The 461373-nt window shown below is 65.9% G+C and carries 414 protein-coding genes, 10 tRNA genes, 8 pseudogenes and 3 riboswitches (2 of these 435 only partly in view); of the genes and pseudogenes, 254 read left to right on the forward strand and 178 right to left on the reverse strand.

What is annotated here, in order from left to right; genetic code table 11:
• From NF551_RS06475 to NF551_RS06515, 9 genes are all read left to right on the forward strand, one after another.
• Window positions 1-843 carry the 3' portion of a ParA family protein gene (locus NF551_RS06475; protein ID WP_227897200.1) on the forward strand. 57 nt of this gene lie to the left of the window's left edge, so the window shows 843 of its 900 coding nt (coding positions 58-900); its start codon lies off the left edge, out of view; its stop codon occupies window positions 841-843.
• Window positions 821-1726, forward strand: coding sequence for a segregation and condensation protein A (locus NF551_RS06480; protein ID WP_423722320.1), 906 nt, complete (start codon window positions 821-823; stop codon window positions 1724-1726). Before NF551_RS06475 ends, NF551_RS06480 begins: the two co-directional genes overlap by 23 nt.
• Window positions 1707-2348 carry an SMC-Scp complex subunit ScpB gene (gene scpB / locus NF551_RS06485; protein ID WP_227897199.1) on the forward strand — a complete coding sequence of 214 codons (642 nt, stop codon included), beginning with the start codon at window positions 1707-1709 and terminating at the stop codon, window positions 2346-2348. Before NF551_RS06480 ends, scpB begins: the two co-directional genes overlap by 20 nt.
• A gap of 24 nt (window positions 2349-2372) precedes the next feature.
• Window positions 2373-3458, forward strand: coding sequence for a pseudouridine synthase (locus NF551_RS06490; protein WP_227897198.1), 1086 nt, complete (start codon window positions 2373-2375; stop codon window positions 3456-3458).
• A 3-nt stretch (window positions 3459-3461) separates the two neighbouring features.
• Complete coding sequence (locus NF551_RS06495) at window positions 3462-4571, forward strand: prephenate dehydrogenase (protein ID WP_227897197.1); 1110 nt, start codon at window positions 3462-3464, stop codon at window positions 4569-4571.
• Window positions 4568-5269 (forward strand): (d)CMP kinase, encoded by a 702-nt coding sequence (gene cmk / locus NF551_RS06500; RefSeq protein ID WP_227897196.1) that lies wholly within the window; start codon window positions 4568-4570, stop codon window positions 5267-5269. The genes NF551_RS06495 and cmk overlap by 4 nt, the downstream gene beginning before the upstream one ends.
• Before the next feature lie 185 nt (window positions 5270-5454).
• Window positions 5455-6993 carry a ribosome biogenesis GTPase Der gene (gene der / locus NF551_RS06505; protein ID WP_227897195.1) on the forward strand — a complete coding sequence of 513 codons (1539 nt, stop codon included), beginning with the start codon at window positions 5455-5457 and terminating at the stop codon, window positions 6991-6993.
• Window positions 6994-7130: 137 nt separating this feature from the next.
• Window positions 7131-7204: transfer RNA gene (locus tag NF551_RS06510), tRNA-Pro, on the forward strand.
• A 148-nt stretch (window positions 7205-7352) separates the two neighbouring features.
• Window positions 7353-8108 (forward strand): SDR family oxidoreductase, encoded by a 756-nt coding sequence (locus NF551_RS06515; RefSeq protein ID WP_227897181.1) that lies wholly within the window; start codon window positions 7353-7355, stop codon window positions 8106-8108.
• 232 nt (window positions 8109-8340) lie between these two features.
• On the opposite strand, the gene NF551_RS06520 is transcribed toward NF551_RS06515, so the two are convergent.
• Both NF551_RS06520 and NF551_RS06525 read right to left on the reverse strand, forming a co-directional pair.
• On the reverse strand, window positions 8341-9471 hold the full coding sequence (locus tag NF551_RS06520; RefSeq protein ID WP_227897180.1) for an NAD(P)-binding domain-containing protein: 1131 nt from the start codon (window positions 9469-9471) through the stop codon (window positions 8341-8343).
• A 91-nt stretch (window positions 9472-9562) separates the two neighbouring features.
• Entirely contained in the window at window positions 9563-10036 is a 474-nt protein-coding gene (locus tag NF551_RS06525) for a MarR family winged helix-turn-helix transcriptional regulator (protein ID WP_227897179.1), read from the reverse strand.
• Between the two features lie 145 nt (window positions 10037-10181).
• Between NF551_RS06525 and NF551_RS06530 the strand changes: the two genes are divergently transcribed.
• The 3 genes from NF551_RS06530 to NF551_RS06540 all read left to right on the forward strand — a co-directional run bounded on the left by NF551_RS06530 (window position 10182) and on the right by NF551_RS06540 (window position 11785).
• The gene (locus tag NF551_RS06530) at window positions 10182-10562 is read left to right on the forward strand and encodes a GNAT family N-acetyltransferase (protein ID WP_227897178.1); all 381 of its coding nucleotides are present in this window, start codon (window positions 10182-10184) and stop codon (window positions 10560-10562) included.
• A gap of 80 nt (window positions 10563-10642) precedes the next feature.
• Window positions 10643-10939 (forward strand): STAS domain-containing protein, encoded by a 297-nt coding sequence (locus NF551_RS06535; protein WP_227897177.1) that lies wholly within the window; start codon window positions 10643-10645, stop codon window positions 10937-10939.
• Between the two features lie 42 nt (window positions 10940-10981).
• On the forward strand, window positions 10982-11785 hold the full coding sequence (locus NF551_RS06540; protein ID WP_227897176.1) for a MerR family transcriptional regulator: 804 nt from the start codon (window positions 10982-10984) through the stop codon (window positions 11783-11785).
• Here NF551_RS06540 and NF551_RS06545 read toward each other — a convergent pair.
• Window positions 11782-12402 (reverse strand): hypothetical protein, encoded by a 621-nt coding sequence (locus NF551_RS06545; protein WP_227897175.1) that lies wholly within the window; start codon window positions 12400-12402, stop codon window positions 11782-11784. The two genes, NF551_RS06540 and NF551_RS06545, sit on opposite strands and share 4 nt — an antisense overlap.
• Before the next feature lie 182 nt (window positions 12403-12584).
• On the opposite strand from NF551_RS06545, the gene NF551_RS06550 reads away from it, so the two are divergent.
• On the forward strand, window positions 12585-13145 hold the full coding sequence (locus tag NF551_RS06550) for a small multidrug efflux protein (protein ID WP_227897174.1): 561 nt from the start codon (window positions 12585-12587) through the stop codon (window positions 13143-13145).
• Here the strand turns inward: NF551_RS06550 and NF551_RS06555 are convergent.
• Window positions 13142-13534 (reverse strand): alpha/beta fold hydrolase, encoded by a 393-nt coding sequence (locus NF551_RS06555; RefSeq protein ID WP_227897173.1) that lies wholly within the window; start codon window positions 13532-13534, stop codon window positions 13142-13144. The genes NF551_RS06550 and NF551_RS06555 overlap by 4 nt on opposite strands.
• A gap of 251 nt (window positions 13535-13785) precedes the next feature.
• On the opposite strand from NF551_RS06555, the gene NF551_RS06560 reads away from it, so the two are divergent.
• The 4 genes from NF551_RS06560 to NF551_RS06575 all read left to right on the forward strand — a co-directional run bounded on the left by NF551_RS06560 (window position 13786) and on the right by NF551_RS06575 (window position 17735).
• Window positions 13786-14553 (forward strand): SDR family NAD(P)-dependent oxidoreductase, encoded by a 768-nt coding sequence (locus tag NF551_RS06560; protein ID WP_227897172.1) that lies wholly within the window; start codon window positions 13786-13788, stop codon window positions 14551-14553.
• A gap of 105 nt (window positions 14554-14658) precedes the next feature.
• Window positions 14659-15735 (forward strand): PQQ-dependent sugar dehydrogenase, encoded by a 1077-nt coding sequence (locus NF551_RS06565; protein WP_227897171.1) that lies wholly within the window; start codon window positions 14659-14661, stop codon window positions 15733-15735.
• Window positions 15736-15816: 81 nt separating this feature from the next.
• Complete coding sequence (locus tag NF551_RS06570; protein ID WP_227897170.1) at window positions 15817-17301, forward strand: FAD-dependent monooxygenase; 1485 nt, start codon at window positions 15817-15819, stop codon at window positions 17299-17301.
• A gap of 50 nt (window positions 17302-17351) precedes the next feature.
• The gene (locus NF551_RS06575) at window positions 17352-17735 is read left to right on the forward strand and encodes a VOC family protein (RefSeq protein ID WP_227897169.1); all 384 of its coding nucleotides are present in this window, start codon (window positions 17352-17354) and stop codon (window positions 17733-17735) included.
• 13 nt (window positions 17736-17748) lie between these two features.
• On the opposite strand, the gene NF551_RS06580 is transcribed toward NF551_RS06575, so the two are convergent.
• Together NF551_RS06580 and NF551_RS06585 are read right to left on the reverse strand one after the other, a co-directional pair.
• Window positions 17749-18291, reverse strand: coding sequence for a hypothetical protein (locus tag NF551_RS06580; RefSeq protein ID WP_227897168.1), 543 nt, complete (start codon window positions 18289-18291; stop codon window positions 17749-17751).
• 138 nt (window positions 18292-18429) lie between these two features.
• Window positions 18430-19521: a hypothetical protein gene (locus NF551_RS06585; RefSeq protein ID WP_227897167.1), complete on the reverse strand. Its 1092-nt coding sequence runs from the start codon at window positions 19519-19521 to the stop codon at window positions 18430-18432.
• Window positions 19522-19598: 77 nt separating this feature from the next.
• Between NF551_RS06585 and NF551_RS06590 the strand changes: the two genes are divergently transcribed.
• On the forward strand, window positions 19599-20189 hold the full coding sequence (locus NF551_RS06590) for a TetR/AcrR family transcriptional regulator (RefSeq protein ID WP_227897166.1): 591 nt from the start codon (window positions 19599-19601) through the stop codon (window positions 20187-20189).
• Between the two features lie 31 nt (window positions 20190-20220).
• Here the strand turns inward: NF551_RS06590 and NF551_RS06595 are convergent, their stop codons facing one another.
• The 4 genes from NF551_RS06595 to NF551_RS06610 form a co-directional block, all read right to left on the reverse strand.
• Window positions 20221-21816 carry a multicopper oxidase family protein gene (locus tag NF551_RS06595; protein WP_227897165.1) on the reverse strand — a complete coding sequence of 532 codons (1596 nt, stop codon included), beginning with the start codon at window positions 21814-21816 and terminating at the stop codon, window positions 20221-20223.
• Window positions 21817-21898: 82 nt separating this feature from the next.
• Window positions 21899-22759: an SDR family NAD(P)-dependent oxidoreductase gene (locus tag NF551_RS06600; protein WP_227897164.1), complete on the reverse strand. Its 861-nt coding sequence runs from the start codon at window positions 22757-22759 to the stop codon at window positions 21899-21901.
• Window positions 22760-22878: 119 nt separating this feature from the next.
• Complete coding sequence (locus tag NF551_RS06605; protein ID WP_227897163.1) at window positions 22879-23523, reverse strand: response regulator; 645 nt, start codon at window positions 23521-23523, stop codon at window positions 22879-22881.
• On the reverse strand, window positions 23520-24620 hold the full coding sequence (locus NF551_RS06610; protein ID WP_227897162.1) for a sensor histidine kinase: 1101 nt from the start codon (window positions 24618-24620) through the stop codon (window positions 23520-23522). The genes NF551_RS06605 and NF551_RS06610 overlap by 4 nt, the downstream gene beginning before the upstream one ends.
• Window positions 24621-24732: 112 nt before the next feature.
• Here NF551_RS06610 and NF551_RS06615 point away from each other — a divergent pair, with 112 nt between their 5' ends.
• From NF551_RS06615 to NF551_RS06640, 6 genes are all read left to right on the forward strand, one after another.
• Complete coding sequence (locus NF551_RS06615) at window positions 24733-25473, forward strand: ABC transporter ATP-binding protein (protein ID WP_227897161.1); 741 nt, start codon at window positions 24733-24735, stop codon at window positions 25471-25473.
• Between the two features lie 2 nt (window positions 25474-25475).
• Entirely contained in the window at window positions 25476-26252 is a 777-nt protein-coding gene (locus NF551_RS06620) for an ABC transporter permease (protein ID WP_227897160.1), read from the forward strand.
• A gap of 216 nt (window positions 26253-26468) precedes the next feature.
• Window positions 26469-26936, forward strand: coding sequence for an FHA domain-containing protein (locus tag NF551_RS06625; protein ID WP_227897159.1), 468 nt, complete (start codon window positions 26469-26471; stop codon window positions 26934-26936).
• Window positions 26937-26948: 12 nt separating this feature from the next.
• Window positions 26949-27704 carry a transcriptional regulator FtsR gene (gene ftsR / locus NF551_RS06630; RefSeq protein ID WP_227897158.1) on the forward strand — a complete coding sequence of 252 codons (756 nt, stop codon included), beginning with the start codon at window positions 26949-26951 and terminating at the stop codon, window positions 27702-27704.
• A 5-nt stretch (window positions 27705-27709) separates the two neighbouring features.
• The gene (locus NF551_RS06635; RefSeq protein ID WP_227897157.1) at window positions 27710-28207 is read left to right on the forward strand and encodes a bifunctional nuclease family protein; all 498 of its coding nucleotides are present in this window, start codon (window positions 27710-27712) and stop codon (window positions 28205-28207) included.
• Between the two features lie 216 nt (window positions 28208-28423).
• On the forward strand, window positions 28424-29014 hold the full coding sequence (locus NF551_RS06640) for a MerR family transcriptional regulator (RefSeq protein ID WP_279324720.1): 591 nt from the start codon (window positions 28424-28426) through the stop codon (window positions 29012-29014).
• 76 nt (window positions 29015-29090) lie between these two features.
• On the opposite strand, the gene NF551_RS06645 is transcribed toward NF551_RS06640, so the two are convergent.
• Window positions 29091-29930 (reverse strand): ParA family protein, encoded by an 840-nt coding sequence (locus NF551_RS06645; RefSeq protein WP_227897156.1) that lies wholly within the window; start codon window positions 29928-29930, stop codon window positions 29091-29093.
• Window positions 29931-30174: 244 nt separating this feature from the next.
• Between NF551_RS06645 and NF551_RS06650 the strand changes: the two genes are divergently transcribed.
• Window positions 30175-33573, forward strand: a complete 3399-nt coding sequence (locus tag NF551_RS06650; protein WP_227897155.1) for a pyruvate carboxylase — start codon at window positions 30175-30177, stop codon at window positions 33571-33573.
• 47 nt (window positions 33574-33620) lie between these two features.
• Window positions 33621-35048: a mycothione reductase gene (locus NF551_RS06655; RefSeq protein ID WP_227897154.1), complete on the forward strand. Its 1428-nt coding sequence runs from the start codon at window positions 33621-33623 to the stop codon at window positions 35046-35048.
• 76 nt (window positions 35049-35124) lie between these two features.
• Here NF551_RS06655 and NF551_RS06660 read toward each other — a convergent pair whose 3' ends face one another.
• On the reverse strand, window positions 35125-36933 hold the full coding sequence (locus NF551_RS06660; protein ID WP_227897153.1) for an AMP-dependent synthetase/ligase: 1809 nt from the start codon (window positions 36931-36933) through the stop codon (window positions 35125-35127).
• A 143-nt stretch (window positions 36934-37076) separates the two neighbouring features.
• On the opposite strand from NF551_RS06660, the gene NF551_RS06665 reads away from it, so the two are divergent.
• Window positions 37077-38147 (forward strand): ROK family glucokinase, encoded by a 1071-nt coding sequence (locus NF551_RS06665; RefSeq protein WP_423723957.1) that lies wholly within the window; start codon window positions 37077-37079, stop codon window positions 38145-38147.
• Between the two features lie 15 nt (window positions 38148-38162).
• Here NF551_RS06665 and NF551_RS06670 read toward each other — a convergent pair whose 3' ends face one another.
• The gene (locus tag NF551_RS06670) at window positions 38163-38702 is read right to left on the reverse strand and encodes a hypothetical protein (RefSeq protein ID WP_227897151.1); all 540 of its coding nucleotides are present in this window, start codon (window positions 38700-38702) and stop codon (window positions 38163-38165) included.
• The gene (locus NF551_RS06675) at window positions 38699-39457 is read right to left on the reverse strand and encodes an alpha/beta hydrolase (protein ID WP_227897150.1); all 759 of its coding nucleotides are present in this window, start codon (window positions 39455-39457) and stop codon (window positions 38699-38701) included. The genes NF551_RS06670 and NF551_RS06675 overlap by 4 nt, the downstream gene beginning before the upstream one ends.
• Before the next feature lie 164 nt (window positions 39458-39621).
• Here NF551_RS06675 and NF551_RS06680 point away from each other — a divergent pair, with 164 nt between their 5' ends.
• The gene (locus tag NF551_RS06680) at window positions 39622-40542 is read left to right on the forward strand and encodes a lysophospholipid acyltransferase family protein (RefSeq protein ID WP_227897149.1); all 921 of its coding nucleotides are present in this window, start codon (window positions 39622-39624) and stop codon (window positions 40540-40542) included.
• Window positions 40543-40628: 86 nt separating this feature from the next.
• A complete protein-coding gene (locus NF551_RS06685; RefSeq protein ID WP_423722286.1) occupies window positions 40629-42017 on the forward strand; it encodes a class II 3-deoxy-7-phosphoheptulonate synthase in 1389 nt (462 codons plus the stop codon).
• Here NF551_RS06685 and pknB read toward each other — a convergent pair.
• Together pknB and NF551_RS06695 are read right to left on the reverse strand one after the other, a co-directional pair.
• A complete protein-coding gene (pknB, locus tag NF551_RS06690) occupies window positions 42014-44092 on the reverse strand; it encodes a Stk1 family PASTA domain-containing Ser/Thr kinase (RefSeq protein ID WP_227897148.1) in 2079 nt (692 codons plus the stop codon). The genes NF551_RS06685 and pknB overlap by 4 nt on opposite strands.
• Window positions 44093-44182: 90 nt before the next feature.
• Entirely contained in the window at window positions 44183-45586 is a 1404-nt protein-coding gene (locus NF551_RS06695) for a lytic transglycosylase domain-containing protein (RefSeq protein ID WP_227897147.1), read from the reverse strand.
• Window positions 45587-45809: 223 nt separating this feature from the next.
• On the opposite strand from NF551_RS06695, the gene NF551_RS06700 reads away from it, so the two are divergent.
• On the forward strand, window positions 45810-46163 hold the full coding sequence (locus NF551_RS06700) for an Rv2175c family DNA-binding protein (RefSeq protein WP_227897146.1): 354 nt from the start codon (window positions 45810-45812) through the stop codon (window positions 46161-46163).
• A 10-nt stretch (window positions 46164-46173) separates the two neighbouring features.
• Here the strand turns inward: NF551_RS06700 and NF551_RS06705 are convergent, their stop codons facing one another.
• Window positions 46174-47292, reverse strand: coding sequence for a polyprenyl synthetase family protein (locus tag NF551_RS06705; protein WP_227897145.1), 1119 nt, complete (start codon window positions 47290-47292; stop codon window positions 46174-46176).
• A gap of 9 nt (window positions 47293-47301) precedes the next feature.
• The gene (locus NF551_RS06710) at window positions 47302-47820 is read right to left on the reverse strand and encodes a hypothetical protein (RefSeq protein WP_227897144.1); all 519 of its coding nucleotides are present in this window, start codon (window positions 47818-47820) and stop codon (window positions 47302-47304) included.
• On the opposite strand from NF551_RS06710, the gene dinB reads away from it, so the two are divergent.
• The 25 genes from dinB to nrdR all read left to right on the forward strand — a co-directional run bounded on the left by dinB (window position 47819) and on the right by nrdR (window position 76716).
• The gene (gene dinB / locus NF551_RS06715) at window positions 47819-49138 is read left to right on the forward strand and encodes a DNA polymerase IV (protein ID WP_227897143.1); all 1320 of its coding nucleotides are present in this window, start codon (window positions 47819-47821) and stop codon (window positions 49136-49138) included. The two genes, NF551_RS06710 and dinB, sit on opposite strands and share 2 nt — an antisense overlap.
• A gap of 138 nt (window positions 49139-49276) precedes the next feature.
• Window positions 49277-49660 (forward strand): SCO2097 family morphological protein, encoded by a 384-nt coding sequence (locus NF551_RS06720; RefSeq protein WP_227897142.1) that lies wholly within the window; start codon window positions 49277-49279, stop codon window positions 49658-49660.
• A 275-nt stretch (window positions 49661-49935) separates the two neighbouring features.
• Window positions 49936-50367 carry a division/cell wall cluster transcriptional repressor MraZ gene (mraZ, locus tag NF551_RS06725; protein ID WP_227897141.1) on the forward strand — a complete coding sequence of 144 codons (432 nt, stop codon included), beginning with the start codon at window positions 49936-49938 and terminating at the stop codon, window positions 50365-50367.
• A 204-nt stretch (window positions 50368-50571) separates the two neighbouring features.
• Window positions 50572-51570 carry a 16S rRNA (cytosine(1402)-N(4))-methyltransferase RsmH gene (rsmH, locus tag NF551_RS06730; RefSeq protein WP_227897140.1) on the forward strand — a complete coding sequence of 333 codons (999 nt, stop codon included), beginning with the start codon at window positions 50572-50574 and terminating at the stop codon, window positions 51568-51570.
• Window positions 51567-52250 (forward strand): cell division protein FtsL, encoded by a 684-nt coding sequence (gene ftsL / locus NF551_RS06735; protein WP_227897139.1) that lies wholly within the window; start codon window positions 51567-51569, stop codon window positions 52248-52250. Before rsmH ends, ftsL begins: the two co-directional genes overlap by 4 nt.
• A 27-nt stretch (window positions 52251-52277) precedes the next feature.
• Entirely contained in the window at window positions 52278-54068 is a 1791-nt protein-coding gene (locus tag NF551_RS06740) for a peptidoglycan D,D-transpeptidase FtsI family protein (protein WP_331460407.1), read from the forward strand.
• Window positions 54069-54120: 52 nt separating this feature from the next.
• On the forward strand, window positions 54121-55710 hold the full coding sequence (locus tag NF551_RS06745) for a UDP-N-acetylmuramoyl-L-alanyl-D-glutamate--2,6-diaminopimelate ligase (protein ID WP_227897191.1): 1590 nt from the start codon (window positions 54121-54123) through the stop codon (window positions 55708-55710).
• Window positions 55711-55716: 6 nt separating this feature from the next.
• Entirely contained in the window at window positions 55717-57213 is a 1497-nt protein-coding gene (locus NF551_RS06750) for a UDP-N-acetylmuramoyl-tripeptide--D-alanyl-D-alanine ligase (protein ID WP_227897138.1), read from the forward strand.
• Window positions 57210-58316, forward strand: a complete 1107-nt coding sequence (gene mraY / locus NF551_RS06755; protein ID WP_227897137.1) for a phospho-N-acetylmuramoyl-pentapeptide-transferase — start codon at window positions 57210-57212, stop codon at window positions 58314-58316. Before NF551_RS06750 ends, mraY begins: the two co-directional genes overlap by 4 nt.
• The gene (murD, locus tag NF551_RS06760; RefSeq protein WP_227897136.1) at window positions 58313-59854 is read left to right on the forward strand and encodes a UDP-N-acetylmuramoyl-L-alanine--D-glutamate ligase; all 1542 of its coding nucleotides are present in this window, start codon (window positions 58313-58315) and stop codon (window positions 59852-59854) included. The genes mraY and murD overlap by 4 nt, the downstream gene beginning before the upstream one ends.
• Window positions 59855-61207, forward strand: a complete 1353-nt coding sequence (locus NF551_RS06765) for an FtsW/RodA/SpoVE family cell cycle protein (protein ID WP_227897135.1) — start codon at window positions 59855-59857, stop codon at window positions 61205-61207. It begins immediately after the preceding gene.
• Window positions 61204-62313, forward strand: a complete 1110-nt coding sequence (gene murG / locus NF551_RS06770) for an undecaprenyldiphospho-muramoylpentapeptide beta-N-acetylglucosaminyltransferase (protein ID WP_227897134.1) — start codon at window positions 61204-61206, stop codon at window positions 62311-62313. Before NF551_RS06765 ends, murG begins: the two co-directional genes overlap by 4 nt.
• Window positions 62310-63743 (forward strand): UDP-N-acetylmuramate--L-alanine ligase, encoded by a 1434-nt coding sequence (gene murC, locus NF551_RS06775; protein WP_227897133.1) that lies wholly within the window; start codon window positions 62310-62312, stop codon window positions 63741-63743. The genes murG and murC overlap by 4 nt, the downstream gene beginning before the upstream one ends.
• A gap of 46 nt (window positions 63744-63789) precedes the next feature.
• Window positions 63790-64860 (forward strand): cell division protein FtsQ/DivIB, encoded by a 1071-nt coding sequence (locus tag NF551_RS06780; RefSeq protein ID WP_227897132.1) that lies wholly within the window; start codon window positions 63790-63792, stop codon window positions 64858-64860.
• A 214-nt stretch (window positions 64861-65074) separates the two neighbouring features.
• The gene (gene ftsZ, locus NF551_RS06785) at window positions 65075-66241 is read left to right on the forward strand and encodes a cell division protein FtsZ (protein ID WP_227897131.1); all 1167 of its coding nucleotides are present in this window, start codon (window positions 65075-65077) and stop codon (window positions 66239-66241) included.
• A 35-nt stretch (window positions 66242-66276) separates the two neighbouring features.
• Window positions 66277-66972: a purine nucleoside phosphorylase YfiH/LACC1 family protein gene (locus tag NF551_RS06790; protein WP_227897130.1), complete on the forward strand. Its 696-nt coding sequence runs from the start codon at window positions 66277-66279 to the stop codon at window positions 66970-66972.
• Between the two features lie 27 nt (window positions 66973-66999).
• Window positions 67000-67746: a YggS family pyridoxal phosphate-dependent enzyme gene (locus tag NF551_RS06795; protein WP_227897129.1), complete on the forward strand. Its 747-nt coding sequence runs from the start codon at window positions 67000-67002 to the stop codon at window positions 67744-67746.
• A gap of 105 nt (window positions 67747-67851) precedes the next feature.
• Window positions 67852-68385: a cell division protein SepF gene (locus NF551_RS06800; protein WP_227897128.1), complete on the forward strand. Its 534-nt coding sequence runs from the start codon at window positions 67852-67854 to the stop codon at window positions 68383-68385.
• 64 nt (window positions 68386-68449) lie between these two features.
• On the forward strand, window positions 68450-68740 hold the full coding sequence (locus NF551_RS06805) for a YggT family protein (RefSeq protein WP_227897127.1): 291 nt from the start codon (window positions 68450-68452) through the stop codon (window positions 68738-68740).
• 155 nt (window positions 68741-68895) lie between these two features.
• Window positions 68896-69558, forward strand: coding sequence for a DivIVA domain-containing protein (locus NF551_RS06810; protein WP_227897126.1), 663 nt, complete (start codon window positions 68896-68898; stop codon window positions 69556-69558).
• A gap of 146 nt (window positions 69559-69704) precedes the next feature.
• Window positions 69705-70274 carry a signal peptidase II gene (gene lspA / locus NF551_RS06815; RefSeq protein ID WP_227897125.1) on the forward strand — a complete coding sequence of 190 codons (570 nt, stop codon included), beginning with the start codon at window positions 69705-69707 and terminating at the stop codon, window positions 70272-70274.
• Complete coding sequence (locus NF551_RS06820; protein ID WP_227897124.1) at window positions 70267-71202, forward strand: RluA family pseudouridine synthase; 936 nt, start codon at window positions 70267-70269, stop codon at window positions 71200-71202. Before lspA ends, NF551_RS06820 begins: the two co-directional genes overlap by 8 nt.
• 30 nt (window positions 71203-71232) lie before the next feature.
• Window positions 71233-74772: a DNA polymerase III subunit alpha gene (gene dnaE / locus NF551_RS06825; RefSeq protein WP_227897123.1), complete on the forward strand. Its 3540-nt coding sequence runs from the start codon at window positions 71233-71235 to the stop codon at window positions 74770-74772.
• Window positions 74773-74785: 13 nt separating this feature from the next.
• Window positions 74786-76150: a histidinol dehydrogenase gene (gene hisD / locus NF551_RS06830; protein ID WP_227897122.1), complete on the forward strand. Its 1365-nt coding sequence runs from the start codon at window positions 74786-74788 to the stop codon at window positions 76148-76150.
• Window positions 76151-76218: 68 nt separating this feature from the next.
• Window positions 76219-76716 carry a transcriptional regulator NrdR gene (gene nrdR / locus NF551_RS06835; protein WP_227897121.1) on the forward strand — a complete coding sequence of 166 codons (498 nt, stop codon included), beginning with the start codon at window positions 76219-76221 and terminating at the stop codon, window positions 76714-76716.
• A gap of 75 nt (window positions 76717-76791) precedes the next feature.
• Here nrdR and ppgK read toward each other — a convergent pair whose 3' ends face one another.
• Both ppgK and map read right to left on the reverse strand, forming a co-directional pair.
• Complete coding sequence (ppgK, locus tag NF551_RS06840; RefSeq protein WP_227897120.1) at window positions 76792-77589, reverse strand: polyphosphate--glucose phosphotransferase; 798 nt, start codon at window positions 77587-77589, stop codon at window positions 76792-76794.
• A 24-nt stretch (window positions 77590-77613) separates the two neighbouring features.
• Window positions 77614-78492, reverse strand: a complete 879-nt coding sequence (gene map, locus NF551_RS06845) for a type I methionyl aminopeptidase (protein WP_227897119.1) — start codon at window positions 78490-78492, stop codon at window positions 77614-77616.
• A gap of 103 nt (window positions 78493-78595) precedes the next feature.
• On the opposite strand from map, the gene NF551_RS06850 reads away from it, so the two are divergent.
• Complete coding sequence (locus tag NF551_RS06850) at window positions 78596-78760, forward strand: SPOR domain-containing protein (protein ID WP_227897118.1); 165 nt, start codon at window positions 78596-78598, stop codon at window positions 78758-78760.
• A gap of 33 nt (window positions 78761-78793) precedes the next feature.
• On the opposite strand, the gene panB is transcribed toward NF551_RS06850, so the two are convergent.
• Window positions 78794-79648, reverse strand: a complete 855-nt coding sequence (gene panB, locus NF551_RS06855) for a 3-methyl-2-oxobutanoate hydroxymethyltransferase (protein ID WP_227897117.1) — start codon at window positions 79646-79648, stop codon at window positions 78794-78796.
• 238 nt (window positions 79649-79886) lie between these two features.
• Here panB and NF551_RS06860 point away from each other — a divergent pair, with 238 nt between their 5' ends.
• The 4 genes from NF551_RS06860 (at window position 79887) to NF551_RS06875 (ending at window position 86571) form a co-directional block, all read left to right on the forward strand.
• Window positions 79887-81227, forward strand: coding sequence for a glutamine synthetase family protein (locus tag NF551_RS06860; protein ID WP_227897116.1), 1341 nt, complete (start codon window positions 79887-79889; stop codon window positions 81225-81227).
• Between the two features lie 19 nt (window positions 81228-81246).
• Window positions 81247-84270, forward strand: a complete 3024-nt coding sequence (locus NF551_RS06865) for a bifunctional [glutamine synthetase] adenylyltransferase/[glutamine synthetase]-adenylyl-L-tyrosine phosphorylase (RefSeq protein WP_227897115.1) — start codon at window positions 81247-81249, stop codon at window positions 84268-84270.
• A gap of 100 nt (window positions 84271-84370) precedes the next feature.
• Window positions 84371-85846 (forward strand): amino acid ABC transporter substrate-binding protein/permease, encoded by a 1476-nt coding sequence (locus tag NF551_RS06870; RefSeq protein WP_227897114.1) that lies wholly within the window; start codon window positions 84371-84373, stop codon window positions 85844-85846.
• Entirely contained in the window at window positions 85843-86571 is a 729-nt protein-coding gene (locus tag NF551_RS06875; RefSeq protein WP_227897113.1) for an amino acid ABC transporter ATP-binding protein, read from the forward strand. Before NF551_RS06870 ends, NF551_RS06875 begins: the two co-directional genes overlap by 4 nt.
• 70 nt (window positions 86572-86641) lie before the next feature.
• Here NF551_RS06875 and NF551_RS06880 read toward each other — a convergent pair whose 3' ends face one another.
• Window positions 86642-87775 carry a serine hydrolase domain-containing protein gene (locus tag NF551_RS06880; RefSeq protein WP_227897112.1) on the reverse strand — a complete coding sequence of 378 codons (1134 nt, stop codon included), beginning with the start codon at window positions 87773-87775 and terminating at the stop codon, window positions 86642-86644.
• Between the two features lie 153 nt (window positions 87776-87928).
• Window positions 87929-89353: a type I glutamate--ammonia ligase gene (glnA, locus tag NF551_RS06885; protein WP_227897111.1), complete on the reverse strand. Its 1425-nt coding sequence runs from the start codon at window positions 89351-89353 to the stop codon at window positions 87929-87931.
• 262 nt (window positions 89354-89615) lie between these two features.
• Here glnA and NF551_RS06890 point away from each other — a divergent pair.
• Window positions 89616-90061: pseudogene (locus tag NF551_RS06890) on the forward strand (RDD family protein).
• A 78-nt stretch (window positions 90062-90139) separates the two neighbouring features.
• Here the strand turns inward: NF551_RS06890 and NF551_RS06895 are convergent.
• The 3 genes from NF551_RS06895 to lipB all read right to left on the reverse strand — a co-directional run bounded on the left by NF551_RS06895 (window position 90140) and on the right by lipB (window position 92730).
• Window positions 90140-90892, reverse strand: coding sequence for a DUF4191 domain-containing protein (locus tag NF551_RS06895; RefSeq protein ID WP_227897109.1), 753 nt, complete (start codon window positions 90890-90892; stop codon window positions 90140-90142).
• A 114-nt stretch (window positions 90893-91006) separates the two neighbouring features.
• The gene (gene lipA, locus NF551_RS06900) at window positions 91007-92011 is read right to left on the reverse strand and encodes a lipoyl synthase (RefSeq protein WP_227897108.1); all 1005 of its coding nucleotides are present in this window, start codon (window positions 92009-92011) and stop codon (window positions 91007-91009) included.
• A complete protein-coding gene (gene lipB / locus NF551_RS06905) occupies window positions 92008-92730 on the reverse strand; it encodes a lipoyl(octanoyl) transferase LipB (RefSeq protein ID WP_227897190.1) in 723 nt (240 codons plus the stop codon). Before lipB ends, lipA begins: the two co-directional genes overlap by 4 nt.
• Window positions 92731-92834: 104 nt before the next feature.
• On the opposite strand from lipB, the gene NF551_RS06910 reads away from it, so the two are divergent.
• The 5 genes from NF551_RS06910 to crcB all read left to right on the forward strand — a co-directional run bounded on the left by NF551_RS06910 (window position 92835) and on the right by crcB (window position 99620).
• Window positions 92835-94586 (forward strand): serine/threonine-protein kinase, encoded by a 1752-nt coding sequence (locus NF551_RS06910; RefSeq protein WP_227897107.1) that lies wholly within the window; start codon window positions 92835-92837, stop codon window positions 94584-94586.
• 9 nt (window positions 94587-94595) lie between these two features.
• Window positions 94596-98126, forward strand: a complete 3531-nt coding sequence (locus tag NF551_RS06915) for a S41 family peptidase (protein ID WP_227897106.1) — start codon at window positions 94596-94598, stop codon at window positions 98124-98126.
• Window positions 98127-98266: 140 nt separating this feature from the next.
• A complete protein-coding gene (locus tag NF551_RS06920) occupies window positions 98267-98788 on the forward strand; it encodes a universal stress protein (RefSeq protein WP_227897105.1) in 522 nt (173 codons plus the stop codon).
• Window positions 98785-99246, forward strand: coding sequence for a fluoride efflux transporter FluC (locus NF551_RS06925; protein ID WP_227897104.1), 462 nt, complete (start codon window positions 98785-98787; stop codon window positions 99244-99246). The genes NF551_RS06920 and NF551_RS06925 overlap by 4 nt, the downstream gene beginning before the upstream one ends.
• On the forward strand, window positions 99243-99620 hold the full coding sequence (crcB, locus tag NF551_RS06930) for a fluoride efflux transporter CrcB (RefSeq protein ID WP_227897103.1): 378 nt from the start codon (window positions 99243-99245) through the stop codon (window positions 99618-99620). Before NF551_RS06925 ends, crcB begins: the two co-directional genes overlap by 4 nt.
• 1 nt (window position 99621) lies before the next feature.
• Here crcB and NF551_RS06935 read toward each other — a convergent pair whose 3' ends face one another.
• The 14 genes from NF551_RS06935 to NF551_RS07000 all read right to left on the reverse strand — a co-directional run bounded on the left by NF551_RS06935 (window position 99622) and on the right by NF551_RS07000 (window position 113867).
• Entirely contained in the window at window positions 99622-100551 is a 930-nt protein-coding gene (locus NF551_RS06935) for an urea transporter (RefSeq protein WP_227897102.1), read from the reverse strand.
• On the reverse strand, window positions 100548-101702 hold the full coding sequence (locus tag NF551_RS06940; protein WP_227897101.1) for a HoxN/HupN/NixA family nickel/cobalt transporter: 1155 nt from the start codon (window positions 101700-101702) through the stop codon (window positions 100548-100550). Before NF551_RS06940 ends, NF551_RS06935 begins: the two co-directional genes overlap by 4 nt.
• A gap of 13 nt (window positions 101703-101715) precedes the next feature.
• On the reverse strand, window positions 101716-102774 hold the full coding sequence (locus tag NF551_RS06945) for an urease accessory protein UreD (RefSeq protein WP_227897100.1): 1059 nt from the start codon (window positions 102772-102774) through the stop codon (window positions 101716-101718).
• A complete protein-coding gene (ureG, locus tag NF551_RS06950) occupies window positions 102771-103406 on the reverse strand; it encodes an urease accessory protein UreG (protein WP_227897099.1) in 636 nt (211 codons plus the stop codon). The genes NF551_RS06945 and ureG overlap by 4 nt, the downstream gene beginning before the upstream one ends.
• A 76-nt stretch (window positions 103407-103482) precedes the next feature.
• Window positions 103483-104172: an urease accessory protein UreF gene (locus tag NF551_RS06955; protein WP_227897098.1), complete on the reverse strand. Its 690-nt coding sequence runs from the start codon at window positions 104170-104172 to the stop codon at window positions 103483-103485.
• Between the two features lie 9 nt (window positions 104173-104181).
• Entirely contained in the window at window positions 104182-105906 is a 1725-nt protein-coding gene (gene ureC, locus NF551_RS06960; RefSeq protein ID WP_423722253.1) for an urease subunit alpha, read from the reverse strand.
• Window positions 105906-106352, reverse strand: coding sequence for an urease subunit beta (locus NF551_RS06965; RefSeq protein WP_227897097.1), 447 nt, complete (start codon window positions 106350-106352; stop codon window positions 105906-105908). Before NF551_RS06965 ends, ureC begins: the two co-directional genes overlap by 1 nt.
• Before the next feature lie 13 nt (window positions 106353-106365).
• Window positions 106366-107316 (reverse strand): sirohydrochlorin chelatase family protein, encoded by a 951-nt coding sequence (locus NF551_RS06970; RefSeq protein ID WP_227897096.1) that lies wholly within the window; start codon window positions 107314-107316, stop codon window positions 106366-106368.
• 1 nt (window position 107317) lies between these two features.
• A complete protein-coding gene (locus NF551_RS06975; protein WP_227897094.1) occupies window positions 107318-107623 on the reverse strand; it encodes an urease subunit gamma in 306 nt (101 codons plus the stop codon).
• 183 nt (window positions 107624-107806) lie between these two features.
• On the reverse strand, window positions 107807-108235 hold the full coding sequence (locus NF551_RS06980; RefSeq protein WP_227897092.1) for an OsmC family protein: 429 nt from the start codon (window positions 108233-108235) through the stop codon (window positions 107807-107809).
• A gap of 189 nt (window positions 108236-108424) precedes the next feature.
• Complete coding sequence (locus NF551_RS06985) at window positions 108425-108772, reverse strand: hypothetical protein (RefSeq protein WP_227897091.1); 348 nt, start codon at window positions 108770-108772, stop codon at window positions 108425-108427.
• 138 nt (window positions 108773-108910) lie between these two features.
• Window positions 108911-110638 (reverse strand): 2-oxoglutarate dehydrogenase, E2 component, dihydrolipoamide succinyltransferase, encoded by a 1728-nt coding sequence (gene sucB / locus NF551_RS06990; RefSeq protein ID WP_227897089.1) that lies wholly within the window; start codon window positions 110636-110638, stop codon window positions 108911-108913.
• Window positions 110639-110762: 124 nt separating this feature from the next.
• Complete coding sequence (gene lpdA, locus NF551_RS06995) at window positions 110763-112145, reverse strand: dihydrolipoyl dehydrogenase (RefSeq protein WP_227897087.1); 1383 nt, start codon at window positions 112143-112145, stop codon at window positions 110763-110765.
• Between the two features lie 195 nt (window positions 112146-112340).
• The gene (locus NF551_RS07000) at window positions 112341-113867 is read right to left on the reverse strand and encodes a leucyl aminopeptidase (RefSeq protein ID WP_227897085.1); all 1527 of its coding nucleotides are present in this window, start codon (window positions 113865-113867) and stop codon (window positions 112341-112343) included.
• Window positions 113868-114077: 210 nt separating this feature from the next.
• On the opposite strand from NF551_RS07000, the pseudogene NF551_RS07005 reads away from it, so the two are divergent.
• From NF551_RS07005 to NF551_RS07020, 4 genes and pseudogenes are all read left to right on the forward strand, one after another.
• A pseudogene (locus NF551_RS07005) lies at window positions 114078-114971 on the forward strand (proteasome assembly chaperone family protein); the annotation flags it as partial.
• A gap of 216 nt (window positions 114972-115187) precedes the next feature.
• Window positions 115188-116546, forward strand: a complete 1359-nt coding sequence (locus NF551_RS07010; RefSeq protein WP_227897084.1) for an MFS transporter — start codon at window positions 115188-115190, stop codon at window positions 116544-116546.
• A 106-nt stretch (window positions 116547-116652) separates the two neighbouring features.
• Window positions 116653-117930 (forward strand): DUF4192 domain-containing protein, encoded by a 1278-nt coding sequence (locus NF551_RS07015; protein ID WP_227897083.1) that lies wholly within the window; start codon window positions 116653-116655, stop codon window positions 117928-117930.
• Window positions 117931-118264: 334 nt separating this feature from the next.
• Complete coding sequence (locus NF551_RS07020; RefSeq protein WP_227897082.1) at window positions 118265-119509, forward strand: RNA polymerase sigma factor; 1245 nt, start codon at window positions 118265-118267, stop codon at window positions 119507-119509.
• A 240-nt stretch (window positions 119510-119749) separates the two neighbouring features.
• Here the strand turns inward: NF551_RS07020 and NF551_RS07025 are convergent, their stop codons facing one another.
• On the reverse strand, window positions 119750-119971 hold the full coding sequence (locus tag NF551_RS07025; protein ID WP_227897081.1) for a DUF7455 domain-containing protein: 222 nt from the start codon (window positions 119969-119971) through the stop codon (window positions 119750-119752).
• A 276-nt stretch (window positions 119972-120247) separates the two neighbouring features.
• Between NF551_RS07025 and NF551_RS07030 the strand changes: the two genes are divergently transcribed.
• A complete protein-coding gene (locus NF551_RS07030) occupies window positions 120248-122383 on the forward strand; it encodes a DNA gyrase/topoisomerase IV subunit B (protein ID WP_227897078.1) in 2136 nt (711 codons plus the stop codon).
• A gap of 27 nt (window positions 122384-122410) precedes the next feature.
• Here NF551_RS07030 and NF551_RS07035 read toward each other — a convergent pair whose 3' ends face one another.
• Both NF551_RS07035 and NF551_RS07040 read right to left on the reverse strand, forming a co-directional pair.
• Entirely contained in the window at window positions 122411-123379 is a 969-nt protein-coding gene (locus NF551_RS07035; protein ID WP_227897076.1) for a M56 family metallopeptidase, read from the reverse strand.
• Between the two features lie 20 nt (window positions 123380-123399).
• Window positions 123400-123771 carry a BlaI/MecI/CopY family transcriptional regulator gene (locus NF551_RS07040; RefSeq protein ID WP_227897188.1) on the reverse strand — a complete coding sequence of 124 codons (372 nt, stop codon included), beginning with the start codon at window positions 123769-123771 and terminating at the stop codon, window positions 123400-123402.
• 245 nt (window positions 123772-124016) lie between these two features.
• Here NF551_RS07040 and NF551_RS07045 point away from each other — a divergent pair, with 245 nt between their 5' ends.
• Genes NF551_RS07045 through NF551_RS07060 form a run of 4 tightly spaced genes read left to right on the forward strand, consistent with a single transcriptional unit; the run spans window position 124017 to window position 131055 of the window.
• Window positions 124017-125624: a cytochrome ubiquinol oxidase subunit I gene (locus NF551_RS07045; RefSeq protein WP_227897075.1), complete on the forward strand. Its 1608-nt coding sequence runs from the start codon at window positions 124017-124019 to the stop codon at window positions 125622-125624.
• A gap of 15 nt (window positions 125625-125639) precedes the next feature.
• On the forward strand, window positions 125640-126656 hold the full coding sequence (gene cydB, locus NF551_RS07050) for a cytochrome d ubiquinol oxidase subunit II (protein WP_227897073.1): 1017 nt from the start codon (window positions 125640-125642) through the stop codon (window positions 126654-126656).
• A complete protein-coding gene (gene cydD / locus NF551_RS07055; RefSeq protein WP_227897072.1) occupies window positions 126653-130042 on the forward strand; it encodes a thiol reductant ABC exporter subunit CydD in 3390 nt (1129 codons plus the stop codon). Before cydB ends, cydD begins: the two co-directional genes overlap by 4 nt.
• Before the next feature lie 5 nt (window positions 130043-130047).
• Window positions 130048-131055, forward strand: coding sequence for a GNAT family N-acetyltransferase (locus NF551_RS07060; RefSeq protein ID WP_227897070.1), 1008 nt, complete (start codon window positions 130048-130050; stop codon window positions 131053-131055).
• Here NF551_RS07060 and NF551_RS07065 read toward each other — a convergent pair.
• Window positions 131052-131720 (reverse strand): metal-dependent transcriptional regulator, encoded by a 669-nt coding sequence (locus NF551_RS07065; protein WP_227897069.1) that lies wholly within the window; start codon window positions 131718-131720, stop codon window positions 131052-131054. The genes NF551_RS07060 and NF551_RS07065 overlap by 4 nt on opposite strands.
• Window positions 131721-131872: 152 nt before the next feature.
• On the opposite strand from NF551_RS07065, the gene NF551_RS07070 reads away from it, so the two are divergent.
• The 3 genes from NF551_RS07070 to NF551_RS07080 are packed head-to-tail and all read left to right on the forward strand — an operon-like array spanning window position 131873 to window position 134718.
• A complete protein-coding gene (locus NF551_RS07070) occupies window positions 131873-132196 on the forward strand; it encodes a metal-sensitive transcriptional regulator (protein ID WP_227897067.1) in 324 nt (107 codons plus the stop codon).
• A 56-nt stretch (window positions 132197-132252) separates the two neighbouring features.
• Window positions 132253-132465, forward strand: coding sequence for a heavy-metal-associated domain-containing protein (locus NF551_RS07075; protein ID WP_227897066.1), 213 nt, complete (start codon window positions 132253-132255; stop codon window positions 132463-132465).
• Between the two features lie 15 nt (window positions 132466-132480).
• Complete coding sequence (locus NF551_RS07080) at window positions 132481-134718, forward strand: heavy metal translocating P-type ATPase (RefSeq protein WP_227897065.1); 2238 nt, start codon at window positions 132481-132483, stop codon at window positions 134716-134718.
• A 64-nt stretch (window positions 134719-134782) separates the two neighbouring features.
• Here the strand turns inward: NF551_RS07080 and NF551_RS07085 are convergent, their stop codons facing one another.
• Window positions 134783-137269, reverse strand: coding sequence for a DNA gyrase/topoisomerase IV subunit A (locus NF551_RS07085; protein ID WP_227897063.1), 2487 nt, complete (start codon window positions 137267-137269; stop codon window positions 134783-134785).
• 136 nt (window positions 137270-137405) lie between these two features.
• Between NF551_RS07085 and NF551_RS07090 the strand changes: the two genes are divergently transcribed.
• The 4 genes from NF551_RS07090 (at window position 137406) to NF551_RS07105 (ending at window position 142802) form a co-directional block, all read left to right on the forward strand.
• Complete coding sequence (locus NF551_RS07090; RefSeq protein WP_227897061.1) at window positions 137406-140147, forward strand: bifunctional acetate--CoA ligase family protein/GNAT family N-acetyltransferase; 2742 nt, start codon at window positions 137406-137408, stop codon at window positions 140145-140147.
• 76 nt (window positions 140148-140223) lie between these two features.
• Window positions 140224-140895, forward strand: a complete 672-nt coding sequence (locus NF551_RS07095) for a DUF5998 family protein (RefSeq protein WP_227897059.1) — start codon at window positions 140224-140226, stop codon at window positions 140893-140895.
• Between the two features lie 5 nt (window positions 140896-140900).
• Entirely contained in the window at window positions 140901-142082 is a 1182-nt protein-coding gene (locus NF551_RS07100) for an alkaline phosphatase family protein (protein ID WP_227897058.1), read from the forward strand.
• A gap of 3 nt (window positions 142083-142085) precedes the next feature.
• Entirely contained in the window at window positions 142086-142802 is a 717-nt protein-coding gene (locus tag NF551_RS07105; RefSeq protein ID WP_227897055.1) for a thymidine kinase, read from the forward strand.
• A gap of 12 nt (window positions 142803-142814) precedes the next feature.
• On the opposite strand, the gene sepH is transcribed toward NF551_RS07105, so the two are convergent.
• Complete coding sequence (sepH, locus tag NF551_RS07110; RefSeq protein WP_227897052.1) at window positions 142815-144050, reverse strand: septation protein SepH; 1236 nt, start codon at window positions 144048-144050, stop codon at window positions 142815-142817.
• A 324-nt stretch (window positions 144051-144374) separates the two neighbouring features.
• On the opposite strand from sepH, the gene NF551_RS07115 reads away from it, so the two are divergent.
• Complete coding sequence (locus NF551_RS07115) at window positions 144375-144674, forward strand: DUF4193 domain-containing protein (RefSeq protein WP_227897050.1); 300 nt, start codon at window positions 144375-144377, stop codon at window positions 144672-144674.
• A gap of 8 nt (window positions 144675-144682) precedes the next feature.
• Here NF551_RS07115 and NF551_RS07120 read toward each other — a convergent pair whose 3' ends face one another.
• Complete coding sequence (locus NF551_RS07120) at window positions 144683-145156, reverse strand: DUF3093 domain-containing protein (RefSeq protein WP_227897049.1); 474 nt, start codon at window positions 145154-145156, stop codon at window positions 144683-144685.
• A gap of 169 nt (window positions 145157-145325) precedes the next feature.
• Between NF551_RS07120 and dut the strand changes: the two genes are divergently transcribed.
• From dut to NF551_RS07140, 4 genes are read left to right on the forward strand one after another with little or no spacing between them, the layout of a single operon-like run.
• Window positions 145326-145796, forward strand: coding sequence for a dUTP diphosphatase (gene dut / locus NF551_RS07125; protein WP_423722235.1), 471 nt, complete (start codon window positions 145326-145328; stop codon window positions 145794-145796).
• Window positions 145797-145851: 55 nt separating this feature from the next.
• The gene (locus NF551_RS07130; RefSeq protein WP_227897048.1) at window positions 145852-146559 is read left to right on the forward strand and encodes a DUF3710 domain-containing protein; all 708 of its coding nucleotides are present in this window, start codon (window positions 145852-145854) and stop codon (window positions 146557-146559) included.
• A 4-nt stretch (window positions 146560-146563) separates the two neighbouring features.
• Window positions 146564-146905, forward strand: coding sequence for a hypothetical protein (locus NF551_RS07135; protein WP_227897046.1), 342 nt, complete (start codon window positions 146564-146566; stop codon window positions 146903-146905).
• Complete coding sequence (locus NF551_RS07140) at window positions 146905-147621, forward strand: DUF3159 domain-containing protein (RefSeq protein WP_227897045.1); 717 nt, start codon at window positions 146905-146907, stop codon at window positions 147619-147621. Before NF551_RS07135 ends, NF551_RS07140 begins: the two co-directional genes overlap by 1 nt.
• Here NF551_RS07140 and NF551_RS07145 read toward each other — a convergent pair.
• Both NF551_RS07145 and NF551_RS07150 read right to left on the reverse strand, forming a co-directional pair.
• Window positions 147618-148280: a potassium channel family protein gene (locus NF551_RS07145; RefSeq protein ID WP_227897043.1), complete on the reverse strand. Its 663-nt coding sequence runs from the start codon at window positions 148278-148280 to the stop codon at window positions 147618-147620. The genes NF551_RS07140 and NF551_RS07145 overlap by 4 nt on opposite strands.
• Window positions 148277-148951 carry a potassium channel family protein gene (locus NF551_RS07150; protein ID WP_227897042.1) on the reverse strand — a complete coding sequence of 225 codons (675 nt, stop codon included), beginning with the start codon at window positions 148949-148951 and terminating at the stop codon, window positions 148277-148279. Before NF551_RS07150 ends, NF551_RS07145 begins: the two co-directional genes overlap by 4 nt.
• 139 nt (window positions 148952-149090) lie before the next feature.
• Here NF551_RS07150 and NF551_RS07155 point away from each other — a divergent pair, with 139 nt between their 5' ends.
• From NF551_RS07155 to NF551_RS07180, 6 genes are all read left to right on the forward strand, one after another.
• Window positions 149091-150446 carry a class I SAM-dependent RNA methyltransferase gene (locus NF551_RS07155; protein WP_227897040.1) on the forward strand — a complete coding sequence of 452 codons (1356 nt, stop codon included), beginning with the start codon at window positions 149091-149093 and terminating at the stop codon, window positions 150444-150446.
• A gap of 275 nt (window positions 150447-150721) precedes the next feature.
• Entirely contained in the window at window positions 150722-153547 is a 2826-nt protein-coding gene (locus NF551_RS07160; RefSeq protein WP_227897037.1) for an aconitate hydratase, read from the forward strand.
• A gap of 173 nt (window positions 153548-153720) precedes the next feature.
• The gene (gene dxs, locus NF551_RS07165; protein WP_227897036.1) at window positions 153721-155694 is read left to right on the forward strand and encodes a 1-deoxy-D-xylulose-5-phosphate synthase; all 1974 of its coding nucleotides are present in this window, start codon (window positions 153721-153723) and stop codon (window positions 155692-155694) included.
• A gap of 40 nt (window positions 155695-155734) precedes the next feature.
• The gene (locus tag NF551_RS07170) at window positions 155735-156586 is read left to right on the forward strand and encodes an SDR family oxidoreductase (RefSeq protein ID WP_227897034.1); all 852 of its coding nucleotides are present in this window, start codon (window positions 155735-155737) and stop codon (window positions 156584-156586) included.
• 53 nt (window positions 156587-156639) lie between these two features.
• Window positions 156640-156954 (forward strand): hypothetical protein, encoded by a 315-nt coding sequence (locus NF551_RS07175; protein ID WP_227897033.1) that lies wholly within the window; start codon window positions 156640-156642, stop codon window positions 156952-156954.
• 46 nt (window positions 156955-157000) lie between these two features.
• The gene (locus NF551_RS07180) at window positions 157001-157978 is read left to right on the forward strand and encodes an aldo/keto reductase (RefSeq protein WP_227897032.1); all 978 of its coding nucleotides are present in this window, start codon (window positions 157001-157003) and stop codon (window positions 157976-157978) included.
• Between the two features lie 125 nt (window positions 157979-158103).
• Here NF551_RS07180 and NF551_RS07185 read toward each other — a convergent pair.
• Window positions 158104-158601 (reverse strand): annotated as a pseudogene (locus NF551_RS07185) (hemerythrin domain-containing protein); the annotation flags it as partial.
• Between the two features lie 428 nt (window positions 158602-159029).
• Between NF551_RS07185 and NF551_RS07190 the strand changes: the two are divergent.
• From NF551_RS07190 to NF551_RS07215, 6 genes are read left to right on the forward strand one after another with little or no spacing between them, the layout of a single operon-like run.
• Window positions 159030-159809, forward strand: a complete 780-nt coding sequence (locus NF551_RS07190) for a tyrosine-protein phosphatase (protein WP_227897031.1) — start codon at window positions 159030-159032, stop codon at window positions 159807-159809.
• Complete coding sequence (locus NF551_RS07195; protein ID WP_227897029.1) at window positions 159806-160762, forward strand: metallophosphoesterase; 957 nt, start codon at window positions 159806-159808, stop codon at window positions 160760-160762. Before NF551_RS07190 ends, NF551_RS07195 begins: the two co-directional genes overlap by 4 nt.
• Complete coding sequence (locus NF551_RS07200) at window positions 160749-161804, forward strand: ABC transporter substrate-binding protein (protein ID WP_227897185.1); 1056 nt, start codon at window positions 160749-160751, stop codon at window positions 161802-161804. Before NF551_RS07195 ends, NF551_RS07200 begins: the two co-directional genes overlap by 14 nt.
• Window positions 161788-163497 (forward strand): ABC transporter permease, encoded by a 1710-nt coding sequence (locus NF551_RS07205; protein ID WP_227897028.1) that lies wholly within the window; start codon window positions 161788-161790, stop codon window positions 163495-163497. Before NF551_RS07200 ends, NF551_RS07205 begins: the two co-directional genes overlap by 17 nt.
• Window positions 163498-164631, forward strand: a complete 1134-nt coding sequence (locus NF551_RS07210; protein ID WP_227897026.1) for an ABC transporter ATP-binding protein — start codon at window positions 163498-163500, stop codon at window positions 164629-164631.
• Window positions 164628-165176, forward strand: coding sequence for a histidine phosphatase family protein (locus NF551_RS07215; RefSeq protein ID WP_227897022.1), 549 nt, complete (start codon window positions 164628-164630; stop codon window positions 165174-165176). Before NF551_RS07210 ends, NF551_RS07215 begins: the two co-directional genes overlap by 4 nt.
• Window positions 165177-165275: 99 nt before the next feature.
• Here NF551_RS07215 and NF551_RS07220 read toward each other — a convergent pair whose 3' ends face one another.
• The 3 genes from NF551_RS07220 to NF551_RS07230 form a co-directional block, all read right to left on the reverse strand.
• The gene (locus NF551_RS07220; protein ID WP_227897020.1) at window positions 165276-165566 is read right to left on the reverse strand and encodes a DUF4287 domain-containing protein; all 291 of its coding nucleotides are present in this window, start codon (window positions 165564-165566) and stop codon (window positions 165276-165278) included.
• Between the two features lie 156 nt (window positions 165567-165722).
• Entirely contained in the window at window positions 165723-166370 is a 648-nt protein-coding gene (locus tag NF551_RS07225) for a maleylpyruvate isomerase family mycothiol-dependent enzyme (protein ID WP_227897017.1), read from the reverse strand.
• A gap of 178 nt (window positions 166371-166548) precedes the next feature.
• Window positions 166549-167664, reverse strand: a complete 1116-nt coding sequence (locus NF551_RS07230) for a type I phosphomannose isomerase catalytic subunit (protein ID WP_349293302.1) — start codon at window positions 167662-167664, stop codon at window positions 166549-166551.
• Window positions 167665-168044: 380 nt separating this feature from the next.
• On the opposite strand from NF551_RS07230, the gene uvrA (NF551_RS07235) reads away from it, so the two are divergent.
• From uvrA (NF551_RS07235) to NF551_RS07265, 7 genes are all read left to right on the forward strand, one after another.
• Window positions 168045-170525: an excinuclease ABC subunit UvrA gene (gene uvrA / locus NF551_RS07235; protein WP_227897184.1), complete on the forward strand. Its 2481-nt coding sequence runs from the start codon at window positions 168045-168047 to the stop codon at window positions 170523-170525.
• 195 nt (window positions 170526-170720) lie between these two features.
• Complete coding sequence (locus tag NF551_RS07240) at window positions 170721-171107, forward strand: hypothetical protein (protein ID WP_227897014.1); 387 nt, start codon at window positions 170721-170723, stop codon at window positions 171105-171107.
• Window positions 171107-172714 carry a sensor histidine kinase gene (locus NF551_RS07245; protein WP_227897013.1) on the forward strand — a complete coding sequence of 536 codons (1608 nt, stop codon included), beginning with the start codon at window positions 171107-171109 and terminating at the stop codon, window positions 172712-172714. The genes NF551_RS07240 and NF551_RS07245 overlap by 1 nt, the downstream gene beginning before the upstream one ends.
• A complete protein-coding gene (locus NF551_RS07250) occupies window positions 172711-173370 on the forward strand; it encodes a response regulator transcription factor (protein ID WP_227897012.1) in 660 nt (219 codons plus the stop codon). Before NF551_RS07245 ends, NF551_RS07250 begins: the two co-directional genes overlap by 4 nt.
• Window positions 173367-174887 (forward strand): SLC13 family permease, encoded by a 1521-nt coding sequence (locus tag NF551_RS07255; protein ID WP_227897010.1) that lies wholly within the window; start codon window positions 173367-173369, stop codon window positions 174885-174887. The genes NF551_RS07250 and NF551_RS07255 overlap by 4 nt, the downstream gene beginning before the upstream one ends.
• Window positions 174888-174928: 41 nt before the next feature.
• Complete coding sequence (locus NF551_RS07260) at window positions 174929-176137, forward strand: glycerate kinase family protein (protein WP_227897007.1); 1209 nt, start codon at window positions 174929-174931, stop codon at window positions 176135-176137.
• A gap of 118 nt (window positions 176138-176255) precedes the next feature.
• A complete protein-coding gene (locus NF551_RS07265; RefSeq protein ID WP_227897006.1) occupies window positions 176256-176867 on the forward strand; it encodes a dihydrofolate reductase family protein in 612 nt (203 codons plus the stop codon).
• 3 nt (window positions 176868-176870) lie between these two features.
• On the opposite strand, the gene NF551_RS07270 is transcribed toward NF551_RS07265, so the two are convergent.
• Window positions 176871-177221 (reverse strand): ArsR/SmtB family transcription factor, encoded by a 351-nt coding sequence (locus NF551_RS07270; protein WP_227897005.1) that lies wholly within the window; start codon window positions 177219-177221, stop codon window positions 176871-176873.
• A gap of 115 nt (window positions 177222-177336) precedes the next feature.
• Here NF551_RS07270 and arsB point away from each other — a divergent pair, with 115 nt between their 5' ends.
• From arsB to NF551_RS07285, 3 genes are read left to right on the forward strand one after another with little or no spacing between them, the layout of a single operon-like run.
• On the forward strand, window positions 177337-178452 hold the full coding sequence (gene arsB, locus NF551_RS07275; protein WP_227897004.1) for an ACR3 family arsenite efflux transporter: 1116 nt from the start codon (window positions 177337-177339) through the stop codon (window positions 178450-178452).
• Window positions 178449-178865, forward strand: a complete 417-nt coding sequence (locus NF551_RS07280) for an arsenate reductase ArsC (protein WP_227897003.1) — start codon at window positions 178449-178451, stop codon at window positions 178863-178865. The genes arsB and NF551_RS07280 overlap by 4 nt, the downstream gene beginning before the upstream one ends.
• Before the next feature lie 32 nt (window positions 178866-178897).
• Window positions 178898-180409, forward strand: coding sequence for an FAD-dependent oxidoreductase (locus tag NF551_RS07285; RefSeq protein ID WP_227897001.1), 1512 nt, complete (start codon window positions 178898-178900; stop codon window positions 180407-180409).
• Here NF551_RS07285 and NF551_RS07290 read toward each other — a convergent pair.
• The 6 genes from NF551_RS07290 to NF551_RS07315 form a co-directional block, all read right to left on the reverse strand.
• Entirely contained in the window at window positions 180406-180873 is a 468-nt protein-coding gene (locus NF551_RS07290; protein WP_227897000.1) for an SRPBCC domain-containing protein, read from the reverse strand. The genes NF551_RS07285 and NF551_RS07290 overlap by 4 nt on opposite strands.
• A 39-nt stretch (window positions 180874-180912) precedes the next feature.
• On the reverse strand, window positions 180913-181980 hold the full coding sequence (locus NF551_RS07295) for a hypothetical protein (protein ID WP_227896998.1): 1068 nt from the start codon (window positions 181978-181980) through the stop codon (window positions 180913-180915).
• A 586-nt stretch (window positions 181981-182566) separates the two neighbouring features.
• Window positions 182567-184702, reverse strand: a complete 2136-nt coding sequence (locus NF551_RS07300; protein ID WP_227896997.1) for a 3-hydroxyacyl-CoA dehydrogenase NAD-binding domain-containing protein — start codon at window positions 184700-184702, stop codon at window positions 182567-182569.
• Window positions 184702-185943 carry a thiolase family protein gene (locus NF551_RS07305; protein WP_227896996.1) on the reverse strand — a complete coding sequence of 414 codons (1242 nt, stop codon included), beginning with the start codon at window positions 185941-185943 and terminating at the stop codon, window positions 184702-184704. Before NF551_RS07305 ends, NF551_RS07300 begins: the two co-directional genes overlap by 1 nt.
• 181 nt (window positions 185944-186124) lie before the next feature.
• Entirely contained in the window at window positions 186125-187165 is a 1041-nt protein-coding gene (locus NF551_RS07310) for a hemolysin family protein (RefSeq protein ID WP_227896994.1), read from the reverse strand.
• Entirely contained in the window at window positions 187162-188520 is a 1359-nt protein-coding gene (locus tag NF551_RS07315) for a hemolysin family protein (protein ID WP_227897183.1), read from the reverse strand. Before NF551_RS07315 ends, NF551_RS07310 begins: the two co-directional genes overlap by 4 nt.
• A 241-nt stretch (window positions 188521-188761) precedes the next feature.
• On the opposite strand from NF551_RS07315, the gene NF551_RS07320 reads away from it, so the two are divergent.
• Both NF551_RS07320 and sigJ read left to right on the forward strand, forming a co-directional pair.
• Window positions 188762-189904, forward strand: a complete 1143-nt coding sequence (locus NF551_RS07320) for an NAD(P)/FAD-dependent oxidoreductase (protein ID WP_227896987.1) — start codon at window positions 188762-188764, stop codon at window positions 189902-189904.
• On the forward strand, window positions 189847-190767 hold the full coding sequence (sigJ, locus tag NF551_RS07325; protein ID WP_227896985.1) for an RNA polymerase sigma factor SigJ: 921 nt from the start codon (window positions 189847-189849) through the stop codon (window positions 190765-190767). The genes NF551_RS07320 and sigJ overlap by 58 nt, the downstream gene beginning before the upstream one ends.
• Before the next feature lie 2 nt (window positions 190768-190769).
• Here the strand turns inward: sigJ and NF551_RS07330 are convergent, their stop codons facing one another.
• The 7 genes from NF551_RS07330 to NF551_RS07360 form a co-directional block, all read right to left on the reverse strand.
• Entirely contained in the window at window positions 190770-192044 is a 1275-nt protein-coding gene (locus NF551_RS07330; RefSeq protein WP_227896983.1) for an HRDC domain-containing protein, read from the reverse strand.
• Between the two features lie 76 nt (window positions 192045-192120).
• Window positions 192121-192747, reverse strand: a complete 627-nt coding sequence (locus NF551_RS07335; protein ID WP_227897182.1) for a DUF3000 domain-containing protein — start codon at window positions 192745-192747, stop codon at window positions 192121-192123.
• Between the two features lie 121 nt (window positions 192748-192868).
• Window positions 192869-193945, reverse strand: a complete 1077-nt coding sequence (locus NF551_RS07340) for a threonine aldolase family protein (protein ID WP_227896982.1) — start codon at window positions 193943-193945, stop codon at window positions 192869-192871.
• 44 nt (window positions 193946-193989) lie between these two features.
• On the reverse strand, window positions 193990-194715 hold the full coding sequence (locus tag NF551_RS07345; protein ID WP_227896981.1) for an SDR family oxidoreductase: 726 nt from the start codon (window positions 194713-194715) through the stop codon (window positions 193990-193992).
• The gene (locus NF551_RS07350; RefSeq protein WP_227896980.1) at window positions 194712-196085 is read right to left on the reverse strand and encodes a DUF6421 family protein; all 1374 of its coding nucleotides are present in this window, start codon (window positions 196083-196085) and stop codon (window positions 194712-194714) included. The genes NF551_RS07345 and NF551_RS07350 overlap by 4 nt, the downstream gene beginning before the upstream one ends.
• A gap of 116 nt (window positions 196086-196201) precedes the next feature.
• Window positions 196202-196888 (reverse strand): VC0807 family protein, encoded by a 687-nt coding sequence (locus NF551_RS07355; protein ID WP_227896975.1) that lies wholly within the window; start codon window positions 196886-196888, stop codon window positions 196202-196204.
• 121 nt (window positions 196889-197009) lie between these two features.
• A complete protein-coding gene (locus tag NF551_RS07360; RefSeq protein WP_227896974.1) occupies window positions 197010-198638 on the reverse strand; it encodes a peptide chain release factor 3 in 1629 nt (542 codons plus the stop codon).
• 171 nt (window positions 198639-198809) lie between these two features.
• Here NF551_RS07360 and NF551_RS07365 point away from each other — a divergent pair, with 171 nt between their 5' ends.
• Both NF551_RS07365 and NF551_RS07370 read left to right on the forward strand, forming a co-directional pair.
• Window positions 198810-199961: an acetyl-CoA C-acetyltransferase gene (locus NF551_RS07365; protein ID WP_227896970.1), complete on the forward strand. Its 1152-nt coding sequence runs from the start codon at window positions 198810-198812 to the stop codon at window positions 199959-199961.
• Between the two features lie 28 nt (window positions 199962-199989).
• Window positions 199990-200535, forward strand: coding sequence for a GNAT family N-acetyltransferase (locus NF551_RS07370; protein ID WP_227896969.1), 546 nt, complete (start codon window positions 199990-199992; stop codon window positions 200533-200535).
• Here NF551_RS07370 and NF551_RS07375 read toward each other — a convergent pair.
• The 11 genes from NF551_RS07375 to NF551_RS07425 all read right to left on the reverse strand — a co-directional run bounded on the left by NF551_RS07375 (window position 200532) and on the right by NF551_RS07425 (window position 209489).
• Window positions 200532-201119 (reverse strand): V-type ATP synthase subunit D, encoded by a 588-nt coding sequence (locus tag NF551_RS07375; RefSeq protein WP_227896967.1) that lies wholly within the window; start codon window positions 201117-201119, stop codon window positions 200532-200534. The two genes, NF551_RS07370 and NF551_RS07375, sit on opposite strands and share 4 nt — an antisense overlap.
• Complete coding sequence (locus NF551_RS07380; protein WP_227896964.1) at window positions 201116-202519, reverse strand: V-type ATP synthase subunit B; 1404 nt, start codon at window positions 202517-202519, stop codon at window positions 201116-201118. The genes NF551_RS07375 and NF551_RS07380 overlap by 4 nt, the downstream gene beginning before the upstream one ends.
• Window positions 202516-204285, reverse strand: a complete 1770-nt coding sequence (locus NF551_RS07385; RefSeq protein ID WP_227896962.1) for a V-type ATP synthase subunit A — start codon at window positions 204283-204285, stop codon at window positions 202516-202518. The genes NF551_RS07380 and NF551_RS07385 overlap by 4 nt, the downstream gene beginning before the upstream one ends.
• Window positions 204273-204797, reverse strand: a complete 525-nt coding sequence (locus NF551_RS07390; protein ID WP_227896961.1) for a V-type ATP synthase subunit E family protein — start codon at window positions 204795-204797, stop codon at window positions 204273-204275. The genes NF551_RS07385 and NF551_RS07390 overlap by 13 nt, the downstream gene beginning before the upstream one ends.
• Window positions 204794-205030, reverse strand: coding sequence for a hypothetical protein (locus NF551_RS07395; RefSeq protein WP_227896958.1), 237 nt, complete (start codon window positions 205028-205030; stop codon window positions 204794-204796). Before NF551_RS07395 ends, NF551_RS07390 begins: the two co-directional genes overlap by 4 nt.
• Window positions 205027-205479, reverse strand: a complete 453-nt coding sequence (locus NF551_RS07400) for an ATP synthase subunit C (protein WP_227896954.1) — start codon at window positions 205477-205479, stop codon at window positions 205027-205029. The genes NF551_RS07395 and NF551_RS07400 overlap by 4 nt, the downstream gene beginning before the upstream one ends.
• Window positions 205476-206768: a V-type ATPase 116kDa subunit family protein gene (locus NF551_RS07405; RefSeq protein WP_227896952.1), complete on the reverse strand. Its 1293-nt coding sequence runs from the start codon at window positions 206766-206768 to the stop codon at window positions 205476-205478. Before NF551_RS07405 ends, NF551_RS07400 begins: the two co-directional genes overlap by 4 nt.
• 34 nt (window positions 206769-206802) lie before the next feature.
• Entirely contained in the window at window positions 206803-207801 is a 999-nt protein-coding gene (locus tag NF551_RS07410; protein ID WP_227896950.1) for a V-type ATPase subunit, read from the reverse strand.
• Entirely contained in the window at window positions 207798-208250 is a 453-nt protein-coding gene (locus NF551_RS07415) for a hypothetical protein (RefSeq protein ID WP_227896948.1), read from the reverse strand. The genes NF551_RS07410 and NF551_RS07415 overlap by 4 nt, the downstream gene beginning before the upstream one ends.
• A 234-nt stretch (window positions 208251-208484) precedes the next feature.
• Window positions 208485-208949 carry a peptide-methionine (R)-S-oxide reductase MsrB gene (gene msrB / locus NF551_RS07420; protein WP_227896947.1) on the reverse strand — a complete coding sequence of 155 codons (465 nt, stop codon included), beginning with the start codon at window positions 208947-208949 and terminating at the stop codon, window positions 208485-208487.
• A gap of 48 nt (window positions 208950-208997) precedes the next feature.
• The gene (locus NF551_RS07425; protein ID WP_227896946.1) at window positions 208998-209489 is read right to left on the reverse strand and encodes a hypothetical protein; all 492 of its coding nucleotides are present in this window, start codon (window positions 209487-209489) and stop codon (window positions 208998-209000) included.
• Between the two features lie 93 nt (window positions 209490-209582).
• Between NF551_RS07425 and NF551_RS07430 the strand changes: the two genes are divergently transcribed.
• The 4 genes from NF551_RS07430 (at window position 209583) to NF551_RS07445 (ending at window position 214239) form a co-directional block, all read left to right on the forward strand.
• Window positions 209583-210833 carry an alpha/beta hydrolase family protein gene (locus tag NF551_RS07430; RefSeq protein ID WP_227896944.1) on the forward strand — a complete coding sequence of 417 codons (1251 nt, stop codon included), beginning with the start codon at window positions 209583-209585 and terminating at the stop codon, window positions 210831-210833.
• A 190-nt stretch (window positions 210834-211023) separates the two neighbouring features.
• Window positions 211024-211407 (forward strand): DUF1304 domain-containing protein, encoded by a 384-nt coding sequence (locus tag NF551_RS07435; RefSeq protein WP_227896942.1) that lies wholly within the window; start codon window positions 211024-211026, stop codon window positions 211405-211407.
• Window positions 211408-211813: 406 nt separating this feature from the next.
• Entirely contained in the window at window positions 211814-213547 is a 1734-nt protein-coding gene (locus NF551_RS07440) for a DUF222 domain-containing protein (protein ID WP_252604989.1), read from the forward strand.
• Between the two features lie 203 nt (window positions 213548-213750).
• Window positions 213751-214239 (forward strand): FBP domain-containing protein, encoded by a 489-nt coding sequence (locus NF551_RS07445; protein ID WP_227896914.1) that lies wholly within the window; start codon window positions 213751-213753, stop codon window positions 214237-214239.
• Here the strand turns inward: NF551_RS07445 and ybaK are convergent.
• Genes ybaK through NF551_RS07460 form a run of 3 tightly spaced genes read right to left on the reverse strand, consistent with a single transcriptional unit; the run spans window position 214236 to window position 216195 of the window.
• Window positions 214236-214742 carry a Cys-tRNA(Pro) deacylase gene (gene ybaK / locus NF551_RS07450; RefSeq protein WP_227896912.1) on the reverse strand — a complete coding sequence of 169 codons (507 nt, stop codon included), beginning with the start codon at window positions 214740-214742 and terminating at the stop codon, window positions 214236-214238. The two genes, NF551_RS07445 and ybaK, sit on opposite strands and share 4 nt — an antisense overlap.
• A 4-nt stretch (window positions 214743-214746) precedes the next feature.
• On the reverse strand, window positions 214747-215250 hold the full coding sequence (locus NF551_RS07455) for a SufE family protein (RefSeq protein WP_227896911.1): 504 nt from the start codon (window positions 215248-215250) through the stop codon (window positions 214747-214749).
• A 39-nt stretch (window positions 215251-215289) separates the two neighbouring features.
• Window positions 215290-216195, reverse strand: coding sequence for a sulfurtransferase (locus NF551_RS07460; RefSeq protein ID WP_227896910.1), 906 nt, complete (start codon window positions 216193-216195; stop codon window positions 215290-215292).
• A 144-nt stretch (window positions 216196-216339) separates the two neighbouring features.
• On the opposite strand from NF551_RS07460, the gene zapE reads away from it, so the two are divergent.
• A complete protein-coding gene (zapE, locus tag NF551_RS07465) occupies window positions 216340-217395 on the forward strand; it encodes a cell division protein ZapE (RefSeq protein WP_227896909.1) in 1056 nt (351 codons plus the stop codon).
• A 113-nt stretch (window positions 217396-217508) separates the two neighbouring features.
• Here zapE and NF551_RS07470 read toward each other — a convergent pair whose 3' ends face one another.
• The 8 genes from NF551_RS07470 to NF551_RS07505 form a co-directional block, all read right to left on the reverse strand.
• Window positions 217509-217766 (reverse strand): antitoxin, encoded by a 258-nt coding sequence (locus NF551_RS07470; protein ID WP_227896908.1) that lies wholly within the window; start codon window positions 217764-217766, stop codon window positions 217509-217511.
• Between the two features lie 54 nt (window positions 217767-217820).
• Complete coding sequence (locus NF551_RS07475) at window positions 217821-218264, reverse strand: hypothetical protein (RefSeq protein WP_227896907.1); 444 nt, start codon at window positions 218262-218264, stop codon at window positions 217821-217823.
• A gap of 99 nt (window positions 218265-218363) precedes the next feature.
• Window positions 218364-218440 (reverse strand) — tRNA-Gly (locus NF551_RS07480).
• 4 nt (window positions 218441-218444) lie between these two features.
• A tRNA-Val gene (locus NF551_RS07485) sits at window positions 218445-218516 on the reverse strand.
• Window positions 218517-218564: 48 nt separating this feature from the next.
• A tRNA-Gly gene (locus NF551_RS07490) sits at window positions 218565-218638 on the reverse strand.
• Between the two features lie 35 nt (window positions 218639-218673).
• Window positions 218674-218745, reverse strand: a tRNA-Val gene (locus NF551_RS07495).
• 26 nt (window positions 218746-218771) lie between these two features.
• A tRNA-Cys gene (locus NF551_RS07500) sits at window positions 218772-218845 on the reverse strand.
• 40 nt (window positions 218846-218885) lie between these two features.
• A tRNA-Gly gene (locus tag NF551_RS07505) sits at window positions 218886-218959 on the reverse strand.
• Window positions 218960-219135: 176 nt separating this feature from the next.
• On the opposite strand from NF551_RS07505, the gene NF551_RS07510 reads away from it, so the two are divergent.
• From NF551_RS07510 to rpe, 6 genes are all read left to right on the forward strand, one after another.
• Window positions 219136-219207: transfer RNA gene (locus tag NF551_RS07510), tRNA-Val, on the forward strand.
• An 81-nt stretch (window positions 219208-219288) separates the two neighbouring features.
• Complete coding sequence (locus NF551_RS07515) at window positions 219289-220179, forward strand: PD-(D/E)XK nuclease family protein (protein WP_227896906.1); 891 nt, start codon at window positions 219289-219291, stop codon at window positions 220177-220179.
• A gap of 61 nt (window positions 220180-220240) precedes the next feature.
• The gene (gene def, locus NF551_RS07520; RefSeq protein ID WP_227896905.1) at window positions 220241-220813 is read left to right on the forward strand and encodes a peptide deformylase; all 573 of its coding nucleotides are present in this window, start codon (window positions 220241-220243) and stop codon (window positions 220811-220813) included.
• A 12-nt stretch (window positions 220814-220825) separates the two neighbouring features.
• Entirely contained in the window at window positions 220826-221755 is a 930-nt protein-coding gene (fmt, locus tag NF551_RS07525; protein WP_227896904.1) for a methionyl-tRNA formyltransferase, read from the forward strand.
• Window positions 221752-223236 carry an RsmB/NOP family class I SAM-dependent RNA methyltransferase gene (locus NF551_RS07530; RefSeq protein ID WP_227896903.1) on the forward strand — a complete coding sequence of 495 codons (1485 nt, stop codon included), beginning with the start codon at window positions 221752-221754 and terminating at the stop codon, window positions 223234-223236. Before fmt ends, NF551_RS07530 begins: the two co-directional genes overlap by 4 nt.
• 8 nt (window positions 223237-223244) lie before the next feature.
• Window positions 223245-223916 (forward strand): ribulose-phosphate 3-epimerase, encoded by a 672-nt coding sequence (rpe, locus tag NF551_RS07535; protein ID WP_227896902.1) that lies wholly within the window; start codon window positions 223245-223247, stop codon window positions 223914-223916.
• On the opposite strand, the gene NF551_RS07540 is transcribed toward rpe, so the two are convergent.
• Complete coding sequence (locus tag NF551_RS07540; protein WP_227896901.1) at window positions 223913-224749, reverse strand: SMP-30/gluconolactonase/LRE family protein; 837 nt, start codon at window positions 224747-224749, stop codon at window positions 223913-223915. The two genes, rpe and NF551_RS07540, sit on opposite strands and share 4 nt — an antisense overlap.
• A gap of 136 nt (window positions 224750-224885) precedes the next feature.
• On the opposite strand from NF551_RS07540, the gene NF551_RS07545 reads away from it, so the two are divergent.
• The 8 genes from NF551_RS07545 (at window position 224886) to NF551_RS07580 (ending at window position 231460) form a co-directional block, all read left to right on the forward strand.
• The gene (locus NF551_RS07545) at window positions 224886-226478 is read left to right on the forward strand and encodes an ABC-F family ATP-binding cassette domain-containing protein (RefSeq protein WP_227896900.1); all 1593 of its coding nucleotides are present in this window, start codon (window positions 224886-224888) and stop codon (window positions 226476-226478) included.
• A gap of 58 nt (window positions 226479-226536) precedes the next feature.
• Window positions 226537-226683: riboswitch (FMN riboswitch) on the forward strand.
• A 105-nt stretch (window positions 226684-226788) separates the two neighbouring features.
• Window positions 226789-227472: a nicotinamide riboside transporter PnuC gene (gene pnuC / locus NF551_RS07550; RefSeq protein WP_227896899.1), complete on the forward strand. Its 684-nt coding sequence runs from the start codon at window positions 226789-226791 to the stop codon at window positions 227470-227472.
• 2 nt (window positions 227473-227474) lie between these two features.
• The gene (gene ribD / locus NF551_RS07555) at window positions 227475-228527 is read left to right on the forward strand and encodes a bifunctional diaminohydroxyphosphoribosylaminopyrimidine deaminase/5-amino-6-(5-phosphoribosylamino)uracil reductase RibD (RefSeq protein ID WP_227896898.1); all 1053 of its coding nucleotides are present in this window, start codon (window positions 227475-227477) and stop codon (window positions 228525-228527) included.
• A gap of 11 nt (window positions 228528-228538) precedes the next feature.
• Window positions 228539-229180, forward strand: a complete 642-nt coding sequence (locus NF551_RS07560) for a riboflavin synthase (RefSeq protein WP_227896897.1) — start codon at window positions 228539-228541, stop codon at window positions 229178-229180.
• Entirely contained in the window at window positions 229177-229815 is a 639-nt protein-coding gene (gene ribB, locus NF551_RS07565) for a 3,4-dihydroxy-2-butanone-4-phosphate synthase (RefSeq protein ID WP_227896896.1), read from the forward strand. Before NF551_RS07560 ends, ribB begins: the two co-directional genes overlap by 4 nt.
• Window positions 229812-230444 carry a GTP cyclohydrolase II gene (ribA, locus tag NF551_RS07570; protein WP_227896895.1) on the forward strand — a complete coding sequence of 211 codons (633 nt, stop codon included), beginning with the start codon at window positions 229812-229814 and terminating at the stop codon, window positions 230442-230444. The genes ribB and ribA overlap by 4 nt, the downstream gene beginning before the upstream one ends.
• 30 nt (window positions 230445-230474) lie before the next feature.
• Window positions 230475-230957, forward strand: a complete 483-nt coding sequence (gene ribH / locus NF551_RS07575; RefSeq protein WP_227896894.1) for a 6,7-dimethyl-8-ribityllumazine synthase — start codon at window positions 230475-230477, stop codon at window positions 230955-230957.
• An 8-nt stretch (window positions 230958-230965) separates the two neighbouring features.
• Entirely contained in the window at window positions 230966-231460 is a 495-nt protein-coding gene (locus NF551_RS07580) for a hypothetical protein (RefSeq protein ID WP_227896893.1), read from the forward strand.
• Window positions 231461-231480: 20 nt separating this feature from the next.
• Here the strand turns inward: NF551_RS07580 and NF551_RS07585 are convergent, their stop codons facing one another.
• A complete protein-coding gene (locus NF551_RS07585) occupies window positions 231481-232845 on the reverse strand; it encodes an MFS transporter (protein WP_227896892.1) in 1365 nt (454 codons plus the stop codon).
• A gap of 98 nt (window positions 232846-232943) precedes the next feature.
• On the opposite strand from NF551_RS07585, the gene NF551_RS07590 reads away from it, so the two are divergent.
• Window positions 232944-233249, forward strand: coding sequence for an EthD domain-containing protein (locus NF551_RS07590; RefSeq protein ID WP_227896891.1), 306 nt, complete (start codon window positions 232944-232946; stop codon window positions 233247-233249).
• Between the two features lie 16 nt (window positions 233250-233265).
• On the opposite strand, the gene NF551_RS07595 is transcribed toward NF551_RS07590, so the two are convergent.
• Together NF551_RS07595 and NF551_RS07600 are read right to left on the reverse strand one after the other, a co-directional pair.
• Window positions 233266-234420, reverse strand: coding sequence for an RNA polymerase sigma factor (locus NF551_RS07595; protein WP_227896890.1), 1155 nt, complete (start codon window positions 234418-234420; stop codon window positions 233266-233268).
• 3 nt (window positions 234421-234423) lie between these two features.
• On the reverse strand, window positions 234424-234831 hold the full coding sequence (locus NF551_RS07600; protein WP_227896889.1) for a YciI family protein: 408 nt from the start codon (window positions 234829-234831) through the stop codon (window positions 234424-234426).
• A gap of 243 nt (window positions 234832-235074) precedes the next feature.
• On the opposite strand from NF551_RS07600, the gene NF551_RS07605 reads away from it, so the two are divergent.
• Entirely contained in the window at window positions 235075-236109 is a 1035-nt protein-coding gene (locus NF551_RS07605; RefSeq protein ID WP_227896888.1) for a hypothetical protein, read from the forward strand.
• On the opposite strand, the gene NF551_RS07610 is transcribed toward NF551_RS07605, so the two are convergent.
• Together NF551_RS07610 and NF551_RS07615 are read right to left on the reverse strand one after the other, a co-directional pair.
• Window positions 236106-236900 carry an alpha/beta fold hydrolase gene (locus NF551_RS07610; protein ID WP_227896887.1) on the reverse strand — a complete coding sequence of 265 codons (795 nt, stop codon included), beginning with the start codon at window positions 236898-236900 and terminating at the stop codon, window positions 236106-236108. The two genes, NF551_RS07605 and NF551_RS07610, sit on opposite strands and share 4 nt — an antisense overlap.
• Window positions 236901-237026: 126 nt before the next feature.
• Window positions 237027-237851 (reverse strand): NAD(P)H-binding protein, encoded by an 825-nt coding sequence (locus NF551_RS07615; RefSeq protein WP_227896886.1) that lies wholly within the window; start codon window positions 237849-237851, stop codon window positions 237027-237029.
• 210 nt (window positions 237852-238061) lie between these two features.
• Here NF551_RS07615 and NF551_RS07620 point away from each other — a divergent pair, with 210 nt between their 5' ends.
• Window positions 238062-238568 carry a hypothetical protein gene (locus tag NF551_RS07620; RefSeq protein ID WP_227896885.1) on the forward strand — a complete coding sequence of 169 codons (507 nt, stop codon included), beginning with the start codon at window positions 238062-238064 and terminating at the stop codon, window positions 238566-238568.
• A 27-nt stretch (window positions 238569-238595) separates the two neighbouring features.
• Here the strand turns inward: NF551_RS07620 and NF551_RS07625 are convergent, their stop codons facing one another.
• The 3 genes from NF551_RS07625 to NF551_RS07635 form a co-directional block, all read right to left on the reverse strand.
• Window positions 238596-239192, reverse strand: coding sequence for a hypothetical protein (locus NF551_RS07625; RefSeq protein ID WP_227896884.1), 597 nt, complete (start codon window positions 239190-239192; stop codon window positions 238596-238598).
• The gene (locus NF551_RS07630) at window positions 239173-239769 is read right to left on the reverse strand and encodes a chloramphenicol phosphotransferase CPT family protein (protein ID WP_227896883.1); all 597 of its coding nucleotides are present in this window, start codon (window positions 239767-239769) and stop codon (window positions 239173-239175) included. The genes NF551_RS07625 and NF551_RS07630 overlap by 20 nt, the downstream gene beginning before the upstream one ends.
• Before the next feature lie 63 nt (window positions 239770-239832).
• A complete protein-coding gene (locus NF551_RS07635) occupies window positions 239833-240327 on the reverse strand; it encodes a GNAT family N-acetyltransferase (RefSeq protein ID WP_227896882.1) in 495 nt (164 codons plus the stop codon).
• A gap of 574 nt (window positions 240328-240901) precedes the next feature.
• Between NF551_RS07635 and NF551_RS07640 the strand changes: the two genes are divergently transcribed.
• Together NF551_RS07640 and NF551_RS07645 are read left to right on the forward strand one after the other, a co-directional pair.
• Window positions 240902-241414 carry a hypothetical protein gene (locus tag NF551_RS07640; RefSeq protein WP_227896881.1) on the forward strand — a complete coding sequence of 171 codons (513 nt, stop codon included), beginning with the start codon at window positions 240902-240904 and terminating at the stop codon, window positions 241412-241414.
• Between the two features lie 236 nt (window positions 241415-241650).
• Window positions 241651-242229: a DUF3060 domain-containing protein gene (locus NF551_RS07645; protein WP_227896880.1), complete on the forward strand. Its 579-nt coding sequence runs from the start codon at window positions 241651-241653 to the stop codon at window positions 242227-242229.
• Between the two features lie 112 nt (window positions 242230-242341).
• Here NF551_RS07645 and NF551_RS07650 read toward each other — a convergent pair whose 3' ends face one another.
• Window positions 242342-243184 carry a MerR family transcriptional regulator gene (locus tag NF551_RS07650; RefSeq protein WP_227896879.1) on the reverse strand — a complete coding sequence of 281 codons (843 nt, stop codon included), beginning with the start codon at window positions 243182-243184 and terminating at the stop codon, window positions 242342-242344.
• Window positions 243185-243489: 305 nt separating this feature from the next.
• Here NF551_RS07650 and NF551_RS07655 point away from each other — a divergent pair, with 305 nt between their 5' ends.
• The 4 genes from NF551_RS07655 (at window position 243490) to hisF (ending at window position 246018) form a co-directional block, all read left to right on the forward strand.
• Window positions 243490-243936 (forward strand): GNAT family acetyltransferase, encoded by a 447-nt coding sequence (locus NF551_RS07655; RefSeq protein ID WP_227896878.1) that lies wholly within the window; start codon window positions 243490-243492, stop codon window positions 243934-243936.
• A 103-nt stretch (window positions 243937-244039) separates the two neighbouring features.
• Window positions 244040-244303 (forward strand): phosphoribosyl-ATP diphosphatase, encoded by a 264-nt coding sequence (locus NF551_RS07660; protein WP_066298286.1) that lies wholly within the window; start codon window positions 244040-244042, stop codon window positions 244301-244303.
• An 89-nt stretch (window positions 244304-244392) separates the two neighbouring features.
• Complete coding sequence (hisG, locus tag NF551_RS07665; protein WP_227896877.1) at window positions 244393-245235, forward strand: ATP phosphoribosyltransferase; 843 nt, start codon at window positions 244393-244395, stop codon at window positions 245233-245235.
• A 12-nt stretch (window positions 245236-245247) separates the two neighbouring features.
• Window positions 245248-246018: an imidazole glycerol phosphate synthase subunit HisF gene (gene hisF, locus NF551_RS07670; protein ID WP_227896876.1), complete on the forward strand. Its 771-nt coding sequence runs from the start codon at window positions 245248-245250 to the stop codon at window positions 246016-246018.
• Here the strand turns inward: hisF and NF551_RS07675 are convergent.
• Both NF551_RS07675 and NF551_RS07680 read right to left on the reverse strand, forming a co-directional pair.
• The gene (locus tag NF551_RS07675; RefSeq protein WP_227896875.1) at window positions 246003-247190 is read right to left on the reverse strand and encodes a serine hydrolase domain-containing protein; all 1188 of its coding nucleotides are present in this window, start codon (window positions 247188-247190) and stop codon (window positions 246003-246005) included. The two genes, hisF and NF551_RS07675, sit on opposite strands and share 16 nt — an antisense overlap.
• Before the next feature lie 114 nt (window positions 247191-247304).
• Entirely contained in the window at window positions 247305-247949 is a 645-nt protein-coding gene (locus tag NF551_RS07680) for a TIGR03085 family metal-binding protein (protein ID WP_227896874.1), read from the reverse strand.
• 91 nt (window positions 247950-248040) lie between these two features.
• Between NF551_RS07680 and hisI the strand changes: the two genes are divergently transcribed.
• The 11 genes from hisI to pyk all read left to right on the forward strand — a co-directional run bounded on the left by hisI (window position 248041) and on the right by pyk (window position 263071).
• The gene (gene hisI / locus NF551_RS07685; RefSeq protein ID WP_227896873.1) at window positions 248041-248421 is read left to right on the forward strand and encodes a phosphoribosyl-AMP cyclohydrolase; all 381 of its coding nucleotides are present in this window, start codon (window positions 248041-248043) and stop codon (window positions 248419-248421) included.
• A gap of 32 nt (window positions 248422-248453) precedes the next feature.
• Window positions 248454-250040 (forward strand): anthranilate synthase component I, encoded by a 1587-nt coding sequence (locus NF551_RS07690; RefSeq protein WP_227896872.1) that lies wholly within the window; start codon window positions 248454-248456, stop codon window positions 250038-250040.
• Entirely contained in the window at window positions 250037-250651 is a 615-nt protein-coding gene (locus NF551_RS07695; RefSeq protein ID WP_227896871.1) for a Trp biosynthesis-associated membrane protein, read from the forward strand. Before NF551_RS07690 ends, NF551_RS07695 begins: the two co-directional genes overlap by 4 nt.
• A 99-nt stretch (window positions 250652-250750) precedes the next feature.
• A complete protein-coding gene (locus NF551_RS07700; RefSeq protein ID WP_227896870.1) occupies window positions 250751-251041 on the forward strand; it encodes an HGxxPAAW family protein in 291 nt (96 codons plus the stop codon).
• Complete coding sequence (trpC, locus tag NF551_RS07705; RefSeq protein WP_227896869.1) at window positions 251042-251875, forward strand: indole-3-glycerol phosphate synthase TrpC; 834 nt, start codon at window positions 251042-251044, stop codon at window positions 251873-251875. It abuts the gene before it with no gap.
• A gap of 73 nt (window positions 251876-251948) precedes the next feature.
• Window positions 251949-253310 carry a tryptophan synthase subunit beta gene (gene trpB / locus NF551_RS07710; RefSeq protein WP_227896868.1) on the forward strand — a complete coding sequence of 454 codons (1362 nt, stop codon included), beginning with the start codon at window positions 251949-251951 and terminating at the stop codon, window positions 253308-253310.
• Window positions 253307-254107, forward strand: coding sequence for a tryptophan synthase subunit alpha (gene trpA, locus NF551_RS07715; RefSeq protein WP_227896867.1), 801 nt, complete (start codon window positions 253307-253309; stop codon window positions 254105-254107). Before trpB ends, trpA begins: the two co-directional genes overlap by 4 nt.
• A 3-nt stretch (window positions 254108-254110) precedes the next feature.
• Window positions 254111-255166, forward strand: a complete 1056-nt coding sequence (gene lgt / locus NF551_RS07720; RefSeq protein WP_227896866.1) for a prolipoprotein diacylglyceryl transferase — start codon at window positions 254111-254113, stop codon at window positions 255164-255166.
• Window positions 255167-255417: 251 nt separating this feature from the next.
• On the forward strand, window positions 255418-260004 hold the full coding sequence (gltB, locus tag NF551_RS07725; RefSeq protein ID WP_227896865.1) for a glutamate synthase large subunit: 4587 nt from the start codon (window positions 255418-255420) through the stop codon (window positions 260002-260004).
• Window positions 259997-261454: a glutamate synthase subunit beta gene (locus NF551_RS07730; RefSeq protein WP_227896864.1), complete on the forward strand. Its 1458-nt coding sequence runs from the start codon at window positions 259997-259999 to the stop codon at window positions 261452-261454. The genes gltB and NF551_RS07730 overlap by 8 nt, the downstream gene beginning before the upstream one ends.
• A 114-nt stretch (window positions 261455-261568) precedes the next feature.
• Window positions 261569-263071 (forward strand): pyruvate kinase, encoded by a 1503-nt coding sequence (gene pyk, locus NF551_RS07735; protein ID WP_227896863.1) that lies wholly within the window; start codon window positions 261569-261571, stop codon window positions 263069-263071.
• Between the two features lie 70 nt (window positions 263072-263141).
• On the opposite strand, the gene NF551_RS07740 is transcribed toward pyk, so the two are convergent.
• Window positions 263142-263747 carry an ANTAR domain-containing response regulator gene (locus NF551_RS07740; protein ID WP_227896862.1) on the reverse strand — a complete coding sequence of 202 codons (606 nt, stop codon included), beginning with the start codon at window positions 263745-263747 and terminating at the stop codon, window positions 263142-263144.
• Window positions 263748-263875: 128 nt separating this feature from the next.
• Between NF551_RS07740 and NF551_RS07745 the strand changes: the two genes are divergently transcribed.
• Window positions 263876-263960 (forward strand) — tRNA-Leu (locus NF551_RS07745).
• Between the two features lie 68 nt (window positions 263961-264028).
• Here the strand turns inward: NF551_RS07745 and NF551_RS07750 are convergent.
• Both NF551_RS07750 and NF551_RS07755 read right to left on the reverse strand, forming a co-directional pair.
• A pseudogene (locus tag NF551_RS07750) lies at window positions 264029-265243 on the reverse strand (MFS transporter); the annotation flags it as partial.
• A 51-nt stretch (window positions 265244-265294) separates the two neighbouring features.
• Window positions 265295-266233, reverse strand: coding sequence for a 5'-3' exonuclease (locus tag NF551_RS07755; protein WP_227896861.1), 939 nt, complete (start codon window positions 266231-266233; stop codon window positions 265295-265297).
• A 130-nt stretch (window positions 266234-266363) separates the two neighbouring features.
• Between NF551_RS07755 and NF551_RS07760 the strand changes: the two genes are divergently transcribed.
• Genes NF551_RS07760 through NF551_RS07770 form a run of 3 tightly spaced genes read left to right on the forward strand, consistent with a single transcriptional unit; the run spans window position 266364 to window position 268799 of the window.
• Entirely contained in the window at window positions 266364-267188 is an 825-nt protein-coding gene (locus NF551_RS07760) for an SDR family NAD(P)-dependent oxidoreductase (RefSeq protein ID WP_227896860.1), read from the forward strand.
• 47 nt (window positions 267189-267235) lie between these two features.
• Window positions 267236-268285: an NAD(P)/FAD-dependent oxidoreductase gene (locus NF551_RS07765; protein ID WP_227896859.1), complete on the forward strand. Its 1050-nt coding sequence runs from the start codon at window positions 267236-267238 to the stop codon at window positions 268283-268285.
• A 13-nt stretch (window positions 268286-268298) separates the two neighbouring features.
• Window positions 268299-268799: an NUDIX hydrolase gene (locus NF551_RS07770; RefSeq protein ID WP_423722134.1), complete on the forward strand. Its 501-nt coding sequence runs from the start codon at window positions 268299-268301 to the stop codon at window positions 268797-268799.
• Here the strand turns inward: NF551_RS07770 and NF551_RS07775 are convergent.
• Window positions 268735-269901, reverse strand: coding sequence for a winged helix DNA-binding domain-containing protein (locus NF551_RS07775; RefSeq protein ID WP_227896858.1), 1167 nt, complete (start codon window positions 269899-269901; stop codon window positions 268735-268737). The genes NF551_RS07770 and NF551_RS07775 overlap by 65 nt on opposite strands.
• Before the next feature lie 50 nt (window positions 269902-269951).
• The gene (locus NF551_RS07780; RefSeq protein ID WP_227896857.1) at window positions 269952-271184 is read right to left on the reverse strand and encodes an ROK family protein; all 1233 of its coding nucleotides are present in this window, start codon (window positions 271182-271184) and stop codon (window positions 269952-269954) included.
• Between the two features lie 102 nt (window positions 271185-271286).
• Here NF551_RS07780 and gap (NF551_RS07785) point away from each other — a divergent pair, with 102 nt between their 5' ends.
• Window positions 271287-272297, forward strand: coding sequence for a type I glyceraldehyde-3-phosphate dehydrogenase (gap, locus tag NF551_RS07785; RefSeq protein ID WP_227896856.1), 1011 nt, complete (start codon window positions 271287-271289; stop codon window positions 272295-272297).
• A gap of 82 nt (window positions 272298-272379) precedes the next feature.
• Here the strand turns inward: gap (NF551_RS07785) and NF551_RS07790 are convergent, their stop codons facing one another.
• On the reverse strand, window positions 272380-274008 hold the full coding sequence (locus tag NF551_RS07790) for an SLC13 family permease (RefSeq protein WP_227896855.1): 1629 nt from the start codon (window positions 274006-274008) through the stop codon (window positions 272380-272382).
• A 191-nt stretch (window positions 274009-274199) separates the two neighbouring features.
• Here NF551_RS07790 and NF551_RS07795 point away from each other — a divergent pair, with 191 nt between their 5' ends.
• A complete protein-coding gene (locus NF551_RS07795) occupies window positions 274200-275270 on the forward strand; it encodes a tartrate dehydrogenase (RefSeq protein WP_227896854.1) in 1071 nt (356 codons plus the stop codon).
• Between the two features lies 1 nt (window position 275271).
• Here the strand turns inward: NF551_RS07795 and NF551_RS07800 are convergent, their stop codons facing one another.
• The 4 genes from NF551_RS07800 to NF551_RS07815 form a co-directional block, all read right to left on the reverse strand.
• Window positions 275272-276693, reverse strand: a complete 1422-nt coding sequence (locus NF551_RS07800) for a cryptochrome/photolyase family protein (protein WP_227896853.1) — start codon at window positions 276691-276693, stop codon at window positions 275272-275274.
• A gap of 82 nt (window positions 276694-276775) precedes the next feature.
• Window positions 276776-278698, reverse strand: coding sequence for an FAD-binding monooxygenase (locus tag NF551_RS07805; protein ID WP_227896852.1), 1923 nt, complete (start codon window positions 278696-278698; stop codon window positions 276776-276778).
• Window positions 278699-278878: 180 nt separating this feature from the next.
• Window positions 278879-279640, reverse strand: coding sequence for an IclR family transcriptional regulator (locus tag NF551_RS07810; RefSeq protein WP_227896936.1), 762 nt, complete (start codon window positions 279638-279640; stop codon window positions 278879-278881).
• An 18-nt stretch (window positions 279641-279658) separates the two neighbouring features.
• Window positions 279659-281560, reverse strand: a complete 1902-nt coding sequence (locus NF551_RS07815) for an ABC transporter ATP-binding protein (RefSeq protein WP_227896934.1) — start codon at window positions 281558-281560, stop codon at window positions 279659-279661.
• Between the two features lie 189 nt (window positions 281561-281749).
• Between NF551_RS07815 and NF551_RS07820 the strand changes: the two genes are divergently transcribed.
• The 4 genes from NF551_RS07820 (at window position 281750) to NF551_RS07835 (ending at window position 285719) form a co-directional block, all read left to right on the forward strand.
• Window positions 281750-282244 (forward strand): GNAT family N-acetyltransferase, encoded by a 495-nt coding sequence (locus tag NF551_RS07820; RefSeq protein ID WP_227896851.1) that lies wholly within the window; start codon window positions 281750-281752, stop codon window positions 282242-282244.
• A 93-nt stretch (window positions 282245-282337) separates the two neighbouring features.
• On the forward strand, window positions 282338-282796 hold the full coding sequence (locus tag NF551_RS07825) for a MarR family winged helix-turn-helix transcriptional regulator (protein WP_227896850.1): 459 nt from the start codon (window positions 282338-282340) through the stop codon (window positions 282794-282796).
• 168 nt (window positions 282797-282964) lie between these two features.
• Entirely contained in the window at window positions 282965-284392 is a 1428-nt protein-coding gene (locus NF551_RS07830; RefSeq protein WP_227896849.1) for an ABC transporter permease, read from the forward strand.
• A gap of 88 nt (window positions 284393-284480) precedes the next feature.
• On the forward strand, window positions 284481-285719 hold the full coding sequence (locus NF551_RS07835; RefSeq protein WP_227896848.1) for a pyridoxal phosphate-dependent aminotransferase: 1239 nt from the start codon (window positions 284481-284483) through the stop codon (window positions 285717-285719).
• Here the strand turns inward: NF551_RS07835 and NF551_RS07840 are convergent.
• Window positions 285716-286507, reverse strand: a complete 792-nt coding sequence (locus NF551_RS07840; RefSeq protein WP_227896847.1) for a putative protein N(5)-glutamine methyltransferase — start codon at window positions 286505-286507, stop codon at window positions 285716-285718. The genes NF551_RS07835 and NF551_RS07840 overlap by 4 nt on opposite strands.
• A gap of 96 nt (window positions 286508-286603) precedes the next feature.
• Here NF551_RS07840 and NF551_RS07845 point away from each other — a divergent pair, with 96 nt between their 5' ends.
• The 7 genes from NF551_RS07845 to NF551_RS07875 all read left to right on the forward strand — a co-directional run bounded on the left by NF551_RS07845 (window position 286604) and on the right by NF551_RS07875 (window position 292273).
• Window positions 286604-287014, forward strand: a complete 411-nt coding sequence (locus NF551_RS07845; protein WP_227896846.1) for a TOBE domain-containing protein — start codon at window positions 286604-286606, stop codon at window positions 287012-287014.
• Window positions 287014-287799, forward strand: coding sequence for a molybdate ABC transporter substrate-binding protein (gene modA / locus NF551_RS07850; protein ID WP_227896845.1), 786 nt, complete (start codon window positions 287014-287016; stop codon window positions 287797-287799). Before NF551_RS07845 ends, modA begins: the two co-directional genes overlap by 1 nt.
• A gap of 4 nt (window positions 287800-287803) precedes the next feature.
• Entirely contained in the window at window positions 287804-288631 is an 828-nt protein-coding gene (locus tag NF551_RS07855; RefSeq protein WP_227896933.1) for an ABC transporter permease, read from the forward strand.
• A complete protein-coding gene (locus NF551_RS07860) occupies window positions 288628-289713 on the forward strand; it encodes a sulfate/molybdate ABC transporter ATP-binding protein (RefSeq protein ID WP_227896844.1) in 1086 nt (361 codons plus the stop codon). Before NF551_RS07855 ends, NF551_RS07860 begins: the two co-directional genes overlap by 4 nt.
• 84 nt (window positions 289714-289797) lie before the next feature.
• Complete coding sequence (locus NF551_RS07865) at window positions 289798-290466, forward strand: response regulator transcription factor (protein WP_227896843.1); 669 nt, start codon at window positions 289798-289800, stop codon at window positions 290464-290466.
• Between the two features lie 7 nt (window positions 290467-290473).
• Window positions 290474-291715, forward strand: a complete 1242-nt coding sequence (locus NF551_RS07870; protein ID WP_227896842.1) for a sensor histidine kinase — start codon at window positions 290474-290476, stop codon at window positions 291713-291715.
• A 72-nt stretch (window positions 291716-291787) separates the two neighbouring features.
• A complete protein-coding gene (locus tag NF551_RS07875; RefSeq protein ID WP_227896841.1) occupies window positions 291788-292273 on the forward strand; it encodes a hypothetical protein in 486 nt (161 codons plus the stop codon).
• Between the two features lies 1 nt (window position 292274).
• Here NF551_RS07875 and NF551_RS07880 read toward each other — a convergent pair whose 3' ends face one another.
• Window positions 292275-293174, reverse strand: coding sequence for a macrolide 2'-phosphotransferase (locus NF551_RS07880; RefSeq protein ID WP_227896840.1), 900 nt, complete (start codon window positions 293172-293174; stop codon window positions 292275-292277).
• 148 nt (window positions 293175-293322) lie between these two features.
• Window positions 293323-293440: riboswitch (SAM riboswitch) on the forward strand.
• A gap of 78 nt (window positions 293441-293518) precedes the next feature.
• On the opposite strand from NF551_RS07880, the gene NF551_RS07885 reads away from it, so the two are divergent.
• From NF551_RS07885 to hrpB, 4 genes are all read left to right on the forward strand, one after another.
• Window positions 293519-294394, forward strand: coding sequence for a MetQ/NlpA family ABC transporter substrate-binding protein (locus NF551_RS07885; RefSeq protein WP_423722119.1), 876 nt, complete (start codon window positions 293519-293521; stop codon window positions 294392-294394).
• Window positions 294395-294466: 72 nt separating this feature from the next.
• The gene (locus tag NF551_RS07890; protein ID WP_227896839.1) at window positions 294467-295495 is read left to right on the forward strand and encodes a methionine ABC transporter ATP-binding protein; all 1029 of its coding nucleotides are present in this window, start codon (window positions 294467-294469) and stop codon (window positions 295493-295495) included.
• Window position 295496: 1 nt separating this feature from the next.
• Window positions 295497-296156, forward strand: a complete 660-nt coding sequence (locus NF551_RS07895; RefSeq protein WP_227896838.1) for a methionine ABC transporter permease — start codon at window positions 295497-295499, stop codon at window positions 296154-296156.
• A 75-nt stretch (window positions 296157-296231) separates the two neighbouring features.
• Window positions 296232-298871, forward strand: a complete 2640-nt coding sequence (gene hrpB / locus NF551_RS07900; protein WP_227896837.1) for an ATP-dependent helicase HrpB — start codon at window positions 296232-296234, stop codon at window positions 298869-298871.
• A gap of 15 nt (window positions 298872-298886) precedes the next feature.
• Here the strand turns inward: hrpB and NF551_RS07905 are convergent, their stop codons facing one another.
• Window positions 298887-299399 (reverse strand): CarD family transcriptional regulator, encoded by a 513-nt coding sequence (locus NF551_RS07905; RefSeq protein WP_227896836.1) that lies wholly within the window; start codon window positions 299397-299399, stop codon window positions 298887-298889.
• A gap of 258 nt (window positions 299400-299657) precedes the next feature.
• Window positions 299658-300560, reverse strand: coding sequence for a LysM peptidoglycan-binding domain-containing protein (locus NF551_RS07910; RefSeq protein WP_227896835.1), 903 nt, complete (start codon window positions 300558-300560; stop codon window positions 299658-299660).
• A gap of 3 nt (window positions 300561-300563) precedes the next feature.
• Window positions 300564-300738, reverse strand: a riboswitch (cyclic di-AMP (ydaO/yuaA leader).
• Window positions 300739-301045: 307 nt separating this feature from the next.
• On the opposite strand from NF551_RS07910, the gene NF551_RS07915 reads away from it, so the two are divergent.
• Window positions 301046-301717 carry an MBL fold metallo-hydrolase gene (locus NF551_RS07915; RefSeq protein ID WP_227896834.1) on the forward strand — a complete coding sequence of 224 codons (672 nt, stop codon included), beginning with the start codon at window positions 301046-301048 and terminating at the stop codon, window positions 301715-301717.
• Here NF551_RS07915 and NF551_RS07920 read toward each other — a convergent pair.
• From NF551_RS07920 to NF551_RS07945, 6 genes are all read right to left on the reverse strand, one after another.
• Entirely contained in the window at window positions 301714-302193 is a 480-nt protein-coding gene (locus NF551_RS07920; RefSeq protein ID WP_227896833.1) for a hypothetical protein, read from the reverse strand. The two genes, NF551_RS07915 and NF551_RS07920, sit on opposite strands and share 4 nt — an antisense overlap.
• Window positions 302194-302311: 118 nt before the next feature.
• Complete coding sequence (locus NF551_RS07925; RefSeq protein WP_227896832.1) at window positions 302312-302953, reverse strand: hypothetical protein; 642 nt, start codon at window positions 302951-302953, stop codon at window positions 302312-302314.
• On the reverse strand, window positions 302950-303636 hold the full coding sequence (locus NF551_RS07930) for a hypothetical protein (RefSeq protein ID WP_227896831.1): 687 nt from the start codon (window positions 303634-303636) through the stop codon (window positions 302950-302952). The genes NF551_RS07925 and NF551_RS07930 overlap by 4 nt, the downstream gene beginning before the upstream one ends.
• Window positions 303633-304481 carry an ABC transporter ATP-binding protein gene (locus NF551_RS07935; RefSeq protein ID WP_227896830.1) on the reverse strand — a complete coding sequence of 283 codons (849 nt, stop codon included), beginning with the start codon at window positions 304479-304481 and terminating at the stop codon, window positions 303633-303635. Before NF551_RS07935 ends, NF551_RS07930 begins: the two co-directional genes overlap by 4 nt.
• Window positions 304471-305586, reverse strand: a complete 1116-nt coding sequence (locus NF551_RS07940; protein ID WP_227896829.1) for a FecCD family ABC transporter permease — start codon at window positions 305584-305586, stop codon at window positions 304471-304473. Before NF551_RS07940 ends, NF551_RS07935 begins: the two co-directional genes overlap by 11 nt.
• Window positions 305587-305588: 2 nt before the next feature.
• The gene (locus NF551_RS07945) at window positions 305589-306743 is read right to left on the reverse strand and encodes an ABC transporter substrate-binding protein (protein WP_227896828.1); all 1155 of its coding nucleotides are present in this window, start codon (window positions 306741-306743) and stop codon (window positions 305589-305591) included.
• 358 nt (window positions 306744-307101) lie between these two features.
• On the opposite strand from NF551_RS07945, the gene NF551_RS07950 reads away from it, so the two are divergent.
• The 3 genes from NF551_RS07950 (at window position 307102) to NF551_RS07960 (ending at window position 309687) form a co-directional block, all read left to right on the forward strand.
• Window positions 307102-307350, forward strand: a complete 249-nt coding sequence (locus NF551_RS07950; RefSeq protein ID WP_227896827.1) for a hypothetical protein — start codon at window positions 307102-307104, stop codon at window positions 307348-307350.
• A gap of 293 nt (window positions 307351-307643) precedes the next feature.
• Window positions 307644-308999 carry a TrkH family potassium uptake protein gene (locus NF551_RS07955; protein ID WP_227896826.1) on the forward strand — a complete coding sequence of 452 codons (1356 nt, stop codon included), beginning with the start codon at window positions 307644-307646 and terminating at the stop codon, window positions 308997-308999.
• A 13-nt stretch (window positions 309000-309012) separates the two neighbouring features.
• Window positions 309013-309687 (forward strand): potassium channel family protein, encoded by a 675-nt coding sequence (locus NF551_RS07960; RefSeq protein WP_423722196.1) that lies wholly within the window; start codon window positions 309013-309015, stop codon window positions 309685-309687.
• 38 nt (window positions 309688-309725) lie between these two features.
• On the opposite strand, the gene NF551_RS07965 is transcribed toward NF551_RS07960, so the two are convergent.
• Complete coding sequence (locus NF551_RS07965) at window positions 309726-309983, reverse strand: metal-sensitive transcriptional regulator (RefSeq protein WP_227896824.1); 258 nt, start codon at window positions 309981-309983, stop codon at window positions 309726-309728.
• A 131-nt stretch (window positions 309984-310114) separates the two neighbouring features.
• On the opposite strand from NF551_RS07965, the gene NF551_RS19075 reads away from it, so the two are divergent.
• Window positions 310115-310291 (forward strand): DUF8730 family Cys-rich protein, encoded by a 177-nt coding sequence (locus NF551_RS19075; protein WP_489886056.1) that lies wholly within the window; start codon window positions 310115-310117, stop codon window positions 310289-310291.
• Here NF551_RS19075 and NF551_RS07970 read toward each other — a convergent pair.
• The 3 genes from NF551_RS07970 to NF551_RS07980 form a co-directional block, all read right to left on the reverse strand.
• Window positions 310288-310944: a hypothetical protein gene (locus NF551_RS07970; RefSeq protein WP_227896823.1), complete on the reverse strand. Its 657-nt coding sequence runs from the start codon at window positions 310942-310944 to the stop codon at window positions 310288-310290. The genes NF551_RS19075 and NF551_RS07970 overlap by 4 nt on opposite strands.
• Before the next feature lie 127 nt (window positions 310945-311071).
• On the reverse strand, window positions 311072-313393 hold the full coding sequence (locus NF551_RS07975) for an alkaline phosphatase (RefSeq protein WP_227896822.1): 2322 nt from the start codon (window positions 313391-313393) through the stop codon (window positions 311072-311074).
• Window positions 313394-313542: 149 nt separating this feature from the next.
• Entirely contained in the window at window positions 313543-314163 is a 621-nt protein-coding gene (locus NF551_RS07980; protein WP_227896821.1) for an L-threonylcarbamoyladenylate synthase, read from the reverse strand.
• Between the two features lie 99 nt (window positions 314164-314262).
• Here NF551_RS07980 and NF551_RS07985 point away from each other — a divergent pair, with 99 nt between their 5' ends.
• A complete protein-coding gene (locus NF551_RS07985; protein ID WP_227896820.1) occupies window positions 314263-314658 on the forward strand; it encodes a hypothetical protein in 396 nt (131 codons plus the stop codon).
• Here the strand turns inward: NF551_RS07985 and NF551_RS07990 are convergent.
• Window positions 314655-315074, reverse strand: coding sequence for a VOC family protein (locus NF551_RS07990; RefSeq protein WP_227896819.1), 420 nt, complete (start codon window positions 315072-315074; stop codon window positions 314655-314657). The genes NF551_RS07985 and NF551_RS07990 overlap by 4 nt on opposite strands.
• Window positions 315075-315306: 232 nt before the next feature.
• On the opposite strand from NF551_RS07990, the gene NF551_RS07995 reads away from it, so the two are divergent.
• The 4 genes from NF551_RS07995 to NF551_RS08010 all read left to right on the forward strand — a co-directional run bounded on the left by NF551_RS07995 (window position 315307) and on the right by NF551_RS08010 (window position 319224).
• On the forward strand, window positions 315307-316524 hold the full coding sequence (locus tag NF551_RS07995; protein ID WP_227896818.1) for an MFS transporter: 1218 nt from the start codon (window positions 315307-315309) through the stop codon (window positions 316522-316524).
• A 53-nt stretch (window positions 316525-316577) separates the two neighbouring features.
• The gene (ligD, locus tag NF551_RS08000) at window positions 316578-317597 is read left to right on the forward strand and encodes a non-homologous end-joining DNA ligase (RefSeq protein WP_227896817.1); all 1020 of its coding nucleotides are present in this window, start codon (window positions 316578-316580) and stop codon (window positions 317595-317597) included.
• A gap of 95 nt (window positions 317598-317692) precedes the next feature.
• Window positions 317693-318313 (forward strand): malonic semialdehyde reductase, encoded by a 621-nt coding sequence (locus NF551_RS08005; RefSeq protein ID WP_227896816.1) that lies wholly within the window; start codon window positions 317693-317695, stop codon window positions 318311-318313.
• Between the two features lie 146 nt (window positions 318314-318459).
• Window positions 318460-319224 (forward strand): glycosyltransferase family A protein, encoded by a 765-nt coding sequence (locus NF551_RS08010; RefSeq protein ID WP_227896815.1) that lies wholly within the window; start codon window positions 318460-318462, stop codon window positions 319222-319224.
• 29 nt (window positions 319225-319253) lie between these two features.
• Here the strand turns inward: NF551_RS08010 and NF551_RS08015 are convergent, their stop codons facing one another.
• Window positions 319254-320198 (reverse strand): alpha/beta fold hydrolase, encoded by a 945-nt coding sequence (locus NF551_RS08015; protein WP_227896814.1) that lies wholly within the window; start codon window positions 320196-320198, stop codon window positions 319254-319256.
• A gap of 131 nt (window positions 320199-320329) precedes the next feature.
• Here NF551_RS08015 and NF551_RS08020 point away from each other — a divergent pair, with 131 nt between their 5' ends.
• The 4 genes from NF551_RS08020 to galK all read left to right on the forward strand — a co-directional run bounded on the left by NF551_RS08020 (window position 320330) and on the right by galK (window position 324376).
• Window positions 320330-321175 (forward strand): class I SAM-dependent methyltransferase, encoded by an 846-nt coding sequence (locus NF551_RS08020; RefSeq protein WP_227896813.1) that lies wholly within the window; start codon window positions 320330-320332, stop codon window positions 321173-321175.
• 77 nt (window positions 321176-321252) lie between these two features.
• Entirely contained in the window at window positions 321253-322065 is an 813-nt protein-coding gene (locus NF551_RS08025) for a lysophospholipid acyltransferase family protein (RefSeq protein WP_227896812.1), read from the forward strand.
• Window positions 322066-322076: 11 nt separating this feature from the next.
• Complete coding sequence (gene galT / locus NF551_RS08030) at window positions 322077-323225, forward strand: galactose-1-phosphate uridylyltransferase (RefSeq protein WP_227896811.1); 1149 nt, start codon at window positions 322077-322079, stop codon at window positions 323223-323225.
• The gene (galK, locus tag NF551_RS08035; protein ID WP_227896810.1) at window positions 323222-324376 is read left to right on the forward strand and encodes a galactokinase; all 1155 of its coding nucleotides are present in this window, start codon (window positions 323222-323224) and stop codon (window positions 324374-324376) included. Before galT ends, galK begins: the two co-directional genes overlap by 4 nt.
• Before the next feature lie 29 nt (window positions 324377-324405).
• Here galK and NF551_RS08040 read toward each other — a convergent pair whose 3' ends face one another.
• Window positions 324406-325047 carry an SDR family oxidoreductase gene (locus NF551_RS08040; RefSeq protein ID WP_227896809.1) on the reverse strand — a complete coding sequence of 214 codons (642 nt, stop codon included), beginning with the start codon at window positions 325045-325047 and terminating at the stop codon, window positions 324406-324408.
• A gap of 231 nt (window positions 325048-325278) precedes the next feature.
• Between NF551_RS08040 and NF551_RS08045 the strand changes: the two genes are divergently transcribed.
• The 5 genes from NF551_RS08045 (at window position 325279) to lpdA (NF551_RS08065) (ending at window position 332865) form a co-directional block, all read left to right on the forward strand.
• The gene (locus NF551_RS08045) at window positions 325279-326802 is read left to right on the forward strand and encodes a carboxylesterase/lipase family protein (protein WP_227896808.1); all 1524 of its coding nucleotides are present in this window, start codon (window positions 325279-325281) and stop codon (window positions 326800-326802) included.
• Between the two features lie 46 nt (window positions 326803-326848).
• Window positions 326849-328486: an ABC-F family ATP-binding cassette domain-containing protein gene (locus NF551_RS08050; protein WP_227896807.1), complete on the forward strand. Its 1638-nt coding sequence runs from the start codon at window positions 326849-326851 to the stop codon at window positions 328484-328486.
• Window positions 328487-329363: 877 nt separating this feature from the next.
• Window positions 329364-329636: a hypothetical protein gene (locus tag NF551_RS08055; protein WP_227896806.1), complete on the forward strand. Its 273-nt coding sequence runs from the start codon at window positions 329364-329366 to the stop codon at window positions 329634-329636.
• Window positions 329637-329857: 221 nt separating this feature from the next.
• Window positions 329858-331375: a carboxylesterase/lipase family protein gene (locus NF551_RS08060; protein WP_227896805.1), complete on the forward strand. Its 1518-nt coding sequence runs from the start codon at window positions 329858-329860 to the stop codon at window positions 331373-331375.
• 89 nt (window positions 331376-331464) lie between these two features.
• The gene (gene lpdA / locus NF551_RS08065; protein WP_227896804.1) at window positions 331465-332865 is read left to right on the forward strand and encodes a dihydrolipoyl dehydrogenase; all 1401 of its coding nucleotides are present in this window, start codon (window positions 331465-331467) and stop codon (window positions 332863-332865) included.
• Window positions 332866-332877: 12 nt separating this feature from the next.
• On the opposite strand, the gene NF551_RS08070 is transcribed toward lpdA (NF551_RS08065), so the two are convergent.
• Together NF551_RS08070 and folP are read right to left on the reverse strand one after the other, a co-directional pair.
• On the reverse strand, window positions 332878-333639 hold the full coding sequence (locus NF551_RS08070; RefSeq protein WP_227896803.1) for a pyrimidine reductase family protein: 762 nt from the start codon (window positions 333637-333639) through the stop codon (window positions 332878-332880).
• On the reverse strand, window positions 333636-334577 hold the full coding sequence (gene folP / locus NF551_RS08075) for a dihydropteroate synthase (RefSeq protein ID WP_227896930.1): 942 nt from the start codon (window positions 334575-334577) through the stop codon (window positions 333636-333638). Before folP ends, NF551_RS08070 begins: the two co-directional genes overlap by 4 nt.
• Before the next feature lie 97 nt (window positions 334578-334674).
• Between folP and NF551_RS08080 the strand changes: the two genes are divergently transcribed.
• The 3 genes from NF551_RS08080 (at window position 334675) to NF551_RS08090 (ending at window position 337780) form a co-directional block, all read left to right on the forward strand.
• On the forward strand, window positions 334675-335751 hold the full coding sequence (locus NF551_RS08080; protein ID WP_227896802.1) for an ATP-dependent DNA ligase: 1077 nt from the start codon (window positions 334675-334677) through the stop codon (window positions 335749-335751).
• 169 nt (window positions 335752-335920) lie between these two features.
• Entirely contained in the window at window positions 335921-336355 is a 435-nt protein-coding gene (locus NF551_RS08085) for an acyl-CoA thioesterase (protein ID WP_227896801.1), read from the forward strand.
• A 129-nt stretch (window positions 336356-336484) separates the two neighbouring features.
• The gene (locus NF551_RS08090) at window positions 336485-337780 is read left to right on the forward strand and encodes an MFS transporter (RefSeq protein ID WP_252604990.1); all 1296 of its coding nucleotides are present in this window, start codon (window positions 336485-336487) and stop codon (window positions 337778-337780) included.
• 38 nt (window positions 337781-337818) lie between these two features.
• Here NF551_RS08090 and NF551_RS08095 read toward each other — a convergent pair whose 3' ends face one another.
• Window positions 337819-339657, reverse strand: a complete 1839-nt coding sequence (locus NF551_RS08095; protein WP_349293304.1) for a glycoside hydrolase family 3 C-terminal domain-containing protein — start codon at window positions 339655-339657, stop codon at window positions 337819-337821.
• Between NF551_RS08095 and NF551_RS08100 the strand changes: the two genes are divergently transcribed.
• Complete coding sequence (locus NF551_RS08100; RefSeq protein ID WP_252604991.1) at window positions 339600-341255, forward strand: ABC1 kinase family protein; 1656 nt, start codon at window positions 339600-339602, stop codon at window positions 341253-341255. The genes NF551_RS08095 and NF551_RS08100 overlap by 58 nt on opposite strands.
• A 62-nt stretch (window positions 341256-341317) precedes the next feature.
• Here the strand turns inward: NF551_RS08100 and NF551_RS08105 are convergent, their stop codons facing one another.
• Window positions 341318-342628: an MFS transporter gene (locus NF551_RS08105; RefSeq protein ID WP_227896799.1), complete on the reverse strand. Its 1311-nt coding sequence runs from the start codon at window positions 342626-342628 to the stop codon at window positions 341318-341320.
• 181 nt (window positions 342629-342809) lie between these two features.
• On the opposite strand from NF551_RS08105, the gene NF551_RS08110 reads away from it, so the two are divergent.
• The 3 genes from NF551_RS08110 (at window position 342810) to NF551_RS08120 (ending at window position 346398) form a co-directional block, all read left to right on the forward strand.
• Entirely contained in the window at window positions 342810-343682 is an 873-nt protein-coding gene (locus tag NF551_RS08110) for a shikimate dehydrogenase (RefSeq protein ID WP_227896798.1), read from the forward strand.
• Window positions 343683-343702: 20 nt separating this feature from the next.
• Window positions 343703-345538, forward strand: a complete 1836-nt coding sequence (locus NF551_RS08115; protein WP_227896797.1) for a bifunctional sugar phosphate isomerase/epimerase/4-hydroxyphenylpyruvate dioxygenase family protein — start codon at window positions 343703-343705, stop codon at window positions 345536-345538.
• Between the two features lie 83 nt (window positions 345539-345621).
• Window positions 345622-346398, forward strand: coding sequence for an IclR family transcriptional regulator domain-containing protein (locus NF551_RS08120; RefSeq protein WP_227896796.1), 777 nt, complete (start codon window positions 345622-345624; stop codon window positions 346396-346398).
• A gap of 127 nt (window positions 346399-346525) precedes the next feature.
• Here NF551_RS08120 and glsA read toward each other — a convergent pair whose 3' ends face one another.
• Genes glsA through gad form a run of 3 tightly spaced genes read right to left on the reverse strand, consistent with a single transcriptional unit; the run spans window position 346526 to window position 350631 of the window.
• Window positions 346526-347482, reverse strand: a complete 957-nt coding sequence (gene glsA / locus NF551_RS08125) for a glutaminase A (protein ID WP_227896795.1) — start codon at window positions 347480-347482, stop codon at window positions 346526-346528.
• On the reverse strand, window positions 347479-349230 hold the full coding sequence (gene gadC / locus NF551_RS08130) for a glutamine/gamma-aminobutyrate antiporter GadC (protein ID WP_227896794.1): 1752 nt from the start codon (window positions 349228-349230) through the stop codon (window positions 347479-347481). The genes glsA and gadC overlap by 4 nt, the downstream gene beginning before the upstream one ends.
• 18 nt (window positions 349231-349248) lie before the next feature.
• Window positions 349249-350631, reverse strand: coding sequence for a glutamate decarboxylase (gene gad / locus NF551_RS08135; RefSeq protein ID WP_227896793.1), 1383 nt, complete (start codon window positions 350629-350631; stop codon window positions 349249-349251).
• Between the two features lie 333 nt (window positions 350632-350964).
• Here gad and NF551_RS08140 point away from each other — a divergent pair, with 333 nt between their 5' ends.
• Window positions 350965-351375: an Hsp20/alpha crystallin family protein gene (locus tag NF551_RS08140; protein WP_227896792.1), complete on the forward strand. Its 411-nt coding sequence runs from the start codon at window positions 350965-350967 to the stop codon at window positions 351373-351375.
• A gap of 222 nt (window positions 351376-351597) precedes the next feature.
• Here the strand turns inward: NF551_RS08140 and NF551_RS08145 are convergent.
• Both NF551_RS08145 and NF551_RS08150 read right to left on the reverse strand, forming a co-directional pair.
• Window positions 351598-352622, reverse strand: a pseudogene (locus NF551_RS08145) (alkene reductase).
• Between the two features lie 156 nt (window positions 352623-352778).
• Window positions 352779-353267 (reverse strand): hotdog fold thioesterase, encoded by a 489-nt coding sequence (locus tag NF551_RS08150; protein WP_227896791.1) that lies wholly within the window; start codon window positions 353265-353267, stop codon window positions 352779-352781.
• A gap of 253 nt (window positions 353268-353520) precedes the next feature.
• Between NF551_RS08150 and polA the strand changes: the two genes are divergently transcribed.
• The 4 genes from polA to NF551_RS08170 all read left to right on the forward strand — a co-directional run bounded on the left by polA (window position 353521) and on the right by NF551_RS08170 (window position 360108).
• A complete protein-coding gene (polA, locus tag NF551_RS08155) occupies window positions 353521-356154 on the forward strand; it encodes a DNA polymerase I (RefSeq protein WP_229971435.1) in 2634 nt (877 codons plus the stop codon).
• A gap of 24 nt (window positions 356155-356178) precedes the next feature.
• The gene (locus NF551_RS08160) at window positions 356179-357495 is read left to right on the forward strand and encodes a GNAT family N-acetyltransferase (protein ID WP_227896789.1); all 1317 of its coding nucleotides are present in this window, start codon (window positions 356179-356181) and stop codon (window positions 357493-357495) included.
• 286 nt (window positions 357496-357781) lie between these two features.
• Window positions 357782-359254, forward strand: a complete 1473-nt coding sequence (gene rpsA, locus NF551_RS08165) for a 30S ribosomal protein S1 (protein WP_055241244.1) — start codon at window positions 357782-357784, stop codon at window positions 359252-359254.
• A 155-nt stretch (window positions 359255-359409) separates the two neighbouring features.
• Entirely contained in the window at window positions 359410-360108 is a 699-nt protein-coding gene (locus tag NF551_RS08170) for a hypothetical protein (protein WP_227896788.1), read from the forward strand.
• 17 nt (window positions 360109-360125) lie between these two features.
• Here the strand turns inward: NF551_RS08170 and NF551_RS08175 are convergent, their stop codons facing one another.
• From NF551_RS08175 to NF551_RS08205, 7 genes are all read right to left on the reverse strand, one after another.
• A complete protein-coding gene (locus NF551_RS08175) occupies window positions 360126-361145 on the reverse strand; it encodes a LacI family DNA-binding transcriptional regulator (RefSeq protein ID WP_423722191.1) in 1020 nt (339 codons plus the stop codon).
• Window positions 361146-361214: 69 nt separating this feature from the next.
• Window positions 361215-362681 carry a GH1 family beta-glucosidase gene (locus NF551_RS08180; RefSeq protein WP_227896787.1) on the reverse strand — a complete coding sequence of 489 codons (1467 nt, stop codon included), beginning with the start codon at window positions 362679-362681 and terminating at the stop codon, window positions 361215-361217.
• A complete protein-coding gene (locus NF551_RS08185) occupies window positions 362681-363586 on the reverse strand; it encodes a carbohydrate ABC transporter permease (RefSeq protein WP_227896786.1) in 906 nt (301 codons plus the stop codon). Before NF551_RS08185 ends, NF551_RS08180 begins: the two co-directional genes overlap by 1 nt.
• Window positions 363583-364587, reverse strand: a complete 1005-nt coding sequence (locus NF551_RS08190) for a carbohydrate ABC transporter permease (protein WP_227896784.1) — start codon at window positions 364585-364587, stop codon at window positions 363583-363585. The genes NF551_RS08185 and NF551_RS08190 overlap by 4 nt, the downstream gene beginning before the upstream one ends.
• 60 nt (window positions 364588-364647) lie before the next feature.
• Entirely contained in the window at window positions 364648-365967 is a 1320-nt protein-coding gene (locus NF551_RS08195; protein ID WP_423722087.1) for an ABC transporter substrate-binding protein, read from the reverse strand.
• 240 nt (window positions 365968-366207) lie between these two features.
• Complete coding sequence (locus NF551_RS08200) at window positions 366208-367356, reverse strand: class I SAM-dependent methyltransferase (protein ID WP_227896780.1); 1149 nt, start codon at window positions 367354-367356, stop codon at window positions 366208-366210.
• A complete protein-coding gene (locus tag NF551_RS08205; RefSeq protein ID WP_227896778.1) occupies window positions 367353-368027 on the reverse strand; it encodes an IMPACT family protein in 675 nt (224 codons plus the stop codon). The genes NF551_RS08200 and NF551_RS08205 overlap by 4 nt, the downstream gene beginning before the upstream one ends.
• Before the next feature lie 75 nt (window positions 368028-368102).
• On the opposite strand from NF551_RS08205, the gene coaE reads away from it, so the two are divergent.
• The 5 genes and pseudogenes from coaE (at window position 368103) to NF551_RS08225 (ending at window position 372580) form a co-directional block, all read left to right on the forward strand.
• Window positions 368103-368729, forward strand: a complete 627-nt coding sequence (gene coaE, locus NF551_RS08210) for a dephospho-CoA kinase (protein WP_227896777.1) — start codon at window positions 368103-368105, stop codon at window positions 368727-368729.
• A gap of 76 nt (window positions 368730-368805) precedes the next feature.
• Entirely contained in the window at window positions 368806-370896 is a 2091-nt protein-coding gene (gene uvrB / locus NF551_RS08215) for an excinuclease ABC subunit UvrB (RefSeq protein ID WP_227896776.1), read from the forward strand.
• 92 nt (window positions 370897-370988) lie between these two features.
• Window positions 370989-371984: pseudogene (locus NF551_RS08220) on the forward strand (TerC family protein); the annotation flags it as partial.
• A gap of 341 nt (window positions 371985-372325) precedes the next feature.
• Window positions 372326-372382: pseudogene (locus tag NF551_RS19080) on the forward strand (hypothetical protein); the annotation flags it as partial.
• An 18-nt stretch (window positions 372383-372400) separates the two neighbouring features.
• Window positions 372401-372580 (forward strand): hypothetical protein, encoded by a 180-nt coding sequence (locus tag NF551_RS08225; RefSeq protein WP_227896775.1) that lies wholly within the window; start codon window positions 372401-372403, stop codon window positions 372578-372580.
• A gap of 74 nt (window positions 372581-372654) precedes the next feature.
• Here the strand turns inward: NF551_RS08225 and NF551_RS08230 are convergent, their stop codons facing one another.
• The 4 genes from NF551_RS08230 to NF551_RS08245 form a co-directional block, all read right to left on the reverse strand.
• Window positions 372655-373872 carry a hypothetical protein gene (locus NF551_RS08230; protein ID WP_227896774.1) on the reverse strand — a complete coding sequence of 406 codons (1218 nt, stop codon included), beginning with the start codon at window positions 373870-373872 and terminating at the stop codon, window positions 372655-372657.
• Between the two features lie 106 nt (window positions 373873-373978).
• A complete protein-coding gene (locus NF551_RS08235; RefSeq protein ID WP_227896773.1) occupies window positions 373979-375283 on the reverse strand; it encodes an alpha/beta fold hydrolase in 1305 nt (434 codons plus the stop codon).
• The gene (locus NF551_RS08240; protein ID WP_227896770.1) at window positions 375280-375762 is read right to left on the reverse strand and encodes a GNAT family N-acetyltransferase; all 483 of its coding nucleotides are present in this window, start codon (window positions 375760-375762) and stop codon (window positions 375280-375282) included. Before NF551_RS08240 ends, NF551_RS08235 begins: the two co-directional genes overlap by 4 nt.
• 10 nt (window positions 375763-375772) lie before the next feature.
• A complete protein-coding gene (locus tag NF551_RS08245; RefSeq protein ID WP_227896769.1) occupies window positions 375773-378313 on the reverse strand; it encodes a DEAD/DEAH box helicase in 2541 nt (846 codons plus the stop codon).
• 69 nt (window positions 378314-378382) lie between these two features.
• Here NF551_RS08245 and NF551_RS08250 point away from each other — a divergent pair, with 69 nt between their 5' ends.
• Window positions 378383-379168: a trans-aconitate 2-methyltransferase gene (locus tag NF551_RS08250; RefSeq protein WP_227896762.1), complete on the forward strand. Its 786-nt coding sequence runs from the start codon at window positions 378383-378385 to the stop codon at window positions 379166-379168.
• 16 nt (window positions 379169-379184) lie between these two features.
• Here NF551_RS08250 and NF551_RS08255 read toward each other — a convergent pair whose 3' ends face one another.
• The gene (locus NF551_RS08255) at window positions 379185-379832 is read right to left on the reverse strand and encodes an MBL fold metallo-hydrolase (RefSeq protein WP_227896757.1); all 648 of its coding nucleotides are present in this window, start codon (window positions 379830-379832) and stop codon (window positions 379185-379187) included.
• Window positions 379833-379957: 125 nt separating this feature from the next.
• On the opposite strand from NF551_RS08255, the gene NF551_RS08260 reads away from it, so the two are divergent.
• The 15 genes from NF551_RS08260 (at window position 379958) to secG (ending at window position 398050) form a co-directional block, all read left to right on the forward strand.
• Window positions 379958-381691 carry an ABC transporter ATP-binding protein gene (locus NF551_RS08260; protein WP_227896756.1) on the forward strand — a complete coding sequence of 578 codons (1734 nt, stop codon included), beginning with the start codon at window positions 379958-379960 and terminating at the stop codon, window positions 381689-381691.
• Window positions 381692-381693: 2 nt separating this feature from the next.
• The gene (locus NF551_RS08265) at window positions 381694-383604 is read left to right on the forward strand and encodes an ABC transporter ATP-binding protein (RefSeq protein WP_227896926.1); all 1911 of its coding nucleotides are present in this window, start codon (window positions 381694-381696) and stop codon (window positions 383602-383604) included.
• A gap of 103 nt (window positions 383605-383707) precedes the next feature.
• The gene (locus NF551_RS08270; RefSeq protein WP_227896754.1) at window positions 383708-384085 is read left to right on the forward strand and encodes a GntR family transcriptional regulator; all 378 of its coding nucleotides are present in this window, start codon (window positions 383708-383710) and stop codon (window positions 384083-384085) included.
• Between the two features lie 54 nt (window positions 384086-384139).
• Window positions 384140-387034 carry an excinuclease ABC subunit UvrA gene (gene uvrA / locus NF551_RS08275; protein WP_227896753.1) on the forward strand — a complete coding sequence of 965 codons (2895 nt, stop codon included), beginning with the start codon at window positions 384140-384142 and terminating at the stop codon, window positions 387032-387034.
• A 93-nt stretch (window positions 387035-387127) separates the two neighbouring features.
• Window positions 387128-387823 carry an HAD hydrolase-like protein gene (locus NF551_RS08280; RefSeq protein ID WP_227896752.1) on the forward strand — a complete coding sequence of 232 codons (696 nt, stop codon included), beginning with the start codon at window positions 387128-387130 and terminating at the stop codon, window positions 387821-387823.
• The gene (locus tag NF551_RS08285) at window positions 387810-388478 is read left to right on the forward strand and encodes a lysophospholipid acyltransferase family protein (protein ID WP_227896751.1); all 669 of its coding nucleotides are present in this window, start codon (window positions 387810-387812) and stop codon (window positions 388476-388478) included. The genes NF551_RS08280 and NF551_RS08285 overlap by 14 nt, the downstream gene beginning before the upstream one ends.
• Window positions 388479-388556: 78 nt before the next feature.
• Window positions 388557-390599, forward strand: coding sequence for an excinuclease ABC subunit UvrC (uvrC, locus tag NF551_RS08290; RefSeq protein WP_227896749.1), 2043 nt, complete (start codon window positions 388557-388559; stop codon window positions 390597-390599).
• 106 nt (window positions 390600-390705) lie between these two features.
• Window positions 390706-391605, forward strand: coding sequence for an RNase adapter RapZ (gene rapZ, locus NF551_RS08295; RefSeq protein ID WP_227896748.1), 900 nt, complete (start codon window positions 390706-390708; stop codon window positions 391603-391605).
• On the forward strand, window positions 391606-392631 hold the full coding sequence (locus tag NF551_RS08300; protein WP_227896746.1) for a gluconeogenesis factor YvcK family protein: 1026 nt from the start codon (window positions 391606-391608) through the stop codon (window positions 392629-392631). It begins immediately after the preceding gene.
• A gap of 10 nt (window positions 392632-392641) precedes the next feature.
• Window positions 392642-393622 carry a DNA-binding protein WhiA gene (gene whiA / locus NF551_RS08305; protein WP_227896744.1) on the forward strand — a complete coding sequence of 327 codons (981 nt, stop codon included), beginning with the start codon at window positions 392642-392644 and terminating at the stop codon, window positions 393620-393622.
• Between the two features lie 106 nt (window positions 393623-393728).
• Window positions 393729-394355: a superoxide dismutase gene (locus NF551_RS08310; RefSeq protein WP_227896743.1), complete on the forward strand. Its 627-nt coding sequence runs from the start codon at window positions 393729-393731 to the stop codon at window positions 394353-394355.
• Between the two features lie 212 nt (window positions 394356-394567).
• On the forward strand, window positions 394568-395572 hold the full coding sequence (gap, locus tag NF551_RS08315) for a type I glyceraldehyde-3-phosphate dehydrogenase (protein WP_227896742.1): 1005 nt from the start codon (window positions 394568-394570) through the stop codon (window positions 395570-395572).
• Window positions 395573-395615: 43 nt separating this feature from the next.
• On the forward strand, window positions 395616-396842 hold the full coding sequence (locus NF551_RS08320; protein WP_227896740.1) for a phosphoglycerate kinase: 1227 nt from the start codon (window positions 395616-395618) through the stop codon (window positions 396840-396842).
• A gap of 87 nt (window positions 396843-396929) precedes the next feature.
• Window positions 396930-397745, forward strand: coding sequence for a triose-phosphate isomerase (gene tpiA, locus NF551_RS08325; protein WP_227896739.1), 816 nt, complete (start codon window positions 396930-396932; stop codon window positions 397743-397745).
• 53 nt (window positions 397746-397798) lie between these two features.
• Entirely contained in the window at window positions 397799-398050 is a 252-nt protein-coding gene (secG, locus tag NF551_RS08330; RefSeq protein WP_227896738.1) for a preprotein translocase subunit SecG, read from the forward strand.
• Window positions 398051-398154: 104 nt separating this feature from the next.
• On the opposite strand, the gene pgl is transcribed toward secG, so the two are convergent.
• From pgl to tkt, 6 genes are read right to left on the reverse strand one after another with little or no spacing between them, the layout of a single operon-like run.
• Window positions 398155-398964 carry a 6-phosphogluconolactonase gene (gene pgl / locus NF551_RS08335; RefSeq protein ID WP_227896737.1) on the reverse strand — a complete coding sequence of 270 codons (810 nt, stop codon included), beginning with the start codon at window positions 398962-398964 and terminating at the stop codon, window positions 398155-398157.
• Window positions 398961-399899 (reverse strand): glucose-6-phosphate dehydrogenase assembly protein OpcA, encoded by a 939-nt coding sequence (locus NF551_RS08340; RefSeq protein ID WP_227896736.1) that lies wholly within the window; start codon window positions 399897-399899, stop codon window positions 398961-398963. Before NF551_RS08340 ends, pgl begins: the two co-directional genes overlap by 4 nt.
• Window positions 399896-401440, reverse strand: a complete 1545-nt coding sequence (gene zwf / locus NF551_RS08345) for a glucose-6-phosphate dehydrogenase (RefSeq protein ID WP_227896735.1) — start codon at window positions 401438-401440, stop codon at window positions 399896-399898. The genes NF551_RS08340 and zwf overlap by 4 nt, the downstream gene beginning before the upstream one ends.
• A 3-nt stretch (window positions 401441-401443) precedes the next feature.
• On the reverse strand, window positions 401444-403060 hold the full coding sequence (locus tag NF551_RS08350; RefSeq protein WP_227896734.1) for a glucose-6-phosphate isomerase: 1617 nt from the start codon (window positions 403058-403060) through the stop codon (window positions 401444-401446).
• 4 nt (window positions 403061-403064) lie between these two features.
• A complete protein-coding gene (tal, locus tag NF551_RS08355) occupies window positions 403065-404180 on the reverse strand; it encodes a transaldolase (protein WP_227896733.1) in 1116 nt (371 codons plus the stop codon).
• 20 nt (window positions 404181-404200) lie between these two features.
• Window positions 404201-406390: a transketolase gene (gene tkt, locus NF551_RS08360; protein ID WP_227896924.1), complete on the reverse strand. Its 2190-nt coding sequence runs from the start codon at window positions 406388-406390 to the stop codon at window positions 404201-404203.
• A gap of 446 nt (window positions 406391-406836) precedes the next feature.
• On the opposite strand from tkt, the gene NF551_RS08365 reads away from it, so the two are divergent.
• Window positions 406837-407733: a heme o synthase gene (locus NF551_RS08365; protein WP_227896922.1), complete on the forward strand. Its 897-nt coding sequence runs from the start codon at window positions 406837-406839 to the stop codon at window positions 407731-407733.
• 462 nt (window positions 407734-408195) lie between these two features.
• On the opposite strand, the gene NF551_RS08370 is transcribed toward NF551_RS08365, so the two are convergent.
• Genes NF551_RS08370 through NF551_RS08380 form a run of 3 tightly spaced genes read right to left on the reverse strand, consistent with a single transcriptional unit; the run spans window position 408196 to window position 410857 of the window.
• Window positions 408196-409158, reverse strand: a complete 963-nt coding sequence (locus tag NF551_RS08370; protein ID WP_227896732.1) for a COX15/CtaA family protein — start codon at window positions 409156-409158, stop codon at window positions 408196-408198.
• 5 nt (window positions 409159-409163) lie between these two features.
• Window positions 409164-409907 carry an ABC transporter permease gene (locus tag NF551_RS08375; RefSeq protein ID WP_227896729.1) on the reverse strand — a complete coding sequence of 248 codons (744 nt, stop codon included), beginning with the start codon at window positions 409905-409907 and terminating at the stop codon, window positions 409164-409166.
• Complete coding sequence (locus tag NF551_RS08380) at window positions 409904-410857, reverse strand: ABC transporter ATP-binding protein (RefSeq protein ID WP_432418569.1); 954 nt, start codon at window positions 410855-410857, stop codon at window positions 409904-409906. The genes NF551_RS08375 and NF551_RS08380 overlap by 4 nt, the downstream gene beginning before the upstream one ends.
• A gap of 154 nt (window positions 410858-411011) precedes the next feature.
• Here NF551_RS08380 and NF551_RS08385 point away from each other — a divergent pair, with 154 nt between their 5' ends.
• The 5 genes from NF551_RS08385 to NF551_RS08405 all read left to right on the forward strand — a co-directional run bounded on the left by NF551_RS08385 (window position 411012) and on the right by NF551_RS08405 (window position 415774).
• Window positions 411012-411758 (forward strand): helix-turn-helix transcriptional regulator, encoded by a 747-nt coding sequence (locus NF551_RS08385; protein ID WP_423722066.1) that lies wholly within the window; start codon window positions 411012-411014, stop codon window positions 411756-411758.
• Window positions 411758-413230 (forward strand): Fe-S cluster assembly protein SufB, encoded by a 1473-nt coding sequence (sufB, locus tag NF551_RS08390; protein ID WP_227896725.1) that lies wholly within the window; start codon window positions 411758-411760, stop codon window positions 413228-413230. The genes NF551_RS08385 and sufB overlap by 1 nt, the downstream gene beginning before the upstream one ends.
• Window positions 413230-414573, forward strand: a complete 1344-nt coding sequence (gene sufD, locus NF551_RS08395; protein WP_227896724.1) for a Fe-S cluster assembly protein SufD — start codon at window positions 413230-413232, stop codon at window positions 414571-414573. The genes sufB and sufD overlap by 1 nt, the downstream gene beginning before the upstream one ends.
• A 67-nt stretch (window positions 414574-414640) precedes the next feature.
• Window positions 414641-415408 (forward strand): Fe-S cluster assembly ATPase SufC, encoded by a 768-nt coding sequence (gene sufC, locus NF551_RS08400; RefSeq protein WP_227896723.1) that lies wholly within the window; start codon window positions 414641-414643, stop codon window positions 415406-415408.
• A 36-nt stretch (window positions 415409-415444) separates the two neighbouring features.
• Window positions 415445-415774, forward strand: a complete 330-nt coding sequence (locus tag NF551_RS08405) for a metal-sulfur cluster assembly factor (RefSeq protein WP_227896721.1) — start codon at window positions 415445-415447, stop codon at window positions 415772-415774.
• A gap of 46 nt (window positions 415775-415820) precedes the next feature.
• On the opposite strand, the gene NF551_RS08410 is transcribed toward NF551_RS08405, so the two are convergent.
• From NF551_RS08410 to NF551_RS08420, 3 genes are read right to left on the reverse strand one after another with little or no spacing between them, the layout of a single operon-like run.
• Entirely contained in the window at window positions 415821-416450 is a 630-nt protein-coding gene (locus NF551_RS08410; RefSeq protein ID WP_227896720.1) for an energy-coupling factor transporter transmembrane component T family protein, read from the reverse strand.
• The gene (locus NF551_RS08415) at window positions 416447-417202 is read right to left on the reverse strand and encodes an energy-coupling factor ABC transporter ATP-binding protein (RefSeq protein ID WP_423722186.1); all 756 of its coding nucleotides are present in this window, start codon (window positions 417200-417202) and stop codon (window positions 416447-416449) included. Before NF551_RS08415 ends, NF551_RS08410 begins: the two co-directional genes overlap by 4 nt.
• A complete protein-coding gene (locus NF551_RS08420; protein WP_227896718.1) occupies window positions 417199-417759 on the reverse strand; it encodes a biotin transporter BioY in 561 nt (186 codons plus the stop codon). The genes NF551_RS08415 and NF551_RS08420 overlap by 4 nt, the downstream gene beginning before the upstream one ends.
• A gap of 355 nt (window positions 417760-418114) precedes the next feature.
• Here NF551_RS08420 and NF551_RS08425 point away from each other — a divergent pair, with 355 nt between their 5' ends.
• Complete coding sequence (locus tag NF551_RS08425; RefSeq protein WP_227896716.1) at window positions 418115-419713, forward strand: ABC-F family ATP-binding cassette domain-containing protein; 1599 nt, start codon at window positions 418115-418117, stop codon at window positions 419711-419713.
• 105 nt (window positions 419714-419818) lie between these two features.
• Here the strand turns inward: NF551_RS08425 and NF551_RS08430 are convergent, their stop codons facing one another.
• From NF551_RS08430 to NF551_RS08440, 3 genes are read right to left on the reverse strand one after another with little or no spacing between them, the layout of a single operon-like run.
• Window positions 419819-420697 carry an SURF1 family cytochrome oxidase biogenesis protein gene (locus NF551_RS08430; protein WP_227896714.1) on the reverse strand — a complete coding sequence of 293 codons (879 nt, stop codon included), beginning with the start codon at window positions 420695-420697 and terminating at the stop codon, window positions 419819-419821.
• Window positions 420698-420955, reverse strand: a complete 258-nt coding sequence (locus NF551_RS08435) for a hypothetical protein (RefSeq protein WP_227896713.1) — start codon at window positions 420953-420955, stop codon at window positions 420698-420700. It abuts the gene before it with no gap.
• Entirely contained in the window at window positions 420952-421359 is a 408-nt protein-coding gene (locus NF551_RS08440; protein ID WP_227896712.1) for a DUF3099 domain-containing protein, read from the reverse strand. Before NF551_RS08440 ends, NF551_RS08435 begins: the two co-directional genes overlap by 4 nt.
• Before the next feature lie 115 nt (window positions 421360-421474).
• On the opposite strand from NF551_RS08440, the gene NF551_RS08445 reads away from it, so the two are divergent.
• On the forward strand, window positions 421475-422203 hold the full coding sequence (locus NF551_RS08445) for a beta-ketoacyl-ACP reductase (protein WP_227896710.1): 729 nt from the start codon (window positions 421475-421477) through the stop codon (window positions 422201-422203).
• Window positions 422204-422321: 118 nt separating this feature from the next.
• The gene (locus tag NF551_RS08450) at window positions 422322-423065 is read left to right on the forward strand and encodes an SDR family oxidoreductase (RefSeq protein ID WP_227896709.1); all 744 of its coding nucleotides are present in this window, start codon (window positions 422322-422324) and stop codon (window positions 423063-423065) included.
• A gap of 2 nt (window positions 423066-423067) precedes the next feature.
• Here the strand turns inward: NF551_RS08450 and serB are convergent, their stop codons facing one another.
• A complete protein-coding gene (serB, locus tag NF551_RS08455; RefSeq protein ID WP_227896708.1) occupies window positions 423068-423982 on the reverse strand; it encodes a phosphoserine phosphatase SerB in 915 nt (304 codons plus the stop codon).
• A gap of 115 nt (window positions 423983-424097) precedes the next feature.
• Here serB and NF551_RS08460 point away from each other — a divergent pair, with 115 nt between their 5' ends.
• From NF551_RS08460 to NF551_RS08490, 7 genes are all read left to right on the forward strand, one after another.
• A complete protein-coding gene (locus tag NF551_RS08460) occupies window positions 424098-424886 on the forward strand; it encodes an ABC transporter ATP-binding protein (RefSeq protein ID WP_227896707.1) in 789 nt (262 codons plus the stop codon).
• A 14-nt stretch (window positions 424887-424900) separates the two neighbouring features.
• Window positions 424901-425701, forward strand: a complete 801-nt coding sequence (locus NF551_RS08465; RefSeq protein ID WP_227896705.1) for a sulfite exporter TauE/SafE family protein — start codon at window positions 424901-424903, stop codon at window positions 425699-425701.
• The gene (locus NF551_RS08470) at window positions 425702-426508 is read left to right on the forward strand and encodes a TrmH family RNA methyltransferase (protein ID WP_227896704.1); all 807 of its coding nucleotides are present in this window, start codon (window positions 425702-425704) and stop codon (window positions 426506-426508) included. It begins immediately after the preceding gene.
• Window positions 426509-426595: 87 nt separating this feature from the next.
• On the forward strand, window positions 426596-427462 hold the full coding sequence (locus NF551_RS08475) for a hypothetical protein (protein ID WP_227896701.1): 867 nt from the start codon (window positions 426596-426598) through the stop codon (window positions 427460-427462).
• Window positions 427463-427602: 140 nt separating this feature from the next.
• Window positions 427603-427860 carry a type B 50S ribosomal protein L31 gene (locus NF551_RS08480; protein ID WP_227896700.1) on the forward strand — a complete coding sequence of 86 codons (258 nt, stop codon included), beginning with the start codon at window positions 427603-427605 and terminating at the stop codon, window positions 427858-427860.
• Between the two features lie 101 nt (window positions 427861-427961).
• Window positions 427962-429032 (forward strand): lipoate-protein ligase LplAB, encoded by a 1071-nt coding sequence (gene lplAB, locus NF551_RS08485; protein ID WP_227896699.1) that lies wholly within the window; start codon window positions 427962-427964, stop codon window positions 429030-429032.
• 45 nt (window positions 429033-429077) lie between these two features.
• Window positions 429078-429410, forward strand: coding sequence for a cupin domain-containing protein (locus tag NF551_RS08490; RefSeq protein WP_227896698.1), 333 nt, complete (start codon window positions 429078-429080; stop codon window positions 429408-429410).
• Between the two features lie 41 nt (window positions 429411-429451).
• Here the strand turns inward: NF551_RS08490 and pepN are convergent, their stop codons facing one another.
• From pepN to NF551_RS08505, 3 genes are all read right to left on the reverse strand, one after another.
• The gene (gene pepN / locus NF551_RS08495) at window positions 429452-432064 is read right to left on the reverse strand and encodes an aminopeptidase N (RefSeq protein ID WP_227896696.1); all 2613 of its coding nucleotides are present in this window, start codon (window positions 432062-432064) and stop codon (window positions 429452-429454) included.
• A gap of 4 nt (window positions 432065-432068) precedes the next feature.
• A complete protein-coding gene (locus NF551_RS08500; RefSeq protein ID WP_227896694.1) occupies window positions 432069-433721 on the reverse strand; it encodes a hypothetical protein in 1653 nt (550 codons plus the stop codon).
• Between the two features lie 71 nt (window positions 433722-433792).
• On the reverse strand, window positions 433793-434800 hold the full coding sequence (locus NF551_RS08505) for a YeiH family protein (protein ID WP_227896693.1): 1008 nt from the start codon (window positions 434798-434800) through the stop codon (window positions 433793-433795).
• A 118-nt stretch (window positions 434801-434918) separates the two neighbouring features.
• Here NF551_RS08505 and NF551_RS08510 point away from each other — a divergent pair, with 118 nt between their 5' ends.
• On the forward strand, window positions 434919-437708 hold the full coding sequence (locus NF551_RS08510) for a cation-translocating P-type ATPase (protein ID WP_227896692.1): 2790 nt from the start codon (window positions 434919-434921) through the stop codon (window positions 437706-437708).
• Here NF551_RS08510 and NF551_RS08515 read toward each other — a convergent pair.
• Together NF551_RS08515 and glgC are read right to left on the reverse strand one after the other, a co-directional pair.
• Window positions 437680-439143: an SDR family oxidoreductase gene (locus tag NF551_RS08515; RefSeq protein ID WP_227896691.1), complete on the reverse strand. Its 1464-nt coding sequence runs from the start codon at window positions 439141-439143 to the stop codon at window positions 437680-437682. The two genes, NF551_RS08510 and NF551_RS08515, sit on opposite strands and share 29 nt — an antisense overlap.
• 178 nt (window positions 439144-439321) lie before the next feature.
• Window positions 439322-440572, reverse strand: coding sequence for a glucose-1-phosphate adenylyltransferase (gene glgC / locus NF551_RS08520; RefSeq protein ID WP_331460417.1), 1251 nt, complete (start codon window positions 440570-440572; stop codon window positions 439322-439324).
• Window positions 440573-440679: 107 nt separating this feature from the next.
• Between glgC and glgA the strand changes: the two genes are divergently transcribed.
• Window positions 440680-441876 (forward strand): glycogen synthase, encoded by a 1197-nt coding sequence (glgA, locus tag NF551_RS08525; protein WP_227896690.1) that lies wholly within the window; start codon window positions 440680-440682, stop codon window positions 441874-441876.
• 71 nt (window positions 441877-441947) lie between these two features.
• On the opposite strand, the gene NF551_RS08530 is transcribed toward glgA, so the two are convergent.
• Together NF551_RS08530 and NF551_RS08535 are read right to left on the reverse strand one after the other, a co-directional pair.
• Window positions 441948-444044 (reverse strand): acyl-CoA dehydrogenase family protein, encoded by a 2097-nt coding sequence (locus tag NF551_RS08530; protein WP_227896688.1) that lies wholly within the window; start codon window positions 444042-444044, stop codon window positions 441948-441950.
• Window positions 444041-444805 (reverse strand): TetR/AcrR family transcriptional regulator, encoded by a 765-nt coding sequence (locus tag NF551_RS08535; protein ID WP_227896686.1) that lies wholly within the window; start codon window positions 444803-444805, stop codon window positions 444041-444043. Before NF551_RS08535 ends, NF551_RS08530 begins: the two co-directional genes overlap by 4 nt.
• 72 nt (window positions 444806-444877) lie before the next feature.
• Here NF551_RS08535 and NF551_RS08540 point away from each other — a divergent pair, with 72 nt between their 5' ends.
• Genes NF551_RS08540 through NF551_RS08555 form a run of 4 tightly spaced genes read left to right on the forward strand, consistent with a single transcriptional unit; the run spans window position 444878 to window position 449730 of the window.
• Entirely contained in the window at window positions 444878-446209 is a 1332-nt protein-coding gene (locus tag NF551_RS08540; protein ID WP_227896685.1) for an acetyl-CoA C-acetyltransferase, read from the forward strand.
• A gap of 1 nt (window position 446210) precedes the next feature.
• On the forward strand, window positions 446211-447551 hold the full coding sequence (locus tag NF551_RS08545) for a 3-oxoacyl-ACP reductase (RefSeq protein WP_227896684.1): 1341 nt from the start codon (window positions 446211-446213) through the stop codon (window positions 447549-447551).
• Complete coding sequence (locus NF551_RS08550) at window positions 447548-448456, forward strand: MaoC family dehydratase (RefSeq protein WP_227896683.1); 909 nt, start codon at window positions 447548-447550, stop codon at window positions 448454-448456. The genes NF551_RS08545 and NF551_RS08550 overlap by 4 nt, the downstream gene beginning before the upstream one ends.
• A gap of 41 nt (window positions 448457-448497) precedes the next feature.
• A complete protein-coding gene (locus tag NF551_RS08555; RefSeq protein WP_227896682.1) occupies window positions 448498-449730 on the forward strand; it encodes a kynureninase in 1233 nt (410 codons plus the stop codon).
• On the opposite strand, the gene NF551_RS08560 is transcribed toward NF551_RS08555, so the two are convergent.
• The 4 genes from NF551_RS08560 to NF551_RS08575 form a co-directional block, all read right to left on the reverse strand.
• Window positions 449727-450149, reverse strand: coding sequence for a universal stress protein (locus NF551_RS08560; protein WP_227896680.1), 423 nt, complete (start codon window positions 450147-450149; stop codon window positions 449727-449729). The two genes, NF551_RS08555 and NF551_RS08560, sit on opposite strands and share 4 nt — an antisense overlap.
• On the reverse strand, window positions 450142-451614 hold the full coding sequence (locus tag NF551_RS08565) for an APC family permease (RefSeq protein WP_227896679.1): 1473 nt from the start codon (window positions 451612-451614) through the stop codon (window positions 450142-450144). Before NF551_RS08565 ends, NF551_RS08560 begins: the two co-directional genes overlap by 8 nt.
• Before the next feature lie 105 nt (window positions 451615-451719).
• Entirely contained in the window at window positions 451720-453021 is a 1302-nt protein-coding gene (locus tag NF551_RS08570; protein WP_227896678.1) for a hemolysin family protein, read from the reverse strand.
• A gap of 158 nt (window positions 453022-453179) precedes the next feature.
• Window positions 453180-453263: transfer RNA gene (locus NF551_RS08575), tRNA-Leu, on the reverse strand.
• Between the two features lie 193 nt (window positions 453264-453456).
• On the opposite strand from NF551_RS08575, the gene NF551_RS08580 reads away from it, so the two are divergent.
• Window positions 453457-454758, forward strand: coding sequence for a M20/M25/M40 family metallo-hydrolase (locus NF551_RS08580; protein ID WP_227896677.1), 1302 nt, complete (start codon window positions 453457-453459; stop codon window positions 454756-454758).
• 51 nt (window positions 454759-454809) lie between these two features.
• A complete protein-coding gene (locus NF551_RS08585; RefSeq protein ID WP_227896676.1) occupies window positions 454810-455961 on the forward strand; it encodes an acyl-CoA dehydrogenase family protein in 1152 nt (383 codons plus the stop codon).
• Window positions 455962-455976: 15 nt separating this feature from the next.
• Here the strand turns inward: NF551_RS08585 and NF551_RS08590 are convergent, their stop codons facing one another.
• Window positions 455977-456210, reverse strand: a complete 234-nt coding sequence (locus NF551_RS08590) for a DUF5703 family protein (RefSeq protein WP_227896674.1) — start codon at window positions 456208-456210, stop codon at window positions 455977-455979.
• A gap of 41 nt (window positions 456211-456251) precedes the next feature.
• Between NF551_RS08590 and NF551_RS08595 the strand changes: the two are divergent.
• From NF551_RS08595 to mshC, 3 genes and pseudogenes are all read left to right on the forward strand, one after another.
• A pseudogene (locus tag NF551_RS08595) lies at window positions 456252-456497 on the forward strand (hypothetical protein); the annotation flags it as partial.
• A gap of 157 nt (window positions 456498-456654) precedes the next feature.
• Window positions 456655-457479, forward strand: coding sequence for an undecaprenyl-diphosphate phosphatase (locus tag NF551_RS08600; protein WP_227896670.1), 825 nt, complete (start codon window positions 456655-456657; stop codon window positions 457477-457479).
• A gap of 61 nt (window positions 457480-457540) precedes the next feature.
• Window positions 457541-458833 (forward strand): cysteine--1-D-myo-inosityl 2-amino-2-deoxy-alpha-D-glucopyranoside ligase, encoded by a 1293-nt coding sequence (mshC, locus tag NF551_RS08605; protein WP_227896669.1) that lies wholly within the window; start codon window positions 457541-457543, stop codon window positions 458831-458833.
• A 45-nt stretch (window positions 458834-458878) separates the two neighbouring features.
• Here mshC and NF551_RS08610 read toward each other — a convergent pair whose 3' ends face one another.
• Window positions 458879-459757, reverse strand: coding sequence for a PAC2 family protein (locus NF551_RS08610; RefSeq protein ID WP_227896668.1), 879 nt, complete (start codon window positions 459755-459757; stop codon window positions 458879-458881).
• 100 nt (window positions 459758-459857) lie between these two features.
• On the opposite strand from NF551_RS08610, the gene NF551_RS08615 reads away from it, so the two are divergent.
• Together NF551_RS08615 and NF551_RS08620 are read left to right on the forward strand one after the other, a co-directional pair.
• Window positions 459858-460580 carry an HAD family hydrolase gene (locus NF551_RS08615; protein WP_227896666.1) on the forward strand — a complete coding sequence of 241 codons (723 nt, stop codon included), beginning with the start codon at window positions 459858-459860 and terminating at the stop codon, window positions 460578-460580.
• Window positions 460577-461373 carry the 5' portion of a site-2 protease family protein gene (locus tag NF551_RS08620; RefSeq protein WP_227896663.1) on the forward strand. Its footprint extends 370 nt past the window's final position, so 797 of the gene's 1167 nt are visible here — the first part of the coding sequence; the start codon lies at window positions 460577-460579; the stop codon falls past the right edge of the window. Before NF551_RS08615 ends, NF551_RS08620 begins: the two co-directional genes overlap by 4 nt.

Genomic DNA, 461373 nt, shown 5'->3' on the forward strand with positions numbered 1-461373 from the left:
GAAGCCATGGGCCCCACGGGCCGTCCGCTGACGGAATTCCCCGAACCTCCGGTCCTGACATCCCACGGGCCCGCCCGCATCATCGCGATGGTCAACCAGAAGGGCGGCGTCGGCAAAACGACCTCGACCATCAATCTGGGTGCCGCACTCGCCGAAGCCGGCCGCAAGGTCCTGCTGGTCGACTTCGACCCGCAGGGCGCATTGTCCGCAGGCCTGGGAACCAACCCGCACGAGCTGGACGTCACCGTTTACAACGTCCTGATGGACCGCAAGGTCGACATCCGCGACGCGATCCAGGAAACGCACGTCGAGAACATCGACCTGCTGCCCGCCAACATCGACCTCTCCGCTGCCGAGGTCCAACTGGTAAACGAGGTAGCCCGCGAACAGGTGCTCGAACGCGCCCTGCGCCGGGTCTCGGATGACTACGACGTCATTCTCATCGACTGCCAGCCCTCCCTGGGCCTGCTGACCGTCAACGCGCTTACCGCAGCCCACGGCGTCATCATTCCGCTGATCTGCGAGTTCTTCGCCCTTCGCGCCGTCGCACTCCTGGTGGAAACCATCGAGAAGGTCCAGGACCGCCTCAACCCGGGCCTGCAGGTCGACGGCGTCCTGGCTACGATGTACGACGCGCGGACCCTCCACAGCCGGGAGGTCATCGGCCGCCTGGTCGAGGCCTTCGGCGACAAGGTTTTCGAGACCGTCATCAAGCGCACGATTAAGTTCGCCGACGCCACCGTCGCCGCCGAGCCGATCACCTCCTACGCCGGCAACCACGCCGGTGCCGAATCCTACCGCCGTCTCGCCAAGGAACTGATTGCCCGCGGCGGCGCTCCCTAGCCTGGCGGCGGACGCAGGTCCGGGCGACGCGGGGGAGCCGGAGGCAGCGGCCGGTGGATTCCAGGTCCGGCTGGAGAACTTCCGCGGACCCTTCGACGTCCTGCTGGGCCTGATCTCCAAGCACGAACTGGACATCACCGAGATTGCCCTGGCCACGGTCACGGATGAATTCATTGCCTACATCCGCGCCCTCACGGAGTCCGGACAGGGATGGGCACTGGATGAAGCCAGCGAGTTCCTGGTCATTGCCGCCACCCTGCTGGACCTGAAGGCCGCAAAGCTGCTCCCGGCCGGAGACGTGGAGGACGACGAGGACATCGCCCTGCTCGAAGCACGGGACTTGCTCTTCGCCCGCCTGCTGCAGTACCGCGCCTTCAAGCAGATGGCTTCCCTGATGGGCACCCGCCTGGCCGAGGAAGGCCTGCGTTTTCCCCGTGACACAGCGCTTGAACCGCATCTGGCAGCCATGCTGCCGGAGCTGGCCTGGCGCAGCAGTCCGGAGGAATTCGCCGCCCTGGCGGTCAAGGCGCTGGAACCCAAGCCGGGTCCTCCGACGGAAGTGGGGCTTGCCCACCTCCACGCGCCTCGGGTGAGCGTCCGGGAACAGGCCCGGATCATCAGCGGCCGGCTGCAGGAGCGCAGTCCGCTCACGTTCAGTGAGCTCACCGCCGATGCCACTGCGCTGGAAACAGTTGCCCGGTTCCTGGCACTGCTTGAAATGTTCCGAGACGGCGTGCTGGCCTTCGACCAGCCCGAACCGCTGGGAGAGCTGCGGGTCGCCTGGACCGGCGCCGGCGACGGCGACGGCACAGCAGCCGGCTGGTCGGCAGAGGATCTGACCGAAGAATACGACGAGGAGACCCATGCAGCGGCTCACCCCTGAGGACGCAGTCCCGGCAAGCGGCACCCTGGCGTCCCGTCCCGGCGGGGTCAAGGCCGCGGCCGAGGCGGTGCTGATGGTGATCAACGAACCCATCACGGCCGCGGAGCTGGCCGAAGCGCTCGGAGTGGAGCCGGCCGAAGCCGAACAAACGCTTGCCGATCTGCGCCAGGAGTATGACGGCTATACTGGGGACGGACCCGTTGGCCCGTCTGCACCGCAACCGCGTGGATTCGAGCTCCGGGAAGTTGCAGGCGGCTGGCGCATCTACTCCCGTCCCGCCTTCGCCGACGTCGTTGGGCAGTTTGTACTCGAGGGACAAAGTGCCCGGCTTTCTCAGGCGGCGCTGGAGACTCTGGCGGTAATTGCCTACCGCCAGCCGGTGTCGCGGAGCAGGGTCTCTGCCATCCGTGGAGTCAATGTCGATTCCGTGGTCCGCACGCTGCTGCAGCGCGGGCTTGTCGCGGAATCCGGAACGGAACCCGAAACCGGTTCGCTGCTCTACAGCACGACTCCGTACTTCCTGGAAAAGCTGGGGCTCGGCAGCTTGGAGGAGCTGCCGCAGATTGCTCCCCACCTGCCCGGGCTGGAAAACCTCGCAGAATTTGAAGAAACTACTTATTAACCGCTACACCCGAAGGACTTCTCAATGACACAGGCACCCCGTTCCGGATCAGGCCGCAACACCCCGCGCGGAGGCGGCGCCGAAGGCGGCCGCGGCTTCGGCAAGGGCTCCAAGCCGGCCGGCGGACGCACGGGGGGTCCCAAGTCCTCTTCCTCCGGCGCACCCAAATCCGGCGCCCCGAAGGCGGGCGGCTACAAGTCCGGCGCCCCGAAGTCGGGCGGTTTCAAGCCCGGCGGCCCCAAGACCGGCGCCCCGAAGGGCAAGGGCGGTTCCGAGCGTGCTTTCCGCAACGAGCGTTTCGGCAACAACCTGGGCCCGGTCACCAAGCGGACGCACACCCGCCGTCCGGGCAAGCCCGTAGTCTCCGACCACCACGATCCCGAGGGAATCCGCCTGCAGAAGGTCATGGCCAGCGCCGGCGTGGCGTCCCGCCGGGTGTGCGAGGAAATGATCCAGGAAGGCCGCGTAGAGGTCGACGGCGAGGTCGTCACGGAGCTCGGTGTCCGCGTCGATCCCAAGACGGTGTCCATCCATGTGGACGGCATGAGCCTGCAGCTGGATGACACCCAGAAGTACTACGTCTTCAATAAGCCCCGCGGCGTGATCTCCACCATGGAGGACCCCGAAGGCCGTCCCTGCATCAGCGATTACCTCAAGAGCACGAACAAGCACGAGCGGCTGTTCCATGTTGGGCGCCTGGACAACAACACCGAGGGCCTGCTGCTGCTGACCAACGACGGTGAGCTGGCCAACCGCCTCACGCACCCCTCCTACGAGGTTCCCAAGACCTACCTGGTCCAGGTGCGCGGTCCCATGGCCCACGGCGTCGGCGCCCAGATGCGCGAAGGCCTCGAACTCGAGGACGGCTTCGCCAAGGTCGATTCCTTCCGCCTGGTGGACTCCACGCCCGGACACATCCTGGTCGAGGTTGTCCTGCACTCCGGCCGCAACCGCATTGTCCGCCGGATGTTCGACGCCGTCGGCCACCCGGTGGAGCGCCTGGTGCGCACCCAGATGGGACCGATCCGCCTCAACGACCAGCGCCAGGGCAGCATCCGCGTCCTCGGCCGCCACGAAGTGGGCCACCTGCTGGCTTCCGTAGGGCTGTAGCCCGTGACGGTACTGGCCAACGGGGGTACACACCTGTCCGGACCGGTCCTGGTGATCGGCACCGGGCTGCTTGGTGCCAGCATCGGGCTGGGCCTGCGGGCCCGGGGCATCGACGTCGCACTTTCGGACATCTCTCCCTCCACCGAAGCAGTGGCACGGGACATCGGTGCCGGCCGCCGGCTTGCCGAAGCCGAGGCCGGATTCGCTCCCCAGCTCGTGGTCGTTGCCGCGCCGCCGGACGTTACCGCCTCCCTGGTGGCGCAGGCCCTGGAAGACTGGCCCTCCGCCGTCGTCGTGGACATTGCCAGCGTCAAGGCCGCCGTGCTTGCCGACCTGCAGGAATCCGGCGCCGACCTGTCCCGCTACGTGGGTACGCACCCGATGGCCGGGCGGGAGAAGTCCGGTCCGGTGGCAGCGCTGGGTGATCTTTTTATGTCGATGCCGTGGGTCATCTGCGCGGGGGAGCACAGCTCCCCGGACGCAGTGAAGGTGGCCGAAGCCCTCGCTATCGACCTCGGTGCCGTGGTGTCCCGGATGAGCGCGGAGGACCACGACCAGTCCGTAGCGTTGATTTCCCATCTGCCGCAGGTGATGTCCTCACTGGTGGCCAGCCGTCTGCAGGAGACTCCGCCGGCAGCCCTCGCGCTGGCGGGCAACGGGCTGCGTGACGTAACCCGGATCGCCGCGAGCGACCCCAAGCTCTGGGTGCAGATCCTCAGCGGCAACGCGCCGCGTCTGGTGAACATCCTGCACGGCGTCCGCGAGGACCTGAACCGGCTCATCAACACGCTGGAAAACCCGACGGCCGACGGCGCGCGCCTGGACATGGCGCAGCTGATCTCCGAAGGCAATACCGGTCAGGCGCGGATTCCGGGCAAGCACGGCACCCCGCCGCAGTCCTTCGTCAGCTTCACCGTGCTGGTGGATGACACACCCGGCCAGATCGCGCGCCTGCTCACCGAAATCGGGGAGATCGGCGTCAACCTGGAAGACCTGCGCCTGGAGCATGCCTCCGGCCGCGAGGTGGGACGGGCCGAAATCTCGGTTCTTCCGAGCAAGATGCACGGGCTGGTCAGCGCACTGACCGCCCGCGGCTGGAAGGTAGTGGAGTGAACGCACAGCAGAACCCGGCACAGTTCCGGCTGGGCAAGCCGCTGGTGGTGGCGATCGACGGACCTTCGGGCTCGGGCAAGTCCAGCATCAGCCGGGAAGTTGCGCGCCGGCTGCGTGCCAACTACCTGGACACCGGCGCCATGTACCGGGCAGTCACCATCGCCTGCATGCGGGCCGGCATCGACCTGACCGACGCCGTGGCCGTGGAAGCCGCCACCCGCAATGCGGACATTGAGCTGAGCACGTCACCGGACGCAGAATGGGTGCTCGTTGGGGGAGAGGACGTCACCCAGGCGATCCGTGAACCGGAGGTTTCCTCCAACGTCTCCGCCGTGGCCACCACCCTTGGTGCCCGGGCCGAGCTGGTGCGCCGCCAGCAGCAGCTGATTAAGGACTCCGGACTGCGGATCGTAGCCGAAGGACGGGACATCACCACGGTGGTGGCTCCCACTGCCGAAGTCCGGATCCTGCTTACCGCGTCCGAGGAGGCACGCCTGCGCCGGCGCGGTGTGCAGCTGGGCGGCTCGCAGAGCGCCGCGGCGCTGCGCGAACAGGTCCTGACGCGCGACGTGAAGGATTCCACCGTGGTCAATTTCCAGCAGGCGGCCGACGGCGTGGTGACGGTCGATTCCTCCGACCTGGACTTCGAAGAAACGGTCCAGGCGGTCCTGGACGTGGTTTTCGCCAGTACGCACTAACCACGGGCTGCACGTGCTGCGCCGGGGTCCCAATGGGGTCCCGGCGCCTTGCCGTGTTTCAATGGACTGGTGGCGGCACGGAATAATTCCGTGTCCGGCCCCCAAAAAACTTACCCGGGCTGAACGTCCGGAGACGGCCGGGCGCACCTGCGCTGACGGGCTCAACGGAAAGAAAGCAATAGTTTATGAACGCCAACCCGACCTTTGACGGCGAAGAGTACATCCCGGCAGGCGAGGACCAGATCGACGAGCGCCTTGCCGCCCTTGACGACGACGAAGCCAACCTGCGCGCCGAAACCCTGCGCGCCGGGCTGTCCGACTATGAGCTCGACGAGGAAGACGCCGCACTGCTCTCAGGCGGCTTCGATGAGTTCGACGAAGATGCTCCGGTCCTGCTTGACCCGGTCGTTGCGATCGTCGGCCGTCCCAACGTCGGCAAGTCCACCCTGGTGAACCGTATCCTTGGCCGCCGCGAAGCCGTGGTGGAAGACACCCCCGGCGTCACCCGTGACCGCGTGTCCTACCCGGCGACCTGGAACGGCGTGAACTTCACACTCGTGGACACCGGCGGCTGGGAGCACGATGCCCGCGGTATCCACGCCCGCGTCGCTGATCAGGCAGAAATCGCCGTCGACGTCGCTGACGCCGTGATGCTGGTGGTCGACGCGACCGTGGGCATCACCGCCACGGACGAAGCCGTGGTGCGCATGCTGCGCAGCAAGGGCAAGCCGGTCATCGTCGTTGCCAACAAGGTCGATGACATCCAGAACGAAGCCGACGCTTCGGTGCTGTGGGGCCTGGGCTTCGGTGAGCCGTACCCCGTCTCGGCGCTGCACGGCCGCGGCACCGGTGACATGCTCGACGCCGTCCTTGAGGTGCTGCCCGAGTACTCCGCCTACGGTGGACTGGAGTCCAGCGGCGGACCGCGCCGCATCGCGCTGATCGGCCGTCCGAACGTGGGCAAGTCCTCGCTGCTGAACAAGCTGGTTGGCAGCGAGCGTGTGGTCGTTGACGACACCGCCGGCACCACCCGTGACCCCGTTGACGAACTGATCGAACTCGGCGGGCGCACTTGGCGATTCGTTGACACCGCAGGCATCCGCCGCCGCCAGCACATGGCCCAGGGCGCCGACTTTTACGCGTCCCTGCGCACGCAGGCCGCGCTCGAGAAGGCCGAGGTCGCCGTCGTGCTTCTGGCCGTCGACGAGGTCCTCTCCGAGCAGGATGTGCGCATCCTGCAGCTGGCGATCGACTCGGGCCGTGCACTGGTCCTGGCGTTCAACAAGTGGGACCTGCTCGACGACGAACGCCGCCGCTACCTGCAGATCGAAATCGAGCGGGACCTGGCCCACGTTGAGTGGGCGCCGAGCGTCAACATCTCCGCCAAGACCGGCTGGCACAAGGACAAGCTGGTTCCGGCCCTTGACCTGGCCCTGGAGAACTGGGACAAGCGCATTCCCACCGGCAAGCTCAATGCGTTCCTGGGCGAGCTCGTGGCCGCGCACCCGCACCCGGTGCGCGGCGGCAAGCAGCCCCGCATCCTCTTCGGCACGCAGGCCTCCTCGCGTCCGCCGAAGTTCGTCCTCTTCACCACCGGGTTCCTGGATCCGGGCTACCGCCGCTTCATCACCCGGCGCCTGCGTGAGACCTTCGGTTTCGAAGGCACGCCGATCGAGGTCTCCATGCGCGTCCGCGAGAAGCGCGGCAAGACCAGCAAACGCTAGCTCTTCCAGCACGGCGGGCGGCCCCGGGGCCACTGTGAACCCCGGGGCCGCCGCCGATGCGGGAAAAACGCTGGAGATGCTGTAGAGTATTTGAGTTGGTTCGGCCGGAAACAAACCGGCTCAACGGATCAGCGGAACGGGTTGTGGCGCAGCTTGGTAGCGCACTTGACTGGGGGTCAAGGGGTCGCAGGTTCAAATCCTGTCAACCCGACAGACAAAGCTCCGGCGGACAGTATGTCCGCCGGAGCTTTTTTGCGTCTGATGGATGCGCAGGGGCTGTTGGCGGGGAGATTAGTGGATACACCGTCCATTTAGTGAATGATGTACCTATCGTTCACGGGCCCCGACAGGAGTACGGCATGGCTGAAGGCAGCACCACTTCGGATTCCCAACCACGGACAGCACTTGTAACCGGCGGATCGGGGGGTATAGGCCGAGCCATCGCCCGGCGTCTGTCCGCGGACGGATTCTCCGTGGCCGTTCACTATATGGGAAACGCCGACAAAGCCGCTGAAGTCGTCCGCGAAATCACCGGCACCGGTGGGCAGGCGATTGCCGTCAGCGGCGACGTCGCCGACGAAGCGGCCATGGTCCGGCTCTTTGACGAGGTGGAGGCTGCCTTCGGGGGCATCGACGTCGTTATTAACACCGCCGGCGTTATGGTCCTTTCGACGGTCGTGGACCTGGATTTGGATGAGCTGGACCGGATGCACCGCACCAACATCCGCGGAAGCTTCGTGGTGTCCCAGCTCGCTGCGCAGCGGCTGCGCAGCGGCGGGGCGCTGGTGAACGTCTCAACCAGCCAGACCCGGATGCAACACCCAACCTACGCGCCCTACGCCGCCAGCAAAGCCGCCGTTGAGGCGCTCACCCCCGTCCTGGCACGGGAACTCCGCGGCCGTGACATCACCGTGAATGCGATAGCGCCCGGCCCAACAGCTACTCCGCTGTTTCTGAACGGAAAGGACCAGGAGGCCATCGACCGCCTGGCCCAGCTCGCTCCGCTTGAACGGCTCGGCACTCCGGAGGACATCGCGGAAGTTGCGGCCTTCCTTGCCGGGCCCTCCCGCTGGATCAACGGGCAGGTCATCTATCCCAACGGCGGACTCGCCTGAGCTGTGCCGGGTTGACCCTGTTCGGGGAACAGGGTGTTGGCTTAGCCCGCCGGGCAGAAACTCCTCTCGCTGCCGGTTGTCCGCACAAACGGCAGCCGGGCCAGCTTCGATGTGGACGTCCGGCATCCGCCACCACACCGCTGCGCTGCCGATAGGACACCCACTCATAAACCCCAGCCAGCCACTGCCCGTGAAGCAGTGCACTAACACTAGCTTCCTCTAAGCGCCGGGGTCAGGCGGGCAGCAGGCTTGAGGTCAGGGTCCGGACAGCCTCCCTCCCGGCACGGTTCGCGCCAACTGTCGACTGCGAGGGCCCGAATCCGATCAGGTGAACCCGCGGATCAGCAGCGGCCACCGTGCCATGGACCTCGATCCCGTCGCGTTCGTTGCGCAGCCGGAGCGGGTCAAGATGGCTCAGCGAAGCCTTGAACCCGGTGGCCCACAGGATCGCATCGACGCGGGTCAGCGATCCGTCGGCCTCCCGGATACCGTCCGGCTCGATGGCCGTGAACATCGGCCTCCGCTGCAGCGCTCCGCGCTCCTTCGCCGCCAGGGCATAGGGTGTCCACAGCAGTCCCGTGTAGGAGACCACGCTGCCGGTGGGGTTGCCGGCCTCCACATCGGCAGCCACCCGGGCTACCACGTCCTTCCCGACGTCCGGAGTGAACGGCTCGTCGCGGAAAACCGGTTCCCGCCGGGTGTACCAGAAGACCTCGGCCACCCGGGAAATCTCCTCCAGCTGCTGAATGGCGGAAATCCCGCCTCCGACGACGGCGACGCGTTTTCCGGCAAACTCCTTCAACGAGGCGTAGTCCCGGGTGTGGAGCTGGCGTCCGGCAAAGCTCTCCCGTCCCGGGTAGTCGGGCAGGGTGGGGTTGTCCCAGGTTCCGGTGGCGTTGATGACCGCCCGCGCGGTCCACGTCCCGGCGTCGGACTCTATGAGCAGTTCACCGTCGGGATCATCATCCGCGGGGGATACGGAAAGCACTTGCACGGGGCGCAGGATCGGAAGCTGCATGTGTTCCTCGAACGCTGTGAAGTAGGCAGGCACGGCGATGCGGGCCGGTGTGCCGGGGTCAGGAGGGCTCTGCCGGAACCCCGGGAGGTCGAAGATGCCGTTGACGGTGGCCATGGTGAGGGATTCCCAGCGGTGCAGCCAGGCTCCGCCGGGAGCCGTTCCGGCGTCGAGCATCACGAAGCTTCTCTCGGCATCGCCGGCGGCCAGGGCGCTTGTGAAACCGCGCCGGCTCAGGTGGTAGCCGGCTGAAAGTCCTGCCTGGCCGGCACCGATGACAACGACGCCGGCCCGGCGGACCGGGTGGTCCCGCGTATCGGTGCCGTGCTGCTGCGGAGCGGTATGCATCCCGGGGCCTCCTGGGCTATGAGTATCACTGCGTAAATGCCTGGATGCATGGGTTCATTCCCTTCGTAGGGCTGCCGGGCTTCGGCAGCCGTCAGCGTGCCGGCATTCCTAAATGGGTGCGCAGTGCCGCAGCAGCGTCCTCCAAATTGGCGAGCTGCTCCGGCGTAAACGCGTCGATAAAGATCTCTTTGATGGCACCGAGGTGGGGGAGGGTGCTGCCCCGAAAGGCGCGGGCACCCTCGTCGGTAAGAACGACGAGTGAGCCGCGCGCATCCTCCGGGCTCGGTTCACGGCGCAGCAGGCCTCGTTTCTCCATTCGGCCCAGCTGGCCGGAGAGCCGGCTGCGCTCCCACTCCAGATGGGCGGCGAGCCGCGACGAACGCATAGCCTTCCCCTCTGCCTCGCTGAGGGCGAGCAAGACCCGGTAATCGCCGTCGGAAAGCTGGGAGTCCCGGCGCAGTCTGGACTCGATACGGGAGCGGGCGGTCTCGAAGGATTCGATATGCGCCCTCCAGACAGCGAATTCCACGCTTGTGGGCAGGTGCCGAGGCTTGGCCGCCTTCATCAGAACCTCCTAAGTAGTTGACATGTGAATCATATCCGCGATGATTCATATGTCAACTACATTCCGAAGAGCTACCGCGTGCTGTGTTCTGGAACCGGTTTTCCCGGCCCGCAAACAGCAGCAGCCCGCAGCAAAGGACAGTCCCATGACGCAGGAACTCACTGACAGCACCGGAGTATCAGTAACCGTCACCGTCGCACCAGCGGGGCTTTTGGGGGCCTACATTGTGTCCGTGGACGGAGTACATGCGGGAAGAGCCGACTTCATTGATCCTCCCGGGCCGGAGGATGAACGCATCGTTTTCCATACCGAGGTGGATGAACAGTTCGCAGGACGCGGCCTGGCCGGGCTGCTCCTTGGCGAGGTGCTCATGGATATCACCCGCCGGAATCTCACCCTTGTGCCCGTGTGCCCGTTGTTCGGGCGCCATTTGAAGAAACACGGCGACGAGTTCCGGGCCGGCGGCGGGATGTTCCGCCTGCCGAGACCCGCAGACTTCGCCGCAGTCACCAGGGCCGGTTCGTGACCTGCGGTTCACGAACGTTCTTGAAGGAGGGCGAGCGGTAAAGCGTTCAGTCGTGCACGACTACCTGACGGAAGTGTGGGGTGCCCTGGCCGGGGACGACTCATATCCGCGAGTTCGTGGAAGGTGACATCGGCGAGAGCAGGGTGGTACTGGACTTTGCCCTGGTTTCCTCGCTCGACGACGTGGCACGGCGTATGCTCTTGGAACTCGCCAGAAGGCTCACGCTGGAGGGCCGCGGCGTCTATTTTGTGGATCCGGAATTGACCATTCCGGATCCTGACCGCGGCGACGGCATCCTGGTCCCCGTCATCGCGGATGCTGAACACGTCCTCCGAGGCGGTCCGGGAGGACAACCGGGTACCGCAGCGGCTCCGTAGACTCTCCTTTGGGGGAATCCCTGGGGCGGAAAGGAGCTTGAGATGCCGTGGAGCACGCGTGAACTGGCTGACCTGGCGGGTACGACGGTGAACACCGTCCGCCACTACCACCGGCTGGGCCTCCTCGCGGAACCTGACCGCCGCTACAACGGCTACAAGCAGTACGAGGTGCGGCATCTGGTGAGCCTGCTGCGTATCCGGCGGCTCGCCGTCCTGGGCATTCCGCTCTCACAAATGCGCGAAGTCAGCTCGGGAGGGGGAGGCACCCCCGATGTGCTGCGGGACGTAGACGCCGAGCTCCAGCTGCGCATCGAGTCCCTGCAGGAAGCGCGCGCGCACATTGCCGCGATCCTCCAGCACCAGGCGCCGGCGGACGTGCCTGCAGGCTTCGAAGCCGTCGCCTCCCGCCTGTCGGAGAATGACCGCTCAATCGTCCACATCATGAGCCAGCTCTACGATGAAGACGCGCTGGCGGACATTCGGGAAATGACTGCAGACGAGACCGATGACACCGGTCCGGACATCGACAACCTGCCCCCGGACGCCGATGAGCAGACCCGCGAGGAACTGGCCCGGAGGGTGGCGGCGATCATTGTGAAGCACCTCGCCGCGTATCCATGGCTGAGTGATCCTGCCGCCCACCTGCCCAGGGGAACCCAAATCAGCACCCAGGCGTTCGGGGATGCCCTGACCGAGCTCTACAACGAAGCACAGCTGGACGTACTCTTCCGCGCGAACGTGATGGCCGGCGAACTGCTCGCCAGCGTGCAGGATCACAGCGCTGCGCAGGAGCACATCGAGGTGCAGGATCAGCGCGCCGAAGGGCCTGGTGCCCGTACCAGCTAACCGCCGTCGCTAAGGAGGCCTCCGTCCAGCAGCCAGTTATAGCGCAGCCTCAGTGCCCGCTCGGTGCTGGCGGCCACGCCCGCCAGGAAGAGCGATGTGTTAGCCCACGCTGGCAGTAAGAACGGGCTGGCAAACGTGCCGATGCTTTCCGCGACCGGCGGGATCGATGTGACCGACTCCAGAAGCTGCGGCACCCCGAGGACAAGGCTTACGAGGAGCACTGTCGCGGACGCCAGCCCAAGGAGCCGGCTCAGAGCAGGCCGCGTTTGGTCCAGATGCGCACGCCGCCCCTCCGCCGAGGACATATCAGGGGTGAGCTGCTGCACGGTGCCGTCATGGGCTAGGTAGTCGGCCTGCCTCACGCCGTACATGCTCACAGCCACGCGGATGGTCCCTCCCGGGAGGGGAAAGCTGGCCGGAGGCTTGACGCGGGCCATCTGCAGGCCGTCGCGGTAGAGGTTCACGTACACCTCGTCATCTTCATCGCCTCCGTGCCGCACATCGACGGACCACGTCTCCGCCTGGTCCATGAGCCGAAGGTGGAACAGCGAACGGGAGAACGCCTGCCACCACCGGAAAGGCTGCAGCGCGGGGGCGCTGCCTGGTTTCACTTGCATGTCCGGCCTTTCGAACCGTGTCCGCCCCGGATAGGCGGCCCTGGTTCGAACCATCGGACACTATGTTCCCGGAACAGGGTCAACCCCCGGAATATGGGGGTTGACCCTGTTCCGGGAACAGGGTTTCTACTGTCTCCAACCCGAGGGACAGGCCCTCGGCGGGAAGACTAGGAACAGGACAGATGAACCCCATCCAGGAACTCGTCCACAACTTTCAGGAGCTTCTAGGCCAGGTGCCTGAGTTCCTTCAACCCATTATTCTGATGCTCGCAGCGACCATCCCCTTCCTCGAAAATGAAGCCGGCGTGGTGATCGGCATCGTCGGCGGACTGAATCCCGTCCTTGCGGCCGTCGCGGCTGCTATCGGCAACTTTGCCAGCGTCCTGCTCGTGGTGATGCTTACCTCCGGGGCGCGGACCGCCGTTACCAACCGCGTCGACGCCCGGGAGGCGGAAGCGGTCGCGGCAGGCGGCAGTGCAGCGACACTCGTCGCGGCCCGTCCTGCCCGACCGGAGTCAAAGGGACGCATCCGCTTCAAGCGGTGGCTTGTCCGCTTCGGTGTTCCCGGAGCAAGCATCCTGGGTCCGCTGGCCATCCCCACCCAGTTCACCGCGTCGATCCTTGTGGCCGGCGGTACCTCCCGCCGGTGGGTTCTGCTGTGGCAAGGCGTGGCGATTCTTCTCTGGACCACCATCTCAACCATTCTCGTCTGGAGTGCGCTTAGGTTCGTCGTCGGGGTCTAGGAGCCCAGGGCCGCCATATCCCCGGCTACCGCGTCCATCCGTTCCTCGAACTGGTGTCCGCCGGTCTCGTGGCGGCGGATCACTGCATCGGGCAGCAGCCTTTCGTAACTGTCCAGGTGCTCGAAGGGAACCGTGCCGTCGTCGCGGCAGTGGTGCAGGAATACCGGCAGGCCAGGGGGCAGCGTGAAGTCCGCGGGCAGCGCATACTTGGCCTGCCAGTCCTCCTGCCCCCAGAACGGCGTGGCCAGCAGCACCATCCCCCGGGGCAGCGGTTCCGGGGCAGAAGCGGCAAGTCGCAGCAGCGCCATGGAAGAACGAAAGGAGTGGCCCACTATGACTGTTTCCTCTCCCATCGGCTCCAGGGAGTTCCCCGGCGATCGGCTGATCATCTCTCCACCCGCCTGCTCCGTGCAGGAAGAGAACCTCCACGGGTACCACCTGCTTCCTGTGAGTCCGGGATGTTCTTCCACTGTGCCGCAGCTGCCGGACCGGAAACAGATGGGACAAAATGGCCTGGTTCGGTTCCAGGCAGGGCTGCACGCGCCGATCCAGCTGACGGCGGGGATGCCGCACTGCTAGCGTTTCCCCACCGGCAGGAGTTCTCCGGCCGGTTTCCTCCCTGCACCAACAGGAGCCCAGGATGCCCGCAGAAACGCTGAACGTGATCATCCACGGTGCCGGGGGAGCGATTGGCGGGGCCGTGGCACAGGAATTCGCCCGGCAGGGTGCGAAACTCTACCTCGCCGGCCACCGTGAACCATCAGTGCATGCCACGGCCGAAAAGGTTCGGGCACTGGGAGCCGAAGTGCACGTCAGCGGCGGTGTGGATGCCTACAGTCCCGTGGAGGTGGATGCCCACACCAACGCGGTGGCGGACCTCGCCGGGCGGATCGATGTTCTGCTGAATGCCGTTGAGATTCCGCGGGTCCAGGGTATCCCGCTGCTGGAGATGGACGCTGACGACGTCGTGGCTCCCGCCGCCGGATGGCTGCGCACCCAGTTCCTCACCGCACGGTCCGCGGCCCGGTACATGGTGCCCCAGGGCAGCGGAACCATCCTGATGCTTTCGGCGTCACCGGCGCGGCTTGCCCTTGCCGGAGTTGGCGGGTTCTCCGCCGCCTGCGCCGCGGTAGAGGGGCTGACGCGAACGCTCGCGGCGGAAACCGGTGCAGCCGGTGTCCGGACCGTGTGCCTGCGTCCGCACCGGATTCGCGAGACCATCGGGGCCACTCCAGACCTGCCCATGGAGCTGGAGGAGTTCACCCGCTTCCTTGAATCCCTCACCACCAGCGGCACCCTTCCCACACTCTGCGACGTGGCACGGGCCGCCGTCTTCCTTGCCGCCGGAGGAGCGGCCAGTATGAACGGCACGGTGCTGAACCTGACCGGCGGCATGAGCCCGGATTAGGGTGAGTCCCCGGCACGGCCGCACATGGCGGGTGTCCTTGGTGCCTAAGGCGGCTTCCGGGCAGAACTGGTACCTTCGCAGGCAGATACCAACCTAGGAGCTGTCATGGGTTCCCCGCTGTCCCGGACACGGAAGACCGCGCTGGCTGCCGCCGTCGTACTGGTGCTTTCCGGCTGCAGCGGCATTGGCGCTGACCAGCCCAGCCAGGCCGCGCCCACGGTCCCCATGGCCGGTCTTTCCGAACCGGAGACGCTGACCACCGGTCTCCAGGCGCCGTGGTCCGTGGCGTTCCACGGAGACACCGCACTGGTCAACGAGCGGGACACCGGCCGGATCCTGGAACTGGATGCCGCAGGAAACCAGCGCGAAGCCGGCCTGATCGAGGCCGGCGGCGGTGGAGAGGGCGGCCTGCTGGGCCTGGCCGTGCAGGACGGCAACCTTTACAGCTACCTCACCACGGAAGACGGGAACCGGATTGAACGCCGCGAAATCACCGGCTCACCGGGTTCCCTGTCCCTCGCGGAACCCGAGACCATCCTGGAAGGCATTCCCTCCGGGCCCGTCCACAACGGAGGCAGGATCGCCTTCGGCCCGGACGGCATGCTCTACGCCACAGCGGGCGACGCCGGCAGCCGGGACAGCGCCCAGGACACCGGTTCGCTGGGCGGAAAGATCCTGCGGCTGATGCCCGACGGCAGCGCTCCCGCAGACAATCCGTTCCCGGGATCTCCGGTGTACAGCTACGGGCACCGAAACCCGCAGGGCATTGCCTGGGACGGTGATGGAACGCTCTATGCCAGCGAATTCGGACAGAACACCTGGGACGAACTGAATGTCATTGAACGAGGAGGAAACTATGGCTGGCCGGTCACCGAGGGGGTCGCGGACCGGGAGGGGTTCATCGACCCTGTGCAGCAGTGGGAGCCCGGTGCCGCCAGTCCCAGCGGCGTTGCGGTACTGGAGAACTCCCTGTTCATCGCCAACCTCCGGGGCGAACGCCTCCGGGAGGTGCCGCTGGACGATCTGGGCAGCGCCGTCGAACACGTCTCCGGCGAGGGCAGGCTTCGCGATGCAGTATCTGCGCCGGACGGCAGTCTCTGGGTCCTGACGGGCAACACGGACGGGCGGGGAAATCCGGGAGCGGAGGATGACCGGATTTTGCGCCTGGAACTTCAACGCTGAACCGCTGCCCTCAACATTTCGCCGACGCGGACGTACGCTTCATCGAGAACACAGCTGCCAGCAATTTGCGAGGGGAGATCCGTGCCCGAAGTCATCGTTGCCGGAGCCGGGCCAACCGGGATTTTCCTGGCCAGCGAACTGCGCCTGCACGGCGTGGATGTGCTGGTCCTGGACAGGGCCCCGGAGCCGACCAGCATTGTCCGCGCCCTGGGCCTGCACTCACGCAGCATCGAGATCATGGACCAGCGCGGACTGGGCGAGCACTTCGCTGCTGCCGGCACGCGGCATCCGCTCGACGGGTTCTTTGCAGGCATTCTCCGCACGGCGCCGGACCTGGACACGACACATCCGTACGTGCTGGGGATCCCGCAGACCGAGACCGAGGCCGTGCTGACCCGCCGAGCCCTCGAACTTGGCGTTGACATCCGCCGGGGACATGAACTTACCGGCCTCATGCAGGACGACGCCGGCATCCTGGTCACTCTGGCAGACGGGAGTGAGGTCCGCGGGCGCTATCTGGTGGGATGTGACGGGGGCCGCAGCACCGTTCGGTCCCTGGCGGGGATCGGGTTCCCGGGGGAACCAAGCAGGAGGGAATTCCTGCTGGCCGAGGTGGACCTCACGGCGGCACCGGAAGAGGTGGCCGCCGTGTCAGCGCGGGTTCGTGAGACCCACCGTGACTTCGGTGCAGGACCCGTGGAAGGCGGTGTCTTCCGAGTGGTGGTTCCCGCGGACGGCGTGGCTGAAGACCGCACCGTTCCGCCTGACCTTCGGGAACTGAAACGGCAGCTGAATACCTACGCCGGCACGGATTTTGGTGCACATTCACCCCGCTGGATCTCCCGGTTCGGTGATGCAACGCGGCTGGCTGACGCCTACCGGGCCGGCAGGGTGTTCCTGGCCGGCGACGCCGCGCACGTCCACCCGCCCTTCGGCGGCCAGGGACTGAACCTTGGCCTTCAGGACGCCCTGAACCTGGGCTGGAAACTTGCCGCAGCCGTGAACGGATGGGCGCCGGAAAAACTCCTGGACACGTACTTCACCGAAAGGCATCCGGTGGCAGCCGACGTCCTGAACACCGCCCGTGCCCAGTCCGAACTGGCTTCGACGGAACCGGGACCGCAGGCCGTGCGGAAGCTGCTCACGGAGCTGATGGAGTTAGATGCCGTGAACCGGCGCCTGATCGGCAAGATCACGTCCTTGGACATCCGGTACGACTTCGGACCCGGCCCCGACCTGCTTGGGCGCCGGCAGCGGGATGTCCGGCTGGGGCAGGGGACACTCTATGCGCGGATGCATACCGGGCGCGGAGTCCTCCTGGACCGGACCGGAGAGCTGCTGCTTGAAGGCTGGGAAGACCGGGTGGACCAGTTCATTGAACCCGGCTCCGATCCGCAGACACCCTCGCTGCTGCTGCGTCCGGACGGGCACATCGCCTGGCTGGAGGGCGAACCCGACGACGGCGGGACCTCCGCCGGGAGTCAGGCAGACCTGGTCGAAGCTCTGGAAACCTGGTTCGGTCCGCCGAGCCTGCCGAGCCTGGTGAAGCTGGCCGACGTGAACTGAATGGCCGGACAGCTGCCAGCGGCTGCCGGGAGGCGAAAGGAGAGCTAACAGTGGATGACGGCATACTCGCGTTTGGGATCTCCCTCAACGTTCCCGACCCGGGAGCCTCAGCTGGCTTCCTTACGGAGCACTTCGGTTTCCGTCCCGAAATGCAGGACGAGGGGTTCATTTCCCTGAAACATCCCGACGGCGGGCCGAACATCGTCTTCCTGCGCACCGGTCTCCCGACCTTCAAACCTGCAGAGATCGCAGGACGTGCCGGGGACGGCCTCCTGCTGGTGCTGGTAGTCGGGGACCTGGATGAGCGCCACGCGCATCTGGCTGCTGCCGGCGCCGACGTCGTTACCCCGCCGGAGACCGAGCCGTGGGGCGAACGCTATGCCCAGTACCGGGATCCGAACGGCCTGATCATCCAGCTCGTGCAGTGGGTCTGACCGGACCGGGAGACTAAGCCCCTGCCTTGATCTCGGCGCGCACACCACGCAGCCAGGACCGGCGGATGATCCCGCTGCCGGCCCGGATCACCAGCCAGTACAGCTGGAACTGCAGGCGTGCCCGGCGGCCCAGGGGCAGCACCCGGGTCTCGGTGCTAAGGGTCTGCCCGTCCACCGAGAAGTTGATGGCAGCCTTGACCAGACCGGGTCCGCGAAGCGAGCGGAAACCTGAAACGGCGTCGTCCCCCAGTGCCGGAATCTCCCGCTGGCGCAGGCTCACAACGCCGCCAATAACCAGCTCGGCCGGGGAACGGTACAGGACCGTGTACGGTCCGGAGAGCAGCGCGGTGAGCACGCGCCCGTCTGCGGGGTAGCGCCGGGTGCCCAGCCCGACCATTCGCAGGATGCCGCGGAACACAGGCACCCTGTTCCAGGTCAGCTGTTCCACCACGTCCATCACATTGGCATCCGTGGCGGGAATCCGGAGCTGGTGCACCTCGCGGTGTTTCCAGTCCGGCATCGCCTGCTCCAGCACCGTCGGGGTGTTTTCAGCCACCGCAGGCCCCTTTGTTCACCGGGATCAGGGTCAAAGCCCCTCTGTCCTTAACTTTTCCCCGTTCGCGGCCGTGCCACCAGTGCCGCCCGGGGAATCAGTTCCGGTGCCAGGTATCCGGGGCTCCCGACACTTGCCGGCTTACTTCAGCCGGAACACCTCGACGATGTGCGGCGTATCGATCAGGGTGTGAGGGGCAAAGGCGTGGTACGCCCAGACATGGACCCAGGCATTGCCCGTCCTCAGTGTCAGGAAACTCTTGAGCATTCCCGGACCCAGGTATGTGAAGATGAGGAAAATGACCGACAGGACGGTGGATTCAGGGGACGTGAAGACTGCCCATGCGTCCCAGAAGTGTAGTCCGGCGTAGGTCAGCCCACCCAGCAGTACTGTGGCAACGGCCGAACCGGTGAGGCGCAGGATCCGGGGCAGCAGGATCGCGTAGATGAAAACCATCGCAGGGAGCACGGCGCCGGCCATATAGAGGAAGAAGGTCAGGGCAGCGCCGGGCAGGAGCTGATTCAGCGGCAAACCGAGGCTGGCTGGTTGCAGGTAAACGATCTGGAAACAGGTCTCCAGCCCCAGCACCACGAGGATCACCAGCAGATCGTTCCGCGGCGCTGTCGACTTCAATCCCAAGGCGGTGGCAGAGTAGCGGCGCCTGAAATACAGCAGGGGAATGACGGCGTAAACCACCAGGTTGTAGCCAGCCCAGGTCAGCACCTCGCCGGGAGCCAGCTGGTCATGTGTTCCGAATATGGTTCCGGCGAGGTGGAGGCCGAAAGGATGCCAGCCGAAGGCCTGGGCCAGGACGTAGCCGCCCACCATGCCAAGGAGCCCATAGCTGAACAGGCCAAGGGTCTCCCGCAGGGCCTGCCTGCGTTCAGGTGCCCGGGCCGCCAGGTTGGGGTCGGGCCGGTGGCGCGTCAGCAGGTACACCACTCCCATAAGCAGCAGGATCTGTGCCAGTGCAATGTTGACCTCGGCCAGGATCTCGAGGCTTGACTGGCCGGCACGCGCTGGCCAGTCGAACGGCAGCCGGGAGGGGGAGGCAAGGACAACCCACAGGTTGGATGCGGCCCAGCCTGCGGCCGCTGCCCACAACCACCGGGACCGCAGCAGGCGGTGGGGTTGCCTTCTCCTGGGAGGTGCCGTTCCGGGCGTCTCGACGCGCAGGGGCTCAGCAGCTTCGGCGTTCGTGCGCGGGGAATTCTCTTCAGTGCCGTGATTCATCGCTCCTCCAACAGGTGAGGATTTAGCACGCTCGTGATATATACCATAGGCTAACACGGCTGTGCTATAAAAGATCCATGCCCAAGGTGGTCGATCGGGATCAACGTCGTCTGGAGCTGGCCCGAGCGGCTTGGCGGGTCATCCGGCGCGACGGCATCGAGCGCGCCTCAGTCCGGGAAGTGGCGCGGGAGGCAGGCCTCTCCACCGGATCTCTTCGGCACTACTTCGGCACTCAGTCGGAGCTGCTGATCTTTGCCATGCGCAATGTGATGGAGCAGGTTGAACGCAGGGCTGCAGCTGTCCAGCGCCCGAACGATCCGCTGGCGGCGGCAAAGCTGGTGCTCGCGGAGCTCTTGCCCCTCGATGACGAACGACGGGCAGAAAATGAGGTCTGGGTGGCCTTTATGGCCCGCGCGATGGTGGACCCTCCGCTTGGGTCACTGCGCGACGAGGCCTACGACCGTCTCCGAGAAGCGTGTGCCCGGTGGGTCTCAGCACTTCTTCCCGGCGGCAGCGAGGCTCAGCTGCAGCTCGAATCAGAACGTTTGTTTGCCCTCATCGATGGGCTGGCACTCCATGCGGCCATGCGTCCGGCCAGTGCCACTGCCGCCCGCCTGTCCGCAGTGATGTTCCATCACCTGGAGCAGATCGCAGGCCGCCGGCACTGAACCGCTTGGTGGTTCCCGGGCTGCCCGGGAGTCAGTGCTGGTGCCCTGTGTCCGGGACCTCGGATTCCGGGTGCCCGCCGCCGTCGTCGTCCGGAGCCGCTCCCTGCCCGTGCCCGTCTCCGCCCTGTCCGCTACCGCCCTGTCCCGGGCCGGTGACCACAAACTGTCCCATCAGGCCCTGGTCCTCGTGGAGCAGCAGATGGCAGTGGAACATGTAGGGGGAGTCCGGATCGGCATAGTCCTCGAACCGCATGATCAGCCGGTAGGTGCGGTTCGGTTCCAGATACACGGTGTCCTTGCGTCCACGGAGCTCCGGTGGAGGGGCAGCGCCGTCAATGTCCAGTACCTGGAACTGGACGTCGTGCACGTGCCAGTTGTGCGGTACGCCATGGGTGTTGGTCACCTCCCAGATCTCCGTGCTGCCGAGTTCGGGGGCGGCGTCGATCCGGTTCATGTCCATGCTGCGTCCGTTGATCTGCCGGTCCTGGACCTCAAAGCTGCGGGTGACGGAGGCCTCGGATGCAACCGGCCCCGCGGCGCCGTCGCTCAGGCGCACGGGCAGCGGAGGGGAGGTCTGCAGCTGGTCGGCAGCGCGCAGAAGCAGGACATCGAACCGGTCACGGGCACCGAAAGCGGAGGGCACCAGGACATCGCCGAGGTCGGGCGGGAAGGACGTCAGCATGGTCTGCTCACCCGGGACCATCGGAACGACGATCTCGGCGCGCTCGCCGGGGGAGAGACGCACACGGGTGGTTTGGAGCGGCTCAGCCAGCAATCCGCCGTCGGTGGCGATCTGGTCGAAGCGCCGGTCATCGTCGAAACCGAAGTCATAGGTGCGGGCGGTCGAACCGTTCAGCAGCCGCAGGCGCACGAGTTCAGTGCCCACCTCCTGTACCGCTCCGGCGACGCCGTTGGCCAGGACCGTATCTCCAAGCAGTCCCAGCTCGTTGCCCTGGGAATCCTGAACCAGTCCGCCCCCGCTGTCGAACCGCTTGTCCTGGACAATGACGGGAATATCGTCCTCTCCGTAGTCCTTAGGCAGGTCCAGCTGACGGGACCGTGCATCGTCGAGGATGAACATTCCGGCCAGCCCCCGGTAGACATGCTTCTCCGTCTGGCCGTGCGGATGCGGGTGGTACCAGAGTGTTGCAGCCTGCTGGTCGATTTGCCATTCCGGACGCCACGAGCCGCCGGGAGCAACGGGTTGATGCGGACCGCCGTCCATGGCTGCGGGAAGATGCATGCCATGCCAGTGCACGGTGGTTGGTTCGGAGAGGGAGTTCCGGACCTCGACGGCGACCTGCTCGCCTTCCTCGGCGCGCAGCGTCGGTCCCAGCACATCACCGTTGAACCCCCACGTGGGGGTCTGGAGGCCGGGGACGAGTTCACTGGACCCTTCCTGAGCATCTAGCTGGAACACCCGCGTGCCGTCGACCACCTGGGAATCCGCGAGGGGCGGAATGGGCAGCCGGCGGTCGAAGGGGAACGTGGTCTGTTCCATGGGCTCAGTGGCAGGGACACACCCGGAGACGGCAAAGAGGGCCAGTATCGCGGCGATCAGGACCCGCCGCAGCGCGGTCCGGCGGGTCCGGCGGGATTCGGGCTGGGAGCTGGGTGAAGGGTCCATGCCCGAAACCGTAGGCTGCTGCCTCCCGGCGGGGAGTGGTGCGTGTGTCGACATCCGTGTCGCCTCAGAGCGACTGAGGGGGTCACGCCTTGCGTTCGCGCATAAGGCGGCGGACCAGGCGCGCCCGCCACCTGGCGGGGAGGTCGGCGACTGCGGCGAGCAGCAGGGCGTCCCTGCCAACGAGCCGGCGCGGCGGCGGATGCGGAGAATCGAGGGTTCGAGTGATGAGGCGGGCAACATCTTCCACCGGAAGTGCTTGCCGGAATGCCTGACCGGAGCGCCGGAGAACGGCAAGCAGTGCGCTCCGGTACAGGTCCGCCATTGCTTCCGGCATGCCCTCGAGCTGGGCCAGGGCACGCGCGCTGCTGTCCGTGAGGATGCCGGTGCGGACGGCGCCGGGCTCAAACAGGGTCACCGTTATGCCGCTGCCCGCCGTCTCAGCGCGCAGGGCATCGGTCAACGCAGCGAGCGCGGCCTTGCTGGCCGCGTAAGGGCCGCCAAAAGGCAGCGCGACCCGTCCCTGGCCGGCGCCGACGAAGACCAGGCTGCCCCTGGACTTACGCAGCAGGGGCAGTATCGCCCTGGCCAGCAGCACCGGCGCGAATGTGTTCACCTCGAACTGTTCCCGCAGCGCTTCTGCAGGGATTGCCTCCAGCGGGCCGGGAATGGCGATTCCGGCGCTGCTGATGAACGCATCAAGGACAGGTTCCCTCCGAACCCGGTCCACGAGCGCCTGCAGGGACGAATTCCACCTGAGGTCTGCCTCGACGACTTCAACGCCCTGCAGGTCGTGGAGGGCTGAGCTGTCCTGTCCTGGCAGGGCGGTTGCCAGCACATGCCACTCCTGCCGGGAGAGCGCCTGGCAGACGGCCAGTCCAATGCCCGTGGCAGCACCGGTAACGAGGGCACGGCGGTGCGGGCGGGCGGGAGTGCTGCTGCGCATGATGTTCCTTAGCCAGGCGGTGTACGCCGGGATGCTACGGCACAGGAGGGGAACACAGCTACAGAAACGGCACTGCCCCGGGCGCTCGCCGTCTGTTCCATCCCGGGCGGACCCGCAGCCTAATCGAGGATGCCGCCGTGCAGGGCCCGCAGCACAGCGTTTGTCCGGTCACGGGCGCCGAGCTTCAGCAGCAGTGCGGAGATGTGGTTCTTCACCGTTCCCTCTGCCAGGAAGAGAGCGGCAGCGATTTCCCGGTTGCTGAATCCTCCGGCGACAAGACGCAGCACATCCAGCTCCCGCGGGCTCAGTTCTTCAACCGGACCGGTTCCCGGTTCCACCGGCAGCCGGCCGGAACGTACCGCGCGCAGCAGCCGGTCAGTGATCGACGGCGCGATCAGCGTTCCGCCGCAGGCCAGGGTGGACACGGCCCGGGTCAGCTGCTCCAGTGTGACGTCCTTGAGCAGGTATCCGCGGGCGCCGGCTGCCAGCGCTTCAAGCAGCAGGTTGTCATCGTCGAACGTGGTCAGGACCAGCACAGGGACGCGGATGTCCGCAGCGGCCAATTCCCGCAGCGCCCACAGTCCGTCATAGCCCGGCATCCGCAGGTCAAGCAGTGCAACGTCCGGGATGGCGGCGGCAATCACCTCGACTGCCGCGCGTCCGTCACCCGCCTCGCCAACGACGGCGACGCCCGCCAGCTCCAGCAGGCTCCGGATGCCATGGCGGACCAGCACCTGGTCATCCACCAGCACCACGCGGGTCATGAGGCCGGAACCCTGGCTGTGAGCCGGAACCCGCAGCTGCCGTCCAGCCCAACACTGCCGCCGAGGGCCTCAAAGCGTTCGCGCAGGCCACGCAGGCCGTTTCCGGGCTGCGGCATTCCTCCGCGCCCGTTGTCCACGGCTTCCAGGACTATGTCTGCGCCGTCGCGGGAAACCTTCACCCCGAGGGTGCTGGCACCGGAGTGCCGCAGGGTGTTGGTGGCGATTTCCTGCACCGCCCGGAGAAGGGCAGCAGCCTGCTCCTCATCCGGGTGGAGTCCCGGTTCTACCTCCACCTGCACTGTGAGGCCGGGAAGGTCCTGCACAACTTCAGCGAGCATGGCGTGCAGATCTGCTGTTTCCGTACGCAGCTCTCCCACAGTGGTTCGTACATCGGAAAGGAGCTCGCGGGCCACCCGGTTCGCCCGTTTCACATGCGGACGCGCCCCGGCGCCCTCGGTGTGCTGCGCGGTTTCCAGCTCCAAGGTCAGGACGGTGAGCTGATGGCCGATCAGGTCGTGCAGCTCGCGGGAAATCCGGAGCCGCTCGGCGGTCCTGACTGACTGCGCCAGCAGAAGCTGCGAGGCACGCAGGGCGACGTTGGTCTCGGCCAGTTCCCGGCGCATCCGTTCCCCGGCGATGATCGATGCGGAACTGAGGTGTGAGGCCAGCTGTATCAGCAGATAAAACGCAAGAATGGCCGGCAGTCCCGGGGGCTGGCTGCCGGAAGCGCCCAGACTGACGGCCAGCACGGCGGTGTTGAGCCCGGTAAGCACCAGCCCGGCCCATATCGGAGCGGCGTAAGCGCTGACCGCGACCGTAACAACCAGGATCACGGGCAGCAGTCCCACTCCGGGAGCCGTCAGCACCGCCACCCAGCTCGCAGCGACCGCACCCGCGAGGGCGGCGTGCCCCGGCCTTGAACCGACGTACACAACGCCGGCTGCAAGCAGGCAGCACAGGAAAAGGATAAACACGGCGATCCACCAGATACGGGGGATCAGGGTCTCGGCGGCACCTACCGCCACGGGAAGGCCAACAGCAGCCGCCACCGCAAAGGTGACGATTCCCGAGTAATCCTGGGGCCCAAGCCGACGCATGTTCCTCACCCTAGGGTTGGCGGACCTAAGCGGCAAGGTGCCAAAAGTCATGCCCGCTGGACCCGACGTTTAGCACCTGCGCGGCCGGGGCAGCGCTGCCTAGCCTCTAGGCATGGATACTTCGCAACCGGCGGTCAGCGCCGTGAACCTCGCCAAGAGCTACCGCGGCAGGACGGTCGTGGACGGAGTGAGCCTGCAGATCGGCCAGGGCGAGGTACTGGGCCTGCTGGGGGCCAACGGTGCCGGAAAAACCACCACGGTTGAAATGATCTCCGGCGTGCGCAGGCCCGACCGCGGCAGCGTCCGTGTCCTTGGGCTGGAACCGCGCGCCGACCGGGCGATGGTTCGCAGGATACTCGGTGTCCAGCTGCAGGAAAGCTGTCTGCACCACGCCCTGACCGTAGGTGAGCTCATCAACCTTTACCGCAGCTTCTATCCCCAGCCGCGGCCGGTCCCGGAACTGCTGGCCCTGGTGGGGCTGGACGGGCACGAAAAAGCCAGGTTCGAGTCCCTCTCGGGCGGGCAGCAGCAACGGCTCTCCATTGCCCTGGCACTGGTTGGCCGGCCCAGGGCAGTGATCCTCGACGAACTCACCACCGGCCTTGATCCCATGGCGCGGCGGCGCATGTGGTCCACGGTGGAGCAACTGCGCGGCGAAGGCGCCGCCGTCCTGCTGGTGACCCACGCAATGCAGGAGGCAGAGGCACTGTGCGACCGCGTGGCAATGCTCGACGCCGGACGGATCGTCGCGGAGGGCACACCAGCCGGAGTCGCTGCAGCGGCGGGAGCAGGGAATCTCGAAGAGGCTTTCCTGGCCCTGACAGGCAAAACCGTTGGGGAAGAAGAGGAGTGATGATGAGTGCGCTGAGTTCACTGACTGGCGTCCGCGGCCCGGGGATGCGGTCCTGGCTGACCCTGATCGGCTGTGAAGCAAAGATGGTGGGACGAGACACCAGCGGATTGATCGTTCCAATCCTGCTGCCGCTGCTGATCCTGGTGGCGAGTGCGGGAGCCGCCGCCGGCGTGGTTGTGGAGAACGGGCGGACCGCCCTGGAGGTCTTCGTGCTGCCCCTGGTGATCACGATCGTCACCGCGACAATCGGGATGATCAACATGCCCGGTTTCCTCGCTTATTACCGCCGCTCCGGCATCCTTCGCCGGCTCTCAGTTACGCCGGCATCCCCGGCCATGGTGCTGGCGGCCCAGGGAATCGTCGGTGTGCTCCAGGCGCTGCTTGGGATCGTCCTGGCCCTAATCGTGGCCATGACTTTTTTCGGTGCAGCGCTGCCGGCGAATCCGGGAACGGCCCTCGCCGTCTTCGCCTTATCTGTTGCCGCCTTGTACTCAGTGGGCCTGATGATCGCGTCCGTGGCGCCCACACCGAACTCCGCCACGGCGATCGGTTTAGTGGTGTTCTTCATTCTCGGTGCCCTCGGCGGAATGTTCGGCGGGTTCAGCGCCCTGACCGGACCGCTGGAAGCCATTGGCAGCGTGCTGCCGTTCGGTGCGTCAGTTCAAGCGCTGTCTGCGGCCTGGGCAGGCACCGCCGTGGCTCCGGCCGCAGTCGGAAGCCTGGCGCTGACCGCACTCCTTGGCAGCAGCGTCTCAGCCCTGCTCTTCCGGTGGCAATGACAAGGTGCGGTAATAAAGGCGCACGTCAGCACGCGAACGCACGTCCCAGACCAGGTGGGAAACCATGCACGGAAGAGAGTCCTGAATTCCCTGTGCCGCAGACGCCCCGCAGCAGGTAGGCTAAGACAGCCGGTAAGGCACGAACGGTAAGCGAGTGTACACATGGCCAGCCGCCGCAATGGCAGCATGGCCGGTTCTTTTTGGGGAGGAAACAGTATGGCGGGCGAGGACTACAACGCCGAAAAATCGGATCAGCGTGGCTTCACTGCGGAGGACACGACTTCGATCAGTCTTCCGCCGGCCTCGGACGCCACCTCGGTAGAGCCGAAGCTCAGCGCCGATGAGAGGGCAGCCGTGGCAGCCCTTCCTTCCGGATCCGCCCTGTTGATCGCCCACTCCGGCCCCAACGCCGGCGCGCGCTTCCTGCTGGACCAGGACGTCACCACGGCCGGGAGGCACCCCAATGCGGACGTTTTCCTGGACGACGTGACTGTCTCCCGGAAGCACGTTGAGTTCCGCCGGACTGCCGACGGCTTCCGGGTCGTTGACTCGATGAGCCTCAACGGCACGTACGTCAACAACGACCGGGTGGACCAGCTGCTGCTGCGCACGGGGAACGAAGTCCAGATCGGCAAGTTCCGCCTCACCTTCTACGCTGCACGCCCGGCTGCCGGCACGGCCTAAAGGCAGAATCGGATGCCAGGACCAGAGTCCGCCCGGCGCGCCCTCGGCTCAGCCGCGGAGCGCGTGCGTCCGCGCGTTCTCAACATCGGCCAGGTCCTCGCTGACCTCAGCAGCGAGTTCCCCGGGATCAGCGCTTCCAAGATCCGTTTCCTCGAGGAAAAGGGGCTGGTGGCACCCCAGCGCACGTCCGCCGGGTACCGCAAGTACTCCGCCCAGGATGTTGAGCGCCTGCGGTTCGTGCTGGCCCTGCAGCGCGACCAGTACCTTCCCCTCAAAGTCATCAAGGACTACCTTGACGCGATCGACAGGGGAGAGCGTCCTGAGTCGCTCCCCGGCGGACTCAGTGTGGCACCCCGTGCAGTGTCCGAGCAGCTGGCGGAAGAACTGGCAGCCAGGACCCGGCCCCGGGTGCTGTCCTTCGATGAACTGGTGGCCGAGTCCGGCGCCTCTGCGGAGCTGGTCCGCAGCCTCATGAGTTTTGGTCTTATCAGTGCTTCGGACCAGCAGTATGATGAACACGCCCTGAAGGTCGCCAAGGCCTGCAGCCAGCTGGAAGCCCACGGGATCGAACCCAGGCACCTGAGGCCGTTCCGTGCTGCTGCAGACCGTGAACTGGGACTGGTGGAGCGGGTCATCGCGCCGGTAGCCTCACGCCGGGACGTCGCCTCGAAGGCGCGGGCCGCCGAGACGGCACGGGAGATCAGCGACCTCTGCCTGAATCTGCACAGTGCCCTGGTCAACGGGCAGATAGCCCGGATGGAGAGCTAAAGCCCATGCAGGAAGTCGAAGTAGTCGGCGTACGGATCGAACTGCCGTCCAACCAGCCCCTGGTACTCCTCAAGGAGCTCGAGGGGGACCGGCACCTGCCTATCTGGATTGGAGCTCCCGAAGCCAGCGCCATCGCCTTCGTGCAGCAGGGAATTGTTCCGCCCCGGCCCATGACGCATGACCTGATGGTCAGCGTGATCAAGGCCTTGAACCACCGGGTCACGGAAGTCCGGCTCGTGACCGTGGAGGACACCGTTTTCCATGCGGAACTGGTATTTGAAGACGGAACCCGGGTCAGTTCCCGTGCCTCGGATGCGATTGCCGTGGCGCTGCGGGTTCCCTGCCCGATCTTCTGCGCAGACACCGTGCTCGACGAAGCCGGCGTGCGGATCACGGAGTCCGACGCCGACGCCGACGAAGAAGACCAGGAGACCGCAGAGCAGGAGCTGCGGCAGTTCCGGGAGTTCCTTGCCGACGTCGAACCCGAGGATTTCGAGCGCTGAGGCGCCGACACGCACTCAAAAAAACAGGCGGCATCTTTGACCTTGGACGTGCTCGGATCTAACGTCAAAGGCATAGAGTTCCCATTGCGCCAGTGGGGTACCACAGACACACTAGTGAGAACAGGCTAGTGCGGCCAGGTCCGGTAACAGGGCCGGTCTTCGTCCGGTGGCCTGCGGCGGCTGCCGATATTGCGGGAACCATTACGAGGAGGAACAGTGAGTCTGAAAGGCGATGCCGGCGAACACCGCGCCGTTGCACCCGGAAAGACGCTGCCGGCCAGTGCCCAGGGACTGCTGTTTACCGAGGACCTCCCGGTGCTGGACGAAGACGCAGGCTACCGTGGTCCCACGGCCTGCAAGGCCGCCGGAATCACCTACCGCCAGCTGGACTACTGGGCTCGGACGGGCCTGGTTGAACCCGCCGTCCGCGGTGCTTCAGGTTCCGGCACGCAGAGGCTCTACAGCTTCCGCGACATCCTGGTCCTGAAGGTGGTCAAGCGCCTGCTGGACACGGGAGTATCACTGCAGCAGATCCGCACCGCTGTTGAACACCTGCGGGAGCGGGGCGTTGAAGACCTCGCCCAGATCACCCTGATGAGCGACGGCGCCAGCGTCTACGAGTGCACGTCGGCTGATGAAGTAATCGACCTGGTCCAGGGCGGGCAGGGCGTGTTTGGCATCGCCGTCGGCCGCGTGTGGCGTGAAGTCGAAGGAAGCCTGGCCCAGCTGCCCAGCGAGCATGCCGATGAGCATTCCTTCCCGGAAGACGAACTCAGCCGCAGGCGCGCAACGCGCAAAATCAGCTAGTCCCCAAGAACACCAAAGAGGCCGCCTCCGTCAGGAAGCGGCCTCTTTTGCGTGTTGGTGCCCGGCTGGGGAAGTGTCAGCTGGCCGGCCGGCGCATCACGCGGTTGCGGACGCTGCCGGTTTGGACAAGGTTCTTGAGCAAGGCGTCAAAAGTCGAGGCTGCCTGCTTGGCCGATTCGCCGGGCCAGTGGTGGACAGAGTGTGCCGCGCCCTGGATCTGCTGCCAGTTGGCGTGTTCGGCAATGTTCGGTTCCAGCAGCAGGCCGCCGAACATTTGCTTCATTTCCGCCAGCCGGAAAGTGTGCTCGTTCGAGGTGGGGCGCACCCGGTTCGCCACGATTCCGGCAGGAGCCAGGTTGGGGGCGAACTCGCGGCGGAAAAGGTCCAGGGCCCGCATGGTGCGTTCGGTGCCGGCCACGGAGAAGAGTCCGGGTTCGGCAACGAGCAGGACGCGGTTTGACGCCGTCCACGCGATGCGGGTCAGCCCGTTGAGTGACGGAGGGCAGTCGATGAGGACCAGCCCGTAGCCGTTGACCTTGCCGAGAAGGGTGGAGAGCCTCTTGAGGTCCCGCTTGCCGAGATCGGGCCGGTCGTAGATACCGGAATAGGCCGAACCCATTGCCACATCCAGGACGGGGGCCCGTTTCGAACCCTGATTGCGCTTCTTGGCTGTTTCCACCCATCCGCTGGGAACCACGTTCGCTGCGAGGTCCGCCCGGCGCGCATTGCGCAGCATGTCGCCGATGCCAAGGTTGTCTCCGGCCGATACCGCGAGGCCGGTCGTGGCATCCGCGTGCGGATCAAGGTCAACCACCAGGGTAGGGATGCCGGCGGCCAGTGCGGCTGAAGCCAGTCCCAAGGTCACGGAGGTCTTGCCGACGCCGCCTTTCAGGCTGCTGATGCTCACTACTTGCACTTGTTGAACCAATACCTAACGTGTCGAGGGATCACGGGCGCCGGGTCCGTGCCAGGGAACCGTACTCATTCTATGTGACGTGTGCGGGCAAGCCGGGCAGGCACGGTTTGCACATCTGCGTCCGGCACTGAATTATGCTCGATGTGACGTCCATTACGTCAGCTTGCTGTTTTTGGTGCCCGCTCAGACACTGAAGGTTGATGCGGTCACTGGTTCCGTCCACTCGCAACGATGCAGGAGTGCAATGTTCTCGAAGATTCTGGTTGCCAACCGCGGCGAAATCGCCATTCGCGCCTTCCGGGCGGCCTATGAGCTCGGCGCGAAGACGGTGGCGGTATTTCCGCATGAGGACCGTAACTCAATCCACCGCCAAAAGGCGGACGAGGCGTACCTGATCGGCAGCGAAGGACATCCCGTCCGTGCCTACCTCGACGTAGACGAAATCATCCGGGTTGCCCGGGAAGCCGGCTGCGACGCCATCTATCCCGGATACGGCTTCCTGTCGGAGAACCCCCAGCTGGCACGTGCAGCCAAGGCTGCGGGCATCACCTTCATCGGTCCGGATGCGGACATCCTGGAGCTCGCCGGCCACAAGGTGCACGCCCTGAACGCCGCGCGGGAGGCGGGGATTCCGGTCCTGCGCTCCACTGCCCCCAGCTCAGACCCGGAGGAACTCCTCGCCGAGGCCGAGGAGATCGGCTTCCCCATCTTCGTCAAAGCCGTGGCCGGCGGCGGCGGACGCGGCATGCGCCGGGTGGACACCGCCAGCGACCTGCCTGAAGCGCTGAACGCCGCCATGCGGGAGGCTGACACGGCCTTCGGCGACCCCACGGTCTTCCTGGAGCAGGCGGTGCTGCGCCCGCGTCACATCGAGGTGCAGATCCTTGCCGACGGCGAAGGCAACATTATCCATCTCTTCGAACGGGACTGCTCCCTCCAGCGCCGTCACCAGAAAGTCATTGAGATCGCTCCTGCTCCGAACCTCGACGAAGAGATCCGGCAGGCACTCTACCGGGACGCCGTGAAGTTCGCGAAGGCGCTGAAGTACGTCAACGCCGGCACCGTCGAGTTCCTGGTGGACACTGTCGGGGAACGCGCCGGACAGCACGTGTTCATCGAAATGAACCCCCGCATCCAGGTGGAGCACACCGTCACCGAGGAAATCACCGACGTCGACCTGGTGCAGTCCCAGATGCGCATTGCGGCGGGGGAGACCCTGGCGGATCTTGGCCTGGCCCAGGACGAACTGCGGATCCGCGGCGCGGCCCTGCAGTGCCGTATTACCACCGAGGATCCGGCTAACGGCTTCCGGCCCGACGTCGGCAAGATCAGCGCCTACCGTTCCGCCGGCGGCGCCGGTGTCCGGCTGGACGGCGGCACCGTGTACGCGGGCGCGGACATCAGCCCGCACTTTGATTCGATGCTGGTTAAGCTCACCTGCCGGGGGAGGACCTACCCCGCAGCGGTGAACCGTGCCCGCCGGGCGCTGGCTGAGTTCCGGATCCGAGGGGTTTCGAGCAACATTTCCTTCCTGCAGGCTGTCCTGGAAGATCCGGACTTTGTGGCCGGGGATGTCGCGACATCCTTCATCGAGGAACGGCCCGAACTGCTGAACGCCCGCGGACCCGCTGACCGCGGCACCAAGCTGCTGAACTGGCTCGCCGACGTCACCGTGCACAAGCCGCATGGAGAGCCCGACGCGCAGATCGATCCCCGGGAGAAGCTGCCGCAGGACCTGCCCGAGCTTAAGCCGGGCTCACGGCAGCGGCTGCAGGAGCTGGGCCCCGAGCGGTTCGCCGCGGAACTGCGTGCCCAGCAGGCCCTCGCGGTGACGGACACAACTTTCCGCGACGCGCACCAGTCCCTCCTCGCCACGCGGGTACGCACCCGTGACCTGGTGGGTGCGGCACCCGCCGTGGCTGCCCTGACGCCGGAACTGCTGTCCGTGGAAGCCTGGGGCGGAGCTACCTACGACGTTGCGCTCCGCTTCCTGGGCGAAGACCCCTGGGAGCGGCTGGACGCGCTGCGCCAGGCCCTCCCGAACATCTGCATCCAGATGCTGCTCCGCGGCCGGAACACGGTGGGCTATACGCCTTATCCCACGGAAGTCACCGATGCCTTCGTCGAGGAAGCCGCTGCCGCCGGGGTCGACATTTTCCGTATCTTCGACGCACTGAATGACGTGGAGCAGATGGCGCCCGCCATTGCGGCCGTGCGCCGGACCGGAACCGCCGTCGCCGAGGTCGCCCTCTGCTACACCGCGGACATGATGGATCCGGAGGAAAAGCTCTACACCCTGGACTATTACCTGGGTCTGGCCCAGAAGATGGTCGACGCCGGTGCCCACATCCTGGCAATCAAGGACATGGCCGGCCTGCTGCGTCCGGCGGCCGCCGCCAAGCTGGTTGCCGCACTGCGCGAACGCTTCGACCTGCCCGTCCACCTGCACACCCATGACACCGCAGGCGGCCAGCTGGCCACGCTCCTGGCCGCCGCCGAAGCCGGAGTCGATGCCGTGGACGTCGCCAGTGCCACGCTTGCCGGCACCACCAGCCAGCCCTCGGCGTCGTCGCTTGTCGCAGCCCTGGCCCACACCGAGCGGGACACCGGCCTCAGCCTGAAGGCGGTCAGCTCCCTGGAGCCGTACTGGGAAGCGGTCCGGCGGGTTTACGCACCGTTCGAATCCGGACTTGCCGGTCCTACGGGGCGTGTCTACAGCCACGAAATCCCCGGCGGCCAGCTGTCGAACCTCCGCCAGCAGGCAATTGCGCTCGGCCTGGGCCAGCGGTTTGAAGCGATCGAGGACATGTACACGGCCGCGGACCGGATCCTGGGACGCCTGGTCAAGGTGACTCCCTCGTCCAAGGTGGTCGGGGACCTGGCCCTGCAGCTGGTGGGCGGGAACGTCTCTCCCGAAGACTTCGAGGAGAATCCGCAGAACTACGACATCCCGGATTCGGTGATCGGCTTCCTGAGCGGGGAACTGGGCGATCCGCCCGGAGGCTGGCCGGAACCCTTCCGCACCAAGGCGCTGCAGGGCCGCAAGCCCAAGCCCCGCCACGTGGAGCTCACCGAGGTAGATGAGCAGGGACTGGCCGGTGACTCCGCGACGCGCCGGGCCACCCTCAACCGTCTGCTCTTTGCGGGTCCCGCCCGCGAATTCGCCACTACGCGGGAGACCTTCGGGGACCTCTCGGTGCTGGATACCCGGGACTACCTGTACGGCCTTCGCCCCGGAGTGGAACACGTCGTCGAGCTGGAGAAGGGCGTACGGCTGATCGCAACGCTCGAAGCCGTGTCGGAACCGGATGACAAGGGCATGCGCACGGTCATGGCGACCTTGAACGGTCAGATGCGTCCGGTCATGGTGCGTGACCGGAACGTCACCACGGACACGAAGGTGGCAGAGCGGGCCGATCCCTCGAAGCCGGGAGAGGTGGCGGCACCCTTCGCCGGCGCAGTGACGGTGACCGTTGAAGAAGGCGCTGACGTAGCGGCCGGGGAAACCGTTGCCACGATTGAAGCGATGAAGATGGAAGCCTCCATCACCGCCCCGGTCACCGGGAAGGTGAAGCGGCTGGCGGTCAGCGCCGTCCAGCAGGTTGACGGCGGGGACCTGCTGGTGGTGATCGAACCCAGCTAGCGTCCGGCCGCGGAGGAGGCCGGGGTCGGCGCCGATAGACTGGAGAGGTGACTCATTACGACCTCGCCATCATCGGCTCCGGCTCCGGCAACTCTGTCATCACTCCCGAATGGGACGACCGGAAGGTAGCCGTCATTGACGGCGGGACCTTTGGAGGCACGTGCCTCAATGTGGGTTGCATTCCCACGAAAATGTTCGTGTATCCGGCGCAGCTGGCAGCCCAGGCCTCAGAAGCGGCCCGGCTCGGCGTCGATTCGCGGCTCGAAGGCGTCCGCTGGCGCGAGATCCGGGACCGGATTTTCGGCCGGATCGACTCGATCTCCGAGGGCGGGAAACGCTACCGGGACGAGGAGCTGGAGAACGTCACCCTGTACAGCGAGTTCGTCCGGTTTACGGGACCGCACCGCCTGGAGACAGCGTCCGGAGCCGAAATCACAGCCGACCAGATCGTCATCGCCGCCGGATCGCGCCCCGTCCTTCCGGATATCCCCGGGATTGACCTGCCACAGGTACATACCTCCGACACCGTGATGCGCGTCGAAGAACTGCCCGAACGGGTCCTCATCCTGGGCGGCGGCTACATCGCGGCCGAGTTTGGCTTCGTCTTTTCTGCGTTCGGCTCCCGCGTGACCATGGCCGTCCGCTCCGGGGCCCTGCTGCGGGCCCAGGACGAAACCGTTTCGGAGCGTTTCACCGAGGCTGCCGCCGGCCAGTGGGATCTCCGGCTGAACACCACAGTCCAGTCCCTGGTGGAAAACCCCGACGGTTCCGTGCGGGCCATGCTGTCCGGACCCGCGGGCGCTTCAGCGCTCGACGTCGACCTGATCCTGGTGGCCACCGGACGCGTCCCCAATACCGACCGCCTGGACACGGCAGCTGCAGGCTTTGACTTGGAGCCGGACCGCCGCCTCGCCGTGGATGAGTACCAGCGGGTCCTGAGCCAGGGCGAGCCGGTGCCCGGCATCTGGGCGCTCGGTGATGTCAGCAGTGAGCACCAGCTCAAACACGTCGCCAACCTTGAGGCCCGCACGGTGACGCACAACCTGCTGCACCCGGATGACCTGCAGGCAGCCTCGCACCGCTTTGTTCCCGCAGCAGTCTTCAGCCATCCCCAGATCGCCTCGGTGGGCCTCACTGAAGTGCAGGCCAGGGCGTACGCCCTGGAGCACGGGATGGACCTGGTGATGGCAGTCCAGGAATACGGTTCGACGGCGTACGGCTGGGCCATGGAAGACGTCACGGGATTCGTGAAGCTGCTGGCGGACCGCACGTCCGGCCGGTTGCTGGGGGCCCACATCATGGGACATGAAGCCTCCATGCTGCTCCAGCCCCTGGTCCAGGCCATGGCCTTCGACCTGGACGCGTACACCATGGCCCGCGGACAGTACTGGATCCATCCGGCCCTGACTGAGGTAGTCGAGAATGCCCTGCTGTCACTGGGCACCGACCCGCAGGACACGGCTCTCCGGGCGTAGCGCGCAGAGTCCAGGAGCATACAAACGGGAGCCCGGCACCTGGCCGGGCTCCCGTTTGTGGTTTAACCGTGTGCTGCTAGACGCGCTGGCCTGAATAGATGTCCTCGACGACGTCCGAGTAGTCCTTGAGGACCTGGGCCCGCTTGATCTTCAAGGAGGGAGTGAGGTGTCCGCTGGCTTCGGTGAAGTCGGTGGTCACCACGCGGAACACCTTGATTGCCTCGGCCTGTGAAACGGCCTTGTTGGCCCGGTCCACCAGGGCCTGCAGCTCGTCCTGCAGTTTCTGGGACTGGGCTGCTTCAGCCACGCTCGTGCCGGTCGGCATGCCGTGCCGTTCCAGCCAGCCCGGAAGGGCTTCCTCATCGATGGTGATCAGGGCGGAGATGAACGGACGCTGGTCACCGACAACAACGCACTGGGAAACGATGGCGTCCGCGCGGATCGAGTCTTCGAGCATGGCGGGTACAACGTTCTTGCCGCCGGCGGTCACGATGATTTCCTTCTTGCGGCCCGTGATCCTCAGGTACCCGTTGGAATCGAGCTGGCCGATGTCACCGGTGCGGAACCAGCCGTCTATGAAGTTGTCCTCCGTGAGGTCCGGCCGCTTGAAGTAGCCCTTCATGACGGAGACGCCCTTGGTGAGGATTTCGCCGTCGTCCGCAATCTTGACCGAGTTGCCCGGAAGCGGTGCGCCAACGGTGCCGATCTTGATCAGTTTCGGGGTGTTGACGCTGATGGGGGCCGTGGTCTCGGTCAGGCCGTAGCCTTCCAGCACCACTACGCCGATGCCGTGGAAGAAGTGGCCAAGCCGGTCTCCCAGGGGTGCTCCGCCGGAAATGGCGTACTTCACCCGTCCGCCCATGGCGGTGCGGATCTTGGTGTAGAGCAGCTTGTCGAAGAGGGCATGCCGCAGCTTCAGTCCGAGCGGGATCTTGCCCGTTTCCGCAGCCTTCGACCACTCAATGGCGGTCTTGGCTCCGGCATGGAAGATCTTGCCCTTGCCGCCGTCTTCGGCCTTCAGCATGGAGGAGTTGTAGACCTTTTCGAAGACGCGCGGAACTACCAGCAGGAAGGTCGGCTTGTAGCTCTGCAGATCCGGGAGCAGGTTCTTGACGTCCGCCGTGTGTGCGACGGTGGAGCCGGCGGCCACTGCCAGCACCGAGATGAACCGGGCGAAGACGTGGGCCAGCGGCAGGAACATGATGGTCTGGGCGCCTTCTTTGGCGACCTCGGGAAGGGCCATGGTGGAGTTCCGGGAGAGCTCAACGAAGTTGCTGTGCGTGAGTTCGCAGCCCTTGGGCTTGCCCGTGGTTCCGGAGGTGTAGATGATCGTGGCGGTGTCTTCGAGGTTGGCCGCGGAACGCCGGGCTTCAAGTTCCTCGTCGGAGACGTCCTTACCGGCTTCCCGGAGCGTGTCGAGGCCGCCGCCGTCCATCTGCCACACATGCTTGACGCCGGAGAGATCTTCGTCGGCAGCAGCCTGGCGCACGATGTTCTCATGGCGGGCAGCTTCCACGACCACGCCGGCTGCCTCCGAGTCGCCGAGGATCCAGGCGACCTGCGCGGGGGACGACGTTTCGTAGACCGGGACGGAAACGGCTCCGGCAAACCAGATGGCGAAGTCGACCAGGGTCCACTCGTAGCGGGTGCGGGCCATGATGCCCACGCGGTCGCCGGCGCCGATGCCGGAAGCAATCAGCCCTTTGGCAATCTTGGAGACATCGGCAAGGAACTCCGTCGCGGTGATGTTCTGCCAGGTGTCACCGGTTGAGCGCACGGCGAAAAGAGCGGGATTGGACGGCTTGGCTGCCTGTTCCAGCAGCAGATCCGTAGTGTTCGTCTCCGGCGGTGATTCCACCAGGACGGGAACGCTGTATTCGCGCACGATAGCTCCTTCGATATCTGTTCGGACGGCGGGATGTGATCCCTACCCTATAACCTGGATCACATTTTCGTACTGGAGGGTAACTTGCGAAAGGATAACGGTTGGCCCGCAGAGGGTTGCGCTTTGCCTAGAATAGGTTTTTGATGTCTCCCCTTAATCCAGCCCCCGTCCCCCCTTCCCCCGCAGCACGGTGGCCCCGGCGCCCTGCGGACCCGTTCCGGCCACGGCGGACGGTCCGGCTTTCCAGTCCCATGCGGCGGCGCGGACTGGCGATCGGGATCGACATCGGGGGAACAAAAGTCGCTGCCGGACTGGTTGACTCAAGCGGCCGGGTGCTGGCTGAGGTCCGCCGTTCCACTCCGGGGCAGGACCCGCGTGAGGTCGAACAGGTCATTGTCGAACTCGTCCATGAACTCTCCCGCGACAAGCACGTGTGGTCGGTGGGCATCGGCGCGGCCGGCTGGATGGACCTGGCCGGCAGCACTGTCCTCTTCAGTCCGCATCTGGCCTGGCGCAACGAACCGCTGCAGCAGAACCTGGAGCGGCTGCTGAAGCGGCGGGTGTATCTGGCCAATGACGCCGACGGCGCGGCCTGGGCCGAGTGGCGCTTTGGTGCCGGGGTGGGCGAGAGCCGGCTGGTCTGCATCACGCTCGGTACCGGAATCGGCGGCGCCATGATCATGGACGGGCGGCTGGAACGCGGCCGCTTTGGGGTGGCGGGGGAGTTCGGCCACCAGATCATCATGCCGCAGGGCCAGCGGTGCGAATGCGGCAACCGGGGCTGCTGGGAGCAGTACGCTTCCGGGAACGCGCTGGGCCGGGAGGCCCGGGAACTCGCTGCCGCAAATTCTCCGGTAGCCCAGGAACTGCTGCGGAGCGTCGAAGGCCGGATTCCCGATATCACCGGTGCAGTCGTGACACACCTGGCGCTGGAGGGTGACCGGACCGCCATCGAGCTTGTCGGTGAGGTGGGCGAGTGGCTCGGACTCGGCCTGGCCAACCTGGCGGCAGCCCTGGACCCCGGAATGTTTGTTATCGGCGGCGGTCTCAGTTCCGCCGGTGAACTGCTGCTGGAACCCGCCCGCCGAGCGTATTCACGCAACCTGACGGGCAGGGGGTTCCGTCCCGAAGCGAGAATCGAGCAGGCGGCCCTGGGCCCTGCCGCCGGCATGATCGGCGCCGCTGACCTGTCCCGGGTTGCTGCCCGGCACTGAGGTTCCCTGCCGCGGTTATACGGCAGCGCCGTCGTCGTCCTCATCCCGGTTCTGCGGCAGGCGGAACAGGAGATAGCCGGAGGAGGCGATGAAGATGGTGACGATTCCCAGGACTACCGGCAGCGGGGCGCTCCGCCAGAACATGGCGAAGAGCAGAAGCATCAGCGGCCCGCCTGCGGCGCCAAGCCAGGCCAGGATGACCAGCGGTTCACCGCTGCCCAGGGGAGGCGGCTCCTCGGGGATGAAGCGGCCGTCGGACTCGTCGTCGGCCGGCGAGTAGTCGCGCGGGCCTGGTTCCGGGGGCTGGGTCCTGTGCAGAGGCTGGTTCTCGAATATTGCCCGGGTGCGTTCGGCAGGCGTCCGGGGGTCCGCAGCGCCGCTGTCCTCCGGAGACGCCGGAGCCGGTCCCGCAGCAGGCTTTCCAGTTTCCCGGCCGGGTGCCCCGTCGCCGTCACCCCGCGGGTCGGCGTCGGGAGTCTCCTGGAGACGTGCCACCAGATCCAGCCACGTGGCCTCGTCGGTGGAATCATTGCGGTCCGGTTCGCGGTCGCTCATGCCGGCGTACCTGCACTCAACCGTTGGATGAATTCGTGGGAACGGGCAAAGATCAGCGGCGCGTCGTGGTCCATGGTCGCCACATGGTAGCTGTTGGGGAGGGGGACAACTTCCAGCTCGCGACACAACCGCCGGAGCACATCCATGCTCGACTCGGGGACCACCGGGTCAACGGCAGAGCGGAAAGCGATGACCGGGGCGCTGAGAAGGGGCAGGAGGTCCGTGGTGTCCTTGAAGAGCTTCAGCACTTCGGCGACGGCGCCTACAGGCGTGCGTGAGTACGCGCCTTCGTCCTGTCCCTGGAGCTTGATGTTGTTCCCAATCGCGGGAACTGAGGGCAAAACGTACTTGAGCAGGTGCGCATAGCGGGCCCGCGGGTCCGCCACGGTGAGTCCGGGGTTTACGACGGCGACACCGGCAACCGGCTGCTTCGCTGCCAACCGCAGAGCCAGGGTTCCGCCCATTGAGAGGCCGGCCGCAAAAACCCTCTCGGTACGGCCGGCGAGTTCGGTGTACGCATCTTCATAACCCCGGTACCAGTGCTCCCAGGGCGTGCGTGCCAGATCCTGCCAGGTCGTCCCGTGGCCGGGAAGCAAAGGGAGGCTGACCGCATAGCCGGCGTCCGCGAGGTACCGGGCCCAGCCCAGAAGGCTCATGGTCGACCCGGTGAAGCCATGGCTGAGCAGTACGCCGGTGGAGGCGTTCGGGCCACTGCCGGGGCTCGAAAAGGGAGCCGGAGGCGCGGAGAAAGTCATGAGTCAATAGTTGCATTTAGCCGCCGATTTTCCACCCCGAGGGAAACAAAGTCTCCGTCCGTGCCGCGGCAGAAACTTTGCCCTGCCGCCGGGGCGCATAGAGTAGTACCTAGGGGAGCCAAACAGGTTCCCCGCATTGTTTGTCCGACGGGAGAGCTGGCCGCGTGTTCTATTGGGTGATGAAGACGATTTTCATCGGACCGGTGGTGAATCTTCTGTTCCGGCCGTGGGTCAAAGGCATGGATAACGTGCCGACCACAGGGCCGGCGATCCTCGTGAGCAACCACCTCTCGTTTTCCGATTCGATCTTCCTCCCGCTGGCGGTTCCCCGGCCCGTCAGCTTCCTGGCCAAGTCGGAGTACTTCACCGGACGCGGCCTCAAAGGCAAGCTCACGGCCGCTTTCTTCCGTTTGACCAACCAGCTGCCGATCGACCGTTCCGGCGGGGCGGCTTCTGAAGCAGCGCTGCGGGCGGGCGTCAAGGTCCTGGAATCAGGGAACCTGCTGGGCATCTATCCCGAGGGGACACGCAGCCCTGACGGACGGCTGTACCGCGGCAAGACCGGCGTGGCCAAGATGGCGCTCCAGACCGGTGTTCCGGTGATTCCGGTAGCCATGATCGGGACGGACAAGGTCCAGCCCATCGGACGGCGCATCCCCAACATCCGGCGTATCGGAATCATCGTCGGTGAGCCGCTGGACTTTTCGCGTTACGCCGGACTGGAAAACGACCGCTTCGTACAGCGCTCGGTTACTGACGAGATCATGTACGAACTGATGCGTCTTTCGGGACAGGAATACGTAGACGTATATGCCAGCACCGTAAAGGACAAGATGTCCGCGGCGCGCAAGATGTCCAAGGCAGCGGAGAACCGCAGTGCTGCGGTCCGGCTCCCTCAATCCGAGTCGCCCGAGCCCGGCGTCGGACCTTCCGCCGGCCGACGCGGCGGCCATAAGGAACCGGGCGAAATCACGGTGATCGGCGCCCCGGGAACGGCCGCGCCCAAGGAACCGGCCGCAGGCCAGGACCGGGCCGGTTCAGCGACTGACGCTGAAGGACAGCAGGAGACTCCGCACAGCGCCTAGTGCCGGGCGGGCCGGCGGCCGGTGTGAAGTACGTAACAGGACGCATTGGATCGCCGGGTTGGTCCGGCTGGACGTAGGCTTTAATCGTGAGCCAAAAACGTGCTGAACTCGATCCCAGTTTCCCGCCATCTTCCGGTGCAGCCGTCTACCCTGGACTCGATGACTGGCGGGACCTTCCTGTCTCCCAGCAACCGGTCTGGCATGACGATCCCGGTTATGAGGCCGCCGTCGCGGAACTGTCGATGGTTCCGCCGCTCGTTTTTGCCGGCGAAGTGGACATTCTCCGTGACCGGCTGGCACAGGCCGCCCAGGGCAAAGCCTTCCTGCTCCAGGGCGGGGACTGCGCCGAGACGTTCGAAGCCGCCACTGCCGACAAGATCAGCGCCCGCGTGCGCACCATCCTGCAGATGTCCGTGGTGCTCACCTACGGTGCCTCGCTGCCCGTGATCAAAATGGGCCGCATGGCCGGACAGTTTGCGAAGCCCCGCTCCTCGAACGAGGAAACCCGCAACGGCGTGACTCTTCCGGCCTACCGCGGGGACATGGTCAACGGCTTCGAATTCACTCCCGAGTCGCGGCGGCACGACCCGGCACGCATGGTCCGGGCCTACCACACCTCCGCTTCCACGCTAAACCTGATCCGCGCCTTCACGCAGGGTGGTTTTGCAGACCTGCGCCTGGTGCATCACTGGAACCGCGGCTTCACTGCCAACCCCGCCCATTCACGCTACGAATCCCTGGCCCGGGACATTGACCGGGCAGTGCGTTTCATGGACGTCTGCGGCGCGGACTTCGAGGCGCTGAAACGGGTGGAATTCTTCGCGAGCCACGAAGCCCTTCTCCTGGACTACGAGCGCGCGCTGACCCGGATCGACTCCCGCACCGGGTATCCCTACGACACCTCCGCGCATTTCCTCTGGATCGGTGAGCGGACGCGGAACCTCGATTCCGCCCACGTTGATTTCCTGTCCCGCGTCCGCAACCCCATCGGCGTAAAGCTCGGCCCGAACACCACCCCGGAAGATGCCCTGGCGCTGATCGAGAAGCTGGACCCCAACCGGGAACCCGGACGCCTGACTTTCATCACCCGGATGGGTGCGCAGAACATCCGCACGAAGCTGCCGAACCTGGTGGAAAAAGTCACGGCCTCCGGTGCCCAGGTCCTGTGGGTCACGGATCCTATGCACGGAAACACGGTGACGTCTCCCAACGGGTACAAGACGCGCAATTTCGACGATGTCATGGACGAGGTTCGCGGATTCTTTGAGGTGCACAACTCCCTGGGCACCTTCCCCGGCGGCCTGCACGTGGAAATGACCGGCGACGACGTCGCCGAGTGCCTGGGCGGTGCCGACCCCGTGGACCAGGAGGCCTTCGTGGAAGGCTACGAGTCGGTCTGCGACCCGCGGCTGAACCACATGCAGTCCCTGGAGATGGCTTTCCTGGTCGCGGGTGCGCTGGCTGAAAAGAGCTAGACGACCGTCAAGGTGATGACCGCGCCTTCGGGCGCGGTCCCGCCGGACGGATCCTGCGCGCGGACGGTTCCAAAGAAGCCGCCCAGGATTTCGTTGACCTGCACTTCGAAGCCGAGGTCTTCCAGCTCCTTGCGTGCGGTGTCTGCCTGTTTCCCCACGTAGCTGGGGACCTGGACCATCCGCGGACCGTCCGAGATGGTCAGCGTGACCGTCCCGCCGCGCTCCAGCAGTCCGCCCTCAGGGGACTGGACGGCCACGGAGCCTTTGGCGATGTCACGGCTGTTGACCCGCTCCGGCTCGACGGCGGCTTCCAGGCCGGCGGCTTCGATGCGCTTGACTGCCTCGTCCTGGGAAAGTCCTGCCACCGCTGGAACCTCGACGGGCGCCGGACCCTTCGAGACCGTGAGGTCCACAGGGGTTCCGCGGCGAAGCTCCGCATCGGCGGCCGGAACCTGGGCAAGAACTTGCCCAGCCGGGATGTCCTCGCTGAATTCCTCGGTGACTGTTCCGACGCCGAGCCCGGCATCCGTGAGCTGCTCCCCGGCGTCTTCCTGGGTCCGCTGGATGACGTTCGGTACGGCAAAGAGCTCCGGGCCGCGGGAAACGAGCAGTGTCACCGGCTGAAACCGGCGGATCTCCTCAGCGGCACCGGGTTCGGTGCCGATTGCCAGTCCGGCGGCCACCACCTCGTCATACACCTCGTCCGTGGTGTACCTCAGTCCTTCTTCCCCGAGGCGTGCGCCGGCGGCCTCCACCGACGTGTTGGAAACATCGGGGACGGCTACCAGGGCTCCGGGCCCCGCCCCGAAGAACCAGCCGGCGAAGGCAGCGGCGGCAACCAGCAGCGTCAGCAGCAGTGCCAGCAGTACTCCGCGCCTGCGCGGACGTCCTGAGCGAAGCGAAACCTCGGGGCGCTGGGCATCCCTGCTGGACTGTTTCTGGCGCGCCTTGAAGTCCCTGCGCGCCTGCCGCCGCCCCGCCCGGGGCGAAACATAGTCCTCGTCTCCCTCGTCGTCATAGCCGGCGTCCTGGTCCTGTTCCTGGTGCCCCGCTGTGGAAAGGACCGTCGTGGCGTTGTCGGCGCGCTGGAGTATTTCAGTGGCGTTGGGTTCGGTCCGTCCCACGGCTTCGGTGCGGCGGAGAACCTCCGTGGCGCCGGACGGCGGACGGACCACGGTGGTGGCATCGGTCTGTCCGGGCAGCTGCGGCGCCGTGGTCCCGGGTGCGTGGAAGTCGAGTTGTTCGTCGGTGAGGGAGGTGCGGATATGCCGCAGTTCCCCCAGCAGGGCACTGCCGTCCACCGGACGTTCTTCCGGATCCTGGGCCGTGCACCACTGGACCAGTTCGTCGAGGTCCTGGGCAAGGCCGGGGCAGAGGGCAGACGGAGCCGGCACGGTCGAGTGGACATGGGCAAAGGCCACTTGGATGGGGACCTCACCGGTGAAGGGCTGCACGCCGGTAAGCATTTCGTACAGCATGATGCCGGCCGAGTAGATGTCGCTGCGGGCGTCCGCCCCGGCCCCGGTGACGAGCTCCGGCGCCAGGTAGGCCACAGTGCCGACCAGGGTTCCGGTATTCGTGCTGGTGGTGACGGCCCGGGCCAGGCCGAAGTCGGCGATCTTGATCGCTCCGCTGCCCGCCAGCAGCACGTTTTCGGGCTTGACGTCGCGGTGCACCAAACCAGCTTCGTGCGCTGCAGCCAATCCGTCGACCACCGCGTCCATCATGGCCAGCGCCAGCCGCGGCGTGAGGACAGTGCGCTCGTTCAGCACATCACGCAGTGTCCGGCCCGGGACATATTCCATGACCAGATAGGCAAGCGAACCCTCAATGCCCTGGTCCAGTACGCCAACGACATGGGGGTGGGAGAGCCTGGCCGCAGACTTCGCTTCCCGCTCGAACCTGTCCAGGAATCCGCGGTCGGCCGCGAGGTGGGGATAGAGGACCTTCAGCGCCACGTCCCGGTCCAGGCGTGTGTCAGTGGCGAGGTAGACCGTGGACATGCCGCCGCGGGCAATGCGGGAGCGCACCTGGTAGCGGCCATCTACCAAGGTCTCCAGAAGTGGGTCATTCACGGGCTCATGCACCCTTTGATCCTATAAGCGGAAGCGGGCAGGAGACGGATCGACACCCGATCCGCCTCCTGCCCGCTGGTGTGGTGGAGCCTAGAAAGTGGCCCGGTGCGCCAGCACGGAGGCTACGTAACGCTCCGTATCGGGGTACATGCCCTGGGTCGTTACCGAGTACTGGCCCTGGTAGTAGGAGGCAATCGCTACCTCAAGGCTCGGGCTGGTGCGGACCAGTGCACGGATGATGGCGACGCCGGCCGTGACGTTGTCCTGCGGGTCCAGCAGGTTCAGCTGGCGGCCCACAAGGTCCGAAGCCCACTCGCCGGAGGAGGGAATGACCTGCATGGTTCCGATGGCGTTGGCGGGGGAGACGGCACGCTGGTCGAACCCGGACTCCTGCAGGGCGAATGCCTGGGCCAGTGCCGGATCCACGCCCATGGAAGCGGCGGTCTCGGCAACCAGCTGCTGCATCTGGGCACGGGAAGGAACATTCATCCCGTTCAGTGCCTGCTTGTTGAGGTTGGCGTTGGCCACAACGTGCTGCGGGTAGGTGTAGTGCAGGAACGTGCTTGGCACCAGGTCGGTCGGAGCCTCGGCCGGCGCGGCGGGTGCTGCGGGTGCGGCGGGGGTGGCCAGGGTGGTGACGCCGGATCCGGAACCCAGGGCAATGCTCTGGCCGGGCCGGATAACGGAGGTCATGCTCAGGTTGTTTGCCTCAAGTACTGACTTCAGCGACACGCCATGCTTGGCTGCAATGGCCCCGAGGGTGTCGCCGGGGACGACGGTGTAGCTTCCGGCCGCCTCAGGGGCAGCGGCCGGCGCTGCGGGTGCCGGTGCAGCGGGCGCGGGAGCGCTCGACGCCGTGGTGACCGGGGCATCCGATCCCGAACCGACGGAGATCTTCTGTCCCGGGTGAATGATCGAGGACATGCCCAGGTTGTTCTGCTCCAGCACCGATGCCAGGGAGACGCCGTGCTTTGCGGCAATGGCGCTGAGTGTGTCGCCCGGAACCACGGTATAGGTGCCGGTGGCCGGAGCAGGTGCTGCGGAAGATGCCGCAGGGGCTTCCGGAGCCTTCGCGGATCCGGTGAGGACCAGTTCCTTGCCGGCGTAGATGATCGAGCTCAGCTGAAGGTTGTTGATGCGCAGGAGTTCATTCATATCCAGCCCGTAGCGGGCGGCAATCGAGCTGACCGTGTCGCCGGGCGCGATCCGGTGCTTCTCCGGAACCGCAGACTCGGCTGCAACGGTGGCGGGGACCTGAGCGGCCAGCTGGGCTGCGGGAATGGACCCTCCCGCAGGGAAGTTCTTCTTGGCCTGCAGCGGCATCTGGGGGAACAGCGCCTTAGCCGGAGCCTGGGGCGCTGCTTCTGCCGGCTCGGCAAGGGCGAGGGAAGACATCATGACGGCAGGAATCGCTGCCGTAGTGACAGCGACGCTCAGTTTGCGGGGCATGCCCGCGGAGGCGGAACGCACCCGCGGTTTGGGCTGCACGGTCATAACGTGTTGTTTCCTCATCTGTAAGCGTTGCGGCCTCTACCGCAATCCGTGTGACAAAAAACAAGTAGAGATACGAGTGTTACACATGTGAATAGTGTGACTAATGAGAATTTACACGAGAATGTGCATTCTGCAATACCAAGTAGCGACTTAGGGGCTGCCGGTGCCCCTGCTGGCAGTGCCGACTGGCTTGGTCCGTGTAATACGTGGCAACCTTGGGAACGTGAATGAACTCGAGGAACTGGTTTCCGACTGGCTGACCCTGCCCGATGTGGCTGAACAATTGGATCTATCAATCAGCAAGGTGCACAGCCTGCTGGAAGAACGTGCGCTCCTGGCCGTGAGGCTCGGGGAGCGGAAGATACGCAGCGTGCCTGCCGCGTTTATTAACGACGGCGCGATCCTCGACAGCCTCAAGGGGACAATCTCGGTGCTGACTGACGCCGGGTTTACCGATGAGGAAATGATCCGCTGGCTCTTTACAGCGGATGAGACCCTGCCGGGCCGGCCCGTGGATGCGTTGAAGGAAGGGCGCAAGACCGAGATTCGGCGCCGCGCCCAGGCACTGGCCTGGTAGGAAGCTTTTCCTAGGCCGTCCTGGTGACGGCTGCATGCGCCAGGGAGCCCAGCGCCGAGCGGGTCGTTTCATCCACTGCCAGTTTGGCCAGTGTATTGAAGGCCTGCTCGGTATGCTCGGCGATCAGCGCCTCCGTCGTGGCCAGCGCACCGCTGTCCGCAATAACCCCGCGGAGTGAGGCCACTGCGTCGTCGTCCAGGTCGGGCCGTCCCAGCGCGGCCGTGATCTCCTGCCGGGCAGCCGCAGAACCCGAGCTGAGCGCATAGGCGATCAGCACGGTGCGCTTGCCTTCGCGCAGGTCATCGCCTGCAGGCTTCCCGGTAAGTGCCGGGTCCCCGAACACCCCCAGCACGTCGTCGCGCAGCTGGAAGGCTTCCCCCAGGGGAAGCGAGAACTCCGAATAGGAGGCCAGGAGCTCCTCGGATGCTCCTGCCAGTGCTCCTCCGATGGCCAGCGGGTGTTCGATGCTGTATTTTGCCGACTTGTAGCGCAGGATATTCCGGGCCCGCACCACGGCACGCTCGGGCTCATGCCCGGGACCCACCACTTCTTCCAGGATGTCCAGGTACTGTCCCGCCATGACCTCGGTACGCATGCGGTTGAATACCGCCCGGGCCCGCGTATCGTAACCGGCACGCGCGCCCACCGAGGTGAAAGCCTCCTCGCTCAGGGACAGGCAAAGGTCCCCGGCGAGGATTGCTGCCGAGGAACCGAAGTGCGTCCCGTCCAGGAACCAGGCGGCCTCCGCATGCCGGTTGCTGAAGTGGCGGTGGACGCTCGGTGCCCCGCGGCGGGTATCCGAGCGGTCAATGATGTCGTCATGGATCAGCGCGGCGCTCTGGAAAAGCTCCAGGGCGACCCCGGCGCGAACCGGGGCAAGCCCGTGCGCTTCGCCTCCGGCGCCCCGCCAGCCCCAGTAGTTCAGGAGTGCCCGGAGCCGCTTGCCGCCCTGGGCCAGGGCATGGACCGCACTGAGCAGGGGAACGGATTCTTCCGAGACCTCCAGCAGGACCTCCCGCTGCCGGCCCAGGAAATCCTCCAGGTCGGAAGAGAGGCGTGCCCGGTAGCTTGCCTGTTCCCGGGCCGCCGGGTCCGCATCCGATGCTGCGTTCACGGGTGCCTGGCTCATGATGCTGTCCTACTCTGCGGTCGCGGGAAGCACATTGGCCCCGACGGTGTAGACGGATTCACCGTCGCGCGTCACGACCGACACGTTGACGGTTTCGGTTTCTTCTCCAGTGGTGCGGGCCAGGTCCTTGGTGGGGGTTGAGTCCACGGACTCGCCTTCGAGTGCGGTGAATCCCTTCGCCTCGAAGTGGGCAACATAGAAGGAGATAATTTCCTCCGGGGCAGCCGTCGACGTCGCTGTGAGCGAGGCAGTCAGCAGCTCGCTGTCTTCGGCAAAGCTCGACGCCGTGGCTTCGGAGCCTGCATAGAGCGGAAGAAGGGCTTCGGGGAAGCCTTCCGCGATGGCCGGAGTCTCGGATGGTGCGGCGGCGGGTGACGCCGTGGTGGCCGGCGCAGCGGAGGAGGAGGCAGAGCTGGAGCTCTGTGTAGCCGACGGAGTGGATCCCGGCGATGTTCCGTCTCCGGAACCGCATCCGGCGACAGCCGCCAAAACGGCAGCACTGCAGGCGAGGGCAAGGAGTTTCTTCATGAGAATCCGCATCGACGAAGGGTCAGGGCCTGTTTCCAGTCTAGGTGACCGGCAAGGAGGCCCCGGTGGTGTCTACGATGAAGACGTGGGAACAGAGCCGGAAGCAGTTCAGGCACACCGCGACTGCACCATCATGCACGTGGATATGGATGCCTTCTACGTCTCCGTCGAGCTGCTCCGGCGCCCGGACCTTGTTGGTGTTCCGGTCATCGTCGGCGGTCTCGGCGGACGGTCGGTCGTGCTCTCAGCTTCCTATGAGGCCCGGCGGTACGGGGTGCGCTCTGCCATGCCCATGGCCACGGCCCGCCGCCTGTGTCCCCAGGCGCAGGTCCTCGAGCCGCACCAGGACGTCTACCGCCGCGTCTCCGCGCGGCTGATGGAGATCTTCGAATCCATCACACCGCTGGTCGAACCCCTCAGTGTGGACGAGGCGTTCCTGGACATAGCCGGTTCCATGCGGCGTCTCGGACCGCCGCGTACGATCGGCGAACTCATCAGGACGCGGGTCCGCACGGAACTTGGCATCACGGCAAGCGTAGGGATCGCCTCGACAAAGTTCGTTGCCAAGATAGCCTCCACGCGTTCCAAGCCGGACGGGCTGCTGCTGGTTCCCAAGGACGGGACCATTTCCTTCCTGCATGCCCTCGACGTGTCAGCGCTGTGGGGCGTCGGCGCCAAGACCCGGGAAGCACTGGCCCGGGTGGGCATTTCGACCGTGGCCGACGTCGCGAACACGCCCCCGGCAGTCCTCCAGCGTCTCCTGGGTGCAACGGGCCTGCACGTCCATGAGCTGTCCTGGGGGCGCGACCCGCGCGCCGTGACACCCGTCCGCGTAGAGAAGAGCATTGGCGCTGAGGAGACATTCGCGACCGACGTCGATGACGACGAGGCCCTGGAAACCGAACTCCTCAGGCTGGCGCACCGCACCGCCGCCCGGATGCGCAGCGCAGGCCTGCAGTGCCGTTCCGTGTCGCTGAAGCTGCGCTACGCGGATTTCTCCACGCTCACCCGCACCCGCACGCTTGCCGAACCTGTCGACAGTGCACAGCTGCTCTACGAGGCGGTCCGGGGCCTGCTTGCCGGACTGGGCCGGCGTCCCATGAGCGTCCGCCTGGTGGGGCTGAGGGCTGAGCACCTGGAGTCTGCAGAAGGCGCGGCGCAGCAACTGACCCTGGATGGCAGGGACGACAACTGGCGCTCCGCGGAAGACGCACTGGACCGGATCAACCGTCGCTTTGGAAACGGCGGGATCATGCCTGCGCGGCTGCTGCGCCCGGAGAACCAGGAGACCAGGCGTACCGGGGACAAGCATGCGTAGGCGCGGCTTTCCCCCGGCCCGAATGCAATCTATCCTTGTCCTAAGTGCAGATCAGCGTCGAAACCTCCGCGGGAACCACCACCACGCCGGGTTCGTTGCTAGGTTTACAGGGCACATTTGGATCCCAAGGAGACAGTAATGGCACTCTCAGAACACGAGCAGCGCTTGCTTGACCAGCTGGAGCAGCAATTACACGCCGAAGACCCGAAATTCGCCAACTCCATGGCGTCATCGGGCGGCCGTGGAGTGTCGACCCGGCGCATCGTGCTGGGCGCGCTCGTGGCAGTCGCGGGAATAGCAGTACTGATCCTGGGGATATCACTGCAGAGTCCGTTCAACATCCTGGTCGGCATCCTCGGATTCGTCGTCATGGGTGCCGGCATGTACTACGCGACCACCAAGGGCAAAAAGGCCGAGTCGACGCCGGTTCCTACAGGAAGAAAAGAACGTGAAGCTGCTCCGCGCGGGTTCATGAGCAATCTCGAGAACAAATGGGACGAGCGCAAGCGGGACCAGCCCTAGGGGCCCCACTTTCCTCCCCAAGGTTCCACAAGGACCGGAAAAGACCCGCTGAGGCGGGTCTTTTTTTGTGTCCAGGGTCCGGCGGCCGCCGTTTCCCTCCACCGGGTCTCCCCGCCCGGCATCCCTCGGCAGTGCTGGGAACCCGGGGTGCGACGCGCCCAAAAACGTTATCGAATTGCGTTGACTGTGGAGGGAAGTGGAGTAAAGTGGGGGGCGTAAGAGGGTAGGGGCAGTGCAGGAGGGGACAATCTCCCGAATCGGACAGGTGGTGGCTGGTGTTCCTCGGAACTCATTCACCGCGCCTGGACGAGAAGGGCAGGCTCATCCTTCCCGCCAAGTTCCGTGACGAGCTGGCCGACGGGCTGGTTCTGACGCGGGGCCAGGAACGCTGTATCTACGTCTTCAGCCAGAAAGAGTTCGAAAAGGTCCACGAGCAGATGAGGCAGGCACCCCTGTCTTCACGCCAGGCCCGTGACTACATTCGCGTTTTCCTGTCTGGAGCCTCAGACGAAGTTCCGGACAAGCAGGGACGGGTCACCATTCCGCCGGCCCTGCGCTCGTATGCCGGGCTCGGTCGTGAACTCGCCGTCATTGGCGCTGGCACCCGGGCCGAGATCTGGGACGCCGCAGCATGGCAGGAGTACCTGGAGGAGAAGGAAAACGCATTCTCGGAGACGGATGAAGACGCGTTTCCCGGATTCCTCTGACCGTTGCACAGCAGGAAAATAAGTACAGCACCACCAAGGAAGACCCAGACCGGGAAGCCGGCGGGATCTTGAACGAGATCTCCAGCCGCCCCGCGGAGTCCTCCTGGCTCACCTTCCCCGGAGCCAGGCTGACAACGTGAGGCGCGGATGGGGATCTGGTCCAAGAACCCGCCGCATCCTGCCAGCAGCGGAAGGAGAGACCACATGACTGAAGAACGACCCACGGAAGACCGGCATATCCCGGTCCTGCGTGACCGCTGCATCAACCTCCTGGCTCCCGCTATCGAAGCGGCGGAAGCCGCGGGCCGCACCGCCGTCGTCGTTGATGCCACCTTGGGCATGGGTGGACACACCGAGTCCATGCTGGAGCGCTTCCCCAAGCTCCATGTCATCGGCATTGACCGCGACCAGCAGGCCCTTGCGCTGGCAGGGGAGCGCCTTGCCGCCTACCAGGACCGCACTGACCTGGTCCACGCGGTCTATGACGAAATCGCCGACGTTGTCGAGGACCTTGGCTTCGCTTCAATCGACGGGGCACTGTTCGACCTCGGCGTGTCTTCCATGCAGCTTGACGAGCGTGACCGCGGATTTGCCTATTCATATGACGCGCCTCTGGACATGCGGATGGACACCAGCCGCGGCCGCACCGCTGCGGAAATCGTCAATACCTATGGCGAAGCGGAACTGGTCTCGATCATCCGCCGCTGGGGCGAGGAAAAGTTCGCGGGCCGCATCGCGTCCGCCATCGTTGCAGCACGGGCAAAGCAGCCTTTCACCACGACCGGCGAACTGGTCGAGGCGATCCGCTCCGTCGTCCCCGCTGCGGCAGCGCGCACCGGCGGGCATCCTGCCAAGCGCACCTTCCAGGCGCTGCGCATCGAGGTCAACGAGGAACTGGACGTCCTTGAACGCGCCATTCCTTCTGCGTTGTCCGTCCTGGGTGTTGGCGGGCGCATCGTCGTGATGTCCTACCACTCGCTGGAGGACCGCATTGTCAAAGACATTTTCGCAGCCGGCTCACGGTCCTCAGCTCCCAAGGGATTCCCCGTGGAGCTTGAGGAGCACAAAGCCCAGCTGAAGCGGCTGACCAAGGGGACAGAGGTTCCCACGGAGCAGGAAATTGCAGAGAACCCGCGGGCGGCTTCGGCCAAGCTGCGGGCTGTTGAACGGATTCGCGCAACCATGGATGGGGCACGGTCATGACCGAACGCACAGGCCGGCGGCGTCCGGCCATGCCGCTGCAGGCGGTCCAGGGCAACCTGGCACGGAAGGTCCAGTGGGAAGCTCCGCAGCCGGAAGCCCCCGCTCCGCGCCGCCGTACTCCGCTGGCACTGGTGCCGGCCGCAGCCCGCCGACGCCGGGTTCCGGTAGCAGCCCTGTGCTTTGCCGCGCTGGCCGTGGGTCTGGCAGCCGTGCTGGTGCTGAACATCTCCGTCTCCAGCGGCCAGTACCAGCTGGTGCAGCTGCAGAACCAGCGCACCGAGCTGGCGCAGAAGAACGAGGCACTGACCCAGCAGGTCGAGAACCACATGGCACCCCAGGTGCTGGCGGCTGCCGCGTCCGACCTCGGCATGGTTGTTTCACCCTCGTTCGGTACTATCGACCTGCAGACGCTGGCAGTGGACGGAAGCCCTGAACCGGCCAAGGACGGCGCCAGGCCCGAGTCGCTTCTGGGTCTGCCGCAGGTGCTGACCCAGCCGGTGACACCGGCCCAGCCTGCTGCGGCTGAACCGGAGAAGAATGTCCGGGCGGCCGAGGAGAAGGCAGATAACATCCCTGCTGCAGCTGAGTCCGCCGAGGAAGCGGTCCCGGCTCCGGCGCCTGCGGAAGAAGACCTAAACGGCGGCACCATACCGGCGCCAAGCCAGAGAAGCGGCCAGTAGCCCACTTACCACCTACGAGGAAACGTTGTGGCAAAAGCACAGACTCCGGCCCCGGAGGACCACAGGGTGTCCCTCGTCAGCCGGCGGCTCCGCGCCGGCATGATCATTGCGCTGGCTCTGCTCATGGTCCTCGGCGTCCGCCTCTTCCAGGTCCAGGGCCTGGATCCCGGGGGTATGGCCGACGCCGCTGTCGCCAACCGGCTGGTAACAGTCGGGGTTCCGGCCCTTCGCGGCGGAATCCTTGACGCGAACGGCAATTACCTGGCACGCAGCGTCGAACGTTTCGACATAGTGGTGGACCAGCGGCTTTCCCTTGCCTACGACGAGGAGGAGTACCAGCGCCGGACTCCTGAAGGGGATTGGGAGGACGTCACCTTCGACGAAGCTTTCCGTGAACTCTCCGCCATCCTGGGCCAGGACGCCGCCACCCTGCGGGGTTCGATCCTGGGTGAGAAGGGATTCAACTTCGTTGCCAAGACCGTAACCCCCGAAGTGCGGGACAAAGTCCTTGCCGTCAAGTTCCCCGGTGTCTACGCGGACCGGACCACCCTGAGGACCTACCCCTCCGGTGCCGTCGCAGGTTCAATCGTCGGCTTCCTCGGCACGGAAGGTCCCCAGGAGGGCCTGGAACTCACCCAGGACGGGATCCTGGCAGGCAAAGCCGGAAGCAAGACCTACGAAATCGGCGGCGACGGCATCCGGATTCCGTATGCGACCCATGAGGACGAACCCGTTCAGGACGGTGAGTCGATCAAGCTCACCATTGACCAGGACCTGCAGTGGTTCTCCCAGCAGGCCATTGCTGCCCAGGTCCGGGACTACAACGCGGACTGGGGCAACGTCGTCGTGGTGGAAGTAGAGACCGGCAACGTGATCGCCATGGCCGAATCCACCACCGTCGATCCGAACAACCCGGGCGCCACGGAGGCCGAGTCCCGCAAGGCCCGTTCCGTCACGGACTTCTTCGAACCGGGTTCCACGACCAAGGTCATCACCATGGCAGCAGCCATCGAAGAGGGCCTCATCACCCCCACCTCGCAGTTCAAGATTGACTCCACGTACACGATCGACGGACAGACCTTCAAAGATGCCTTCGACCACGGAACGGTGCAGATGACTGCGTCCGGCATTCTGGCGAAGTCCATGAACACCGGAACCGTCATGGTCGGGCAGCAGCTCACACCGCAGCAGCGCTACGACTGGCTCCGCAAGTTCGGGATCGGCACCGCACTGAATACCGGGCTCAACGGTGAGACACCGGGCCTGCTGCCCAAGCCGGAGAACTGGGACACCCGCCAGCAGTACACCGTCCTGTTTGGGCAGGGCCTGACCCAGACAGCACTGCACACGGCAATGGTGTACCAGACCATCGCCAACGACGGCGTCCGGCTGCCGCCGCGGCTGGTGGATTCGCGGATAGACGCCGAAGGCGTGGAGCATCCCGTGGAACGCGGCTCCGGAACCCGGGTGGTCTCCGAGAAGACTGCCGCCGAGGTCCAGCGCATGCTGGAAACCGTCACGGTGGAAGGCTCCGGTGCCTCCGGTGCGCTGGAGAAGTACCGGGTGGGTGCCAAGACCGGAACGGCAGAGGCCCCCGGGCCCAACGGAGGTTACGACGGCTACACGGTCTCCTATGCTGGAATTGCACCAATGGATGACCCGAAGTACGTCGCGGTGGTAACCCTGCAGCGGCCCAAGGGCGACCTTTTCTACATTGAACCCGGCAAGACTTTCCAGAAGGTCATGGAACAGGTCCTGACAACCAACAACGTCGCTCCCTCCACCGGGGAGCCGGATATCTACCCCATCGAGTACTAAAAGCTGGAGCAGTGCAGTGCCACAAAGCAAAATTCAGCGCGCCGGAAACGGCATGCGCCCTGAGCGGGTCAGTCCGGTCACCCTGGGCGATGCCGCGGCAGCGCTTCCCCCGGGTGCGCCGGCCATCACGGCTGCGCCCGGAACGGGCACTGAGGCCTGGGGCACCAGGGTCACCGGGATCAGCATCAATTCCCGCGAGATTGCCCCGGGGGACCTCTACCTCGCCTTGCCCGGTGCCCGCCACCACGGTGCGGCTTTCGCCTCGAAGGCGGCCGTTGCCGGCGCCGCTGCCGTCCTGACGGACCCCGCCGGGCTCTCCCAGCTGGGCAAGTCCGGGTTGCCGGTCTTTGTGGCTGAGGATATCCGGCGGCTGGTCGGCCCGTTGTCCGCGGCGGTGTTCAACAGCCAGCCCCGGGACGGATCCGCGCCGGTGCTCTTCGGCGTCACGGGAACCAACGGCAAGACCACCACTACGTACTTCATCAACTCACTGCTCCAGGCACTCGGCCAGAGAACCGGCCTGATCGGAACCATCGAGATCCTGGCCGGAGGCGAAGCCATCCCCAGCGTCCTGACCACGCCGGAGTCCCCGCAGGTCCATGGCCTGCTGGCCCTGATGCGTGAGCGGAAGCTGGATGCCGCCGCCATGGAGGTCTCCTCCCATGCCATTTCCTACCGCAGGGTGGACGGCGTGGTCTTCGACGTCGCCGGCTTTACCAACCTCACCCAGGACCACCTGGACCTTCACGGGTCCATGGAGGACTACTTCGACGCCAAAGCCGCCCTCTTCCATGCTGACCGGTGCAGGCGCGCCGTGGTCACTGTCGACGACGGCTGGGGCCGCCAAATGGCGGCCGCTGCGGGGGAGCGCGGGGTGACCCTGCTGACCACCGGAGAGGCAGGCAGCGCCGACTGGCAGGTCCGCGGGATAACGCGCGAGGGGCTGGGACATGCCTTCGAGCTCGTGCCGGCGGAGGGCAAGCCGCTGCGGGTCCGCACCGGATTGCCCGGTGCCTTCAACGTCTCCAACGCCGCGCTGGCGCTGACCATGGTCCTCCAAACGGGAATCCCGGCCGAAACGATGCAGCGCGTGCTGGACGAGCATGATCCGTTCACCGTTGAGGTTCCCGGGCGCATGCAGCTCATCAGCGAGGCACCGGCGTCCATTGTGGACTTTGCCCACAACCCTGACGCGCTCACCCGCACGCTGGAATCCGTGCGGCGCCCCCAGGGCCGCGTGATCGTGGTCTTTGGTGCCACCGGTGAACGCGACCAGACCAAGCGCCCCCTGATGGGAGCCATAGCCGCCCGCCTGGCCGACGTGGTGATTGTCACGGACGACGACCCCCACGACGAGGATGAAGCCGCGATTCGGGCCGATGTCCTGCGGGGTGCGCGCGGTGCAGCGGAGACTGGCCAGGGACGGTGCGAAGTCCTTGAGGTTGCGCCGCGTGCCGCCGCCATTGCCCGCGCCGTAGAGCTTGCCCGCCCGGAAGACACCGTGCTGGTGGCCGGCCGCGGCCACGAGGTCTGGCAGGAAGTCAAGGGAGTGAACCTGGCCCTGGATGACAGGGTGGAACTGCGCACTGCACTGGAAACTGCCGGATTCACGGTGCTTTCCGGGGACGGGGTAGAGTCCTAATTCGTCATGATTGAACTTAATGCAGCCGAAATAGCGGCAATCACGGGCGGTGAGCTGGTGGGGGCCGCAGCGGCCGACCCTTCCATTCCAGTGACATCAGCCACGACCGACTCCCGCGAGGTGACAGCCGGATCGCTGTTCATTGCCAAACCCGGAGAATTCTCCGACGGACACCGTTTTGTGGGCCGGGCGTTCGAATCCGGTGCCACGCTGGCGCTGACGGAACGTCCGGTAACTGACGGCGACGGCACAGTCCATCCCGCCGTCGTGGTACCCGACGCAGTGCTCGCCATGGGCGCCCTTGCCGCGGAAATCGTCCGCCGGCTGCGTGCCGACGGACCGCTCACGGTCATTGGCATTACCGGCTCGGCCGGCAAGACCACCACGAAGGACCTGCTCGCCGGCCTGCTGCGCGCACACGGCGAGACCGTGGCTCCGGTGGGCTCCTACAACGGTGAAGTCGGCGTGCCGCTGACGATTTTTTCGGCCGGGTACGGCACCCGCTACCTCGTAGTGGAGATGGGTGCCACCGGCGTCGGGCACATCACCTACCTGGCGGATATGGTCCGCCCGGACATTGGCGTCGTGCTCTGCGTGGGCAGCGCCCACGCCGGCGAGTTCGGCGGGGTGGAGAACATCGCCCGTGCCAAGGGCGAACTGGCTGAGGCCGTTCCTCCCGGCGGGACAGTCGTGCTCAACGGCGACGACATCCGCGTTGCCGCCATGGACAAGCGCACCACAGCCGACGTCCTGCTCTTCACCTCTTCCACCGACCAGCTCCCCGGGAACCACAGGGAGCTGCGTGCGGTTGACGCAGAAACCGATTCCCAGGGCCGCCCGGTCTTCACCCTGCGGTTCCCGAACGGGGAGGAACACAGGGTGGAATCAGGCCTGATCGGTGCCCACCACACGGCCAACCTGCTTGCCGCTGCCGGCGCTGCTTTTGCCGCCGGGATCGCGCCGGCGGACATCGCCGCCGGCCTCTCCGGGCAAAAGGCTGCCAGCCGCTGGCGGATGGAACGCACCGACCGGCCCGACGGCGTCACAGTGATCAACGACGCCTACAACGCCAACCCTGAGTCCATGCGTGCCGCACTGCGCACGCTGGCCGAACTGGGCCAGGGGCACCGCACCTGGGCTGTCCTCGGCGAAATGCTCGAACTCGGGGCCGACTCGGTGACCGAACACGACGCGATCGGCCGCTACGCCGTCCGCCTGAACATCTCCAAACTGATCGTCGTCGGAACCGGCGCCCGTGCCCTGCACACCGGCGCCGTCATGGAGGGGTCGTGGGGCGACGAATCACAGTTCGTCCAGACTCCCGAAGAAGCGCAGGCCATTCTTGAAGCGTCGCTCCAACCCGGCGACGTCGTCCTCTTTAAGTCTTCCAACGGAGCCGGACTGCGGTTCCTCGGAGATCGGATTGCCTTGAAAACCCCACTCGAAACTGCTGCCGCCACGGAGCTGTCCGCCGAGAACGCCACGCGGGGTGAGAACAAGTGATTTCCCTCCTGATCGGGTCTTCCCTGGGGCTGGTCCTGGCTTTTGCCGGAACCCCGCTGTTCATCCGTTTCCTGGTCCGCAAGGGCTACGGACAGTTCGTCCGTGATGATGGCCCGACGTCGCACCACACCAAGCGCGGTACGCCCACCATGGGCGGGGCGGTAATCGTCGCTTCCGTTGTGGCCTCCTACTTCATCACCCATCTCATCAGCAATGCCATCAACCCCACCGGCTTCGGCCCGTCGGCGTCCGGCCTGCTGGTGCTGTTCCTGATGGTGGGAATGGGCCTGGTCGGCTTCATTGACGACTACACCAAGATTTCCCGGCAGCGCTCCCTGGGCCTGAACGCAAAAGCCAAGATCACGCTGCAGGGACTGGTGGGCGTGGTTTTCGCAGTCCTGGCACTGCAGTTCCCCGATGAGCGCGGCCTCACCCCGGCGTCGACGAACATTTCCTTTGTCCGCGACACTGCGATCGACCTGGCATTCGCCGGAACCATCATTGGCGCGATTCTCTTCATCCTCTGGTCCAGCGTGATCATCACCGGTGCCACGAACGGCGTGAACCTGGCCGATGGCCTGGACGGGCTCGCCGCCGGTGCCTCGGTGCTGGTATTCGGTGCCTATTTCCTGATCGGCATCTGGCAGTCCAACCAGAGCTGCTTTGGCGCCGCGGCCGACAGCGGTGTCTGTTATGAGGTCCGTGACCCGCTGGACCTGGCGCTCCTGGCCGGCGCCCTGGCGGGAGCCCTCATCGGGTTCCTCTGGTGGAACACCTCTCCGGCGAAGATCTTCATGGGCGACACCGGATCCCTGGCCCTGGGCGGCGCCATCGCAGCGTTCGCCATCCTCTCCCGGACCGAACTGCTTCTGGTGATCCTCGCCGGCCTGTTCGTGATCATCTCCGCCTCAGTCATCATCCAGGTGGGATACTTCAAGCTGAGCGGCGGCAAACGGGTGTTCAAGATGGCACCGCTCCAGCACCACTTCGAACTCAAGGGCTGGGCAGAGGTGACCGTGGTGGTCCGCTTCTGGATCATCGGCGGGCTGTGCGTCGCCCTTGCCCTCGGACTCTTCTACGCCGATTGGGTGGCCGGACAATGAGCGATGCCTACACCGACACCCCGCGGCTGGCGTCCCTGACCACGTGGGACTCGGACTGGCGCGGCCTGCGGGTCGTCGTCACCGGAATCGGACTGTCCGGGTTTTCCGCTGCCGATACCCTCATCGAACTCGGTGCCCGGGTAGTAGTGGTGGACGGCCAGGATTCGGAAGAGACCCGCGCCAAGGCCGACACCCTGAGAATCGTCGGGGCCGCCTCCGTCCTCCTGGGAGCCGATGCTGCTGCCGCGCTGCCCCTGGTTGACGGCGAGCAGCCCGAACTCGTGGTGACTTCACCGGGCTTCAGCCCGGAGCATCCGGTCCTGGCGCAGGCCGCGGCTGCGGGCATCCCCGTCTGGGGTGACGTCGAACTGGCCTGGCGGGTCCGGATCCGCGAAGGCAGGCCCACCGCACCCTGGCTGGCGATCACCGGGACCAACGGGAAAACGACCACGGTGTCGATGACCGAAAGCATGCTCCTGGCTGCCGGTCTCCGCGCAGTTGCCGCCGGCAACGTCGGGACCCCGATCCTGGATGCGATCCGTGATCCGCAGGGCTGGGACGTCATCGCCGTCGAACTCTCCAGCTTCCAGCTGCACTGGACCCACACAATGTCACCCCTTGCCAGCGTGTGCCTGAACATCGCCGAGGACCATGTGGACTGGCACGGCGGCTACGACGGGTATCGGGCTGCCAAGGCCAAAGTCTACGAAAACACGCAGGTAGCCTGCATCTACAACGCCGAACAGGCCGAGACCGAACACATGGTCGAGGAAGCGGACGTGGTGGAAGGCTGCCGGGCCATTGGCTTCACCACCGGCATGCCGGCCATCAGCATGCTCGGCATCGTGGAAGGCCTGCTCGTGGACCGCGCCTTCATTGAACAGCGCCGCGACTCCGCTGCAGAGCTGGCCTCCCTTGATGACCTGGGTGACCGCGCACCGCGGCATCTGGCCGCCAACGCCCTCGCGGCAGCGGCACTGGTGCGCGCATTCGGCGTGGAGCCCGTCGCAGTGCGGGACGGTCTGCGCAACTATGCTCCGGGCGGCCACCGGATCGAACCCGTAGCCAAGCTGAACGACATCCTCTGGGTCAACGATTCCAAGGCGACCAATCCGCACGCGGCAGCGGCTTCGCTGGCTGCCTTTCCGTCCGTGGTCTGGATCGCAGGCGGGCTGTCCAAGGGCGTCACTTATGACGATCTGGTGCAGGCCCACGCCCCGCGCCTGCGCGCCGTCGTGCTGATCGGAACCGATTCCAGCGAGCTGCGCGGCGCATTGACCCGACACGCCCCGGATGTCCCGGTAATCGAGGCAGCGGCGGCGGACACTGGAGGGGAAATCCCGTCCACGGGCGAAGCGGTCATGGTGCAAGCCGTCACGGCTGCTGCTGCTGCGGCGGAGCCCGGGGACACGGTCCTGATGGCGCCGGCGTCGGCGTCAATGGACCAGTTCCGCTCCTACGCCCACCGGGGCGAGGCATTTATTGAAGCTGTCCGCGGATACGTGGAAGGGCAGGCGCAGACCACCGAGGAGCCGTAGATGGTGACCACGCCCACGGGCAAGGCGCGAAAGCCGGCAGCGCGGAAGCGTCCGGCAGGAGCAGGCGCCCAGAGAACCCCGGCCAGGACACCTGGAGCGCGCACCGGGGGGCAGGCGGCACCGAACGCGGTGCCTGCGCGGCAGAAGCCAGGGAAGTCCTCCCCGGGCGGCCTGAAGCTGCGGGAGCGCTGGGAAGCCTTCATGGTCCTGCTGGAGGGCAGCGGTTCCCAGGCGACCGGATCCAGCTACTACATGATCCTCGGTTCGACCCTGGGACTCACCGTCATTGGACTCATGATGGTCCTCTCCGCCTCTTCCGTCGAAGCCATAGCGAATGCGGCAGGGTCCGGAGCGAACGTCGCAAACACCTTCGACCTGTTCGTCAAGCAGCTGGGCTTCGCAGCCCTCGGTGTCTTCGCCATGGTCCTGTTCTCAAAGTTCGGACCGCGTTTTTACCGCGTCATGGCATGGCCGGCGCTCATCCTGGCAGTTTTCCTGCTGGTGCTGGTGCTGGTCATCGGCGAGGAAGTGAACGGCAACAAGAACTGGCTGACGTTCGGTCCGGTGACCGGACAGCCCTCGGAAGCCGCCAAGCTGGCCATGGCCATGTGGCTGGCGATGGTTCTTGCCCGCAAGAAGGGCCTGATTGCCAAGCCCATCCATGCGCTGGTCCCGGCAGTGCCCGGAGCCGGAATCCTGATCGGACTGGTCTTGCTGGGGCATGACCTCGGTACCGTGATCATCATGGGCCTGATCATGCTGGCGGCCCTTTTCTTTGCGGGCGTCCGCCTGAAGATCCTGTTCCTGCTCGGAGCCGCCGCCGGCGTGCTGGCAGCCGTAATGTCCGCGTTCAGCGGCAACCGCACCAGCCGCATCAGCGCCTGGCTGCAGCTGGACTGCTCCGGCGGGCTCTGCGACCAGGCCAACGCCGGAATGTATGCACTGGCTTCCGGCGGGTGGCTGGGGCTGGGGATCGGCCAGAGCCGGCAGAAATGGAACTGGATTCCCGAGGCGCACAACGACTTCATTTTCGCCATCATCGGCGAGGAGTTCGGGCTGCTCGGCACGCTGGTGGTGCTCGTTCTTTTCGGTATCCTTGCAGTGGCCACGGTGCGCGTCACCATGCGCCATACCCAGCCGTTCATCCGAATAGTCTGCGGCTGCATCCTGGTGTGGATCATTGGCCAGGCTGCCGTAAACATCGCCATGGTCACCGGCCTGCTTCCGGTGATCGGTGTGCCGCTGCCCTTCATTTCCTACGGCGGATCCTCGCTGACGTTCACCCTGGCCGCCGTCGGCGTCCTCTTGTCCTTTGCCCGCACCATCCCTGAAAGGGAACCCGCAGCTACATGACGCAGTCCCCACTTTCCGCAGTCCTCGCCGGAGGCGGCACGGCCGGGCACATCAGCCCGCTGCTGGCGATCGCCGACGCCGTTCGACGCGAGCGTCCCGATGCCCGCATCAAAGTCGTGGGAACCTCCGCCGGCATGGAAACACGCCTGGTTCCGGCTGCCGGCTATGATCTCGCGGTGATCGACCGGGTACCCATGCCGCGCAGGCCCAGCGGTGACCTTGCGAGGCTTCCGGCACGGCTGGCACGCGCCGTACGGCAGGCGGGCGACATCCTGGACGAGGCGGGGGCCGACGTCGTTGTGGGCGTTGGCGGATACGTCTCCACGCCGGTGTACCTCGCCGCCCGGAAACGCAAGGTGCCGATCGTTGTGCATGAAGCGAACGCACGGCCCGGCCTGGCGAACCGTGTCGGCGCCCGGAATGCCGCAGTAGTGGGCGTTGCCTTCGAAGAGACCAAGCTCCCCGGAGCCCGCTGGGTCGGCATGCCGATGCGCCGGGAAATCTCCCAGCTGGACCGCGCGGCATCCCGGTCCTCCGCCCGTGCGGCCCTGGGCCTGGAACAGGACCTGCCAACCCTCGTCGTTACGGGAGGCTCTTCCGGTGCCGCCAGCATCAATGCCGCTGTGACAGCGGCGCTGCCCGTCCTCGCCGCTGCCGGTATCCAGACCCTGCACGTGACCGGCAGGGGCAAAGCCGCAGCAGACGCCGAAGGCAAGGCGCTGACCGCACCGCTCTACCGCCAGGTGGAGTACGTGGACGGGATGGAACAGGCGTATGCGGCGGCGGACCTGCTGCTGGCGCGTTCCGGTGCCGGGACGGTCAGCGAGATTGCGGCCGTGGGACTTCCCGCCGTGCTGGTGCCGCTGCCGCACGGCAACGGCGAACAGGCACTCAACGCTGCGGGCCTGGTCCAGGCCGGGGGAGCGCTGCTGGTGCGGGATTCCCTCTTCACCCCCGAATGGATTACCGAAAACGTTGTTCCGCTGCTGCAGGACGCCACAGCCCTGCAGCGGATGGCTGAGGCCTCGGCGGCCCGGGGAATCCGGGACGCAGACGCACAAATGGCAGCCATGATCCTTGAGGCAGCGGAACGGAAAGAAGCATGAGCACGGAACTCACGGCCCTTGGAAGGGTCCACTTCATTGGACTCGGCGGCGCCGGCATGTCGGCGGTTGCGCGGGTGATGATTGGACGGGGTGTCCGGGTCTCCGGCTCCGATGCCCGCGACTCCGCCGGGCTCCGCGCACTCGAAGCCCTGGGTGCCAGGGTCTCCGTGGGCCACGACGCCGCCAACGTGCAGGACGTGGACACGGTGGTCATCTCCACGGCGATCCGCCCCGACAACCCCGAACTCGCGGCCGCGGAATCCGCCGGCCTGAGGATCATCCACCGTTCCGTGGCCCTGGCCGCGGCGATGGGCGGGCAGGACCTCGTGGCGGTGGCGGGAACGCACGGCAAGACCACGACGACGGCGATGATTACCGTGGCCCTGCGCGAGGCGGGCCTGGATCCGTCCTTCGCGATCGGCGGGGACGTCGCTGCGCTGGGCGTCAACGCCGAGGCCGGCTCCGGGCGCGTCTTCGTTGCGGAGGCTGACGAGTCGGACGGGTCCTTCCTGAACTACTCGCCGCGGATCAGTGTGGTGACCAACGTCGAAGCCGACCACCTGGACCACTACGGCACGGCCGAGGCTGTCTTTGCCAGCTTCGACAGCTTTGTGGACCTGCTCCCGGACGACGGGCTGCTGGTGGCCTGCGCCGACGACCAGGGCGCGAGGGACCTGCTGCAGCGCAGCTCACCGGCGCGGGCACGCACCTACGGTTACGCAGCGGATGCCGATGTCCGAATTTCAGACACGCACGCGGACGGCCGGAGCACCACCAGCGTGCTGCATTTCCGCCATGACTACCACGACCAGGAACAGGTCCTCCGGCTGCAGGTGCCCGGACGGCACAACATTCTGAACGCCGCGGCGGCCTTCGCTGTTGCGGTGGAACTGGGTGTCCCGCCGGAGAGTGCCGTGCAGGGCCTGGCAACGTTCTCCGGTGCTGCCCGCCGCTTTGAAGCCAAGGGTTCCGCGCGCGGCGTCCGGGTCTTTGACGATTACGCCCACCATCCGACCGAGGTGGCCGCCGCCCTGCAGGCAGCACGTGCCGTGGCAGGGGGCCATGCGGTCCACGTGCTCTTCCAGCCGCATCTGTTCAGCCGCACCAGGAACTTCGCGGCCGAGTTTGCCTCCGCCCTGGACCAGGCGGATTCCGTCACCGTCCTGGACATCTATCCGGCACGGGAAGACCCCATTCCCGGTGTGACCAGCGAACTGATCACCGAGAGGCTCCGCGTTCCCGGAACGGCGGCCCCGGACGCCCTGGCCGCTGTCCGGAGCATCGCCGCCCGCGCCGCGGAAGGCGACATCATCCTCACCATTGGGGCCGGTGACGTCACCCAGTACGGTCCCGTCATCGTCGAGGCCCTGGCTTCGGCAGGATCGGGCGCTGCCGCCGGCGGCCCGGAGAGCGGTCCGGATGCCAGGTAGGAAGCCGCGGCAACCGGCCCCCGCGGCCGGCCGGACACGCCGCTCCGTGGCCGGGTCAGCCGGCGGCGTCGGGGCTGCTGAGGCTTCTTCCGGGTCATCCGGTGCCGCGAATCCTGCAGCCGAAGACTCCTTCCCAACGAAGGCGGCCAAGCCGGCAGGGACATCCGCGGCGAATTCCGCCAAGGTGCAGGTGCTTCCCGCCGAAGGGGCGCAGGTCCACGAACTGCGTCCGGAGACGTGGCCCGCCGGGGTCCGTACCGGCGATCCCGTGATCACCGCGACCCGGGAGGCCCCTGGAACGCCGGACAGAACGCAGGACCGCGCGGCGGGCAGCGCGACCCCTGCCGGTTCTTCTGCCGCCGGCAGCATCTCCGCCGAAAAGACCCCGGACTCGGATGCAAGCATTCTCGCGTTTCCTGAGCCCCCTGCCCGGCGCAGGCGGCGCTATGTGCTCGCTGGAGCCGGAACCGCCGTCGTCCTGCTGGCAGCACTGTTTGCCGTGCTGTTCTTCTCACCGGCCCTGGCGCTGAAGAACCTCCAGGTGCAGGGAAACTCGCTGCTCAGTTCCGAAGAAGCCCAAAGTGCGCTTTCACCCCTCATGGGCCAGCCGCTGACCCTGATTTCCGACGCCGATGCGGCAGAGCTCCTTGCAGACCGTCCCGAGGTGGAAAGCGTGGAGGTCGCGGCGGTGCCGCCGTCGGACCTGGTGGTGACCATCAGGGAGCGGACACCTGTTGCCGTCCTGCAGAATGGGCGCGAGTTCCTGCTCATTGACGAATCCGGCCGGCAGCTGGCTGCCGTAGGGGAGCGCGGAGCCGTGGCCCTGCCCCTGATCGACGGCGGCACCGAGGCCGTGAACAGCGAAGTCTTTCCCACTGTGGCCGCAGTGCTTGCGGCCCTTCCCGCCAACGTACTGGCACTGCTTGACCACGCGTCGGCGGAAACCGTGGATTCGGTTGAGCTGAAGCTGGCCAACGGCCAGACCGTGTTCTGGGGGAGCGCCGAGGCCAGTGTGGCCAAGGCCAGGGCGCTGGAAGCCCTGCTGCTGATGCCTCCCGCGGATCCGCCGGTAACGGTGTTCGACGTCAGTACGCCCAACCGTCCGGTCACACGATGAAGCTCACGGACAATTCACAGCAAGATTCTCACCGACACGCGCGGGGCGGTAATTGCGGAAGCTACCGCCGCCCCATAGCGTCGGGAGTAGAGCATTACTTGACATAACTATAACCCTCAACTCGAGGGTTAAGGTTGTTCGGTTGAAGGTTTGGCCGGGGGAAGTCCCGGCCGCATAAATCAGTTGCACAGATTTCGAACAAGGGACACAGGACGTGGCAGCACCGCAGAATTACTTGGCCGTCATCAAGGTCGTCGGCATCGGCGGCGGCGGCGTGAATGCCGTCAACCGAATGATCGACGTTGGACTCCGCGGAGTCGAGTTCATCGCCATCAATACGGACGCCCAGGCGCTCCTGATGAGCGACGCCGACGTGAAGCTTGACGTCGGACGGGAACTGACCCGCGGCCTCGGTGCCGGTGCTGATCCCGAGGTTGGCCGCAAGGCTGCAGAGGACCACGCCGAGGAAATCGAAGAGGTGCTCCGCGGGGCGGACATGGTCTTCGTAACCGCAGGCGAGGGCGGCGGTACAGGCACCGGCGGCGCGCCCGTGGTAGCCCGCATTGCACGCTCCCTCGGCGCCTTGACCATCGGCGTCGTCACCCGTCCGTTCACCTTCGAAGGCCGCCGGCGGTCGAACCAGGCCGAATCGGGCATCGACACCCTCCGGGACGAAGTCGACACCCTGATCGTCATCCCGAACGACCGGCTGCTCTCCATCAGCGACCGCAACGTCTCCATGCTGGACGCCTTCCGTTCCGCTGACCAGGTGCTGCTCTCAGGCGTACAGGGCATCACCGACCTGATCACCACCCCGGGCCTGATCAACCTCGACTTCGCTGACGTGAAGTCCGTCATGCAGGGTGCCGGCTCGGCCCTCATGGGCATCGGCTCCGCCCGCGGCGAGGACCGTGCCGTCAAGGCAGCGGAACTGGCTATCGCCTCTCCGCTGCTTGAGGCCTCGATCGACGGCGCCCACGGCGTCCTGCTGTCCATTCAGGGCGGTTCGGACCTGGGACTGTTCGAGATCAACGAGGCTGCCCGCCTTGTACAGGAAGTGGCACACCCCGAAGCCAACATCATCTTCGGTGCCGTCATTGATGACGCCCTGGGTGACGAGGCACGCGTCACGGTGATTGCAGCAGGGTTCGACCAGGTGGACGTCACGTCACAGCCGGTCTCGGCAAAGCCGGCCGAACAGCCTTCCGCCCCCGCCGCTGCAGTTGCTGCCGGTGTCGGAAACTCGGCCTGGGCCCAGCGCCCGCAGGCCTCCGACGTTCCTGCGGACGCAGGGTTCGACATCGACCTTCCTGCCGTCGTGGAGCCCGACCTCAGTGCCGGACGCCAGGATGACCTGGATGTTCCGGATTTCCTGAAGTAAGACCCAAGCAGTACCGGCGCGGGGTTGGCTGAACGGTGTTTTGGTGGGAAGGGCGCGGCCCAGGCGGGCTGCGGGTAGCTTTCACTGACACAGCGGCAGGCAACCTCGCGCTTCACGTTGGCGACGATCCGGGGGTGGTCCTGGGCCGGCGGCGGGCCCTGGAGGAACACATGGGTGTCCGGCCGGGCGGGCTGCGGTTCATGGAGCAGGTGCATTCCGCGATCGTGGCCAGCGTTCCGGATCCTGCGGCGCCGGCTGGCGTCCCCACCGCCGATGCGCTGCTGAGCACGGACGGGTCCACGCCCCTGGCCGTAATGGTTGCCGACTGCCTGCCCGTGCTTTTTGCCGGCACTGCCCCCGGCGGGAAGCTGGTCACGGCCGCTGCACACGCAGGGCGCCGCGGCCTGCTGGACGGGATCCTCCTCAACACGGTCCACGCCCTGCGGGATGCCGGAGCTGCTGATATCTCGGCCTGGATTGGCCCCGGCGTGTGCGGCAGGTGCTACGAAGTTCCCGCCTCCATGCTGGACGAGGCAGTCCACCTCCCCGGCGCGATCTCCCGTACCAGCTGGGGAACCCCGGCCCTGGACCTTCCGGCGGCCGCCGCAGCGCAGCTGGCAACCCTGTCGGTGGACACCGAACGGGTGCCCGGATGCACCATGGAGGAGAAGGATCTCTTCTCCCACCGCAGGGATGCTCCCACCGGCCGCTTTGCCGGCGTCATCTGGTAAATCCCTTTTACGCAACACAAGGAAGTCATGAGCAGTACATCTCCCGACCGGGCGCTCGAGCTGGCGCAGCGGCTCGCCGCCGTGAAAACCCGGATTTCCGACGCCGCCGCATCGGCCGGCCGGCCGGCTCCGCAGTTGATTGTGGTCACCAAGTACTTCCCCGCCTCTGACGTTGAGGCCCTCTGGAACCTTGGGGTCCGGGACGTCGGGGAGAACAAGGCGCAGGAAGCGGAGGCCAAGGCAGCCGATTGTGCGTGTGCCGGGCTGAACTGGCATTTCATCGGGCAGCTGCAGACAAACAAGGCCAAGTCCGTGGCCAAGTATGCCCACGCGGTGCATTCCGTGGACCGTCCCGGACTTGTTTCGGCGCTGGCCAAGGCAATGGCCGGGGAAAACCTGCGCCGGGCGGAAGCCGGGGTGCCGGGGCGCGGCCCGCTGGAGTGTTTCGTGCAGCTCGATCTCCGCCCTGCAGCAGACGCGGCACCGGGCAGGGGAGGGGCAAAGCCGGCGGACCTGACTGCCCTGGCAGATGCAGTCTCGCAGCACCCTGAACTGCGCCTGGCCGGGGTCATGGCAGTCGCACCGCTGGGAGAAGACCCCGGGGCTGCCTTTGGCCGCCTGCAGGAGCTGTCCCGTGTGCTGGTCTCACGCTATCCCGGCGCCAACGCAATCTCTGCGGGCATGAGCCAGGACCTTGAAGCCGCTGTGCAGCACGGCGCGACACACCTGCGGATTGGTTCAGATGTTCTCGGTCCCCGCCCCGCCGTGGGGTAGCGTCAAACATGGCAGGTTCCAGCATGCGGAACCGGCGACACTGGCAGGGGCAACTCAATGCCAACACTGGATAACGCGGGACGCTGAAGGACTGAAGGAGCAACCATGGCTGGCGCAATGCGCAGGACGATGATCTACCTTGGGCTCGCCGATGGCGATGAGCTGTACGAGGACGAGCAGAAGCCCGTGCGCGAGAGCTCTGCCAGGGACGAAGAGTACGCGCCGGAGAACGATCGGAGCGACCGTGAGCCGGCCGCCCAGTCGCAGCCGGCCCGTTCCACCGCGGTAGAGGAATACCGCGCTCCGGTAACACCCATCAAGCGCGCCCCCTCATCGGCAAAGGAAGACGTGGCAGGCTTGCGGCAGATCACTACCGTCCATCCCCGTTCCTACAATGACGCCAAGATCATCGGCGAGAGCTTCCGTGATGGAATCCCGGTGATCATGAACGTCACTGACATGGGAGAGTCCGATGCGAAGCGCCTCGTGGACTTCTCGGCGGGACTCGTCTTCGGTTTGCGCGGTACGATCGAAAGGGTGACCAACAAGGTCTTCCTGCTCTCGCCGTCCTACGTCGAGGTGCTGGGAGACGACAAGAAGGCCAGCGAGTCCCAGTCCACCTTCTTCAACCAGAGCTAACCGCCGTCCCTGTCCCGGGGACCGTGCGGGCAGTCCTGAACCTACGGCGGAAACGAAAACACGCGTGAGTATTATTTTTGCCCTGTTGTATCTGGTGCTGATGCTTTTCCAGCTGGCACTGATACTGCGCATCGTGTACGACGCGGTCCAGATGTTCGCCCGTCAGTGGCGTCCCAAGGGGCCTGCCCTTGTTCTGGCCACGGCCGTCTACGGTGCCACTGACCCACCCGTTCGGGCCCTGCGGCGGATTATCCCTCCGCTGCGTCTGGGCGGGGTTTCCCTGGACCTTGCGTTCCTGGTGCTTTTCATCGTCGTAGGCATTGCCATGCAGATCGTGGCTGCCGCCGGCACGTAGTACCTGCGGCCCGGAGTTCCGGTTCGTAACGGGAACGCAAAAGATATAATGTGAAAATTATATTGATTTGATCCCTGATTTTATGTTCGAGTTCTGTAACTAGGCTCACCTGCCAGACAGCAGGTGGAGTCTGATAACCAGTATGAGGTGACCAGATGGCTCTGACGCCAGAAGATGTTGTCAACAAGCGGTTCCAGCCGACTAAGTTCCGTGAAGGCTACGACCAGGATGAGGTGGATGACTTCCTCGACGAAATCGTCGTGGAACTCCGCCGCCTGAATGCCGAGAACGAAGACCTGCGCCGGCAGCTCGCCGAAGCAGTGGCAGGTGCCCCCGCAGGCAACCAGGTCCCTGCACCGGTGTCCGCAGCTTCGAAGACCGAACAGGTTTCCCAGCCGGTCAAGGAAGAGAAGAAGCCCGAGCCCAAGCCGGAGCCGAAGGTCGAGGCCCCGAAGGTTGAGGCTCCGCGTGCCCAGGAGGCACCCTCTTCCGCAGCCAATCCGGCTGAGTCCGCCGCAGGCATTCTGGCAATGGCCCAGAAGATGCACGACGACTATGTCAGCGCAGGCGTTGAGCAGCGCGACAAGATCATCGCCGAGGCTCAGATCGAAGCCAGCGGACTCGTCACTGAGGCACAGGAGAAGAGCCGCAAGATCCTCAGCTCCCTGGAACAGCAGAAGGCACTCCTGGAGCGCAAGGTGGAGCAGCTGCGCGGCTTCGAGCGTGACTACCGCACCCGTCTGAAGGCCTACATCGAAGGCCAGCTGCGCGACCTCGATTCCCGCGGTTCCGTAGCTTCGGAGACGGCTGACGCGTAAGCGAACGCCCCTGTCCGTCTGGACGGATATAAATCAGGATTAGACTGGTTACAGAACCACGGGCCGGTGGCCGGGACCTCCCGGCCGCCGGCCCGTGGCGTTTTGGCCCTGTACCGGGCCGCCCAGGTCCCGAAAACGAAAGCATCATGACTGACTCTCCGAACGCACCTGCCGAGCAGCCCCAGCCCCCCGTGCGGCCCAAAGCTGCCCTGACCCGCTACGCCCTGATCATGGCCTGCTGCGCCTTGGCCGCGTGGGTGCTGGACCAGCTCACGAAGATCTGGGTCGTCTCCACCATGACCGAGGGCCAGGTCACTGACGTTTTGGGCTCCGTGCTGCGCTGGCACTTCATCCGGAATCCCGGAGCGGCGTTTTCCATCGGGACGGATTACACCTGGGTCTTCACCATCATCATGGTGGTGGTCTCCGGCTTCCTCATCTACCTCATGTTCCGGCTGCGTTCCCTGGGCTGGTCCATCGCCCTCGGGCTCGTGCTGGGCGGGGCGCTGGGCAACCTGACCGACCGCCTTTTCCGCGAGCCTTCGTTCGGCCAGGGACACGTCGTCGACTTTATTGCCCTCCCCAACTTCGCCATCTTCAACATTGCAGACTCCTGTGTGGTCTCGGGCGTGATCCTGGTGTGCCTGCTGACGCTGCGCGGAATCAATATGGACGGCACCCGGGCCACCAGCAGCAAGGACGCTGCAGATGCCTGAGATCCACGCCAAGTTCACTATCGGCGAGGAGCACGACGGCGGCAGGGCCGACGCCGTGCTGGGCACCCTGCTGGACATTTCCCGTTCCACCGCTGCCAGCTGGTGTGCCGAGGGATGGCTGACCCGTGCAGGCAAACCCGTGGCCAAGTCTGACCGCCTGCGGACCGGCGACATCGTAGCCGCCGACGTGCCGGAACTGCCGGATCCGCTGGCCGTCGTCGTCGAACCCATCGATGACCTGAAAATCCTTGGTGACGATGAGCACTTCGTCGTCATCGACAAGCCGGTGGGCGTTGCGGCGCACCCCTCGCCGGGCTGGGTTGGCCCCACCGTCGTGGGCGGCCTCGCCGCCGCCGGCTACCGCATCTCCACCTCCGGTGCGGGGGAGCGGCAGGGAATTGTGCACCGCCTCGACGTCGGGACCTCCGGCGTGATGGTGGTGGCCAAGACCGAACACGCCTACAACGTGCTGAAGCAGGCGTTCCGGGACCGCACGGTGGAGAAGGAATACCATGCCCTGGTGCAGGGGCTGCCGGATCCGCTTGAAGGAACCATCGACGCGCCCATCGGCCGCCACCCCGGACACGACTGGCGCTTTGCCGTCATCGATGACGGACGGGACTCGGTCACGCACTACAAGGTCCTTGAGGCCTTCGGCCGCGCATCGCTGGTGGAAGTGCACCTCGAAACCGGCCGGACACACCAGATCCGCGTGCACTTTTCCGCCCTGCGCCACCCCTGCGCGGGTGACCTCACGTATGGTGCCGATCCCCGTCTTGCCGCGGAACTGGGCCTGACCAGGCAGTGGCTGCATGCCCGGAAGCTGGGCTTCACGCATCCCGGAACCGGGAACTGGGTCGAGTATGAATCGGCCTACCCCCAGGACCTGCAGTATGCGCTCGACGCGCTGGAACGCGGGGACGTCTAGGCGGACGCCGCGCGCCCCTAGAATGGTTAGGTGGCTTCAGCAACTAGTTCGTCCAAATCGTTTGTCCATCTTCACAACCACACCGAGTATTCGATGCTGGACGGTGCCGCCAGGCTGACCGACCTCTTCAGCCATGCCGACGAACTGGGCATGAATGCCCTGGCAACGACGGACCACGGGTTCGTCTTCGGGGCCTTCGACTTCTGGAACAAGGCACGCAACTCCGGGATCAAGCCGATCATCGGCGTCGAGGCCTACCTGACTCCGGGGACGGCGCGCCAGGACAAGACCCGTGTGAAGTGGGGCGACGGCGGCCGGAACGACGTCTCCGGCGCCGGTGCCTACACGCACATGACGATGTGGGCCGAGACTACCGAGGGCATGCACAACCTCTTCCGGATGTCCTCCCTGGCCTCCCTGGAGGGCTACCTCTACAAACCGCGGATGGACCGGGACCTGCTGCAGACCTACGGCAAGGGCCTGATCGCCACGACGGGCTGCCCGTCCGGGGAAGTACAGACGAAGCTCAGGCTGGGCCTCTACAAGGAAGCCGTCCAGGCGGCGTCCGATTTCCGGGACATCTTCGGCAAGGACAACTTCTTCTGCGAGCTGATGGACCACGGCTTGGATATTGAGCGCAATATCCAGGCTGACCTGATCAAGCTCGCCAAGGAGCTGGGCCTGCCGCTGGTAGCCACGAATGACCTGCACTACACCCACGCCGAAGACGCTTCCGCGCACGCGGCGCTGCTCTGCGTGCAGTCCGGTTCCTCCCTGGCGGATCCGAAGCGGTTCAAGTTCGACGCCGACGAGTTCTACCTCAAGTCTCCTGACGAGATGCGCTCGATCTTCCGCGACCACCCGGACGCCTGCGACAACACGCTGCTCATTGCCGAGCGCTGTGACGTCGAGTTCAACACCAAGGCCAACTACATGCCGCGGTTCCCCACCCCGGAGGGGGAAAACGAGGAATCCTGGTTCGTCAAGGAAGTCGAGAAGGGGCTGCAGAAGCGCTACCCGGGCGGCATCTCGGACGCCGTGCGCAAGCGTGCCGACTATGAGGTCGGCATCATCGCCCAGATGGGCTTCCCGGGATACTTCCTGGTGGTGGCCGACTTCATCAACTGGGCGAAGAAGAACGGCATCCGGGTTGGCCCCGGACGAGGCTCCGGCGCCGGCTCCATGGCCGCCTACGCCATGGGGATCACCGACCTGGACCCGCTGCAGCACGGCCTGATTTTCGAGCGGTTCCTCAACCCGGACCGTGTGTCCATGCCCGACTTCGACGTCGACTTCGATGATCGGCGCCGCTCCGAGGTGATCCATTACGTCACGGAGAAGTACGGTGATGAGCGTGTTGCCATGATCGTTACGTACGGCACCATCAAGGCCAAGCAGGCTTTGAAGGATTCCTCCCGCGTGATGGGCTACCCCTTCTCTGTCGGAGAACGCCTGACCAAGGCGATGCCGCCGGACGTGATGGGCAAGGGCCTGTCTCTGGCCGACGTGCACAACAAGGAAGCCAAACGCTACGGCGAGGCAGAGGAACTGCGCGAACTGCTGCGCACTGATCCCGATTCCCAGCGCGTGTTCGACACCGCCCTGGGGCTTGAAGGCCTGAAGCGCCAGTGGGGGGTCCACGCCGCCGGCGTGATCATGTCCTCCGACCCCCTGATCGACATCATCCCGATCATGCGGCGCGAGCAGGACGGGCAGGTTATTACGCAGTTCGATTACCCCACCTGCGAAGGCCTGGGGCTGATCAAGATGGACTTCCTCGGCCTGCGGAACCTGACGATCGTCTCCGACGCAGTGGAGAACATCAAGAACAACCGCGGCGAGGGCCTGGTCCTGGAAGACCTTCCGCTGGATCTGAAGGAAGCCTACGACCTCCTGGCCAGCGGTGACACACTGGGTGTGTTCCAGCTCGACGGCGGTCCCATGCGGTCACTGCTCAAGAGCATGCGGCCGGACAACTTCGAAGACATCTCCGCTGTCATCGCCCTGTACCGCCCCGGGCCCATGGGTGCGAACTCGCACACGAACTACGCCCTGCGCAAGACCGGCCAGCAGGAAATCACCCCGATCCACCCGGAGCTCGAGGAACCGCTCGCGGAAATCCTGAACACCACCTACGGCCTGATTGTCTATCAGGAGCAGGTTATGGCCATCGCCCAGAAGGTGGCAGGATTCAGCCTCGGCCAGGCAGATATCCTCCGCCGCGCCATGGGCAAAAAGAAGAAATCCGAGCTGGACAAGCAGTACGCCGGCTTCCACCAGGGCATGGTGGACCGCGGCTACTCGGAAGCAGCCATCAAGGCGCTTTGGGACATCCTGCTCCCGTTCTCCGACTACGCCTTCAACAAGGCGCACTCCGCTGCCTACGGCGTGGTGTCGTACTGGACCGCGTACCTCAAGGCCAAGTACCCGGCCGAATACATGGCTGCCCTCCTGACCTCGGTCGGAGATGACAAGGACAAGCTGGCCATGTACCTGAACGAGTGCCGGAAGATGGGCATCACGGTGCTGCCGCCGGACGTCAACGAATCCTCCGTGAACTTCACCCCTGTGGGCAAGGACATCCGCTTCGGCATGGGAGCGATCCGCAACGTGGGCACCAACGTTGTCCAGGCCATGGTGGGCGCCCGCGAAGAAAAGGGAGCGTTCACCAACTTCAAGGACTTCCTCATGAAGGTCCCTGCGGTGGTCTGCAACAAGCGGACTATCGAGTCCCTCATCAAGGCCGGCGCGTTCGACTCAATGGGCCATGCCCGCCGTCCGCTGGCCATGATCCATGAAGAGGCCATCGATTCCGTGGTGGTCCTCAAGCGCAACGAAGCCGTAGGCCAGTTCGACCTGTTCGCCGGCATCGGGGACGCGGAACCGGAAGCCTCCATTTCCATCGACATCCCGGACCTGCCCGAGTGGGAGAAGAAGGACAAGCTGTCCTTTGAACGGGACATGCTGGGCCTGTACGTCTCCGACCACCCGCTTCAGGGCCTGGAAGGCATCCTCAGCCAGCACGCCGACTCCTCGATCACCTCGATCGTCAGCGAGGAAGGTCCGGCGGACGGTTCCATCGTCACCATCGCAGGAATGATCACATCCCTGCAGCGCCGCATCGCCAAGAACAGCGGCAACGCGTACGCGCGCTGTGAGATCGAGGACCTGGCCGGGTCCATGGAAGTCATGTTCTTTGGCCAGGTCTACGGGCCGATCGCCGCTGTCCTCGCTGAGGACCTGATCGTCGTCGTCCGCGGCCGGTTGCAGCGGCGCGACGACGGTGCCGTCACCTTGAACGCGCAGGAGCTGACCGTCCCGGACCTCAGCGAGGGACATTCGGGTCCAGTCGTTATTTCGATGGCGACCTATAAGGCCACCGAAACCGTGGTGACGCAGCTCCGCGATGTGCTCCGCACCCACCCCGGAACCTCGGAGGTCCAGATCCGGCTCAACGGCAGCCGCACCGTGGAGGTCATGAAACTGGGCGTGGACATGCGGGTCAACCCGACGCCGTCGCTCTTTGGTGACTTGAAGGTGCTTCTGGGCCCCGCATGCCTCGATGCCTAGGTAGAATAGATTCGTGACTTCTTCCACTCCTGATGTTCGTCCTGACCTGCTGTTTCCTGCCCTCCGCACGCTGGACCTGCGCGGCCGGAAGCTCTCTGCCGCAGAACTGAAAGCGGTCATGCCGCGTGCCGAGACCACAACCGACGTCGCGTCGGATGCTGTCGCCGCGATCATCGGCGATGTGCGCGCCCGCGGGTTTGCCGCGCTCTCGGAACTTGCGGCAAAGTTTGACGGCGTTGAGCTCGCCCATCCGCTGGTTCCCCGCGAGGCCCTTCGCACGGCACTGAAGGAACTCGATCCGGCCGTACGGGCCGGCCTCGAAGAGTCGATCCGCCGTGCCCGCATCTTTGCCGAAGCGCACCGCCCGGCCGACGTGGAAGTCGATATTGCCGACGGCGCGAAGGTCACCCACCGCTGGGTTCCGGTCAACCGGGTGGGACTCTACGTTCCGGGCGGACTGGCCGTCTACCCGTCCTCCGTGGTCATGAATGTGGTGCCGGCACAGGCCGCCGGGGTTGCTTCCCTGGCCCTGACGTCGCCGCCGCAGAAGGAATTCGGCGGCCTGCCGCACCCCACCATCCTTGCGGCTGCCGAACTGCTGGGGATCGAAGAGGTGTACGCCGTTGGCGGTGCCCAGGCGATCGCCGCGTTTGCCTACGGTATTCCCGCCGGAGACGCCGGTCCCGCACTGGAACCGGTGGATGTCGTCACCGGCCCGGGCAACGTCTTCGTGGCCACGGCCAAGCGGCTGGTCAAGGGCGTCGTCGGGATTGACGCCGAAGCCGGCCCCACCGAGATTGCCGTGCTTGCGGACGGGTCTGCCGATCCCAGGCTGGTAGCCGCGGACCTGATCAGCCAGGCCGAGCACGATCCCAACGCTGCATCCGTCCTCGTGACGGATTCCGAAGAGCTTGCCGGGTCCGTCCGTGCCGCCCTGGAGGACCAGGTGGCCTCCACCAAGCACTCAGAGCGGGTCCGCACCGCACTCTCCGGCGCCCAGTCCGCCGTCGTCCTGGTTGATGGACTGGAGCAGGGTATTGCGGTCTGCAACGCCTACGGCGCAGAGCACCTGGAAATCCAGACCGCCGATGCACAGGCGGTGGCCGGCCGGATCACGAGCGCCGGAGCCATTTTCGTGGGCAACTACAGCCCGGTCAGCCTGGGTGACTACTGCTCCGGTTCAAACCACGTGCTGCCGACCGCGGGCACCGCTGCGTTCTCGTCCGGCCTGAACGTCACGACGTTCATGCGGGCGATCCAGGTCATCGACTACAGCCGGGATGCCCTGGCCGAGGTCAGCGCACACGTCGTGGCACTCTCACGCGCCGAGGACCTGCCCGCACACGGTGATGCCGTCAGTATCCGGTTCGCCGGGTAAGCTCCCGCGGGAGACCTCCTACAACGGGGTGCCAAGCCCTCACCGCTTGTGCGTGAAAGGACCGAGGAATGTACTGTCCGTACTGCCGGAACGCCGACTCGCGGGTCGTCGACAGCCGCCTCGCTGACGACGGTTCCGCCATCCGGCGCAGACGCCAGTGTCCCGAATGCGGGCGCCGTTTCAGCACGGTGGAAACCACCAGCCTCAGCGTGATCAAGCGTTCCGGAGTGGCCGAGCCCTTTAGCCGCAGCAAGGTCATCAACGGTGCCCGCAAGGCGTGCCAGGGACGGCCGGTAAGCGAGGACGACCTGGCGCTGCTGGCGCAGGAGGTTGAGGAGACTATCCGTGCCTCCGGCGTCGCTGAAATCCAGGCTCATGAAGTGGGGCTGGCCATCCTGCAGCCGCTGCAGAAACTGGACCAGGTGGCCTACCTCCGCTTCGCCAGCGTCTACCAGTCCTTCGAGTCGCTTGAAGACTTCGAGACGGCTATTGCCGCGCTGCGGGCCGATTCCGCCCGCGCCGGCAGCGTGCCCGCCGGAGCGCAGCGTCCTCTGACAGCCCAGTAGCCGCCTCGCAAAACGAGATGGCAGAAACTGCTGGTTTGGAAGCCCTAACCAGCAGTTTCTGCCATCAAGACGGGGTTACTTGACGTAGTTGAAGTGCAGTGCAGCCTGGAGCGCCCCACCCACGATTCCCGCATTGTTCTTCAGGTTGGCGGTGACCACGGGGGTTCGCAGGTCGAGCATCGGCAGGAAGTCCTCGCTGCGCTTGGAGATGCCGCCGCCGATCACGAACAGGTCGGGGGAGAAGAGGAACTCCACGTGGGAGAAGTACCGCTGGAGGCGGTGGGCGTACTCTTCCCAGCTGATGTTGTCCCGCTCCCGGGCGGAGGCGGAGGCGCGGGACTCGGCGTCCACGCCGTCGATCTCGAGGTGGCCAAGCTCGGCGTTGGGAACCAGCGCACCGTTGGAGATCAGCGCGGATCCGATGCCGGTGCCGAGGGTGATGACCAGGACCGTTCCGCCCACCCCCTTGCCGGCGCCGTAGCGGGCTTCAGCCAGGCCGGCTGCATCGGCGTCGTTCATCACCTGGACTTCCCGGTTGAGCGCCTTGGTGAGCAGGGCATCGACGTCGGTGTCCACCCAGCTCTTGTCCACGTTTGCTGCGGAACGGGCTACACCGTGCTGGATGATGGCCGGGAAGGTCACGCCAACAGGGACCTCGGTTCCCGGGCCCTCGGGGCGTGAAGAGAGCTCGGCAACGATCTGCCCGACGACGCCGGCCACAGCCTCAGGCGTCGCAGGCTGCGGGGTGGGGATCCGGAAGCGGTCGCCGATGAGCTTGCCCTTGTTCAGGTCGACGATGCCGCCCTTGATGCCCGTGCCGCCGATGTCGATGCCAATGACGGCATCGTGCTTGTTCTTCTGCTTCTTGGCCATGGTTCTCCAGTGCTAGGCGTTGCGCTACGGCAGGGTCAGGATTTCGGCGCCGTTGTCCGTGACAAGCAGCGTGTGTTCGAACTGGGCGGTTCGCTTGCGGTCTTTGGTCAGGACGGTCCAGTTGTCCTCCCACATGTCCCACTCGATGGTCCCGAGTGTGAGCATAGGCTCAATGGTAAACACCATTCCGGTTTCGATGAGCCGGCTGTACGCCGGTGCGGCGTCGTAGTGCGGGATGATCAGGCCCGTATGGAAGGCCTCGCCGACGCCGTGGCCCGTGAAGTCGCGGACCACGCCGTAGCCGAACCGCTTGGCGTAGGACTCGATGGCCCGGCCGATCACGTTGATTTCGCGGCCCGGCATGACGGCCTTGATGGCGCGCCGCAGCGACTCCGCCGTGCGCTCCACGAGCAGGCGGGACTCTTCGTCGACGTCGCCGGCCAGGAAGGTGTAGTTGGTGTCGCCGTGGACCCCGTTGATGTAGGCGGTGATGTCGACGTTGACGATGTCGCCGTCCTGGATGACCGTGGAATCGGGGATGCCGTGGCAGATTACTTCATTGACCGAGGTGCAGACGGACTTCGGGAAGCCCCGGTAGCCAAGCGTCGACGGGTAGGCCTTGTGGTCCAGCAGGAATTCATGCGCGACGACGTCCAGCTCATCAGTGGTGACGCCGGGCTGGATGTGGTTGCCGACCTCGACGATGGCCTGGGCCGCGATGCGGCTGGCAATGCGGATCTTCTCGATCGTCTCCGCCGACTTCACCTCTGAGCCCGTGAACTTTGCCGGCGCCTCCCTGTCTACATACTCGGGACGGGGAATCGACGCCGGCACGGGGCGGCGGGGAGAGACCCGTCCCGGCTGCAGGCGTCCAAGGGGTGCAGTGGCAATATTCTGGGGCATAGTATCGATCTTATCGCCAGCGCTCCGTGCCAACGCATGGGGCCGGCAATGTCCACTGTCCAGCCGCTTAAACGGCGCGGACGCACAACCCTGAGGAGGGCCCATGGCCGAGTTCTGGTTCAACGTGCAGACCCACGAAGTCGAAGTTGGCCCGCAGTCCGACTGGACCAAGCTGATCGGACCCTACCCCAGCCGTGAGGAAGCGGAACGCGCGCTGCAGAAGGTCCAGGCCCGCAACGAGGCCTGGGACCGGCAGGACGAGGACTGAGCTTCGTGCCGGAGCTCGAAGCTGGGCTCCGGGCTAGAAGCTGTGCTCCGGACCTGGGAACGTTCCGCTGCGGACTTCCTCGGCATACTCGCGGGCCGCGGTTGAAAGGACAGTCCGGACGTCGGCGAAAGCCTTGACGAAGCGCGGTGCCTTGCCGCCGCGCATACCCGCCATGTCCTGCCAGACCAGCACCTGTCCGGTCGTCGCGTTTCCGGCGCCAATGCCGATCGTGGGTACCGGCACGGCCGCGTCAACGGCGGCGGCGACGTCGGCGGGAACCATTTCCATCAGCACGCAGAACGCGCCGGCTTCGGCCAGGGCGACGGCGTCGTCGATAACTGCCTGCGCGGCATCTCCGCGGCCCTGCACCTTGTAACCTCCCAGCGCATGCTCGCTCTGGGGAGTGAAGCCAACATGGGCCATGACGGGGATTCCGGCAGCCGTCATCGCCCGGACGTGACCGGCGTAGTGCGCGCCGCCCTCCATCTTGACTGCCTGGACCCCTGCCTCCTTCATGAGCCGGACCGAGGACTCAATGGCCTGGGCGGGGGAGACCTCGTAGGAACCAAAGGGCAGGTCGCACACGATCAGGGCGCGCTTGGCTCCGGCAGCCACTGACTTGGCGAAGACGATCATTTCGTCCAGCGTGATGGGCAGCGTCGTGTCATGGCCCATGACGTTGTTGGCTGCGGAATCACCGATCAGCAGGGCCTCGATGCCGGCTTCGTCAAAGATCGCCGCGGTGTACTGGTCGTAGGCGGTCAGCATGGCGAACTTGCCGCCGGAATCCTTGAGCTGCTGGAGGTAGGACGTACGCACGCGCTTCGGCAGGGCAGGGGCCTGTGCCGGGTCGGTACCGTACGGTTTGGGCTGTTCAGCGCTGGTCATGATGTGAGCCTACTAAATATTGGCGCATACGGCCGGGCCCCGCGGAGCCCGGCCGGCACGTAATCTCCGGCCACACGCGGGCCGCGGACCGAAAAACCGGTTCCGGCTGGGTAGAGTATTTGCAGGCCGCGCACACCACCGGCCCCATCCCGGTCCGGGCGCTTCCTTGCCGCAGGGGACGGGCAGAAGGGTTTCAGATCAGGACCCGCCACAGCGAACCACAGCGAAAGAGGTAAGCATGAACCGCCAGCAGGAATTCGTTCTGCGCACGATCGAAGAACGCGATGTGCGGTTTGTCCGGCTCTGGTTTACCGACGTTGTGGGGTCCATGAAGTCCGTGGCCCTGGCCCCTGCCGAAGTTGAAGGGGCTTTCGAGGAAGGCCTCGGGTTCGACGGTTCCTCGATCGAGGGCCTGGCCCGCATCTTTGAATCCGACATGCTGGCCCAGCCGGACCCGTCCACCTTCCAGATCCTTCCCTGGCGCGGCGACGCGGAGCAGACCTCCCGGATGTTCTGCGACATCCTGACCCCTGACGGCCAGCCGTCTGCAGCGGACCCCCGCAACGTGCTCAAGCGCCAGCTGGCCAAGGCGGCCGACATGGGCTTCACCTGCTACACCCACCCGGAGATCGAGTTCTACCTCCTGAAGTCGGACCAGCCTGGTCCTGACGGCGAACCCGTTCCCGTTGACCGCGCCGGGTACTTCGACCACGTTCCCGGCGGCGTGGCCCAGGACTTCCGGCGTACTGCCGTGTCCATGCTTGAAGCAGTGGGCATCTCCGTGGAGTTCAGCCATCACGAAGCCGGTCCCGGCCAGAACGAAATTGACCTGCGCTACGCGGATGCCCTGCAGACCGCGGACAACATCATGACCTTCCGGACGGTCGTGAAAGAGGTCGCACTGATGACGGACTGCTACGCAACCTTCATGCCGAAGCCGTTCTCCGACCACCCCGGTTCCGGCATGCACACCCACTTCTCGCTCTTTGAAGGCGACTCCAACGCGTTCTTCGAGGCCGGCGCCGAGTTCCAGCTTTCGACGACGGCCCGCCAGTTCATGGCCGGCATCCTGCGCCATGCCCCGGAATTCACCGCCGTGACCAACCAGTTCGTGAACTCCTACAAGCGGCTGTGGGGCGGCGGCGAGGCTCCGAGCTATCTCTCCTGGGGCCACAACAACCGTTCTGCGCTGCTGCGCGTACCGCTGTACAAGCCGGGCAAGGGACAGTCCGCCCGGATCGAGTACCGCGGCATCGACTCCGCAGCCAACCCGTACCTGTCCTACGCCGTGCTGCTCGGTGCCGGCCTGAAGGGCATCGAAGAAGGCTACGATCTGCCCCCGGGTGCTGAGGACGACATCGAGTCGCTGAGCGCCGCCGAGCGCCGCGCCATGGGCCACTCTCCGCTGCCTTCGAGCCTCCACGACGCCATCCGTGTGATGGAGGAATCCGAACTGGTGGCCGGCATCCTGGGCGAGCAGGTCTTCGAGAATTTCCTGAGGAACAAGCAGGCCGACTGGAACGAGTACCGCCAGCAGGTCACGGCCTTCGAGCTGAAGAAGAACCTGAGCATCCTCTAGCGAAAGCGCCGGTGAGCTGATGAGCCTGACCAGACGCATGATTGCCACCGGGTTCACGGACCTGGAGAAGAGTGAACGCTTCCTCGCTGCCCCCGAGCTGTCGGGGATAGACGAGGAGAGGCTCTTCGCCGGATTTGCCCGGGCGGCAAACCCGGACATGGCACTGCAGTCACTGGTCAGGCTCCTGAGCCGCATCCCGTCGCTCGCTGAGCTGGTCAATGCGGAACCGGACGACGCCGAGGCGCTGTTCCGGGTGCTGGGCGCCTCGGAGGCGCTGGCGGAGTTTGTCATGCGCCACCCGGAGAACGCGGACCTGCTGGCTTCGGAGCTGCGCGCGGAACCTGGTGCGGTACCGGGCCGGATACTGCGCGCATCGCTGCTGGAATCCGTGGGAGCTGCCTCAGGCCCGAATTCGGTGGCAGCGGTGACGGGCACACAGGCCTATGTCAGCCTGCGCGCCCGGTACAGGCGCCACCTGCTGGACCTGGCCATCCGGGACCTCGGCGCGGCGTCGCCGGAAGATACGATGCCCGCGGTGGGCCGGGAACTGGCAGACCTTGCGGCGGCGGCACTGGAAGCGGCCCTGGCAGTGTCCCGGGCGGAACTTGCCGCGGCCTTTGACCCGGCAGACGTCGCAGCCGTCCGTCTGGCCATCATCGGCATGGGCAAGTGCGGTGCCAGCGAGCTCAACTACATTTCCGACGTCGACGTCATCTATGTCATCGAAGCGCCGGGTCTGGATGAACCGCTGGCGAACCGCATTGGCACTGCCATGGCCGCCGGAGTTTCCCGTGCCATCAACGCCTCAGCCATGGAGCCGGGCCTGTGGGACGTTGACGCAAACCTGCGCCCGGAGGGCAAGGACGGACCCCTGGTCCGGACGCTGGAGTCGCACCTGAACTACTACCAGCGCTGGGCACACACCTGGGAATTCCAGGCGCTGCTCAAGGCACGCGCCATCGCCGGTGACCCGGATCTGGGCCGGCGGTACGAGGACGCGGTCGCGCCGCTGATCTGGTCCAGTTCCGAGCGGGAGGGGTTTGTGGAGTCCGTCCAGGCCATGCGCCGGCGGGTCACCGACCATATCCCCGCCCATGAGGAAGCCCGGCAGATCAAACTTGGCAAGGGCGGGCTGCGGGACGTGGAGTTCACCGTCCAGCTGCTTCAGCTGGTCCACGGCCGGATCGATGAAACCCTGCGGGTCCGCACCACGACGTCGGCAATCGCGGCACTCAGCGAAGGCGGCTACATCGGCCGCGGAGATGCGGCGGACCTGGATGCGGCGTACCGGTACCTGCGTGTCCTGGAACACCGCATCCAGATGGTCCACATGCGCCGCACGCACCTGATGCCGGAGTCGGATCCGGCGCTGCGTGCCCTGTCAAAGTCCTCCGCCGGTTCCCTGGCCCTCATCCGGCCGAGCGCCGAGCGTCTGCTGGAGACCTGGCAGCGGACCAAGCGGCTGGTCCGCCGGCTGCACGAATCGATCTTCTACCGTCCGCTGCTGAACACTGCCTCCAACCTGTCCGAGGACGAGGTCCGGCTGACGCCGGAAGCCGCGCAGGCCAGGCTGGCTGCCCTGGGCTATGCGGACCCCAAGGGCGCCATGCGGCACATTGAGGCGCTGACCAACGGCATCAGCCGCCGGGCGGCCCTGCAGCGGCAGCTGCTTCCCGTGCTGCTGGCCTGGCTGGCAGACGGTGTGGACCCCGACGCCGGCCTGCTTGGCTTCCGCCGGCTCAGCGAGTCCCTCGGAGACAGCCACTGGTACCTGGGCATGCTGCGCGATTCCTCCGCGGCGGGGGAGCGCCTGTGCCACATCCTCTCCTCCTCCCGTTTCATCAGCGACCTGCTGGAAGTTTCCCCCGAATCCACCGCGTGGCTGGGCACGGACAAGGATCTGTCCCCGCTGGGCTTCGACGCCCTCTGGCAGGAAATACGGGCCAAAATGTCCCGCCACCCCCGGTCCGGAGAGGCTGCACGCCTGATCCGCCTGATCCGGCGCCGCGAAATGCTCCGGATCGCGGTGGCGGACAGTGCCGGCCTGCTCTCGCAGGAAGAAGTCGGCCGGGCGCTCTCGGACAACGACCGCGCCGCCGTGCTGGGCATGCTGCATACCGCGGAAAACGAGGTCTACAGCTCGGAAGAGCAGCTGACGGACATGCTGGTGGTTGCCATGGGACGGCAGGGCGGCCGAGAGATCGGCTACGGCTCAGACGCCGACGTCCTGTACGTGCACCGCCCGCTTCCCGGCGCAGATCCGCAGGCGGCGCAGAAGCAGGCCGAGCGGATTGTCGGGCTCATCTCATCCCTCCTGCAGCAGCCCTGCCAGCCCGCCATCCTGGCTGAACGGGTCCTGGAGCTGGACGCCGGGCTGCGCCCCGAGGGCAGACAGGGGCCGCTGGTGCGGACCCTCGATTCCTACCGGGGCTACTATGAACGCTGGTCCCTGGCCTGGGAGGCACAGGCGCTGCTCCGTGCGCGGCCCATGGCAGGCGATGACAGGCTGGGAGAGGATTTCCTGGCCCTGGTTGACCCCATCCGGTATCCGGAATCCCTCGACAAGGCAGATATCCGGGAGATCCGGCGCATCAAGGCACGCGTCGAAGCTGAACGCCTGCCACGGGGCGCCGATCCCTCCCGCCACGTCAAGCTGGGCCGCGGCGGCCTCAGCGACGTCGAGTGGCTGGTGCAGCTGCTGCAGTTGCAGCACGCCCATTCCTACCCGGCCCTGCGCACCACGGCGACGCTGGCAGCGCTGGACGCGATCAGCGACGCCGGGTTCCTGCCGGACGCCGACGTACAGATCCTCCGGGAGAGCTGGCTGCTGGCCAGCCGGATCCGTTGTGCAAACGTGATCCGCGGCGGAAGGAACGCCGACGTGCTTCCTTCCTCGCGGCGTGAACTCGAAGCAGTGGCCCGCTGGTGCGGTTACCCTGCAGGTCAGGGCGGCGTGTTGGAAGAACACTACCTCCGGATCACGCGCCGGGCGCGGGGTGTTTTCGAACGCTGGTTCTACGGCTACGGGCTCGAAGAGACCTGAGCCCGGACCCCGCGGTAAATTGGGTGCCCGCATTCCTAGTAGTCTTTTTGGTGGCGTTTGCTGCGCATCGCCGCGAACCATTAGCTAGGAGACGTTTACTTTGCACAGTGGCAAACGGGCGCTGAAAAGCCCCGCCTCACTCGCGGTTCCCCTCACCTCCCTGCTTGCAGCGCTGGCGCTGCTGCTGGGCATCCCCGCAACCGGGGCCTTCGCGGCCACCTCACCGGCACCGGACAGCGTGGCGGGCAAAACCTACACCATCGGTACTGATACCACCTTCGCTCCCTTCGAGTTCCGTGAAAACGGCGAGCTCGTCGGTATCGACATCGACCTGATGAACGCGATTGCGCAGGACCAGGGCTTTGCGGTGGAAATCCGTTCCCTCGGGTTCGACGCCGCCCTTCAGGCGCTGCAGTCCAACCAGGTCGACGGCGTCATCGCCGGCATGTCCATCACCGAGGAACGGCAAAAGGTCTTCGACTTCTCTGACCCGTACTTCGAATCCGGCATCCAGATGGCCGTGGCGGAAAACAACAACGACGTGGCCGGGTACGAAGACCTGGAAGGCAAGCGCGTTGCCGTCAAGACCGGCACGGAAGGCCAGGCCTTCGCCGAGTCCATCAAGGACGAGTATGGCTTCGACGTCATCGCTTTCGCCCAGTCGGCCCAGATGTACGACGACGTCAAGGCCGGTTCCTCGGTCGCCGTGTTCGACGACTACCCGGTCCTTGCCTACGGCATCAAGTCAGGCAACGGGCTGAAGACCGTCACGGACAAGGAAGTTGGCTCCTCCTACGGCTTTGCCGTGAATGCGGAGACCAACCCGGAACTCCTGGAAGCGTTCAACGCGGGCCTTGCGAACCTGCAGGAGTCCGGCGAATACGACGAGATCCTGGACCGCTACCTGGATGCCGGCGCCGCCGACTCCAGCTTCTGGTCCCTGGTCACCGACAACGCACCCGCCTTCGCCAAGGGCCTGGGCCTGACGCTGCTGGCGACCGCGCTGTCACTGTTCTTCGCGCTGATCCTCGGTGTGATTTTCGGTTTCTTCAAGGTCAGCTCCAAGATCGTGCTGCGCGGCATCGCCACCACCTACGTGAGCATCTTCCGCGGCACCCCTGTCCTGGTGCAGGCCTTCTTCTTCTACTTCGGCCTGCCCCAGCTCATCGGCCAGCCGGTCGACGTCCTCACTGCCGGCGTGCTGACACTGAGCCTGAACGCCGGTGCCTACATGACCGAGATCGTGCGCGGCGGCATCCAGTCCGTGGATCCGGGCCAGATGGAAGCGGCGCGCAGCCTGGGCCTTGGCTACGGCAAGACGATGCAGAAGATCATCATTCCGCAGGCCGTGAAGATCATGACGCCGTCCTTCATTAACCAGTTCGTGATCACCCTGAAGGACACGTCTCTGCTTGCCGTCATCGGCTTCGCCGAGCTGACCTACCAGGCACAGCAGGTCTACGCGGTGAACTTCCGCACCGCAGAGGTGCTGATCATCGTCGCAGCCCTGTACTTCATCGTGATCACGCTGCTGACCAAGCTGGCGGACGTCCTGGATAAGAGGTTCAACAAGTGAGCAAGATCCAAACCATCGGCCTGCGCAAGTCCTACGGTCCGGTCGAGGTCCTGAAGGGACTGGACGTCGCCGTCGCCGAGGGCGAAGTGGTCTGCGTGATCGGCCCGTCCGGCTCCGGCAAGTCGACTTTCCTGCGCTGCCTGAACAAGCTTGAAGACATCACGGCCGGCAAGGTCGTGATCGACGGCTTCGACCTCACCGACCCGAAGGTGGACCTGAACAAGGTCCGCCAGCACATCGGCATGGTCTTCCAGCACTTCAACCTGTTCCCGCACATGACCGTGCTGCAGAACATCATGCTGGCACCGGTGGAACTGAAGAAGGGTTCCAAGGCCGAGGTCCGTGCCAACGCCCTGGCGCTGCTGGACCGCGTTGGGCTGGCCGACAAGGCCGATGCCCGCCCGGCGCAGCTCTCCGGCGGCCAGAAGCAGCGTGTGGCCATTGCCCGTGCGCTGGCCATGAAGCCGGACGTGATGCTCTTCGACGAGGCCACTTCGGCCCTCGACCCCGAAATGGTCGGCGAAGTGCTCCAGGTCATCCGCGACCTGGCCAAGGAAGGCATGACCATGGTCGTGGTCACGCACGAAATGGGCTTTGCCCGTGAAGTGGCCGACCGGGTTGTCTTTATGGCTGACGGGCTCATTGTGGAGGAAAACTCCCCGGAGGAACTCTTCGGCAACCCGCAGTCGTCCCGGCTGCAGGACTTCCTGGCCAAGGTCCTCTAAGGCCAAAGCTGACGACGACGGCGGTGCGGTGCCCGGCTGGGTGCAGCACCGCCGTCGTGCGTTGAGCCTTTCAGCCCGAGGCTGCTTGGCTGCGCGCCTGGCCGAACGGCGCCCAGAACCAGTCGAAGTTCTCATCCGGACCGGCCATGAAGCGCTGGGTGAAGACCACCCCGATGTCCCCGTTCGGATAGACGGCGGCGCTGGTGCCGGAACCTCCTGCCCAGCCCCACATGCCGGGTTCGGACCAGCTCGCGCCCGGACCGGTCTGTACCGCACTCATAAAGCCCCAGGATTCCTCCGGCCCGGCCAGTTCGGCAAATCCGGGCCGCTGGGCGTCCGTGAGCTGGTCGGAGGTCATCTGGGCACCCAGCCCGGCCGGAAGCAGGACATCATCGGCCAGCGCCGCCAAGAACGACACGAAGTCCGGAACAGTGGAGACAAGGCCGCCGGCCAGGGACTCGAAGACCGGCGGTGACGCGAACGCGTCCTGGTAGGCTGCCGCCTCGAGAAGACCGCCGGCGGTGGCTTCATAGGCCGCCGGAAACTCCTCCTGCCCTGTCGGGAAATCCGTTCCGGCAAGTCCCAGGGGGCCGGTGATGCGTTCCGCCAGCAGATCCCTCAGCGGTATGCCGGCCACTTTCGGCAGGAGCGCGGAGAGCACGTCGGCACCTGCGTGGTACATCCACCGGTCACCGGGCTGCGCAGCGAGCGGAAGGCTTCCCAGCCGGGCCATGTACTCGTCGGGGGCCAGGGCCGGGGGAGTGGGGCCCCACAGCAGGTCGCGTGTAGCTGCGGCGTAGGGCGTCGGTCCGAAATCGATTCCAAAGCCTGCGGTCATGGTCAGGAGGTGGCGGAGCGTCATCGGTCCCCGCGCCGGGCCCGTCACGGCCAGCGGCGCGTCAGGCGTGGCCAGCACCCGGAGTTCGGCCAGGTCGGGAAGCCAGCGGGAGACGTCGTCGTCCAGGTCCAGCGTCCCGTCCGCAACCAGCGACAGGGCCAGTGCGCCTCCCACCAGTTTGCTGAGGGAGGAGATCCGGAACGGCGTTGCGGGGTTCATGGGACGGACGTCATCGAGTGCATAGGTACCCGCGGCGTGTACCTCCACCTCACCGCCGATCCGCACGCCCGCGACGAGCCCCGGGCACCATCCCGAAGAAACCCTGGCTTCCAGGCTGTCCCACAGAACATCGGTTAATCCAGGCATGGATCCACACTGTCCCAGCCTCCGGGACGGGTCAAGGCTGACCCGAAACCATGTTTCCCCCGCCAGCCGGGCAATACAAAAGGGTCCGCACTCTGCCTCCCGGCAGTGCGCGGACCCTTCAGCGGACCATCGCCGCTTTAGCGGCGGGACGTCCTAGACGCCGTAGTAGAGCTCGAACTCGTAGGGGTTCGGGCGCAGGGACAGCGGGAAGATTTCCTTCTCGCGCTTGTACTCGATCCAGGCATCGATCATGTCCTGGGTGAACACGCCGCCGGCCTGCAGGAACTCGTTGTCGGCTTCCAGCGCTTCCAGGGCTTCCTCAAGGGAGCCCGGAGCCTTCTGGATGTGCTTGGCCTCTTCGGCGGGGAGCTCGTAGAGGTCCTTGTCGATCGGGTCAGCCGGCTCAATCCGGTTCTTGATTCCGTCCAGGCCTGCCATCAGCTGCGCAGCAAACGCCAGGTACGGGTTGGACGAGGGATCCGGAGCGCGGAACTCGATGCGCTTGGCCTTCGGGTTGGAGCCCGTGATCGGAATACGGATACCGGCCGAGCGGTTGCCCTGCGAGTAGACCATGTTGACCGGGGCTTCGAAGCCCTTGACCAGGCGGCGGTAGGAGTTGACCGTCGGGTTGGTGAAAGCGAGGACGGCGGAAGCGTGCTTCAGCAGGCCGCCAATGTACCAGCGTGCGACGTCGGACAGGCCGGCGTAGCCCTTCTCGTCATAGAAGAGCGGCTCGCCGCCGTTCCACAGCGACTGGTGGCAGTGCATGCCCGAGCCGTTGTCGTTGAAGATCGGCTTCGGCATGAACGTCGCGGACTTGCCCCAGGCATCGGCAACGTTCTTGACGATGTACTTGAATTTCATCAAGTCATCGGCAGCGTGCGTGAGCGTGGTGAACTTGTAGTTGATTTCGGCCTGGCCGGCGCCGCCGACTTCGTGGTGGGAGCGCTCGACCTCGAGGCCGACGTTGTCCAGTTCGACGCAGATGGCGTCGCGCAGGTCAGCCTGCTTGTCCACGGGAGCGACCGGGAAGTAACCGCCCTTGTAGGGAGTCTTGTTGCCCAGGTTGCCGCCTTCTTCTTCACGGCCGCTGTTCCAGGGAGCTTCAATCGAGTCGACCTTGTAGAAGCTGCCCTGCGGAGCGGATTCGTACTGGACGTTGTCGAAGATGAAGAACTCGGCTTCGGGGGCGAAGAACGCCGTGTCGGCGATGCCGGTGGAAGCCAGGTAGGCTTCGGCGCGCTCGGCTACGCCGCGGGGATCGCGGTGGTACGGCTCACCGGTACGCGGGTTGACGATGGAGAAGTTCAGGGCGAGGGTCTTCTCGATGCGGAACGGATCCAGGAACGCGGTGGTCACGTCCGGGATCAGCTGCATGTCGGACTCGGCAATGCCCTGGAAACCGCGGATGGAGGATCCGTCGAAGAGCTGGCCGTTGACGAAGAAATCGGCATCGACGGACTTTGCCGGCACGTTGAAGTGCTGCTGCACGCCGGGCAGGTCGGTGAATCGAATGTCGACGAATTTAACTTCTTCGTCAGCGATGAACTTGAGGACCTCGTCCGCATTCTTGAACATCGTTTTTATGCTCCTTTTACAAGTTTGAGTGGAAGGGCCTCGGGCGGTGGACCTGTCCATGCACCGGCGCCGGTTCCGCGACGGCCGGTAACAGCAGTAAGTCTAGGAGCACCCCGTTACCCGCCCATGTCACCAATGTTTCGGAAACGTTTCGTGCACCGGGGCCCCTGGCTCCACCCTAGCCTGTGACCACTCCCCGGGGCATAATTGGGCGTCGTCACAGTGGGGCGGAGCGCGCAGCCCCACCCGGTAGTCTTAAACGGTGGTTGACAGACGAAGCATTGGTTCATGGCTCGAAGGGCCGCCGTCCGACGAAGAGAACTGGCCGGGACGGAGGCTTGGACGCCCGCGTTCGGGTCCCGGCTCGATTGCGCGGGTGGGCCCGCGCCTGGGTGCAATCATCATTGACTGGGCGCTGGCCTCGGTCATTGCCTACGCGTTCTTCGGAGGGACGGAAATTTCCATCCTCCTGGTGTTCGCCGCGGACAGATCGTCCTGGTGGGGCTGCTGGGGTACAGCATCGGCCACCGGGTCTTCAGCCTTCAGGTTCAGAAACTCGATGGGAGCGCCGCCGGACCACTGGCCGGCGTCGTCCGTGCCCTGCTGCTCTGCCTGGTGATTCCAGCCCTGATCTTTGATGCGGATCAGCGCGGCCTGCACGACCGGGTGATGAGCACCGTTCTGGTGAAGGTCAAACACGGCCGGTAGAACCCCCCCAAGAGCACAAAAGGGCCCCGGATCACTCCGGGGCCCTTTTCGTACGCGGTAACGGCGTGGCTGCGGCGGTTAGCGCCCGCGTGCGGCCTTGCGGTCCGGGCGCGCACGGTAAGGATCGATGCCCTTGGGGATTGGCAGGCGCTGGCCGAGTGCGGAGAGCCGCTTGTTGACTGCCTGGACTTCCTGCTTCGTCAGTGACTTCTTGAGCTTCCGGACCTTCTTGGCCACCTGCTGCAGGGGCACCTGGCCCTCGCCGCGGCCGGTCTGGATAACGTGGACCGGCACGTTGGGCACAATGCGGTTCATCTTCTTGCGCTCACCGTCCACGAGGACACGGACGCGGTTGGCAGGTCCTTCAGTCACCAGGACGATGCCCGGGCGGCCGATGGCGCGGAAGACTGCGTCCTGGGTGCGCGGGCTGACGGCTACGGGCTGCTCTTCGAGGATCCAGCCCCGGCGGAGGACGCTCAGTGCCGCGCCGGAGGCGCCGGGCTGCCCTTCAATCTGCGAGAACGCGGCCCGTTCGGCACGGCGCGAAAGGATGAAGACGGCGGCGAGCAGGCCCAGCGGGATCGCGATGATGAGCATCGTGACCCAGTTGTTGATCAGGAAACCGATGATCAGGCCGACGGCGATGATGCCCAGGAAGGCCCCCACCATCCACCAAACCACCATGGGATCGTTGCGCCGCGTCATCTTGAAGACGTCGGCGATCTGTTTCATGCGGCCTGGCTGCTTGTTCTTCTTTTCAGCCTTCGGCTTACGTGAGAAGAGGCCGCGGCGGGCGCCCTTGGATGCGTCGGAATCAGTGCTGTTGGCCATAATGCGTCAATTCTACGTGATGAAGTCCCCGCATCTTCTCCGCGTGACACGGCTGGCCGGAGCACCCGCCGGGATCATTCGCGCAGCGGGTCCCGCACCGTGGAAAACGCTTAGCTAACGGCGCGCCAGGACCGCCGATGCTTCCTGTGCGGCTGTCCCGGAATCCCCGATGTGTGCAAGGTTTGCCGGGACTTCGCGTCCCTTCTTCCGCATCGCTCCCGCCCACAGCCTGCCGGCCCGGTAGGAGGACCGCACCAGGGGTCCGCTCATGACGCCCAGGAACCCCAGTTCCTCCGCCTCGGTGCTGAGGTCGACGAACTCTTCCGGCTTGACCCAGCGGTCCACCGGGAGATGGCGATCGCTGGGACGCAGGTACTGCGTAATGGTGAGCAGGTCGCACCCGGCATCGCGCAGGTCCCGCATGGCATCCGTTACCTCCGCCCGCGTTTCGCCCATGCCCAGGATCAGGTTGGACTTGGTGACCATGCCCAGAGCCTGCCCCTGGGAAACTACGTCGAGGGAACGCTCATACCGGAAGGCGGGCCGGATCCGTTTGAACAGCCGGGGCACCGTCTCGACGTTGTGTGCGAACACTTCCGGCGCCGCGTCGCAGATCGCCTGGATGTACTCGGGTTTGCCGGAGAAATCAGGGATCAGGATTTCGACGCCGGTGCCGGGGTTAACCGCATGGATTTGGCGGATTGTCTCTGCGTACAGCCAGGTTCCTTCATCCTCCAGGTCATCCCGGGCCACACCGGTAACCGTGGCGTAGCGCAGTGCCATGGACTGCACTGAGCGTGCCACCTTCAGCGGTTCCATCCTGTCCAGCGCGGAGGGCTTGCCCGTATCGATCTGGCAGAAGTCGCAGCGCCGGGTGCATTCGGAACCGCCAATGAGGAACGTCGCTTCCTTGTCTTCCCAGCACTCGAAGATGTTGGGGCACCCGGCTTCCTCGCAGACGGTGTGCAGACCCTCCTTCTTCACCTGCCCCTTCAGCTGCACGTACTCGGGTCCGATGTTGACCTTGGCTTTGATCCAGTCCGGCTTGCGTTCCACCGGAACGGCCACATTGCGCTGCTCGATCCGCAGGAGGCGGCGGCCTTCGGGGGCAAGTGTCACTTCAGGACTCCTTCGTTGTAAGTGCCGGACTCTGCCCGGCGTTCCGGATCCGAGTGGGCAGCTGAGGCATGCAATGTGCCAAGGCTCTGCCGCAGCCGCGCTTCCACCGGCCCGACGACGTCGGCAGGTGTCACGGTCCTGCCGGTCTCAGCGCTGATCGAGGTGGTCCCGGCGTCGGTGATGCCGCACGCAATGATCTGGCTGTAGGGCGCCAGGTCGTTGCTGCAGTTCAGGGAGAATCCGTGCATGGTGACACCGTGGTCTACCCGGATTCCGATCGCGGCGATTTTCCGGTCCCGGCTCCCGCCGGTACCGCGGATCCAGACGCCGGAGCGTCCCTCGATCCGTGCTCCGGCCAGTCCATGGTCGGAGAGTACGCCGATGATCGCTTCTTCGAGGGCGGAGACATAGTCGACGATGAGGACCGGATCGGGAAGGCGGAGTACCGGGTAGCCGACCAGCTGCCCGGGGCCGTGCCAGGTGAGTTTGCCGCCCCGGTCCACGTTGATCACCGGAGTACCGTCAAAAGGCCGCTCATGCGGTTCGGTGCGGCGGCCGGCTGTATAGACGGGAAGATGCTCCAGCAGGAAGACGGTGTTTGCCCTGCTGCCTGCCCGAACCTCGCTGTGGGCAGTGCGCTGGAGTGCCCATCCGTCGTCGTAGTCAAGGAAGTCCGGAGCGAGCCCTGCGCGCACAAAGTGCAGATCCATAGGGGACAGCCTAGTGGCTGTTCTCCAGACCCGCCGGTGTGAATCACATCACGTTGCCCCCTGTCTGTGGATAACTCCTGCAGCAGCGTCGCGGACCCGCTAGAACTGTCCCCATGAACGCTACGGAGGACCCGCACAGCCCGGGGCTGGCCGGGTCGGCGCCGGACGGCGGCGGACAGGGGGAGCAGACCGTGCGCCGTCCGGTCGTGCCCGGTTCCGGATGGCGCATCGGGCGGCTGCTCGGGGAAGGCTGCCACAGCACCGTCTGGCTTGCGCAGCGGTTGGCCGACGGCGCCTGCTTCGCCCTCAAGGTTCCGCACCGGCGGCAGGACCCTGCGGAAGAGTTTGAACGCAGGCGCGAGGTCACCATCCTCACCCGGCTGCAGCACGAGAACCTCCTTGGCATCCATGGGCTGCTGAACACGGAGGAAGGGCCGGGCCTCTTGCTGGAATACGCTGCCGGGGGCAGCCTGGCCGGGCTGCTGGCGCTCCGGGGAACACTTTCAGAGGGTGAAGTGGTCACCGTGCTGACGGCAGCGGCACGTGCCCTGGCCTGCCTGCACGCCGATGGTGCCGTTCATGGTGCTGTCACGCCGGGGAACATACTGTTCACGGCCAACGGCAAGCCGCTGGTGGCGGACTTTGGCACCGGCCGGATGTTTCCCGGGCAGCAGGATGTCCCGGTGGGAAGCACGGGTTCTGCGCCGGAGTTGCGCACAGGTGCCGGCTCCTCCGCACCAGGGCCGGAGGTCGACGTTTACTCGCTAGGAGCGCTGGGCTGGTTGATGCTGACCGGGCGGCCGCTCAAGCCGGGTCTGCGTCCGCCGCTGATTGTCGCGCTGGGCGGAGGAAACCCGCGTCTCTGCAGCCTCTTGGAAGCAGCCCTGGACGAGGATGCCGGAAGGCGGCCCACTGCGGAGGAATTCTCGGTCGGAGTCTTCCGGGCTGTTGACGCTGAACCGCTGCAGTTGCCGGCAACTGTCCCTCCCGGCATCCAGCCGGACACGCAGACCCGGCGTGCTGCCCGGGACGCCGCCCACCCCGGGCGCCGGCGAAGGCGCCGCCCGCGGTTCGGCTTGCAGAAAGCCTGGCCACAGGAAACCGGGCACCCCGGGTCCGTAAGGGTGCGCCGGGCAGCCGGGCAGCGATTCAGGAAGCTGTGGCTCGGCGCAGCAACAGGAATCGTGGCGGTGACGGCTGTCTGCGGAGCCGTGGCGGTGCTGGCGCCGGAATTGCTCGGTCCCTCGAAGGAACTCCTGCTGCCGGCGGCAACGGATGTTCCGGCTGCCGGGGCGGCCGGAGAGGCACCCTCCGGCACCAACGTGCCCGAAGAGGCGGCGGTGCCCGAAGAGGAGGCTGATCACATCCCCTCTGCGGGTGCCTCCGGCGACCCGGGACAGGCAGATCAGGACGTTCCTTCTGACTATGAGCTTTCCGTGCTGCAGGGCCAGGACCCCCTGGCGGCAGTGCATGTCCTGTCCACGCTGCGTGCCCGGTCCTTTGAACGCGGCGATCCGGCGCTGCTCGGCTGGGTAAACCTGGCTGGTTCCCCGGCGGAGGAGGCGGATTCGGTCGAGGTAGGGCGGCTGAAGGAGAAGGGTGAACGTCTTTCCGGGCTCCGCCTGGACGTCCTGCGGGCCGTCTCCGCGGGGGAAGGGGGCTCCGGGACCGACCGGGAGCTGGTCGCTGTTTCCATGGAGAGCTCGGGTTTCCAGCGCGTCCGGGCCGACGGGTCCCCGGCTGGCCCGCCTGGTGCCGCCTCCGGCCGGGATGTGGTGCTGGACCTGGTACGGACGGACAGCGGATGGCGGATCGCTGCCGTTCTGCCTGGCGGGGAAACCGGGGGCGGGGGAGCGCAAAGATAGGATCGTTCTATGAGCTCAACTCCCTACCTCCGCTATCCCGACCTTCACGGCGACCGGGTCACGTTCGTGGCCGAGGATGATGTCTGGGTTGCCCCACTGGACGGTGGCCGGGCCTGGCGTGTTTCCTCGCTGCAGATGCCCGCCCGCAACCCCAGGTTCTCACCTGACGGGTCCCGGATCGCCTGGACCGTTGTCCAGGGAGGGGCCCCGGAAGTAGTCACTGCCGACACGGAGGGTGGCGACTTCCGCCAGCTCACTTTTTGGGGCAATCCCCACACGCGGGTCCGCGGCTTCAGCTCGGCCGGGAGAATCATTGCGACGACCCCCCACGAGTTTGAAGATTTCCGTCTCCGCTGGGCCTATGAGGTGCCGCTGGACGGTTCAGCTCCGGTGCGCCTGCCCTACGGGCCGCTGGACACTCTCGCTGAGGGCCCGGCACTGGGGGACGAGCGTCCCATGGTCCTCGGCTCCGTCCTCAGCCGTGAACCGGCCCGCTGGAAGCGCTACCGGGGCGGCACGGCGGGCAAACTCTGGATCGATGCGGACGGCAACGGGGAGTTTACCCGCCTGGTGCCCGAGCTTGACGGAAACCTTGCCTACCCGATGTGGATACAGGGCAGGATCGCGTTCTTCTCGGACCACGAGGGCCACGGAAATATCTATTCCGTCACGCCCTCGGGCACGGACCTGCGCCGGCACACCGATTTCGAGGACTTCTACGTCAGGCATCCTTCCAGTGACGGCGCCCGGATCGTCTTCGAATCGGCAGGGGCACTGTGGCTCCTGGCAGACCTCGAGGCTGAGCCTGTCCGCCTCGACATCACCCTGGGATCCGCGGGCACCGGACGGCGTCCCCGTCCGCTGAACGTGGCACGCCACCTCAGCGCTGCCGCCCCGGACGCCACCGGGAAGTCCAGTGTGGTGGAAAGCCACGGCACGCTGCACTGGCTCACGCACAAGGACGGCCCGTCACGGGTGATCGAAGCTACCGCCGGCGTCCGTGCACGCCTGGGCCGGCCGCTGAGCGGCGGGCGGGCCGTCTTCGTTGCGGACCCGGGAAACGAGGAAGCACTGTTCATCAAGGACGTCTTCGGCTCCCTCCCTGCGGGAACCGAAAAGCGGGAGGTTTCTTCGTCAGCTCCGGCAGCACCGGCCGCGGTGCAGGAGCAGCCTGAGCTGCCCAAACCGGTTTCGGCGTCGGGCGCGGCTCTGCCGGCTCATGCTCCAGCGGGCAGCGACGCGGGGACGCAGCCGCAGGATCCTTCAGCGGCTTCGGGTACCGGCGCCTCGGAAGCAGTGCTGGCCTCCCAGGACACCGCTGCGGAATCCGGGCTCACCAGAATTGCCTTTCCCGCTCCCACGCGGACCTCTGAGCTGCTTCCCAGTCCGGACGGGCGGCTTGTGGCAGTGGCAACGGAATTCGGGCAGGTTTACCTCCTTGATGTTGAGGCGGCCGAGCTTTCCCTGGTGGCGGACAACGGCCACGGGGCGGTGGACGACCTCGCTTTCAGCCCTGATTCCCGCTGGCTGGCATGGGCGGAGCCCGTAGCCGGCGAAGGTGCACGCACCAGGATCCGGCTCCGCAAGACAGCTGGAACCACAGAGCAGATCCAGGACGTGACGGACGGCAGGTTCCACGACCACAGCCCCTCCTTCACCAGGGACGGCCGGTTCCTCGCCTTCCTCTCGGAGCGCAGCTTCGACCCGGTCTACGACACCCACGGTTTCGACCTGGGATTCCCGACGTCCACCAAGCCCTTCATGGTGGCGCTTGCCGCGGCCACGCCGTCTCCGTTCGGTCCGGCCGCCCACGTGGTGGAGCCGGCCGAACCCGCGGCACCGGTGGAATCGGATGATCCCCACCACGGCCCGGGCCAGGCAGCTGATACGGCGGTTGACCTCGACCGGCTCGCCGAGCGCATCATCGCGGTACCCGTCCCGCAGGGGCGCTACTCCAAACTCCGTGCTGCCGACGGTGCCCTGCTCTGGCTCGCCGAGGACGTCTACGGCGTCACCGGCGACGGGCGGGCTACCTCCGCGGACCGTAACCCGGGCAAGCGGCTTGAACGCTTCGACCTGGGCAAAAAGGACGTGTCAGTCCTGGTCCCTGCGCTCGAGGATTATGAGCTCAGCGGCGACGGCAGCACTGTGGTGCTGCGTCATGAGCACCGGCTGCGGGCCGTGCCCGCTGCGTCCCGGACGGAAGAGGACTCTGCCGAGAACACCACTGTGGACCTTTCCCGGATCCGCGTGCTGCTGGAACCGGTCAAAGTGTGGGGCCAGGCCTTTGACGAAGCATGGCGGCTGCAGCGGGACTTCTTCTGGGCTCCGGACATGGGCGGGCTGGACTGGGAAGCCGTGCACGGGCGCTACCGTCCGCTGGTGGCAAACCTGGGCTCGCATGACGACCTCGTGGACCTGCTGTGGGAACTGCACGGTGAACTGGGCACGTCGCATGCCTACGTGACGCCTCCGGCCGTGGCCGAAGCCGGTGCCGGAGCGCAGGGCTTCCTGGGCGCGGACCTGCGGCCGGGAGCTGGAGGATGGGAAGTCACCCGGATCCTGGACGCGGAGTCCTCTGACCCGCAGGCCATCTCCCCGCTGAGCGCTCCGGGAGCTGACGTTCGGCCCGGAGACGTGATCGCTGCCGTGGACGGACTTCCGGTACCGGCGGACAAGGGCCCCGCGGCGCTGCTTGTGGGCGCGGGCGGCCGTGCCGTTGAACTGACCATCGTCCGCGGCGGCGAGGACCCGGCACCGCAGCACCGCCGAATCGCCGTCGTCCCGCTGCGCAGCGAAGAGAGGCTGCGCTACCAGAACTGGGTGAACGGCAACCGGCGGGCTGTCCGCAGCGCCTCCGAAGGAAGCTTCGGCTACCTGCACATACCGGACATGGTCGCGAGCGGCTGGGCCCAGCTGCACCGGGACCTGGACAGCGAAGCGGCTAAAGATGCCCTGATCATCGACGTCCGGCATAACCGCGGCGGGCACACTTCGCAGCTGGTAGCGGAACTGATCGGCCGTAAGGTCACCGCCTGGAGCCTGCCGCGCGGGGAACAGGCCGGGACCTACCCGGCGCAGTCCCCGCGGGGCCCGGTGGTCATCCTCTCGGATGAGTTCGCCGGATCCGACGGCGACATCGTCACCCAGGTAGCCAAGCTGCGTGGGATTGGGCCCGTTATCGGTACCCGGACGTGGGGCGGCGTTGTGGGCATCGACGGCCGGTTCCAGCTGGCGGACGGTACATCGGTCACCCAGCCGCGCTATGCCTTCTGGTTCACCGGGGGAGTCGGCTTCGGGGTAGAGAACCGCGGCGTCGAACCCGACATTGGGGTCCCGTACCCGCCGCATGCGTATGCGGCAGGCGAGGACCCGCAGCTGGAGCACGGGGTGGCGATCCTGAAGGAGATGCTCTCCGAACTGCCCACAGACCAGCCGCCGGCCCGGGAAGGCTATCCCACGCTCCGGCCTGCACCGCTGCCGCCGAGGCCCCAGGCCGGTGCGCACGCTCCCGGGTCAGCGGACCAGTCGGCAAAGTAGGAAACCGGACGCAGTGAAGGAATTCTCCTGCCGGGAGGGTTCCTTCACTGCGGCCCGTGGGCGGCAGGAATCCTGCTCACCGAACTCTAGGCCGGTGGGGCAGCGTAGATAGAGGAGTGACGCAGGAGTAATCTCAGACGATGGGCACTTCCCCGGATTCCCCCCAGAAGCACCCGGTCGTCGTCGGCGTTTCTCCAGGCCAGCCGCCGCATGTGGTTTTGCAGGCTGCCCGCTTCGCCGAACGGTTTGGAACCGAGCTGATTTGCGCGCACGTGAACCCTGGCCGCTTCGGCACCGGCGAATCTCCAGACGGCTCCATGGACAGCTCCCCGATAGATCCCGATTTCGCCGACGAGCGCGAGGTCGGCTTCGACTCCCGGCTGGCCTCCGACCTTGCCGGGATTCTCGCTGATTCGGACGTTTCCTGGCGCACGCTGGCCATCCCCGGAGACATCGCTGCGGCCCTCGGCCACCTCGCCGACACCGTCGACGCCGCCATGATCGTTGTGGGCACCCACGAACGCTCCCTGGGCGGCAGCATCCAGGAGTTGTTCAACCGGTCCGTTGCCGTGAACCTTGCCCGCCGCCAGCTGCGCCCGGTCCTCGTGATCCCCGCCCGTGCCCTCGGTGCCGACACCGCGCAGGATCGGACGGGGGAATGAGCCCCGGCCTCCGCCCGCCGCACCTGCGCTGGGCGCCCATCGCGCTTGTTGCCCTCGGCGGTGCGGCCGGTGCGGCCAGCCGCGAGGGCCTCTCCCTGGTCATCCCGAATCTCGGCGAGGTGCCGGTCGCAATCCCGATTATCAACGTGATCGGCGCCTTCCTGCTCGGCTATCTCTACGAGGCAGTCACCCGTCTGGACAGCTCACGGCCTACCGGCAAAAACCTCAAGCTGCTGCTTGGCACCGGATTCTGCGGCGGTTTCACCACGTACAGTTCGCTGGCTACCGACACGGCCGTGCTGTTCCGCGACGCCCTGCCCTGGGCAGCAGTGATCTACGCGCTCGGCACGGTGATCGTGGGCGCCGTCGCCACCTGGGCCGGTATCGCCGCTGCCAGCGCGGTTAACGCCCGGTCGTCCGGACGGCAACGCCAGACCGGACGGAGGGCCGGCTCATGACTTTCTGGGTATTCCTTCTGCTCGCATTGGCCGGCGGGGTGGGCGCGGCGGTCCGGTTCCTGGTGGACGGACTCATCCGCTCCCGCCTTAAGACGACGTTCCAGTGGGCGACGACGATCATCAACGTCTCCGGCTCCCTTGTCCTGGGCCTGCTCACCGGACTCACCATGGAGCGTGTTGTACCGACGGACCTCAGCATTGTGATCGGCACCGGATTCCTGGGCGGCTACACCACCTTCAGCACGGCCAGCTATGAGACCGTGCAGCTGATCAAACAGGGGCGCTACGGTGCATCGTTCATCAGCGGTGTCGTGATGCTGGTGTTCTCCGTAGCCGCTGCGGTGCTCGGCCTCTGGATCGGCGCTTCCCTGTAGCCTAGGGCCGTTTGGCAGCGGGAATGTAGTGGGCTATCACCAGGAACACCCACGTGGTGAGGATATACGGCCAGGTGTAGGTGGGTCCGGAGAGCTCGTGCATCAGCAGGGTCACCACGGCTGTGACGGCCGTTCCCACGACGGCGAGTATCCAGGACAGTGTGCTGCTGCGCAGGAAGACCACGGCCAGTGCAATGGCGGTGAGCACGCCCGAGTAGCCTGCCAGGCCGTTCGCGGTTTCCGTGAGGGACTCACCGAGCGCCAGTGCGCACAGGCTGCCCACCACGCTGCCGAGCAGCCCGGCCAGGCCCACTTTCCAGCTGGCAACGAACAGTCCGAGCAGGATCAGGGCCCCGGACCAGACGTTGTTGACCAGCACAACCTCGGACACATTCGTCAGCAGTGAGCGCGCAAAGGCCAGGGGCTCCGAATCAATGGTGGACGACGGTGCCGCGCTCACGTGCAGGGCCTGGGTGCTGAGCAGTATCCCGGTTGCCACGATGCAGAACGGTGCCGTCGTGGAAGGCAGCGCATAGATTTTCAGCGGTGTCTTCGTGAACAGGGCGACCACCAGCCACGTCACGGGAGCGCAGAGCAAACCGCCGACAAGCGCGATCGGATATGCCTGCCACTGACCTCCGACAGCAGAGAAGGTTGCAGCACCGGCGAGTGCGCCGCAGAAGCCCTGCAGGCCCGACGTCACCGAGGAGGCCTCTGCCCCGAGCAGACGCCCTCCCACCGTGTTTCCCGCACAGCCGGTCAGTACCAGCAGGGCCATGCGCCAGTCGGCTACGGCGAAGGCGGCCAGGATCAGGAGCGCCGTGTAGATGTTGCTCTGGAAGAAGATCTGCGACAGTCCCTGGCCCCAGCCGGTCACCCAGCCGGAGCCTGAGATGGCGGGACGTGACGCTGCTGCACCGGCGCTGCTCATGGTCTCTCCTCCCCGTGCTCGTTCTCCCGGGGCCTGTCCGCCGCTGCTGCACCGGCGCTGCCCCGTCCGTTGGGCACGGCCCAGCGCTCCTCCACCCTGCCGAACTTCCAGTAGGCGGTGGAGATGATCCAGACCAGAATGAGCGTGCCCACGATGATGTAGCCCAGGTTCTCCAGGTCAAGGCCGGCTACCCATCCGGTGAGCGGGTCGCGCAGCCCGAGTTTCTCATTCAGCAGCCCGACCAGCTCGATCCCGCCGATCATGACAGCAATCATCACCGAGAGTCCGGTGATGGTGAGGTTGTAATAGACCTTGCGTACCGCGTTGACGCTCGCCCAGCCGTAGGCACGCACCATGACCGCGGAGTCCAGCGTGTCGAACAGGCTCATGCCGGCGGCGAAAATGAGCGGCAGGCAGAGAATGGCATACCACGGCAGCCCCGTTGCCGCTCCCGTTCCGGCCAGCACCAGCAGCGCAATCTCGCTGGCGGTGTCGAAGCCCAGCCCGAACAGGAACCCGACAAAGTACATCTTTCCCGGCCGGTCGATGGTGCGCATGAGCGGCCGCAGGACACGGCTGATGATGCCGCGTCCCTGCAGATGGCGCTCCAGTTCGAGCTCGTCGAGGTCCCCGTTGCGCGATGCCCGCCAGACCTTGAGGATCCCCATGAACGCGACGGCGTTGATGAGCCCGATCACCAGCAGGAAGACGCCGGAGACAACAGTGCCAAACACCCCGAGGCCGCTGCGTACGCCGTTGCCGTCATCGCTCAGTCCCACTGCCCAGCTCACGCCGAGCGCCAGCAGCGCAGCCATCAGGAAGACGATGGTGGAGTGCCCCAGGGAGAAGAACAGGCCGACGCCGGCGGCCGGGCGGCGCAGGTCCACCAGCTTGCGGGTGGTGTTGTCGATGGCCGCGATGTGGTCGGCGTCGAACGCATGCCGTACGCCCAGCACGTAGGCCACCACGGCGATGCCCACCCCGAAGACGGAGGAACCCAGCTGCAGGTGCAGCGGCTCCACCAGGAAGAAGAAGAGTCCGAAGCCCGCGATGTGCAGTGCGATGACCGGAATGAACGCGAGCGTCACCTGCGCCCGGTAGGAGCGCTGCGGCGGCGCTGCTTCCGCCAGCGCGTTCGAGTGTTTGCGCAAGGTCAGAACCTTCCTAGGTTTTCCGGATCACGGGTGCCCGTTTCCCGGTCAGCAGCTCATGTACGGCAGCGGCCGCGGCCGTGTTCGCTGCCGCCACAGCCACGGTGTCGTTGCCCACCAGCCGCATCCAGACGCCGGCGTCACCGGGCAGCGTACTGACCCCGAAAATCAGGTCGCCGCCGCTTTCGCTGACCGCCAGGTTCACGGTCTCGGCCAGCTGGGCAGCCGGAACCAGGGGAGTGAAGACGTAGAGCATCGCCAGCACATCGTGGCCGGCGAGTACGCCAAGCCCGTTTACGCCTCCCGCTTCCCCAACCCCGGTATCGTCCTTGGGGCAGAGCCGTACCCGGTCCAGGGCCACCAGCCTGCCGTCCGGCCGCCGCACCTCGAGATCGGAGGCGTACACGTCGTAGGCATGACGCTCACCGCGGGCGAGCCGGCCGGCGTACACGGTCTCACCCAGCACCAGCGTCGCGGACTCGTCGAGCACTACCGACGTCTGCTGGTAGAAGCGCGAATCGGCAAAGGGCACAACGGGGTCGGGCAGATACTCCACGTAGGAACCCTCGCCGGCCTCGATGTTCATGACGGCAGTGGCATAGCCGTGGTCCATGCGGTACACGCGGGTATGCGCCTGGGTGGTCACGTGCGCGGATGTTCCCGGACCGAAGCGCATGTCGGTGCGCTGCCGGTCGCCCTGAAGGATGCCTCCGCCGGATGACATGAGGTAGGTGTAGGGCAGGTCGGGGCGCAGCAGGTTGAAGTACAGCGGCCTCATGATCTGCAGCGGTGACTTCTGGTAATGCTGCACCAGCTCGGTGCGCCCGCGGTTGCGGTCGAAGCCAAGCTGCAGGATGCCCACTTTTCCGGGACTGCCGACGGGCAGGCCGGTTGGAGCGCCGGTATGCTGCAGTACTTCCTCCGGAACCCGGAGCGGTTCGTAGTACGCCGGTTCAAGCCGGTAACCGCCGGTGCTCGGCGACCGCCCTCCGGTCCGGGGTTCTGGTAGCGGGGGAACGGAAGTCAGCGGTGACGGTGAAGCGCTTCGCGGATCCGCAGCGTTGACCGTCATCCGATGAGCTCAGTTTTGGCGCCGTTCCACTGCGTCATGATTTGCTGGTGGAGTTCGTCCACCCCATGCCCTGTGAGGGAGTTCGTCAGCACTACCGGCCTGCCATCACGCACCCGGTGGGCATCGCTCTCCATCACGTCGAGGTTGGTGCGCACGTACTGTGCAATATCGATTTTATTGATCACCAGGATGTCACTGTCGGTGATTCCCGGCCCCCGCTTGCGGGGCATCTTCTCACCCTCCGCAGTGTCCAGCACAAACACGAACACGTCCGCCAGGGCCGGTGAAAACGTGAGGGTCAGGTTGTCTCCGCCCGACTCGTAGATGAGGGTATCGATTTCGGGAAACCGGTCCAGCATCTCCGCACCGGCAGCAAGGTTCATGGTCGGGTCATCACGTACTGCTGTGTGCGGGCAGGAACCGGTCTCCACCCCGATCACCCGCTCGGGATCGAGGATGCCGTCCAGTTCCCGGCGGACGTGGTGGGCGTCCTCCTGCGTATAGATGTCGTTTGTGATGACGCCGGGGGTCCGTCCGGCCGCGATGAGCCGGGGAACGAGGGCCTCCGTCAGCGCAGTCTTGCCGCTGCCCACGGGTCCGCCGATTCCGATCCTCAACACGTTCTCGCTCATATCTTCCTCATTTCCAAAGTACGTTCCATCGCTGGGTGTCCGCGCATCCGCCCGGTGCGCGCTGGTTGTTGCTTCCCTAGCTGGCGAAGAGCCGTGCGTCGGCTTTCTCATGCCGGGCGGACATGACATCCGCCATTGGCGCACAGCCGCCGAGGTCAGCCAGGTCCCGTTCCAGGGCGGCGTCGGTCGCCTGCTCTATCACGGCGGCCGTTTCCAGCAGGACCGCCTGGGCATGCCGGTGGTCCGTCAGCCGCAGCCGGAGCGCGGCACCGACGAAGCTGGCCGAGAAGGCGAACAGATCCGATGCCACGGCCTGCCGGGTCTGGACCCCGCCGGCTGCATACACCGCTGCCGTCACGACCGGCTGGCAGCCGGGCGTGGCCCGGCTGCGCACCCGTTCGGCGTATCGGGCGAGGATCGGCTGCTCCATCAGCTCGGCACCCAGATCGATCAGCTGGTGCCCGCTGCGCACGGACGCCTTGCGCATTTCCGCGTTCAGTTTGGAAGCGAAGAGGAGCTGGTCGATTTCCTGCACCAGGTCGACGTCGCCGTCGGACGCCGCGCGGTGCGCTGCGGCGAGGGCTGTTGCGTCCCCCGGACCGACCGAGTGCAGCAGCAGCCCGGCCAGCAGCGGCTGCACGTCGCCGCGCTTGACAAGCCGCGCCTGGCTGTAGCCCTCAAGCCCGTGCGACATCGTGTAGAAACCGCTGGGGAAGGCAGAGTCTGCGAACTGCAGGCTCGTGAGCAGCTGCGATATATCCGACATGCGCCGCCCCTAAGCCAGGAAGAACAGCTGGGTCAGCGGGAGGGACTGTGCCGGGGGTATGGAGGCCAGCGTGCCGTTGTACCTGACGTCGTAGGTCTCCGGGTCCACGGTGATGTCAGGCGTGGCATTGTTGCGGACCATGTGTTCCTTGCCGATGCCGCGGCAGCGGTGCACCGGGAAGACCTGGCTTTCCAGCCCGAGTTGTTCCGGCACGCCCGTGTCGATGGCGGCCTGGGACATGAAGGTTGCCCGGGTGCTCTGAAGTGCCTTGCCCTGCGCGCCGAACATGGGCCGGTAGAACACCGGCTGCGGGGTGGGCAGGGAAGCGTTCGGGTCTCCCATCAGCGCCCAGTTGATCAGCCCGCCCTTGACGATCAGCCTGGGCTTGGCTGCAAAGGACTGGATCGGCCAGAGGACGATGTCCGCCATCTTCCCCGCTTCCAGCGAACCGATGTAGTCAGACACGCCCTGGGTGATGGCCGGGTTGATGGTGATCTTGGCCAGGTAGCGCAGCACCCGGAAGTTGTCGTTGTCCGCGCTGTCTTCCGGCAGCTTGCCGCGCTGGTCCTTGCAGTGGTGGGCGATCTGGAAGGTGCGCATGAAGGACTCGCCGATCCGCCCCATAGCCTGGGAATCGGAGGACACCATCGAGATGATGCCTTCGTCGTGGAAGACGGTTTCGGCCGAGATCGTCTCGGCCCGTACCCGGGAGTCGGCGAAGGCAACGTCTTCGGGGATGTCGTGGGAGAGGTGGTGGCAGACCATCACCATGTCGAGGAGCTCGTCCACCGAGTTGGCGGTGTAGGGCAGCGTCGGGTTCGTGGACGAGGGCAGCACGTTGGGGTGGCCGGCCACCTTGATGATGTCCGGTGCGTGCCCGCCGCCGGCGCCCTCGGTGTGGAAGGTGTGGATGGTGCGGCCGTCGATCGCGTCGAGCGTGTTTTCCACGTAACCGGCCTCGTTGAGGCTGTCGGTGTGCACCGAGATCTGGATGTCGTAGTCGTCAGCCACGGAAAGCGCCATACTCAGCGCAGCGGGTGTCGCACCGAAGTCTTCGTGGACCTTCAGTCCCGCCGCACCGCCCTCGATCTGCTCGATCAGGGCATCCGGCAGCGATCCGTTCCCCTTGCCGAGCACGCCCATGTTGACGGGCATCCCCTCGATCGACTGGAGCATCCTGCCGAGGTTCCATACACCGGGAGTGGTCGTGACGCCGTTGGTGCCGTCGGTGGGCCCCGTGCCGCCTCCAAAGAGCGTGGTGATGCCGTTGGACAAGGCCGCAAGGGCCTGCTCGGGGGAGATGTAGTGCACATGGGAGTCGATGCCGCCGGCGGTGGCAATGAAGTGTTCGCCGGCCAGCAGTTCGGTGCCTGGTCCAACTACAAGACGGGGATCGACTCCGCTCTGGGTATGCGGGTTCCCGGATTTGCCGACCCCGGCGATCTTGCCGTCACGAATGCCGATGTCGCCCTTAACGACTCCGAGAATCGGGTCCAGGATGATGGCGTTTGTGATGACCAGGTCCAGGACTCCTTCAGCGGAAGTTGCCTGGGGGTCGGCGGCCATGCCGTCGCGGGCGGTCTTGCCGCCGCCGTAGACAACTTCGTCGCCGTAATGGCCCTCGTTGAAGTCCTTCTCGATCTCGATCACCAGATTGGTGTCGGCCAGACGGACCCGGTCGCCGGTGGTCGGACCGAAGAGGTCCGTGTACTGTTTACGCGAAATTTTCGCCATCAGTTCTTCCCCTCGTTTGCGGAGCCGACCTTCGCCGCACCGCCCTGGTTGTTCGCGCTGGGTTTGGCGGTCGGCTTGCCGTCCTGGAACCCGAGTTCCCTCATCCGTGCCATGGCGCGGATCTTGGTGTCAGCGGCGTCGAGGCCTCCGTCGACGAGGTTGTTGAAGCCGATCACCCGCCGACCGCCGGCATAGGCGGTGAGGGTCACCTCCCGGGTGTCGCCGGCCTCAATACGCACTCCGGTACCTGCCGGCAGGTCCAGGTGCATGCCGTACGCGAGTTCGCGCTCGAACAGGAGAGCCTTGTTGGTTTCGAAGAAGTGGAAGTGGGATCCAACCTGCACGGCCCGGTCGCCGGTGTTGCTTACCAGCAGGGTGACGCTTGGCCGTCCGGCGTTGATCTCAATGTCCTCTTGCTTGTGGTCATAGGTGGGGCTGCCCATCATGATGTGTCCTTCCCTAGCGCGCAGGGCGCTGCATGTGGTTGTGCGGTGGGGACCCGGTCAATTCCTGCCGATCGGGGCGGGGATGGCTGTGCGGATGGCCGGCGGCCATCCCGGAGCTGTGCGGGTGGGAGTGCCCGCCGGACTCCTCAAAGGCGTGCGAGTGGGCGTATCCGTGGCCGTGGTCGGCCTGCAGGCCGGCTTCCACGCCGGTCCGGCCGTGGCTGAGGGCGTGCAGCGTGTCGCGGACACGCTCACTGATTACCCGGAGCACTGCTTTTTCGCTCATCAGCGCGCCGTAGAACTCGACACCGGAGAACCCTCCTTCGCCGTACGGCACCACGTCCGAGTACACGGTTGCTGCCCGGCGGAAACCGGCCGGAACCACGAAGGCGTGCGTGCTGCCGAGCAGCCGGAGCCGCTGAACAGCCTCCAGAAGTGCTTCCACGCTGCTGACCGCCGCCGTCTCAACGGGGATGCCCGCTCCATGGGTGCGGACCAGGTGGGAGATGCGGTAGAGATCGGCGTCATCGAAGGGGTTGGCGGCATCCGCGGTGATCAGCACTGCGGATGCCGCCTCCCGCCGCCGCACTTCGGTGGCTGCGGTTCTCAGCCAGGCCGTGAGATGGTCCGGGGTTCCGAAGGGCTCGGACAGGGCCAGCTGTGGCCCGGCGTTTGTGGTGCCGCCTGCCGCTGAGAGCCAGTGAAGTGTCTTCGCCGTGTCGGCAATGAGGGTGGGGTTGCGGCCAAAGGTCATCGGAAGCACCACTACCGGCTGGGGGCCGGAACCGGAAACGTCACCGCCCCGGTCGAGCAGTTGTGTGAGCAGATTGTGGAGGGACCGGCCGGCCGGACTGACGAAGACACCGGGCATCAGGTCCGGCACGAAGGAAAGATCCGCGCCGTTCCCGCTCTCGTGTCCTCCAACCAGCACCACCGCCGCGCCCGGCTCCGGGCGCCGCGTCAACTCACACTCCGATGGGATCGTGGCAGGAGACAAGCTTGCTGCCGTCGACGAAGGTCGCCTCGATCTGCAGCAGGGGCAGCCGCTCACGGACGCCGTCCATGCACTGGCTCTCAGAGACGATGGTTTTGCCGAGCTCCATCACCTCCGCCACGGTCCGGCCGTCCCTGGCCCCTTCCAGGATTGCCTCGCAGATCAGGGCAGTGGCCTCGCTGACGTTGAGTTTGGTTCCCCGATCGCGTCGTTTGCGGGCCAGATCGGCCACTTGATACACGTACAGTTTGTCGATTTCCTTGGGCGTGAGGTTCATGTCTTCACCTTCAGAACGCAGTTGCGGCTGTCTCGAAACCGCTCCCTTGGCTCGCTGCCAAGCTCGCTTATAAGCGAGCGTACGCGCAGCGACTGACCGGCAATACCCTAAAGGACCTCTCCCGGGCGGGAGAGGTCCTTTTCGCCTGGGTGGCACCGGGCGGCGCTGGCGGGACGTGCGGGACTAGGCTTCCAGCGAGGCCTCCATGGTGATGGTGATGCCCGCCAGGGCCTGCGAGACGGGGCAGCCGGTTTTGGCTGATTCTGCGATGTCCGTGAATTCCTCCGCTGTCAGGCCGGGGACGACGGCGGAAACCGTAAGGTGGCTGCCCGTGATCCCGGTTCCGGGAACAAAGGTGACCTCGGCGGAAGTGTGGATGCGTTCAGCGGTTTTGCCGGCCTCGGCCAGCGCGTTGCTGAAGGCCATGGAGAAGCAGGCGGAGTGGGCCGCGGCAATCAGTTCTTCCGGGCTGGTACGCCCGTCGGCTTCCTCAGCGCGTGCCTTCCAGGTGACATCGAACGTACCGAGATGAGAGGAGTCGAGCGTGACTTCACCTCTTCCATGGAAGAGGTCCCCGTTCCAGACGGTATGGGCTGAGCGGACAGTAGCCATGAGTGCTCCTTCGAGGGGGTGGGCCGGGGCCGGTGTCCCCGGCTGCGGCCCATCCTTGCAGGTCATGCCTATTCCAGCCAGACCCCCGCACCACCAGCTCCGTGGGACTTCGGCATACAAAAAGAATGCCTCCCGTCCAGGAAAGGAGGGGAGGCATTCGGTGACCCCCGGGCGGGGCCTAGTCAGTTGTTACCACATGGTGGCGAGTGCGACGTTCACAACGGTCAGGATGCCGACGCCGTTAGCCAGTGCGCCGGGGACGGGCTGGTCCTTCTTGTACTTGCGCTGGCCGATGAACGCCATGACGGCAATGGCCAGGGCAATTGCAAGCTTGATTCCGACCTTCAGGTGGTTGACGTCGCCGTCGCCCATCTCATTCATGCCGACCAGCAGGATGCCGGTGACCAGCTGCAGCAGCGCCGCGTGGAACTGGCCGGGCATGACGGTCGGGTTCTTGATCCTGGCGACCCAGATGCCGACGATCAGTCCTGCGCCAAGGATGTGGAGGAAAACGAGGAAGCTATGAAGGAAGTCCATGCCTTCGATGTTACCGACACTATGTCAGCGGATAACAATTAAACGGTAACTATTCTACAACGAGTAGAAAATTGCAGGCCAGATGCCTTAAACGACGGTGGGCACCCCCAAGGGGGGGCGCCCACCGCGAATCTGGTGCTAGAGACCCAGATCGGCCTCGAAGTTGCCTTCTTCCAGCCGTGCCCGCAGCGTCTGCAGGAATCGGCCGGCGTCGGCGCCGTCCACCAGTCGGTGATCGTAGGTGAGGGAGAGGTACATCATCGAACGGATGGCAATGGTGTCATTGCCGTCCTCATCGGTGCGCACCACCGCGCGCTTGACGATTGCGCCCGTGCCCAGGATTCCGACCTGGGGCTGGTTGATGATCGGCGTGTCGAAGAGGGCTCCGACGCTGCCGATGTTGGTGATCGTGAAGGTACCGCCGGACAGCTCGTCCGGGCCGATCTTCCCGCTGCGGGTCCGCGCACCGACGTCGGCAATGCGCTTGGCCAGGCCGGCGATGTTCAGGTCGCCGGCGTCATTGATGACGGGAACCAGCAGACCCTTTTCGGTGTCCACCGCGATGGCCAGGTGCTCGGCGTCGTGGTAGGTGATTTCCTGGCTCTCGGAGTCGTAGGACGCGTTGAGCTTCGGGTGCTGCTTCAGCGCCTCGACGACAGCCTTGGCGATGAACGGCAGGAACGTGAGGTTCGCACCGTTCTGCTCCTTGAAGCCTGCCTTGGCCTGCTGGCGGAGGGCAGCGATGCGCGTCATGTCGACTTCGTGGACCTGGGTCAGCTGGGCCGACGAGTCCAGGGACTCCACCATGCGGCGCGCGATCGTCTGGCGGATCCGCGGTGCCTTGACCGTGGTGCCGCGCAGCTTGGCGCTTTCCTCGCTGATCTTGGCCGGTGCGGCCTTCTCGGACGAAGCAGCTGCAGCCGGGGCTGCAGGAGTCTCGGCCTTCTTGGACTCGGCAGCGGCGAGCACATCCTGCTTGCGGATGCGGCCTGCCACACCGGTGCCCTTCACCGTGGAGAGGTCAACGCCGTGTTCGTTGGCCAGCTTACGGACCAGCGGGGTGACGTAGGTTCCCTCGGAAGAGGGCTCCTCTGCCTTGGGAGCCTCCTGCTTGGGAGCTTCCTGCTTGGGGGCTTCCTGCTTGGGGGCTTCTTCCTTCTTCGGCTCGGCGACAGGCTCGTCGCGCTCAGTCGACGGAGCAGCTGCAACCGGTTCCGCTTCCTTGGGCTCGGCCTTGGCCGGAGCAGCGGAACCCGAACCGATGACGGCCAGGACGGAGCCGACCTCGGCCGTCTCGTCCTCGTTGACCTTGATTTCGAGCAGCTTGCCTGCAACCGGGGACGGAATCTCGGTGTCGACCTTGTCGGTGGAGACCTCCAGCAGGGGTTCGTCCACGGCAACCTCGTCGCCTACGGACTTCAGCCAGCGGGTGACGGTGCCTTCGGTGACGCTTTCGCCCAGTGCGGGAAGGGTCACGTCGGTGCTGTCACCCGAGCCGGAATCATCAGAGCCGGAGTCCTGTGCAGGTGCAGCTTCTTCAGCCGGGGCTTCCTGTGCAGGTTCCTCTTCCTGTGCCGGGGCTTCTTCCTCGGCAGCCGGTGCGTCGGAAGAGCCGGAGGATGCGCCGGAGCCGTCACCGATGCGGACGAGGGCTTCCCCGACCTCCGCGGTCTCGTCTTCGGCGACGAGGATTTCCTCGATCACGCCGGCCACGGGAGACGGGATTTCAGTGTCGACCTTGTCGGTGGAAACCTCGAGCAGGGGTTCGTCGACGGCGACGGTATCGCCCACCTGCTTCAGCCAGCGGGTAACGGTGCCTTCGGTGACGCTCTCACCAAGGGCCGGTAAGTTCACGGTTTCAGACATATTGTCCCCGTTTCTCCTTGTTAGTTCTTTGACCAGCCGTACCGCTGGTGCTGGTTGGTTTGAAGCCTAGTGCACCCGGCGGCCAGGCTGCCGGGTGCACCAGGAAAATTCGTTGTGGTGGGCCTTAGCCGTGCAGCGGCTTGCCGGCTAGGGCCATGGCGGCCTCACCGATGGCTTCGTTCTGGGTGGGGTGTGCGTGGAGCAGGCCGGCGAGGTCCTCCGGGTAGGCTTCCCAGTTCACGATCAGCTGTGCTTCGCCGATCTGCTCGCCGATGCGGCCGCCGATCATGTGGACGCCGATGATGGGGCCGTCCTTCTCGCGCACCATCTTGATCAGGCCGGAGCTGCCCAGGATGGACGTCTTGCCGTTGCCGGCCAGGTTGTATTCCTGGACCTGGACGTTCTCGGCGCCGAGCTTTTCCTTGGCCTTGGCCTCGGTCAGGCCCACGGAGGCAATTTCGGGTTCGCAGTAGGTGACCTTGGGGATGTTGACGTCTTCGACGACGACAGGCTTCAGGCCGGCAATTTCCTCGGCCACGAAGATGCCCTGCTGGAAGCCGCGGTGGGCCAGCTGCAGGCCGGGAACGATGTCTCCGACGGCGTAGACGTTGCCGACGCCGGTGTGCAGCCGCTCATTGGTGATGACGAAGCCGCGGTCCATGGTCAGGCCGGCTTCTTCGTAGCCCAGGTTGGCGGTGACGGGCCCGCGGCCAACGGCGACGAGGAGCAGCTCGGCTTCGAAGGTCTTGCCGTCAGCGAGCGTGACGACGACGCCGTCGTCGTTCTGCTCCACCTTCTCGAAGAAGATGCCGGTGCTGAACTTGATCCCGCGCTTCTTGTAGGCACGCTCCAGGTTCTTGATGATGGCCGCATCTTCGTTGGGGACCAGCGAGGGCAGGCCCTCAACGATCGTGACGTCCACGCCGAAGGAGTTCCAGACCGAAGCGAACTCGACGCCGATCACGCCGCCGCCGAGGATGACGGCGCTCTTGGGAACGTAGTCCAGGGTCAGTGCCTGGTCCGAGGTGATGACGCGTCCGCCGATTTCCAGTCCCGGAAGCGAGCGGGAGTAGGAACCGGTAGCAAGGATGATGTTGGAACCGGTGTAGGTCTCGCCGTTGACCTCGATGGTCTTCTCGCTGGTGAGGCGGCCTTCACCCTCGATCACGGTGATGCCCTTGGACTTGATCAGGCCCTGCAGGCCGCGGAACTTGCCCGCAATGATGTTGTCCTTGTAGGAGTTGACGGCGTCCATGTCGACAGAGTCGAACGTGGCGTTGATGCCGTACTTCGCAGCCGTCTTGGCGTTTTCGGCGATTTCAGCCGAATGCAGGAGTGCTTTGGTGGGGATGCAGCCGTTGTGCAGGCAGGTCCCGCCCAGCTTCGCCTTCTCAATCAGGCCAACGGAAAAACCCAGTTCCACGGAACGAAGGGCGGCGGCGTACCCGCCGCTGCCTCCGCCGAGGATCAGGATGTCGAACTCTTGCGCAGTTGCCGTATCGGCCACGTGGACGCTCCCTCGCGTAATCGGTGTGTGACGCGCAGGACGCGTCGGTTGAGTGATTTGGGCGGTAGTGATTAGGTCTCACACTATCGTCAGCGTTTGCCTGCATCCACTCGGTGCGGGACGGCGCCAGACGAATGTAACGAGAAACACGTGCAAAAACTGCCCTTGAAGTTGCACGCAGAATGCGGGGCAGTGTTATGCCGTGCGGGCCAGCACGTCCTCGGCGTAGGAAACAAGGGTGCGTACTGCCACGCCCGTTCCTTCCTTCGGCGTGTAACCGTACGGCTTGCCTTCGTTGAACGCGGGCCCGGCAATGTCCAGGTGCGCCCACGGAATCTTGACGCCGTCAACTTCCCCGACGAATTCGCGAAGGAAGACTGCCGCCGTCATCATGCCGCCGAAGCGTTCGCCGATGTTCGCGATGTCGGCGGTCGCCGAATCCAAGCTGGCCCGCAGTTCTTCGGGCAGCGGCATCGGCCAGAAAAGTTCGCCGGCGCGGTCTGCGGCAGCCTTGACGGCATCGCGGACGCCGTCCTCTCCCATCACCGCGGAAACCCGGTTGCCCAGGGCGATCATCTGCGCGCCGGTCAGCGTGGCGACGTCGATGAGAACGTCCGGGGACTCCTCGCTGGCCACGGCCAGGCCGTCAGCCATGACGAGACGGCCTTCGGCGTCGGTGTTCAGGACTTCGACCGTGCGGCCGCCGTAGGTAGTCATCACGTCGGACGGGCGCTGGGCAGTACCCGAAGGCATGTTTTCGGCGAGGCACAGCCAAGAAGTCACCTTCACGGGAAGGCCCAGTTCGGCAATGGCAAGAAGGGCGTTCAGTACGACGGCGGCACCGCCCATGTCCGATTTCATGGCCTGCATGCCTGCAGCAGGCTTCAGCGACAGTCCGCCGGAATCAAAGGTGATGCCCTTGCCGACCAGAGCCAGCTTGGCCTTGGCCCGGGCGGGGGAGTATTCGAGCTTGACCAGGCGCGGCGGACGGGAGGAACCCTTACCGACGCCGAGGATGCCGCCAAAGCCTTCACGTTCAAGCTTCTTTTCGTCCCACACCGTGACCTTGACCGGAAGGCCGCGCGCGGCCTCGCGGGCTGCGGCGGCAAAGGTTTCCGGGTACAGGTGGCTGGGCGGCTGGTTGACCAGCGAACGGGTGCTGTTGACGGCGCGGCCGAGGACACGGGCGCGTTCCAGAGCCGGCTTCAGTGCGGGCTCACCCGCGGCGGCGGTCACGACGGTAATCGAGGATACCGGCGCGGGCATCTTTGAGGCGTGGGAGCTGCGGTGTTCAGTGAAGCTGTATGCGCCCAGCAGGGCGCCTTCGGCAACGGCTGCTGCATCGGCCACGCTGGCCGCGGGCAGCGCCAGGGCAACAGTCTCCGTGCCGGCGAGCTGGCGCACGGCCGAACCGGCCGTCCGCCGCAGCGCCTCGGTGCTCAGCGGTTCGCCGGCGGAAACTGGTCCCAGCCCGGCCAGGACCAGCATCTCGGCGTCGAGTTCAGGCAGGCCGGGCAGCCGCACCACCTGGTCCACGGCGCCGGTCACGCCCAGCAGTCCGAAGGAGCCAGCAACGGCCGAGGAAGTCTTTGGCGAGAGCGGGCTGTCAACGAGCACCGGGCCGTCCGGAGTCTGCCCGACTCCCACGACCAGGGCTTGTGCCGCAACCTTGCGCACATCCCGGGAAAGTACCTGCAGGTCCGGCTCACTGGCTTTGCTCACGAAGCTTCATCCTCTTCTGTGGTGTGTTTGCTGCTGCGTTGCTTTACCGATCGTAGTCTCTTAGCTGCTCTGCGCGCCGCCCGCCTTCCGTGTCTGCGGAATGAAATGGGTTCGTGCCGGCGTTTACGCTTGAGTAAGGATTGACAACACAGCGCTGTCCCAACAGTGCAGCCCGCAGACCAACGGGACGAGTTGCAGGAAGGTAAGAACATGCTTGATCCGCTGACCCTGTTTAACCTGAACCCGGAATTGGCCGCCTCCGCTGAGGTGCGCGGGCTGAAGATGATTGCCGGGTTCACCGGCTTCGGGGAGGCCGGGCACGTCGTCTCCCAGGTGCGCGACGAACTGTTTGAAAGCCTGGACCATGACCTCGTGGCGACGTTCGACGCTGACCAGCTCATTGATTACCGGTCGCGCCGCCCGGCGCTGACGTTCGTGGAAGACCACTTCAGCGGCTACGAGGCACCCCGGATTGAACTGCACCGTTTCCATGACGGACTGGGCGAGCCGTTCCTCTTCCTGACCGGCTTTGAGCCGGATTTCCAGTGGGAGCGCTTCACAGCGGCCGTGCTCTCCCTCGTGAAGTCCCTCGACGTGACCCTTGTGGCCTGGATGCACTCCATTCCCATGCCCGTTCCGCACACCCGTCCGGTTGGCGTCACGGCCCATGGAAACCGGCCGGACCTCATTGAGGGAATCAGCTCCTGGAAGCCTACCGCGCAGATCCAGGCTGCCGTGGGGCACCTTCTGGAACTGCGGCTGACGGAGGCCGGAGTCGACGTCGTAGGCCACGTAGTGCACGTTCCCCACTATCTTTCCGACGCGGAGTTCCCGCCCGCCGCCGTGGCGGCACTGGAATACCTCGGTGCGGCGGCTAATCTTGTGCTGCCCACCGACCGGCTGCGCGAGGCCGGCCGCGAAGTGGAGAAGCAGATCGCCGAACAGATCGAGGCCTCGGCCGAGGTCCGGGGTGTTGTGGCCACACTGGAGAGCCGCTACGACGAGTACACCGGCAGCACATCACGCCGGTCGCTGCTGGTGAAGGACAACGATGAGCTGCCCGACGCCGAGGAGCTGGGGGCAGCAGTGGAGGCCTACCTCGCCAGCCCGCGGGCCGAAGATGAGACGGAGGCCCTGCTTGAAGGACTCGGCAGCCAGGATGCCGCCGGGACGGAAAAACCGCAGCCAGAGGACGAGGACACTGTTGAACCGAATGGCCCCACACCGCTTCCCGGCACCGGTGACGAGTCCGGGCCGGATGCCGGAAGGCGCGGCCCCGCCGCGCAGTAGCGGGACCGGCACCCGGGATCGGTGCCGGTCATGAAGCACCGCGGGGCATGGCTTGTCTGGGGTGCCGGTGTCTTCGCCTACATGGTGGCAGTCACCCAGCGGACTGCGTTCGGCGTCGCCGGCGTAGAAGCGACTGACCGTTTCGACGCAACGGCTTCGGTTCTCTCCGTCTTTACCGTCGTCCAGCTGCTGGTTTACGCCGGGCTGCAGATCCCGGTGGGAATGCTGGTGGACCGCTTCGGGCCGCGGCTGCTGATTGCCGGCGGTGCAGCCCTGATGTGCGCCGGCCAGTTCCAGCTGGCGGTAGCCGACTCAGTAGGGGCGGGAATTGCCGGACGCTCCCTGGTGGGGGCGGGGGACGCCCTGACGTTTATCTCTGTACTCCGGCTGCTTCCCGCCTGGTTCCCCCCGGCACGGGTCCCCGTGCTGACCCAGTGGACGGGCATTATTGGACAGCTGGGCCAGATTGCCAGCGCCATCCCGTTCGCTTTCCTGCTCCGAAGCCTCGGCTGGAGTACCGCTTTTACCGGCGCAGCGGCACTTTCCGTCCTGGCGCTGATTCTGTCTTTGGTCCTGATCCGCAACAAGCCCAGCGGCCCCCGGCCGGCCGCCGCAGCAGCGGGTGGCCCGGAGTCCAGCCTGGCTGCGGCGTGGCGGCAGCCGGGCACGCGCCTGGGACTGTGGACCCACTTCACCATCCAGTTCCCCGGCACCGTTTTTGTGCTGATGTGGGGCTACCCCTACCTCGTCAGCGGTGAACAGGTCTCTGCGCCCATGGCGTCCTTCCTCATGACGTTCTTTGTCACGGTGGCGATCCTGTGCGGGCCATGGCTGGGCGCGTGGGTCGGCAGGCATCCGCTGCGCCGGTCCACTATGGTGCTGCTGATCGCCGGAGCCATGGCAGCGGCCTGGCTGGCAGTGATGCTCTGGCCCGGTCCCGCGCCGGTATGGCTGCTGCTGCTCCTGGTTTCGGTGCTGGCAATCGGCGGGCCGGGATCCATGATCGGGTTCGACTTCGCCCGGACCTTCAATCCGGCCAGCAGGCTGGGAACGGCCACGGGGATCGTTAACATCGGCGGGTTCGCTGCCTCCCTGATCTCGATGTACCTGATTGGGCTGGTCCTGGACATGCTCTACGCCGGGGGATTCTCCAACGGCAACCTTTACGACCTGACGTCCTTCCGCATCGCGCTGGCCGTCCAGTTCGCCGTCATGCTGGTCGGGATTGCCGGAATCTTCCGGACCCGCCGGATCATCCGGGCCCGCATGGCCAGTGAGGGACTGGATCTTCCGCCGTTGCGGGAAGCACTGGCGCGTGAACGGCAGCGCCGCCGCAGCCAGCGCCGGAGCAGCGGACAGGAAGGCACGACGGGAGAGTTGGAAGACTAGAGGATCTGCCCTCCACAGGGGCCGCCGGAGCTGTGGCAGGCACAGGCCCGTCCCCACTCCCGGGGCTGCGCGGGAGCTCCCCTCCGCGTGCAGCAAGAGTACTTCCATGAACGAATTCGCCGAACACCGGCCGTCCCCGAACGGAACCTCGGCCGAGGCCGAAAACGCCGCGCTGAGAGTTGGGTCCCCGGCAGACGTACTTGCGTTTGTGCCGCACTGCCTGGGCTTTGTTCCGCAGGAATCGCTGGTCCTCCTTGCGCTCAGGGGCCGGAGGCTGGGAGCCACGCTGAGGCTCGACCTGCCCAGCACCGGATCAACGGCCGGCATGGAGGTGTCCGCCGGGGCTGCAGGGCATGCATTTGCTGCCGGCTACAGCGCGCGCATCTGCTCGCTTCTTTCCGGGGACGCAGAGGCAGACGGCGTCCTTGTTCTCGTCTACACCGATGCTCCGTGGGAACCGGAGGAAGAAGCGCCGTACGCTGCGCTGATTGCCCGGGTGGGTAAGGATCTCGCCGCCGCCGGGTTGGCTGTGCGTGACGGCTGGCTGGCCGGCAACGGGCACTGGCGCGACTATTTCTGCACCTCGGCCCAGTGCTGTCCGTGGCCGGGCTATCCCCTGGACCAGATCCACGGCAGCACACTGAACGCGGAACTCGTATACCGGGGGAGCGCCTACTCGCCGTCCCTGGAAGCTGCGGTAGGGCTTGCCGGCGCACGTGTGAGGAACCCCGAAACCGTCCGCAGCGAAGAGGCCAGCCGGCTGCGGTTCGCCGGGATATGGACCCGGGCCGCCACCTTCCGCGCAACACTTGCCCAGTGGGAAGACCGGCTCAACGGAACGGGCAGTCCCGCCCGGGACGGACTGCTGCTCGCAAGCCTCGAATCAAAGCCGGTCCGGGACGCCGTCCTGGTCCTGGCTGCCCTGGGACTCCATACGGCGGTTGACGGAGCCCGCCACTGGCTGGCACCGGCCGGACCAGGCCCGGACGGTCCGGCAGATCCGGACGGGCTGAGCTGTCCCCCTGACTGCCCTCCCGCCGGATTCCGGGGCAGTCCGGAAGCGGGGCACGTCTTCCGGTCCGTGCTCATCGGGCGCAGCCGGGCAACTCCTGACTGGGAGCGGCTTGACCGCGCCTACCTGCTGTTCCATTCCCTGCTGGCTGATGCGGCCGGGGAACCTGCTGCGGCCCTGCTGACCCTCTTGGGGTGGCTCGAATGGGCGCGGGGAAGGAGCTCACGCGCAGACGTCTGCCTTTCCGCTGCCCTCAGGACTCACCCGGGGTACCGCCTGGCGCAGTTGCTTCAGGCCCTGCTGGTCCGCGGCGACCTGCCGGTATGGACGCAGTCCCCGAAGACAGCCTGGCGCGGGCCGTCCTCCGGATAGCCGGAAGCGGCACCGGGATCAGCGCGGCCCGCCGGGCCAAAGCCAGCCGGCCCGAGCACGCCGGGCCAAAGCCGGCAGGCCGCTGGTCCTGCGCGTCCGGTGCTGGCCGCGGCGTGAAAACATGCGACAATGGGAACCGAGACCCGGTTGGGTTCGTGTATCAAGTGTCGTTCCGCACTTTCCGTTGACAGCGGAGGGAATAGGAACCGTATGCGGCTTGTTTCGATAAGAAGCACGCCGCGTGCCGACCATTTGGTTTAGCACGGACTTGACAGGGTCATAGTGGTGTTGCCCCGATGGTGGCGCCGCAGCCCGCCGTATTGAAAGGTTTTCTGTGTCCGCGAGAAAGACAACTGCTGTCAAAGAGACTGACACCGTGACTGCCGCCCCCGAAGTTACTGAAGCGGCCGCGGCCGCAGCGACCAAGACGGCCGCTAAACCCGCCCGCAAGCCGGCCACGCGCAAGGCCCCGGCTAAGGCGAAGGCCAAGAAGGCAGCTCCGGCAGAAGAAGCTGAAGTAACCAGCGAAGACTCGGACGCAGAGCCCACTGACGTTGACGTCGAAGTTGTCGAAGCCGATGCTCCGGATGCCGCGCCCACCGGATCCGGATTCGTCTACTCGGACGCCGATGATGATGACGCCCCCGCCCAGCAGGTCGTATCGGCAGGTGCCACCGCCGACCCCGTCAAGGATTACCTGAAGCAGATTGGCAAGGTTGCCCTGCTGAACGCCGAGCAGGAAGTGGATCTGGCCCTGCGCATCGAAGCAGGGCTCTACGCCGAAGAGAAGATCGCGGCCGATCCTGACATGGATCCCAGGCTCAAGCGCGACCTGCAGCAGATCATCCACGACGGCAAGCGGGCCAAAAACCACCTGCTGGAGGCCAACCTCCGCCTGGTGGTGTCCCTGGCCAAGCGCTACACGGGTCGCGGCATGCTCTTCCTGGACCTGATCCAGGAAGGCAACCTGGGCCTGATCCGCGCTGTGGAGAAGTTCGACTACACCAAGGGCTTCAAGTTCTCCACCTACGCGACCTGGTGGATCCGCCAGGCCATCACCCGTGCCATGGCGGACCAGGCACGCACCATCCGTATTCCGGTGCACATGGTCGAAGTCATCAATAAGCTGGCCCGCGTCCAGCGCCAGATGCTTCAGGACCTGGGCCGCGAACCGGCTCCGGAGGAACTGGCACTGGAACTGGATATGACGCCGGAGAAGGTCGTCGAGGTCCAGAAGTACGGCCGCGAACCCATTTCGCTGCACACCCCGCTGGGTGAGGACGGCGACTCGGAGTTCGGCGACCTGATCGAAGACTCCGAAGCCGTGGTCCCCGCCGACGCAGTGAGCTTCACGCTGTTGCAGGAGCAGCTGCACTCGGTTCTGGACACCCTCTCCGAGCGCGAAGCCGGCGTCGTCGCTATGCGGTTCGGCCTCACCGACGGACAGCCCAAGACCCTGGACGAAATCGGCAAGGTCTACGGCGTGACCCGCGAGCGGATCCGCCAGATCGAGTCAAAGACCATGTCCAAGCTGCGCCACCCGTCGCGGTCGCAGGTCCTGCGGGATTACCTGGACTAAGACCCGAGAATCACAGTCTGCAAAAGAAGGAGTGCCCCGCAATGCGGGGCACTCCTTCTTTATGTCCGTCAACCATCCCCATATTTAGCCGCGCGGCGCTGGAATCACCCGTACGCCGGAACAGGGCGGCCGAACGGGCGAAGCCGGCCGGACACAGAACGAGGGCCCTTCCCGGCGGAAAGGCCCTTCCCGGCGGAAAGGGCCCTCGCATAGCGTCTTATGGACAGCTGGTCCGAAAGATTAGTCCTCGGGAGAACCGGCCTTCTGGTGCAGACGTGCACTCTCGTCATGCCACTCAGAGGTCAGGGGGCGGAGATTGGCCTCCACTGCCCGGGCGTGATGAGCGCAGAAAAGCAATTCCCCACCGGAGGTTTCGAGTACGGCGCGGACGTACGCCTGGGCACCGCAGCGGTCACAGCGGTCCAGTGTGTTGAGATGACGGGTAGCAACTGCTGCTGTCATGAGTGCCTCCTAAGGGGTGTTGATATCCCATATAACCACCTTTGTGCTGCGGACCTTTCCAACTGGGCGTGTCTTTCGCTCTGCGCGTACCAATGAGGTGGGACTCCCCGGAACACCGTGGAGCTGATGGAGGAGGAACGGTACGGCTGAGTCGCTGCCCGGTCCGCGGGTGTGCGGGCATTAACCTATTAAGAGGCCGGTTTCTCGCCGGCTGCCCGGCCGTAAGGCCGGCCAACGCAAAACAGGCCTTTCCCCGGCCCTAGGAGTTCAGCAAACGTGGTCCCCCTGGATACTGAGTACAACGCCCGCCATCTCTCCGTGCTGGAGGGACTCGAGGCGGTCCGCAAGCGTCCCGGCATGTACATCGGCTCCACCGACTCCCGTGGCTTGATGCACTGCCTGTGGGAGATCATCGACAACTCAGTCGACGAAGCTCTCGCCGGATACGGCCAGAGCATCCGGATCATCCTGCACGCAGACAACTCCGTGGAGATCCATGACGACGGGCGCGGCATTCCGGTCGACATCGAACCCAAGACCGGGCTCTCCGGCGTGGAAGTTGTCTTCACCAAGCTGCATGCAGGCGGAAAGTTCGGCGGCGGTTCCTATGCAGCCTCGGGCGGGCTGCACGGCGTTGGCGCCTCTGTCGTCAACGCCCTTTCTTCACGCCTGGACGTCCAGGTGGACCGCGCTGGCAAGACCTACCAAATGACCTTCCGGCGCGGTGAACCTGGAACCTTCGCCGACACGGGTTCCAAGCCCTCGCCCGACGCGAAGTTCACTCCGTTCCTGGAAAGCTCAAAGCTTGAGGTGGTGGGCAAGGCCAAGCGCGGTGTGACAGGAACCAGGATCCGCTACTGGGCCGACCGGCAGATCTTCACGCCGGACGCCAAGTTCTCTTACACCGAGCTGGAGGCCCGCGCCCGGCAGACGTCTTTCCTGGTGCCCGGGCTGAGGATCACCCTGCGGGATGAACGCCGCCTTCCCGGAACGCCCGGCGAGGACGGCCCGGTTGAAGAGGTTTTCCACCACGACGGCGGCATCTCCGAGTTCGTGGAGTTCCTCGCTGCTGATGCTCCGGTCACTGACATCTGGCGGCTGCACGGTTCCGGGAAGTTCAAGGAGTCGGTCCCGGTCCTGGACGAACGCGGACACAGCCAGATTGCCGAGGTGGAGCGCGAGTGCGAAGTGGACATCGCCCTGCGCTGGGGAATCGGCTACGAGACCACCACCCGCAGCTTCGTGAACATCATCGCTACGCCCAAGGGCGGAACACACCAGGCCGGCTTCGAGCAGGCGCTGCTGAAGACTTTCCGCAAGGTCATCGAGGCCAACGCCCGCAAGCTCAAGGCCGGCAACGACAAAATCGAGAAGGACGACGTCTTCGCCGGCCTGACCGCCGTGCTCACGGTGCGCCTGGCCGAGCCCCAGTTCGAGGGCCAGACCAAGGAAATCCTCGGCACGTCCGCTGTGCGCGCCATCGTTGCCAAGGTCGTCGAGAAGGAAATCTCTGCCCGGCTGAATTCCACCGCCCGCGGTGACAAGGCGCAGACCGCGCTGCTGCTGGAAAAGGTCGTCTCCGAGATGAAGTCGCGTATCTCCGCGCGGGTGCACAAGGAGACCCAGCGCCGGAAGAACGCACTCGAGACATCTTCGATGCCCGTGAAGCTGGCCGACTGCCGCATCGACGATGCCGAGCGTTCCGAACTGTTTATTGTGGAGGGCGATTCCGCCCTTGGCACGGCCAAGATGGCCAGGTCCTCGGATTACCAGGCGCTGTTGCCCATCCGCGGCAAGATCCTGAACGTGCAGAAGGCCTCAGTGTCGGACATGCTCTCCAACGCCGAGTGCGCTGCGCTGATCCAGGTGGTCGGAGCAGGGTCCGGACGCAGCTTCCAGCTGGAGGCCGCCCGCTACGGCAAGGTCATTTTCATGACTGATGCCGACGTCGACGGCGCCCACATCCGAACCCTGCTGCTCACCTTGTTTTTCCGCTACATGCGTCCCCTGGTGGAAGCCGGGCGCGTTTATGCGGCTGTTCCCCCGCTGCATCGTGTTGAGGTCATTAACCATGGCTCCAAAGCCAACGAGATGGTCTACACATACAGCGAGAAGGAGCTGCACCAGCTGCTGGCCCGGCTGGAGAAGGAAGGCAAGCGCTACAAGGAGCCCATCCAGCGCTACAAGGGCTTGGGCGAGATGGATGCCGACCAGCTGGCGGAGACCACCATGGATCCCCGGCACCGCACGCTGCGCCGGATCCGGCTCAGTGAGGCTGCGGAAGCAGACCGCACCATGGACCACGTCGACGAAGCCACGTTCGAGCTGCTGATGGGCAGTGACGTAGCGCCCCGGAAGGACTTCATCATTGCCGGTGCCGCGATGCTGGACCGGGACCGGATCGACGCCTAGCCCCGGGGCCTGCCCCGCAGCTGCTGCCTAGCGGATCAGGCCGGGCGCGAAGAGGAGCACTGTGGGCACTGCCAGCAGCAGCACTGCGCTGGCCTGGATCACTGCCCGGATCCAGCGGGGGAGCGGCGGCTGCGGAGTCAGCAGCCGGGAAAGCCGTCCGGCAATGACGTCCTCCTGGCCGTCCACCCCGCCGGTCACTGCCGCGGTACCGGTGGGGCCGGGCAGGCTGGCAGCAGTTTCCGCCCCTGCCCCCGAGCCGACGATCGCGACGGCGCGGACCAGGGTCTGGCGGTCCACCTTCTTCAGCGCCTCGTCGTCGGCCAGCATTTCGATTAGTTCGTTCACCGACTGCTGGGCGAGCTGTGACGTGGGAAGCCAGGGGAGAGCCGCACGCCAGGCAGCGAAGGCCCACAGGAGCAGATGGTGGTGCTGGCTGAGGTGGGCCTTCTCATGCGTCATCACTGCGGTGAGTTCAGCTTCGGACAGGATGTCCATCAGGCCGTCAGAAAGCACGGTAACGGACTGGCCTCCGCCCGGGAGGCAGTAGGCGACCGGTGAAGGATAGGGGATGACGAGGGTGGCCGGAGCGTCGAGCGACGGCGAACTGAGCAGGTTCAGCATGTCCCGGTGCCGGCGGCGGCCGCTGAGGATCCGGTAATAGGTCAGCAGCAGGGTGAAGACCAGGTGGACGGTGAGCAGGATGGCCGCGCTGATCGCGAAGACGTGGACCAGGCCGAGGGTTTCTGCAGGGCGTCTCTGGATGAGGATGTCCCAGAGCGACCGAAGCCCCTGGGCCAGGTTTTCCCCGATGGGCTCAAGGCCCCAGGCCAGCATCGCGCCGATCATGGAAAGCCCGCCGGCGAGTGCGATGGCCTGCCACAGCACCATCGCTGAAAACGGCGACCGTGAAGGCCATTTGGCACGGGAAAGGATCACGGGCACGGGCCAGGCCAGGATGATGGCCAGCGCAGCCAGGAAATAGGACGCCCAGAACATGTGGAGCGCCGGTCCGCGGACTAGGCGCCTTCCAGCAGCCTGCGCAGGGTCTGTGCCTCCGTCGCGGAGACGGAGCCGACGAATCGTGCCAGGACGGCTTCGCGGTCATTGGCTGAACCGAGGACCTCGTGCATCAGTTCGGCCGTGTGTTCGGCGCGGGTAGTTACCGCCCGGTAGCGATGCGGGCGGATGTCACGCTCCCGGGCGACCAGCGCCTTCTTCTCCAGGCGCGAGAGGACGGTCAGCACGGTGGTTACCGCGAGCCCCTTCGCCTGGGCGCGTCCTGCGTCGTTCTGGGCCAACCGCTCGCGCAGTTCATTGGCGGTCAGGGCTTCGCTGGATTCCCAGAGGAGATCCATCATCGCCCGCTCAAGTTCTCCGAGAGTCGCCATGTCAGTCTTCTTTCGTTCTTCGGTCCAGGGCCGGGGGATCACTCCGGGCAGGTCGTCCTGCGGGGCCAAACCAAGGATGGCCACGCGACGGAGCTTAACAGTACCGGTTTTTCGGCTCTGTCTCTACGACTTGTAGAAAAAAGATTCTACGAGCTGTAGAAAAGTCCTCCCGCGTTGTTCTACGATCAGTAGAAGAAGGGGGTTCTACGTTCTGTAGAACATGTCGCAACTGAAGGATTGTTTTCGTGGAAGCATTGGACATTGCCCGCTGGCAATTCGGGATTACAACGGTTTACCACTTCCTGATGGTTCCACTCACGATCGGCCTGGGGCTCGTAGTTGCTGCCCTGCAGACCGCCTGGGTGCGTACCGGAAAGGAAGAGTATCTTCGGCTCACCAAGTTCTGGGGCAAGCTGTTCCTGATCAACTTCATCATGGGTGTAGCCACAGGCTTGGTCCAGGAGTTCCAGTTCGGTATGGCGTGGAGCGAATACAGCCGCTTCGTCGGGGACGTGTTCGGTGCTCCGCTGGCGCTGGAGTCCCTGCTGGCCTTCTTCACCGAGTCCGTTTTCCTGGGACTCTGGATCTTCGGCTGGAAACGGCTTCCGCAGAAGCTGCACCTTGCCACCATCTGGCTGGCCACCGGTGCTTCTGCCCTGTCTGCCTACTTCATCCTGGCCGCTAATTCCTGGATGCAGCACCCCGTCGGCGTTGAGATGGTCGACGGACGTGCCGTCATGACGGATATCTGGGCCATCCTGACCAACAACACCCTGCTGGTTGCCTTCCCGCACACCATTACCGGTGCGTTCGCAGTCGCCGGCGGCTTCCTGCTGGGTATCTCCTGGTACCAGCTGTGGAAGCGGCGCCGCGACGGAATCGACACCGTGGATGCGGACGGCCGTGTGGTGGTGGGGGAGAATGCGGCCATTGGCCGTGACAGGACCGACCATGCGGTCTGGATCAAGGCACTGCGCATCGGCGCCGCCGTCGCCGTCGTCGCTTTTGCCGGCACAGCCATCACCGGCGACCTGCAGGGCAAGCTGATGTTCGAACAGCAGCCGATGAAGATGGCGGCTGCCGAGGCTGCCTGCCACAACGGCACCGCGTTCTCCGTGCTCTCCGTAGGTGACGTGGGTGCCAAGGACTGCGAAGACGTCCAGACCCTGATCGAGGTCCCCGGCGTGCTGTCCTTCCTGGCCAACGGCGACTTCAACACTCCTGTCGAAGGCGTGAACACGCTGATCCCGGAATACCAGGAGAAGTACGGCACGCACCTGCCCGACGACCCGATGTACGGCGAACAGGCCGGACAGGAAATCGACTACCTCCCCGTGATGTCAGTGACCTACTGGGGCTTCCGGATCATGATCGGTTTCGGCGGCGTCGCTGCCATTGCGGCCGCAGTTGCACTGTGGGTCACCCGCAAGGGCACCGTCCCGGAGTCCAAGTGGCTCATGCGGCTTGCGGTCTTCGGGATCCTCGCTCCGTTCGGCGCCAACAGCGCCGGCTGGATCTTCACGGAAATGGGCCGCCAGCCCTTCGTCGTCGTGCCTAACCCGAGCTTCACCGGCATAGACAACGTGTTCATGTTTACCGCGGCGGCCGTGTCGCCGGGGGTCAGCATGGCGGAACTGCTGTTCTCCGTCATCTCGTTCACGGTGATCTACCTGGCCCTGCTCGTGGTTGAAGTGCGGCTGCTGTTCAAGTACGTACGCGGCGGCGTTCCGTCTGCGATGCCCGAACTGCTCCACGCGTCGGATTCAGACGACGGTGACGGCGACGGCACTCCGGGCACACCCGGCACGCCCGGTGGACGGAAGTCCGACGACGTCCTCGATTTCGCCTACTAGCGCCGGAGACCCAAAATGACGCTTGCAACTTTCTGGTTCATCGTTATCGCCTTCCTGTGGGTCGGATACCTCTTCCTGGAGGGATTCGACCTCGGCGTGGGCATGCTCATGAAGCTCTTTGCCCGCAGTGAACGCGACCGCCGCGTGCTGCTCAATACCATCGGACCGGTGTGGGACGGCAATGAGGTCTGGCTGATCACTGCCGGCGCCATGACCTTCGCAGCATTCCCCATGTGGTACGCCTCGCTGTTCTCGGCGCTCTATATCCCGCTGACGCTGGTCCTCCTGGGTCTGATCTTCCGGGCAGTGTCCATCGAGTACAGGGGCAAGCACGACTCCGATTCCTGGCGGAACCGCTGGGACTGGGCCATGGCCCTGGGCTCCTTCGTGAGCGCCTTCGGTGTGGGGGCCGCCCTGGCCCTGACTTCCACCGGCCTGCCGCTGAATGAGAACGGCGACCGTGTGGGCGGTGCCTTTGCCTGGTTGACGCCATGGGCAGTGCTGGGCGGCCTCGCTGTGGTCGGCTTCGCCCTGGTGCATGCATGCGCCTTCCTGACGCTGAAGACCGACGGCGAGATCCGGGCCCGTGCCCGTCGTGCCCTGGTCCGCTGGCTGCCCGTGGGGATCCTGCCGCTGGCAGCCTGGGCTGTCGGCGTACAGTTCCTCAGCGGGGACCTGATGTCCCTGATCCCGCTCGCCGTGGCGGTAGTCGCCGTTGCCGTTGCCTGGCTGATGGCGTCCCGCGGCAAGGAAGCCCTGGCCTTCGGCTCCCTGGCAGTGTTCCTGCTTTTCGGCGCGGTATCCATATTCGCAGCCATGTACCCCGTGGTGCTCCCGTCCACGCTGGACGCAGCTTGGAACCTGACGGTGGAGAACGCCTCCTCCGGGCCGTACACCCTGAAGGTGATCACCTGGGTTTCCGTCTTTGGCCTTCCCATCGTCCTCCTCTACCAGGGCTGGACCTACTGGGTGTTCCGCAAGCGCATTAGCGCAGACTCCATCCCTCCGGTTCATAGGATCACGGCCCAGTGAAACCGGTTCTTCCTGTCAGCGCCACCAGCCGCCGGGCCCTGTACCTGCTCGGCCTGCTGGCGGCGCTGAAGGCCGTCGGTCTGGTGCTGCTGGCCACCGGCATCGCCGCGGGCATTGCCGGACTGGCCGCGGGCGGCCCGGACTGGGGTTACGTCGCGGCCACCGGTCTTGCCGGTGCGCTGCTGCGGTCCCTGGCGATGTGGGCGCAGGAAACCGTCGCCCAGCGGGCCGCCGCCGGGGTCAAGGATGAGCTGCGCGCCCAGCTGGCCGACCGGGTGCTCGAGGAGGGCGGGAGTGTTCCCGGCATGGGATCGGGCGCGCTCAGCGTGCTTTTGACCCGCGGGCTGGACGGACTGGACAACTACTATGCCAAGTACCTGCCGGCCCTGGTGACCTGTGCCGTGCTGCCCCTGCTCGTTGGCATCCGGATCCTCGCTGCTGACTGGGTCAGTGCAGTCGTCATCGTCCTGACGGTGCCGCTGGTTCCGGTGTTCATGATCCTGATCGGCCTGCATACCGGGGACAAGACAGCCAAGGCCATCGACGCGCTCAACCGGCTCTCGGACAACATGCTGGAGCTGGCCAAGGGCCTGCCCGTGCTCGTGGGTCTGGGCCGGGCCAGGGCCCAGACCCGCGCCCTGCGCGACGTTGCCGACCGCTACCGGACCACCACGCTGGAAACCCTGCGCGTGGCCTTCCTTTCCTCCCTGGCGCTGGAACTGATCGCGACGATCTCCGTGGCCGTAGTGGCCGTGTTCATCGGTGTCCGCCTGGTCCACGGCGACATGAGCCTGGAAATGGGACTGCTGGCCCTGCTCCTGGCGCCCGAGTGCTACCAGCCCCTGCGCGACCTTGGTACGGCCCACCACTCCAGCGAGGACGGACTCGAGGCGCTGAAGCGGACGAACGCGGTCCTTGACGCACCCGTTTCCACGCCGCTTGTCCCGGCCGACGGCGCCGCCGGCGCCGTGGCAGTCCACGGGCTCACCGTCCGCTACCCGGGACGTCCCGGTGCCGTCATCGATGGGCTCAGTTTCATTGTCCCCGTGGGCAGCATCGCCGCGCTCACCGGCCCCAGCGGATCCGGCAAGACCAGTGTCCTGGAAATCCTTGCCGGGCTGCGCCGCGACGGGGCCGGAGCAACCATCGCAGGGACGGTCCAGGGGGTGGACCGTGCTTCGGTGGCCTGGATTCCGCAGCACCCGGTTCTCATGGAAGAGACCGTGCGGGAGGAAATCGGGCTGTACTCCGGACTCAGCGACGGGAGCGGGCAGCGGCGTGCCGCAGCGCGGGCACTGGCAGAGGTCGATGCCGCCCATCTGCTGGAGAAAACGACGGCGGAACTGAGCCCGGGCGAACAGCGCCGCGTCGCGGTCGCCCGGGCGGTCGCCCGGGTCCAGAACGTACCCGGCGTCCGTGTCCTGCTGGCGGATGAGCCGACCGCGCACCTCGATAACCACAGTGCCGCAGCCGTCCGTGCCGCCCTCTCCAGGCTCCGGCTTCAGTGCACCGTCCTGCTGGTGGCCCATGACCCCGAAACGGCAGCCATTGCCGACGTCGTCATCCCGGTCTCCGGCGCGGCCCCGTCGGAAGGACTGCAGCCCCTTGGCTCCTGGGCAGACGCTGTGGACACCCCCTTGGACGAACCCCTGGAAAGTACAGCGAACGCCGAAGAACGGCACGGTCCGGCCGTCCGGCAGCCGCTGTGGAGAAACCTGCTGGTGCTGAGGCCGTGGAGCCCGCAGTTCCTGAAGGCCCTGGCCTACGGCACCGGAGCCACCATCTTCGCCGTGGCGCTCAGCGCGCTCTCGGGCTGGCTGATCGTCCGTGCCTCCGAGCAGCCGCCGATCCTTTACCTGCTGATGGCAATCGTCGGTGTGCGGTTCTTCGGCATCGGACGTGCCGTCCTGCGCTACCGCGACCGGCTCCACCTTCATGACGCGGTTTTCCGCGCCACGAATTCCATCCGGATCCGTCTCTGGAACGGGCTGCTGAACCGGCCCGAAGGCTGGCGGAGGCTGGCACGCGGCGGCGGAGCGCTCGAACGGCTGGTGGGCGACGTCGACGAATTGCGGGACATCGCTCCCCGGGTCGTCTTCGCCCCGGTGACGGCTTTCATGACCGCCGTGGCAGCATGCGTTGCCACCTGGCTCCTGATTCCGGAAGCGATCCTGGTGCAGATCGGACTCTGCGTCGTCGGGCTCGTCGGCGCCCCGCTGCTCGCGCTGTGGGCTGATTCCACCGCCCGGGGACGGACTGTTGCCCTGCAGTCGCGGGCTATGGCCGCGATGGCCAAACTGCTGACGGCAGCCAGGGACCTGGAAGCGAACAGCAGCTCCGGCCCGGTCCTCTCCCGGCAGCGTGCACTGGATTCCGCCGCGGCCCAAGCTGCCCGGCGCAGCGCCTGGGCACAGGGACTGGCCAACGCCGTGACGGCACTGGCCTGCGCCGGGTCCGCGCTGTGGATCCTGAGCCTGGCACAGGGCGTCCCGGTAACGGCGGCGTCGTTGATCGTGCTCATGCAGCTCGCCCTGCTGGAGTGCTTCGCAGCCGTGAACGGCTCGATCCAGCAGTTCCAGGCCTGGCGCATCCTGGGCGACAAGGTGCTCCCCGACCTTGGTTCCAGCTCCGTTGCTCCGGCGGATGATCACGGGTCCAGCGCCCTGCAGAGGCCGGCCGCCGCAGGAACTGTTCCTGTCCCCGGCCATGCGGGTCCAGGCGCGATCGACCTCATCGGGATCCGTTACCGCTATCCGGGAGCCTCTGCCGATGTGCTGGACGGTGTTGACCTGCACCTTGAGACGGGCCGCTGGCTGGCCGTCACCGGACCGTCCGGAAGCGGAAAGTCCACGCTGCTGGGTGTGCTCCTGGGCTTCCTCAGGCCTCAGGACGGCATCTTCCTGAAGGACGGGCAGCCCGCCGAAAACATGGACAGGGAAGAGCGGGGCATGGCCTGGTGCCCGCAGGAAGCGCATCTCTTCAACTCCACCGTCCGGGGCAACCTGCTCCTGGCACGCGACCGCGAACATGCTCCGTCCACGGACGAAATGCTCGACGTCCTCACGGCTGTCGGCCTTGAAGACCTGATTGCAGAACTTCAGGACGGCATTGACACCAGGATCGGCAATGGCGGCCATTTCCTCTCGGGCGGCCAGCGGCAGCGGCTCGCCGTGGCCCGCGCCCTGCTCACCGAGGCGGACATTGTGCTCCTGGACGAACCTACTGCCCACTTGGATCCGCCAGCAGGACGCCGCCTCATGGCGGACCTCAGGAAGGGCCTGGCCGGTAAGTCGGTGGTGGTGGTGACCCATAATCCGGCGGACGCGGCCTGGTGCGACGATGAACTGGTGCTGGGTGCGGAGGATCGGAGTCTTGCCCTACGCTAGGGGCCATGACTTTTCCCGACGGCCTGCAGCTGCCCGGAAACGAGACGGGGTTGTCCTGGCGGTCCATCACGCCGGCCGACCTTGATGACTGGTATGCACTGACCCGGCGGATCGTGGCAGAAGACAAACCGGGCTGGGCCGAAGAGCGTGCCGACCTGGAACATGTCCTGTCCCGGTCCAGTGACGATCCGGCGCGGGACACCATCGTGGGCCTGGACCCGGACGGCGTGCCCAGGGCCTTCGGCGGCGTAAGCGTCAACCCGGATTCCGTGCGGGTGTCGGGGTTCGGCGGCGTGGACCCGCAGTGGCGGCGGCGCGGAATCGGCACCGCCGTCTTCCGGTGGCAGGAGGCACGGGCGAAGCAGCGCGTCCAGGACCGCCGGGGCGGCCAGCCCGTGCTTCGAAGCTACGCAGAAGCAAACAACCCCTCCGCCGTCGCCCTTCTGGAATCAGCGGGAGCTCGGATCGTGCGGTATTTCACGGAGATGACCCGCCCGCTGGCCGGTGAGCTTCCCGAGGTGCCGCTGCCGGAAGGACTCTCCTTCGTGACCTTCTCCGAGGAGCTGTCAGAACGCTTCCGGCTGGCCCACAATGAAGCTTTCCAGGACCACTGGGGCAGCGAGCCGAGGGACCAGGAGAGCTGGACGTTCACGGTCAGCCATCCGCAGTTCCGGGCCGACTGGAGCTTCGCCGTGGTGGAGGAGTCTTCCGGCGGCATAGCCGCCTACCAGCTCGCGAGCTTCGATCCCGAATCCAAGGAGATCCTCGGCTACACCGAGGGGTACACGGAGCTGCTGGGCGTGCTGCGCGGCTGGCGCGGCATGCGGATCGCCCCGGCGATGCTGTCTGAGGCCATGCGCCGGTTCCGGGACTCAGGCATGGAGAACGCCGGACTTGGGGTGGATACGGAAAACCCCTCCGGAGCCCTGAAGATCTATGAACAGCTCGGCTACAGGCCGGTGAGCCGCCAGGTTGTGTTCGACAAGCCGCTGGCTGCCGGTTCCGCTGCCTAGGCCGGAACCACCCAGATGGCTTCAGCAGCGGGCAGTCCGAGCTCCACCCGGCCGCCGCTGCGCTCAAGCGTCAGGGTGCCCGCATAGGTTTGCCGTTCGACGATGCTCAGTTCGGCGTCGAGGCCCAGCCCCATGCCGCTCAGGTAGCGCAGCAGGTCCGGGCTGGTGTCCGACACCCTGGCAATACGCAGGGGCCTGCCGGGCTCGCTCTGGCTGAGCCGCGCAGCGTCCAGCGGCGGCAGGCTGCCGTCACGGTCGGGAATCGGATCACCGTGGGGGTCGCGGACCGGGTGGCCGAGGCGGACCGCCAGCGCCTCCACCATCTTGTCCGAGACAGCGTGCTCCAGGTTCTCTGCTTCGTCGTGGACCTCATCCCAGCCGTAGCCGAGGTATTCGACAAGGAAGGTCTCGATCAGCCGGTGACGGCGGACCATGGTTACCGCAGCCTGCTCACCCTCCGGCGTCAAGGCCACTGAGCCGTAACGTGCGTGCGTCAGGAAACCCTGGGCAGCCAGCTTCTTCACTGCCTCTGACACTGAGGAAGGAGAGAACCCAAGATGGGCGGAGAGGGCAGAGACCGTTACCGGTTTGTCCGTCCATTCCTGGGCTGTCCAGATGACTTTCAGATAGTCCTCTGCAGCGCTGGTCAGTGCTTTGTTTTCCACGCGTACCACCTTACGCCAGGGGTGGCTTGAGCCATTCAGGCCGGAGCCCCGTCCTTGCCGCCTGGTCCAAGGAGTTTTCACGTGCACCGGGAATATACCGGAGGGGGGTATATGTTGTGGACGTAGAAGGGGTCGAAAGGAAGGCGGAGGCCATGGAGGCAGCAGTGGAGCACGCGGCTGAACCCCGCGGGTACGCGGGGGACAAGGAAGCCTATCTGCGGCGGCTGAAGCGGATCGAAGGCCAGGTGCGGGGGATTGCCCGCATGGTGGACGAGGACCAGTACTGCATCGATGTCCTGACCCAGGTATCGGCGGTCACCAAGGCACTGCACGCCGTCAGCCTCGGCCTCGTTCAGGACCACATATCGCACTGCGTTGTCTCGGCTGCACGGGAAGCCGATGCAGCGGGGGATCCGCGCATTGTGGACGCAAAAGTGCAGGAAGCAACCGACGCCATTGGGCGCCTCATCCGCTAAAGGCTGCGGCGGACCTAACAGGCAACAGATATGGGCAACGTCCCGGAAGGACCACCATGAACACGGAACTGAACATCTCGGGGATGACCTGCGGGCACTGCGTAGCATCCGTTACTGAAGAACTCACCGCGATCGGCGGGGTGGAGGACGTCAAAGTCGACCTGCAGCCGGAAGGGATTTCCACCGCAGTCATCACCTCCACCGAACCCATCGCCCCCGAGATCCTGAGCGAAGCAGTGGCTGAAGCCGGCTACACAGTCGTCGGCTAGGCAGAGAGGACACCCATGGCAACCCGAGAACGGCAGCACGTCGGCGCAGAACGCGAGGTGTCGCTGGATATCCAGGGGATGACGTGCGCTTCCTGCGTCAACCGCGTGGAGCGCAAGCTGGGGAAGATCGACGGCGTCACCGCCAGCGTTAACCTCCCGCTGCACTCGGCCCACGTGCGGGTGCCTGCCGGGGTGAGCGATAAGGACCTCCTGGACACCGTCGCGGCCGCCGGCTATTCCGCAACCGTGGCCGTGCCCGAAGGCGCGGACCATGAAGACCATATGGCGCACGGCGGAACTGCTGCGCAGCTGCGTCCGCGGCTCATAACTGCCGCTGCACTCACCGTTCCGGTGCTCCTGGTCTCCATGGTCCCGGCGTTCCAGTTCCCCAACTGGGGCTGGGTCGTTGCCGCCCTGGCCTTGCCGGTCGTTCTGTGGTCGGCGTGGCCGTTCCACCGTGCGGCCGCCGTCAACGCGCGCCATCTGGCCTCCACGATGGATACGCTGGTTTCCCTTGGCGTCAGCGCTGCGTACCTGTTCTCGCTCGGCGAGCTCATCGCAGACCCTGCGCTGACGGCCGATCCGGGGATGGCGGAGGGCGGGAACCTCTACTTCGAAGTCGCCGCCGTCGTCACCACGTTCCTGCTGCTGGGCCGGTTCCTGGAAGCGCGCGCCAAGAGCAGTGCCGCTGACGCCCTGACCTCCCTGCTGAGCCTCGGAGCCAAGGATGCCGTGGTGCTGCGCGGCGGACGCGAGGAACGTATTGCCGCCGGCGAGCTCGTTCCGGGAGACGTTTTCGTGGTCCGGCCGGGTGAAAAAGTAGCCACGGACGGAATCATCGTGGACGGTGAATCCGCGATCGATGCGGCCCTGATCACCGGCGAATCCCTCCCGGTGGAAGTGCATCCGGGAGACCCCGTCACCGGAGCGACCGTCAACACGTCGGGACGGCTCCTGGTTCGGGCCACCCGGGTCGGCAGCGAAACCACCCTGGCCCAGATGGGCCGGCTGGTCAGTGCCGCTCAATCCGGCAAGGCACCCATTGCGCGGCTGGCCGACAGGATCAGCTCGGTCTTCGTGCCGGTGGTGCTTGGCATCGCCGTCGTAACGTTCCTGCTGTGGCTGGTGCTAACCGGGGACCTCCAAAGCGCATTCGTCTCGGCCGTGGCCGTCCTGGTCATCGCCTGCCCGTGTGCCCTGGGACTGGCGACCCCTGTCGGGCTCCTGACGGGTACCGGCAGGGGAGCGCAGCTGGGCATCCTGATCAAGGGCCCGCAGGTCCTTGAAGACACTCGAACCGTGGATACGATCCTGCTGGACAAGACCGGAACGGTGACCACCGGGAAACTCTCGGTGGCACGGACTGTGCCGCTGTCCGGCGCCGGTGCCCCCGGCAACTCCGACGCGCTGCTCCGCCTGGCCGGCTCGGTGGAAAACGCCGGAGAACATCCGATTGCCCGCGCTATTGCCGCGGCCGCGGAAGCGGGCCCCAGGCTTGCCCCGGTGACCGGCTTCGTCTCCTCGCCCGGAGGCGGCGTCCGCGGAACGGTCGACGGACACCTCGTGATCGCCGGACGCCCCGGCTGGCTGGAGGAGAACGGCGTGCCGGTTGAGGCCGCGGCGCTGGAACTGCTGGAGACCGAACAGATTTCCGGGGCCACTGCGGTGCTGGTGGCGGTTGACGGCACTGCCGCCGGAGTGATCAGCCTGCAGGACACTATCAAGGAAGGTTCCGCTGCCGCCGTCGCGCGCCTGGCTGCACTGGGGCTGCGCCCCGTGCTGCTGACCGGGGATAACGCCGTCGTCGCGGCGACCGTGGCACGGGAGGTGGGAATCCGCCCCGAAGACGTGCTCGCGGACGTCCGTCCGGAGGGCAAGGTGGAAGCGGTCCGCCGCTTCCAGTCACAGGGCGCCACCGTAGCCATGGCCGGTGACGGCGTGAACGACGCCGCGGCGCTGGCCCAGGCCGACCTCGGCATCGCCATGGGATCGGGCACCGATGCAGCGATGGCTGCCGCCGACCTGACAGTGATGGGCAGTTCCCTCGGCCAGGTAGCCACCGCGATCGAACTCTCGCGCCGGACCCTGCGCACCATCAAGGTCAATCTGTTCTGGGCGTTCTTCTACAACGCCGTCGGGATCCCGGTGGCGGCCTTCGGGCTGCTGAACCCCATGATTGCCGGTGCGGCCATGGCCGCCAGCTCGGTCCTGGTAGTCGCGAACTCCCTGCGGCTGCGCAGCTTCGCCGGATAGCAGCAGCCACAGACGAACGGCCGGGCCTGGAGATTCCAGGTCCGGCCGTTCGCGTTGCGGCTGCTTAGCTGAAGCTGGGTCCGATATGCTCCACCGGGCTGGCCAGCGGTACGCCGGAACCGTCGCGCCGTCCGTGTTCGGTGGGCAGGGCCCGGGCGGTGCCGTTGGCTGCTGCCGCCTTGGCAGGACCATGCCCGGCCCAGGCCACCACCAGGGCGTCTTCGCCCTTGAGGAAACGGTGCGCGCGGACGCCTGCAGTTGCACGGCCCTTCGCGGGATACTCGGCGAAATCGGTCACCTTCACGGAGCCGCCGGGGGTGCCCGGCAGGGTCTCGGTGCCGGAGGCCACGGTCACCACGACGGCGGCGGGATCCCCGGCGGAGACGACGCCGAAGAAGATGGCTTCATCCCCGTCGCTGATCTTCATGCCGGCAACACCGCCGGCGGTCCGTCCCTGCGGACGCACGGCCGAAGCGCTGAAGCGCAGCAGCTGGGCGCCCTTGGTGGCAAAGACCAGTTCGTCGTCGTCGTTCGCTGCGACGGCGGCGCCGATAACCTCGTCTCCGGGCTTGAGCGTGATGGCTTCCCAGTCATCGCGGTTCAGCGGGTAGTCGGGGTTGAGGCGTTTGGCGGTTCCCTTCCGGGTACCGAGTGCCAGCACCGCGTTGAGGGGCACCAGCCCAATAAGCTTCTCGCCCTTGGCCAGAGTCATGAACTCCTTGGCCGGAACACCGCCGGCCATATTCGGCAGGCCGGCGGTAGGCGGCAGGGCCGGCATATCCATCACCTGGACGCGGATCATCCGGCCGGAGGATGTCACCGCTCCGATTTCGCCGCGGGCCGTGGTGGCCACGACGGAACGGAAGACGTCGTGGCGGGATCGCTGCCCGCCTTCGGCCAGGGGTTCCTGGTTGGACGTGCGGGCCAGCTGGCCGGAGGCCGAAAGGATGACCCAGCAGGGTTCGTCCGCGATCTGCAGCGGCAGGACGGCCTTGGCGCCCTTGCCGGACTTCGCCGCCAGGGCATCAGATGCCACGGGGCCAACGGCCTCGGACTCCAGCAGGACCGTCCGCCGGGGCGTAGCGTACTTGGCGGCCACTTCGCCGAGCTCGTCCGAGACCAGTTCACGCAGGCGTTCCTCGGAATCCAGGATGGCCTGGAGTTCCTCGATCGCCGCGCGCAGCTCCTCCTGCTCCTTCTCCAGCTCCAGCCGGGAGTACTTGGTCAGCTGGCGCAGGCGCAGCTCGAGGATGTGGTTGGCCTGGATCTCGGTCAAATCGTAGATGGACATGAGGCGGGTGCGCGCCTCCGCCGTCTCCTCGGAGGACCGGATGACCTGGATGACCTCGTCAATGTCGACGATGGCGATCAGCAGGCCTTCGACCAGGTGCAGGCGGTCCTTCTTGCGGCCCAGCCGGTAAGCCGTGCGGCGGCGGACGACGCCGAGCCGGTGGGACACGTAGACCTGGAGCAGTTCCACCAGGCCAAGGGTGCGGGGCTGCCCGTCCACGAGCGAAACGTTGTTGATGCCGAAGGAATCCTCCATCGGCGTGTAGCGGTAGAGCTGGGCCAGCACGGCCTTGGGGTTGAAGCCGTTCTTCAGCTCGATGACCAGGCGCAGGCCGTGCATGCGGTCCGTGAGGTCCACAACGTCGGAGATGCCCTGGAGCTTCTTGGAGGTGACCGCGTCCTTGATTTTCTCGATGACCTTTTCGGCACCAACCATGTACGGCAGTTCCGTGACCACCAGCCCGGTACGGCGGGCAGTGAGCTGTTCGATTTCCACCTTGGCGCGGGTCTTGAAGGAGCCGCGTCCGGTCGCGTATGCGTCGCGGATGCCGTCCAGGCCCACGATCCGTCCGCCGGACGGCAAATCCGGTCCCGGCACGAAGCGCATGATGTCCTCGAGGGTTGCCTCGGGGTGCCGGATCAGGTGCTGGGCGGCTGCGATGACCTCGCCCAGGTTGTGCGGAGCCATGTTGGTGGCCATGCCCACGGCGATGCCGCTGGCGCCGTTGACCAGCAGGTTCGGGAACGCGGCGGGAAGGACCTCCGGCTGGGTGAGCTGGTTGTCATAGTTCGGGACGAAGTCCACGACGTCTTCGTCGAGGTGGTCCGTCAGGGTCAGGGCAGCTGCCGCGAGGCGGGCCTCGGTGTAGCGCGAGGCGGCAGGACCGTCATCGAGGGAGCCGAAGTTTCCGTGTCCGTCGATCAGCGGCAGGCGCAGGGCCCAGTCCTGCGCCATGCGCACCATGGCGTCGTAGATCGCAGAGTCACCGTGCGGGTGCAGCTTGCCCATGACCTCGCCGACCACGCGGGCGCTCTTCACATGCCCCCGGTCCGGGCGCAGCCCCATCTCAGCCATCATGTAGAGAATCCGCCGCTGGACCGGCTTCAGCCCGTCGCGGGCGTCGGGCAGGGCACGGGAATAGATCACCGAGTACGCGTACTCGAGGAACGATCCCTCCATCTCGGTGGTGACATCAATGTCGATGATGTTCTCGGCGATGGGTTCACCGGGACTGGGTACGGAGGCGGTGCGCCGGGCCATGGGGTTCTTGCGTCCTTGTGGTTGTCGGAGTCTGTCGGGCGTTTGTCAGGAGTAATCAGGAACCAGCCGGAAGCCAGGTTGTGATTCGAACCAGTGTCGGTGGCGGGTTTCCGGAGATTCCCACTAGGGTGAGTCTATGGCGGAGCAGGGACAATACCCCGAATATTGGGAAGCAGATGTCGTGTTGCGGGACGGCGGTACAGGACACCTCCGTCCGGTTTCGCCGGCCGATACCGAGGCGTTGCAGGCCTTCCACATGCGTCAGTCCCAAAGCTCCATCTATCTTCGCTTCTTCACCTACAAGGCTAAACTGAGCAGCCGCGAGCTTAAGCGCTTTACCAACGTCGATTACCGGGACCGGGTTGCGTTTGTGATCACACTCGGCTCCGAAATCGTGGGAATCGGCCGCTACGACAGGCTCGATGACCCCACCGAGGCCGAAGTAGCGTTCAACATTTCGGATGACCACCAGGGCCGCGGGATCGGATCGATCCTGCTCGAACACCTCGCCGCCGCAGCCCGCGAGAACGGCATCCGCCGCTTCAGCGCCGAGGTGCTGCCCGAAAACCGCAAGATGCTCAGTGTCTTCGCTGATGCCGGCTACGAGGTCCGCCGTGCCTTTGACGACGGCGTCATCGCCCTGGATTTCGATATCGATCCCACGGACAAGTCACGCGCCGTGATGGAATCACGGGAGCACCGCGCCGAGGCGCGCAGCGTTGCCGACCTGCTGGCGCCGTCGTCGATTGCCGTCATTGGCGCGAGCCGCGAATGGGGTTCGATCGGCTACCAGCTGATGGAGCACATTGTGGAGGGCGGGTTCACGGGGTCCGTGTACGCGGTGAATCCCGAAGCATTCGAACTTGCCGGGATGGTCTCCTACGGCAGGATTTCCGAGGTTCCGAAGCCCGTTTCCCTGGCCGTGATCGCCGTGCCCTATGAACAGGTGCTCGAGGTAGCGGATGAATGTGCCGCTGCGGGAGTGAAGCACCTGCTGGTGGTCAGCGCAGGGTTTGCCGACGGCGAGGCGGGCCTGGCCCGCCAGCGCACCCTGGTGCGCCAAGCCCGCGCCAACGGCATGCGCGTGGTGGGCCCCGCGTCCCTGGGCCTGATCAACACGCGCCCGGATATTTCCCTGAATGCCTCCATGGCTCCGGTGATGCCGCGGCGCGGCGGCCTGGGCCTGTTCAGCCAGTCAGCCGCCATCGGGGTGCTGCTCTATGCGGCAGCCCAGCGCCGGCAGCTGGGGCTGTCCTCCACGATTTCGGCTGGAAACAGGGCGGATGTGTCCGGCAACGACGCCATGCAGTACTGGGAGGACGACGCCGACACCCGGGTTGTGGGCCTGTACCTGGAGTCCGTGGGCAATCCCCGTAAGTTCTCCCGGATTGCCCGGCGCCTCGCGAGCATCAAACCGGTGATCGTCGCCAAGTCCGATGTCACGGGACTCCAGTTGCCGCCGGGCCACTCCGTGCGGATCACCCAGGCTCCGCAGGGCGCCCTCGATGCCATGCTGCGCCAGTCCGGGGTTATCCGGGTGGACACCAACGAACAGCTCATGGACGTTGCGCAGATAGCCTGCAGCCAGCCCCTTCCCCGGGGCAAGGGCCTGGCCATCCTCAGCAATTCCGCGGCCCTGGGACGGGTCCTGGCTGATGCTGCGGGAACCCTGGACCTTGAAATCGTCCACCTGCGGACCGACCTCACCCTGGACAGCGGCATGAGCGTGGCCCTGCCGGTGCTGAGGGAAGCGGTCGCCAAGGCACTGGCTGATGAAGCAGTGCACTCCGCCGTCGTCACGCTGCTGCCCTCGCCGGGCCTGACCAATGACCACATTGCCCAGACCCTGCTTGACTCTGCCGATGAGGCCGGCAAACCGGTCGTCGCGGTCTTCACCGGGATCATGGACCCGGCGCAGCAGGCCGAGGGGGTCCTGGCGGTCCGCACGCCGAATGCCTCGGAAGCGCAGCAGGCACAGGTGCCGGAGGCCGAGGGGGAGCCCGCAGCGGAGCGGCCGTCCGGACTGCCGTGCTTTTCGAGTCCGGGAGCTGCCGTGAGCGCGCTGGCCTCGGTGGTGCGCTACACCGAGTGGGCGGGCCGGGAGCACGGCCATTTCACGATGCCCGCCGGGGTGGACACGGACGCCGCGCATGCCTTCGTCAGCGCCCAGATGGCCCGGGTGGCCAACACGGAACTGCTGCGCCTTGGGCCCGGCGAAACTGCTGAGCTGCTGGGCTATTACGGCATCAAGCTGCTCCCGTCCCTTCCCTTCCGGACCGAAGACGAGGCCGTTGAAGCCGCTGACCAGCTGGGCTGGCCGGTGGTGGTAAAGACCATGGATGAGACCCTGCGCCACCGGCTTGACCTGGGCGGGGTGCGGTTGAACATCGCCTCGGAGCAGTCGCTGCGCAGCAATATTTCCGAGATGCGTTCGGCCCTTGAGCCCTACGGCCGGTTCGAGCTCGAGGTGCAGTCCATGGCTCCATCCGGTCAGGGTTGCGTCCTGCGGGCCATCGAAGACCCGCTGCTGGGCCCCGTCCTGTCCTTCGGCATCGCCGGAGACGCCGTGAACCTGCTCGATGACTGGGCGCACGGCATTCCGCCGCTCACCGACGTCGACATTGCCGACCTGGTCCGGGCGCCCCGCGCCTCCCGCCGGCTGTTTGGCTACCAGGGCCTGCCCCGGGTCGACGTCGCAGCCCTGGAGGACGTCGTCGCCAGGCTGGCCCTGCTCAAGGACGAACACCCCGAGATTGCGCTGGTGGACATTAACCCGGTGCTGGTCTCCGTGCAGGGCGTTACGGTCCTCAGCGCGGACATCCGGCTGGGCAACCCGCAGCAGCGCACGGACAGTGCCCGCCGGGCGCTCCGGGACTAACCGCCGCACCACTTGCCCGGGTTGGTTCCGCGCGCCTTTTTAGGTGCTCGGGGCCGGTCTGGGGGAAACTGGAACCATGTCGCCGCTACTTTCAGCAGAACGCCGCAGCCTTGACGCCTCAATCGAACGTGCCGGCTTCTACCCCACACTCCTCGCCGATGTGGTGCACGATGCCCTCGACGGCCGCGAACCCCTGTCACACCTGATCCATCTTGAAACCCACTTCGACCGCACCGAGGTCCACCGGCACATCACCGTGCTGGTGCTCACCGACGACATGCTGGTGATCACCCATGTGGACGACCAGCAGCTGGACGAAGAGGGCGAGCAGATGATGGCCCAGGTCTCCACGGAGTCCGTACCCGTGACGCAGATCCGCTCTGTCGTGCTGGGGTACATGTACTCCCAGCCGCAGAACTACAAGCCGTCCGACCAGGCCCGGGAACTGACCCTGGCCATCGCGTGGTCCGGCGGCCAGCGGCTGGACATGGGTCCGGCCGGCTGTGCGGATCCCCAGTGCGAGGCTGACCACGGTTACACCGGCACCATCGCCCAGGAAGACATCGTCCTGCGGGTCAGCGCCGAAGCCGACGGAATCCAGGCAGTACAGAATGCCAAGGCCTTTGCCCGCGCGCTGCGCAAGGTCAACACCGACACCATCAACATGCGCACGCTGGACACGGCCGTCGACCGGCAGCGCATGCCCGGCATCGGCAGCCGGTTCAACCGCGGACATCACCAGCGGTAAGGGGCATGGAGTCCGCATCCGCTCCCGCTGAACCGCTGCCCAAAGCCCCCGGCTACGGGCAAAGTTCCGTTGCTGAGGTCCTCACCAGCGCCGCGGCCGCCCTGCAGGTTCCCGGGTTCGCCAATACGTTGGAGCTTCCCCCGGCCCGCCGCGTCTGCGTGGTCATGGTGGACGGTCTCGGCCGCAGCCTGCTCAAACAGCGGGCCGGCCATGCGCCGTATCTGCGCTCCCTGTTGGACTCCGGCCGGACCCTGACGGCGGCCTTTCCGACCACGACGGCGGCCTCCCTGGCATCCTTCGGTACCGGACTGGCCCCGGGCCAGCACGGCATGGTGGGCTACGACGTCTTCGATCCGGGCCAGGACAAAGTAGTGAACATGCTCGGCAACTGGGATGCCGGCGTAGACCCAGTACAGTGGCAGCCCTTTCCCACAGTGCTGGAGCGAGCGGCCGAACACCTCCCGGTGACCACTGTCAGCCTGCCGCGCTTCGCTGATTCGGCCATGACGAAAGCGGCCCTGCGCGGCGGGTCCTACGTCTCCGGAACGGGGATCCACGCACGGGTCCAGGCAGCGGCAGAAAAGCTCGGCTCCGAGAAGCGCATGCTGATGTACTTCTACTTCAATGAGCTGGACAAGACCGGCCACCGCTACGGGGCCCAGTCCTCCGAGTGGGGCGGCACGCTGGAAGAAATCGATTCTGCCCTCAAACGCTTCACGTCCAAGCTGCCTGCGGACACGCTGGTGCTGCTGACCGCCGACCACGGCATGGTGGACGCCGCGCCGCAGGACCGGATCGACTTCGCAGCCGACCCCGCACTCGTGGACGGCGTGCGCCATACGGCGGGCGATCCCCGGATGGTGCAGCTGCACGTGGAGCCGGATGCCCCGGCCGGGACGGTGGACCGGCTCGCTGCCGCCTGGCAGAAGTCCTTTGGGAGCCGCGCCTGGATCCTGACCCGGGCCCAGGCCGTGGAAGCCGGACTGTTCGGTCCCGTGCGCCCAGAGGTCCTGCCGCGGATCGGCGACCTGCTGATAGCCGCACGCGAACCGATTGCCCTGTACGACACCCGGCGGGCCAGCCCGTCAGCCCTGCAAATGGTGGGCCAGCACGGCTCCCTGACACGTGCCGAGCGCGAAGTCCCGCTCCTGACGCTGGCCCGGCCGGCTAAGGGCGGGCGGAAATAGGTTATGGCTGAGCTCGTCTTCTTTTCCGGAACCATGGACTGCGGCAAGTCCACGCTGGCCCTCCAGATGGACTACAACCACAGTGCCCGCGGCCGCGGAGGAATCCTTTTCAGCCGCAACGACCGTGCCGGCAACTCCATGATCTCCAGCCGGCTGGGCCTGAAGACCCGCGCCGTCGAGGTGCGGGACAGCACCGACTTCTGGGACGAAGTCAGCGGCCGCCTCGGCACGGGGGAGCGGGTTGACTACCTGATCTGCGATGAAGCCCAGTTCTACAGCGAAGAGCAGGTAGAGCAGCTGGCCCGGATCGTCGACGAAATGGGGATTGACGTCTTCGCGTTCGGCATCGCCACCGATTTCCGTACGCGGCTCTTCCCCGGGTCGCGGCGGCTGATCGAACTTGCCGACCGGATTGAGGTGCTGCAGGTACGTGCGCTCTGCTGGTGCGGCAGGCGCGCCACGCACAATGCCCGGACGGTAGACGGTGTGATGGTCGTGACCGGGGACCAGGTCGTTGTGGGCGATGTGGACAAGCGCTCAGCGGAGCCGGGCCCCGAGGCCTTGTTCGCTCCGGAGGAAGCAGGAGCGCTGCCCGTTGTAGGGTACGAGACACTCTGCCGCCGCCACTACATGCGCAGGATGGGTGCCCAGCAGGCCGCACGCACCGCCGGTATGGGCGAGGATCCCGACATTTGCGCCGTGGACGTTCCCCGCAGGTAGCGTGCCCGGGTGCTAGTCGCCCTTGGTGCCGAAGACGATTTCGTCCCAGCTGGGCACCGAGGACCGCTTGGGCTTGATTCGGCGTTCGGTAATGGGTTCCTTGGCCTCGGGTGCTGCTTCCGGGTCTTTCTCCGAAGGGGCCTCGCGGGGCGGATCCGTCTTTTCCGGCGTGTCACGGCGTGAGCCGCGCAGCGGCCGGGCCAGGATGCTGATCTCACGGGTGGAAGAACTGATGCCCTCATCCAGGTGCAGGGGATCCGCGGCTCCCGCGGGCGTTTCGTCAGCGGAATCGTCGTCTTCCCCGGCATCTTCGACTGCTGCCGGAGCCAGGGTCAGGCGCCCGGTGCGCGGACGCGAGGGTGCCTCGTCTTCGAGTTCTGCCTGTCCGTCCCGCGGATGAGCAGCGGGAATGCTGCCCTTGGCCAGCAGTGCTGCCAGGGCGTCGTCTCCGTCTTCGTCCGTGCCGAGCCGCTGCCCGCGGCGTGAGCGCAGCACGTTCAACAGCTCATCGGTTTCTTCCTCGGAGACGTTTTCCGGTTCCTCGGGCGCCGTGTCGATCTCGAAGTCGAAGACACGGTCCGCGACGGCGGAGAGCCGGCGTGCGGGGACAGGGGAGTCGACCGGAGCAAGTTCGCTGAGCAGCTGGGCCCACCGGTTGGCGTTCGTGACCTGGCGGCGCAGGGGGTTATAGGACCAGCGCGCGGGCGGTTCCTCCCCGACCGAGACGCGGGACTGCTCACCAAGGCTGAACCGGGCCACTACATCCCAGGAACCTTCGGGGCGGCGCCAGGAGTCCCACTCGACGGTGTCAGGATCCACGCCGAAGGCACGGAGGCGGTGGATGACCATGTCTCCGAGGTTTACGGGGGAGTCGCCAAAAGCGGAGCGGTGGCTGTCCTGGGCTGCCGACATGGGGGCGGCAACTTCCACGGCCTGGGCCTGGCGGGCAATGTACTCGCGTTCGGCCAGCACCGGGCCTTCATAGCGGCGGATGTGCGCAAGGTCGTGTCCGGAGAGCTCTGCGACTTCTTCTGCGCTTGCTCCGGCACGGATGCGGGCCTGGATGTCGCGCGGAGTCATGGTCGGACCCGCTTCGGGTTCGCCGGGCTGTCCTGCCCGCCGTGCGGGCTTGGAAGCGGCAACACGCAGGGCTTCGTCAATGCGAAGACGGAAGGTTTCTCCGCCCCGTCCGCTCAGCAGCAGATGTTCGCCGCCCTCATGGATACCCACGAGCCGTAGATCCTGCATGAAAAAATCCTCGCTATCGATAGCAACTCCTTGTTGAAACAATGCCATCCTGGCCCGTGAAATCCTACCGTTTGGCCCGGTGTGGCGCGGATCCGGGACCCGTGACGGCATGATTCTCGAACCTGCCGGGAGCGCTGCGGAACCGCGGCTGTGGCTAATTCACCGAAAGTGGATAAAATCTTTCTTCGGCGGGCACAAACCGGGCGTCCGCGGCGTTGATTACTCCGAGCCGCACTCCTGCTGCCCGGACCATGAATCCGCACAGCCCGGCGGCGGCCGGCATTGCCCGTGCAGTACCAACACCGATGGTGAGAGATAAAGATTATGGCGACAGATTACGACGCGCCGCGCAAGGCCGACGAGGAAGCCAGCGAAGAATCGATCGATGAGCTGAAGACCCGCCGGACCAACACCCAGTCCGCCGTCGTGGATGAGGATGAGGCGGAAGCGGCGGACAGCTTCGAACTGCCCGGAGCGGACCTCTCCGGCGAAGAACTGATGGTGCGGGTGCTCCCCGCGCAGTCAGATGAATTCACCTGTGCGTCCTGCTTCCTGGTCCGCCACAGGTCGCAGATCGCCAAGGAAAAGGACGGCCTCTACTACTGCGTGGACTGCGAGGGCTGACCCCCGGGTCAGCGGGAGGTCTGCTGCAGTGCCTCGACCAGCTTCTCGGGGTGGCGTGTGGAGGTGAGCCAGTACGGCGTGCGGTCTGCCGGATCGGTGATCTCGATCTTCACGACCGGGCTGATCCAGCCGCGGATGCACAGGTACGCCGTCGCGTTCATCGCCGGTCCGCGCTGCTGTGTGGCGTCCTCCCCGCGGAAGCCGGCCACCTCGCCGATCCAGCGGCGTTCAATCTCCGCGCGCCCCACCTGCAGGGTCTCGGGCGTGACGCGGATGCGCGGCGTGGACATCAGCAGCAGGGCAGCCAGCACCAGTGCCGCCACAATGGCCACCACAATCCCGACGGTCAGGCTGATGGGGATGAAGGCCAGGACAAACGTTCCGGAGATGCCTGCAACCACCAGCCAGATCCACAGTGCCGGAAGCAGCCGCTCCGAATACAGGACAGTTTGGGACGGGGTCTGGGAAACGGGGCTCGACATACCTTCAGCTTCCCATCTTTGGGGTGCGTTTTCATCTTGGCATCCCGGCTGCCGGAGCCCGTGCGTGCCGGGACAACACACAACCGGCCACGCGCTAAAGTGGGGTTGGCACCGTATCAGGTGCTGTCTTTTTGCCATACCCACACCAAACGAAACCGCGGAGACCGTTGTGCAGGATGCAGTACCCAGCGTGAAAGTCCAGCTGAAAATGCTCGACGACGGGCTCGAAGCGCCGTCGTATGCACACCCCGGCGACGCCGGAGCGGACCTGCGTGCCCGGGAGGATGTCGAACTGGCGCCGGGAGAGAGGCGCCTGGTGCCCACGGGCGTTGCCATCGCCCTTCCGTTCGGCTTTGTTGCCCTGATCCATCCCCGGTCCGGACTGGCCACGAAGCACGGACTGACAATCGTCAACGCGCCGGGAACCGTGGACGCAGGCTACCGCGGTGAAATTTCCGTCACACTGTTAAATACCGATGTGTCGGAGCCGATCAAGCTCAAGCGCGGCGACCGGATTGCGCAGATGGTCATCCAGCGGGTGGAGACGGCTGAATTCAAGGCCGTGTCGGAGCTCTCCGATTCCGTCCGCGGAGCTGGCGGTTTCGGTTCCACCGGCGGATTCGGCACGGCACCGGCCTAGGCCGCACTATCCCGGGCTCACCGTCCGGCACCAGATCAGGAAAGAGGACCAGGCGATGGCATTTGGACGCCGCAGGAAAGACAGGGCGGAATCCGAATTCGTGCCCGAAGCAGAGAGCACGGACAACGGCGCCGAAGAGACAGCCGGCGGCCCGGAACACGGGCCCTTCGACGTGGCCGACCGTCCCTCGGAAGAGGGCTACGTTGACCTGGGTGCGCTCCGGATCGCTGCCACCCAGGGCCTTGCCCTCCGCCTGGAAGTCGAAGAGAAAACCAAGCGCGTGGTCGCCGTGACCCTTGACCTCGACGGTTCCAGCCTTCAGCTCCAGGCCTTTGCCGCTCCGAAGTCTGAAGGTCTCTGGGATGAAATCCGCAGCCAGATTGTGCAGTCTGTGTCCTCCCAGGGCGGCACCGCGGATGAGCTGACCGGACGGCTGGGAAGCGAACTGCTCGCCCGGGTCCCCGCACAGGCCAAGGACGGTTCCAAGGGCTACCGGGTTGCACGCTTTGTGGGTGTGGACGGGCCGCGGTGGTTCCTGCGCGGAGTCTTCGGCGGTCCGGCTGCCATGAACCCCGACGCCGCCGCGCCGCTGGAAGAGGTCTTCCGCAACGTCGTCGTGGTCCGCGGAGATGCTCCGCTGCCGCCGCGCGACCTGCTGCAGCTGACCCTGCCGCGCGACGCTTCTCCGCTGCCCCCACGCGGTGAGGACGCATCCAAGCCCGAGCCGCCGGAGCGCGGCCCGGAAATCACGACCATTGGCTAAGCGCATGCCTGCTGTTGCCGGTGCCTCTCCGAGACGGACGATCAGTGATCTTCCGGACCGCGGGCGGGTGCACAGCAGCGGCTACGTTGAGTCGGTGACCTTGGCTCCGGCCGACGATGCACCCCGGTTCACGGCTGTGCTGGATGAACTCAAGGGTGCCTACCGGGACCCCTCGGCGTCCCTGGCGCGGCGGCGTGTCCGGCTCATTTGGGTGGGCCAGCGGCGGATCCCCGGCATTGTTGCCGGAACGCAGGTTGCCTTCGAAGGCATGGTGAGCCCGGTCAACGGCATCCCCACGGTCTTCAACCCCCGCTACGAAATCATCGGACGTCCGGAAGGTGCGTAATGAACACGAGCCACGATTCATCAGGCGAAGGCCGCGGGGCGCCCGAGCCTTCGATGAGTGAGCTGGCCGGCGCGTATGCTGCCCGCTCCGGCGTCGAACGCGGCGAAGACGGCCAGATCGATGTCTTGAAATCCGTCGGCGGTATCCGCGGACTGGCTGAGGCCATCCTTCCCGGGCTCCTCTTCACGCTGCTCTACACCGTCACGCAGGGGCTTTATCTGTCCCTCGGCGCTGCGGTCGTGGCCGCCGGCGCGTTCGCCGTTGCCAACCTGATCCAGAAGCGTCCGCTGGTGCAGTCGCTGACGGGTGTCATCGGCGTCGCCATCTGTGCCGTCTTCGCTCTCCGGAGCGGCAGCGGCACCACCTACTTCCTTCCCGGCTTTTACCTGAACGGCGCCTACATCCTGGCGTTCGTGGTCTCGGTGGCCGTGAAGTGGCCCGTAGCCGGGCTGCTGTTCGGGTTCATCCGGGGCGAGAACCTGTCCTGGCGCAGCGAGAAGAAGCGGCTGCGTGCCTATTCCCTGGCCACCTGGATCATCATCTCGGTATTTGCCCTGCGCCTGGCCGTGCAGCTGCCCCTTTACCTGGCTGACAACGTCGCGGCACTGGGCACGATGCGCCTGGCGATGGGCGTTCCGCTGTACGCGCTGGGCCTGTGGCTGGCATGGATGGTCTCCCGTCCGCTGCCTGCCAGGAGCGCGGAGCCCGCAGCCTAGGACGACGGCGCCAGCAGCTCCCGCAGCTCGTCTTCCGCTGCGATGGTGGTGACGAAGAAGAGCTCGTCTCCACCCTCGATCACGTCGTCGCTGCTGGGGGTGATCGGTGCGTCGTCGCGCAGGATCGCGACCAGGGTCGAGTCCTGGGGCCAAGGGACCGATCCGACCCGGGCTCCCGCCATGGGAGACGCTGCAGGAACCGTGAACTCGACCATCGAGGAAACTCCGGTCTGCAGGGTCAGCAGCCGGACCAGGTCGCCGACCTCCACGGCTTCCTCCACCAGGGCAGTCATCAGGCGCGGCGTATTCACGGCGACATCCACGCCCCAGGAGTCGTCGAACATCCAGTCGTTCTTCGGGTTGTTGACCCGCCCCACCGTCCGCGCGACACCGAATTCGGTCTTGGCGAGCAGGGAGACCACCAGGTTCACCTTGTCATCGCCGGTAGCGGAGACCATCACATCGGCTTCGTCGAGCTTGGCGTCCTTCAGGGTGGTGAGTTCACAGGCGTCACCGATCAGCCACCGGGCACCGCCGAGCCCGCTGCGGCCCACAGTCTCGGGTTTCTCGTCGATGAGGAGCACGTCATGCCCGTGCGAAAGCAGCTCCTTGGCGATCGAGGAGCCCACGGACCCTGCGCCGGCAATGACGACTTTCACTGGTTCTCCTTTACGGGCGGCTGGGACAGCACCCGGCTGATCTCAGCGGTGCGCTCGACGTTCATCATGGCGTGCAGGACGTCGCCCTGCTGGTAACTGGTGTCCGGCCGGGGAAGGATGCCTTCGCCGAAACGGGTCAAATACGCGATCCGGACACCGGCTGCAGTCTCCACGGCATGCAGGGGACGCCCCAGCCAGGAAGGGTCCAGCGCCAGTTCACCGAGAATGAGCCGGCCCGAGGATTCCCGGAAATCCCCGTTGATGCTCTGCTCGGGCAGGATCCGGCGCAGCACCTGGTCCGCGCTCCAGCGGACCGCCGCAACCGTGGGGATGCCCAGGCGCTGGTAGATTTCGGCACGCCCCGGGTCATAGATGCGTGCGACGACGTGGGGAACGTGGAAGGTCTCCCGCGCCACGCGGGTGGAGAGGATGTTGGAGTTGTCTCCGCTGGAAACCGCCGCAAAGGCGTAGGCCTCTTCGATGCCGGCCTGGGCCAGCGTGGTGCGGTCGAATCCGACTCCCGTGACCTGCCGCCCCGAGAACGTGGGCCGCAGCCGCCGGAACGCGCGCGGGTCCTGGTCAATGACGGCCACTGAGTGGCCTGCGTTATCCAGGGTGTGCGCCAGCATGGCACCGACCCTGCCGCATCCCATGATCACGTAATGGGCCACCTTGTTCCTACCTCTGTTCCCGGCGGGATCCGCCCGTCGCTGCCGTCCCGTTTTGGGCCAAGGGACAGCTTAGTCCTGCCCCGTCGTTAAAACGTGGTGTGATGGTGTTTTAGCATCAACACGGAAGTCCGAACGCATCATGCCCCAAAACACCCTCCCCCCTGAAGACTCCCAGTCCCTGGACCTTGAACTGCGCATCGGTCCCGCCGCCCACGGCGGGCACTTTGTTGCCCGGCATGAGGGACGTGTTGTTTTCGTCCGGCATGCGCTGCCCGGGGAGCTGGTGCGGGCCCGCCTGACCGAGGCGGGGGACAAGGCGAAGTTCTGGCGGGCGGATACCGTCGAGGTCCTTGAGGCGTCCCCGCACCGGGTGGAGCACTTCTGGGCTCCTGCCGATGCGCTGCGGGCAGGGGCGCGCGGCCGGCTCCCCGTCGGCGGCGCGGAGTTCGGCCACATAGCCCTTGAAGAGCAGCGCCGTATCAAGGCAGGGATCTTTGCCGAGCAGCTGCAGCGCCTGGGCGGGCTGCAGCGCGAGGTCACCGTCGAAGCCGCACCGGGGGAGGACGACGGCGGACTGGGCTGGCGCACGCGTGCCAGCTTCTCGGTCGCTCCGGGCGGCAAGCTGGCGATGCACCCGCACCGCTCCGATGAACTGATCCCCGTCCAGGAAATGCCGCTGGCCACCGGCGCCATCAATTCCCTGAAGCTGTGGGACGTCGACTTTACCGGCACCGATCGGGTCGAGGTCGCCGCGCCGGCCGTTGGCGGGGCACCGCTGGTACTCCTCGTTCCTTCACCGGGTACGCATCCAAGGACGCTGGCCCGCATTGCATCCGACATTGGAACGGCTGCCGATCCGGGCGCCGGGGAAACAGTTTCCGTGGCAGCCTGGGATCCCGAATCCCACGACCTCACGCGGCTGCGCGGCCGGACCTGGGTCCGGGAGAACGCCGCCGGGCACGACTTCCGCGTCACCGGCGCCGGCTTCTGGCAGATCCACCGCAGCGCGCCCCTTGCCCTGACGTCCGCAGTCCGGGACGGACTCCAGATCCAGCCCGGGGAACGGGTGGCGGACCTGTTTGCAGGTGCCGGACTCTTTACCGCACCCCTGGCCGACGCTGCCGGGGAAACCGGCCATGTGCTCTCCGTGGAAGGTTCTCCGGGCGCCAGCAGGGATGCCCGCAAGAACCTGTTCTCCTCTCCCCAGGTGGAGGTGGCCCAAGGCCGCGTGGACAAGGTGCTGCGTACCCGTGAAGGCGGCTTCGACGTCGTGCTCCTGGACCCGCCGCGCGCCGGAGCCGGCCGCACCGTCGTCGAGCAGATTGATGCGGCATCGCCGCGGGCCATCGGCTACATCTCCTGCGACCCCGCGTCGTTCGCACGCGACCTGGCGTGGTTCCGCGAGGCCGGGTGGGAACTGGACGCACTGCGCGTTTTCGACCTCTATCCGCACACCCACCACATGGAGTCCTTCGCAGTGCTGCGCAAGCCGTAGCCGCGTCCGGGCCGGGATGTGGCGAGCGTAATGTCATGTCCCGGCGCGGTGCAAAGGCCCACGGAACCGGCATCCGGCTAGGATGGGGAGTAGTTGTCCGGCTCCGGGCCGCAGGGATCCCGATGAGGAGTATTTCCGCGGCAAGGGACCGTCCGCCCGGGGAATCACCCACCATTCTCCGGCCGGCCCTCTTCAGCCCTGTCAGTTAGGAAAACCTAACTAGCGTGCGGCGGATCACTGGACAAAGATAAAACGGTGGCGAGAGGAGTCCTGTTATGAGTAATGTGGACAGCTTCGGATCCAAAGGCGTCCTTGACGTCAACGGAAACGAATATGAAATTTTCCGGCTGAATTCCGTCGAAGGCGCCCAGAGCCTTCCGTTCAGCCTCAAGGTCCTGCTGGAGAACCTGCTGCGCACCGAAGACGGTGCCAACATCACTGCGGACCACGTCCGTGCCCTGGCCAAGTGGGATGCCAACGCAGAGCCCAGCACCGAAATCCAGTTCACGCCTGCCCGTGTGATCATGCAGGACTTCACCGGTGTTCCCTGCATCGTTGACCTTGCTACCATGCGTGAGGCCGTTGCCGATCTCGGCGGCGATCCCAAGCGCGTCAACCCGCTGGCTCCGGCGGAAATGGTCATCGACCACTCCGTGCAGATCGATGCCTTCGGCAACGCCGGCGCCCTTGAGCGCAACATGGAGATCGAATACCAGCGCAACGGCGAGCGTTACCAGTTCCTGCGCTGGGGCCAGACCGCGTTCGACGACTTCAAGGTTGTCCCCCCGGGCATGGGCATCGTCCACCAGGTCAACATCGAATACCTGGCCCGCACCGTCATGACCCGCGAGGTTGACGGCGTGCTGCGTGCCTACCCGGACACCTGCGTCGGCACAGACTCCCACACCACCATGGTCAACGGCCTGGGCGTGCTCGGCTGGGGCGTTGGCGGCATCGAAGCCGAAGCAGCCATGCTCGGCCAGCCTGTCTCCATGCTCATCCCGCGCGTCGTCGGCTTCAAGCTCACGGGTGAAATCCCCGCCGGCGCCACCGCCACTGACGTGGTCCTCACGATCACCGAAATGCTGCGCAAGCACGGCGTCGTCGGCAAGTTCGTGGAGTTCTACGGCGAAGGCGTTGCCTCCGTGCCGCTGGCCAACCGCGCCACGATCGGCAACATGAGCCCCGAGTTCGGTTCCACTGCCGCGATCTTCCCGATTGACGACGTGACCCTGGACTACCTGCGCCTGACCGGCCGCTCCGATGAGAACGTAGCCCTCGTCGAGGCCTACGCCAAGGAGCAGGGCCTCTGGCACGACCCGTCCAAGGAGATCAAGTACTCCGAGTACCTGGAACTGGACCTCTCCACCGTCGTTCCGTCGATCGCCGGCCCGAAGCGCCCGCAGGACCGCGTGGAGCTCACCAGCGCCAAGCAGCAGTTCCGTGCCGACCTGAAGAACTACGTGCACGAGACCGTCGATGCCGAGGACGGCACCGTGGACGAGGCGCTGGAGGAGACCTTCCCGGCTTCTGACGCACCGTCCTTCGCCGCAGGCAGCACCAAGATCCAGGACAAGGAGCACGACCTCGTCAAGAAGTCCGATGCTCCGGCGGAACGCTCCGTCAACAAGGTCCCCGTGACCATGGCTGACGGCCGCAGCTTCGAACTGGACCACGGTGCCGTGACGATCGCCTCGATCACGTCCTGCACCAACACGTCCAACCCCTCGGTGATGATGGCGGCTGCCGTGCTGGCACGCAACGCCGTCGAAAAGGGCCTCGTTGCCCAGCCGTGGGTCAAGACCTCCGTTGCCCCGGGCTCGAAGGTTGTCACGGACTACTACGAGAAGTCCGGCCTGATCCCGTACCTGGAGAAGCTTGGCTTCTTCGTGGTCGGCTACGGCTGCGCCACCTGCATCGGCAACTCCGGTCCGCTTGAAGAGGAAATCTCCGAAGCGATCAACGAAGCCGACCTCGCCGTCACCGCAGTGCTTTCGGGCAACCGCAACTTCGAAGGCCGCATCAACCCGGACGTGAAGATGAACTACCTGGCCTCCCCGCCGCTGGTAGTTGCCTACGCACTGGCCGGCACCATGGACTTCGACTTCGAGAACGATGCCCTGGGCCAGGACGCCGACGGCAACGACATCTTCCTGAAGGACATCTGGCCGAACCCGGTCGAGGTGCAGGAAATCATCGATGCCTCCATCGACAAGGAAATGTTCACCGACAGCTACGGCACCATCTTCGAAGGTGACGATCGGTGGAAGTCCCTCCCGACCCCCGAAGGTGCAACCTTCGAATGGGATACGGAGTCCACGTACGTCCGGAAGCCCCCGTACTTCGAAGGCATGAAGGCACAGCCCGAGCCCGTCGAGAACATCGAAGGCGCCCGCGTACTCCTGAAGCTGGGCGACTCGGTCACCACCGACCACATCTCCCCGGCAGGTTCCTTCAAGTCCGACACCCCGGCCGGCAAGTACCTGCTGGAGCACGGTGTTGCCCGCAAGGACTTCAACTCCTACGGTTCGCGCCGTGGAAACCACGAAGTCATGATCCGCGGCACCTTCGCCAACATCCGCATCAAGAACCAGCTGCTCGACGGCGTTGAAGGCGGCTTCACCCGCGACTTCAGCCAGGCCGACGCTCCGCAGGCTGCCGTTTACGATGCCGCGATGAATTACCAGGCTGCCGGCACCCCGCTGGTCGTCCTGGCCGGCAAGGAATACGGCTCCGGCTCCTCGCGTGACTGGGCCGCCAAGGGCACCGCACTGCTGGGCGTCAAGGCCGTCATCGCCGAGAGCTACGAGCGCATCCACCGCTCCAACCTCATTGGCATGGGCGTCCTTCCGCTGCAGTACCCGGCCGGCGTCAACGCCGAGTCTCTGGGCCTGACCGGCACCGAGACCTTCTCCGTCGAGGGCGTCACCGAGCTGAACAACGGCACCACCCCGAAGACCGTCAAGGTCACCGCGGTGCCGGAGTCCGGCGAAGCCATCACCTTCGATGCGGTCCTGCGCATCGATACCCCGGGTGAGGCTGACTACTACCGCAACGGCGGCATCCTGCAGTACGTACTCCGCCAGATCTCGGCGAAGTAGGCACAGCAGCCCGCTTGGGCTCAACGCCCCGTTTGTCCGTGTTCCGAGAAATCGGACCGGGGAAACGGGGCGTTTTGCGTTCCTGAGGAATCCTCCGGCCCTGCGCAGGCGTTAGAGTTAAACGTTGTGACGGTGCGTTTGCCCGTTGCCTATGACGCAAGGGAGGCGCCCTTTTGGGACTTCTGGAAACCATCCGTGATCCGCAGGACCTCAGCAAGCTGAGTGACGCGCAGCTCTCGGCACTGGCAGGGGAGATTCGTTCCTTCCTCATCACCAATGTTGCCCAGACCGGAGGGCATCTTGGCCCTAACCTCGGCGTCGTGGAACTGACCATGGGCATCCACCGGGTCTTCGACTCGCCCCGGGACAGCATCGTCTTTGACACGGGCCACCAGTCCTATGTCCACAAGATCCTCACCGGCCGGCAGGATTTCTCCACCCTGCGCCAGCAGGGCGGCCTGTCCGGTTATCCCTCACGGGCTGAATCCGTGCACGACATCGTGGAAAGCTCCCACGCTTCCTCCTCGCTGTCCTGGGCGGACGGCATCTCGCGTGCCCGGCAGCTCACCGGCGAAGGTGACCGGTACACCGTTGTCATGGTGGGCGACGGTGCCCTGACCGGGGGCATGGCGTGGGAAGCACTGAACAACATTGCCGCCGACCAGCGCAGGCGCGTAGTGATCGTCGTCAATGACAACGGCCGGTCCTACGCACCGACGATCGGCGGAGTTGCCGATTACCTCGCATCGCTGCGCCCGACCATCGACGCCGTACGCACGCACCAGATGTATGAGAACACCATGGACTGGTGGAAGGGGCGTCTGCAGAACGGGGGACCGGTCGGCCGCTTTGCCTACCACAGCCTCCATGCAGCCAAGAAGGGCGTCAAGGACTGGTGGGCACCCCAGGGCCTCTTCGAAGACCTGGGCATGAAGTACGTCGGACCGATCGACGGCCATGACCTGGCAGCGGTGGAGCAGGCGCTGGTCAAGGCCAAGAACTTCGGCGGACCGGTGATCGTGCACGCCATCACCGAAAAGGGCCACGGCTATGCCCCGGCCCGCGCCCATGTGGAGGACCAGTTCCACGCCGTCGGCGTCATTGACCCGGAGACGGGTGCGCCGGTTTCCGCCGGTGGAAAACAGTCCTGGACCTCTGTCTTCGCGACGGAAATCGCCGAGATTGCTGACGAGCGCAAGGACATTGTCGGCATTACCGGTGCCATGCTGATCCCGGTGGGACTGCACCGCATGGCCGAGAAGCATCCGGAACGGGTGTTCGACGTCGGCATCGCCGAGCAGCACGCCCTCACCTCTGCTGCCGGCATGGCCTATGGCGGCCTGCATCCCGTCGTCGCGCTTTACGCGACGTTCCTGAACCGTGCCTTTGACCAGTTGCTGATGGACATCGCGCTGCACAAAGCCGGCGTGACCATCGTGCTGGACCGTGCCGGTGTGACTGGACCCGACGGTGCCAGCCACCACGGCATGTGGGACATGTCCATGCTGCAGATCGTCCCCGGCCTGCACCTAGCCGCTCCGCGCGACGCCACGAGGCTGAAGGAGGAGCTGCGCGAGGCAGTCGCCATTTCCGATGCTCCCAGCGTGGTGCGTTTCTCCAAGGGAACCGTTGGACCCGATGTCGACGCCGAGGACAGCACCGAAGACGGCGTGGACATCCTGGCGCGGCGGCCTTCCGGCGACAGCCGCAACGACGTCCTGATCGTCAGCGTTGGCGCCATGGCCGAGATGGCACTTGACGTGGCTGACCGGCTGGGCGCGCAGGGCATCAGCTCCACCGTGGTTGACCCGCGCTGGGTACTGCCCGTCCCGCGTTCGATCATTCGGCTGGCCGCAGAGCACCGGATCGTCATTGTGATCGAGGACGGTGTGCGTGCCGGCGGGGTGGGTTCGCGGATCCGCCAGGAAATGCGCGCTGCCGGAGTGGACACTGCCCTGAACGAGGTGGGTCTGCCGGCCGAATTCCTGGACCACGGCACGCGTGCAGAGGTCCTGGAGCGGGTGGGACTGACCGCCCGCCAGGTGGCAAGCGACGTCGTCGGACAGGTGCTGGGCACCAAGGTTCCGTTTGCCCGGCCGCTTCCAGGGCAGCCGGCACCAACAGGACAGATTCCAAAGATCAAGTAGGCTCCGCGGCCCGGCGGGGCAAGGAAAGAAGGTGGCGTTCATGCCAAACGACCTCCCCGAACTCGCCGTCACCGGAGCCACCGGTGCGCTGGGCGGCATGGTGGCGCGCCTGCTGGCTGAAGCGGACGTTCCGCAGCGGCTCCTGGCGCGGCACACGGCCAGGATGCCGCATCTGCCCAACACTCCGGTTTTCGCCACGTCCTATGCGGACAGGGAGCATGCCGAGCGCGCGCTCCAGGGCGTGAAGACACTTTTCATGGTCTCCGCCGCGGAAAACCCGTACCGCGCCCAGGACCAGCGGACCTTTATCGACGCGGCGAAGGAGGCGGGCGTCCAGCACGTGGTCTACACGTCCTTCATGGGCGCGGCGCCCCATGACGTGTTCACCCTGGGGCGTGACCATTGGGACACCGAGGAGTACATCAAGGCGAACGGCCTGAAGTACACCTTCCTGAGGAACTGCTTCTACCAGGACATCCTGCCCTCCTTTGCAGGGCGCGACGGCGTCATCCGCGGCCCGGCTGCCGACGGAAAGTTCGCGCCGGTGGCACGCAGCGACGTCGCCCGTTCCGCCGCCCGGATCCTCACCTTCCCCCGGGAGCATGAGGACCGGATCTACACCCTCACCGGACCGCAGGCGATCACCATGGAACAGGTAGCCAAAATCCTGTCCCGCGTCACCGGGGAGGACATCACGTATCACGCCGAATCGCTGGATGAAGCAGTTGAGTCCCGGCGCCGTGCCGGAGCCAGTGACTGGCAGGCGGTGGCTTGGGCAACCAGTTATGCGGCCATTGCCACGGGTGAACTTTCCCAGGTGAGTGATGACGTCGCGTTGCTCACCGGGGTGGCTCCGCTGAGCTTCGAGGACCATTTGCTGCGCGAAGAATAAAGTTCAGCGGCGGCCTCTTCCCAATCGGCAGGTGCGTGCCTAGGGTCGAAAACATGGCACATACACCCGGGGATCGCGTTGAGGATTTCCTGCGCGAATGCACCATTACCGGTTTGGACGAGTCCGACGCGACGCCTGCCGCGGACCTGTACGGGATGTACATCATCTGGTGCGAACAGGCCGAGCTCGAACCGGTTTCGACGGCCCTGTTCTCCCGCCGGGTCAAGGCCAGCGGCATCCGGCCCACGCGCCGCCGCCGGGAGAACGTGTATGCAGGACTGCTGCCCACCGGGCCCGTCCCTGTCCAGTACATCCTGGAAACGGACAAACCGCCGAGCCCCAACGGGCTGAGTCTTTTCGGCGCCTAGCTTGTTGTTCCAGCGTCGGGACGCATGCTGTTGATAGCGTGGCAGGATGACCACCTACAACAGACTTGGCACTTCCGGCCTCACCGTTTCGACTGTCGGGCTCGGCTGCAACAACCTCGGCCGGGCAGGCACCGCCACCGAATCCCAGGAGGGGACCGACGCCGTCGTGCATACCGCGGTGGACGCGGGCATTACCCTGTTCGATACTGCGGACACCTACGGCGCTGAGCCGGGCCTCAGCGAAATCCGGTTGGGGAAAGCCCTCGGATCACGCCGGGGCGACGTCGTCGTTGCGACGAAGTTCGGCATGGACATGCAGGGGGCCAACGGACCGGACTTCGGTGCACGCGGCTCCCGCCGCTACATCGTGACGGCGGCGGAGGCATCTCTTCGCCGGCTGGGCACGGATTGGATCGACCTCTACCAGTTCCACACGCCGGACCCGCTGACTCCGATTGATGAAACCCTCGCCGCACTGGATGACCTCGTGACCAGCGGCAAGGTCCGGTACATCGGGCACTCGAACCGCAGCGGCTGGCAGATTGCCGAGGCCGAATTCACGGCACGGATCAAGGGAACGACGCGTTTTATCTCGGCACAGAACCATTACAACCTGCTGGACCGCCGGGCTGAGCTCGAAGTCACTCCTGCCGCAGAGGCCTATGGCCTGGGCGTGCTGCCGTACTTCCCGCTGGCCAACGGCCTGCTGACCGGCAAGTACAGCTCTGGCCAGGCTCCCGAGGGCAGCCGCCTGACCCACTCCCGCACCAACCTGCTGCAGAACGCGGACTACGACCAGCTGCGCGAGTTCGGCGACTTTGCCAGGGACCGCGGGCTGACCGAGGTACAGGTCGCGTTCTCCTGGCTCGCATCCCGTCCTTCAGTTTCCTCGGTCATTGCCGGGGCGACCAGGCCCGAGCAGGTGCAGCAGAACGCTGAAGCGGCGTCATGGGTGCCTTCGGAGAAGGACCTGGAGGAACTGGACCGGATTTTCCCGCAGACGCCGAAGGTTGCTCTGTTCTAGTTCTTTGTCCCTGTTACCTTGGGACGGCCGGTGGGTCCGGAACGGCGGCAACGAAACTCCTGTGCTCGCAGAGCTCGCAAGGAGTATTAAAGCCGCCTAACCCGGACCCTCGCGGCCTTCTTCGGTTAGAGTGTTTCGGGGATTCTGCGCCCGGGAAAAAGCGTCGAGTATTGCCGCCGGTACATTCTGCGTCCGACCAGGCGGTAGGCGAGACGGATCGGCGGCGGGATCTCCTTGAACAGTTCTTTTCGGTCCTGGGGAGGATTGGTGGCCAGCACCATGCCGAGGTAGCTCACCAGAAACTTCTTGTCGAGCTGTCCGATCCCGTGCTCGCCGACCGCCTTCATTTCCTTTTCGTTCAGGACCCTGTCCACAACAGGTATCACCTCGGTGACTTCGCGGCGCAGGTGGACTTTGAGGAGATTGGACAGGTCCTCATAGCGTTCAGTGAGTGCCTCACTGGCCGCCTTGTCTGCTGTCTCCGTCCAGGGCCGCCGGACCGGTTCGATGTCATCAAGCCGGACCCTGACTTGCCGGTGCTGCTCCAGCATCTGGGCCACATGCAGTGCGCACCCCGGCGCCCGGCCGGCCAGCTGGGGATACATGAGCAGGTCCTCGCCCTCGTGGTGGCGTGCGCCGCCATCCTGCCCACCGCCGTGGTTGTGGGCGCCAGTCCGCTCGCACCATTGCCGCTGGCCATACTCTTTGGCCTCTGCGGCGCCGTTGCGCTGACGACGCTACCCATTACAGAGATCGCGGCGCGACGGGCGATGGGTGGACGGTTAAGCGGCACGGTCAGCACCACGTGCGCAGGCGTGAGGTCCGGGGCCCGCCGGCGAACACGTCACCCTCACCGCGAATAAGCGGGGGGAAAACATGCTTCTGGAGCAAGAGAGTGCATCGGAGTTTTCCTTACCCTGGACGAGAATCGTTGCGTTGATCACGAGTGTTCGCGCACGGTTCACCGGGACGCCGGTGCGTGTTCACCGCCGATTAACCTTGGCCGGATGAACTCGGAGAGTCCCAATTCGAGCACGACTCAGAGGTCTCATTGAATACCGAACTGCCCTCCAGTCCGCAGGTTCCTGCAGACGTTCCGCCCTCAGTCGGCGGATTGTTCAATTTCCGTGACGCGGCATCAGGAACCGGAACTCCGGGACTGCGCAGGGGACTGCTCTTCCGATCTGGAGCCCTGAATGACCTTGACGCTGCCGGTCTTGCTGAACTGGGTGCAGCACGGATCGCCACGGTGGTAGACCTGCGCGAGCCGGTGGAGGTTGCCTCGGCTCCGGATACTGTTCCGGCCGGAACGCGGGTGGTGAACATTCCGCTCTACTGCGGAAGCGTCCCTGTCTCCGAGCCGATCGAAGCCGTCTACCGGCATCTGCTGCAGAACTGCGCCCGGGCACTGACCAGCGCCGTCGGCGAGGTGATCCGGAACCTTGACGGCGGTGTCCTGGTGCACTGTGCTGCAGGGAAAGACCGCACCGGGCTGGTGGTCGCGCTGGTGCTCGACGCCGCCGGGGCCTCCCGCAGTGCCATTGTGGAGGACTACTCCCGCACCGAAGCGGCCCTTCCCTGTTCCTTCCGCCGGGCTGTACTGGCCCGGCTGGGTGGCCGGATCACCGATCCCGCGGAAATGGCCACCGCTGTCCGCCTGCATCTGGCCAGTCCGCAGGAGGTTCTGGACAGCGCACTGCAGGTCCTGGCTGAGGAGTCCTTCGAAGGTGAGACCGGTGCCGCTGCCTACCTGCTGCGGAACGGCTTGGATCGGGGAATGCTGGTCCGGGCCCGCGTCCTGCTGCACGGCATCGGAACTCCCGCGGCATGAGCGGGGACGGGTACACCCTGATCCACCTCACGGACACTCATTTGCGTCAGCCGGGTGAGCTGCTGTTTGGTGCCTTGGACACGTGGGCGCGCACCGCAGAGGCCCTGCGTGCTGCGGCCCGCTACCGGCCCGATGCCGTCGTGGTTACCGGTGACATCGCCGATTCCGGCGCGGATATCTACGCCGTCGCTTCCGGGCTTTTCACCCGGGCCAGGCGGGAGCTGGGCTGCCCAGTCATCGTGCTGCCCGGTAACCATGACGTTCCCGGCACCCGGGCATGGGCGGCAGAATTATTTACCGGTTCGCAGACAGATACAGGCCCCGGTCCGGGTAACGACGTGCATTTCGTGGGAGGACTGCGCCTCATCACGCTGGATTCGGATGATCCAGGCCGGCCCGCAGGACGGCTTACGGGAGCGCAGCTGCAATGGCTGGATGATGTCCTGGCCGAGCCTGCCCCCGACGGCACCGTACTGGCCCTGCACCATCCACCCATCGATTCATTGCTGCCGCAGCTGGCCGGCCGGGGCCTGGACAGGCCCGCAGAACTAGCCGGCGTGCTGGCCGGCACGGACGTCCGCGCCGTCCTGTGCGGGCACTACCACCATGCTCTGTCCGGTCGGCTGGGCGGTGTGCCGGTCTGGGTCGGCCCGGCGGTGTCCTACGGTCAGGATCTCTTCGCCCCACCGGAGACCGTGCAGGGCCTGGACAGCAGCTGGCTCTCGGTCATCCGGCTGGGCGAAAACAGCTTCAGCGCCGTCCCGGTGCCGCTTCTGCCCGCCGGAGCCTCGGTGTTCACCAACGCCGCCGTGCCCCCCGGGGCTGTCCCAGCCGCGGGTACCAGCCCTTCCACCCATCTCATCCCGGTGCCCGCAGGTGCACCTGGCCACCAATACCGGCAGCAGCCGTTGCTGCCGGATTCCCGAGGAGAAACCATTGCTGCAACGCACTAAGTACCCCGCCCTCGCCGTCGTCTCAGTTGCATCGCTGGCGTCGCTGGCTCTCCTGACCGCATGCAGCGGCAGCGCCGACGGCGCCGAAAACTCCCCGGCAGCCACAGCTTCCAGCACAGCGGCCGGCGCCACCGGCACCCTCACGGTGTACACCTCTGAGCCGCAGGCCAAGATTGATGAATTGGTCGCCGCCTACAACGAGGTCAATCCGGAGGTCAGCGTTGAGGTCTTCCGCGCCGGCACTGGGGAGCTGAAGACCCGGATCGCCACGGAGAAGGAGACTGGCGGCATCCAGGCCGACGTTATCCTCGCCGCCGACGTCCCCACGTTCGAGGCGTACGCCGCCGAGGGCGACCTGCAGGTCCTGGACATCGACAACGCCGGAGAATTGAACCAGGATATTGTCGACCCCGAGGGCTACTACGTGGGCACGCGCATTATTCCCACCGTCATCGCCTACAACACCACACTGGTGGACAGCGCCCCCGAGTCCTGGGCCGAACTGGCCGACGAGGAATACAAGGGCATGATCGCCATGCCGAACCCGGACGTGTCCGGTGCCGCTGCCTTCAACACCACCGTCTGGCTCGAAACCCCGGCCCTGGGTGAGAACTGGCTGAAGAACCTGATCAAGAACGAACCGACCGTGCTGGAAAGCAACGGTCCAGTTGGGCAGGCCGTGGCCGCCGGTACGTCGGGCATCGGGATTGTGGTGGACTACGTGGCCCGCGAACTGGCAGCAAAGGGCTCGCCCCTCAGCCTGTCCTACCCGTCCGACGGCGTTCCGTACGTCTCCCAGCCTGCCGGCGTCTTCAATGATTCGAAGAACCCGGACGCCGCCAACGAGTTCGTGGAGTTCCTGGTTTCGAAGGAAGGCCAGGAACTGGCCGTGGCGCAGTCCTACCTCCCGGTTCGCGAAGACGCCGGTGTCCCCTCAGGTGCGCCTTCCCTTGCCGACCTGGAGCTGCTGAATCCGGACCTCGCGGTGATCGCCGAGAAGCAGGCAAGCGCCGTCGCAAAGTTCAATGACCTCCTCAAGTAATTCCGTTTCCCTGCCGGCACGGCAGCTCAGTACCGCCGGACAGAGGTCCCGGGGCGACGGACTGCACTGGCTCAGGTTGGCGGTCTGGGCTGCGCTGGCCCTGCTGGTGCTCTTCCCGCTCGGTGTCATTGCATTCCGCGGGGCCCAGCCGTCCAACGCCGATGTGCTCACGGACTCCGACGTCCTGGCCGCGGCGTGGAACTCCGTTTCCTCCGCCGCCGGATCAGCCGCGCTGGCCACCGCGTTCGGTGCGCTGCTCGCCGTCGTCCTTGACCGGACCGATTTACCGGGCCGAACCGTGCTGCGCTGGATCTTCCTGCTGCCGTTCCTCATTCCGCCCTTCATTGGGGCGATGTCCTGGATGGCGCTGCTCTCCCCGGCTGGCACCGTGAACAAGGCGCTGATGGCGCTGACCGGATCCGCAGGCCCGGTGCTGGATATCTACGGCGGCGGCGGTGTGGTGTTCCTGCTCGCCGTGCACTCCTATCCGCTGGCCTACCTGGTGATCAGTGCAGCGCTGCGCCGGGTTCCCGGCAGCCTGGAGGAAGCCGCCCGGATCAGCGGTGCCGGCGGGCTGCGAACGTTCTGCCAGGTGACCCTGCCCCTGGTGCGCCCGGCCGTGGTAGCCGCGTTCGTGCTCACGTTGGTCGCTAACCTCTCCGACTTTGGCATTCCCGCGCTGATCGGCCTGCCCGAGCGGTACACCACGCTCACCACACTGGTGTACCGCTACCTCGCCTCCGGCACCGTGACCAATCCGCTGCCCGCCGTGGCCGCGATCGGCGTTGTGCTGCTGGTCCTGGGCCTGGCGGCCGTGCTGCTGCAGCGCCGGCTGCCCGGGGGCAGTGAACTTGGCGGGTCCGGAGCGTCTGCACTGCCTCTGCAGCTGGGGTCCTCCCGCTGGGCTGCGGCGGCGCTGCTGTGGTGCACCGCCGGCCTCGTCTGCGTCCTGCCGCTGCTGGCGCTGACAGAGCAGGCACTGCTGCCCGCTCCCGGTGTGCCGCTGACCTGGGACAACCTGACCCTGGCCAACATCGCCCGTGCCGTGACCAGCGCAGGAGCGCTCACCGGCATCGCCAACTCGGTGATGCTCGCACTCGGTGCGGCGGTGGCCTGCGGCGTCCTGGGACTCGGTGTTGGTGCGCTCCTGACCCGTACCCGACACCGCTCCAACACCGCACTGGACGTCACCGCCATGCTGCCGCAGGCACTGCCCGGCCTCGTCCTGGCTGTCGCCTGGCTGCTGATTGCCCCGGCGGTGGGTATTTTCAACACGCCGTGGGTGATCCTCGGCGCCTACGTCATGGCATTCCTGGCCCTGGTGGTCCAATCCGTGCGTGCACCGCTGGAATCCGTGCCGGTGTCCCTGGACGAGGCTGCACGGATCTCCGGTGCCGGCCCGCTGCGGACACTGGCGGACGTGGCGCTGCGGCTGAGCGTGCCCGCGGCAGTGAGCGGCGCCGTCGTCGTCGCGCTGACCGCAGTGCGCGAACTGACCATTTCCATCCTCCTGGTGGCGCCCGGCTCCCAGACACTGGGCGTGGTCATCTTCAACCTCCAGCAGGCCGGGGACTACAACTCGGCTTCCGCCCTGGCGCTGCTGGTCACGATCGTCGGCGTCGCGGGTCTCGCCGCGACTGCCGCCTGGGGTGCCCGCCGTACAGCGCGCACCCGCTTCCGGAAGGGAAAATAAATGTCTTCGATCAGCCTTCAAGGCCTGCACCATGTCTACGCCAACGGCCATGTTGGCCTGTCCAATGTGGACCTGGACGTGCACGACGGCGAGTTCCTGGCATTGCTGGGCCCGTCGGGTTCCGGTAAAACCACGCTGCTGCGCAGCATCGCCGGGTTTGTTCAACCGGAGGGCGGCACTCTTTGCCTCGGAGGCAGGCCTGTGGCAGGGCCCGGCGTCTGGGTCCCGCCGGAGAAGCGGAACCTGGGTATGGTCTTCCAGGATCACGCGATCTGGCCACACTGGTCGGTGGCCCGGAACGTGGGGTATCCGCTGCGCCTGGCGGGCCTGCCCCGCAAAGATGCCGAGGCCCGGGTGCGCAGCGTACTGGGACTGGTCGGGCTGGACGGGCTGGGGGAGCGGGCACCGGCTGCACTTTCCGGCGGCCAGCGCCAGCGAGTGGCCCTGGCGAGGGCGATCGCAGGCGCTCCACAGGCCCTCCTCCTGGACGAAGCGTTGTCTTCCCTTGATGAACCGCTGCGGGCCAGACTCCGTCTGGATCTCAAGGCGCTGACTAGCGAGCAGGGACTGACGTCGGTGCACGTCACGCACGACCGCGCAGAGGCCCTGGCCCTGGCAGACCGGGTGGCGGTCCTGCGGGCCGGGCGGATTGAACAGATTGGCACACCCCAGGATCTCGTGCGGAATCCGGCGTCGACGTTTGTGGCGTCTTTCGTCAGCGATGCCGTGCTGCTGGACGGTACCTGGGTGGAGGGACGGCTCGAGCTCGCGGGGGGCATCAGCATCCCCGGCGAACGGCTCGACGCCGGGCCGTGCGTGGGCGCGGACGGTCTGGGACACAGTGCCGTGGCGGTTACCGCCGCGGTGTCACCGATGGACCTGGTGCTGCACCCGAACAACGCCGGCGACACCGGCTGGGCACCGACCGGTGTTGTGACCTCCGCGCTCTACGGACCGCACGGGTTTGACGTCTCTGCAGACTGGCAGGGCAGAACGTTGCGGGCGCATGTCACAGGATGGGTACCCAAGCCGGGGGACCGGGTATCGCCGGAGGTTCTCCGGGCCCATGTGTTCGCGTCCGATGCGGTGGGGCCCGCGGCGGGAGCTGCTCGCCCCAGGCTGGTGCCGGCGTGAGTGGTGCTTCCCGGCCCCCGGAACGGCTGGTCCTGGTTCGGCACGGCGAAACGGACTGGAACCAAGAGCGCCGGTTGCAGGGGCGCACCGATAATCCGCTGAACGGTGTGGGCCGTGCCCAGGCGCGCACGGCCGGACTGCTGCTGGCTGCTGATCCGTGGAGTGTGGTGGTTTCATCGCCGCTGCTGCGTGCCGTGCAGACAGCCCACATTATTGCTGACGCGGCCGGTTTGCAGCCGGCCGGCACCATGGCGGAGCTGATCGAGAGGGACTATGGGTCGGCAGAAGGGCTGCACCTGAACGGACTGACCGAACCGGAGTTTACAGCTGCACTTGGCACCGGCGAACCTGAGAGAGCAGTGGCGCGTCGAGGACTCGCCGCTCTGCGCGGTTTGGCTTCACAGTTTCCAGGCCAGCGGATCATCGCCGTGGCGCACGGCACCCTTATCCGGCTCACCCTCTCTGAGCTCACTGGCCAGCGGTGTCCGCGTGTGCTGAACGGCGAGGTGGTGGAGGTTCCGCTGGCCGCACTGCTCGAACCCTAGATTTACTGGAAGCCGACAGGAGCGGTGGAGGATCGGTTATTGGACGTCGGCGGTTCAGCCTCTCGGCTGCGTTCCCCGGCGCAATCAAGGGGGTTTCAATCACGACGGCTTAGTCGCTGCCCCGTCCAGCCAGAGCATGTCCGATTCGTCCCGGTGCGTTCCCGTGGTGCCCACGTGCTTGGCATCGATCTTCGGGCCATTCCTGATCACGTGCACCAGGGCCATGCCATGGCCGCGTCCAATCCCATAGTCCGTTTTCAGCCACGCCAGGATGTCGCCTGCTTTGGCACTCTCGCCGTCGAAACCCCTGGCTTTTGCCATCCCAAGGAGTTCGCGGGGAGTCAGCCCGGTCTTTTGTTCAATCGTGTCCAAATAGGCTTGAAATGACATCGAGTACCTCCCTAACGCCCAGCCACGTGATGACCCTGATTGTGGCGGAGAAACCGTCCGGCTGTACAGGGGCAGTCTGTGCTGCGGGGGCAGGGGCTGACAGCGACATGGCGGCCGCTGTTCAAGCGGTTCCTGGACCGGCAAAGACTGAGGGGCTCAGGAAGTGGAACACCGTTTCAGCAGCGCGCCTGAACCACCGCCGTCGAGCTCATCGTCCCGAACCGGCCTGCCGGACACCGTCAGCAGGAGCGCCACCGATGAACCGCGAACCTCATCGCCTCTGCCGAGTTCAAAGGGGCCGTCCGTGGCCACCAAGCGGAGCCCGTCCACCAGCTCCTTGCCGCCGCCGATTTTCACGGACGTCTTCAGCTGATGCTGCAGCGCCGCGAGGACGGGCGCAACGGGGTACGTGCGGACAATGCCCAGAGGCCGCCGGATGTCCTCCCCGTGGACCACGGCTTCCACCAGCCGGGTGGCGAGGGGCACCGGAGGGCCGGACTTCCGCGACTGGACGGAACGGAACGCCGCCAGGGTGATTTGAGGGTCCTGGGCACGTTCACGGAAGACTCCGGCAGTGTTATCCCGGTCAAAATCCATCCGGGCGGCAAGCAGGCGGCGGATAAAACCCAGCCTGGTCGTTTTGGCGGTATCGACAAGATGGGCCAGGACATCGTGCACATCCCAGCCCGGACAAAGCGAGGGCGTCTGCCACTGTGCGGCAGAGAGATTCTCCAGATCCTGAATCAGCGCACGGCGTTCTTCATGCACGGCAGACCAGATGGAAGAGGCCGGTTGGGGTGTCATGTCCGTACTCAACCAGCGTGGAACCGGGGTGTCCAGTGACGCTGTGCCCAAGATCCGTCGCTGCTGCCTTCGGTACGGCCAGCATCATTGCGGCTTTCGCGGCGCTCGATGAATCCACCGCTGGCCGAGGAGCGGCCTGGACTCGCCCAGATGTAAACACCGTGCTGTTTGTGTACAGCTAGAGCGTTGAAGCCACGAAGATCTGGGACGGCCCCGTGATCGTGGCTGTGACGGGCTCCCCGGCGTACAGGATCTTCGCCTCGGGCTCCAAATCCGCCGTGGCCCCATCCACGGTGATGTCAGCGGGTTCCGTCGCGGCCAGCACAACGCTAAACGGCCCCACGCTGACGGGCTTTTGGCCACTTCCTACGACCACCCGCCGCAGGTCCAAATCGTTGCTCCAGAGCGGAATGCGCTGCTGGCCGTCGCCGACGTCGACCACGGGCAGGGGAGAAGGCTGCGGCTGTCCGCCGCTCGTCAGATGCTGCAGTTCGCAGAGGTCCACATACTCCTGGGTCAGGCCTGCCTGCAACGCGTTATCGGAGGTGCCCATAACCAACACTGCCTGGCCGGACAGATAGGAATGCATGCACCCGGGAGGTATCACGGCTGCATGCCCGGGATCCAGCTGGATCAGCTTCATGCAGACGGCCAGCAGGATGCCCCGGTCATGTGGGAAATGCTGCTGCAGCCGGCGTACTGCCGCGAGCACCTCGGCGGCCGGTCCGTCGACGTGCCGGATCCGGTCCACGGCGTCGGCTGTTTCCCGCACAGCAGCTGCAGTTTCCTCCCGCGTCATGCGAAGTACGGAGTGGATGGCGGTCTCATGGTGGAAGGAAAGGTAGGAACGCAGCCAGGGCAGTTCCAGCCCGGAGGCGATGGCCTGAAGTTCTTCCATGGTCCGTTCTCCGGCAAGCACGCGCAGGGGCGTGAGGGCTACGGCGACCTCACACTTCGGGTTGCTGTCCTTGTAGTTACGGTTTCCGGCGCCCAGCGGCACGCCCCGGGCCTGTTCCCTAACGAAGCCCGCCAGCGCCTGCTCCCAGCGCGGGTGCAGCATGATCGGCGACGGAACATCGGCGTCCAAGACCGTGAGACGGAAGGGAAACGGAGAGCCGGTTTCGGCTTCGGAATGGGGGAGTGTTAACGGCCGGTCAGCGGCAAACCGCTCCAGTGTTTGCCGGTAGGTCGCGGGATCCCAGTCAATGAGCAGGCCGCGGGAGGACTGTGGCGAAGGTCGGCGAGCGGGTGCTACCGACCTTAAGAGATCAGAATCAGTACGCACTAGGGTCACTTACATCACTGAGGTGGGGCAAAGACGATGCTATGGGGGGGAGCGGAGGGTCCGGCACATAGACAAACGTTCTCCCATAATTATAGCCATTCCGGCCGCAGAGTGAGTGCGGATCCCGGTGCGGGACTCTCCCAAAGGACGATCCCTGACCGCCGCCAGTCATCAGCTCTCACGCCGTGAATCCCTGCTGTATCGGGCGACGGGCAGGGAGCCCTGGCCGGTGCTCGGGGAGCCCTGGGGGCCGCTGATCACGCCCATGGTGAAACCGTGGGCAGCAGGACATATCGGTAGAGGTGCCCTGTTAGCGTCGGAGGGTGAGTACCGAACCTGTTGCAGCAGACCAGTCCGCTCCCAACCTCATCAGCGCCGCCGGCAACGGCATGGTCCGCGTCCGCGGCGCCCGGGAAAACAACCTCCGCAGCGTCGACGTCGATATTCCACGCGACGCCATTGTTGCGTTTACCGGTATCTCCGGCTCCGGCAAGTCCTCCCTGGCGTTCGGCACCATCTACGCAGAAGCCCAGAAGCGGTACTTCGAATCGGTGGCGCCTTACGCCCGCCGGCTGATCTCCCAGGGCCACAATCCCAAGGTGGAGGCCATCACTGGCCTGCCTCCCGCCGTCGCGCTCCAGCAGCGCCGCGGCACGGCGAGCTCACGGTCCACGGTCGGTACGCTCACCACGCTGTCGAACTCGATGCGGATGCTGTTCTCCCGCGGCGGCACCTACCCTGCCGATGCCGTGCCGGGCAGCCTCGACTCCGACGCCTTCTCGCCCAATACAGCCGCGGGTGCCTGCCGCGAATGCTCCGGCCTGGGCATCGCGCACACCGTGACCGAGGAATCCCTGGTCCCGGACCCGAACCTGAGCATCCGGGACGGTGCCATTGCGGCCTGGCCGGGCGCCTGGCAGGGCAAGAATCTGCGGGACATCCTGATCCACCTGGGGTACGACGTCGATGTGCCCTGGCGGAAGCTGCCGAAAAAGGACCGCGACTGGATCCTCTTCACTGAGGAACAGCCCGTTGTCACCATCACCCCGCAGCGCGACCGCGTGGCCAAGCCGTACAAGGGACGGTTCTGGAGCGCACGCAGCTACGTGCTGCACACCCTGGCGGATTCGGGCAGCGCGAAGATGCGCGAACGGGTCCTGGCGTACATGGTCTCCGGACCCTGTCCCGTCTGCGGGGGAGCGGGTCTCCGCCCGGAGGCACTGGCCGTTACCTTCGCCGGCCGGAACATCGCCGAACTCAACGGGGCGACCCTGGGCGAACTCGCGGAGGTCATCCGGCCGACAGCGGAGCTCAAGGAAGCGGGCACGGCGTCCCGGTCCGCGGCGTCCAACGAAAACACCGAGGTGGCCGTCACCATTACCCGGGACCTGCTTTCCCGGCTCGAAATCCTGATCTCCCTGGGGCTGGGTTACCTCAGCCTGTCCCGGGCAACGCCGACGCTTTCACCGGGGGAGATGCAGCGGCTGCGGATCGCCACCCAGCTGAGGTCCGGATTGTTCGGCGTCGTCTATGTCCTGGACGAACCCTCCGCCGGCCTGCACCCGGCGGATGCCGAACCGCTGCTGGCCGTCCTGCAGGAACTCAAGGATGCGGGGAACTCGGTATTCGTCGTCGAGCACAACATGGACGTGGTCCGCAGCGCCGAATGGATTGTCGACGTCGGTCCGCAGGCGGGCGACGGCGGCGGCACCGTGCTCTACAGCGGTCCGGTTGCAGGACTGGCCGAGGTTGCGGAGAGCGCCACCCGGCCCTTCCTCTTCGGCGAAGCCGAGGAAACCGCTCCTGCCCGCCGCCGCGCTGAGCGCTGGCTGTCCCTTAAGGGCATCACCCGGCACAACCTCGTGGACCTCGACGCCGAGATCCCGCTCGGCGTGCTGACAGCTGTGACCGGTGTGTCCGGGTCCGGCAAGTCCACGCTGGTCAGCCAGGTGCTGGCAGAGGTCGTGGGAACCCAGGTCAACGGGGCTCCGCCCGAGCCGGAAGATGAAGGCGACGACGCGGCGCCGGAGCGCGCAGACCCCGGCGTGCAGGTCCGCAGCATTGACGGCCTGGAGCATCTGGACCGGCTGGTGAAGGTGGACCAGCGACCCATTGGCCGGACCCCGCGGTCCAACCTGGCCACCTACACGGGACTGTTCGACGCCGTCCGGAAGCTCTATGCCTCCACGGATGAGGCCCGGGCCCGCGGATACACCGCCGGACGGTTCTCCTTCAACGTGGCCGCCGGACGCTGCGAGACCTGCCAGGGCGAGGGCTTCCTCGCCGTCGAGCTGCTGTTCCTGCCCGGGACCTATGGTCCCTGCCCGCAGTGCCACGGCGCGCGCTACAACGAGGAAACCCTGGAAATCACGTACCGGGGCAAGAGCATCGCGGATGTGCTGGGCATGCGGGTGGAGACTGCCGCGGAGTTCCTGTCCGACGTTCCTGCCGCGGCACGCAGCCTGAACACCCTGCTCGACGTCGGGCTCGGCTACCTTCGCCTGGGCCAGCCCGCCACCGAGCTCTCCGGCGGTGAGGCCCAGCGGATCAAACTGGCCACCGAGCTGCAGCGGGCACGCCGCGGACACACGCTCTACCTGCTGGACGAGCCGACCACCGGCCTGCACCCGCAGGACGTGCAGCTGCTGCTGGCCCAGCTCAACCGGCTGGTGGACGCAGGCAACACGGTTGTGGTGGTGGAGCACTCGATGAACGTGGTGGCGTCTGCGGACTGGGTGATCGACATGGGCCCGGCAGGCGGCGACGACGGCGGCCGGATCATCTGTGCCGGAACGGCCGATGAGGTTGCGGGCTGTAAAGCCAGCCGGACGGCGCCGTACCTTTCTGCTGCACTGGAACGGATTCGCTGAACGTCTAGCGCGCGGCAGGAAGGTTCGGAACGGCGGCAACGAAACTCCCTGCTCGCAGAGCTCGCCGGGAGTATTAAAGCCGCCTAACCCGAGCGCTCCTGCCTCGGTGCCAGTGGACGGCTTCGATCCGCGAAGATGAAGAATTCTTCATCGCCGTTTCACGGTGGCCTCATAAAGCCCTGAAACTATGTAGGCATGCAAACGATGCGACGTGTGCTCCTGCTGGGGGCGATGCTGCTGGTGCCGGTGCTCCTGGCTGTAGCCGGGACCTTGCTCCTGCCTCCGGCCGGACCTCCCAAGGTTGACGCGACCCCGGTCGAACTGGGCCCCGGTCCTGACGGGGCGCCTGCCCACGGACTGGAACCGCGGCCAAGCGATTCCCCCACGGCCCCGGCGGAGCCTGCGCCCCCGGCCCCTGCACCGTCAGATCCGGACACCGCCCCGGCGCCGCAGCCGCAGGCCACGCCTGCGGAAGGACCGGTGGTTCCTGCACCGGCCCCGGTCACTCCCGCGGAACCCGTGCCTGTCCTGCCGCCGGTCGTCATCGATGACGACGACGCCGGGGAAGAGGATGACGACTAGTGGCACTGACCGTACCCGCACCGGACCGCACGGCACCTCCTGTGCCGGAACACCGTCCTCAGGCCGGTAATCCCTGTGCACGGCGGGGTTCGAAAGTACCCGCCCGCTGGCGGATCGCCGGCTGGATCCTGCTTACCACCGCACTGACCCTCCTGGCCGTGCTGCTGACCATGAAGTCGCTTCTCCTTAATGAGGCGAGGACGCAGGCCCATCAGGACATCAACCAGGAACTGCAGGAATTCCGGGCCTTCGCGGCTGAAGGAGTCGATCCCACCACGGCTGAACCCTTTACCTCCATCGAGAAGATGCTGGAGATCTTCCTCAGCCGGCAGTCGGCGGCCCCGAATGAAGTCATTGTGGGCAGTGTTGGCCAGCGGATCCTCTATACCGCCGCAGGCGCAAACGGTTCGCCCGCCAACGGCCACAACCTGCCCGAAGACGACGCGCTGATGGGCAGCATCCGCTCGGGGGACGCCGCTTCCGGCATTGCCCAGACCAGTGCGGGGGAGATGCACTGGGTTCGACTGCCGGTTGTCTCCGGGGACGAGACCGGCCACCTGATCGTCGGTGTCTATATGGCTCCTCGCCAGGAGGAGGTTGCCGACACCATCCTGACCATCTTCTTCGTCTCCTTCGGCGGGCTCGCAGTGACCGCCGGGATCGCCTGGCTCGTGGCTGGGCAGATCCTCTCACCCATCCGCGAAGTGCGCCGGGTTGCCGAAGAAATCTCGGAGAGCGATCTCACCGCCCGGGTGCCGGTCCGCGGCAACGACGACATCTCCGCGCTGGCTGTGACCTTCAATATGATGCTTGACCGGCTGGAATCGGCCTACCGGACGCAGCGTGCATTCGTCGACGACGCCTCACATGAACTGCGCACGCCAATCACCGTGATCCGCGGGCACCTCGAGCTGATGGAGGACAATGCGGCGGACCGCAGCCGGACGCTGGCCCTGGTGGACGGGGAACTGGCACGGATGGGCCGGATCGTCTCGGACCTGCTGCTGCTGGCCAAGGTAGACCGCCCCGGGTTCGCCGTCCCGCGGCCCACCGACGCGGCGGCACTGCTTCTCGACATCGAAGCCAAGGCGCAGGTCCTGGGTCCGCGGGGCTGGCCGATCCTGGAAATTGCCGAAGGCACCATCAGCGTGGATGCGCAGCGGATAACCCAGGCCGTGCTGCAGCTGGCGACGAATGCCTGCCAGTATTCCCCGGAACGCAGCACTGTGAGCCTTGGGTCCCGCTTCGAGGAGGAGGGGACCGCGCGCCGGTTCACCATCTGGGTTGCCGACCGCGGCAGCGGCGTGGACGCGCAGGAAGCTGCCCGCATTTTCGGCCGGTTCCACCGCGGGCAGGCAGCAGATCAAGGCGACGGCGCCCGCCCCGGTGCCGGCCTGGGACTGGCTATCGTGCGCGGCATCGCCGAAGCCCATCATGGGACGGTCTGGGTCCGCAGCACGCCCGGGCACGGCGCCACCTTCGGTATCACCATCCCGACCCCGGAAGCGCCCGGTGAAGTATCCGCCCTCCCTCCGGACACAGGCACCTCCTGCAGCACAGAAAAGGCCGCCGACGGCCCGAAGCCAAAGAAAGATATGAACCCATGAGCAGGATCCTGATCGCGGAGGATGACCGCCGGATAGCCGAGTTCATCGAGAAAGGCCTGCGGGCCGCGAACTACACCTGCATCTGCGTGGAGGACGGCGCCAGCGCCCTGCTCCTGGCACGCTCCGGGGGTTTCAGCATGATCATTTTGGACATTGGACTCCCTACCCTCAGCGGCTTCGACGTGCTCGAACGCCTCCGAAGCGAGGGTTGCCGGACCCCGGTGATCGTGCTGACAGCCAGTGATTCGGTAGCAGACACCGTCCATGGACTGGAAAGCGGCGCCAATGACTACATGACGAAACCGTTCCAGTTCGCCGAGCTCCTTGCCCGTGTCCGGCTGCGCCTGAACGACGACGCCGAGCCCGCCCCGGTATCCACCCTCACCCACGGGGACCTGGTCCTGGACATGCGCAGCAGGCGGGTGCGGACCGGAGAAGACACCGCCGACCTGACTGCCCGCGAGTTTTCCCTGCTGGAAGTCTTCCTGCGCCATCCGGGCCAGGTGCTCAGCCGGGAGCAGCTGATTTCCCATGCGTGGGACATGGACTTTGACCCCGCGTCGAACGTGGTGGACGTCTACGTCCGCGCCCTGCGCGCCAAGATCGGCGCTGGCCGCCTGGAAACTGTCCGCGGGGCGGGATACCGGCTGACATGAGCGAAGTCTTCTACACCTCCACACCCAAAGGTGCCAGCCTGCCGGAGAACGCTGAAACCGGCAGAAGGTTCCTTGGCGTGCTGAAGCCCTCCGCCGCCGTCGCGCTGGGTGTGGCGCTTTGCCTGATGGCCGTCCTGGCGGTCAACGCGGTCGCCGGCTGGGGCCTCGGCGGGGCCGCCGCGGTCACGCTGTGCATCTTCATCGCAGCGGTCTGGTTCTGGATTTTCTCTCCGGTGGGGGATACGTACGTAGCCCTGGGGGCCGCCGTCGCACTGGTGATCAGTGGAATCCTCCCCTCTGAGGACCTCTTTGCGGCTCTGGGGGAGGACACCATCTGGCTGCTCATGGCTGCCTTCGTGATAGCCGCTGCGGTGGCGTCCACCGGCCTGGCCGCACGGGGCGCCGCGTTCATCGTTTCGGGTGCCCGGTCGGTCCGGCAGCTGGCCCACCTGACTTGCCTCGGCCTGATTGTCACGGCCTTCGCCATCCCTGCCACGTCGGGGCGCGCCGCCCTGGTGCTGCCGGTCTTCCTGACCCTGCGGCGGGTGCTCAAGGACCGTCCCGCGGTGGTGAAAATGCTGGCCGTGCTGTTCCCCACCGTGATCCTGCTCTCCGCTGTCAGTTCCTTTCTGGGCGCCGGCGCGCACCTGATCACCAGCCAGATCCTGCAGGCAGCGGGGTATCCCGGGTTCGACTTCGCGTCCTGGCTGCTGCTCGGACTGCCGCTGGCACTGGTGGCCTCTTTCCTTGCTGCCGAACTCGTGCTCAGGCTCTTCACCGGCAGGGAGGAACGCCGGGAGCCGCTGCGGATTCCCCTCGCCAGCCTGCAGCAGGACAGCCCACAGCGGATCACCGGCCGGCTGGACCTCGATGAGCAGCGCTCCCTGCTGCTTCTCTGCGCCGTGGTGGCACTGTGGTGCACCGAGCCGATCCATGGCCTGGACCCTGCGCTGGTGGCCCTCATCGGCGCCCTGGTGGTGTGCCTGCCGGCCTACGGATCCGTGGACCTGGGTGTAGCTCTGAAAAAGGTTCCGTGGTCCATGCTGATTTTCATGGCCGCCACCCTGGCACTGGGATCCAGCCTGGTGAGGACAGGCGCGGCGGATTGGCTGGCAGCGTCGATGCTGGGGCCGGTGGAGTTCTTCGGTGCCGCCAAGCCCTATGTCTTCGTCGTCGCCGTCGTGCTGGTCTCGACAGCCGCTCACCTGGCGATCCAGTCGCGGTCGGCCCGGTCTGCTGTTCTGATTCCCGTCATCGTGGCCTCCGCTGCCCCGATGGGCGTCGATCCGATGGCCGCCGCCTTCGCCTCCACGGCTGCCGCAGGCTTCTGCCACACCCTGACGAGTTCCGCCAAGCCAGTGGCCATCTTCGCCGAAACGGAGGGCCAGCCAAACTTCGAACCGGCCGATCTGCTCCGGCTCTCCGCCTGGCTGGCGCCGATGAGCGCCGTGGCCGTACTCCTGTTCAGCTTCACGGTATGGCCCCTGCTGGGCCTGCCGGTGATCGTTTCCCCCTGACCCACAAAACCCCCAAAAACCCCCAAGAAAAGGTGTCCATCATGGTCATGACCATTCCGCAGCGGATTCTGGTTGCACCCTCCGGTTTCAAGGAAAGCCTCGATGCCGTCGAGGTGGCTGCGGCCATCTCTGCCGGGATCAGGCGCGTCATCCCCGGCGTCAGCATCAACGCGGTGCCCATGGCCGACGGCGGGGAAGGGACGGCCGCTGCACTGGCCAGTGCGACAGGGGGAAAAATCGTCCGCACCAGGGTCACCGGTCCGGTGGGCCGGACAGTCGACTCGCACTTCGCCGTCCTTGGCCGGGCGGAGCGCCCCACCGCCGTCGTCGAGATGGCCGCAGCGGCAGGGCTCCGGCTCGTTCCCGCCGATATGCGCGATCCCGGAGCTACCACCACGCGCGGAGTCGGCGAGCTCATTTCTGCCGCGCTGGACCAGGGCGCGGAACGGATCGTAGTCGGCTGCGGTGATTCCGGGACCTCCGACGGCGGGGCGGGCGCCCTCCGAGCCCTCGGCGTGAAGATCTTCGACCGCAACGGCAATGACCTGCCCGACGGCGGTGCCGCGCTGGCGCAGGCCGGACACGTCGACTTTTCCGGGCTGGACCCCAGGCTTTCCGCGTGCCGGCTGGAGCTGGCGCTGAATCCGTACAACGTCCTGTGCGGCCCGCAGGGGGTGGCCAGGGTCTTTGGGCCGCAGAAGGGCGCGACCCCGGACCAGGTGGAGGAGCTCTCCCGGGGCCTGGACAATTGGGCGAGGCTGCTGGCGGAGGCCACCGGGACGTCGGAGGATTACCTGCGCAACGGTCCCGGCACGGGCGCGTCCGGCGGCCTCGGTGCGGGCCTCGCAGCGGTGGGTGGCTGGCTGGTTCCCAGGTTCGAGCTGCTCCTGGATTCCGGGCTTGCCGGCATCGATCTGGACACCGACATCGCGAATGCGGATCTGGTGGTCACGGCGGAAGGTGCCATTGATTTCCAGACTCCCCGCGGCAAGGTTCCGGCCGAAGTGGCCCGCCGTGCGCAGCGCGCGGGCGTTCCGGTGCTGGCATTTGCCGGTTCCATCGGCAAGGACGCTGCGGATGTTCACGCCGCCGGGATCGACGCCATCGCCGGCATCATTCCCATCCCGATGGACCTCAAACGCGCTGTTGCGGAGGGTGCCATGCTGCTGGAGGAAGCCACGGAGCGGACCTTCCGGGTCCTGCTTCTGGGTTCGGCCATATCCTCCAGGGTGGCCGCTGCTGCTGCCTGAGCCAGCCTAGCCGTTGCGCGGCCATGGACTCAGGCGAGGTCGGGAAGATTATCCTGTCTGGGAGCGGAACCCAGGACCGGAAAGCTCATCCGTTTGGCACTGACGTAAGGAGCACAGCATGGGGAGCATCACCCTTGACCTGTTCATGACCCTGGACGGCATCTACCAAGGACCCGGCAGCGCAGATGAGGATCCCTCCGGAGGCTTCACCCTTGGCGGCTGGCAGGCCGCTTTTGCCGACGCCGAGTCCGGCAGCGCGATCATGGCCGGCATTAACCAGATGGATGCGCTCCTGCTTGGCCGCCGGACCTACGACATTTTTGCTGGCTATTGGCCGCAGCGCGGAGACACCAACCCGATTGCGGAGAAGTTCAATTCCATGGACAAGTACGTGGTGTCCCGGACACTGGACGAAGCGGATTGGGAGGGAACTGGCGTCCTGTCCACAGTGGAAGAGGCGGCAGTGCTCAAGGACCGGTATCAGGACATTCACGTTGTGGGCAGCGGTGCCCTCGCGGGCGCCCTGCTGGCCGCGGGGATCCTGGACCGGCTCAATCTCTTCCTGTATCCCGTGACATTGGGCAGCGGCAAGCGGATCTTCGCTGACGGCGCCGGCGTTCCTGCAGCCTTCACCCTTGCCTCGAACCCGCAGTCGTTCCCCTCGGGGGTGCTCCGCCTGGTCTATGAACGTGACGGCGCACCGGTGACGGGTATGGACGCCGGTGAGTAGACGCTACCGGGGTGAGAGTACTGCTGCAGCCCGTTCCAGAGCGCCGGGAACGATCGAATAGTACGCCCACACACCGCGCTTGTCCCGGTGCAGGATTCCCGCGTCCACCAGGATCTTCAGGTGATGAGACACCGTGGGCTGGCCCAGCCCTACTGGTTCGGTCAGGTCACAGACACAGGCTTCCTGGTTCTCCTGTGCCGCGATGATGGACACCAGGCGCAGCCGGGTTGGTTCGGCGACGGCCTTGAGCAGCTGGGCAAACCGCTGCGCGTCCTCAGCGCTAAGCACGTCCCGGGTCAGCGGCGTGCAGCATTCTGCTGCAGCGGTTTCGGGGACGGTCTGTGCAGCATTCACCCGACCATTATGCCCTCAGATTGACACTTGTCGATATCTGCGCGGATACTCGACATCGAAGGGTGTCGATGTCCTTCGATCAATGATCCCGCTATGGCCGTCCTCGAGGAGCTTCGTGAGCCACCCCGCCCAGCCGCCTGCAACCGGCCAGGCCCCCGCCCGGCTCTCCACCCTTGACCGCTTCCTCCCCGTCTGGATTGTCGCTGCCATGGCGGCGGGTCTGCTGCTGGGCCGTTTCGTCCCCGGCATTGCGCCCACCCTGGACTCAGTGAGCGTCGCTGGCGTCTCGCTCCCCATCGCCGTCGGGCTCCTGGTGATGATGTACCCGGTGCTGGCCAAGGTGCGTTACAGCGAGACCCGCAGGGTTGTGGCCGACCGCAAACTGATGATCACGTCCCTGGTGCTGAACTGGGTGGCGGCGCCTGCGTTTATGTTCGCCCTGGCCTGGACCTTCCTTCCGGACCTGCCTGAATACCGCACCGGATTGATCATTGTGGGGCTGGCCCGCTGCATCGCGATGGTGATGATCTGGAACGATCTCGCATGCGGGGACCGTGAAGCCGCAGCGGTGCTGGTGGCAATCAACTCAGTTTTCCAGGTCCTCGCCTTCGGTGCCCTCGGCTGGTTCTACCTCCAGGTTCTGCCCGGTTGGCTCGGTCTGGAAACCGCCAGCGCAGACTTCTCGTTCTGGGCCATCACGCTGAGCGTCCTCATTTTCCTGGGCATTCCGCTGCTGGCCGGATTCCTTACCCGCACATTCGGCGAACGTGCCAGGGGGCGTGACTGGTACGAGAACAGATTCCTGCCCAAGATTGGCCCCTGGGCACTTTACGGGCTCCTGTTTACGATCGTCCTGCTGTTCGCGATGCAGGGGGATGAGATTACCTCCAACCCGCTCGACGTCGCCCGCATCGCCCTGCCGCTGCTGGTCTACTTTGTGGTCGTGTTCGTGGCCGGGATGGTGCTGGGCAAGCTCCTTGGCCTCGGGTATCCACGCACAACCACCCTTGCCTTCACCGCTTCCGGCAATAACTTCGAACTGGCCATCGCTGTTGCCATCGCCACGTACGGAGTGACCTCCGGCCAGGCGCTGGCCGGCGTCGTCGGACCGCTGATCGAAGTCCCCGTCCTGGTCGCCCTCGTTTATGCCGCTCTCTGGGCGCAGAAGAAGTACTGGCCCACAGCCACCCCCACCGTTGCCGACACCCCGGCAGAGAAGGCCAACCGATGACCGAAGCAGCTGCCAAGCCGTCCGTCCTGTTTGTCTGCGTCCACAACGCCGGACGGTCGCAGATGGCCGCCGCGTACCTTCGGACCCTGGCCGAGGACCGGATCGTAGTCCGGTCCGCCGGGTCTGCGCCGGCTGAGCAGGTCAACCCGGCCGCCGTCGAGGCCATGGCGGAGGAAGGCATAGACATGTCAGCCGAGCAGCCCAAGGTCCTGACTACCGACGCCGTGCGGGAGTCCGACGTCGTCATCACGATGGGCTGCGGCGACACCTGTCCGATCTACCCCGGAAAGCGCTACGAGGACTGGGAGCTCGAGGACCCGGCCGGGCAGGGCGTGGACGCCGTCCGCCCCATTCGGGACGAGATCAAGGCGCGCATCCAGTCCCTGATTGCCGATCTTCTTCCAAGCGCCTAGCACCCGAACCACATTCTCCGCGAAGGAAATTCATGTCGAAGAACACCGACACCGCACTGTCCCAGCTCCCCGTCGCCGTCATCGGCTCCGGGCCCGTTGGGCTGGCCGCCGCCGCGCACCTCCTTGAGCGCGGACTGACCCCCATCATCTTCGAAGCCGGCGACTCACCGGCCGCGGCCGTCAACGCCTGGGGGCACATCCGGCTGTTCTCACCCTGGCAGTACGACGTCGATGCCGCCGCACGCCGCCTGCTCGAGGGCACCGGCTGGCAGGAACCGGACGCCGACACGCTGCCGACCGGGGCCGAACTCCTCGAACTGTACCTTCGCCCGCTGGCGGCCGTGCCGTCGATGAGCGGTGCCCTGCATTTGAACAGCGAAGTCGTTGCCGTCACCCGGGAAGGACTGGACAAGACCCGAACCGGCGGACGGGAGAACACCCCGTTCCTGCTCCGCATTCGGGATGAGTCTGGCAGCGTGAGTGAACACCGGGTACGCGCAATCATCGACGCCTCCGGCACCTGGAACAACCCGAACCCGCTTGGACAGGCGGGGCTTCCTGCCGCAGGCGAAGCGGAGGCCTACGCTGCAGGCTTCATCACTGTCCCGCTGCCTGACGTAGCCGGCCGTGAGCGCGCCCGGTTTGCCGGCCGGCATGTCCTGGTGGTCGGTGCCGGGCACTCTGCAGCCAATAGTCTGCTGGCGCTGGGGGAGCTGGCCGAGCAGGAGCCGGACACCCGGATCAGCTGGGCCATTCGCCGGTCCTCGGCGGCCAGTGTTTATGGCGGCGGAGACCTGGACGGCCTGCCCGCCCGCGGCGCCCTGGGCAGCCGGTTGCGTGCCCTCGTCGAAGAGGGCCGGATCGAACTGCACACCTCGTTCACGATCACCGGGTTCAAAGCGGCGGACAGCCTCACGGTCGTGGGAAGCACCCCGTCCGGCGAAACGCAGCTGGACGTGGACCTGCTGGTTCCTGCTACCGGCTTCCGTCCCAGCCTGGACATGCTGCGCGAAATCCGGCTGGACCTTGATCCGGCAGTGGAAGCACCGCGGCAGCTCGGCCCGCTCATCGATCCGGAGTTCCACAGCTGCGGCACCGTGGAACCTCACGGTGCGCGGCTCCTGGCCCATCCGGAAAAGGACTTCTACATTGTGGGCATGAAGTCCTACGGCCGGGCGCCAACGTTCCTGATGGCCACCGGCTACGAGCAGGTTCGTTCCATCGCGGCAGCCCTTGCGGGGGACCAGGAAGCCGCGGACAAGGTGGAACTTGTCCTGCCCGAAACCGGGGTCTGCTCAACCGATCTGGGCGGCAGCTGCGACACCGATGCCAGCTGCGGGACCGACTCCGCCGCGGAAGAGGCTTCCTGCTGTGGGACGCCTGAGCCGTACACCGCTGCTGAACCGGAAGCGGCTTCGTCCTGCTGTGGAACCGCGCCTGAACCGGAACCGGCGGCGTCCTCGTGCTGCAGTGCACCGGAGCCGGCGTTCCTCGGCATCCCCACGGGTCTGGCGCACGGGCGCTCAGCCCGTGAGGAGAGCTAAGGGCACAACGCTTGAAGCGTTGAGTGCAGCGGCCAGAACTGCGCCGCTGGCAGCGGAGTCCCGGAGACAGCTGCTTCAAGGAACGTGAGGTGGGTGAGCCAGCCCGGGAGATAGGCGCCGGTGAGGTTGCCGAGCTTGAGATGGCGGAGTTCAAGGGTGCTTCCCTGCTCCGTGGGATCGAGGCTGAACTCCAGCTGTGATTCCGGTTCGTCCGGAAAGTTCCAGGTCATGGCCAGGAGCTCCGGCTCATTGGCCGTGAGCACCAGGCTTTTGGGCCCGAAGCCGTCCCCGTGGTCGATCAGTACCCGTCCGCCCGGCCTGAGATCACATTCGGTCGCCCTGCCCAGCCACTGGGACAACAGGGTGGGCTGGCGGAACGCGTTCCAGACGTCTTGCTGAGGAACGGGAAATGCCCAGGACACCGTGAGGACGTCGTCGGCCATTGAGTACTGGGAGAGTGGCATGGCGATGATTCTGGCACACTGCCCTGTCCGCGTGCGGAGCTAGCCGGTCCGGGTCCAGACGTCGCCGTTGGGCTCCCGGGACCAGAGCTGCCGCGGCACCTCTGCTTCGCGGACGACGTCGGTCAGCCACAGTGTGCTGTCTGGATCCCATCCGGCGAGGACAGTGGCGGTGTCCGCGTGCACCTCAAGTGCCCGGCCGGCCGTGTTGAGGTAGCCCATGGTCGTCAGATGCACTGCGTCCCATTCCGAGGCAACCCTCTGCCAATCCGGGATCACCCACTGGCCGTTCCTGCCAGTCGTGTGAAACCAGTCGTGTCTGCGGGAAGCAGTGACCTCCACTGGATAAGCACGGCAAAGCGAGATCCAGTCCTCCGCAGTGTGTATCTCCAAGGTCCGCCCAGCTCCGTATACCGGAATCACTGTGGCCTCTTGCTCCCCGAAAGAGTCCTCCACCAGATTCAATGCTGCGGGGATGGCCCCCACAGTCCGGATGATTCCAAGAGGGCAGGACCACCAGGTTCCCGTGATGTTGGCGTAGACGCTCTCGGGGCGATCCAGTGCAGCCTGTGCTTCCTCGGAGCGCACCCCCTCAGCCCAATTGTTCAGCACCTCCTGCGGATTCCGAGGCAGCGGCGCCGGGTCCTCCGCGGAACGCCAGTCCACGGCCCACTGCTCCGCCTGATGCTCCTGGGACCAGGCTTGCCCGGTATGGGTGGCAAGGATCTGCCCAGCGATCGGCTGGAGGGCTGCCGTTATGGCCGGCAGGCCGGCGAGCACATCTTCCCCGTCGGGTTCCTGCCAGTACCGTGCGGTACCCACGGCCCTCTGCAGGGCCGCAGCGAGTTGTTCCTCGGTGATGCTGGACGCATCGATTGATCGAAGCGCCGCCGCCAGGTCGCCCACGGACGGCTCTTCGCTTGGAGCGCTGGCCTCAGAACCGCCGCTGGAAAGGGCGAAGAGAACCGTGGAAGTTCCTTTTCCGGGGTCCAGTTCGTACCCAAGATGGAAGACGGCGCTTCGGACGTCGGAATCAAGTTCCATCGCGAGCTCCAGGCACAGACGCCGCCCGCGAGGTCCCTCAAGAAGCAGGTTCGGCTGGGTTTCCATCCGCCCATCCTTGCATGGCGCCTGCTTGTCCGGACGCCGGATGCCGTCGATCGGGCTGTCCGGTCCAAGTCGAGGCTACGCCTCAGGGGGCCCAGAGCGATCACCCCCTCATCCTCTGGGGAGATAACGCTCTTTAGGGAAGGTTCAGCGAAACCATTGGGGAGGTAACGCTGCTTTGACCCGCTCAGAACAGCGATATCTCCCCAAACGTTGGGCGAGAAAGACCCATAACAGTGTTATCTCCCCAAAGGTTCGACGCCGGCCACAAAATCGTGAGAGCTGGTACGCAGAGAGTGTTGCTATGACACGGTGCATGCATAAGGGACCGTATGGCCAGGACCTCAGCAGGGAATGACAAGGAGCGTGGTGTTTCCGAGCGTCAGCTTGTTGCCGCGAGATTCAGATGGTGGGCAGCTGCGGCGTGCTTCGCAGTGCTGCTCGCCGCCGCCGTCCTGCTCCGCCGTGCACGCAACTGAGACACGCCGAGAACGGCGGACGCAAAGCGCCGGACGGACCGGGTTAGGCGGCAGGATTGCAGCCGTTCCGGTCCGCCCGGCGCGTGCCAAGCGGGCAAACGGGTAAAGAACTAGACAGCAGCCGGCACAGCACCGGCGTTGAACAGCTTCCCGTTCACGCGGTCAGAAGCACCAACCCGGTCCAGGTACGGGGTGATCCCGCCCAGGTGCATCGGCCAGCCGGCGCCGAGGATGACGCAGAGGTCGATGTCTTCCGGACCGGCTACAACGCCTTCGTCCAGCATCAGGCCGATTTCCTCGGCCAGGGCATCCTGCGTGCGGCGCAGGACTTCCTCGGACGTGGACGGCGAGTCGCCGAAGGTCAGCAGGTCCAGCGTTTCCTGCGGCACGTACGGCTTGCCGTCCTCGTCCTTCTGCCACAGCGACTTGATGCCGGCGTCGATCAGCTTCTGCGAGTTCTCCGAGACGTAGAACCGGTCGCCGAAGGCAGCGTGCAGGGATTCCTGGACGTGCTGACCAACCGGCAGGCCGACCAGGGCCAGCAGGCTGAACGGGGTCATCGGCAGGCCCATGGGGCGCAGCGCGTTATCTGCGGTGGCGGCGTCGGTGCCCTCGTCGAACACCTTGGTGATCTCGCCGAACATCCGGCCCAGGATCCGGTTGACCACGAACGCCGCCGCATCCTTGACCAGTACGGCAGTCTTCTTCAGCTGCTTGGCGAGGACAAACGCGGTGGCCAGCACGGCGTCGTCGGTCTTCGGGGCGCGCACAATCTCCAGCAGCGGCATCACGGCCACCGGGTTGAAGAAGTGGAACCCGACCACGCGCTCGGGGTGCTGCAGGTCGGCAGCCATCTCGGTGACCGACAAGGAGGACGTGTTGGTTGCCAGGATGCACTCGGGGGAGACCACGGCCTCCACCTCGGCGAAGACCTGCTTCTTGACGGACATTTCCTCGAACACAGCCTCGATCACGAAGTCGGCATCCGCAAAGACATCCTTGGAAACCGAGCCCGTGACCAATGCCTTGGTGCGGTTGGCGGCGTCGGGAGAGATGCGGCCCTTGCCCAGCAGCTTGTCCACTTCGGCGTGGACGTAGCCCACACCCTTGTCCACGCGTGCCTGGTCGATGTCCGTCATCACCACGGGAACCTTGAGGTTCTTGGCGAACAGCAGGGCCAGCTGGCTGGCCATCAGCCCTGCGCCGACGACGCCGACCTTGGTCACCGGGCGCGCCAGCTTCTTGTCAGGAGCCCCTGCGGGACGCTTGCCGCGCTTCTGCACCAGGTCCAGGAACGCGTACACGGTGGACTGGAACTGCGGGGTCTGCATTAGCTCAGCCAGTGCATCGCACTCGGCCTCGCGGGACTGCTCCCGCGTCCACTCCTTGCCGGCTTCCAGCAGGTCCAGCACCTTGGCCGGGGCGGGGGCAGCGTTGGACGTACGCGCCTCGACGAAGGCACGGCCGGCAGCGACGGCGGCATCCCAGCGGTCGGCAACCTCGGAAGGCTCGACGGCGTTGGGCCGGGCGACGCTCGCCGCACCCGTGATGACCCGGGAGGCCCAGGCGAGGGACTGCTCCAGGAAGTCGGCCGGTTCGAACAGGGCATCCGCCACGCCGAGCTTGTAGGCAGCAGGACCCGACAGGGTGCGGTTGTTGCTCAGCGGGTTCTCGATCATGACCTTGACGGCGTTCTCAGGTCCGATCAGGCGCGGCAGCAGGTAGACGCCGCCCCAGCCCGGAACCAGGCCGATGAACGCCTCAGGAAGGGCCAGGGCACCCGCCCCGGTAGAGACCGTGCGGTAGTCGGACTGCAGGGCGATCTCGAGCCCGCCGCCCAACGCCACACCGTTGATGAAGGCAAAGCTGGGCACGCCCAGGTTGCCGAGCTTGGCGTAAACATCGTGCCCCAGGGCAGCCATGGCGACGCCGTCCTCGTACTCGCCGAGGGTCTTCACCGCGGAGAGGTCGGCGCCGGCCACGAGGTAATGCGGCTTGCCTGTCACGCCGACGCCCACGATCTCGCCCTTGTCCGCGCGCTCCTTCAGGGCATCCAGCACGCCGCCGAGTTCCAGCAGCGTGTTCGGGCCCAGCGTGGTGGGGCGGGAGTGGTCGACGTCGTTGTCCAGGGTGATGAGGGCGAAGGTGCCGGCCCCGCCGGGCAGCTCGACGTCGGAGACGTAGGAGTGAGTGACAACCTCGTTCGGGAAGAGCCCGGCGAGGCGCTGGAAATCAGTGGCAGTCATTACTTCGAAGCCTCCGTGGACTCGGTGTTGTAATCGGGGTGGTTGGGGTTTTCCCAGATGACGGTGGCGCCCATGCCCAGGCCGATGCACATGGTCGTCATGCCGTAGCGCACCGACGGGTCCTCCTCGAACTGGCGGGCCAGCTGCGTCATCAGGCGCACGCCTGAGGAAGCCAGGGGGTGTCCGACGGCGATGGCCCCGCCATAGCGGTTCACGCGGGGGTCGTCGTCGGCAATGCCGAAGTGGTCCAGGAAAGAGAGGACCTGCACGGCGAAGGCCTCGTTGATTTCGAACAGGCCGATGTCCTCGATGGACAGGCCGGTCTGCTTCAGTGCCTTTTCGGTGGCAGGCACCGGTCCGATGCCCATGACCTCGGGCTCGACGCCGGCGAAGGCGTAGCCCACCATGCGCATCTTCACGGGCAGGCCGAGCTCCTCGGCGGCATCCGCGGACGCGAGCAGTGCGGTGGTGGCGCCGTCGTTCAGTCCCGACGCGTTGCCCGCGGTGACGCGGCCGTGCGGGCGGAACGGGGTGCGCAGGGTGGCCAGGTCTTCAACCGTGGTTCCCGGGCGGGGCCCTTCGTCAACCGAGCTGAGTGTCCAGCCGGCGCCGGCCTTCTTGGTGGCAACGGGAACCAGGTCCGGCTGGATCTGGTTGCCTGCGTAGGCCTTGGCCAGTTTCTCCTGGCTGGCAGCGGCGTAAGCGTCGGTGCGTTCCTTGGTGATGTCCGGGAAACGGTCATGCAGATTCTCGGCGGTGTTGCCCATGTTCAGGGCAGCCGGGTCCACGAGGCGCTCGGTGACGAAGCGCGGGTTGGGATCCGCGCCGGCCCCCATCGGGTGGTGGCCCATGTGTTCCACGCCGCCGGCAATCACGACGTCGTACGCGCCGAAGCCGATGCCCGAAGCAGTGGTGGTCACGGCGGTCATGGCGCCCGCGCACATGCGGTCGATAGCGAAGCCGGGAACCGTACGGGGCAGACCGGCCAGGAGTGCCGCGGTGCGGCCGATGGTCAGGCCCTGGTCGCCGGACTGGGTGGTGGCGGCAATGGCTACCTCGTCAACGCGTTCCGGAGGCAGCGACGGGTTGCGGCGCAGCAGTTCGCGGATGCACTTGACCACCAGGTCATCGGCCCGGGTGTCGGCGTACATGCCTTTCTCGCCGGCCCGTCCGAAGGGGGTGCGGACGCCGTCGACGAAAACGACGTCCCTGATCTGCCGTGCTCGGCTCTGTGGGCTCACGTACTGCTCCTCTTTGAGATGTGGATTAGCTCACGCCCAATGTTACTCGCCAGTAACTTAGGCTGCAAGGGCTGCAGCCGTGCGCCGCAGGCGAACTCCAGCCCAGCAAACTCCGGTGCAAACAGCAAGACCCGGAACCCGCGCGTCGCGGATTCCGGGTCTTGGGATGGGGAAGGTGATGCTAGGCGGAGGTGGCGTCCTGCACTTCGCCTACCAGCTCTTCGATAATGTCCTCCAGGAACAGGACACCGGTGGTGTTGCCCTCAGCGTCGAACACGCGGGCCACGTGGGCGCCGGTGCGGCGCATGGTGTCCAGTGCGTCCTCCAGTTCGCTGCCGCGGAACGCTGAGGCAAGGCGGCGGATGCGCTTTGCCGGAACCGGGGCGTTGAACGTCTCCGCCGTGTGCAGGTCCATCACGTCCTTCAGGTGAAGGTAACCGGTGAGCCCGCCGTCGGCGTCGGCCAGGATGTACCGGGAGTAGCCGTGGATGCCCACTGCCGCCCGGATGTCTGCCGGGGTGGGCTCGGCCGGGACCAGGACCATTTGGGGCAAGGGCACCTCGACGTCGGCAACGGTCTTCGAGGTGAACTCGAAGGCGTTGGTCAGGGTGCCGGTTGCATCGTCAAGCACACCTTCGCGGGTGGACTGCTCCACGATCGTGGCGACTTCGTCCAGCGTGTAGGTGCTGGTCGCCTCATCCTTCGGCTCTACCTTGAACAGGCGCAGCACGCTGTTGGCAATGGAGTTCAGCGTCCAGATGACGGGCTTGAAAACCCTGGCCACGAGCACCAGCGGGGGAGCCAGCAGCAGCGCTGCCTTGGTGGGTACGGAGAAGGAGATGTTCTTCGGGATCATCTCGCCCGCCACCACGTGCAGGAAGGTAACCAGCAGCAAGGCCACGATGAACGCCGTGATGCTGATGGCCTCCGGCGTCAGCGGCGTGTTCGCCAGCGGGATTTCCAGCAGGTGGTGGATGGCCGGTTCGGAGACGTTGAGGATCAGCAGCGAACAGACGGTGATACCGAGCTGGCTGGTGGCCAGCATCAGGGTGGCGTGTTCCATCGCCCACAGCGTGGTCTTGGCCGCCTTGCTGCCCTGGGCGGCCTTGGGCTCAATCTGGGAGCGGCGGGCGGAGATGACGGCGAATTCGGCACCCACAAAGAAGGCGTTGACGGCCAGCAGCACGAACAGCCAGATGATGCCGGGCAGATACTCACTCATTGGGTGGCTTCCTTCGTCAGGGTATCGACCAGGCGGTCGTGCGCGCTGCGCGGTGATTCCGAACCGGCGTTGGGGGTGAAGCGCAGGCGCTCAACGTGCGTTCCAAGAACGCGCTCGACGCGCAGGACGCCGTCGTCGACTTCAACTTCATCGCCCAGTTCGGGCATCCGGTCCAGGCAGTGCGTGACAAAGCCGGCCAGCGTTTCGTAGTCCTCGCCGTCGGGCACGGTGATTCCGGCACGGTCCAGCAGTTCATCCGGACGCAGCGACGCATCGAAGGTGACCGAGCGGCCGGTGCGGACGACGCCGACGCGTGCGCGGTCGTGTTCGTCTTCGAGTTCGCCGACGATTTCTTCCACCAGGTCTTCCAGGGTGACGACGCCGGCGGTGCCGCCGTGTTCGTCCGTCACCACGGCGATCTGCAGTCCCTGGCTGCGCAGGATGCCCAGCAGGGAGTCAACGCCCATGGATTCGGGGACCCGCAGCGGCGGGACCATCACGTCTGCCGCCGTCGTGGTGGCACGTGCCTCCAGCGGCAGCGCGAAGGCCTGCTTGACGTGCAGGACGCCCAGGATGTCGTCCGGGTCCCGGCCAAGAACGGGGAAGCGGGAGTATCCGGTGGTCACGGCGATGGCAATGATGTCCTCGGCCGTATCCGTGGCCTGGACGCCCACCATCCGCACGCGCGGGGTCATGACGTCTTCAGCGGTGTGGTCGGAAAAGCGCAGTGTCCTGTGCAGCAGTTCCGCGTGGTCCTGGTCGAGTACGCCTTCCAGTGCGGAGCGGCGGACCAGGAAGCTGAGTTCCTCGGCGCTGCGCGCACCGGAGAGTTCTTCCTTCGGCTCGATGCCGAAGGAGCGGATGACCTTATTTGCCGTGTTGTTGCAGACCAGGATGACGGGTTTGAAGACGGTGGTGAACAGTGCCTGGAACGGAATTACTACCTTGGCGGTGGCCTTGGGCAGTGCCAGGGCAAAGTTCTTGGGCACCAGTTCGCCGATGATCATGGAGAGCAGGGTGGCAACGGCAATGGCGATCACTGCGCCGGTACCGCCGACGACTGCCTCGGGTACGCCGACGCTCAGCAGCGGGCCGCGAAGCAGCGCACTGATGGCCGGTTCAAAGGTGTAGCCGGAAAGCAGGGTGGTAAGGGTGATGCCCAGCTGGGCACCGGAAAGATGGGTAGAGGTAATTTTCAGGGCCTTGATGGTGGGACCAAGACGCTTTTCCCCGGCGGCCTGTCGGGCCTCCAGATCACTGCGGTCGAGGTTGACCAGGGCAAATTCCGAGGCCACAAAGAGGCCGGTACCGACAGTCAGCACGAGGCCAACGCCGATCATGAGCCATTCATACAAATCATTCAACTGAGGTGCCCCCCTAGAACCAAATTGTCTGGCACACAGGAGGGCATGGGTTTATGAGAAGGGTCGTCCATAGTAGCCAAGAGCCTACGGCCCTTTCCTAGGAAAATCCTGAAAGTGCCTGGCCAGAGGGGGTGTTTGGGGCTGATTGTTGCCGAGCTGTCACAAAACGGGGTCCGGAGGTGTCTTATGTACAGCCGGAACGACCGGTGCAGGCGAACTCGAGGAGCGAGAAATGCAAACGGATACCACCACAGCGGCCACGGTCATCCTGGGCGGCGGGTATGCCGGTGTCATGGCAGCGAACCGGCTGGCCGGACGTGGGCAGGACACTGTCCTGCTGACTCCGGATCCCCGCTTCACCGAACGGATCCGGCTGCACGAATTCACAGCCGGCGGCAGGGCGGACCCCACGCAGGACTACCGCTCGCTGCTGCACCCGGCCGTGCGGCTTGTGGCCGGCGCAGCCGCGGCGATCGAGCCGTCGGCGAGGACCGTGCATCTGGCCTCTGGTGACTCGATGGGGTACGAATACCTGGTGTACGCAGTGGGCAGCGGAAGCGCCCCGGCCCCCGCCGGCGCCGTCGCCCCTGACCGGCTGGATGGCGCGCGTGAGGCACGGAGGCGGCTCAGGGAGCTGGCGCGCGGGGAACGGATCGCCGTTGTCGGGGGAGGGCTGACCGCCGTGGAGATGGCGGCGGAGATCGCCCGGCAATACCCGGACAACCCGCTCACCCTGTATGCCTCCGGGACATTGGTTCCGCAACTGGCAGAGAGCACGCGCAGCGGCATGCTGGAGAGCCTCCGCCGGGCAGGCGTTGAAGTACATGCCGGCACAGTGGATCCGGAGAACCTTCCGGAGGCGTCCCTGGTGCTGTGGTGCGCGGGGTTCGGTGTTCCGTCCCTGGCTGCGCGAAGCGGTCTGCCGGTCAATGCTGACGGCCGGCTGGTGGTGGATTCCTCTCTCCGGGTCCCCGGCCAGGACCGGATCTTCGGAGCCGGGGATGCTGCCGTGATTGGTGCGCCGGGATATGGCTACCTGCCGATGACCTGCGCCACCGCGATGCCCATGGGCGCCGAAGCTGCCTCCAACATCCTCCGGCTGCAGGAGGGAGAGCCGCTGCCGCGGCACGACAGCGGTTTCCAGGCGCAGTGCATCTCGTTGGGGCGCCGGGACGGCGCGGTGCAGTTCCTGACGCCCGGGTTCACGCCGCGGCGGCTGCATGTCCACGGACGGTCCGCTGCAGTCTTGAAAGAGGTAATCTGCCGAATGACGCTGCGGTGGATCCGCGGGGAGGCACGAAAGAGCGGAGCCTACACATGGCCGAGGGGTCCGAAGCTGAATCCACAGCCGGTGCCGCGGGCGGCATGGGCCTAACCCGGGAGGTCGAATTCCTTGCCCATCGGGGCATGGTCTTCACCATCGCCTACGACATCACGGGAACCGTCGCCGACGCGGAGGACGTGGTCCAGGAAACCTACCTGCGTTTCTCCGCCGTCGGGCACCCGGTAGACAATCCCCGGGCCTATCTTGCCCGGACCGCGGCGCGCCAGGCGCTGAACTCGGTCCGGGCGTCCGCCCGGCGCCGGGAGGAGTACATCGGAGACTGGCTGCCTGAGCCGCTGCCCACGGGCGCCGGGGAGCAGGCAGACCCGCAGGTTGCGGCCCTCACGGCGGCGGAAGTCTCCACGGCCATGCTGGTGCTGATGCAGAGCCTCAACGGTCCGGAGCGGGCAGCCTTTGTGCTGCGCGAAGTTTTCGGGTTCGAATACCGCGAAATCGCGGCCGCGCTCGGTGCCGGGGAGGCTGCTGTCCGCCAGTTGGTGCACCGGGCCGGGGAACGGGTGCGTTCCGGCCTGCCGCGGACGGTGCCGGACGAGGCAGAGCACAGGACCGCCGTCGAACGTTTCCTCCAAGCCGCGATGACCGGGCAGGTGCAGGACCTGCTGGACGTGCTGGCTCCCGAGGTCGTGCTGGTCTCGGACGGCGGCGGCAAAGTCAGTGCCGCGCGCCGGCCGGTGTACGGTCCGGAGCGGGTGGCGGCGCTGCTGCTGGGGCTGGCAGCCAAATACGGCGAGGGGGCGGTGCCGGAGTTCATCGAGCTGAACGGGCTGCCTGCCGTTGCCTTCCGGGAAGACGGACTGGTGACCACGGTGTTCCAGCTTTCCTTCCGGGACGGACTGGTGACCGGGGTCTTCGCCATGCGCAACCCGGAGAAACTGGCCCGGCTGCAGCCCTGAAGCTATTCCTTTTCCGGCAGCGGATCGGGGTCCAGGAAGGCGACGGTCAGGATGGCCGCCGATTCGCGGATCTGCCATTCCCGGGCACCGAGGGAACGCAGCGCCTCGCTGACGGTATCCAGGTCGATCGGAGTCGGCGGGCGCCAGGCGATGCGGCGCAGGTGGTCCGGGGTCAGAAGGTTCTCAACCGGCAGGTTGAGCCGTTCCGCCTGGGCTGCCAGGCGCGGTTTGGCGGTATGCAGGCGGGCAGCGGCGGCTGGGTCGTTGCGTGCCCAGACCCGCGGGGGAGGCGGCGCGTGCGTGGGGATATGCAGCGGAGGCAGGTCTTCGGTGTCCCTGGCAGCCGCGATGCAGCGCAGCCAGCGGGGGGCTTCCTTCTGTGCAGCGCGCCCGTGGAATCCGGGAGTGCCGAGCAGCGCCGGAACGGTGGAGGGCATGGCCCGGGCCGCGGCGACGATCGCGGAGTCCGGAATCAGCCGGCCAGGGGCGGTGTCGCGGCGCTCAGCCAGCTGTTCGCGTTCAGTCCACAGCTCACGGACGGCGGCCAGCTGGCGGCGGTCCCGCAGCTGGTGCATGCCGGAGGTGCGGCGCCAGGGGTCGGTGCGGGGCGGGGCGGGTTCGGCGCTGCGGATGGCCTCGAACTCCTCCTCGGCGTACTCAAGCTTGCCGTCAGCTTCCAGGACCTTGATGAGTTCTTCACGGAGTTCCGCCAGCACCTCAACGTCCAGCGCGGCATAGCGCAGCCAGGGTTCGGGCAGGGGCCGGGTGGACCAGTCGGCAGCCGAGTGTTCCTTCGCCAGGCTGAAACCCAGCAGGGATTCGATGACGGCGGCCAGCCCGACGCGGGGCAGTCCGGCCAGCCGTGCTGCCAGTTCCGTGTCGAAGAGCTTGTCCGGCCACATGCCCAGTTCGGAGAGGCACGGCAGGTCCTGGGTGGACGCGTGGAGGATCCATTCAACCCCGCGGAGGGCTTCGTTGATGATGCTCAGGTCGCGCAGCGGTTCCGGATCAATGAGCCAGGTGCCGGCGCCCTCGCGGCGGATCTGGACCAGGAACGCCCGCTGTCCGTACCGGAAGCCGGAGGCGCGTTCGGCATCGACGCCGGCGGGGCCGGTGCCGGCGGCCAGTGCACGTGCCGCGCGTTCGAGCCCTGCCACGGTGTCGATGACCAGCGGTACTCCGTCGCGGGGAGTTTCAAGAACGGGAAGGGGAGCGGCGGCAGCGGGATCGGCTGCCGGTGCTTCGGGAGCGGTTTTGCCGGAAGTTTGCGCGGTCATAAGGACTTCAGTCTATCGAGTACCGGCGCGAATACCGTTTCCTGCGGCCAGGCGCGGGAATCCGCGCGACGATTGGCTAGTTCAGGCGCCGCCTCGGCAGCGGTGACACGCCTTCGGGGAGGGGCGGCAGTCCGGCGAAGGTGCAGACCATGTCGGACCAGGCCTCAAGGTGGCTCTGCACGTCGGCGTCGGCCGGAGTCCAGGAAGCCCGCAGCTCGATGTCTATGGCGTCGCTGCGCCCGGCCAGGGTGCCGTAGCTCTCGGAGAGGATCCTCGTGGCGGTGCCGCCGGCTGAGGAGTAGCGGGCACCGTGTTCCTGGAGCGCATCAACCAGCCAGGTCCAGGCGACGGAACCCAGCATCTGGTCGTTGCCCATGTCCGGTTCCAGTTCGGCCCGGATGTACGTGACGATCCGGAAGGTGCCGTTCCATACGGCGCTGCCCTCGGGGTCGTGGAGGAGGATGAACCGTCCCGTGGCCAGTTCCTGGCTCTCGGGCAGGACGGGTCCCACCGGGCCATGGAACGTGGCGGAGGCGGGAACGGGACCTGAAATGCCGACGTCGGCAGCCAGCGACACCGCAAACGGGGCCAGCCGGGTCGGGGCCGGGATCTCTTCCAGCCGCAGTTCAGGCCGGCACTTGGCTCGGCGCAATGCCCCAAGAGCTGTCAGGAATTCGGGGGGCACCTGTGACAGGTCACCAATCGCACTCACCCTCGAAGATTACGGCCGGTCCGGCCTGCTGCCGATCAGGCTCGCCGGTGTTTCCTTTTCGTTACGTGGCTTCAGCTTACGGACCGGCGGGCCCGACCGACAGGGCCAGGGATCAGCGTGCGGCGGAAACCTCTGAAGCGATGGCCGCGGCGAAGGCATCCACGTCCGCTTCGCTGGTGTCGAACGTGCACATCCAGCGCACTTCGCCGGTGGCCTGGTCCCAGTCGTAGAAACGGAATTGGTCCCGCAGCTTATCGGCCACGCCGGCCGGGAGGGTGGCGAAGACGGCATTGGCCTGGGTGGGCTGGGTCAGGGTCACGCCGTCGATCTTCTCAACGGCCGCACGCAGCCGGGCCGCCATGGCGTTGGCGGTGGAAGCCGAGCGGCGCCAGAGGTCCGTTCCGTAGAGCGCAATGAACTGTGCGGAGACAAAACGCATCTTGGAGGCCAGCTGCATATTCATCTTGCGCAGGTAGTCCAGCCCGGGGGCGGCGTCGGGATCCAGCGCGACGATGCACTCGCCGTACATCATGCCGTTCTTGGTTCCGCCCAGGGAGAGGATGTCGACGCCGGCGTCCGTGGTGATCGCACGGAGCGAGACGCCCAGGGAGGCTGCAGCGTTGCCGAGCCGGGCACCGTCCATGTGCAGCTTCATGCCGCGTGCGTGCACGTGGTCGGCGATCGCCTGGATTTCCTCGACCGTGTACAGCGTGCCCAGCTCGGTGGACTGGGTAATGGAGACCGCCAGCGGCTGCGCCCGGTGCTCGTCGCCCCAGCCCCAGGCCTCGCGGTCGATCAGTTCGGGGGTCAGCTTGCCGTCCGGGGTGGGAACAGTGAGGAGCTTCATTCCGCCCACACGTTCCGGGGCGCCGTTCTCGTCGACGTTGATGTGCGCAGTGGAGGCACAGACCACGGCACCCCAGCGCGGCAGCAGGGACTGCAGGCCGATGACGTTCGCACCGGTGCCGTTGAACACCGGGAAGGCCCGCATCCGGTTGCCGAAGTGTTCGGTGAAGACTTCGCGGAGCTTTGCCGTGTAGACATCCTCGCCGTAGGCGACCTGGTGGCCCAGGTTGGCTGCGGTCAGGGCATCAATGATCTCCGGGTGGACGCCTGAGTAGTTGTCCGAGGCGAAAGCACGCAGGGCGGGATCATGAAGGGAGGCAGTATCAGTCACTAAATCAGTCACAAAAATCAGTATCTCTCAGGGTGGGTCTTGGCTGAAATCGGTTCTTAGGAGCGCGGAACCAGGTTGATCCGCTTGCCGTTGATCTGCCCCGCCGGTGCAGTGAACAGGCTGGTGGCAGCGCGGGCAAGCTCGGAAACATCGGTATAGCCGGGGAACTTCCGCTCCGGCTGCCCTGCCCGCATGGCATCATTCACGAGCGCCTTCACGACGAAGACGACGGCGGCAGCGCCGGTGCCGCTGAACTGCGCGGCGATGGCCTGGACCCAGGCCTCCGCCGCAGCCTTGGCCGCGGCGTAGCCGGCGTTTCCCGGCGTGGGGGATTCCACGGCGGTGGAGGAGACGATGGCCAGGCGCCCGTGCTCGGACGCTGCCAGCTGTCCAACGAAGCTGCGGCTGACGTTGCGCAGCGTGGTCATGATGTTCTGCTGCAGGAAATCCCAGTCATCGTCGCTCTGGTCCTCGAGGGTGCCGCCTCCCCGCCAGCCGCCCACCAGATGGATGAGGCCGTCGATCCCGCCGTAGCCCTGCATATCGGAGGCCAGGGATGCGACGTCGCCGGGGCGGCTCAGGTCGCAGGTGCGCAGTTCGACGCCGGCGACCAGGCCCAGGGATTCATCGAGCCGTCCGGCGCTGGAGCCGACAGCAATCACCTGGGCTCCGGCGCGGGCCAGGGCGGTGCACACAGCGGTGCCGGAGGCAGAGGCCGCTCCGGCTACGAGGACCCTCAAGCCCTCAAGCGCGGATGCTTCCCCGGCTCCGGCTGCGCTCATAGTGTGCTGCTCCCTGTGATTCCGGCGGTGGATTCGATGACCGGTGCCATCTTCTTCGACAGCGCTTCGTAGAACATGGACAGCGGGAATTCGTCGTCGAGCACCTGGTCAGTGAGCGCGCGCGGCGGGCCGTCCAGCGGCAGGGCATCCGGCCCCTTGGCCCAGCGCGATGCCGGGTGCGGAGTCACTGTGCCTGAAATCAGAGTGTACGCAGCGAGCCAGTGGGCTGTCTTGGGCCGGTCGATGGAACGCCAGTACAGTTCCTCGATTTCTTCGCCCAGCCGGATCACGACGGCGGGAACTTCGTCCCAGTCGATGCTCAGTTTGCCGTCGGTCCAGTGCAGTACATGGTTCTGGTGCATCCAGGCGAAAAGGAGCTGTCCGCCGAGGCCGTCATAGTTGCGCACCCGGGATCCGGTGATGGCGAAGCGGAAGATCCGGTCAAAGATCACCGCGTACTGCACCAGCGCTGCGGTGCTGCGCGCCTTGGGGTCGGCGTCGTCGTCATGCTGGATCTTTACTGCTTCGCGGAACGCGGTCAGGTCGCAGCGCAGTTCCTCCAGCGAGTACAGGAAGAACGGCATCCGCTGCTTGATCATGAACGGATCAAAGGGGAGGTCGCCGCGCATGTGCGTGCGGTCGTGAATGAGGTCCCACATCACGAAGGTCTCCTCGGTGAGTTCCTGGTTGTCCAGGAAGTCCGCCGCAGCCTCGGGAAGTTCCAGCGAGGTGATCTCCGCGGCGGCGCGGAGTACCCGGCGGAAGCGGGCCGCCTCGCGGTCGGCGAAGATGGCGCCCCAGGTGAACGTGGGAGTCTCGCGGACGGCAACGGTTTCCGGGAAGAGAACCGCGGAGTTGGTGTCATAGCCCGGGGTGAAGTCACGGAACCGGATCGGAACGAAGAGTTTGTTGGAGTATTCCCCGGCTTCCAGGCCGGCAATGAACTCGGGCCAGATGACTTCCACCAGCACGGCCTCGAGCAGGCGGGATCGTGAGCCGTTCTGCGTGTACATCGGGAAGACCACCAGGTGGAGCAGTCCGTCGATGCGGTCCAGCTGCGGCTGGAAGGCCAGCAGCGAATCGAGGAAGTCGGGCACGCCCAGGCCGGCTTCGAGCCAGCTGTCCAGGTCGCTGATCACCAGGTGCAAGTACTCGGAGTCGTGCGGAAAGGCGGGAGCCAGGTCGGCCACGGCATCGCGGACCGTCTCCAGCAGCGCTGCGGCTGCCGTGCGGTGCTCGGCGGGAACCGAACCGTCCTGTTCCTGGAACTGCGCGAACTCCGTGGCGGCGTTCTTCAGGCGCTGCCAGGCGGCGCTGGATTCGGGAGAGGCGAGTTCAGTGGCTGGGGAGCTGAAGACGGTGGACGACATGGCGGAGACCTTCCAGTTGCACGGACTCCCGAACCGGGAGTGAGTGATGGTCCCAGCGTAGCCAGAAATCAAAGAACCTTACCCTTAGCAATCGGCTAAGTAAGCAATGCTTATGCTTACTGTGTTTTGTCGCGGCGTATGGCCCAGCGGCCCTTCGGGTAATCCACGGCAACTCCGGCATAAAACGGTGACCAGGCACGGGCTGCGCCGCTCACCTGGTAGTAGGTGTTGGCGGCCACCACCAGAACGAGCGCTGTTCCTGCCGTCAGCGCCGTCGTCAGGCCCGGGACCGTGTCTACCGGGAGGTTCCAGGCCATGAGGATGCGAAGGGCGCTGTCCATGCAAAGTCCCACGCCCCACGCAATGCTGCTCACCCGCCAGATCCGTCGGAAGCGCGGCAGTTCAGTAAAGAGCCTGTCCCAGTTCCCCGGCCACCCGAACCGTCCTTCGAGCACCGGCTTGGACATCACATAGACCAGCGGCCGCCGGGTCACGGAACTCACGAGAAACCACAGCCCGGAGACTCCCACGACCAGTGCGCCGCGGGCCAGCAGGAACCTCTCGTCCCCGGGGATTACCGAGACCACGGTGCTCAGGGCCATCAGCGCCAGGGCATACAGGGTAAAGGGTGAGATTCGCCGGACGCGGAGGAAGTCCGCCAGCGAGCCGGCCATTGAGGCAGCCGTGCCTGCCAGCAGTGCGGCGTAGGCCCCCACGCCGGCCGCACGCAGTGCGTAGAACAGCGCAACAGGCACCAGGAAGTCCAGGGCCAGGCGGGCAATCCGGGGGAGAGCGGGTGCCATGCGCGAGGCCTTAGGAGCCGACGTCCGCTCCTCGCCGCCAGGTCCGCTTTCGCTTTCCTGCATGAGTAGAAACTACGTCGGCCACGTTGGCGGAACCAGAGTTCCCGGAACTTCTACCGGATTAGTAGCCGCGGCTGTTGGGTGACTCGGTGCCGATCACGGCCAGCGGAACATCGGGGTGGTTCTTCTCCACCCGGCGCAAGGCCCAGATGTCGTTGAACACGGCCACGTAGGCGCCGTCGGTACGGAGGAGGACTTCGGCTCCGTGCACGTTGCTGAGCACCTCGGCAGCGGAGGCGTCAGTCAGCCGGGCCATGGAGTAGGAGAGCTGCTCCATGCGCATGGGGGCGTTGAAGTCCTGGTTCATCCGGTCTTCGACGACCTCGAACTGCATGGGGCCGACGGCGGCCAGCACCGGAGCCTGGTCACCGCGCCGGTCCGAGCGCAGCACCTGGATGATGCCTTCGTGTTCGAGCTGGTCGATGCCGCGGCGGAACTGCTTGTACCGGCTGGGGTCCTGGGACCGGGCGACGCGGAAGTGCTCGGGGCTGAAGAACGGGATGGGCGGGTAGCGGACCGGCTCTTCGACGTAGAGGCTGTCGCCCACGCGCAGGGCGGAGGCGTTAACCAGCCCGACGACGTCGCCCGGGTAGGCCTGGTCGATCACTTCGCGCTCGCGGCCGAACAGGTGCTGGGCGTACTTGGTGGCGAAGGTCTTGCCGGTGTTGGCGTGCGTGACGACCATGCCGCGTTCAAAGATGCCGGAGCAGACGCGGATAAAGGCCACGTGGTCGCGGTGTGCCTTGTTCATGCCGGCCTGGACCTTGAACACAAAGCCGGAGAACGGCGCGTCTACGTCGCGGGAGTTGCCGTCTTCGTCCACGCGGGCGCCGGCGGGCGGAGCCAGGTCAACCAGAGTGTCCAGGATCTGCTTGACGCCGAAGTTCAGTGCCGCGGAGGAGAAGAGGATGGGTGTGGCCTTCGCGTCCAGGAACGCCTGCCGGTCAAACTCGCGGCCGTCGATGACCAGCTCTGCCTCGCCGAGCGAATCGGTCCAGGCGTCGCCTTCGGCGGCTTCGGCTTCTTCGGGGGTGAAGTGTTCTTCCAGGGCCAGTGAAGCGCCTGAGTTCTGCCGGGTGAAGCGGACGAACTCGTCCTTCTGCAGGTCCCAGATGCCGCGGAAATCTCCGGCGATGCCCACGGCCCAGGTCAGCGGCATGGGTGCCAGTCCGGTGCGCTCGGTGATTTCGTCCATCAGGGCCAGCGGGTCGAGTCCGGGGCGGTCCCATTTGTTGATCACGGTGATGATCGGGAGGTTCCGGGAGCGGCAGACCTCGAAGAGTTTCATGGTCTGGGTTTCCAGGCCCTTGGCGGCGTCGACCAGCATGACGGCGCAGTCCACAGCGGCGAGGACACGGTAGGTGTCCTCGGAGAAGTCGGCGTGGCCGGGGGTGTCCAGCAGGTTGATGACCGTGTCCCGGTAGGCGAACTGCAGCGCGGTGGAGCTGATCGAGATGCCGCGGTCCTTCTCCATCTGCATCCAGTCAGAGACCGTCTCGCGGCGGTTTTCCTTGCCGTTTGTCGCGCCCGCCGTTCCAATGACCCGGGCGTGCAGGGCCAGGGCCTCGGTCAGCGTGGACTTTCCGGCGTCGGGGTGGGAGATGACGGCGAAGGTGCGCCGGCGGGCGGCTTCCTTGCCGATTGCCGGATTGGCGCTCGCACGGACGGGAGTCTGGACCTGTGAGGACACTGCCGCTGCTTTCAGGAGTGGGAAGTGGGTGGGGCGCTGCCCAAGGAACAGCCTTTCCATTCTAGCCGCCGATCGCAAACCGGCTTTCCGCGGCGTGCCAGGAGGCGGGCCGACTGGGTTTAGTGTGGTGCACAGCACAGACCGCACAGATTATTGGGCAAGGGAGCCACCATGGCAGAAGCATTCATTGTTGACGCGATCCGCACTCCGGTGGGACGCCGCGGCGGTGGGCTCAGCGCCATCCACCCGGCCGACCTGGCTGCTGCGGTCATCGGCGAAGCGGTCCACCGCACCGGCATCACATCGGACGAGTTCGACGAAGTGATCCTCGGTTCCATTGACCAGGTGGGGCCGCAGGCCATGGACATCGCCCGCACGGCGTGGCTGGCCGCCGGACTCTCCGAACGCGTTCCCGGAACCACGGTGGAGCGCCAGTGCGGTTCCGGCCAGCAGGCGGTGTCCTACGCCGCCCAGGCTGTCATGAGCGGAACGGCTGATTTGGTGGTGGCGGGAGGAGTGCAGAACATGTCCGCCATCCCCATCGGCTACTCCAATACTGCCGCTGCCGAGCTGGGCTTCCCCAATCCCTTCGCCGGGTCGGCGGGGTGGGAAGCCCGGTACGGTACGCAGCCGATCTCCCAGTTCATCGGCGCCGAGATGATGGCCGAGCGCTGGGACCTTTCGCGCGCTGAGATGGAGGATTTCGCCGTCGCCTCCCACGAGCGCGCGCTGGCTGCCCAGACGGAAGGCCGCTTCGACCGGGAGATCCTGCCTGTGGCCGGGATCCGTGCGGACGAAGGCCCGCGTACCCCGGACCGGGCGAAGATCGAATCCCTGGCGCCGCTGCGGGAAGGCGGAAAGCTCACCGCGGCCACGGCGTCGCAGATTTCCGACGCCGCTGCCGTCCTGCTGCTGGCCTCCGGGGACGCGGTGCGGCGCTACGGCCTGCGCCCGCGTGCCCGTATCCACCACATTTCCGCCCGCGGGGACGATCCGGTAATGATGCTCAGCGCCCCGATCGAGGCAACCCGACACGCCCTCAAGCGCACCGGCATGTCCCTGGCCGACATGGACCTGATCGAAATCAACGAAGCCTTTGCCTCCGTGGTCCTGGCTTGGCAGCGTGAACTCGACGCTGACCTGGACAAGGTCAACGTCAACGGCGGCGGCATTTCGCTGGGACACCCCATCGGAGCTACGGGAGCCCGGATCATGACCACGATGCTGCACGAACTTGAACGGACCGGCGGCCGCTACGGGCTCCAGACCATGTGCGAGGGCGGCGGGCAGGCAAACGTCACGATTATCGAACGGCTCGGCTGAGCTCCTCGACTTCTTCTAGACTTCGGCCATGGCTATTAGTTTCCTGCCCATGGCGGAGTCCGGCGACGAGACCCGGGCGCTGGTGCAGTTCCTGACCTCAAACCGTTTCCCCTTCCACGTTATGCCGGCCCATTCTGAGGAGTCAGCCAGGAAGCTGGTGGAGGAAGGACGTTTCTGGAGCGGGGATTCCATCGGGTTCTGGATCGAAAACGGTCCGGAACGCATCGGACTGGTGGTCCTGGACGATCTGGAAGAGGACACCCCTATGTTCGACCTGCGGCTGGCGGAGGACTTCCGTGGCCGCGGAATGGGCGTCCAGGTGCTGAAGGCACTGTGCGCCATGGTCTTCGACCAGTTTCCGGAGATTGTCCGGTTCGAAGGACAGACCCGTGAGGACAACATCGCGATGCGCAGGACGTTCCTGCGTGCCGGGTTCCTGAAGGAAGCGCATTACCGCCTGGGCTGGCCCACCGCTGACGGTACCCGCGTGGCGTCCGTTGCCTACGCCATCCTTCGGCAGGACTGGGAGAACCAGGAGATCACGCCGTTCGAGTGGGAAGACGTTTTCGTCTAGACGGCCCCCGCCGCCCAGCGCAGCCGGAGGCTTTCCTCGAGTTCCTGTTCAGCGAGGCTGCGCTGGATGCGTTCGAGTTCCGCTTCGAGCCGGGGGATCCAGCGGTTTTCGACGGCGCGCTGCCGGGTGCGGGTCTCGGCCAGCTCCCTGCTGACCAGCAGCAGCGCACGCGCGTCGGCGGCGTGGATCACGGCGGCGGCGAGCGCTTCCCGATGCGCTGCGGCAGCAAAGGCGAGCGCTGAGGACCCTGCGGGAGGGACCGGTGCGGGCAGGGTGACTGAGGCGCCCTCGGGGTAACGGATTCCCATCGCGCCTCCCCAGACGATGCCGGCTTTGGCATACGAATCCGGAACGGCCCCGTGCACGCGCCCCAGCCCGTCCATGGCCAGGGTGCGGGACAGCCACAGTGCTGCGTTCCGGGCAGCCTGTTCCCACGCCAGCCTGCTCTGTTCCGCTTTTTCCTTCCGGTTGCTGATCGCAATGCGCAGGATCTGCTGCTTGCGGTCCAGGAGTTCCGCGCCGCGGCGGGCGGTTTCGAGCCTGCGCTCCACCTCTGCCCGTGCCGCCCGGCCCGAGCCGCTCACAGCCGGGCACCGCCGATCGGTCCGGGCAGGTAGCGGTCCAGCAGCTCGGGGGAGAGCATGCTCAGCTCACGCCGCGGAAGAACTGCCAGCGCCGTCCAGGCAATGGACAGGGTCTCGTCCAGGGAACGGTATTCGTCGCGGCCCTGGTTCAGCAGCTTCTCCTCCACCACGGAGCGGAACTCAATGTAGGCGCGGTCAGCCTCACCCAGCGCTGCCTGCCCCACGAGCTCGGCCAGCTCCGAGGCCTGCCGGGCACGGGCCATCGCGGCCAGCACCTGTGCTGCTACGTCCAGGTGGTCTTCCCGGGTCCGTCCCTTGCCGGCACCGGAACGCATCAGCCGGGACAGGGAGGACAGCACATCCACCGGGGGATAGATGCCGCGGGCGTCGATGTCGGGGGAGAGTACTATCTGCCCTTCGGTGATATACCCGGTCAGGTCAGGCACCGGGTGGGTCATATCTCCTGAGGGCATGGTCAGCACCGGCACCACGGTGACCGACCCTTCGCGTCCCTGGACCCGGCCGCAGCGTTCGTACAGGGTCGCCAGGTCGCTGTAGAGGTAGCCGGGATAACCCCGCCGGGCAGGGATCTCCTTGCGCGCGGCGGAGACTTCACGCACGGCCTCGGCGTAGCTGGTCATGTCACTCATGACGACCAGCACGTCGCTGCCCTCCTCATAGGCCAGGTGCTCGGCGATGCTCAGCGCGATCCGGGGAGTGAGGATGCGTTCAATCACGGGATCATCGGCGGCGTTGAGCAGGAGCACCAGTTCTCCTGCAGCGGAGCGCTCCTCCAGCCGGTCCCTGACATACGCGATGTCCGCGTGGGTCATGCCCATCGCGGCAAAGACCACCCTGAAGTTCCGCCCGCCGGTGCGTGACTGCGCCGCAAGCTGGGTCGCCAACGTCAGGTGCGGCAGGCCGGGGACAGAGAAGATAGGCAGCTTTTGACCGCGTACCAAGGTGGTGAGGGCATCGATGGCGGACACCCCTGTGATGACCGCTTCCTGCGGGGGTATCCGGTAAACGGGGTTCAGCGGCCAGCCGCTCACGGGTTCAGAGGTTTCCGAAGTGACGGGCGGCCCGCCGTCGAGCGGCACCCCGCGGCCGTTGCACACCCGCCCCAGCCACTGCGGACCCACCGGGATGTGCAGCGGTTTTCCCTGGAACCGCACCGAGATGCCGCCCGGCTGCAGCCCTCCGGTTCCTTCCAGGACCTGCAGGACGGTTTCCTCACCGTCGACTTCCAGGACCAGCCCGTGCCGTTCGTCGCCGCCGTCGACCTCCACCGTGGCGAACTCATCCCAGCCCACCCCCTGGGTCTCGCCGAGGATCATCAGCGGCCCGCGCAGTTCGCGCACGTCGCTGTAGGAGACAAGGTTCCGGGGGTCCGGGTTCATTGCAGCTCCTTCAGGCCGGCCAGGAAGGCTGCGGCGCGCTCGCTGACGCCGGCGGCGTCGTCCGGTCCGGCCGCTTCACGCAGGCGCAGCAGGGGAGAGAAGTCATAGCTGTCCACGCTGGAGGCAGGCACCCCGGAAGCCACCAGCTGCTGGCAGGCATCGATGGTGTCCAGCACCGCCTGCAGCAGGGCGGCGCCCTTGGCGGCGGAGGAGTAGCCGTCATTGGGGCTCAACGCGTTCTGCACCAGCACGCCGTCGCGCAGCAGCCGCCCGCCCAGCAGGATCATCTGCTCGTGCCCCGGCAGGGAAGCGGCACCGATGATTTCCGCGAGCGCTGAAAGCCGGTCAGCTTCGGCCAGCACCAGGGCGGCCCGGGCTCGGCGTCCGGCCCATTCCGGGTCCCCGTTGGCAGCGTGCCAGCGCCCCAGGGACTCGGCGTCACGGGAGAAGGAACCCCGCCAGCTGACCGCAGGGTAGTGCCGGGAGTAGGCCAGGTCCCGGTCCAGCTGCCACAGTGAACGGACGAAGCGCTGGGTCCCGGTGGTGACCGGTTCACTCATATCGCCTCCCGGGGGTGAGACGGCGCCGATGACGGTCACTGACGCCGTCGCCCCGCCCAGCGTGGTAGCCAGCGACGCCCGCTCGTAGAACGCCGCCAGCTCCGAAGCCAGTGAGGCCGGATAGCCTTCCTCCGCCGGAAGATCCCCGTTGCGGTTGGCGAACTCGCGCAGTGCCTCGGCCCAGCGGGAGGTGGAATCGGCGATGACCACCGCGTGGTAGCCCATGTCCCGGAAGAACTCGGCGACCGTGACGCCGGTATTGATGCTGGCTTCGCGCGCCATCATCGGCATGTTGGACGTATTGGCGATGATGACCGTCCTGTCCAGGAGCGCGCCGCCGGTGCGCGGGTCCTCCAGATGGCTCAGGCCGTCCAGTACGTCGGCCATCTCGTTGCCGCGCTCGCCGCAGCCCACGTAGATGATCACATCGGCGTCGGACCATTTGGCGATCTGCTGCAGCAGCAGCGTCTTCCCGGTGCCGAACCCGCCGGGGACGGCAGCGGCGGATCCCCGCGGCAGGGGATACATCAGGTCCAGCACGCGCTGGCCGGTGTGCATGGGGACCGTGTCGGAGAGCCGGGCGGCAACCGGGCGGGGCCGGTGCACCGGCCATCGCTGCGAGAGCGGGACGTCCTGTCCGCCCACCACTGCAACGCGGTCCAGCGGGCGCAGCTGCCCAGAGGCCAGGAAGCTCACCTCGCCGGAAATTCCCGGGGGAACGGTGACCCGGTACTCCACGCTGCCGGCCCCGGGGACAGTTCCCAGTACGGCTCCGGAGGCGACCGTGTCCCCAACCGCTGCCCGCGGCTCGAAAGTCCATTCCCGGTCCAGGACCAGGCGGTCTTCGGCCGATGCTTCCCGGTCCGCCGTCAGCCACATGGGGGCGGAGGAAAGCGGCCGCAGCAGCCCGTCGAACACCTGTCCCAGCAGGCCGGGTCCCAGGAGTGCGGAAAGCTGGTGTCCGGTGCCCACCGCCGCGTCGCCGGCCTTCAGGCCGCCGGTGTATTCATAGGCCTGCAGGGTGGCTTCGGTCCCGTTGATGGCAATCGTCTCGGCTGATATCCGGGACGGACCCAGGGAGACCAGTTCGAGCATGGACACGCCGGCGAGACCGCTGACCTCAACCAGCGGTCCGCTGACACGCCGTACCCGCGCGGTCTGGGGTCCGGTGTCCCGGCCGTCATCCTTAGGATTCAGTCCTGCCACAGGGTGCGCACCTCCCCGGCGTGCCGTTCCAGCGCCGCGTCCGCGAGCGCCGGAAGTGAAAGATTGACGCTGCGCGAACCAAGCCTGCCGATGATTCCGCCTTCCGGAGCTTCTTCCAGCTGCGCCTGCCGGCCGAGCAGTGTCCGTGCCTGGGCCCGCAGGGCATCGAGCAGCCGCGGATACCGCGGGTCGGTGCGCAGCTGTGCCATCTCCGCAAGGACCTCGCTGCGCAGCTGTTCGCGCAGGTCCTCTTCCTGGGAGAGGACGATTCCTCCTGCCCTCCGGCGCAGGCGTGCTGAGCGGAGCGCCGCCTCGGTGCGGGCAGCGTCACGGCCGTCGGCGTCGGAACGGCTGCGGATGCCGTCTGCTTCCTCCCGGGCCCGCCCGCGGATGTCCTCAGCCTGCCGGGTGGCCGCGTCCACGACCTCCCGTGCACGTTCCTCCGCGTCCCGCCGGATGGCTTCGCGGACAGGTTCCAGCGCGGGTCCGGCGCTGCGCGGCAGGGCGCTCATGAGGGCAGCGTGATCGTCAGCGGGCGGTCCGGATCGTCAAGGAGTCCGGCAAGGGCGGCAGCGCAGGGCGGTGTCAGGAGAACGACGGCGGTGTCCTCGGGCAGGTGCTCCCAGGCCAGCCTGGCTTCCACGGGCGTGCGGGCGGCGTGCAGCCGTGCTCCGGCGAGCTCATAGCCTGCCAGCACCTCCGGTTCCCCCAGGGCCGCCACGACGGCGGCATCCGGGGACGTCACGCCTGTCCAATCAGGATGATCGAGATAATCAGTCCGTAGATGGCGATGCCCTCGGCCAGGCCCACCACCACCATGGCCCGGCCGAAGATCTCCGGCCGTTCACTCATGGCAGCCAGCGCAGCCGAACCTGTGTACGCGACGGCGATGGCCGCCCCGATGGAGGATCCGGCGACGGCGATGGCCGCCCCGATCAGGGCGGCACCGGAACTGTCACTGCCGTCGGTGGCCATGGAAACCGCCGCTTCCGCAGAGCCACCCGAGGCGGAAGCCGGAGCAGCCGCGAAGGCTGCGGCCAGCAGGGCCAGCGCGCCGGCCATGATCAGGGCGTTGACCCCGAGCATGACCTTGATGCCGGCGCGTTGCCGGCGGCGCAGGACATACAGTGCTCCTCCGGCGAGCAGGACGGTAACGATGAGTGCCAGTGGTATTCCGGCAAACCAGGGATTCATGGCGTTTGCCTTTCGGGGTGGGAGACAGCGGGCGGCTCGGGGGATGGGCCGGAGTCCGCCCCGGACTCCGGCAATTCAGGGCTCCACGGTTTGAAGGGCCGTCCTTCGTCCGTGAAGACGCGGGAAAAAAGTTCGTAATACTCCAGCCGCAGTGCCTGGATGCCGGCGACCAGGCCTTCCAGCGCGAAGGTGATGGCATTGCCGATGAGGAACACCAGCACGGCAAGGACGGCACGCCAGTCCGGGTGCCACAGCGCCGTCGTGCCCTGCCAGACAATTGACATCAGTGCTGCGTGGGTAAGGCCAAAGGCCGCCAGGCGGGTAAAGGACACCAGGTTGGAGCCGAGCTGGATGACCGTGTCCACCAGCTCCACCGAAGCCTGCACGCCGCCGGTGGCACCGCCTCCGGCTTCCACGAAGAGTCCGATGAAAATCAGCACGAGGGCCAGCCCGGCCAGCACGGCAGCGGCGATGACCATGGCGGGTATCCCGGCCAGGAGCCCGCCCGCCAGGAGTCCCACGGCCAGGAAGAGCATGGCTCCGGCGAGCCCGCTGCGGGCATAGAGGGCATACCCCCAGCCGCCCTCCCGGACACGGTTGATGGTGCCGACGGTGTACGCGCCCGCAAGCAGCACGGCACCGAAAATCAGCGCGGCAATCAGCAGCGGGATGGGATTCTCCACCGGCTCGAGCCAGAGCACCGGAATGACGTGGGTGGGCCCGAAGAATTCTCCGTAAAGGATCCCGAAGAACACGGCGGCCATCCCCGCGCCAAAAATAAACAGCCACGTGCGCTGGAATCTACGCAGCGCCGGGACCAGGCCGGAGCGCATGAGCAGCCCAAAGAGGACCAGCAGCAGCCCCTGCCCGGCGTCGCCGAACATCATCCCGAACATGACCACGTACGCCAGCCCGGCCAGCCGGGCCGGATCCAGGTCCGCGTACGGAACGGTGGTGTACGTGTCCACCAGGAGCCGGGACAGCCTGGGCGCCTGCCGGGAGCGCTTCTCGTTGCCGGTCAGCAGTGTGGGGGGCTGCACGCCCCGGGGGGTCTTCAGCGGCACGACTCCGGCTCCCAGGGGTGCCAGTGTGCCCTGCAGTTCTCGAAGCCGGCGTGCCGGCGTCCAGCCGACCAATCCGGACACCGGGCCGTTTTCCACGGCGGCTTCCGCTGCCCGGTCCAGTTCCTCCGGGCCGTTGCCCGGGGTGTAGGGCAGGTCCAGTTCGACGGCGGCGCTGCGCGCGACTTCGGTGAGCGCCTCCCGCCTGCTCTCTGTGGGGGTTATCACGGCCACCCGTTCCATCCGGACCGGGCTGAGGGTTTCACGCCACGGCATCGAGCACCTCGCTGCCTCCTCCTGCGGACGCGGCCGCGAGCGCAGCACGCATCCGCCACGCGTCGACGGCCAGGACAGCTACGGCTCCCACTGCGGTGTCCGGGCCGGGCAGCCCCGACCTCAGCAGGCGGAATGCGTCCTCTTCAACCCGGGCCTGCAGGGCCGCTTCGGCGCGCCAGAGCCCCGTGGGGTCCTCGACGCCGTCCAGTACCGGAGCGGCTGCCGCCGGAAGGGCAGCGCGGAAGGATGCGACGTCGTCCGCTGTTGACCAGGTGCCGCCAATCAGGGGCTGCAGCAGCATGCCCAGCCGTTCCGGGATCTCCGGCACCGTTGACGTTCCCGTTGCCGGCGAGACCAGGATGCGGCGGGCTGCGAGCAGTGCCGCTTCAGCGACGGCCCAGCTCCGGGCCTGCGGAACAGCGGCGGCCAGCCGGCGGAGCCAGACGGCCGTCAGGGTGTCCGGCATCGTGTCCGGGCTGCCGGGATCACCCCAGGGGCTGGTCCGGAGCAGTTCCGCAAGCTCCGCCGTCGAGCCGGCAGCGGAAAGCCGCGGCCAAGCGGTTGCCAGTCCGCCGAGTTCGAAGTATTCGGGAAGCGGAACACTGCGGTGGAGGTCCCCGGCGCTGTCCTGGTCTCCGAGCTGGCCGGCGGGCTGGTCGGCAGACTCCGCGAGGCGGCGGGCGAGGAGCAGGATGTTCACCAGTTCAAACGCTGCTCCGGCCGCGTGGACCATGCGTGCCCCCGAGACAGGGACCCAGCCTGCCAGGACCCGCAGCTGCCACAGCACGCTGCGGCGGGTCGCGTCCTGGGCTGCCGCCAGGTCCGTGGTTCCCGCCAGGTCCGCTGCATAGGAGGTGCTGCTGAGCACTTCCAGGGCCTGGTCCAGGCTGGACTGCGCCGCAGCTTCGCGGCACAGGCCCGCCCCGGCACGCCGCCGGGCCATCGCTTTGGCCCGGACCGTTGCCGCCACCCAGTCGGACCTCATGAGCCCTGCCTCGGGGCGGTGTCCGGGCCCAGGTAGTCCTGGATCACGGAGGCGGCGATCCCTGCGGCCAGCTGGGTGACCCTGCCCGCTGCGCCCGCCGAGATGCTGGCCGCGCGTTGCCGGGCCTGGTCCAGGCGTTCCTGGTCACGTGCCGCGGCCTCCTGTGAGACCTGTTCGGCGGCCCGGGCCCGGACCGCACCGGAATCCATCCGGGCCTGGGCAACGTCGGCGTCCGCCTGGCGCCGGGCATCGGAAAGGATGGTGCGTGCCTGTTCCCCGGCCGCTTCAAGGAGCTGCCGCGCCGCTTCGACGTCGGGCTTCAAGGCTTCGAAAACCGGGAGCAGTTCGGCTGCGGACCCTTCATCGTCCGCTGAGGGGACTCCTACGGGTCCGGAGGGACCGGGTGCCCCGACCGGCCGGAACCGATCCAGGATGGTTGGCCGCGCCATGTCTCATGCACCTCCCAAGGATTGGCATGCGTTCGAGCGTTGTGCCGGACGGTTTACTCCTCCTTGGCTGCAGCCTCTTCACGAGGCTGGCGCAAATCTCGGCGTCTTCGGGCCTCCGCACCGGACGCAAAAAGCCCGCCGTACGCTGGTCCGAAAACGTGTTTGACCCTCATTCGAGCGTACGGCGGGCTGCAGGGGCGCACAATGGCAGGGCGCCAAGTGTCCGTCCGGGCGTCAGTTCCCGTCGGTGTCCTTGGGGACAAGCTTGATGGAAATCGAGTTGATGCAGAAGCGCTGGTCGGTGGGGGTGTTGAATCCCTCGCCTTCGAAGAGGTGGCCCATGTGGGAGTCGCAGTTGGCGCAGCGCACCTCGATGCGGTCCATCCCCATGGAGCGGTCGTGCAGGTAGCGGACCGTTCCTTCGGCCAGCGGTGCAAAGAAGGACGGCCACCCGCAGTGGGAATCGAACTTCTCGTTGCTGGTGAACAGTTCCGCACCGCAGGCACGGCAGGCGTAGACGCCCTCGGTCTTGGTGTCCCAGTACTCCCCGGTGTACGGACGTTCGGTTCCGGCCTTCCGGAGGACCTGGTACTCGGCCGGCGTGAGTTCGCTGCGCCACTCGTCGTCGGACTTCTGGACGGGAACCTGGATCCCGGTTGCACCTTCAGGCTTGCTTGCGTTGATTCCTGTATCGCTCATAACCGCCTCAACGTTCCAGGGGCTCCAATAATTTCGCGGTGATGCGATCTACGAATCGCCGATGAAGCTGGAGCCGGAGTACAGGTGGAGGACCGGCACTCCGAGCCGCTCCTGTGCTTCGTTGGCCCAGTCGGTGCGGAACGTGTCCTCGACGGCGTGCGGTGTCGTGATCACGACGACCTGCTGGGCGCTGGAGTCCGTGGCCTCCTCCACCACGGCCTGCACCGGGTTCTCGCCGGTGACCCTGCCGTCGGCGTCGAACCCCAGTCCGCGCAGCAGGTCCAGGGACTCGGCCAGTTCCTGCTCCGCTGCTTTCACTTCCTGCTTGGGCGTTCGATGCGGCCCCGCGATGTTCCGGTACGCTGCGGCGAAATCGAGGAGGCTGAGGTTATCCAGGACGTCCACGAGCATGTTCCGTCCCGGATCTGACGGAACCAGGACCTCGAAGCGGACGGGATTGTTTTCGGCAAGGTAGCCCAGGTTGCGGGCATCTGCTTCATTCAGGGGTTCTTCGGTCAGCACCACGATCGTCGGATTCATCCCGCCAGCCTAGCTTCAGCGCCGGTCGGGTGAGAAGGACCCGATGCGGCACGGTTTTTCGGCCCCTGCGGCAAAGTCAGTCACAATGAAGGCATGCAACTCTCAGCTTCCGAGGCGCCCGTACAGGCCGTCTCAGCCCAGACCGCATCCTGGGTGAAATGGACTGCCTTCGGTGCCGGTATGGGAATGGCAGCGTCGACTGCCGTCCTGGCCGCGACGTCGGGTCTGGCCGTGTATTTTGCCCGGCAGATTGTCACGCCGCGCCGTGCGCGGGATGAGAACCTCGAAATCCTCGCCGTGATTGATACCCCCGAGGGACAGCAGATCATCCTTCCGGCCAATGCCGACACCACCGCTGAGGGCTCCTACGGCCTGTATTTTGACGGCGGTACCGGCTACGCCCGGATCGGAGCCATCCGCTCCTACGTTCCCCGCGAAGGGACCGTGCAGCGCGACGTCGAACGCGTCTACTCAGGGGACCTAGCCACCGCGGTACGCGGCTGGTGGTCCGGGACTATCCATCCGACGCCGTCGGACGCCGGTTTCCCGCAGGAAGACGTGGAGATCGACGTCGAGAACGGCAAGGCTCCCGCGTGGCTGGTGCGCTCGCTGGATGCAACGGATACCTGGGCCATCATGGTGCATGGCAGGGGAGCCCAGCGCACGGAGACAATCCGGGGGCTCGGGGCCGCGCGCAGTGCCGGCATGACGAGCCTGCTGATTTCCTATCGGAACGACGGCGAAGCGCCCTACACCTCGGACGGGCGCTACGGCCTGGGCCTGACCGAATGGCGTGACGTCGAAGCAGCCATCCGCTATGCCCTGGACCACGGCGCTCGGGACGTTGTCCTGTTTGGCTGGTCCATGGGCGGCGCGATTGCCCTGCAGACCGCCGACAAGTCCCCGCTGGGCCGGCACATCCGGGCACTGGTGCTGGACGGTCCGGTGGTGAACTGGGTGGAGGTCTTGGCCCATCACGCCCGGTTGAACCGGATCCCGGCACAGGTGGGCAGGCTCGGGCAGTGGCTGATTTCCAACGCAGCCGGCCGGACGCTGACCGGACTTGCTGCTCCGCTGGACCTGAAGAGCATGGACTGGGTTGCCCGTGCCGAGGAGATCCGGACCCCGGTGCTGATCGTGCACAGCGAGAGGGACGAGTTTGTTCCGGTGGGACCCTCGGCTGACCTGGCCGAGAAGAACCCGGACCTCGTGACCTTCGTGCGGTTCCCCCAGGGCGGACACACCCGCGAATACAACACCGATCCCGTGTGCTGGGAAGACGCCGTTTCAGGATGGCTGCGGACCGCCCTGGGGCGGACCCGGCGGCCCGGGGAGCACCGCTAGGCCCGGGGAGTACCGCTAGGGGCGTTCAGGGACCTTCACCGGGGATTGCGGTGCCTCAACTGGGGTTTGCGGCACCGCATGTGGCGTACCGTGCCTCAACTGGGGTTTGGGGCACCTCATTGTGGCGTACCGTGCCGGATGCGAGCATGAGGGAAACCGGAAGGGATCTCCGATACCGGTAGGAGGAACCATGCTCGTTGCCGCATCGGTCTTCGCGTTTATTGCCGCTGCCATCCACGTCTACATCTTTGTGCTGGAGTCCATCCGGTGGACGGCACCGGCAACCATGGCGCTGTTCCGGATCCCGGACGAGGAACAGGCAGCCCACACCCAGGCGCTCGCCTACAACCAGGGTTTCTACAACCTCTTCCTCGCCGTGGGTGCAGTCCTGGGAGTCCTCCTGCTGGCCAGGGGGAACATAGCTGTTGGTGCTTCGCTGATCGGGTTTGCTGCGGCGTCGATGATGCTGGCGGGCGTGGTGCTGCTGCTGAAAGACCGCCGTATGCTCCGGCCTGCGCTCATCCAGGCCGTTCCGGCGTTTTTGGCGCTGGTGTTCCTTGTTGCGGGGCTCTGAGCCGGACACGTGTCCTGGCCGGCGGCTCGCAATCCCGTTAGTTAGGGTGCCGCTTCTTGTTGTGCCTCCGGCGCTTGAGGGTGCTAATGGCCCGGTCGCCGTAATCCTATTGCTGGCGTGCCGCTTCCAGCTCCGCCGCATCCAGAACTCCCGGCGCTCACTGGTGATCCCGGCATTCCCGGAGGCTCCCTGACGGTGTGCCGGTTGTTGGTCTTCCTGTCCTCCACTGCTCCAGTGCCGGCCGTTGGCCACCGGAGTTATGCCCAGGTTTGGTGGACACGCTGCCACTTAGGCACGGGGGCTCGCCTAAGGGAGGCGAGGGGGAATCGCAGGCGACGAAACAGGTACTGGAACCCGTAGGAGTCTGTCTTTCGGTGAGCCCATTTCGACTCATAGACTCGAACACATGTTCGAATCATTCACGGTGGGTCCAGATGGTCTGACTGCAGGCGGCGACCATGCTGCGTGGGGACGTAGACCCGGCGGAGATTCCTGGAGCACAGTTTCTCCGGCGTCGCTTTCAGCAGAGAACGTTAGGGCCTTCTCCACCGCGCTCGCAGATGCCGATCTTTCAGAAACGGCAGACCCGCAGCTCATAGATTTGATGCGGGTGCTGGAGGAACTGAAGTCTGCAGCTGCGGCGGTGCAGGCCCGTGCCGCGGCATCGTTTGATGCCTCCCAGCGGCGGGCGCAGTCCCGTGCCGGTGTCCCGGCTGAGCATCTTGGCCGCGGTGTGGGATCGCAGGTGGCGCTGGCGAGGCGGGATTCCCCGCACCGGGGCAGCCGGCACCTGGGTTTCGGCAAGGCACTGGTCCACGAAATGCCCTACACCCTGGCGGCTTTGTCTTCCGGGGTGCTCAGTGAATGGCGGGCCACGCTCCTGGTCCGGGAAACAGCCTGTCTGGACGTGGAAGACCGGCGCCGGGTCGATGAGCTGATCTGCAAGGACCCAGCCTCCCTGGAAGGCCTCGGCGACCGGAAACTCATTGCCCGGATCCGCACGATCACCCAGACCATTGACCCCGCGTCCCAGGTCCGGCGCAACGCCAAAGCCGTCTCCGACCGGTACGTCTCCTGCCGCCCGGCGCCGGACACCATGTCCTACCTGACCGGTCTGCTGCCGGTCGCTCAGGGAGTGGCGGTGTATGCGGCATTGTCCCGGGCAGCAGATTCCCTGCGTGCATCCGGGGACGGGCGCGGGCGGGGACAGATCATGGCCGATACCCTCGTCGAACGCGTCACCGGCCAGGACACAGCGGACCGGGTACCGGTCGAGGTGCAGCTCGTGATCACGGACCGGACCCTGCTCTCCGACGTCCTGTTCCCTCAGCGCCAAACCGGTGGGGACCGTGTTCCGGGTGCACCGGAAACCAAAGCGGATACACCGGCGTATTTCCCCGGCTACGGGACCATCCCCGGTGCCTGGGCACGAAACCTCATCAGCTCCGCACTGGGTACCGGGGAAGGCCGGCATGCATCCCCGCCCGGTATTCGCCTGCATGCATCCCCGCCCGGTACGAGCCGGCAGGCGTCCCCGCCCGGTATTCGCCGGCAGGGATCCCCGCCCGGTACGCGCTTACCCAGCCAACCGCTGCGGGACACCTTGGGGGTACCGGACAAGGAGCAAGCCGGCGGGGATACTCCAGCAGGCGCCGGGCTGAAGCACGAGCGGGCATTGGCGCCGGTATTGGTTACAGTGCCGGAGCCTTCGTCTTTGGTGAGCCTGCGCCGCCTGTACCTCGATCCGTTCAACGGGGAACTCACAGCCATGGAATCCAAAGCCCGGGCCTTCCCCGCCGGACTGGCACGGATGATCCGCACGAGGGACCGGACCTGCCGCACACCCTGGTGCGACGCACCCATCCGGCACATCGACCACATCCGTCCCCGCGCCGAAGGCGGCCCTACCAGCTACACCAACGGACAGGGACTCTGCGAAGCCTGTAACCACGCCAAAGAAGCACCCGGGTGGAACGCGACCACCATCAGGAGCATGCGTCCGGCCCGTACCGGATCCGGCAGGAGGCACACCGTCCGCATCACCACGCCTACCGGCCACACCTACACCTCCGCGGCGCCTCCGTTGCCGGGGGCGGCGAGCACATCCGGCAATGCAGGACCTGTAAGCTTTTCTCCATGATCGTTTCGGTACCCGTCTGCGTGAGCGCAGCGGAAGGGCTGGTGGGCTTCGGGCCCTGCTGTGCGGCACGCTCCTAGCACGCACATCCTCTATTGCAGCTTCATCCCCTAAGCGGGTGCTGCCAATGCCAAACCAGATGACCGCGCCCCCGCGTCCCGCCTGCACCAGCGCCCCCTGAGCAACCCGAAACGAAAGCCTGTTACATGAAAGCCCTAACCCAAGCTGCCGTCCGCAAGTCCTTCATCAACGCCAGCCGGTCCCAGACTGCGGCAGTGAACTTCCCCGCCGACTTCGACACCATCGACTGGGAGAACATCGACCAGTACGGCTGGCGGGACCACAAAATGCCCCAGCGCGCCTATCTGGTCCTGGACGTGGAGGGCAAAACCACCACTGTCCTGCTCCGCGCGCCCGAACTGGTCTCCGCAAGCAAGAAAGCACTCTGCGCCCTCTGCGAGGACATGGAAAGCGACGACGACGTGTTTATGTTCGTTGCGCCCAAGGCTGGCCCCGCCGGAAAGAACGGCAACTCGGTGGGAACGCTGATCCACAGCAACTTCTCCTGTGCCCAGAACGTCCGCTCCGAGCCCAAGCCGGATCCGATCCACCCCGACCCGGAACTCGTCAAGGCCGAGCGTGCACGGCGCCTGCAGGAGCGGACCGTTCAGTTCGTCCGGAAAATCCGCAGCTAGTCCTTGTATACCGCGATCGGCCCGGTCTGAGCTTCCGTCAGGCGGATCAGGTCGAAGGGGGAGAGCTCTATCTCGAACCCGCGGCGGCCGCCGGATACGTAGATGGCGTCAAGCAGTTCTGCGCTGGAATCAATAAGCGCAGGGGAGCGGTGGCGCTGCCCCAGCGGGGAGATGCCGCCGACCACGTAACCGGTCCGCCGCTCGGCTTCGGCACGGTCGGCAAGGGAAACCTTCCGCACCCCCAGCATGGACGCGACCTTCTTCAGGTCAAGCATGGCAGCAACCGGAACCATAGCCACCGCAAGACGGTTCTCCAGCGACACCATGAGTGTCTTGAAGACGGCCTCCTCGGGAACGCCGAGTTTCTCCGCTGCCTCCAGCCCGTACGACGGCGTGGACGCGTCGTGGTGGTAGCTCAGGGTCCGGTAGGCGACGCCGGCAGCATCCAGGGCTTGGGTGGCCGGCGTCGCGCCGTGCCCGCTTTTCCTGCTGCTGCCGGCCATCGGCTTACCTCCCCAGTCCGGCCGCAGGTGCGTCAGCGGAAGCAACGTCCACCTGCTCTGCCACCTTCCGCTTGATCCGGCCCAGCATGGCCGACATGCCGCGCATCCGCAGCGGAGTGATCGCCCGGGTCAGGCCCAGCCGGTCCGGCACATCGGCCGGTACGGCCAGGATTTCTGCAGCGGACAATCCATTCAGACCCTCGTGCAGCACACCGGCAAATCCGCGCGTGGTCGGGGCTTCAGGCGGAGCCGAGAAGAACAGTTCAACGGCATGCTCCGGGCCGTCGCCAACCTCGACCGTCAGGAACAGCGGGGACTGGCATTCGACAACCTGCTCCAGCATTTCCGGGTGGTCCGCCAGACGGGCCGGAAGGGCCGGAAGCGACCGGGAGAACTCAAGCAGCAGCTCAAGCCTCTCAGGCTCAGTCATGGCCTGAAAATCGTCAATAATCTCCTGAAGCGCCGCCGGAACGGCCGAATCAGCGGAGGAAGGAACGGTGGTGCTCATATAACCAGTTGCTTTCGGTTGAGGAGTGCAGGAAACGATCTAGCGCGAAGCCGGCGCGGGACCCGGTTCGGTTCCCCGGACGATCGGCACGCGCACTGCGTTGCCCCACTCCGTCCAGGATCCGTCGTAGTTGCGCACCGAATCGAAACCGAGGAGGTGCTTGAGTACAAACCAAGTATGGCTGGAACGCTCACCGATCCGGCAGTAGGCGACGACGTCGTCCCCCTCCTTTAGGCCCGCTTCGCCGCCGTAGAGATCCTGCAGCTCCCGGCGGTCCCGGAACGTGCCGTCCTCGGCTGCGGCTTTGCCCCAGGGTACGGAGACGGCAGTCGGGATGTGACCGCCCTTCATGGCGCCTTCGTCCATGTAGTCCGGCATGTGCGTCCGTTCGCCGGAGTACTCGGCGGGGGAGCGGACGTCGATCAGCGGACCGGTACCAAGATGGGCCAGGACATCCGGCAGGTAAGCACGGATGGGAGCATCATTGCGTTCGACGACGGGATAGTCGACGGCGGTGACTACAGGCTTGTCAGTGGTCATCTCGCGGCCTTCGGCGATCCACTTGTCACGGCCGCCGTCGAGCAGCCGTACATCTTCGTGGCCGAAAAGGGTGAACACCCAGAGAGCGTAGGCAGCCCACCAGTTGCTCTTGTCGCCGTAGATCACCACGGTGGAGCCGCGGCTCACGCCCTTTTCACCCATGAGCTTGGCGAAAACTGCGCCGTCGACGAAGTCCCGGGTATCGGCGTCGTTCAGGTCCGTGTGCCAGTCGATCTTGCGGGCGCCGGGGATGTGGCCGGTGTCGTAGAGCAGGATGTCCTCGTTGGACTCCAGCACCACCAGGTCCGGCGAATCCAGGTTCGCGGCCAGCCATTCGGTGGACACGAGCCTTTCCGGATGGGCGTACTCGGCGAACTTCGGATTCGGATCTGCGGGCAGCGGCATGAATGTTCCCCTTTGGGTAAGGCGGCAGGTTTACTACCAAGCCTAACGATGTGCACGTCCTAAAACTTCCTTGGGGACTGCTCATCCGCCGCAGTGGCGTATCGTTGCTACGGCAGCAAATGAAGGTACCCCTAGCAGAATCGGATGGATAGTTTGGGCGCAGCAGGACAAGTGGAGCAGCTGACAAAGCGGACTCCCCAGGTTTCCACGGACGAACTCCTGCAGGGTTTCTTCCCCTCGCCCAGATTCGGAGAAGTCTCCTTCGACAGCTACATCCCGGATCCGGCACAGCCCTCGCAGGCGGAGGCAGTCGCTGCGATGCGTGCCTTTGCCCAGAACGTTGATACTCGCGCCCCCAGCGGCTTCCGCAAGCTGTTCGGCGCGAAGAAGCCTGAAACGAAGGCGGGGTTCTACCTCGACGGCGGCTTCGGTGTGGGCAAGACCCACCTGCTCGCCTCGCTTTTCCACGCGGTGGAGGGGCCTAAGGCCTTCGGCACCTTCGTGGAGTACACCAACCTTGTGGGCGCACTGTCCTTCCGCAAGACGGTCGAGGCTCTCTCGGCCTACAAGCTGGTCTGCATCGACGAATTCGAACTCGACGATCCCGGAGACACGGTCCTGATGTCCCGCCTCATGCGGGAACTGTCCGACGCCGGCGTCAAGCTCGCTGCGACGTCCAACACCCTGCCCGGCTCCCTGGGTGAGGGCCGCTTTGCGGCCGTCGACTTCCAGCGCGAGATCCAGGTCCTGGCGGACCAGTTCGACGTCGTACGGATCGACGGCGAGGATTACCGCCACCGCGGCCTGCCGGAATCCCCGCCGCCGCTGGACGAGGCCGGACTTGCCGAGCGGATCACCGCGGAGTTTGACGGGAAGACTGTTGCCGAGGACGACTTCGCTGACCTGGTGGCCCACCTGGCGGACGTGCATCCCAGCCGCTACCGCCAGCTGATCGATGGAATCGACGCCGTGGCCTGGCACAACGTTCACACCATCTCGGAGCAGTCCGTGGCGCTGCGCTTTGTGGTCCTGGCCGACCGCCTCTATGACAAGGACGTTCCGATCCTTGCCAGCGGCGTTCCCTTCGACCAGCTTTTCACCAAGGAAATGATGGCCGGCGGCTACATGAAGAAGTATTTCCGTGCCGTCTCCCGCCTGACGGCGCTGGCCCGGGAGGGCCAGACCGGCGAGGCATCCTAGCCAAAAGCCAAGCCAAAAGCCGAGCCAAAGCTGCAGCCGTAACCGGCGCTTAAAAGACGAAGGTCCTGATCCCGCGGAATGCGGGACCAGGACCTTCTGCCGTGCTCTGAGACTTATACGGCCGGAGGAGTCTGTCCGGTTTCGGGTCCCTTGCCCGGTCCCTGGTTGCGGTCGATGTTCTCTACCGCTTCAGAGGCCTTGGCCTGGAAGCCATCGATTTTGTCGGAGTACTTGCCGCCGGTCTTCTGGTCAACGAAGTTCCCCGCATGGTCGATGCCGCCCTTGATCTTGTCGGCGTTTTCGCCCACAAGTTCGGTAGCCCTGTCCTTCAGCTCTCCGGCCTTGCCTTTGAGCCCGTCAAATACAGACACGGATCACCTCCCTTCCACCAGGGGAGGCCCTGACGCCTCCCGTTCGCTTCAATGCTAAGCCTCCTGATGGATTGCACCAATGGATTCAGCTGAGGGAATATCCGGTTCCAGGACCGGCGCATTCAGTTCGGTAATGTCCCGGTGCAGTTTCCAGCTGCCGGAGACCCGTCGCCAGGATTCCATCAGCAGCGCCCGGGCGATGACCTGTGAGTCCCTGCGGTAGCTCATCTCGTAAAAGACCACGGCCTCATCCTCACCGCGCATCCCCACGGTGCGGTGGCTGGCATGGACGGTGGATCCCTGCATTCCCCGGACTACCTGTGCGAATCCGTCCTTCGCTTCGGCAGTTTCAAACTCGGAAATGGACGTGGCGTCCTGCCCAACCCAGCCGTGGTATTTCGGCGCCAGGAACGCATAGACGGGTGTGGCATCCCCAGTTGCCATCCCCTCGTTCCAGGCAGCTATGTACATGTCGTGAAAATCGTCCGTTTTCCCCATGGCGCCGAATCTAACACGCTGTTGTCCCTAGTCAGCGCACTGAACCGGTATGTGAAGACAAAAAAGAACCAGGCCCGGGAGGGGCCTGGTTCTTTTTAGTGGAGCGGACGACGGGATTCGAACCCGCGACATCCACCTTGGCAAGGTGGTGCTCTAGCCAGCTGAGCTACGTCCGCAGAGTGCGCGATACTGGGATCGAACCAGTGACCTCTTCCGTGTCAGGGAAGCGCGCTACCGCTGCGCCAATCGCGCCTGATACTGACAGGTTCCGAAAGAATTCCGGTGCCTTCAGTACAGGAGAGCGGACGACGGGATTCGAACCCGCGACATCCACCTTGGCAAGGTGGTGCTCTAGCCAGCTGAGCTACGTCCGCAAATGAATATCCAACACACAAGGTGCTGAACCTCGTGCGCGATACTGGGATCGAACCAGTGACCTCTTCCGTGTCAGGGAAGCGCGCTACCGCTGCGCCAATCGCGCCCATAAATGGGTTGTGCATGTAACCGTGGAGGTGGGGACGGGATTCGAACCCGCGTATACGGCTTTGCAGGCCGCTGCCTCGCCTCTCGGCCACCCCACCGTGACCAGCTTTTTGAGGGCCGGAAATACAGTGACTTGCGAGCGGACGACGGGATTCGAACCCGCGACATCCACCTTGGCAAGGTGGTGCTCTAGCCAGCTGAGCTACGTCCGCATGTTGGTGTTCCAGCGGCGAACTCCCGCTTTCCAACGAAGAAAAACTCTATAGGACGTTTCGAAGTTCGTCCAATCGGCGCGCTTTGCACATTCACCCCGAAGCGGGTTTTGACGAGGCACGATTGTGGGCTAGCATCTTTAGACGTTGCAGCACTTCAAAGGCAACTCCCGCAAGGGCGATTGGCGCAGTGGTAGCGCGCTTCGTTCACACCGAAGAGGTCACTGGTTCGAACCCAGTATCGCCCACAGAAATACGCAGGCAGGCACCGGAACAGCTCCGGTGCCTGTTTTTGCTTAAAGGTCAGACCCGGGTGACAGACTGTTGATATGACTGAACCAGCACTGGCGCACACTACCGAGTTCGGGCGCATGTATTCGCGCTCCCTGTCCGAACCTCCTGCGGTTCCCTCAATCACCACTGTCATCGCCCAGGGCAGCACCTCCCTGGACGGCTGGCACAGCTATATGGCGGCCAGCGCCGTCGTCAAGCATCCAGGCCTGGGACAGGCCCTCGGCAACCAGGCGCAGCTGAAGACCATCGTTAAGGAAGCCTCCCGCGCGTCCGAACGCTACCGCGATGCCGCCGCCGAGCGCGGCACCCGTGTCCACTTTTACTGCGAGCAGGTGGCGCTGCGGGCACTCGACCAGCCGCACGAGCTAGCCGAAGCCCGCGAAAAGCTGGCCGAGAACGGCGAGCACCAGTTTGCCGACCGCTTCGACGAATGGTGGCAGCTCTACCAGGTGAAGCCCCTGGCCGCGGAAATCACCGTCTGGAACCACGAGCTCGGTTACGCCGGAACCCTTGACCTGGTCGCCAGCATCGGCGGACGGCTGTGCCTAATCGACTACAAGACCAAAAACACCGACCGCGACGGCCAGGTCAAACAGCTCGATGACAAGGTCGTGATGCAGCTGGTCGCCGGCATGAAGGCGGAAGAATCCCTGGTCGACGCGGGGCGGGGGGAATGGGAGCCGTGGGCCTACGGCGAGCAGCCGCTGCTCCTCGGCGTCGCGGTGGGACAGACCGAAGTGCGGCCCATGCGTGCCAACCCTGACGTGCTTCCGCAGCACTGGTACAAATTCTGTGCGCTGCGGCGGGTCTGGCAGACAAATTACGACGTCGCTGCCGCCGGCCGGGCGCTCCTTCCCATCGCTCCGCCGCCAGTGCAGGCCTCCGGCGCCCATGCTGTTCCCGCCGGTCAGCCTGCGCACAACTAGACTTAGGTTCAGCACGAGGACTTAGCGCTACACAGAAATAAGAGTAAGGAACACACTCCAGATGGCAATCCTGACGATTCGGATCATCGGCGACCCCGTCCTGCGGACCCCCGCTGAGGAAGTGACGGAGTTCGGTCCGGAGCTCGCCAAGCTTGTGGCCGACATGGAAGAGACCATGGAGGACGTGGAAGGCGCCGGTCTTGCCGCACCCCAGGTGGGCGTTAGCCTCCGTGTCTTCACGTACCGGATCGACGGCGCTGCGGGGCATATCGTGAACCCGGTCCTGGAACTGAGTGAAGACCGCCAGGAAGACCAGGTCGAGGGCTGTCTCTCCATTCCCGGCCTGGGCTATCCCGTCCCCAGGTACCGCTGGACCCGTGTCACCGGCCAGGACAAGGACGGCAATCCCGTCACGGTGGAGGGCGAAGGAATGCTTGCCCGCTGCTTCCAGCACGAGACCGACCATCTGGACGGCATCCTCTACATCGACCGGCTCGAAGGTGAGGACCGCAAGGCCGCGCTTCGCGCCATCCGCATGGCCGACTACGATTCCATTGCCGAACGCACCGTCACGCAGCGCGCCCAGTCTGTCGGGTCCAGCTTCGGCACCTTCGGCCAAAGCACGGGAGCGTAAGCAGGCGTGGCGATGCGCGTACTTTTTGCTGGGACGCCCGCTGTGGCGGTCCCTTCCCTCAACGCCCTCCTGGACGCCGGCTTCGACGTGGTCGGTGTCCTCACCAGGCCCGATGCCCCGCTGGGACGCAAGCGCGTGCTGACTCCGTCGCCGGTCGCAGCCCGCGCCGAAGAGCTTGGCCTGCCGGTGATCCGGGCGGACAAAATCGACGACGACGCCGTTGCCGCCATTGCGGAACTCGCACCGGATGCCGCCGCGATCGTTGCCTACGGGGCCCTGATCCCCGAACGGGCCCTGGCCATCCCGGCGCACGGCTGGATCAATCTGCACTTCTCCCTGCTCCCGGCCTGGCGCGGAGCAGCTCCGGTCCAGCATTCCGTTATTGCCGGCGACGAGATCACCGGCGCCAGCACTTTCCTGCTGGAAAAAGGCCTGGATACGGGACCGGTGTTCGGGCAGCTGACCGAAACCGTGGACCCGTCATTGACCAGCGGGGAACTGCTGGAACGGCTCTCGCACAGCGGAGCGGTGCTGCTCGCGCAGACCCTCGCCGCGATCCAGGCCGGGAAGGCCGTTCCGGTTCCGCAGAGCGGTGACGTGACACTGGCTCCCAAGCTGACGATCGAAGACGGACACCTGGACTGGCAGCAGCCTGCCCTGGCGCTCCGGCGGCGGATCAACGGCGTCACCCCGGAACCCGGGGCCTGGACCATGTGGGACGGAGCCCGGTTCAAGATCGGTGCTGCCGTGCCGCGGCCGGATGTCACTGACCTGGCCCCCGGCCAGGTGCGGCTGGGGTCCGGCAGCGGAGCCGAAGCCCTGGTGGGGACCGGAAGCACGGCGCTGGAACTGACGCTGGTCCAGCCGGCCGGCAAGAAAATGATGCCCGGACCTGACTGGGCCCGGGGACTAGGCCAGCGTGAGGACGTGGTTTTCGAATGAGCAGCACCGAACGCAATGCGAAGGGCCACGAGCGCAGCCGGCCCAAGGTCCGCAGCCATACCCAGGCCGCGCCGTCGCAGCGGACCCGCGCGGCGGATCCTGCCCGGCTTGTCGCCTTCGAAGTGCTCCGCGCCGTGTCCGGCGAGGACGCGTACGCAAACCTGGTGCTGCCCAAGAGCATCCGCAAGCACCGGCTGGACAAGCGCGACGCCGGGTTCGCTACTGAACTGGCCTACGGCGCCCTGCGCGGCCAGGGTACGTATGACGCCATCCTGGCCCGCTGCGTGGACCGCCCGCTGGAGAAGCTGGACCCTGCTGTCCTGGATGCACTGCGGATCGGCGCCCACCAGCTCCTGGCCATGCGCGTTCCGGCCCATGCGGCCCTGGACCAGACCGTGGGCCTGGCCCGCGCCGTGATCGGCGCCGGGCCTTCTGCCCTGATCAACGCGGTGCTGCGGAAGGTCGCTGCACGGGACCTGGGGGAGTGGACCGCACTGCTGACCGAAGGCGACACCGACGCCATCCGCCGCGCGGCGATCGAGCAGAGCCACCCCGAATGGATCGTCCGTGCGCTCCGCCAGTCCCTGGTGGCCCACGGCCGCAGCGTCGAGGAAATCAACGACCTGCTGCGGGCCGACAATGACGCGCCCGTCGTGAACCTCGTCGCCCTGCCCGGGCTCGGGGACCTGGACGAGGCCCGGGCAGCCGGAGCGGTAGACGGTGAACTGGTCGCGGATTCGGCACTGTTCTCCGCGGGCGACGTCGGACGGCTGGAATCTGTCCGGGCCGGAACCACCCGGGTCCAGGACGCCGGCTCGCAGCTGGTGGCCCGCGCCCTGGCCGAGCTGGACCTGGACGGCGTCACTCCGGACGAGGACGGCGTCGAGAAGTGGCTGGACATGTGTGCCGGTCCCGGCGGGAAAGCAGCACTGCTTGCCGCCCTGGCCCACGAAAAGGGAGCGGTGATCCTGGCCAACGAGCCTGCACCGCACCGCGCCCAGCTGGTCCGCCAGGCACTGGACGCCGTTCCCGGGGAGACCTGGAACGTGCGCACAGGAGACGGCCGCACCGTGGCCGAGGACTACCCGGAAACCTTTGACCGCATCCTGGTGGACGCTCCCTGCACCGGCCTCGGTGCCCTGCGCCGCCGGCCCGAGTCACGCTGGCGCCGCCAGCCCTCCGACGTCGGCGAACTGGGGAGCCTGCAGCGCGAGCTGCTCCTCAGTGCCGTTGACGCCGTGAAGCCCGGCGGCGTGGTGGCCTATGTAACGTGCTCTCCGCACCCCGCCGAGACCAAGGCCGTCGTCGCGGACGTGCTGCGCCAGCGCAACGACCTTGAGCTGCTGGACGCCGGAGCCGCACTGGATGCCGTCAGCCTGACCGGTTCCCTTGGGGCCGGGCACGAATCCACGGCCCAGCTGTGGCCCCATGTCCACCAGACCGATGCCATGTTCCTGGCGCTGGTCCGCCGCAAAATCTAGGAGACCCTGTGAGCCAGTGCTGCATCAACCCGAGCATCCTCTCCGCCGACTTCGTGAACCTGGAAGCGGAGCTGGAGCGGATCAGCGGCGCCGACGCCGTCCACGTGGACGTCATGGACAACCACTTCGTGCCGAACCTGACCATCGGCCTGCCCGTCGTGAAGCGGATCCAGGAGGTCAGCGGACTGCCGCTGGATGCCCACCTGATGATCGCCGACGCTGACCGCTGGGCTCCGGCGTACGCCGAAGCCGGGCTGGCCTCAGTGACGTTCCACGTTGAGGCCGCTGCAGCCCCGATCCGGCTGGCGCGGGAACTGCGTGCCCGGGGTGCCAAGGCCGGCATGGCTTTGAAGCCGGCCACTCCGGTGGAGCCGTACCTGGACATGCTGCCCGAGCTGGACATGCTCCTGATCATGACCGTGGAACCGGGTTTCGGCGGCCAGAAGTTCCTCGATGTGACGCTGCCGAAGATCCGCCGCGCTGCCGAGGCCGTCCGCGGCTCCGGCCTGCCGATCGCCATCCAGGTGGACGGCGGGATCGCCCCCGACACCATCGAGCGCGCCGCGGAAGCCGGGGCCAACGTGTTCGTCGCCGGCTCAGCGGTCTACGGCACGCCCGACCCGAATGAGGCGATTGCCAAACTGCGGGCCCAGGCCAGCGCGGTAAGCCGCGCCGTCTAGGCGGGCTGCGGCGGCCGAACCCGCTGCACCATGACCCGGCCGGTCTTCTCCCAGCCGGGGTCCATAACCTGCGGCCACTGCGCGGTCATCATGAACAGCAGGCCGCCGTCGTCACCGCCGGCGGCGCAGGAGAAGCATCCGTCCTCCAGCTCAATTGTCTGGAGGACCTCGCCGCCTTCCTGGACGCGGACGCACCGTTCGCCCGGCACCTCGGCGAACCAGATGCCGCCGCTGCCATCCCAGCTGATGCCGTCCGGGGCGCTGCCCTCCACGGCGGCCCATGTCCCAGCGGCTTCCAGGGTCCCGTCCGGACGGACCGTGAAAGAGCTCAGCCGTCCGGCGTAGGACTCGGCAACCACCAGGGTGTTCCCGTCTGCGGAGACCAGCATGCCATTGGGGAACGCCAGGTTCCCGGCGACCTGCTGGACTGAACCGTCCGGCCGGATGAGGGCGATCAGCCCGTTGTTCCGCGGCTCGCCCGCGTAGTCCTGCCCGATTCCGTTGACGTAGACGTTGCCGGAGGGGTGGACGGCAATCTCGTTCCAGGGATGCGGCGACAAGCCGCGCAGGTCCGCCAGCGGAATCAGCCCCGCGTGCGGAACTTCAACCAGCACCGATCCGTCAGCCCCGGAGACGACGGCCATCCGCCCGTCCGGCAGCCAGTCAAAGGTGATCGGAAAAGAGGGCACTCCGGTGATCCGCCGCACGTTCCCGACAGCGTCCAGGGCCGAGATGGTGCCGGCGGTCCAGTCCGCGAAGTAGAACTCTCCGCCGTGCCAGCGTGCGGATTCGCCCATCCCCAATCCGGAAACCAGAGTTGTCGCCTGTTCCATCGAAGGAACCTCCCGCGCCTGTAAGGATTCACTGCCGAACGCGTCCAGTATGCGTCGGTGCCACCGCGGGCAACAGGGGACACGGCTGGACCGATAAGATGAGTGGCTTGCTTCCATCCCGAGAGGACACCCCCGAATGAGCCTGATCAGGCTGCAGGACGTCAACGTTGGCTTCGAAAAGAACCAAATCCTCCGGGAGGTGTTCTTCCGTCTGGAGCCTAAGGACCGGGTGGGGCTGATCGGCAAAAACGGTTCGGGCAAATCCACGCTGCTGAAACTTATTCTGCAGCAGATCGAACCTGATTCCGGCACGGTGAGCGTGGATGAAGGCCTGAAGATCGGGTACTTCTCCCAGTTCTCCGAACTGGCCGGGGAGTCTACGGTGACCGAAGTCCTCGACGGCCTGTTCACCGAAATCAAGGACGTGGAAGCGGAACTGGCCTCGATCGACGCGGCACTGGGCGCCGATCCGGACGGGAAGACCATGGACCGGCTGATCCGCCGCCAGGCTGAGCTCTTTGAAACCATGGACCATCTGGACGGATGGGACTATCCGCGCCGGATCGACGCCGCGCTCACCACCCTGGGATTCAGCGAAGCCCACCGCACCTGCCCGATTGATGCCCTGTCCGGCGGCTGGCGCAACCGTGCCGCACTGGCCAAGATCCTGCTGCAGGCACCGGATGTGCTGCTGCTGGACGAACCAACCAACTACCTCGACGTCGACGGAGTCCAGTGGCTGGAAGGCTGGTTCCGGGACTTCCGCGGCGCCGCCGTCGTCGTCTCCCACGACCGGGCGTTCCTGGACGCCGTGGTGACCCGGATCATCGAAGTGGAGAACTTCCACCTGCACGAATACCCGGGGAACTTCGCCGAATATGTCATCCAGAAGCAGTTCCGGCTGAAGCAGCTGGCCTCCCAGTTTGTGCACGAATCGGAGCTGCTGGCCTTCGAAGCCGAAGGGATCGCAGACCGCCGCGAGGCTGCAAAGGCCGGCGGCCGGACCCTGGGTGCGAAGCTCGCGCGGATCAAGAAGTCCCGTGCGCCGCGTCCTGTGGACCAGATCATCACCGAGATCTACGCAGGACTGCACGTGAAGGACAACCTGTGCCGGGTGCAGGACGTGGCCAAGTCCTACGGGGAGAGGACCCTGTTCAGCGGGGTGTCCTTCGAGATCCAGCGCGGGGACCGGCTGGTGGTCCTGGGCGCCAACGGCAGCGGCAAGACCACCCTGCTGCGGGTGCTCACCGGCGAGGAAACGCCCGACGCCGGCAAGGTAGCCTGGGCGAACGGCGCCCGGATGGTTTCCTATAACCAGGTCCTGGCCGAACTCGACGACGCCGACACCGTCACCCACGCGGTCAACGCGATGCCGGACAGCCTGGCGCTGACCGCGACGAAGAAATCCGTGAACCGGTTCCTGGCCATGTTCCAGTTCTCCGAGGCTGACCTCAAGCAGAAGATCGGAAACCTTTCCGGCGGACAGAAGGCGCGCGTGGCCATGGCCCAGTGCCTGCTCTCGGGAGCCTCCGTCCTGCTGCTCGACGAACCGACCAACCACCTGGATCTTTCCAGCACCCAGGTCATGGAGCAGGCGCTGCTGCATTTCCCGGGCGCCGTGGTGGTGGTCAGCCACGACCGGTTCTTCACGGACAAGGTAGCCAACCGGCAGCTGGTCTTCGGCGCCGGGGGCGGCGCTCCCGGGGAGATCGACCTGCGCGTGGCCTGAGACACCCGGCGTAAAAGTTAAACCAGCCCAATCCGCCTGTGTGAGAATATGGATTAACAAACGTGCTCCGGGGTCGGTGTAATTCCGAACCGGCGGTTATAGTCCGCGACCCGCACGTCAGGCTGGGATCCCTCAGCAGGATGTGCGGTTGAACTGGTGAAATTCCAGTACCGACAGTTAAAGTCTGGATGGGAGAAGCACGTACAGTTTGTTGAACCGACGCTTCGGCGTACCTGCAGGGGTACCCCGGGCTGTCGGTGCATCGCACTGTCGTACCCCCGGAGCCGCCGCTACGGGATAAGGAACGACATTGGATTTTTTGCGGTGGCTCTTTGACGCGCAGATCCCCGTGGGGAGTTCTTCCCTGCTGGTGCGCGAAGTACTTGGCAACATCTTCGGGCTGCTCAGCGCCCTCGGCGGCATGCGCCGGAAAATCTGGGCCTGGCCGGTTGGAATCGCCGGCAACGCACTGCTGCTCACCGTTTTCCTCGGTTCGATCTTTGGCGACGCCAGCACCGCGAACCTGCTCGGCCAGGCCGGACGGCAGGTGATGTTCATTGCCGTCGCCGTGTACGGCTGGCGCCGCTGGCAGGCCAGCAAGAGCTCGGGTGCCGACGCCGTCACGCCACAGTGGGCCTCCGGCAGGGCACGGATCGGCCTGGTGGCGGGAATGATCCTTGGTACCGCGGCACTGACACCCGTCTTCGGCATGCTGGGCTCCTACGAACCAGTGTGGGCTGATGCCTGGACGTTCGTCGGATCGCTGCTGGCTACATACGGCATGGCCAAGGGATGGGTCGAATTCTGGCTGATCTGGGTGGCCGTGGACATTGTGGGCGTGCCGCTGCTGTTCAGCGCCGGCTACTACGCCACGGCGTTCATGTACCTGTTCTACGGGGCCTTCACACTGATCGGGTTCTTCGTCTGGTGGCGCGCCAAGGCCAACGAGAAGCCGCAGGTACAGGTCGCCATGCCGGATCCGACGGTGCGGTAGCCATGAATTTCTCCGATGCGGAACGCGCAGCCATGGAGCAGGCGCTCCAGTTAGCCCGCCGGGGAGTGCGCGGGGCTAACCCGCTGGTGGGTGCGGTGATCCTGGACCCGTCCGGGGACGTCCTGGCGACAGGGTTTCACCGCGGGGCAGGAACTGCACATGCCGAAGCCGACGCCCTTGCGTCCGCCGCGGCCGCCGGCATCGATGTGGATGGCGCGACCATGGTGGTCACCCTGGAACCCTGCAACCACACCGGCCGCACGGGACCCTGTTCGCAGGCCATTCTCCGCTCCGGTATCGCGCGGGTCGTGTACGCGGCCGCAGATACCAACGAGGACGCCGCCGGGGGAGCTGCTGCTCTGACCGCCGGCGGGGTGGAGGCTGGGGGTGGACTGCTGGCGGACGAGTCACGGAAACTGAATTCCCGCTGGGCAGCCGCGATGGCCGGCCGGCGTCCGTTCGTCACGGTCAAGACGGCCCAGACGCTGGACGGCCGCACCGCTGCGGCGGACGGAACCAGCCAGTGGATTACCTCACCGGAGGCACGCGCCGATGCCCAGGATCTGCGCCGGCGGGTCGACGCAGTGCTGGCCGGCACGGGAACCATCCAAGCTGACAATCCGCGGCTGACCGCCCGGAATCCGGACGGCAGCACGGCGGAAAAGCAGCCGCTGCGCGCGGTCATGGGACACACACCGGTTCCCGCCGAGGCCGCCGTCCGGGGAACCGACGGCCGGTTCGTCCAGATCCGGACGCATGATCCCGCCGTCGTACTCGCTGAACTGTATGCCCATGGCGTGCGGCACGTGATGGTCGAGGGCGGCGGCACCGTGGCTGGCGCCTTCCTCCGTGCCGGACTCGCCGATGAGCTGGTGGCCTACACCGCTCCGGCGCTGCTGGGCGCGGGCACCGCGGCGTTCGCGGGCCTGGGCATCGCGTCCATGGCCCGGATCCAGCGCTGGCGCTGGGATCCTGCCGGCGGCGGCAGTGCCGTGCCCGTGGGGCCGGACCTCCGGCTGCACCTTGAACCTATTCCTTTCGAAGAACCAGAGTAAGGACGTCAGACGTGTTTACCGGCATTGTCGCTGAACAGGGCAGCGTAGTTTCCCTGGAACCCGATGCCACCGGCGCCGGAAAGGTGCTGGTCATCGATGCTCCGCTCACGTCCGCGGAGCTGGGGCTTGGCGGATCGATCGCCGTCAACGGGGTCTGCCTCACCGCGACCGCCATCGACGGAGCCCGCATTTCACTCGACGTCATGGGCGAAACCCTGGACCGCACCACCACCGGCGGGCTGGAACCCGGGCGGAAGGTAAACCTGGAGCGGTGTGTGCCCGCCGGCGGACGGCTGGACGGCCACGTGGTGCAGGGGCACGTAGACGGCGTCGGGACACTGCTGGAACGCGAGGACCTGGGCAGCTGGGACCGGCTGCGCTTCGGTGTGCCGCCGCAGCTGGCCCGGTACATCGCGGAGAAGGGCTCGATCGCCGTCGACGGCGTCTCCCTCACCGTTACTGCCGTGAGCGTGCCGCAGGACCCGGCGCCGTGGTTCGAAGTCGGGCTGATTCCCACCACTCTGGCCGAGACCGGCCTTGGTGCCCTGCAGCCCGGGAGCCCGGTGAACCTGGAAGTGGATGTACTGGCGAAGTACGCCGAACGGCTGCTGGCGTTTGCGGCGCCTGCATCCGGAACCGAGGAGGAGTCATGAGCATCCGGCTGGATTCCATCGCCGCCGCCGTTGAGGCGGTTGCCGCGGGCCGCGCCGTCGTGGTCGTTGATGACGAGGACCGCGAGAACGAGGGCGACATCATCTTCGCCGCCCAGCACGCGACCCCGGAGCTGATGGGGTTCACCGTCCGGTACACCTCCGGCGTCATCTGTGTGCCGCTGCCCGGCAGCTACGCGGACCGGCTGGACCTGCCGCCCATGACAGCGGTGAACCAGGACGCCAAAGGCACCGCCTACACGGTCTCCTGCGACGCCGCCTCGGGAACCAGCACCGGGATCAGCGCCGCCGACCGCGCGCTGACCTCCCGGGTACTGGCCGATCCAGCCTCCGCTCCGGCGGACCTGCACCGTCCCGGCCACATCTTTCCGCTCCGCGCGCACGACGGCGGGGTCCGCGCCCGCCGCGGACACACCGAAGCCGCCGTTGAGCTGGCGCAGCTGGCGGGCTGCACACCGGTAGGCGTGATTGCCGAACTGGTGCATGACGACGGGACGATGATGCGCCTGCCCGCCCTGCGGGAGTTCGCCGACGAGCATGGGCTGGCCCTGGTCTCCATTGATGACCTGGTGGCGTACCTGGCCGCGGTGCCGGCATCGGCCGGAGGCCGGCGGTGAAGGGCGCCGAAAACGTGGTCCCGGGACCCGTAGTTCAGCTGCCGACGGCGTACGGTGACTTCACCGCCCAGGTCTGGACCGATCCGCGCACCGGTGCGGAACACCTGGCTGTCTCCGCCCCCGGAACTTCCCCCGAACCCGGGACCCCGCTGGTGCGGCTGCATTCGGAGTGCCTGACGGGCGACGTATTTGCCTCCTACCGCTGCGACTGCGGTGAACAGCTGGAACAGGCCCTCGGGCTGATCAGCCTGCACGGCGGAACAGTGCTGTACCTGCGCGGTCACGAGGGCCGGGGGATCGGCCTGGCGAACAAGCTGCGGGCCTACGCGCTGCAGGAAGCCGGAGCGGACACCGTGGAGGCTAACGAGCAGCTTGGCCTGCCCGTAGACGCCCGCGACTACCAGGCCGCGGCGGAGATCCTGCTCCGGATGGGCCTGGACCACATCCGGCTGCTGAGCAACAACCCGGCCAAGCGGGACCGGCTGGAGGTGTTTGGGGTCGCCGTGGAAGCGATGGTGCCCTCCGAGGTGCCGGTCAGGGCCGAAAACGAACGGTACCTGCAGACCAAGCGGGACCGGATGAACCACCACCTCAACCTGCTGCGGGCCAATCCCGTCCAGCAAAGCTAACTTTCCCCACCACACCGAAGGACATCAGACATGAGCGGACACGGCGCACCGGAGAACGACGTCAGCAGCATCAAGGCCCAGGGCCTTGACATCAAGGTGGCGGTTGTCGCTGCCAGCTGGCACACCGAAGTGATGAACGGACTGATCGAGGGTGCGCTGCGCGCTGCCTCTGATGCGGGGCTGCGGCCGAAGGTGATCCGGGTTCCGGGCACGTTCGAGCTGTCCGTGGCTGCCGCGCGGCTGGCACCGCACTTTGACGCCGTCGTTGCCCTCGGCGTCGTGGTCCGCGGCGGAACTCCGCACTTTGACTATGTGTGCTCCTCGGCCACCCAGGGGCTGACTGAGGTCAGTGTCCGGACCGGCACTCCGGTCGGTTTCGGGGTGCTGACCTGCGACACCGACGAGCAGGCGCTGGACCGCGCCGGGCTGGAGGGGTCCTCGGAGGACAAGGGCTATGAGGCGTTTGCTGCCGCCGTGAACACCGTGGCAGCGCTGCGCTGGGCCGGCGTTTGAGCGCTGTCTTGAACAAAAAAGCACTGCAGGCGGACGGGTTCACCGGCTTCCGGCCGATCGCGGGGCTGGAGATCAACCGAATCCCGCAGCGGCAGGGAATCTTCGCGGTGCTGCTCCCCGCAGGCTTTGAACCGGTGTTCCTGGCCCAGAGCACCGCCGGGACCTTCAAGCGGAAGAACCCGTCTGTGTCCCAGGCGGTCCTGGCGGAGGAATGGGTTGAGGACGCGGACGTCCTGTTTCTTGGGAAGGCCGGTCCGGGCAGCAAGGGCAACCGCGGGCTCCGGCGGCAGATCCAGGAGTTTGTGGACTTCGGCCAGGGGAAGCCGCCGGGGCACTGGGACGGGCGGCTGATCTGGCAGCTGGCTGGTGCCGGGAAGCTGCTGGTCGCATGGAGGGAGCTCCCGGCGGGGGAGCTCAATGAGGCCCTCGCGGTGTATCACGAACAGTTCCGCCAGCTCCACGGCAGGCTGCCGTTCGCGAACCTGGTGCAGGCTCGGGGGTAGTACTGCGTGCTGGCCGGGTTCTAGGCCGGTTTGGGCGTCCGAATCCCCAGAAACGCAATCAGCGCTGCGGCAAACATCAGCACCGCCGTCGCCAGTGCCGTCCGCTGGAAACCGGCATAGTCCAGGGATCCGGCTGAGATGGTGCCGATGAGGGCAACCGTGATGAGCCCGGCCACCCGGCTGACGGCGTTGTTGACCGCAGACCCGATGCCGGCGTCGGTCTCATCCAGTGCACCCAGTACCGCTGCGGTCAAGGGAGCGACCATGACTGCCAGCCCCAGGCTGAAGAGCAGCAGGCCGGGTAAGAGCTGGGTGAAGAAGTTCAGCGGCGGGCTCACCGTCAGCATGAGCAGGAATCCGGCGCCCATGATGGCCGGGCCCGCCGTCATGAAGCTGCGCGGACCGTACCTGCCGGCCAGGTCGCCGAACCAGGTGGAGAGAAGCAGCATGGCGATGGGCAGGGGCAGCGAAATGAACCCTGCCTCAATGGCGCTGAAACCCGCGGTTTCCTGGACGAAGACCGTCAGGGCAAACGTGCCCAGGGAGAGTGCTCCGTACGCGGCTGCGGTCACCAGGTTTCCATAGCGGAAGTTCCGCGCCTGGAACAGTGAGAGGGGCATCATCGGCGACGGGGTCCGGGCCTCGCGGACTACGAAGAGCACCAGCGCAACCAAGCCCCCGGCCAGGGACAGATACACCGCCGGATGCGTCCAGCCCAGCCTGTCCTGTTCGATCAGCGCATAGACCGAGCCGCCCAGGCCGGCGACGGCGAGGAGCGCGCCGGGGATGTCCAGGGCTGTCCGGCGTCGCGGGCTGTCCTGAAGTCCCGGCATGAGGACCAGGGTGATGGCCACCGGCAGCACGTTCACCGCAAAGATGTACCGCCAGCTGGCCCAGTCAACCAGAACCCCGCCCAGCAGCGGGCCGATGATCGCGGCAGTTCCGGTCCAGGCCGTCCACGTGCCAATGGCGCGGGCGCGCTCAGGGCCGGCATACGCCGTCGTAATCAGGGCCAGGCTGCTGGGGACGAGCAGCGCCGCCGCGATGCCCTGGAGCGCGCGGGCGAACACCAGGACGTCCGGGGTCCACGCCAGGGCACAAAGGATGGATGCCGCGGCGAAGCCCGCCAGGCCCCAGGCGAGGACACGCAGGCGCCCAAAGGAATCTGACAGCGACCCGGCAAGCAGGATCAGTGCGCCCAGGGTGAGCAGGTAGGCGTTGACCGTCCATTGCTGGGTGGCGAGCCCGCCGCCGAGGTCGGCACCGATAGCCGGGAGTGCGACCGTGACGATGCTGCCGTCCAGGAAGGCGACGAAGGACGCCAGGATCGCGACGATGAGCAGGCGGCTGCGTTTGGGTGCCGGGCCGGGGACTGGATCCGCCATTCTGAATGCCTTCCTTCATCCCGGGTTGCCCCAGGAAGAGTGATGCGGAAGAGTGCCTACATCCCCTCGGCTCCGCAGACTATGTACAGGAGAACACCATGTCCACCAAGATCACCTTCATCATCGACAATCCGGCAGACCCTGAAGCATTCGAAGCGGCCTACAGGGATTTCGAAGGCAGCGCGCGGCAGCTTCCGCGCATGCAGCGATTCGAAGCCGGAAAGGTCTGGCCCAAGGAGAACGGATCGCCCACCCCGGCGTACCGGACTGTGGACATGTACTTCGACACCTACGACGATGCCTCCGCTGCGGTGGCGACCGCCGAAGCCGCCGACTTTATGGACCAGCTGAAGGCTACAGGGACAACGTTCATGGCACCGTTCACGGATGTAAAGGACAGCTAGCCCGTAGGACCGTGAATCACCCTGGGCTCTTTCTCGGGGCAGCATTCAGCCGGCTCGCGGAACGGATCAGATGCTCGCGTTCGGGCAGGCTGAGGGCTAGAGGAGCAGCCTTGGCATACAGCTGTGCGGCCTCTTCGGTGTCGCCGCTGCGTTCGTGGAGGTAGGCCAGGGCGGCGGTGTGCCGGGGGAGTGCAGGATCCAGCGTGGCCAGGGCATCGAGTCCTGCCCGCGGTCCGTCCGCCTCACCCAGGGCGACGGCGCGGTTCAGCTTCGCGACCGGGCTGTCTGTCAGCGCAACCAGCTCGTCGTACCACCCAACTATCTGCGGCCAGTCGGTTTCCCCGGCGCTGGCGGCATCTGCGTGCAGCGCCGCGACGGCGGCCTGTGCCTGGTATTCGCCCAGCCTCTGCCGGGCGAGCGCCCGCTGCAGGATCATCATGCCCTCGGAAATCAGGGCGGTATCCCAAAGGCTGCGGTCCTGCTCCGCCAGCGGTACCAGCTGGCCGGCGCCGTTGGTCCGTGCCGGCCGGCGGGCATGGTGCAGCAGCATCAGGGCCAGCAGTCCCTGCACCTCTTCGTGCTGAAGGCGGCTGGCCAGCTGGCGGGTTAGCCGGATCGCTTCGGCCGCGAGGTCCACGTCGCCGGTGTACCCCTCGTTGAACACCAAATACAGCACCCGCAGCACGGTGGACAGGTCGCCCGGGGAGTCGAACCGGACGCCGGACACTGTCCGTTTGGCCCGGCTGATGCGCTGCGCCATGGTGGCTTCGCCCACCAGATAGGCGGCCGCAATCTGACGGGTGGTCAGGCCTCCGACGGCGCGCAGCGTCAAAGCCACAGCCGACGACGGGGTCAGCGATGGATGGGCGCACAGAAAATAGAGCTGCAGCGTGTCATCCGTTTCTGGGGCGGTCCCGGGCGCCGGTTCGGCATCGGCCTTGAGTTCACGACGCCGGCGGGAAGCCTCCGCGCGCCCGGCGTCGAGGAACTTCCGCCATGCCACCGTGACCAGCCAGCCCAGCGGATCCCGCGGCGGGTCGCTGGACCAGGTCCGAAGGGCCTCGAGCAGGGCTTCCTGGACAGCGTCCTCGGCCGCCGCGAATCCTGCTCCGCGGCGGACGAGGACAGCGATCACCTGCGGGGTGAGCGTGCGGATGAGCCGTTCCTCCACGGCTTACTCCGTTACGGTGGCGGGGGAGCCCATGAACGGGCGGAGCTCAATCCACTCGTGCAGCGGTTTTCCGCCCGCCGCCGGTGCGGCGGAGAGTTCACCGGCCAGTTCGACGGCACGGTCATAACCGTCGACGTCGATCACCATCCAGCCCGCAATCAGGTCTTTGGTTTCCGCGAACGGGCCGTCGGTCGCCGGCGGCCGCCCTTCGCCGTCGTACCGTACAAAAGTCCCCTCAGGGGACAGGGCCTGACCGTCGATGTATTCGCCGCCGGCCTGCAGCCGGTCGGCGAAGTCCTGCATGAACTGCATGTGGGCGGAGACTTCCTCCGGCGTCCACTGATCCATCGGCACATCGTTCAGGGGTGCCGGGGCGCCGCGGTAGTGCTTGAGCAACAGATACTTGGCCATGACGTTCTCCTTGCCTGGTGCAACACTTGGGTTGCCTGCAACACAGCCATTGTGGCTGCCTTCATGTCTGGGACGAAGCAGGTTCAGGATTCTCGACATTGCTTTGGCTTGCTACCCTGAGGCACCAACTGGAAGGGGAGCCGGGCATTGAAGCAGGTGCTGGTGCATCGAATCCGGCGGCTACATCGAAACCGACGGCGGGCCGTTACCGCTGGTGCGGCAGTATTGCTGCTGCTAGGCGGTGTGGCTGGCTGCGGACAGCAGTTCGGAAATCATGCAGAGCCCCGGCCTGCCGCCGAGCTGGTCGACGCCGTCGACTGCACCTCCATGGAGCGCACCGTCGAATCGGGGACCCAGCCGGCGCCGGCAGCGTCGCCGCCGGCGGCCGGCTCCATTCCTGCGGACTTTGTTCCGTTTGAAGCGATCCTCTGCACCGCCGGGCTGGAAACCGTCGAAGACCAGGACGGCGTGTGGTCGGCCGTCGCCGAGGAGCGACTTGGCGGAAACCTGGACGCGCTGGTGGCTGCCTTGGCCGAACCCAGCGACGGGCCCCGGCCGAACCAGGCCTGCACCGCCGACATGGAGCTGGTTCCCGATCTGTGGCTGCTGGCGGCGGACGGAAAGGCTATGCGCGCCGCCTGGCCCACGGACTCCTGCGGCAAGACCAAGCCCGGCGTGCGTGGCGTCCTGGCGGATCTGGATGTGCTTGGCTCGAGCCTGCACAAGCTCTCGCTGATCCAGTCCCGCGCCGCCCTCGACGCCGGCTGCCCCGCCGAGTGGAGTATCAGCGCCGTCCCGGGAGGCCTGGCGCTCGCCCCGCTGACGACAATCCCCGGTGACGGGCTGGGCCAGGTGGAGCCAGCGCACCCCTCATCCGGTCTGCTGCCAGCCGCTGACGACGTCGATGCCCTGAGGATCTGCGGCTACCGGACGGTACCTGAACCTGAACCAGTCAACGGGCTTTCTCCGGCCGCAGGGCCGGACACCCTGTTTGACGTTGTCGAAATCGTGTCGGGGACGTTTACCCGCGGCGGGAACCTGACCGGTCCGGCCAAGGACGCTCTCCTGCAGGCTGCCGCCGCCGAGCCGTCGGCAACGGATTGCGGTGCGGCGGCGACCGAGTTCGCGGCGCTTTGGCCGGTGGCCCTGGGACAGGATGCCGGTGCGCCGCTCACCCTGGAGCTTGACGGCTGCCTCCGGCTGGTCAGCATGGATGGGTCTGCGCGGACGGTGCCCGCGGAACTGGCTGCCGCCGTCGTCAGCGCGATGGCGGATTAGGCCAGGGACCTCAGGAACGCCGTCGCATCCGCCGCGACCCGGGACGGACATTCCCACAGCACCAGATGCGCAGCGTCGGGATAGACCAACAGGACGCTGTCCTCGATCCGTGCTGCAAGAATGTCCTGGCCGCTGCGCGGTAGCAAATTGTCCTGTGCGCCCCACAGGATGAGTGTTGGAGCGTGGATGACTGCTGACTCGGTGGGCGGCACCGCCTCGTACAGGCCGTGCAGGATTCCCTTCCACGCGTGCGAAGGGATGTTGACGCCGTCGCGAATCCGGTCCTCGATGAACCAGCGCGGAACAGGCTGGACCAGGGGATACCAGGACAGGGAAGCGCGTACCCAGTCCTCTTCCACGGGATCAATCAGTGCGTCGACGTCGTCCGCGAACGGCGGCCTGCCCTGCAGGCTCAGGGGTGCGCCCACCAGCACAAGCGCGGCGACCAGCGCCGGATGTTCGACGGCCAGCTGCTGGGCCACATAGCCGCCGCTGGAAGACCCGAGGACGGCTGCGCTCTCCACCTCGAGGGCAGCCAGGACCGCTGCGGCGTCGTCGGCCTGCTCCGCCAGCGAGTATCCCGCCAGCGGTTTGCCGGCATCTCCCTGCCCACGCAGATCCGGGGCGTAAATCCTGAAGCCGGCCAGCCCGGGCACCAAACGGTCAAAGCTCCGGCGGGATTCGCCCCAGGCGTGGAGGAGGAGCACCGGTGGGGCGTCGGCGTCCCCTTGGACGAGGCACGGGACCGTGATCCCGGTGCGGAGCTTGAGGATCCGGACGTTGGAGTCCATGTTTCAGGGTACGCCGCGCGCCATGCCGGACGGTGGGCCCGACGGCTGCCGCCCCGCACCCCCCCTCAAGGACGCTAGCGTGCGCCGCCGGAACCGCAGGTACGCGACCCCGTCAGAGTTTCATTTTCAGGGTGCGGCACGGAACAGGTCCGCGTGCTCGTGTGCCCAAAGGGCGAATGATCGTGCCGGACGCCCGGTGACCTCCTCGACGGTGGGCAGGACGGTACCGGCATTCTCGGGAGGGCTGGTGGCCAGCTGGATGCCGAATTCAACGTAGTCCTCGTCGTAGCCGTAACTGCGAAGGCGTTCGCGCTCGGCGTCCTCACCCAACTGCACGTACCGGACTGGCTCGCCGATTGCATCCGCGAGCAGGCCGGTCCGCTTGGCAGGAGTCAGTGCCTCGGGACCGGTCACCCGGTAGGTCTTGCCTGCGTGCCCTTCCGCGGTCAGCGCGACCGCAGCGACACCGGCGATGTCGGCTTCGTGGACGACGGCGCTTTGGTAGCCGGCGAGCAGGGACACTGTGCGCGAGGCACGTATTTCGGGGGCCAGATCGAGCGAGTTGCCCATGAACTCGGCCGGCTGCACGATGGTCCAGCTGATGGAACTGGCTCTCAGCGCCTCTTCGATACTCGTGGGCGCCCAGCCGCCCAGGACGGTGGCCCTCCGAATGCCGGCATGCTCGGCGAGCCGGATGATCTCCACCCCGTTGGTGAGGTCCCCGCCGTCGTCCCCGCCAAAGGTGATCAGGTGGATGGCATCCATGCCTTCGAACGCTGCTTCGAGGCTGTCGCTGTCGGTGAGGTCGCCGGTGACCACCTCCACCCCGTCCGGCAGGTCGGTCCGGGCAGGGTCGCGGGTGAGGGCGCGGACGGCGTGGCCGGACTCGAGGAGTCTGGCGACGAGGTGACGCCCGACCTGTCCAGCGGCTCCCGTGACAAGAATGTGCATGGGTGTGAGTTCCTTTCGTCGGGCTGGCATTTGGCCCCATGATGGCAGTGCTTGCGGACAGGTTCCGTCCTCAATAGGCGCCTTGTCTTGGAATATCCTTGAGGAATTTCGACCTATTAGTTCTCCGCGGGTACGCGGCGCCAGCAGCGGCATGAGACCGCACTAGTCTCCTGACTCAGACCGGGAGGCGCGGCATGTAGCGTGTAGGCCATGAAGAATCTTCCGCTGTCGCTCGCGCTGGCCGCTTTATCCGGTGCACTCACCCTGAAAAGCCCGGCCGGCTGGTCTCCGGGGGTGCGCCGCGCCTTCGTGCTCGCTCCCGGCGCCGCCACTGGCATCATCGCCGCCGCGGCCCTGCTAAAGGGAGCCCAGAAAGGGCGGGAGCTGGCTGCCGCCGGGAGAGTCGATCTAGTCACCCCGGCAGCGTCCAAATCCGACGGCGCGGGAAGCACTGCACCCCCGCCTTCCTATGTGCGCGCAGATGCGGTTCCGTCACGGAAGCCGGCAATCACATTGACCGCACTGGCTGGGGCGGTGGGCGTCACCGTGAGCGGGGTCCTGGCGCTGAGCCTGGTGGTGGATGAGCGGATCGAAACCTGGTTGCTCCGGCGCGGGACGGCCCGGCCGCGGCTTGTGATGGCGGTCATCGCGGCCGTGACTTCCCTGGCCCTGGACCAGATGATGGATTCCGTGGATTCCAAGGATGCCCGTCACTAGAGCCGAGGCACTCCCTGGATAGTCGCGCTAAGAGTAGAAGGGCAGCTTTTCATTCGGTTCGACCCGGACGACGTCGAGACGAGGCTCGGTCAGGAGCGGATCGATCAGCGACTGCTGGGCCCCGATGCCAGCCCAATGGGGATCGACGTCTGAGGTGACGCACCAGGCCCGGTCCGAGGGCCAAATGAACGCGGGGTGCGGCATAGAGCGGTTTGTTTCTGCCTGCCACGAGTCTTCGATCGCCCCGGAGACGAAGTCCGGCAGTGAGACCCTGCACAGGTAGTACTCCCGATTTGGGACCGTCAAACGCGGCGTTCGGAGTACGGGCTCGGGAAACGAGTCACGGCCCCAACCGTCCCACATCAGCAGGTACCCTTCGTCAGGTGCGTCGGTGTGCCGCAGCAGTGTCCCGACGGCGATGCGGAGCTGATCATTGTCTGAGGGAGCGTCGGCCTGGCGTACAGCATCGTTTTCGGACTGCCCCTCGTGGACCGGATCCGGGATGAACCGCAGCCGCGCATAGGCCGGGAATCCCGGCGGGCCCAGCGTCACCAGTTTGCCCCAGTGCTCATCACTGGCCGCGATCCATTTCGCGGCCGCCAGGTCACTGCAAGGATCGAACATCGCCCCTCCATCCTTCGCGGCGCGGATCTCTGGCTGAGAGCCAGCAGGCGATGTCGTTGGCGCAGTCTTCGGCGGAACGATGCGTAGTGTCGACCTCGAAGTCGTACTTCATGCCGCTGTGCACGCTCAGCGCCTGATGCCGTGCCATGCCCTGCACCCGGTCAGGGCGTCGTGCTTCCCGCGCTGCGGCAACATCGGGGTCACAGCGAACTCCCACCCATGCCACAGCCACATCGTTGAAGACGGACATGAGATGTTCCTGTCTGCTTCCGCCGGCGAGCAGGACCTCGTCGAGGATGATGTGCGCTCCGGACCCGGCCATGCTGGCCAGACCGGTGTACCAGGTCTGTTCCAGTCTCCGGTGGGCGGCGCTGAAGGTAATGGTGCCGTCAGGCTCGTAAGTGATTCCAGCCTGTGGGCTGTCGCCCCGGCCTGGGAGTGCATCGATGAACGTGTCTACTCCGAAAGTCAGCCAGATCCCCGAAGCTAACTCCTGAAGAGCTCGCGTGATGGATGACTTCCCGGAGCTCGAGCCACCGTTCAACACCAGGATGCGGGGATCTGGATTCGATGACATTCCGTGAGTCTAATCAGAAACGCCGATGAAGCCCTGCCGGTAAGAGGGTCCCTGACGGTGTGTCTACTGCGTTTCGCCGCTTATGTCCTTGAAGTAGCGAGCAACTGGCCACCGCTCGAACCCGGACCCCTCGTAGAACTGACGGGCCGGTGAATGTCCGGGATCGTCACCCGTTTCAACCATCACCATTCGCATACCCTTTGCTCGCGCCCGTTCGATGGAGCGCTGAACAAGGGCGCGGCCGACTCCTGTCCCTTGGTGCACGGGGTCGACAGTAAGAACATAGACCTCACCCATGCTGTCCTCCGGATGAAGCCGCGTGCAGACCCACCCGGCGGGTGACTTGTCGATCAGGGCAACGTCGATGTTGTCCGGCTCATCGTCGAGGATTGCTTCAAGGTCGCTGGACTGCCGGCTGCGCCAGCCATCGGGGTAGAACGACTCATAGACAAAGACGGGGACAGCTGACTTGAGCAACGGGAACACGGGTTCCCATGCCCGCAGTGAGAGGGCAAGCAGCGGCTCGCGGTGTTCGGCGGAATACGGCACGATTTCCATTCGCCAACAATAGCCAGCCGGTGAGGGCTGGGCTGGGGTCCGCACAGGTTCCCACTCCCTGTTGCTCCTGTGGCATGAGTAACCTCTGCCGCAACACCAGGAACTACGGCTGGGAACCCGGTGTTCGAAGAGCGCCACAGGCCCACATCACCCAAGCACCTCGACTACTTGTGGGGTTGCCGACGCGCGCCCGGGCTAAGGCTCTGAGTTCCATGCCGGCGCAGCATCCTGGGCAAGCCCCCCTTGCGAGAAACACTGCACTTTTGGAAACACTGCATTTTGGGTGCGGAAACGCTGCGTTCCGGGATTCCGCTGCATCCTGTGACACCGATTCGCTGCGTTTCGGGAAAACCGGTCGTCCGGGGAAAGTCCAGCCATGGCGCCGCGCAGCAAATTCCCACAGCAAACGAATCAGCCCCACACGCAGCAAAACCGAAGGGGCTCCCGAGTCACTGACTTGAGTCACGGGAACACTGGTTCCCATGCCCGCAGCTTGAGGGCCAATAGTCGCCCGCGGTCTTTGGCGGGGGATCCCTCACCGCTCTTGTCGCAACCAGTAGTAGTGTGGCGCGGTATGAGGAGCCCCCTAGACGAGCAGCAACGACACGTTGTTCCGATTGTGTTGGGTGGGGTGCTGATCATCAGTGCGTATGCGTTGATCGGTGCGCTGCAGATCACCGTTTGGAACCCCATGGCGGCCGTTCCGGGTATGAGCCTCCAAGAGATCAAGACGGCTATGTCATCTGTCAACGAGCCGCTAGTGGAAACCCCGGTTTACGCATGGGCACTGGCCGGACCCGTCCTTGCTCTCACTGTCGGCACCTTTTCCATCGTGAAATTCCCTGATCTGCCATGGACGATTACCCGGTATTTCCTCATCCTCATCATGCTCGGGACGCCCACCTACTACTTTGTCTCGTTCAGTCCCGGGATGAGCCTCGCTGACGCGTTCTCCACGACAGGCGGGGATCATTCTCCTTGGAGCAGGATCCTCTATGGCATGAGCATTCTTGCATTGATCCTCCTGCTTTTGACCCTAAGGAAGAAGGATCAAAAGCATGGAAAGGCTACCCAGCCCCTGCCTTGACACTTCAACGAGATAGCGGCGCGTAGTGCTGGGACAAATCGAGGCACAGACGGGGGACCTCAACGTTTGGCCGTGTCTGTGGTCAATGACGAGCGTCAACATGGCCCTCCTGCACATCATGCTGAAGAATAGACAGGCAAGCGGAAGGGCCCCGGAAGAGGAATTGGTCGTGGAACTGCAGGTTCCCTTGGGGCAGGCCATACAACACCCAGCCCCGTCTAGCTGAGGAGACCCGCATGTACCGCAATTTCCGTATCACCGCACCCGTGCTCACCGCCGTCGCGGGCCTGGCACTCATCACCGGATGCACTAACCCCACGCCGGAACCCCTGGAAACCGGAACCCCATCAACCAGTGCCGGAACACCGGAGAACACGACGGCCTCCCCGACAGACTCAAGCGCAGCACCTGCATCAGGCGGCTCCGGCGAGGAGATCACCCTCAGCCGCGGCGACGCACACAGAATTACGGAAGCGAACACCAGCATCAGCATTACGTGCTCGGGCGGCGGGGATATCGACGTCCAGACCAGCGGCACCAGCGTGAAGACGACCGGTCAGTGTGAAGACATCGACATCCGCGGCAATGACAACTCAGTCAGCGGTGAGGACGCGGAAAGCCTCGACATTGACGGCAACAACAACGAGGCCAACCTGATGAATGTGCCCGAAATCGATGTTGACGGGACCGAGAACACTGTCGGCGTCGAGGAGACCCGTGACATCGACGTCGAAGGGGAGAGCAACAGCATCACCTATGCCTCGGGAGATCCCATCGTCGAAACCACGGGTACAAACTCCGTTTCGGTCCGGTGAACCCGGGAGCGGGCAAATAAGCTTCCGGCGGGCGATCTCGTGGCGAGGTGCGTTGCCGCAGTTGGGTGCGCTCTCTACTCGGATTGCCATGGACGAGCCTCGCCGTTCTTGTTTAGGAAGCGGGCAACTCGTTGGCGGCGAGTTCTCCGGTCAGCTCCATGCAACGCAGGCGGGCGGGGGAGTAGTCGTAGGGCATCATTCCAACAGCCTCGAGGAGGCTCACGCGCTTTTCCCCGCTGCCGGCGTCCTGGCAGGCCGCGTCCACACCTTCAGTGCGAGCGGGGTGCAGGGCATCCCAGGAGTCGAAAAGCTCATCGTCGCTCTGAGCCTGGCCGGAATTGTTGATGGCGGCGTCCAGCTTCAGTTCGAAGGCGTGCCGTTCGGCAGCGGCCTGCGCCACGCGGGGGTCGTCGACGGCGACCGTGTCATCGAGCGCCTCCTCGGCGGCCTCGACGCGGTCGGATTCCTCCCGCAGACCCGGGTGAGTGGCCAGGACGATATAACGGCCGGCATTGACGGCCGCACCGAGCGGCCCGAAGATCCGCTCCATGACCAGCAGGTTGTCCAGGTCCGCCTGACGCAGCGAGCCCTCGGGCAGGCCCTTGAGGCGGCCGGTGACGAATTCAGAGAGTAGCCCCAGTCGACCCTCCAAGGTGCGCATTCGCTGCACGACGGCGGCGTCGCGGCCGCTGTCGACACCAGCCGGAGCCGCGTCAGCAAAGACTTCACGGATGTCCTCCACGGCAATCCCGGCGTCGACCATCTTGTGGATCCACAGCAGCCGGATCATGTCCTCGTAGCCGTATCGGCGGTGGCCGCCGCTGCCCCGTTCGGGCTCGGGAAGCAGGCCATTGTCCTGGTAGCCAAGGATCGCTTCCGGTGTGGTGCCAACGAACTGTGCCGCGTCACCGACTTCGACCTGACGCGGCGGCAGCGGGATAAGGGACGATTCCATGGGCAGGCCTTCCATAACCGGTCGGGACGTCGCACCTCGGCGGGCTCCATGACGGTGCGGGCGGTGCAGCTTCGCAATACCCTACCGCGCCTCGACCGCGACTTTTCCCTGCACGCCCGGCTGGTCCCAGGCGCCCCTTAGCCGGTCCCAACTGCGAAACGTGGCAGGGCGGCGCGGTGAGAGACGTCCCCCTGCGGATCCCTAGCGGGCTCCAGAGTGGACACGCGCCTGCGAGTACGGCCTGACGTTGACGCTGGAGTGAGCTCGGCAGCCGGCGGCAATCATGAGGTCATACAATCGGCAGAATGAATGCTCGCAGCCTCACCGAAGACCAGTACGACAGCGCTGTTTCCCTGTGGACGGCTACCGGTCTCACACGCCCGTGGAACGATCCCATGGACGACCTACTCCGAGCGATGAGCGGTGCGACGTCGACGGTCCTTGGGTGCTCCCTGGATGGTGACTTGGTGGCCACCGCGATGGTAGGGCACGACGGGCACCGCGGCTGGGTCTACTACCTTGCGGTCGCACCGGACAGGCAGGAATCCGGATTGGGACGCATGATGATGGAGGCCTCCGAGCAATGGTTGATTGAGCGCGGTGCTGTAAAGGTGCAGCTCATGATCCGCACCAACAACAGTCCGGTTATCGGTTTCTATGACCATCTTGGATACGAGCTCTCAGACGTCCAGGTGAGGGCTAAGTGGCTGAACGCAGATGATGCCGCCAACACAGATTCAGCTGCACGCTGAAGGTCCTCAGCCGGCGCGTCCACACCCCGCCTGACTACGCGTCCTTCGTCACACACGCGGGCCGGAATGGGGCAGACTGTGACGCACGGCGTACCCTTGATCTGTGAAAACCTTCGAAGAGCTATTTGCCGAACTCAGTGAGAAGGCGGCGACCCGGCCTGCCGGGTCCCGCACCGTCGCCGAACTTGAGTCCGGCGTCCACGGCATCGGCAAGAAGGTAGTCGAAGAGGCCGCAGAAGTCTGGATGGCTGCCGAGTACGAGTCTGATGAAGCCGCAGCAGAGGAAATCTCCCAGCTGCTCTACCACCTGCAGGTCCTGATGCTGGCCAAAGGCCTCACCCTGCAGGACATTTACAAGCATCTCTAGCCACGTGCTGCCTTGAGTTCACCTCAGGCAGCGTGTGGCCCGCCGGCAGGCCCAGCTCCCATCTGACTTCCAGCGAAAGACATACTCCAATGCTCCGTGTAGCCGTACCCAACAAGGGTGCCCTGTCCGAATCCGCCTCCGCCATGCTCTCCGAGGCCGGATACCGCCAGCGCCGCGACAGCCGCGAACTGGTCATGGTCGATCCCGACAACGACATCGAATTCTTCTTCCTCCGTCCGCGGGACATCGCCGTTTACGTCGGCTCCGGAACGCTCGACGTCGGCCTCACCGGCCGCGACCTCTTCCTGGACGCCCAGGTAGAGGCCGAAGAGCTGATGAGCCTCGGCTTCGGCGCCTCCACCTTCCGCTTCGCCGGACCGGTCGGCGACTTCACGTCCATGGCCGAACTGCAGGGCAAGCGCGTGGCAACCAGCTACGACGGACTGCTCCGCGCGTACCTCGCCGAACACGGCGTGGACGCCTCCGTGGTCCGCCTCGACGGTGCCGTCGAATCCTCCGTGCGCCTCGGCGTCGCCGACGCAATTGCCGACGTCGTTGAAACCGGAACCACGCTCCGCGCCGCCGGCATGGAAATCTTCGGTGAGCCGATCCTGAAGTCCGAGGCCGTGCTGATCGGCCGGAAGGGTGCCAACCCCGCCGGACTCGATGTGCTCAAGCGCCGCCTCAAGGGCGTCCTGGTGGCCCGCCAGTACGTGATGATGGACTACGACGTCCGCAAGGAACTCGTCGAAGCCGCCGCCGCCCTCACACCCGGCCTGGAATCCCCGACGGTCTCCCCGCTGCGGGACTCGGACTGGGTCGCCGTCCGGTCGATGATCAAGAAGTCCGACACCAACCGCATCATGGATGAGCTGTATGACCTCGGCGCCCGTGCCATCCTGGTCAGCACCATCCACGCCTGCCGGATCTAGGGGAGCGCCGTCATGAGCGTTGCCATCCGTGTCATTCCCTGCCTCGACGTCGACGCCGGCCGCGTGGTCAAAGGCATCAACTTCGAAGGCCTGCGCGACGCCGGTGACCCGGTGGAGCTGGCCCACCGCTACGACCGCGCCGGCGCCGACGAACTCACGTTCCTCGACGTCACTGCGTCCTCCGGGGCGCGGGAAACCGTGTTCGACGTCGTCTCCCGCACCGCCGAGGAAGTCTTCATTCCGCTGACCGTGGGCGGCGGTGTCCGCACCGTTGAGGACGTGGACCGGCTGCTGCGCTACGGCGCGGACAAGGCCTCCATCAACTCCGCAGCGGTCGCACGCCCGGACGTTATTGACGAGATCACCCGGCACTTCGGTTCCCAGGTGCTGGTGCTCTCCGTGGACGCACGCCGCACGCACGACGGTTCAACGCCGTCGGGCTTCGAAATCACCACCCACGGCGGCCGCAAGGGCACCGGAATCGACGCCGTCGCCTGGGCGAAGGAAGCAGCTGATCGCGGGGTGGGGGAGATCCTGCTCAACTCGATCGACGCCGACGGCACCCGTGACGGGTTCGACCTGGAAATGATCCGCGCCGTCCGCGCTGCCGTGAACGTGCCGTTGATCGCCTCCGGTGGCGCCGGTGTTCCGGAGCATTTCCCGCCGGCTATCGCTGCCGGTGCGGATGCTGTCCTCGCCGCATCGATCTTCCACTTCGGACCGGACAACGCCATAGCGGACGTCAAGAAGGCCATCTCCGACGCAGGCTACCCCGTCCGGTAATCAGCCAGAACCTCCGCGAAAGACCGGAACGCTTCATCGGCCGGGTGAGCGCCGGGCACGTTCGATTCGTTCATGAACGCCACAATCGTTGCGCCGCTGGCCGGATCGTGGAACGCGGCGGAGGTGAAGCCGATGCCTTCGCCGTTGTGTCCCCACCAGCCGCGTGTCTCACCGATGCCGAGGGCGTACTGGTCGTAGGGCGGACCGGTCTTTAGCGGCGCGCCTGCCAGGCGTTCCTCCTGGGTATCCGCGTCCAGCAGGGCACCGGTGGCCAGGGCCTCCGCCCACACCCGGGTGTCCTCGAGCGTGGAGAACAGCGACCCGGCTGCGGCGAAGATGGACGGGTTCTCCACCTGTGGTTCCGGCACGCCGTCCTGTGCGATGTAACCGGTGGGATGAGGCTGCCCCCAGTCCGCGGCGTCCGTGAGGTAGGTGGTGCCGCTGAGCTGCAGGGGCTCGAGGACGTGTTCGCTGAGCACTTCGCTGTAAGGCTGGCCGGTGACCTTCTCGATCACGGCGCCAATCAGGTTGGTATTGGCATTGGTGTAGACACGCTGCGTGCCGGGTTCGAACTGCGCCGGCTCACCGAGCACAAAGCCGTTCAGCTCCGCCAGGGTGAATATCCGTGCCGGGTCCTGCCCATATTCATCAGCAAATTCTGCCCCCGTGTAGTCGGCATTACCGCTGGACATCGCCGCGAGCTGCCGCAGGGTAATCCGGTCACCGTTGGTCACTCCGTCCACGTACTGGCCGGCGGCGTCGTCGAGGTCCACCAGTCCCTGGTCGGCGAGCTGGAGCAGCAGGGTCACGGTGTAGGACTTGGTGATGCTGCGCAGCGGCCACGCCATGCCGGGGGAGACTGGCACCGCGCCGGCGACGTCGGCTGTTCCGGAAGCCGCCTGCCAAGTTCCCTCACCCGGGACCCAGACTCCGGCAGCCGCACCCGGCACGCCGTAACGCTGCATGACCTGGGCAAGTTGGTCCTGCAGCGCGCTCTGCATTTTGTCCGGCAATTCGTCCTGCGCCGAAACTCCAGGGGACGGGGAGGAGAAGGGAGAGGTCACTGAGTCCCGGGCAGCGTCAGGCGGCGAACAGGAAACAACCAGCAGCGCGGCGGCCACGGACGCGGCCGCCAGCCGCACGGAACGAGCAAAGACGCAGTTCCTGCCCATGTGAATCTCCGAAGCCAGCGGTCAGTGCGCGGACTTCCAGCGTGGCATTTCCCGGGGTCCCGGGCAACGAAAAAGGGCCCGGCGCATAAGCCGGACCCTGTATTCGGAAAGGGATTACAGCCCGATCTCGGCGCTCTCAAGCAGCGCGACGGCGTCGGGCTGGCCTTCGAACATGACCAGGGCCTGCTGGTTGCGGCCGTGGGCGTGCAGGAGCAGCTCGCAGGGCTCGCCGACGATCGCCACGGACACGGCTGCCCGCTTGGCCACGTGCCGGGGTCCGTCAGGACGCACCAAGACAATGCCGACGTCGACGCCGCGGTAGAGCAGCGCCGCTCGCTTCAGCAGCTCGGACCACAGGGCTTCGGAGTATTCGGCATCCAGGGCCCGCGGAGCCCAGCGGTCACCGGCACGGCGGATGTCTTCGGTGTGCACGAAGTACTCCACCAGGTTGGCGGAGTTGTCCACAGACTTGATCTGCATGGGGGAGAGCAGCGGAGGTCCGGACCGGAAGGACTTGACCAGCTTCGCGTAACCCTCGGAGGTGGAGGCCTTGGCGACCAGCGCGTCCATGGCTTTGGCCGTCCGTGCGGCGAACGGCTTCACAAAGAAACCGAGGGCGGAGGCCGGACGGTGTTCGCGCAGGTAAAGGTGCGCAGCCAGGTGGCGGGTCTCCCACCCCTCGCAGAGCGTGGGCGCGTGGGGACCGGCCGCGAGCAGTGTTTCGGCCAGGACTTCACGGGAGGGTTCTACGAATTGCATCACTGCTGAAACTAGCACGGAACACCCCGCTTTGCCCGCCACGCGGGGCCGATCGGCCCCGGTGCGGCCAAACACACTAGAATCGATACCGATGGCAAGCGACCCAACCCCTCAGACCATTCCGGCCTCCAACCTGGACCCCGGAATCGCGGCGACCCTTAAGCGTGACGACGCCGGACTGGTGGCAGCAGTGATCCAGCAGCACGATACCGGCGAGGTACTTATGCTTGGCTGGATGGATGACGAAGCACTCCACCGCACTTTGACCACCGGACGGGTGACGTTCTGGTCCCGCTCCCGGGAGGAATACTGGCGCAAGGGCGACACGTCCGGCCACGTCCAATACGTCAAATCCGTAGCGATGGACTGCGACGGCGATGCGCTGCTGGTCCGCGTGGACCAAATCGGCGCCGCCTGCCATACCGGCACCCGGACCTGCTTCGAGGGCCGCGTACTGCCCGTGTCCGCGTAGCCGAACACCCTCCAACCCGAAAGCCCAAATACATGCAGGATCTAGGTGTTATCTCTCCCTCCCTGGAGGAATTCCGTGCTGTCGCCGCGGACCGCCGGGTTGTCCCGGTCCGGCTGAAGGTCCTGGCCGACGCCCACACTCCCATCGGCATCTACCGCAAGCTCACCGGCGGGGAACCAGGCACCTTCCTCATGGAGTCGGCCGCGACCGGAGGAGTGTGGTCCCGGTACTCCTTCATTGGCGCCCGTTCCCGTGCCACGCTGACCACGCGGGAGGGGGAGGCCTGCTGGCTCGGCAAGCCGCCGGCAGGTGTTCCCCTGGACGGCAACCCGGTCGAGGCCATGGCCGCAACGCTGCAGCTGCTGGCCACCGACCGCTTCGACGGACTGCCGCCGTTCACCTCCGGCCTGGTCGGATTTGTCGGGTGGGAGTCGGTGCGGCACTGGGAAAAGCTCCCGTCGCCCCCGGTCGACGACCTGGACCTGCCCGAGATTGCCATGAACCTTGTCTCGGACATGGCCATCCACGACAACTCCGACGGCACGGTGCTCCTGGTGGCCAACGCCATCAACTTCGACGGCTCCGATGAACGCGTGGATGACGCCTGGCACGACGCTGTGGCCCGGCTGCACAGCATGCTGGACAAGCTGGCGGCCCAGGCACCCCAGGCCGTCACCGTGCTCCGCGGCGGCTCCGTGGACGTTTCCACCCTGACCGCCGGCGTGAAGGAAAGCTGGCCCAAGCCGGATTACCTGCGTGCCGTGGAACGCGGCAAGGAAGCAATTGTCGACGGCGACGTCTTCCAGGTGGTCATCTCCCGCCGCTTCGAAATGGAATGCCGGGCCGAGGCCCTGGATGTCTACCGGGTGCTGCGCAACACCAACCCGAGCCCCTACATGTACCTGTTCAACTTCGAGGACTGCAGCGGCAACCCGTTCGCCGTCGTCGGCTCCTCCCCGGAAGCGCTGGTTACGGTAACCGGAAGCGAAGTCATCACGCATCCGATTGCCGGCTCGCGTCCCCGCGGCAAGACGCAGGAACTGGACCGGGTGCTGTCCGAGGAACTCCTGGCGGATGAGAAGGAACGGGCCGAACACCTGATGCTGGTGGACCTGGCCCGCAACGACCTCTCCAAGGTGTGCCTGCCCGGCAGCGTGGATGTCACCCAGTTCATGGAAGTCGAGCGTTTCAGCCACATCATGCACCTCGTCTCGACGGTGGTGGGGGAACTGGCCCCGGACAGGACGCCGTATGACGTGCTGTCCGCGACGTTCCCGGCCGGGACACTCTCCGGCGCGCCCAAGCCGCGTGCCCTGAGCCTGCTCGACGAACTGGAACCGCACCGCCGCGGCATCTACGGCGGCGTCGTGGGCTACCTCGACTTCGCCGGGGACATGGACATGGCCATCGCCATCCGCTCTGCCCTGCTGCGTGAGGGCAAGGCCTACGTTCAGGCCGGCGGCGGGATCGTCGCCGATTCGGACCTGGAGGCTGAAGCGCAGGAAACAGTGAACAAGGCCGCGGCGCCGCTGCGAGCGGCGCTGATTGCCGACGGACTGGAACCGGTCACGCCCGCCGTGGGCGCGAGGATCTTCAACAGTCAGGAAACGAGCAAGTGAGTTCAGAAACGGCAGCGGCGCGCTGGCGGCGCAAGTCCACCGTCGTACTGGTGACCGTGCTGCTGGCAGCAGCCGCGTTCGGCACCACCACACGGACCTGGCTCGACGTCGTCCTCCCGCAGGCAGCAGTGGAGACCCCGAACATTGCCGTCGCCGGAAGCGAAGCCGCAACCGCGGTGACGGCTTTCGCCGTCGTCGCAGTGGCGGCCGCCCTGGCTGCCTCGATCGCCGGCAAGATCGCCCGGTGGGTCATCTCGGGAGTGCTCGTGGTGGCCGGCTTCGGCGTGGCCTATGCCAGCGCCGCAGTCATCCAGGATCCGCAGCAGGGTGCCGCCGGGGCGGTGGGCAAGGCAGTCGGTGTCAGCGGTGCAGCCGGGGCAGACGTAACGCTCACGGTCATGCCGTACCTGGCTGTAGCAGCCGGAGGGCTGATTGTGCTCGCCGGCATCTGGCTGGCAATCGCCTCCAGGTCCTGGGCAGCGTCCCGGAAGTATGCCGCGCAGCCCGCCACGGGCGCAGCTTCCAAGGGCGAATCCACGCAGCCGCCGATCGATGAAATCGACAGCTGGGACCGCCTGACCAAGGGCGAAGACCCCACGAATTACCGGTAGGCAGCTTCGCGGCCGCCGCACACGCCCCGCAACAAGTAAGAGACTTCCTGCCAGCTAATGGCAGAATGGAACCCAGACCCGTTTACGAGGAGATTCACCATGAGCACAAACGCCATTGACCAGCAGGACACCAAGCCCGAGAACGCTGCCGAGGTCCACGCCAGCATCCACGACGAGACCATTGGACACGGCAACACCCCGGCAGCCTGGACCTGCGTGCTGATCATGATTGCAGGTGCCCTGGTTTCCAGCATCGGCTTCGTGATCGCCAGCATGCTGGTCTTCATCGCCGGCCTCGTCGTGGTGGCCCTCGGCCTGGTCGTCGGCTGGATCATGCGCAAAGCCGGCTACGGCGTCGGCGGTTCAAAGCTGAAGAACAACGGTCACTAAGTGAGCGTTCTCGACGACATCATTGCCGGTGTCCGTGAGGACATGGCCCAGCGTCAGCGGGAGCTGCCGCTGGAAAAGGTGCAGGAGCGCGCCGCCCAGGCCGCTCCTGCCCTTGATGCGTTCGATGCGCTGGGCGGCAACGACAACCCCCGCGGCACCCTCCGGGTGATCTCCGAGGTGAAGCGTTCCAGCCCCTCCAAGGGTGCCCTGGCCGAGATCACCGACCCGGCAGCCCTGGCGGTGCGCTACGAAGACGGCGGAGCTGCCGTGATCAGCGTGCTCACGGAGCAGCGCCGGTTCAACGGATCCCTGGCAGACTTCGACGCCGTCCGGGAAGCAGTGCGGATCCCGCTGCTGCGCAAGGACTTCACCGTCGATGAATACCAGATCTGGGAAGCCCGCGCGCACGGCGCCGACCTGGTGCTGCTGATCGTGGCGGCACTGGATGACGAGCAGCTGCGCACCTTCCTTGACCTGACCCACGAACTGGGCATGAACGCCCTGGTCGAGACGCACACCGCCGAGGAAATCGAGCGCGCCGCAGCCGTGGGCGCCCGGATCATCGGTGTGAACGTGCGGAACCTGAAGACCCTTGAGGTTGACCGTTCAGTCTTCGCCGCACTTTCGGAGTCCATTCCCGCAGGCGCGGTAGTGATCGCCGAATCCGGCGTAAGGAACACCGCTGACGTCGAGCACTTCGCAGCCAACGGCGCCAACGCCGTGCTTGTCGGTGAAGCGCTGGTCAAACACAACGACCCCGCGGCCACCATCGCGGAATTCATGCAGGCAGGAGCCGCGGCCATCGCCGGACGGCTGCAGGCCAGCGAACGCTAGGACATAACTTTCGACGCACCCTTCCGGCCACTGCCCGCAGCGGCCCGGACCAAAGCAGGACAGGACAGGCTCCATGACCGGGACCCCCGAGAACAGCACGGCCGCCAGCACGGCAGGCCCAGGCGAGACGGTGACGGACGAGGTGACTGACAGCTTCCTCACCGGAGCTGATTCCCTGCGCCACGCGGCCGGACCCTACTTCGGCGAGTACGGCGGCCGATGGATGCCCGAGTCCCTGATCGCGGCCCTGGACGAGCTGACCGACACGTTCGAGAAGGCCAAGGCCGACCCGGACTTCACCGCCCAGATCGCCGACCTGAACCGCAACTACTCGGGCCGCCCGTCCCTGTTGACCGAGGCCAAGCGGTTCGCCGAGCACGCCGGCGGCGTCCGGATCTTCCTCAAGCGGGAGGACCTGAACCACACCGGTTCCCACAAGATCAACAACGTGCTGGGACAGGCGCTGCTTGCCAAGCGCATGGGCAAGACCCGCATCATCGCCGAAACCGGTGCCGGCCAGCACGGAGTGGCCAGTGCGACTGCTGCCGCCCTGCTCGGACTGGAATGCGTTGTGTACATGGGGGCGGAAGACTGCCGCCGCCAGGCCCTGAACGTTGCCCGCATGGAACTGCTGGGCGCCAAGGTCATTCCCGTGACCAACGGCTCCCAGACCCTGAAGGACGCCATTAACGAAGCACTGCGCGACTGGGTCGCCAACGTTTCCACCACCCATTACCTGCTGGGCACGGCTGCCGGAGCGCACCCGTTCCCCGCACTGGTCCGTTACTTCCACGAGGTGATTGGCGAGGAGGCCAGGGCACAGATCCTGGAGCAGACCGGCAAGCTTCCCGACGCCGTCTGCGCCTGTGTGGGCGGGGGATCCAACGCGATCGGCATCTTCCACGGTTTCCTCGACGACCCGTCGGTAGCGATTTACGGCTTCGAAGCCGGCGGCGACGGCGTCGACACGCCGCGGCACGCCGCGACCATCACCCTGGGCCGTCCGGGCGTGCTGCACGGCGCCCGCACGTACCTGATGCAGGACGAAGACGGCCAGACGATCGAGTCGCACTCCATCTCCGCTGGCCTGGACTACCCCGGCGTCGGCCCCGAACACGCCTACCTGGCGGACATCGGACGGGTTTCCTACGAACCCATCACCGACGCCGAGGCCATGGACGCCTTCAAGCTGCTCTGCCGGACCGAAGGCATCATCCCTGCCATCGAGTCCAGCCATGCCCTGGCCGGTGCCATCAAGGTGGGCCAGCGCCTGGCTGCCGAAGCCGGTCCGGAAGGAGATCCGTCCGAAAAGATCGTGATGGTCAACCTCTCCGGCCGCGGCGACAAGGACGTAGCGACCGCCGCTGAATGGTTTAACCTGCTGGACGAGAAGTCAGCTGAAGCCGAGATCGGCAAAGAAGGAGAACAGCTGTGAGCGTCTCGACCGCAAGCAAGTCCGCCGCCGCAATCGACAGGGCACGGGCTGACGGCCGTGCCGCGCTGGTCGGGTACCTGCCCGCAGGATTCCCCTCCGTGCAGGACACCATCGCCGCCGGCATCGAGCTGGCCCGGAACGGTGCGGACCTGATCGAAATCGGCATCCCGTACTCGGACCCCGTCATGGACGGATCCGTTATCCAGGCCGCCACCAGCCAGGCCCTCGAAGCCGGCTTCCGCGTGCAGCAGGTGTTCGACGTCGTTGCCGGCATCACCGCCGAGACCGATGCGGCCGTGCTGGTCATGACCTACTGGAACCCCGTGATGCGCCTGGGTGTGGACGAATTCTCCCGCCGCCTTGCCGAAGCCGGGGGAGCGGGCCTGATTACCCCGGACCTCATCCCGGATGAAGCCTCCGAATGGCTGGCTGCCTCGGATAAGTACGGGCTGGACAGGGTCTTCCTGGTCGCGCCGTCCTCCACCACCGAACGCATGAAGTCCACGGTGCAGGCCAGCCGCGGCTTCGTCTACGCCGTCTCCATCATGGGTGTCACCGGCACCCGCAGCCAGGTCTCCGACGCCGCCGAGGGCGTGGTGAGCGCGGCACGCGCCGCCGGCGCGGAACGTGTGTGCGTCGGACTGGGTGTGTCCACCGCTGAGCATGTACGCGAAATCGGCTCCTACGCCGACGGCGTGATCGTGGGCACCGCGCTGGTGGCCGCCCTGCGCGACGGGGGCCCGGCCGCCGTCGGCGCCCTGACCAGCGAACTGAGTTCCGGAACCCGAAAGAGCTAACCCATGTCCACGTCCCTGGCGGTTCCGGCCGCGATTCCCAGCCCCCCGGCTGACTTCAGCAGTTTCTCGCTGGGGCCGCTGACCATCCACGCCTACGCGCTGTGCATCCTCGCCGGTATCATCCTGGCGTTGTGGATGACCTCGGTGCGCTGGAAGAAGCGCGGGCTCCCGCAGGACTCCGTCTTTGACATCGCCATCTGGGCGATTCCCTTCGGGATCATCGGCGGGCGCCTTTACCACGTGGTGTCTTCTCCGGACGCGTACTTCGGGCCCGACGGGGACCTGGCCCTGATCCCGCAGATCTGGCGCGGCGGGCTGGGTATCTGGGGTGCCATCGCCCTCGGTGCCGTGGGTGCATGGATCGGCTGCCGCAGGGCCGGCATCAAACTCTCCACCTTCGCCGACGTGGCCGCTCCGGGAGTGCTGCTGGCCCAGGCCGTGGGCCGCTGGGGAAACTGGTTCAACCAGGAGCTCTTCGGCGGACCGACGGACCTTCCCTGGGGCCTGGAAATCGACCCGAACAACACCAACTTCCCCGACGGCACGGCGCCGGGCACCCTCTTCCACCCCACGTTCCTCTATGAGTCCCTGTGGAACCTGGCGGGCGTGGCGGTGCTGCTGCTGCTGGATAAGCGCTTCCGGCTGCGCGGCGGGCGCCTCTTCTGGCTCTATGCCGCCATTTACACCGCCGGACGGGTATGGATCGAAATGCTCCGGATCGACGACGCCGAGATGATCACCCTGTTTGGCACCACGCAGCGCCTGAATGTGTGGACGAGCGCCGCCATGCTGCTGCTCTCCATCGGGATGTTCATCTTCCTGTCGGTGCGTGCCCGGAAGACACCGGAAACGTCGCTGTACCTGGAGGGCGGACCCGTCCCTGCCGGTGAAACCGCTGGCCAGAGTAACAATTCACCGGTTGATAACAAGAATGAAACAGAATCCGGGAATGTGAAATCTGCGTCACGAACGCGTGAGGCGCGTGCTAATGTCGCAGAGACAAAAAACGAGGCTTCTAAAAAGCCTTCCCGGTCCGATCATTCGGACCCAGCCACGTAGGACCTGCGCCCGGGTTACCTCCCGGGCAGTCCTGATGCCACATCGAGGTGGCGGCGAGCGGTGGCCGCGCGGGGACAACCCCGCTCCGGCATCCGGACGGACGTAGTTTCCAGAGCCAGCCCCCACCCCCCATGCAGGGCCCTCACGGGAATACAGTCGTAGAATCATCTGACACGCCGGCAGGTACGTGCCGCCGGCGTGGGGCCAATGTCGTCCCCTCCGTACGTTCAACAGGGGGAAGGACTTACCCTATGACTCACTCAATGTCCCCTCAGCCTGCGCAGGTGGTGTCGCCGTTCCAGCGGTTCGCGGCCTACCCGGAAGACGCTGGCCTTTACCGGGCCGAGAACGAAAAAGACGCCTGCGGACTGGCCGTCATTGCCACCCTCCGCGGCGAACCCGGGCACGACATCGTCGATGCGGCGCTGACGGCGCTGCGCAACCTTGAACACCGCGGAGCCGTGGGCGCCGATGAAGGCACCGGCGACGGCGCCGGCATCCTCACCCAGGTTCCGGACGAGTTCTTCCGTGCCGTAACGGATTTCGAACTGCCGGCTGCCGGCAGCTACGCCGTTGGTACGGCGTTCCTCCCCACCGAAGAACGCGAGCAGGAAACCGCCCGCACCGGCGTCGAAGCCATTGCCGAGTCCGAGGGCCTCACCGTCCTGGGCTGGCGCGAGGTTCCGATTGCCGCAGACATCGTCGGCGCCATGTCCCGGGCCTGCATGCCGTACTTCGTCCAGGTCTTCCTGGCGCCCGTGGACGCAGCCTGCACGGACCTCGACGCACGTGCCTTCCGGGTCCGGAAGCGCTCCCAGAACAAGTTCGGCGTCTACTTCCCGTCCCTGTCCTCCAAGACCATGGTCTACAAGGGCATGGTGACCACCGCCCAGCTGGAACCCTTCTTCCCGGATCTCTCCGATCCGCGGTTCAAGACCAAGCTCGGCATTGTGCACTCCCGGTTCTCCACGAACACCTTCCCGTCCTGGCCGCTGGCCCAGCCCTTCCGCGCCATTGCCCACAACGGTGAGATCAACACGGTCAAGGGCAACCGGAACTGGATGCGTGCCCGGCAGTCCCAGCTCAAGAGCCCGCTGCTCGGGGACACCCCCGAAGAGCTCTTCCCCATCTGCACGCCCGGCGCCTCAGACTCGGCATCCTTCGACGAAGTCGCCGAACTGCTGATGCTCTCCGGCCGGCCGATCACGCACGCCGTGATGATGATGATCCCGGAAGCCTGGGAAAACCACGCCACCATGGATCCGGCCCGCCGCGCGTTCTACCAGTACCACTCCATGCTCATGGAACCGTGGGACGGCCCCGCCGCTGTCTCCTTCACCGACGGCGACCAGGTCGGAGCGGTCCTGGACCGCAACGGCCTGCGTCCTGCCCGTTACTGGATCACCGAGGACGGCCTGGTGGTCCTGGCGTCCGAGGTTGGCGTTGTGGACATCGATCCCGCCAAGGTGGTCCGGAAGGGGCGGGTGTCCCCGGGCAAGATGTTCCTGGTTGACACCGCTGAGGGCCGGCTGATTGAAGACTCCGAGATCAAGGCGGAGATTGCTGCCGCCAATCCGTGGGCCGAATGGGTCCGCGAGAACCAGGTCTCGCTGGAGGAGCTGCCCGAGCGTGAGCATGTGCTGCACACCAAGGCCTCCATCAACCGCCGGCAGCGTACCTTCGGCTACACCCAGGAAGAGCTGCGTATCCTGCTCGGCCCGATGGCCCGCACGGGTGCCGAACCGCTGGGTGCCATGGGCTCCGATACGCCCATCGCAGTGCTCTCCAAGCGGCCCCGGCTGCTCTTTGACTACTTTGTGCAGTCCTTCGCCCAGGTGACCAATCCGCCGCTGGATGCCATCCGCGAGGAACTGGTCACCTCCATGCAGAACTCGATCGGCCCGAACGGGAACCTGCTGGCGCTCGGGCAGGTCAAGACGCACCAGATCGCCCTGAAGTTCCCGGTCATTAACAACGATGAACTGGCGAAGATCGCCAACCTTACCAATGAAGACGGCGAAAAGTTGTCGCTGAAGGTCCGCGGCCTTTACCGGCCCGACGGCGGCGAGTCCGAACTGCGGGCACGCATCAGCGAAATCTGCGAGAAGGTCTCCGGCGCAGTCAACCGCGGCGTGGAGTACATCGTGCTCTCCGACCGCGACTCGAGCGCCCAGTGGGCACCGATTCCGTCCCTGCTCCTGCTCTCCGCCGTGCACCACCACCTGCTCAAGAGCGCCAACCGCACCAAGATCTCCCTGCTGGTGGAGGCCGGAGATGTCCGCGAGGTCCACCACGTGGCGGTCCTGATCGGTTACGGCGCTTCGGCGGTGAACCCGTACCTGGCCATGGAAAGCTGCGAGGAACTGGTCCGCAACGGGGACATCACCGGTGTCACCCGGGAACAGGCCGTGACCAACCTGATCAAGGGCCTGGGCAAGGGCGTCCTCAAGATCATGTCCAAGATGGGTATCTCCACGGTGGCCTCCTACTGCGGCGCCCAGACGTTCGAAGCGATTGGCCTCGGCCAGGAGCTCGTGGACGAATTCTTCCACGGCACCCAGACCCAGCTAGGCGGCGTCGGGCTGGATGTGATTGCTGCGGAGAATGCGGCACGCCACACCAGTGCCTACCCGTCCGACGAGATCGAGGAACCGCACCGCAGCCTGGATAACGGCGGCGAATACCAGTGGCGCCGTGAAGGCCCGCCGCACCTGTTCAATCCGGAAACTGTTTTCCGCCTGCAGCACTCCACGCGCGAACGGCGCTACGACGTGTTCAAGGCCTACACCCGCGGCGTGGATGACCAGGCCAAGGACCTGATGACGCTGCGCGGCCTGCTGGACTTCAAAACGGGGGAGCGTCCGCCTGTTCCGCTGGAGGAAGTCGAACCGGTTTCCTCGATCGTGAAGCGGTTCTCCACCGGCGCGATGAGCTACGGCTCCATCTCGCAGGAAGCGCACGAGACCCTGGCGATCGCCATGAACCGGCTGGGCGCCAAGTCCAACACCGGTGAAGGCGGCGAGGACGTGGACCGCCTCCTGGATCCCGAGCGCCGCTCCGCCATCAAGCAGGTTGCCTCCGGCCGTTTCGGCGTGACCAGCCTGTACCTGACCAATGCCGATGATCTGCAGATCAAGATGGCGCAGGGCGCCAAGCCAGGCGAAGGCGGCCAGCTGATGGCGCAGAAGGTCTACCCGTGGGTGGCCAGCACGCGCCACTCCACTCCCGGTGTCGGCCTGATCTCCCCGCCACCGCACCACGACATCTACTCGATCGAGGACCTGGCGCAGCTGATCTACGACCTGAAGCGGGCCAACCCGTCCGCCCGGGTCCACGTGAAGCTTGTCTCCGAAGCCGGAATCGGCACCGTGGCAGCCGGCGTGACCAAGGCGAAGGCCGACGTCGTGCTGGTGTCCGGGCACGACGGCGGCACCGGTGCCTCGCCGCTGAACTCGCTGAAGCACGCCGGTGCTCCCTGGGAGCTCGGCCTCGCCGAAACCCAGCAGACCCTGATGCTCAACGGCCTGCGCGACCGCGTGGTGGTGCAGGTGGACGGCCAGCTCAAGACCGGGCGCGACGTCGTTATCGCCGCCCTGCTGGGCGGCGAGGAATTCGGATTCGCGACCGCCCCGCTGGTGGTCTCGGGATGCATCATGATGCGCGTCTGCCACCTGGACACCTGCCCGGTGGGCGTGGCAACCCAGAATCCCGAGCTGCGCGCCCGCTTCTCCGGCAAGCCGGAGTTCGTGGTGAACTTCTTCGAGTTCCTGGCTGAGGAAGTGCGTGAACTGCTCGCCGAACTCGGATTCCGTTCCCTTGAGGAAGCAATCGGCCACACCGAAATGCTGGACACCAAGGCAGCAGTGGACCATTGGAAGGCCGACGGCCTGGACCTGGAGCCGATCCTGCGCGGCCACGAAGTGGACCCCGGTGCACCGCTGCGCAACCTGGTGACCCAGAACCACGAACTGGATGCGCACTTCGACAACAAACTGATCGAGATGAGCGCCGACGCACTGCAGAACCGGCAGCCGGTGCGGATCACGCTGGACGTGGTCAACACCGACCGGTCTGTGGGCACCATGCTCGGCCACACGGTCACCAAGACCTTCGGAACCGACGTGCTGGCAACAGACACGATCGACATCACGCTGACCGGCCAGGCCGGCCAGTCGCTGGGAGCGTTCCTTCCGGCCGGCATCACGCTGCGCCTGTTCGGTGACTCCAACGACTATGTCGGCAAGGGGCTTTCCGGCGGACGGATCATCGTCCGCCCGGACCGTGCCAACGTCTTCCCTGCCGAGCGCAACGTCGTGGCCGGAAACGTGATCGGTTACGGCGCCACCAGCGGCGAGATGTTCCTTAGCGGCCAGGTCGGCGAACGCTTCCTGGTCCGGAACTCCGGTGCCACCGCCGTCGTCGAGGGAATCGGTGACCACGGCTGCGAATACATGACCGGCGGCCAGGCACTGGTCCTGGGCTCCACGGGACGGAACTTCGGTGCCGGCATGTCCGGCGGCACCGCGTTCGTCGTGGACCTCGACCGCGCCCGGGTCAACAAGGACGCCATGGAGTCCGGCGAACTGCTGCTTCTGCAGCCCGACGCCGAGGACGTGGACATTGTCCGCGGCCTGCTGCTCAAGCATGTCGAGGAAACCGGCTCCGCGCTGGCGTCCTCGCTGCTGGAGGACTTTGAAACGACTGTTTCCCGCATAACCAAGGTGCTGCCGCGCGACTACGCGGCAGTTCTCGATGCCCGCGCCTCCGCGGCTGAAGCAGGGCTGGACCCTGACGGCGCCGAAGCATGGACCAAGATTCTGGAGGTAACCGGTGGCTGACCCACGCGGATTTCTGAAAGTGCGCGAGCGCCAAACCCAGCCGCGCCGGCCCGTACCTGTACGCATCATGGACTTCAAGGAAGTCTACGAACGGCAGGAAAAGGGTGTACTGAAGGAGCAGGCCGGACGCTGCATGGACTGCGGCATCCCGTTCTGCCACCAGGGCTGCCCGCTGGGCAACCTCATTCCGGAATGGAACGACCTCACCTGGCGGGACAAAGGCCAGGAAGCGATCGAACGCCTGCACGCGACGAACAACTTCCCCGAGTTCACCGGCCGGCTCTGCCCGGCGCCCTGCGAGGCATCCTGCGTGCTGGGAATCAACCAGCCCGCCGTGACGATCAAGCAGGTGGAAGTTTCCATCATCGACCAGGCCTTTGACGAGAACTGGGTTGTTCCGCACGCTCCGGAGCGGCTGACCGACAAGACCATCGCCGTCGTCGGCTCCGGACCTGCGGGCCTGGCTGTGGCCCAGCAGCTCACCCGGGCCGGCCACACCGTGGCCGTGTACGAACGCGATGACAAGATCGGCGGCCTGCTGCGTTACGGCATCCCCGACTTCAAGATGGAGAAGGACCAGATCGACCGCCGGCTGGACCAGATGCGCGCCGAAGGCACGCGCTTCCGCACCGGCGTCGAAGTGGGCAAGGATATTTCGTGGGAGCAGCTGCGCCGCCGGTACGACGCCGTAGTGGTTGCCACCGGTGCCACAGTTCCGCGCGACCTGCCCATTCCCGGGCGTGAACTCTCCGGCGTGCACTTCGCGATGGACTACCTGGTGCAGTCCAACCGTGCCGTTGCGGGGGAGAAGGTCAAGAACCAGATCCACGCCGAGGGCAAGCATGTGGTGATCCTGGGCGGCGGAGACACCGGTGCTGACTGCATCGGCACCGCGCACCGGCACCAGGCAGCGTCGGTCACCACGCTGGCGATTGGCCAGCAGCCGCCGGCGGAGCGGGCGGCGCACCAGCCGTGGCCGATGTACCCGACCCTGTTCGAGGTTGCCAGTGCCCACGAAGAAGGCGGTGAGCGGACCTATCTTGCCTCGACAGTCGAGTTTGTGGGCGAGAACGGCAAGCTCACGGGCGTAAAGGTCGCGGAGACCGAGTTCGTGGACGGAAAGCGCCTGCCGAAGGCGGGAACCGAGCGGATCATCCCCGCGGACCTTGTCTTCCTCTCCCTGGGCTTCACCGGACCGGAACCGGCAGGGCTGGCCGAACAGGTGAACGCCGAGTTCGACGAGCGGACCAACGTGAAGCGCGACGGGTACTACATGACGAACACGCCCGGCGTCTTCGCCGCCGGTGACGCGGGCAGGGGACAGTCCCTGATCGTCTGGGCCATTGCCGAAGGGCGGGCCTGTGCGGCCGCCGTCGACAAATGGCTCGAGGGCTCCACCCGGCTTCCCGCGCCGGTTGCACCGACGGACCGGGCCATCGCCCCGCTGTAAAAAGACAGAGACGGACGCCAAAGGCGCCGGACCCCGGTCCGGCGCCTTTGCCGCAGCCACGGGGGAGCGCTCCCATGACTGCGTAAAAGGAATCGGACGACTAGGGTAGGACATATGAGACGCGCAAAGATTGTTGCAACCTTCGGACCCGCCATTGCCAGTTACGAAAACACCGTGGCCGTGCTGCGTGCGGGGGTGGACGTAGCTCGCATGAACATGAGCCACGGCGATCATTCCGTCCACAACACCACGTACGAAAACGTCCGCCGGGCCTCCGCTGAGCTCGGGAAGCCGGTGGGTATTTTTGCCGACCTCCAAGGCCCCAAGATCCGGCTCGGCCGGTTTACGGACGGTCCGCATTTCCTGAACCGCGGCGATGTCTTCACCATCACCGTTGAGGACGTGCCCGGCACCGCCGAGCTTTGCTCCACTACGTACAAGGGCCTTCCGGGTGACGTGAACGTTGGTGACATCCTGCTGATTGACGACGGCAAGGTCGCGCTGCGCGCCACGTCGGTGGACGACAAGCAGGTGGTCACCGAGGTGACCGTTCCCGGACCGGTGTCCAACAACAAGGGCATCAACCTGCCCGGCGTGGCAGTCAACGTGCCCGCCATGAGCGAGAAGGACGAGGCAGACCTCCGCTGGGCGATCCGCCGCGGCGTGGATATGGTTGCGCTCTCCTTCGTCCGCAATGCAGCCGACGTGGTGCGGGTCCACGAGATCATGGATGAAGAAGGCCGGCGCGTTCCGGTTATCGCCAAAATCGAGAAGCCGCAGGCCGTCGCGGCGATCGAAGAGATCATCGACGCCTTTGATGCCATCATGGTCGCCCGCGGGGACCTCGGCGTCGAGCTGCCGCTGGAAGATGTTCCGATGGTCCAGAAGAACGCCATTGAGCTGGCCCGGCGCTGGGCCAAGCCCGTGATCGTGGCGACCCAGGTCCTGGAATCCATGATCGAAAGCCCGCGGCCGACCCGCGCCGAGGCTTCCGACTGCGCCAACGCAGTGCTGGACGGCGCGGACGCCGTCATGCTCTCGGGCGAAACCTCCGTGGGTAAGTACCCGATCGACACGGTCAAGACGATGGCACGGATCATCGAATCCACCGAAGAGCACGGCCTGAACCGTGTCCCCCCGCTGGGCAGCAAGCCGCGCACCCGGGGCGGTGCAATCACGCGCGCCGCAGTGGAAATCGCCGACCAGCTGGACGCCGCATGCATCTGCACGTTCACCCAGTCCGGCGACTCGGCGCGCCGGCTTTCCCGCCTGCGGCCGAAGAAGCCGGTGTTTGCCTTCACCCCGGTGGAATCCACCCTGAACTACATGTCGCTGTTCTGGGGAATCCGCCCGCTGCTGGTCGAATTCGCCGAACACACCGACACGATGACCGCGCAGGTGGACCGCAAGCTGCTGGAGAACGGAATCGTGGAGGAGGACGCCATGGTGGTTATTGCTGCCGGATCGCCTCCCGGACAGGCCGGCTCCACCAACCTGCTGAAGGTCCACCGCGTTGGTGACGCTGCGGATGCCGGTGAAAGCCGCCGCCGCGAGAAGGAAAAGGTCGGCCCCTGGCCGGTCAAGGAAGCCAACAAGGGCAAGGCCAAGCCCATCTAGGCGCCAGGCCCACGCAAAAGTCCCCGTCCGGAATCTTCCGGACGGGGACTTTTGCGTTGCCGCTTTGGCCTTAGTTGACCTGGTTGATGATGGTCTCAGCAACCTCGCGCATGCTGAGGCGGCGGTCCATGGAGGTTTTCTGGATCCAGCGGAAGGCTTCCGGTTCGGTCAGCCCCATCTTGGTGGTGAGCAGGCTCTTGGCCCGTTCCACGAGCTTGCGGGTGGCAAACTGTTCCTTGAGGTCGGTGACCTCATCCTCCAGCGCCTTGATTTCCTCATGCCGGGAGAGGGCGATCTCGATGGCGGGAATCAGGTCCGCAGGGGTGAAGGGCTTGACCACGTAGGCCATGGCACCGGCCTCACGCGCCCGCTCCACCAGTTCCTTCTGGCTGAACGCCGTGAGCAGCACAACGGGCGCGATGCGGGCCTTGACGATGGCCTCAGCAGCGGTGATGCCGTCCATGACGGGCATCTTCACGTCCATGAGCACCAGGTCCGGCTTGAGCTCGTTGGCCATCTGCACGGCCTTCTCGCCGTTGTCTGCCTCGCCGACTACGTCATAGCCTTCGCCGGTCAGGATCTCCACGATGTCGAGGCGGATCAGCGTCTCGTCTTCAGCAACGAGGACGCGCCGCGCGGGGGTGTTGGACGGTACGGGCTCGGATGACTCAGACACAGATGCTCCTCTAAAGACGACAGCACTACCGGTGGCGCCGGCAGTTCACGAAATCAGACTATCTGCATGTAGAGTAGTTTCGCGCCCAACACGGTAGATCAGAACGTTTGATCAACATCACAGGGCCTGCCCGAATGGCGGAATTGGCAGACGCGCTGCACTCAAAATGCAGTATCGAAAGGTGTGTGGGTTCGAGTCCCACTTCGGGCACCAACGGCAGTCCAGGCAATGACGACGGCGACCAGCAGCACAGCCGCGTAGCCCAGGCCGGAGTACCCCGCCGCGGCAAGCACCGGCCCGGCCAGCGCCCCGCCGAGCGCCCCCGCGACGTTCATCCCCAGATCCGAAATGCCCTGGACCGCCGTGCGGTCGGGAACGGCCACCGACTCTGATACCAGGGCCGACGCCGACACCACCGAGGCAGACCAGCCCAGCCCCAGCAGGACCAGGCTGACGGTCACCACCGCGGAGGACTCTGACCCGGTTCCAGCGAGGATCAAGGCTGACAGCAGCAGGAGCTGTCCTCCCAAGATGACCTTCCGGCGTCCGGTTCTGTCCGAGAGCCAGCCAAAGACGGGGGAGAGCGCGTACATTCCGGCGATGTGCAGGCTGATGGTGAAGCCGATGATGCTGATGGCCGCACCATGGCTGGCCAGGTGGACCGGGGTCATCGACATCAGCGCGACCATCACTGCGTGGCTGAGGGCAATGACCGCGACGGCATACCGTGCCGCCGGGGCATGCCGGAGGACCGAGAGTCCGCCGCGCCTGGGCCGGGAGGGGCCCGGGTCCGGAACCCCGCCGCCGGTGCCGTCGTCGTCGCCCCCGGCGTCGTCCCCTGACTGCCGCTTTAGGGCCAGCAGCGGATCCGGGCGAAGCCCGGAGAGGTAGACCGCCGCCGCGGCCAGCTGGGCTGAGAGCGAAAAGACGAAGGCACCCGTCAGCGGAGGCAGTCCCAGGGCAGCGCCGACGACCTCGCCCGGGCCAAAAAGATTCGGTCCGAGGACTGCGCCGATGGTGGTGGACCACAGCACCACGGACAAGTCTTTGCCCCGGGTCGCTTCCGTGGCCAGGTCACCAGCGGCGAACCTGGCCTGCAGGCTGACGGCGCTCCCGGCACCGAGCAGCGCCAACCCCGCGAGCAGCAGGGGGAAGAAGCCGGTGACGGCCGAGCCGACGGCGGTGATGGAACCAGCTGCCGCGATCAGGACTCCGGTGGAGAGCGAGACCCGGCGGCCGGACGTCTGCGCCAGCCGGGCCAGGGGAACCGCTGCCGCTGCCGCCCCCAGTGTGCTCATGGTGGCCGCCATGCCGGAGAAGGCGGGGGAGCCGGAGAGCTCTGCGGCGAGGAGGGCGCCCAGCGACAGGGTCGCGCCCATGCCGACCCCGCCCAGGATCTGGCCCGCCACGAGCACGGACAGTACCCGCCGCCGCGTGGGGAGGGCGGGCGCCGCCGTCGTCTTGTTCCTGCGTGCAGCCACCGTCAAACCGTTCATCTGTGCCGTTGTTGTCTTCGGCAGGATATCCCGGACTTGCCGCCGGATCGGTTAGCCCGTGGAGTCCAGGGACTCGATCAACCGGCGGACCGAACCGCCGAGGTTCCATTCCCCGGCCAGGGACTCGAGTTCGGTTCGCCGGTCTCCGGTCACCGGCGAAAGCCGGGCACCGGCGTCTTCCGGGGACGGAACGTCAAGGTCCCGGACAATCCGCACCACGCTGGGCGCGGAGGCGAGGTAGTCCGCTGCAGCGGTCAGCTTCGCGCGCATGGCCGAGGACAGTTCACTGCTTCGGTCTTCCACTGCGGCCAGCAGGGACTCCAGCGTGCCAAACTCAGCAAGCAGGGACGCCGCGGTCTTCTCGCCGATGCCGGCTACGCCGGGAAGGCCGTCGGAACTGTCGCCGCGCAGCGTCGCGTAGTCGGCGTACTGCTCCGGCAGCACGCGGTATTTGGCGACGACGGCGGCGTCGTCCATGTCCTTGAGGTTCTTCATTCCGCCCGCGGTGTAGAGCACCCGCACCTGGCGTGCGTCGTCAATGACCTGGAACAGGTCCCGGTCGCCGGTGACGGCGTGGACCGGCATCGTGGCCTGCGCGGCGTAGCTGCCGATCACGTCATCAGCCTCGTAGCCGGGAACGCCCACCACGGGTATACCCGCCAGGGCGAGCATCCTGCGGATCAGCGGGATCTGGGCCTCGAGCGCGTCCGGAACCACCTCGACGTCGGATCCGCCGTCAACCACGCGCGCCACCCGGTGCTCCTTGTAAGAGGGGAGCAGGTCCACCCGCCACTGCGGCCGCCAGTCATCATCCCAGCACGCCACCAGGTGTGTGGGGGAAAATTCAGCGGTGAGCCTGGCGATCATGTCCGCCAGTCCGCGCACGGCGTTGACCGGCGTTCCGTCTCCGCGGCGGATCGAATCGGGCACTCCGTAGAACGCGCGGAAGTACAGCGAGGCGGTGTCCAGAAGCATCAGGCGATCAGGCATAGCCCGATCCTGCCACGGAAGCGCGCCGTCGTGGGCGCTTCCCGGGTGCCTTGTGCGAATGGATACCGTTCCCGCCAAGGCGCCGCTAGTGTGGGACCGTCTCGCCCGGTTCCCAGGAAAGCAGGCCTGCATGGCTCCCAAGACCATCGTGATCACCGGCGCGTCCGACGGCGTAGGTGCGGCCGCAGCGCGCCGGCTCGCCAAGGACGGGCACCACGTCGTCGTCATCGGGCGTTCCCTGGAGAAGACGGCCGCCGTCGCTGCGGACACCGGCGGTGAGTACTTCACTGCCGATTTCGCCGACCTGGGCCAGGTCCGCAGCCTTGCCTCCGACCTGCTGCAGCGCTACCCGCGGATCGATGTCCTGGCGAACAATGCCGGCGCCATCTTCGGGAAGGAACGCCAAGTCACAGTCGACGGGCATGAAATGACGTTCCAGGTGAACTACCTGGCGCCGTTCCTGCTCACCCGTCTCCTGACCGACCGGCTGCTGGAGTCCAAGGGCACGGTGATCAACACCTCCAGCCTGGGCAACCGGCTGTTCGGCCACGTGGACCTCGACGACCTGGAACAGGAACGCGGCTACAGGCCACACAAGGCGTATGGCGACAGCAAGCTGGAGCAGATCCTCTTCACCGAGGAATTCGACCGGCGCTACCGTGCCGCCGGAGCCACGTCCACCTCCTTCCACCCGGGCACCATCGCCTCCAGCTTCTCCAATGCGCCGGGCACTGCGATGCACGCCGCCTATGCCTCGCCGCTCAAGAGGTTCCTGGGGACACCGGAGAAAGGCGCCCGCACCCTCGTGTATTTGGCGGAAGGGACCCCGGGAGAGGACTATCCGACCGGAAAGTACTTTGTCCGCTGCAAGGTGGCCCGGCCGAATAAGCAGGCCGGCGATGCTCTCCTTGCCCTCGGTCTGTGGAACAAGTCCGTGGCCATGCTGGAGGGGTAAAGCCCGAAAGCTGCCCGGGCGCGTGGCGGGCCAGCAGGTGAAGCGTCATGCAGCGCACAGGTGAAGGATTGGAGTTCGGAATGGAATCTGCGGGGCAGGACAGCACGGGCACTGGAAACGGCAGGCCGGCAGCCGGGGAATACGACGTCGTCGTCATCGGCGGCGGAGCAGCCGGACTCAGCGGTGCCCTGGCGCTGGCACGTGCCCGCCGCACGGTCCTGGTGGTCGACGCCGGCGAACCCCGCAATGCTCCCGCCTCCCACGTTCATAACTACCTGGGTCAAGAGGGCGCACCGCCGGCCGAACTGTATGCGGCCGGCCGGCAGGAGGTCCTGCAGTACGGGGCGGAAATCGTCCAGGGCCGGGTGGAGACCGTAGGACGGATCGACGGCGGCGGTTTCAGCGTTCGGCTCGCCTCCGGGGACACAGTGCGCGCATGCCGAATCCTCGCGGCTACCGGCGGGGCGGACCGGCTGCCGGACGTCGAAGGGGTCCGGGAGCACTGGGGCACAGGCGTGCTGCACTGTCCGTACTGCCATGGCTGGGAGGTCCGGGACAAGGAGATCGGGATCCTGGCCGTTGACATGGCCACGGCCGTGCACCAGGCGCTGATGTGGCGGCAGTGGAGCGAGCACGTCGCACTGTTTTTGCACACCGCCGGGACGCCTGACGCAGAGCAGGCCGAGCAGCTGGCCGCCCGCGGGATCCGTGTGGTTGAAGGAGAAGTAATCCGGGTCGAAGGGCCGGAGAAGGTCACCGGGCTGCGCCTGGCCTCTGGGGCGCTGGAACCCTGCGACGCCGTCGTGGTCTTTACCCGGGTGCAGGCCCGCGCCGGCTACCTGGCCGGTGTGGGGCTGGAGGCCGTCGAACAGTTCGCCGGGGAGATCCCGACCGGCACCGCCGTGCCGGTCAAACCGAACGGCGCTACCGAGGTGCCCGGCGTGTATGCCGCCGGAAACGTCGCCGAACCCATGGTCCAGGTCATCGCATCAGCCGCTGCGGGAATGTCCGCCGGGGCCGCGATCAACATGGATCTCATCACCGAGGATATCCAGCAGGCGGTTGAGTCCGCGGCACGGTCTGTCCGGAGCGGTTAGCAGGGGGACATCCGTGATTTCCAGTGCGGGGATCCTGCTGTACCGGTTCGTCAGGCCCAGCGAAGAAGCCGGGCGGGACAGTGCCGCCCTGCAGGTCTGGATCGCGCACATGGGCGGGCCGTTCTGGGTGCGGAAGGACGATCATGCCTGGTCAGTTCCCAAGGGCGAGTTCGTTCCGCCCGAAGATGCCCTGGCGGCCGCGAAGCGGGAGTTCGGCGAAGAGATGGGCTGGGCGGCTCCCGACGTCGAATACCGGCTTCTCGGTACCTTCCGCCAGTCCTCAGCCAAGACCATAACGGTATTCGTTGCCGAAGCGGATATTCCTGACCGGCAGACCAGCAGCAACACCTTTGAACTTGAATGGCCGCCACGGTCCGGGGCGCTGCGGAGCTTCCCCGAAGTCGACCGGGCCGGCTGGTTCACGGTGGCCGAGGCACGGACCAAGCTCGTCAAGGGGCAGGTGCAGCTCCTGGATGCCCTGGCCGGGCAGTTGCCAGGCGGCGCTGAACGGTGACCGGGGTGCCGAGGTACTGCCCGTAGCGGGCGGCCGCCCGGCCGACGGCGTTCCAGTCACGGTCGCTCACGGGGGAGAAGGGCTGCACGGTAAGCGCCGTACCGGCACGTGAGGCCTTCCGGGACCACAGCCCGGCGACCCGGCCGCGCAGCACGAGGGTGGGCTTGAAGACGCCGTTGTTGCCCGGGACGGTCAGCGGAGCATGCTCGGGCTCAAGGGCTGCGCTGCGGTCCTGGTAGCCGAGCAGGTATTCGTCAAAACCGGGCAGCAGGTGGGCGGTTTCCCGGCGGAAGTGTTCCCGGCCGGCAGCGGGGGGCGTCCCGGTGCGCAGCTGCCAGTGCACGGTGCCGCAGTACTCAACCTCCTCGAGTTCACCGGACACCTCAGCGATCCCGGAGCGGATCGACGTCAGGGGCAGTTTGCTCCACCACGCGATGTCCGCGGCTGTTGCCGGGGAACGGCCCGTAAGGTACCGGCGCACCAGCTCACCCAGGGCCTCCGGACCGCTCAGGTCCCGGCGCCGGGTAACCCAGTCGTCAAGCAGGACGAAGAGCTGCTCCTTGCCCTCCATCGGACCCAGTACCGTGGTTCCGGAAATGCTGAGGTGCCACAGCAGGTGGTAGCCGCGCTGGCCGGCAGTTGATATGCCGGCAGACTCGAACAGGAGCAGCAGATCCCTGCGTCCCAGCCGGTTCCCGCCGGCAAGCGCCCGCTCGGTGAGCTTCCGCGCCTGTTCCAGTGTGCCGTCGTCGAGCTCCAGGTCCTCCCGGCGCCGGGCGGCGGAGCGCAGCGTGCGTTCGGCGGTGAGCTTGAGGATCCAGTGGACGTCCGCGGCGCGGAGCATATGGAGTGTCCCGCGGAAGGGCCAGCTGCGGACCAGCGTGCCGTCGTCAAAGGCAGCCATGACTTCGGGAAGGGACGCGCCGGAGCGCAGCCCGAGGGACCAGAGTGCGCCGGGGAGGTCCTGTCCCTGGAGGGCGAACAGGCGGTCAACGGCACCAGCGGGTCCGTCCAGGCTGGCAGGCCGTGTGCCCAGGCCGTGGCTGGCAGCGCGGCGGCGCAGTATTTCAGCGCGTCCGATGCTCTCCGTGCTGCTCTCCATGCGGCCTCCGTCCTGTGCCGCGCGGGGAAGTCCCTGCGGGCGGAGACAGTCTAGGCCAGGGAACCGTCCTGGGGACCGGTTCCCCGGACGGAGCCGGGGCGGAGGTCCAGGAGGCGTGACTCCACGTGGTCGAGAGCCAGCCGGACAGCACCGGTGGCGACCAGCATTTCACCCAGTTCAGACACCGCCAGGCGCGGAGGATCCGGTACGTATTTGGCCAGCTCCTCGGTCATGACCGGAAGCAGTGCGGTAGCCGAAGCGGCAACGGCACCGCCGAGGACAATGATGCGGGGGTCGAAGAAGGTGGACACCAGCGCCAGGACCCGGGCCATCCGCCGGCCGATCCGGTCCAGGATCTCCGCTGCGGCGCCGTCCCCGGCTGCGGCTGCCTCGAAGACATAGCGGGCCGACACTCGGTTGGTCTGCGTTCCCACCAATTCGCGGATCATCCCGTCGTGCCCGGCATCCAGGGCAGCGGTGCCCCAGAGGCGCGCCAGTTTGGCGATGCCGTCCTGGTTCCCGACGCCGTCGACCAGTTCCAGCCCGCCCATGGTTCCGGCGCGTCCGCGCGCTCCGTGGACCAGCCGCCCGGACTCGATGACACCAGTGCCCAGGCGTTCACCGGCCAGCACCACGGCCAGGTTTGCTTCGCCGGCGCCCGTGCCGCGCCAGCGTTCTGCGAGGGCGGCTAGCTTGGCATCGTTCTCCACCAGGACCGGCCAGCCGAAGCCGTCGCGGAACTCCTGCGTGAGTCCGAGGTCGAACATGGGAGCCAGTTCCTGCCCCGGTGCGATGGTCCCTTTCGGCGTGACCTGGGCGGCGATGCCCAGGGCCGTGCCCAGCACGGCGGAGGCCGGCACACCGGTTTCCGCCAATGCCTGGCCGACGGCGGCGATCACGCCGGAACGGCGGTCGGCAGGCGTGCCGCCGTGGCGCGGGAACCGGGACTCGGTACCGCCGACGACCGTCCCGGCGAGGTCGGCCACCACAACACGCACGGTGGCCAGGCCGACGTCGAGTCCCAGGACATATCCGGCGCTCTCGTTGAATTCGAAGCGGCGCGCCGGGCGGCCCTTTTGCCCGCCGGCGCGGGGAGAGGGTGCCTCCCGGGCCCAGCCCCGGGCAATGAGGTCGTCACAGACTGCGATCACCGTGGCACGTGTCAGGCCGGTTGCTTCGATGAGGTCGGTTCCGGTGGCCGAAGGCACCGAGCGCAGCACATCCAGGACGGAGCGCAGGTTGGTGCGGCGCAGGAGCTGGGGGGTGCTGGCGGAGGTGTCCAAAGTTAGGGCCCCTTTGACGAGTGGCGGGAATAACAGCATAATTGTACTAGTTCATATATTTAGTTCCTAAATATAAACACCGCTCGCAAACTGGAGGCCCTCATGACTGTACGAGTCGGAATCAACGGTTTTGGCCGCATTGGCCGCAATTTCCTCCGCGCCGCCCTCGACCCCGGCAACGGCTTCGATGTCGTCGCCATCAATGACCTGGGTGACCCGGCGCAGCTGGCACACCTGCTGAAGTACGACTCCGTTGCGGGCCGGCTGGGGCATGACGTGCGGGTGGATGACGGCAACCTGGTCATCGGAGACAAGACCGTCCGGGTCCTCGCCGAGAAGGATCCGGGCAACCTGCCGTGGGAAGAACTGTCCGTCGACATCGTCATCGAGTCCACGGGCTTCTTCACCAACGCCGCGGATGCCGAAAAGCACATTGCTGCCGGTGCCCGGAAGGTCCTGATTTCCGCGCCGGCCAAGGGTGAGGACTTCACCGTGGTCATGGGCGTCAATGACGGCGATTACGACGACGCTGCGCACCACATCATCTCCAACGCTTCCTGCACCACTAACTGCCTGGCGCCGATGGCGGATGTCCTGCACCGGGAGTTCGGCATCGAAAAGGGCCTGATGACCACCATCCACGCCTACACGGGTGACCAGAACCTGCAGGACGGTCCACACAAGGACCTGCGCCGGGCGCGTGCCGCAGCGCTGAACGTTGTGCCCACCTCCACTGGAGCCGCCAAGGCCATCGCGCTGGTACTGCCGGAACTCAAGGGCAAGCTGGACGGCTACGCCATGCGCGTTCCGGTGCCCACCGGTTCCGCCACGGATCTGACGGTCACAGTCAGCCGGGAAACCACGGCCGCAGAAGTGAACGAGGCCTTCCGCGCCGCTGCCGCTTCGGACCGCTGGTCCGGCATCCTCACCTACACCGAAGATCCGATCGTCTCCTCGGACATCGTCGGGGATCCGGCGTCCTGCATCCTTGACGCCGGCTTGACCAAGGTCCAGGGCAACCAGGTGAAGATCGTCGGCTGGTACGACAACGAATGGGGCTACTCCAGCCGCCTGGTGGACCTGACCGCGCTGGTGGCCTCCAAGCTCAGCTAAGGCCTTTCCCCTCAAGCGAGATAACAGAAACTGCCCGTTAGAGCGCTCTAACGGGCAGTTTCTGCTATCTCATTGGGGTGGCTCAGGCACCGATCCCGACCAGGCCAACCATCAGCGGCAGCAGCGCGATGATCAGCGCCGCTCCAAGGATGTCGAAGACCAGGCCGGTGCGGATCATCCGGATGATAGGTACGGCGCCGGAGCCGTAGACGATGGCGTTCTGCGGGGTGGACACCGGAAGCATGAAGCCAAACGACGCAGCGAACGTTGCCGCCAGGGCAGGGACAAACGGGTCCAGGCCCATGGCTGTGCACAGAGGTATGACAATAGGAACCACGACGGCGGCGGAGGCGGTATTGCTGGTGGTCTCCGATATCAGGATGGCCAGCAGCGTGGAGAATGCGGTGATGGCGAAGAGGCTGGTGATGCCCAGGCTGTCCGAGGCGGCGTTGCCGATGGTTTCCGCGAGGCCTGTCTCGGCCAGCAGGGCACCGAAGATGATGCCGGTACCGAAGAGCAGGATGGTTCCCCAGTCGATCCTGGCTGCATCAGTCCAGGTGAGTGTGGCTTTGCGTTCCTTCCAATTGGTGGGAAGGATAAACAGCAGCGAAGCTCCGAGTACAGCGACGATTCCTTCATCCAGCCGGTCATCCAGGAAGGCGTAGGCTTCGGACTCGGTGCCGGCAATCAGGGACGCCACAGCCGGGGTCAGCCAGAGGAGAACCGTGGTGCCGAAGGCTATCAGTGTGTTGATTTCTGCCCGGCTCATTTTCCCGTGCTCGGCCTTCTGCTCCCGGATGTAATCCTCCACACCCTCGATCCGGCGCACCTCGGGACGGTTCAGCAGGAACATGACCAGCGCCAGGATCACGAACATCCCCAGGCACAGCGGTGCGGCGGCCGCCATCCACTGCGCGAAGGAAATCCGTTCCCCGGTTGCCTCCTCGATCAGGCCGCGTCCGATCAGGTTCGGCGGGGAACCAACCGGAGTCAGAAGCCCTCCCACGCTCGCTCCGTAGGCGAGCATAAGCATCAGCGCGGCACCCACCCGCAGCCGCAGCGGATCGAAGTCGGGTTTCACCTCGCCGCGGTCCTGCATCAGCTTGGCGATGACCACCAGGATGCCCAGCGCAGTCGGCAGCAGCATGGCAACCGTGGCGGTATTGGAAACGAACGCCGACAGCAGGCACGTGATTGCACCGAAGGCGATGATCACCCGGTAGGTCGAACGCCCGACGCCGGGCAGCGAGAGCACCGCAAACGCCAGGCGCTGCGCCAGGCCGTGTTTCAGCATCGCCTGCGCCAGGATGAACGCGCCGATAAACGTAAAGATAGTGGTGGAACCGAACGGAGCCAGTACGGCCGTTGACGGCGCAACGCCCAGAATGACGACGGCGGCGACCCCGATCAGCCCGCCCACCGGAATCGGGACCGGCTCGCAGATCCACAGCACAATGACACCGAGCAGGATGGCGGCCAGCAGCTGCTGGGTGGAGTCCATGTCCGAGGGCCAGAGGGCAAAGATGATGGTGACCGCCGGGGCAAGGAAGAACCCGAGCGTTTGCCGGGCCCGCTCGAACTGTTCTTCGCGCGGGGACAGAGTCTGTTCGCTCAGGCTTCGGAAGGTGCGTCCGCCGAGCAGTGCCGCTTCGACGTCGGTGCGGGCCGGCTGCCCGCCGCCCGTCCGCGAGGGGGAGAGATCCTGGGACATCCTGGCCTCCATTGGCTGGCGCGGGTGATGTGCAGCCAAAGGTAGTCCCGTCCCCGCTCAGGCCGGAAGGGCAGCGGCAGACATACCGGCCTGGACATGGGAACTTCCGTGCCCGGTTGAGGATTGGGTTAGGCTCCCGGGTCCAGAGGCTGGTCTTCCGGGCATGGCCGCTGGCGGAGGGGAGAGGGCAGATGGAAAGCAGTTTTCGGATCGCGGTGATTCCGGGGGACGGAATCGGGGCCGAGGTAATCGCTGCCGGGCAGCAGGTGCTGGAGGCGCTGGCTAAACGTTCGGGCAGCTACGGGTTTGAGTGGATCCCGTATCCGTGGGGCAGCGCGTACTATGCCGAGCACGGTGTCATGATGGACGCCAAGGGCCTGGAATTGCTGCAGAACTCAGACGCGATCTACTTTGGGGCTGTCGGCTGGGAGAACGTGCCGGACCACACCAGTCTTTGGGGCCTGCGCTTGAACATCACGCAGAACTTCGACCAGTGGGCGAACATCCGCCCGGTGAAATTCCTGCCGGGCATCGACTCCCCGCTGCGCACGGACACTTCGGGCCTGGACTGGATTGTGGTGCGGGAGAACTCGGAGGGGGAGTACGCCGGGCTGGGCGGACGCAATCTCTCCGGCCGCGGACCCGGCAATGAGGTGGCGGTCCAGACGGCGCTGTTTACCGAAACCGGCTGTGAGCGGATCATCCGGTTTGCCTTTGACCTGGCACTGACCCGGGCTGTTCCGAAAGTCTCCTCCGTGACCAAATCAAATGCGCAGCAGTACGGCATGGTGCTCTGGGATGAAGTGTTCCGCCGGGTCGCCGCCGACTATCCGGGCGTCGAAACCGAGAGTGTGCTGGTCGACGCCATGAGTGCCAGGTTTGTGCTGGCCCCGCAGAGCCTGTCCGTGGTGGTCGCATCGAACCTGTTCGCGGACATCCTCTCCGATCTGGGCTCAGCGCTGGCAGGCAGCCTGGGCCTGGCCGCCAGCGCCAACCTGAACCCGGAGCAGCGGTTTCCGTCCATGTTCGAGCCGGTTCACGGGTCCGCTCCGGACATCGCCGGACGCGGCATCAGCAACCCGGTCGGGGCAATCGCCAGTGCGGCGCTGATGCTGGACCACCTGGGGCTGCCCGGGGAGGCCGGCAAACTGGAGGCGGCTATAGAGGCGGTGGCGGCGTCGGGAATTAAGACGCGCGACGTCGGCGGCACGGCCGGCACGCAGGAAGTCACCGACGCCGTTATCGCCGCTCTGGGGCAGTGAGTCAGCGGATGCTCTCGTATGCGTCAAGGGCGTGCCGGCGGGATTCCCTCAGATCCACGAGAGGTTCGGGATAGGCCGGGGTCATCGCGTCGGGCACCCAGCGGGAGATGTAGGCGCCGTCGGGATCAAAGCGCTTCGCCTGGGTTTCCGGATTGAAGATCCGGAAAAACGGTGCTGCGTCCGCACCGGAGCCGGCGACCCACTGCCAGTTGGCGGGGTTGCTCGCCGGATCCGCATCCACGAGGGTCTCCCAGAACCATTCCTCGCCCACCCGCCAGTGCACGCCGAGGTTCTTGACCAGGAAGCTGGCCGCGACCATTCGCACGCGGTTGTGCATCCAGCCCATGTTCCACAGCTGGCGCTGGCCGGCGTCGACCAGCGGGATGCCGGTGAGCCCGGCCTTCCAGGCATCCAGCGGGTCGAGTCCATCCGGGCGTGATGCTTGCCCAGGACTGTCCCCGGAGTGGCCGCGCAAAACCGGCGGGGTCACCGGGCCTGATCCTTCCGGCCATTCCCAGGGGAAGGCATCAAAGGCAGGGCGCAGGTTCTTCACGGCGAGGTCCGGGTTGTGGAAGAGCTGGTGCCAGCAGAATTCGCGCCAGCCGATCTCCGTGCCGAACACCTCCGGCCCCGCCCCCGTCCCGCGCACCGTGGACAGTGCGTGCCAGACCTGGAACGGACTCACATGCCCCCACCTCAAATAGGGGGAGAGCCTGCTGGTTCCGGGCTTCGCCGGCCGGTCCCGGCCGTCGTCGTAGTCCTGCACCGGACCGTCGAGGAACTCCCTCAGGGCCGCGAGTCCTGCCGCTTCCCCCGGCGTCCAGGCCGCGGCGAGGCCGGCAGACCAGTCGGGGTGCCGGGGCAAAAGGCCCCAGTCCTCCAGATCTTCACCGGAGGGGAACCCCGACGGCGGTGCGGCGGCTTTCGCCGGGGCGTCGAGGGGACCGCGGAAATCCAGCGCGCTGACGGCCCGCCAGAACGGCGTGAACACACGGTAAGGCCCGCCCTGCCCGGTGCGCACTGTCCACGGTTCGTGCAGCAGCGAGGCCTGGAAGCTTTCCGCGTGCAGGTCAGCTCCGGCGGCCCAGTCCTTGACCGCGGTGTCCACCGTGCGTTCCGGCCCGCCGTAGCGCCGGTTCCAGAAAATCCGCTCGGCGCCGGCCGCCCGCGCAAAAGCGGGGACGACCTCGGCTGCCGGCCCCCGCAGCAGGACCAGCGGGATGCCCAGGGCGCCGAGATCCTCGCGCAGTACCTGCAATGCGTGGTGCAGCCACCACTTGGCGGCCGAACCCAGGGGACGGATGCCCGGTGATTCCTGGTCGAGAACGTAGAGGGCTATGGCGCCGCCCTCGTGTGCTGCAGCCAGGAGTGCAGGATTATCCGCGGCGCGCAGGTCGTCACGGAGCCAGGCGAGGGAGACCACGTGCGGGTTCCTTTCACTGGGCAGTTCGGCGGGGCTAGTACGACCCTACCCGCGGAAAGGACCGGCGCGCCGGTCCCAATTGTTAGTCCCGTGCCTCCAGCAGGATTCCGGCGAAGAAGTCCACCAGGTCCTGGTACCCGTCCAGGGGGAGGACATGCGCCACGTACTGGTCCGGGCGGACCACCACAAGGGCACCGGCGCTGCGGTCGATGCCCCGCGCGTCGAAGATGTCCGCAGCGCGGCGATTCGGAGTGAACACACGCTCGTAGTCGATCAGGCCATACGGAGCCTTGCGGGGCAGCAGGAGCGCCGGCAGGTCGGCCACGCTGATATCACGGTGGCCCTGCTGGTACACGGCCCGCACGTCGAAGACCGCATCTGAATCTGAGCCTGCAGGTGTGTAGCGCAGGAGAGGGGACGCCGAATCCTCAGCCAGGAAGCGGCACAGGCCGGCGAGGCGGGAGTCCGGATCCGTTGGCGCAGCGGCGTCGGCAAAGGCGTAGAGCCGCCAGCGTCCGTCAGCCTGGGCCTGGTGGCCAAGTTCCAGCGGCTTTGCGTCCGCCAGCCGGATGACCGGAGCCGAGTGGAAGCGCTCCCCAACCGGGAAACCGGTGGCCAGCCGCTGGTAGGTACCCGCGCCGGTGATCAGGTTCTGCGGATACTCCGTGGCGAAGCCGGCCGTGAAGCGTCCACCCTGGGTGAAGATGGCCTGCCGCTCGGCGGCGTCCATTCCTCCGGCCTCCGGGTTGGCGGGGTCCTTGGGCTTGGCAGCCATGGCGGTGGACCACAGCAGATCGAAATCGATCAGCTTCTGCGCGATCTCCTGCCGTTCGCCGGAGTAGGTGTCCAGCAGGGAGTCCGGGCTGCGGCCCTGAAGCACGGCTCCGAGCTTCCAGCCGAGGTTGAAGCCGTCCTGCATGGAGACGTTCATACCCTGGCCGGCTTTGGCCGAGTGGGTGTGGCAGGCATCCCCGGCGATGAACACGCGCGGGGAGCGGCTGCCGCGTTCCTGCGGAGCGACGTCGTCGAACCGGTCTGCCACGCGCTGGCCAACCTCGTACACCGACCACCAGGCAATGTCCTTGACCTCCAGCGTGTACGGGTCCAGGATCTTGCGGGCTGCTTCGATGATGCTATCGGCGGTAAAGCGGCTGCGCGCCTCGCGGTCGGCGGGGTCAAGGTCACCCAGGTCCACGTACAGCCGCACCAGGTATCCGCCTTCGCGGGGAATGATGAGGATGCTGCCTCCGGAGGCGGACTGGATGGCGGACTTCATCCGGATGTCCGGGAAGTCCGTCACCGCCAGGACATCCATGACGCCCCAGGCATGGTTCCGGGCATCGCCGCGCAGTTCGATGCCCAGGGACTTCCGGACCGCAGAGCGGGCGCCGTCGCAGCCGACGACGTACTTGGCCCGCACTTCGACTTCCTCGCCCGCGTCCGGGCCCTCGGTGCGGCGCAGCGTCACCGTGACGGGATACTCGCCGTCAGTGCCAACGACGACGTCGGCTGCTTCCAGCCCGTAGTCCGGCTCGAGGCGGGTGGGGGAGTTGCGCATGTACTCGAGCAGGTAGTCCTGCATGCGTGCCTGGTTCACGATGACGTGCGGGTATTCGGAGAGGCCGTCGGCAACATCCTGGACCCTGCCGGTGCGCTCAATCCCGTTCCCGGTGCCTGTCGGTCCCCAGAAGGTGGTCTCATTGACCCAGTACGCTTCCCGGACCAGCTTGTCGGCCAGCCCGAACGCCTCGAACATTTCCACCGTGCGGCAGGCAACGCCGTCGGCCTGTCCCTTCGCCAGCGGACCGCCCCGGCGCTCGACGACGCGGGTGGTGATGCCGGGGAACGCGGCGAGCTGGGCGGCCAGGACCACGCCGGCAGGTCCGGTTCCGACAATGAGGACGTCGACTTCGGCGGGAAGCGGACCATGTCCGTTTTCACGTCCGGGTGCGGCCGGCCGGACATCGGGATCGCCGGGACGGTAGCCGTCGGAATAGAACTGCACTTTTGCTCCTGAGCGTGGGCGGATCCACTGGCGGACCCGAAAACGTGAACGCCCGCCCCGGGCGCGCTGGAACAACGTTAGTGACCCATGCAACAACCCTGCACTTGGATTCTGCTGAGCAGAATTGACGCGGGCTGCTGGACGCGACCGCAGGCCGATGCCTTAGGGCCGCGCCGCAGCTTAGGGAAGCGCCGCGTGCAGCTCCCGGCACGCCTTTGCGAGCGCTCCGGTTACTGCCGGGTCCTGGAGCTGCGCAGCCCGGGACAGCGGTGCGCTGATGGAGAGGGCAAGGGTGGCCGGCTGATGCGGCGCATGTACCGGTGCTCCCACGGCGGCGAGGTCCGGTTCGGTCCGGCCGAGGTTGGCGGCATAGCCCTGCCGGCGGACGGCCCCGAGCTCGTTCAGCAGCCGGTCCAGCTCGCCCGGTGCCATCGCAGTGCCGCCTCTTTGGGCCTGGCGCGTGCAGACCGCCGTGGCCATCTGGTCCGGGAGGGTGGAGAGCATGGCCTTCCCGGCGGAAGAGAGGTGGACCGGCAGGACAGTTCCGGCCCGGTTGCCAACCCGGAGGAGCTGGGGTCCTTCGACTGTTGCCAGGTAGCGGGCGGTGGCACCAACCCGCTCCACGAGGTTCACGGTCTCGCGGACCTCGGCCGCCAGGGCTTCGAGATGGGGACGCGCGGCGGCAATCAGGGCGCGCTCCTGGCCGGCCGCAGGATCCGGGCGGAGGGCCGGACCGGCGCAGTAGCGGTGCTGGTCATCCTGCAGGGCAAACCCGCGGTAAACGAGAGTCGACATCAGCCGGTGCGCCGTCGAGGGTGCCACGGCCAGGACCTTGGCGGCATCGGCGATCCGCAGCCAGTCCCGCTCCTGCAGCAGCAGGATCAGCTGCAGGGCCCGGTCCACGGAGTCGACGGCGTAGCCGGGTTTCTTGACGATTCGCATGTTCTGCACAGCAGAATCCTAGCTGCTCGGCACGGCGGTGCCCGGGGTCTCCGAGAGCTGCCCGCCCGTGTGTGCCTGGTCAGACCGGGCGGCCAGCCGGGCGAATGCGCCGCCGGCAGCGCGCAGTTGGGCCGCTGTTCCCCGCTCCACGATGCGTCCGGCTTCCAGCACCACCACCTGGTCGGCAGACTCGACGGTGGAGAGGCGGTGGGCGATGGTCAGGGTGGTCCGCCCGGCCGCGAGCTGCTCCAGTGCCAGCTGCACCTGGGCTTCGGTGGTGTTGTCCAGGGCCGAGGTGGCTTCGTCCAGGACCAGTACCGGCGGATTGCGGAGAATCGTCCGGGCAATGGCCAGCCGCTGCTGCTCCCCGCCGGAGAACCGGTGGCCGCGTGCGCCCACCAGGGTGTCCAGACCGTCGGGAAGGGCGCCGATGGCGTCGGCGATCCGGGCTGCCTCGAGTGCCTGCCAGAGCTGCTGGTCCGTGGCCCCTGGCGCGGCGAGCAGCAGGTTTTCCCGGACCGATGCATGGATCAGGTAGGTCTCCTGCGACACTACTCCGACAATCCGGGAAAGGTCCTGGGCGTCCAGTTCCCGGACGTCGATGCCGTCGATCGTGACGCGCCCGCCCACGGGATCGTTCAGGCGCGGAACCAGTGACGCAAGAGTGCTTTTGCCGGAACCGGTGGACCCGACGACGGCGGTGGCAGAGCCGGCGGGAAGCGTGAGACTGATGCCGTGCAGGACGGGCGTTCCGCCGTCGTACGCGAAGTCAACGTTCTCGAACCGGACGTCGCCGCGCACTGCGGCGGCGTCCACGTGCACAGGATGGGCGGGGGCCTTCAGCTGCGGCTCAAGGTCCAGGTATTCGAAGATGCGGCTGAAGAATGCCAGCGCGGTAACCCACTGGACACCGATGTCCAGCAGGCCCATCACCGGCCGGAAGATTGCGGCCTGCAGGCCGGTGAACGCCACCAGCGTGCCGATGGTCATGCCGCCGTTGGTGGCCGGAAATCCTGCGGCCAGGTAGATGATGGCCGGGATCGCGGCGAAAACCACCTGCATGGTTGCCATCCGCCAGCGTCCGGCGAGCTGGCTGCGCAGCTCCAGCCCCACCAGGTTCTGGGAGCGGGCGGTAAAGCGTCCGGCATCACGGGGGATGGTTCCCAGCGTTTTGGCCAGCCGGACGCCGGAGACCGAAAGTCCTTCTTCGACCTGGGTGTGCAGGGCGGCGAGTTCGCGCTGGCGTTCATCGGTGACGGTTCGGCGGAGCTTGGCGACCTTGCGGGAGAGCCAGATGGCCGGCGGCAGGACCACCAGTGAGATGAGGCTGAGTCCGGGGGACAGGGCCACCATGGCCGCTGCGGTGGCGACCGTGGTGGTGAGGTTGGAGGCTACGCCGGTCGCCGTCGTGGTCACCACGGACTGCATGCCCGAAATGTCGTGCGTGAGGCGGGACTGGACTTCGCCGCCGCGTGTGCGGGTGAAGAAGCCAAGGGATTGTGCCTGCAGGTGGATAAAAAGATTGACGCGCAGAGTGTGCATGACCTGCTGGCCCATTTTCGTGGCCAGCCAGGTCTGCACCACGCCAATGGCGGACGTGAGTGCGGCGACGCCGATCATTGAGGCTGTGAGGATGCCCAGCAGCCGGATGTCCTGGTGTGGCAGGGCGTCGTCGATCACGGCGCGGACCAGGAAGGGCTGGGCCAGGTTGACCACGGAGGCTACGGAAATCAAGGCCACGACGACGGCGATGGTCTTTTTGTGCGGGGCGAACATTGCGGCGATGCGCCGCAGGCTGACGGGGTGCCGCTTCAGTTGCTTCTGGTCGGCGGGGTTCACTCGGGCCGGGCCGCGTCCTCCGCCGCCTCCTCCGCCTCCGGGACCGGAGGTTCCGGGCACGGCGCCGGGTCCGTCGGGCATTCCGGCGCCTGGGCGTTCACGGGTGTTGTTGTGCAGGGCCAAAGGTTCCTCCTAGTGCGAATCCGGGCGTCCGCGCGGTGGCGTCGTTCGGCCGAATATGTAGAGGTTACCTCATTATGTGGTTGAGGGATAGAAGTGAGGCTCGTGTCACAGAAGGTGGCAGAGGGGGGCTGCCCGTAAGTTGTACGCATGACGCTTGCGCTGCGCCGCGCGGACTTCTTCGATCCGCGCCTGCCTGTCTTCCTGCAGTCCCACCTGGATGAACTGCGTCCCACTGCGCCTGCCGAAAGCCGGCACGCCCTGGACCTCACAGGTCTCCGCCAGCCCTCCGTTCGCCTGTGGGTGGCCTGGGACGGAGAGGCCATTGCCGCCACGGGGGCCCTTGCGGTCCTGGAACCGGGGCACGAGGAACTCAAGTCCATGCGTACTGCGCCCGGGATGCGCGGCCGCGGACTCGGGCGCCTCATGCTGGGGCATCTGCTGGAGGACGCGGCTGCCCGGTCCGTGGAGCGGATTTCGCTGGAGACCGGAAGCATGGGGTTCTTCGCGCCGGCACGCCGGCTTTATGAGAGCGCCGGTTTCGTTCCCTGCGATCCGTTTGGAGGATACAAGGAGGATCCCAACAGCGTCTTTATGAGCCTGACCCTTTCTGCGCCGGCCAGTCCGAAGGTCCTCAGGCGCTGAAGGCGGGGGGGCGTTTAACCTCAAGCCCATCGGATTCGAGGTATGGCTGCTACCTCACAGTGTGGCTGCTCACCGAATGGCTAGACTGGGGGAATGCCGAACTCCGATGCCGATTCCGCTGCCCTGGGCGAGCTGATGCACGCCGCCTTCCGCGGCCTGCGGGGCCGCTGGATCCAGCAGCTGGCACCGTTTGAGCTGACTCCGCACCAGTACCGGGCGCTCAACGCCATGGGGCGGAACGCGGACGACGGCGGGATGCGGCTGAAGGATCTCGCTGACCGGCTGCGCATCGCGCCGCGCTCGGCCACCGAAGTCGTGGACCAGCTCGAGGCCAAAGGCCTGGTGGAGCGCGGACCCGATCCGTCCGACCGCCGGGCCACGCTGATTGCCCTGACGCCGGCAGGGACCCGGATGCGCGAAGGAGTCCGCAGGGACCGCGCCCGCGAAGCAGATGAGTACTTCGCCGCGCTCTCGTCCGATGACCGCTCGGAACTGGCACGGATCCTCGGGCAGCTGGCCGGGGATATGCCGCGGCGGCACCCAAAGCCGTAATACCGGCCTGGAAACCCGGGTTCCCGGATGATCCGAAGAAATATCCGGGCGCGGGGCGTCGGCCGCCCACGGCATCTGTTCCTTCGGGTTCCGGCTCCCGTACCGTCGATAGGGACAGTGCTCCGGCCGCCTGCGCGGTGCATGTTTGCCAACTGGGAGGTAGTTCCCATGCCCTCATCCGTTCCCGGCGATTCCGGCGGAAGCAAAGCAGCCCATAGTCCGTCCGGCGCCACAGGCAGCAGGATCGGGACATACCTGTCTCCGCGGACGTGGTTGCTTCCACTGTTTGTCCTGCTGCTCCTCGGCGGCACAGGTTCAGCCTTGTACATTGGCGGACTCGGAAGTCCCTCAGGCCATCTGGAACATGTCCCGGTTGCCCTGGTGAACCGCGACGGCGGTACTGATGCCGGCGGAACCCAGGAGGACTTCGGCCAGGACCTGGCCGGGACGCTGAAGGAAAACTCCGACAAGACGGACGACTTCGATATGCGTCCCCTGAGCTGGGACGAGGCCCAGGCCCAGCTGCGGTCCGGGCAGGTTTATGCGGCAGTCGTGCTGGAGGAGGACTTTTCTGCCGACGCCGTCGGCCTGGTCTCCTCGAGCCTCACGGACACGGAAGCAACCCGGCCGCACATCACGTTCTACACCAACCCGCTCGCCAGCCCGCTGGGCAGCCAGCTGGCAGCCGACGCCATCGTACCGGCACTGGACGAAGCCAGCCGGAACCTCGGCGAACAGCTGGAGGATTCAGCCGAGCAGGCACGCGCTGTTGCCCAGGAACGGCAGGGAGCGGAACTTACCGAAGCCGGCGTTCCGGAAGGGGTGCAAAGCCAGCTGGCGCCGCAGCTGAACGGAACATCAGCGGCAGTGCTCAGCGATCCCATCGAGATCACTGAGCGGCCTTTCGAGAAGCCGCAGGAAGGATCTGCACTGGGCATGGGCGCGTTCTTCTACTCGGTGCTCCTGATGGTGGTGGGGATCAGCGGATCGGTGGCGCTGCACTTCCTCCTCGATTCCCGCCTCGGGGTCCTGCCCATTGAGCTGGGACCGCGGTTCCGCCGCGGACCTCTCCTCCGGCCCGCACGCTGGGCAACATTCCTGCTCAAATGGGGAATCGTGCTGGTGGCGGGACTGCCCACCGCGGGACTGATGATGTGGATTGCCTCCGCCGTCGGCATGCCCATTCCGCACGGCGGCTGGTTCTTCTTCAGCACCTGGCTGTGCCTGGCAACCGTTTCGGCCGTGACGTTTGGACTCATCACCCTCTTCGGCAGCGCCGGAATGATCCTGTCCATGATCTACATCGTGTTCATGGGCCTGCCTGCCGCCACCGGTGTGGTTCCGCTGGAGATGCTCCCGGGGTTCTTCAAGTTCATTGCCCGCGGGGAGCCGCTGTACCAGATGACCATCGCGAACAAGGCCATCCTCTACTTCGACGCCCAGGCAGGCGCCGGCCTGCAGGCAGGACTGATCGGCATGGGCGTCATCATCCTGGTGTTCGTTGTGGCCGCATTGGTTGCCGGTGTGGTCTATGACCGCCTGCTGGGCACCCGTGCCGCGGACCTGGAGCTGGATAACCGGGCGGCCCGCCACTGATGCCCGGAGCAGGGGTGTCCAGGCACGGATGTCCGTCATGGAACCGGACGGGTTTGGCCCAAGGTGCCCGCAGTGGGAAAATCCGAAGATGCGCCCCATGCAGAACTCCAGCCGTTTGCAGAACATCCGCTACGACCTCCGTGGACCCGTGCAGCACGTGGCCAAACAGATGGAAGCTGCGGGCCAGAGAATCCTGAAGATGAATCTCGGAGACCCGGCACCGTTTGGACTGGAAGCGCCGGAGTCGATTGTGGTGGACATGATCCACCACCTGCGCGGCGCCCAGGGGTACAGCGACTCCAAGGGGATTTTCTCCGCCCGGACTGCTATTTCGCAGTATTACCAGACGCGCGGACTCATGCAGATCGGTGTGGAGGACATCTACATCGGCAACGGCGTGAGCGAGCTGATCTCCATGACGCTGCAGGCCTTCCTGGAACCGGGGGACCAGATCCTGATCCCGTCCCCGGATTATCCGCTGTGGACAGCCTCCGTGATGCTCTCCGGCGGGGAGGCTGTGCACTACGCCTGCGATGAAGAGAACAACTGGTGGCCGGACATGGCTGATCTAGAATCCAAGATCACGGACCGCACCCGGGGCATCGTGATCATCAACCCCAATAACCCCACCGGAGCCGTCTACCCCCGCGAGATCCTTGAACAGTTCGTGGACCTGGCCCGCCGCCATGAGCTGGTGCTCTTCTCCGACGAAATCTACGAGAAGATCCTCTACCGCGGCGCCGAGCACATCCACACCGCCTCGGTAGCGGGGGACCTGCCCGTGCTGACCTTCTCCGGCCTATCCAAGGCGTACCGGATGCCCGGCTACCGTGCCGGCTGGGTAGCAGTCACCGGAAAGCGGTCCGACACGGCCGACTACCGCGAATCCCTGGAACTACTGGCGTCCCTGCGCCTGTGCCCCAACGTTCCGGCCCAGCACGCCATCCAGACATCCCTGGGCGGGTACCAGAGCATCGACGACCTGGTGAAGCCCGGCGGCCGGCTGGCCGAACAGGGTGAGCTGGCGTGCCGTTTGCTGAACGAGATCCCGGGAGTCAGCTGCGTTCCCGCAGCCGGAGCGATGTACCTGTTCCCGAAGCTGGACCCGGCCATGTACCCGTTCGACGACGATGAGAGGTTTGTCCTGGACCTCCTCGAAGAGCAGAAGATCCTGGTCTCCCAGGGCACCGCGTTCCATTGGCCCGAGCCCGACCATTTCCGCTTCGTGATCCTGCCTGCGGAAGATGACATCCGCGATGCCGTGAACCGGATTGCGGAGTTCCTCGCCGGCCGGCGCCGCACCCTGGACGCGCAGGGTGCTGCCTAGCCCAGGACTCCGCAGAGAATCGTCGCCCCGGCATCCTCGTTCCGCCGGATCGCGGCAGTGAAGCCGGCGGCAGCCAGCTCAGGCGAAAGCCGCGGAGCCTGCTCTTCGCTGCATTCCAGCAGCAGCTGCCCGCCGGCTGCCAGCCATGCCGGCGCTGCCGCCGCGATGGCCCGCAGGACAGCCAGCCCGCCGGCTCCGCCGTCCAGGGACAGCCGCGGTTCGTAGCGGCGGGCTTCCTGAGGCAGGAAACCCATCTCTTCCGTCGGGACGTACGGCGCATTGGCGACGACCACGTTAAAGTGTCCGCGAAGCCTGTCCGGGAGTGCCGAGAACAGGTCACCCTCCCAGACAGCTGCCCGTCCGGTCAGGTTCCCCCGGGCACAGGCCACCGCCTCAGGGCTCCGGTCGGCGGCGTGGAGTTCGGCCTCCGGCATGGCAGCGGCCAGGACAGCACTGATGGCCCCCGAGCCACAGCAGAGGTCCAGGACCACGGGGGAGGGCAGGGTGCGGGCTGCCGTAACCGCCGCACCGGCGAGGAACTCCGTCCGCCGCCGCGGGATAAATACCCCCGGAACGACGGCGATCCGGAGGCCGCAGAACCCTGCCCAGCCCAGGACGTATTCCAGCGGCTGCCCGGCCAGGCGCCGCCGAAGAAGCTCCTCCGCCTCCGGGGGCGAGGCGGCGGCACCGGCAATCAGGGCCGCCTCTTCCTCCGCATACACACAACCGGCCGCGCGGAGCTGCGGCGAGTACAGGTCCGCCAGTGCCTGCTCCTCCGCTTTCTCCATCCGGTGCCCTCTTCCTACGCCGTCACGGTTGCAAAACACCGCACTTATCTTTCCAATCTCTGGAATACGACGCATCTGCGGAGTTATGGTCTATTCATGCCTAGCTTGAGAGTTGCCGAAGCAGCCCGGTTCCTCGGTGTCAGCGACGATACCGTGCGCCGCTGGATTGAGAACGGTACCTTGACCGGTATCCGCGATGCCAGCGGGCGCCAGGCCGTCCAGAGTCTGGAACTGGCACGGCTGGCACGCAGCCAGGCACAGCTGCCGGCTGATCCGGCGGAGAGTGTCTCCTCGGCCCGAAACCGCTTTGTTGGCCTGGTGACCGACATCGTCATGGACAAGGTCATGGCCCAGGTTGAGCTGCAGTGCGGGCCCTTCCGGGTGGTTTCACTCATGAGTGCCGAAGCTGTCCGGGAACTGGGGCTGGAACCCGGATCCACGGCCACCGCGGTGGTCAAGGCAACGAACGTGATTGTGGAAGTCCCGCCGGGAAAGAAGCAGGTGTAATGCCCGAACGGTTCAGCCGCGCCGGGTTCCTTGTTCCGGCCCTGGCGGCGGTGCTTGCACTGGGTGCCTGCGCGGACACGACGCCGGCCGCCGGGCGCGGCGGCGAGCTCACGGTCTTCGCAGCGGCGTCGCTGTCCCGTTCCTTCACCGAGCTTGCGCAGGATTTTGAAGCCGCCCATCCCGGAACCACGGTGCGGCTGAATTTCGCCGGCTCCTCCGACCTGGCCGCGCAGCTCGTGGCCGGAGCCCCGGCGGACGTGTTCGCGGCCGCCGACGAAACGAACATGGCCAGGGTCCTGGAGGCGGACCTGGCAGCCGGCGAGCCTGCGGACTTTGCCGCCAACACGCTGACCATAGCGGTGCCGCCCGGCAATCCGGCGGGGATCACCGGGTTCGGCGACCTCGCAGCTCCGGGAGTCCAGGTGGTGATGTGCGCCGTGCAGGTGCCGTGCGGCGCTGCCGCAGAACGGATCGAAGCGGCTTCCGGAACTACCCTGTCCCCGGTGAGCGAGGAATCGTCGGTGGCCGGCGTGCTGGGCAAGGTCAGTTCAGGGGAAGCCGACGCCGGCCTGGTCTATGTCACGGACGTCAAAGCGGCCGGGAGCAGCGTTGAGGAAGTACCTCTTCCCGAGGTCGCGGATGCGGTCAACAGGTACCCGATCGTCCGCCTTTCCGGATCCGGCAACAGTGTCGGCAACAGTGACGCTGCCGATGCCTTCATCCAGTACGTAGTGGGCAGCCAGGGACAGTCTGTGCTGCGAGGGGCCGGCTTTGGTGCTCCGTAACAGCATGGCGCCGCTGCCGCCCTGGATTCCGGGGGTAGCGGCCGTCGGGGCCTTGTTCCTGCTGCTTCCCCTCGCGGCGCTCACCGCGGCCGTGAACTGGTCAGACTTCCTTCCGCTGATCACCTCCGAGTCCTCGCTGGCCGCCCTGTCCCTGAGCCTGCGGACCGCGGTGGTGAGTACGCTGCTGTGCATCCTCCTGGGCGTTCCGCTGGCCCTGGTCCTGGCCCGGACGCAGTTCCCGGGAAAAAGGCTGGTCCGGGCGCTGGTGCTGCTGCCGCTGGTGCTGCCTCCGGTGGTAGGCGGCATCGCACTGCTGTACACCTTCGGCAGGCAGGGGCTGCTGGGCGGGGTGCTGGAGGTCCTCGGTATCCAGGTTGCCTTCTCCACCGCTGCTGTCGTGCTGGCGCAGACCTTCGTGGCCCTGCCGTTCCTGGTCCTGAGCCTCGAAGGTGCACTGCGGACCGCGGGTACACGCTATGAAGCAGTCGCAGCCACGCTCGGCGCGGCGCCGTCGACCGTACTGCGCAGGGTCACCGTGCCGCTGGTGGTTCCCGGCCTGGTCTCCGGGGCGGTCCTCTCCTTTGCCCGCTGCCTCGGTGAATTCGGGGCAACCCTCGCCTTTGCCGGCAGCCTGCAGGGGGTCACGCGAACGCTGCCGCTGGAGGTCTACCTGCAGCGGGAGAGCGACGCCGATGCCGCCGTGGCTCTCTCACTCGTCCTGGTGGCGGTCGCCGTGACAGTGGTGGGGCTGACCTACCCCGGCGCCGGCCGGGCAGGGCAGCGGCGGACGTCCCGGCCTGCCGGAACTGCTCCGGCGGAGGTCCGGAAATGAGCCTGCACCTGAGTGCAACCGTTCCGCAGCGGGGGGTTGACGTCGACCTGCGCCTGGCGGAGGGCGAGACGGTGGCGCTGCTTGGCCCCAACGGCGCCGGGAAATCCACGGTGGTCTCCCTGATCGCCGGGCTGGTGCATCCGGAGGTCGGCCGGGCCGAATTGGGCGGCCGGACGCTCTTCAACCTCGCCGGGTCCCGGGGTACCTGGGTCCCCGCACACCGCCGCGGAACGGCACTGCTGGCCCAGGAACCGCTGCTTTTTCCACACCTCAATGTCCGGGAGAACGTGGCGTTCGGACCGCGCAGCACCGGATCGTCAAGGAAGACCGCCCTGGCCGCCGCGGACCGCTGGCTGGCCGAAGTGGACGCCGCGGACCTCGCCCGGCGCCGTCCCTCCGAACTCTCCGGCGGGCAGGCCCAGCGCGTGGCCCTGGCACGCGCCCTGGCCGCCGAACCCGCACTGCTGCTGCTCGACGAACCCATGGCGGCGCTGGACGTGGAAGCGGTGCCCCTGATGAGGCGGCTGCTGAAACGGACCCTGGCCGGCCGGAGCGCGCTGATCGTGACGCACGACGTGCTGGACGCGCTGACCCTCGCGGACCGGGTGCTGGTAATGCAGGAGGGCAGGATCGTCGAGTCCGGCCCCGCCGCCGTGGTGCTCCGCCGGCCCCGAAGCCAGTTCACCGCGAGCCTGGCGGGATTGAACCTTGTGGCGGGAATCCGGAAGTCCGGCGGGTTCGTGGCCGGGGATTTTACCCTTCCGGGCGTCCTGGCCGAGCCGGCGGCCGGGGGCGAAGGAGCGCGCTGGCTGGCGGCGTTTTCGCCGACGTCCGTGGCGGTGCATCCTGCCGGTCCGGTGCATCCCGGCGTTGTGCATCCTGCCGGGCCGGGCGGAGGGGTGCACACCCTTTTCCGTGCCCGCGTCACGGACCTGGAGCCGCAGGGGGACCGGATCCGGGTGCGCGCAGGAGGGCTCGCTGCTGACATTTCACCGGGGCGGGCGGCTGAACTGGGACTCGACCCGGGGCAGGACGTGGTCCTGGCCCTGAATCCCGAAGCCATGGAGCTCTACCCGGAATAGCACTCGCGCGGGTATTGGTCCGCGGCAGCCGGTTCCTGCCTGGTCCCTGAACATCTGCCCTCCCGCGGCCCTATACTCGCGAAGATGGAGGACCAACCGAGGATCCTTGTGGTGGAAGATGACCGGGCCCTTTCCCGGATGCTGGTGGAGATCCTCGAATCTGTTGGCTATGCCGTCACAACGGCCTTCGACGGTCAGCGTGCCCTGCATCTTGGGCTGACCCAGGAGTTCGATGTGCTGCTGCTGGACCGCGGGCTGCCCGCCATCGAAGGCCTGGATGTCCTGGCACGCCTGCGCAGCCGGGGCGTTGGCGTTCCCGCCCTGGTGCTTTCCGCCCTGGGCAACCCGTCGGACCGTGTGGAGGGCCTGGACAGGGGTGCCGAAGACTACCTGGCCAAGCCGTTCGACGTCGATGAACTGCTGGCGCGGCTGCGCGTCCTGCGGCGCCGGACCATCCGGGAGGTGCCTGTCCTGCCGGTGCCCGGCGGAATGTTCGACGCCGCCGGGCGGACCGTGACCACGGGAGCCGGGGCGGTGGTGGTCCTGTCGGAACGCGAAGCTGCGCTCCTGGAGGAGCTGGCCAGGCGCCCCGGACAGGTTTTCCCCCGCGAGGACCTGCACGCCCTCGTGTTCCCGGACGCCGACGACGACGGCGTCGTCGACACGTATGTGCATTATCTGCGCCGGAAACTGGGCAGGAACGCGGTCCTGACCGTTCGGGGGATCGGCTACCGCCTGGGCCGGCAGGAATAGGTCTGCCGTGGCAAGGGCACTGCGCGGGGAACGGAGTGAACTCCGCCGGGCCTCGGTACGGCTGGCGGTCCAGTTCACCGCGCTCATCGTGGTGCTGCTCTCGCTGGCCGGCGCCGTCGTCTACTACCTCGCCGCCGCCGGGAGTGAGGAAGCCCTCCAGCAGCGGCTGGAGGCCGCCGTCGAACTGGATAACCCGCGTGATGCCCCGCTGGACGTTTTCCTGGCGGTCTTGAACCGCGGCAGGCTGGAAGTCTCGCGGGACGTGCCTTCGGGCCTGCCTGTGGCCAGCTCGCTGTCGGCCGTTGCGGCAGGAGCAGGCAGCATCGAAGAAACCGTGGAGGCAGACGGCACAACCTACCGCGTGCTGACGGCGCAGGAGAGGCGCGGCCGGGTTGTCCAGGCCGCCGTGGATACGCAGGAAACACGGAACCAGCTGAACCGCCTGTTATTCGCGCTGATAGCGGCCGTGGTGTGTTCGGCAGCGGTGGCGGCACTGTTTTCAGTTCTGGCCGCGCGGGCTGCCATGCGCCCGCTGGCCCGGGCCCTCGAGCTGCAGCGCAGGTTCGTCTCTGACGCCAGCCATGAACTGCGCACGCCGCTGACCCTGCTGAGCACCCGGGCCCAGCTGCTGCGCCGGCGCGCCGCGGGGCAGGCAGGCGGAGCGTCTCCCGGGGAGCTGGACCGCCTCATTCAGGGGCTGGATGAGGTGGTGGCAGACGCAGGGGTCCTCACCGGAATCCTGGACGACCTGCTGGTTGCCGCGGATCCGCGAAAGCCCGGGACGCTGGAAGAGGTGGATCTGGCAGCCGTTGCCCGGCAGACAGCCGCCGCCTTCGGCCCCGCCTTTTCCGACCGGGGCCTTGCCCTGCACGCCCAACTGCCGGACGTGCCGGTGCCTGTCCTGGGCAACGAAGCGGCACTTCAACGGGTCTTCACCGCGCTGTTGTCCAACGCTCTGGATTTCGGGCGGACGGAAGTTACCGTCTCCGTAGCCGCGCGGAACCGCGACGCCGTGGTCACGGTGGCAGACGACGGCCCGGGGCTGCCGCCGGAGCTCGCCGGAGCACTGTTCGACCGCTTCTCCTCGGTACGCCCGGCCCCGGCAGGGCACACCCGGCACTACGGCCTGGGCCTTGCGCTGGTCGCAGAAATCGCCGCACGGTTCGGCGGATCAGTCAGCGCTGAACCGGAAACAGGCCATGGCGCCGTCCTGGTGGTGCGGCTGCCCCTATCCGCACGGGGCTTCTAAGAATCCTCGAAGAATCGCGGCGTTGGATAGATGGCGTAGGAATATCCAAACTCAAGGGAGGTGTCACCAATCGTGGCGATTGGGAGCAAAGCGAAGAAGGTCATCATCTGGACCGCCAGCGGTCTGGCCGCCGCCGGCCTGCTCGCCGGAACGTTCTTCACGGGTATGGCCGTTGGGGACAATATGGAGACTGCATCGGTGACGTCCGAACAGGAGCAGGGCCAGGACCAGGGCCGCGGCGGCGACCGGGAACGGCGCGGGCCCGAAGACGCCCAGGAGCGCGACGGCGGCAGTGACGAAGCCCGGCCGGATCGGCAGGACACCCAGGACGGGGATGATCCGAAGCCCGGCAAGGAGAATGCTGACGGCCAGGCCGACGAAGGCCGGGAAGACGGACAGCACGACGACGGGGCCGATGGCGGTGACCGCGGTGATCGGGAAGATCGGGACGGCGACCGCGGCAAGGGCGGAGGCCACGGCCGCGGCGGCCACCACGGCGACGCCCCCGAGGACGGCGACGCGCCTGAGGAATCAGAGACTCCGGCGGAACAGTCCTGACTTAGGACGGCAGCAGCTGCGCGGAGGCTGTCTCGCGGTGCGCGGGTTCGCCGGATGCGAGGGCAAACAGCGCGTAGTTCAACGGGCCGGCCGCTATCAGCGCCGTGCACCGTTCGGCAAGGTGCGGCTCGGTGAGCCCTGTCGCGTCCTGGTACCAGCGGACCACGTCGTCGAGGGAACCCGGCGAGATGAGGTGCACGTACATAAACTCCAGGGCCGGGTCACTCACCTTCGCCGTGGTCCAGTCCAATACGGAGACGATCCGTTTGGCGTCATCGAGCAGCAGATGCGCGGGATACAGCTCCCCATGGGTCAGCACCGTCCGCTGCGGCCAAAGCCGGTCATCGGCCAGCCACTGTTCCCAGCCGGCCAGCAGCTCCGGGGCGATGCGGAACTCGGCGCGCACCTGTTCCAGTACCTTCGACCAGTGCCGGCGGACGCCGTCGGGAGTCTCGGCCGGGATGCCCGCGGCGGCCGCGGCCGCCGCGTCCATCCCGTGCAGCGACGCGATCAATCCGGCCAGGGAGTGGAGGTACGTCGGATCCGACGGGTCAAAGTGCCATTCGGGCTGGTTGTCCCGGTCCACCGTGAGCCCCGGGCTGCCCGGAAGCAGGGGATAGGCAATGAGGTCCGAACTCTGGATCTTCCATTCCGGAACCGCTGCAGGAAGGCGCGGACGCACGAAATCAAGGATCGCCTGCTCGCGTTCCTGGCCGGCGGCAACGTCCGCGCGCCGTGGGATCCGAAGTACCCAGTCCCCGCCGTCCGGTGCGGAGGCGAAAGCGACCCGGTAATCCAGTCCGGCTTCGTTGAAACGGACGGTGCCTGGTTCCAGGGCGAGTCCGTGCCGTGCTGCCAGAGTGCATATATCGGCTGCCGTCAGATCCCGCGCTTCGCTCATGGCTTCCTTTTCTCCCGGTTTACAAGGCCCCGCCCGGGGCTGGTTCCGTGACGTCCTGTTACGCAGGATGTCATGTGCCACTGCATAAGTCGTCATAAAGCAGGCGCGTTTTGGTTACGTGGCCCAGATGTTCCTAGCCTAGGGACGGAATCAAGAGTTCCAGCCAATGGCCCTGGCCGGCTGGACAGCAACCCTCTCGTCGTAGCGGGGTGCTCCAGGTGATGATTCGGCCTCGGCGGAGACTTTCCGCGAGGCAAGTACGGCGCCGGCACTGCCCTCCAGCGGCCTGCGCCTCCACCTTGTCCGCGGAGCGCCGCGGACCCTTTTGGGAGAAGAGCCACACCATGAAACTCAGCAGAATCCTGGCGATTGCAGCCGCCCCGCTCCTGGCACTGACGATGGCCGCCTGCGGCTCAGCCTCCGGGGACGAAGGCACTGTGAAGATCGGCGTGGTTGGAGCCAGCGATCCGTACTGGGCCACCTACACCGAGGCCGCGAAGGCGGAAGGCATCGACGTCGAAATCGTTGACTTTGCCGAGTACACGCAGCCGAACCCGGCACTGACCGAGGGCGAACTGGACCTGAACCAGTTCCAGCACATCATCTACCTGGCCCGCTACAACGTTGCCAGCGGCGCAGACCTCACACCGATTGGCTCCACGGCCATCTACCCGCTGGGCCTGTACTCCACCCAGTACGACTCGGTGGAAGACATCCCCGAGGGCTCGACGGTGGCGGTGCCCAACGACGAAAGCAACCTGGCCCGCGGCTTGCTGGTGCTGCAGTCAGCCGGGCTGGTCAGCCTCAAGGACGGCGGCAGCGTCTTCGCGACCCTTGACGACCTCGACGAAGCCAAGTCAAAGGTCAAGGTGACCACCCTTGAGGCTTCCCTGACCCCCACGTCGCTTCCCGACGTCGCAGCAGCGATCGTCAACAACGACTTCGTCGAAGACGCGGGCCTCAAGGCCGAAGACGCCATTGCCCAGGACGATCCGTCGGATCCCAAGGCCATCCCGTACGTCAACATCTTCGCAGCGCGTGCCGGCGAGGAGGAGAACGAGACCTACCTCAAGCTCGTGCAGATCTACCAGGAAACGCAGGCAGTCCAGGACGGTGTCCAGAAGGCTTCAGGCAACACCGCCGAATTCCTGAAGGTCCCGGTCCAGGACCTGCGCGATTCGCTCGCCGAGGTCCAGCAGGACATCGAAAACCTGGACTAGTTCCTGCCCGTTCCACCGCGTCCCGGGTCCGGCTGCGGCCGGACCCGGGACGCTCGTTCTGCAAGGGAAACCATGCCACTCATCACACTGCGGAATGTCTCCAAGACCTACCCGCCCGCCCGCCGGGGCGAAGAGCCGGTCACGGCGCTGCGGGACATCAACCTGGAGATCGAAGCCGGCGAAATCTACGGAATCATCGGCTACTCCGGAGCGGGAAAAAGCACCCTGGTCCGGTTGATCAACGCGCTGGAGACTGCAACCTCCGGCGACATCACGGTCGACGGCCGGCAGGTCACGGGCGTCCCGGAGCGGCAGCTGCGGCAGCTGCGCCTGGACATCGGGATGATCTTCCAGCAGTTCAACCTCTTTAACTCCAAAACCGTCCGCAACAACGTGGCCTATCCGCTGCGGGTAGCGGGCCGGAGCAGGGCTGAAATTGCCGCACGGACCGCCGAGCTCCTGGACTTCGTGGGACTCACGGACAAGGCGGACAACTTCCCGGAGCAGCTCTCCGGCGGGCAAAAGCAGCGCGTGGGCATTGCCCGCGCCCTGGCAGCGTCGCCCAAGATCCTCCTCGCAGACGAAGCCACGTCGGCCCTTGACCCGGAGACCACGCATGAGGTCTTGGAACTGCTGCGCCGGGTGAATCGCGAGCTGGGCATCACGATTGTGGTGATTACCCACGAAATGGACGTCATCAAGAACCTGGCCACCAAGGTCGCCGTCATGGACGGAGGACGGATCGTGGAACAGGGTGAAGTGTTCGAGGTGTTTTCCAACCCCCGCGAGGAATCCTCACGGAAGTTCGTTTCCACTGTGGTCCGGGGCGTTCCTTCAGCGGCCGACCTGGCGACGCTGCGAAACAGGCACGAGGGAAGAATGGTCACTCTGTCCTTCCGGGACGGCGGCGCGTCCCAGTCGGACGTGTTCGTTGAACTGGCAGCCGCCGGAGTGGAGTTCGAACTGGTCTACGGCGGCATCAATGACATTTCCGGCCGCGCGTTCGGCCACCTGACGCTGGCGCTCAAGGGCGCCGACCAGGCGATCGACGGCGCCCTTGCCGCCGTCGGGCACGGCATCAAAGTGACGGAGCTGAACTGACATGGAAGACCTCATACCCCTGACCCCGCAGCTGTGGACTGCTATCGGAGAGACCCTCTACATCGTGGGCCTGAGCCTCCTGTTCGGCGGAATCGGCGGACTGCTGATCGGCATGGGCCTCTACACGACGCGCCAGGGGGCGCTGCTGGCGAACCGTGCGGTGTTCGGCACGCTGAACGTCCTCGTGAACATCTTCCGGCCCATCCCCTTCATCATTTTCCTGGCCGCGGCCCAGCCACTGGCCCGCTCCGTCACCGGCAGCGGGATCGGCAACAACGCGATCATCTTCACGCTGTCGCTGGCCGCAGCATTCGGCATCAGCCGCATCGTGGAGCAGAACCTGCTCACCGTGCAGCCCGGAGTCATCGAGGCAGCGCGGTCCATCGGTGCCGGGCGGCGGCGGATCATCTTCACGATCCTCATTCCGGAGGCACTTGGTCCGCTGATCCTGGGCTACACCTACATCTTCGTGGCCCTCGTGGACATGTCCGCAGTGGCCGGCTACGTCGGCGGCGGGGGACTGGGCAACTTCGCCATCCAGTACGGCTACCGGCAGTTCAATCCGGTGGTCACCTGGGCCGCCGTCGCAGTCATCATCGTCCTGGTGCAGCTCGTGCAGTTCCTGGGCAATCAGGCGGCCCGCAAGGCGCTCCGCAGGTAGCAGCTCACCTCAGATCACCGTCCCGCCGTGCCGGAGGTGCACGGGACGGTACGCACGGGAGGGGAGAATGGTGGGGTGAGTGTTCCTGGACCGTCTGCCGCCGGCTATCAGAGCGGGCCTTTTGACCTGGACCGCATCGGTGCCGGGCTGGTCTTCGCGCGTTCGCTTTCCGAGCTGGCCGCTGCGCTGCGGGAGACCGGGAACGCCGTCGTCCAGGCGCCCCCGGGTACCGGTAAAACCACCCTGGTGCCTCCGCTGGCTGCCAACCTGGCGGCACGGACTGAGGGCCCCCGCCGGGTAGTGGTGACCCAGCCGCGGCGGGTTGCGGCCAGGACGGCAGCCCGGCGGCTGGCGGCGCTCGACGGCGGGGCCGCAGGCGGTGCCGTCGGCTACACCGTCAGGGGCGAAAGCCTCGCCGGCCCGGACACCGTGGTGGAATTCGTGACCCCGGGCATCCTGCTTCGCCGGCTCCTGGCTGATCCTTCGCTCCAAGACACCGCTGCCGTCGTCCTGGATGAGGTCCATGAGCGCGGCCTGGAGTCCGATCTGCTGGTGGGCATGCTGGCCGAAGTACGGGAACTCCGTGAAGGCCTGATGCTCATCGCCATGTCAGCGACGCTGGAAACCTCTCGCTTCGCCGAGCTCATAGCCGCTGAAAGCTCAGTTTCCCCGGCGCCGGTGATCGACTGTCCCTCGGTCCTTCATCCCCTGGACGTCCGCTGGCAGCCCACCAGGGCCGCCCGCCTGGACGAGCGCGGAGTGACGCGCGGATTCCTGGACGAACTTGCCGGAATAGCGGCAGACGCCCATGCCCGTGCGCTGGCAGCGGACCCGGAAACTGACGCACTGGTCTTTGTTCCCGGTGCCCGCGAAGTCTCGCACGTGGCCTCCCGGCTGATGCACCTGGCCGGAAACGCTGCCGATGTGGTGGAACTGCATGGACAGGTACGCCCGGCAGAGCAGGACCGCGCAGTTTCCGGACGCCTGCCGCACGGGCGGCCGCGGATTATCGTGGCAACCTCACTGGCCGAGTCCTCCCTGACTGTGCCGGGAGTACGGCTGGTGGTGGACTCCGGGCTGGCCCGTGAGCCGCGGCGCGATGCAGTCCGGGGAATGTCCGGCCTGGTCACCGTCAGCTGTTCCCGGGCCTCGGCGCAGCAGCGTGCCGGCCGTGCAGCGCGCCAGGGCCCCGGAACAGTGGTCCGCGCCTATCCGGAGGCCGCGTACGCCGCCGCTCCGGCGCAGGCCACGCCGGAAGCCGCCGCCGCGGACCTTACGACGGCTGCCCTTCTCCTGGCCTGCTGGGGAACTCCCGGCGGGCGCGGATTGAGGCTTCCCGACCCGCTGCCGCCGGCTGCCGTCGCAGACGCGGAGAAGGTGCTGCGCGGCATCGGAGCAATCGACAGTCAAGGACTGGCGACGCCCGCCGGCCGGAAGCTGGCGCGCATTCCTGCAGACCCGCAGCTTGCCCGCGCCCTGCTGGACGGAACGCGCGTGATTGGTGACCGGGCCGCGGCGGAAATCACCGCCATGGTTGCCGGCGACTACCGGCCGGCGGGCTCTGACCTTGGGCGGCTCCTCTCCGGCCTGCGGGCAGGAACCGAACCCGGAGCCAGTGCCTGGTCCATTGAAGTGCGGCGCATGGAACGCCTGGCGCGGACACACGCCCTGGATTCAGGGACCGGCAGCGACAGCCGGACCGGGCATCAGCCTGAACCTTGGGAATCCGTGGGCTACATGGTGGCGCTGGCGTTCCCGGCGCGGGTGGCCCGCCGGGTGGCGGGGAGCGCGGGGGACCAGTACCTGCTGGCGTCAGGAACGCGTGCGGGCCTGCCTCCGCAGAGTTCGCTGGCTGGCCGTGAATGGCTGGCGATCGCCGACGTCACGCGTGCCCAGGGGAGGGCCGCTGCCGGCACCGGCGCCGTCATCCGGGCCGCTGCTCCGCTGGAGGCGGGCACGGCGGAGGCCGCGGCGTCGCATTTGCTCAGCGAATCCGTGACCGCTGTCTTTACGAACGGGAAGGTTGCCGCACGACGGCAGCGGCGGCTGGGCAGCATCGAGCTGGAGTCCACGCCGGTCCGGCCGACACCCGCGGAGGGCCGCACCGCCGTCGCCCAGGCACTGCAGCGCGAAGGGCTGGGGATCCTGGGATTCTCGCCTTCAGCTGATGCCCTGCGGCGCCGGCTGGGGCTGCTGCACCGGCTGGTGGGTGCGCCCTGGCCCGATGTTTCCGAACCTGCCCTGCTCGAGCGCGTCCAGGAATGGCTGGGCCCGGAACTGGAGGATCTGTCCCAGGGGGCACGCGCCTCCGGGGTGGACCTGCTGGATCCGCTCCGGCGCCTGCTGCCGTGGCCCGAGGCCGCACGGCTGGAGGAACTCGCCCCGGAGCGCCTCCTGGTTCCCAGCGGCTCCAAAGTGCAGATCACCTATCCGGAAGTGGACGACGACGGCGGCAGGCCGGTGGTGGCGGTGAAGCTTCAGGAATGCTTCGGCTGGGCAGAGTCTCCGCGCTTGGCCGGCGGCAGGGCGAGGATCCTCTTTCACCTGCTGTCCCCGGCAGGCCGGCCGCTGGCCGTCACCGATGACCTGGCGTCCTTCTGGGCCGGGCCGTACAGCCAGGTGCGTGCCGAAATGCGCGGACGCTACCCCCGGCATCCGTGGCCTGAGGACCCCTGGTCCGCCGTGGCGACGGCCCGGACGAAGGCCCGGATGTAGAAAAGGACGGACGGCCTACGTGACAGGCTCCGCCAGGGAGCTGCCGGCCGGGGCCCATACGCCGTCAAGCACCGCGGAGGCTTCCTCTTCGGATACGGCCAGGGAGAGCGAAATCTCGGTCAGCAGCGGCCGCCGGGCATGGCGGAGCATGTCCCGCTCTGCGTGGGAAAGCCCTTTGTCGAGCGACCGGAGCGTGAGGTTGCGGACCACCCGCGCCACGTCATTGATGCTGCCGCTGGCCAGCAGTTCAGTGTTTTCCTTGAACCGCCGGGACCACTGTGCTTCTTCTGCATCGGCTGCACCTTTGAGGATTTCCATCAACTGCTGCAGTTGGGTTCCGTTCAGGACACGGCGCAGGCCGACGTCGCCCGCCTTGTCCTTGGGCACCCATACCTGAAGCTTGTTGGCGTGGATTTCCAGGACAAGGTACTCAGTCTCGACTCCGCGCACCTTGCGCGTGGCGACCCTGAGGATCGTTGCGGGGCCGTGATGGGGATGGACTACTGTCTGTCCTTCGTTAAACGTCAATGTGTTTCCCTTTGGCTGCATCGAAGCCGGTCTTGTGGGGGCGGCTGCCTGTCAGGCAGGAGCGTTCAGGGGACGCCTGCAACGCGAGTCTCACCGCTTTATTATTTCATGCTTCGGCCGAGTGGTCGCGGGTAGGACGGGAGGCGGGGTGCGCTTTCCGGCTTTTCGCCGCGGGCTGCTCAGCAAACGCGGAACGCCCCTTCCCTTGGCAGGGTCGGGGCGTTCCGCGGGGCGGCAGCGAAGGCGCTGCACGCCTCCTTAGGCGCGGTAGTACACCGGGCCGGAGCCAACGTTGGCGGACTGGACAACCGTCTGGCTGCCGTTCCAGCCGCTGTGGATGGCCTGGCCGTTGCCGATGTAGATGGCGATGTGGGCCAGGCCCATGCCGCCGTCGGCGTAGTAGATCATGTCACCGGGCTCGGGGGTCGAAACCGGGGTGCCGTAGGCAGCCAGCTGGGCGGGTGCCAGATCGCCGACAGTGTGGCCAATGGAGCGGAGTGCCTGCTCCACCAGGACGGTGCAGTCCTGTGCGGCGCCGAGCTGGGCGTAGGCGGAGCTCAGCATGCTGGCGTTGCCGCCGATGGATGCAGCGGGCGCTACGGAGGTGGCCTGCGTGCTGACCGCGTAGTCCGTGTAGGTTGCCGGCGCCGGTGCAGCGAAGGTTTCCACCGGTGCGGTGTAAGTCTGGATCGGAGCGTAGGCCGCGGCTGGTTCAACAGCAACAGCAGGGGCTGCGGCTTCACCGGCGACGGTGATGACGTCGCCCGGGTAGATGATGGACGCCATGGACAGGCCGTTCAGGGCGAACACGCTGTCGAGGGAAACGCCGTAGTTGGCGGCGATCTGGCTCAGTGTGTCCCCGGCGACAACGGTGTGCGTGGTGGCTGCCACAGCTGCGGGAGCTTCGGTTACCGGCGCTGCAACGGGCTCTGCCACGGGTGCGGCCTGGACCGGTGCGGCTACGGGTGCTGCAGGGGCGGAGTCGTTCACGACGACGCCGGCCTGGGCAGGGGCTGCCATGCCGAACATGAGGCCGGAGCCTGCTACGACGGCTGCGGCGGTTCCGCCGATAGTCCGGGCTTTGCCCGGAGCGACCTTTGCGATGGTGGTCCAGACGCTGGTCTGGGCACAGTGGCGTCCGCGATTGGTTTTGATGAACAAGGAATTACCTCTCCCTATACCTGCGAGGTGAGCTGTCGGGTTCGGATGGGAGTCACCCGGCGAACGGTTCTCAACCGTCCGGCTTAACCCCAAGGATTCGAAAGGACCCAAAAAATTGGTTCCCCCGCCCCTGCCGTCGTGGTGCAAAAGGGTCCTTGGCTAGCGGCAGAGTTAGGTAACAAGCCAAGGCGCCGCATCAGGTTCTGCGGCATGCCAAGGACACTAACAGGCATTCCATTTGTATTGCAATTCGGTAACGACGGCGTGTTGCCATTGTGTTCTGTAGGTCACGCAGGTATTAGAGCAGCGAGCTTATCTTTCCTGTCACTGCAGCCACTTGGGCACTGGGCTCCCAACCCAGGTGCGAACTCCAAACAGCCCCGGAGAATGTGCGCTTTCCATGGGTCATTTTGGGTTTAGGGGGTCCGCGCCGGGCTGGCGGGAATACGCTTGAAGGCCCGGAACTGCAACGAAGGAGGCGCGCGATGAGCGAACAATCCGGTGAGGGCGGGACGCACCTGCCCGTTGAAGAGGTGGTGCGGGAAGTGGTCATCCCCGCCGGGGTTGCCGGTGCTGCCGAACTGGTTATGGACGTGCGGTGCTATGCCGTGGCACAACCAGCCGGCATCGTGATCATTGACACAGGATTGCCCGGAACGGAGGACGGCATCGCGGCTGCCGTCGAGGCGTTGGGGGGAACGTTCGCGGACGTAAGGGATATCGTGCTGACCCACCTCCATATGGATCACGTGGGATCACTCTTTGCGGTTGCTGAGCGGGCGCCGCACGCTGCGATCTACGCCGGCGGTCCGGACTCCATGGATATACGTGCCCCGAGACGGGTGACGCCGATAAGCGAGGGGGCTGTCATCCAGGACTTTGGGGTGCTCGCCACTCCGGGCCACACGAAGGGCCACGTGAGTCTCTTCCACGAGCCAACCGGAACCCTGTTCATGGGTGATGCCGCGGGTACGGAGAGTGGCGAAGTGATCCGGGGGCCGGAGGCCTTTACGGCGGATGCCGCACTGGCTGAAGAGTCGCTGGAGCGGATTGCGGACCTGGGGCCGGATCGGATTCTCTTCGCGCACGGCGCCGAGGTGGCTTCCCCGGCTGATGCCCTGGCCCGGATGGTCGGCGGACCGTACCGCCAGGGCTAGACTTCCGGGAACTGCCTGGCGAGACTCACCTGAGCGGAAAGACCCCCGGGTTCAGGCCCGGTTTCGGCGTGCAGTGAGCCAGACCGCGCAGTGAGCCAGACGAAGACTGCGCCGGCGGCGGTGGTTAGCACAGCTGCAGCCAACAGCAGGGCCGTGGGTGCAGTGCCGGACGATACTCCGGCATACAGCAACCAGCACACGGCCAGTGCGAGACCGGCAGCGATTGCGCAGAATCGTGCGGATTTTCCCGCGCCCGCGCTGAGGAAGGCGGCCACACTGGCCGGGCATGCGAAAGAACCGCCCAGCACTGCACCGCCAATCAGGGTCCAGAGGATAAAGCGGGCCTCCTCGCCCGGCTCAACCGCGGAGGCGAAGCGCTGCTGGTAGTTCAGCAGGGCCAATGCCATGCCTGCGAGGGCGCCAAGCGGGATCAGGAAAAAGACAGACTTGCGGGCCCGGGCGGGCGTGTTGCTCATGTGTCAACTCTAGCCGGGTCAACCACTCCCGCCCGGGCAGCAACGCTTCCCAAGGTTTCCCTTCCGGTGCCGGGGCGTCCAAAGCTCCCGGCACCGGAAGCGGATCCAGACAGCGGACCTAGGCAGCGGCAGACGGCCGGTGGGTGGCGGAAACCCAGCGCAGCAGCGAGTAAAGCAGCTGGGTGGCACCGGGCATAAAGCCCGAACCGTGGTGGTAAACCGGGTCCATGGTGGTAACCAGCAGGCGGGCGGGCTGGTTCACCTCATCCAGGTACAGGAGGGCTCCGCTATCCGTGCCGTCCTCTTCCATGGTGACCAGCGAGCGGGCACCCTCCGGGGGGTGCAGCAGCCCGTGGTGGTGCCAGTCCACTGCGCGCCGGGTGAAGAACTCCCATAGGGGGTCCTCGGGCAGGCGCATCCTGGTGCCGGTATCCGTACCGGTCCGCCAGGCCCAGAAGACGGTGGGGCGGAAGGTATAACCGACGCCGGGAAGCCAGTCCTCGACGTTGTTTTCGCCAAGTATGATCACGGTTTTGCCCGCGTCCTGGAGCGCTGCGCGGACAGCGGGTTCAAAGCGTGCCCGCTGCCCGGGGTGCAGCCGGTCGGCAACCAGTACAACGTCCAGTTCCGCCAGATCCTCGGGGGCGGAACCGGGCAGATAGACCGATTCGATCCGGTACGGCTGCAGCGCCGGGTCTTCAAGCGTGCGCAGCGCCGGGAAGGTTCCGCAGTGCAGCAGGCCGATGCGTGGAGTGTTCATGCTGATACTTCCTCGGGAGTGCGGGAGCCGATGGTGCCGGTCCCGGCACTCAGCCATGTGACCAGGTTCGGGCCGAGCCTGCTGGAGCTGTAGCGCTCGTCCGCAAAGCCCTCGAGATCAAGGCCGCCATGGACCAGCACCTCGCCCTTGGCCAGCGGATAGGTGTAATCCAGGGGAAGGGAGTTCGGGCCGATGCCCGTGACGGCGGCTGCGCCTTCGGGCAGCGGGGAATGGTAGCCGCGGCCGTAAAAGCCGGCCACCCCGATTTCCTGGAGCTGTTCATACGTGTGGACCCCGGGGACACCCGTGCGGAAATGCAGGTCCCGGTAGTCCACGCCGTTCCAGACGGGGTGATCGGAAAGGGCATGCGGGCGCAGGTCCCAGGGGCTGCGGTAGTCCAGCTTCAGCCACCGGCACAGGCCGTCGATGAAAGGCAGGACCACTTGGCCGTTGACCAGCACGCGTCCGCCGTCACGGACAAACCCGGTCAGGTGTTCGCGGTGCCGGTGCAGCATGACGTGGTCGGCAGCGCCGCTGATGATCAGTGCGCCGGCGGAGAGGATTTTGATGCGCCTGGCCGGATCGGCGAGGTCGTAGGCGTCGGTGTCCTCAATGGCGCCGCGCCATCCGGGTTCAGCGAGCCCGCGCATGGGGGTTGATCCGGTCAGCCGGATGATGGTCATGGGAGGTCCTTTCGGAGGTCGACGGCGCAGGTGCGCCGGCAGGAGGGACCGAAGTCGGGAACCGCAATGGTGCGGTTCCCCGAGACAGTGTCAACGGTCGGAGTGCAGATGGGCAGCCCGTAAACATCGGACAGCGCCGGCCCGGTCAGGAGGTCCTCCACCGGTCCCCAGCGGGTGTCGTGTGCACCGACGAAGAGCAGGGCATTGCGGGAAACATGCAGGGCGTGGTCCGGGTGGTGCGTGGTCATGATGACACCCATGCCCTCAGCTGCCAGTGAATCCAGCACGGTGAGCACCCTGGACTGGTTGCGCAGGTCCAGCGCCGAGGCCGGCTCGTCGAGCACCAGCAGCTCCGACCCGGACGCCAGTGCGCGTGCGATCAGGACCAGCTGGCGCTGTCCGCCGGAGAGTTCAGAGTAGTGCCGGTGCGCCCAGTCAGCTGCGCCCACGCGTTCCATGGCGGCGCCGGCCGCTTCCCGGTCCTCGCTGCGCGGCACCTGATAAGCGCGGAGGTGGCGGGTGCGGCCCATTAGCACCATGTCCTCGACGGTAAAGTCGACGCCGGAGCCGTGGTCCTGCGGTACGTAGCCGATCGCAGGTCCGGCTGAGAGGGTCCCCTCCACCGGTTTGAGCAGCCCGGAAAGGCATTTGAGCAGGGTGGTCTTGCCGCGGGCATTCGGTCCCAGGATGGAGAGGATTTCTCCGCGTTCCATGCTGAAGCCCAACCCGCGGAAGAGCCAGGGGCGCAGTTTGGAGTAACGGAACCCCAGGTCGTGGACCTGCAGCAGTGCAGATCCGGCGCCGGCAGCGGATACCGCCTTCGGGAGCAGTGACTTAGTTTCCATCGAACATTGCCTTCTTCTGGGAGCGGGCGAGCAGGGCCACAAAAACGGGTGCACCGATGATGGCCGTCAGGATGCCCAGTGGAATTTCGCTGCTGGTGATCGACCGGCTCAACGTGTCGATCAGGATCAGGTAGGTTCCGCCGAGCAGCAGCGACACAGGGAGCAGCACGCGGTGGTCCGAACCCACCCAGAGCCTGGCCAGGTGCGGAACCACCAGCCCAACCCAGCCCACGGCACCGGCGACGGCGACTGTTCCGGCGGTCATGAGTGCCACCGCACAGAGCAGGAGAAGCCGCGAGCGGTGCGGATTGACGCCCAGGGCCGCGGCGTCGTCGTCCCCCAGGGAGAGGACGTTGAGGCGCCAGCGCAGTGCCAGGACCACAATGGCACCGACTCCGATCGGAACCAGTGCGATCAGTACCTTCTCGTAGCTGGCCGCGGCAATCGAGCCCAGCAGCCAGTGGACGATCGAGGGGAGCTCCGAATAGGGGTCGGCGATGTACGTCATGAAGGAGACGAGGGCATTAAAGAAGGCGGCGACGACGATCCCGCCAAGGACGATCATGAGCATGCGCCCGCCCTGCCCGAGCCGGGCGAGGAAGAGCACGAATGCCAGGGCCGCGAGGCCGAAGCCAAACGCACCCCCCACCATCCAGCCGCCCGACAGGCCCAGCGTCAGGACAAGCACGCCGCCGAACGAGGCGCCGGACGTGACTCCGATAATGTCTGGACTCACCAGCGGGTTGCGGAACAGGGCTTGGAGGCAGGCTCCGCCCAGGGCCAGCGCCCCGCCGACCAGGAAGGCCAGCAGCACCCGGGGGAGGCGCACATCCATGATGACGGTGGCCTCCTGGTCGGTCCACGTCCGCCGGAGCAGGCCTTCGCCGCCGGGGAACAGCCCAGTGGCTTCACCGGCAAGGATCCGCAGGATCTCGTTCGGCGGAACCCAGTACCGGCCCACGGCCATGGAAACGACGCCAACCACCACCAGAAGTACGGCGCTGATGAGAACCGGATGGCGGCGCAGCAGGCCGCTCGGCCGCGCAGACCCGGCGGACCCGGGGGTCCCGGACGTTGACGCCGGAGCGTTTTCCTTGAGGCGCACGGCTACGCTTCGAAAACGCTGTAGCCGGCGCTGGCGCGGTTCATGTCCAGCCGCAGGGCGGCGTCGATCTGCTTCTCGGAAACGTCGTAGTTGTAGAGGTAGCTGATTTTCTCCCGCATCGTTGCGCGCAGGTTGTGGTCCGTGAGTTCGGGGTGGTACAGCTCGGCGGCCCACTGCCACATCAGCGGCGACTCGGCACAGGGCACCTCCCAGCGGTATCCGCCCAGCGGTGCCTTGTAGACGCGCTTGTTGCGGACAGCGGAGACGGAAGCCAGGGAAGAATCCGTGTAGACGTCGGCCGGGGTACGGGCGTCGAAGCCGCCCAGCGTGATGACCTCCGGATCCCACTCGATCAGCTGTTCGGCGCTCACGGTGTTGTCCGTGGACACATTGTCCGCCGCCATGTTCTGCCCGCCGGCCAGTTCCATCCAGTAGTGCATGTAGGAGGCCTTGTTCGAAGCGGAGTAACCCTCACCGGACTGTCCCAGATGGACAACCCGTACCGGCGCGGAGACGGAGGCCAGTTCGGTCTCCAGCCGCTCGATTTCCGCGTGCATCCAGTCGGTGATTTCCGTTCCGCGCCCGGGCTTGCCGAGGATGTCTGCGAAGAGGTGAACCCAGGTCTCGAGGTACTCCTGAGTTCCATAGAGCAGGCAGACGGTCTTGAAGCCGGCGTTCTCGAGCGGCTCCACGAGTCCGTCGCCCTGGTCCGCCCACTGGAAGACGACGTCGGGGGCCAGTTCGGTGATGGTCTCAATGTTGGGTGTGAAGCTGGAGGGGGAGATGGTGGTGGTCGCCTTGGCTTCAGGGAAGATCTCACCGAACAGCCCCTGCTGGTTGGCCTGCAGGGTGGACTCGTTGATGCCCACGATCCTGCCGTACCCGCCGTCAACGGCCGCGATCATGGACGGTGACGGAATGACCGTGGTGGCGATCCGCTGAACGGGTGCATCGAACGTGATCGTCTTCCCCCGCATGTCGGTGACCGAGAACCCCGTGCCCGACGCCGCTGGGGAACCTGTGCCGGATGCAACGGTTTCCCGGGTGGAGCAGGCGCCGAGGGCGAGGGTGAGCAGTCCCAGGCCCGCCCCGCCCAGCAGGGTTCGGCGGGACGTGAGGGACTGCGTGGGGGTAGGGCGAGACAACTTGGACTCCATTCGGACAACATACGTTGGTGAGGCTTACCTAACGGAAAGACAGAAATCCATATTAGCCAACAAAAGTGTGACGTTATCCAATGTGATGCCTGCGCCCAGGAAGTGAGAGGGAGCTAACAGGCTCGCTTTTTATGAATTACTCAGAATAACTGGTACGGTCGTATCAACGTTGCAGCACCTGGTGCGGTCCTCCAAGACCAGCAACACTCCCAGGCGCTTTCCCGATGGCCTATGCCGCAGCGGGATCTTCGCGCCGTACTTTTCGCCGGACCACCCCCGCTTTGCCGGGACGGCTGTCCGCCCCCAATTCCCACACACCGGGCAGCGTTGCCAACGCCACGCCCCAAGGAGATACCCCATGTTCAAAACCAAAAACCAGGCCCCGGATTCCGCCCGCTGCGCAGGGTTCACCAGCCCCTTCGGCGGCAGCTACGTGGCTGCCTTCGACCGGCCGCAGGCGGTACCGGGGACCAGCGGAGGCAGCTACACGGGCGCCCTCTCCCGGGAGGCCCAGGGGTACGGCGTCGACAACTATGTAGCGCGTTTTGATGCCCCGGCATTCTCTGCCGGCGGCCGCCGGGGCAGCTACGTCGACGTCGAGTCCTAACCTCCCGGCCTACCGGCGGTGCGCAGGTTGGCCAGTGAAGGGACCCGCCCCTGTCTGCCCTGGGGCATCCGGGTTCCTGCCCTGATGGAACGCCCCGGCCACACTGCCAATCCTCGACGCGCTCCACGATGATATGTGCTGCATTTCGTGAAGGCCAACGGCAAGACCCGCCGAAAGTCTTCAAGCTGTCCGAGCTGGAGCTGGCGCCCGGCCCCGGCTGCTTTGAGACCGCGCCCGCGTTCCTGGTGCGTGCGCCTTGACCCCGCAGGAACAACGGGGCGTACTGTCGATGTGTGGCTGAGAGCCCAAAGCCTGGACCCGCCGGGAGGATGTCCCGGCCCTCACAGGTGGTCTTCCTGGGGTTCGTTGTAGCTGCGCTGTGCGGAACGGGACTGCTGATGCTGCCGGCGTCCGTTGCTGGTCCGGGGGTGGTTTCCTTTTCCGACGCGCTCTTCACCTCTGTTTCCGCACTGTGCGTGACGGGTCTTTCGGTTGTGGAAACTCCCGTCTACTGGTCGGGCTTCGGGCACGCCGTCATCCTGGCGCTCATTCAGGTCGGCGGGCTCGGCGTCATGACCTTTGCCTCCATCGTCGGACTGGCTGTGATGGGCAGGTTCCGGTTCCGGTCACGTCTCCAGGCCATAGCGGAGAGCCGAAGCCCCGAGCTGGACAGCGCCCCCAGGGTGATTGCCGGCGTCGTCCGCATCTCCCTAATCACCGAAGGCGCCGTGGCTCTTCTGCTCGCGCTGCGCTTCTGGCTGGGTTACGGCAAAGGGCCGGGGGAAGCGGCGTGGCTGGGGATCTTCCACGCCGTTTCGGCCTTTAACAACGCCGGTTTCGCGCTGTTCAGCGGCAACCTGGAGGACTTTGCCTCGGACCCGTGGGTCTGCCTGCCCATCGCGGCAGCCGTCATCATCGGAGGATTGGGGTTTCCTGTCCTGGTCCAGCTTCGCCGCGCCTGGGGCCGGCCGCTGGCGTGGACCATAAATACCCGCATGGTGCTCTGGGGAACACTGATCCTGCTTCCGGCCGGCACCCTCTACATAGCTGTCTGCGAGTGGAGCAATCCCGCCACCCTGGGAGCCCTGGACTGGCCGTCACGCATCCTTGCCGCGTTCTTCATGTCAGTCCAGACCCGCACCGCGGGTTTCAGCAGCATTGACGTTGCTGACATGGACCCGCTCTCCTGGGCGGGGATGGACGTGCTGATGTTCATTGGGGCGGCGCCCGCCGGAACCGGGGGAGGGATCAAGATCACCACCTTTGCCGTACTGGTGTTCATGGTCGCCGCCGAGCTTCGGGGGAATACCGAGCTCACCGCCCTGGGCAAGGCGCTCCCCGCGTATGCCACACGCCAGCCCCTCGCCGTCGTCCTTCTCGCTGGCGCATTGGTTGGTGTTTCCACCCTGGGGCTGATGGCGATCAGCGACTACACCCTGGACCGGGTGCTCTTCGAGACGATTTCCGCCTTTGGCACCGTTGGCCTCTCGACGGGCGTGTCTGCGGACCTTCCAGTGCCGGGAGAGCTGATTCTGGTCATACTGATGTTTGTGGGCAGGCTCGGCCCCCTCCTGCTGGCATCAGCGCTGGCATTCCAGGAGCGGAAGCTGCAGTACCGCCTCCCGGAGGAAAGGCCGATCATTGGCTAGGCTCAAGATCTTTATGGGACGGGACCTGGACCGGGTTACCGATACCGACGCTGTAGCCGTCATCGGACTGGGGCGGTTCGGGCAGTCCCTTGCCCTGGAACTAATGGCCAGCGGTGTGGACGTGCTGGGCATCGATGGCCAGCAGGACGTAGTGCAGCGCCTGGACGGCAGGCTCACCCATGTAGTCGCTGCCGACGCGACCAGGGCAGAAGTGCTGCGGCAGCTTTCCGTTCCCGAATTCGACCGCGTTGTGGTTGCCATCGGCGGGGATGTCGCAGCCAGCATCCTGACCGTATCCCTGCTGCTGAGCTTCGATATCCCGCAGATCTGGGCTGAGGCAGTCAGCGAACCGCACGGCACGGTCCTGCAGCAGCTCGGAGTGCATCACGTGATTTACCCCGAGAAGGACATGGGGCGGAGGGTGGCCCACCTGGTGCAGGGAAGCATGCAGGACTACATTCCGGTGGGCGGGGACTTCGCCGTCGTTGAGACATCGCCGCGCCGGGCCGTGGCGGGCTCGGCGATCTCCGAAGCGCAGACGCGGCGGCGTTTTGGCGTGGAGATCGTCGCCATCCGCAAGAACGGCGGCGGCTGGATGTTCGCGGATCCGGATTTGTACATCGAAGAGGGCGACGAACTGCTGATTGCCGGGCCAACCCGCAAGGCGGAGGCCTTCAGCCGCTTGTAAGGCCGGCGCCGCACCCGGATCATCATGCCGGTGCAGCCTCAGGCGAGGGACATAAAGAGCTTCTGCATTTCCTTGCGGTCCATCGACGGGTTCTCACTCGTGAGGCACTGCTCAAGCCCGGAAGCGATGATGGCGAAACCGGCCCGGTCGATCGCTTTGGAGACAGCGGAGAGCTGCGTAACGATGTCCTTGCAGTCACGGCCCTCTTCGAGCATGCGGGTTACGGCCGCGAGCTGGCCCTGGGCGCGCTTGAGCCGGTTGATGATGGGGGCGGTGTCGTCGGTTTCGAGCTGCATATGTGTACTCCTGGTTCTGTTCCGGTCCATCGTATACCCCCTCGGGTAATTTGCATACCCCAGGGGGTATGCGTACCGTTGTCGGCATCCGGGACAAACGTCCGGGTTTGTGTTTTATGAAGGAGAACATCATGTGCCGTGCCGTCAATTGCCGCAGCTGCGGAAAGTCCACCTGGGCCGGATGCGGCAACCATGTCCAAGAGGTCATGAGGCACATCCCCAAGGCTGAACGCTGCACCTGCGATCCCAACGCACCCAAGCAAAAGGATGCCGGATCGGGCTGGTTGGCGAAGCTGTTCGGCCGCTAGAGTCCGCGGACGCCGTCGGGCAGATCAGGCGCGTCGAATTTCTGGCGGTCGCACTCCGCCTGCAGCGCGGGATACGTCTGCGCTATGAGGTCCAGGATGCGGTTGCGAACCACGAGGTAAGCCTCGCCGACACCCACCACTCCCTTGAACCCCTTGAGCTCTTCCTCGTAGGAAGTCTGCCTGTGCCTGAGGTAGTTCACGGTCATACGGTCCCGACGGGCCTGGGACGTGCGCGGACCCGCGGGTGACTGGTTCCGGCGCAGCCGGGCGTTGTAGTGTTCCAGCGCCTTCGCCTGCACCTCGTCCCAAGGCTCGGGGACAATCCGGAGTTCCAGGCTGTGCGCCAGCGCCACGGCTTCCTTCTTCTTTTCCAGGGCCCGTTCCCGGGCGGCCACCTGCCGATTGCGGGACGCTTCCCGGGCCCGGCGGAACTCCTCGGTTTCCTCGACAGACTCCACGCGCTCCAGGGCATAGAGCTTCATGGGGGCAGCCTTGCGGGAGAAAGGATTGCGGGCCGTCCGGTCGGGTTCAGGAAGAAACGCCTTGATCTGGGTGTCGGTCCACCCGCGGTCCTTCTTCAGGTCCGCCGCAATGAGGAACCCTTCGCTCCCGGCGGGCTTTGGTCGGGGCGGATGGTGCTTTCCTCGGGACATTGCGGCTTCTTACATCTGGTGCGGAACAGGGCGTCCTCCAGTCTAGTGAGAGCGCAGGCAGCCGGCGAAAAGCGCCGCACCCGTTGCCTGCCCGGGTGCGGCGCCGTCGTTCGTTGGCCTGCCGTGGCTAGGAACCTCCGTAGGCCCGCGGCAGCTTAATGCCGCGTTCCTCCATGACCAGCCGCAGCCGGGTCGGGTAGTCAGTGATGATGCCGTCCACGCCGAGGTCGATGAGGTAATTCATGACGGCCGGGTCGTTGACGGTCCAGGGGACAATCTTCAGGCCGAGCTCATGCGCCTCGGCGACCATCTGCCTCGTCACCGAGGTGTAGATGGGGGAAATGACGTCGTATCCCTGTGCTGCCGCGGCCTTGGCGATCGAGCCGTCATAGTCATCGATGTCGATTCCGCCGAGGATCGGCGCTGCACCTGGCTGCCCGATTTCCAGCGTCTCCGGCGCGGCTGCGAGCGCCACCCGGGGCAGGTTGGGAGCAAGCCGCCCCACCAGGTTCAGTGCAGACCAGTCGAACGACTGGACCGTAACCCGGTCCGACATGCCCGAGCGCCGGATTTCGCGAACCACCGCACGGGTCAGTGCGGCCATTTCCGGGCCGCCGGCGCGTCCTTCCTCCACCTTGGTTTCGATGTTGAAGCCGACGCCGCGGGCCCTCATCTCCCGCACGAGGGCAAAGACGTCCCTGAGCTCGGCGATCCTGTTGCCTTCCACGACCTGCTGCTCCGGATAGCCCGGAAGCTGCTGGAAACCGCAGTCCAGGGTCTTCAGCTGCGCCAGTGTCAGTTCCGCCACCCGGTCACCCACATAGGGGAACTCCGGGTCGTTTGCGGTGGCCGGTGCGCTGTCGCGGCATTTGGTGTCCAGGATGACGTCGTCATGCCAGACGATGACGGCTCCGTCCTGGGAGAGGTGCGTATCCAGTTCCAGGGTGCTGACGCCCAGCTCCAGGGAGTGCCGGAAGGCGGCCAGCGATTCCTCCGTATATTCGCCCCGGCCGCCGCGGTGGGACTGGAGGTCCAGGGTGGAGCGTTCGACGCCGGCCCGCATCTGCCCGACCATGACGTCGAAAATGTGCGTGTCCTCGTAGAACCCGCCCAGCTGGGAGGAACCGGGACCCATCGCGGTCAGGGGGACGTCGAGTGCGGTGTGCCCGTCGGTCGTCCAGTCCACCGAGAAGACCTGATCCGAGTTGGCCACCGGCAGCGGACCGTCCTCAGCGGAAATGCCGTCGCCGGACTCATCTTCCTCGTCGTTGAAGGCTTCGATGGTCATGCCGCCGGTCTGGTGGTCGCCGACGACGATCAGCAGGGTGTTGCCGTCGGCTTCTGCGAAGTTGCGTGCCACCTCGACTGACTGTTCAAAGGCGATGCCGGCCTTAATCGTCAGTTCGGCGTCGTTGACGTGTGCCATTGAATCGATGCCCTCGTCCTCCACCATGAGGAAGAACCCGGCGTCGTCGTTCCCGCCGCCGCCTCCGCCGCCGTGGCCGCCGCCGCCGTGGCCGCCGCCTCCGCCGCCGTGGCGGGCTGCGGCAGCCCCGGTGTCCGGTGCCGTCAGCAGCTCAAGTGCCTTTTGGGTCATAGTGGTCAGGGGGATGGAGGGCTCGTAGATTTCCTCGACGTCGTCGCCGTACTGGAACATCTCTTCATTGGCGAACAGGCCCAGGACCTTGGGCCCCTGCGCCTGCAGCAGTCCCGCTTCGTCCCAGACGTACTCGTAGCCGTCTGCCTGGGCCTGTTCCACCAGGTTTACTGTTCCAGTGCTTTCCTCCGCGGGGTCTTCGGGCGGGTTGTCCGGATACTTGCCCGGGTTGCCCACCGGGTACCAGTGGTCCTCGCCGCCGCCCAGAATGACGTCCGGCCGGCTCGACTCGAGGAACTGGCGGGCAATTTCGCTCTGTTCGCCGCGGTCAGCAACATGGGCCCCGAAAGCTGCAGGCGTGGCGTCGGTGACCTGAGCCGTAGTCACCAGCCCGGTGGACTTGCCCAGTGCCGCCGCGATTTCCAGTGCGGTGGGAACGGGAACGCCGTTCAGGTCGACGCCGATCGCACCGTTGTAGGTCTTCACTCCGGTGGACATGGTGGTTGCCGCCGCGGCCGAGTCGGTCACGAACGTCTCCGGGTCTGCCGAGTTGGTGTGGACCAGGCCCAGCTCGGGCAGCGAGTCCATGACGAGTTCACCGGTAAGGCCAACATGGGAGAGCCGGATGGCGTTGCGCTGCGCAGTTCCCATTCCGTCGCCGACCATCAGGATGATGTTCTTCGCGGCCTGCGGTTCCTGCGGGGTTTTATCCTTCCGGTGCCCGGCCTGTTCCAGTCCGGCACCTGCCGACGGATCGTCCGGCGGAGCAGTGGCAACGGTGCCTCCGCTGCAGCCGGAGAGTATGAGACCGCCCAGTATCGCCGTCGTTACGGTCAGTTTTCTCTTGTTCATTTGTGTTTTCCCGTCTCAGAGTGCGCGAGTGGTGACGCCTTCCCCCCCTGTACAAGTGGGTCAACACTCAATACGCAAGACAGGACTGTCAACAGCAGGACACAAATCCAGCGGGTCCGTCCGGACAGATTTCCGGCCGGCTTCAGGGCCTACTCGAACCGGGACGGATCCCCGGTGCCGACGCGCACTACTTCTGCGATGCCGGAGGAATAGTCGATCACGGTTGTCGGGTCGGGGCCGCAGTGGCCGGAATCCACAACGCCGTCCACCTCGTGTTCCAGCCGGTCCTGGATTTCCCATCCCTCCGTCAGGGCTTCCTCCTGGCCAGGCAGCAGCAGCGTGCTGGACAGCAGCGGCTCACCGAGATCTTCCAGGATCGCCTGCACCACCTTGTGGTCCGGAATCCTGACGCCCACGGTCTTTTTCTTGGGATGCAGCAGCCGCTTGGGCACTTCCTTGGTGGCGGGCAGGATGAAGGTGTAGCTGCCCGGCGTCACCGACTTGATGGCCCGGAAAACATCGTTGTCCAGCTGGACAAACTGTCCCAGCTGGGCAAAGTCGCGGCAGACCAGCGTGAAGTGGTGCTTGGCATCCAGCTGGCGGATAGTGCGGATCCTGTCCAGCGCGTCCCGGTTACCCACCTGTGCACCCAGGGCATAGCAGGAGTCCGTGGGATAGGCGATGAGCCCTCCGTCGCGCAGCATAGCCGTGATCTGGCTGACGGTGCGCGGCTGGGGATTGTCCGGATGAAGATCGAAATAGCGGGCCATCCCATGAGCTTACGCGGCGAGGCCAGCGTATGGGTGCTGTGCGGGGCCAGCCGCGCTGTGGGGCTGGACTGCCCGGAGAGCCGGAACCATACTTCCGGCATGAGAACACCAGAGCCGGTGCGGTCCACCCGGGAGAAAAGCCTCATTCTCCTGGAGGCAGCTGTTGGAGCAGCGTCGCTGGGCTCCGGAACGCTCCTCGCCCTGCGCCCGGACGGAGCCTTCCTCCATTCCGGTCCTTCGGCACTCCGGCGCACCCCGTTCCACAGCTGGCGGGTGCCGGGACTGCTCCTTGCTTCCGGGTTCGGCGGGGGATACCTCCTGGCAGCCCTCCTGCAGCTGCGCCGGCACCGCTATGCGCGGGCAGTTGGCGTGGCAGCCGGGTCAGCTCTGGTGGTGCTTGAGGCCTGGGAGGCCGTGTGGATCGAGTATCAGCCGCTGCTTGCCCTCTATGCGGCCGCCGGAGGGGCTGTGGCGGCGCTGGCCTGGAAAGGCTAGGAGTCCTCGGGTGTTTCGATGGACACCATCCAGCTCGTGCCGAACCGGTCCGTCAGCATGCCGAAGAGGTCACCCCACGGGGCCCGCTCGAGGGGCACCTGCATGGTGCCGCCGTCAAGCAGCCGGTCCCAATAGCCCCTCAGCTCGTCTGCGTCTGTGCCGCTGAGGGAGATGGAGTAGCTGCTGCCTTCATCAAGCTCCATGCTGTTTGGTGTATCCGAACCCATCAGGACAAACCCGTTGTCCGTGGTGAGGGAGGCATGCATGATCTTCTCGGCCTCTGAAGGATCTTCACTGGCCTGCATTTCCCCGTACGAGGTCATCTCCAGTGTTCCGCCAAAGACATGCTGGTAGAAGGACATCGCTTCGGCGGCGTTATCCCGGAAACTCAAATAGGGGTTCATGAGGCTGGACATAGCGAGGTCCCTTCAGGTTGGTCCTGACTCGACGGGTGGGGCTCTGATGGATCAAAAGTATGCACTTGGACACACCGCGGCGGAAGGGGGACCCAAAAAACCGTCTCCGACAGGGGGTTCGGCTGCGGTGCCTTCGTCCCGGAGGCACTTCCCGGTCCCGGCCGGGGCGTAACGTGGAAAAGTTGGGTTAGGCAACCTAATTCATTTCTGCGGGACGTGAGACGGAGTGCAAGTGGCAGCAGGCCAGACGGAAGAGAACCGGCAAGGGGTGCAGGGGAGGCTGTGGAGTAAGCCGTTCAGCCTCGCCATAGGAGTGAACTTCTTTATCTCCCTGGTGTTCTACCTGCTTATGACCTCTATGGCCCTCTATGCGGTCCAGCGGTTCTCCGCCTCCGACACGGCTGCCGGGCTGACGGCCGGCACGTTTGTGCTCGGTGCCCTGGCCGCGAGGATCTTCGCAGGGAAGTTCCTGGATTTCATGGGCAGGCGCCGCATGCTGCTCACGGGACTCTTTTTCTATACTGCGGCCTCGCTGCTCTATATCCCCGCTGACAGCCTGGCACTCCTGATCGCTATACGGGTTATTCACGGCGCAGCGTTCGGGATGGCCAGCACGGCTATCAGCGCATCCGTCATGGCGCTCATTCCGGCAGGGCGCCGGGGCGAGGGAACGGGGTACTTCAGCATTTCCAATACCCTGGCGACCGCCGTCGGGCCCTTCCTGGCGGTGCTCCTGGTGGACCGCACAAGTTACGACGTCCTGTTTATGGTCACCACAGGCTGCGCAGGTGCAGCCCTGGCGGTGGCTTTGCTGCTCCGGCTGCCCGAACGCACCCTGACACCGCATGAACTGGCAGCCAAGTGGCGGATGCGTCCCTCGGACATTTTCGAGCCGCGCGCAGCAGCCATCGCCTCGGTAATGCTCGTGGCCGGGGTGGCCTACTCCGGAGTGCTCACGTTCCTGAATTCCTATGCCCAGCACCGGGACATGGTGGCAGCCGCCTCGGCCTTCTTCCTGATCTATGCCGGAATCGTCCTGGTCTCACGGTTCGTGGTGGGCAGGATCCAGGACTCGCGGGGCGATAACGCCGTCGTGTATCCGATCCTGGCGTCCTTCGCTCTCGGGCTGGGCCTGCTTGCGTGGGCTCCGAACGGCGCGGTGCTTGCCGTGGCCGGCGCCTTTGTGGGGTTGGGTTTCGGTGCGCTCATGCCCACCGCACAGGCAATTGCGGTCACGGTGGCTCCCGACCACCGGATTGGGATCGCAACCTCCACGTTCTTCCTGGTCCTGGATGCCGGCATCGGCCTCGGGCCGTTCCTGCTGGGGCTGCTCATTCCGCTGACCGGCTTTACCGGCATGTACGCCGTCCTGGCCGGGGTGGTTGTCGTTTCCATGGTGCTCTACCACTTCGTCCACGGCCGCAGCCAGCAGCCCGGGGGAGCGCGATAGCCCAGCGGCTGCACAACGCTGACAAGGCGGCACCGGCAGGATAGCCTGCCTGAATGGCAGCGAAGGCGACAACCATTTCCGTGCCCGGGCCCGACGGCGAGCGCGAAGTCAGGATCTCCAGTCCGGACCGCGTCCTGTGGCCGGAGCTTGGGTTCACCAAACTCGATTTGGCCGAATACATCAAGGCGGTTGGTCCGGCGTTCGTTGCCGCCAACGGGGACCGGCCGCTTTCGCTGCAGCGGTTTCCGGAAGGAATCGACGGGGAGCAGTTCTTCTCCAAGAATCCGCCCAAGGGTGCCCCGGCCTACGTACGGGATGTCATGGTGGTCTACCCAAGCGCCCGTTCCCACCCCCAGCTGGTCATCGACGAGCCCGCCGCGGCTGTCTGGGCGGTGCAGATGAACACCGTCGTCTTCCATCCGTGGCCCTCCCGTGCCGGCAACTCCGATAACCCCGACCAGCTGCGGATCGATCTTGACCCCCAGCCCGGGACCGATTTCGACGACGCAGTCCCTGCCGCCCTGGCGCTGCGGGAGGTGCTCTCCGAAGCCGGCCTTGATGCCTTCGTCAAAACATCGGGCAACCGCGGACTCCACGTCTTCGCACCCATCGAGCCTGTCCGTGAGTTCCAGGATGTCCGGCACGCAGTGATCGCCGCAGCCCGGGAACTGGAACGGCGAATGCCCCAGCAGGTGACGACGTCGTGGTGGAAGGAAGAACGCGGCGAAAAAGTGTTTGTCGATTTCAACCAGGCGAACCGGGACCGGACCATGGCGGGTGCCTACAGTCCGCGCGCGCTGGCGCACGCACCTGTTTCCACGCCGGTCACCTGGGATGAACTGGAAAGCGTGGATCCCACAGCGTTCACCGTCCTGACCGTGCCTGAGCGCCTTGCTTCAGTGGGGGACCCCTGGGCAGCAATGTATGAGGAGCCGGGGGCAATCGACGTCCTGCTCCAGTGGTGGCAGCGCGACCTCGACGCCGGGTTGGGAGAACTGCCGTTCCCGCCGGACTACCCCAAGATGCCGGGGGAGCCGCCGCGGGTCCAGCCAAGCCGCCGCAGGATGGAGTAACACCGGTGACTTAAATCACACTGGCAACGGGAAGCCCCGGGCATGGCTGACTGTTAACAATGAGTGGCAATTGCACCAGACAGAAAGCAGCACTCATGAGCATCAGCAGCACCGACTTCCAGAACGAGTTCGTCGTGGACAACGCAGCCCTGGACACTCTCTTCCTGGAGGCCCGCACAGCAAACACCTTCAGTGCCGAAGAGGTTACCGATGAGCAGCTGCGCGCGATCTATGAGCTGACCAAGATGGGTCCGACGTCGATGAACATCCAGCCGATGCGGATCACCTGGGTGCGTTCCGGGGAAGCACGGGAGCGGCTCGTGAAGCACATGGCCGAGGGCAACCAGGCAAAGACTGCAGCAGCCCCGGTGGCAGCGGTGCTCAGCTTCGACACCGAATGGCATGAAGGCTTCCCGACCTTCTTCCCGCACGCTGCGGACCGTAAGGCCATGTTCGACGGCAACGAGGAACTGCGCACCGTCATGGGCAACAACAACGCTCACATGCAGGCTGCCTACTTCATCATGGCCGTCCGCTCCGTTGGCCTGGCCGCCGGCCCGATGGGCGCTTTCGATGCCGCGGGCATCGATGCCGAGTTCCATTCCGGCACCAGCCAGCGCACCTTCATGGTCGTCAACATTGGCAAGCCGGGCGAGAATGCCTGGTTCGACCGCCTTCCCCGTTACGACTTCGATGCCGTAACCACCACCGTCTAGTTTTTCCAGACGGGAAAGGACCGGCTTCGGCCGGTCCTTTCTGCGTTTCCGGCACGCATTCCGCCCGCTGCGGCCCCGGACCCCTGTGCCGCCTTCTCCGCCAAGGGCAGGGGTGGGAGGATGGCAATGCCCGAAAGGCAGGACACATGGCGACAATCACCGTGGTAATCCCTTCCCGAAATGATGCACCGTTCCTGGCCCGTTGCCTGGAAGCGCTCAGCCACCAGACCAGGCCGCCGGATGAAACCCTCGTTGTGGACAACGGATCCACTGACAACACTGCCGCTGTCTGCGAAGCAGCCGGCGTCCGGAGAATCACCGAAGACGTGCCGGGGATAGCGGCGGCCACTGCGTGCGGTTTCGATGCCGCCAGCGGTGATGTCCTTGCCCGGCTCGACGCCGATTCGGTACCCCCGGCTGACTGGCTTGAGCGGATGGAAATCCTGCTGGGGGCCACAGGCGAGCTCACGGCCGTCACCGGACCCGGGGATTTTTACGGCGGTAACCGGCTGACCCGGTGGATCGCCGAGCATATGTACATTGCAGGCTACCGCTGGTCCATGAACCTGCTGCTCGGCCACCCTCCGCTCTTTGGATCGAACTTTGCCATGCGCGCCTCGATGTGGAAGCGGCTGAGCGAGTCAGTCAAGCGCAGTGACGAACGCATCCACGACGACCTGGACATCAGTTACCACGTCGCACCGGATATGGATGTGGTGTGGGACGACTCCCTCCGTGTGGGAGTGAGTGCCCGTCCGCTGGAAAGCTGGAAGGGACTTGGGCGGCGCCTGTCCATGGCATGGCATACCTTCCGCGCTGAATTCGCGGAGGAAGCTCCGCTGAAACGGCTGCGGACGCGGCGGCAGCGGGCTGCGGCCAACGACGGCGCTGCGGCGCCGGAAACGGACTGACCGCGCTGATTCGCACGCCGGCATGGACGTTAGGCCGCCGGCTTGGAGGCCCGTTCATACAGCGAGAGCAGATCCTGGGTGAGCTGGTGCGGATTCGTCTCGCACGGACTGTGCCCTCCCCGGTAAACGGCCAGCCGGGCGCCGACGGCGGACGCAAAGTCAGCATGTTCCTGGTTTGGCCAGATGTCATGCTCACCCACCGCCACGAGCTTGGGAACGGCGGACTGGGCCAGCTGGGCGCCAAAGTCTGGAACATCGCGCAGCAACCCCATAATGTCCTGGATCGACCGGCGCCGGGTAAGGGCAAAACGCTGGTGGACGAAGCGCATCCTGGCCGGCGGGACCCGGACAAAATTCCGCTTGACACCCCAAACGATCAGCGACGCGCTCAATTTCGCCGGCACCAGCCGAGCGAACGGACCCAGGACCGGAACTGCCCGGAACGACAGGCCTGCGACCGGCGGTGTGCTCATCAGAACGAGGCTGCGGAAAGCGTCTGGCGAGCGGAGCAGTCCCAGTGCCGAGACGACACCGGAAAACGAATGTCCCAGCACGTGCGCGGGGCCGTTCAGCCCGGCGAGGATAGTCAGCAGATCCTCTACGTAGAGCCGGTAGTCGTAGTGCCTGCCGGGCGGATCCAGGTGCTCGGGGCCGGCCGCTGCGGACTCATACTGTCCGGCAATGTCGTAGGACAGGACGTAGTAACCGCTCGCCGCCAGCAGCGGCATGACCAGCGAAAAGTCTTCCTTGGACCCCATCACGCCGGGCACGAGCACGACGGTGGGAGCGGCAGGGTTCCCCATCGCCAGGGCAGCAAGTGATCCGCTGGGAGCCGGGAGCTGAAGGCGGCGGGAACCGGCGGGCGGCACCGACCAGTCGATATCGGGGAGACGGGAGTCCAGCACGGCAGCAGGTGGGGAAACACCCCAGGAACCGCCGTCGGACGCGTTCCAGCGGTCCTCCAGGGAAGCCATACCTAACGATAGCCAGCACCGTGCCGGGCCGGGACTACGGGAGAGCCTTTACACCTCCAGAAGCGAAGATCAGAATGACGGCATCCAACTGCAGCCGCAGCGGAGACACTTCCCACCCCAGGAGGGTAATCATGGAACTCCCTACGCCCCGGCCCGTTCCGGACCAGGGCATCAAAGACAAGCACCGCAAGCTGTGGGCCCTGGGTGACTACGGTGCAGTTGCCCGTGAGGTTATTCCTTCCCTGGGTCCCATCCTGGTCAACGAGGCCGGAATCGGACCGGGGGACTACGTCCTGGACGTTGCTGCGGGCACAGGCAACGCCGCCATACCGGCTGTTGCCACCGGCGCCTCAGCGGTGGCCCTGGACCTCACGCCCGAACTTATCGAGCTGGGCAAGCTCAATGCACCCCAGGGCGGAGAGGAACTTCAATGGGTAGTGGGCGACGCCGAGGATATTCCCTTTGAATCAGGAACATTCGACGCCGTGATTTCATGCGTTGGCGTCATGTTTGCCCCGAACCACGGGCAGGCTGCCGCTGAACTGGCCCGGGTCACCCGTGAAGGCGGGACCGTGGCGCTGCTGAATTGGACCCCGGAGGGCTTCATCGGGGAGATGTTCAAGATCATGCGTGAATACCAGATGCCGGCCCCGCCCGCATCACCCGGACCGCCCATGTGGGGCCATGAGGACTACGTTGCCTCGCTCATGGACGGCCTGTTGGAAGGGCTGGTCAGCCGGCGGGAGGTCCTGACAGTGAAGAGGTTCGCTGAGCCGGACCACTTCCGCGAATTCTTCAAATTGAACTACGGTCCCGCCGTCGGGGTGTACCGGGGCCTGGGCCAGGATGAGGAGCGGAGCGCTGCGCTGGACCGCGAACTCTCCGGGCTGGCCGAACGGTACGCGCGGAGTACGGAGGACGGAATGGAGATGGACTGGGAGTATCTCCTCCTGCGCGGCAGTGCGCTTGGATCCTGACCTGCTGACGTTTTTCTACGCGCTGGGCCGGGGATAGACTCTGACGTGCACCTCTCGTCCGAGCTTAGGAGTCGACCTTGTCCCGGAAACGCCGGCCCAATAAGTACGTTTACCGCTCGATCGTGATGGCTGGCGTGGCAGCGGTCAAGCTTTTCCGTGTCCCGGTCATCGCTTCGGGAGTTGAGCACTTTCCGGCCGATGAGGTCATCAAGGGCCTGGACCGCAAAGTGGTGCCCGGCAAGGGTGCCGTTGTTGCCATCACGCATTTCGGGTACCTCGACTTCGTGTTTGCCGAATACCTGATCTGGAAGCAGATCAAGGTGCACATGCGCTACCTGGTCACCAAGAAGGCAGCCCGGAAGAAGTTTGTCGGTGCGGTTTGTGAATGGTGCGAACACATTGTGGTTGACCGTTCAGACGGCGCAGCCGCTTACGTCGAGTCGGTGGAGAAACTGCACCGCGGGGACTACCTCGCAGTGCTTCCGGAGGCAGGCGTGAGCCGGAGCTTTACGGTCCGGCAGCTGAAGACAGGCGCCGTCCGGATGGCGGCCGAAGCAGGCGTGCCCATCATTCCGGTGTCGGTGTGGGGCGGACACCGCATGCTGACACGGGGCCATGGCCTGAGCCTGAAGGCAGTGTGGAAGACCCCTGTCCGGATCCATGTGGGCGAACCGCTCCGGGTGGATCCGAACGCCTCAGTTGCCGAGGAAACCGCACGGCTGCAGAAGGTGCTGCAGGCCGGAATCGACGAATGCATTGACACGTATCCGGAAGAGGCGCCGGCCGGAGCCTGGTGGATGCCGGTCAGCCGGGGCGGCTCGGCCATGACTCCGGAAGAGCAGATCATCCTGGATGAGGCGGACCGCGCCAAGTACAAGATCACCGGCTAGCGGGTTCGGCGATGTCCTCTGACCGCCGGGCATCGGTCCCTGTCCGCACCCGCCTTGCTGACGGCCGGGAGCTGCTCTACTTTTTTGACGGCGACGGCGGGCGGCCACACGCGTCCCTCCCGGAGGACACCCGGGAGCTGCCCGCGAGGCCTGCGACACCCGAGCTGCGCTATGACCGGCTGCTCGGGGAGTGGGTGTCCTACGCGGCGCACCGCCAGTCCCGCACGCACCTGCCGCCGGCCCGGGAATGTCCGCTCTGCCCGTCCTCGGATACACGTGCCACGGAAATTCCGGCGCCGGACTATGACGTGGCAGTCTTCGAGAACAGGTTCCCGGCCTTCGGCCCGGAGACCGGCGGTGCACTGCGCCCTCCGGATTGGGCTTTCGAGGAGTTTCCCGCCGTCGGGCGCTGCGAAGTGGTTGCTTTTTCCGCCGACCATGCAGCGTCCTTTCCCGGCCTGACGCGCCAACGGGTCCGGACCGTGATCGATGCCTGGACGCACCGGACGGCCGAGCTTTCCAGGCTTGCGGGGGTTGGACAGGTCTTCATCTTCGAGAACCGCGGTGCCGAAATCGGCGTCACCCTGCACCACCCGCATGGGCAGATCTATGCGTATCCGTTCCCCACGCCGCGGACGCTCACCCAACTGGAGAGCGCCCGACGGTACCGGGCTGAGGGGCGGGGCGAGCTGTTTGCGGACCTCCTCGCAGACGAGCTGGCCGACGGCCGGCGGATCGTGGCACGCGGCCGCTACTGGACCGCCTATGTTCCCTATGCGGCGCGGATGCCCCTTGAGGTCCACGTAGTCCCGCACCGTTCCGTCCCCGACCTGCCGGCCCTGAGCCATGAGGAGCGCGAAGAGCTCTCGGGGCTCTACCTGGATGTCCTGCAGCGGATCGAAGCGCTGTATCCCACACCCACCCCGTACATTGCGGCCTGGTACCAGGCTCCGGTGAACCATCCGCTGCGCGGGCAGTACCGTGTCCACCTCCAGGTCACGTCGCCTCGCCGGGCTGCCGGCAAGCTGAAATACCTGGCCGGGTCCGAAGCCGCCATGGGGGCCTTCATCGGTGACGTCATCCCGGAAGACACCGCTGAACGCCTGCGCGGAGCACTGCCGCCGTTCGCGGCCTCCCGGGCCGCGGAGGATGAGGCATGACGACGCCGGTGCAGGCAACAGCCGAGCGGTTCCGGAAGCTCTACGGCAGGGCGTCGGCCGGCCTCTTCTCCGCGCCGGGACGGGTGAACGTGATCGGGGAACACACCGACTACAACCTCGGGTTCGTCCTGCCGGCCGGCATCAACCGGCGGGCCCGGATTGCCGTTCTGCCGCGGGGGGACGGTGTCCTGCGGATGGCCACCACCGGCACCGGGGACCCGGCCGAGAGCACAGTTGCGGAGCTTGGTCCCGGGATGCTGCAGGGGTGGAGCCGCTATGTTGCCGGCGTGCACTGGGCGTTTGGACTTCGCGGGGTTGCGGTGCCGGGCATGGACATCCTGCTGGACTCCGACGTCCCGGCCGGGGCTGGGCTTTCCTCATCCGCGGCGATCGAATGCGCGGTGGCGCTGGCCGTCAACGAATTTTCCGGGGCAGGGCTTCCGGCGGAGGACCTGGTGCTGCTGTGCCAGCAGGCTGAGAACGACTTCGCGGGCGCACCCACCGGCATCCTGGACCAGTCCGCATCGCTGCTGTCCACGTCGGGGCATGCTCTCTTCCTTGACTGCCGGACCCGCGAATCGCGCCACGTCCCGCTCGACCTGGCGGGGGAAGGGATGGCCCTGCTGGTCATCGACACCAAAGTGAGCCATGCGCATGACTCCGGCGGGTACGCGGACAGGCGGGCGGATTGCGAACGGGCCGCCGCAACACTTGGGCTGGGGTCCCTCCGTGAGATCAGCCTGCCCGACCTGGTGCTGGCTGCACCGTCCCTGGATGCCCTTGCCTACCGCAGGGCACGGCATGTGGTGAGCGAGAACGCGAGGGTACTCTCCGTCGTCGAACATCTTGAAGCCGGCAGGCGGGCAGCGGGGCTGGGCCCGTGGCTTGCCGCCAGCCACGAATCCCTCCGGGACGACTTCGAGGTTTCCTGTCCGGAACTGGACCTTGCAGTGGAAGCCGCCATGGCGGCGGGAGCAGCCGGAGCGCGGATGACCGGTGGCGGCTTCGGCGGATCGGCGATCGCCCTGGTGCCGGCGTCCGACGCCGCGAGGATCGGATCAGAGGTCTGCCGTGCCTTTGCCCGGGCGGATTTTCTCGTCCCCGAAGTTTTCGAGGTGGTACCGGAAGACGGAGCGCGGCGCGAGTTCTAAGAACCGCCGCCGGCTCCGCGTCGGTCCGGCTAGCCGATGGCCTCGCGGATGGGGGTATCCCCGTTGATGAACTCAATGAACTGCCCGATGGTGCCCGGACGTTCCAGTACCTGCGCGGCAACTGCCGCAACATCCGTGCGGGAGACACTTCCGTCCTGTCCGGGGCCAACGCTGATTGCTCCGGTACCGGGATCGTTGGTCAGGGCGCTGGGTCCCAGGATGGTCCAGTCCAGCCCGCTGCGCCGCAGGTAGTCGTCCGCAGCTGCCTTTGACTCGGCATAGGCGTAGAAGGGGTTGTCCTCGGGAACGCCGTGATCCTTGCCGGCACCCATGTAGGAGACCATGACGTAGCGGTTCACCCCTGCCTGTTTGGCGGCGTCGATCGACCGGATCGCAGCATCACGGTCCACCGCGTACGTCCGTTCCGGCGAGCCGCCGCCGGCACCGGCGGACCACACCACCGCATCATGGCCGACAAGCTTCTCAGCGATCGCGCCGGAGTCCAGCTGCTCCACGTCGGCCACAACGGGAGCCGCTCCGGTGGACTGCACTTCGGCCACATGGTCGGGATTGCGGAACAGTGAGGTGACCTGGTGTCCGTTCGAAGCCAGATCCTTGGCCAGCTGAAGGGCCACCTTGCCGTGTCCGCCGATAATTGCCACTCGTGCCATGTTGTTCCTCTCGTAGGGACGTCCTCAATCGCCCAGGGGCGTCCCCAAAAGCATAAGCATACTTATGGTTGCTTTGTCGAAACCCATGCCTGCAGCTGCCCCAAAGGGCACCTTAGCCACATCAGAGCCTTTCCGGCCGGGAGGTATGGTGCCGGTCCGGTGTGCTGGCTAGTATCCGAAATGGCTCCGCGGCACCCAGCGGCCAGCCGACGCCGGGCCGAAAGGATGTCTATGTCTACTGCAACCGCGGAAGCAGACCTCACCGTCCAGACCGCCGAGGGGCCTGTCCGCGGCAAAACAGCCGGCGGTACCCGGACCTGGCGCGGAATTCCCTACGCAGCACCTCCCATCGGTGAGCTCAGGCTGCGCCTGCCCCGCCCGCCGGCACCGTGGCGGGACGTCCTGGATGCAACGGACTTTGGGCCCTGGGCTCCCCAGCGGACACGCCGTCTGCTGGGAGGGGCGTCCCCCGGAACGCCGAGGAGCGAGAACTGCCTCACCATTAACGTCACCGCTCCCATGCAGCCCTCCGGGGACCCGTTGCCGGTGCTGGTTTTTTTCCATGGCGGGGCCTTCACCTCGGGTTCCGGCGCGATGGGCATCGCTGACGGGTCCGGGCTGTCTGCTGGCGGCAACGTCGTCCTCGTGTCCATGAATTACCGGCTGGGTGCCCTCGGCTTCATGGATTTCCGTCCCTATTCCACACCGGAGCGGACGTTTGACGTGAACGTGGGACTGGCCGACCAGATCGCCGCCCTGGAGTGGGTGCGGCGCAATATTGCGGCGTTCGGCGGAGACCCGGGAAACGTCACGATCTTCGGCGAATCGGCAGGAGCCATGTCCGCGCTGACGCTGATGTGCATCCCGTCTGCCGCTGGCCTCTTCCACCGGGCGTTCCTGCAGAGCCCTGCACCGTCGTCGGCCTACGGTCCGGAACTGGCATCCGGATTCGCCTCGGAACTGCTGGGCCTGCTTGGCGTTGGATCCGGAGGTGCAGCCGAAGCCCTGGCGGAAATCCCCGCTAATGCACTGGTTGACGCGGCAACGCAGCTCTCGAAGAAAATCATCCCTGATGCCTATCCCGGAGCGCTGAGCTTTGCGCCCGTCGTTGACGGATCGTTCCTGCCGCTTCACCCCATCGATGCCTTCGAGCAGGGCCGGGCAGCAGCTGTTCCCATGGTGATCGGAACGATGGAAAACGAAGGAACCCTGTTCGAGAAATTGGACGACGTCCTTCCGACCAACCAGGCGCGCATTGAGAAAATGTTCGAGTTGACTGCACCCGGGCTGCGGGACCAGGTCATTGCCGGCTACCGCGGCTACCCGCATAAGAAGCAGGCAGTTGAAATTGGGGGAGACGCCGTGTTCTGGCACCCGTCCATCCAGGTAGCCCAGGCGCATGCAGAACACGCGGCGACCTGGTCCTACCGGTTTGACTACGCTCCACGCACGGCCAGGGTGGCGGGACTGGGGGCTACCCACGGGCTGGACCTTGCCGCGGTGTTCGGCACCTACGATTCCGGCCCCGGCAAGAACCTGGTGAGGCTCGGGAACAAACGGACCGCGGCCAATGTCGCCCACCGATTCCAATCCGCGCTGCTCCGCTTTGCGCGGACCGGTGCTCCGGGGCCAATGTGGCCGAAGTACGACCAGACATCACGCCGGACCAAGATCTTTGACCGGTATGACCGGATTGAACTTGACCCCCGCGCCAGCAGGCGGAAAGCCTGGGACGGTTACCGCGGCTGGCGCTGATTTCCTCTGTGCCGGGGCCTCCCCGCCGGGCACATAAGATTAACCAATGACCGCTACACTCGTCGCCCGGGAACTTTCCGGCGGCCACGCCCACCGCGTCCTCTTTTCACATCTCTCCCTCACGGTGGGACCGGGCGACGTCGTCGGGGTGGTAGGTGCCAACGGCGCCGGAAAGTCCACGCTGCTTCGAATCCTGGCAGGCGCGGCCGAGCCGATGGCTGGCACCGTTGAACGGCATCCAGTGGATGCCTTCGTTGGCTGGCTTCCACAGGAACACGAGCGGGTCGAGGGTGAAACCGTGGCCGACTACATCGCCCGCCGCACCGGGGCAGCCGCTGCCACCGCTGCCATGGAGGCCGCAGCAGACGAACTTGGCGCAGAAACCGCGGGCAGCGGGGACCGGTACGCGGCGGCACTGGAGACCTGGCTCGCCTCCGGCGCCCCCGACCTGGACGAACGGATGCCTGCCGTGCTGGCCGAGCTGGGCCTGGATGTTGGTCCGGAGGCCCGAATGACGGGGCTTTCCGGCGGACAGGCAGCCAGGGTATCCCTGGCTGCCCTGCTGCTCAGCCGCTTCGATATCGTCCTGCTCGACGAGCCCACCAATGACCTGGACCTGGACGGACTGGCCAAGCTGGAGGAGTTCGTCCGCGGGCTGCGCGGCGGCGTCGTCCTGGTGTCGCATGACCGTGAGTTCCTGGCCCGCTGTGTGACCACTGTGGTGGAGCTGGACCTCGCCCAAAACCAGGTAGCAGTGTACGACGGCGGCTACGATGCCTTCCTGGAGGAACGTGCCGTGGCCAAGCGGCACGCGAGGGAAGCGTACGACGAGTTTGCCGGCCGCAAGGCAGACCTTGTGGCCAGGGCCCGGACGACGCGGGAATGGAGCTCCCAGGGTGTGCGGAATGCCATGCGGAAATCCCCGGACAATGACAAGATCCGGCGCAAAGCAAGTACTGAGTCCTCCGAGAAGCAGGCCCAGAAAGTTCGGCAGATGGAGTCGAGGATCGCTCGGCTGGAGGAGGTGGAGGAGCCGCGGAAGGAATGGCAGCTCCAGTTCAGCATTGCTCCGGCGCCGCGGTCCAGTTCTGTGGTGGCGACCCTGAACGAAGCTGTGGCCCGAAAGGGCGATTTCACGCTCGGGCCGGTGTCCCTGCAGGTCAACGCCGGGGAGAGGATCGGCATCACGGGCCCCAATGGAGCAGGAAAGTCGACCCTGCTGGCGTTGCTGCGCGGCATCCTGGAGCCTGAGGCAGGAACGGCGTCGCTCGGTGCATCCGTGGCGGTGGGGGAGATCGACCAGCTGCGCGGACAGCTTCCCGCCGGAGAGCGGCTCGCTGATGCTTTCGAAGCATGCGTTCCCGAGATGACTGCCGCGGAAGTGCGGACCCTCCTGGCGAAGTTCGGGCTGAAGGCAGATCAGTCGGGCAGCCTCGTGGGAGCGCTTTCCCCCGGGGAGCGGACCCGGGCCGCGCTGGCACTCCTCCAGGCCCGCGGGGTGAACCTGCTGATCCTCGATGAACCCACCAACCACCTCGACCTTCCCGCCATCGAGCAGCTGGAGGAAGCGCTGGAGAGTTACGAGGGCGCGCTGCTGCTGGTCACCCACGACCGCCGGATGCTGGAGAACGTGCGTCTGGACCGGCTCTGGAATGTTGAGGCCGGGCGCGTCAGCGAAAGCTAGCCGGCCCTCCTGTTGCCACATCCGTCTCACCCGTAACGTCGGCTGGGAATCCGTGCACGGCCGCTCTCCGGCTACACCCTGCTATGGGAACAGTGGCGACGCGGAGACAGCACCACGCCGGCGCTGCAGTTTGGGTAAACGCTGCTTTGGGTGCGGAAACACTGCGCTTTGGGTTCGGAAATAATGCGTTCCGGGATTTCGCTGCACCCTGTGACACGGATTCGCTGCGTTTCGGGACAAACCGGTCGTTCGGGGAAAATCTGGCCAAGGCGCCGCGCAGCAAATTCCCACAGCAACCGAATCATCCCTAAACGCAGCAAAACCGGACGGGCGCCAGAATGACTGACATGAGTCACGGGAACACTGGTTCCCATGCCCGCAGTGACAGGACCCAGCAGCGGTTCGCGGCGTTCGGTGGAACCTGGCGGTGTTCGGCGGAATAGGGGACGATCCGCGAACAACGGCCCGATCAGGTGAGCGCTTTGACTGTACGGCGCCCGGAATCCGGTTCCTCACTGCGACGCCTGGCGGGAGCCGAACTGACCTGGGCGGTTGCACTGAGGGATCCTCTGCTGCACAAACGCTGTTATGGCTCCGCCGCAGATTCCTTTGCCGCAATGACGTCCCGCTGACCGGCCCAAAACGACATCATTGCAGCAACAAATGGAAAACGACCGCTCTAAACTGCGTTACTGCGTCAACGGATGCGAATCTGGCCCCGGCTACGGTCTCGCCACTGAAAGCGGCCCTTCACAGTGGGACTTTTTGTCCGGGGGCTGTGGCGGATGTTAAAGATGTGATAATAGTTTCCTAAAGGGCGTTCACTGTCTCATGGATGATCAACAGTGACGCCGTCTCTCAGGGGAAAGAAGTTGTTATGGCTTCGATGAGCGCATGGATGACAGCTCAGCCAAGGTCGAATTACCAGCGTGCCACCAACAGGACGCCGGCAGCACTGCGCATCATTGACGCGCCGGTCCTGCTTACTGTCTGGATGCTCTGCGTCCTGACAGACTGGTCGACGCCGGCAAAGGTGGCGCTGAACGCCGCAGCAGTTGCGCTGCTCTGCCTCAAGGAAGTTGCCGTCCACCGGCATCTCCGCCACCAGGCTCCGGCCCGCAACCTAGTCCTGGTCCCCGCTCCGGCGTAGTCACGTCCCCGCTCCGGCGTAGTCACGTGGCTTTCCGGCCACCGGCTCTGGCCCTCATCGGCCAAGAAGCCTATCGTTGATAAGCGCGGTACGGTTCCCGGGTTGCCTGTACGGCATCCGGTTATTGCTCCGGAGTTCGCTTTTGCTCCCTCAGTACTTTCCTTCGGGTTCCGTCCAAGACGGCGCAGTGATGCGTTCTCCCCGGCGGAAGCAGGCGAAGCATGTCCCTGGACATATCAGCCCTGGAAGTTGAGACGGCAAACGGATGGGTCCGCGGAATCGTGGACGACGGCGTACGCACCTGGCGGGGGATCCCCTACGCCGTGCCGCCCCTGGGCAGCCTGAGGCTGCGGGCACCGCAGCCGCCGGAGAGCTGGCCGGGAGTGCGGGACGGCTCCCAGTTCGGTCCAATCCCGCCCCAGTGGCGGGGAATCGCGCTGACCGGCTCGCGCCGCCGTCCGCTGATGAGCGAGGACTGCCTGACGGTCAACGTGAGTGCACCGCTGGAGCCGCCGTCGAAGCTGCTTCCGGTTCTCGTGTACTTCTACGGGGGAGCGTTCAGCTCCGGTTCCTCGGCAGTGCGCACCTACCGCGGCGCCAACCTGGTCCGGACCGGCGACGTCGTCTACGTCTGCCTCAACTACCGGATCGGCGCCCTCGGTTTCATGGACTTCACGTCCTTTTCCACCCCCGAGCGTCCCTTTGACGCCAACGTCGGCTTGCGGGACCAGGTCGCTGGCCTCGCCTGGGTCAACCAGAATATTGCCGCGTTCGGCGGCGACCCGGACAACGTCACGATCTTCGGCGAGTCCGCCGGGGGGATCTCGGTGACAGCCCTGATGTGCATACCGTCCGCGGCACCCTATTTCCACAAGGCGTTCGCGCAGAGTCCAGCCCCGTCCGGAGTGTACTACCCAGACATGCATGAGCAGTGGGCACTGGACCTGCTGGAGCTCCTCCGGATTGACGAGGCACACGCAGCGCAGGCCCTGGACAGTATTTCCGCGGCGAAGCTGGTAAACGCCACCCGGGAAATGACTTCGAAGATTGGGCCGGTGCAAATGCCGGGCTCGCTCAGTGTTTCTCCCGTGGTCGACGGGAACTTCCTGCCGCGCCATCCCATAGACACTTTCCTGGAGGGAGAGTCCTCACCGAAACCGCTTGTCCTGGGAACCATGGCACAGGAGGGCGCGCTGTTCGCGAAACTGGACAACATCCTGCCCTCCACCCCGGCCCGGCTCGAGCGCATGTTTGCCGGAACCGATCCGGCCGCCAGGGACCGGATTGTTGCGGCCTACCCCGGATACCCGTCCAAGGAGCGGTCCATTCAAATCAGCGGTGACCTCGTCTTCTGGTATCCCAGCCAGATGGTGGCCGAAGGCCATTCCCGGGTAGCGCCCACCTGGACCTACCGCTACGACTTCGCCACAAGGCTCATGAACCTTCTGGGTTTTGGGGCAACACACGCTTTTGACGTTCCCGTCATGTTTGGCGAGACGAATAAGCGGACGATGCGTGCGCTTTCGCTGCTGGGAGGCATGGATGCCCTTAGGGAACTTTCCGCACGGTTCCAGGGATCGCTGATCAGCCTCGCCAAGGACGATTTGCCGGGCGAGGACTGGCCGGAATACGAGGAACTCAACCGGCATACCCGCATCTTCGACACGGAGGACAGGATCGAATCGGATCCGTTCCCCGAGCGCCGCGAAGCGTGGAAGGGGTACAGGGGGTATGTATGAGCCGTCTCCATCCATGGAGTAGCGGGCCAGCCCGTGAGAGTGTTAAGCAGACTTATGGTTATGTCCTTCAGACCTGACGAGGAGCCAGCATGAGTTCACATTACGACGTCGTTGTCCTGGGAGCGGGGCCCGGCGGCTACGTAGCGGCGATCCGGGCGGCCCAGCTGGGCCTGAGTGTTGCCATAGTCGAAGAGAAATACTGGGGTGGAGTGTGTCTGAACGTGGGCTGCATTCCGTCCAAGGCCCTGCTGCGGAACGCTGAACTGGCCCAGATCTTCACACGCCAGGCTGGCGAGTTCGGGATGCACGGAGAGGTGAGCTTCGACTATGGGGCCGCTTACGACCGCAGCCGGCAGGTGGCGGACGGACGGGTCAAGGGCGTCCACTTCCTGATGAAGAAAAACAAGATCACGGAATACGACGGACGCGGCGTGTTCAAGGACGACCACAGCATGGAAGTCACGCTGTCCTCCGGCGGCACTGAGGAAATCACGTTCGACAACGCCATCATCGCCACCGGAGCCACGGTCAAACTCCTTCCGGGTGTGGAACTGAGCGAAAACGTGATCACCTACGAAACCCAGATCCTCAGCCGTGACCTGCCCCGGAAGATGGTGATTGTGGGTGCCGGCGCCATCGGCATGGAGTTCGGCTATGTCCTGCGCAGCTACGGTGTCGATGTAACCATTCTCGAGTTCATGGACCGTGCCCTGCCGAACGAGGACGCGGACGTTTCCAAGGAGATCACCAAGCAGTACAAGAAGATCGGGATCCCCATCCATACCTCGGCGAAGGTAGAGACGGTCACGGACAACGGATCGTCCGTTACGGTCAAGTACACGGACAAAAGCGGCGCCGAACAGAGCATCGATGCCGACCGGGTGATGATGTCTGTGGGCTTTGCTCCGCGATTGGAAGGCTTCGGCCTGGAAACCACCGGAGTGGAAGCCACTGACCGGGGCGCAATCGGCATCGACGACTACATGCGCACGAACGTGCCCCACATCTTCGCGATCGGAGATGTAACCGGGAAGCTCCAGCTGGCGCACGTCGCCGAGGCCCAGGGCGTTGTTGCGGCGGAAACGATCGCGGATGCCGAGACCATGCCGCTGGGTGATTACCGGATGATGCCGCGGGCGACGTTCTGCCAGCCGCAGGTCGCCAGCTTTGGATTGACGGAAGCGCAGGCACGCGACGAGGGCCACGACATCAAAGTCGCAGTTTTCCCTTTTACCGCCAACGGCAAGGCCCACGGCCTCGGCGAACCCGTCGGTTTCGTGAAGCTGATCGCGGACACCGCCTACGGAGAGCTGCTGGGCGGGCACATGATCGGCCCGGACGTCTCTGAACTGCTGCCGGAACTGACACTGGCGCAAAAGTGGGACCTCACGGCGGCGGAGCTGGCGCGGAATGTCCATACGCATCCAACGCTGAGCGAGGCCCTTCAGGAAGCCTTCCACGGACTCACGGGCCACATGATCAATTTCTGAGCCCTCAGCAGCTTAGGACCCGGGCCGGCGGTACCGCAGCAGGAGGGTGTCGCCGCCCTGGAGAACATGTACCAGCGCGAAGTGCTGCAGCGGGGTTTCCGGCGCTCCGGACGTGATCCTCGGAGCGCTGCCGGCGGTCATCCCGGGGCTGAGCGTGAGGCAGAGTTCATCGACCAGTCCGGCAGCCTGGAATGTGCCGAACAGCCTGGGACCGCCTTCGCACAGGATGCGGGTGAACCCCCGGTTCTCCAGCTCCCGCACCGCGAGCGCCGGCTGAACATCCCTGGCGCCCGCCGCGACGACGTCGGCAACTTCCGCCAGCGCCGTCCGCCGGTCCGCGGGGGCACCCGCGGAGGTGAGCAGGAGCGGGCGCACCGGGGCCTGGCTGAACAGCGGACCGTCCGGATCAAGGTCCAGGCTCCCGGAGACGATCGCTGTTGCGGGGTGCGGCGCCATTCCGCGGGCTGCGCGCCAGGCCTGTCCCTGCCGGTCCAGGAGTTCCCCGGCATACCCTTCGGCCCGCACGGTTCCGGCGCCCACCAGGATGACATCAGCGCTCCGTCGAAGCAGGTTGAAGACCCGATGGTCCACACTGTTGCCCAAACCGCCGGACCGGCCTGCCACAGCGGCGGCACCGTCCAATGAAGCCACAAAGTTGAAGCGCACCAGGGGCCGGCCGGGCGCTTCCCCGTGGCTGTCCCACGCATAGGCCGCCAGCAGGTCTTCGTCGCTAAGCTCCGCGGCGGATCCGGCCGCAGTGACCGGTGCGCTCACGCTCCGCGGTCCGGTTCATTGGTGTCGCCCATGTTGTGCCGCAGGTAGGCCGGCTGACGCCATCCGAGGATCGCCTCAGTCATTCTGATGGTCCTGGCCGCAGCAGGCACGTCGTGCATGCGCAGGATCCTGGCTCCGTTCATGATGCTCGCCACGGCTGCCGCGAGGGTTCCTTCGGTCCGCTCGGACTTGGGTGCATCCAGCGTCTCTCCGATGAAGTCCTTGTTGGAGACGGCCGCCAGCACCGGGAAGCCCAGCTCCGCGATCCGTGCGAGGCCGCGGGTGATCTCCAGTGAGTGCAGCGTGTTCTTGTTCAGGTCATGGCCGGGATCAATGATGATCTTCTCTGCAGGAACACCGAGTTCCTGGGCGTATGCGGCGCGTCGGCGCAGGAACTGCGCGACCTCGGCTGCGACGTCCTGGTACTGCGGCCGGGGATACGGTGTGCGGGGCACGGCAAGGCTGTGGGTTATCACCAAGTGGACCCCGGCGGCAGCTGCCACCCGGGCAAGGTCCGGATGGTGCAGCCCGCTGGTGTCGTTGATGACCGTGGCGCCTGCCTCAATGGCAGCCTCGGCGACTGCCGGGAGGAACGTGTCTGCCGAGATCACGGCGTCGGTCTGTTCCCTGACAGCGCGGATTACGGGTACCACCCGGGCGGCTTCTTCCGCCGCACCGAGGGCCGGCCCCGGAGCGAACGGGACACCGCCGATGTCGACCCAGTCGGCGCCGTCGTCGACAGCCTTGAGCGCGGCCTGCACCGCAGCGCCCAGGGCGAACGTCCGTCCGCCGTCGAAAAAGGAATCCGGGGTCCGGTTGATGATCGCCATCAGCGCCACACGTCGGCTGAAATCGAGTGTCCGTGCCCCGATCCGGTGGACGGGGTGGAGCAGCGGCGGTTCATAGGGCCGGGTTGGAACGGCCGATGCGCCGCCCATATTGGCGGCAGGCACCTCTGCCGCGCTTTTCAGACTCATATTTGCATCCTACGGTGGAGCACACCAGGACATGGCCCGCCCCGAAGGAAGGTACCCGATGGAACTGCCGCTGCAGCCCCCCGTGGAGCCCATGCTGGCCAAGGCCGTAGACCGGATTCCCGAGGGCAGGTACGCGTATGAGCCGAAATGGGACGGTTTCCGCGCCATCGTCTTCCGTGACGGCGGCGAGGTGGAGATCACCAGCAGGAACGGCCGGGCCATGAACCGCTACTTTCCAGAGCTGGTGGAAGCGTTCCGGAAGGGCCTGCCGGAGAAGTCCGTCGTGGACGGCGAGATCATCCTGGTCAGCGACGGGGGCACACGCCTGGACTTCGACCTCCTGCAGCAGCGTATCCATCCAGCGGCCAGCCGAGTGGAACTCCTCGCGCAGCAGACCCCGGCTTCCTTTGTGGCCTTCGACCTCCTGGCCCTGGGGAACACGAACCTGGCCGATGCTCCCTTCCGGGAGCGGCGCGCCGCACTCGAGCAGGCCCTCGGCGCCGCCGGCGGCAGGCTGCACCTGACCCGCCAGACCCTGGATCCGCAGACGGCTGCCGAATGGTTTGAGCTGTTTGAAGGCGCCGGCCTGGACGGTGTGGTGGCGAAGGACCTGGCCGGCCCGTATGAGCCCGGGAAACGGTCCATGTATAAGATCAAGCACCGGCGGACGGCTGATTGCGTGCTTGCCGGCTACCGGTTGCACAAAAGCGGCGATGACCGGATCGGCTCACTGCTGCTTGGGCTCTACGACGACGACGGCGTGCTCGCCAACGTGGGTGTGGTGGGGGCCCTGCCGATGCAGCGCAGGAAAGAACTCTTCGAAGAACTGCAGCCCCTGGTCACCTGGGACAGCTCCCATCCCTGGACCCAGGCCGGGCAGGACGCCGGAACGCGCACACCCAGGAACGCCGAAGGCAGCCGGTGGAGCGGCACCAAAGACCTTTCCTTTACGCCGCTTCGCCCCGAACGGGTGATCGAGGTTGCCTACGACCATATGGAGGGCGACCGCTTCCGGCACCCGCCGAGCTTCGTCCGCTGGCGTCCCGACCGGGAGCCTGAATCGTGCGGTTATGCCCAGCTGGATGAACCGGTCCGCTTCGACCTGGCAGACGTTCTGCAGGCGCCGCCGGGGTAGCGGCTGCTTCTTGAAATGGTTGGACCGGCTGGACCACCCCAGCGGCAGGGTTCCGTGGCGGGTACGCGTGCGATGCTTTGCGATGCATCTGCGATGCATGAGACAACGGGCTGTGGCCGTGCTCTCCCGTGGCCATGAGCGGTCACGGAGCGGAGATACGCTGGGAAATATGCAAGAAGGCAACATTAATTTCCATACCCGCAAGTGGGTTCGGCCGGAGGACCTAAACGCGAACGGCACGCTTTTCGGCGGCTCGCTGCTCCGCTGGATCGATGAGGAAGCAACCATCTATGCGATCCTCCAAATGGGTAACGGCAGGGTCGTGACGAAGCTGATGTCCGAAATCAATTTCGTCAGCTCGGCCCAGCAGGGCGACCTGATCGAAATGGGGCTGCGCGCCGTAAAATTCGGCACCACGTCCCTGACCATGCAGGCCGAAGTACGGAACATGATCACCCGATCGAGCATCCTCACGATCGAACGGATCGTGTTCGTCAACCTTGACGAACATGGACGGCCGGCGCCCCATGGTTACACGGACATCACCTACGACCGCGACCGGCTCCCCACTCATCACCTGCCCTCCGTGCCGCCCGTACCCTAGGACCGGTCCCAGGAACCGCCACGGGACGTAACACGGCGCGTTAGGCGTGCCGGCGGGCCCCGCAGCTGAAAGAATCCGAGCAGGCCGGTCGAGTTCGGCCGGTACGGTTCTTGAGCGAAACGGGTAAGGATGCACAGCAACAGCCCCGCTGCCACCGGGCGGGACGGAAGACAGCGGACTCCCCGCCTCATGTTTTGGGGCGCCCTGACCGGGATGGTGCTCATTGCCCTAAACCTGCGGGGACCGATTGTTGCGCCCGCGCCAATTCTCGGCATCCTTCAGGATCAGCTGGGCATGTCAGTGCAGACCTCGGGGCTGCTGACGGCCCTGCCCATCGCGTGTTTTGGTGTGGTGTCCTTCCTGGCGCTGCCCCTGCTGCGCCGCGGAGGGCCGGACCAGGCCATAGCCCTGTGCCTGGCAGGGATCCTGTTTGGAACGCTGCTGCGTTCCTCAGGCGGAACCGGGCTGGCGCTGGCCGGGACGGTTGTCATTGGTGCGTCTATCGCCGTCGGGAACGTCCTGGTTCCGGTGATCATCAGGCGTGACTTTGCGCCCGCGCGCGTGCCGCTCGTAACCGGGGTCTACACCGCCGCAATGAATATCGGTTCCATGATCACGCTCATCCTCACAGCTCCGCTTGCCGAGGCAGTTGGCTGGAGGACAGCCATGGTGGTGTGGAGCGCGCTGGCCCTTGCCGCAGCACTGGCGTGGCTCTCACTCGTCGGCTGGCGGGTCTTTCTCCTCGGCACGCAGAAGGAAGACCCGCCAGGAGGTACCGGCAGCACCGGAGAGGACGGAGGCCCGGCCGGAACCGAGCCGGACGCGCCGCCGCAGGACACCCAACGGTCTGCCTGGCGAACACCCCAGGCCTGGGTCATGCTGATTGCGTTCAGCGGGCAGGCCTTTTCGTTCTATGCCGTCTCGACCTGGCTGCCCACGATGCTGACAGATCTGCTCGGTCTGGATACCGCGGGTGCCGGGGCCGGATCCTCCCTGTTCCAGGGACCGGCGATTGTCGGAGCCCTGGCCGTTCCGCTGCTCTCCCGCCGGTTGAGGATCCGGACCCTGCTGTGGCTGACCTGCGCGGCCTGGGCGGCGCTTCCAGCTGGCCTGCTGCTGGCACCCGCGGCCTGGCCCGTCTGGGTCACCCTGGGCGGTGTCGCGCAAGGTGCCGGAATCACCGTCCTGCTGCTGATCCTCGTGCGGATGGGCGGCTCGGGCCGGCAGGCGGGACAGCTCTCCGCCATGGTGCAGGGCGGCGGCTACCTGGTCGCTGCCACCGGTCCCGTGGTCCTGGGCACACTGCACAGCGCGTCTGGCAGCTGGATCCTTCCCCTGGCGGTCGTGGGGATCAGTATCGCTGCGCTGTTCTTTGCGGGCTCTGCCGCCGCCAAGGTGTCCGACGGCGCCCGTCGCCCGGCGTAGGCCCGACCGCGCGGGCCGGCTCCGAGCACGTCCGTTCTTCAGTCCGCGGCGCCCTCTGCGAGTTCCCGCGCCAGCCGCGCTGCCTGCTCGGCGCCCAGCGGAGCGCCGGGAAACCTCCCCAGCCGATCCAGCGGAAGGCTGCCCATCAGACTGAGGGCCGCTGAGAGTGAAGCGGCAGCCGCCGGGTCACCGTTCCCGCCGCTGGAGCCTGTGAGCGACTCCAGGAGAACGCGGGCAGCCCGGGGGTCCGCCAGCCACTGGTTGACCGGCGAAGAGGCGGTTGGAAGGGGGGAGGGCCCGCTGCCTTCCACCTCGATCATTTCGCTCAACCTGATGTCGCGCGAGGATGATCCCACTTTCAGGAGGTATGCGCCGCTGTCCGTTACCCATGACCGGGTACCGGGATCGAAGCGGTCCAGGCTTCCGGCAGCCAGGTCGAAGGTGACGCGGGTGCTTTCTCCGGGATCAAGCTCCACCCGGGAGAAACCACGCAGTTCCTGGGCGGGCCGCGGGACGCCGTTTGGTGGCCCGCCCACATAGAGCTGCACCACTTCCGCGCCCGCCCGGCCGCCGGTGTTGGTGACGGTGACACAGACCCGCACCGCGGCTCCGGTTCCAGTTCCCTCGGCCGTGGCTTCCAGGCCGGTGTAGTCAAAGGAGGTGTAGGAAAGCCCGTGGCCGAAGGGAAAGGCAACCGGCATCTGCCGGGTGTCGTACCACCGGTACCCAACCAGCAGGCCTTCGCCGTACCGGACCTCGCCGTCCTCACCGGGGAAGTTGCCGAAGGCAGGGGTGTCCTCGATAGAGAGCGGAAACGTCTCAGCCAGCTTTCCCGAAGGGTTGACGTCGCCGAGGAGGATGTCCGCCACGGCCTCTCCGCACCCCTGCCCGCCCAGCCAGCCTTCCAGTACAGCCGGCACCTGAAGCGCCCAGGGCGTGGTCACGGCGGAGCCGTTGAAGAGGACGACTGCCAGGTCTTCCCGCACCGCCGCAAGGGACGAGAGGAGCCTGAGCTGGGTTTCCGGCAGGTCCAGGGATACCCGGTCAGCGCCCTCCGTTTCAGCCGAATCCGGCAGTCCCAGGAACACGACAACCTGGTCGCCGTCCGCTGCCGCGGCAACAGCCTCCGCCGCCAGCGCGTCGCCGTCCGTCCCGCCACCTTCCTCCAGCGCATAGCCTGCCGTGAAGCGTGCCCCCGGAACCCGCGCCGCCAAGGCGTTCCACGGGGTGCTGAGCCGTACGGGGTTAACCCGCGATGATCCGCTGCCCTGGTACCTGGGCGTCCTCGCCAGCTCACCGATCACCACCAGGCGCCGCTGCGCGCTGAAGGGCAGGACGCCGCCGTCGTTTTTCAGGAGCACCATGGACTGCACCGCAGCACGCCTCGCCAGCCGGTCATGGGCAGCGTAGTCGGCCGGGCCGGACACCTTGTCCGCAGTACGCTCGCCCAGGACCCGGAGGCGCTCCACCGCGGCGTCCACATCACCGGGTGAGACCAGTCCGGCATCCAGCCCCGCAAGGACTTCGCGGGGCCCGATCCCGTTGGAGGCGGGCATCTCCAAGTCCAGTCCGGCCGCGAGCGCAGCGGCCAGGTCTGTCACGGCACCCCAGTCGGAGACAACGACGCCGTCAAAGCCCCATTCGTTCCGCAGGACCTGTGTGAGCAGCCAGGGGTCCTGGGCTGCGTGGAAGCCGTTCAGCTTGTTGTATGCCGGTTCCGCCGGTGGGCAGTCCTGACCTGTTGCTGGCCTGCGGGCAGGGCTATCGTTCGAATAGATCCGTGGAACGTCCTGTTCCGCCTCGAGGGGAGAAGAGGGCGATGAAATCCCAGTTTGACCGGTACCGGCAGATCGCCGAGATTCTCTACCGCAACGGATTGGGCTATCTGGTTTCGGTGTCCGGCCTGGAAGCCAGGATCCCGTTCCGCCGGCAGTCCGCGCAGGAGGCTGCCCGCGTTGACAGCCCCGAATACCTGCGCCGGGCCCTCGAAGAGCTCGGGCCCACCTTCGTCAAGCTGGGCCAGTTGCTTTCCACGCGCGCAGACCTGCTTCCGCCCGAGTACATGGAACAGCTGGCCAAACTGCAGGACAGGGCCGCACCTGCCGCGTGGGCGGATGTCCACGCCGAGCTGGAGCGGGAATTCGGCAAGGATCCGCTCAGGATGTTTTCGGCGTTCAACACGACGCCGATTGCCAGCGCTTCCATTGGCCAGGCCTACGCGGCCACGCTGCCGGACGGAACCGACGTCGTCGTCAAGGTTCGCCGGCCCGGCATCGGCCCGACGGTGGAATCAGACCTGGCGATCCTGCAGTCGCTGGCGGGGCACGCCAGCAGGCGATGGGAAGCAGCCAGGGACTATGACGTCAAGGGATTCATCGACGAGTTCGCCGATACCCTGCGCCAGGAAATGGACTATGCCCAGGAGGGAAGGAACGCCGACCGTTTTGCGGTCAACTTCGAGAACGACGCGGCAGTGCTCATCCCGCATATTTACTGGGAGCACAGCACCCACAACGTCCTGACCATGCAGCGGATGTACGGGATGAAGGTGACGGACACCAGGGCGCTGGACGCAGCAGGAATCGACCGCAAGGCGCTTGCCGCCACGGCCGCCAATGCGGAAATGAAAATGGTCTTCGAGGACGGTTTCTTCCACGCTGACCCCCATCCCGGGAACATCTTCGTGCAGCCGAATGCGCAGATCGGGCTGATCGATTTCGGCATGGTGGGGGAGCTGGATGACAAACTGCGCGGTCAGCTCTCGGCGCTGTTCGTCGCGGTCATCCGGAAGGACCCCGACCGGATGGCTTCTGCCCTGCTGCGGATGACCGTCACACGGGTCCGCCCGGACCGGGTGAAGCTCCGGATGGACCTCGCGGCCCTGATCCGGCTGTACTCGAACCGGACGCTCAAGGACGCACCGGTGGGCAGGATCATCAGCACCGGCCTGGGGATCATCCGCAACCACCATCTGCAGCTGCCGCGCGAAATAGCCCTGCTCATGCGCATGCTGATCATGACTGAGGGAATGGGCGAAGTGCTGGATCCCGAATTCAGCATGGGCAAGACCCTTGCGCCCTATGCCAAGCGGATGACCATGGAGCAGCTGAACCCGGTCAACTACGCGAAGCGCCTCGGCAAGGCCGGGGGAGAACTGCTGGAGCTGGGGGCGGACCTGCCGGGCCAGCTCCAGCGGCTGGTCAATACGCTGGACTTCGAAGGCATGGAGGTGCACCTGCGTGCCGGGGACCTCGTCCCGCTGGTGGAGCGCCTGGAACGCGTGGGCAACAGGATGGTGGCTGCCATCTTTGCGGCCGCCTTCATCCGCGGCGTGGGCGAACTGACGCTGGGCGACGCCGACCGCTGGCGCAGCTGGCAGGCTCCGTTGATGGGCGCCGGGCTGGCGTCAACGGGCGTGCTGGGCGGCTACCTTGCCTGGTCGGCACGGAAACAGCGGCGGCTGGACGCCGGCTGACCAAAGAAAAGGAACGGCCGGCCACCGCATGCAGCGGTGGCCGGCCGTTCCTGGTGGATGACTCAGCGCTTGCCGAGCTCCGCCGTCGGGGTCCGGAAGGACTCCTTTGCGGTCAGGGCTGAAATGGTGGCGATCAGGCAGATAGCTGCGGTGAACCAGCTGATCACGACCCAGCCGCCGGGCTGCAGGCCGCCCAGGGCAGCCACGATGGACGGCGCGAAGCCGGCCATGAGGAAGCCGAGCTGGGTGCCGATGGCCAGGCCGGAGAAGCGGACCTTGGCGCTGAACATTTCAGCGTAGAAGGACGGCCAGACCGCGTTCGCAGCGGCGTAACCGCAGCCGAAGACCACCACGGAGAGGGTGAACTGCAGCAGCGAGTTACCGGATTCCATGGAGAGCAGGTAGAACGGCATCACGATCGCGCTGGACAGGGCGCCGTAGATGAACACCGGTTTCCGGCCGAAGCGGTCCGCCGCCATGCCGAACAGCGGCTGGGTGAACAATGCGGCGATGTTGCCTGCGACGACCAGCCACAGCGTGATGGTGGCGTCAACATTGCCCACCTCGGTGCCGTACTTGATGGCCAGGGTGCCGTAGACAGTGGAGACTGCGGCGATGAAGGCGCAGCAGATAACGCGCAGCACGTCGCGCCAGTGGTGCTTCAGCAGGTCGCCGACGGGAAGCTTGGAAATCTCGTTGTTGGCCTTGGCTTCCTGGAAGGTCGGCGTCTCGTGGAGGGTGCGGCGGATAAAGAACGTCACAATCACGACGACGGCGCTGAGCCAGAACGGGATGCGCCAGCCAATGCTGTACTTGATGTCGTCCGGCAGTGCCATGACCGGGATGAAGACCATGGCAGCGAGGATCTGGCCGCCCTGGGTGCCGGTGAGGGTCCAGGAGGTGAAGAACGCACGGCGGCCGTCAGGCGCGTGCTCCAGGGTCATGGAGCTGGCACCGGCCTGCTCTCCGGCAGCAGAGAGGCCCTGGGCCAGGCGGCAGAGGACCAGGAGCGTGGGCGCCCACCAGCCGATGGTGCTGAAGCTCGGCAGGCAGCCGATGAGGAACGTAGAGGCACCCATAAGGATCAGGGTGAACATCAGGATTTTCTGGCGGCCGACACGGTCGCCGAAATGGCCCAGGATGACCGCGCCGACGGGACGGGCGATATAGGCGAAACCGAAGGTGGCGAGCGACATGATGCTCGCCTGTGCATCCGCGTCCGGGAAGAAGACGTGCGGGAAGATCAGCGATGCCGCAGTGCCAAAGATGAAGAAGTCGTAGTACTCGACCGCGCTGCCCATGAAGCTTGCCGCGGCGGCCTTCTTCGGGGTCTTTGCGGTGGCTGAAGCGGTCTGTGCGGGCACAGCGCTCATGGGGCCTCCAGGTAGTGATGTGTGCGTAAAACGCACGATTGTTTTACATGCGAACACCACAAGTTATACCGGCGGGTAGTGAGACGCAAGCCATATGTGCGCTGTACGCACAATTGTGCAAAATGTGAACAGCCGGTACCGTTGGCGTTGCCCGGCGTACGGGCGCCGAAGGGAGAACCACTTGAGCACCATCACTGAATCCCTGCTCGTCGGATTGATTGGCGACGGGATCACCGCATCGCTGACTCCGCCCATGCATGAACGGGAAGCAGCAGCGTGCGGGCTTCACTATCTGTACCGGCCGGTGGATCTCGCCGTGAACGGCCGTTCCGCCGCCGACGTCGGAGACCTTTTGCGCTACGGGCGGGATCTCGGCTTCAACGCATTTAACATTACGCACCCGTGCAAGCAACTGGTCCTGGAGCACCTGGACGAGGTTTCCGAGGACGCCGCCCGGCTGGGAGCAGTGAACACTGTCCTGATCCAGGACGGACGGTTCATCGGCCACAACACGGATTACTCCGGGTTTGCCACCGCCCTGGCCCAGGGACTGCCGGATGCTGCACTGGATGCAGTGGTACAGCTGGGAGCCGGAGGCGCCGGTGCTGCAGTTGCCTACGCCCTGCTGAAGGCCGGCACGCGGGAACTGACCCTGATCGACCTGGATCCGGAGCGGACGCGTGAACGCGCCGCGGCCCTTGCCGCTCTCTTCCCTGATGCGGTTGTCCGCCCGGGGAGCCGTGAAGATCTTGCGCCGGCCCTGTCCTCGGCAGACGGATTCGTGCAGGCAACACCTGTGGGAATGCACTCGCATCCCGGCCTGCCGCTGGACCCGGAACTGCTCCGTCCGGAGACCTGGGTGGCGGACGTGATCTACCGTCCCGTCCGCACACAGCTGGTTGACGCGGCTGAGGCCCGCGGCTGCAGGGTGCTCGACGGCGGGCACATGGCGGTGGGGCAGGCTGTGGATGCCTTCCGGCTCATCTCCGGAGTAGAACCTGACGCTGCCCGCATGCGGGCCCACTTCCTGGAACTGGTCAACAGCGGCCGCTGAGCCGCCTTCGAAAGGACTCCATGCGCACCTCTATTGCCACGGTCTGCCTCAGCGGCACCCTGGAAGACAAACTGCGCGCCTGCGCGGCAGCCGGTTTCGACGGCGTGGAGATCTTCGAACAGGACCTGGTGGTGAGCCCCTCCAGCCCTGAGCAGATCCGCAGCCTGGCCGCCGGCCTGGGACTGACGCTGGACCTCTACCAGCCCTTCAGGGACTTCGAAGGGGTGACCGAGGACCTGCTGGCGGAGAACCTCCGCCGCGCCGAAGCCAAGTTCCGGCTGATGAACCGGATGGGAATCGACACCATGCTGGTCTGCAGCAACGTTGCCACGGCCACTGTCGATGACGACGCCGTTGCCGCGGCCCAGCTGCGGCGCATGGGCGAGCTGGCCGCGCGTTACGGGATCCGCCTGGCGTATGAGGCCCTGGCCTGGGGCCGGTTCGTCAGCGACTTTGAGCATGCCTGGCGCATCGTCGAAATGGCAGACCACCCCAACGTGGGCACGTGCCTGGACAGTTTCCACATCCTTTCCCGCAGGTGGGATCCGGAAGCAATCGAAAAGATCCCCGCTGAGAAGATTTTCTTTGTGCAGCTGGCGGATGCGCCCGAACTTTCCATGGACGTGCTGTCCTGGAGCCGCCATTACCGGGTATTCCCGGGAGAAGGAGCGTTCGACCTCGTGCGGTTCATGGGCCATCTGGTCCGGAGCGGGTATGACGGACCGGTTTCGCTGGAGATCTTCAACGACGTCTTCCGGCAGGCCGCCGAAGAACGGACGGCCGTCGACGCCATGCGTTCCCTGATCAGGCTGGCCGAGCGGACCTCGATCCACCTGCAGGAGGAAGGCAACGGACTCGGCACCATGGAGCTGGCCACGCTCCCTGGCGTGGGCGAACCGCTCGGATTCAATTTCGCCGAGGTGAAGGCAGGCGACCCGGAGCATATCCGGACACTGCTCTACCAGCTCGGATTTACCAGCCTTGGACAGCACCGCACCAAGCAGGTGGAACTCTGGGCCCAAAACGGCGTCCGGATGATCATCAACAGCCAGCAGGCCGACGGGATGTCCCCGGGCATCTCCGCGGTGGGGCTGGATGTTCCTGACGCACCTGCCGCGGCATCACGCGCGCTGCAGCTCAAAGCGACACCTGTGACCCGCCGCAGCCAGGCGAACGAGGAAGTGCTCCAAGTCGTCGCCGCACCGGACGGCACCGAAATCTTCCTGTGCCAGGCTGAGCCCGCGGGCCCGGGCTGGATGAGCGAGTTCGGCGGCGGCACCACCGTTCCGGCTCCCGGCAGCATCACCGCGATTGACCACGTCAACCTCTCCCAGCCCTGGCAGCACTTCGACGAGGCCGTGCTGTTCTACGAATCAACCCTTGCCCTCTCTCCCCGTCCCAGTGTGGAGGTGCCCAGCCCCATGGGCCTGGTTCGGAGCCAGGTGATGCACAGCTCAGACGGCGCTGTCCGGATCGCACTGAACATTGCACCGCTGGTGTTCGACGGTGCCGGCGACGGTTCCGGGTATCCGCAGCACGTGGCGTTCGCCTGCAGCGACCTCGTCAGCGTCGCCCGCACCGCCGTCGCCCGCGGCCTGGAGTTCCTCCCGGTTCCGGAGAACTACTACGAAGACCTGGAAGCCCGTTTCGGGCTGGACCAGGCGTTCCTGGCAACGCTCAGGGAGCTGAACCTGCTGTACGACCGGGACGCCGACGGCGAGTTCCTGCATTTCTATACCGCCACGATCGGCAACGTGTTCTTCGAAGTCGTGGAACGCCGGACCGGCTATGAAGGGTACGGCGCGCCGAACGCACCCGTCCGGCTTGCGGCCCAATATCAGGGGTCCCGCGCCTGACCTGCAGGGATGCCCGCCCTTAGCCTGCTCGTCAGGTAGGATCGTGCTCGGCGCCCGGAGCGGGGGCAGGAGGGCAGGGGGACGTGGTGCGCAGCAGTCAGGCCTGGTACGTAAAGTCGGTCGAGAAGACCTTTGCCGTCCTTGGTGCCTTCACGGCAGAGTCTCCCCGGCTGAGCGTGAGCGAGGTTGCGGCCGCTGCCGACCTGAGCCGTGCCGCGGCACGGCGGTTCCTGCTCACGCTGGCAGACCTTGGCTACCTGTCCGGGGACGGCGCACGCTATCAGCTGGCTCCCCGTTCATTGAACATCGGCTCTGCTTTCCTTTCGAGCCTCACTCTGCCGGCCCTTGCGGAACCGCACCTGAAAACCCTCTCGGCGGATCTGCAGGAGACGGCGTCGATCTGCATCCTTGACGGAGAACACATCGTCTACGTTGCCCGGATCACATCCCCGCGGCTGGTCAGCGTTGCGGTGCATGTGGGTACGCGGTTTCCGGCATGGGCGACTTCCATGGGCCGGGTGCTGCTCGCCGCCCTTGAGCCTGAAGACATGGAGTCCCGGCTGGACCGGTCCGACCTGCGTCCCTACACGCCCAACACACTGTGGGACCGGGCGGCGCTGCTGGATGAAATCGACGGCGTGCGCCAACGCGGCTGGTCCGTTGTTCTTGAAGAGTATGAGGAAGGCCTGAGCGGAGTGGCAGTTCCCATCCATCAGGGGAACGAAGTCGTGGCCGCCGCGAATGTCTCCCTGCACCACCGGAACCCCACGGGCCCGGCCCTGAGCGAGACGGTGCTGCCCCGGCTGAGGGACGCTGCTGCTGCCATCTCCGCGGACTACGGAATCCGGGTTACGGGCTAGCCCCGACGGCCAAGGGTACCGGCCATGTTCCGCGCTTCCGCGCTTCCGCGCCGGGCAGCGAACTGCGGCGGAGGCCCGTTCGCCAACCTCCACCGCAGTCCGGTCTCATCCGGATTCGCCTGTCCCTTTACGCTGAGGCGTAATCCGAGGCGTTGTACAGGTTCAGGTTCAGGGCCGAGGCAATCTGCGCCACGGCCTTGCGTGCGCGCACGCTGTTGCCTGCGGCGTCCAGGGGCGGGGAGAACGCCGCGATGGCCAGGACCCCGGGCATGACCGCGAGGACACCTCCGCCCACGCCCGATTTACCCGGCAGGCCCACCCGGTAGGCCCAGTCGCCGGAGGCGGTGTAGAGCCCTTCCATGGTCATCTCCGCCAGCATGGGCGGAACAATATCCGGGTGGGAGATGGCAGCCTTCTTCGTGACGGGGTTGGTGCCGCGGGCGGCGATGGTCGCTCCCATGGTGGCCAGATCAACCGCGGTCACCAGGGTGGAGCACTGACGCGTGTACACGTCACAGGCTTCCATCGGATCCGAGTACATCGTCCCGCCCGAGTAGAGCAGCCACGCGATGGCACGGTTATGGAAGTTGGTGGACTGCTCCGAGTTATTCACGGCATCGCTCATCTTGATTTCCCGGCCCGCGAACGCAGACTGGGTGGCCAGGATCTTCTGCCAGCGCTCTTCTGCGCTTCCGGCCGGGATGAGTGACACCGTGGACATGGCTCCGGCGTTGACCAGCGGCGAGAGGGGTTTGTCTCCATGGAGGGCTACGGCGATTACCGAGTTGAACGGTTCTCCGGTGGGGTCCGCACCCACCTTGTCGTGGAACTGGGGCAGTCCCACTTCATCCATGGCCCGGGCCATGGAAAAAACTTTGGAAATTGACTCCAGGGCGAACTCGAAGTTTGAGTCGCCGGTTTCGAACACCTCGCCGTCGACGGTCACTACGCTGATGCCGAACAGGGCAGGATTCACCGAGGCGAGATAGGGAATGTAGCTGGCGTTCTCTCCGCCCTGGTCCGGCCTGAAGTCACGGTGGGCAGCGTTTACGGCAGCCTGGACCGCTGAGCTGTCGACTTTCATACCGCTGTACTCCCGCCTGCTGCCGGGCCGGGCCGCGGCCGGTGCGCCCTGGTGCGCCCTCCCTGCTCCGTTCCCCGGGACCCCGCACCGGCTGCCGAAGACTTTCCGGAATGCTTCCCGGCTGTTGTGCCGGGACTTGCACCGGCTGCGGCTCCGCCTTCTGTGGTGGCGTCAAAAGACTGCTCCCACTTTTCGGACAGCTCGGCGGTGGCAGTCGAGGATTCGTTGACTGTCCCCGGATGCTTGTGTTCCAGCTGCCAGGTGAAAGGCACAAACTCCGTCTGCGGATCCTTCCAGTGCGGCTTCCGGAACGCGTAAATGACCATGGGAAGGATGATCAGCAGCACCGCGCCGCCAACGAGGATGCCCACGTAGGTTTCCGGGGATCCCACGGAGATCTGGTCCGGCGGAATAAAGCTGAAGACGAATGCCATCAGCGATCCCAGGAACCCGACGCCGCCGATCAGCCACATGCCAATGTCGCCGCCGGGCACCCGGTAGGGGCGGGGCCGGTTCGGCTGGCTGTAGCGCAGGTAGATGGCGGCAGCGAACATCAGCAGGTACATGACCAGGTACAGGATCACGGTCAGCTGGCTCAGGATCTGGTAAGCGGCCTGAACCGACGGCAGGACCACGTAGACAACACCCAGGGCCGTGACCATAAACGCCTGGAAGAGCAGGATGTGGGTTCCCATGCCGTGCTTGTTTGTGTGCTGCCAGAACCGGGGAAGATACCCGGCCCTGCCCACAGCGAGGAGGCCGCTGGATGGTCCGGCGACCCAGGTGACCACACCTGCCAGCACGCCGATGAGGAGCATGGCAGCGACAATCGGAGAGGCCCAGCCGATGCCGGCCCATTCGAACATGTCATTGTAGGAGGTCAGCAGGCTCTGGGTCAGGTTGATGTCCGCCTGGGGCACCACGAAGGCGATTGCCAGGGTTCCCAGGACAAAGATCACCACCGTACCGGCAGCTGCTATCAGCACTGCCAGCGGATAGTTCCGTGTCGGGTTCTTGACGTCCCTGACGTGGATGGCGTTCATCTCCATGCCGGCGTAGAAGAGGAAGATGCTGGCTGCCAGCACAACGTTGGAGAAGTTGGAGAAGTCCGGCAGTACCTCACCCCAGCCCATCTCGATCTGCGGCGTGTTGCCCGCGAAGTAGTAGGAAAAGCCCAGGACAATCAGGATTCCGGCAGGGATCAGGGTGCCGATAATGCCGCCCCACTGGGCAACCTTGGAGAACGCAGCTGCACCGCGGAAGGCAATGAAGGTGGCCAGCCAGTAGACCACCAGCACCACAGCCAGGACAAAGGCTTTGTTCCCCGAAAGCTGTGCATCGATGTTTTCGTCGGTTCCCGTGTAGGCCAGGGATACCGCACCGAAGGTCAGGACCGTTGGGAACCAGATGGTGACTTCTATGAAGAGCATGAACATCGCCAGGAAGGCCCAGCGCGGTCCGAAAGCTTCACCAACCCAGCGGAACACACCTCCGGTCTCCGGCCAGCCGGTCGCAAGTTCGGCCGCCACGATGGAAACAGGGACCAGGAAAACGACGGCGGCAAAAACGTAGTAGAAAATCGAACTCAGTCCGTATTCGGCCTCAGCCGGCAGTCCGCGAAGGCTGACAACGGCCACGATGTTCATGACTGCGAGTGCGCCGATGGTGATCGACGCGTTCTGCTTGGCGCGGCTTTTGCGGTCCGGTGCTGATCCGGCGGATGCGGTCGATGCAGTGGAATCGCTCATACCACTCACCTCCTGGATCTAGTGATGGAACCCCGGGTGTTCCTGCTCCGCGGGCATAGGGGCACTGAGATTCTCCAGATAGGAGGTCTCGGCCTGGATATCAGCCAGCAACCGTCCCGCGAGATCCATGCTCAGGCCGTTGCGCACCACGATCCGCTCGACCGTGAGATTGCTCAGGTTGTCCGGCATGGGGTAGGCCGGCACCAGCCAGCCCTTGAGCCGCAGGCGGTCCGCAAGGTTGTAAAGCGTCCACCGGTCGGTGTGGCCCTCCTTGAGGCGCCAGGCGAAGACCGGAATATCCGAACCGTCGTTCCATAGTTCGAACGGTCCCATCTGCGAGATCCCGTGCGAGAGGAAGAGCGCCACGTCCTGGCTGTCCTGCTGGACTTTTTGATACCCGTCGAACCCGAGACGGAGGAACATGTAGAACTGCAGAACCACCTGTGCCCCAGGCCGGGAGAAGTTCAGTGCGAACGTCGGCATGTCGCCGCCGAGGTAGCTCACGTAGAAGATCAGGTCCTCCGGGAGCCACTGCCGTTCGCGCCACACCACCCAGCCCAGTCCCGGGTAGACCAGTCCGTACTTATGGCCTGACGTGCTGATCGAATGCACGCGTTCGATCTGGAAATCCCATTCCAGGTCCGGCTGGATGAAGGGGGCGATCATGGCACCCGAAGCACCGTCCACGTGAATGGGAATGTCCAGTCCGGTGGATGCCTGGATCTCGTCAAGCTTGGCGGCAACCTGCTTCACGGGCTCATACATCCCGGTGTAGGTCACGCCCATGATGGCCACGACGCCGATGGTGTTCTCGTCAACATACTTTTCAAGTTCAAACCCATCGAGGCATTTGTGCTCCTCGCTGATCGGCACCAGCCGGGCCTCGACATCGAAGTAGTTGCAGAACTTCTCCCAGCAGACCTGGACAGCCGAGCTCATCACCAGGTTCGGCTTCTCGGTGGACTTGCCCTCAGAACGGCGCTTGTGCTGCCACAGCCGTTTGAAAGCCAGGCCGCCGAGCATGCACGCCTCGGACGAACCAATGGTTGACGTTCCGATCGTGCCCTCGGGATTGGGGGAGTGCCACAGTCCCGCAAGCATCTTCCAGCAGTACTGCTCGATTGCAGCGGTCTGGGGATACTCGTCCTTGTCGATCATGTTCTTGTCGTAGGTTTCGGCGTAGAGCCGGTTCGCCTCGTCGTCCATCCAGGTGCTGACGAAGGTGGCCAGGTTCAGCCGGGCATTTCCATCCAGCATCGTCTCGTCGTGCACGATCTGGTAGGCCGTTTCCGGCATCATCTCGTGTTGCGGAAAGGTGTGCTTCGGTGCTTGCGTGGACTCTCCCGGCCGGGAGAACACCGGGTTGACCGTAAAAAACTCCTGGGGTTCGTTCTGCGGCATGGCTTCGACCTCTCGTAAGGAGTGTCCAACGTGATTACAGGCCGCGGTGGGCGGCGCTAAAGGCCCCACAGGTGTGCGCGCGTTCGACTATACGCGCGGCTGATCGGCCATTCTAGGTATCAGAGGGCATTCTGCTGCGTAGCGCCGGGACATCATGCGAGTAACTCAAAGCTGGCCCTCCGGCGGCCTTCCCTGCCCGCCTCCCGTTGAGCGGGGGTGCTGCCGCGCGTACGCTCTGATGACTTATTCGTTTCCCGCAGCAGTCCCGGTACCCGGAGGCTCCCCAGGGAGCCGCGGGGAAACCGGGGGAGCGGTGCAACCGCAGGAGAAGCCATGGCTGGACTAAGCCGCCGAGACCGTTTTGACCTTCCAGAACCCATGCGCCGCCTGTTTGAAGGGGACTGGGAGATGCCCGCCTTCAGGGTGGAGGAGTATCGGGACACCAACGCGATGGTGGTGCGGGCAGAGCTTCCGAGCATAGATCCGGAGAAGGACCTGGACGTGACAGTTTCGGACGGCACCCTGCGGATTAAAGGCGAGCGCCGGGAAGAGACCTCGAACCGGTCCAAGAACGGATACCGCTCCGAGTTCAAGTACGGATCCTTCAGCCGGGATATCCGGCTGCCTGCAGGCAGCAGCACCGATGAGGTAACAGCGTCCTACCGGGACGGTGTTCTGGAGGTTCGGGTGCCGCTCCAGGATGAGGGCAGCACCGGACGGAAAGTACCGATCAGCCGAAGCTGACGTCCGGCGGCTTCCGGTCCGCCGAGGGAGACGCCCAGGCCGTTTCGACAGTTCGGCAGGGGACGGCAGCTACGAACTGCCGCTGCCGTCCCCTGGCCGGTACGTGCTCAGTGTGGCCGAAGCGTCAGGGGCCACCCACACCCGGCTCATCCTGCTGCCCGCGGCAGACACTGAGGTGGACGTCGAACTTGGCGGGGACCCGCCGTCGACCATCCTCAGGGTCTAGGCCGGAGCACCTGCGTATTCGGGGTAATCCGTGTACCCGTCCGCACCGTCAGAGTAGAAAGTTGACGGGTCCGGTTCATTCAGGGGCAGGCCGTTCTGCCAGCGGAGCGGAAGGTCCGGGTTGGCAATCGCGGGACGGCCTACAGCGACGGCGTCGCACAGGTCCCGCTCCAGCAGTCCGGCGGCTTCTTTCCGGGTGGTCACGACGGCGAAGCCGGTGTTCAGCAGAACGGGCGATCCGAAGCGGCGGCGGAGTTCCTGCACCAGGCCGCCCGCCGGATCGTCGTGGAGGACGCTCAGGTATGCCAGCCCCAGCGGGGCGATCTCATCCACCATGGCACCGTAGGTGGCCAGGGTCTCCTCGGCGTCCCTCTCCCACACGTCCTGGACGTTGTGTTCGGGGGAGATTCGCAGCCCAACCCTCTCCGCGCCAACCGCGGCGGCTACGGCGGTGACGACTTCCACCACAAAACGGGCGCGTGCCTGCGGCGAACCGCCGTAACCGTCCGTGCGGCGGTTCGAGGACGGGCTCAGGAATTCGTGCAGCAGGTAACCGTTGGCCCCGTGGAGTTCGACGCCGTCGAACCCCGCCTCCACGGCAGAGACGGCGCCGCGGACAAAGATGTTCCGCATTTCATCCAGTTCCAGTTCACCGAGCTCGCGCGGCTGGACGTGCGGCAGCTTGCCCGCCGGCGTGCGGATAACGCCGTCAATGGCGACGGCGCTGGGAGCCACGGTCTGGAAGCCGCCGTTCAGCTCCGGGTGGGAAACCCGTCCGGCGTGCATGACCTGGGCAAAGATCCGGCCGCCGGCGTCATGCACCGCATCGGTCACCTGCCGCCAGCCGGCCAGCTGCTCCTGGTGACGAGGCCCGGCTGTCCGGAGAATCCCTGCCCCTCGCGGGAGGGGTAGGTTCCTTCGGAAACAATCAGGCCCAGGGACGCGCGCTGGCGGTAATGCTCGGCCACGAGCGGACCGGGGATCCCTTCGGTGCCGCTGCGCACACGGGTCAGGGGCGCCATCACCAGGCGGTTGGGCAGCTGGAGCGAGCCGAGGGTCAGGGGAGAAAACAGATCTGTCTGCACGTACTTCCTTTCGGCAGGCACGGCGAAGTCACCTGCGCATTGGGGATACCTGCCCAAACTCCCTTTGCCCCGCGCCTATTCCCGTGAGGGCGCCTACCGAACCTCACGGATGAGGTTGGTGATGCGGGCGGTGGAAAGCCGGCGCCCCTCTTCGTCGGTCATGACAACCTCGTGGGTTGTGACCGTTCCGCCCAGATGCACGGCTGTGGCGGTGCCCGTGACGAGACCGGTTGAAACAGACCGGTGGTGCGTGGCTCCCACCTCAATGCCGACGGCGTAGCGCCCGGGACCGGCATGCAGCGAAGCGGCGAAGGAGCCCAGGGTTTCGGCCAGGACCACGTGGGCGCCGCCGTGCAGGATCCCCGCAACCTGCTGGTTTCCCTCCACCGGCATGGTCGCCACGATGCGGGAGGGGGACATTTCCGTGAACCGGATGCCCAGCTTCACCACCAGTGCCCCAACCCCCGATTCCCCCAGCCAGGGATGCAGTTCGGCCGGCACGCCGGCGTCGATCAGTTCCTGCAGCTTGGGGACCTCGCCCTGCGCGGGGCCGGCCTGGCCCGGCGTGAAAATGTCGCTCATGCCCACTAGGCTTACACCTGTGAGTGAAACTGCCAAACTGGCCTCTGCCCCTGTCTCTTCAACCGACTCCGGAACCGTCGCCGACCCCGCGGATTCCCTTGACGGGCTGGGGATCGCCGAGGTCCCCGAGTCGCCGGACACCGCGGCTGATGCCCCGGTCGGAAGCCACGCGGCACCCACGCCTTCCGCAGTACCGCTCGGTACCCTCAACGCCGCCGGGAACAACCGCCTGCTGGTCCTTGACGGGCACTCCATGGCCTTCCGTGCCTTCTACGCCCTCCCGGCGGAGAACTTCTCCACGGACACCGGCCAGCACACCAACGCCGTCTACGGCTTCACCTCCATGCTGATCAACCTGATCAAGAATGAGGAGCCGACACACATCGCGGTGGCCTTCGACCTCGACACCCCGACGTTCCGCACCGAGGAGTACTCGGAGTACAAGGGCGGGCGGAACAAGACGCCGGAGGAGTTCCACGGGCAGGTGGACCTGATCATCAAGGTCATGGAAGCCATGCGCATTCCCACCATCTCCCTGGACGGCTACGAAGCCGACGACATCCTGGCCACGCTTGCAGAGCAGGCCTCGGCCCGGAACTGGGATGTCATGGTGGTCTCCGGAGACCGGGACGCGTTCCAGCTGGTGGATGACCGCGTCACCGTTTTCTATCCCAAGAAGGGTGTCTCCGACCTGCCGCGGATGGATGCTGCCGCAGTGGAAGAGAAGTATCTTGTGCCGCCGGACAAGTATTCGGACCTGGCTGCGCTGGTGGGGGAGTCCGCTGACAACCTGCCGGGCGTCCCGGGTGTTGGCCCCAAGACTGCTGCCAAGTGGATCAAGCAGTACGGCGGACTCGAAGGAATCCTCGAGCACCTGGATGAAATCAAGGGCAAGGTCGGCGACTCCCTCCGCGCGAACATTGAAGACGTAAAGCGCAACCGGCGGCTGAACCGGCTGCTGCGCGACCTCGACCTGCCGGTGGACCTCGACGCCATGGCTGCCCAGCGGCCCGACCGCGAGGCCATCGAGGAACTCTTCGACGCACTGCAGTTCAACGCGCTGCGCAAGCGTCTCTTCGACGTCTACGGCGAAGAGGAGATTCCCGGGGACCATCCGGAGCTGCTGCCTCCGGCCCACAGCACGCTCACGTCCGCGGATGACCTCCAGGCCTGGTTCCAGGCCACCAACCAGAAACCGGCCGGGATCCGGCTGGTCACGGAAGGGGCCGGTGAATCCCGGGAAGCGACCGGACTTGCCGTCGTCACCGACGAGTCAGCGGCCTATATGCCGCTGCTTGAGCTGGACGCTGAAGCGGAGCAGGTCCTTGCCGGCTGGCTGGCGGACAGCAACGCCCCGAAGGTGGTCCACGACTTCAAGGACGCCTACAAGCTGCTCTCCCGCCGCGGACTCCGTCTGCGCGGGGAGATCGATGATCCCGCGATTTCGGGCTACCTCATCCAGCCTGACCGGCGCAGCTACGACCTGGCGGACCTGAGCCTTCAGCACCTGAAGCTGTCCCTGGATTCCGCGGCTTCGGCCAGCAACCAGCTGGAACTCTCCCTGGACGGCGAGGACACAGCCGCTCCGGCCGTGATGGAGGCCTTCGCTGCGCTGCGCCTGAGCGAGCACTTCTCCGGCCTGCTGGTTGAGCGCGGAGCCAACCAGCTGCTCGGTGGGCTGGAACTGCCGCTGTCGGAAGTGCTGGCGGAGATGGAGCTGGCCGGGATCGCCGTCTCGACCGACAAGCTGGACGGCCTGCTGGACGAATTCGGGCGCACCATCGAGGTCGCCAAGGAGGAGGCCTTCGCCGTCATCGGCAAGGAAATCAACCTCGGCTCCCCGAAGCAGCTCCAGGTAGTGCTCTTTGAGGAACTTGGCCTGCCCAAGACCAAGAAGATCAAGACCGGATACTCCACCGACGCCGATGCGCTCTCGGACCTGATTATCAAGACGAACGGCCATCCGTTCCTGGCCCACCTGCTGGCCTACCGTGACGCCTCCAAGCTCCGGCAGACGGTGGAAGGCCTGCGCAAGTCGGTGTCCGACGACGGCCGGATCCACACCACCTACGCGCAGACCGTTGCCGCGACTGGCCGTCTGTCCTCCATCAACCCCAACCTGCAGAACATCCCGATCCGGTCCGAGGAAGGGCGCCGGATCCGTGAAGTGTTCGTGGTCGGGGAGGGTTATGAAACCCTGCTGACGGCGGACTACTCCCAGGTGGAAATGCGGATCATGGCTCACCTCTCCGGTGACGAAAGCCTGATCCAGGCCTTCCGCGACGGCGAGGACCTGCACCGGTTCGTCGGCTCGCACATTTTCGGGGTTCCCCCGGAAGAGGTCACCAGTGCCATGCGTTCCAAGGTCAAGGCCATGTCCTACGGCCTGGTCTACGGCCTGAGTTCGTTCGGCCTCTCGAAGCAGCTCTCCATCCCGGTCGACGAGGCACGCACGCTGATGCGGGACTACTTCACCCGCTTCGGAGCCGTCCGCGACTACCTGCGCGGCGTCGTCGAGCAGGCGCGCAAGGACGGCTACACCTCCACGATCGAGGGCCGCCGCCGGTACCTGCCGGACCTTGCCAGCACCAACCGGCAGCTGCGCGAAATGTCCGAGCGTGCCGCCCTGAACGCACCGATCCAGGGCTCCGCAGCGGACATCATCAAGAAGGCCATGCTGGGCGTGGACGCAGAATTGAAGAAGCAGGGCCTGAAGACACGTATGCTGCTGCAGGTGCATGACGAACTCGTCCTGGAAGTCGCCCCGGGTGAGCGGGAGGCAGCGGAGAAGCTGGTCCGGGAGCAGATGGCCGGCGCCGCCGACCTCTCCGTACCGCTGGATGTCTCAGTGGGCTGGGGCGCAAGCTGGCACGAGGCAGGGCACTAGGACAAACCAGCCAGGGGGAGACAGATGACGGCGGAAACTGCGGGCACAGCCCTGCGCACGGAACGGTTCGCGGCGGGCCTGTCCCACGCTGACCACCAGCGTGTCGATGAGCGCACCGCGGACTGGCTGCAGGCCGTCAACCTGGGGTTCCACGATCCGGCCTGGAAGCCGGAACAGATGGCTTCCATCGTCGAGGCGTACCGAGCTGACGGGCGCATGCTCACCGGTGTCTATGACGACGCCGCACCGGCGTATGCCTGGAACCCGGCAGCACCCGTGGCGACGTACGCCACCATGTCCAACGGCCTGAATGCCGGCGGCACCCTCCTGCAGGCCCACCAGATCACTTCAGTGACGGTCCGCCCGACCCACCGCCGCCGGGGAATCCTGAACGGCATGATCACTGCGGACCTGCTGCGCGCGGGGGAGGAAGGGTTCGCGGTTGCGGCACTGCTTGCCTCCGAGGCGGTCATTTACGGGCGCTTCGGATTTGGTGCAGCGACGGCCGAGGCCACGGTGGAAGTCGACGCGCGCGGCCGGCTGGAGCTCAAGGTCCCGCCGTCGGGTTCCACAGTGCTCGCCGACGCCCCGAAGATGGAGGAACTGGCCCCGGAGATCTTTTCCCGGCACCTCCATGCAGCCCGGGGCGCGCTGGGACGGCAGGCCGGGTACGCCAAACGGGCGGCAGGGTTGTGGGGAGACGTTCCCGAAGTACAGCAGGATGTGCGGGCCGCCGTGCACTACGACGCCGCGGGGACGCCGGACGGCTACGTCACCTACCGCTTCCTTCCGTGGGAAACCGAACCCCATACCCTCAAGGTCCTGGACCTGGTGGCAGTCGATGACACTGCCCGGCTGGAACTGTGGCGGTATCTGGGTTCCATTGACCTCGTCGAGAAGATCACGGCATCGGCACCGGTGGCGGATCCGCTTCCCTGGGCCCTGGCCGACCGGCGGCGCTATCAGGTCACGGGTGTCGAAGACACCCTGTGGCTGCGTCCGCTGGATCCGGCCGCAATGCTCCGCGCCAGGGGTTTCGAATCCGACGGCACAGTTGTCCTCACGGTCGCTGACCCGCTGGGCATTGCTGCCGGCCGCTGGCTGGTCCAGGTGGACGGGACCGCCGTTACTGTCACCGAGCTCGTTCCAGGGGAAGACGGACCGTCCGGCGTGCCTGCTGTCGAAGCGGATGCGGCGGCCTTTGGTTCCCTGTATCTCGGCGGCGTCAGCGCACAGGTTCTGGCCGTTTCCGGCGGGGTGCGGGGCACGGAGGAGGGCGTTGCAGCCCTGGACCGTCTCTTCGCCGTGGCCCGGCCGCCGTACTGCAGCACCCATTTCTAGCCGGGGGCTACGGGTATTCCGTACGGATTCGGTCGGGTCAGGCAATTCGGGTACTGGTTTTACCAACCGGCTTTGACCTGACTTGGAGGCTGCGGCTAGACTAAACAGGCGCGTTACGCGTGCTGGAGAGGTATTCCGGTCGCCACCGTGCAGCACCAAGATTCATAATTCTGTCCATCTCCGGACAAACAAGCACCGTCTTGAACCTGGTTTCTCCGGGTTGCACGCGAGCCGGTGGGAGCAACATCCGGAATTACATCAACTTCCACATCGGAGTCCCAACTACATGACCATCACCACCACCGAGAAGTCCGGTACCCCGCAGGTCGCCATCAACGACATCGGATCCGCCGAGGACTTCCTCGCCGCCATTGACGCAACGATCAAGTACTTCAACGACGGCGATCTTGTCGAAGGTACCGTCGTCAAGGTTGACCGCGACGAGGTTCTGCTCGACATCGGTTACAAGACCGAGGGTGTCATTCCTTCCCGTGAGCTTTCCATCAAGCACGACGTCGATCCCGGGGACGTTGTCTCCGTGGGCGACCAGGTCGAAGCTTTGGTCCTCACCAAGGAAGACAAAGAAGGCCGTCTGATTCTCTCCAAGAAGCGCGCACAGTACGAGCGTGCCTGGGGCGACATCGAAAAGGTCAAGGAAGAAGACGGCGTCGTTACCGGTACCGTCATCGAGGTTGTCAAGGGTGGTCTTATCCTCGACATCGGGCTGCGCGGCTTCCTGCCCGCATCCCTCGTGGAGATGCGTCGCGTCCGCGACCTGGCTCCGTACATCGGCCAGCAGATCGAAGCCAAGATCATCGAGCTGGACAAGAACCGCAACAACGTGGTCCTGTCCCGCCGTGCATGGCTCGAGCAGACCCAGTCCGAGGTCCGTTCCACGTTCCTCAACAAGCTGGAAAAGGGCCAGGTCCGTCCGGGCGTTGTTTCCTCCATCGTCAACTTCGGTGCTTTCGTGGACCTTGGCGGCGTAGACGGTCTCGTCCACGTTTCCGAGCTGTCCTGGAAGCACATCGACCACCCCTCCGAGGTCGTTGAAGTTGGCCAGGAAGTCACCGTTGAGGTTCTGGAAGTTGACCTCGACCGCGAGCGTGTCTCCCTGTCGCTGAAGGCTACGCAGGAAGATCCGTGGCAGACCTTCGCCCGCACCCACGCCCTGGGCCAGGTTGTGCCGGGCAAGGTCACCAAGCTGGTTCCGTTCGGTGCGTTCGTGCGCGTCGAAGACGGCATCGAAGGCCTGGTCCACATCTCCGAGCTGGCTGTGCGCCACGTTGAACTGGCAGAGCAGGTTGTCTCCGTTGGAGACGAGCTGTTCGTCAAGGTCATCGACATCGACCTCGAGCGCCGCCGCATCTCCCTGTCGCTGAAGCAGGCGAACGAGGGCGTCGACCCCGAGGGCACCGAGTTCGATCCGGCTCTGTACGGCATGGCCGCAGAGTACGACGAAGCCGGCAACTACAAGTACCCGGAGGGCTTCGACCCCGAGTCGAACGAATGGCTCGAAGGCTACGAGACCCAGCGTGCAGCTTGGGAGCAGCAGTACGCTGACGCCCAGGCCCGTTGGGAAGCTCACAAGAAGCAGGTTGCCCAGCACAACTCTGAAGACGTTGCTGCAGCTTCGGACTCCGTTGAGTCCAGCTCCACCAGCTACTCTTCCGAGCCTGCTGCATCCGAGTCCGCTGCCGGCACCCTGGCATCCGACGAGGCTCTTGCGGCACTGCGCGAGAAGCTGACCGGCAACTAATTTCTGTTGCTAAGGCACTAGCTGCCTGAAAAGGCGGGTTTCCACTTCGGTGGGGACCCGCCTTTTGCTTTGCCGGGAGCCGGCATCCGGCTTGGTAGGCTGAACCGTCTTACAGCAGCTACCAGCGGGGGGGAATGAAAATGCAGGCCGGAGATGTGAGCTCAGCCAGCCGCCAGGAACTTGAGGACCAGATCCGCCGGCGAACACAGGCAGCGGCCAGGCTCCTGACACCGGTCCAGGCCGCCAATCTCGTCAACGGAGTCGCCGCGGCGGAACGGGAAGCTGAGTCGTGGGAGGAGATCAAGGCCTCAGAGCAGCTGGAAAGGGACCTTCACGAGCGGTACCCGGAGTACTTTGAGGCAGCAGAGGCCGTACGTGACGGAGAAGCGCGTGCCGACCTGCCCCGGTTCCGCGCCTGGGGCCGGGAACAGCGGCGGCTGGCGCGGGAGGCGGACGGCTGGCTGGCAGGCAACGCTGCCCGGATAAGAACCATTGGCGGCGTCCTGCTTGGGGCGGCCCTGCTGGCCAAACCGTTCGACCTCATCTCGAGTGAAGTGTTCGGCGCTGCCGCCGCCGTTGCGGCCGCACTTCTGGTGCTGGGAACCCAGCTGCTCAAGAAGCGCCGAAGCCCCCTGTGGAACGGTGTCTTCGCCGACCCCAAGATGGCTTCCGCCTACGTGTGGGGGTGCGCCTCACGGGCAGCCGCAACAGCCCTGATCAGGACGCGTGAGCCTGATGCCGGTGCATGGGAGACCAATATGCTCCAGATTGAGGCCATGTGGGACCGCCGGACCTGCCGCAGTGAGCTCTTTGCCGAGGAAGACTACAGCGGCATCCGCTACACGTCCGCCTAGCTGTGTGACCAGAGAAGCTAGGCGGACTCCCGCACCACGAGGGACGTGGGCAGCCGGCAGACCCTTTCCGCCGCGCGGCCCTCGATGAGTTCCACCAGCATGCGGGCCATCTTTTCGCCGAGTTCAGCGATGGGGTGGTGAACCGTGGTGAGCGCGGGGGAGACGCGGGTGGCAAACTCGTCGTCGTCGAAACCTACGACGGCGATGTCTTCCGGGATCCTCAAACCGCGTTCCTTCAGGACGGCATGCGCTCCTGCGGCCATCTGGTCATTGGCCGCAAACAGTCCGTCAATGGGCTTGCCCCGATCCAGCAGGCGCCGCATGGCAGCGGCGCCCGAGGCCACGGTGAAGTCGCCTACCTCCACGAGCGCGTCATCGAGTCCGGCACGCGTCAGTCCCGCACGCCAGCCGGCCAGCCGGTCAATCCCCGGCGGCATGTCCTGCGGTCCCGCTATGGTGGCGATGCTCCCGCGCCCCGCGTCGATGAGGTGCTGGACGGCGGCGAGGGCGCCCTCTTCGTTGTCCACCTCCACGTAGTAGCTGTCCCGGGCATTCACCAGGGGACGTCCGGCGAAAACCATCGGCAGCGCGTCACTGAGGTGCTCCCAGGAATGGTCACCGCTGTGGTGGGAGACCACCAGGACGCCGTCGACGTTTCCGCCCATGAGATACCGCTGCGTCTTGCCCGGATTCGCTTCGGAGGAAGTGACCATGTTCAGCATGTAGTCCGTGGAATTCAGGTACTTGGCCACCCCCTCCACAACCGTGGCGAAAAACGGATCCGCAAAGACCTTCGACGTGGATTCGGGCACCAGCAGTGTCACGGTGTACGTCCGGCGGCTCGCCAGGGTGCGGGCGGCCCGGTTGGGCACGTAGTTCAGCGTCCTGACGGCCTGTTCCACGCTCTGCACCAATTCGGGTGCCACCGACGTTGAACCGTTGACGACGCGCGAGACAGTTGCGCGCGAAACACCCGCCAGTGCAGCCACCATTTCCAGCGTGGGGGCTGGGCGCGCCTGCGTAGCCTCGCTGCCCAAAGTCGTTTCCGTGCCCATGTGTCCGTTCCCCTTGGCGGTGGCCGCAGCCATGTTCGATTCCAGTTTCATCTAGCCGACCGGCGCTGCCGCGGCCGGCCTTCCGGCAGGGGTTCCGCTCTGCCGGCGTGCCTCTGCGGCGTACCGGGCGTAGGCCAGCCCGCTGTCCTTGATGATGCGTTCCTGCGTTTCATAGTCCACGTGGATGATCCCAAATCGCTTGTCGTAACCCCAGGACCATTCGAAGTTGTCCAGAAGGGACCAGACGAAGTAGCCACGGACGTCGGCCCCTTCGACAATGGCCTCACCGACCGCCTGGATGTGTTCCAGGATGAAACTGGTGCGTTCCGTGTCATGGACCGCCCCGTCTTCCGTCACTTCGTCGTCGTAGGCTGCACCATTCTCCGTGATGTACAGCGGCGGCAGCTGCGGGTATTCCTTGCCCAGGCGGACCAGGAGCTTCCGGAGGCCATCAGGATTAACTTCCCAGTTCATCCCTGTCCGCGGCAGTCCGCGGCTGGGGAACGTGATGTGTTCGGCGCCAATCCAGGGCGAGGCCTTGGGCAGCACACCGCCGCCGCCGTGGCCGTCCTCGCCCGAGGTATCCGGGTGCCCGCTGATTTGGTCATCGTGGTAGTGATTGACACCCAGGAAGTCGATCGGTGCTCCGATGATCTCCATGTCTCCGGGCAGGATCACCTCGTGCAGTCCGTACGGCTCTAGGTCCCGGAGAGAGTCCTCCGGGTAAGCTCCGCGGAGGATCGGATCCAGGTAGATCCGGTTCTGCAGCGAATCGAAGAGCCGAGCGGCTTCGAGGTCCACCGGATCAGCTGGATCCTTCGGGATCGAGTTGCTGAGATTCAGTGTGATCCCGATGTTCTCGGCACCAAGGCCGCGCAGTTCCGCCGTTGCCATGCCGTGGGCCAGGTGCTGGTGATGCACGGCGGCGATGGCGGCACGCGGATCCTGGCGTCCCGGGGCATGGACCCCTGATCCGTAGCCGAGCAGTGACGAGCAGAAGGGCTCGTTGAAGGTGGTCCAATGGCGTACCCGGTCGCCGAGTGCGGCGTACACATCCTGCGCGTACTCCACGAACCGGCAGGCGGTATCACGGTTGGTCCAGCCGCCCTGTTCCTCCAGTGCCTGGGGGAGGTCCCAGTGGTACAGCGTCAGCCAGGGGAGGATTCCGGCCTCGAGCAGTTCGTCCACGAGCCGGGAGTAGAAATCCAGTCCCTTGGGATTGAGCTCCCGTCCGCCCGGCCGGACCCGCGCCCAGCTGGTGGAAAAGCGGTAGGAGTCCAGGCCGAGTTCCTTCATCAGCGCAACATCCTGCGGCATGCGGTGGTAGTGGTCAACCGCCACGGCCGGAGTGTCACCGTTGCGCACGTTCCCCGGTTTGGCGGCGAAGGCATCCCAGACAGAGTCTTCTTTCCCGTCCTCCCGTGCGCCTCCCTCAATCTGCGCTGCCGCGGTTGCCGATCCCCAGATGAAGCCCGGGGGGAAGTTGCTCTGGTTCCGCATAGCGGTGGTATTCGTCATTAGCCCTTCACTGCTCCCTGCATGATTCCGGAAATAAGTTGTTTGCCTGCCGCTATGAAGAGAAGAAGCAGGGGGATGGTTGCCATCACGGCCCCGGTCAGGACCACCGCGTAGTCGGTGTACCGGTTCGACTGCAACTGGCTCAGCGCCGTCTGCAGGGTGGGGTTGCCGGGACCAAGGACCAGCAACGGCCACAAAAAGTCGGTCCAGGCGCTCATGAAGGTGAAAAGCCCCAGGATCGCCATGGCCGGCCTGGCGGCCGGAAGCGCTACATGCCAGAACGTCCGGATCATGTTCGCGCCGTCCATGCGGGCAGACTCTATGAGTTCGTCGGGAATGACGTCCACGAGGTACTGGCGCATGAAGAAGACCCCGAAGGCTGTCACCAGCGTGGGGATGATGACCGCACCGATCTCCCCGGTCCAGCCGAAAGTCCTCATCACCATAAACAGCGGAATAATCCCCAGCTGCGTCGGAATCGCCATGGTGGCGACGACGGCAATCATCAGGCCGGTATTGCCGCGGAACCGGAGCTTCGCAAAGGCGTAGCCAGCCAAAGTGGAGAACGTAACGACCGAAACCGTGATGACCGTGGAAATGACTACGCTGTTCCACAGCGCAAGCCAGAACGGAACAGTGTCGAAGACCTCGGCGACGTTGTTCCAGAAATTGCCCCCTGGCAACAGGGGAGGATAGGACAGGCCCAGCGCCTCGTTTGAACGGCTGCCGACGATCGCAGACCACCAGAGCGGATATGCGGAACCGATGAAGAAGGCCAGCAGAAGACCATACGTCAGGTATCCGGGGCGCAGGCCGTTGCCGAAAACGCGCTGCTTCAGCGGTGCCTTGGTGCGGGGCCGTGGAGCCGGTGCAGGCCTGGCGGTCCGCCGCTCAATGATGCTCATTTCATTTTCCCTTCTCGAAGCTTCCGGCGGCGTCTGGTCGGCTTGCCGTCCGTTGATGCGATCCGCCTGGAGAGGGTGAGGTTCACGAGTCCGATGAGGACGATGATCAGGAAGAGCAGCCAGGCAATGGCTGACGCAACGCCGAAGTCCATCCGCTTGAATCCCATTTCCCAGAGGTAAAGCACAGTGGTCTGGAACTGCCGCTGCGCTCCTCCGGCGTAGGACGGATCGAAGAGCCGCGGCTCGGCGAAGATCTGGAGTCCTCCGATAGTGGACGTGATGACGACGAAGATCATGGTGGGGCGGATGCTGGGCAGCGTGATGCTGAAGAACCTTCGGAAGGCCCCCGCGCCGTCGATCGCAGCCGATTCGTAGATGTCCCTCGGCACCGCCTGCATTGCAGCCAGGAGTATGAGCGCGTTGTAGCCCGTCCAGCGGAAGTTGACCATCGTCGCAACGGCTACGTGGCTGGCGAACGTGTCAGTCCGCCAGTTGACGGGATCGATCCCGAAGTTCCCCAGCAGGTTGTTGATCAGTCCATGTTGCTCGTTGAACATGTTCGTGAAGATCAGGGCCACCGCAACCGGGGTAACGATGTAGGGAAGCAGGATCGACATCCGCCAGAAGGTCTTCGCCCTGATGTTTTGGTCCAGGATGGCAGCAATGAACAGCGCCCCGATGAGCTGCGGAATTGCTGAGAGCAGGAAGATGCTCATGGTGTTCCCGAGCGAGTTCCAGAAGAACCGGTCGCCCAGGACCGTCGCAAAATTGCCCAGGCCCACGAAGTCGCCCTGGCCCTTCAGCAGGTGCCAGTCGTGCAGCGAGACCCAGAAGGTGTAGATCAGCGGAAACAGGCCGACGAGTCCAAAGAGCAGGAAGAAAGGGGAGATGTACAGGTAAGGCGAGGCCTTGACGTCCCAGACGTTCAGCCGCTGCCGGAAGGTTGGTTTGGTTTTGAGCGGTTCAGCCGCTGGGGCCGGGCGCTTGATGGTTACGGTCATTGGAGTTCTCCCAGGCCATCGACGGGGCCTCCGGAATACCGGAGGCCCCGTCCGTCTGCACTAATCCTTGACTACCAGATCGTTGAGGAGCTTGATGGCCTCATTCCACGCGGCTTCACCGTCGGTCTTGCCGGCATCGAGCGGCACGAGGGCTGCACCGAACACGTTCTCCTGGATGACGGAGTCGTCGGGTCCCTTGAACTGGGCGATCACGCCTTCAGCACGGGAAGCCAGGATGGCACCCGTCGGGGCGTCATTGAACATCGGGTTGGGAACAGCTTCCTCGACGAGCGTCTGCTGCGCCTCAATGGTGCTTGGGAAGTTGTTGGCAGCTGCTGACTGCTTGACCTGCTGTTCGGGCGCCGTCAGCCACGCAGCGAGCTTGGCCGCCTCTTCCTTGTGCTCCGAAGACTCGGACACTGCCAGGAAGGCACCACCCCAGTTGGAAGCGCCACCGGGGAAGACGTCGGCAAAGTCCCAGCCTGAGTCAGCTCCGCCGCCGGCGGATTCCAGCTGCTCCTGAATGGTGCCCAGCATCCACCCGGGGCAGACGAACGTGGCGAAGGAACCGTCAGTGAAGGCCTTGCCTGTGCCCCAGTCCCACTTTGTCTCATTGGCGGAGAGGCCGGCCTCGGTTCCTGCAGCCAGCTGCAGGAACTGTTCCTTCATCGCGGCATTGCCCTCGATGTTCAGCTCCCCGCTCTTGGTGTAGTACCCCTCGTCCATCTGGTTGACCATGGAGTTCCAGACGAAGCCGGACTGGTCATACCAGGCCAGTCCGGTCTTGTCGTGATACTGCTGTCCCAGCTCAAAATAGCGCTCCCACGTGGCGTCGTCTCCGCCAAACAGCTCCGCGACTGATTCCCTGTCGCTGGGCAGGCCTGCGGCTTCAAAGAGCTTGCCGTTGTAGCACAGCCCCTGGGGTCCGATGTCCGTGCCGTAGCCGATAACCCGGCCGTCCGCGTCCGTGCCCTGTTTGAACTTCCAGTCAACCCAGTTGTCCTTGATGTCGGCGGCGCCGTACTCGTTCAGGTCGACGAACTCGTTGGAGACCTCCATGACGGAACCCAGCCAGCCCTCCTCCAGGGCTACGACGTCGCTCACGCCTGAGCCGGCCGCGAGCTTGGTGAACAGATCGGTCTGGGCGTTGGCGCCCCGGTCGATGTTGTTGGCCTTGATCTTGATCCCCGGGTTGGCGTCTTCGTACTCGCCATAGAGATCGTCATAGCCGAACGTGCCGAATGTGGTGATGGTGAGTTCAAGCGGGTTCTCTTCGGTGCCGGCTTCGCCGCTGCCGCCGCCGCAGCCGACGGCGAGCAGCGCCACGGCTGCGGCTCCTGCCACCGCCGCTGCCGAATGTCGAAACTTATTCACGGTCACTCCTTTGTGTGTCTTACCGGTTGATAATCCCGGGAAGGACCGCGCCGAAAAGAAGCTGGCTTGTCCTGGGACGGGACTCTGACTATGGATCTGCCCAGAGAGTCCGCTGCGGCCCAAAAATCCAGAACCGGGCGAGAGAGCGCTCTCTGACGTTGCTGAGAGCCTAGATGTGACGGGCTTCACTGTCAAGAGAGCGCTCTCTCAAGATTCTTGATGCGGCTTTTCGAGCCGCCCCGCTGCCTAGCGCCGGGTGGACACGGTGACCGTGAACCGGGGGTTGCGGGCAACCTGCGCGGTAGGCCCTACAAGCCGGTTCAGCGCAGGCCGGTAGGCCAGGTGAGAGTTCCAGACGGTCCAAAGCTCCCCGCCGGGACGGAGCACACGGGCTGCGTCGGCGAAGAGTTTCAGCGCGATTCCGGTGTGCACAGTGGCTCCGATATGGAACGGCGGATTCAGGACCACCAGATCCTGGGACCCGTCGGCCAGCCAGGACAGCGCATCCGCCCGCTGTACGGTGGCACGTTCCCCAAGACCGTTGGCCTCCATCGTCAGGATGGTGGAGGCGACGGCAGCTTCGGACTGATCCGTTGCCAACACGCCCGCTCCCGGCCGGGTCAGTGCCAGGTAAGCGGCGATTGCCCCATTGCCGCACCCCAGATCCACTGCCTGGTCCGCCGTCCGCGCCTGGGACAGGAATGGGAGCAGGAACCGGGTGCCGGGGTCCAGTGACGCACCGCCAAAAGCGGCGCCGCGGGCCCTCAGCTGAAGCGGCTGTGGAAGGCCGACGTCGTACGCTGCCTTGAGCGGGAAGCGGGACGGCGGGAGTTCTTCAGCCGGGCGCCTCCCGCCTGCCACAAGGACCCGTGACTTCTGCCGGGCCAGGCTGGCCGTCACCGTATCGAAGTACCTGCCCAGGATATCGTTCATGGCGGTGGTCATGTGCTTTATCCGTCCGCCGGCATAGATCCGGACATCGGGAGCGGCATGGCCGGCGATCAGCCGGGCGATTTCTTCCAGTGCGTCCAGGGAACGGGGCAGCCGCAGCAGCACAATCCGTGCATCCGCGACGAGACCCTCCTCCAGCCTGCAGTGCGTATAGGCGCCGGTCAGATCCAGTGCCCGGGCGTTGCGGTCCAGGGCCAGCTCCCCGGAGAGCGGATCCTGCTGCACACGGATCTGGCGTGAACCGTGAAGGGCGGCAGTGCCCAGGGTAAGGGCGCCGTAGGAATCGCCGATGACCGAGATTGTTCCCGGAGCAGCGCCTGCCAGGTCCCCGGCTGCAGTGTCCAGCAGCAGTGTGTCGGCAGTGTCCCACGCCTGGAGATTCCCGGCTTCGACGTCGGGGGCCCGGCCCAGGGACTCGAAGGCAAAAGAAGAAGCAGTGCTCACAGGTCAATCCATTCAGTGGCTAGCGGTTCGGCTTCGACGTCGCCCGCGCTGAGCGCAGCGAGCCGGTCCTGGAATGCGGAGCCGGACCCGGCGGTGTCGGGAAGTGCGACCGTGATGACGGCGCCGCCGGCGCCGTACTCGGTCCCGCGGACGGTATACCCGGCATTCCGGAGGTCATTCTCCAGGCGTCCGGCACCGGCGTGGGAGGCCGGCACCGCGTAAAGCTGCATGCGGGCGCGCTGCAGGAGGGGAGCGGTGGATAAAGCCGACGAGACAGACTCGGAGTATGCGCGGACCAGCCCTCCGGCGCCGAGGAGAATCCCGCCGAAATAGCGCACTGTCACAACCGTGATGTCGCTCAGGTCTGCCGCGCCGTCAAAAGTCTCGCGTTTGGTCAGGGCCTCGAGCATGGGAAGGCCGGCGGTTCCCGAGGGTTCCCCGTCGTCACTGGAGCGCTGGACCTCCCGGCCGGGCCCCAGGACAAAGGCGCTGCAGTGGTGCCGGGCATCGTGGAACTCCCGGCGCAGCTGAGCCACCAGCGCGCGGGCCTCTTCTTCGGTTTCAGTGCGCCGCAGCACGGTAATGAAGCGGGAACGCTTGATCTCAAGCTCGGTCCGGTGCTCTCCGGCGAGGGTTGTATACCGTCCCTCCACCGCACCCAATTCACTCACTGACCCAGTCTAGTTTGCGGTGCCGCCGAAGAGCGCTCCGGGGGAGTGCCGGGGAGCCGGGGTAGGGTGGTGGCCATGCTGAAAGTTGGTCTCACCGGCGGAATTGCCGCCGGTAAATCCCTGGTCGCCCGGACACTTGTGGACTGCGGGGCGGTGCTGGTGGACGCCGATGCCCTGGCCCGCGAAGTGGTGGCACCGGGTACTGAAGGCCTTGCCGCGGTCGTGCGGGAGTTTGGCCCGGGGATCCTTGCCGCTGACGGCAGCCTGGATCGCCCGGCCCTGGCAGCTCTGGTCTTTGGCGACGCTGCAAAGCGGGAAACGCTGAACGCCATCGTCCATCCGCTGGTACGGGCCCGCGCTGCGGAGCTGGCAGCCCAGGTACCCCGGGACGGCATCCTGGTCCAGGACATCCCGCTGCTGGTGGAGACCGGGCAGGCCGCCGCGTTCGATTTCGTCCTGGTGGTCGAAGCACCCGAAGCGGTCCGGCTCGAGCGGATGATCCGCGACCGGGGGATGGACCCCGCCGACGCGCAGGCCCGGATCAACGCACAGGCCAGTGCGGAACAGCGGGCAGCTGCTGCCGACGTCGTGCTCCAGAACACCGGAAGCCCTGAAGAGCTGGTCGGGGCAGTCCGCGAACTGTGGCGGACCCGCCTTGTTCCGCTGAACCGGGAACGCCTGCGGGCAGCGCAGCAGGAGTAGCTCGGGAGCAGGTCCGCACGTTATGCCGTCAGCAATACGGACAGCACCTGACCGCGTCCCGGAGTAGCGTTGAACCATGAGTCTTGCGCAGGACATCAAACGCGTTGTCGCCCCTTTTGAAGTCATCAGTGACTACTCGCCCGCCGGCGACCAGCCGACTGCCATCAAGGAACTGGCAGAACGCATCCAGGCCGGTGAAAAGGACGTCGTCCTGATGGGCGCCACCGGCACGGGCAAGAGCGCCACTGCTGCCTGGCTGGTGGAGCAGGTGCAGCGGCCCACGCTGGTGCTGGTGCAGAACAAGACCTTGGCGGCCCAGCTGGCGAACGAGTTCAGGGAACTGCTGCCCAATAACGCCGTCGAGTACTTCGTGTCCTACTACGATTACTACCAGCCCGAGGCCTACGTCCCCCAGACGGACACCTTCATCGAGAAGGACTCCTCCATCAACGAGGAAGTCGAGCGCCTGCGCCACTCGGCCACCAACGCCCTGCTGACCCGGCGTGACGTCATTGTCGTTGCAACGGTCTCCTGCATCTACGGCCTTGGAACGCCGGAAGAGTACATCAAGGGCATGGTGACGCTGCGCCGCGGCATGCAGATGAACCGGGATGACCTGCTTCGCCGGTTCGTATCCATGCAGTACGTGCGCAACGACATGGATTTCCACCGCGGCACGTTCCGGGTCCGCGGCGATACCGTGGAAATCATCCCGATGTATGAAGAACAGGCACTGCGCATCGAGTTCTTCGGTGACGAGATCGAGAGCATCCAGACGCTGCATCCCCTGACCGGTGACCTGATCCAGGACGAGGAGGAGATGTACGTCTTCCCGGCCTCGCACTACGTTGCCGGACCGGAGCGGATGAACCGCGCCATCACCGGGATCGAAAACGAACTCCGCGAACGCCTCTCCGAACTGGAGAGCCAGAACAAGCTCCTTGAAGCGCAGCGGCTGCGCATGCGCACCACGTATGACCTCGAAATGATGCAGCAGATGGGTTTCTGCAACGGCATCGAGAACTATTCTCGCTGGATTGACGGGCGCGGGCCTGGGACGGCACCGCACTGCCTGCTGGATTACTTCCCGGATGACTTCCTACTGGTCGTGGACGAGTCCCATGTGACGATCCCGCAGATCGGTGCCATGTATGAAGGTGACATGTCCCGCAAGCGGACGCTGGTGGAGCACGGCTTCCGGCTTCCCTCGGCCATGGACAACCGGCCGCTAAAATGGGACGAGTTCCTCGAGCGCATCGGACAGACGGTCTACATGTCCGCCACCCCGGGCAAGTACGAGCTGGGGAAGTCCGATGGCGTGGTGGAGCAGATCATCCGGCCCACCGGGCTGGTTGACCCCGAGGTGGTGGTCAAGCCCAGCAAGGGCCAGATCGACGACCTCCTGGCGGAGATCCGCACCCGCACTGAAAAGGACGAACGCGTTCTGGTCACTACCCTGACCAAGCGCATGGCAGAAGACCTCACCGGTTACCTGCTGGAAAACGGGGTGAAGGTTGAGTACCTGCACTCCGACGTCGACACCCTGCGCCGCGTGGAGCTGCTGCGCGAACTCCGGCTGGGCACCTTCGATGTCCTGGTGGGCATCAACCTGCTCCGTGAAGGCCTGGACCTGCCCGAAGTCTCACTCGTCTCGATCCTGGACGCGGACAAGGAAGGGTTCCTGCGCAGTTCTACCTCCCTGATCCAGACCATTGGACGTGCTGCTCGAAACGTCTCCGGCCAGGTGCATATGTATGCCGACCGGATTACGGACTCCATGGCCCACGCCATTGACGAAACGAACCGGCGCCGGGCCATCCAGGTGGCCTACAACAAGGAACGCGGCGTGGACCCGCAGCCGCTGCGCAAGAAGATTGCGGACATCACCGATTCACTGGCCCGGGAAGACGCTGACACCAAGGCCCTGCTGGCGGAAACCGCCAAGACAGGCAAGGCAGGCAAGGGAGGCAAGGGAGCCAAGGGTATCCGCAAGGATGGCCTGGCCGCGGCTCCCGCGGAGGACCTCGCCGGACTGATCGCGTCGATGACCGAGCAGATGCACGCCGCTGCGGCTGAGCTCCAGTTCGAGCTGGCGGCCCGGCTCCGCGACGAGGTGGGGGACCTCAAGAAGGAACTTCGGCAGATGCAGAACGCCGGGCACGCCTAGGCAGTGCGGTAGACTGCTTGCCGGTGGTGGGGCAGCTTTCGTAGTCACGGAGGCTCCCCGCCTTTTTCCGTGCTCTGAAAGGTCTGTTTCCCATGCCCGCATTACCTGTCGTCTTCGAGGTCGGCACGTTCATCATCCTGGGACTGGTCCTGCTTTTCGACCTGCTCCTGGTCGTCAAGCGCCCCCACGAGCCCTCCATGAAAGAAGCCGGCCTCTGGGTCGGCTTCTATGTCGGGCTGGCGCTCATGTTCGCCGTGATGATGTTCATCTTCACCGGCCCGGAATACGGCAGCCAGTTCGTTGCCGGCTGGGTCACTGAGTACAGCCTCAGCATCGACAACCTTTTCGTGTTCATCATCATCATGGCCCGCTTCTCGGTACCGCGTAAGTACCAGCAGGAAGTGCTGATGTTCGGCATCATCATTGCCCTGATCCTGCGCGGCATCTTCATTCTCATCGGCGCTGCCGTGATCGAGAACTTCTCCTGGGTCTTCTTCCTCTTCGGTGCCTTCCTGCTGTGGACGGCCTGGAAGCAGGCGACGGACAACGGTGAAGACGAAGAGGGCGGCAGCGACAACAAGCTGGTCCGCAAGCTCACCGGCTTCCTGCCGATGACCGAGAACTTCGACGGCGGCAAGATCCGCACGGTGGTGGACGGCAAGAAGGTCTTCACGCCGATGGTCATTGTCTTCATCACCATCGGTGTCACCGACCTGATGTTCGCCGTCGACTCCATTCCGGCGATCTTCGGCCTCACCCAGAGCGCGTTCATTGTCTTCACGGCCAACATCTTCGCCCTGATGGGCCTGCGCCAGCTCTACTTCCTGCTTGGCGGGCTGATGGACCGGCTCATCTACCTCAAGCACGGTCTCTCGGTGATCCTGGCGTTCATCGGCGTCAAGCTGATCCTGCACGCGCTGCACGTCAACGAACTGCCCTTCATCAACGGCGGTGAGTCCGTAGCCTGGGCGCCGGAGATCCCGACCTTCGTTTCGCTGGCCGTCATCCTCGGCACCATCGTGATCGCCACCGTGGCCAGCCTGCTGAGCCCCAAGGCCAAGGCCGTGCACGCGGTGGCCTCTCTCGAAGCCGCATTGAGCGTTTACCGCAGCCTGGGCGAGGACGCTCCGCACCAGGAACGGACCCAGGCCTACAACGACGTCACCAAGACCTACCGGGCCGCGGAAAAGGCAGCGGAAACACGGTCCGACGTCGTACTGCCGGAGATCACGGATGAAGCCCGGGCAAGGTTCCTCGCCTCGGATCCCCGCGATCCCGGCGCCCGGCAGTAACCGGCGGGCACAAACAAACAGCAGCAGGACGACGGCGGTTCCCGGCCATCAAGTCGGGGGCCGCCGCCGGCGTATCCAGTGCCGGCGTATTGAGCGTCGGGACTCTCGTAGTTTGCGCCTGACGGCGCCCGCCGAAGGCAGTCTGGATCTTTTTCCTCCTCTTCGTCCCCTACATCACAGCCCTCGTCTACGTCATTGCCCGCGGCCGCGGCATGGCATCAAGGAGTGCCCGCAGGGCCAGCGAATCCCAGGAGCAGGCAGACGCCTACATCCGGCGCGCTGCCGGCAGCCAGAGTGCGGCGGAGCAGATCTCGTCAGCGAAATCCCTGCTGGATGAAGGCCTGATCACCAACGACGAGTTCGGCCGCCTCAAGGCCAAAGCCCTCGTCTGACCGGATCGCCAGTCTGACCGGATCGCCAGTCTGACGGGTTCCTCTGTCTGGCCGGATCGTCAGCCGGCTGTTCGTCAACCGGCCGCTGCAGGACCATTCCCGGACGCCGCCGCCAGCGGCGTCCGGGAACGTCTGCCCAGCACCTCCAGGACGACGATCACGCCTACCATCACCAGGGCAATGCCGATGGTGGTCCCGGCGGTCAGGCCGGGCAGGAAGAGCACCAGCAAGGTGATTCCTGCGGCAACGGCCTGGCATACCCGCTGATGCCGCAGTGCCCACGGTTCCCACCGGCTGGTATGTCCGGCGGCGTAGAGCACCAGCACTGCCAGGACGGACAGGACCACCACCGTCCGCAGGGCGGCTGCCAGCGGATCCAGAAACGCGCCCGTGAGTGCCGCAGCGGCATCGGGTGAGAGTGCACTGCCGGTCACCGAATCGATTCCTGCCTGCTGGAGGACCCGCAGCACCAGCACCGCCGCCAGCCCGGCAGCGGCACCGGACACGGCGATGACCAATCCTGAGCGAAGCCGCCGGCCGTTCGGGGCCGTCAGCACAGCGGCGGCGGCTGCCGCTGCGGCCAGCCACGGGAGGACCGCGGCAACCGTACCCAGGGTGTTCAGCGCGGACAGCGACGACGCGAGTCCCGGAGCGTTAAAGACGGTGTAATCCTGGCCGGCATCATCCGGAATGACTGTAGCCGCGGACACCCCCTGGGCCAGGAGCCGGGACTTCACTTCACCGATCATCGCCGTGGTGGAAACAGTGATGTCTCCGTTCGGCGCAATGGCGGCGACGCCACCGGGATCGTCCTGCACGGCCCGGACCAGGACTTCATGGGCCCTGCGGTTCGCGTCGGTCCAGAGGGTCGCGAATGCCGGGCTGGCGACCGCCTTGGCAACGGTATTGTCGATGAGCGCGTTGGTCCGGTCTGCGACAACGGGCGCGACGGCGGCAGCCAGTGCCTCCGATGCGCGTGAGTCGTCAATCCCGGAGAGCGCATCATTGACGGAGGTGCTCACATCCAGCCGGCTGGTGACCTGCTCACTGATCTGCCCGGAGAGGTCGGCCTGCACCGCCGGGTCGTGGATCACCGGCCCGACCGTAGCAACGTACCGGTCGGTATTGGCGGCCAGGCTGCCTGCGTAACCGGCCGTTACCGACGCGATGAGCAGCAGTGCGGCCAGCACGCCAAGGATCGCTGAGGTGACCCGGCGCCAGGTTGGGGCGTTAGGAGGGGCCGCCCCGCGCCGGGGCCGGGATGCAATGTCGTAACGCGTACTGGGTGCCATGGCCAGGCCTTCCGCCGCTGTTCGCTGCCCCAGCCAGAATATTCCTCAATCCCGGCGCCAGCCACGGCTGCCGGAACTCGGCTGCTTGAACCGGGAACATGCCTGCTCAGGGCGTTTCGCCGCGCACCATGCCCAGCAGCCGGTTGAAAACACCCTCACCGTCGTCGGCAATTCCGTCGTGGTGGAACTCGTCCGTCTCCCACACCTGCAGTCCCTGCACTGCTGCGGCTGTCTCCAGCGACAGGTCCCGGTCCACGTAGATGTCGTGCGTGTACACGGCCGCCGCCGCCGGAACGGTGTTGCGTGCCAGCTGCCCGGGATCGTAGAGGTCCGGCCAGTCCGACTTCGCGGCCAGCAGCTCCGCGGCCCCCTTCAGTGGACGCAGCGCCGGGTCCTCCTCGAAGTACCAGGGGTAAACCATTTCGCCCGTGTACAGCGGTTCCGCGGCTTCTGGCAGGAAATCCGGCCGGGACTGCAAAACCCGCCAGGCGGCCCATTCGGTTGCCTGCCCCTGGGCGTAAATCGATTCGTGCATCAGGGCGTACAGCGGGTTGGTGGAACGCTCGGCAAGCTGCCACATGCCGGCCAGGAAGGTGTCGGAGAGACGCATTCCGTCCGGGGTGTCGATGAAAGCCTCTTCCAGCAGATGGTGCAGTCCGTCCATGCGGGTGTTGCCGCCAAGATAGGACCCGGCCATCTGGAACCGCCGAGGCGTCAGGCGGGTGCCGTCGGGCAGCTGTTCGGGCACAGCGTCCAGATGGCGGGCTATCCGGGTGGTGAGCTCCCGGTCGCCCGGGTACTTGGCGAAGTACTCCGCATTCCGTGCCGCGACCCTGCCGAAGGTGGCCTGGTAGACCCGGTCGGCGGGGCCGGACAGGGGCGCCAGGCCACCGGTGACCAGGACCTCCTTCAGGCCCGACGGCGCGAAAGAAAGATAGGTCAGCGCACAGAACCCGCCGTAGGACTGTCCGAAGATGCTCCACGGACCGGAGCCCAGTGCGTTCCGGATGAGTTCGGCGTCCGCAACGATTGAATCCGCGCGGAAATGGCTGAGGTATTCCGCCTGGGCTGCCGCATCCCCGCGCAGGGCAAGGCTCTGCCGGTTGGCAGGTGTCGAGAGTCCAGTGCCGCGCTGGTCCAGCATGAGGATGCGGAAGCGGCGCGAGGCAGCCTTGGTCCAGCCGCCGAACTGCAGCAGCCGGCTGCCTTTGCCTCCCGGTCCGCCCTGCAGATACAGCAGCCAGGGAAGGTCGGAGACGGGGGAGACCCCCGGGTCTGAGTACTCACGGGCAAAAACAGTGATCTGTTCGCCGTCGGGCTGCGCATGGTCCAGCGGAACAGTGAAGCGGTGCTCCACGACCCGCATGCCGCGGACATTCACCGGCTTGGAAGCGGTGTGCGGCACGCTCATGCCGCGCCCGGGGTGCCGAAATCCTCCAGTGCTCCGCCGGTGAGGCGGTAGGTCGTCCACTCATCCATGGGCTGGGCCCCCAGGGACTTGTAGAAGGCAATGGACGGCTCGTTCCAGTTCAGGACGCACCATTCCACCCGGGCGTAGCCGCGCTCGACGGCGAGCTGGGCCAGGCTGCGCAGCAGCGCCTTCCCGTATCCGCGGCCCCGGGCCTCCGGACGTACGTAGAGGTCCTCCAGCCAGATGCCGTGGGCCCCTTCCCACGTGGAGTAGTTCAGGAACCACAGGGCAAAGCCCTGCACGCCTGCCTCGTCCTCAAGCACGTGCGCGAACACTGCGGGGTGCTCGGCAAACAGGTGGCCGGCCAGGGCCTGCGGGGTATTCCGAACCGCGTCCGGTTCCTTTTCGTAGACGGCCAGCTCATGGATGAGCTCGAGGATTACGGGAACGTCGTCTTTGCGGGCGGCTCGAATCTGCATGGTTTCCAGCCTAGTCCAGGCGCCCTGCGTGGATAATTCGGATGACGGCGGAGCCGGCTTCGTCCGACTCGGCGAGGTCGACTTCCGCATTGATGCCCCAGTCCAGGTGCCCGGCAGGGTCCTTGAAGATCTGCCGGACTTCCCACTTATCGGCCAGTTCCTTAATGATCAGCAGCGCCGGGCCCCGGGCCTCGGGTCCGTCGTCAATGTCCTCGTGCTCCTCGAAGTAGTCATCCAGGACCCCGGCCCACCGTTCCGCGTCCCAGCCCGAGCCGCCGTCCAGGGCGCCGAGGGCGGCGTCGTCCTCATCCGCGAAGAGCTTGACCCGCTGGAACATCTCGTTGCGGACCATCACGCGGAACGCCCGTGTGTTGGCCGTGAGCTTGTCCGGTGCAGGCGGCAGGACAGGTTCGCTGCCCGCTGAGGAATCGACCCCGGCCGCCAGCTCCTCCCATTCGTCCAGCAGCGAGGAGTCCGTCTGGCGGACCAGTTCCCCGAGCCATTCGATGATGTCGGAGAGGTCCTCGCGCAGGGCTTCGGGCGGCACGGTCTGCAGCAGCGCCTTGTAGCAGTCCGACAGGTAGCGCAGCACCACGCCTTCGGACCGGGCCAGGGAGTAGAAGGCCACGTATTCGCCGAAGCTCATGGCGCGTTCGTACATGTCACGGACGATCGACTTGGGCGTGAGCTCAAAGTCGCCGAGCCACGGGGCCGAGGAACGGTAGACCTCGAAGGACTGGAAGAGCAGCTCTGCGAGCGGCTGGGGGTAGGTGACCTCCTCCAGCATGGCCATCCGCTGCTCGTACTCGATGCCCTCGGATTTCATCGCTGCCACGGCTTCGCCGCGGGCCTTCTTTTCCTGTGCGGAGAGGATCTGGCGCGGTTTCTCCAGCGTGGCTTCAATGACCGACACAACATCGAGGGCGTAGGAGGGGCTCTCCGGGTCAAGGATCTCCAGGGCAGCCATGGCGAACGGGGAGAGCGGCTGGTTCAGTGCGAAGTTCGGCTGCAGATGCACCTTCAGCCTCACGGTGCGGCCGTCCGGCTCGGGCGCGGGGAGCTTCTCAACGATTCCGGCGGTCTTCAGTTCCCGGTAGATCCCCAGTGCCTTGCGCATCAGCTTCAGCTGCGAAGCCCTGGTCTCATGGTTGTGGGTGAGCAGGTGCTTCGCGGCCCGGAACGGATCCCCGGGACGTTCCAGGATGTTCAGCAGCATGGCGTGGGTGACGTTAAAGCTGGAGGTCAGCGGCTCGGGGGTACCCTCCACCAGCTTCTTGTATGTAGGTTCGCCCCAGGAGACAAAGCCTGCCTGCGGCTTCTTCTTTGCCACCTGGCGCAGCTTCTTCTGGTCATCGCCGAACTTCGCCTTGGCTTTCGCCATCGCCTTGGCGTTCTCAATCACGTGCTCCGGGGCCTGCACGACGACGGTTCCGGCCGTGTCATAACCGGCCCTGCCGGCACGCCCGGCGATCTGGTGGAATTCGCGGACCTTCAGCGGCCGGGTGCGTACGCCGTCGTACTTGCTGAGGGCCGTGATGAGCACGGTGCGGATCGGCACGTTGATGCCGACGCCGAGGGTGTCGGTTCCGCAGATGACCTTCAGCAGGCCGGCCTGGGCCAGCTGCTCCACCAGGCGCCGGTACTTGGGAAGCATGCCCGCGTGATGCACGCCGATTCCGTGCCGGACCAGCCGGTTGAGGGTCTTGCCGAAGCCCGGAGCAAAGCGGAAACCGGCAATCAGCTCGCCGATCCGGTCCTTTTCCTCGCGGGTGCAGACGTTGATGCTCATCAGTGCCTGGGCGCGGTCGATCGCTTCGATCTGGCTGAAGTGCACCACATAGACCGGAACCTGCTTGGTGGCCAGCAGTTCTTCCAGGGATTCCTGGACGGGCGTCTCGACGTAGTAGTAGTGCAGCGGGATGGGCCGCTCCACTGACGTCACGGTGACGGTGTCCCGGTTGGTGAGCTCGGAAAGCTCCGTGGCGATCCGGGTCATGTCGCCCAGGGTGGCGGACATCAGCAGGAACTGCGTCTGGGGCAGCTCGAGGAGGGGAACCTGCCAGGCCCAGCCGCGCTGCGGATCGGAGTAGAAGTGGAACTCGTCCATGATGACGGTCCCGACGTCGGCGTCCGGTCCTTCCCGCAGGGCGATGTTCGCGAGGATCTCCGCAGTGCAGCAGATGATGGGGGCGTCCTTGTTCACGGAGGAATCCCCGGTCACCATTCCGACGTTGTCCGCGCCGAAAATGTCACAGAGAGCAAAGAACTTCTCCGACACCAGTGCCTTGATCGGCGCGGTGTAGTAGCTGCGCTCGTCGAGTGCCATGGCGTAGAAGTGTGCCGCTATGGCAACCATGGACTTTCCGGACCCCGTAGGCGTGGCGAGGATGACGTTATGGCCGGACACCAGCTCCATCACGGCCTCATCCTGGGCCTGGTACAGGGACATTCCGCGGCTTTCCACCCATTCCAGGAAGGCCATGTAGAGGGCGTCCGGGTCGACGGCGGCGGTGTTGGATGCTGCGGCGGGCAGCTGTTCAAGTAGTTTCATTGCACTACCAGCCTAGCCGGGCGGGGGAAATGCCCGTTCGCGGCAGTACGGACTGCTAGGCTCGCGGCCATGAAATGGGATCCCACACAGTATTCGCGCTTCTCCGGCCTCCGGGACCGGCCGTTCCATGACCTGTTGGGCCGGGTCGGAGCAGATGCTCCGGCATGGGTCACTGATCTCGGCTGCGGGAGCGGGGAACTGACCGCTGTCCTGGCTGCGCGCTGGCCGGACGCAGCAGTGCGGGGGATCGATTCGTCCGTGGACATGATCGGCTCAGCCCGTGCCTTGGAGGGTGCGCCGGCCAACCTGGACTTCTCCGCCGGAAGCATCCAGGACTGGGAGCCGCCGCAGGGGCAGGGTCCCGGGGTACTGCTTTCCAATGCGGCACTGCAGTGGGTGCCCGGACACCAGGAACTCCTCCGGCACTGGTCCAAGCAGCTTGATGCCGGATCGTGGATCGCTGTCCAGGTCCCGGGCAACTTCGGCGCGCTTTCCCACGTGCTCATGCGCGAACTCGCCCAGACTCCCCGGTGGTCCTCGGCGCTCGCGGGTGTCCTGCGGGGAGAAGACTCCGTGTCTGAACCCGATGAGTACCTGGAACTGCTGGTAGAGGCCGGATACGACGCCGATGTGTGGGAAACCAGCTACCAGCAGGTTTTGGCCGGATCCGACCCTGTCCTTGACTGGGTGCGCGGCACAGCGCTTCGTCCGGTCATGAATGCACTGCCGGCCGGGGATTACCAGGCTTTCGAAGCGGAGTACGGCCAGCTCCTGCGGACTGCCTACCCGCCCAAGAGCTGGGGAACTGTCTTTCCGTTCCGCCGGATCTTCCTGGTGGCCCGCAAGCGCGCCTAACCGGGCAGGGCAGTTCCTACCAGCCCCGCTCCTTCCACTCCGCCAGGTGCGGCCGCTCTGCTCCCAGGGTGGTGCCGGCGCCGTGGCCCGGATGCACGATCGTGTCATCGGGCAGGTATTCGAAGATACGTTCGATTACGTCGTTGATCAGCGACGAGAACCGCGCCGGATCCTTCTGCGTATTTCCGACGCCTCCGGGGAAGAGGGAGTCACCGGTGAACAAGTGGGCGGGCCCGTCTGGGTCCCGGAAGAGCAGGGCAACGGATCCGGGGGTGTGGCCGCGGAGACCAATGACTTCCAGGTCGAACCCGTCGAAGTCCAGCACATCGCCGTGCTTGAGGGGAACGTCCGTGGGGACCGGGATGTCGGCGATGTCTTCGGATCCCGCGGCGGTGCGCGCGCCGGTGGCTTCGGCTGCCTCGGCGAGCGCCCGCACATGGTCCCAGTGGCTGTGCGTGGTGATGATCATCCGCACCGAGGCCTGCGACACTCCGCCGTACAGGTCGCCTGCACCGGCGTCGAGCACTTCCTGGATGCGGGCGAAGTCATCCGCCGCATCAATGAGCACCTGGTCTCCTGAATTCTTGGCCGTCAGCACATAGACGTTGTTGTCCATAGAACCCACGGAGGCACTTCGAATAGAAACATTTTGGGTATCCAGCATGCGCCTTAGTCTAGAGGCAGCCGAGGGACGCACACCCAGACGCGTCAATCCCTTGTACCTCCCCGGTGCCCGGGCGTACGTTCTTATGGTGCCGGCGTACTGCCGGGCTATCCCGGGAGGACAGGGTGCTTGTAAGGCTCGTTCGAGACAACCTGGCACCCTACAAGGGCGCCGTCGCAATCGTCGTCATCCTGCAGTTCCTGCAGACCGCTGCCACGCTGTTCCTGCCCACGCTGAACGCGGACATCATTGACCAGGGCGTCGTGAAGGGGGATACCGGCACCATCGCGTCCATCGGGACATGGATGCTTGCGGTCACTGCAGGACAGGTCGTGTGTTCCGTCGCGGCCACCTACTACTCCGCCCGGACCGCCATGCGGGTGGGCCGGAACGTGCGCGGGGCGCTCTTCACCAACGTGGAGACGTTCTCCGCCCGGGAGGTGGGGATGTTCGGCGCGCCGTCGCTCATCACGCGCACCACCAACGATGTCCAGCAGGTTCAGATGTCCCTGCTGATGACCATGACCATGATGGTCTCCGCACCGATCATGGGGGTGGGCGGCGTCCTGCTGGCACTGAACCAGGACATTCCGCTGTCAGGGATCCTGCTGCTGATCCTGCCTGTCCTGTTCGTGGTCATCATCCTGGTCCTGCGGCGCCTGGTCCCGCTGTTCAGGAGGGCGCAGCGGCAAATCGACCGCGTCAACGGGGTCCTGCGGGAGCAGATCATGGGCATCGCCGTCATCCGCGCCTTTGTCCGGGAACGGACAGAGGAGCAGCGCTTCGACGGCGCCAACCGTGATCTCACGGGCACCCAGCTGCGTGTCTCGCAGTACCTGGCGCTCCTGTTCCCGGCAACGATGCTGGTGGCCAACCTGGCAACTGTTGCGGTGGTGTGGTTCGGAGCCTTCCGGATCGATGCGGGGCAGATGCAGATTGGCGCCCTCACCGCGTTCATCGCCTACATCATGCAGATCCTGATGGCAGTTCTGATGTCGATGTTCATGATCATGATGCTTCCCCGCGCGGCGGTGTGCGCAGAGCGCATCTATGAAGTGCTGGACACGCGCACCAGCGTGCAGGACGCGCCCGGTGCCGCGGCATTGGAGTACGACGGCGGCCGGCTGGTGTTCTCGGACGTGGGCTACACGTATCCAGGCGCCGAGGCCCCGGTACTTCACGGCATCACTTTCGAAGCACTTCCAGGGCAGACGACGGCGGTCATTGGTTCAACGGGATCGGGAAAGTCCACACTGCTCAACCTGGTCCCGCGGCTGCTGGACCCGACTGCGGGACACATCACCGTAGACGGACAGGACACCGCCGCAGTAACGCTGCAGTCCCTCCGCAGCGGAATCGGTCTGGTCCCGCAGCGGGCACACCTGTTCTCCGGGACCATTGCCACCAACCTCAGGTTCGGGAAGCCGGACGCCACGGACGACGAACTCTGGGAGGCACTGGAGATTGCGCAGGCGGCGGATTTCGTGCGTGCAGCCGAAGGCGGACTCGATCACGGGGTGGAGCAGGGCGGCGGGAACTTCTCCGGCGGGCAGCGGCAGCGGCTGGCCATCGCCAGGGCGCTGGTGGTCCAGCCGGACATCTACCTCTTCGATGACAGCTTCTCGGCCCTGGACTTCGCCACTGATGCGAGGCTCCGCGCGGCCCTGAAGGAACGGACCGCGCACGCGACGGTGGTGGTCGTTGCCCAGCGGGTCAACACGATTACGGACGCCGCGCGGATCGTGGTCCTTGAGGAAGGGCGTATCTCCGGGATCGGCAGCCATGCCGAGCTGATGGAGTCCAGTCCTGCCTACCGCGAGATCGTGTCCTCCCAGCTCACGCCGGAGGAGGCCCTGTGAGCATGCACGGGCGCGCACCGGCAGCCAAGCCGGTCAACTTCGCCTCCTCCACGGCCCGCCTGCTCCGCCTGCTCTCCCCGGACAGCTGGCGGGTCGCGGCAGTCCTGGTGTTCGGCATCGTCTCCGTCGCGCTCGCAGTCACGGCACCAAAGGTCCTCGGTGACGCAACCAATGTCATCTTCGACGGAGTCATCGGGGCGACGCTGGCTCCGGGGGTCCCGAAGGCAGACCAGGTGCAGGCCCTGCGCTCCTCAGGCGAGGACCAGCTCGCCGACATGCTCGCTGCCATGGACGCCGTACCGGGCCAGGGAATCGACTTCGATGCCCTGGCAGCCCTCCTGGCCGGAGTGCTTGCCATCTACCTGGCTTCCTTTTTCTTCGGCTGGGCGCAGGCACGCGTAACGGCCCGGGTCGTGCAGAACGCCATGTACCGCCTGCGCCGGGACGTAGACGCGAAACTGTTCCGTCTGCCCATGTCCCACTTCCAGCGCCAGTCCCGCGGCGACGTGCTGAGCCGGGTCACCAATGACATCGACAACCTGGCGCAGACTCTTTCCCAGAGCATCACCCAGGTCATTACCTCAGTGCTCACCATCATCGGGGTGCTGGGCATGATGCTGTGGATCTCGCCGCTGCTGGCACTGATCGCACTGATTACCGTCCCCCTGTCAGCGCTGGTGACCATCCTGATCGCCCGGCGCTCGCAGGTTCAGTTCAAAGCGCAGTGGAAGACCACGGGCGAGGTTAACGGCTACATCGAGGAGATGTTCACCGGACAGGACGTGGTGAAGGCGTTTGGCCAGCAGGAGCGCGTCGTTGAAGGATTCCAGCCGGCCAACGAGTCGCTCTATTCATCCTCCTTCCGGGCACAGTTCGTTTCCGGAATCATCATGCCGACCATGACGTTCATTTCGAACCTCAACTATGTGGCGGTCGCCGTCGTTGGCGGTATCCAGGTTGCCGGCGGTGCCTTGTCCATTGGGGGAGTGCAGGCGTTCGTCCAGTACAGCCGGCAGTTCAGCCAACCCCTGGGACAGCTCGGCGGACTGATCAACATGCTCCAGTCCGGCATTGCCTCGGCTGAACGTGTCTTCGCCCTGCTCGATGCGCCCGAAATGGGACCCGATCCGAAGGACCCGGTCCGGCCGGGCCTGGTCCGCGGAGACGTCGCCTTCCGCCACGTGTCCTTCTCCTACTCCCCGGATGCCCCCCTGATCCAGGATCTTTCCTTCGAGGCCAAGCCGGGGCAAACCGTCGCGATCGTGGGACCCACCGGTGCTGGAAAAACCACCCTGGTGAACCTCCTGATGCGTTTCTACGACATTGACGCCGGGGAGATCACCATTGACGGGGTCAACACCATGGACATGACGCGGGACGACGTGCGCCGCTGCATCGGCATGGTGCTGCAGGATGCCTGGCTGTTCGAAGGAACGATCCGGGAGAACCTGGCATACGGAGCACCGGATGCCACCGAGGAGCAGATCGTTGCCGCTGCCCAGGCCACGCATGTGGACCACTTCGTCCGTTCACTGCCCGAGGGATATGACACTGTCCTGGGCGCCGACGGCGGATCGCTGAGCCAGGGCCAGCGGCAGCTCATGACGATCGCCCGCGCCTGGCTGGCCAACCCGGCAATCCTGATACTGGACGAGGCCACCAGTTCGGTGGACACCCGTACCGAAGTAGCTATCCGGCTCGCGCTCGGAGCCCTGCGAGAGGCACGGACCAGTTTCGTGATCGCCCACCGTCTCTCCACCATCAGGGACGCGGACGTCATCCTGGCAGTGCGGGAGGGCAGGATCGTGGAGCAGGGCACGCACGAAGCCCTGCTGGAGGCCGGCGGCTTCTATTCGGAGCTCTACCGCTCCCAGTTCAGCGAACCGGCCACCGCGGCAGAACTCCCCGAATAGTCCCGCCGCCGCACCCCGAACCGCCCGCTGGCAGCCCTGGCGTGGCAAGATGGATCAGGACCCCGCACGGGCGGGCGCAGACAGCAGAACAGAAAGCGGTGGCATGGACGACGGCGTACTCGGCTGGGTGCGGATCGACGGAACCAGTTCGGTCCCGCCCTTCGAACAGCTGCGGCTGCAGATCCTCGATGCCGCCAATGACGGAACCCTGGCTGTCGGAACCCGGCTGCCTCCTGTCCGGGCGCTGGCCGCCCAGCTGGGACTGGCCGTCAATACCGTCGCCCGGGCCTACCGTGAGCTGGAGCAGGCAGAGATCGTCACGACCCGGTCCCGCGCAGGTACTGTCGTGGCTGCCGCCGGAGACAACGGCCGCAGGCGTGTCGCCGAGGCGGCCCGTGTCTTTGCCGACGCGGTCAAGGCCAACGGCATGGATCCGAAGGCCGCGCTCTCCTACGTGGAAGCGGCCCTACGCCAGGGGTGAACACGCCTGCCGTCGAATACATTTTCGAATCAGGATTGATCTACAGTGGAAAACGTGTCTATCGCGACTTCACTGACTCCTGGCCAAAATCCGCATCAGAGCGCAGATCTCTCCCGTCTGGTCGTTAAGGGCGCCCGGGAACATAACCTGCGCAACGTCGACCTGGACCTTCCCCGGGACGCCATGATCGTGTTCACCGGCTTGTCCGGGTCCGGCAAGTCCTCCCTGGCCTTCGACACCATCTTTGCCGAGGGCCAGCGCCGATACGTGGAGTCGCTGTCCTCCTACGCCCGGATGTTCCTGGGCCAGGTGGACAAGCCGGATGTCGACTTCATCGAGGGGCTTTCTCCCGCGGTGTCGATCGACCAGAAGTCCACCAGCAAGAACCCGCGGTCCACGGTCGGCACCATCACCGAAATCCACGACTACATGCGCCTGCTCTGGGCCCGCGTAGGCACCCCGTTCTGCCCGGTCTGCGGTGAGCCGGTCAGCCGGCAGACGCCCCAGCAGATCACGGACCAGCTGCTGGAACTGGAAGAGGGCACCCGCTACCAGATCCTGGCGCCGGTGGTCCGGGGCCGCAAGGGCGAATTCGTGGACCTGTTCAAGGACCTTGCCGCCAAGGGCTATTCCCGGGCAAAGGTGGACGGGAAGCAGATCCAGCTTTCGGATCCGCCCAAGCTCGGCAAGCAGTACAAACACACCATCGAGGTGGTCGTTGACCGCCTGGTTGCCAAGGAAGGCATCCGGCAGCGGCTTACCGATTCCGTGGAAACCGCGCTGGGACTGGCCGACGGCCGGGTGCTGGCCGACTTTGTGGATCTGGAAGAGGACAGCCCCGAGAGGATCCGTTCCTTCTCGGAACACCTGGCCTGCCCGAATGAACATCCGCTGGCCATTGACGAGATCGAACCCCGGTCCTTCTCCTTCAACAACCCGTTCGGTGCCTGCCCTGTCTGCACCGGCATCGGCTCACGCCTGGAAGTCGATGAAGAACTCGTTGTTCCCAATCCGAACCTGAGCCTTGCTGCGGGAGCAATCGCCCCCTGGTCCATGGGTACCGCGACCAGTGAGTACTGGAACCGCCTGCTCGCTGGACTGGCCAAGGACATGGGCTTCTCCATGGACGTTCCGTGGAAGAAGCTCCCCGCCAAGGCACGCGAGGCCATCCTGCACGGCAAGGACCACAAGGTCGTCGTGCAGTACCGCAACCGCTTCGGCCGCGAACGGAAATACACCACCGGGTTCGAAGGCGTCATCGGGTACATCAAGCGCAAGCACCAGGAAACCGAGTCTGAGAGCTCGCGGGACCGCTACGAAGAGTACATGCGCGAAATTGCCTGCCCGGAGTGCGGCGGTGCGCGACTGAACCCGGCTTCGCTCTCGGTCCTGATCAACAAGCGCAACATCGCCGAGGTCAGCGGCATGCCGCTGCGGGACGCTGCAGACTTCTTCGAGAACCTGACCCTGACGCCGCGTGAGGCGAAGATCGGCGAGCAGGTCCTCAAGGAGATCAAGGCACGCCTGACCTTCCTGCTCGACGTCGGACTCGAATACCTCAGCCTGGACCGCCCGGCCGCGACCCTGTCCGGCGGCGAAGCCCAGCGCATCCGCCTGGCCACCCAGATCGGTTCCGGCCTGGTGGGCGTCCTGTACGTCCTCGACGAACCCTCCATCGGTCTGCACCAGCGGGACAACCGCCGCCTCATCGAGACGCTGGCGCGGCTGCGCAACCTCGGCAACACCCTCATCGTGGTTGAACACGACGAAGACACCATCCACGAAGCCGACTGGATTGTCGATGTGGGACCCGGTGCGGGGGAGGCCGGCGGCGAAATCGTCCACTCCGGCCCCTTGTCCGAGCTCCTGACCAACACCCGCTCCATCACGGGTGACTACCTCGCCGGCCGGCGGAAGATCGAAATTCCGGCCAAGCGCCGCAAGATCGACAAGGCCCGCCAGCTGAAGATCATCGGCGCACGGGAAAACAACCTGCGCAACCTCACCGTCAACATCCCGCTGGGCGTTTTCACCGCGGTCACCGGGGTGAGCGGCTCCGGCAAGTCCACCCTCATCAACGACATCCTCTACCGGGTGCTGGCCAGCAAGCTCAACGGCGCCAAGCACGTGGCCGGCCGCCACACCCAGGTGGACGGCCTGGAGCACCTGGACAAGGTCATCCACGTTGACCAGAGCCCCATCGGACGCACCCCGCGGTCCAACGCGGCCACCTACACCGGCGTCTTCGACCACATCCGCAAGTTGTTCGCGGAGACCACCGAAGCCAAAGTACGCGGCTACCTGCCGGGACGGTTCTCCTTCAACGTGAAGGGCGGCCGCTGCGAAGCCTGCCACGGTGACGGAACGCTGAAGATCGAAATGAACTTCCTTCCGGATGTCTACGTGCCCTGCGAGGTCTGCCACGGCGCCCGTTTCAACCGCGAAACCCTGGAAGTCCATTACAAGGGCAAGAACATTGCCGAGATCCTGGACATGCCGATTGCCGAGGCCGCAGAGTTCTTTGCAGCTTTCAGCCCGATTGCCCGGCACCTGAACACCCTGGTGGACGTTGGACTGGGCTACGTGCGCCTGGGACAGCCGGCGACCACCCTGTCCGGCGGCGAAGCCCAGCGCGTGAAGCTGGCCGCCGAGCTGCAGAAGCGCTCCAACGGCCGCAGCGTCTACGTCCTTGACGAGCCCACCACCGGGCTGCACTTCGAGGATGTCCGCAAACTGCTCATGGTCCTGCAGGGCCTGGTGGACAAGGGGAACACCGTAATCACCATCGAGCACAACCTCGATGTCATCAAGAGCGCCGACTGGATCATCGACCTCGGTCCCGACGGCGGTACGGGCGGCGGCCAGGTTGTCGCCTCCGGAACCCCCGAGAAGGTGGCGAAGTCGCCCGAGAGCCACACCGGGCATTTCCTGGCCGAGATCCTCAGCTAGGGTTCCCGGAAGGAGGCCCGGCATGCCGGAGACATATTCCTTCCGCGTCATACGTTTTTCCCGGTGACCGTTCCTCTGTGGGAAGCTAGGCCGGTGAAACATCTCCGGCTCCTGGTCCTCTTCGATCTCGACGGGACCCTTGTAGACCCTGCAGGCAGCATCACCGGCGGCATTAGTGCGGCGCTTGCCGCTTCCGGACTCCCCGTCCCGCCGCCCGCGGACCTCCAGCAGATGGTGGGACCGGCCCTGTCAGAGTCCCTGACGCGTATAGCCCGGGTGCCGGCCGACCAGCTGGACACCGTGATCGCGCACTACCGCCGGGGCTACCGGGACACGGGAATGGCCGCCAGCCGGCCCTACCCCGGCATCGCCGACGCCGTCCGGGAACTCCGTGACGCCGGCTGCATCACTGCAGTCGCAACGCAGAAACCGGAGCCGCTTGCCGGCGATCTGCTTCGCGTCCAGGGCCTTGGACACCTTTTCGCTTCCGTGCACGGTTCACCTGCCGACGAGCGGGCCGTGGCCGCAGACGGAAAAACTTCCATCATCCGGGCGGCCCTGGAGCGCCATGCGGGAGAGTATTCCGCCGCAGTCATGATCGGCGACCGGATGCACGACGTGCACGGTGCCGCAGCAAACGGCGTTCCCTGCATCGGGGTGTCCTGGGGTTTCGCTGCCCCGGGGGAACTGGCAGCAGCAGGCGCTGCCGCCGTCGTTGACCTCCCCGGCCAGCTCAGGGACGCCGTGCGGTCCGCGGCGGAAACGGCAGGTGCCCGTGGGGCTGTATAACCTGACCCGTTCCAGCACACGCGGCCTGATCAGCCTGTGCCGGCCCACCGTAACCGGCTTGGAGCACGTGCCCTCGTCCGGACCCTTCATCGTTGCCGCCAACCATCTCTCCTTCCTGGACAGCGTGCTCATCCAGGCCCTGATGCCGCGGAAGGTCGGATTCTTCGCCAAAGCGGAGTACTTCACCACCCCGGGGCTGAAAGGTGCAGCCATGCGCAGCTTTTTTGAGAGCGTGGGGTCCATCCCGGTGGAACGCGGCCAGCAGGCGGCCAGCGTCGCTGCCCTGAAGTCGCTGCTCGACGTACTGGAGTCCGGGGGCGGGATCGGCATCTACCCCGAAGGAACCCGCTCCCGCGACGGCCTGCTCTACCGCGGCCGCACCGGGGTCGGCTGGCTCGCCCTCACCTCGGGCGCACCCGTGGTGCCGGTGGGGCTGATCGGAACGGAAAAGCTCCAGCCCGCCGGAAAGAAATGGGTCAAGCCCCGGCCCTTCACGATGGCGGTGGGGCGCCCGCTGTACTTTTCCAAGACCGGACCCCAGCATGCCCTTCCGGAGCGGCGCCGAGTCACCGACCAGGTGATGGACGCTATCGCCGAACTTTCCGGGCAGGAGCGAAGCGCCGCGTACAACCAGAACAAGCCCGACGGCGCCTAGCACCGGCGCACTTCAGCGGGCCGCGAAACGGCCGGCCGTACGTCCGGCAGCGACGCGGTGCCGACTTAGGATGGAAAAGTGGCAGATCCAGCAACCTACCGGCCCCGGGCGGGGGAGATCCCGACCGAACCCGGGGTATACCGCTTCCGCGATGAGCACCGCCGGGTCATCTATGTCGGCAAGGCCAAGAACCTCCGTTCCCGGCTGAACTCCTATTTCGCCAATCCGCGGCAGCTGATGGCCAAGACCCGCACCATGGTGTTCACGGCCACCAGCGTGGAGTGGACGGTGGTGGGCACCGAACTTGAAGCCCTCCAGCTCGAGTACACCTGGATCAAGGAATTCAGTCCGCGGTTCAACATCATGTTCCGGGACGACAAGTCCTATCCCTACCTCGCCGTCACCATGGGCGAGAAGTATCCGCGCGCCCAGGTCATGCGCGGGGACCGCCGGAAGGACACCCGGTACTTCGGTCCGTTCTACCCGGCCAAGGCCATTCGAGAGACTCTCGATACCCTGCTGCGGGTCTTCCCGGTACGCACCTGCAGTGCCGGCGTCTTCAAGCGTGCCGAACGAACCGGCCGCCCCTGCCTGCTGGGCTATATCGACAAGTGCTCCGCGCCCTGCGTGGGCCGGATCAGCGCCGAAGACCACAAGGCCCTGGCCGCCGAACTCTGCGCCTTCATGGCCGGAGACTCCAAGCGCTTCATCCAGGACCTGGAGCGGCGGATGAAAGACGCAGTGGCCAACCTTGACTATGAGTCCGCGGCTCGCATCCGCGATGACATCGCAGCCCTGAGGAAGGTCTTCGAACGCAACTCCGTCGTGCTTTCCGAGGACACCGACGCCGACATCTTCGGACTGGTCCAGGATGAGCTGGAAGCCTCGGTGCAGGTCTTCCACGTCCGCGGCGGGCGGATCCGCGGACAGCGCGGCTGGGTCGTGGAAAAGGTCGAAGACACGGACACCGGGCAGATCGTAGAGCACCTGCTGCAGCAGGTCTACGGGGAGGGCGCCATGTCCGACAGGATCCCGCGCAAGGTCCTCGTCCCGGTGCTTCCGGACAATACTGAAGAACTGCAGGTCTGGCTGCGCGGGCTGCGCGGCTCGAAAGTCAAAATCTCGGTTCCCCAGCGAGGCGACAAAAAGACGCTCATGGAAACCGTCACGCGCAACGCGGAGGACGCCATGCGCCTGCACAAGAGCCGGCGGGCCGGTGACCTGACCACCAGGTCCGCGGCGCTGTCTGAACTGCAGGAGGCACTGGAGATTCCCGTTCCGCTGCTGCGCATCGAATGCTACGACATCTCCCATGTGCAGGGCACCAACGTCGTCGCGTCCATGGTGGTCGCGGAGGACGGCCTGATGAAGAAGTCGGACTACCGCCGTTTCTCCATTACCGGGGAGGCGGCGCGGGACGACACCGCCTCGATGTACGACGTAGTCTCCCGCAGGTTCAGGCACTATCTGGCCGAGAACTTCGACCCGGCTGCCGCCGTTCCGGATGCCGACCCGGACCGCCCGGTGCCCGCCGCCGGGGACGGCTCCGCCCAGGCCGGGCAAGTTCACGCAGGCCAGGCGTCCGGACCCGTCGCGGACACACTGACGGCAGCGCCCAGGGCCAAGTTCGCCTATCCGCCAAACCTGGTGGTAGTCGACGGCGGCAGGCCGCAGGTGGCAGCGGCGTCGCGCGCCCTGGCTGACCTCGGCATCTCTGACGTCTACGTGGTCGGCCTGGCCAAGCGCCTGGAGGAGGTCTGGGTTCCGGACAGCGAGTTCCCCGTGATCCTGCCCCGGTCTTCCGAAGCGCTGTTCCTGCTGCAGCGCATCCGCGACGAAGCGCACCGCTTCGCGATCACCTTCCACCGGCAAAAGCGGGGGAAGTCAATGACGGCGTCGGCGCTGGACGGCATCCCCGGACTGGGGCCGGCCAAGCAAAAAGCCCTGATCAAGCATTTCGGCTCCGTCCGCAAGCTCAGGCAGGCTGACATTGAAGCGCTGATGGAAGTTCCCGGAATTGGGCCCGCGATGGCTGCCGTCATCCATACCTCCCTCGCCGAAGCCGGGGCGGAAACTGCCCCCGCCGTGAACATGGCCACCGGCGAAATTATTGAATCTTAGCTAGGCTGGTGGGAGCCGTCGCCGGCGGAGAAATCCGACCGGCGCCGGCCAGCCTTTGGGGCTCCCCGGTCCGGGGAACCCGGTGACTGACGGGAACAAGGAAAACATGACTGAAGTGGACGGGCTGCAAAGCGTTAAGCCTGCCGAGTCCGAACTGCTCGTCGTCACCGGCATGTCCGGTGCCGGCCGGAGTACCGCAGCCAATGCGCTGGAAGATCACGGCTGGTACGTGGTGGAGAACCTGCCGCCGCTGATGCTGGGGACACTCACCGAACTGGTCTCCCGCATGCCCCACTCGATCCCCAAACTGGCCGTGGTCATCGACGTCCGGAGCAAGGAACTCTTCCAGGACATCAGGGAGGCCCTGGGCAACCTCCGGGCCGCCGGCGTCGACTACCGCGTGCTTTTCCTCGAAGCCTCAGACCAGGCCCTGGTCCAGCGCTTCGAATCCGGCCGCCGGCCCCACCCGCTGCAGGAAGACGGAAGCATCCTGGACGGTATCGCCGCAGAACGGGACGTGCTGCGCGAACTTCGCGATGCCTCGGACGTCATCGTGGACACCTCCAAGTTCAACGTGCACGCGCTGGCAACGACGATCACCGAGCTCTTCACGGAGCAAGGTCCGATCGTCCTCCGGCTGAACGTGATGAGCTTCGGCTTCAAGTACGGCCTCCCCGTTGACGCGAACTTCGTGGCGGATGTGCGCTTCATCCCGAATCCGCACTGGGTCCCGCAGCTGCGCCCGCACACCGGGCAGGATGCAGACGTCCGGGACTATGTCCTGGGGGCGCACGGCACCGAGGATTTCCTGGACCGCTACGTCGATGCGCTGGCTCCCGTCATTGACGGCTACCGCCGCGAGAACAAGCACTACGCCACCATCGCCGTCGGATGCACCGGAGGCAAGCACCGGTCTGTCGCGGTCACTGAAGAACTCGCCAAGCGGCTGGCTAAGCTTCCGCACGTCACGGTAGCAGCGCACCACCGAGATCTCGGGCGAGAATAGATGGGGTTCCTCACCGGGCCCCTTCCGATCCTTCCCGACGGAGGAAGCCTGCGTCCGCCGGGCGGCGGCACGTCACCGGCGGTAGTCGCCCTGGGCGGCGGCCATGGGCTCTCCGCCACGCTCTCGGCCCTGCGCCTGCTCACCACCGACCTCACCGCCGTTGTCACCGTCGCCGATAACGGCGGCTCCTCCGGCCGCCTGCGCCAGGAGCTGGACGTCCTTCCGCCGGGAGACCTCCGCATGGCCCTTGCCGCGCTCTGCGACGACACGGACTGGGGCAGGACCTGGCGGGACGTCATGCAGCACAGGTTCCGTTCACGTCCGGGCGCCGAAGGGTCCCTGGACAACCATGCGCTCGGAAACCTGCTCATCGTCACCCTGTGGGAACTGCTGGGTGATCCGGTGGCCGGACTGCAATGGGCCGGAGCCCTGCTGGGTGCCCGCGGCCAGGTCCTGCCCATGTCCACCCTCCCGCTGACGATCGAAGGCGACGTCCTGCGGCAGACGGAGACAGGACTGCGGCACGAGACCGTCACGGGCCAGGCCGAACTGGCCGTCGCTGGAACCCAGTCGAGCGTCGTGAACGTCCGGCTGCTTCCACCGGATGCACCGGCCTGCTCCGAGGCAGTATCTGCCATCGGCCGGGCCGACTGGGTGATCCTGGGACCCGGATCCTGGTACACATCGGTCCTGCCGCACCTGCTGCTGCCCGAAATGCGGGAGGCGCTCGGCAGCACAGGTGCCCGCCGGTGCCTGACCATGAACCTGAGCAATGAGACGAAGGAAACTGCGGGCATGAGCGCAGTGGACCACCTGCAGGTCATCCGGCGCTATGCTCCCGGCTTCAAGGTGGACGCCGTGCTGGCCGATCCCAGCGTTGTGGAGGACAGGAACGAGTTCAGCGCGGCTGCCGCCGAAATGGGTGCCCGCGTTGTCTTCGGTAAGGTAGGGGCAGCGGCCGGCAGTCCGATTCATGATCCGCTGCGGCTTGCGGCCGCTTATCACGATGTATTTGGGGAACTCTAGGAGTGTGCTTGTGGCGCTGACTGCTGCAGTCAAAGAGGAACTTTCACGGCTTACCGTGAAGAAGTCCTCCGTTCGAAAAGCCGAAGTTTCGGCAATGCTGCGTTTTGCAGGAGGCCTGCACATCATCTCGGGGCGCATCGTCATCGAGGCTGAAGTGGACCTCGCGTCGACAGCCCGGAGGTTGCGGGCCGCCATCGCCGAGGTCTACGGGCACGCGAGCGACATCGTTGTCGTTTCGGGTTCGGGGCTGCGGCGGGGCAACCGCTATGTTGTCCGCGTCGTGAAGGATGGAGAGTCCCTGGCCCGCCAGACCGGGCTCCTGGATGCCCGGGGGCGGCCCGTGCGGGGCCTGCCCTCCGTCGTCGTGAACGGTTCCGCAGCAGACGCCGAAGCTGTCTGGCGCGGCGCCTTCCTCGCCCACGGGTCCCTCACCGAACCCGGACGCTCATCCTCACTCGAAGTGACCTGCCCCGGCCCCGAAGCAGCCCTCGCACTGGTCGGTGCTGCGCGCCGGATCGGAATCGCGGCCAAGGCACGCGAAGTCCGGGGTGTGGACCGGGTCGTCATCCGTGACGGTGACACCATCGCGGCCCTGCTGACCCGGATGGGCGCCCACGATGCCCTGATGGTCTGGGAGGAACGCCGGATGCGCAAGGAAGTGCGCGCTACGGCCAACCGCCTGGCGAATTTCGACGACGCAAACCTCCGCCGCTCCGCGCAGGCGGCCGTTGCGGCAGGGGCGCGAGTGGAGCGCGCACTGGAGATCCTGGGTGAGGACGTTCCTGAACACCTGCGCTACGCCGGCGAGCTCCGGGTCGCCCACAAGCAGGCCAGCCTTGACGAACTGGGCCGTCTGGCCGAACCTCCCATGACCAAGGACGCAATCGCCGGCCGGATCCGCCGCCTGCTCGCGATGGCGGACAAGCGGGCCTCTGAATTGGGAGTTCCGGGTACGGAGGCCAATGTGACCGCCGAAATGCTAGACCAGTAGGCTCACGCTTAGGATGGACTAAGCGTGCTGATTTATTCAGCATCATCAACTTCCGGGTGGACACGCCGTCCGGATAAATGGATCCGAGTATCAACGGAGGATTTTCGTGAACGAATACACACTGCCGGAACTGCCGTACGACTACGCAGCGCTGGAGCCCCACATCTCGGCTCGCATCATGGAACTGCACCATGACAAGCACCACGCCACCTACGTGGCCGGCGCCAACACTGCACTGGCCCAGATGGCCGAAGCGCGCGAAAAGGGCGAGTTCGGCAACATCCCGAAGCTCTCCAAGGACCTCGCGTTCCACCTCGGCGGACACACGAACCACTCGATCTTCTGGAACAACCTCTCACCCGAAGGCGGCGACAAGCCGGTCGGCGAGCTGGCAGCGGCCCTGGATGACTTCTTCGGTTCCTTCGACGCGTTCCGCGGACAGTTCACCGCGGCCGCGAATTCCCTGCAGGGTTCCGGCTGGGCCATCCTCGCCTACGAACCCCTCGGCGGAAACCTCGTGATCGAGCAGCTTTACGACCAGCAGGGCAACATCCCCGTTGGAACCATTCCGCTGCTGATGCTGGACATGTGGGAGCACGCCTTCTACCTGGACTACGTCAACGTCAAGGCTGACTACGTCAAGGCGTTCTGGAACATCGTCAACTGGGCCGACGTCGCCGCCCGGTTCGACGCAGCCCGCGCCGGCGCAACGCAGCTGGTGCTCCCCGCCTAATCGGGGAAACCGACCGGGTTTAAGGTGCCGCCGGTGTATGACCGGCGGCACCTGCGCGTAAGATGGAGCACACGGCTCATGCAGCGCCAGACCGGCAACCCGTGCGCTGAAGCAGGTCCGGGACGCGCCGCTCCTGCGAAGTCAACTGAAGTGGCCTTGTTCCACTGAGGTCACTAATTCTCGAACGACCCGCTATCAAGGAGAGAACAAAAGTGACTACTCGTGTTGGAATCAATGGATTCGGGCGTATCGGACGCGGCTACTTCCGGGCAGCACTGGAGCAGAATGCGGATCTGGATATTGTTGCGGTTAACGACCTGACAAGCCCGGAGACCCTGGCCCACCTGCTCAAATACGACTCGATCACAGGCCGCCTCGAAGAGGGCGTAGAAGTCCAGGACGGCAACCTGGTGGTGGGCGGCAAAACCGTCCGCGTCCTCGCCGAACGCGATCCCGCAAAACTGCCCTGGAAAGACCTCGGCGTGGACATCGTCATCGAGTCCACCGGGTTCTTCACCAAGGCTGAGGATGCGCGCAAGCACATTGAAGCCGGCGCCAAGAAGGTACTGATCTCCGCCCCGGGCAAGGGTGCCGACCGGACCATCGTGATGGGAGTGAATGACAGCGAGTACAACCCTGCCACTGACACCATCATCTCCAATGCTTCCTGCACCACCAACTGCCTGGCTCCGCTGGCGAAGGTCATCAATGATGCGTTTGGCATTGAGCGCGGACTCATGACCACAGTCCATGCCTACACCGCTGACCAGAACCTGCAGGACGGACCGCACCGGGACCTGCGCAGGGCACGGGCAGCGGCCCTGAACATCGTGCCCACCACCACGGGTGCTGCCAAGGCGATCGGCTTGGTGATCCCGGATCTGGACGGCAAGCTCGACGGCTTCGCACTGCGTGTGCCCGTCCCCACGGGATCCGTCACCGACCTGACCGTGAACCTTTCCCGGGAAGTCAGCGTCGAGGAGATCAACCAGGCCTATAAGGCCGCCAGCGAGGGTCCCCTCAACGGCTACCTCCGCTACACCGACGAGCCGCTCGTGTCGTCCGACATCGTGACTGATCCGGCGTCGTGCATTTTCGACTCCGGCCTGACCCGTGTCATGGGCAACGAGGCCAAGGTAGTCGGCTGGTATGACAACGAATGGGGCTACTCGTGCCGCATGGTGGACCTCACCACCTTGGTAGCTTCGAAACTCTAGGTCCCCGTCCTCCGCCCCACCGGGCACAGAAACAAAGGCAGATATGACAATCAAGACACTTGACGAGCTAATCAGCGACGGCGTCGACAACCGGTACGTTCTGGTCCGCTCGGACCTCAACGTCCCCCTCGCCGACGGGAAGGTTACCGACGACGGGCGTATCCGCGCTTCGATTCCTACGCTGCAGCTTTTGGTGGAGCACGGCGCCAAGGTCATCGTTATGGCACACCTGGGACGGCCCAAGGGCCAGCCGGACGAGAAGTACAGCCTGCGTCCGGCCGTGGACCGGCTCGATGAGCTCGCACCGTTCGCGGTGGAGTTTGCCGACGACGTCACCGGCCCCAGTGCCGTCGAACGTGCGGGAACCCTGGCAGCCGGCAGCGTCCTGGTGCTCCAGAACATCCGGTTCGACCCGCGGGAGACGTCCAAGGACGATGCCCAGCGGATGGAGCTGGCCCGTGAGCTCGCTGCCCTCACCGGAGGCAGCGGGGCGTACGTCGACGATGCTTTCGGGGCTGTCCACCGCAAGCACGCCAGCGTCTATGACATTGCCGAAGTCCTGCCTGCCTATGAGGGCAATCTGGTACGCAGCGAGCTGGAAGTGCTTTCTCGCCTGACGACGGACCCCGCCAAGCCCTACGTCGTGGTGCTGGGCGGTTCCAAGGTCTCGGACAAGCTGGCGGTGATCGAGAACCTTATGACCCGGGCCGACAGCCTGCTGATCGGCGGGGGCATGGTCTTCACGTTCCTCGCCGCCCAGGGCCACAAGGTTGGAGCATCCCTGCTCGAAGAGGACCAGATCGAAACGGTGAAGGGCTACCTGTCCCGCGGCGCGGAGCTGGGCTGTGAGTTCGTCCTGCCGACCGACATTGTGGTGGCAGACAAGTTTGCAGCCGACGCCGAACACGAGGTAGTGCCCGCTGACGCGATGGAGGACAGCCGCTTCGGTGCGGCCGGGATCGGTCTCGACATCGGACCGGATTCCGCCCGTACCTTCGCTGACCGCATCGCGTCGGGTGCAACCGTCTTTTGGAACGGACCGATGGGTGTGTTCGAATTCGACGCCTTCGCCGGCGGTACGAAGGCAGTGGCCGAGGGTTTGAAGCAGTGCAGCGGCCTGACCGTGGTCGGTGGCGGGGACTCTGCCGCGGCCGTGCGCAAGCTGGGCTTCTCCGACAGCGACTTCTCGCATATCTCCACCGGCGGCGGAGCGAGCCTGGAATACCTTGAAGGCAAGGAACTGCCCGGCATCGCCGTCCTCGACAAGTAATCGGTGGACGGGCCTGCCGGGATTCTTCCGGCAGGCCCGTTGCCCTGTCCACCATCTATCGAAACCACCACATGAACCGGAGCAGAGATGACTACCTCGACCAACGGCAAGTATGACCGCACACCGCTGATCGCGGGCAACTGGAAAATGAACATGGACCACATGCAGGGCATCACCCTGCTGCAGAAGCTTGCGTGGACCCTCAGCGACGCGAGGCACGACTACAACCGCGTCGAGGTCGTCGTTTTCCCGCCGTTTACCGATCTCCGGAGCACCCAGACCCTCGTGCAGGGAGACAAGTTGAAGGTGGCTTACGGCGCACAGGACCTCTCGCCCGAGGATTCCGGTGCGTACACCGGCGACATTTCAGGCCAGTTCCTGTCCAAGCTCGGCTGCAGCTATGTCCTGGTCGGGCACAGTGAGCGCCGGAGTGTCCACGGCGAGTCAGACGAACTCCTGAACGCCAAGCTGAAGGCTGCCTTCCGCAACAACCTGGTCCCCATCCTCTGCGTGGGCGAAGGCCTCGAAGAGCGGCAGGCAGGCAACCACCTGCTGCACACCCTGGAGCAGGTCCGCAATGACCTGGCCGGTCTCACCGCGGAAGAGGTTTCCGGCCTGGTCATTGCCTACGAACCGGTGTGGGCGATTGGCACGGGCGAGGTTGCCGGGCCGGACGACGCCCAGGAAATGTGCAACACCATCCGCGCCGAGCTCGCCGATCTGTACGACGACGCCGTCGCTGCAAAGGTCCGGCTGCTGTACGGCGGGTCGGTTAAGGCCTCGAATGCTGCCAGCATCCTGAAGGAGCGTGACGTCGACGGCGTGTTGGTGGGCGGCGCCAGTTTGGACGTGGCCGAATTTGCTAATATTGTCAGGTTCGAGGAACACCTGGTGACCGACTGACCTGCGCAGCGGCAGCGTCTCCAATTCAATGCGTCACCCGTGAAAGGCCGTAAGTGGAAATTCTGAAGATCATCCTGCTGGTCCTGCTTGGCCTGACCAGCCTGCTGCTCACGCTCCTGATCCTGCTTCACAAGGGTCGCGGCGGAGGTATGTCCGACATGTTCGGCGGCGGCATGAGCACCAGCATGGGTTCTTCCGGGGTCGCGGAAAAGAACCTGAACCGTTTCACCGTCATCCTTGGCCTGTCCTGGGGCCTGGTCATCGTGGCCCTGGGCCTGATCCAGCGTTTCGCCGGCGAGTCCTAGGGACCCGGAGCGGGACTGCGCCGCCCTTCGGCAGCGCATACAACCACAAGCACATAGGAAAGGCCCCGGGTTATCCCGGGGCCTTTCCTATGTGCCAGCAGTCCCTAGTGCCGTTCTTCGGGCTGCAGCAGCTGTTCCGGGAGCTGCGAAGCCGCGGCCTGGTCAATCAGCCATCTGGTCTTCGAACGTCCCCTGGGTCCGGCTGCAGGCACCTGTACCGGCCCTGCCCCCGCAAGCGCGAGCCCGACGGCGCCCGCCTTATCCTCACCGGCTACCGTGAGCCAGACTTCATCCGCCGTATTGATGGCTTCCAAAGTGAGCGAGATGCGCTCGGACGGGGGTTTGGGGGAGTCCCGCACAGCCACCACCGTCTCGCCCGTGGTCCGGATGCCCGCCATCTCAGGGAAGAGCGAGGCGACGTGGGCGTCTGGTCCGACGCCCAGCAGCAGGACGTCGAAGCGCGGAAGGCGGGGATCGGTTTCCTCAAAACCCTCCGCGAGGTCTTCGGCCTGTGCCGCCGCGGCCAGTTCAGCAGCGTAAGCGGCAGCGGCCTCTTCCACCGTGGAGACACTATCCGTAGACGCGGCTTCGTGCACCCGTGCCTGGTCCACTCCGAGGCGGGTGAGCATCGCCTGCCGGGCAGCCAGGGCGTTGCGCTCGGGGGAGCCGGGAGCAACGAACCGCTCGTCGCCCCACCAGAAGTTGACCCGCTGCCAGTCGACGGCTGTCCGGGCCGGCGCGGCGGCCACAGCAGCGAGCACACCGATGCCTGCTGTACCGCCGGTGAGGACTACCGTTACTTCGCCGCGCCGGTTCTGTACATCCACCAATTTGGTGATCAGCCGGGCAGCGGTTGCGTCGATCAGCGCCGCGGCGTTGGGATGGATGCTTACGCCATGGGGAGATTGCCTCATGCGGTGGTCCCTTCCGGGACCAGGCATGCTGCCAGCCCCTCCGTCAGTACTTCTCCGAAAACCTCGTCTGGATCCAGCCTGCGCAATTCCTCGGCCAGGCACTCGTGCAGTGTCCGCAGCGGCAGGGCAATCCGCTGCTCGGGCTGTCCGGGCTGCATCAGGTGGGCCATGCTGCCGCCCTCGGGACGGTAAAGCTCAATCGCACCCGCTTCGCGTTCCATCCGGACACGCCGGATGCCGGCACCGGCGGGGTCTTCAATGATCTTCACGGGAACCTTAAGGGCGTGCTTGAGCCAGGCGGCCAGCAGGAAGGTGCTTGCTGAGTCCGACGCACCCTCGACAGTGACGGACTGAAGGCCGCCGGCACCGTTCTGTTCCAGGACCGCCGCCAGCTGGATACGCCAGTGGGTGAGCCGGGTCCAGCTGAGGTCGGTGTCCCCGTCCGCGTAGGTCCGGCTGAGGTCCAGCAGTGACTGCTTGGGATCCGGCTCATTGGCAGCATCGGTGATGCGCCGGTGTGCGATCCGGCCCAGGGGAGTGGACGCCGCCGAACGCGGAAGGCCATGGGGCCACCAGACGACGATTGGCGCGTCGGGCAGCAGCAGGGCCGAGACCAGCGACTCGCTCTCGGCCGCGAGCTCACCGTACCCGTAGAGCAGGATGACTTCGGAGGCACCGGCATCTCCGCCGACCCGAATCTGCGCGTCCAGCCGCGAGGGCTCATCGGCAGAACCGGCGACCAGCACGATCACGCGGCACGGGTGCTCCCGGCTGGCGGTATTGGCGGCTTCAATCGCTTCTTCGACGAAGTCCGGCGCGGTGACTACGACCAGCGTGAGGACTCGGCCCAGGGCGACAACGCCGCCCTTTTCCCGCATGGCGACGATTTTCTTGGACACCTTGGAGGTTGTGGTGTCAGGCAGTTCAACAATCACGGCCTTCTCCAGGTCCTTCCGTCGCGTGCGAGCAGTTCGTTCGCAGAAGCCGGTCCCCAGCTTCCAGGGGCGTATGGTTCAGGCTGTTCATCCAGCGATGCCCAGTACTCCTCGAAGGGATCAACAATCTTCCAGGAGAGCTCAACCTCCTGGTGCCGCGGAAAAAGCGGGGGTTCGCCAAGGAGGACATCCAGGATGAGCCTTTCGTAGGCCTCCGGACTGGATTCCGTAAAGGAGTGTCCGTAGCCGAAGTCCATGGACACGTCCCGGACTTCCATCTGGGTCCCGGGAACCTTCGAGCCGAACCGGATGGTCGCGCCCTCGTCCGGTTGTACCCGGATCACGACGGCGTTCTGCCCGAAATCGTCTTCGGCATGGTCCCGGAAGAGCAGGTTGGGGGCCCGTTTGAAGACGACGGCGATCTCTGTCACCCGCCGTCCGAGCCGCTTTCCGGCGCGCAGGTAGAACGGAACTCCTGCCCAGCGGCGGGTATTGATGTCCAGCCGCACAGCGGCGAACGTCTCCGTCTTCGACTCCGGGTTGAAGCCCTCTTCCTCCAGGAAGCCGGTGACTTTCTCACCGCCCTGCCAGCCGCCGGTGTACTGCCCGCGGGCAGAGTGGCGGGAGAGGTCCTTCGGCAGCCGGACCGCGGCGAGCACCTTTTCCTTTTCGGCCCTGAGGTGGGCCGCATCGAAGGAAATCGGTTCTTCCATCGCGGTGAGCGCCAGCAGCTGCAGGAGGTGGTTCTGAATGACGTCGCGGGCGGCCCCTACGCCGTCGTAGTAACCTGCACGTCCTCCGATGCCGATGTCCTCGGCCATGGTGATCTGCACGTGGTCAACAAAGTTGGCGTTCCAGATCGGCTCGAAAAGCTGGTTGGCGAAACGCAGCGCGAGGATATTCTGGACCGTTTCCTTGCCGAGGTAGTGGTCGATCCGGAAGACAGAGTCAGCGGGGAAGACTGACTCCACGACCTCGTTCAGGTCCCTTGCCGACTGCAGGTCATGGCCAAAGGGCTTTTCAATGACCACCCGCCGCCAGCGTCCGTCCGTCGACTCGGCCAGGCCGTGGCTGGAGAGCTGCTGGCAGACCTGTTCGAAGCTCTTCGGCGGCACGGAGAGATAGAACGCCACATTGCCGCGTGTCCCGCGCTGCTCATCGAGTTCCTGCAGGGTGGTGCGCAGCGTGTCGAAGGCCTCGTGATCGTCGAAGCCGCCCTGCACGAACCGGATGCCTTCGGCCAGCTGTTTCCACACGTTGTCACTGAACGCGGTCCGGGAGCGGTCCTGGACCGATTCCTTAACGTAGGCGGCGAAGTCCTCGTCGCTCCAATCCCGCCGGCCAAAGCCTACAAGCGAGAAGCTCGGCGGCAGCAGCCCGCGGTTGGCGAGGTCATAGACAGCGGGAATGAGTTTCTTGCGGGCAAGGTCGCCGGTGACGCCGAAGATCACCAGCGATGAAGGACCCGCGATGCGGCTGAGGCGCCGGTCGCGCGGGTCCCGCAACGGGCTGGGGGAGCCGTTGTCGTGCTCTGGGGACATCAGTTAATTACCGTCCAGATCCTTGATGGTGTCAGCGAGCTGCTCAGATCCCGCAGCCCGGTTCAGCAGGTTCAGCCTCAGGACCGGGCGGCCCTTGTCGGCGAGGACCTGGGCATCTCCGGCTGCCTGGGCCGCAATCAGGTCGCCGAAGCTGAATGGACGCCCCGGGATCGCGACGTCGGTTGCGGGTGCCCCGGTGATTTGCAGGTAGACGCCCTGCGCCGGACCGCCCTTGTGGAACTGCCCGGTGGAGTGCAGGAACCGCGGACCCCAGCCGAACGTCACGGGACGCCCGGTGATTCCGGCCAGTTCCGGGCGCAGCCGCTCGAGATCCGACTGGGCGCTGCGGTCCAGGTAGGCCTGGACACTCAGGTAGCCATCCGCGCCGAGCTGGTCCAGGAGGGCACCGAGTGCTTCCCTAAGGGTTTTCGACCCGCCAAGCAGCTGAGCATCGCCCCGGACCTCGATGTTCCCGTCGACGAACGACGGCGCCACGGGCTCCGGCTGCGCGTCCAGCAGGCCGCGTGCGGCTTTCTTGGCAGCCTCGACGTCCGGCTGGTCGAATGGATTGATCCCCAGCAGGCGTCCGGCAACGGCCGTTGCGTACTCCCACAGCATCATCTGTGCGCCGAGGCTTCCGGAGACGACCACCTGGTTGCCCTCCGGCAGGGCTTCCGCTTCCGGAGAGGTAATCCGGACCACCAGGACATCCGGTGCGCCGGCAAGGGTTTCAGGAGCCTGCGGCTCCGCCACCACCGGCAGCACGCCGGTGCCAAGTTTTCCGGTGGATTCGGCGATGAGCTGCTCCGCCCAGTCGGGAAATCCAACCAGTCCGGAGTCCTCGTCAACGATCACAATCTTGTTCCGCAGCGGATCGGTGCCGCCCAGAGCCGCGCCCAGGGCGAGGCCGATGTTGTCTTCCGCGTTGTCGCTGAGGATCTCCGCCGTATCTTCTGCTTCGTCGAGCAGCGTCTCAATGTCCGCGCCCGCCAGCCCTGACGGAACCAGGCCGAAAGCCGTGAGCGCAGAGTAGCGGCCGCCGACGTTCGGGTCGGCGTTGAACACCGCACGGTAGCCTGCCTCGCGGGCAGCGGCGTCCAGCGGAGACCCGGGATCCGTCACCACGACGATCCGTGAGGCAGCATCGATTCCTGCCTGGGTGAAGGCCTCTTCAAAAACGCGGCGCTGCGAGTCTGTTTCCACGGTGGAGCCGGATTTGGAGGACACCACAATAACGGTGGAGGCGAGGTCCTGCGCCAGGGCGGCAGCCACGGAGTCGGGATCCGTGGAATCCAGCACCGTGAGGTCCACCCCGGCGGTGCCGGTGATGACCTCCGGCGCCAGCGAGGAGCCTCCCATTCCGGCGAGGACCACGCGGTTGACTCCCTCGGCTGCCAGTGCCTGGCGCAGTTCGCGAATCTGTCCCAGCAGCGGCCGGGAGCTTTCGCCCGGGTTTAGCCAGCCCAGGCGGATGGACGCTTCAGCTTCTGCATCGGGCCCCCACAGTGTGGGGTCCTGGGCGAGGAGCCGGGTGGCTACCTCGTCCCGGACCAGGCCGGGAACCTTGGCCTCCACGGCGTCACGGGCAGCTCCTGCTGCTTCAAAGGACAGAGCGGTCATGGGATTAGGCCTCCTGCGCGCTGGTCAGTGCTGCGGACACGGTTTCCAGGAGCTCGCCCCAGGACACCACGAACTTCTCCAGGCCTTCAGTCTCCAAAAGGCCAACGACGTCGTTGTAATCGATGCCGGCACGGTCCAGGTCGTCCAGCACAGCGGCGGCTTCGGCGTATGTTCCGGTGACTGTGTCTCCGGTGATGACCCCGTGGTCGGCAGTAGCCTCGAGGGTTTTCTCCGGCATGGTGTTCACGACTCCCGGAGCCACGAGCTCGGTGACGTAGAGGGTGTCCGGCAGGTTCGGGTCCTTGACGCCGGTGGAGGCCCACAGCGGGCGCTGCGGCCGGGCCCCGGCAGCTGCCAGCACCTGCCAGCGCTCGGTACTGAACTGCTCTTCCCAGACCTGGTAGGCCAGGCGCGCGTTTGCCAGCCCTGCCTTGCCCTTCAGCGCCTTGGCGTCATCGGTGCCGACGGCGTCGAGCCGCTTGTCGATCTCGGCGTCGACGCGGGAAACAAAGAAGGAAGCCACGGAATGGATGGTGGAGAGATCGTGGCCGTTTTCCCGGGCCTGCTCGATCCCGGCCATGTACGCGTTGATGACCTCGCGGTAGCGCTGAAGCGAGAAGATCAGGGTGACATTGACGCTGATGCCGGCGGCAATCACAGCCGTGATGGCCGGGAGGCCTTCCGGCGTCGCCGGGATCTTGATCAGGACGTTGCTGCGGCCGACCTTGTCAAAGAGTTCCTTGGCCTCGTTGATGGTTCCCTGCGTGTCGCGGGAGAGGCGGGGGTCCACTTCGATGGACACGCGGCCGTCAACGCCGTCCGTCGCTGCGGCGACGGGAGCGAAGACGTCGCACGCCTGGAGAACGTCGTCGGTGGTGATCTCGAAGACCGCCTTGTCGACGCCGGCTCCGTTGGCCGCAAGCTGCTGGACCTGTGTCGCGTAAGACTCACCGTTGGCCAGTGCAGCCGCGAAGATGCTCGGGTTCGTGGTGACGCCCACGACGTTGCGGGAGGCGATGAGGTCCTTCAGCGATCCGGAGGTGATCCGCTCACGTGACAGGTCATCAAGCCAGATGGAAACTCCGGCGTCGGAAAGTGCTGCTGTGGGGCTGGAAGTCATAGGGATACTCCTTTTTCCTTTTACTTCTGGTCGCCGGTCTCGGTGGAGGCGGCGCCCGAAGGTGCGGCAGGGGTGCCGGCAGGTGCGGCGTCCTGTCCGTGGACCGCTGCGAGGGAATCCCTGGCAGCCTGGGCGACAGCATCGGCGGTAATGCCAAACTCGTTGAACAGCGTCTTGTAGTCGGCTGAGGCGCCGAAGTGTTCCAGTGAGACCATGCGTCCGTCGTCCCCGACGAACTCGCGCCAGCCCTGGGCGATCCCGGCTTCAACGGAGACGCGCGCCTTGACGGAGCGGGGGAGGACGGCTTCGCGGTAGTCAGCGTCCTGGCGGTTGAACCACTCGACGCTGGGCATGGAGACAACCCGCGCTGCGATGCCTTCTGCTGCCAGCGCTTCACGGGCAGCCACGGCGAGCTGGACCTCGGAGCCGGTGCCGATCAGTACGACGTCGGGAGTAACGGTTTCCCCGTCCCGCACCGCTTCTGCGAGGACGTAACCGCCGCGCGCTGCGCCGTTGGCCGAACCGAAGGATGCTGCGTCGGCTGCGCCGGTGCCCCGTTCCCACGTGGGGACATTCTGGCGGGTCAGGACGATGCCGGCCGGGTTTTCCGTGTTCTCCAGGATGGTGCGCCAGGCAACGGCGACCTCGTTGGCATCCGCAGGACGGACGACGTCGAGTCCCGGGATGGCGCGGAGCGATGCCAGCTGCTCAACGGGCTGGTGCGTCGGGCCGTCCTCGCCCAGGCCGATCGAGTCATGCGTCCAGACATAGATGGAGGGAACGCCCATGAGCGCGCCGAGCCGAATCGCGGGCCGCTGGTAATCGCTGAAGATCAGGAACGTGCCGGAGAAGGCGCGGGTGTTGCTGGACATCGTGATGCCGTTGACGATCGCGGCTGCGGCATGTTCGCGGATGCCGAAGTGCAGCACGCGTCCGTACGGGCCGCCGGACCATGTCCCGGTCTGCTTTGACGCGGGGATGAAGGACGGAGCGCCTTCGATTGTGGTGTTGTTCGACTCGGCGAGGTCGGCCGACCCGCCCCACAGCTCCGGGAGAACCGGGCCAATGGCACTGAGCACCTTGCCGGACGCGGCGCGGGTGGACACGTCCTTGCCTGCTTCGAAGACCGGCAGGCTGTCTTCCCAGCCCTCGGGCAGGGTTCCGGCCTGGATGCGTTCCAGGAGCTTTGCGCCCTCCGGATTGCTCTGGCGCCAGGCTGCGAAGGCGTCGTTCCAGAGGGCGTGTTCCTTCGCGCCGCGGGACACAGCCGCGCGGGAATGCTCCAGGACCTCGTCAGCAACCTCAAACGTCAGCTCGGGGTCGAAGCCCAGCGTTTCCTTCAGGGCTGCGACTTCGTCCTTGCCCAGGGCCGAACCGTGGATCTTGCCGGTGTTCTGCTTATTCGGTGCCGGCCAGCCGATGATGGTGCGCAGCGAAATGATGGACGGCCGTCCGGTTTCGGCCTTGGCCGCAACCAGCGCGTTGTAGAGACCGTCGACGTCTTCCTTGTATTCCCCGCCCGCAGTCCAGTCCACCCGCTGGGTGTGCCAGCCGTAGGCTTCGTAGCGCGCCAGGACGTCCTCGGTGAAGGCAATGTCAGTGTCATCTTCGATGGAAATGTGGTTCTCGTCGTAGATCACAACGAGGTTCCCGAGTTCCTGGTGCCCGGCGAGGGAGGAAGCCTCGGACGTGACGCCTTCCTGGAGGTCGCCGTCGGAGGCGATGACCCAGATAGTGTGGTCGAAGGGGCTGCTGCCAGCCGGGGCATCGGCGTCGAACATTCCACGCAGGCGGCGCTGGGCATAGGCGAAGCCGACTGCGGACGCCAGCCCCTGGCCCAGCGGGCCGGTGGTGATTTCGACGCCGTCGGTGTGGCGGTACTCGGGGTGTCCCGGGGTCTTCGATCCCCAGGTGCGCAGCGACTTGAGGTCATCCAGTTCCAGGCCGTACCCGGAAAGGAACAGCTGGATGTAGAGGGTCAGCGACGTGTGCCCGGGGGAGAGGACAAACCGGTCACGGCCCAGCCAATGGGGATCTGCCGGATCGTGGCGCATGAGTTTCTGGAAGAGCAGATAGGCGGCGGGGGCCAGGCTCATGGCCGTCCCGGGGTGTCCGTTGCCAACCTTTTCGACGGCGTCAGCTGCCAGGACGCGGATAGTATCCACTGCCTTGCTGTCGGTCTCGGTCCAGGTCAGGTTCTGCTCTTCCAAATGTGGCACGTTTACCGGGCCCCTCTCTGCTGCGGATGAACGGTGCCCCTGGCACCGGAAGCGGCGTCTGCCGCTCCAAACCGGATGTTGCGCTGAATCGTTGCCGGACAGCTGCACTGTTCAGCCCGGTCCGGCGGCTCAATCACTGTTGCCGGACCCGCTGGTTGCACACGCTGCGCACAGCACTTTTCAGTGCGGCGGCAATGTCCGTTCCAACCTTATCCCGAAGGCCGTGCCAATGGGCGTATCGTGTCGGGCAAACCGGTGATAGGGGCACCGTTGGTCTGCACTGCCGGGCGACGAGGGAGGAAGGGCGCTTCTGCTTCGTTTTCTACAGGGGATAGAGGTTATGATGAACTCGGACTTTTCCAGCCCAGACAGGACTAAGTGATCGTTTCGTGAGTACGCAGCATGCCCCCGCCGAGGTTCCGGTGTACGCCGGAAAAATGAGCGTGGGACGTAAGCTACGGGCCTACGTGGCGCTGACGAAGCCGCGCGTCATTGAGCTCCTGCTCGTCACGACCCTTCCCACCATGTTTTTTGCGCAGGGTGGCGTTCCGTCCGTCTGGCTGATGGTCTCGACGATGGTTGGCGGCGCACTGGCCGCGGCCAGTGCCGGTGTCTTCAACTGCTACATCGACCGGGACATGGACCGGCTCATGCGCCGGACCGAGAAGCGTCCCCTTGTGACCGGCGAGGTCAGCCCCCGTGAGGCGCTCGTCTTCGGCTGGGTGCTTGGCATCATCTCCATCGCGCTGCTCTGGTTCGGCGCCAACCCGCTCACGGGCCTGCTGGGCCTCGGTGCGATCCTGCTCTACGTCGTCTTCTACACGCTGATCCTCAAGCGCCGCACCACGCAGAACATTGTCTGGGGCGGAGCGGCCGGCTGCATGCCGGTACTGATTGCCTGGGCCGCCGTGACCAACACGGTGGAATGGCCCGCCGTCATCCTCTTCATGGTGATCTTCCTGTGGACGCCGCCGCATTACTGGCCGCTGTCCATGAAGTACGGGGAGGACTACCGCAACGCCTCCGTGCCGATGCTCGGCGCAGTGGCCGGAGCCAAGCTCGTCTCCGTGCAGGTGGTGCTCTACGCCTACGCCACGGTGGTCTGCTCCCTGCTGCTGATTCCCGTGGGCGGAGCCGGCTGGGTCTACACCGCCGGTGCCGTCCTGAGCGGCGGCTGGTTCCTGGTCGAAAGCCATCGCCTGCATTCCCTTGCCCAGCGCGGGGACGTGACGGACAAGTCGGCCATGAAGGTCTTCCACGGCTCGATCAGCTACCTGACCATCCTCTTCCTGGCCCTGGCCATCGATCCCTTCGTCGGCGGTCCGCTCTTCTAGCAGATTCGCCCTGCGGCCTAAGCGGCCCGCGGCACCCTGACCAGGGACCACTCCGCGCTGCTGGCCCGGGTCACTGTCGGTTTCGGCGTCACCTTCGGCGAATTGATGACCGCGCCGTCGGCGCCGCCCCGCCGTGAATCAGGAAGCCGGGGCTGAGCCTTGGAATCGGAGGTGTCCTTGCAGCGGGCCTGGCCGCAGCCCATCCGGCTCTCGCACTCGTTGGGGCAGCGACGCCCTGCTGGTGTGGATCTTTATCCCGGGGCACGGTGATAATCGGCCCCGCCGGTAAAGGTCCTTGCCGGAGGCTTCTGGAAGTTCGTGATCTCGATGCCGGACGATGAGACAGCCGTCCGCGCATGTGCGCTGGTGAACGCCTACCGTGCTAAGGCGGCGGACACGGCTGCACGCTAAGCCGGCGGCCTGGCTTCGGCAGCCTGCGGCAGCCTCTGCGCCGCTGCTGTCCTATGCCTTGGGACTCTGTTCCGGAACCTTTCGGGAGAACCCGGTGTAGAACACCTGTGCAGCAGCAGCCGTCATCAGCGAAGCCCCCAGCATGTGCAGTGCCACCAGGGCGATTGGCAGCGCCAGGAAGTGCTGCGCGTAGCCAATAACGGCCTGGGCCAGCACGACGGCGGTGAAGAGCAGCAGGGAGCGCTTGAACCGGACATCCACGGTACGCCGGTAGACCAGGTACAACGCGACAATAAGCGTGAAGACCAGCAGGTAGACGGGAACGACGTGGATCCGGGTCATCAGGTCCGGGTCCAGGTTGTTGCGGGCTGCGCCATGGTCTCCGGCATGCGGGCCGGCGCCGGTGACGATCACGCCCAGGACTACGGTAATGGCTGACAGCACCGCAATAGCCCAGACCACGGGACGCAGGGTCCGTCCGGCCAGCGGCTCGTGCCTCTCTGCGAGCTGGCCGGGGCTCAGCCAGGCCCGGTTCACCAGGACAACCGCCACGGCGATGATGATCATCGACACGATGAAGTGCAGGCCCACAACCCACGGATTCAGGCCGGTCCAGACCGTGATGCCTCCGATAAACGCCTGCGCCGGGATGCCGGCCAGGGCGGCAACCGAGAGCCGCATCAGGTCAGGGCGCGCAGAACGGCCCTTCCAGACTGACGCCAGCATGCCGAACGCAATGGCGGTGAGCACGAACGTCAGCAGCCGGTTGCCGAACTCGATCACCCCGTGGATGCCCATCTCCGGCGTCGCGACCAGTGAATCGGCAGTGCAGAGGGGCCATTCCGGGCAGCCCAGCCCCGAAGCGGTCAGCCTGACGGCACCGCCGGTAACGACGATGCCGATGTTGGCCACCAGGGTGGCGACCGCCAGGGAACGGACCAGTCGGCTCGTCGCAGGCCCGGCAGCCGGTTCGGCAGCACGCGCAGCGGACGTGGGGGCGGGGGTATTCGGCACGGGTACTAACTCCATTTGAACCAGCGGACGGCTGCAAGACCGCCCAGGATTGTCCACGCCAGCAGGATGAGCGTGGCGGAAAGGTTGAACTGCGCTTCGAGAAGCGCCGACCTCAGCACATCCCCGAGGGCGGCTGAAGGCAGTGCCTGGATCCAGGGTTGCAGATCGGCAGGGAGGCTGGCAGCCGGAATGATGATGCCGCCGATTCCTGCGAGCAGGATCCAGAGCAGGTTGGTGATGGCCAAAGTGGCTTCGGGCCGCACGGTTCCGGCGACCAGCAGCCCCAGGGAGGTGAAGGCCACGGCCCCCAGGACCAGCAGCGCAACTGCCAGCGGGATGCCCGGCAGCGAGGGCTGCCAGCCCATGAACAGGGCGACGACGGTGACGAGCACGGCCTGGATGGCGAGCACAGACAGCACAGCGATGATTTTGCCGGCGATCAGTCCGGCACGGCCCAGGGGAGTGGTGGAGAGATACCTCAGGACTCCGTAGCGGCGGTCGAATCCGGTGGCGATGCCCTGCCCGGTGAACGCCGTGGACATGGCGCACAGCGCCAGCACCCCGGGAACAGCGGTATTGACCCGCGACGATCCGTACGCATCCAGCAGGGGCGTGACGCTGAGTGCAATCAGGCCAAGCAGGGGGAGTACGACGGCGAGAATCAGCTGCTCACCGTTGCGCAGCATGGTCTCGGCCTCGTATTTGCCTTGATTGAAGACCCGGACCGGCAGGGAAGCTGGTGCGCTCATCGGATTTCCCTTCCGGAAAGTTCGAGGAAAACGTCCTCAAGCGTGCGGGAGGCCATGTGGATGCTGTCCGGCAGTATCCCGGCGTCATTCCACCATACGGCCAGGTTGACCAGGTCGGCGGGCGCGAACGTGCCCCGCAGGGTGTAACTGCCTGGCGCCTCTTCCGTCAGTATCAGGTGATCCAGGGCCGGAACTGAGAGGCTGAGGCCGGCAGGCGCGGTGAAGGTCATTTCCCGGCCGGCTGCATGGTCAGCAGTTCGGGCGGTCAGTTCGGCAACGGTGCCCCGGGCGACCGTGCGGCCGGCATCGATGATGTAGACGTAGTCGGCGAGCTTCTGGGCATCGTCCAGCAGGTGAGTCGTCAGGATGATGCCCAGGCCCTCATCCCGCAGTTCCTGGATAAGCTCGAAGACGATCTGGCGTGACTGCGGATCAAGACCGGCGCTCGGTTCGTCGAGGAAAAGGACTTCGGGGTTCCCCACCAGTGCTGCGGCAAGGGCCACGCGCTGGCGCTGCCCGCCTGAAAGCCGGCGGATGCCGGTCTTCGCGAAACTGCCGATTCCCAGCCGGTCCACCAGTGAGTCGACATCGCGGGGATCGGCATACATGCCGGCGATATGGCGCAGCAGGGCCACCGGCCGGGCCGACGGCGGAAGGCCGCCGTCCTGGAGCATCACTCCGGCCCGCGCGCGAAGGTCCGCTCCGGCTCCATAAGGGGCTTGGCCCAGCAGCAAAACCTCACCGCCGTCGATGGGCTGCAGGCCCTGGGCACATTCAAGGGTCGTCGTTTTTCCGGCTCCGTTCGCCCCCAGCAGGGCCGTAACCTGCCCCCGCCGTGCGGTGAAGTCCACGCCGGCAAGGACGCGGATCATTTTGCCGTCGAGACCGGGAACAGGACCGCAGTCCCGAATGAGGCCGGTGATAGTCAGGCAGGGGTCGTCGTTAGGCACGCCCATATTCTACGTTAGGTAGTAGTTTCTCCTCGCCCTTTCCTCCCGGGCTGCCCTCCCGCGGGGAAGCCTCGCCTTAGTAGCCCTGCGGAATGGATTAGGTCATGATTGTGTTGTGTATTCTGTGAAGAGTTCAGCGACGCCGGAACCGCCGGTGGCAGCCAAAGAGTCCGAAGAGCGCACCCGGGACCGCGTCCTGGGTGCGGTGCTTGAACACGGCCCCGTCAGCGCCGCCGAACTCGGCGAGCGGCTGGGTTTCACACCCGCAGCAGTTCGGCGGCACCTTGATGCACTGGATCGGCAGGGACTGATCGAAGTCAAACGTGTCTCTGCGCCCGGCGCCGGTGCCGGCCGCCCCGCGCGGCGATACGTTGTTTCCCAGCAGGGACAGTCGTACCTCGGCAATGACTACCTCACGATTGCCGCTGAGGCTCTCCGCGCGCTGGGCCAGGCTGCCGGGCCGGAAGCCATTGAGGCCTTTGCCGCTGCTCGCTTTGCGAAGATGGAGGAAAGGTACCGCCCGGTCATCGAGGCTGCCGGTGACGCCGTCGAGGACAGGGCGCAGGCCCTGGCCGCAGAACTCACGAAGGACGGCTTCGTCGGTTCGACAACCATGATCGGCACCAGCCGGACGCCCAGCACCTTGCTGAGCGTGCAGCTGTGCCAGGGGCACTGCCCCATCCAGGCGCTGGCCAGCGCCTACCCCGTCTTCTGTGACAAGGAGACCGAAGTTTTCTCGCGGCTGCTGGGAGTGGATGTGCGCAGGCTGTCCACTCTGTCCCGCGGCGGGCACGTTTGTACGACCCACATCCCAGTGGGGCGTTCCATGGCTGCGCCCCACCAGCCGGTGGGATCCGCAACAACCCAGTCCACATCCACTCATCAGCAAGAAAGGCCGTGATGACGGATCAAGTAACCCGGAAGGCCGAGGCACCGCAGGTGCCCGACTCCGTGATTTCAGACATCCTGGAAAAGAACCCCGAACTCGAGGGCATTGGCACCTACGAGTACGGCTGGGCCGACTCAGATGTCGCCGGGTCCAACGCCCGCCGTGGCCTCTCCGAGGAGGTTGTCCGTGACATTTCGGCGAAGAAGAACGAGCCGGAATGGATGCTGGACCTGCGTCTGAAGGGCCTGAAGTACTTCGACCGCAAGCCCATGCCCACATGGGGTGCAGACCTCTCGGGCATCGACTTCGACAACATCAAGTACTTCGTGCGCTCCACCGAGAAGCAGGCGAAGACGTGGGAAGACCTGCCCGAGGACATCCGCAACACGTATGAGAAGCTCGGCATTCCCGAAGCTGAGCGCGGCCGCCTGGTTTCCGGCGTCGCTGCCCAGTACGAGTCCGAGGTTGTCTACCACCAGCTCCGCGAGGACCTGGAACGCCAGGGCGTGATCTTCCTGGACACCGACACCGCGCTGAAGGAACACCCGGAGATCTTCCAGGAGTACTTCGGCACCGTCATTCCCGTGGGCGACAACAAGTTCGGTTCGCTGAACACTGCAGTCTGGTCCGGCGGCTCCTTCGTGTACGTCCCGAAGGGCGTCCACGTCGAGATCCCCCTGCAGGCCTACTTCCGGATCAATACGGAAAACATGGGCCAGTTCGAGCGCACGCTGATCATCGCCGATGAGGACTCCTACGTCCACTACATCGAAGGCTGCACCGCGCCGATCTACACGTCGGATTCGCTGCACTCGGCAGTTGTGGAAATCATCGTGAAGAAGGGCGCCCGCGTCCGCTACACGACCATCCAGAACTGGTCCAACAACGTGTACAACCTGGTAACCAAGCGGGCCATCGCCCACGAAGGTGCCACCATGGAGTGGATCGACGGCAACATCGGTTCCAAGGTGACCATGAAGTACCCGGCCGTCTACCTGGTTGGTGAGCACGCCAAGGGTGAGACCCTGTCCATCGCCTTCGCCGGCGAAGGCCAGCACCAGGACACCGGCTCCAAGATGGTTCACATCGCGCCGAACACCAAGAGCTCGATCATCTCCAAGTCCGTGGCCCGCGGCGGCGGCCGTGCTGCGTACCGCGGCCTGGTCCAGGTCCGTGAAGGCGCCAAGAACTCCGCCAATACCGTGCGCTGCGACGCACTGCTGGTGGACACCATCTCCCGCTCGGACACGTATCCGTACGTGGACATCCGCGAAGACGACGTCACCATGGGCCACGAGGCCACGGTTTCGCGCGTCAGCGAGGAACAGCTGTTCTACCTCATGTCCCGCGGCCTTCCCGAGGACGAGGCCATGGCCATGATCGTGCGCGGCTTCATCGAGCCGATCGCGCGTGAACTGCCGATGGAATACGCCCTTGAACTCAACCGCCTCATTGAACTCCAGATGGAAGGAGCCGTCGGTTAATGTCGAAGCTTAATGACGTTGCTGAAAACGTAGTCGAGACCGTGGCCGAAAAGGTCAGCAGCGCAGTGGAAGGCGTCAAGGCACGTATCGGGGCTCCGTCCGGAGACCGCCGCGTCCGCATTGACGGCTTCACCGAAGAGGGCGAAAACCTCTCTCCGCTGAATGAGTCTTCCCCGGTCCTGGGCGGCGACAGCAGCAAGTCCCACAGCCACGGCGCAGGCGCCGGCATTCCCGACAGCTCCCGTGCGGGACGCATGACGTCCTTCCACCGGGCGGACTTCGGCAAGCTCACCGGCCGCGAAGAGGACTGGCGGTTTACCCCGCTCAAGCGCCTGCGCGGCCTGCACACCGAGGAACTGACCGGCACAGCCCCCGAGGTCGCCGTCGTCGCCCCTGAGGGCGTCACTGTGGCCGGAATCGGACGCGATGACTCCCGGATCGGAACTGCGGGCATCCCCGAAGACCTGGTTGCCGCTGCTGCCTGGGAAGCCTTCACCGAAGCCACCCTGGTCAGCATTCCCAAGGACACCCAGGCCGAAGGCACCGTGACGCTGTCCATCACGGGCGCCGGCACGGATCCCGCAGCGCAGCACATCCTGATCGAGGCCGGTGCCTTCTCCAAGGCGGTCGTCGTCCTGGACCACAAGGGTTCGGCCACGCTGTCCCAGAACGTGGAAATCCTCGTCGGTGACGGCGCGGAACTGACGGTCATCTCGGTCCAGGACTGGGACGACGACGCCGTCCACGCTTCTGCGCAGTACGCCCGGATTGGCCGCGACGCACGCTTCAAGCACGTCGTCGTCAGCCTCGGCGGCGACCTGGTGCGCGTCACGCCGTCCTCGAAGTTCACCGCCACCGGCGGCGACGTTGAAATGTTCGGCCTGTACTACGCCGACGCCGGCCAGCACCTGGAACAGCGCCTCTTCGTGGACCACGCAGTTCCGAACTGCAAGTCCCGCGTCATGTATAAGGGTGCGCTGCAGGGCAAGGACGCACACACCGTCTGGGTTGGCGACGTGCTCATCCGCAAGGAAGCCGAAGGAACGGACACCTACGAGGTGAACCGTAACCTGCTGCTCACCGACGGCGGCCGTGCCGACTCCGTGCCCAACCTCGAAATCGAGACCGGACTCATTGAAGGCGCCGGCCATGCCAGCGCCACCGGCCGGTTCGACGACGAGCACCTGTTCTACCTGATGGCCCGCGGCATCCCCGAGGACATCGCACGCCGCCTCGTCGTGCGCGGCTTCCTGAACGAAATCATCCAGCAGATCCGGGTTCCGGAGCTGGAAGAGCGCCTCACCGCCGCCGTCGAGCGTGAGCTCGCACAGGTTGAGAACTAAGCACTCTTCCCCCAACACAGAACCTGCAGACCGCACCGCACGCGTGCAAAGAGAAAGCGAACAACGCATGTCCACTCTTGAAATCAAGGACCTTCACGTCAGCATCGAGACCGATCAGGGCTCGAAGCAGATCCTGAAGGGCGTCAGCCTGACCATCAACACCGGCGAGACCCACGCCATCATGGGCCCCAACGGCTCCGGAAAGTCGACCCTGGCTTCCACCATCGCCGGCCACCCCCGCTACACGGTGGACAGCGGCTCCATCACCCTGGACGGCGAAGACGTCCTGGCGATGAGCGTCGACGAGCGTGCCCGGGCCGGCCTGTTCCTGGCCATGCAGTACCCGGTTGAGGTTCCGGGTGTCACCATGACCAACTTCCTGCGGACCGCCAAGACGGCGCTCGACGGTGAAGCTCCGTCCCTGCGCCACTGGACCAAGGACGTCAAGGCCGCCATGGCCCAGCTGCGCATCGACGCCGACTTTGCCCAGCGCAACGTCAACGAAGGCTTCTCCGGCGGTGAGAAGAAGCGCGTGGAAATCCTCCAGCTTGAACTCTTCCACCCGAAGTTCGCAATCCTCGACGAGACCGACTCCGGCCTGGACGTGGATGCGCTCAAGGTTGTTTCCGAAGGCGTCAACCGGGAGCATGCCGAAGGAAAGATGGGTACGCTGCTGATTACGCACTACACGCGGATCCTGCGCTACATCAAGCCGGACCACGTCCACGTCTTTGTTGACGGACGCATCGCCGAGCAGGGCGGCCCGGAGCTGGCCGACCGGCTGGAAGAAGAGGGCTACGACCGGTTCACGAACGCCGGCGCAGCCAGCGCCTGAGCCTGAGCGCAGCGCCGGAAGGAGAAGGAGCACAATATGACTGACGCCAACCTGGCCCAGACATCCCTTGAGGATGTCGAAGAGGCCCTGAAAGACGTTATCGACCCCGAACTGGGTGTCAACATCGTTGACCTGGGCCTGCTGTACGGACTCAAGTACGCCGAAGACGGCGCCCTTCTCATCGACATGACGCTCACGACTGCGGCCTGCCCGCTGACGGACGTCCTCGAAGAGCAGACCGCCAAGGCCCTGGAGGGGGTCGTGGACGAGTTCCGGCTGAACTGGGTCTGGATGCCGCCGTGGGGTCCGGAAAAGATCACCGACGACGGACGTGACCAGATGCGGGCCCTCGGCTTCAACATCTAGGCACTGACCTGCAAAAAGGGCGGGCACCAGACATGGTGCCCGCCCTTTAGCGTTCCCGCTCCGGCTCGGGCTCGCCGATGCCGCGGGCCGCGAGGGCGTCTCCGGTCTGCTGGGCGTAGGCGACGGCGCGGATCACGACAGGCACCGCCAGGGCCCGGGGGTTGCGTTCCAGGCCCCGCGCCTTCGCGGAGTCCCGCACGTCGGCGGCCGAACCCATCAGGTAAGGAATGCTGCGAAGCATCAGTGCCAGGGCCAGGCCAAACCGTTCGGGGTCCGCTCCAAGGATCCGGAGCGGACGTACCAGGGCGACCGCGCCGTCGAGCAGCTGCGGTACGGGAACCGTGAGGAGCAGCAGGCGTGCTGCCGCCACGCAGACGGCGATGTTTCCCGCCACGGTCACGGCAGCCGACGGGCCCGCCGACCACCACTGGAATCCGCCGACCAGCGCCAGCACGGGCCACATCAGCTTCAGCGGGCGTACCAGTTCTCCCGGCAGGTACGCGGCCGCATATGCCGCAGCTGTCAGCACGGCTGCCACTGCAGTGGCCAGCGGGTTCGCGAGCACCAGTGTAGTGATGGAACCCGCGGTGACGAGGGCGGCCTTGAAAGCCAGCGGGGCCTTGTGGACAGTGCTGTTCCCGGGGCGGTAGTCGCCGAGGTGCCTGCTGCTCCTCACGGGAGGACCCCGTCAGCGGGATCGGCGGGCACCGCAGGCTCAATGGGCTCGGGTTCCCGGGCCGCCGCCAGCCGGTAGGCGGCGATGGCTTCCTCCGCCGGTCCGTCGAAGACAACGCCGCCGTCATCAACCACCAGGACCCGCTCGGCATCGGCGGCAAACTCCAGGTCATGCGTGGTGTAGATGACCTGCTGGGGGAGCGCGGCCAGGATGGAGCGCAGCCGGGCGGTGTTCCGAAGATCCAGCAGGGTGCTCGGCTCATCCGCCACCAGGACGGCCGGATCCGTGGCAAGCACAGCCGCCAGGGCCATCAGCTGGCGTTCCCCGCCGGAGAGATCGTAGATACTGCGGTCGGCCAGGGGCAGGAGTCCAAAGCGCCGAAGGACCTGCTCGGCCGCACTGCGTCGCTCTCGCGCGTTCCGCACGCTGCGGCGAAGCGAGAGTTCGACGTCGTCCCGGCCCGTGGGCATGACCAGCTGCGAGAGCGGATCTGTGAAGACAAATCCCACGCGGCTGCGCACCAGTGCGCCCTGGCGGGCCGTGTCTGCGCCGTCGACGCTGACGCTGCCGGAAGAGGGGAGCAGCAACCCGTTGATCAGCCGCAGGAGAGTGGACTTCCCCGACCCGTTGGCGCCTATGACCGCAATCCGCCGCTCCGCCAGCTCAAGCGAAACCGGACGCAGGATCGTTCTCCCGCCGGGACCTGCATCCGGAGCCTCTACCGACGCGGCAGAAAACCGGATCGCCATCAGCGGCGTGCGTTCTTAATCCCGGGCACCAGGCGCGGGAACGCAGCGAAGACACTCACTGCCGCTGCCGCGGCCGCCAGGTTCTTGACGACGTCGCCGGGCCAGAAGGCCATGTCTGCTGCCAGGGCAGCCGGGAAGGAGAGCCTGGCGTTCAGCATCATGCCGGCAATGCCCAGGGGGTGGATGATGAATAAACTCGTCCCCAGTCCCGCCGCAAACAGCACCGCAAAGCGGGCCCGCCGGATACGGGGCAGCAGCAGGCGCACCAGAAGTCCGGCGACGAGCGCTGCCAGGGGGAAAGCCAGCAGGAAACCGGCCGATGGTCCGGCCAGGACACCGACGCCGGAACTGAATCCGCTGAAGACAGGAAGGCCCGCCAGCCCGGCCAGCACATACAGACCTGCCGCAGCAGCGCCGCGGGCCGGTCCAAGCACCATGCCCGTGAGGATGACCGCCAGCGTCTGCAGGGTGACCGGGACGCCCGCGGCAAGGGGAATCCCGGGAATGAGCGAGAAGGCCGCGATCAGGGCGGCGAAGACGGCGACATAGGACAGGTCCACAGCACCCCACCCCCGCGGAGATGGCAGAAACTGCACGTTAGGGGCCTCATTCGCGCCGTTTCTACCATCTCGATGGGAGGAGTCCCCGGGGGAGGTGTCCGGGACGGGCGAAGCTGCCGCGGACGCGGGAGGCTCGGGAGCAGCAGGCATTCGGGCTCGTTTCGTGGTTCCTGCAGGAGTCGGGTCAAGACCCGGGAGATTAGGTCCGGTGAATCCGAGACTAACCCCGCACCACGGGGCCGGCCTTTGTCGGGTTCCTACAAACTGCGGGTTACCGGTAGACTTGGAAGGCTGCCTTCGCAGATTCCGCGTACCACGCGCTTCCAATCCATTTCCTTCGAAAGGTCCCTCCTTAGTGATTGCCGTATCTGAACTCGAGCTTCGTGCCGGTGCACGCCTGCTCATGGAAGCGGTCTCATTCCGTGTGGACAAGGGAGACAAGATTGGGCTGGTGGGCCGCAACGGCGCCGGCAAGACGACACTGACCAAGGTCCTTGCGGGTGAGACCCTGCCTGCCGGCGGGCACATCAAGCGCACCGGGGACATCGGCTACCTGCCGCAGGACCCCAGGACTCCCGATATGGAGCAGCTGGGCCGGGACCGCATCCTCTCCGCGCGCGGCCTGGACAAGGTCATGACGGCGCTGAAGAAGTGCCAGGATGAGATGGCCAGCGACGATCCCAAGGTCTCCCAGAAGGCAATGAACCGCTATGACCGGCTGGAGGCGGAGTTCCTGTCCGCCGGCGGCTACGCGGCCGAGTCTGAAGCGGCAACAATCTGCGCCAACCTCGCGCTCCCGGACCGACTGCTGAACCAGCCGCTGAAGACGCTGTCCGGCGGCCAGCGGCGCCGTGTTGAGCTGGCCCGCATCCTGTACTCGGACGCCGAGACGATGCTCCTGGACGAGCCCACCAACCACCTCGACGCCGACTCGATCGCCTGGCTGCGCGAGTTCCTGAAGAACCACACCGGCGGCCTGATCGTCATCAGCCACGACACCGGGCTGCTCGAAGCCACTGTCAACAAGGTCTTCAGCCTCGACGCCAACCGCGCCACCATCGACATCTACAACATGGACTGGAAGCGCTACAAGGTGCAGCGCGAGACCGATGAGCGCGCCCGCAAGCGTGAACGCGCCAACACCGAGAAGAAGGCCAGCGTCCTGCTCGCCCAGGCCAACAAGATGAAGGCCCGCGCGTCCGGCGCCTCCGCCGCACAGAGCATGCTCAAGCGTGTTGACCGGCTTATGGGAGGGCTTGACGCCGTCCGCGCTTCCGACCGCGTGGCTGCCCTCCGGTTCCCGGATCCCGCACCTTGCGGCAAGACTCCGATGATGGCCGAAGGACTTAGCAAAAGCTACGGCTCGCTGGAAATCTTCACCGACGTCGACCTCGCAATCGACCGCGGTTCCAAGGTGGTCATCCTGGGGCTGAACGGTGCCGGCAAGACCACCCTGCTGCGGATGCTCGCCGGCGTGGATGCCCCGGATACCGGCCGCATCATTCCCGGCCACGGACTGAAGGTCGGCTACTACGCCCAGGAGCACGAGACGCTGGACACCGAGCGCACCGTCCTGGAGAACATGCGCTCCTCCGCACCGGACATGGACGACGCCGAGGTCCGCAGCGTACTCGGCTCCTTCATGTTCAGCGGCGACGACGTGGACAAGCCTGCCGGAGTCCTCTCCGGCGGCGAAAAGACCCGCCTGGCGCTGGCCACGATCGTTGCCTCGTCGGCGAACGTACTGCTCCTGGACGAACCGACCAACAACCTGGACCCGGCCTCCCGCGCCGAAATCCTGGGCGCACTGAGCACCTACTCCGGTGCCGTCGTCATGGTCAGCCACGATGAGGGCGCAGTCGCTGCACTGAACCCCGAACGCGTGGTGCTGCTCCCGGACGGCGACGAGGACCACTGGAACGAGGGCTACTTGGAGCTCGTGACCCTGGCCTAGTCCGCCCGGACCCCTTAAGCCAAAGGGCCGCTGCTTCCCCGAGGGGATGCAGCGGCCCTTTGGCGATTCCCGGGGGCACAGCCGCCCGGGAGCGCCCTTCCGGAACTAGAAGCCCTGCGAGTCCAGCAGGGCGTCCTCTTCCTCTTCACCGGTAGGCCCCCGGCGCTTCCGGACCGGGCGCGTCCGCCGCGGTGCCGGAGCCGCCGAGTGCAGCTCATCGGCGTCGTCGTCTTCCCACTCCTCGTCCTCGCCGGATTCGATCCGGTTCCAGGCTTCCTGCCGGGCCGCATAGCCCAGCCCCACGAAGAACAGCAGCCCGAAGGCGTACCACTGCAGGGCGTACGAAAGGTGCGGACCTTCGTCCAGGGAGGGTTTGGGTGCAGCCTGCGGGCGGGTCTCCGGCGCCGGATCCTCGGTATCCATCAGGACATAAGCAGCCTGTTCCAGGGGATAGCCGAGCTGGGATTCATACTCAGCCAGATCGATCGAAGCGAGCTGCCCGGCAGGAGCACCGCGCAGCAGTGCCGGTTCCGCAGGCTTGAGGCGGGCCGTCACGGTCACTTCGCCCTCCGGGGCGGCGGGAACCTCATCCGGCCACCCGGCTTCATTATTGCCGATGGCGAGCCAGCCCCGGTTGACGGCAACGGCGGTTCCGTCTTCCAGCTTCAAGGGCACCAGGACTTCGTAGCCCGGGCGGCCGTTCAGGGGGCGGTTGCGCACAATGCGCTGATTGGCCGTGTCATAGACACCGGTCATTTCCACCGGCAGCCACTCGGCTGACGGGTCGAACTCCTCGAAGTAGCGGGCAGCTTCGGCGAACGGAACAGGATCGGCTGAGTAATTGGTTTCCACCCAGCCGATGTCCTCCTTGATGGCGTCCCTGCGCTCCAGCTGCCACGTCCCGAGGAAGGCGCAGATTGCGGCCAGCGCGCAGACGAGGGCAAACCAGCCAAGCCAGCGGCTGGAAAGGAGGAACTTGTACATCTATGCGTTGTCGCTTTCGCTAACCGGGGCCCCGGGAAGGGGCAGTGTTTCTTTCCAGAGGGAGCGGACCTGCAGGTATTCCTGCAGCCAGCCGCGGTGATCTTCGCAGGCGAGCCAGATCTTGCGGCGTTCCGGCGGATGGATCCGCGGATTGTTCCACAGCAGCTGCCACGCCGCGTCCGCCCGGCATCCTTTGCGGGAACAGCGCGCGTGCTCTTCGGCTCCGGGGTCTCCGGACAGTTGGTCAAGCAGGTTCATGCGGATGCGCTCCGGCCGTCCGTGCCGTCGATGTCCGTGCCGTCGTCGTCGATGATTTCGCCGGAGAGGACTGTCGTCTCGGGGGAGTCCGCTGCTTCGGGGGCCCTCGCCTCCAGGGCAGGGGCTGGAGCGTCCGTATAGGGGGAGTCCCCCGCTTCCATGTTCCGGGTGTCACTGCCGCCGTTGGCGATGACGACGGCGAACCATGGCAGCACGACGGCGCCCGCGATCACCACCCACATCATCCAGCCATGGACAAAAAAGAGCAGGAAAAGGCAGACCATGCGGATGCTCATCGACACGGTGTACTTGACCATGCGCGAATGCATCTCATCCGTGTGGGCCGTACGGGCATCCGTAATCCGCGGAATACCGCCGCCGGCCTTCTTCAGTCCCTTTATCATCACTCTCCAAACAAGTTTCCCCATTGTCTCACTGACGGCGGTGTTCTTGAAGTTGCTCCCGGCGCCGATAGGATCGTTAGCTCAAGCAACCCGCCCCCCAGCGTAAGGATTCTGCGTGCACAACGATTCCCAGACCCCCACCGGCCGAAGCGTCCTCGTCACGGGAGGGAACCGCGGAATTGGCCTTGCCATCGCGAAAGCGTTCGTTGAAGCCGGGGACAAGGTTGCCATCACCTACCGAAGCGGTGAAGTTCCCGAAGGCATGCTCGGCGTCAAGGCCGATGTGACGGATATGGCCTCGGTCGATGCCGCCTTCACGGAAGTGGAAGCCGCGCACGGCCCGGTGGAAGTCCTCGTCGCAAACGCCGGCATCACCAGGGACACGCTGCTGCTGCGCATGAGCGAAGACGATTTCACCGACGTCGTGGACACCAACCTCACCGGCGCATTCAGGGTCGTCAAGCGGGCCTCCAAGGGCATGCTGAAGCTTCGCCGGGGCCGGGTAGTGCTCATTTCCTCGGTCGTGGGCCTTTATGGCTCCCCGGGACAGGTCAACTATGCCGCGTCCAAGGCCGGCCTGATCGGAATCGCCCGCTCGCTCACCCGCGAACTCGGCTCCCGCAACATCACAGCCAACGTGGTGGCCCCCGGATTCATCGACACGGATATGACCCGCGCACTGCCTGAAGACACCCAGAAGAGCTACCTCTCCTCCATCCCGGCCGGCCGTTTCGCGGATCCCAGCGAGGTCGCCGGCGTGGTCCGCTGGATCGCAGGCCCCGAGGCGGGCTACATCTCCGGTGCCGTGATTCCCGTCGACGGCGGCTTGGGCATGGGGCACTAGTCGCGACATTGCGGGCGCGGGATTCCTTGGAGGTTTCCACCAACGCGCGGCGGCATCCGGGCTGGAAGGATAAGATCCAGCGCTGCAGAGTTTAGTTATCTTCCACAAAGGAGTATGCATGGGCCAGCTAGAGGGCAAAGCCGCAATCGTCACCGGGTCATCCCGCGGCATCGGAGCGGAGGCGGCCAAACTGCTGGCCGCGGAAGGTGCCGCAGTGGTGGTCAACTACCGCCAGAAGGCACCGCGGGCCAACAAGGTTGTGGCGGGGATCGAAGCTGCGGGCGGCCGCGCCGTTGCCGTAGGGGCTGACCTCACCTCGCCTGAGGGGCCCGCTGCCCTCGTGGACGCTGCCCTGGAATCCTTCGGCACACTGGACGTGCTGGTCCTTAACGCCTCAGGCGGCATGGAGACCGGGGTCGGGGACGACTACGCCCTCAAGCTCAACCGCGACGCGCAGGTCAACATGCTCACGGCTGCCGCCGAACACATGAAGCCGGGTTCACGGGTGGTCTTCGTCACCAGCCACCAGGCCCACTTCATCAATACAGTCCCCACCATGCCGGAGTACGAGCCGGTTGCCCGCAGCAAGCGCGCGGGGGAGGACGCCCTGCGCGCAAGGATCCCCCAGCTGGAAGAAAAGGGGATCACCCTCGTGGTGGTCTCCGGCGACATGATCGAAGGCACGGTCACGGCGACGCTGCTGGACCGAGCCAATCCCGGCACCATCGAAGCACGCCGGGAAGAGGCCGGGCGGCTGTACTCTGTCGAAGAGTTCGCCGCTGAGGTAGCCCGCATGGCCCTCGCCGATGTCCCCACCGGGCACACCGAGTACGTCGGCGGAGCGGACTACCTCAGCGCCTAGCCCTACAGCTTCACGAAGTGCTGAACCACGTCCAGTCCGGGCAGGTTCAGCACAGCATCAGCGGCGGCCTGCACAGCCGGCTTGGCATTGAACGCCACGCCCAGTGCGGCCGCCGCGAGCATGTCCAGGTCGTTCGCGCCGTCACCAACGGCGATCGTCTGGTCTTCGCGGATCCCCAGCTCTGCGGCCCATTCGCGAAGGGACTGCGCCTTGACCGCGCGGTCCACCACGTTCCCGGTTACCTCACCGGTCAGGACACCGTCCTCGATACCCAGCTCATTGGCGCGGGCGAACGTCAGCTCCAGCCGCTCGGCGAGCGGAGCCAGGACCTGGTTGAATCCTCCCGAGACGACGGCGACAGCGTGCCCCGCCGACAGGAAAGCCTTCACGAGGGCTTCTGCCCCGTCGGAGAGTTCGATCCGCGTCCCTACCTCGGCAATCACGGATTCCGGCAGGCCGGCCAGTGTCTTGACCCGCGCGTGCAGGCTCTGGGCGAAATCCAGCTCGCCGCGCATGGCAGCTTCGGTGACGGCAGCTACTTCGGCTTCGCGGCCTGCGTGCGCAGCGAGCAGTTCAATGACTTCCTGCTTGATCAGCGTGGAGTCAACATCCATCACCAGCAGCTTGCGCCCCGGCTCGACCAGGGAAGCGGGTACGACGGCGCTCTGGGCGGGCGCTGCACCGCCGTCCAGCGCCGCAGCGGCTGCGGAGGCGACAGCCAGGCGCAGCGCCTGGAGCCCGCCGTCGTACGTTACAAACAGTTTCGAGACCAGATAGCCGTCCCCTTCCGCGTTCTCCAGCTCGACGATTCGTGCGCCTGCGGCCATGACGGCCTGCTGGACACCCGCCAGATAGGCGTCAGCGAGTTCGCGCCCGTAGCTGACGACGCTGTATTCCGGAGATGCTTCAGGGGTCATGCGGGTTTCCGTTCTGCGTGCGGCGGGGAACGGCCGGTGGTGGACACGGCCGGTCGGACATGCGGCGGCGTCGCGTTTCGCCAACGCGCCTTTCTTTAGCCTAGTGTCTACTGCTATGAGTGATGTTCTTGAATTTGCCGGAGTAAGTGTCGTCCGGGGCGGAAAAACCCTGTTGGACGGCGTTGACTGGCAGGTGAGGGAAGGGGAGCGCTGGGTCATCATGGGACCCAACGGAGCCGGCAAGACAACGCTGCTGCAGATTGCCGGCGGCCGGATGCATCCCACCCGCGGCATGGCCGGAATCCTGGAGGAAGTCCTCGGCGCCGTGGACGTCTTCGAACTGCGTCCCCGTATTGGGCTTGCTTCCGCCGCGCTGGCCAGCCAGATTCCGGAGCACGAAACCGTCCTCAACGTAGTCCTGACCGCTGCCTACGGCATGACCGGCCGCTGGCGCGAGAAGTACGAGAAGCTCGACGAGCGCCGCGCCTTCCGCCTGCTGCACGACTGGGGAATGTCCACGTACATCAACCGCCGCTTCTCCTCGCTCAGCGAGGGCGAACGCAAGCGTGTCCAGATTGCCCGTGCGCTGATGACGGATCCTGAACTGCTGCTCCTCGATGAGCCCGCCGCGGGCCTGGACCTCGCCGGCCGGGAAGACCTTGTGCAGCGTCTGGCAAACCTGGCTGCCGACGAGGAAGCGCCGGCAATCGTGCTGGTCACCCACCATCTTGAGGAAGTACCCCCGGGGTTCACCCATGCGCTGCTGATGCGCGACGGCGCTGTCGTCGCCGCGGGCGAAATCGAGGCCGTTTTCACCGAAGACCACCTGAGCAACGCCTTTGACCTGCCGCTGTCCGTCCAGCGGGATGCGTCGGGGCGGTACACCGCAACGGCGCGCCGCTAGCCAGACCCAACATCATGTTCCTGTCTTCGGCAGGGTGGCTTCATGACGCCCTGATCCTCTTTGCCGGCCTGTGGGCCGGCACCATCAACGCCATTGTGGGTTCCGGAACGCTGGTGACCTTCCCGGTGCTCGTGGCCCTGGGCTATGCACCGGTTGCCGCGACCATCTCCAATGCCATGGGCCTGATCGCCGGCAATGTGGCCGGTTCCTGGGGTTACCGCAGGGAACTGGCCGGACTCGGCGGCACACTGCTGCGCCTGCTGCCGGCGTCGATCCTCGGCGGTATCACCGGCGCCTGGCTGCTGCTGCACCTGCCCGAGGACGTCTTCGGGACGGTGGCGCCGTTCCTGATTGTGGTGGCCCTGCTCTTTGTCGTCTTCCAGCCCAAGCTGCAGTCATGGGTGAGGGAACGCGCCGCCCGGGACACGGAGCCCGGGACCCTGATGCAGGGTCCTGCCCGTCCGTCCTGGACGCTGACGGTGCTGATCTACCTCGCCGGTGTCTATGGAGGCTACTTCGTGGCCGCGCAGGGCATCCTGCTGGTCGGCATCCTCGGGATTTTCCTTCACGGGACTCTCCAGAACGCGAACGCGGTCAAGAACATCCTTGTCCTCGGCGTGAACCTGGTGGCAGCGGCGTCGTACATGCTTTTCGCCTTCGACCGCATCGTCTGGCCCGTTGTGGCGCTCATTGCCGTTGGATCGCTGATCGGCGGGTTTGTGGGGGCCGCAGTCGGGCGGCGTCTGCACCCCGTTGTGCTGCGCACCGTGATCGTGCTGCTGGGGCTCGTCGCACTGTGGATTATGGTTTTCTAAGTGAGCGTTATCCACCTCGAATCAGCCGATGACCCCCGCGTCAGCGACTACACCCGCCTGACAGACACCTCGCTGCGCCGCCTGCGGGAGCCCGCAGAGGGCATGTATATTGCGGAATCTTCCAAGGTCCTGCGCAGGGCGGTCGAGGCGGGGCATATCCCGCGGTCATTCTTCCTGGCCGAAAAATGGCTGCCGGACCTGCAGGACATCCTGGACCGCTTCCCCGAGGTACCTGCGTTTGTCGGTACACCGGAAATTCTCGAGTCGATTACGGGTTTCCACCTCCACCGCGGTGCCCTGGCGGCCATGCACCGCCCCGCCCCGCTGCAACTTGAACCAGTGCTGGCCGCAGCCCGGCGCGTGGCGATCCTGGAAGACATCGTGGACCACACGAACATCGGAGCCATCTTCCGTTCCGCAGCTGCCCTGGCCGTTGATGCAGTGCTCGTCAGTCCGCAATGCGCCGACCCGCTCTACCGCCGGTCAATTCGGGTCAGCATGGGCACGGTGTTCCAGGTCCCGTGGCTCCGCCTGACGGACTGGCCCGGTGCACTTACCAGCCTGCGTGCGGCCGGATTCGTGACCGCGGCGCTGGCCTTGCAGGACGATTCCCTGACCCTGCAGGAACTGGGTGCGCAGCGCCACGACAGGCTTGCCCTGGTTCTTGGAACAGAAGGGGACGGGCTCTCCCGGAGCACTCTGGCGGAAGTCGACGTAACGGTCCGCATCCCCATGCAGGGCGGAGTGGATTCCTTGAACGTCGCAGCAGCCAGCGCCGTCGCATTTTGGGAGTGCCGGGTTCCATAGTTCTCGCTGCTGTTCTGTTCCCGGCCTGCCGGTGCAACACTGGGCCATGCACGATGCGGTACCTCCGGCGAGCACAGGGTCCATTCCATGTCCAGACGCGTTATCCCGTCTAGCCGGCGCCTTACGGCCGTTTTCCTGGCTGCACTGCTGGCGCCGGCTGCCGCGGCCTGCGGGCCAACAGCCGAGCAGGTTGCCCGCCAGGAAGCGGGGACGAGTGCTGTCCCTGCCGTAACCCCGGCTCCGCAGCAGCCCCGGACCCGCACGGCTGAACCGGAACCTTCGCCCTCTCCCTCTGAGACGATGAGCGTTGGGGTCAGCGGCGCGCAGGCCTCCATGGCACAGGACGTCCAGGATGCCTGCCAGTGGCTGCTGCGCCGGGACCCCGGCCCTTACCCCGCCAACCAGTCCGGGGACTGCCTGGCTGCGGCCATGGTCGCCGGCACCGGTGCCGTGCAGAGCGTCTCCACGACGGCCAGCTGGCTCCCGCCCGGAACGTACAGCATGGAATTCTCCACCAGCCCGGAATTCGCCATGGAACTCACCAGCGCTGACAGTGCACTGGAAATCTCGGTGGGCGGCGGCGTCAGGACCCTGCGTACCGGGGAGGGCGCATCCGTAACGGCGAATGCATCCGGCAGCCCGGAAGAAGCCTACGCAGCCATCCTGGTTGACGCGGCCGAGCTGACCAGCAACCCTGACCGGGTACGCGGCCTGCTCGAATCCGCGAATGCAGCGGCCGTCGAGTACGACGCCGTTTACGAAGGAACGCAGGCAACCCGGCTCACGGCAGTTGTCGAAGCCGATGAGCCGGGCGGCTTCTCCGGTTCGCTGGTGCTGGTTCTTGATGACCTTTACCGGCCCCTGGCTATTGAGTACGTCGGCAAGACCCGTGGAATCGATTCCGCTATCAGGGCGAAAATCACCGGGTGGGAGGCCGGCACGGAGCCGCGCTAAAGTAGGGGAAGAACCCGTCTGCCGTGTTTTCGGCATATGGGCGGGCCTTGCGCTAACATTGATTGTTGGCCAACTGGCCGTCCAAGCTTTTGAACCCCATCGTGCCTGGCAAAATCCAGTCACCTAAAGAAGGTATTACTGTGAAGTCTGATATCCACCCCAAGTACGCCCCGGTAGTCTTCCGCGACCTCGCGTCCGACACCGCGTTCCTGACCAACTCCACGGCCACTTCCGCCAAGACAATCGAGTGGGAAGACGGCAACACCTACCCCCTCATCGAGGTGGAAATCTCCTCCGCATCGCACCCGTTCTACACGGGCAAGCAGCGCATCATGGACTCCGCCGGCCGTGTCGAGCGCTTCAACGCACGCTTCAAGGGCTTCGGCGGCAAGAAGTAACAACGTACTTCTTTGCTGCAGCCTAGTATTGAAAGGTCCGTCCGGAATGCTCCGGACGGACCTTTCGTTTTCACACAAGGACATTTCAGGAGGAGCCCACCATGAGTGAACAGCAGGAGTCCCGGCACGGAGAGTACAAAGTGCCCGGCGGCAAACTGGTCGTGGTGGACCTCCAGGTGCGGAACGGAGTCCTGGATTCCGTATCGCTCAGCGGAGACTTCTTCCTGGAGCCGGACGATGCGCTGGAGGACATCAACCGCGCCCTCAACGGATTGTCCGCGGACAGCACCGCGGAGCAGATTGCCCTGGCTGTCCGTTCTCGCCTGCACCCTGATGCCGTCCTGTTTGGCTTCTCACCCGAGGCCGTGGCCATTACGGTCCGGCGGGCCCTGGCGAAAGCCACCGGCTGGGCAGACCACGAGTGGGAAATCATCCCTCCCACCCCGCTGTCCACGCATATGCACGTTGCCATGGACGAGGTCCTGGCCGAGGAGGTGGGTGCCGGACTGCGGAACCCAACCCTCCGCTTCTGGGAATGGGAAACCCCGTCCGTAGTGATCGGCAGCTTCCAGTCGCTGCGCAACGAAGTGGATCCCGAGGGCGCCGAACGGCACGGTGTTACAGTCGTGCGGCGAATCAGCGGCGGCGGCGCCATGTTCATGGAACACGGCAACGCAATCACCTATTCGCTCTACGTTCCCCAGTCACTCGTGGATGGGCTGAGCTTCGCCGATTCCTATCCTTTCCTCGACGCCTGGGTCATGGAGTCCCTGGAGCGGCTGGGCATCAAGGCCTGGTACCAGCCCCTGAACGACATCGCCACGGACCAGGGCAAGATCGGCGGCGCTGCGCAGAAGCGGCTGAGCTCCGGCGGGATGCTCCACCACGTCACCATGTCCTATGACATCGACGCCGACAAAATGGTCGAGGTCCTGCGGATCGGCAAGGAAAAGCTCTCTGACAAGGGAACCCGCAGCGCGAAGAAGCGGGTAGACCCGCTCCGGCGCCAGACGGGCCTCAGCCGGGAAGAAATCATCGACACCATGATGCAGACCTTCACCGAACGCTACGGAGCCAAAACCACCGGCATTACCGACGCGGAGATGGAGCGTGCGAAGAAAAAGGTGGAGCAGAAGTTCGACACTTCGGAGTGGATCACCCGGGTCCCGTAGCCGCCCCTATACCGCCGGACGTCCGCCGCACCTAGACTGCCCAGCATGGAAAAGAAGTCGCTGACGGCGCTTGTCAGAAACCACCTGGAAACCGCCCGGCAGGCTTCGTCCGGCCGCAGTTCCGCCACTGTCTACGGCGGGCACGAGCACATCCTCCGCCAAACGCTCATCACCCTGGCGGCCGGATTCGTCCTGGACGAACACGAAAACCCCGGCGAGGCCACCGTCGTGGTGCTCAAGGGCCGGTTGAACCTCAGCTCCGAAGGCACTGACTGGGAGGGTTCCGCCGGTGACCTGCTGATAGTTCCCCAGGCCAGGCATGCCGTGACCGCCCTTGAGGACTCAGCCTTCCTGCTCACTGTCGCCAAACGTCCCTAGACCGTTCCCCGGGCAGGCCGCTCATTCCCGGCCGGCCACAGTCAGCGCGCGGCCGCCTGGGCGCGGAGGGACCTCAGGAGCTGGTCCTGCTGTTCGATCACGATCCTGCGCAGTGCCGCCGGTGCTGCAGGATTGAGCTCAAGCCATTCCTGGCTGAGCGCCAGAACCGGATGATCGGCGGGAACGGTATGCAGGGGGAGATCCTGCGCCCCGGGATAGAGCCCGGCAACCACACGGGATGCGAGTTCGATGCTGCGGCTGGACCAGACCGATTCCAGGGAAGCAAAGTAATCGCTGACGTAACCGTCCAGCAGCTCATGTCCGCCGAGGGTAATGCCTTCAATCGTGGCAGAGAGCAGCTCATTGGAAAGCTCAACGGTATGAACGGCCCTCTGCCAGGCTTCCGCCTTGATCAGGGGATCGGGGATCGCCGCGGCGGCAACCGTATATCCGACCCGCCCCGCGGCGGTGTTATCCGCAGCCAGTTCAGCCTTGAGTTCCTCGGGACCGGCAGATCCGGTGGCTGACAGCGCCTGCCAGAGCCGCCAGCGCAGGTCCGAGTCCACGCCAAGCCCCGGGTAGGTAACGCTTCCGGAGAGCAGTCCGCGCAGAAGTTCGTTGTGGCTGGTGCTGTGGCGGCCCAGTGCCGCGGCGGTCCGGGCGAATATCAGCTGCCGGTCGGTGCCGGCAGGGGCCTCTGCCAGCTGGCCGCTGACCGCCTCGAAGAGCTGTTCGCGCACTTCGTCCCGAATCTCGGCCGGCGCATAGCGCTCCACTGCGTACCTGGCATTGTCCAGCAGGACCTGCAGGACACCTGCACCGGGTTCTGAGGGAGCCGTACGAATCACCAGGCGGACGTAGTCGCGGGCAGAGAGCAGGCCGTCGCGAACACTGTTCCACAAGGCGGAAAGGGTAATTGCCCGCGCCAGCGGATCCCGCAGCCGCGGAAGGACTTCCAGCACGGTGGCCAGGGACGCGGTATCGAACCGGATCTTGGCGTAGGTGAGGTCGCCGTCATTGGGCAGCAGCAACGCTGGCGGCTCGGTGCCCACCAGTTCCGGAACCGGTGTATGCCGGCCAACGACGTCGAGCTCCACCACACTTGTACGCTCGAGCCAGCCGTCGGGAGTAAACCCGTAGGAGCCCAGCCGGATGCGGTGCGGCCGCGGCACCTGCTCTCCGCTGACGGGATCGGGGGCATCCTGATGCACGACTACCGAGCTGTAGGTTCCGTCAGCACCCGTCTCCGCCTCGACCTCCAGGACAGGCACGCCTGCGGTCTGAAGCCACTGGCGGGACCAGAGCCGCATATCGCGGCCCGAGGCGCTGCTGAGGACATCGAGGAGGTCCTCAAGGGTAGTGTTCCCGTAGGCATGCCGGAAGAAGTAAGTCCGGGATGCCTCGATGAATGCCTCAAAGCCCACGTAGGCGACCAGCTGCTTGAGCACTGAAGCGCCCTTGGCATAGGTGATTCCGTCGAAGTTCTGTTTTGCCGCTTCGAGGTCGGGGATGTCGGCAACGATCGGGTGGGTTGTCGGCAGCTGGTCCTGCACATAGGCCCAGGCCTTGCGCCGGTTGGCGAAACTCACCCAGGAGTTCGTCCAGTCCGTAGCTTCGTCGACGGCCAGGGCACCCATGTAGTCAGCGAAGGATTCCTTCAGCCACAGGTCATCCCACCACCGCATGGTCACCAGGTCGCCGAACCACATGTGTGCCATTTCGTGCAGGATGGTGTTGGCCCGGGCCTCGTACTGGGCCTCGGTCGCCTTGGTGCGGAAGACGTAGGCCTCGGTGAAGGTCACCAGACCCGGATTCTCCATCGCACCAAGGTTGTATTCCGGAACGAAGGCCTGGTCATACTTCCCGAAGGGGTACGGATAAGCGAACAGGCGGTGGAAGTAGTCCAGCCCGCGCTTGGTCGTGTCAAAGATGTTGCCCGGGTCGAAATGCTCCGCCATGGACGCCCGGCAATACGCCGCCAGCGGAACCACAAGTTCGGTGCCGTCGCCCAGGACCGTGCTCCAGAGATCAGTGGCCTTGAAGTACCCGCCGGCCAGTACACAGGTGATGTACGTGGAAATGCGCTGGGTGGGGGAGAAGTCCCAGCGGCTCAGCGTCCCGTCGCCCAGAGGGGTACGCGCCGCTTCCACACCGTTGGAGGCGACCTCCCAGTCCGACGGCGCCGTGACATGGAAAGTGAACGAGGCCTTCAGGTCCGGCTGCTCAAAGTTCGCAAATACCCGCCGGGCGTCCGCGGGTTCGTACTGCGTGTAGAGGTAGGTCTTTCCATCAGCGGGATCCGTGAAGCGGTGCATGCCCTCGCCGCTGCGGCTGTAGAGGGCGGTTCCTTCGATGCTCACCGTGTTGGTCCCGGCCTGGAGGTTGCGCAGTTCGATCCGCGAACCCGTCACGGTTTCCGCGGGATCGTAGGCTTTCCCGTTCACGACGACGGCCTGGACCCCGCCATGGATGAAATCCACGAAAGTCGAGGCGGCGGATTCGCTGCAGGTGAAGTGGATGGTGCTTCGAGAACGGAAGCCGGGCGCCGCCGGGTCAGCGGCATTCCCCAGGTCCAGTTCGACGTCGTAGGACTCTACCGTCAGCAGGCGGGAGCGGGCAGCAGCTTCATCGCGGCTCAGGTTTTGGTTCGACACCCGTTCATTCAACCATCTTGGGTGCCGGATCCGCAGGCGCCTGCCGGGCACGCCGCCGCCAAGTGCGTCCCGCCAGCTCTTCCGCAGCCTGCAGCGAAAGTGAACCCAGGACAATAAAGTACGGCACGTAGAGGTACAGGAAGCGGGCCCGCCCTTCGGAAAACATCAGGAACACCAGCAGGCCCAGCAGCCCCAGTCTGGCGGTTACCGGGCCCAGCGCCTGGAGCCGCTCTCCCCGGAGGAACAGTGCTGCGCCGCACAGCCCCAGCAGCAGGAACCAGGTGCCCTGCCACACCGAGAGAAGGAACCCGAAGCCCGGACGCCCCGGGCCGTAGAAGTCCTGGACCCAGCGGCTGAAGCTGTCCTCGGCAAGGAAAGCGTTCGCGTCCATGCTGCCTTCTCCCCAGCTGAAGAACGATCCGTCGCCGGTGATCCAGCGCAGTTTCGCGTTCAGGAAAGCTGCGTACCCGCCCGGGCCCATGGACTCGACCCGTTCCGTATACGCCCGCAGTCCTGCGTTGAACCGCTCCTTCGGATCCTCGACCGCCAGGGTGCTGGTTCGGTCTTTTTCGTTGTACGCACCGTAGTAATCCCCGTGAGGTCCTGGATACTGCTGCGCTCCCACCTTGAGGAAGTGGGTAAAGGGGAGTGTCTGGCTGTCCGAGGTCCCCGCTGCGGGAAAACCAGATACCTCCTTCCAGCTGTTCAGTGCTGCGTTGGTCCCTGCGAAGGTTCCTGCGGCCAGCACGGCGGCAACCGTGCCTGCCAGCAGGTCCTGCCGCCAGTTCGAGCGGCGGATGGACAGCAGGAGCACCAGCACGGCGCCTGCCAGGGCAATCAGGACTGTTGGTTTGATGCCGTAGCCGACGGCCGCTGCCGCTCCGGCGGCGGCCCAGAGCAGGAGCCGGCCGGGCAGCCGGGACCGTGCAGCCAACCCCACCAGGCAGAGGATGAGGATCGGAAACAGCAGTCCGGCCGTATCCGAGTAGAAGACCGGCAGCCAGGGAGAAAGCGCAATAAGGATGATCGAGGGCACCAGGGTCAGCCTGGCAGCCTGCTTTCCGCCGAAAAGATAACCACAGGCATACGTCAGCAGCATCCCGGAGAAAAGCACCGCGGCGTTCAGGTAGGCGACTGACTGCCGCAGGTCCACCGCACCAAAGGACTCTGCTGCTTCCAGGTACTTGCCCAGGAGCAGCATGAGCAGCAGATTGTTGGGGTTCACCTCGAAGTAGCCCCGGTCTGCTGCCTCGGGTGTCCCTTCGGAAACCGCTGTCCCGGAATAGTAGATCGCGGCCGCGTCCCAGTCCGGCGGCAGCCTGACCGCATCGGCCACGCGGGCACTAACCGCAAAGACCGCGGCCCATCCCAGCAGCGCGGCTGGTATCTGCAGCCACCGCACCGGGGACAGGGCGGCATCAAGCCGGGAGAGCAGCCAGGGATAGCCTGCAGCAAGGACCAGCACTGCGGCACCTGCCAGGACGGCAGCCCACGTCTCATAGCGGGAGTAGCCGTAGGAAGGCACCACCAGGTTGGACAGCGCCAGCCAGAGAATGAGCGCGCACCACAGCAGGCCCGCAAAGCGGGGCAGCAGCCCGGCGGTGCGGGTGGTTTGCCTGGACCCGCCAACAGGTCCTTGGCGTGCTGTGTGGCTCATGGTCCCTCGGGCAGCCAGGGTGGGTCGAAAGATTCTCGAGCCTATTGCGCAGGCGGCACCGGGGACAATACTCAGCCGGCGGGCACCAGGAGGACAGCCAGGATTAGCGCGCCGGAGACAATGAGGGACCAGGACACCAGCGAGGCGGCGACTGCCGGGCCGCCCGTCCGTGCCAGCTGCCGGAGGTTTACGGATACGCCGAGTCCGAAGAGGGCGGCAGCGAACAGTACTTCCTGGAGACCGGCGGCCACGTCGAGGACCCCGGAGGGCAGTACCCCGGACGTGCGGAGCGCCACAGCGGCCAGGAAGCCCGCCACGAACAGCGGGACCAGCGGAGGGTACGTGCCGGTTCCTTCGCTGCGCCGGCGATGGTCGAGTCCGGCCAGGGCACTGACCGGAGCGAGCATCAGCACGCGGACCAGCTTGACGACGACGGCCAGGGCCAGGGCTGCGGGCCCCGCCGTCTGTGCAGTCGCCACGACCTGCCCCACGTCGTGCACCGAAGCGCCGGTGAGGAATCCGAAGGTGTCCGGGGACAGTCCAAGCATGCCGGACAGCAGTGGAAGCACGGCGATGGCCAAAGTTCCGCAGAGGGTCACCATGGCCGCCGGGACAGCGGTCCGCTCAGCGGGGACCGCCCGGGCAGCGGCAACTGCGCCGACGGCGGAGACACCGCAGATCGAGAATCCCGCAGCGACGAGGACGGATTCCTCACCGGGCAGGCGGAAGAGGCGGCAGATGAACCAGGTGGCAGCGAACGAGAAACCGACCAGGGCGATGACGAGTCCCACCGAGATCCAGCCGAGCCCGGCAATGTCGACCAGTGACACCTTCAGGCCCAGCAGGACAATTCCCAGCCGGAGGAATCTCTTGGCAGCCAGCGCAATTCCGGGCCGCCAGCTTCCAGCCGCAAGCGCCGCGGGACCGGGAATATTGCCCGCCAGCAGGCCCAGCACCACGGCCGCGGTGAGCACCGGAATGCCGGCGGCCACCCGGTGCAGGAGGAACCCGGCCAGCACGGCAACAGCCACAGCTGCCAGGCCGGGGGCCAGTTTACGGAGGTCGGCGGGTTGCGGCATGGTCTTACTGTTCATGAGTTGGACCCCCCGGTCCAACTCCGCTGCGATCGGTTACCGCCCGGAGCGCCCGTTGGTAGACTTGGCAGACCATCCGCCGAGCCCAGTACAGGGGCAGCCCATGCAGCATGGCAGCGATCCGCCGGCCGGCGCGTCTCCCGCCCCGGCCACCGATCCCGAGTCCCGCGTACCAGCACCATGGACCCTTCCGGGGCCTGAGGTCGCTTCCCTTCTCGGCACGGACGCCCACAGCGGCCTTACGCACCGCGCCGTAGAGGAACGCCGTTCTGAGTACGGGCTTAACCGGCTGGCCGGGAAGCCCGCGGTTCCGGCGTGGCGCAAGATTCTGGCGCTGCTCTCGGACCGGCTGATCCTGGTCCTCCTCGCTGCCGCCGTCCTCAGCGCCGTCGTTTCCGGGGAACTCGAAACTCCGATCGTCATTCTTGCCGTCGTCATCCTGAACACCACCCTGAACTATGTCCAGGAGCGCCGGGCGGAGAACAGCCTGGAGGCCCTCCGGAAAACGGATGTAGGCACCACCCGGGTCCGCCGGGATGGCACGACTGCCACAGTTCCCCGCGAAGACCTGGTTCCCGGGGACATCGTCCTCCTGGAAGCGGGGGACTCCGTTCCGGCGGACGGACGCCTGCTGGAAGCAGTGCGGCTCCAGGCAGCTGAAGCGGCCCTTACGGGTGAATCCCAGCCAGTCAACAAGGACGCGCAGGCCACCCCGGACGCAGACGCACCACTCGGCGACCGCCACAGCATGCTGTACATGGGCACGGACATCAGCCGGGGCCGTGCCCTGATGGTCGTCACGGGCACGGGGATGGCCACCCAAATGGGACACATCGCTCATATGCTCGGCAGCACCCCGGATGAAAAGACAACCCTGCAGCGCAGCATTGACCAGTTGGCCGCGCTCCTGACGTGGATCGCCCTTGCCGTCGTGGCACTTGTTTTCCTGCTGGGACTGCTGCGCGGTGAGGACCTGAGCACCCTGCTCCTGACCTCGGTGTCCCTGGCCGTGGCCACCATCCCAGAGGGACTCACCGCCGTCGTGGCCTTCACTCTCGCCATGGGTGCGTCGCGCCTTGCCGCCCGCGGAGCCATCATCAAACAACTCTCCGCCGTGGAGACCCTCGGCGGGACGTCGCAGATCTGCACGGACAAAACCGGCACCCTGACACTGAACGAAATGACTGCGCGCCGCATCCTCGGCCCCGCCGGGCCCACCTTTCGGGTCACCGGGACCGGCTACGGCGTAGACGGCAAGATTCTGAGCCCGGACGGCGACCAGGTTCCGGCACTGACCGAGGCGTACCTCGCCATGGCCCTTTGCAACGATGCCTCCGTCACCGACGGCATCCTCTCCGGCGACCCGACTGAAGGTGCACTGGTGGTGCTCGCCGAGAAGGGAGGCATCGATCCGATGGGAGCGCGGGCGACGCATCCCCGGGTCGCGGAAATCCCCTTCGACTCCGCCTATAAGTACATGGCGACTTTCAACACCAGCAGGAACGAACCGGGAACCGTCCACTGCAACGTCAAGGGTGCACCCGGCGTCGTCCTGGAAATGTGCTCCCACGCAGCCGTTGCGGGCGGCGTCGAACCGCTGGACACCGGTTGGCGGGAACGCCTGGCAGAGGAAGTGGCGGCAATGGCCGGATCCGGGCTGCGGACCATGGCCGTTGCCGGACGCTGGCTGGATGATCCGGTGCCCGAGGACCCGGCAGGCCTCAAGGAAACGGCGACGAACCTTGTCCTGTACGCCGTCGTCGGCATCATGGACCCGCCCCGCCCCGAAGCGCGTGAGGCAATCGAGCGTGCCCACGGAGCAGGCATCAGCGTCCACATGATCACCGGGGACCATCTTGTCACTGCTTCGGCAATCGCCGAGGACCTCGGTATCCGGGGCAGCGCCGTTTCCGGCGCGGACCTGGACGGGCTCAGCCAGGACGAACTCGAAGCGAGGGCACCGCAGTACGGCGTGCTGGCCCGGGTTTCTCCCGAACACAAACTGAGGGTGGTCGAGGCGCTCCAGGCCGACGGAAGTGTCGTTGCCATGACCGGCGACGGCGTCAACGACGCCCCGGCGCTCAAGCGGGCCGACATTGGAATTGCCATGGGGATCACGGGAACGGATGTTTCCAAGGGCGCGGCGCGAATGATTCTCACCGATGACAACTTCGCCACGATCGTCGACGCTGTCGAGGAGGGGCGCGGCATCTATGCCAATATCCTCAAGTTCGTCCGTTTCCAGCTCACCACTGCGTGGGGATTCGTACTGATGTTCCTCGCCGCGGCAACGTTCGGATTCGCCGGGGGAGCGCCCTTCACCGCAATCCAGATTCTCTGGGTCAACATCATCATGGACGGGCCGCCGGCGCTGGCACTCGGGGTGGACCGGACCGATCCCAGCGTCATGCGGCAGCCGCCGCGGAAGCCGCGGGAGCCGCTGCTTACCGGCCAGCGGCTGGTGGGGCTGCTGGTGTCCGGGATCGTGATGGCGGCGGGAACCTGCTGGGTCGGGCTCGCCTCACCGTCGATCTTCCCGGGAAGCGAAGCACCGGGGGAGGACTTCGCGACCACCATGGCGTTCACTACCTTCGTGTTCTACCAGGTCTTCAACCTGCTGAACGTCCGCAGCGAAACGTCGTCGGTCTTCTCACTGCAGACCTTCACCAACCGGAGCATCTGGCTGGCCCTGGGCGCCGTCGTCGTGCTCCAGATCCTGGTGGTGCAGGTGGGCGTGCTGGAGAACCTGTTCGACACATCCCCCCTGACCGCGGACCAGTGGCTGCTGTGCATTGGTACGGCTGCCAGCATCATCGTCGTCTCCGAAATCAGCAAGGCAGCCGCCGCCATCCGGCGCCGCCGGGCTACCAGGGAGACGGCCGGTAATCCTTGAGGAAGACCCCGTACAGGTCTTCGCCTGCCTCGCCCATCACGATCGGATCGTAGACCCGCGCCGCTCCGTCAACGAGGTCCAGGGGCGCGTGGAAACCCTCCTCGGCCAGGCGAACCTTGGTCGGATGCGGCCGCTCGTCGGTGATCCAGCCGGTGTCCACCGCCGTCATCAGGATGCCGTCGGTCTCCAGCATTTCGCCGGCACTGGTGCGCGTGAGCATATTCAGCGAGGCTTTGGCCATATTGGTGTGGGGGTGCCCGGGACCCTTGTAGCGGCGGGCGAACTGGCCCTCCATGGCGGAGACGTTCACGATGTACTTGCGCCGGGCGGGGGAAGCGGCCATGGCGGGACGCAGCCGGTTCACCAGCAGGAACGGCGCCGTCACGTTGCACAGCTGCACTTCGAGCATCTCAAGCGGGTCCACCTCGTCCACCAGCTGGGTCCAGCTGTTGACCGGTGCCGTATCCGGAACCAGGCCGCCGGCGTCGATTGCCGTGCCGGCCTCCAGCTTGGCCAGGGACGAGGAGCCGGCTGTCAGCGCCAGCGACGTCACCGCGTCGCCGGCGAGCACGGGATGCTCCGCCACGGAGCCGGCCAGCGCAGTGGGGTGGGCGTTGTAGGTATTGCCAAACGTCACGAGCTCCGGCATCGGCCGGCCCGAGGGAAGTTCTTCATGTTCGGCGTCCACCAGCGGCTGGTAGGCGTTAGACGTCCGCCGGACGGTCTGGGCAGCGTTGTTGATCAGGATGTCCAGCGGCCCGTCGGCGGCGACAGCGTCGGCCAGGGAGATCACCTGCGCGGGGTCCCGCAGGTCAATACCGACAATCTTGAGCCGGTGCAGCCAATCCGCTGAGTCCTCCATGGCCGCGAAGCGGCGGGCCGCGTCCTTCGGGAAACGGGTGGTGATCGTTGTGTGGGCACCGTCGCGGAGCAGCCGCAGCGCAATGTACATGCCGATCTTGGCGCGCCCGCCGGTCAGCAGTGCACGCCGTCCGGTGAGGTCGGTCCTGGCGTCCCGCTTGGCGTGGCTGAAGGCAGCGCACTCCGGGCAGAGCTGATGGTAGAAGGCGTCGACCAGGGTGTAGGGCTGCTTGCAGATGTAGCAGTTGCGCGGCTTCAACAGGGTTCCGGCGGACGGGCCGTGGGCGGCACTGCGCAGCTGCGCACCGCGGGTCTCGTCGTCGATCCGGTCCGGAGCGCCGGTGGCGGTGCGGGCCACGACGGCGCGGTCCGCTTCCGCCACCGCGTCCCGCTTCGCAACTTTGCGGTGCTTCTTGACGGCCTTGAACATCTTGGCGGTTGCCCGGCGGACGGCGACGTGGTCCGGGTGGTCTTCCTCAAGCACATGGATCCGGGAGAGGACCCGGAGGCAGGCCTCCAGGTCTTCAGGGCTGAGGTCGGTGCTGTCAGTGCTGCTCAGGTCAGTGCTGCTCATGGAGTCGTTTCTGGGATGTGGTCCGCCGGGGGTATGCACGGCGGAGGGCAAAATGGTGCACTTCGACCTTACCGCCACGGGCACGCCAAGCCGGAATCAAGCGGCGGGGCCCACAGCCCGGACATCCCAGCGGCCTGCAGGTAGGCTGCCGGGATGCGGGCCGCGGGTTCCGCACCGCCTAGTCGATGCGGACCGTCTGCCCCTTGCTCAGCACGGTGAGGCCCGACGCCGTCACGGTGTAGCCGCGGGCAAGATCAAGCTCCCGGTCCACGCCGACAGTGGCACCCGGCGGGATCTGCACGTTTTTATCCACGATGGCCCGGCGGACAATTGCCCGTTCTCCCACATGCACGCCGTCCATGATCACGCTGTCGCTGACGCTGGACATTGCGTCGACGTAGACGTCATGCGCCAGGACGGACCCGGAGACGCTGCCCCCGGAAATGACTGCACCGTTGGACACAATCGAGTCCAGCGCGGTACCCGGTTCGTCGGAAGGGCCGCGGACGAACTTGGCGGGCGGCGAGATGCTCTGCCTGGTGTAAATGGGCCACTGCAGGTTGTACAGGTTGAATGCGGGGACGGGCGAAATCAGGTCCATGTTCGCGTCGTAGTAGGAATCCAGGGTGCCGACATCCCTCCAGTACCGCTGGTCCCGTCCGGTCGCCCCGGGAATCACGTTTTCGGTGAAGTCGTAAACCGCCGCTTCTCCGCGGTCCACGAAATACGGAATGATGTCCCCGCCCATATCGTGCTTGGTGATCAGGCGCTCCGCATCCACCCGCAGCGCTTCCACCAGGGCATCAGTCGTGAAGACGTAGTTACCCATCGAGGCCAGGAAGCTGTCGGGATCATCGGGCAGGCCGGGAGTGCTTGAGGGCTTTTCCACGAAGGCGGCGATCCGCCCCGGCATGGAGGGGTCCGTTTCGATAACGCCGAACTGGTCGGCCATGGACAGCGGCTGCCGGACCGCTGCCACACTGCACGGCGCACCCGAGGCAATGTGGGCGTCGACCATCTGGGAGAAATCCATCCTGTACACGTGGTCTGCCCCGATCACGACGACGATGTCCGGCCGCGCGTCGTCAATCAGGTTCATCGACTGGTACAGGGCGTTGGCGCTGCCCAGGAACCAGCTCTTTCCGACCCGCTGCTGTGCGGGCACGGATGCCACGTAGTTCTGCAGCTGTGTCGACAGCCGCCACGTTTCGGAAATGTGCCGGTCCAGGCTGTGCGACTTGTACTGGGTCAGCACCACAATCTGCAGGTAGCCGGAATTCACCAGGTTGGACAAGGCAAAATCGATGAGCCGGTATTTCCCGGCGAAAGGCACGGCGGGTTTGGCCCGGTCAGCAGTAAGCGGCATCAGCCGCTTGCCCTCGCCCCCGGCGAGGACAACGGACAGGACTTTCTTCGGTGCCATGTGCATACTCCTGACTTCCACCCACAGGTGGGAAACTGTTTAGCCTGCCGGACAGGTAAGCCTGCTGCCCAACAGACTAGATCACCGCACGTGATGTGCACTACGTTGTACAAGTGCGAGTAGATATCGTTTCCAAGGAATTCCCGCCGGAAATTTACGGCGGTGCCGGTGTGCACGTCGCTGAGCTGAGCCGGGTGCTGGCAGGTCTCCTCGACCTCCACGTCCACTGCTTTGGGGCACCGCGCGAGCTGGACTATCACGGAGCCCGGGTCCAGGCCTACCCCGTTCCGGCTGAGCTCGAAACCGCCAATCCGGCCGTTCAGACCCTGGGAACGGACCTTGACATGCTTCAGGGCTTCCAGGGCGCAGACGTCATCCACTCGCATACCTGGTACGCGAACATGGCCGGCCACCTCGGCTCGCTGCTGTACGGGGTTCCGCATGTGCTCAGTGCCCACAGCATCGAGCCGCTGCGTCCCTGGAAAGCCGAACAGCTGGGCGGAGGCTATGCGCTTTCCTCCTGGGTCGAGAAAACGGCGTACGACGCCGCCTCGGCCATCATCGCCGTCTCGGAAGGGATGCGCCGGGACATCCTCCGCGCCTACCCGGAAGTCACCCCCGGGAAAGTGCACGTTGTCCACAACGGCATCGACACCGGCGCCTGGCGGCCTGACCACGACCCGGATGCCCTCCGGGGCCTGGGCATCGACCCGGATGCCCCGTCGGTCGTCTTCGTCGGGCGGAACACCAGGCAAAAGGGCGTCCCCTATCTTCTCCGCGCAGCTGCCCTCCTGCCCCCGGACGTGCAGGTCATCCTGTGCCTCGGTGCCGCGGACACACCCGAACTCGCCTCAGAGACGGCCATCCTCATCGGGGAGCTGATGGAAACCCGCGGCGGTGTTGTCGTGATCGAACGCATGCTGCCCAGGGACGAGCTCATCAAGGTCCTCAGTTCCGCCACGGCGTTTGCCTGCCCGTCGATCTATGAGCCGCTGGGCATCGTCAACCTTGAAGCCATGGCGTGCGGCACGGCGGTCGTGGCCAGTGCCACCGGCGGCATTCCTGAAGTCGTGGACGACGGAGTGACCGGACTCCTGGTCCCCCTGGACCAGCTCGACGACGGCACCGGCACCCCGCTTGATCCCGAGACCTTCGTCCGGGACTTCGCTGCCGCGCTGACCGTTGTTGTCACAGACCCGGACCGCGCAGCCCAAATGGGCCAGGCCGGCCGCCGGCGTGCCGAGCAGGAGTTTTCCTGGGACACCATCGCCCAGGCGACCATCGACGTCTACCGTTCGGTTCTTCCCTAGAAACGTCTGAAGACAGTGAAAAAGCGGTGTCCGCAGGGCTGCCTGCGGACACCGCTTTTTTGGTTCAGCTGTTAGCGGCTGGCCTTGGCGGCCTGCTTCTTCCGCTGGATCAGGATCTTCTCGTCGACCGGAGCCGCACCGCTTGCCCGGAGCAGGCGCTGGTACTCCATGGACTCATCCTGGCGCTCCTTCTCGGCGCCCGTGGCAACTGCTGCGCGCAGGTGCTCCGGCCCGTAGCCGAAGGCGTTGACCAGGTCCATGGCGTGCGGGCGGATCTTGGCCAGCAGCCGGTTGATGTACTCGCCCAGGGTGCGGGCGCGCTGGGAAGACAGGCGGCCGTGCATCAGGTACCAGGCCAGGTTCTTTTCGATCAGGCTCAGGCCAAAGAGATCGCGCAGCCAGGTCACTACCTGCCGTGTGCCGTCGTCCTCAATCCGCTCCAGGCCGCGGGTGAAGGCCTCCCACTGCAGCAGCTCGGCGTGTGCCCGGGCAGCCTCAATCAGGTCGTGCTGGTTCCGGTTGAACACCGCCGCGGCCTCCGCCTTGGGCAGCTTGCGGGCCTTCTGGAGCTCTCCGGCGACCTCCGCGACCATCGTGGCGACGCGGTCTGCCAGCAGGGCGTGCTGGGTGCGGGCGTCACGCAGGGCAATGGCGGATTTCTTTTCGGAGCCCGTGTCGGCGACGGTCTGTACGATCTGCCGCAGGCCGGAGCGGTGGAAGGTGCGTTCAGTGGCCTGCCCCACCACGTAGCGGGCCAGGACACCGAAGTCGGCGCTCTGGAATTCCTTGGCGTAGTCGGCGAGCAGCCGCTTGGCTACCAGCTGGAGCAGGACGGTGTTGTCGCCTTCGAAGGTGACGTAGATGTCCAGGTCCGACCGGAGGGCCGTGAGGCGGTTCTCAGCCAGGAACCCCGCACCACCGGTTGCCTCACGGCATTCCTGCAGTGTGTCCAGCGCGTGCCAGGTTGAAAGTGACTTCAGCGCCGCGGCCAGTGTTTCAAGGTCCTGGCGGTTCTCGTCCGTGTCGTCCGCGCCGGAGAACACGTCGTCGAACTTTGCCAGCAGTTCATCGTGGGCGAAGGAGGCCGCATACGTTGTGGCCAGCAGCGGCAGCAGCCGGCGCTGATGCTGCTGGTAGTCCATCAGCACTTCCTCGACGGTATCCGAGGCACCGTTGAACTGCCGGCGTTCGGTCGCGTACTTGATAGCGATGTTCAGTCCCAGCTTGGAGGCAGCAACTGCTGCGCCGTCGAGCGATACCCGCCCCTGGACCAGGGTGCCGATCATCGTGAAGAAGCGGCGTCCCGGGCTTTCGATGCTAGACGTGTAGGTACCGTCCTCAGCGACGTCTCCGTAGCGGTTCAGCAGGTTGGTACGGGGAATCCGGACGTTGCTGAAGTGCAGCCGGCCGTTGTCGATTCCGTTGAGGCCGCCCTTGACTCCGTCATCCTCGCCGCCGATGCCGGGCAGGAATCCGTTCTCATCCCGCAGCGGAACGTAGAACGCGTGGACTCCGTGGTCGACGCCCTTGGTGATCAGGTGGGCGAACAAAACGGCGGCCTTGCCGTATACGGCGGCGTTGCCGATGTAGTCCTTCCACGCCGCGCGGAAAGGCGTGTTGATGATGAATTCCCCGGCCGCCTCGTCGTATTCCGCCGTGGTGGCGATGCTGGACACATCGGATCCGTGGCCGGTTTCCGTCATCGCGAAGCATCCCGGGATTTCCAGGCTCATGATGCCGGGGAGCCACTTCTCGTGGTGTTCGCGGTTGCCGAGGTGCAGGACGGCGGAGCCGAAGAGGCCCCACTGCACGCCGGCTTTGATCTGCAGTGACGGATCGGCCACCACCAGCTCCGCAAACCCGGCGACATTTCCGCCGTGGTTGTCCTGGCCGCCGACGTACTCGGGGAAGGCACGGTGCACGGCATCGGCGTCAACGAGGATTTTCAGCTGGTCCATGACGCGCAGCCGGTGCTCGGTGTGCGTCAGGCCTGCGGGGGTGTGAAGCGCATCGGTACCGGCAAGTGCCCTGGCCTTCAGCCGGATGTCCTCCCACTTGCCCAGGAGCGCACGGCCCAGTGCCTCTACGTTGACGGTAGCCGAATCGTCATCGCTGATGACGGTGCTGGCCGGAATCTGGCGCTCTGGAGTGGAGACTGATTGCGTCATTGCGTGTCCTTACTTGTCGGCACTGCGTCGGAGCCGGTTCGGCCGCCACGCACAGTGGTGGAGGGAGTAACAGTCTTTGCTGAGGGGTCGGGGGTGTCCCAGCCGATCCCGTCGAAAAGCCAAATGGTGAGCTGGTCGGTCATTTCGGCTTCAGTCGGACGATCCGGTCCGGCCGGCGTCGCGAGCCAGCGTTCGCCGGCTGAACGCACCATCCCCAGGGCTGCGATGGGCCAGAAGCCCGCGGCGGACTGAGTCACGGCATCCGACTGGTGGCCCTTCAGGTACAGCTGCACGGCGTGGTCCATCATGGCGCTGATATTCGCCATGAAATGCGAGAGGGCGACGGCGACACCGGGTTCGCTGCCTGCCGCAGCCTCGCCTGCCGGGCTGCCCGTGACAAAGGCATAGACATTGGGAGAGGTCTCGGCCATCTGCAGATAAGCCGAGACCATGGCACGCATACCCGAGCGGGGGGAGTCCGCGCTGCGCCCGGCGGCCAGGATCTTTTCCTGCATCTGGTTGATCACGACTTCGCCCATGGCCTGCTGAAGTCCTGACTTGTCGCCGAAGTAGCGGTAGTACACGGACTTGGAGGTACCGGAAGCAGCGGCGATTTCTTCCATGGATGCCTGCGCGCCCAGGGTGTGGACGGCGCGGCGGGCGGCCTTGATCAAGGCTCCGCGCCGCTCGGTGCGGTGGGCTTCCCACCGCACCGACCTTCCGTCCGCCGTCCGTGTGTCTTGTTTCACTGCGCTGTTCACGATACTCAGCGTATCAGGTACGCTGAGTTACAGTAACTCTCGTCACACAACGACCCCCAAGGAGAATGACGAATGGCTGCACAACCCGCCCCCGCACCCCAGCCGGTGCAGGTCTCTGGTCCCGCCGTACGGAACGCCGTCGTAATCGGCGGCAACCGCATTCCCTTCGCCCGGTCCGGCGGAGCGTATGCCCACAGCTCGAACCAGGACATGCTCACCGCCGCGCTTGACGGACTTGTTGCCCGCTTCGGGCTGCAGGGGGAACGGGTCGGCGCTGTCGCGGCCGGCGCGGTTTTGAAGCACTCACGGGATTTCAACCTCACGCGGGAGGCAGTCCTTGGCTCCGCGCTGTCCCCGGAAACGCCGGCCTACGATGTGCAGCAGGCCTGCGCCACCGGCCTGGAAACCGTGGTTTCCCTCGCAAACAAGATCAAGCTGGGCCAGCTGGAATCCGGCATCGCCGGCGGTGTCGATTCCGCCTCGGATGCCCCAATCGCCGTCAGTGAAGGTTTGCGCCGCGCGCTCCTGGACCTTTCCCGTGCCCGGAACACCAAGCAGAAGCTCGCAGCCATCGCCAAGATCCGCCCGAAGGACCTGGCACCGAACGCACCGAACACCGGCGAGCCGCGCACCGGACTCTCCATGGGGGAGCACCAGGCGCTGACCACGGCACAGTGGAAGATCACCCGCGAAAGCCAGGACGAACTGGCGTACAACAGCCACCGCAATCTGGCAGCTGCCTACGACCGCGGCTTCTTCGACGACCTCATGACCCCGTACCGCGGACTGTCCCGCGATTCGAACCTGCGTGCAGACACCTCGCTGGAGAAGCTTGCCTCCCTCAAGCCGGTCTTCGGCCGTGCCCTGGGCGACGAAGCAACCATGACCGCCGGCAACTCCACCCCGCTGACCGACGGCGCATCGGTTGTGCTTCTCGGCTCGGAAGACTACGCCCGCGAACATGATCTGCCGATGCTTGCCAACATCGTCGATGCCGAGGCCGGTGCGGTCGATTTCGTCCACGGCCGCGACGGACTGCTCATGGCGCCGGCCTTCGCCGTGCCGCGCCTGCTGGCCCGCAACAACATGACGTTCGACGACTTCAACTTCTTCGAGATCCATGAAGCCTTCGCGGGTACGGTGCTGAGCACCCTCGCCGCCTGGGAAGATGACGAGTTCTGCCGCACGCGCCTGGGCCTGGAGGGCCCGCTGGGCAGCATCGACCGGAGCAAGCTCAACGTTAACGGCTCCTCGCTCGCTGCCGGCCACCCGTTCGCCGCCACCGGCGGCCGGATCGTCGCCTCGCTGGCAAAGATGCTGTCCGAGAAGGGATCCGGGCGCGGCCTTATCTCGATCTGCGCGGCCGGAGGCCAGGGTCTCGTGGCCATCCTGGAGGCCCGCTGACATGTCGGATACCTATCTGAACCTGGTCAACTCCGGCCTTACCAAGGAGATTGCCAAGAAGCTGGGGCTGCCGCGGCCGGCTGTGCTGCGCCGTTTCGACCCGTCCAAGCCCCTGGTGCCGGGACCGCTCCTGGTCCTGGGGAAAGGCGAGTCCGCTGACGCCCTGGCCTCGGTGCTGCTTTCCTGGCAGCAGGATGTCCGCCGCCACGCGACTCCCAAGGAGAAGCTCGGCGCCATCCTCATGGTCCTGGACGAAGTGATGTCGCCGGAGGACCTCTCCTCGGTCAGCCTTGACGCCGGCGCCAGCCTGCGCGACCTTGCCTCCGGGGGACGGATCGTCACCGTCTCGCGGCCGGCCTCCGAGGCGCAGGACCCCGCTGCAGCTGCCGCGCGCCAGGGTGTCGAGGGCACGCTGCGTTCCCTTGCGCACGAACTGCGCGGCGGGGCGACCGCGAACGGGATCGTGCTGGCCAACGGAACCGGTGCCACGGCTCCGTCCGTGGCCGCCGCCCTGCGTTTCCTGCTCTCCGGCCGCAGCGCGTACGTGAACGGGCAGTTCATCACCGTTGGTTCCGCCGCCGGGGAACTGCCCGCCGAATGGACCGCTTCGCTGGCGGCCAAGACCGCCGTCGTCACCGGAGCCGCACGCGGCATCGGAGCTGCGATCGCCCGCGTGCTGCACCGCGAAGGCGCCAACGTCATTGTGGTCGACGTTCCGGCAGCGGGGGAGCAGCTGGCAGCGGTAGCGAACGAAATCCGCGGTACCGCCCTGCAGGTGGATATCACCCGCGACGACGCTGCCGACAGGATCCTGGCACACGCTTCCGAGCGTTACGGCCGGCTGGACATCGTGATCCACAATGCCGGGATTACCCGTGACAAGCTGCTGGCCAACATGGACGCCTCACGCTGGGATTCCGTGATTGCGGTCAACATTGCTTCACAGCTGAAGATGAACGAGCGTTTCCTGGCTTCGGAGGCGTTCAGCAAGCAGGGCCGGATTGTCTCGCTGGCTTCCACCAGCGGCATTGCCGGCAACCGCGGCCAAACGAACTACGCGGCATCCAAGGCGGGGATCATCGGTATGGTCCGGGCCACCGCACCCCTGCTGGAGCCCCGCGGCGGTTCGATCAACGCCGTCGCTCCCGGCTTCATCGAAACGGACATGACCGCCCGGATGCCGGCGCTGACCCGCCAGGTTGCCCGGCGCCTTTCGAGCCTGCAGCAGGGTGGACAGCCCGTCGACGTTGCCGAGACCATCGCGTTCCTCGCCTCGGACGGTGCAGCCGGCGTGAACGGCCAGGTCCTGCGGGTCTGCGGCCAGAATATGGTCGGAGCATGAGTGTCCAGGACCTGGAGCAATTCCAGCTCCACGAAATCCCCGCACTCGGCCGGCTGTACCTTTCCGCGGCCGGCAACGCTGCGCGCAGCAAACTGACATCCTCGGCTTCGACCCAGACGCTGCCGGCAGCGCGCCACACCGTCACCAACGCCAGAGTGGATCTGGACCGGCTGACGGACTTCCAGCGCCTGGTGCTCCGGAGCGCCCAGGACACGCTTCCGTCAGGGTACGTTCACACGTTCGCCTTCCCGGTGGCCATGAGCGTGATGGCACGTGAGGACTTCCCCCTGCCCCTGCTGGGCATGGTGCATCTGCGCAACCACGTCACGCATCTGCGGCCCATCCATTACACGGAGCCGCTGAGCGTCACCGCCTGGGCGGAAAACCTGGCCGGGCACCGCGCGGGAACACAGGTGGAACTGGTGGCCGAAGTCCGGTCCGGCACCGAACTCGTGTGGACCGGGCGTTCGGTCTATCTGGCAAAGGGCGTGTTCCTTCCCCGGATCGACCGCCCGCAGGCCCGGACGGAGCGGGAGGACTTCACCCCGCCGCTTCCCACGGCCCAGTGGCGGCTCGGAGCGGACGCAGGACGGAACTATGCCAAGGTGTCGGGGGACTTCAACCCCATCCACCTGAGCAGCCTCTCCGCCAAAGCGCTGGGCATGAAGCGCTCGATCGCCCATGGCATGTACCTCGCCTCGCGGGTCGTTGCGGAAGCGGGTCCGGCCCTGCCGGAACCCTTCGAATGGAGCATCGAGTTCGAATCGCCGGTGTTCCTTCCGGCGACGGTGAGCGTCCGCATTTCAGACGCCGGCGCCCCGGGCGACATGGCAGGGACAACGTTCACGGGGTGGAACCAGCGCAGCCGCCGCAGGCACTTCCACGGCTGGGCCCGGCCGCTCTGAAAGATAAGGATGCCGGGACCTGGACTGCTAGAGTTCGGGCCATGAACGAATCCCGTTTTGCTGAACTGGCCAAGGAACTGGACGCTGCGGATCCCTTGGCTGACCTGCGCGAACGTTTCGTTGGACACAATGACCCGGCCATCAGTGCCTACTTTGACGGCAACTCCCTCGGCCGGCCGCTGGCGGCAACTCTGGACCGGCTGGGGGAGTTCGTTACCCATGCGTGGGGCAGCCGGCTGATCCGCTCCTGGGACGAGGGCTGGCTCGCCCTTCCCTCGGCAATCGGTGACCAGCTGGGCGCGACAGTCCTCGGCGCGGCGCCGGGGCAGTGCATCGTGGCGGACTCAACCACAGTGCTGCTCTACAAACTGGCGCGTGCGGCTGTGGCTGCCGGCGCAGGCCGAACCGAGATCGTGCTGGACCGGGACAACTTTCCCACGGACCGCTACGTCATGGACGGAATCGCCCGCGAGTGCGGTATGACGCTCCGCTGGCTGGAGGCGGATTACGACGGCGGCGTGAGCCCGGAAGCCGTGGCTTCCGCCGTCGGGCCGCAGACGGCCCTGGTGGTCCTCAGCCACGTGGCCTACCGGTCCGGTTTTATCGCCGACGTCCCGGCCATCACCGCCCTGGTCCATGAAGCCGGCGGACGGGTCCTCTGGGACCTGTGCCATTCGGCCGGCTCGGTTCCCGCCGAGCTCGATAACTGGAACGTCGATTATGCCGCCGGCTGCAGTTACAAGTACCTGGGCGGCGGTCCCGGCGCCCCTGCGTGGGCCTACGTTGCCCGCCGCCACCAGGAAGACTTCGCCCAGCCCATCCAGGGCTGGCTGGGCGCAGGCGATCCATTTGCCATGGGAGCGGACTACGTACCCGCCGCAGGGATCCAGCGGGTGGTCTCGGGAACACCGCCGATCCTGGGCATGCTGGCCATACAGGACATGATTGCGCTCATCGCCGAGGCAGGCATGGACGCCGTGCGAGCCAAGTCCGTGCAGCTCACCTCCTTTGCCGTGCAGGCATTCGACGAAATCCTCGCTCCGCTTGGCGTCACGCTGGCGTCGCCGCGGGACACCGCCCGCAGGGGCAGCCACGTCACGATCGACCATCCGTCGTTCAAGGACGTCACGGCCCGGCTGTGGGAACGCGGCATCATTCCGGACTACCGCAACCCCAACGGCATCCGGCTGGGACTTTCTCCGCTGTCCACGTCCTTCGCTGAAACCTGGACCGGAATCGAAGCCATCGCCTCAGAGCTCCGGCACGCCGCCTAATCCTGCAGGGCCTGGCCGGCCTTGACCGCGAGGACCGGGCAGGACGCCTCCAGCAGGATCCGCTGCGCCGTGCTGCCGAGGAAAAGCTTGCCCACCGGCGTGCGGTGCCGTAAGCCGACGACGATCAGCCGTGCCCCAAGCCGCGAGGCAACCGCCAGGATTTCGTCCGCGGGGTCGTAGTCCCCTTCCGGATGGATGATCTCGAAGGACAGTCCTGCCGATTCCAGTTCCGCGGCAATCGAGTTCAGGTCATCGGCGGCATCCTCGCCGTGCGCATGCCCGTGCCCCAGGCCGCGGCCCGTGGTGCGGACGTTGACGACTGCCAGCTCGTCCTGGAACAGCTCGGCCACCCGTCTCGCCTGCGCGAGGGCGGCAGCACCCTCGGCTCCCGGGACGTACCCAACGACGATGCTAGCCATGGAGTTCCTCCGGATCAGTAAAGCGGGTTCGTTTGGCTTTGACCGCCCGGTTCCACAGCCAGGTAAAGAACCACAGGACGACGCCTATCGCCAGCAGGATTCCGGCGATGCGGTACTCGATGGGGTCCTGCGCCCAGGGACCCACCAGGAAGGCGCAGGTGGCGGCCCCGATCCAGGGCATGATGCCGGGGGAGCGGAATGTCTTGCGGACAGCCGCAGGTCCGTCCTCCGTGTTCGGCTGGGGATCCGGCGGACGCCGGCGCAGCACGATGCAGGCTATGTTCACGACCGTGAACACGCAGAGCAGAAGCAGTGCGGTGGTTCCGCCCAGCGCCGAAACCGTTTGCGGACCCATGGCGTTGGTGACCAGGATGATGAGTCCGGTGGCGATTGCCGTGGTGAACACGATCGCCGCCCACGGTGTCCTGCGCCCGGGCAGGATCAGGGCCAATCCACGGGGCAGAACCTCCTGGCGCGACATCCCGTAAAGCAGCCGGCTCGCCATCAGCATGTTGATCAAGGCCGTGTTGGCCACGGCGAAGATCGACAGGAACGGATAAAAGACGTCGATCGGGAACCCCGGAGCGCCGGTCTGCACCACTTCCAGCAGGGGAGTCTGGCTTTCGGAGAGCTGCCCTACCGGGACCACCGCCACGGCGGCGATGGAGACCAGCAGGTAGATGAAGACCGTTATGCCCAGGCCGCTGAGCATGACCTTGGGAAATATCCGCGCCGGGTCCTTCGTCTCTTCGGCCATGTTGACGGAGTCCTCGAACCCGACCATCGAGAAGAACGCCAGGGACGTAGCCGCGGTGAGCGCCAGAAACACGGATTTCCCGCCCTCGGTCTCGAAGACCATGACCCGGGAGAAGTCCACGTTGCCCTGGCCCATGGCCCAGAAGCCGATGCCGATCACGATCAGGAGCCCGGTCAGTTCCACGATGGTCAGGAAGACGTTGAACTTGATGCTTTCCCCGACCCCGCGGAGATTGATGAGCGCCAAAAGCACCATGAAACTGACTGCTATGGCGGTTACGCCGAATTGCCCCCAGCCGAGGTTGAACCCGACCAGGAAGTTCTCGGCAAGGAACTTCGACGCCGTAGAGGCTGAGGTGATGCCGGAACACAGGACGGCGAAGGTCACCAGGAACGTGACGAAGTGGATCCCGAAAGCCTTGTGCGTATACAGGGCGGCTCCGGCTGCCTGCGGGTACTTGGTCACCAGTTCCAGGTAGGACAGCGCCGTGATCGTGGCAACGGAAAAGGCGATCAGGACCGGAGCCCAGGCCGCTCCGCCAATCTCTCCGGCGATCTGTCCGGTCAGGGCGTAGACGCCGGTTCCCAGCACGTCACCCACGATGAACAGGAGCAGGAGCTTGGTTCCCATCACCCGTTTCAGTTCCGGGCCGCTGCTTTCCCGCGGCGAACCGTCGGTCGCCGCATTCTCACCTCCGGGAACACTCATGCCCGGTATTCTGCGCGCGGAAGCACCGGCGCCGCAATGCACCCGGCAGGATCCATCCACTCGGGCTCCGAATCCGGACCGGCGTGTACCGGCTGCCGGGGGAACTTAGCCCTGGATCCCAGGTTCAGGAATAACCCGCACCGCCTGGATCCTGTGGTGGTCAACCTCCATGACACGCAGCTGCCCGCCCGGTGCAGGGACGGCATCCCCGGGGACGGCCATGCGCCCGAGCTGGTCCAGGATGTAGCCGGCAACAGTTTCGTACTGCCCTTCAGGCAGCACTATCCCGGTGAGCCGGTCGAATTCCTGCAGGATCAATCCGCCGTCGACCAGCATTCCGCCTTCCAGGGCGAGGTGGCGGTCTTCCGGGTCCCGGGCGGTGTCGTATTCGTCGTAGATCTCGCCGACAAGTTCCTCGACGAGGTCCTCCAGCGTGACAATGCCGTCAGTGCCCCCGTATTCGTCAGCCACGACGGCGATGTGGCTGTTCTCCCGCCGCATCCTGGACAATGTGGGCAGGACGGTTGCCGTACCCGGCAGGAACAGGATGGGCCGGGCAATCTCACCGAGCCGGGTCTCGCCGGATGGGTCCGGATCACGCCCGATGAGGTCCCGGACATGGATGAAGCCGAGCACATCATCCGGTGACGCGCCCATGACCGGATACCGGGAATAGGGCAGCTCATGGACGCGGACCCGTGCTTCGGCCAGGGTGAGTGATGCGGGAAGGAACTCGACCATGGGCCGCGGGCGCATCACTTCCTGCAGGAGCCGGTGGCCGGCGCCGAAGACATCTGCCAGGATGCTGCGGCTCTCATCCGCGATGGTAGGACTGGATTTCACCATCTCCAGCAGCTCCTGCTGGGAAATGGGCACGTTCTTCAGCTGGGGATCTCCGCCCAGCAGGCGGACCACGGCGTCCGTGGAGACAGACAGCAGCCGGATCACCGGGCGCATCACCGCAGCGAAAAGGGACAACGGGGGAGCAAGGACACGTACAAAGCCCTCCGCGTTCTGCATGGCGAGCCGCTTGGGAACAAGTTCCGAGAACACCAGGGACAAGTAGGCGACCACCAGCGTCATGGCAACAAATGCGGCGCTCTGGGCAAGGGAAGGCGCCAGTCCCCAGCCCTCCAGGACCGGGGAAATTGCCGGCGCCAGCGCCGAAGCCCCATAGGCAGCCGAAAAGAATCCCGAAAGGGTGACGCCGATCTGGATGGCAGAGAGGAACAGATTCGGGTTCCGCGCGAGCTGCGCGGTCCGTGCTCCGCGCTTCCCGGAGTTTTCCAGCCGGAGGATCTGGCCCTCGCGAAGTGTCACCAGGGCCATCTCCGCTCCGGCGAACACGCCGCCGAGCAGGATGAAGAAGAGCACCAGGACAATGTTCAGTAATGCACTGCCGTCCATGATGCGAGGGTACCCATGCGCAGGCCGCGGTGACAGAGCCCGAAGTCCGGCGGGGGATGAGATGAAGAACACAGCGGTACCGGGCCGCTGCCCGGCGTCGGCAGGGGATACAAAAAAGACCCTCCTGGTAACCGTGGTTACCAGGAGGGTCTTCGCTGTGCGCGGAGGGGGACTTGAACCCCCACCCTCAATAAGAGGACTAGCACCTCAAGCTAGCGCGTCTGCCATTCCGCCACCCGCGCTTGGGTGTCTTCCGAAGAACGTTTTTCATTCCGTTTCTTCGTTTGCAACGGGAAAAACTCTAACACGGTTTTACCGGGAAGAACGAATCGGCCCAGTTCAGCTCCCGGTTCCGTGACGCGGCTGGAACAAAGCCGGGCTTCCGGCGTGCCCAGTAGCTAGGCTGGCCCTATCCCGCCGAGCAAGGAGAAGTGCATGAGCGTTCGCGCCGAAGACGAAGTCACCCGTATCTGCCAGGATCTGATCCGCATCGACACCTCCAACTACGGTGACGGAACCGGACCGGGGGAGCGGAAGGCAGCAGAGTACGTCGCCGGACTTATCGAAGAGGTGGGACTGTCAGCTGACCTGTTCGAATCCGCACCCGGCCGCGCCTCGGTGGTGACCCGCCTTGAGGGCTCCGATCCCTCCCTGCCCGCACTGGTAGTCCACGGCCACCTCGACGTCGTGCCGGCGCAGAAGCAGGACTGGAGCGTGGACCCGTTCAGCGGCGAGGAACGGGACGGCCTGATCTGGGGCCGCGGGGCAGTCGACATGAAGGACATGGACGCCATGATCCTCGCGGTGATGCGCGAAATGGCCCGCACAGGTACCCGCGGCCGGCGTGACCTCATCTTCGCCTTTTTCGCGGATGAAGAAGCCGGGGGCAGCTACGGCGCCAGCTGGGCAGTAGACAACCGCCCCGAACTGTTCGACGGCGCCACGGAAGCAATCTCCGAGGTCGGCGGGTTTTCGGCGACTATCGGAGGCCGGCGTACCTACCTGCTGCAGACCGCTGAAAAAGGAATCTCGTGGCTGCGCCTGAAAGCACACGGCCGGGCCGGACACGGCTCCCAGATCAACACCGACAACGCAGTGACCCGCCTGGCCGGTGCCGTCTCGCGGATTGGTGCCCACGAGTGGCCCATTGAACTCACCGATACCACCCGCGCCTTCCTGGACGGGGTGACCGAGCTGACCGGCGTCGAGTTCGATCCCGAGAACCCTGACAAACTGCTCAGCGAACTCGGCACCGTGGCCCGGTTCGTTGGTGCAACGCTGCAGAACACGGCCAACCCGACACTGTTGTCCGCCGGATACAAGCACAACGTCATCCCGGGTACGGCAGAGGCACTGATCGACGCACGGACCCTGCCCGGCCAGGAAGAGCATCTCCTGGAAGTCATCCGCGGACTGGCAGGCGACGGAATCGACGTCAGCTACGAACACAAAGATGTCTCGCTCGAGGTGCCCTTTTCCGGAAACCTGGTGGATTCCATGGTGGACGCCCTGCAGGCGGAAGACCCGGGTGCCCCGGTGCTGCCGTACACCCTCTCCGGCGGCACCGACAACAAATCCCTCAGCCGCCTGGGAATCACCGGATACGGTTTCGCTCCGCTGCGCCTGCCCGAGGACCTTGACTTCACGGGGATGTTCCACGGTGTGGACGAACGAGTCCCTGTTGATTCCCTGAAGTTCGGCACGAAGGTACTGTCCCGCCTGCTCCGCGGGTACTAGGCACCACCCTTGACCTGCCCTGACCAGACAGCCCGGAAGGATCCCGAACCGATGCCCGCCGCAGATATTCTCACTCCCGGCCTGCTGGAACGGCTGCGCCGCCGTGCACCGGAGTACGACCAGCGCAATGCCTTCTTCGACGAGGACCTCCAGGAGCTGCGCGACGCGGGCTACTTGGCGCTGTTTACGCCGGTGGAGCAGGGCGGTTCGGGCCTGGGCCTTCCGGAGGTCGTGGCGTGCCAGCGGCTGCTGGCATCTGCGGCACCGGCAACCGCGCTTGCCATCAACATGCATCTGGTCTGGTGCGGTGTCGCCCACCTGCTGTCCCTGAAGGGGGATGACTCCCTGTCCTTCGTCCTGGAGGAAGCGTCCCGCGGCGAGGTCTTTGCCTTTGGCATTTCCGAACCCGGTAACTCTGCCGTCCTTTTCGACTCGCTGACGGCTGCGGTTCCGCAGGGCGGCGGAAGCTACGCGTTTACCGGGCGGAAGATCTTTACCAGCCTGTCACCGGCGTGGACCAGGCTGGGCATCTTCGGAAAGGACTCCACAGACCCCGCTGAACCGAGTCTGGTCTTCGGCTTCGCAGACCGGTCCACGGCGGGCATCTCGGCCCTGGATGACTGGGACACGATGGGAATGCGGGCCTCGCAGTCACGAACCACGCTGCTGCAGGACGCCCTCATACCGGCGGACCGGATTGTGCGGCATACGCCTGTGGGCCCCCACGCCGACCAGTTCGTGTTCGGTATCTTCAGCCTCTTTGAGACGCTGCTGTCCGCGGTGTACACGGGGATCGGGGAACGAGCGGTGGAACTGGCTGCCGAGGCTGCCGCAGGCCGCACCAGCCAGGATGTCCCGGCATCGCAGGATCCGCACACCCGCTGGCGGATCGCCGACGCCGCCATCAGGATGGACGGTGTACGGCTCCAGCTTGAAGCCGTAGCCCGCGACCTGGAAGAGGGAGCCGATCACGGCAGTTTCTGGTTCCCCCGGCTCTCCGGCCTGAAGCTGCGTGCAACAGACACCGTGCGTACCGTGGTGGAAACAGCCATGAAGACTGCCGGCGGCCGCAGCTACTTCCGCGGCCAGGAGCTGGAGCGGCTCTACCGGGACGTACTGGCCGGGATGTTCCATCCTTCAAGCGAGGACTCTGCGCATAACTCCATGGCAAATGCACTGCTGGGGCCAGTCCAGGACCAGTGAAACCGGGCCTGCCGGCTAGGCAGTCCGCTGGACCCGCATGACTTTCCTCCGCAGCCAGTACCGGTGGATGCCTCCGCGGTAAATGCGCGTGCGCTGGAGCTCCCACTTGCCGTACTCCGCGTGGTCGGTGATTTTTCGGCGGGCTTCCGGCAGCGACTCATGGGGTCCGACAGAAAGGACCAGATACTCATAGTCCTTGGCGGGAGCGGCAGGAAAGGACCAGTCCGGTTTCAGAATTTGTTCTCGCATTTCCATCCCATTTTGCCTGCTTTGCGGCTAACGTCTAGTCCATGAGCATAGATCCGCGCGTAGCGCTCCAGTCCCTGGTTGCCGCTTTTGAGGAGCACCTTGCTGCTGCTGCCACCCGCCGCGGAGAGAAGGATCCTGCCGTCGAAGGCGCCTACCTGGCTATTGCTGACGCTTTCGAAGTCTACGAGGAAGTGCTCTACGACGCCTACGGTGAAGTCACCCCGCTCGAGATTTACGACGATGAAGAGGCCGACGAGGATCTGCTGGACGAAGACGAGGAAGTCCTGCGAGGATCCGCTGCCGGCAGCCCCTCGGCCTTCGGCACCGAGGAAGAAACCGAAGAGTTCGACGGCGACCCCGAACCCTACGGCCGGCAGGCCGGCAGCGACCGCTAGCCCGGCAGGCCTGCCATGCGGGGGCTTGCGCGTGCCCTAGAGTCGTAGGGTGAATTGGTTCGAAGCGATATTCCTCGGTTTCCTTCAAGGACTGACCGAATTCCTGCCCATCTCATCCAGTGCGCACCTGCGGATCGCCGGTGAACTGCTGCCCGGGGCCCAGGATCCCGGCGCCGCGTTTACGGCTATTACCCAGCTCGGCACGGAGACCGCCGTCGTTGTCTATTTCTGGAAAGACATCGTCCGGATCGTCAAGGCCTGGTTCGGTTCGCTGGCCGGCCGCGTACCCCGTTCCGATCCGGACGCCCGGATGGGGTGGCTGATCATCGTTGGTTCGCTGCCCATCGCCGTCCTCGGCCTGCTGTTCCAGGACCAGATCGAAAGCACGTTCCGCAGCCTCTGGCTCGTGGCGACCATGCTGATCGTCTTTGGCATCATCCTGGCCATCGCAGACACCGTGGGAAAGCAGCAGCGGACCCTGGACCAGCTGACGTACAAGCACGGCATCTTCTACGGTTTTGCCCAGGCCCTGGCGCTCGTCCCCGGCGTGTCCCGTTCCGGCGGCACGATTACCGCCGGGCTGCTGATGGGATACACCCGGGAGGCCGCCGCGCGCTATGCCTTCCTGCTGGCCATTCCCGCGGTTTTCGGCAGCGGCCTGTACCAGCTCGCCAAATCATGGGGAGAAACCGGCCCTTACAGCGGCGCCGAGACCGCTGTCGCCACAGGGGTGGCCTTCGTTGTGGGCTTCATCATCATCGGATGGTTCCTCCGCTACGTTTCCACGCGCAGCTATCGCTTGTTCGTCTGGTACCGCATCGGCCTGGGCGTGGCGATCTACGTTGCACTCGGGTTTGGAGTGCTGCAGCCCTAAGCGCCGCAGCCGGCCCGCTTTACGAATGTGTTCCCCCCGTCCAAGTAAGTAGAGTTGACCTGTGATCGCCTGGAAATCCCGCCCCCTTCCCGACCTGCCCGGCAAGTCCCCGGAACTCGTTCTCTTTGATACTGCCCAGCGCAGGACGGTTGCCGTCCAGCCCGGCGAGGAGGCCGGACTCTATGTCTGCGGCATCACCCCCTACGACGCCACCCACATGGGGCACGCTGCAACCTACGTTGCGTTCGACCTGCTGAACCGCCAGTGGCGGGATGCGGGACACACCGTGAACTACGTCCAGAACGTCACCGACGTCGACGACCCGCTGCTCGAGCGTGCCGCGGCCACCGGCGTGGACTGGACGGTCCTGGCCAAGGAACAGACCCAGCTCTTCCGGGAAGACATGGAAGCGCTGAACGTCCTGGCACCCCGCAGCTACATCGGCGCCGTGGAGTCCATCGAATGGATTGTCCCCGTGGTCGAAGAACTGCTGGACCGCGGCATCGCCTACCGGGTACCGGCGCACGGCTCCGAGCCCGGCGGCGACGTGTATTTCTCGGTTGAGGCCGCCCAGGAACTCGAAGCCGACGGACCCGATGCCTGGTGGCTCGGGCAGGTATCCGGGCTCACGGCGGAAGCAATGCTTCCGGTCTTTGCAGAGCGCGGCGGTGATCCGGATCGTCCCGGAAAACGCCACCCGCTCGATGCCCTGCTCTGGCGCCTAGCCCGGCCGAACGAGCCGCTGTGGCCAGGGGGACGCCTGGGCGACGGACGCCCCGGCTGGCACATCGAGTGTTCGGTCATAGCCCGCCGGTTCCTGCCGGCACCGTTCACGGTCCAGGCCGGGGGATCGGACCTGATCTTCCCCCACCACGAAATGAGCGCCGGCCATGCCTACGCCTGTTCCGGCGAGCCGCTGGCACGGCACTACGCCCATGCCGGCATGGTGGGGCTGGACGGCGAAAAGATGAGCAAGTCCCTGGGGAACCTGGTCCTGGTCTCCCGGCTGCGCGCCGACGGCATCGAACCGGCCGCTATCCGGACTACCCTTGCCGGACACCACTACCGCTCCGACTGGTTCTGGACTGCCGATGACCTGGGGCGTGCCCAGGAACGGCTCCGCCGCTACCGCCAGGCGCTGGAGCTAACCAGCGAAGGAGCAGCTGCGAACCTGCTGGCACAGTTCAGGTCATCGCTTGCCGACGACCTGAATGCCCCCGCCGCCCTTGCCGCGGCAGACGAGTGGGCATCCGCCCTGCTGGACGCACCCGGCACTCCGCCTGCAGGGAGCAGTGCCGGAGCCGGCCTTGCGGCCGCAGCGTTCGATGCCCTGCTGGGCATCACTCTCCGCTAGGGCCCCTTACGGAGCGCAGGGCCGCAGTGCTCCGCGCCGGCCGGCTCAGTCCCGGCGACGGCGCTTGAGGTAGCGCTCGAACTCACGGGCGATCGACTCGCCGGTGGCTTCGGGGAGCTCAGCAGTGTCCTTGGCCTCTTCGAGCTGGCGGACGTAGGCCGCAATCTCGGGGTCTTCAGTGGCGAGCTCGTCCACACCGCGCTCCCATGCCTCGGCCTCTTCGGTCAGGACCGAAGTGTCGATCGGAATCTGCAGGAGCTCTTCGATCCTGTGCAGCAGCGCCAGCTGCGCCTTCGGCGACGGCGGCTGTCCAACGTAGTGCGGAACAGCGGCCCAGAGCGAGAGTGTGGGTATATCGGCAAGCGTGGCTACTTCGGCGAGGACACCCACAATGCCGATGGGCCCTTCGTACTGCGAGGCCTCAACACCCAGGTGCTCGCCCAGGTCCTCTTCTTCGCACGTGGCGGTGACCGGTATGGGCCGGGTGTGCGGCACGTCGGCCAGGAGGGCGCCGGCCAGCACAATGCAGTCCACGTCCAGTTCCCTGGCCAGGCCGATCAGCTCCGCCGTGTAGGCACGCCACTTGTAGGACGGTTCAACACCCGTCACCAGGATCAGGTCGATGTTGGTACCCGGAACTTCGGCACGGGAAATGCGCGTTGTAGGCCATTTAATCCGGCGCTGGCCGGACGCGCTGCGCTCGATCGCCGGGCGCGTGAACTGGAAATCGTAGTACTCATCCGCATCGATGCCGGCGATCTTTTCGCTGTCCCAGTAGAGGGACAGGAAGTTCAAGGCATCACTGGCTGCCTCTCCGGCGTCGTTCCACCCTTCGAAAGCTGCCAGCATCACGGTCACCCGCTCACCCGTGCCGCCGAAAAAATCCTGCAGGCCGGCGGCTGGGGACTTATCCGAATTACTCACAGATTCACCTTATGCCCACCGCACCGCACTGTCAGTCCCACGCGCCGACCAAGGAGCAGCCGGGGCGAGGAAGATGGCAGCCGCCACGTAGACTGGGCTTATGTCCCTCCCTGGTGTTCCTGTCCTGCCCGGCGGCTCCGCGTCCGTGCTGCAGGCGGTGCTCTGGGACATGGACGGAACCATCGTCGACACCGAACCGTACTGGATCCAGGCCGAGAAGGACCTTGTCGCTGCCCACGGGGGCACGTGGACGGACGATGACGCCGAGGAACTCATCGGCCAGGCCCTTGACTATTCCGCACGCCGGCTGCAGCAGGCCGGCGTAGCACTGCCCGTCGAGGGCGTCATCGCGGCCCTCGCCGGCGAAGTTGCCCGGCACCTGCAGCAGGAGGTCCCCTGGCGTCCGGGAGCGCGCGAACTGCTGGAGGAGCTGGCTGCGGAGGACATCCCGTGCGCCCTGGTCACCATGTCCACCGGTCCGCTGGCCCGCCTCATCGCGTCGACCCTGCCGGAGGGAACCTTCAGGTCCGTCGTCAGCGGGGACATGGTGTCACGCGGCAAACCGCATCCCGAGCCCTATCAGCTTGCCTTCGACCAGCTCTCCGCCGCTTTCCCCGGACTGGCCAAGTCCCGCTGCCTGGCGGTCGAAGACTCCTATCCCGGTTATACCTCCGCGCGGGAAGCAGGGCTCCCGGCCCTGGCTGTTCCGCATATGGTTCCGTTCCCGCCTGATCAGGGCAGGATCCAATGGGACACCCTGGCCGGACGGAGCCTGGCGGACCTGCAGGAGCTCGCCGCCCTTTCGGCAGGAGGCGCACAATGACCCAGGGACCGGATGCCCCGAAGAAGGAACGCAGCGAAGGAATTTCCCTGGGGAGGATCGGGGGAGTCCCGGTAACGCTGGCCTGGTCCTGGTTCGTGATCGCGGCCGCGATCGTTTTCCTGTTCGGGCCCCGGGTCGCCAGTGTGCTCCCGCAGCTTGGCGGAATCGCCCCCTATGCGGTTGCCCTGGGCTATGCCCTTCTCCTCCTGCTGTCCGTCCTGGTCCATGAGCTGGCGCATGCGCTGACGGCACAGGCCTGGAAATGGCCGACGCCGAGGATCGTGCTCACACTGTGGGGCGGCCACACGCAGTTCGGCGACGTAAGGGCCACTCCCGGCAAGTCACTGCTCGTGGCCCTGGCCGGCCCGGCGGCAAACTTTGTCCTGGCGCTGTGCGGCCGCATCGTCCTGCCTTTCCTGGAGCCCGGCACAGTGGCCTGGCTGCTTACCGACATCTTCGTCTGGGCCAACATCCTGGTAGCCGTATTCAACGTGCTTCCCGGCCTGCCCCTCGACGGCGGCAGGATCGTGGAAACGATCGTCTGGAAGGTGACCGGAGTCCAGGAGAAGGGGACTGTGGCGGCAGGCTGGGCCGGGCGCATTATTGCGGTTGCCCTGGTTGCTGCAGTCTTCATCCCGCCCTATCTCCAGGGCCGGACTCCGGGGCTCAGCCTGGTCCTCGTGACAGCACTCGTCTCCGGCTTCCTGTGGATGGGCGCCTCTGCGGCGATCACCAACGCAAGGATGCGGCTGCGGCTTCCCGCCATTTCGGCTGCTGCCCTGATGGAACCGGC

This window comes from Arthrobacter caoxuetaonis, assembly GCF_023921125.1.
Lineage (GTDB): Bacteria > Actinomycetota > Actinomycetes > Actinomycetales > Micrococcaceae > Arthrobacter_B > Arthrobacter_B caoxuetaonis.

Bases quoted from the DNA above. Each gene is read 5' to 3' on its own strand.
- NF551_RS07210 (WP_227897026.1), top strand. From the start codon at position 163,498: ATGTCTTCGATCAGCCTTCAAGGCCTGCACCATGTCTACGCCAACGGC.
- tal (WP_227896733.1), bottom strand. From the start codon at position 404,180: ATGACTTCCAGCCCCACAGCAGCACTTTCCGACGCCGGAGTTTCCATC.
- NF551_RS07835 (WP_227896848.1), top strand. From the start codon at position 284,481: ATGCGCCCCATGCAGAACTCCAGCCGTTTGCAGAACATCCGCTACGAC.
- NF551_RS06915 (WP_227897106.1), top strand. From the start codon at position 94,596: ATGAGCTCAACTCCCTACCTCCGCTATCCCGACCTTCACGGCGACCGG.
- ppgK (WP_227897120.1), bottom strand. From the start codon at position 77,589: ATGGCCAAGAAGCAGAAGAACAAGCACGATGCCGTCATTGGCATCGAC.
- NF551_RS07600 (WP_227896889.1), bottom strand. From the start codon at position 234,831: ATGGCCAAGTATCTGTTGCTCAAGCACTACCGCGGCGCCCCGGCACCC.
- NF551_RS07445 (WP_227896914.1), top strand. From the start codon at position 213,751: ATGAAAGCCCTAACCCAAGCTGCCGTCCGCAAGTCCTTCATCAACGCC.
- NF551_RS06540 (WP_227897176.1), top strand. From the start codon at position 10,982: ATGCCGTGGAGCACGCGTGAACTGGCTGACCTGGCGGGTACGACGGTG.
- NF551_RS08270 (WP_227896754.1), top strand. From the start codon at position 383,708: ATGGACGACGGCGTACTCGGCTGGGTGCGGATCGACGGAACCAGTTCG.
- NF551_RS07840 (WP_227896847.1), bottom strand. From the start codon at position 286,507: ATGGAGAAAGCGGAGGAGCAGGCACTGGCGGACCTGTACTCGCCGCAG.
- rpsA (WP_055241244.1), top strand. From the start codon at position 357,782: ATGACCATCACCACCACCGAGAAGTCCGGTACCCCGCAGGTCGCCATC.
- gap (WP_227896856.1), top strand. From the start codon at position 271,287: ATGACTGTACGAGTCGGAATCAACGGTTTTGGCCGCATTGGCCGCAAT.
- galK (WP_227896810.1), top strand. From the start codon at position 323,222: ATGACGACGCCGGTGCAGGCAACAGCCGAGCGGTTCCGGAAGCTCTAC.
- sufB (WP_227896725.1), top strand. From the start codon at position 411,758: ATGACGGATCAAGTAACCCGGAAGGCCGAGGCACCGCAGGTGCCCGAC.
- NF551_RS07070 (WP_227897067.1), top strand. From the start codon at position 131,873: ATGGAGGCAGCAGTGGAGCACGCGGCTGAACCCCGCGGGTACGCGGGG.
- NF551_RS07140 (WP_227897045.1), top strand. From the start codon at position 146,905: ATGAACACGAGCCACGATTCATCAGGCGAAGGCCGCGGGGCGCCCGAG.
- NF551_RS06620 (WP_227897160.1), top strand. From the start codon at position 25,476: ATGAGTGCGCTGAGTTCACTGACTGGCGTCCGCGGCCCGGGGATGCGG.
- NF551_RS06980 (WP_227897092.1), bottom strand. From the start codon at position 108,235: ATGGCTACTGTCCGCTCAGCCCATACCGTCTGGAACGGGGACCTCTTC.
- NF551_RS06920 (WP_227897105.1), top strand. From the start codon at position 98,267: ATGGGCACTTCCCCGGATTCCCCCCAGAAGCACCCGGTCGTCGTCGGC.
- NF551_RS07345 (WP_227896981.1), bottom strand. From the start codon at position 194,715: ATGAGCGCAGCCGGAGCCGGGGAAGCATCCGCGCTTGAGGGCTTGAGG.
- NF551_RS07015 (WP_227897083.1), top strand. From the start codon at position 116,653: ATGAACGAATTCGCCGAACACCGGCCGTCCCCGAACGGAACCTCGGCC.
- NF551_RS06750 (WP_227897138.1), top strand. From the start codon at position 55,717: ATGATTGAACTTAATGCAGCCGAAATAGCGGCAATCACGGGCGGTGAG.
- NF551_RS07980 (WP_227896821.1), bottom strand. From the start codon at position 314,163: ATGGCCCGCTATTTCGATCTTCATCCGGACAATCCCCAGCCGCGCACC.
- NF551_RS08585 (WP_227896676.1), top strand. From the start codon at position 454,810: ATGCCCGCCGCAGATATTCTCACTCCCGGCCTGCTGGAACGGCTGCGC.
- NF551_RS07330 (WP_227896983.1), bottom strand. From the start codon at position 192,044: ATGACCGCGCAAACTTCCGGCAAAACCGCTCCCGAAGCACCGGCAGCC.
- NF551_RS08230 (WP_227896774.1), bottom strand. From the start codon at position 373,872: ATGGCACCCAGTACGCGTTACGACATTGCATCCCGGCCCCGGCGCGGG.
- NF551_RS07880 (WP_227896840.1), bottom strand. From the start codon at position 293,174: ATGAGCGAAGCGCGGGATCTGACGGCAGCCGATATATGCACTCTGGCA.
- NF551_RS08350 (WP_227896734.1), bottom strand. From the start codon at position 403,060: ATGACCGCTCTGTCCTTTGAAGCAGCAGGAGCTGCCCGTGACGCCGTG.
- NF551_RS07680 (WP_227896874.1), bottom strand. From the start codon at position 247,949: ATGCAATTCGTAGAACCCTCCCGTGAAGTCCTGGCCGAAACACTGCTC.
- NF551_RS08235 (WP_227896773.1), bottom strand. From the start codon at position 375,283: ATGAGCGTGCCGCACACCGCTTCCAAGCCGGTGAATGTCCGCGGCATG.
- NF551_RS07475 (WP_227896907.1), bottom strand. From the start codon at position 218,264: ATGGGGAAAACGGACGATTTTCACGACATGTACATAGCTGCCTGGAAC.
- NF551_RS08540 (WP_227896685.1), top strand. From the start codon at position 444,878: ATGGCTGCACAACCCGCCCCCGCACCCCAGCCGGTGCAGGTCTCTGGT.
- NF551_RS07985 (WP_227896820.1), top strand. From the start codon at position 314,263: ATGAGAACACCAGAGCCGGTGCGGTCCACCCGGGAGAAAAGCCTCATT.
- NF551_RS08005 (WP_227896816.1), top strand. From the start codon at position 317,693: ATGAGCATCAGCAGCACCGACTTCCAGAACGAGTTCGTCGTGGACAAC.
- NF551_RS08250 (WP_227896762.1), top strand. From the start codon at position 378,383: ATGAAATGGGATCCCACACAGTATTCGCGCTTCTCCGGCCTCCGGGAC.
- NF551_RS08580 (WP_227896677.1), top strand. From the start codon at position 453,457: ATGAGCGTTCGCGCCGAAGACGAAGTCACCCGTATCTGCCAGGATCTG.
- NF551_RS08240 (WP_227896770.1), bottom strand. From the start codon at position 375,762: ATGCAGATTCGAGCCGCCCGCAAAGACGACGTTCCCGTAATCCTCGAG.
- NF551_RS07765 (WP_227896859.1), top strand. From the start codon at position 267,236: ATGCAGCGCACAGGTGAAGGATTGGAGTTCGGAATGGAATCTGCGGGG.
- nrdR (WP_227897121.1), top strand. From the start codon at position 76,219: ATGTACTGTCCGTACTGCCGGAACGCCGACTCGCGGGTCGTCGACAGC.
- ureG (WP_227897099.1), bottom strand. From the start codon at position 103,406: ATGAGCGAGAACGTGTTGAGGATCGGAATCGGCGGACCCGTGGGCAGC.
- NF551_RS07925 (WP_227896832.1), bottom strand. From the start codon at position 302,953: ATGAACACTCCACGCATCGGCCTGCTGCACTGCGGAACCTTCCCGGCG.
- NF551_RS08545 (WP_227896684.1), top strand. From the start codon at position 446,211: ATGTCGGATACCTATCTGAACCTGGTCAACTCCGGCCTTACCAAGGAG.
- NF551_RS07775 (WP_227896858.1), bottom strand. From the start codon at position 269,901: ATGGAGAGCAGCACGGAGAGCATCGGACGCGCTGAAATACTGCGCCGC.
- NF551_RS06565 (WP_227897171.1), top strand. From the start codon at position 14,659: ATGGGTTCCCCGCTGTCCCGGACACGGAAGACCGCGCTGGCTGCCGCC.
- NF551_RS07960 (WP_423722196.1), top strand. From the start codon at position 309,013: ATGGGACGGGACCTGGACCGGGTTACCGATACCGACGCTGTAGCCGTC.
- NF551_RS08560 (WP_227896680.1), bottom strand. From the start codon at position 450,149: ATGGCTAGCATCGTCGTTGGGTACGTCCCGGGAGCCGAGGGTGCTGCC.
- ftsR (WP_227897158.1), top strand. From the start codon at position 26,949: ATGCCAGGACCAGAGTCCGCCCGGCGCGCCCTCGGCTCAGCCGCGGAG.
- NF551_RS07025 (WP_227897081.1), bottom strand. From the start codon at position 119,971: ATGACAGCAGCAGTTGCTACCCGTCATCTCAACACACTGGACCGCTGT.
- zapE (WP_227896909.1), top strand. From the start codon at position 216,340: ATGGATAGTTTGGGCGCAGCAGGACAAGTGGAGCAGCTGACAAAGCGG.
- NF551_RS07285 (WP_227897001.1), top strand. From the start codon at position 178,898: ATGTCGAAGAACACCGACACCGCACTGTCCCAGCTCCCCGTCGCCGTC.
- zwf (WP_227896735.1), bottom strand. From the start codon at position 401,440: ATGTCCCCAGAGCACGACAACGGCTCCCCCAGCCCGTTGCGGGACCCG.
- NF551_RS06550 (WP_227897174.1), top strand. From the start codon at position 12,585: ATGAACCCCATCCAGGAACTCGTCCACAACTTTCAGGAGCTTCTAGGC.
- NF551_RS07365 (WP_227896970.1), top strand. From the start codon at position 198,810: ATGGCAGAAGCATTCATTGTTGACGCGATCCGCACTCCGGTGGGACGC.
- NF551_RS08160 (WP_227896789.1), top strand. From the start codon at position 356,179: ATGACGGCGGAAACTGCGGGCACAGCCCTGCGCACGGAACGGTTCGCG.
- NF551_RS07620 (WP_227896885.1), top strand. From the start codon at position 238,062: ATGAAGAATCTTCCGCTGTCGCTCGCGCTGGCCGCTTTATCCGGTGCA.
- NF551_RS08490 (WP_227896698.1), top strand. From the start codon at position 429,078: ATGGAAAAGAAGTCGCTGACGGCGCTTGTCAGAAACCACCTGGAAACC.
- NF551_RS07890 (WP_227896839.1), top strand. From the start codon at position 294,467: ATGCCACTCATCACACTGCGGAATGTCTCCAAGACCTACCCGCCCGCC.
- NF551_RS06945 (WP_227897100.1), bottom strand. From the start codon at position 102,774: ATGACGGTCAACGCTGCGGATCCGCGAAGCGCTTCACCGTCACCGCTG.
- glgC (WP_331460417.1), bottom strand. From the start codon at position 440,572: ATGCACATGGCACCGAAGAAAGTCCTGTCCGTTGTCCTCGCCGGGGGC.
- NF551_RS06625 (WP_227897159.1), top strand. From the start codon at position 26,469: ATGGCGGGCGAGGACTACAACGCCGAAAAATCGGATCAGCGTGGCTTC.
- lgt (WP_227896866.1), top strand. From the start codon at position 254,111: ATGTCCACGTCCCTGGCGGTTCCGGCCGCGATTCCCAGCCCCCCGGCT.
- lpdA (WP_227896804.1), top strand. From the start codon at position 331,465: ATGAGTTCACATTACGACGTCGTTGTCCTGGGAGCGGGGCCCGGCGGC.
- NF551_RS07010 (WP_227897084.1), top strand. From the start codon at position 115,188: ATGAAGCACCGCGGGGCATGGCTTGTCTGGGGTGCCGGTGTCTTCGCC.
- NF551_RS08010 (WP_227896815.1), top strand. From the start codon at position 318,460: ATGGCGACAATCACCGTGGTAATCCCTTCCCGAAATGATGCACCGTTC.
- NF551_RS07085 (WP_227897063.1), bottom strand. From the start codon at position 137,269: ATGGCCCGGCGCACCGCCTCCGTACCCAGTCCCGGTGAACCCATCGCC.
- NF551_RS07965 (WP_227896824.1), bottom strand. From the start codon at position 309,983: ATGCAGCTCGAAACCGACGACACCGCCCCCATCATCAACCGGCTCAAG.
- NF551_RS06585 (WP_227897167.1), bottom strand. From the start codon at position 19,521: ATGAATCACGGCACTGAAGAGAATTCCCCGCGCACGAACGCCGAAGCT.
- fmt (WP_227896904.1), top strand. From the start codon at position 220,826: ATGCGCGTACTTTTTGCTGGGACGCCCGCTGTGGCGGTCCCTTCCCTC.
- NF551_RS06765 (WP_227897135.1), top strand. From the start codon at position 59,855: ATGGTGACCACGCCCACGGGCAAGGCGCGAAAGCCGGCAGCGCGGAAG.
- NF551_RS07290 (WP_227897000.1), bottom strand. From the start codon at position 180,873: ATGCCACTCTCCCAGTACTCAATGGCCGACGACGTCCTCACGGTGTCC.
- NF551_RS06745 (WP_227897191.1), top strand. From the start codon at position 54,121: ATGCGCCCTGAGCGGGTCAGTCCGGTCACCCTGGGCGATGCCGCGGCA.
- map (WP_227897119.1), bottom strand. From the start codon at position 78,492: ATGCCCCAGAATATTGCCACTGCACCCCTTGGACGCCTGCAGCCGGGA.
- NF551_RS06720 (WP_227897142.1), top strand. From the start codon at position 49,277: ATGGCACTCTCAGAACACGAGCAGCGCTTGCTTGACCAGCTGGAGCAG.
- uvrB (WP_227896776.1), top strand. From the start codon at position 368,806: ATGAGTCTTGCGCAGGACATCAAACGCGTTGTCGCCCCTTTTGAAGTC.
- NF551_RS07120 (WP_227897049.1), bottom strand. From the start codon at position 145,156: ATGTCGAGCCCCGTTTCCCAGACCCCGTCCCAAACTGTCCTGTATTCG.
- NF551_RS08140 (WP_227896792.1), top strand. From the start codon at position 350,965: ATGGCTGGACTAAGCCGCCGAGACCGTTTTGACCTTCCAGAACCCATG.
- NF551_RS06545 (WP_227897175.1), bottom strand. From the start codon at position 12,402: ATGCAAGTGAAACCAGGCAGCGCCCCCGCGCTGCAGCCTTTCCGGTGG.
- NF551_RS07630 (WP_227896883.1), bottom strand. From the start codon at position 239,769: ATGTCATCGAATCCAGATCCCCGCATCCTGGTGTTGAACGGTGGCTCG.
- NF551_RS07830 (WP_227896849.1), top strand. From the start codon at position 282,965: ATGCCCTCATCCGTTCCCGGCGATTCCGGCGGAAGCAAAGCAGCCCAT.
- NF551_RS08320 (WP_227896740.1), top strand. From the start codon at position 395,616: ATGACAATCAAGACACTTGACGAGCTAATCAGCGACGGCGTCGACAAC.
- NF551_RS08020 (WP_227896813.1), top strand. From the start codon at position 320,330: ATGGAACTCCCTACGCCCCGGCCCGTTCCGGACCAGGGCATCAAAGAC.
- NF551_RS07205 (WP_227897028.1), top strand. From the start codon at position 161,788: ATGACCTCCTCAAGTAATTCCGTTTCCCTGCCGGCACGGCAGCTCAGT.
- NF551_RS06595 (WP_227897165.1), bottom strand. From the start codon at position 21,816: ATGGACCCTTCACCCAGCTCCCAGCCCGAATCCCGCCGGACCCGCCGG.
- NF551_RS08245 (WP_227896769.1), bottom strand. From the start codon at position 378,313: ATGAAACTACTTGAACAGCTGCCCGCCGCAGCATCCAACACCGCCGCC.
- NF551_RS07700 (WP_227896870.1), top strand. From the start codon at position 250,751: ATGAGCACAAACGCCATTGACCAGCAGGACACCAAGCCCGAGAACGCT.
- NF551_RS07155 (WP_227897040.1), top strand. From the start codon at position 149,091: ATGCCCCAAAACACCCTCCCCCCTGAAGACTCCCAGTCCCTGGACCTT.
- galT (WP_227896811.1), top strand. From the start codon at position 322,077: ATGTCCTCTGACCGCCGGGCATCGGTCCCTGTCCGCACCCGCCTTGCT.
- NF551_RS06910 (WP_227897107.1), top strand. From the start codon at position 92,835: ATGAACGCTACGGAGGACCCGCACAGCCCGGGGCTGGCCGGGTCGGCG.
- NF551_RS06975 (WP_227897094.1), bottom strand. From the start codon at position 107,623: ATGAACCTCACGCCCAAGGAAATCGACAAACTGTACGTGTATCAAGTG.
- NF551_RS07440 (WP_252604989.1), top strand. From the start codon at position 211,814: ATGTTCGAATCATTCACGGTGGGTCCAGATGGTCTGACTGCAGGCGGC.
- NF551_RS07895 (WP_227896838.1), top strand. From the start codon at position 295,497: ATGGAAGACCTCATACCCCTGACCCCGCAGCTGTGGACTGCTATCGGA.
- NF551_RS08255 (WP_227896757.1), bottom strand. From the start codon at position 379,832: ATGCTGGATACCCAAAATGTTTCTATTCGAAGTGCCTCCGTGGGTTCT.
- rsmH (WP_227897140.1), top strand. From the start codon at position 50,572: ATGACTGAAGAACGACCCACGGAAGACCGGCATATCCCGGTCCTGCGT.
- NF551_RS07115 (WP_227897050.1), top strand. From the start codon at position 144,375: ATGGCGACAGATTACGACGCGCCGCGCAAGGCCGACGAGGAAGCCAGC.
- NF551_RS07095 (WP_227897059.1), top strand. From the start codon at position 140,224: ATGTCGCCGCTACTTTCAGCAGAACGCCGCAGCCTTGACGCCTCAATC.
- NF551_RS07795 (WP_227896854.1), top strand. From the start codon at position 274,200: ATGGAAAGCAGTTTTCGGATCGCGGTGATTCCGGGGGACGGAATCGGG.
- NF551_RS07530 (WP_227896903.1), top strand. From the start codon at position 221,752: ATGAGCAGCACCGAACGCAATGCGAAGGGCCACGAGCGCAGCCGGCCC.
- gad (WP_227896793.1), bottom strand. From the start codon at position 350,631: ATGCCGCAGAACGAACCCCAGGAGTTTTTTACGGTCAACCCGGTGTTC.
- murD (WP_227897136.1), top strand. From the start codon at position 58,313: ATGAGCGATGCCTACACCGACACCCCGCGGCTGGCGTCCCTGACCACG.
- trpB (WP_227896868.1), top strand. From the start codon at position 251,949: ATGACCGGGACCCCCGAGAACAGCACGGCCGCCAGCACGGCAGGCCCA.
- NF551_RS07310 (WP_227896994.1), bottom strand. From the start codon at position 187,165: ATGAGTGAGTATCTGCCCGGCATCATCTGGCTGTTCGTGCTGCTGGCC.
- gltB (WP_227896865.1), top strand. From the start codon at position 255,418: ATGACTCACTCAATGTCCCCTCAGCCTGCGCAGGTGGTGTCGCCGTTC.
- def (WP_227896905.1), top strand. From the start codon at position 220,241: ATGGCAATCCTGACGATTCGGATCATCGGCGACCCCGTCCTGCGGACC.
- NF551_RS07675 (WP_227896875.1), bottom strand. From the start codon at position 247,190: ATGGGCAGGAACTGCGTCTTTGCTCGTTCCGTGCGGCTGGCGGCCGCG.
- NF551_RS07930 (WP_227896831.1), bottom strand. From the start codon at position 303,636: ATGACCATCATCCGGCTGACCGGATCAACCCCCATGCGCGGGCTCGCT.
- NF551_RS07090 (WP_227897061.1), top strand. From the start codon at position 137,406: ATGGCGGAGCAGGGACAATACCCCGAATATTGGGAAGCAGATGTCGTG.
- NF551_RS07950 (WP_227896827.1), top strand. From the start codon at position 307,102: ATGTTCAAAACCAAAAACCAGGCCCCGGATTCCGCCCGCTGCGCAGGG.
- hisI (WP_227896873.1), top strand. From the start codon at position 248,041: ATGGCAAGCGACCCAACCCCTCAGACCATTCCGGCCTCCAACCTGGAC.
- rapZ (WP_227896748.1), top strand. From the start codon at position 390,706: ATGACTGAAGTGGACGGGCTGCAAAGCGTTAAGCCTGCCGAGTCCGAA.
- NF551_RS07760 (WP_227896860.1), top strand. From the start codon at position 266,364: ATGGCTCCCAAGACCATCGTGATCACCGGCGCGTCCGACGGCGTAGGT.
- coaE (WP_227896777.1), top strand. From the start codon at position 368,103: ATGCTGAAAGTTGGTCTCACCGGCGGAATTGCCGCCGGTAAATCCCTG.
- NF551_RS07640 (WP_227896881.1), top strand. From the start codon at position 240,902: ATGAGGAGCCCCCTAGACGAGCAGCAACGACACGTTGTTCCGATTGTG.
- lspA (WP_227897125.1), top strand. From the start codon at position 69,705: ATGACTGACTCTCCGAACGCACCTGCCGAGCAGCCCCAGCCCCCCGTG.
- NF551_RS08440 (WP_227896712.1), bottom strand. From the start codon at position 421,359: ATGATAAAGGGACTGAAGAAGGCCGGCGGCGGTATTCCGCGGATTACG.
- NF551_RS06860 (WP_227897116.1), top strand. From the start codon at position 79,887: ATGAACCGCCAGCAGGAATTCGTTCTGCGCACGATCGAAGAACGCGAT.
- ftsL (WP_227897139.1), top strand. From the start codon at position 51,567: ATGACCGAACGCACAGGCCGGCGGCGTCCGGCCATGCCGCTGCAGGCG.
- NF551_RS08185 (WP_227896786.1), bottom strand. From the start codon at position 363,586: ATGAGCATCATTGAGCGGCGGACCGCCAGGCCTGCACCGGCTCCACGG.
- NF551_RS07225 (WP_227897017.1), bottom strand. From the start codon at position 166,370: ATGACACCCCAACCGGCCTCTTCCATCTGGTCTGCCGTGCATGAAGAA.
- NF551_RS07390 (WP_227896961.1), bottom strand. From the start codon at position 204,797: ATGAGCGCCCTGCCGCGCAGCGCCGGACCCGCGCTGGAACCTGTCCGC.
- NF551_RS08435 (WP_227896713.1), bottom strand. From the start codon at position 420,955: ATGAACCTGCTTGACCAACTGTCCGGAGACCCCGGAGCCGAAGAGCAC.
- ribB (WP_227896896.1), top strand. From the start codon at position 229,177: ATGAGCATCCGGCTGGATTCCATCGCCGCCGCCGTTGAGGCGGTTGCC.
- NF551_RS07180 (WP_227897032.1), top strand. From the start codon at position 157,001: ATGACCACCTACAACAGACTTGGCACTTCCGGCCTCACCGTTTCGACT.
- NF551_RS07100 (WP_227897058.1), top strand. From the start codon at position 140,901: ATGGAGTCCGCATCCGCTCCCGCTGAACCGCTGCCCAAAGCCCCCGGC.
- NF551_RS08055 (WP_227896806.1), top strand. From the start codon at position 329,364: ATGGCTTCGATGAGCGCATGGATGACAGCTCAGCCAAGGTCGAATTAC.
- NF551_RS06675 (WP_227897150.1), bottom strand. From the start codon at position 39,457: ATGACTTTCTCCGCGCCTCCGGCTCCCTTTTCGAGCCCCGGCAGTGGC.
- NF551_RS07810 (WP_227896936.1), bottom strand. From the start codon at position 279,640: ATGCGAATCGTCAAGAAACCCGGCTACGCCGTCGACTCCGTGGACCGG.
- glsA (WP_227896795.1), bottom strand. From the start codon at position 347,482: ATGAAAGTCGACAGCTCAGCGGTCCAGGCTGCCGTAAACGCTGCCCAC.
- NF551_RS08565 (WP_227896679.1), bottom strand. From the start codon at position 451,614: ATGAGTGTTCCCGGAGGTGAGAATGCGGCGACCGACGGTTCGCCGCGG.
- NF551_RS08300 (WP_227896746.1), top strand. From the start codon at position 391,606: ATGGGGTTCCTCACCGGGCCCCTTCCGATCCTTCCCGACGGAGGAAGC.
- NF551_RS06520 (WP_227897180.1), bottom strand. From the start codon at position 9,471: ATGCATACCGCTCCGCAGCAGCACGGCACCGATACGCGGGACCACCCG.
- NF551_RS07135 (WP_227897046.1), top strand. From the start codon at position 146,564: ATGCCTGCTGTTGCCGGTGCCTCTCCGAGACGGACGATCAGTGATCTT.
- NF551_RS07945 (WP_227896828.1), bottom strand. From the start codon at position 306,743: ATGGAGTCCAAGTTGTCTCGCCCTACCCCCACGCAGTCCCTCACGTCC.
- dinB (WP_227897143.1), top strand. From the start codon at position 47,819: ATGAGAATCCGCATCGACGAAGGGTCAGGGCCTGTTTCCAGTCTAGGT.
- NF551_RS06925 (WP_227897104.1), top strand. From the start codon at position 98,785: ATGAGCCCCGGCCTCCGCCCGCCGCACCTGCGCTGGGCGCCCATCGCG.
- NF551_RS06935 (WP_227897102.1), bottom strand. From the start codon at position 100,551: ATGAGCAGCGCCGGTGCAGCAGCGTCACGTCCCGCCATCTCAGGCTCC.
- hisG (WP_227896877.1), top strand. From the start codon at position 244,393: ATGCTCCGTGTAGCCGTACCCAACAAGGGTGCCCTGTCCGAATCCGCC.
- NF551_RS07920 (WP_227896833.1), bottom strand. From the start codon at position 302,193: ATGAGCAACACGCCCGCCCGGGCCCGCAAGTCTGTCTTTTTCCTGATC.
- NF551_RS07250 (WP_227897012.1), top strand. From the start codon at position 172,711: ATGAGCAGGATCCTGATCGCGGAGGATGACCGCCGGATAGCCGAGTTC.
- NF551_RS07380 (WP_227896964.1), bottom strand. From the start codon at position 202,519: ATGAACCCGGACCCCCGGAACCTTGTCTCCTACAGCGACGTGCGCGAA.
- polA (WP_229971435.1), top strand. From the start codon at position 353,521: ATGGCCTTCCGTGCCTTCTACGCCCTCCCGGCGGAGAACTTCTCCACG.
- NF551_RS08365 (WP_227896922.1), top strand. From the start codon at position 406,837: ATGAGCGTGGGACGTAAGCTACGGGCCTACGTGGCGCTGACGAAGCCG.
- NF551_RS08265 (WP_227896926.1), top strand. From the start codon at position 381,694: ATGCACGGGCGCGCACCGGCAGCCAAGCCGGTCAACTTCGCCTCCTCC.
- NF551_RS07975 (WP_227896822.1), bottom strand. From the start codon at position 313,393: ATGAACAAGAGAAAACTGACCGTAACGACGGCGATACTGGGCGGTCTC.
- NF551_RS07820 (WP_227896851.1), top strand. From the start codon at position 281,750: ATGACGCTTGCGCTGCGCCGCGCGGACTTCTTCGATCCGCGCCTGCCT.
- NF551_RS07105 (WP_227897055.1), top strand. From the start codon at position 142,086: ATGGCTGAGCTCGTCTTCTTTTCCGGAACCATGGACTGCGGCAAGTCC.
- modA (WP_227896845.1), top strand. From the start codon at position 287,014: ATGCCCGAACGGTTCAGCCGCGCCGGGTTCCTTGTTCCGGCCCTGGCG.
- NF551_RS07170 (WP_227897034.1), top strand. From the start codon at position 155,735: ATGCCAAACGACCTCCCCGAACTCGCCGTCACCGGAGCCACCGGTGCG.
- NF551_RS06600 (WP_227897164.1), bottom strand. From the start codon at position 22,759: ATGCGCAGCAGCACTCCCGCCCGCCCGCACCGCCGTGCCCTCGTTACC.
- NF551_RS06650 (WP_227897155.1), top strand. From the start codon at position 30,175: ATGTTCTCGAAGATTCTGGTTGCCAACCGCGGCGAAATCGCCATTCGC.
- NF551_RS07885 (WP_423722119.1), top strand. From the start codon at position 293,519: ATGAAACTCAGCAGAATCCTGGCGATTGCAGCCGCCCCGCTCCTGGCA.
- hisF (WP_227896876.1), top strand. From the start codon at position 245,248: ATGAGCGTTGCCATCCGTGTCATTCCCTGCCTCGACGTCGACGCCGGC.
- NF551_RS07350 (WP_227896980.1), bottom strand. From the start codon at position 196,085: ATGTCGTCCACCGTCTTCAGCTCCCCAGCCACTGAACTCGCCTCTCCC.
- NF551_RS06965 (WP_227897097.1), bottom strand. From the start codon at position 106,352: ATGATGGGCAGCCCCACCTATGACCACAAGCAAGAGGACATTGAGATC.
- NF551_RS06515 (WP_227897181.1), top strand. From the start codon at position 7,353: ATGGCTGAAGGCAGCACCACTTCGGATTCCCAACCACGGACAGCACTT.
- NF551_RS08225 (WP_227896775.1), top strand. From the start codon at position 372,401: ATGGCATCAAGGAGTGCCCGCAGGGCCAGCGAATCCCAGGAGCAGGCA.
- NF551_RS07435 (WP_227896942.1), top strand. From the start codon at position 211,024: ATGCTCGTTGCCGCATCGGTCTTCGCGTTTATTGCCGCTGCCATCCAC.
- NF551_RS07280 (WP_227897003.1), top strand. From the start codon at position 178,449: ATGACCGAAGCAGCTGCCAAGCCGTCCGTCCTGTTTGTCTGCGTCCAC.
- NF551_RS08090 (WP_252604990.1), top strand. From the start codon at position 336,485: ATGCACAGCAACAGCCCCGCTGCCACCGGGCGGGACGGAAGACAGCGG.
- NF551_RS07080 (WP_227897065.1), top strand. From the start codon at position 132,481: ATGGCAACCCGAGAACGGCAGCACGTCGGCGCAGAACGCGAGGTGTCG.
- murC (WP_227897133.1), top strand. From the start codon at position 62,310: ATGAGCACGGAACTCACGGCCCTTGGAAGGGTCCACTTCATTGGACTC.
- NF551_RS07755 (WP_227896861.1), bottom strand. From the start codon at position 266,233: ATGCCTGATCGCCTGATGCTTCTGGACACCGCCTCGCTGTACTTCCGC.
- uvrA (WP_227897184.1), top strand. From the start codon at position 168,045: ATGGTCCGCGTCCGCGGCGCCCGGGAAAACAACCTCCGCAGCGTCGAC.
- NF551_RS07540 (WP_227896901.1), bottom strand. From the start codon at position 224,749: ATGGAACAGGCGACAACTCTGGTTTCCGGATTGGGGATGGGCGAATCC.
- NF551_RS07650 (WP_227896879.1), bottom strand. From the start codon at position 243,184: ATGGAATCGTCCCTTATCCCGCTGCCGCCGCGTCAGGTCGAAGTCGGT.
- NF551_RS07865 (WP_227896843.1), top strand. From the start codon at position 289,798: ATGGAGGACCAACCGAGGATCCTTGTGGTGGAAGATGACCGGGCCCTT.
- NF551_RS07460 (WP_227896910.1), bottom strand. From the start codon at position 216,195: ATGCCGCTGCCCGCAGATCCGAATCCGAAGTTCGCCGAGTACGCCCAT.
- NF551_RS08510 (WP_227896692.1), top strand. From the start codon at position 434,919: ATGCAGCATGGCAGCGATCCGCCGGCCGGCGCGTCTCCCGCCCCGGCC.
- NF551_RS08530 (WP_227896688.1), bottom strand. From the start codon at position 444,044: ATGACGCAATCAGTCTCCACTCCAGAGCGCCAGATTCCGGCCAGCACC.
- scpB (WP_227897199.1), top strand. From the start codon at position 1,707: ATGCAGCGGCTCACCCCTGAGGACGCAGTCCCGGCAAGCGGCACCCTG.
- NF551_RS07240 (WP_227897014.1), top strand. From the start codon at position 170,721: ATGCAAACGATGCGACGTGTGCTCCTGCTGGGGGCGATGCTGCTGGTG.
- NF551_RS08080 (WP_227896802.1), top strand. From the start codon at position 334,675: ATGGAACTGCCGCTGCAGCCCCCCGTGGAGCCCATGCTGGCCAAGGCC.
- NF551_RS06800 (WP_227897128.1), top strand. From the start codon at position 67,852: ATGGCTGGCGCAATGCGCAGGACGATGATCTACCTTGGGCTCGCCGAT.
- NF551_RS06850 (WP_227897118.1), top strand. From the start codon at position 78,596: ATGGCCGAGTTCTGGTTCAACGTGCAGACCCACGAAGTCGAAGTTGGC.
- NF551_RS08450 (WP_227896709.1), top strand. From the start codon at position 422,322: ATGGGCCAGCTAGAGGGCAAAGCCGCAATCGTCACCGGGTCATCCCGC.
- sucB (WP_227897089.1), bottom strand. From the start codon at position 110,638: ATGTCTGAAACCGTGAACTTACCGGCCCTTGGTGAGAGCGTCACCGAA.
- NF551_RS07990 (WP_227896819.1), bottom strand. From the start codon at position 315,074: ATGTCCAGCCTCATGAACCCCTATTTGAGTTTCCGGGATAACGCCGCC.
- NF551_RS07175 (WP_227897033.1), top strand. From the start codon at position 156,640: ATGGCACATACACCCGGGGATCGCGTTGAGGATTTCCTGCGCGAATGC.
- NF551_RS06670 (WP_227897151.1), bottom strand. From the start codon at position 38,702: ATGAGCGACCGCGAACCGGACCGCAATGATTCCACCGACGAGGCCACG.
- NF551_RS08085 (WP_227896801.1), top strand. From the start codon at position 335,921: ATGCAAGAAGGCAACATTAATTTCCATACCCGCAAGTGGGTTCGGCCG.
- NF551_RS06555 (WP_227897173.1), bottom strand. From the start codon at position 13,534: ATGATCAGCCGATCGCCGGGGAACTCCCTGGAGCCGATGGGAGAGGAA.
- der (WP_227897195.1), top strand. From the start codon at position 5,455: ATGAACGCCAACCCGACCTTTGACGGCGAAGAGTACATCCCGGCAGGC.
- NF551_RS08550 (WP_227896683.1), top strand. From the start codon at position 447,548: ATGAGTGTCCAGGACCTGGAGCAATTCCAGCTCCACGAAATCCCCGCA.
- NF551_RS08375 (WP_227896729.1), bottom strand. From the start codon at position 409,907: ATGAGCGCACCAGCTTCCCTGCCGGTCCGGGTCTTCAATCAAGGCAAA.
- NF551_RS07410 (WP_227896950.1), bottom strand. From the start codon at position 207,801: ATGAGGTCCGACTGGGTGGCGGCAACGGTCCGGGCCAAAGCGATGGCC.
- ureC (WP_423722253.1), bottom strand. From the start codon at position 105,906: ATGGCGAAAATTTCGCGTAAACAGTACACGGACCTCTTCGGTCCGACC.
- NF551_RS06710 (WP_227897144.1), bottom strand. From the start codon at position 47,820: ATGAAGAAACTCCTTGCCCTCGCCTGCAGTGCTGCCGTTTTGGCGGCT.
- NF551_RS08060 (WP_227896805.1), top strand. From the start codon at position 329,858: ATGTCCCTGGACATATCAGCCCTGGAAGTTGAGACGGCAAACGGATGG.
- NF551_RS07220 (WP_227897020.1), bottom strand. From the start codon at position 165,566: ATGTCATTTCAAGCCTATTTGGACACGATTGAACAAAAGACCGGGCTG.
- NF551_RS08615 (WP_227896666.1), top strand. From the start codon at position 459,858: ATGTCCCTCCCTGGTGTTCCTGTCCTGCCCGGCGGCTCCGCGTCCGTG.
- NF551_RS07075 (WP_227897066.1), top strand. From the start codon at position 132,253: ATGAACACGGAACTGAACATCTCGGGGATGACCTGCGGGCACTGCGTA.
- folP (WP_227896930.1), bottom strand. From the start codon at position 334,577: ATGGGCGGCGCATCGGCCGTTCCAACCCGGCCCTATGAACCGCCGCTG.
- murG (WP_227897134.1), top strand. From the start codon at position 61,204: ATGACGCAGTCCCCACTTTCCGCAGTCCTCGCCGGAGGCGGCACGGCC.
- msrB (WP_227896947.1), bottom strand. From the start codon at position 208,949: ATGAGCGATACAGGAATCAACGCAAGCAAGCCTGAAGGTGCAACCGGG.
- NF551_RS06820 (WP_227897124.1), top strand. From the start codon at position 70,267: ATGCCTGAGATCCACGCCAAGTTCACTATCGGCGAGGAGCACGACGGC.
- NF551_RS08570 (WP_227896678.1), bottom strand. From the start codon at position 453,021: ATGGACGGCAGTGCATTACTGAACATTGTCCTGGTGCTCTTCTTCATC.
- NF551_RS07815 (WP_227896934.1), bottom strand. From the start codon at position 281,560: ATGCCCGACGGACCCGGCGCCGTGCCCGGAACCTCCGGTCCCGGAGGC.
- NF551_RS07655 (WP_227896878.1), top strand. From the start codon at position 243,490: ATGAATGCTCGCAGCCTCACCGAAGACCAGTACGACAGCGCTGTTTCC.
- sufD (WP_227896724.1), top strand. From the start codon at position 413,230: ATGTCGAAGCTTAATGACGTTGCTGAAAACGTAGTCGAGACCGTGGCC.
- NF551_RS07060 (WP_227897070.1), top strand. From the start codon at position 130,048: ATGACTTTTCCCGACGGCCTGCAGCTGCCCGGAAACGAGACGGGGTTG.
- NF551_RS06865 (WP_227897115.1), top strand. From the start codon at position 81,247: ATGAGCCTGACCAGACGCATGATTGCCACCGGGTTCACGGACCTGGAG.
- gadC (WP_227896794.1), bottom strand. From the start codon at position 349,230: ATGAGCGATTCCACTGCATCGACCGCATCCGCCGGATCAGCACCGGAC.
- NF551_RS08475 (WP_227896701.1), top strand. From the start codon at position 426,596: ATGTCCAGACGCGTTATCCCGTCTAGCCGGCGCCTTACGGCCGTTTTC.
- NF551_RS07370 (WP_227896969.1), top strand. From the start codon at position 199,990: ATGGCTATTAGTTTCCTGCCCATGGCGGAGTCCGGCGACGAGACCCGG.
- NF551_RS07845 (WP_227896846.1), top strand. From the start codon at position 286,604: ATGCCTAGCTTGAGAGTTGCCGAAGCAGCCCGGTTCCTCGGTGTCAGC.
- ribH (WP_227896894.1), top strand. From the start codon at position 230,475: ATGAGCGGACACGGCGCACCGGAGAACGACGTCAGCAGCATCAAGGCC.
- tpiA (WP_227896739.1), top strand. From the start codon at position 396,930: ATGACTACCTCGACCAACGGCAAGTATGACCGCACACCGCTGATCGCG.
- sufC (WP_227896723.1), top strand. From the start codon at position 414,641: ATGTCCACTCTTGAAATCAAGGACCTTCACGTCAGCATCGAGACCGAT.
- NF551_RS08555 (WP_227896682.1), top strand. From the start codon at position 448,498: ATGAACGAATCCCGTTTTGCTGAACTGGCCAAGGAACTGGACGCTGCG.
- NF551_RS06955 (WP_227897098.1), bottom strand. From the start codon at position 104,172: ATGTCGGATATATCGCAGCTGCTCACGAGCCTGCAGTTCGCAGACTCT.
- lplAB (WP_227896699.1), top strand. From the start codon at position 427,962: ATGAGTGAACAGCAGGAGTCCCGGCACGGAGAGTACAAAGTGCCCGGC.
- NF551_RS07425 (WP_227896946.1), bottom strand. From the start codon at position 209,489: ATGAATCCGACGATCGTGGTGCTGACCGAAGAACCCCTGAATGAAGCA.
- NF551_RS06985 (WP_227897091.1), bottom strand. From the start codon at position 108,772: ATGGACTTCCTTCATAGCTTCCTCGTTTTCCTCCACATCCTTGGCGCA.
- NF551_RS06560 (WP_227897172.1), top strand. From the start codon at position 13,786: ATGCCCGCAGAAACGCTGAACGTGATCATCCACGGTGCCGGGGGAGCG.
- NF551_RS06590 (WP_227897166.1), top strand. From the start codon at position 19,599: ATGCCCAAGGTGGTCGATCGGGATCAACGTCGTCTGGAGCTGGCCCGA.
- NF551_RS07040 (WP_227897188.1), bottom strand. From the start codon at position 123,771: ATGGCGACTCTCGGAGAACTTGAGCGGGCGATGATGGATCTCCTCTGG.
- NF551_RS08015 (WP_227896814.1), bottom strand. From the start codon at position 320,198: ATGGCTTCCCTGGAGGACCGCTGGAACGCGTCCGACGGCGGTTCCTGG.
- NF551_RS07035 (WP_227897076.1), bottom strand. From the start codon at position 123,379: ATGTTCTGGGCGTCCTATTTCCTGGCTGCGCTGGCCATCATCCTGGCC.
- pyk (WP_227896863.1), top strand. From the start codon at position 261,569: ATGAGACGCGCAAAGATTGTTGCAACCTTCGGACCCGCCATTGCCAGT.
- NF551_RS07515 (WP_227896906.1), top strand. From the start codon at position 219,289: ATGACTGAACCAGCACTGGCGCACACTACCGAGTTCGGGCGCATGTAT.
- NF551_RS06795 (WP_227897129.1), top strand. From the start codon at position 67,000: ATGAGCAGTACATCTCCCGACCGGGCGCTCGAGCTGGCGCAGCGGCTC.
- ribD (WP_227896898.1), top strand. From the start codon at position 227,475: ATGAATTTCTCCGATGCGGAACGCGCAGCCATGGAGCAGGCGCTCCAG.
- NF551_RS08405 (WP_227896721.1), top strand. From the start codon at position 415,445: ATGACTGACGCCAACCTGGCCCAGACATCCCTTGAGGATGTCGAAGAG.
- NF551_RS07130 (WP_227897048.1), top strand. From the start codon at position 145,852: ATGGCATTTGGACGCCGCAGGAAAGACAGGGCGGAATCCGAATTCGTG.
- cydB (WP_227897073.1), top strand. From the start codon at position 125,640: ATGACGCTTGCAACTTTCTGGTTCATCGTTATCGCCTTCCTGTGGGTC.
- NF551_RS07645 (WP_227896880.1), top strand. From the start codon at position 241,651: ATGTACCGCAATTTCCGTATCACCGCACCCGTGCTCACCGCCGTCGCG.
- NF551_RS07300 (WP_227896997.1), bottom strand. From the start codon at position 184,702: ATGACTGCCACTGATTTCCAGCGCCTCGCCGGGCTCTTCCCGAACGAG.
- NF551_RS07585 (WP_227896892.1), bottom strand. From the start codon at position 232,845: ATGGCGGATCCAGTCCCCGGCCCGGCACCCAAACGCAGCCGCCTGCTC.
- sepH (WP_227897052.1), bottom strand. From the start codon at position 144,050: ATGCAGGATCTACGGCTCGTGGGTATCCATGAGGGCGGCGAACATCTG.
- pgl (WP_227896737.1), bottom strand. From the start codon at position 398,964: ATGAGGCAATCTCCCCATGGCGTAAGCATCCATCCCAACGCCGCGGCG.
- serB (WP_227896708.1), bottom strand. From the start codon at position 423,982: ATGACCCCTGAAGCATCTCCGGAATACAGCGTCGTCAGCTACGGGCGC.
- NF551_RS07255 (WP_227897010.1), top strand. From the start codon at position 173,367: ATGAGCGAAGTCTTCTACACCTCCACACCCAAAGGTGCCAGCCTGCCG.
- NF551_RS07415 (WP_227896948.1), bottom strand. From the start codon at position 208,250: ATGGCGCGGCCAACCATCCTGGATCGGTTCCGGCCGGTCGGGGCACCC.
- NF551_RS07625 (WP_227896884.1), bottom strand. From the start codon at position 239,192: ATGTTCGATCCTTGCAGTGACCTGGCGGCCGCGAAATGGATCGCGGCC.
- NF551_RS07860 (WP_227896844.1), top strand. From the start codon at position 288,628: ATGAGCCTGCACCTGAGTGCAACCGTTCCGCAGCGGGGGGTTGACGTC.
- NF551_RS07260 (WP_227897007.1), top strand. From the start codon at position 174,929: ATGGTCATGACCATTCCGCAGCGGATTCTGGTTGCACCCTCCGGTTTC.
- NF551_RS06895 (WP_227897109.1), bottom strand. From the start codon at position 90,892: ATGGCCAACAGCACTGATTCCGACGCATCCAAGGGCGCCCGCCGCGGC.
- NF551_RS07455 (WP_227896911.1), bottom strand. From the start codon at position 215,250: ATGAGCACCACCGTTCCTTCCTCCGCTGATTCGGCCGTTCCGGCGGCG.
- NF551_RS07790 (WP_227896855.1), bottom strand. From the start codon at position 274,008: ATGTCCCAGGATCTCTCCCCCTCGCGGACGGGCGGCGGGCAGCCGGCC.
- NF551_RS06490 (WP_227897198.1), top strand. From the start codon at position 2,373: ATGACACAGGCACCCCGTTCCGGATCAGGCCGCAACACCCCGCGCGGA.
- NF551_RS06525 (WP_227897179.1), bottom strand. From the start codon at position 10,036: ATGAAGGCGGCCAAGCCTCGGCACCTGCCCACAAGCGTGGAATTCGCT.
- NF551_RS07615 (WP_227896886.1), bottom strand. From the start codon at position 237,851: ATGCACATTCTTGTCACGGGAGCCGCTGGACAGGTCGGGCGTCACCTC.
- NF551_RS19075 (WP_489886056.1), top strand. From the start codon at position 310,115: ATGTGCCGTGCCGTCAATTGCCGCAGCTGCGGAAAGTCCACCTGGGCC.
- NF551_RS08150 (WP_227896791.1), bottom strand. From the start codon at position 353,267: ATGAGCGACATTTTCACGCCGGGCCAGGCCGGCCCCGCGCAGGGCGAG.
- NF551_RS07430 (WP_227896944.1), top strand. From the start codon at position 209,583: ATGCAACTCTCAGCTTCCGAGGCGCCCGTACAGGCCGTCTCAGCCCAG.
- NF551_RS07355 (WP_227896975.1), bottom strand. From the start codon at position 196,888: ATGGCACCCGCTCTCCCCCGGATTGCCCGCCTGGCCCTGGACTTCCTG.
- NF551_RS07690 (WP_227896872.1), top strand. From the start codon at position 248,454: ATGCAGGATCTAGGTGTTATCTCTCCCTCCCTGGAGGAATTCCGTGCT.
- NF551_RS06610 (WP_227897162.1), bottom strand. From the start codon at position 24,620: ATGCGTCGGCTTGGGCCCCAGGATTACTCGGGAATCGTCACCTTTGCG.
- NF551_RS06705 (WP_227897145.1), bottom strand. From the start codon at position 47,292: ATGAGCCAGGCACCCGTGAACGCAGCATCGGATGCGGACCCGGCGGCC.
- NF551_RS06530 (WP_227897178.1), top strand. From the start codon at position 10,182: ATGACGCAGGAACTCACTGACAGCACCGGAGTATCAGTAACCGTCACC.
- NF551_RS06695 (WP_227897147.1), bottom strand. From the start codon at position 45,586: ATGACCGTGCAGCCCAAACCGCGGGTGCGTTCCGCCTCCGCGGGCATG.
- ybaK (WP_227896912.1), bottom strand. From the start codon at position 214,742: ATGGCCGGCAGCAGCAGGAAAAGCGGGCACGGCGCGACGCCGGCCACC.
- NF551_RS08190 (WP_227896784.1), bottom strand. From the start codon at position 364,587: ATGACCGTAACCATCAAGCGCCCGGCCCCAGCGGCTGAACCGCTCAAA.
- NF551_RS06810 (WP_227897126.1), top strand. From the start codon at position 68,896: ATGGCTCTGACGCCAGAAGATGTTGTCAACAAGCGGTTCCAGCCGACT.
- NF551_RS07915 (WP_227896834.1), top strand. From the start codon at position 301,046: ATGAGCGAACAATCCGGTGAGGGCGGGACGCACCTGCCCGTTGAAGAG.
- NF551_RS07295 (WP_227896998.1), bottom strand. From the start codon at position 181,980: ATGGAAACCCAGCCGAACCTGCTTCTTGAGGGACCTCGCGGGCGGCGT.
- crcB (WP_227897103.1), top strand. From the start codon at position 99,243: ATGACTTTCTGGGTATTCCTTCTGCTCGCATTGGCCGGCGGGGTGGGC.
- NF551_RS06605 (WP_227897163.1), bottom strand. From the start codon at position 23,523: ATGACCCGCGTGGTGCTGGTGGATGACCAGGTGCTGGTCCGCCATGGC.
- NF551_RS08040 (WP_227896809.1), bottom strand. From the start codon at position 325,047: ATGGCACGAGTGGCAATTATCGGCGGACACGGCAAGGTGGCCCTTCAG.
- NF551_RS07970 (WP_227896823.1), bottom strand. From the start codon at position 310,944: ATGTCCCGAGGAAAGCACCATCCGCCCCGACCAAAGCCCGCCGGGAGC.
- NF551_RS08180 (WP_227896787.1), bottom strand. From the start codon at position 362,681: ATGACGAATACCACCGCTATGCGGAACCAGAGCAACTTCCCCCCGGGC.
- ligD (WP_227896817.1), top strand. From the start codon at position 316,578: ATGGCAGCGAAGGCGACAACCATTTCCGTGCCCGGGCCCGACGGCGAG.
- NF551_RS08590 (WP_227896674.1), bottom strand. From the start codon at position 456,210: ATGCGAGAACAAATTCTGAAACCGGACTGGTCCTTTCCTGCCGCTCCC.
- NF551_RS08115 (WP_227896797.1), top strand. From the start codon at position 343,703: ATGCGCACCTCTATTGCCACGGTCTGCCTCAGCGGCACCCTGGAAGAC.
- NF551_RS07825 (WP_227896850.1), top strand. From the start codon at position 282,338: ATGCCGAACTCCGATGCCGATTCCGCTGCCCTGGGCGAGCTGATGCAC.
- NF551_RS08505 (WP_227896693.1), bottom strand. From the start codon at position 434,800: ATGCCGCAACCCGCCGACCTCCGTAAACTGGCCCCCGGCCTGGCAGCT.
- NF551_RS07265 (WP_227897006.1), top strand. From the start codon at position 176,256: ATGGGGAGCATCACCCTTGACCTGTTCATGACCCTGGACGGCATCTAC.
- NF551_RS06635 (WP_227897157.1), top strand. From the start codon at position 27,710: ATGCAGGAAGTCGAAGTAGTCGGCGTACGGATCGAACTGCCGTCCAAC.
- NF551_RS07400 (WP_227896954.1), bottom strand. From the start codon at position 205,479: ATGAATCCCTGGTTTGCCGGAATACCACTGGCACTCATCGTTACCGTC.
- NF551_RS06880 (WP_227897112.1), bottom strand. From the start codon at position 87,775: ATGCCTGGATTAACCGATGTTCTGTGGGACAGCCTGGAAGCCAGGGTT.
- NF551_RS07855 (WP_227896933.1), top strand. From the start codon at position 287,804: ATGGCGCCGCTGCCGCCCTGGATTCCGGGGGTAGCGGCCGTCGGGGCC.
- NF551_RS08460 (WP_227896707.1), top strand. From the start codon at position 424,098: ATGAGTGATGTTCTTGAATTTGCCGGAGTAAGTGTCGTCCGGGGCGGA.
- NF551_RS07545 (WP_227896900.1), top strand. From the start codon at position 224,886: ATGAGCCTGATCAGGCTGCAGGACGTCAACGTTGGCTTCGAAAAGAAC.
- NF551_RS08100 (WP_252604991.1), top strand. From the start codon at position 339,600: ATGAAATCCCAGTTTGACCGGTACCGGCAGATCGCCGAGATTCTCTAC.
- NF551_RS06665 (WP_423723957.1), top strand. From the start codon at position 37,077: ATGTCTCCCCTTAATCCAGCCCCCGTCCCCCCTTCCCCCGCAGCACGG.
- NF551_RS08515 (WP_227896691.1), bottom strand. From the start codon at position 439,143: ATGAGCAGCACTGACCTGAGCAGCACTGACAGCACCGACCTCAGCCCT.
- NF551_RS08105 (WP_227896799.1), bottom strand. From the start codon at position 342,628: ATGAGCGCTGTGCCCGCACAGACCGCTTCAGCCACCGCAAAGACCCCG.
- NF551_RS07320 (WP_227896987.1), top strand. From the start codon at position 188,762: ATGCAAACGGATACCACCACAGCGGCCACGGTCATCCTGGGCGGCGGG.
- sigJ (WP_227896985.1), top strand. From the start codon at position 189,847: ATGGCCGAGGGGTCCGAAGCTGAATCCACAGCCGGTGCCGCGGGCGGC.
- NF551_RS08465 (WP_227896705.1), top strand. From the start codon at position 424,901: ATGTTCCTGTCTTCGGCAGGGTGGCTTCATGACGCCCTGATCCTCTTT.
- panB (WP_227897117.1), bottom strand. From the start codon at position 79,648: ATGACCAGCGCTGAACAGCCCAAACCGTACGGTACCGACCCGGCACAG.
- NF551_RS08430 (WP_227896714.1), bottom strand. From the start codon at position 420,697: ATGTACAAGTTCCTCCTTTCCAGCCGCTGGCTTGGCTGGTTTGCCCTC.
- NF551_RS07635 (WP_227896882.1), bottom strand. From the start codon at position 240,327: ATGGAAATCGTGCCGTATTCCGCCGAACACCGCGAGCCGCTGCTTGCC.
- NF551_RS08045 (WP_227896808.1), top strand. From the start codon at position 325,279: ATGTCTACTGCAACCGCGGAAGCAGACCTCACCGTCCAGACCGCCGAG.
- NF551_RS07610 (WP_227896887.1), bottom strand. From the start codon at position 236,900: ATGGACTCCAACGTCCGGATCCTCAAGCTCCGCACCGGGATCACGGTC.
- NF551_RS07195 (WP_227897029.1), top strand. From the start codon at position 159,806: ATGAGCGGGGACGGGTACACCCTGATCCACCTCACGGACACTCATTTG.
- NF551_RS08050 (WP_227896807.1), top strand. From the start codon at position 326,849: ATGACCGCTACACTCGTCGCCCGGGAACTTTCCGGCGGCCACGCCCAC.
- glnA (WP_227897111.1), bottom strand. From the start codon at position 89,353: ATGTTCAAGAATGCGGACGAGGTCCTCAAGTTCATCGCTGACGAAGAA.
- NF551_RS06615 (WP_227897161.1), top strand. From the start codon at position 24,733: ATGGATACTTCGCAACCGGCGGTCAGCGCCGTGAACCTCGCCAAGAGC.
- NF551_RS07590 (WP_227896891.1), top strand. From the start codon at position 232,944: ATGTCCACCAAGATCACCTTCATCATCGACAATCCGGCAGACCCTGAA.
- NF551_RS08500 (WP_227896694.1), bottom strand. From the start codon at position 433,721: ATGAGCCACACAGCACGCCAAGGACCTGTTGGCGGGTCCAGGCAAACC.
- NF551_RS07935 (WP_227896830.1), bottom strand. From the start codon at position 304,481: ATGGAAACTAAGTCACTGCTCCCGAAGGCGGTATCCGCTGCCGGCGCC.
- NF551_RS07160 (WP_227897037.1), top strand. From the start codon at position 150,722: ATGAGTAATGTGGACAGCTTCGGATCCAAAGGCGTCCTTGACGTCAAC.